Origin of the sequence: Loktanella sp. R86503 (genome assembly GCF_042466455.1) — a bacterium.
Lineage (GTDB): Bacteria > Pseudomonadota > Alphaproteobacteria > Rhodobacterales > Rhodobacteraceae > Loktanella.
The window spans coordinates 555,001-1,010,744 of record NZ_JAXHCI010000002.1; the positions used below are offsets into that span (position 1 = coordinate 555,001).

The 455,744-nt window shown below is 59.7% G+C and carries 423 protein-coding genes, 2 tRNA genes, 2 rRNA genes and 4 pseudogenes (2 of these 431 only partly in view); 234 read left to right on the plus strand and 197 right to left on the minus strand.

Annotated features, from left to right (window positions below; translation table 11 throughout):
- The 3 genes from SJY10_RS03720 to SJY10_RS03730 all read left to right on the plus strand — a co-directional run.
- Positions 1 to 2,274, plus strand: a 23S ribosomal RNA gene (locus tag SJY10_RS03720) (it extends 630 nt beyond the left edge of the window).
- A gap of 153 nt (positions 2,275 to 2,427) precedes the next feature.
- Positions 2,428 to 2,542: ribosomal RNA gene (rrf, locus tag SJY10_RS03725) — 5S ribosomal RNA — on the plus strand.
- A 78-nt stretch (positions 2,543 to 2,620) separates the two neighbouring features.
- Positions 2,621 to 2,697 (plus strand) — tRNA-Met (locus SJY10_RS03730).
- 488 nt (positions 2,698 to 3,185) lie between these two features.
- Here SJY10_RS03730 and SJY10_RS03735 read toward each other — a convergent pair.
- The 7 genes from SJY10_RS03735 to SJY10_RS03765 form a co-directional block, all read right to left on the minus strand.
- Positions 3,186 to 5,078, minus strand: coding sequence for an ATP-dependent endonuclease (locus tag SJY10_RS03735; protein ID WP_386679713.1), 1,893 nt, complete (start codon positions 5,076 to 5,078; stop codon positions 3,186 to 3,188).
- Between the two features lie 298 nt (positions 5,079 to 5,376).
- Positions 5,377 to 7,425: a hypothetical protein gene (locus tag SJY10_RS03740; RefSeq protein ID WP_386679715.1), complete on the minus strand. Its 2,049-nt coding sequence runs from the start codon at positions 7,423 to 7,425 to the stop codon at positions 5,377 to 5,379.
- Positions 7,425 to 7,736, minus strand: a complete 312-nt coding sequence (locus SJY10_RS03745; RefSeq protein WP_386679717.1) for a hypothetical protein — start codon at positions 7,734 to 7,736, stop codon at positions 7,425 to 7,427. Before SJY10_RS03745 ends, SJY10_RS03740 begins: the two co-directional genes overlap by 1 nt.
- Entirely contained in the window at positions 7,733 to 7,936 is a 204-nt protein-coding gene (locus tag SJY10_RS03750) for a helix-turn-helix domain-containing protein (RefSeq protein ID WP_090190562.1), read from the minus strand. Before SJY10_RS03750 ends, SJY10_RS03745 begins: the two co-directional genes overlap by 4 nt.
- A 136-nt stretch (positions 7,937 to 8,072) precedes the next feature.
- A complete protein-coding gene (locus tag SJY10_RS03755) occupies positions 8,073 to 8,870 on the minus strand; it encodes a hypothetical protein (RefSeq protein ID WP_386679718.1) in 798 nt (265 codons plus the stop codon).
- A complete protein-coding gene (locus tag SJY10_RS03760; RefSeq protein WP_386679719.1) occupies positions 8,842 to 10,029 on the minus strand; it encodes a tyrosine-type recombinase/integrase in 1,188 nt (395 codons plus the stop codon). The genes SJY10_RS03755 and SJY10_RS03760 overlap by 29 nt, the downstream gene beginning before the upstream one ends.
- 159 nt (positions 10,030 to 10,188) lie before the next feature.
- Positions 10,189 to 11,760: a recombinase family protein gene (locus SJY10_RS03765; RefSeq protein WP_386679720.1), complete on the minus strand. Its 1,572-nt coding sequence runs from the start codon at positions 11,758 to 11,760 to the stop codon at positions 10,189 to 10,191.
- Positions 11,761 to 11,800: 40 nt separating this feature from the next.
- Here SJY10_RS03765 and SJY10_RS03770 point away from each other — a divergent pair.
- Positions 11,801 to 12,034, plus strand: a pseudogene (locus SJY10_RS03770) (transposase); the annotation flags it as partial.
- Between the two features lie 18 nt (positions 12,035 to 12,052).
- On the opposite strand, the pseudogene SJY10_RS03775 reads toward SJY10_RS03770, so the two are convergent.
- Together SJY10_RS03775 and SJY10_RS03780 are read right to left on the minus strand one after the other, a co-directional pair.
- A pseudogene (locus tag SJY10_RS03775) lies at positions 12,053 to 12,541 on the minus strand (IS3 family transposase); the annotation flags it as partial.
- A 15-nt stretch (positions 12,542 to 12,556) separates the two neighbouring features.
- Positions 12,557 to 12,760: pseudogene (locus SJY10_RS03780) on the minus strand (transposase); the annotation flags it as partial.
- A gap of 327 nt (positions 12,761 to 13,087) precedes the next feature.
- Here SJY10_RS03780 and SJY10_RS03785 point away from each other — a divergent pair.
- Positions 13,088 to 13,990 carry a YHYH protein gene (locus SJY10_RS03785; protein ID WP_386679721.1) on the plus strand — a complete coding sequence of 301 codons (903 nt, stop codon included), beginning with the start codon at positions 13,088 to 13,090 and terminating at the stop codon, positions 13,988 to 13,990.
- A 201-nt stretch (positions 13,991 to 14,191) separates the two neighbouring features.
- Here the strand turns inward: SJY10_RS03785 and SJY10_RS03790 are convergent, their stop codons facing one another.
- Positions 14,192 to 14,764, minus strand: a complete 573-nt coding sequence (locus SJY10_RS03790; RefSeq protein WP_386679722.1) for a TetR/AcrR family transcriptional regulator — start codon at positions 14,762 to 14,764, stop codon at positions 14,192 to 14,194.
- 108 nt (positions 14,765 to 14,872) lie between these two features.
- Between SJY10_RS03790 and SJY10_RS03795 the strand changes: the two genes are divergently transcribed.
- From SJY10_RS03795 to SJY10_RS03820, 6 genes are all read left to right on the plus strand, one after another.
- The gene (locus SJY10_RS03795; protein WP_386679723.1) at positions 14,873 to 16,093 is read left to right on the plus strand and encodes a multidrug effflux MFS transporter; all 1,221 of its coding nucleotides are present in this window, start codon (positions 14,873 to 14,875) and stop codon (positions 16,091 to 16,093) included.
- A gap of 255 nt (positions 16,094 to 16,348) precedes the next feature.
- Entirely contained in the window at positions 16,349 to 16,942 is a 594-nt protein-coding gene (locus tag SJY10_RS03800) for a DUF2796 domain-containing protein (protein ID WP_386679724.1), read from the plus strand.
- A gap of 2 nt (positions 16,943 to 16,944) precedes the next feature.
- Positions 16,945 to 17,640, plus strand: a complete 696-nt coding sequence (locus tag SJY10_RS03805; RefSeq protein ID WP_386679725.1) for an ABC transporter ATP-binding protein — start codon at positions 16,945 to 16,947, stop codon at positions 17,638 to 17,640.
- Positions 17,637 to 18,887, plus strand: coding sequence for an ABC transporter permease (locus SJY10_RS03810; RefSeq protein WP_386679726.1), 1,251 nt, complete (start codon positions 17,637 to 17,639; stop codon positions 18,885 to 18,887). Before SJY10_RS03805 ends, SJY10_RS03810 begins: the two co-directional genes overlap by 4 nt.
- Before the next feature lie 2 nt (positions 18,888 to 18,889).
- Positions 18,890 to 19,396 carry a DUF3299 domain-containing protein gene (locus SJY10_RS03815; protein ID WP_386679727.1) on the plus strand — a complete coding sequence of 169 codons (507 nt, stop codon included), beginning with the start codon at positions 18,890 to 18,892 and terminating at the stop codon, positions 19,394 to 19,396.
- The gene (locus SJY10_RS03820) at positions 19,390 to 19,896 is read left to right on the plus strand and encodes a DUF3299 domain-containing protein (RefSeq protein WP_386679728.1); all 507 of its coding nucleotides are present in this window, start codon (positions 19,390 to 19,392) and stop codon (positions 19,894 to 19,896) included. The genes SJY10_RS03815 and SJY10_RS03820 overlap by 7 nt, the downstream gene beginning before the upstream one ends.
- A gap of 40 nt (positions 19,897 to 19,936) precedes the next feature.
- Here SJY10_RS03820 and SJY10_RS03825 read toward each other — a convergent pair whose 3' ends face one another.
- Together SJY10_RS03825 and SJY10_RS03830 are read right to left on the minus strand one after the other, a co-directional pair.
- Positions 19,937 to 21,346 (minus strand): PepSY-associated TM helix domain-containing protein, encoded by a 1,410-nt coding sequence (locus SJY10_RS03825; protein ID WP_386679729.1) that lies wholly within the window; start codon positions 21,344 to 21,346, stop codon positions 19,937 to 19,939.
- Positions 21,347 to 21,417: 71 nt separating this feature from the next.
- Positions 21,418 to 21,783, minus strand: a complete 366-nt coding sequence (locus tag SJY10_RS03830) for a hypothetical protein (RefSeq protein WP_386679730.1) — start codon at positions 21,781 to 21,783, stop codon at positions 21,418 to 21,420.
- A 376-nt stretch (positions 21,784 to 22,159) separates the two neighbouring features.
- Here SJY10_RS03830 and SJY10_RS03835 point away from each other — a divergent pair, with 376 nt between their 5' ends.
- The 6 genes from SJY10_RS03835 to SJY10_RS03860 all read left to right on the plus strand — a co-directional run bounded on the left by SJY10_RS03835 (position 22,160) and on the right by SJY10_RS03860 (position 28,907).
- A complete protein-coding gene (locus SJY10_RS03835; protein ID WP_386679731.1) occupies positions 22,160 to 23,461 on the plus strand; it encodes an extracellular solute-binding protein in 1,302 nt (433 codons plus the stop codon).
- A 56-nt stretch (positions 23,462 to 23,517) separates the two neighbouring features.
- Positions 23,518 to 24,399 (plus strand): ABC transporter permease subunit, encoded by an 882-nt coding sequence (locus SJY10_RS03840; protein ID WP_386679732.1) that lies wholly within the window; start codon positions 23,518 to 23,520, stop codon positions 24,397 to 24,399.
- Between the two features lie 12 nt (positions 24,400 to 24,411).
- On the plus strand, positions 24,412 to 25,275 hold the full coding sequence (locus SJY10_RS03845; protein WP_386679733.1) for an ABC transporter permease subunit: 864 nt from the start codon (positions 24,412 to 24,414) through the stop codon (positions 25,273 to 25,275).
- Between the two features lie 11 nt (positions 25,276 to 25,286).
- Entirely contained in the window at positions 25,287 to 26,330 is a 1,044-nt protein-coding gene (locus SJY10_RS03850; RefSeq protein ID WP_386679734.1) for an ABC transporter ATP-binding protein, read from the plus strand.
- Entirely contained in the window at positions 26,327 to 27,331 is a 1,005-nt protein-coding gene (locus SJY10_RS03855) for an endonuclease/exonuclease/phosphatase family protein (protein ID WP_386679735.1), read from the plus strand. The genes SJY10_RS03850 and SJY10_RS03855 overlap by 4 nt, the downstream gene beginning before the upstream one ends.
- A 352-nt stretch (positions 27,332 to 27,683) precedes the next feature.
- On the plus strand, positions 27,684 to 28,907 hold the full coding sequence (locus tag SJY10_RS03860) for an alpha/beta fold hydrolase (RefSeq protein WP_386679736.1): 1,224 nt from the start codon (positions 27,684 to 27,686) through the stop codon (positions 28,905 to 28,907).
- Between the two features lie 121 nt (positions 28,908 to 29,028).
- On the opposite strand, the gene SJY10_RS03865 is transcribed toward SJY10_RS03860, so the two are convergent.
- From SJY10_RS03865 to SJY10_RS03880, 4 genes are all read right to left on the minus strand, one after another.
- Positions 29,029 to 29,889, minus strand: coding sequence for a metal ABC transporter permease (locus tag SJY10_RS03865; RefSeq protein WP_386679737.1), 861 nt, complete (start codon positions 29,887 to 29,889; stop codon positions 29,029 to 29,031).
- Positions 29,886 to 30,767 (minus strand): metal ABC transporter permease, encoded by an 882-nt coding sequence (locus tag SJY10_RS03870; RefSeq protein ID WP_386679738.1) that lies wholly within the window; start codon positions 30,765 to 30,767, stop codon positions 29,886 to 29,888. The genes SJY10_RS03865 and SJY10_RS03870 overlap by 4 nt, the downstream gene beginning before the upstream one ends.
- Positions 30,764 to 31,681, minus strand: a complete 918-nt coding sequence (locus tag SJY10_RS03875) for a manganese/iron ABC transporter ATP-binding protein (RefSeq protein ID WP_386679739.1) — start codon at positions 31,679 to 31,681, stop codon at positions 30,764 to 30,766. Before SJY10_RS03875 ends, SJY10_RS03870 begins: the two co-directional genes overlap by 4 nt.
- Before the next feature lie 103 nt (positions 31,682 to 31,784).
- On the minus strand, positions 31,785 to 32,663 hold the full coding sequence (locus SJY10_RS03880) for a metal ABC transporter substrate-binding protein (RefSeq protein ID WP_386684485.1): 879 nt from the start codon (positions 32,661 to 32,663) through the stop codon (positions 31,785 to 31,787).
- A 207-nt stretch (positions 32,664 to 32,870) separates the two neighbouring features.
- Here SJY10_RS03880 and SJY10_RS03885 point away from each other — a divergent pair, with 207 nt between their 5' ends.
- The gene (locus SJY10_RS03885) at positions 32,871 to 33,284 is read left to right on the plus strand and encodes a Fur family transcriptional regulator (protein ID WP_386679740.1); all 414 of its coding nucleotides are present in this window, start codon (positions 32,871 to 32,873) and stop codon (positions 33,282 to 33,284) included.
- On the opposite strand, the gene SJY10_RS03890 is transcribed toward SJY10_RS03885, so the two are convergent.
- Positions 33,227 to 33,829, minus strand: coding sequence for an MFS transporter (locus SJY10_RS03890; RefSeq protein WP_386679741.1), 603 nt, complete (start codon positions 33,827 to 33,829; stop codon positions 33,227 to 33,229). The two genes, SJY10_RS03885 and SJY10_RS03890, sit on opposite strands and share 58 nt — an antisense overlap.
- Before the next feature lie 369 nt (positions 33,830 to 34,198).
- Between SJY10_RS03890 and SJY10_RS03895 the strand changes: the two genes are divergently transcribed.
- Together SJY10_RS03895 and SJY10_RS03900 are read left to right on the plus strand one after the other, a co-directional pair.
- A complete protein-coding gene (locus SJY10_RS03895) occupies positions 34,199 to 34,465 on the plus strand; it encodes a LysR family transcriptional regulator (protein WP_386679742.1) in 267 nt (88 codons plus the stop codon).
- 294 nt (positions 34,466 to 34,759) lie between these two features.
- On the plus strand, positions 34,760 to 35,134 hold the full coding sequence (locus tag SJY10_RS03900) for a LysR substrate-binding domain-containing protein (protein WP_386679743.1): 375 nt from the start codon (positions 34,760 to 34,762) through the stop codon (positions 35,132 to 35,134).
- On the opposite strand, the gene SJY10_RS03905 is transcribed toward SJY10_RS03900, so the two are convergent.
- Positions 35,117 to 35,653 carry a cytochrome b gene (locus SJY10_RS03905; RefSeq protein ID WP_386679744.1) on the minus strand — a complete coding sequence of 179 codons (537 nt, stop codon included), beginning with the start codon at positions 35,651 to 35,653 and terminating at the stop codon, positions 35,117 to 35,119. The two genes, SJY10_RS03900 and SJY10_RS03905, sit on opposite strands and share 18 nt — an antisense overlap.
- Positions 35,654 to 35,925: 272 nt before the next feature.
- On the opposite strand from SJY10_RS03905, the gene SJY10_RS03910 reads away from it, so the two are divergent.
- Positions 35,926 to 37,476, plus strand: a complete 1,551-nt coding sequence (locus tag SJY10_RS03910; protein WP_386679745.1) for a phospholipase D family protein — start codon at positions 35,926 to 35,928, stop codon at positions 37,474 to 37,476.
- Between the two features lie 207 nt (positions 37,477 to 37,683).
- Here SJY10_RS03910 and SJY10_RS03915 read toward each other — a convergent pair whose 3' ends face one another.
- Complete coding sequence (locus tag SJY10_RS03915) at positions 37,684 to 38,088, minus strand: helix-turn-helix domain-containing protein (RefSeq protein ID WP_386679746.1); 405 nt, start codon at positions 38,086 to 38,088, stop codon at positions 37,684 to 37,686.
- A 66-nt stretch (positions 38,089 to 38,154) separates the two neighbouring features.
- On the opposite strand from SJY10_RS03915, the gene SJY10_RS03920 reads away from it, so the two are divergent.
- Together SJY10_RS03920 and SJY10_RS03925 are read left to right on the plus strand one after the other, a co-directional pair.
- A complete protein-coding gene (locus SJY10_RS03920; RefSeq protein ID WP_386679747.1) occupies positions 38,155 to 38,799 on the plus strand; it encodes a cation transporter in 645 nt (214 codons plus the stop codon).
- Positions 38,800 to 39,096: 297 nt separating this feature from the next.
- Positions 39,097 to 41,610 (plus strand): cation:proton antiporter, encoded by a 2,514-nt coding sequence (locus SJY10_RS03925; RefSeq protein ID WP_386679748.1) that lies wholly within the window; start codon positions 39,097 to 39,099, stop codon positions 41,608 to 41,610.
- Positions 41,611 to 41,658: 48 nt separating this feature from the next.
- Here the strand turns inward: SJY10_RS03925 and SJY10_RS03930 are convergent, their stop codons facing one another.
- The 3 genes from SJY10_RS03930 to SJY10_RS03940 form a co-directional block, all read right to left on the minus strand.
- On the minus strand, positions 41,659 to 42,429 hold the full coding sequence (locus tag SJY10_RS03930; protein ID WP_386684488.1) for an ATP-binding cassette domain-containing protein: 771 nt from the start codon (positions 42,427 to 42,429) through the stop codon (positions 41,659 to 41,661).
- Positions 42,429 to 43,496: an ABC transporter permease gene (locus SJY10_RS03935; protein WP_386679749.1), complete on the minus strand. Its 1,068-nt coding sequence runs from the start codon at positions 43,494 to 43,496 to the stop codon at positions 42,429 to 42,431. Before SJY10_RS03935 ends, SJY10_RS03930 begins: the two co-directional genes overlap by 1 nt.
- Positions 43,497 to 43,618: 122 nt before the next feature.
- On the minus strand, positions 43,619 to 44,638 hold the full coding sequence (locus SJY10_RS03940) for a substrate-binding domain-containing protein (protein WP_386679750.1): 1,020 nt from the start codon (positions 44,636 to 44,638) through the stop codon (positions 43,619 to 43,621).
- A 182-nt stretch (positions 44,639 to 44,820) separates the two neighbouring features.
- Here SJY10_RS03940 and SJY10_RS03945 point away from each other — a divergent pair, with 182 nt between their 5' ends.
- The 14 genes from SJY10_RS03945 to SJY10_RS04010 all read left to right on the plus strand — a co-directional run bounded on the left by SJY10_RS03945 (position 44,821) and on the right by SJY10_RS04010 (position 59,945).
- A complete protein-coding gene (locus tag SJY10_RS03945) occupies positions 44,821 to 46,020 on the plus strand; it encodes an ROK family transcriptional regulator (RefSeq protein ID WP_386679751.1) in 1,200 nt (399 codons plus the stop codon).
- A 137-nt stretch (positions 46,021 to 46,157) separates the two neighbouring features.
- On the plus strand, positions 46,158 to 47,747 hold the full coding sequence (locus SJY10_RS03950; RefSeq protein WP_386679752.1) for a glucan biosynthesis protein: 1,590 nt from the start codon (positions 46,158 to 46,160) through the stop codon (positions 47,745 to 47,747).
- The gene (locus tag SJY10_RS03955; RefSeq protein ID WP_386679753.1) at positions 47,744 to 47,902 is read left to right on the plus strand and encodes a hypothetical protein; all 159 of its coding nucleotides are present in this window, start codon (positions 47,744 to 47,746) and stop codon (positions 47,900 to 47,902) included. The genes SJY10_RS03950 and SJY10_RS03955 overlap by 4 nt, the downstream gene beginning before the upstream one ends.
- 1 nt (position 47,903) lies before the next feature.
- Positions 47,904 to 49,673, plus strand: coding sequence for a glucans biosynthesis glucosyltransferase MdoH (gene mdoH / locus SJY10_RS03960; protein ID WP_386679754.1), 1,770 nt, complete (start codon positions 47,904 to 47,906; stop codon positions 49,671 to 49,673).
- Entirely contained in the window at positions 49,648 to 50,859 is a 1,212-nt protein-coding gene (locus tag SJY10_RS03965) for an OpgC family protein (protein ID WP_386679755.1), read from the plus strand. Before mdoH ends, SJY10_RS03965 begins: the two co-directional genes overlap by 26 nt.
- 428 nt (positions 50,860 to 51,287) lie before the next feature.
- Positions 51,288 to 52,568 (plus strand): urea ABC transporter substrate-binding protein, encoded by a 1,281-nt coding sequence (urtA, locus tag SJY10_RS03970; RefSeq protein WP_386684491.1) that lies wholly within the window; start codon positions 51,288 to 51,290, stop codon positions 52,566 to 52,568.
- Positions 52,569 to 52,630: 62 nt separating this feature from the next.
- The gene (gene urtB, locus SJY10_RS03975; protein WP_386679756.1) at positions 52,631 to 54,565 is read left to right on the plus strand and encodes an urea ABC transporter permease subunit UrtB; all 1,935 of its coding nucleotides are present in this window, start codon (positions 52,631 to 52,633) and stop codon (positions 54,563 to 54,565) included.
- Between the two features lie 116 nt (positions 54,566 to 54,681).
- The gene (gene urtC, locus SJY10_RS03980) at positions 54,682 to 55,848 is read left to right on the plus strand and encodes an urea ABC transporter permease subunit UrtC (RefSeq protein ID WP_386679757.1); all 1,167 of its coding nucleotides are present in this window, start codon (positions 54,682 to 54,684) and stop codon (positions 55,846 to 55,848) included.
- Entirely contained in the window at positions 55,845 to 56,594 is a 750-nt protein-coding gene (gene urtD, locus SJY10_RS03985) for an urea ABC transporter ATP-binding protein UrtD (RefSeq protein ID WP_386679758.1), read from the plus strand. The genes urtC and urtD overlap by 4 nt, the downstream gene beginning before the upstream one ends.
- Positions 56,587 to 57,282, plus strand: coding sequence for an urea ABC transporter ATP-binding subunit UrtE (gene urtE, locus SJY10_RS03990; RefSeq protein WP_386679759.1), 696 nt, complete (start codon positions 56,587 to 56,589; stop codon positions 57,280 to 57,282). Before urtD ends, urtE begins: the two co-directional genes overlap by 8 nt.
- 98 nt (positions 57,283 to 57,380) lie before the next feature.
- A complete protein-coding gene (locus tag SJY10_RS03995) occupies positions 57,381 to 58,130 on the plus strand; it encodes an energy-coupling factor ABC transporter ATP-binding protein (protein ID WP_386679760.1) in 750 nt (249 codons plus the stop codon).
- Positions 58,105 to 58,707, plus strand: a complete 603-nt coding sequence (locus SJY10_RS04000; RefSeq protein WP_386679761.1) for an energy-coupling factor transporter transmembrane component T family protein — start codon at positions 58,105 to 58,107, stop codon at positions 58,705 to 58,707. Before SJY10_RS03995 ends, SJY10_RS04000 begins: the two co-directional genes overlap by 26 nt.
- 12 nt (positions 58,708 to 58,719) lie before the next feature.
- Positions 58,720 to 59,265 carry a biotin transporter BioY gene (locus tag SJY10_RS04005; protein ID WP_386679762.1) on the plus strand — a complete coding sequence of 182 codons (546 nt, stop codon included), beginning with the start codon at positions 58,720 to 58,722 and terminating at the stop codon, positions 59,263 to 59,265.
- Positions 59,262 to 59,945, plus strand: a complete 684-nt coding sequence (locus tag SJY10_RS04010; protein ID WP_386679763.1) for a nitroreductase — start codon at positions 59,262 to 59,264, stop codon at positions 59,943 to 59,945. Before SJY10_RS04005 ends, SJY10_RS04010 begins: the two co-directional genes overlap by 4 nt.
- On the opposite strand, the gene SJY10_RS04015 is transcribed toward SJY10_RS04010, so the two are convergent.
- The 4 genes from SJY10_RS04015 to SJY10_RS04030 all read right to left on the minus strand — a co-directional run bounded on the left by SJY10_RS04015 (position 59,942) and on the right by SJY10_RS04030 (position 63,939).
- Complete coding sequence (locus tag SJY10_RS04015; RefSeq protein WP_386679764.1) at positions 59,942 to 61,042, minus strand: thiolase family protein; 1,101 nt, start codon at positions 61,040 to 61,042, stop codon at positions 59,942 to 59,944. The genes SJY10_RS04010 and SJY10_RS04015 overlap by 4 nt on opposite strands.
- Positions 61,039 to 62,157 carry an AMP-binding protein gene (locus tag SJY10_RS04020; protein WP_386679765.1) on the minus strand — a complete coding sequence of 373 codons (1,119 nt, stop codon included), beginning with the start codon at positions 62,155 to 62,157 and terminating at the stop codon, positions 61,039 to 61,041. The genes SJY10_RS04015 and SJY10_RS04020 overlap by 4 nt, the downstream gene beginning before the upstream one ends.
- 70 nt (positions 62,158 to 62,227) lie before the next feature.
- Positions 62,228 to 63,025 carry a metallophosphoesterase family protein gene (locus tag SJY10_RS04025; protein WP_386679766.1) on the minus strand — a complete coding sequence of 266 codons (798 nt, stop codon included), beginning with the start codon at positions 63,023 to 63,025 and terminating at the stop codon, positions 62,228 to 62,230.
- Complete coding sequence (locus SJY10_RS04030; RefSeq protein WP_386679767.1) at positions 63,025 to 63,939, minus strand: diacylglycerol/lipid kinase family protein; 915 nt, start codon at positions 63,937 to 63,939, stop codon at positions 63,025 to 63,027. Before SJY10_RS04030 ends, SJY10_RS04025 begins: the two co-directional genes overlap by 1 nt.
- 202 nt (positions 63,940 to 64,141) lie before the next feature.
- Here SJY10_RS04030 and SJY10_RS04035 point away from each other — a divergent pair, with 202 nt between their 5' ends.
- Complete coding sequence (locus tag SJY10_RS04035; RefSeq protein ID WP_386679768.1) at positions 64,142 to 64,699, plus strand: L,D-transpeptidase; 558 nt, start codon at positions 64,142 to 64,144, stop codon at positions 64,697 to 64,699.
- Positions 64,700 to 64,754: 55 nt separating this feature from the next.
- Here the strand turns inward: SJY10_RS04035 and SJY10_RS04040 are convergent, their stop codons facing one another.
- The 3 genes from SJY10_RS04040 to SJY10_RS04050 are packed head-to-tail and all read right to left on the minus strand — an operon-like array spanning position 64,755 to position 67,361.
- Positions 64,755 to 65,879, minus strand: coding sequence for a C45 family autoproteolytic acyltransferase/hydolase (locus tag SJY10_RS04040; protein WP_386679769.1), 1,125 nt, complete (start codon positions 65,877 to 65,879; stop codon positions 64,755 to 64,757).
- Positions 65,876 to 66,904 carry an alpha/beta hydrolase family esterase gene (locus tag SJY10_RS04045; protein ID WP_386679770.1) on the minus strand — a complete coding sequence of 343 codons (1,029 nt, stop codon included), beginning with the start codon at positions 66,902 to 66,904 and terminating at the stop codon, positions 65,876 to 65,878. Before SJY10_RS04045 ends, SJY10_RS04040 begins: the two co-directional genes overlap by 4 nt.
- A 40-nt stretch (positions 66,905 to 66,944) precedes the next feature.
- Complete coding sequence (locus tag SJY10_RS04050; RefSeq protein WP_386679771.1) at positions 66,945 to 67,361, minus strand: CopG family transcriptional regulator; 417 nt, start codon at positions 67,359 to 67,361, stop codon at positions 66,945 to 66,947.
- Between the two features lie 164 nt (positions 67,362 to 67,525).
- Between SJY10_RS04050 and SJY10_RS04055 the strand changes: the two genes are divergently transcribed.
- On the plus strand, positions 67,526 to 68,815 hold the full coding sequence (locus SJY10_RS04055) for a PQQ-dependent sugar dehydrogenase (protein WP_386679772.1): 1,290 nt from the start codon (positions 67,526 to 67,528) through the stop codon (positions 68,813 to 68,815).
- A 5-nt stretch (positions 68,816 to 68,820) separates the two neighbouring features.
- Here SJY10_RS04055 and SJY10_RS04060 read toward each other — a convergent pair whose 3' ends face one another.
- From SJY10_RS04060 to SJY10_RS04085, 6 genes are all read right to left on the minus strand, one after another.
- Positions 68,821 to 69,705, minus strand: coding sequence for a transglutaminase domain-containing protein (locus SJY10_RS04060; RefSeq protein ID WP_386679773.1), 885 nt, complete (start codon positions 69,703 to 69,705; stop codon positions 68,821 to 68,823).
- On the minus strand, positions 69,702 to 72,116 hold the full coding sequence (locus SJY10_RS04065) for a circularly permuted type 2 ATP-grasp protein (protein WP_386679774.1): 2,415 nt from the start codon (positions 72,114 to 72,116) through the stop codon (positions 69,702 to 69,704). Before SJY10_RS04065 ends, SJY10_RS04060 begins: the two co-directional genes overlap by 4 nt.
- Positions 72,074 to 75,409, minus strand: a complete 3,336-nt coding sequence (locus SJY10_RS04070; RefSeq protein WP_386679775.1) for a DUF2126 domain-containing protein — start codon at positions 75,407 to 75,409, stop codon at positions 72,074 to 72,076. Before SJY10_RS04070 ends, SJY10_RS04065 begins: the two co-directional genes overlap by 43 nt.
- Before the next feature lie 98 nt (positions 75,410 to 75,507).
- Positions 75,508 to 76,512 carry a putative zinc-binding metallopeptidase gene (locus SJY10_RS04075; RefSeq protein WP_386679776.1) on the minus strand — a complete coding sequence of 335 codons (1,005 nt, stop codon included), beginning with the start codon at positions 76,510 to 76,512 and terminating at the stop codon, positions 75,508 to 75,510.
- Between the two features lie 87 nt (positions 76,513 to 76,599).
- Positions 76,600 to 77,670: a Hint domain-containing protein gene (locus SJY10_RS04080; protein WP_386679777.1), complete on the minus strand. Its 1,071-nt coding sequence runs from the start codon at positions 77,668 to 77,670 to the stop codon at positions 76,600 to 76,602.
- 117 nt (positions 77,671 to 77,787) lie between these two features.
- Positions 77,788 to 78,702: a lipid A-modifier LpxR family protein gene (locus tag SJY10_RS04085; protein ID WP_386679778.1), complete on the minus strand. Its 915-nt coding sequence runs from the start codon at positions 78,700 to 78,702 to the stop codon at positions 77,788 to 77,790.
- A gap of 254 nt (positions 78,703 to 78,956) precedes the next feature.
- Between SJY10_RS04085 and glgB the strand changes: the two genes are divergently transcribed.
- Genes glgB through SJY10_RS04110 form a run of 5 tightly spaced genes read left to right on the plus strand, consistent with a single transcriptional unit; the run spans position 78,957 to position 87,668 of the window.
- Complete coding sequence (glgB, locus tag SJY10_RS04090; protein WP_386684494.1) at positions 78,957 to 81,161, plus strand: 1,4-alpha-glucan branching protein GlgB; 2,205 nt, start codon at positions 78,957 to 78,959, stop codon at positions 81,159 to 81,161.
- A 19-nt stretch (positions 81,162 to 81,180) separates the two neighbouring features.
- Entirely contained in the window at positions 81,181 to 82,452 is a 1,272-nt protein-coding gene (gene glgC, locus SJY10_RS04095; RefSeq protein ID WP_386679779.1) for a glucose-1-phosphate adenylyltransferase, read from the plus strand.
- 3 nt (positions 82,453 to 82,455) lie between these two features.
- Positions 82,456 to 83,889, plus strand: a complete 1,434-nt coding sequence (glgA, locus tag SJY10_RS04100) for a glycogen synthase GlgA (protein ID WP_386679780.1) — start codon at positions 82,456 to 82,458, stop codon at positions 83,887 to 83,889.
- Positions 83,886 to 86,012 (plus strand): glycogen debranching protein GlgX, encoded by a 2,127-nt coding sequence (gene glgX, locus SJY10_RS04105; protein ID WP_386679781.1) that lies wholly within the window; start codon positions 83,886 to 83,888, stop codon positions 86,010 to 86,012. Before glgA ends, glgX begins: the two co-directional genes overlap by 4 nt.
- Before the next feature lie 30 nt (positions 86,013 to 86,042).
- Positions 86,043 to 87,668 carry an alpha-D-glucose phosphate-specific phosphoglucomutase gene (locus SJY10_RS04110; RefSeq protein ID WP_386679782.1) on the plus strand — a complete coding sequence of 542 codons (1,626 nt, stop codon included), beginning with the start codon at positions 86,043 to 86,045 and terminating at the stop codon, positions 87,666 to 87,668.
- 68 nt (positions 87,669 to 87,736) lie between these two features.
- Here the strand turns inward: SJY10_RS04110 and gcvH are convergent, their stop codons facing one another.
- The gene (gene gcvH, locus SJY10_RS04115) at positions 87,737 to 88,096 is read right to left on the minus strand and encodes a glycine cleavage system protein GcvH (RefSeq protein ID WP_386679783.1); all 360 of its coding nucleotides are present in this window, start codon (positions 88,094 to 88,096) and stop codon (positions 87,737 to 87,739) included.
- Positions 88,097 to 88,223: 127 nt separating this feature from the next.
- Between gcvH and SJY10_RS04120 the strand changes: the two genes are divergently transcribed.
- Complete coding sequence (locus SJY10_RS04120; protein WP_386679785.1) at positions 88,224 to 89,411, plus strand: acetyl-CoA C-acyltransferase; 1,188 nt, start codon at positions 88,224 to 88,226, stop codon at positions 89,409 to 89,411.
- Here SJY10_RS04120 and SJY10_RS04125 read toward each other — a convergent pair.
- Genes SJY10_RS04125 through SJY10_RS04135 form a run of 3 tightly spaced genes read right to left on the minus strand, consistent with a single transcriptional unit; the run spans position 89,408 to position 91,941 of the window.
- Positions 89,408 to 89,518 carry a DUF2474 family protein gene (locus SJY10_RS04125; protein ID WP_386679786.1) on the minus strand — a complete coding sequence of 37 codons (111 nt, stop codon included), beginning with the start codon at positions 89,516 to 89,518 and terminating at the stop codon, positions 89,408 to 89,410. The two genes, SJY10_RS04120 and SJY10_RS04125, sit on opposite strands and share 4 nt — an antisense overlap.
- Positions 89,518 to 90,522: a cytochrome d ubiquinol oxidase subunit II gene (gene cydB, locus SJY10_RS04130; protein WP_386679787.1), complete on the minus strand. Its 1,005-nt coding sequence runs from the start codon at positions 90,520 to 90,522 to the stop codon at positions 89,518 to 89,520. The genes SJY10_RS04125 and cydB overlap by 1 nt, the downstream gene beginning before the upstream one ends.
- Positions 90,523 to 90,534: 12 nt before the next feature.
- Positions 90,535 to 91,941, minus strand: a complete 1,407-nt coding sequence (locus tag SJY10_RS04135) for a cytochrome ubiquinol oxidase subunit I (RefSeq protein WP_386679789.1) — start codon at positions 91,939 to 91,941, stop codon at positions 90,535 to 90,537.
- A 247-nt stretch (positions 91,942 to 92,188) separates the two neighbouring features.
- On the opposite strand from SJY10_RS04135, the gene SJY10_RS04140 reads away from it, so the two are divergent.
- The 13 genes from SJY10_RS04140 to SJY10_RS04200 all read left to right on the plus strand — a co-directional run bounded on the left by SJY10_RS04140 (position 92,189) and on the right by SJY10_RS04200 (position 104,280).
- Positions 92,189 to 93,229 carry a TRAP transporter substrate-binding protein gene (locus SJY10_RS04140; RefSeq protein ID WP_386679790.1) on the plus strand — a complete coding sequence of 347 codons (1,041 nt, stop codon included), beginning with the start codon at positions 92,189 to 92,191 and terminating at the stop codon, positions 93,227 to 93,229.
- Positions 93,230 to 93,292: 63 nt separating this feature from the next.
- The gene (locus tag SJY10_RS04145) at positions 93,293 to 93,877 is read left to right on the plus strand and encodes a TRAP transporter small permease (protein ID WP_386679792.1); all 585 of its coding nucleotides are present in this window, start codon (positions 93,293 to 93,295) and stop codon (positions 93,875 to 93,877) included.
- Entirely contained in the window at positions 93,874 to 95,370 is a 1,497-nt protein-coding gene (locus SJY10_RS04150) for a TRAP transporter large permease (protein WP_386679793.1), read from the plus strand. Before SJY10_RS04145 ends, SJY10_RS04150 begins: the two co-directional genes overlap by 4 nt.
- A gap of 254 nt (positions 95,371 to 95,624) precedes the next feature.
- The gene (locus SJY10_RS04155; protein WP_386679794.1) at positions 95,625 to 96,188 is read left to right on the plus strand and encodes a PDC sensor domain-containing protein; all 564 of its coding nucleotides are present in this window, start codon (positions 95,625 to 95,627) and stop codon (positions 96,186 to 96,188) included.
- 44 nt (positions 96,189 to 96,232) lie between these two features.
- Positions 96,233 to 98,809 (plus strand): methyl-accepting chemotaxis protein, encoded by a 2,577-nt coding sequence (locus SJY10_RS04160; protein ID WP_386679796.1) that lies wholly within the window; start codon positions 96,233 to 96,235, stop codon positions 98,807 to 98,809.
- Between the two features lie 207 nt (positions 98,810 to 99,016).
- Positions 99,017 to 99,397 carry a chemotaxis protein CheD gene (locus SJY10_RS04165; RefSeq protein ID WP_386679798.1) on the plus strand — a complete coding sequence of 127 codons (381 nt, stop codon included), beginning with the start codon at positions 99,017 to 99,019 and terminating at the stop codon, positions 99,395 to 99,397.
- Between the two features lie 9 nt (positions 99,398 to 99,406).
- Positions 99,407 to 99,682, plus strand: a complete 276-nt coding sequence (locus tag SJY10_RS04170) for a hypothetical protein (protein WP_386679800.1) — start codon at positions 99,407 to 99,409, stop codon at positions 99,680 to 99,682.
- Positions 99,679 to 100,047 carry a response regulator gene (locus SJY10_RS04175; protein ID WP_386679801.1) on the plus strand — a complete coding sequence of 123 codons (369 nt, stop codon included), beginning with the start codon at positions 99,679 to 99,681 and terminating at the stop codon, positions 100,045 to 100,047. The genes SJY10_RS04170 and SJY10_RS04175 overlap by 4 nt, the downstream gene beginning before the upstream one ends.
- 7 nt (positions 100,048 to 100,054) lie before the next feature.
- Positions 100,055 to 102,208: a chemotaxis protein CheA gene (locus SJY10_RS04180; RefSeq protein ID WP_386679802.1), complete on the plus strand. Its 2,154-nt coding sequence runs from the start codon at positions 100,055 to 100,057 to the stop codon at positions 102,206 to 102,208.
- Positions 102,209 to 102,211: 3 nt separating this feature from the next.
- Entirely contained in the window at positions 102,212 to 102,679 is a 468-nt protein-coding gene (locus tag SJY10_RS04185) for a chemotaxis protein CheW (protein ID WP_386679803.1), read from the plus strand.
- Positions 102,679 to 103,539 carry a CheR family methyltransferase gene (locus SJY10_RS04190; RefSeq protein ID WP_386679804.1) on the plus strand — a complete coding sequence of 287 codons (861 nt, stop codon included), beginning with the start codon at positions 102,679 to 102,681 and terminating at the stop codon, positions 103,537 to 103,539. Before SJY10_RS04185 ends, SJY10_RS04190 begins: the two co-directional genes overlap by 1 nt.
- A 28-nt stretch (positions 103,540 to 103,567) precedes the next feature.
- Complete coding sequence (locus SJY10_RS04195; RefSeq protein WP_386679805.1) at positions 103,568 to 103,954, plus strand: response regulator; 387 nt, start codon at positions 103,568 to 103,570, stop codon at positions 103,952 to 103,954.
- Between the two features lie 20 nt (positions 103,955 to 103,974).
- Positions 103,975 to 104,280, plus strand: a complete 306-nt coding sequence (locus SJY10_RS04200) for a hypothetical protein (RefSeq protein ID WP_386679806.1) — start codon at positions 103,975 to 103,977, stop codon at positions 104,278 to 104,280.
- Here the strand turns inward: SJY10_RS04200 and SJY10_RS04205 are convergent.
- Positions 104,277 to 105,197 carry a LysR substrate-binding domain-containing protein gene (locus SJY10_RS04205; protein WP_386679807.1) on the minus strand — a complete coding sequence of 307 codons (921 nt, stop codon included), beginning with the start codon at positions 105,195 to 105,197 and terminating at the stop codon, positions 104,277 to 104,279. The two genes, SJY10_RS04200 and SJY10_RS04205, sit on opposite strands and share 4 nt — an antisense overlap.
- A 114-nt stretch (positions 105,198 to 105,311) precedes the next feature.
- On the opposite strand from SJY10_RS04205, the gene katG reads away from it, so the two are divergent.
- The 9 genes from katG (at position 105,312) to rpsD (ending at position 116,391) form a co-directional block, all read left to right on the plus strand.
- The gene (gene katG / locus SJY10_RS04210; RefSeq protein WP_386679808.1) at positions 105,312 to 107,519 is read left to right on the plus strand and encodes a catalase/peroxidase HPI; all 2,208 of its coding nucleotides are present in this window, start codon (positions 105,312 to 105,314) and stop codon (positions 107,517 to 107,519) included.
- A gap of 117 nt (positions 107,520 to 107,636) precedes the next feature.
- Complete coding sequence (locus SJY10_RS04215) at positions 107,637 to 108,653, plus strand: LacI family DNA-binding transcriptional regulator (protein WP_386679809.1); 1,017 nt, start codon at positions 107,637 to 107,639, stop codon at positions 108,651 to 108,653.
- An 82-nt stretch (positions 108,654 to 108,735) separates the two neighbouring features.
- The gene (locus SJY10_RS04220; RefSeq protein WP_386679810.1) at positions 108,736 to 110,097 is read left to right on the plus strand and encodes an ABC transporter substrate-binding protein; all 1,362 of its coding nucleotides are present in this window, start codon (positions 108,736 to 108,738) and stop codon (positions 110,095 to 110,097) included.
- 90 nt (positions 110,098 to 110,187) lie between these two features.
- On the plus strand, positions 110,188 to 111,165 hold the full coding sequence (locus SJY10_RS04225; protein WP_386679811.1) for a carbohydrate ABC transporter permease: 978 nt from the start codon (positions 110,188 to 110,190) through the stop codon (positions 111,163 to 111,165).
- An 11-nt stretch (positions 111,166 to 111,176) separates the two neighbouring features.
- Positions 111,177 to 112,331, plus strand: coding sequence for an ABC transporter permease subunit (locus tag SJY10_RS04230; RefSeq protein ID WP_386679812.1), 1,155 nt, complete (start codon positions 111,177 to 111,179; stop codon positions 112,329 to 112,331).
- Between the two features lie 12 nt (positions 112,332 to 112,343).
- Entirely contained in the window at positions 112,344 to 113,438 is a 1,095-nt protein-coding gene (locus SJY10_RS04235; protein ID WP_386679813.1) for an ABC transporter ATP-binding protein, read from the plus strand.
- A 69-nt stretch (positions 113,439 to 113,507) separates the two neighbouring features.
- Complete coding sequence (gene aroQ / locus SJY10_RS04240) at positions 113,508 to 113,942, plus strand: type II 3-dehydroquinate dehydratase (protein ID WP_386679814.1); 435 nt, start codon at positions 113,508 to 113,510, stop codon at positions 113,940 to 113,942.
- A gap of 91 nt (positions 113,943 to 114,033) precedes the next feature.
- A complete protein-coding gene (gene glpK / locus SJY10_RS04245; protein ID WP_386679815.1) occupies positions 114,034 to 115,527 on the plus strand; it encodes a glycerol kinase GlpK in 1,494 nt (497 codons plus the stop codon).
- A gap of 243 nt (positions 115,528 to 115,770) precedes the next feature.
- Positions 115,771 to 116,391 (plus strand): 30S ribosomal protein S4, encoded by a 621-nt coding sequence (gene rpsD, locus SJY10_RS04250; RefSeq protein WP_386679816.1) that lies wholly within the window; start codon positions 115,771 to 115,773, stop codon positions 116,389 to 116,391.
- Positions 116,392 to 116,495: 104 nt separating this feature from the next.
- Here rpsD and SJY10_RS04255 read toward each other — a convergent pair whose 3' ends face one another.
- Positions 116,496 to 117,263, minus strand: a complete 768-nt coding sequence (locus SJY10_RS04255) for an SDR family oxidoreductase (RefSeq protein ID WP_386679817.1) — start codon at positions 117,261 to 117,263, stop codon at positions 116,496 to 116,498.
- Between the two features lie 165 nt (positions 117,264 to 117,428).
- Between SJY10_RS04255 and hisC the strand changes: the two genes are divergently transcribed.
- From hisC to ileS, 4 genes are all read left to right on the plus strand, one after another.
- Positions 117,429 to 118,508 carry a histidinol-phosphate transaminase gene (hisC, locus tag SJY10_RS04260; RefSeq protein ID WP_386679818.1) on the plus strand — a complete coding sequence of 360 codons (1,080 nt, stop codon included), beginning with the start codon at positions 117,429 to 117,431 and terminating at the stop codon, positions 118,506 to 118,508.
- Positions 118,505 to 119,422, plus strand: a complete 918-nt coding sequence (locus SJY10_RS04265) for a prephenate/arogenate dehydrogenase family protein (protein WP_386679819.1) — start codon at positions 118,505 to 118,507, stop codon at positions 119,420 to 119,422. Before hisC ends, SJY10_RS04265 begins: the two co-directional genes overlap by 4 nt.
- Positions 119,422 to 120,261 (plus strand): extensin family protein, encoded by an 840-nt coding sequence (locus tag SJY10_RS04270; protein WP_386679820.1) that lies wholly within the window; start codon positions 119,422 to 119,424, stop codon positions 120,259 to 120,261. Before SJY10_RS04265 ends, SJY10_RS04270 begins: the two co-directional genes overlap by 1 nt.
- 218 nt (positions 120,262 to 120,479) lie before the next feature.
- Positions 120,480 to 123,401, plus strand: a complete 2,922-nt coding sequence (ileS, locus tag SJY10_RS04275) for an isoleucine--tRNA ligase (RefSeq protein ID WP_386679821.1) — start codon at positions 120,480 to 120,482, stop codon at positions 123,399 to 123,401.
- A gap of 35 nt (positions 123,402 to 123,436) precedes the next feature.
- Here the strand turns inward: ileS and SJY10_RS04280 are convergent, their stop codons facing one another.
- The gene (locus SJY10_RS04280; protein ID WP_386679822.1) at positions 123,437 to 123,868 is read right to left on the minus strand and encodes a universal stress protein; all 432 of its coding nucleotides are present in this window, start codon (positions 123,866 to 123,868) and stop codon (positions 123,437 to 123,439) included.
- A gap of 137 nt (positions 123,869 to 124,005) precedes the next feature.
- Between SJY10_RS04280 and SJY10_RS04285 the strand changes: the two genes are divergently transcribed.
- Complete coding sequence (locus SJY10_RS04285; RefSeq protein ID WP_386679823.1) at positions 124,006 to 124,482, plus strand: methylated-DNA--[protein]-cysteine S-methyltransferase; 477 nt, start codon at positions 124,006 to 124,008, stop codon at positions 124,480 to 124,482.
- A gap of 9 nt (positions 124,483 to 124,491) precedes the next feature.
- On the opposite strand, the gene SJY10_RS04290 is transcribed toward SJY10_RS04285, so the two are convergent.
- The 4 genes from SJY10_RS04290 to fsa form a co-directional block, all read right to left on the minus strand.
- A complete protein-coding gene (locus tag SJY10_RS04290) occupies positions 124,492 to 125,187 on the minus strand; it encodes a CDP-alcohol phosphatidyltransferase family protein (protein WP_386679824.1) in 696 nt (231 codons plus the stop codon).
- 157 nt (positions 125,188 to 125,344) lie between these two features.
- Positions 125,345 to 126,259 (minus strand): tyrosine recombinase XerC, encoded by a 915-nt coding sequence (locus tag SJY10_RS04295; RefSeq protein ID WP_386679825.1) that lies wholly within the window; start codon positions 126,257 to 126,259, stop codon positions 125,345 to 125,347.
- On the minus strand, positions 126,256 to 126,972 hold the full coding sequence (locus tag SJY10_RS04300; RefSeq protein WP_386679826.1) for a DUF484 family protein: 717 nt from the start codon (positions 126,970 to 126,972) through the stop codon (positions 126,256 to 126,258). Before SJY10_RS04300 ends, SJY10_RS04295 begins: the two co-directional genes overlap by 4 nt.
- A 120-nt stretch (positions 126,973 to 127,092) precedes the next feature.
- Positions 127,093 to 127,746: a fructose-6-phosphate aldolase gene (gene fsa / locus SJY10_RS04305; protein WP_386679827.1), complete on the minus strand. Its 654-nt coding sequence runs from the start codon at positions 127,744 to 127,746 to the stop codon at positions 127,093 to 127,095.
- Between the two features lie 73 nt (positions 127,747 to 127,819).
- On the opposite strand from fsa, the gene SJY10_RS04310 reads away from it, so the two are divergent.
- The 5 genes from SJY10_RS04310 (at position 127,820) to SJY10_RS04330 (ending at position 133,554) form a co-directional block, all read left to right on the plus strand.
- Entirely contained in the window at positions 127,820 to 130,012 is a 2,193-nt protein-coding gene (locus SJY10_RS04310) for a primosomal protein N' (RefSeq protein ID WP_386679828.1), read from the plus strand.
- A 189-nt stretch (positions 130,013 to 130,201) separates the two neighbouring features.
- Positions 130,202 to 131,434 (plus strand): MFS transporter, encoded by a 1,233-nt coding sequence (locus tag SJY10_RS04315; protein ID WP_386679830.1) that lies wholly within the window; start codon positions 130,202 to 130,204, stop codon positions 131,432 to 131,434.
- Between the two features lie 54 nt (positions 131,435 to 131,488).
- Positions 131,489 to 132,136 carry a peptide-methionine (S)-S-oxide reductase MsrA gene (gene msrA / locus SJY10_RS04320; RefSeq protein WP_386679832.1) on the plus strand — a complete coding sequence of 216 codons (648 nt, stop codon included), beginning with the start codon at positions 131,489 to 131,491 and terminating at the stop codon, positions 132,134 to 132,136.
- Positions 132,137 to 132,247: 111 nt separating this feature from the next.
- Positions 132,248 to 133,120: a 50S ribosomal protein L11 methyltransferase gene (locus tag SJY10_RS04325; protein WP_386679834.1), complete on the plus strand. Its 873-nt coding sequence runs from the start codon at positions 132,248 to 132,250 to the stop codon at positions 133,118 to 133,120.
- A gap of 152 nt (positions 133,121 to 133,272) precedes the next feature.
- Positions 133,273 to 133,554, plus strand: coding sequence for a hypothetical protein (locus tag SJY10_RS04330; RefSeq protein ID WP_386679836.1), 282 nt, complete (start codon positions 133,273 to 133,275; stop codon positions 133,552 to 133,554).
- A gap of 123 nt (positions 133,555 to 133,677) precedes the next feature.
- Here SJY10_RS04330 and SJY10_RS04335 read toward each other — a convergent pair whose 3' ends face one another.
- Complete coding sequence (locus SJY10_RS04335; RefSeq protein WP_386679838.1) at positions 133,678 to 133,890, minus strand: DUF1127 domain-containing protein; 213 nt, start codon at positions 133,888 to 133,890, stop codon at positions 133,678 to 133,680.
- A 290-nt stretch (positions 133,891 to 134,180) separates the two neighbouring features.
- Between SJY10_RS04335 and ruvC the strand changes: the two genes are divergently transcribed.
- From ruvC to folD, 15 genes are all read left to right on the plus strand, one after another.
- Positions 134,181 to 134,699 (plus strand): crossover junction endodeoxyribonuclease RuvC, encoded by a 519-nt coding sequence (gene ruvC / locus SJY10_RS04340; RefSeq protein ID WP_386679840.1) that lies wholly within the window; start codon positions 134,181 to 134,183, stop codon positions 134,697 to 134,699.
- On the plus strand, positions 134,696 to 135,352 hold the full coding sequence (gene ruvA, locus SJY10_RS04345; RefSeq protein WP_386679842.1) for a Holliday junction branch migration protein RuvA: 657 nt from the start codon (positions 134,696 to 134,698) through the stop codon (positions 135,350 to 135,352). Before ruvC ends, ruvA begins: the two co-directional genes overlap by 4 nt.
- A gap of 9 nt (positions 135,353 to 135,361) precedes the next feature.
- Positions 135,362 to 136,381: a Holliday junction branch migration DNA helicase RuvB gene (gene ruvB / locus SJY10_RS04350; protein ID WP_386679844.1), complete on the plus strand. Its 1,020-nt coding sequence runs from the start codon at positions 135,362 to 135,364 to the stop codon at positions 136,379 to 136,381.
- A gap of 49 nt (positions 136,382 to 136,430) precedes the next feature.
- Positions 136,431 to 137,060 (plus strand): hypothetical protein, encoded by a 630-nt coding sequence (locus tag SJY10_RS04355; protein ID WP_386679846.1) that lies wholly within the window; start codon positions 136,431 to 136,433, stop codon positions 137,058 to 137,060.
- Positions 137,057 to 137,446 (plus strand): tol-pal system-associated acyl-CoA thioesterase, encoded by a 390-nt coding sequence (ybgC, locus tag SJY10_RS04360; RefSeq protein ID WP_386679848.1) that lies wholly within the window; start codon positions 137,057 to 137,059, stop codon positions 137,444 to 137,446. Before SJY10_RS04355 ends, ybgC begins: the two co-directional genes overlap by 4 nt.
- Positions 137,447 to 137,561: 115 nt before the next feature.
- Complete coding sequence (gene tolQ, locus SJY10_RS04365; RefSeq protein ID WP_386679850.1) at positions 137,562 to 138,236, plus strand: protein TolQ; 675 nt, start codon at positions 137,562 to 137,564, stop codon at positions 138,234 to 138,236.
- 3 nt (positions 138,237 to 138,239) lie between these two features.
- Entirely contained in the window at positions 138,240 to 138,704 is a 465-nt protein-coding gene (tolR, locus tag SJY10_RS04370) for a protein TolR (RefSeq protein ID WP_386679852.1), read from the plus strand.
- Between the two features lie 3 nt (positions 138,705 to 138,707).
- Positions 138,708 to 139,844, plus strand: a complete 1,137-nt coding sequence (locus SJY10_RS04375; protein ID WP_386679854.1) for an energy transducer TonB — start codon at positions 138,708 to 138,710, stop codon at positions 139,842 to 139,844.
- A 103-nt stretch (positions 139,845 to 139,947) separates the two neighbouring features.
- The gene (tolB, locus tag SJY10_RS04380; RefSeq protein WP_386679856.1) at positions 139,948 to 141,276 is read left to right on the plus strand and encodes a Tol-Pal system beta propeller repeat protein TolB; all 1,329 of its coding nucleotides are present in this window, start codon (positions 139,948 to 139,950) and stop codon (positions 141,274 to 141,276) included.
- Between the two features lie 72 nt (positions 141,277 to 141,348).
- On the plus strand, positions 141,349 to 141,876 hold the full coding sequence (gene pal, locus SJY10_RS04385; protein ID WP_386679858.1) for a peptidoglycan-associated lipoprotein Pal: 528 nt from the start codon (positions 141,349 to 141,351) through the stop codon (positions 141,874 to 141,876).
- Complete coding sequence (locus tag SJY10_RS04390; protein WP_386679860.1) at positions 141,876 to 142,700, plus strand: tetratricopeptide repeat protein; 825 nt, start codon at positions 141,876 to 141,878, stop codon at positions 142,698 to 142,700. Before pal ends, SJY10_RS04390 begins: the two co-directional genes overlap by 1 nt.
- Positions 142,691 to 143,968, plus strand: coding sequence for a tRNA lysidine(34) synthetase TilS (gene tilS / locus SJY10_RS04395; protein WP_386679863.1), 1,278 nt, complete (start codon positions 142,691 to 142,693; stop codon positions 143,966 to 143,968). Before SJY10_RS04390 ends, tilS begins: the two co-directional genes overlap by 10 nt.
- Before the next feature lie 87 nt (positions 143,969 to 144,055).
- Positions 144,056 to 145,969: an ATP-dependent zinc metalloprotease FtsH gene (ftsH, locus tag SJY10_RS04400; protein ID WP_386679865.1), complete on the plus strand. Its 1,914-nt coding sequence runs from the start codon at positions 144,056 to 144,058 to the stop codon at positions 145,967 to 145,969.
- 65 nt (positions 145,970 to 146,034) lie between these two features.
- On the plus strand, positions 146,035 to 146,616 hold the full coding sequence (locus tag SJY10_RS04405; protein ID WP_386679867.1) for an MOSC domain-containing protein: 582 nt from the start codon (positions 146,035 to 146,037) through the stop codon (positions 146,614 to 146,616).
- A gap of 169 nt (positions 146,617 to 146,785) precedes the next feature.
- Positions 146,786 to 147,664: a bifunctional methylenetetrahydrofolate dehydrogenase/methenyltetrahydrofolate cyclohydrolase FolD gene (gene folD, locus SJY10_RS04410; RefSeq protein ID WP_386679869.1), complete on the plus strand. Its 879-nt coding sequence runs from the start codon at positions 146,786 to 146,788 to the stop codon at positions 147,662 to 147,664.
- Here the strand turns inward: folD and pdeM are convergent.
- The 15 genes from pdeM to SJY10_RS04485 form a co-directional block, all read right to left on the minus strand.
- Positions 147,609 to 148,307, minus strand: coding sequence for a ligase-associated DNA damage response endonuclease PdeM (gene pdeM, locus SJY10_RS04415; RefSeq protein ID WP_386679871.1), 699 nt, complete (start codon positions 148,305 to 148,307; stop codon positions 147,609 to 147,611). The two genes, folD and pdeM, sit on opposite strands and share 56 nt — an antisense overlap.
- A 38-nt stretch (positions 148,308 to 148,345) precedes the next feature.
- Positions 148,346 to 150,745, minus strand: coding sequence for a ligase-associated DNA damage response DEXH box helicase (locus SJY10_RS04420; protein WP_386679873.1), 2,400 nt, complete (start codon positions 150,743 to 150,745; stop codon positions 148,346 to 148,348).
- 39 nt (positions 150,746 to 150,784) lie between these two features.
- A complete protein-coding gene (locus SJY10_RS04425) occupies positions 150,785 to 152,095 on the minus strand; it encodes an ATPase (protein WP_386679875.1) in 1,311 nt (436 codons plus the stop codon).
- Between the two features lie 121 nt (positions 152,096 to 152,216).
- Positions 152,217 to 152,711, minus strand: coding sequence for a prepilin peptidase (locus SJY10_RS04430; protein ID WP_386679877.1), 495 nt, complete (start codon positions 152,709 to 152,711; stop codon positions 152,217 to 152,219).
- A 3-nt stretch (positions 152,712 to 152,714) separates the two neighbouring features.
- Positions 152,715 to 153,560 (minus strand): tetratricopeptide repeat protein, encoded by an 846-nt coding sequence (locus SJY10_RS04435; protein WP_386679879.1) that lies wholly within the window; start codon positions 153,558 to 153,560, stop codon positions 152,715 to 152,717.
- A gap of 27 nt (positions 153,561 to 153,587) precedes the next feature.
- Positions 153,588 to 154,145: a tetratricopeptide repeat protein gene (locus SJY10_RS04440; protein WP_386679881.1), complete on the minus strand. Its 558-nt coding sequence runs from the start codon at positions 154,143 to 154,145 to the stop codon at positions 153,588 to 153,590.
- Between the two features lie 4 nt (positions 154,146 to 154,149).
- Complete coding sequence (locus SJY10_RS04445; RefSeq protein WP_386679883.1) at positions 154,150 to 155,133, minus strand: type II secretion system F family protein; 984 nt, start codon at positions 155,131 to 155,133, stop codon at positions 154,150 to 154,152.
- A 9-nt stretch (positions 155,134 to 155,142) separates the two neighbouring features.
- Positions 155,143 to 156,108: a type II secretion system F family protein gene (locus tag SJY10_RS04450; RefSeq protein WP_386679885.1), complete on the minus strand. Its 966-nt coding sequence runs from the start codon at positions 156,106 to 156,108 to the stop codon at positions 155,143 to 155,145.
- 6 nt (positions 156,109 to 156,114) lie between these two features.
- Entirely contained in the window at positions 156,115 to 157,563 is a 1,449-nt protein-coding gene (locus tag SJY10_RS04455) for a CpaF family protein (protein ID WP_386679887.1), read from the minus strand.
- A 14-nt stretch (positions 157,564 to 157,577) separates the two neighbouring features.
- The gene (locus SJY10_RS04460; protein ID WP_386679889.1) at positions 157,578 to 158,825 is read right to left on the minus strand and encodes a CpaE family protein; all 1,248 of its coding nucleotides are present in this window, start codon (positions 158,823 to 158,825) and stop codon (positions 157,578 to 157,580) included.
- A gap of 274 nt (positions 158,826 to 159,099) precedes the next feature.
- Positions 159,100 to 159,759 carry an OmpA family protein gene (locus SJY10_RS04465; protein ID WP_386684497.1) on the minus strand — a complete coding sequence of 220 codons (660 nt, stop codon included), beginning with the start codon at positions 159,757 to 159,759 and terminating at the stop codon, positions 159,100 to 159,102.
- A gap of 13 nt (positions 159,760 to 159,772) precedes the next feature.
- Entirely contained in the window at positions 159,773 to 161,197 is a 1,425-nt protein-coding gene (locus SJY10_RS04470) for a type II and III secretion system protein family protein (protein WP_386679891.1), read from the minus strand.
- A gap of 219 nt (positions 161,198 to 161,416) precedes the next feature.
- Complete coding sequence (gene cpaB, locus SJY10_RS04475) at positions 161,417 to 162,283, minus strand: Flp pilus assembly protein CpaB (protein ID WP_386679893.1); 867 nt, start codon at positions 162,281 to 162,283, stop codon at positions 161,417 to 161,419.
- A gap of 73 nt (positions 162,284 to 162,356) precedes the next feature.
- Complete coding sequence (locus SJY10_RS04480) at positions 162,357 to 162,533, minus strand: hypothetical protein (protein ID WP_386679895.1); 177 nt, start codon at positions 162,531 to 162,533, stop codon at positions 162,357 to 162,359.
- 146 nt (positions 162,534 to 162,679) lie between these two features.
- The gene (locus SJY10_RS04485; RefSeq protein ID WP_386679897.1) at positions 162,680 to 162,859 is read right to left on the minus strand and encodes a Flp family type IVb pilin; all 180 of its coding nucleotides are present in this window, start codon (positions 162,857 to 162,859) and stop codon (positions 162,680 to 162,682) included.
- Positions 162,860 to 163,214: 355 nt separating this feature from the next.
- Here SJY10_RS04485 and SJY10_RS04490 point away from each other — a divergent pair, with 355 nt between their 5' ends.
- Positions 163,215 to 164,066, plus strand: coding sequence for a lytic transglycosylase domain-containing protein (locus SJY10_RS04490; RefSeq protein ID WP_386679899.1), 852 nt, complete (start codon positions 163,215 to 163,217; stop codon positions 164,064 to 164,066).
- A gap of 38 nt (positions 164,067 to 164,104) precedes the next feature.
- Here the strand turns inward: SJY10_RS04490 and SJY10_RS04495 are convergent, their stop codons facing one another.
- The 5 genes from SJY10_RS04495 to tldD all read right to left on the minus strand — a co-directional run bounded on the left by SJY10_RS04495 (position 164,105) and on the right by tldD (position 171,048).
- On the minus strand, positions 164,105 to 164,734 hold the full coding sequence (locus SJY10_RS04495) for a 3-oxoacid CoA-transferase subunit B (protein WP_386684500.1): 630 nt from the start codon (positions 164,732 to 164,734) through the stop codon (positions 164,105 to 164,107).
- 14 nt (positions 164,735 to 164,748) lie between these two features.
- Positions 164,749 to 165,453: a CoA transferase subunit A gene (locus SJY10_RS04500; RefSeq protein ID WP_386679901.1), complete on the minus strand. Its 705-nt coding sequence runs from the start codon at positions 165,451 to 165,453 to the stop codon at positions 164,749 to 164,751.
- 78 nt (positions 165,454 to 165,531) lie between these two features.
- Entirely contained in the window at positions 165,532 to 168,225 is a 2,694-nt protein-coding gene (gene topA / locus SJY10_RS04505) for a type I DNA topoisomerase (RefSeq protein ID WP_386679903.1), read from the minus strand.
- A gap of 158 nt (positions 168,226 to 168,383) precedes the next feature.
- Positions 168,384 to 169,532, minus strand: a complete 1,149-nt coding sequence (dprA, locus tag SJY10_RS04510; protein ID WP_386679905.1) for a DNA-processing protein DprA — start codon at positions 169,530 to 169,532, stop codon at positions 168,384 to 168,386.
- A gap of 97 nt (positions 169,533 to 169,629) precedes the next feature.
- Positions 169,630 to 171,048 (minus strand): metalloprotease TldD, encoded by a 1,419-nt coding sequence (tldD, locus tag SJY10_RS04515; protein WP_386679907.1) that lies wholly within the window; start codon positions 171,046 to 171,048, stop codon positions 169,630 to 169,632.
- Between the two features lie 206 nt (positions 171,049 to 171,254).
- On the opposite strand from tldD, the gene coxB reads away from it, so the two are divergent.
- The 11 genes from coxB (at position 171,255) to SJY10_RS04570 (ending at position 181,318) form a co-directional block, all read left to right on the plus strand.
- A complete protein-coding gene (gene coxB / locus SJY10_RS04520) occupies positions 171,255 to 172,085 on the plus strand; it encodes a cytochrome c oxidase subunit II (protein WP_386679909.1) in 831 nt (276 codons plus the stop codon).
- Between the two features lie 96 nt (positions 172,086 to 172,181).
- Positions 172,182 to 173,126 carry a heme o synthase gene (gene cyoE, locus SJY10_RS04525; protein ID WP_386679911.1) on the plus strand — a complete coding sequence of 315 codons (945 nt, stop codon included), beginning with the start codon at positions 172,182 to 172,184 and terminating at the stop codon, positions 173,124 to 173,126.
- On the plus strand, positions 173,127 to 173,354 hold the full coding sequence (locus SJY10_RS04530; protein WP_386679913.1) for a hypothetical protein: 228 nt from the start codon (positions 173,127 to 173,129) through the stop codon (positions 173,352 to 173,354).
- Positions 173,354 to 173,965, plus strand: a complete 612-nt coding sequence (locus tag SJY10_RS04535) for a cytochrome c oxidase assembly protein (RefSeq protein ID WP_386679915.1) — start codon at positions 173,354 to 173,356, stop codon at positions 173,963 to 173,965. Before SJY10_RS04530 ends, SJY10_RS04535 begins: the two co-directional genes overlap by 1 nt.
- Positions 173,966 to 173,998: 33 nt before the next feature.
- Entirely contained in the window at positions 173,999 to 174,799 is an 801-nt protein-coding gene (locus SJY10_RS04540; RefSeq protein ID WP_386679917.1) for a cytochrome c oxidase subunit 3, read from the plus strand.
- 125 nt (positions 174,800 to 174,924) lie between these two features.
- On the plus strand, positions 174,925 to 175,602 hold the full coding sequence (locus tag SJY10_RS04545) for an SURF1 family protein (protein ID WP_386679919.1): 678 nt from the start codon (positions 174,925 to 174,927) through the stop codon (positions 175,600 to 175,602).
- 1 nt (position 175,603) lies between these two features.
- Positions 175,604 to 176,989 carry a threonine synthase gene (gene thrC, locus SJY10_RS04550; protein WP_386679921.1) on the plus strand — a complete coding sequence of 462 codons (1,386 nt, stop codon included), beginning with the start codon at positions 175,604 to 175,606 and terminating at the stop codon, positions 176,987 to 176,989.
- On the plus strand, positions 176,986 to 178,248 hold the full coding sequence (locus SJY10_RS04555; protein WP_386679923.1) for a M16 family metallopeptidase: 1,263 nt from the start codon (positions 176,986 to 176,988) through the stop codon (positions 178,246 to 178,248). Before thrC ends, SJY10_RS04555 begins: the two co-directional genes overlap by 4 nt.
- The gene (locus SJY10_RS04560) at positions 178,248 to 178,832 is read left to right on the plus strand and encodes a GNAT family N-acetyltransferase (protein WP_386679925.1); all 585 of its coding nucleotides are present in this window, start codon (positions 178,248 to 178,250) and stop codon (positions 178,830 to 178,832) included. The genes SJY10_RS04555 and SJY10_RS04560 overlap by 1 nt, the downstream gene beginning before the upstream one ends.
- A gap of 148 nt (positions 178,833 to 178,980) precedes the next feature.
- On the plus strand, positions 178,981 to 179,796 hold the full coding sequence (locus tag SJY10_RS04565) for an alpha/beta hydrolase (protein WP_386679927.1): 816 nt from the start codon (positions 178,981 to 178,983) through the stop codon (positions 179,794 to 179,796).
- 100 nt (positions 179,797 to 179,896) lie between these two features.
- On the plus strand, positions 179,897 to 181,318 hold the full coding sequence (locus SJY10_RS04570) for an FAD-binding oxidoreductase (RefSeq protein WP_386679929.1): 1,422 nt from the start codon (positions 179,897 to 179,899) through the stop codon (positions 181,316 to 181,318).
- A gap of 171 nt (positions 181,319 to 181,489) precedes the next feature.
- Here the strand turns inward: SJY10_RS04570 and SJY10_RS04575 are convergent, their stop codons facing one another.
- Both SJY10_RS04575 and SJY10_RS04580 read right to left on the minus strand, forming a co-directional pair.
- Positions 181,490 to 182,020, minus strand: a complete 531-nt coding sequence (locus SJY10_RS04575) for an adenine phosphoribosyltransferase (RefSeq protein WP_386679931.1) — start codon at positions 182,018 to 182,020, stop codon at positions 181,490 to 181,492.
- Complete coding sequence (locus SJY10_RS04580; RefSeq protein WP_386679932.1) at positions 182,017 to 182,892, minus strand: S-methyl-5'-thioadenosine phosphorylase; 876 nt, start codon at positions 182,890 to 182,892, stop codon at positions 182,017 to 182,019. Before SJY10_RS04580 ends, SJY10_RS04575 begins: the two co-directional genes overlap by 4 nt.
- Before the next feature lie 137 nt (positions 182,893 to 183,029).
- Here SJY10_RS04580 and SJY10_RS04585 point away from each other — a divergent pair, with 137 nt between their 5' ends.
- The 4 genes from SJY10_RS04585 to SJY10_RS04600 all read left to right on the plus strand — a co-directional run bounded on the left by SJY10_RS04585 (position 183,030) and on the right by SJY10_RS04600 (position 187,306).
- Positions 183,030 to 184,649, plus strand: a complete 1,620-nt coding sequence (locus tag SJY10_RS04585; RefSeq protein ID WP_386679934.1) for a SulP family inorganic anion transporter — start codon at positions 183,030 to 183,032, stop codon at positions 184,647 to 184,649.
- Positions 184,650 to 184,766: 117 nt separating this feature from the next.
- Positions 184,767 to 185,765: an ABC transporter substrate-binding protein gene (locus SJY10_RS04590; protein ID WP_386679936.1), complete on the plus strand. Its 999-nt coding sequence runs from the start codon at positions 184,767 to 184,769 to the stop codon at positions 185,763 to 185,765.
- Positions 185,766 to 185,768: 3 nt separating this feature from the next.
- On the plus strand, positions 185,769 to 186,551 hold the full coding sequence (locus tag SJY10_RS04595) for an ABC transporter ATP-binding protein (protein WP_386679938.1): 783 nt from the start codon (positions 185,769 to 185,771) through the stop codon (positions 186,549 to 186,551).
- Positions 186,548 to 187,306, plus strand: coding sequence for an ABC transporter permease (locus SJY10_RS04600; protein WP_386679940.1), 759 nt, complete (start codon positions 186,548 to 186,550; stop codon positions 187,304 to 187,306). Before SJY10_RS04595 ends, SJY10_RS04600 begins: the two co-directional genes overlap by 4 nt.
- On the opposite strand, the gene SJY10_RS04605 is transcribed toward SJY10_RS04600, so the two are convergent.
- The gene (locus SJY10_RS04605; protein ID WP_386679942.1) at positions 187,303 to 187,923 is read right to left on the minus strand and encodes a flavin reductase family protein; all 621 of its coding nucleotides are present in this window, start codon (positions 187,921 to 187,923) and stop codon (positions 187,303 to 187,305) included. The genes SJY10_RS04600 and SJY10_RS04605 overlap by 4 nt on opposite strands.
- Positions 187,924 to 188,002: 79 nt before the next feature.
- On the opposite strand from SJY10_RS04605, the gene SJY10_RS04610 reads away from it, so the two are divergent.
- Entirely contained in the window at positions 188,003 to 188,494 is a 492-nt protein-coding gene (locus SJY10_RS04610; protein WP_386679944.1) for a GNAT family N-acetyltransferase, read from the plus strand.
- A 51-nt stretch (positions 188,495 to 188,545) separates the two neighbouring features.
- The gene (locus tag SJY10_RS04615; protein ID WP_386679946.1) at positions 188,546 to 189,334 is read left to right on the plus strand and encodes an EcsC family protein; all 789 of its coding nucleotides are present in this window, start codon (positions 188,546 to 188,548) and stop codon (positions 189,332 to 189,334) included.
- Here SJY10_RS04615 and ptsP read toward each other — a convergent pair.
- Entirely contained in the window at positions 189,310 to 191,574 is a 2,265-nt protein-coding gene (gene ptsP / locus SJY10_RS04620; RefSeq protein WP_386679948.1) for a phosphoenolpyruvate--protein phosphotransferase, read from the minus strand. The two genes, SJY10_RS04615 and ptsP, sit on opposite strands and share 25 nt — an antisense overlap.
- 192 nt (positions 191,575 to 191,766) lie before the next feature.
- Between ptsP and SJY10_RS04625 the strand changes: the two genes are divergently transcribed.
- On the plus strand, positions 191,767 to 192,507 hold the full coding sequence (locus SJY10_RS04625) for a carbonic anhydrase (protein ID WP_386679950.1): 741 nt from the start codon (positions 191,767 to 191,769) through the stop codon (positions 192,505 to 192,507).
- Positions 192,508 to 192,597: 90 nt separating this feature from the next.
- On the opposite strand, the gene SJY10_RS04630 is transcribed toward SJY10_RS04625, so the two are convergent.
- From SJY10_RS04630 to SJY10_RS04645, 4 genes are all read right to left on the minus strand, one after another.
- Positions 192,598 to 193,836, minus strand: a complete 1,239-nt coding sequence (locus SJY10_RS04630; RefSeq protein ID WP_386679952.1) for an aspartate kinase — start codon at positions 193,834 to 193,836, stop codon at positions 192,598 to 192,600.
- 140 nt (positions 193,837 to 193,976) lie between these two features.
- A complete protein-coding gene (locus SJY10_RS04635) occupies positions 193,977 to 194,621 on the minus strand; it encodes an SDR family NAD(P)-dependent oxidoreductase (RefSeq protein ID WP_386679954.1) in 645 nt (214 codons plus the stop codon).
- A 12-nt stretch (positions 194,622 to 194,633) separates the two neighbouring features.
- Positions 194,634 to 195,020, minus strand: coding sequence for a DUF1178 family protein (locus SJY10_RS04640; RefSeq protein ID WP_386679956.1), 387 nt, complete (start codon positions 195,018 to 195,020; stop codon positions 194,634 to 194,636).
- Between the two features lie 75 nt (positions 195,021 to 195,095).
- Complete coding sequence (locus SJY10_RS04645) at positions 195,096 to 195,587, minus strand: NUDIX hydrolase (RefSeq protein ID WP_386679958.1); 492 nt, start codon at positions 195,585 to 195,587, stop codon at positions 195,096 to 195,098.
- A 20-nt stretch (positions 195,588 to 195,607) separates the two neighbouring features.
- On the opposite strand from SJY10_RS04645, the gene SJY10_RS04650 reads away from it, so the two are divergent.
- From SJY10_RS04650 to SJY10_RS04670, 5 genes are read left to right on the plus strand one after another with little or no spacing between them, the layout of a single operon-like run.
- Positions 195,608 to 196,771: an acetoin utilization protein AcuC gene (locus tag SJY10_RS04650; protein WP_386679960.1), complete on the plus strand. Its 1,164-nt coding sequence runs from the start codon at positions 195,608 to 195,610 to the stop codon at positions 196,769 to 196,771.
- Between the two features lie 42 nt (positions 196,772 to 196,813).
- Positions 196,814 to 197,548, plus strand: coding sequence for a molybdate ABC transporter substrate-binding protein (gene modA / locus SJY10_RS04655; RefSeq protein WP_386679963.1), 735 nt, complete (start codon positions 196,814 to 196,816; stop codon positions 197,546 to 197,548).
- Positions 197,548 to 198,237: a molybdate ABC transporter permease subunit gene (gene modB / locus SJY10_RS04660; protein ID WP_386679966.1), complete on the plus strand. Its 690-nt coding sequence runs from the start codon at positions 197,548 to 197,550 to the stop codon at positions 198,235 to 198,237. Before modA ends, modB begins: the two co-directional genes overlap by 1 nt.
- A complete protein-coding gene (gene modC, locus SJY10_RS04665; protein WP_386679969.1) occupies positions 198,234 to 199,283 on the plus strand; it encodes a molybdenum ABC transporter ATP-binding protein in 1,050 nt (349 codons plus the stop codon). Before modB ends, modC begins: the two co-directional genes overlap by 4 nt.
- Positions 199,280 to 199,783 carry a gluconokinase gene (locus SJY10_RS04670; RefSeq protein WP_386679971.1) on the plus strand — a complete coding sequence of 168 codons (504 nt, stop codon included), beginning with the start codon at positions 199,280 to 199,282 and terminating at the stop codon, positions 199,781 to 199,783. Before modC ends, SJY10_RS04670 begins: the two co-directional genes overlap by 4 nt.
- Here the strand turns inward: SJY10_RS04670 and SJY10_RS04675 are convergent.
- From SJY10_RS04675 to SJY10_RS04720, 10 genes are all read right to left on the minus strand, one after another.
- Entirely contained in the window at positions 199,752 to 200,864 is a 1,113-nt protein-coding gene (locus SJY10_RS04675; RefSeq protein ID WP_386679973.1) for a class I SAM-dependent RNA methyltransferase, read from the minus strand. The genes SJY10_RS04670 and SJY10_RS04675 overlap by 32 nt on opposite strands.
- A 79-nt stretch (positions 200,865 to 200,943) precedes the next feature.
- A complete protein-coding gene (locus SJY10_RS04680) occupies positions 200,944 to 201,516 on the minus strand; it encodes a peptide-methionine (R)-S-oxide reductase (protein WP_386679975.1) in 573 nt (190 codons plus the stop codon).
- Between the two features lie 160 nt (positions 201,517 to 201,676).
- The gene (locus SJY10_RS04685; RefSeq protein WP_386679978.1) at positions 201,677 to 202,585 is read right to left on the minus strand and encodes a polysaccharide deacetylase family protein; all 909 of its coding nucleotides are present in this window, start codon (positions 202,583 to 202,585) and stop codon (positions 201,677 to 201,679) included.
- A complete protein-coding gene (locus SJY10_RS04690) occupies positions 202,582 to 202,998 on the minus strand; it encodes a nuclear transport factor 2 family protein (RefSeq protein WP_386679980.1) in 417 nt (138 codons plus the stop codon). Before SJY10_RS04690 ends, SJY10_RS04685 begins: the two co-directional genes overlap by 4 nt.
- Positions 202,995 to 203,621, minus strand: coding sequence for an aspartate/glutamate racemase family protein (locus SJY10_RS04695; RefSeq protein WP_386679983.1), 627 nt, complete (start codon positions 203,619 to 203,621; stop codon positions 202,995 to 202,997). Before SJY10_RS04695 ends, SJY10_RS04690 begins: the two co-directional genes overlap by 4 nt.
- The gene (locus tag SJY10_RS04700; RefSeq protein WP_386679986.1) at positions 203,618 to 204,457 is read right to left on the minus strand and encodes an ABC transporter permease; all 840 of its coding nucleotides are present in this window, start codon (positions 204,455 to 204,457) and stop codon (positions 203,618 to 203,620) included. Before SJY10_RS04700 ends, SJY10_RS04695 begins: the two co-directional genes overlap by 4 nt.
- Positions 204,457 to 205,311, minus strand: coding sequence for an ABC transporter permease (locus SJY10_RS04705; RefSeq protein ID WP_386679989.1), 855 nt, complete (start codon positions 205,309 to 205,311; stop codon positions 204,457 to 204,459). The genes SJY10_RS04700 and SJY10_RS04705 overlap by 1 nt, the downstream gene beginning before the upstream one ends.
- 57 nt (positions 205,312 to 205,368) lie before the next feature.
- On the minus strand, positions 205,369 to 206,646 hold the full coding sequence (locus tag SJY10_RS04710) for a PotD/PotF family extracellular solute-binding protein (RefSeq protein ID WP_386679991.1): 1,278 nt from the start codon (positions 206,644 to 206,646) through the stop codon (positions 205,369 to 205,371).
- Between the two features lie 34 nt (positions 206,647 to 206,680).
- Positions 206,681 to 207,667 (minus strand): ABC transporter ATP-binding protein, encoded by a 987-nt coding sequence (locus tag SJY10_RS04715; protein ID WP_386679994.1) that lies wholly within the window; start codon positions 207,665 to 207,667, stop codon positions 206,681 to 206,683.
- Positions 207,668 to 207,864: 197 nt separating this feature from the next.
- A complete protein-coding gene (locus tag SJY10_RS04720) occupies positions 207,865 to 208,557 on the minus strand; it encodes a FadR/GntR family transcriptional regulator (protein WP_386679996.1) in 693 nt (230 codons plus the stop codon).
- Between the two features lie 180 nt (positions 208,558 to 208,737).
- On the opposite strand from SJY10_RS04720, the gene SJY10_RS04725 reads away from it, so the two are divergent.
- Genes SJY10_RS04725 through hydA form a run of 5 tightly spaced genes read left to right on the plus strand, consistent with a single transcriptional unit; the run spans position 208,738 to position 213,672 of the window.
- On the plus strand, positions 208,738 to 209,523 hold the full coding sequence (locus SJY10_RS04725) for a transporter substrate-binding domain-containing protein (RefSeq protein WP_386679999.1): 786 nt from the start codon (positions 208,738 to 208,740) through the stop codon (positions 209,521 to 209,523).
- A gap of 54 nt (positions 209,524 to 209,577) precedes the next feature.
- Complete coding sequence (locus tag SJY10_RS04730) at positions 209,578 to 210,252, plus strand: amino acid ABC transporter permease (protein ID WP_386680002.1); 675 nt, start codon at positions 209,578 to 209,580, stop codon at positions 210,250 to 210,252.
- Positions 210,249 to 210,983, plus strand: a complete 735-nt coding sequence (locus SJY10_RS04735) for an amino acid ABC transporter ATP-binding protein (RefSeq protein ID WP_386680005.1) — start codon at positions 210,249 to 210,251, stop codon at positions 210,981 to 210,983. Before SJY10_RS04730 ends, SJY10_RS04735 begins: the two co-directional genes overlap by 4 nt.
- A gap of 14 nt (positions 210,984 to 210,997) precedes the next feature.
- Positions 210,998 to 212,254, plus strand: a complete 1,257-nt coding sequence (locus SJY10_RS04740) for a cysteine desulfurase-like protein (protein WP_386680008.1) — start codon at positions 210,998 to 211,000, stop codon at positions 212,252 to 212,254.
- Positions 212,251 to 213,672, plus strand: coding sequence for a dihydropyrimidinase (gene hydA, locus SJY10_RS04745; RefSeq protein WP_386680011.1), 1,422 nt, complete (start codon positions 212,251 to 212,253; stop codon positions 213,670 to 213,672). The genes SJY10_RS04740 and hydA overlap by 4 nt, the downstream gene beginning before the upstream one ends.
- Here the strand turns inward: hydA and SJY10_RS04750 are convergent.
- On the minus strand, positions 213,669 to 214,613 hold the full coding sequence (locus tag SJY10_RS04750) for a DMT family transporter (RefSeq protein ID WP_386680014.1): 945 nt from the start codon (positions 214,611 to 214,613) through the stop codon (positions 213,669 to 213,671). The genes hydA and SJY10_RS04750 overlap by 4 nt on opposite strands.
- A gap of 114 nt (positions 214,614 to 214,727) precedes the next feature.
- Here SJY10_RS04750 and SJY10_RS04755 point away from each other — a divergent pair, with 114 nt between their 5' ends.
- Positions 214,728 to 215,186: an Lrp/AsnC family transcriptional regulator gene (locus SJY10_RS04755; RefSeq protein WP_386680017.1), complete on the plus strand. Its 459-nt coding sequence runs from the start codon at positions 214,728 to 214,730 to the stop codon at positions 215,184 to 215,186.
- A gap of 51 nt (positions 215,187 to 215,237) precedes the next feature.
- Here SJY10_RS04755 and SJY10_RS04760 read toward each other — a convergent pair whose 3' ends face one another.
- Positions 215,238 to 218,276, minus strand: coding sequence for an efflux RND transporter permease subunit (locus SJY10_RS04760; protein ID WP_386680020.1), 3,039 nt, complete (start codon positions 218,274 to 218,276; stop codon positions 215,238 to 215,240).
- Positions 218,277 to 218,282: 6 nt separating this feature from the next.
- Positions 218,283 to 219,320, minus strand: a complete 1,038-nt coding sequence (locus SJY10_RS04765) for an efflux RND transporter periplasmic adaptor subunit (RefSeq protein WP_386680023.1) — start codon at positions 219,318 to 219,320, stop codon at positions 218,283 to 218,285.
- A gap of 226 nt (positions 219,321 to 219,546) precedes the next feature.
- On the opposite strand from SJY10_RS04765, the gene SJY10_RS04770 reads away from it, so the two are divergent.
- Positions 219,547 to 220,227 (plus strand): TetR/AcrR family transcriptional regulator, encoded by a 681-nt coding sequence (locus tag SJY10_RS04770; RefSeq protein ID WP_386680026.1) that lies wholly within the window; start codon positions 219,547 to 219,549, stop codon positions 220,225 to 220,227.
- On the opposite strand, the gene SJY10_RS04775 is transcribed toward SJY10_RS04770, so the two are convergent.
- The 3 genes from SJY10_RS04775 to SJY10_RS04785 form a co-directional block, all read right to left on the minus strand.
- Complete coding sequence (locus SJY10_RS04775; protein ID WP_386680028.1) at positions 220,224 to 221,414, minus strand: ATP-binding protein; 1,191 nt, start codon at positions 221,412 to 221,414, stop codon at positions 220,224 to 220,226. The two genes, SJY10_RS04770 and SJY10_RS04775, sit on opposite strands and share 4 nt — an antisense overlap.
- A 197-nt stretch (positions 221,415 to 221,611) precedes the next feature.
- Positions 221,612 to 222,250, minus strand: coding sequence for an NrsF family protein (locus SJY10_RS04780; RefSeq protein WP_386680030.1), 639 nt, complete (start codon positions 222,248 to 222,250; stop codon positions 221,612 to 221,614).
- Entirely contained in the window at positions 222,247 to 222,810 is a 564-nt protein-coding gene (locus SJY10_RS04785) for a sigma-70 family RNA polymerase sigma factor (protein WP_386680032.1), read from the minus strand. The genes SJY10_RS04780 and SJY10_RS04785 overlap by 4 nt, the downstream gene beginning before the upstream one ends.
- Before the next feature lie 211 nt (positions 222,811 to 223,021).
- On the opposite strand from SJY10_RS04785, the gene SJY10_RS04790 reads away from it, so the two are divergent.
- From SJY10_RS04790 to SJY10_RS04805, 4 genes are all read left to right on the plus strand, one after another.
- A complete protein-coding gene (locus SJY10_RS04790) occupies positions 223,022 to 223,315 on the plus strand; it encodes a DUF2282 domain-containing protein (protein ID WP_386680034.1) in 294 nt (97 codons plus the stop codon).
- A gap of 66 nt (positions 223,316 to 223,381) precedes the next feature.
- On the plus strand, positions 223,382 to 224,227 hold the full coding sequence (locus SJY10_RS04795; RefSeq protein WP_386680036.1) for a DUF692 domain-containing protein: 846 nt from the start codon (positions 223,382 to 223,384) through the stop codon (positions 224,225 to 224,227).
- Positions 224,211 to 224,975, plus strand: a complete 765-nt coding sequence (locus SJY10_RS04800) for a DUF2063 domain-containing protein (protein ID WP_386680038.1) — start codon at positions 224,211 to 224,213, stop codon at positions 224,973 to 224,975. The genes SJY10_RS04795 and SJY10_RS04800 overlap by 17 nt, the downstream gene beginning before the upstream one ends.
- The gene (locus tag SJY10_RS04805; RefSeq protein WP_386680040.1) at positions 224,968 to 225,444 is read left to right on the plus strand and encodes a DoxX family protein; all 477 of its coding nucleotides are present in this window, start codon (positions 224,968 to 224,970) and stop codon (positions 225,442 to 225,444) included. Before SJY10_RS04800 ends, SJY10_RS04805 begins: the two co-directional genes overlap by 8 nt.
- A 65-nt stretch (positions 225,445 to 225,509) precedes the next feature.
- Here SJY10_RS04805 and SJY10_RS04810 read toward each other — a convergent pair whose 3' ends face one another.
- The 7 genes from SJY10_RS04810 to glpD all read right to left on the minus strand — a co-directional run bounded on the left by SJY10_RS04810 (position 225,510) and on the right by glpD (position 233,088).
- Entirely contained in the window at positions 225,510 to 227,228 is a 1,719-nt protein-coding gene (locus SJY10_RS04810; protein ID WP_386680042.1) for an ABC transporter substrate-binding protein, read from the minus strand.
- A 71-nt stretch (positions 227,229 to 227,299) separates the two neighbouring features.
- Positions 227,300 to 227,575, minus strand: coding sequence for a DUF2160 domain-containing protein (locus SJY10_RS04815; RefSeq protein ID WP_386680044.1), 276 nt, complete (start codon positions 227,573 to 227,575; stop codon positions 227,300 to 227,302).
- 24 nt (positions 227,576 to 227,599) lie between these two features.
- Positions 227,600 to 228,439 (minus strand): carbohydrate ABC transporter permease, encoded by an 840-nt coding sequence (locus tag SJY10_RS04820; RefSeq protein WP_386684503.1) that lies wholly within the window; start codon positions 228,437 to 228,439, stop codon positions 227,600 to 227,602.
- Between the two features lie 39 nt (positions 228,440 to 228,478).
- Positions 228,479 to 229,351 carry a carbohydrate ABC transporter permease gene (locus SJY10_RS04825; protein ID WP_386680046.1) on the minus strand — a complete coding sequence of 291 codons (873 nt, stop codon included), beginning with the start codon at positions 229,349 to 229,351 and terminating at the stop codon, positions 228,479 to 228,481.
- Positions 229,348 to 230,430, minus strand: a complete 1,083-nt coding sequence (locus SJY10_RS04830) for an ABC transporter ATP-binding protein (RefSeq protein ID WP_386680048.1) — start codon at positions 230,428 to 230,430, stop codon at positions 229,348 to 229,350. The genes SJY10_RS04825 and SJY10_RS04830 overlap by 4 nt, the downstream gene beginning before the upstream one ends.
- 1 nt (position 230,431) lies before the next feature.
- Positions 230,432 to 231,508 carry an ABC transporter ATP-binding protein gene (locus tag SJY10_RS04835; RefSeq protein ID WP_386680050.1) on the minus strand — a complete coding sequence of 359 codons (1,077 nt, stop codon included), beginning with the start codon at positions 231,506 to 231,508 and terminating at the stop codon, positions 230,432 to 230,434.
- On the minus strand, positions 231,505 to 233,088 hold the full coding sequence (gene glpD / locus SJY10_RS04840; protein ID WP_386680052.1) for a glycerol-3-phosphate dehydrogenase: 1,584 nt from the start codon (positions 233,086 to 233,088) through the stop codon (positions 231,505 to 231,507). Before glpD ends, SJY10_RS04835 begins: the two co-directional genes overlap by 4 nt.
- Before the next feature lie 245 nt (positions 233,089 to 233,333).
- Between glpD and SJY10_RS04845 the strand changes: the two genes are divergently transcribed.
- The 8 genes from SJY10_RS04845 to SJY10_RS04880 all read left to right on the plus strand — a co-directional run bounded on the left by SJY10_RS04845 (position 233,334) and on the right by SJY10_RS04880 (position 244,123).
- Entirely contained in the window at positions 233,334 to 234,098 is a 765-nt protein-coding gene (locus SJY10_RS04845) for a DeoR/GlpR family DNA-binding transcription regulator (RefSeq protein ID WP_386680054.1), read from the plus strand.
- 18 nt (positions 234,099 to 234,116) lie between these two features.
- On the plus strand, positions 234,117 to 236,117 hold the full coding sequence (locus SJY10_RS04850; protein ID WP_386680056.1) for a phosphatase PAP2 family protein: 2,001 nt from the start codon (positions 234,117 to 234,119) through the stop codon (positions 236,115 to 236,117).
- A gap of 192 nt (positions 236,118 to 236,309) precedes the next feature.
- Entirely contained in the window at positions 236,310 to 237,926 is a 1,617-nt protein-coding gene (locus SJY10_RS04855; protein ID WP_386680058.1) for a peptide ABC transporter substrate-binding protein, read from the plus strand.
- 109 nt (positions 237,927 to 238,035) lie between these two features.
- The gene (gene oppB / locus SJY10_RS04860) at positions 238,036 to 238,953 is read left to right on the plus strand and encodes an oligopeptide ABC transporter permease OppB (RefSeq protein WP_386680060.1); all 918 of its coding nucleotides are present in this window, start codon (positions 238,036 to 238,038) and stop codon (positions 238,951 to 238,953) included.
- A gap of 2 nt (positions 238,954 to 238,955) precedes the next feature.
- A complete protein-coding gene (locus SJY10_RS04865) occupies positions 238,956 to 239,870 on the plus strand; it encodes an ABC transporter permease subunit (protein WP_386684506.1) in 915 nt (304 codons plus the stop codon).
- A gap of 1 nt (position 239,871) precedes the next feature.
- On the plus strand, positions 239,872 to 240,840 hold the full coding sequence (locus SJY10_RS04870) for an oligopeptide/dipeptide ABC transporter ATP-binding protein (RefSeq protein WP_386680062.1): 969 nt from the start codon (positions 239,872 to 239,874) through the stop codon (positions 240,838 to 240,840).
- Positions 240,837 to 241,835, plus strand: a complete 999-nt coding sequence (locus SJY10_RS04875; protein WP_386680064.1) for an oligopeptide/dipeptide ABC transporter ATP-binding protein — start codon at positions 240,837 to 240,839, stop codon at positions 241,833 to 241,835. Before SJY10_RS04870 ends, SJY10_RS04875 begins: the two co-directional genes overlap by 4 nt.
- 140 nt (positions 241,836 to 241,975) lie before the next feature.
- Complete coding sequence (locus SJY10_RS04880; protein WP_386680066.1) at positions 241,976 to 244,123, plus strand: esterase-like activity of phytase family protein; 2,148 nt, start codon at positions 241,976 to 241,978, stop codon at positions 244,121 to 244,123.
- A gap of 127 nt (positions 244,124 to 244,250) precedes the next feature.
- Here the strand turns inward: SJY10_RS04880 and SJY10_RS04885 are convergent, their stop codons facing one another.
- Positions 244,251 to 245,843 carry a DEAD/DEAH box helicase gene (locus SJY10_RS04885; protein WP_386680069.1) on the minus strand — a complete coding sequence of 531 codons (1,593 nt, stop codon included), beginning with the start codon at positions 245,841 to 245,843 and terminating at the stop codon, positions 244,251 to 244,253.
- Positions 245,844 to 245,925: 82 nt separating this feature from the next.
- Entirely contained in the window at positions 245,926 to 246,840 is a 915-nt protein-coding gene (locus SJY10_RS04890; protein WP_386680072.1) for a LysR substrate-binding domain-containing protein, read from the minus strand.
- Positions 246,841 to 246,933: 93 nt separating this feature from the next.
- Here SJY10_RS04890 and SJY10_RS04895 point away from each other — a divergent pair, with 93 nt between their 5' ends.
- On the plus strand, positions 246,934 to 247,905 hold the full coding sequence (locus SJY10_RS04895) for a sodium-dependent bicarbonate transport family permease (protein WP_386680075.1): 972 nt from the start codon (positions 246,934 to 246,936) through the stop codon (positions 247,903 to 247,905).
- 265 nt (positions 247,906 to 248,170) lie between these two features.
- The gene (locus SJY10_RS04900; RefSeq protein WP_386684509.1) at positions 248,171 to 253,183 is read left to right on the plus strand and encodes a RecQ family ATP-dependent DNA helicase; all 5,013 of its coding nucleotides are present in this window, start codon (positions 248,171 to 248,173) and stop codon (positions 253,181 to 253,183) included.
- Positions 253,184 to 253,778: 595 nt separating this feature from the next.
- Here the strand turns inward: SJY10_RS04900 and SJY10_RS04905 are convergent.
- A tRNA-Asn gene (locus SJY10_RS04905) sits at positions 253,779 to 253,853 on the minus strand.
- 256 nt (positions 253,854 to 254,109) lie between these two features.
- Here SJY10_RS04905 and SJY10_RS04910 point away from each other — a divergent pair.
- The 12 genes from SJY10_RS04910 to SJY10_RS04965 all read left to right on the plus strand — a co-directional run bounded on the left by SJY10_RS04910 (position 254,110) and on the right by SJY10_RS04965 (position 267,156).
- Positions 254,110 to 255,192 carry a TRAP transporter substrate-binding protein gene (locus tag SJY10_RS04910; RefSeq protein ID WP_386680078.1) on the plus strand — a complete coding sequence of 361 codons (1,083 nt, stop codon included), beginning with the start codon at positions 254,110 to 254,112 and terminating at the stop codon, positions 255,190 to 255,192.
- A gap of 106 nt (positions 255,193 to 255,298) precedes the next feature.
- Positions 255,299 to 256,270: a TRAP transporter small permease subunit gene (locus SJY10_RS04915; protein WP_386680080.1), complete on the plus strand. Its 972-nt coding sequence runs from the start codon at positions 255,299 to 255,301 to the stop codon at positions 256,268 to 256,270.
- A 13-nt stretch (positions 256,271 to 256,283) separates the two neighbouring features.
- Positions 256,284 to 258,929, plus strand: coding sequence for a TRAP transporter large permease subunit (locus tag SJY10_RS04920; RefSeq protein WP_386680082.1), 2,646 nt, complete (start codon positions 256,284 to 256,286; stop codon positions 258,927 to 258,929).
- Positions 258,930 to 259,070: 141 nt separating this feature from the next.
- Positions 259,071 to 259,997 (plus strand): ABC transporter ATP-binding protein, encoded by a 927-nt coding sequence (locus SJY10_RS04925; RefSeq protein ID WP_386680084.1) that lies wholly within the window; start codon positions 259,071 to 259,073, stop codon positions 259,995 to 259,997.
- Positions 259,994 to 260,755, plus strand: a complete 762-nt coding sequence (locus tag SJY10_RS04930) for an ABC transporter permease (RefSeq protein WP_386680086.1) — start codon at positions 259,994 to 259,996, stop codon at positions 260,753 to 260,755. Before SJY10_RS04925 ends, SJY10_RS04930 begins: the two co-directional genes overlap by 4 nt.
- Positions 260,756 to 260,817: 62 nt before the next feature.
- Positions 260,818 to 261,612 (plus strand): S49 family peptidase, encoded by a 795-nt coding sequence (locus tag SJY10_RS04935; protein ID WP_386680088.1) that lies wholly within the window; start codon positions 260,818 to 260,820, stop codon positions 261,610 to 261,612.
- 168 nt (positions 261,613 to 261,780) lie between these two features.
- On the plus strand, positions 261,781 to 262,704 hold the full coding sequence (locus SJY10_RS04940; RefSeq protein ID WP_386680090.1) for a calcium/sodium antiporter: 924 nt from the start codon (positions 261,781 to 261,783) through the stop codon (positions 262,702 to 262,704).
- Positions 262,701 to 263,474, plus strand: coding sequence for an SDR family oxidoreductase (locus tag SJY10_RS04945; protein WP_386680092.1), 774 nt, complete (start codon positions 262,701 to 262,703; stop codon positions 263,472 to 263,474). The genes SJY10_RS04940 and SJY10_RS04945 overlap by 4 nt, the downstream gene beginning before the upstream one ends.
- A gap of 285 nt (positions 263,475 to 263,759) precedes the next feature.
- Positions 263,760 to 265,664: an excinuclease ABC subunit UvrC gene (gene uvrC / locus SJY10_RS04950; RefSeq protein ID WP_386680094.1), complete on the plus strand. Its 1,905-nt coding sequence runs from the start codon at positions 263,760 to 263,762 to the stop codon at positions 265,662 to 265,664.
- A gap of 141 nt (positions 265,665 to 265,805) precedes the next feature.
- A complete protein-coding gene (gene pgsA / locus SJY10_RS04955) occupies positions 265,806 to 266,468 on the plus strand; it encodes a CDP-diacylglycerol--glycerol-3-phosphate 3-phosphatidyltransferase (protein WP_386680096.1) in 663 nt (220 codons plus the stop codon).
- Entirely contained in the window at positions 266,468 to 266,713 is a 246-nt protein-coding gene (gene moaD, locus SJY10_RS04960; protein ID WP_386680098.1) for a molybdopterin converting factor subunit 1, read from the plus strand. The genes pgsA and moaD overlap by 1 nt, the downstream gene beginning before the upstream one ends.
- Complete coding sequence (locus tag SJY10_RS04965; protein WP_386680100.1) at positions 266,713 to 267,156, plus strand: molybdenum cofactor biosynthesis protein MoaE; 444 nt, start codon at positions 266,713 to 266,715, stop codon at positions 267,154 to 267,156. The genes moaD and SJY10_RS04965 overlap by 1 nt, the downstream gene beginning before the upstream one ends.
- Positions 267,157 to 267,185: 29 nt before the next feature.
- Here the strand turns inward: SJY10_RS04965 and SJY10_RS04970 are convergent, their stop codons facing one another.
- Complete coding sequence (locus tag SJY10_RS04970) at positions 267,186 to 267,749, minus strand: DNA-3-methyladenine glycosylase I (protein ID WP_386684511.1); 564 nt, start codon at positions 267,747 to 267,749, stop codon at positions 267,186 to 267,188.
- 88 nt (positions 267,750 to 267,837) lie between these two features.
- On the opposite strand from SJY10_RS04970, the gene SJY10_RS04975 reads away from it, so the two are divergent.
- The 4 genes from SJY10_RS04975 (at position 267,838) to SJY10_RS04990 (ending at position 271,733) form a co-directional block, all read left to right on the plus strand.
- On the plus strand, positions 267,838 to 268,647 hold the full coding sequence (locus tag SJY10_RS04975) for an EAL domain-containing protein (RefSeq protein WP_386680103.1): 810 nt from the start codon (positions 267,838 to 267,840) through the stop codon (positions 268,645 to 268,647).
- A 110-nt stretch (positions 268,648 to 268,757) separates the two neighbouring features.
- Positions 268,758 to 269,933 (plus strand): acetyl-CoA C-acetyltransferase, encoded by a 1,176-nt coding sequence (locus SJY10_RS04980; protein ID WP_386680105.1) that lies wholly within the window; start codon positions 268,758 to 268,760, stop codon positions 269,931 to 269,933.
- Positions 269,934 to 270,062: 129 nt separating this feature from the next.
- Positions 270,063 to 270,785, plus strand: coding sequence for an acetoacetyl-CoA reductase (gene phbB, locus SJY10_RS04985; RefSeq protein ID WP_386680107.1), 723 nt, complete (start codon positions 270,063 to 270,065; stop codon positions 270,783 to 270,785).
- 66 nt (positions 270,786 to 270,851) lie between these two features.
- Complete coding sequence (locus tag SJY10_RS04990; RefSeq protein WP_386680109.1) at positions 270,852 to 271,733, plus strand: DMT family transporter; 882 nt, start codon at positions 270,852 to 270,854, stop codon at positions 271,731 to 271,733.
- Here SJY10_RS04990 and SJY10_RS04995 read toward each other — a convergent pair.
- The 3 genes from SJY10_RS04995 to SJY10_RS05005 all read right to left on the minus strand — a co-directional run bounded on the left by SJY10_RS04995 (position 271,714) and on the right by SJY10_RS05005 (position 272,964).
- On the minus strand, positions 271,714 to 271,878 hold the full coding sequence (locus tag SJY10_RS04995; RefSeq protein WP_386680111.1) for a YdcH family protein: 165 nt from the start codon (positions 271,876 to 271,878) through the stop codon (positions 271,714 to 271,716). The genes SJY10_RS04990 and SJY10_RS04995 overlap by 20 nt on opposite strands.
- 119 nt (positions 271,879 to 271,997) lie before the next feature.
- On the minus strand, positions 271,998 to 272,765 hold the full coding sequence (locus SJY10_RS05000; RefSeq protein ID WP_386680113.1) for a tRNA1(Val) (adenine(37)-N6)-methyltransferase: 768 nt from the start codon (positions 272,763 to 272,765) through the stop codon (positions 271,998 to 272,000).
- Complete coding sequence (locus SJY10_RS05005; protein WP_386680115.1) at positions 272,743 to 272,964, minus strand: DUF2007 domain-containing protein; 222 nt, start codon at positions 272,962 to 272,964, stop codon at positions 272,743 to 272,745. The genes SJY10_RS05000 and SJY10_RS05005 overlap by 23 nt, the downstream gene beginning before the upstream one ends.
- A 54-nt stretch (positions 272,965 to 273,018) precedes the next feature.
- Here SJY10_RS05005 and SJY10_RS05010 point away from each other — a divergent pair, with 54 nt between their 5' ends.
- Positions 273,019 to 274,017: a polyprenyl synthetase family protein gene (locus SJY10_RS05010; RefSeq protein ID WP_386680117.1), complete on the plus strand. Its 999-nt coding sequence runs from the start codon at positions 273,019 to 273,021 to the stop codon at positions 274,015 to 274,017.
- A 3-nt stretch (positions 274,018 to 274,020) separates the two neighbouring features.
- On the opposite strand, the gene SJY10_RS05015 is transcribed toward SJY10_RS05010, so the two are convergent.
- The 3 genes from SJY10_RS05015 to SJY10_RS05025 all read right to left on the minus strand — a co-directional run bounded on the left by SJY10_RS05015 (position 274,021) and on the right by SJY10_RS05025 (position 278,380).
- On the minus strand, positions 274,021 to 274,887 hold the full coding sequence (locus SJY10_RS05015) for a 4-(cytidine 5'-diphospho)-2-C-methyl-D-erythritol kinase (protein WP_386680119.1): 867 nt from the start codon (positions 274,885 to 274,887) through the stop codon (positions 274,021 to 274,023).
- Complete coding sequence (locus SJY10_RS05020) at positions 274,884 to 276,611, minus strand: tetratricopeptide repeat protein (RefSeq protein ID WP_386680121.1); 1,728 nt, start codon at positions 276,609 to 276,611, stop codon at positions 274,884 to 274,886. Before SJY10_RS05020 ends, SJY10_RS05015 begins: the two co-directional genes overlap by 4 nt.
- Positions 276,612 to 276,733: 122 nt before the next feature.
- Positions 276,734 to 278,380 (minus strand): electron transfer flavoprotein-ubiquinone oxidoreductase, encoded by a 1,647-nt coding sequence (locus tag SJY10_RS05025; RefSeq protein WP_386680123.1) that lies wholly within the window; start codon positions 278,378 to 278,380, stop codon positions 276,734 to 276,736.
- 214 nt (positions 278,381 to 278,594) lie between these two features.
- On the opposite strand from SJY10_RS05025, the gene greA reads away from it, so the two are divergent.
- The 9 genes from greA (at position 278,595) to zapE (ending at position 285,966) form a co-directional block, all read left to right on the plus strand.
- Positions 278,595 to 279,065 carry a transcription elongation factor GreA gene (greA, locus tag SJY10_RS05030; protein WP_386680125.1) on the plus strand — a complete coding sequence of 157 codons (471 nt, stop codon included), beginning with the start codon at positions 278,595 to 278,597 and terminating at the stop codon, positions 279,063 to 279,065.
- Between the two features lie 15 nt (positions 279,066 to 279,080).
- The gene (locus SJY10_RS05035; RefSeq protein WP_386680127.1) at positions 279,081 to 280,061 is read left to right on the plus strand and encodes a hypothetical protein; all 981 of its coding nucleotides are present in this window, start codon (positions 279,081 to 279,083) and stop codon (positions 280,059 to 280,061) included.
- A gap of 1 nt (position 280,062) precedes the next feature.
- Positions 280,063 to 280,995 (plus strand): AEC family transporter, encoded by a 933-nt coding sequence (locus tag SJY10_RS05040; protein ID WP_386680129.1) that lies wholly within the window; start codon positions 280,063 to 280,065, stop codon positions 280,993 to 280,995.
- 72 nt (positions 280,996 to 281,067) lie between these two features.
- Positions 281,068 to 281,895, plus strand: coding sequence for an S-formylglutathione hydrolase (gene fghA, locus SJY10_RS05045; protein WP_386680131.1), 828 nt, complete (start codon positions 281,068 to 281,070; stop codon positions 281,893 to 281,895).
- 22 nt (positions 281,896 to 281,917) lie between these two features.
- The gene (locus SJY10_RS05050) at positions 281,918 to 282,361 is read left to right on the plus strand and encodes a YaiI/YqxD family protein (protein WP_386680133.1); all 444 of its coding nucleotides are present in this window, start codon (positions 281,918 to 281,920) and stop codon (positions 282,359 to 282,361) included.
- Positions 282,362 to 282,364: 3 nt separating this feature from the next.
- Positions 282,365 to 282,997 carry an HAD family hydrolase gene (locus tag SJY10_RS05055; RefSeq protein ID WP_386680135.1) on the plus strand — a complete coding sequence of 211 codons (633 nt, stop codon included), beginning with the start codon at positions 282,365 to 282,367 and terminating at the stop codon, positions 282,995 to 282,997.
- On the plus strand, positions 282,994 to 283,902 hold the full coding sequence (locus SJY10_RS05060) for an ornithine cyclodeaminase family protein (protein ID WP_386680137.1): 909 nt from the start codon (positions 282,994 to 282,996) through the stop codon (positions 283,900 to 283,902). The genes SJY10_RS05055 and SJY10_RS05060 overlap by 4 nt, the downstream gene beginning before the upstream one ends.
- A gap of 36 nt (positions 283,903 to 283,938) precedes the next feature.
- On the plus strand, positions 283,939 to 284,838 hold the full coding sequence (locus SJY10_RS05065) for an alpha/beta fold hydrolase (protein ID WP_386680139.1): 900 nt from the start codon (positions 283,939 to 283,941) through the stop codon (positions 284,836 to 284,838).
- 63 nt (positions 284,839 to 284,901) lie between these two features.
- Entirely contained in the window at positions 284,902 to 285,966 is a 1,065-nt protein-coding gene (gene zapE, locus SJY10_RS05070) for a cell division protein ZapE (RefSeq protein ID WP_386684514.1), read from the plus strand.
- A 171-nt stretch (positions 285,967 to 286,137) separates the two neighbouring features.
- On the opposite strand, the gene SJY10_RS05075 is transcribed toward zapE, so the two are convergent.
- The 5 genes from SJY10_RS05075 to SJY10_RS05095 form a co-directional block, all read right to left on the minus strand.
- Positions 286,138 to 286,683: a hypothetical protein gene (locus tag SJY10_RS05075; protein WP_386680141.1), complete on the minus strand. Its 546-nt coding sequence runs from the start codon at positions 286,681 to 286,683 to the stop codon at positions 286,138 to 286,140.
- A 122-nt stretch (positions 286,684 to 286,805) separates the two neighbouring features.
- Positions 286,806 to 288,062: a bifunctional folylpolyglutamate synthase/dihydrofolate synthase gene (locus SJY10_RS05080; protein WP_386684517.1), complete on the minus strand. Its 1,257-nt coding sequence runs from the start codon at positions 288,060 to 288,062 to the stop codon at positions 286,806 to 286,808.
- A gap of 29 nt (positions 288,063 to 288,091) precedes the next feature.
- A complete protein-coding gene (gene accD, locus SJY10_RS05085) occupies positions 288,092 to 289,024 on the minus strand; it encodes an acetyl-CoA carboxylase, carboxyltransferase subunit beta (RefSeq protein ID WP_386680143.1) in 933 nt (310 codons plus the stop codon).
- Positions 289,025 to 289,081: 57 nt separating this feature from the next.
- The gene (locus tag SJY10_RS05090; RefSeq protein ID WP_386680145.1) at positions 289,082 to 289,972 is read right to left on the minus strand and encodes a CPBP family intramembrane glutamic endopeptidase; all 891 of its coding nucleotides are present in this window, start codon (positions 289,970 to 289,972) and stop codon (positions 289,082 to 289,084) included.
- The gene (locus tag SJY10_RS05095) at positions 289,969 to 290,835 is read right to left on the minus strand and encodes a CPBP family intramembrane glutamic endopeptidase (RefSeq protein WP_386680147.1); all 867 of its coding nucleotides are present in this window, start codon (positions 290,833 to 290,835) and stop codon (positions 289,969 to 289,971) included. The genes SJY10_RS05090 and SJY10_RS05095 overlap by 4 nt, the downstream gene beginning before the upstream one ends.
- A gap of 129 nt (positions 290,836 to 290,964) precedes the next feature.
- Here SJY10_RS05095 and ilvD point away from each other — a divergent pair, with 129 nt between their 5' ends.
- The 7 genes from ilvD to SJY10_RS05130 all read left to right on the plus strand — a co-directional run bounded on the left by ilvD (position 290,965) and on the right by SJY10_RS05130 (position 298,225).
- The gene (ilvD, locus tag SJY10_RS05100; RefSeq protein ID WP_386680149.1) at positions 290,965 to 292,728 is read left to right on the plus strand and encodes a dihydroxy-acid dehydratase; all 1,764 of its coding nucleotides are present in this window, start codon (positions 290,965 to 290,967) and stop codon (positions 292,726 to 292,728) included.
- Positions 292,729 to 292,732: 4 nt separating this feature from the next.
- Complete coding sequence (locus SJY10_RS05105; RefSeq protein ID WP_386680152.1) at positions 292,733 to 293,353, plus strand: hypothetical protein; 621 nt, start codon at positions 292,733 to 292,735, stop codon at positions 293,351 to 293,353.
- Positions 293,354 to 293,432: 79 nt separating this feature from the next.
- On the plus strand, positions 293,433 to 294,206 hold the full coding sequence (locus SJY10_RS05110; RefSeq protein ID WP_386680154.1) for a DUF6478 family protein: 774 nt from the start codon (positions 293,433 to 293,435) through the stop codon (positions 294,204 to 294,206).
- 15 nt (positions 294,207 to 294,221) lie between these two features.
- Positions 294,222 to 294,596, plus strand: a complete 375-nt coding sequence (locus SJY10_RS05115; protein WP_386680156.1) for a hypothetical protein — start codon at positions 294,222 to 294,224, stop codon at positions 294,594 to 294,596.
- 63 nt (positions 294,597 to 294,659) lie between these two features.
- Positions 294,660 to 296,690, plus strand: coding sequence for an FAD-dependent oxidoreductase (locus tag SJY10_RS05120; protein WP_386680158.1), 2,031 nt, complete (start codon positions 294,660 to 294,662; stop codon positions 296,688 to 296,690).
- Between the two features lie 165 nt (positions 296,691 to 296,855).
- Positions 296,856 to 297,761, plus strand: coding sequence for a LysR family transcriptional regulator (locus SJY10_RS05125; RefSeq protein WP_386680160.1), 906 nt, complete (start codon positions 296,856 to 296,858; stop codon positions 297,759 to 297,761).
- 125 nt (positions 297,762 to 297,886) lie between these two features.
- Entirely contained in the window at positions 297,887 to 298,225 is a 339-nt protein-coding gene (locus tag SJY10_RS05130) for a VOC family protein (RefSeq protein WP_386680162.1), read from the plus strand.
- On the opposite strand, the gene SJY10_RS05135 is transcribed toward SJY10_RS05130, so the two are convergent.
- The 3 genes from SJY10_RS05135 to SJY10_RS05145 all read right to left on the minus strand — a co-directional run bounded on the left by SJY10_RS05135 (position 298,222) and on the right by SJY10_RS05145 (position 300,770).
- Complete coding sequence (locus SJY10_RS05135; protein ID WP_386680164.1) at positions 298,222 to 299,163, minus strand: OmpA family protein; 942 nt, start codon at positions 299,161 to 299,163, stop codon at positions 298,222 to 298,224. The two genes, SJY10_RS05130 and SJY10_RS05135, sit on opposite strands and share 4 nt — an antisense overlap.
- A 168-nt stretch (positions 299,164 to 299,331) precedes the next feature.
- The gene (locus tag SJY10_RS05140) at positions 299,332 to 300,051 is read right to left on the minus strand and encodes a GNAT family N-acetyltransferase (protein ID WP_386680166.1); all 720 of its coding nucleotides are present in this window, start codon (positions 300,049 to 300,051) and stop codon (positions 299,332 to 299,334) included.
- Positions 300,048 to 300,770, minus strand: a complete 723-nt coding sequence (locus tag SJY10_RS05145) for a competence/damage-inducible protein A (RefSeq protein WP_386680168.1) — start codon at positions 300,768 to 300,770, stop codon at positions 300,048 to 300,050. Before SJY10_RS05145 ends, SJY10_RS05140 begins: the two co-directional genes overlap by 4 nt.
- Between SJY10_RS05145 and sfsA the strand changes: the two genes are divergently transcribed.
- From sfsA to SJY10_RS05160, 3 genes are all read left to right on the plus strand, one after another.
- On the plus strand, positions 300,739 to 301,509 hold the full coding sequence (sfsA, locus tag SJY10_RS05150; RefSeq protein WP_386680170.1) for a DNA/RNA nuclease SfsA: 771 nt from the start codon (positions 300,739 to 300,741) through the stop codon (positions 301,507 to 301,509). The two genes, SJY10_RS05145 and sfsA, sit on opposite strands and share 32 nt — an antisense overlap.
- A 65-nt stretch (positions 301,510 to 301,574) precedes the next feature.
- A complete protein-coding gene (map, locus tag SJY10_RS05155) occupies positions 301,575 to 302,444 on the plus strand; it encodes a type I methionyl aminopeptidase (RefSeq protein ID WP_386680172.1) in 870 nt (289 codons plus the stop codon).
- A 227-nt stretch (positions 302,445 to 302,671) separates the two neighbouring features.
- The gene (locus SJY10_RS05160) at positions 302,672 to 303,709 is read left to right on the plus strand and encodes a TRAP transporter substrate-binding protein (RefSeq protein WP_386680174.1); all 1,038 of its coding nucleotides are present in this window, start codon (positions 302,672 to 302,674) and stop codon (positions 303,707 to 303,709) included.
- A 40-nt stretch (positions 303,710 to 303,749) separates the two neighbouring features.
- On the opposite strand, the gene SJY10_RS05165 is transcribed toward SJY10_RS05160, so the two are convergent.
- The 3 genes from SJY10_RS05165 to SJY10_RS05175 are packed head-to-tail and all read right to left on the minus strand — an operon-like array spanning position 303,750 to position 306,150.
- Positions 303,750 to 304,391 carry an HAD family hydrolase gene (locus SJY10_RS05165; protein WP_386680176.1) on the minus strand — a complete coding sequence of 214 codons (642 nt, stop codon included), beginning with the start codon at positions 304,389 to 304,391 and terminating at the stop codon, positions 303,750 to 303,752.
- On the minus strand, positions 304,388 to 304,942 hold the full coding sequence (gene rsmD / locus SJY10_RS05170; RefSeq protein ID WP_386680178.1) for a 16S rRNA (guanine(966)-N(2))-methyltransferase RsmD: 555 nt from the start codon (positions 304,940 to 304,942) through the stop codon (positions 304,388 to 304,390). Before rsmD ends, SJY10_RS05165 begins: the two co-directional genes overlap by 4 nt.
- Positions 304,939 to 306,150: an NAD(P)/FAD-dependent oxidoreductase gene (locus tag SJY10_RS05175; protein ID WP_386680180.1), complete on the minus strand. Its 1,212-nt coding sequence runs from the start codon at positions 306,148 to 306,150 to the stop codon at positions 304,939 to 304,941. Before SJY10_RS05175 ends, rsmD begins: the two co-directional genes overlap by 4 nt.
- A gap of 85 nt (positions 306,151 to 306,235) precedes the next feature.
- On the opposite strand from SJY10_RS05175, the gene SJY10_RS05180 reads away from it, so the two are divergent.
- The gene (locus tag SJY10_RS05180; RefSeq protein ID WP_386680182.1) at positions 306,236 to 306,727 is read left to right on the plus strand and encodes a peroxiredoxin; all 492 of its coding nucleotides are present in this window, start codon (positions 306,236 to 306,238) and stop codon (positions 306,725 to 306,727) included.
- Here SJY10_RS05180 and SJY10_RS05185 read toward each other — a convergent pair.
- The 8 genes and pseudogenes from SJY10_RS05185 to SJY10_RS05220 all read right to left on the minus strand — a co-directional run bounded on the left by SJY10_RS05185 (position 306,724) and on the right by SJY10_RS05220 (position 314,263).
- Positions 306,724 to 307,377, minus strand: a complete 654-nt coding sequence (locus SJY10_RS05185) for a hypothetical protein (RefSeq protein WP_386680184.1) — start codon at positions 307,375 to 307,377, stop codon at positions 306,724 to 306,726. The genes SJY10_RS05180 and SJY10_RS05185 overlap by 4 nt on opposite strands.
- A gap of 223 nt (positions 307,378 to 307,600) precedes the next feature.
- Positions 307,601 to 308,452, minus strand: coding sequence for a mechanosensitive ion channel family protein (locus SJY10_RS05190; protein ID WP_386680186.1), 852 nt, complete (start codon positions 308,450 to 308,452; stop codon positions 307,601 to 307,603).
- Positions 308,453 to 308,740 carry a 4a-hydroxytetrahydrobiopterin dehydratase gene (locus tag SJY10_RS05195; RefSeq protein ID WP_386680188.1) on the minus strand — a complete coding sequence of 96 codons (288 nt, stop codon included), beginning with the start codon at positions 308,738 to 308,740 and terminating at the stop codon, positions 308,453 to 308,455. It abuts the gene before it with no gap.
- Positions 308,737 to 309,915 carry a GNAT family N-acetyltransferase gene (locus tag SJY10_RS05200; protein ID WP_386680190.1) on the minus strand — a complete coding sequence of 393 codons (1,179 nt, stop codon included), beginning with the start codon at positions 309,913 to 309,915 and terminating at the stop codon, positions 308,737 to 308,739. The genes SJY10_RS05195 and SJY10_RS05200 overlap by 4 nt, the downstream gene beginning before the upstream one ends.
- Positions 309,916 to 309,946: 31 nt before the next feature.
- Positions 309,947 to 310,696 (minus strand): glycerophosphodiester phosphodiesterase family protein, encoded by a 750-nt coding sequence (locus tag SJY10_RS05205; protein ID WP_386680192.1) that lies wholly within the window; start codon positions 310,694 to 310,696, stop codon positions 309,947 to 309,949.
- Positions 310,696 to 311,157: a RidA family protein gene (locus SJY10_RS05210; protein ID WP_386680194.1), complete on the minus strand. Its 462-nt coding sequence runs from the start codon at positions 311,155 to 311,157 to the stop codon at positions 310,696 to 310,698. The genes SJY10_RS05205 and SJY10_RS05210 overlap by 1 nt, the downstream gene beginning before the upstream one ends.
- Positions 311,158 to 311,218: 61 nt before the next feature.
- Positions 311,219 to 312,523: an HlyD family type I secretion periplasmic adaptor subunit gene (locus SJY10_RS05215; protein WP_386680196.1), complete on the minus strand. Its 1,305-nt coding sequence runs from the start codon at positions 312,521 to 312,523 to the stop codon at positions 311,219 to 311,221.
- A pseudogene (locus SJY10_RS05220) lies at positions 312,520 to 314,263 on the minus strand (type I secretion system permease/ATPase). The gene SJY10_RS05215 and the pseudogene SJY10_RS05220 overlap by 4 nt, the downstream one beginning before the upstream one ends.
- Positions 314,264 to 314,485: 222 nt before the next feature.
- On the opposite strand from SJY10_RS05220, the gene SJY10_RS05225 reads away from it, so the two are divergent.
- Positions 314,486 to 314,914, plus strand: a complete 429-nt coding sequence (locus SJY10_RS05225; protein ID WP_386680198.1) for a hypothetical protein — start codon at positions 314,486 to 314,488, stop codon at positions 314,912 to 314,914.
- Positions 314,915 to 314,921: 7 nt separating this feature from the next.
- Here SJY10_RS05225 and SJY10_RS05230 read toward each other — a convergent pair whose 3' ends face one another.
- Positions 314,922 to 317,060 (minus strand): transglycosylase domain-containing protein, encoded by a 2,139-nt coding sequence (locus SJY10_RS05230; protein ID WP_386680200.1) that lies wholly within the window; start codon positions 317,058 to 317,060, stop codon positions 314,922 to 314,924.
- A 273-nt stretch (positions 317,061 to 317,333) separates the two neighbouring features.
- On the opposite strand from SJY10_RS05230, the gene SJY10_RS05235 reads away from it, so the two are divergent.
- The 8 genes from SJY10_RS05235 (at position 317,334) to SJY10_RS05270 (ending at position 325,452) form a co-directional block, all read left to right on the plus strand.
- Positions 317,334 to 317,672, plus strand: coding sequence for a P-II family nitrogen regulator (locus SJY10_RS05235; RefSeq protein ID WP_090186969.1), 339 nt, complete (start codon positions 317,334 to 317,336; stop codon positions 317,670 to 317,672).
- A gap of 30 nt (positions 317,673 to 317,702) precedes the next feature.
- The gene (locus SJY10_RS05240; RefSeq protein ID WP_386680203.1) at positions 317,703 to 319,070 is read left to right on the plus strand and encodes an ammonium transporter; all 1,368 of its coding nucleotides are present in this window, start codon (positions 317,703 to 317,705) and stop codon (positions 319,068 to 319,070) included.
- Positions 319,071 to 319,438: 368 nt separating this feature from the next.
- Entirely contained in the window at positions 319,439 to 319,777 is a 339-nt protein-coding gene (locus SJY10_RS05245) for a P-II family nitrogen regulator (protein WP_386680205.1), read from the plus strand.
- Between the two features lie 129 nt (positions 319,778 to 319,906).
- Positions 319,907 to 321,112: an ammonium transporter gene (locus SJY10_RS05250; protein WP_386684520.1), complete on the plus strand. Its 1,206-nt coding sequence runs from the start codon at positions 319,907 to 319,909 to the stop codon at positions 321,110 to 321,112.
- 95 nt (positions 321,113 to 321,207) lie between these two features.
- Positions 321,208 to 322,209, plus strand: a complete 1,002-nt coding sequence (gene dgcN / locus SJY10_RS05255) for an N-acetyltransferase DgcN (protein WP_386680207.1) — start codon at positions 321,208 to 321,210, stop codon at positions 322,207 to 322,209.
- Positions 322,210 to 322,288: 79 nt separating this feature from the next.
- Positions 322,289 to 323,254 (plus strand): N-acetyl-D-Glu racemase DgcA, encoded by a 966-nt coding sequence (dgcA, locus tag SJY10_RS05260; protein ID WP_386680209.1) that lies wholly within the window; start codon positions 322,289 to 322,291, stop codon positions 323,252 to 323,254.
- A gap of 67 nt (positions 323,255 to 323,321) precedes the next feature.
- Entirely contained in the window at positions 323,322 to 324,182 is an 861-nt protein-coding gene (locus tag SJY10_RS05265; protein ID WP_386680211.1) for a D-amino-acid transaminase, read from the plus strand.
- Between the two features lie 247 nt (positions 324,183 to 324,429).
- Positions 324,430 to 325,452 (plus strand): aspartate-semialdehyde dehydrogenase, encoded by a 1,023-nt coding sequence (locus SJY10_RS05270; protein WP_386680213.1) that lies wholly within the window; start codon positions 324,430 to 324,432, stop codon positions 325,450 to 325,452.
- An 82-nt stretch (positions 325,453 to 325,534) separates the two neighbouring features.
- Here SJY10_RS05270 and SJY10_RS05275 read toward each other — a convergent pair whose 3' ends face one another.
- The gene (locus tag SJY10_RS05275) at positions 325,535 to 328,027 is read right to left on the minus strand and encodes a methyl-accepting chemotaxis protein (protein WP_386680215.1); all 2,493 of its coding nucleotides are present in this window, start codon (positions 328,025 to 328,027) and stop codon (positions 325,535 to 325,537) included.
- Between the two features lie 142 nt (positions 328,028 to 328,169).
- Positions 328,170 to 328,817, minus strand: a complete 648-nt coding sequence (locus SJY10_RS05280) for a carbonic anhydrase (protein ID WP_386680217.1) — start codon at positions 328,815 to 328,817, stop codon at positions 328,170 to 328,172.
- Between the two features lie 146 nt (positions 328,818 to 328,963).
- On the opposite strand from SJY10_RS05280, the gene SJY10_RS05285 reads away from it, so the two are divergent.
- The 3 genes from SJY10_RS05285 (at position 328,964) to SJY10_RS05295 (ending at position 331,621) form a co-directional block, all read left to right on the plus strand.
- Positions 328,964 to 329,338, plus strand: a complete 375-nt coding sequence (locus tag SJY10_RS05285; RefSeq protein ID WP_386680219.1) for a hypothetical protein — start codon at positions 328,964 to 328,966, stop codon at positions 329,336 to 329,338.
- Positions 329,339 to 329,399: 61 nt separating this feature from the next.
- Positions 329,400 to 330,779, plus strand: coding sequence for a leucyl aminopeptidase family protein (locus tag SJY10_RS05290; protein ID WP_386680221.1), 1,380 nt, complete (start codon positions 329,400 to 329,402; stop codon positions 330,777 to 330,779).
- Positions 330,776 to 331,621 (plus strand): NlpC/P60 family protein, encoded by an 846-nt coding sequence (locus SJY10_RS05295; protein WP_386680223.1) that lies wholly within the window; start codon positions 330,776 to 330,778, stop codon positions 331,619 to 331,621. Before SJY10_RS05290 ends, SJY10_RS05295 begins: the two co-directional genes overlap by 4 nt.
- A 108-nt stretch (positions 331,622 to 331,729) precedes the next feature.
- On the opposite strand, the gene SJY10_RS05300 is transcribed toward SJY10_RS05295, so the two are convergent.
- From SJY10_RS05300 to SJY10_RS05310, 3 genes are all read right to left on the minus strand, one after another.
- Complete coding sequence (locus SJY10_RS05300; RefSeq protein WP_386680225.1) at positions 331,730 to 332,071, minus strand: DUF2794 domain-containing protein; 342 nt, start codon at positions 332,069 to 332,071, stop codon at positions 331,730 to 331,732.
- A gap of 201 nt (positions 332,072 to 332,272) precedes the next feature.
- A complete protein-coding gene (locus SJY10_RS05305; RefSeq protein ID WP_386680227.1) occupies positions 332,273 to 332,599 on the minus strand; it encodes an I78 family peptidase inhibitor in 327 nt (108 codons plus the stop codon).
- Positions 332,590 to 332,880 (minus strand): I78 family peptidase inhibitor, encoded by a 291-nt coding sequence (locus SJY10_RS05310; protein WP_386680229.1) that lies wholly within the window; start codon positions 332,878 to 332,880, stop codon positions 332,590 to 332,592. The genes SJY10_RS05305 and SJY10_RS05310 overlap by 10 nt, the downstream gene beginning before the upstream one ends.
- Positions 332,881 to 332,989: 109 nt before the next feature.
- Between SJY10_RS05310 and SJY10_RS05315 the strand changes: the two genes are divergently transcribed.
- From SJY10_RS05315 to mbfA, 5 genes are all read left to right on the plus strand, one after another.
- A complete protein-coding gene (locus tag SJY10_RS05315; RefSeq protein WP_386680231.1) occupies positions 332,990 to 334,102 on the plus strand; it encodes an S-(hydroxymethyl)glutathione dehydrogenase/class III alcohol dehydrogenase in 1,113 nt (370 codons plus the stop codon).
- Between the two features lie 134 nt (positions 334,103 to 334,236).
- The gene (locus tag SJY10_RS05320) at positions 334,237 to 335,238 is read left to right on the plus strand and encodes a YHYH protein (protein ID WP_386680233.1); all 1,002 of its coding nucleotides are present in this window, start codon (positions 334,237 to 334,239) and stop codon (positions 335,236 to 335,238) included.
- Positions 335,239 to 335,389: 151 nt separating this feature from the next.
- Entirely contained in the window at positions 335,390 to 335,920 is a 531-nt protein-coding gene (locus tag SJY10_RS05325) for a redoxin domain-containing protein (protein ID WP_386680235.1), read from the plus strand.
- A gap of 64 nt (positions 335,921 to 335,984) precedes the next feature.
- The gene (locus SJY10_RS05330; RefSeq protein ID WP_386680237.1) at positions 335,985 to 336,734 is read left to right on the plus strand and encodes an NYN domain-containing protein; all 750 of its coding nucleotides are present in this window, start codon (positions 335,985 to 335,987) and stop codon (positions 336,732 to 336,734) included.
- A gap of 72 nt (positions 336,735 to 336,806) precedes the next feature.
- Positions 336,807 to 337,784 (plus strand): iron exporter MbfA, encoded by a 978-nt coding sequence (mbfA, locus tag SJY10_RS05335; protein ID WP_386680239.1) that lies wholly within the window; start codon positions 336,807 to 336,809, stop codon positions 337,782 to 337,784.
- A gap of 80 nt (positions 337,785 to 337,864) precedes the next feature.
- Here the strand turns inward: mbfA and SJY10_RS05340 are convergent, their stop codons facing one another.
- The 5 genes from SJY10_RS05340 to SJY10_RS05360 all read right to left on the minus strand — a co-directional run bounded on the left by SJY10_RS05340 (position 337,865) and on the right by SJY10_RS05360 (position 342,701).
- Complete coding sequence (locus SJY10_RS05340; RefSeq protein WP_386680241.1) at positions 337,865 to 338,443, minus strand: GNAT family N-acetyltransferase; 579 nt, start codon at positions 338,441 to 338,443, stop codon at positions 337,865 to 337,867.
- Positions 338,440 to 340,536, minus strand: a complete 2,097-nt coding sequence (glp, locus tag SJY10_RS05345; protein ID WP_386680243.1) for a gephyrin-like molybdotransferase Glp — start codon at positions 340,534 to 340,536, stop codon at positions 338,440 to 338,442. Before glp ends, SJY10_RS05340 begins: the two co-directional genes overlap by 4 nt.
- Positions 340,533 to 341,036 (minus strand): molybdopterin-guanine dinucleotide biosynthesis protein B, encoded by a 504-nt coding sequence (gene mobB, locus SJY10_RS05350; RefSeq protein WP_386680245.1) that lies wholly within the window; start codon positions 341,034 to 341,036, stop codon positions 340,533 to 340,535. Before mobB ends, glp begins: the two co-directional genes overlap by 4 nt.
- Entirely contained in the window at positions 341,033 to 341,614 is a 582-nt protein-coding gene (mobA, locus tag SJY10_RS05355; RefSeq protein WP_386680247.1) for a molybdenum cofactor guanylyltransferase MobA, read from the minus strand. Before mobA ends, mobB begins: the two co-directional genes overlap by 4 nt.
- Positions 341,615 to 341,822: 208 nt before the next feature.
- Positions 341,823 to 342,701, minus strand: coding sequence for a formate dehydrogenase accessory sulfurtransferase FdhD (locus SJY10_RS05360; protein ID WP_386680249.1), 879 nt, complete (start codon positions 342,699 to 342,701; stop codon positions 341,823 to 341,825).
- 60 nt (positions 342,702 to 342,761) lie between these two features.
- Between SJY10_RS05360 and SJY10_RS05365 the strand changes: the two genes are divergently transcribed.
- Entirely contained in the window at positions 342,762 to 343,457 is a 696-nt protein-coding gene (locus SJY10_RS05365; RefSeq protein WP_386680251.1) for an AzlC family ABC transporter permease, read from the plus strand.
- Complete coding sequence (locus SJY10_RS05370) at positions 343,454 to 343,789, plus strand: AzlD domain-containing protein (protein ID WP_386680253.1); 336 nt, start codon at positions 343,454 to 343,456, stop codon at positions 343,787 to 343,789. The genes SJY10_RS05365 and SJY10_RS05370 overlap by 4 nt, the downstream gene beginning before the upstream one ends.
- A gap of 54 nt (positions 343,790 to 343,843) precedes the next feature.
- On the opposite strand, the gene SJY10_RS05375 is transcribed toward SJY10_RS05370, so the two are convergent.
- From SJY10_RS05375 to SJY10_RS05385, 3 genes are all read right to left on the minus strand, one after another.
- Positions 343,844 to 344,458, minus strand: a complete 615-nt coding sequence (locus SJY10_RS05375; protein ID WP_386680255.1) for a hypothetical protein — start codon at positions 344,456 to 344,458, stop codon at positions 343,844 to 343,846.
- The gene (locus SJY10_RS05380; RefSeq protein WP_386680257.1) at positions 344,458 to 344,592 is read right to left on the minus strand and encodes an aa3-type cytochrome c oxidase subunit IV; all 135 of its coding nucleotides are present in this window, start codon (positions 344,590 to 344,592) and stop codon (positions 344,458 to 344,460) included. The genes SJY10_RS05375 and SJY10_RS05380 overlap by 1 nt, the downstream gene beginning before the upstream one ends.
- Positions 344,593 to 344,672: 80 nt before the next feature.
- The gene (locus SJY10_RS05385) at positions 344,673 to 345,698 is read right to left on the minus strand and encodes an MBL fold metallo-hydrolase (protein ID WP_386680259.1); all 1,026 of its coding nucleotides are present in this window, start codon (positions 345,696 to 345,698) and stop codon (positions 344,673 to 344,675) included.
- Between the two features lie 121 nt (positions 345,699 to 345,819).
- Here SJY10_RS05385 and SJY10_RS05390 point away from each other — a divergent pair, with 121 nt between their 5' ends.
- From SJY10_RS05390 to SJY10_RS05400, 3 genes are read left to right on the plus strand one after another with little or no spacing between them, the layout of a single operon-like run.
- Positions 345,820 to 346,593, plus strand: coding sequence for an allophanate hydrolase subunit 1 (locus SJY10_RS05390; RefSeq protein ID WP_386680261.1), 774 nt, complete (start codon positions 345,820 to 345,822; stop codon positions 346,591 to 346,593).
- Positions 346,594 to 346,595: 2 nt separating this feature from the next.
- The gene (locus SJY10_RS05395; protein WP_386680263.1) at positions 346,596 to 347,603 is read left to right on the plus strand and encodes a biotin-dependent carboxyltransferase family protein; all 1,008 of its coding nucleotides are present in this window, start codon (positions 346,596 to 346,598) and stop codon (positions 347,601 to 347,603) included.
- Entirely contained in the window at positions 347,600 to 348,358 is a 759-nt protein-coding gene (locus SJY10_RS05400) for a LamB/YcsF family protein (RefSeq protein WP_386680265.1), read from the plus strand. Before SJY10_RS05395 ends, SJY10_RS05400 begins: the two co-directional genes overlap by 4 nt.
- On the opposite strand, the gene SJY10_RS05405 is transcribed toward SJY10_RS05400, so the two are convergent.
- Both SJY10_RS05405 and SJY10_RS05410 read right to left on the minus strand, forming a co-directional pair.
- Entirely contained in the window at positions 348,355 to 350,865 is a 2,511-nt protein-coding gene (locus tag SJY10_RS05405; RefSeq protein ID WP_386680267.1) for a CoA transferase, read from the minus strand. The two genes, SJY10_RS05400 and SJY10_RS05405, sit on opposite strands and share 4 nt — an antisense overlap.
- Before the next feature lie 10 nt (positions 350,866 to 350,875).
- Positions 350,876 to 352,540 carry a GMC family oxidoreductase gene (locus SJY10_RS05410; RefSeq protein ID WP_386680269.1) on the minus strand — a complete coding sequence of 555 codons (1,665 nt, stop codon included), beginning with the start codon at positions 352,538 to 352,540 and terminating at the stop codon, positions 350,876 to 350,878.
- Positions 352,541 to 352,631: 91 nt separating this feature from the next.
- Between SJY10_RS05410 and SJY10_RS05415 the strand changes: the two genes are divergently transcribed.
- Positions 352,632 to 353,537 (plus strand): LysR family transcriptional regulator, encoded by a 906-nt coding sequence (locus SJY10_RS05415; RefSeq protein WP_386680271.1) that lies wholly within the window; start codon positions 352,632 to 352,634, stop codon positions 353,535 to 353,537.
- Between the two features lie 9 nt (positions 353,538 to 353,546).
- Here SJY10_RS05415 and SJY10_RS05420 read toward each other — a convergent pair whose 3' ends face one another.
- From SJY10_RS05420 to SJY10_RS05435, 4 genes are all read right to left on the minus strand, one after another.
- The gene (locus SJY10_RS05420) at positions 353,547 to 354,605 is read right to left on the minus strand and encodes an ABC transporter ATP-binding protein (protein ID WP_386680273.1); all 1,059 of its coding nucleotides are present in this window, start codon (positions 354,603 to 354,605) and stop codon (positions 353,547 to 353,549) included.
- Between the two features lie 3 nt (positions 354,606 to 354,608).
- Entirely contained in the window at positions 354,609 to 355,385 is a 777-nt protein-coding gene (locus SJY10_RS05425) for an ABC transporter permease (protein ID WP_386680275.1), read from the minus strand.
- Positions 355,382 to 356,248: an ABC transporter permease subunit gene (locus SJY10_RS05430; RefSeq protein ID WP_090186878.1), complete on the minus strand. Its 867-nt coding sequence runs from the start codon at positions 356,246 to 356,248 to the stop codon at positions 355,382 to 355,384. Before SJY10_RS05430 ends, SJY10_RS05425 begins: the two co-directional genes overlap by 4 nt.
- Before the next feature lie 80 nt (positions 356,249 to 356,328).
- Positions 356,329 to 357,429 carry an ABC transporter substrate-binding protein gene (locus SJY10_RS05435; RefSeq protein ID WP_386680278.1) on the minus strand — a complete coding sequence of 367 codons (1,101 nt, stop codon included), beginning with the start codon at positions 357,427 to 357,429 and terminating at the stop codon, positions 356,329 to 356,331.
- 196 nt (positions 357,430 to 357,625) lie between these two features.
- Here SJY10_RS05435 and SJY10_RS05440 point away from each other — a divergent pair, with 196 nt between their 5' ends.
- Together SJY10_RS05440 and eutC are read left to right on the plus strand one after the other, a co-directional pair.
- Positions 357,626 to 359,026, plus strand: coding sequence for an ethanolamine ammonia-lyase subunit EutB (locus tag SJY10_RS05440; protein WP_386680280.1), 1,401 nt, complete (start codon positions 357,626 to 357,628; stop codon positions 359,024 to 359,026).
- Positions 359,019 to 359,810 carry an ethanolamine ammonia-lyase subunit EutC gene (gene eutC / locus SJY10_RS05445; protein WP_386680282.1) on the plus strand — a complete coding sequence of 264 codons (792 nt, stop codon included), beginning with the start codon at positions 359,019 to 359,021 and terminating at the stop codon, positions 359,808 to 359,810. Before SJY10_RS05440 ends, eutC begins: the two co-directional genes overlap by 8 nt.
- Before the next feature lie 93 nt (positions 359,811 to 359,903).
- Here the strand turns inward: eutC and SJY10_RS05450 are convergent, their stop codons facing one another.
- Positions 359,904 to 361,607: an acyl-CoA dehydrogenase gene (locus SJY10_RS05450; protein WP_386680284.1), complete on the minus strand. Its 1,704-nt coding sequence runs from the start codon at positions 361,605 to 361,607 to the stop codon at positions 359,904 to 359,906.
- Positions 361,608 to 361,689: 82 nt separating this feature from the next.
- On the opposite strand from SJY10_RS05450, the gene SJY10_RS05455 reads away from it, so the two are divergent.
- Complete coding sequence (locus SJY10_RS05455) at positions 361,690 to 362,658, plus strand: L-threonylcarbamoyladenylate synthase (RefSeq protein ID WP_386680286.1); 969 nt, start codon at positions 361,690 to 361,692, stop codon at positions 362,656 to 362,658.
- A gap of 155 nt (positions 362,659 to 362,813) precedes the next feature.
- Here SJY10_RS05455 and SJY10_RS05460 read toward each other — a convergent pair whose 3' ends face one another.
- The 4 genes from SJY10_RS05460 to ubiA form a co-directional block, all read right to left on the minus strand.
- Positions 362,814 to 363,485 carry a type 1 glutamine amidotransferase domain-containing protein gene (locus SJY10_RS05460; RefSeq protein ID WP_386680288.1) on the minus strand — a complete coding sequence of 224 codons (672 nt, stop codon included), beginning with the start codon at positions 363,483 to 363,485 and terminating at the stop codon, positions 362,814 to 362,816.
- A 123-nt stretch (positions 363,486 to 363,608) separates the two neighbouring features.
- Positions 363,609 to 363,923: a hypothetical protein gene (locus tag SJY10_RS05465; protein ID WP_386680290.1), complete on the minus strand. Its 315-nt coding sequence runs from the start codon at positions 363,921 to 363,923 to the stop codon at positions 363,609 to 363,611.
- Between the two features lie 16 nt (positions 363,924 to 363,939).
- Positions 363,940 to 365,835, minus strand: a complete 1,896-nt coding sequence (locus SJY10_RS05470; RefSeq protein ID WP_386680292.1) for an OmpA family protein — start codon at positions 365,833 to 365,835, stop codon at positions 363,940 to 363,942.
- A gap of 62 nt (positions 365,836 to 365,897) precedes the next feature.
- A complete protein-coding gene (gene ubiA / locus SJY10_RS05475) occupies positions 365,898 to 366,875 on the minus strand; it encodes a 4-hydroxybenzoate octaprenyltransferase (protein ID WP_386680294.1) in 978 nt (325 codons plus the stop codon).
- An 11-nt stretch (positions 366,876 to 366,886) separates the two neighbouring features.
- Here ubiA and SJY10_RS05480 point away from each other — a divergent pair, with 11 nt between their 5' ends.
- The 4 genes from SJY10_RS05480 to SJY10_RS05495 all read left to right on the plus strand — a co-directional run bounded on the left by SJY10_RS05480 (position 366,887) and on the right by SJY10_RS05495 (position 370,001).
- Entirely contained in the window at positions 366,887 to 367,603 is a 717-nt protein-coding gene (locus SJY10_RS05480; protein ID WP_386680296.1) for a 16S rRNA (uracil(1498)-N(3))-methyltransferase, read from the plus strand.
- 82 nt (positions 367,604 to 367,685) lie between these two features.
- Positions 367,686 to 368,204, plus strand: coding sequence for a hypothetical protein (locus SJY10_RS05485; RefSeq protein WP_386680298.1), 519 nt, complete (start codon positions 367,686 to 367,688; stop codon positions 368,202 to 368,204).
- A gap of 60 nt (positions 368,205 to 368,264) precedes the next feature.
- On the plus strand, positions 368,265 to 369,635 hold the full coding sequence (locus SJY10_RS05490) for a glutamate--cysteine ligase (RefSeq protein WP_386680300.1): 1,371 nt from the start codon (positions 368,265 to 368,267) through the stop codon (positions 369,633 to 369,635).
- Positions 369,636 to 369,758: 123 nt separating this feature from the next.
- Complete coding sequence (locus tag SJY10_RS05495; RefSeq protein WP_386680302.1) at positions 369,759 to 370,001, plus strand: hypothetical protein; 243 nt, start codon at positions 369,759 to 369,761, stop codon at positions 369,999 to 370,001.
- On the opposite strand, the gene plsY is transcribed toward SJY10_RS05495, so the two are convergent.
- The 4 genes from plsY to SJY10_RS05515 all read right to left on the minus strand — a co-directional run bounded on the left by plsY (position 369,998) and on the right by SJY10_RS05515 (position 373,515).
- A complete protein-coding gene (gene plsY, locus SJY10_RS05500; protein ID WP_386680304.1) occupies positions 369,998 to 370,606 on the minus strand; it encodes a glycerol-3-phosphate 1-O-acyltransferase PlsY in 609 nt (202 codons plus the stop codon). The two genes, SJY10_RS05495 and plsY, sit on opposite strands and share 4 nt — an antisense overlap.
- Entirely contained in the window at positions 370,599 to 371,894 is a 1,296-nt protein-coding gene (pyrC, locus tag SJY10_RS05505; protein WP_386680306.1) for a dihydroorotase, read from the minus strand. The genes plsY and pyrC overlap by 8 nt, the downstream gene beginning before the upstream one ends.
- A gap of 87 nt (positions 371,895 to 371,981) precedes the next feature.
- A complete protein-coding gene (locus tag SJY10_RS05510) occupies positions 371,982 to 372,503 on the minus strand; it encodes a hypothetical protein (RefSeq protein WP_386680308.1) in 522 nt (173 codons plus the stop codon).
- 61 nt (positions 372,504 to 372,564) lie between these two features.
- Positions 372,565 to 373,515 (minus strand): aspartate carbamoyltransferase catalytic subunit, encoded by a 951-nt coding sequence (locus tag SJY10_RS05515; RefSeq protein ID WP_386680310.1) that lies wholly within the window; start codon positions 373,513 to 373,515, stop codon positions 372,565 to 372,567.
- Between the two features lie 143 nt (positions 373,516 to 373,658).
- Here SJY10_RS05515 and SJY10_RS05520 point away from each other — a divergent pair, with 143 nt between their 5' ends.
- Positions 373,659 to 374,453, plus strand: a complete 795-nt coding sequence (locus SJY10_RS05520) for a uracil-DNA glycosylase (protein WP_386680312.1) — start codon at positions 373,659 to 373,661, stop codon at positions 374,451 to 374,453.
- On the opposite strand, the gene SJY10_RS05525 is transcribed toward SJY10_RS05520, so the two are convergent.
- The gene (locus SJY10_RS05525) at positions 374,450 to 375,931 is read right to left on the minus strand and encodes an MORN repeat-containing protein (protein ID WP_386680314.1); all 1,482 of its coding nucleotides are present in this window, start codon (positions 375,929 to 375,931) and stop codon (positions 374,450 to 374,452) included. The genes SJY10_RS05520 and SJY10_RS05525 overlap by 4 nt on opposite strands.
- A 136-nt stretch (positions 375,932 to 376,067) precedes the next feature.
- Here SJY10_RS05525 and SJY10_RS05530 point away from each other — a divergent pair, with 136 nt between their 5' ends.
- The 4 genes from SJY10_RS05530 (at position 376,068) to gltX (ending at position 381,589) form a co-directional block, all read left to right on the plus strand.
- Positions 376,068 to 377,726, plus strand: coding sequence for an NAD+ synthase (locus SJY10_RS05530; protein WP_386680315.1), 1,659 nt, complete (start codon positions 376,068 to 376,070; stop codon positions 377,724 to 377,726).
- Positions 377,727 to 377,954: 228 nt separating this feature from the next.
- The gene (locus tag SJY10_RS05535) at positions 377,955 to 378,638 is read left to right on the plus strand and encodes a DUF1236 domain-containing protein (protein ID WP_386680316.1); all 684 of its coding nucleotides are present in this window, start codon (positions 377,955 to 377,957) and stop codon (positions 378,636 to 378,638) included.
- Positions 378,639 to 378,769: 131 nt separating this feature from the next.
- Positions 378,770 to 380,230, plus strand: coding sequence for a DHA2 family efflux MFS transporter permease subunit (locus tag SJY10_RS05540; RefSeq protein WP_386680318.1), 1,461 nt, complete (start codon positions 378,770 to 378,772; stop codon positions 380,228 to 380,230).
- 33 nt (positions 380,231 to 380,263) lie between these two features.
- Positions 380,264 to 381,589 (plus strand): glutamate--tRNA ligase, encoded by a 1,326-nt coding sequence (gene gltX, locus SJY10_RS05545; protein WP_386680320.1) that lies wholly within the window; start codon positions 380,264 to 380,266, stop codon positions 381,587 to 381,589.
- Positions 381,590 to 381,665: 76 nt separating this feature from the next.
- Here gltX and SJY10_RS05550 read toward each other — a convergent pair whose 3' ends face one another.
- Together SJY10_RS05550 and SJY10_RS05555 are read right to left on the minus strand one after the other, a co-directional pair.
- On the minus strand, positions 381,666 to 384,182 hold the full coding sequence (locus SJY10_RS05550) for an ABC transporter permease (protein ID WP_386680322.1): 2,517 nt from the start codon (positions 384,180 to 384,182) through the stop codon (positions 381,666 to 381,668).
- A complete protein-coding gene (locus SJY10_RS05555) occupies positions 384,179 to 384,853 on the minus strand; it encodes an ABC transporter ATP-binding protein (protein WP_386680324.1) in 675 nt (224 codons plus the stop codon). Before SJY10_RS05555 ends, SJY10_RS05550 begins: the two co-directional genes overlap by 4 nt.
- Between SJY10_RS05555 and SJY10_RS05560 the strand changes: the two genes are divergently transcribed.
- A complete protein-coding gene (locus SJY10_RS05560) occupies positions 384,852 to 385,520 on the plus strand; it encodes an arylesterase (RefSeq protein WP_386680326.1) in 669 nt (222 codons plus the stop codon). The genes SJY10_RS05555 and SJY10_RS05560 overlap by 2 nt on opposite strands.
- Here the strand turns inward: SJY10_RS05560 and SJY10_RS05565 are convergent.
- The 5 genes from SJY10_RS05565 to SJY10_RS05585 form a co-directional block, all read right to left on the minus strand.
- A complete protein-coding gene (locus tag SJY10_RS05565) occupies positions 385,517 to 385,723 on the minus strand; it encodes a cold-shock protein (RefSeq protein WP_386680328.1) in 207 nt (68 codons plus the stop codon). The two genes, SJY10_RS05560 and SJY10_RS05565, sit on opposite strands and share 4 nt — an antisense overlap.
- Positions 385,724 to 385,958: 235 nt before the next feature.
- Positions 385,959 to 386,165: a cold-shock protein gene (locus SJY10_RS05570; RefSeq protein WP_072856590.1), complete on the minus strand. Its 207-nt coding sequence runs from the start codon at positions 386,163 to 386,165 to the stop codon at positions 385,959 to 385,961.
- Between the two features lie 172 nt (positions 386,166 to 386,337).
- Positions 386,338 to 386,517 (minus strand): hypothetical protein, encoded by a 180-nt coding sequence (locus tag SJY10_RS05575; RefSeq protein WP_386680331.1) that lies wholly within the window; start codon positions 386,515 to 386,517, stop codon positions 386,338 to 386,340.
- Positions 386,518 to 386,672: 155 nt separating this feature from the next.
- Entirely contained in the window at positions 386,673 to 388,328 is a 1,656-nt protein-coding gene (gene ettA / locus SJY10_RS05580) for an energy-dependent translational throttle protein EttA (protein ID WP_386680333.1), read from the minus strand.
- A 68-nt stretch (positions 388,329 to 388,396) separates the two neighbouring features.
- On the minus strand, positions 388,397 to 390,223 hold the full coding sequence (locus SJY10_RS05585) for a putative bifunctional diguanylate cyclase/phosphodiesterase (protein WP_386680335.1): 1,827 nt from the start codon (positions 390,221 to 390,223) through the stop codon (positions 388,397 to 388,399).
- Positions 390,224 to 390,350: 127 nt separating this feature from the next.
- On the opposite strand from SJY10_RS05585, the gene SJY10_RS05590 reads away from it, so the two are divergent.
- Both SJY10_RS05590 and dacB read left to right on the plus strand, forming a co-directional pair.
- Positions 390,351 to 390,986, plus strand: coding sequence for a nicotinate-nucleotide adenylyltransferase (locus tag SJY10_RS05590; RefSeq protein WP_386680337.1), 636 nt, complete (start codon positions 390,351 to 390,353; stop codon positions 390,984 to 390,986).
- A gap of 13 nt (positions 390,987 to 390,999) precedes the next feature.
- Positions 391,000 to 392,532: a D-alanyl-D-alanine carboxypeptidase/D-alanyl-D-alanine-endopeptidase gene (gene dacB / locus SJY10_RS05595; protein WP_386680339.1), complete on the plus strand. Its 1,533-nt coding sequence runs from the start codon at positions 391,000 to 391,002 to the stop codon at positions 392,530 to 392,532.
- Positions 392,533 to 392,588: 56 nt separating this feature from the next.
- Here the strand turns inward: dacB and SJY10_RS05600 are convergent, their stop codons facing one another.
- Both SJY10_RS05600 and SJY10_RS05605 read right to left on the minus strand, forming a co-directional pair.
- Positions 392,589 to 392,774: a PLD nuclease N-terminal domain-containing protein gene (locus tag SJY10_RS05600; RefSeq protein WP_386680341.1), complete on the minus strand. Its 186-nt coding sequence runs from the start codon at positions 392,772 to 392,774 to the stop codon at positions 392,589 to 392,591.
- Positions 392,775 to 392,844: 70 nt separating this feature from the next.
- Positions 392,845 to 393,261 carry a tellurite resistance TerB family protein gene (locus SJY10_RS05605; protein WP_386680343.1) on the minus strand — a complete coding sequence of 139 codons (417 nt, stop codon included), beginning with the start codon at positions 393,259 to 393,261 and terminating at the stop codon, positions 392,845 to 392,847.
- A gap of 116 nt (positions 393,262 to 393,377) precedes the next feature.
- On the opposite strand from SJY10_RS05605, the gene SJY10_RS05610 reads away from it, so the two are divergent.
- From SJY10_RS05610 to SJY10_RS05620, 3 genes are all read left to right on the plus strand, one after another.
- Entirely contained in the window at positions 393,378 to 394,958 is a 1,581-nt protein-coding gene (locus SJY10_RS05610) for a lysine--tRNA ligase (protein ID WP_386680345.1), read from the plus strand.
- A gap of 67 nt (positions 394,959 to 395,025) precedes the next feature.
- Entirely contained in the window at positions 395,026 to 395,445 is a 420-nt protein-coding gene (locus tag SJY10_RS05615; protein WP_386680347.1) for a DUF4864 domain-containing protein, read from the plus strand.
- Between the two features lie 172 nt (positions 395,446 to 395,617).
- Positions 395,618 to 397,906, plus strand: coding sequence for a right-handed parallel beta-helix repeat-containing protein (locus tag SJY10_RS05620; protein WP_386684523.1), 2,289 nt, complete (start codon positions 395,618 to 395,620; stop codon positions 397,904 to 397,906).
- 10 nt (positions 397,907 to 397,916) lie between these two features.
- Here the strand turns inward: SJY10_RS05620 and SJY10_RS05625 are convergent, their stop codons facing one another.
- Complete coding sequence (locus SJY10_RS05625) at positions 397,917 to 398,582, minus strand: hypothetical protein (RefSeq protein WP_386680349.1); 666 nt, start codon at positions 398,580 to 398,582, stop codon at positions 397,917 to 397,919.
- Positions 398,583 to 398,635: 53 nt separating this feature from the next.
- Positions 398,636 to 399,127 (minus strand): YdcF family protein, encoded by a 492-nt coding sequence (locus tag SJY10_RS05630; protein WP_386680351.1) that lies wholly within the window; start codon positions 399,125 to 399,127, stop codon positions 398,636 to 398,638.
- A 273-nt stretch (positions 399,128 to 399,400) separates the two neighbouring features.
- Here SJY10_RS05630 and acs point away from each other — a divergent pair, with 273 nt between their 5' ends.
- Entirely contained in the window at positions 399,401 to 401,314 is a 1,914-nt protein-coding gene (acs, locus tag SJY10_RS05635) for an acetate--CoA ligase (protein WP_386684525.1), read from the plus strand.
- A 121-nt stretch (positions 401,315 to 401,435) separates the two neighbouring features.
- On the opposite strand, the gene SJY10_RS05640 is transcribed toward acs, so the two are convergent.
- The 4 genes from SJY10_RS05640 to truA all read right to left on the minus strand — a co-directional run bounded on the left by SJY10_RS05640 (position 401,436) and on the right by truA (position 409,647).
- A complete protein-coding gene (locus tag SJY10_RS05640; RefSeq protein ID WP_386680353.1) occupies positions 401,436 to 402,008 on the minus strand; it encodes a hemerythrin domain-containing protein in 573 nt (190 codons plus the stop codon).
- 140 nt (positions 402,009 to 402,148) lie between these two features.
- Positions 402,149 to 406,924, minus strand: coding sequence for a translocation/assembly module TamB domain-containing protein (locus tag SJY10_RS05645; RefSeq protein ID WP_386680355.1), 4,776 nt, complete (start codon positions 406,922 to 406,924; stop codon positions 402,149 to 402,151).
- Positions 406,921 to 408,720, minus strand: coding sequence for an autotransporter assembly complex family protein (locus SJY10_RS05650; RefSeq protein ID WP_386680358.1), 1,800 nt, complete (start codon positions 408,718 to 408,720; stop codon positions 406,921 to 406,923). Before SJY10_RS05650 ends, SJY10_RS05645 begins: the two co-directional genes overlap by 4 nt.
- 159 nt (positions 408,721 to 408,879) lie before the next feature.
- Entirely contained in the window at positions 408,880 to 409,647 is a 768-nt protein-coding gene (gene truA / locus SJY10_RS05655) for a tRNA pseudouridine(38-40) synthase TruA (protein WP_386680360.1), read from the minus strand.
- Between the two features lie 98 nt (positions 409,648 to 409,745).
- Here truA and SJY10_RS05660 point away from each other — a divergent pair, with 98 nt between their 5' ends.
- On the plus strand, positions 409,746 to 411,170 hold the full coding sequence (locus tag SJY10_RS05660) for a YcjX family protein (protein ID WP_386680362.1): 1,425 nt from the start codon (positions 409,746 to 409,748) through the stop codon (positions 411,168 to 411,170).
- Positions 411,167 to 412,147 carry a YcjF family protein gene (locus tag SJY10_RS05665; protein ID WP_386680364.1) on the plus strand — a complete coding sequence of 327 codons (981 nt, stop codon included), beginning with the start codon at positions 411,167 to 411,169 and terminating at the stop codon, positions 412,145 to 412,147. Before SJY10_RS05660 ends, SJY10_RS05665 begins: the two co-directional genes overlap by 4 nt.
- Here the strand turns inward: SJY10_RS05665 and SJY10_RS05670 are convergent.
- Positions 412,144 to 413,037, minus strand: coding sequence for a zinc ABC transporter substrate-binding protein (locus tag SJY10_RS05670; protein ID WP_386680366.1), 894 nt, complete (start codon positions 413,035 to 413,037; stop codon positions 412,144 to 412,146). The genes SJY10_RS05665 and SJY10_RS05670 overlap by 4 nt on opposite strands.
- A gap of 67 nt (positions 413,038 to 413,104) precedes the next feature.
- On the opposite strand from SJY10_RS05670, the gene SJY10_RS05675 reads away from it, so the two are divergent.
- The 5 genes from SJY10_RS05675 to fmt all read left to right on the plus strand — a co-directional run bounded on the left by SJY10_RS05675 (position 413,105) and on the right by fmt (position 416,636).
- A complete protein-coding gene (locus SJY10_RS05675) occupies positions 413,105 to 413,572 on the plus strand; it encodes a Fur family transcriptional regulator (RefSeq protein WP_386680368.1) in 468 nt (155 codons plus the stop codon).
- Positions 413,569 to 414,336, plus strand: coding sequence for an ATP-binding cassette domain-containing protein (locus SJY10_RS05680; RefSeq protein WP_386680370.1), 768 nt, complete (start codon positions 413,569 to 413,571; stop codon positions 414,334 to 414,336). The genes SJY10_RS05675 and SJY10_RS05680 overlap by 4 nt, the downstream gene beginning before the upstream one ends.
- Positions 414,329 to 415,135, plus strand: coding sequence for an iron chelate uptake ABC transporter family permease subunit (locus SJY10_RS05685; RefSeq protein ID WP_386684528.1), 807 nt, complete (start codon positions 414,329 to 414,331; stop codon positions 415,133 to 415,135). Before SJY10_RS05680 ends, SJY10_RS05685 begins: the two co-directional genes overlap by 8 nt.
- A gap of 69 nt (positions 415,136 to 415,204) precedes the next feature.
- Positions 415,205 to 415,678 carry a CAP domain-containing protein gene (locus SJY10_RS05690; protein WP_386680372.1) on the plus strand — a complete coding sequence of 158 codons (474 nt, stop codon included), beginning with the start codon at positions 415,205 to 415,207 and terminating at the stop codon, positions 415,676 to 415,678.
- Between the two features lie 58 nt (positions 415,679 to 415,736).
- Positions 415,737 to 416,636, plus strand: a complete 900-nt coding sequence (gene fmt / locus SJY10_RS05695; protein WP_386680374.1) for a methionyl-tRNA formyltransferase — start codon at positions 415,737 to 415,739, stop codon at positions 416,634 to 416,636.
- A 50-nt stretch (positions 416,637 to 416,686) separates the two neighbouring features.
- Here fmt and purU read toward each other — a convergent pair whose 3' ends face one another.
- Together purU and SJY10_RS05705 are read right to left on the minus strand one after the other, a co-directional pair.
- A complete protein-coding gene (gene purU / locus SJY10_RS05700) occupies positions 416,687 to 417,571 on the minus strand; it encodes a formyltetrahydrofolate deformylase (RefSeq protein WP_386680376.1) in 885 nt (294 codons plus the stop codon).
- A 123-nt stretch (positions 417,572 to 417,694) separates the two neighbouring features.
- Positions 417,695 to 418,327 carry a ribonuclease T gene (locus SJY10_RS05705; protein ID WP_386680378.1) on the minus strand — a complete coding sequence of 211 codons (633 nt, stop codon included), beginning with the start codon at positions 418,325 to 418,327 and terminating at the stop codon, positions 417,695 to 417,697.
- A gap of 137 nt (positions 418,328 to 418,464) precedes the next feature.
- Between SJY10_RS05705 and SJY10_RS05710 the strand changes: the two genes are divergently transcribed.
- Positions 418,465 to 419,241 carry a DUF1013 domain-containing protein gene (locus SJY10_RS05710; protein WP_386680381.1) on the plus strand — a complete coding sequence of 259 codons (777 nt, stop codon included), beginning with the start codon at positions 418,465 to 418,467 and terminating at the stop codon, positions 419,239 to 419,241.
- 60 nt (positions 419,242 to 419,301) lie between these two features.
- Here SJY10_RS05710 and ccoS read toward each other — a convergent pair whose 3' ends face one another.
- The 9 genes from ccoS to fnrL form a co-directional block, all read right to left on the minus strand.
- Positions 419,302 to 419,451 (minus strand): cbb3-type cytochrome oxidase assembly protein CcoS, encoded by a 150-nt coding sequence (ccoS, locus tag SJY10_RS05715; RefSeq protein ID WP_386680385.1) that lies wholly within the window; start codon positions 419,449 to 419,451, stop codon positions 419,302 to 419,304.
- The gene (locus SJY10_RS05720; protein ID WP_386680388.1) at positions 419,448 to 421,565 is read right to left on the minus strand and encodes a heavy metal translocating P-type ATPase; all 2,118 of its coding nucleotides are present in this window, start codon (positions 421,563 to 421,565) and stop codon (positions 419,448 to 419,450) included. The genes ccoS and SJY10_RS05720 overlap by 4 nt, the downstream gene beginning before the upstream one ends.
- Complete coding sequence (locus SJY10_RS05725) at positions 421,562 to 422,014, minus strand: FixH family protein (protein ID WP_386680391.1); 453 nt, start codon at positions 422,012 to 422,014, stop codon at positions 421,562 to 421,564. Before SJY10_RS05725 ends, SJY10_RS05720 begins: the two co-directional genes overlap by 4 nt.
- Complete coding sequence (ccoG, locus tag SJY10_RS05730; RefSeq protein ID WP_386680394.1) at positions 422,011 to 423,492, minus strand: cytochrome c oxidase accessory protein CcoG; 1,482 nt, start codon at positions 423,490 to 423,492, stop codon at positions 422,011 to 422,013. Before ccoG ends, SJY10_RS05725 begins: the two co-directional genes overlap by 4 nt.
- Before the next feature lie 114 nt (positions 423,493 to 423,606).
- Positions 423,607 to 424,515, minus strand: a complete 909-nt coding sequence (gene ccoP, locus SJY10_RS05735) for a cytochrome-c oxidase, cbb3-type subunit III (RefSeq protein ID WP_386680397.1) — start codon at positions 424,513 to 424,515, stop codon at positions 423,607 to 423,609.
- Entirely contained in the window at positions 424,508 to 424,732 is a 225-nt protein-coding gene (locus SJY10_RS05740; protein ID WP_386680400.1) for a cbb3-type cytochrome c oxidase subunit 3, read from the minus strand. Before SJY10_RS05740 ends, ccoP begins: the two co-directional genes overlap by 8 nt.
- 9 nt (positions 424,733 to 424,741) lie before the next feature.
- A complete protein-coding gene (ccoO, locus tag SJY10_RS05745) occupies positions 424,742 to 425,467 on the minus strand; it encodes a cytochrome-c oxidase, cbb3-type subunit II (RefSeq protein ID WP_386680403.1) in 726 nt (241 codons plus the stop codon).
- Between the two features lie 11 nt (positions 425,468 to 425,478).
- On the minus strand, positions 425,479 to 427,089 hold the full coding sequence (gene ccoN, locus SJY10_RS05750) for a cytochrome-c oxidase, cbb3-type subunit I (RefSeq protein WP_386680406.1): 1,611 nt from the start codon (positions 427,087 to 427,089) through the stop codon (positions 425,479 to 425,481).
- 110 nt (positions 427,090 to 427,199) lie between these two features.
- Positions 427,200 to 427,934: a transcriptional regulator FnrL gene (fnrL, locus tag SJY10_RS05755; RefSeq protein WP_386680409.1), complete on the minus strand. Its 735-nt coding sequence runs from the start codon at positions 427,932 to 427,934 to the stop codon at positions 427,200 to 427,202.
- Positions 427,935 to 427,986: 52 nt separating this feature from the next.
- Here fnrL and hemN point away from each other — a divergent pair, with 52 nt between their 5' ends.
- From hemN to SJY10_RS05775, 4 genes are all read left to right on the plus strand, one after another.
- Positions 427,987 to 429,342 (plus strand): oxygen-independent coproporphyrinogen III oxidase, encoded by a 1,356-nt coding sequence (gene hemN, locus SJY10_RS05760; protein ID WP_386680411.1) that lies wholly within the window; start codon positions 427,987 to 427,989, stop codon positions 429,340 to 429,342.
- 154 nt (positions 429,343 to 429,496) lie between these two features.
- Positions 429,497 to 430,150: a protein-L-isoaspartate O-methyltransferase gene (locus SJY10_RS05765; protein ID WP_386680414.1), complete on the plus strand. Its 654-nt coding sequence runs from the start codon at positions 429,497 to 429,499 to the stop codon at positions 430,148 to 430,150.
- Positions 430,150 to 431,508: a TolC family outer membrane protein gene (locus SJY10_RS05770; RefSeq protein ID WP_386684530.1), complete on the plus strand. Its 1,359-nt coding sequence runs from the start codon at positions 430,150 to 430,152 to the stop codon at positions 431,506 to 431,508. Before SJY10_RS05765 ends, SJY10_RS05770 begins: the two co-directional genes overlap by 1 nt.
- 77 nt (positions 431,509 to 431,585) lie before the next feature.
- Positions 431,586 to 432,488 (plus strand): hypothetical protein, encoded by a 903-nt coding sequence (locus SJY10_RS05775; RefSeq protein ID WP_386680416.1) that lies wholly within the window; start codon positions 431,586 to 431,588, stop codon positions 432,486 to 432,488.
- Here SJY10_RS05775 and SJY10_RS05780 read toward each other — a convergent pair.
- Together SJY10_RS05780 and SJY10_RS05785 are read right to left on the minus strand one after the other, a co-directional pair.
- Positions 432,485 to 433,942: a cobyric acid synthase gene (locus SJY10_RS05780; protein WP_386680419.1), complete on the minus strand. Its 1,458-nt coding sequence runs from the start codon at positions 433,940 to 433,942 to the stop codon at positions 432,485 to 432,487. The two genes, SJY10_RS05775 and SJY10_RS05780, sit on opposite strands and share 4 nt — an antisense overlap.
- Before the next feature lie 100 nt (positions 433,943 to 434,042).
- On the minus strand, positions 434,043 to 434,366 hold the full coding sequence (locus SJY10_RS05785; protein ID WP_386680422.1) for a DUF6280 family protein: 324 nt from the start codon (positions 434,364 to 434,366) through the stop codon (positions 434,043 to 434,045).
- Positions 434,367 to 434,597: 231 nt separating this feature from the next.
- Here SJY10_RS05785 and efp point away from each other — a divergent pair, with 231 nt between their 5' ends.
- A complete protein-coding gene (gene efp, locus SJY10_RS05790) occupies positions 434,598 to 435,161 on the plus strand; it encodes an elongation factor P (protein WP_386680424.1) in 564 nt (187 codons plus the stop codon).
- Between the two features lie 105 nt (positions 435,162 to 435,266).
- Here the strand turns inward: efp and SJY10_RS05795 are convergent, their stop codons facing one another.
- The 3 genes from SJY10_RS05795 to SJY10_RS05805 are packed head-to-tail and all read right to left on the minus strand — an operon-like array spanning position 435,267 to position 438,437.
- Positions 435,267 to 436,019 carry a YgfZ/GcvT domain-containing protein gene (locus SJY10_RS05795; protein ID WP_386680426.1) on the minus strand — a complete coding sequence of 251 codons (753 nt, stop codon included), beginning with the start codon at positions 436,017 to 436,019 and terminating at the stop codon, positions 435,267 to 435,269.
- Positions 436,012 to 437,772 carry an ABC transporter ATP-binding protein gene (locus tag SJY10_RS05800; protein ID WP_386680428.1) on the minus strand — a complete coding sequence of 587 codons (1,761 nt, stop codon included), beginning with the start codon at positions 437,770 to 437,772 and terminating at the stop codon, positions 436,012 to 436,014. Before SJY10_RS05800 ends, SJY10_RS05795 begins: the two co-directional genes overlap by 8 nt.
- Entirely contained in the window at positions 437,769 to 438,437 is a 669-nt protein-coding gene (locus tag SJY10_RS05805; protein WP_386680430.1) for a tyrosine-protein phosphatase, read from the minus strand. The genes SJY10_RS05800 and SJY10_RS05805 overlap by 4 nt, the downstream gene beginning before the upstream one ends.
- A gap of 138 nt (positions 438,438 to 438,575) precedes the next feature.
- Between SJY10_RS05805 and SJY10_RS05810 the strand changes: the two genes are divergently transcribed.
- Entirely contained in the window at positions 438,576 to 439,751 is a 1,176-nt protein-coding gene (locus SJY10_RS05810) for a pyridoxal-phosphate-dependent aminotransferase family protein (protein ID WP_386680432.1), read from the plus strand.
- Between the two features lie 3 nt (positions 439,752 to 439,754).
- Here the strand turns inward: SJY10_RS05810 and SJY10_RS05815 are convergent, their stop codons facing one another.
- From SJY10_RS05815 to SJY10_RS05825, 3 genes are all read right to left on the minus strand, one after another.
- Positions 439,755 to 440,099, minus strand: a complete 345-nt coding sequence (locus tag SJY10_RS05815) for a DUF305 domain-containing protein (protein ID WP_386680434.1) — start codon at positions 440,097 to 440,099, stop codon at positions 439,755 to 439,757.
- A gap of 73 nt (positions 440,100 to 440,172) precedes the next feature.
- The gene (locus SJY10_RS05820; protein WP_386680436.1) at positions 440,173 to 441,294 is read right to left on the minus strand and encodes a pyridoxal phosphate-dependent aminotransferase; all 1,122 of its coding nucleotides are present in this window, start codon (positions 441,292 to 441,294) and stop codon (positions 440,173 to 440,175) included.
- 101 nt (positions 441,295 to 441,395) lie between these two features.
- Positions 441,396 to 444,341: a valine--tRNA ligase gene (locus tag SJY10_RS05825; RefSeq protein WP_386680438.1), complete on the minus strand. Its 2,946-nt coding sequence runs from the start codon at positions 444,339 to 444,341 to the stop codon at positions 441,396 to 441,398.
- A 132-nt stretch (positions 444,342 to 444,473) separates the two neighbouring features.
- Between SJY10_RS05825 and SJY10_RS05830 the strand changes: the two genes are divergently transcribed.
- On the plus strand, positions 444,474 to 446,762 hold the full coding sequence (locus tag SJY10_RS05830) for a xanthine dehydrogenase family protein molybdopterin-binding subunit (RefSeq protein WP_386680440.1): 2,289 nt from the start codon (positions 444,474 to 444,476) through the stop codon (positions 446,760 to 446,762).
- Positions 446,749 to 447,792 (plus strand): DUF2235 domain-containing protein, encoded by a 1,044-nt coding sequence (locus SJY10_RS05835; protein WP_386684533.1) that lies wholly within the window; start codon positions 446,749 to 446,751, stop codon positions 447,790 to 447,792. Before SJY10_RS05830 ends, SJY10_RS05835 begins: the two co-directional genes overlap by 14 nt.
- Here SJY10_RS05835 and SJY10_RS05840 read toward each other — a convergent pair.
- Together SJY10_RS05840 and metF are read right to left on the minus strand one after the other, a co-directional pair.
- Complete coding sequence (locus SJY10_RS05840) at positions 447,789 to 448,271, minus strand: PaaI family thioesterase (RefSeq protein WP_386680442.1); 483 nt, start codon at positions 448,269 to 448,271, stop codon at positions 447,789 to 447,791. The genes SJY10_RS05835 and SJY10_RS05840 overlap by 4 nt on opposite strands.
- Positions 448,272 to 448,308: 37 nt before the next feature.
- The gene (gene metF, locus SJY10_RS05845; RefSeq protein WP_386680444.1) at positions 448,309 to 449,175 is read right to left on the minus strand and encodes a methylenetetrahydrofolate reductase [NAD(P)H]; all 867 of its coding nucleotides are present in this window, start codon (positions 449,173 to 449,175) and stop codon (positions 448,309 to 448,311) included.
- Between the two features lie 96 nt (positions 449,176 to 449,271).
- On the opposite strand from metF, the gene SJY10_RS05850 reads away from it, so the two are divergent.
- Positions 449,272 to 450,177 carry a LysR family transcriptional regulator gene (locus tag SJY10_RS05850; protein WP_386680446.1) on the plus strand — a complete coding sequence of 302 codons (906 nt, stop codon included), beginning with the start codon at positions 449,272 to 449,274 and terminating at the stop codon, positions 450,175 to 450,177.
- Here SJY10_RS05850 and SJY10_RS05855 read toward each other — a convergent pair.
- Positions 450,174 to 452,105, minus strand: a complete 1,932-nt coding sequence (locus SJY10_RS05855) for a putative bifunctional diguanylate cyclase/phosphodiesterase (RefSeq protein ID WP_386680448.1) — start codon at positions 452,103 to 452,105, stop codon at positions 450,174 to 450,176. The two genes, SJY10_RS05850 and SJY10_RS05855, sit on opposite strands and share 4 nt — an antisense overlap.
- 138 nt (positions 452,106 to 452,243) lie before the next feature.
- On the opposite strand from SJY10_RS05855, the gene SJY10_RS05860 reads away from it, so the two are divergent.
- On the plus strand, positions 452,244 to 453,032 hold the full coding sequence (locus tag SJY10_RS05860) for an inositol monophosphatase family protein (RefSeq protein WP_386684536.1): 789 nt from the start codon (positions 452,244 to 452,246) through the stop codon (positions 453,030 to 453,032).
- Here SJY10_RS05860 and SJY10_RS05865 read toward each other — a convergent pair.
- Together SJY10_RS05865 and putA are read right to left on the minus strand one after the other, a co-directional pair.
- Positions 453,029 to 453,772: a rhomboid family intramembrane serine protease gene (locus tag SJY10_RS05865; protein ID WP_386680450.1), complete on the minus strand. Its 744-nt coding sequence runs from the start codon at positions 453,770 to 453,772 to the stop codon at positions 453,029 to 453,031. The two genes, SJY10_RS05860 and SJY10_RS05865, sit on opposite strands and share 4 nt — an antisense overlap.
- Before the next feature lie 95 nt (positions 453,773 to 453,867).
- Positions 453,868 to 455,744: the 3' portion of a bifunctional proline dehydrogenase/L-glutamate gamma-semialdehyde dehydrogenase PutA gene (gene putA, locus SJY10_RS05870; RefSeq protein WP_386680452.1), read on the minus strand. The gene runs 1,588 nt beyond the window's last position; the window shows 1,877 of its 3,465 coding nt (coding positions 1,589-3,465); the start codon falls outside the window, past its right edge; its stop codon occupies positions 453,868 to 453,870.

The window sequence follows — 455,744 nt, forward strand, 5'->3', positions numbered from 1 at the left end:
TTAAGCCGTTAGGTGTAGGCGCAGCGAAAGCGAGTCTTAATAGGGCGAATGAGTTCGTGGGATCAGACCCGAAACCGAGTGATCTAGGCATGTCCAGGATGAAGGTTAGGTAACACTAACTGGAGGTCCGAACCCACACCTGTTGAAAAAGGTCGGGATGAGGTGTGCCTAGGGGTGAAAGGCCAATCAAACTCGGAGATAGCTGGTTCTCTGCGAAATCTATTTAGGTAGAGCGTCGTCCGAATACCCTCGGGGGTAGAGCACTGGATGGGTAATGGGGCCTTACCGGCTTACTGATCCTAACCAAACTCCGAATACCGAGGAGTACTAGACGGCAGACACACATCGGGTGCTAACGTCCGGTGTGAAGAGGGAAACAACCCTGACCTACGACTAAGGCCCCTAATTCATGGCTAAGTGGGAAAGCAGGTGGGACGACCAAAACAACCAGGAGGTTGGCTTAGAAGCAGCCATCCTTTAAAGATAGCGTAACAGCTCACTGGTCTAAATAAGTTGTCCTGCGGCGAAGATGTAACGGGGCTCAAGCCATGAGCCGAAGTCTAGGGTGTATAGCAATATACGCGGTAGCAGAGCGTAGTGTGACATAAGACTTTGTCTTATCCTGATCTCTTGATCCTGGCGCAGACGATTATGAGAGGGTTCGCCCTCAAGTAGCCGAAGGCGGTAGGGCATAAAGAGAGGTCAGAAAAGACGAAGTCTTTTCTGTGAAGCCCCCCTGTGAGGGATGGGGTGGAGAGATCACTAGTGAGAATGATGACATGAGTAGCGACAAAGGGAGTGAGAGACTCCCTCGCCGAAAGTCCAAGGGTTCCTGCTTAAAGCTAATCTGAGCAGGGTAAGCCGACCCCTAAGGCGAGGCCGAAAGGCGTAGTCGATGGGAACCAGGTTAATATTCCTGGGCCGTGGAGTGGTGACGGATCTGAGACGTAGTTCATCCTTATCGGATTGAATGGGCTGCCAACAGGTTCCTGGAAATAGCCCTCCTTTAAGATCGTACCCTAAACCGACACAGGTGGACTGGTAGAGAATACCAAGGCGCTTGAGAGAACCACATTTAAGGAACTCGGCAAAATACCTCCGTAAGTTCGCGAGAAGGAGGCCCGTTCAGAACGCAAGTTTTGGGCGGGGGCACAAACCAGGGGGTGGCGACTGTTTACTAAAAACACAGGGCTCTGCGAAGTCGTAAGACGACGTATAGGGTCTGACGCCTGCCCGGTGCCTGAAGGTTAAAAGGAGGAGTGCAAGCTCCGAATTGAAGCCCAGGTAAACGGCGGCCGTAACTATAACGGTCCTAAGGTAGCGAAATTCCTTGTCGGGTAAGTTCCGACCTGCACGAATGGCGTAACGACTTCCCCGCTGTCTCAAATGTGGACTCAGCGAAATTGAATTGCCTGTCAAGATGCAGGCTACCCGCGGTTAGACGGAAAGACCCCATGCACCTTTACTACAACTTTACACTGGCATCAGGTACAGCATGCGCAGGATAGGTGGTAGGCTTTGAAGCCGGGACTCTGGTCCTGGTGGAGCCTCCCTTGAGATACCACCCTTGCTCTGCTTGATGTCTAACCGCGGTCCGTTATCCGGATCCGGGACCCTGTATGGTGGGTAGTTTGACTGGGGCGGTCGCCTCCCAAATTGTAACGGAGGCGCGCGAAGGTTGGCTCAGAGCGGTCGGAAATCGCTCGTTGAGTGCAATGGCAGAAGCCAGCCTGACTGCAAGACTGACAAGTCGAGCAGAGACGAAAGTCGGCCATAGTGATCCGGTGGTCCCGCGTGGAAGGGCCATCGCTCAACGGATAAAAGGTACGCTGGGGATAACAGGCTGATGGTGCCCAAGAGTCCATATCGACGGCACCGTTTGGCACCTCGATGTCGGCTCATCTCATCCTGGGGCTGGAGCAGGTCCCAAGGGTACGGCTGTTCGCCGTTTAAAGAGGTACGTGAGCTGGGTTTAGAACGTCGTGAGACAGTTCGGTCCCTATCTTCCGTGGGTGTAGGATACTTGAGAGGAGTTGCCCCTAGTACGAGAGGACCGGGGTGAACGATCCACTGGTGGACCTGTTGTCGTGCCAACGGCAGTGCAGGGTAGCTATGATCGGACAGGATAACCGCTGAAGGCATCTAAGCGGGAAGCCCCCCTCAAAACAAGGTATCCCTGAGGACCGAGGTAGACCACCTCGTCGATAGGCCAGAGATGTAAGCGCAGCAATGTGTTCAGTTGACTGGTACTAATGGTCCAATAGGCTTGATTTGATCCAGTAGAAGCTAGACTTCAAAAGAACAAATCAAAATACATACACACCACAACATCAGTTGTGCTAACTTGAACAACGGTCCGCGTAAATACGCAGGCCGCTGATGTGAAAACGCGGGAAAACAAAAAACCCGCCGTCTGTGTTTTTTTGGTGTGGTGATCATAGCGTGAGCAAAACACCCGATCCCATCCCGAACTCGGCAGTTAAGTGCCACTGCGCTGATGGTACTGCGTCTTAAGACGTGGGAGAGTAAGTCATTGCCACACCTAATAAACACAGACACCTATCTCTCGACGATCTAAAAACAAATAATGCATCATACGGACAAAAAACGTCCAAAATGGCGCGGGATGGAGCAGCCCGGTAGCTCGTCAGGCTCATAACCTGAAGGTCGTAGGTTCAAATCCTACTCCCGCAACCAAATATACCTAATAACTACAACACGTTACACGCCACCTTCGGGTGGCTTTTTGCGTTGCCGTTTTGAACGGTGCTACGCTGGTGCTACAATGGGAAGGGGTGGTCCTCCAGGTGCGCAAATAAACATGGTGCTCAAATTCTAAGGTAGATTGCATAACGTTTATTCCAAAGTTATTTGGAAGAAGTGCACGTCGTCTTTCGCTTGATTGGTGCGCCATGACGAGGCTGAAGCTAAATCATAAAGCATTATTTCCTTGAATACCCATCTAGCTATTCTCTAGCGAAGCCCCGTCTCGAAGGGATATACACAAAAACGTTCTTTAGTAATGAGTAAGTATGCTCAGAGATAAACCTCTAAGCATACGATGGTCTTGCTGTATTACCTGTTCAACTAAATGCGCCTTCGATGTAGATCAGAAGAAGTTACCCTATCCGAATGGGGATTTGCGCTCTGAAGCTAAAACGAAAGATATAGCTAAAAATTGGTTCTTACGGGCTTTCCAGTTCAGTAAGTTTGTGAGTCAAAGTAAGAGTTAGATCTGCTAAATAACCAAGAGTCTCAGCATCAGCTTTTAAGGTCGCGGTGCCATATAGGTCCTCAGAAAAGGCCATTGAAATTATTTTCTTCTGATTTTTGTTGCCTGATCCATACCTTTTAAATATCTGATTTTGCATATCAGAAGAAATTAAATTTTCGATTTCTTTTTTTCCGGGAATGATCTCCCCTATTTGAGTGACCTGTTTTTCCCGAATTGGTAGTCGATTGATATAGTTTAGTTTTTCTTTGTCTCCAGCGGCGTCGCTATCTAGAAGAACTAGGAAGTTTTGAGCTGTTCCCAAATAGAGTGAAATTAGCGCGCTTGCATTGCCTGAGCTTTCGACAGGTACAAAGTTGATATTTAAGTGTGGAGCATGATGTTTTTTATACCAGTTTAATATATAGAAATCAGACTTGCCTTCGACTAAAACTCCACCCTCTCGTACTTCTAGCGGTACAGGCTGAATCTGTAATTTATCCAAGATAGGTTGGAAGTAGTGCTGGCGTTTAGCATTTTGGCCCACAAACGTTTTGTATTTTTGAGCTACAATATCTGCGTTATTGTCATCGTAATCTACATTCACCGCGTCGGTATTAGATGCAGGCGTTCCGTTGGACACGATAAATGTATTTTCAAGCCACAGCGGATTTATCATGTGGTGACTGTGTGTTGTGTATATAATAATATTTTTACTTCCAGCGATGTCCTCTAAGCTATCAAGGAGTTTATTTTGTGCCATTGAGTGAAGATTTGCCGCGGGTTCATCGAATAAAAAGAGGCTCTCGCCATTTAAATTCCCTCTGAAGTACTTAGTAAATAGTAGGAAGCTGAAGAACCAACGAAATCCAAGAGAACGTTCCGATACTTTGTATGAGTCATTGCCGTCTTCTATCTCAAATCTAAGGTAGATATCTCGTGTATTGTTTTCTCCCTCTTCAATTATTGGTTCAAGTTTTAGCTTTTTCCCGCTTATGTTTGAGCCAAGGACAGTTTCCCAGCGATCAAATACCTCGCGGGTGATTGATCTTGTCAGTTCATTTAAAGTTGCCTTAACTTGAGAGTTTGCATCGGACTGCAAAAACTTTGGAAGCCAGGATGCAAAGGCAGATTTCGAATCATGGTTGAGGATGCGGTCAACAATATGAGTTTTTAAATCAAATCCTTTGTCGATTGATATAATCGCTTCTTCCAGCATGCTTTTAAAGTATGGGTTCGATTTTCCGTTTTCAGATGGGGTGCCTTCAGAAATAAGAACCCTATCAGGAAAGTCAAAAAGAAAAGTTGGAAAGTATACGATCCGTGGTAGTCTTTGTGCTACAAACGCTATAATTCTTTGCACTTCGGCATTTGGCGGCACTGTTACTGAAAACTTTCGGGCTGGCGGTTTTTTTATTTTTGGACGAAAGCCAAACCACTTATTTCCCGCCCCTACAAACTCTGAGTTTTCATAGTTAATCCATCGTTGTATTCTAAAGTTGTTGGGTAGACTTTCTGGATCAATGTGGAAGCTATCTTTGCTGAGCCCTTTAAAATGAGCAACGATTTCCTTTTTGTCATCGTCACTAAGTTCAACGGTTGCGCCAACTTCAACGGTATCATTGAAATTAGCTTTATACTTCTTCGGAACAAGTTTTTGTTTGTCAGTCGTATCTAGCCCTTCTTGAGCAATAGCATGTACCCCGTCTAAGTCGGGTCGAAAGCTATTAATGGCCTCAAGAATAGTTGTTTTCCCACTTTCGTTTAATCCAACTAGTGTATAAACTGACCCTTTTCCGCTGCTGAGTGTTATGGTTGTATCGACGATGCCCTTGTAGTTCTTTATGCGAAATGACTTGATCTGCAAGTTTTTTCCCTCTGGATGTTTATCTAACTGAATTCATCGTATTACTATGAGAATTTTAAGTTTTTTTGCTAAGTGGTCCCATTTCAGATATTTGTATCCGTCATTTCCTTTGTCAGAAAGCCATGAAAGTTATTGAGGCTGCAAGTGTAAATTTTTCGATGAGTCTGGGCAATGGTTTGGGTGCCTCGTTTGATAAAACCCTAGCCGCCACTTCTGCCGTCCGCCCTGTCCGCCGCTGTCCGCCGCCAAGCCCTGTTGAATATGATGGCGGACGGGGGCGGACAGGGCGGACAGCGATTTAGCTCAGCGTGACTTCAATAACGCGGCGGCGTTCCTTCCCGGTACGGGTGTGTGTAACAATCACGCCCCGCGACCGTAGCAGGGGTGCGATGCGGCGCAGTTCGGTCCCAAAGGCTGCGGGCTGGCGCGGGAAGGCGTCGCTGCCTTCAGTGATCGCCGGATAGCGCTTACGTAGATACGTAATGAGATCGGCAGTTGTCCCTTCCCAGCTGCCTTGCGCCTGGTTCATCGTCAGGATCGCGCTGGCGACAGCGTTGCATTCGAGCGCCGCTTCCTCTGCCTCTTTGCGATTGGCGCTGTAGGCGCTCAGAAAGCTCCCCTGAGGCCATCCAAGCGTTTGTTCGCCAGCTGTGACCCATTTCGCGAAGTCGGCCATCCTGGGCCGCTCTGTGAGTCGTACAGAGGGCAGGGCGGCCATCGCCTTTGATACGGCGTTCAGCAATGCTCCCAGGATCGCAGGGCGGGCCGCCTCAAAGCGCTGCCAGAAGTCGATCTCATATTCACGGCGGGTTTCAGAGATCACGGGTAGATTGAGGCTGATGGCCCGGTCTGCCAAGTCAGGCCGCTCTGCAAGTTCCGGAATGCCGTTCAGAATGATCGGACGGGTTGCCTTGAACAGCACCTCATCGGCATCGCTGTGCAGCTTACGTGTCGCAAAGCCGCCACCTGTCGCCAGGCGGCACAGGGCATCCGCCATCGCGGGCTTGATCCGCGATAGGTTATCAAATGCCAGCACATGCCCGTTCTGTGCCGCGATCATTAAATCCCGCTCGTCGCCTGGGAAGCTGCGGCTATCCAGCTCTGCCGGATCGATCAGGCGGCGCAGGACTTTGGCCGTCGTACTTTTGGCGCTGCCCTGCTCTCCCGTCAGGATCAAAAGCGGGTAAGGGCCTTCAGGTCGCAGTGCGCCCAGGAGCCAGCCAACGATCAGTTTAAAGTCATCATCGTTGCGCACGTTCACGAAGGGCCGCAAACATTCCAGGTCAGCTCCGTGGCGAGCAGGGCGGGGCAGCGCCGCCATACCAGGCGAGCGGCGGAAACGCGGGCTGCCCATCGGCCTCTCGCGCCAGCCCTCGGCGTCAATATCGATCACCGACCAATCAGCCCCGCCCAGGTCCAGGGCAAAGCCCTCATCGGTTTGTCCCATCCGAAAGAATACCGGATGAGTCTCGCCCTCAAACAAGGCCTGGCCGATGTACTGCCGCGACAGGTCGTCCAGCTTGGCAGCGGCGGGCGTCTTGCCCTTGGCTTGAAAGTACTCATACGCCAGCAGCCGTTTGAAGCCGCCACTGCCGAGGGCGAAGGTTTCAAAATGGTTCCCGCGCCGGATCGTGGCGAAGGGCGTCTTGTCGGGACTGTGCCACAGGTCGGCGTCCTCAAAGAGAGGCACGTCAACGCTTGCTTCATCCGCTTCAGGCGGTGGCGGGCCATCATCTAACGTAAGGGCGATCAGTCGATTGATCTCGGTCACGCCCCAGCCGCCTGCGATGGCGTCAGCAGCGTCCCATCCCTTATGTAAGGTAACAGGTTGTACCGCCGGATCGGCTGAACTCTGTACCATTACCTTACATAGGAGCGCGTCAGAGATCGGGATCACCTTCGCCGGGGTCTTAAATTCCCTATGTAAGGTATCAGCGATTTGCGCGGCGTATTTCTGCCCTGGCTCGTCGTGGTCGGGCCATATGATAACGCGCCGCCCTGTAAGGGGCGCAAGGTCGGTTTTGCGAGCTGCGTTCGATCCGCCAAAGGTCGTCGTCGCAATAAAGCCAAGTGTCGTTAAAGCATCGGCGCATTTCTCGCCTTCGGTCACGATGATCGGGCGATCTAGGTTTGCGGCCTGAAGCTCAGGCAAGCGATACAGCGGGCGGCTGTCCAGGGCAGTCCAGGTTTCAGCGGCCACGTCAAAGGGGATAAAGAACTTTTCACCGCCGCTGCGCTCAAAGCGATTGGCGATCAAGACGGTGTTGCCCTGTGCGTCACAGTAGAGGTGCTGCGTTGTCGGTGCGCCTGCTTTGGGGTGGCGCAATGCCTTGAGATTGTCGCGCATTATTTCAGCCCCCATTCGTTGGCGAGGGCGCTGGCCGCGTCACCCTGCTTCAGTCCGTTTATGTAAGCGTAAAGGCTGACAGGATCGCCGCCTGCATCGCCTGTGGCAAAGTCTGCCCAGCGTCCCGTCACGGTGTTCACCTTGAACGATCCAGCGCGGCGGTCTGCCCTGGTCGGATTACGGGCCACCCATTCTTGGCCGCAGCGTCGCCCATCGGGCAGCCAGGCTGCCAAGAGGTCAGGGAAGCGGTTCAGGCAGGCCATATTGACCACAACGAAAGACACGCTGCGCCATTTGGTTTGAGCGCTCATAGCCCCACCTCATGTTCGCGGGACGCTTCAAAGGCTTCCAGGTCTGCCAGGCGATACCGCACAAGGCGTCCGACCTTGATGTAGGTCAGAGCGTAGCGTTTGGTGCAGCGCCACGTCGCAAGCGTTGTCGTGGACACGCCAAGCCGTTCTGCCACGTCTTGCGGCGTCAGGAGGTTCGGTTTTTGCAGTGGATAGTTCATATTATAAGGCTTTCTCAGCTTAAGTTATCGATGCTGAGAAAGTCGCAGATATGTAGGGCTATCCGCTATTGCTGTCGCCCGGCGTCAAATCCCTTACATAGGAAAAAGTGGTGCGCCAATCGCTACGCTAAACAACCTAAAGGTGTGTTCGGATATTTTCGATAGCGGTTCCAACCAGGCTTTCCGCCACGGTGGAATCAAGTTCCCGGATGATCTGGTGCAGCGCTCTACCAAGGGCGCAGTCGTAGCCGCCGATCTCGTGTTTGTAGCGGCCCCGGATATAAGCGACTGTAGAGAACTCCTCCCAAAGCGGCTGGAAGGCTCGCGCGGCCTCATCTAGCGCGAAGTTCTTCGACAGCACTTTGACTTTGGTGCGGTTAGCTACTTCAACATAAGTTAAAGCCCGCTGCCGTGTCTCCGCCGCATCATCATCCTCTAAGGGCAGGGTGATGATCTGATCGATTGCTTCTTCGAGGGCTAAGGCCAGCTGGTGGATCACATCCAGCCTTGATTGGGGGCCGCTGGAGGAAGCGAGAGAGAGGCAAGCTTTCTGAGACTGTCCGGTGCTGGCGTCGGCTGCCAAGACCTTCGCGAGCCGCGAGCTGACCATCTGGTTCGCAAGATCGCTCTTACTCAGTTGCTGCAACGATTTGGCCAGCTGCCGCGCTGCATCCCCCGCGCCCATCATGTGAACGCCAGAATACTGGAGGAACTTGCTCTTCTCGGCCTTCTTTAACCATTTGCCGCGCACGTAGGCATGGCCTGTATCAATCACGCCCTTAAATAGTTTGACGGCCTCCGGGCCGCGATCAAAGTGCGTAACAAAGTCCTCAAAGAATGCAGCCGGATAGATTTCGCAAAGATCGCGGTAGGTGTCGGTACTTTTCAACAGGAGTTGCCACGGTTCAGGGTGTTTCTTCGGCGTCCTGCTCATCTGCTGGCGCTCCTACATATCCAAACATTGCATCGGTGGCCTTGTTGACCGACTCCCGTACAGGATCAAGGTTCAGACGGGCATAGACTGCCGTGGATTGCTGGCTGCGATGGCCTAAGGATTTGCCGATGATGTAGCTATTGGCTCCGTGGGCGGCCTGCCAGCTGCCTAAGGTGCGGCGTAGGTCGTGAATACGCAGATCGGCTATGCCTGCCTCTTTTAGAATCCGCGCCCAGGCTTTTTTTGGGTCTGCCAGATGGCCCTTTGCGCCGTTGCCTGGAAAGACCCAAGGGCTAAGCGAGTGCAGCTTGCGTTCTTGTAGGATCGTCATGGCCTGCGGCGACAGATGCACGATTTGCGGGTCGCTATTTTTCGTGAGCGCAATCCGCCATGTCGCCGCGTGGAAGTTGATCTCTTCCCATCGCATCGCAAGCGTATTGGATTTACGCGCCCCGGCCAAAAGCGAGATCATAAAGAAATCTCGCGCGGCCTCATTGGGCTCATTCGCCAGGGCCGCAAAGAAGCGGGGCAATTCGTCAGGCTGCAAAAACCGATCCCGGCTTTGTTCGCGGAATTTCTTAATCCCCGTTGCCGGGTTCACGCCCTGCCAGCCCCAATCCGCTGCCTTGTTGAAGATTGACCGGATACGCTCCAACAGCCGATTGGCCTGATACAATCCGCTGTCTTTGCCCACCTTGGCGTGAAGCCGCTCCACCTCCGGCTTTTCGATGCTGGAGATTTTGCGTTTGAACCAATGCCGCAGGAACTTGTTCACCTCCCGCTCGTCATAAACCCAGGAGCGCTTATGCACCTTCGAATGCTTTTCCAGGTATTCCGCGAATAGCGCTTCAAAGGTCATTTCATCGCGGATCGCCCGCTTGGCCTTTTGTGGGTTCTCGCCCATCGCGATCTCGCCCTTGGCACTTGCTGCCAGCTTGCGGGCGTTCTCTACCGTGAGGTCAGGGAACTTGCCCAGCAATAGCCGTTCAGGGCGTCCGTCGATGCGCTTGTACAGGTAGAAGGTTTTGCTGCCTGCCGCAGTGACCGCCAGCACCAAGCCCTTTTCCTTGCCGTCGTAATAGTAATCCCGCTTGCCCTTTTCAGCTGCCTTGGCTGCCGAAAGGGCCGCCTTGGTGAAGTTGATCTCAAAGCTTGCCATATGCCTGTCCTCAGATGCGGTGCTACACTGGTGCTACACTAGAGCGCAAAAATGGACAATCAGAAGTTGTCTTGAGCAAAGCCAATATGGGCTTAAAATACTGTTTTAGATAGGTTAAAAGATGTTCAGCAATGCAGCGCAAACAACGGACCGTTAGACTCATAACCTGAAGGTCGTAGGTTCAAATCCTACTCCCGCAACCAGCAATCTCGAACAAGACAAAGCCACCCTCGGGTGGCTTTCGGCGTTTCTAGGACTCCCCAATGACAGCAGCCCCGCCAATGCCCCGACCAGTTCAATCGCAAGAACACCGGCCTGCGGGATGAGCCGTATCTCCGTCAGAAGGCTGCGGATGATCGACGTGGCTTCGGCCTTGGTGGTGTCGCTCTGCAATGCAGCGGTTAGGTTAGCCACCTGTGCCTGATAGCGGTCGGCAAGTCCGGGATGCAACAGGACAGGGGCCTCGTCAGACGTATCCCGCAGTTTGGCTGTCAGTGCTTCCTTGGAGGACTCCAGCGAAGTCATCTTGTCCTTCATACTCGGATGAAACATGCCCTCGGCGATGGCGTTCACCATCTGATCGATCTGCCGCGTTACCTTGGCCAACTCGCGCTCATTGGCCAGCCGGTCCGCTCGGATCGATCCGGACAACTTATTGAACTCGGCCTGATAAGCGCGGACGTATTCTGCGATGAGGTCCGGGTGCAGCAGCTGGTCCTTGAGGCCGGACAGGACGCGGGTCTCGAAGTCCTCGCGCTTGATCGTCAGGCGGTTGCCACAGATGCCCTTGTTCCGCGTATTGGCGCAGCCGTAGTACTGCTTGCCGACCTGAATAAAGCCGCCGCAGCAGGTCCCGCACTTCAGCATGCCTGTGAATAGGTGGGTGGCCCGCTTCATGCGCCCCACGGCTTTGATGCCATCACGGATGGCCAGACTGCGCGTCGCCGTCTGACGGGCCTTCACGGCCTCCCAGAGAGTGTCGTTGACGATCCGCAGGTCCGGAACCTGTTCAATGATCCAACCCTCCGGCTTGTTCATGCGCGCCTGACGCTTGCCGGTATCGGGGTCCTTGATGAACCGCTGCCGGTTCCAGACCAGACGGCCCAGATAAAGTTCATTGTTAAGGATGCCTGTGCCGCGCTTGTCGTTACCGTAGATTGTGGATGACCCCCAAGTACCGCGCGGTCCGGCGATGCCTGCCTTGTTCAGGGCGGCGGCAATGGCACGCGGGCTAATGCCGTGGCTGTAGTCGGTGAAAATACGCCGGACCACGTCGGCTTGCGCTTCATTGATGATCCGTTCGCCTGTGGTGATCGTGCCGTCCGCCATCAGGTCGCGAACGACATCGTAGCCATAGGTGGCGCCGTCTGCCGACTTGCCCTTACGCACGCGGCCTTCAAGGCCCCGGTGGGTCTTCTGAGCGAGGTCCTTCAGAAAGAGGCTGCTCATCGTGCCCTTCAGGCCGATATGCAGTTCGGAAATCTCGCCCTCGGCCACCGTGACAATCGGTATCCCCTGAAACCGCATCTGCTTGAAGAATGCAGCGATGTGTTCCTGATCCCGGCTGAAACGGTCGAGCCCTTCGGCGACAACGACATCAAGGCGGTTGTCGCGGGCATCTTGCAGTAGACGCTGGTAGGCGGGGCGTAGGTGCGGCGCCACTCTGATGCCGCGATCAGCGTAGGTCTCCGCCTCCTGCGGTAATCCCCCCCCGAAAGTGAGGGGCTGCATAAGTAGAGTTTTCTCGGCACGATGAACGAGGAGATTTTGAATGAAGATGACCAGATATAGCGAACCCCAGATCCTTGCAATCCTGCGCCAAGCCGCAGGCGGTGTCCCTGTGGCCGAGCTTTGCCGTGAACATGGCATGAGCAATGCATCATTCTACAAGTGGCGGGCGAAGTATGACGGGATGGATGCATCCATGGTCAGCCAGATGAAAGCCATGGAGGAAGAGAACCGCAGGCTTAAGCAGATGTATGTCGATCTGAGCATGCAGAACGATTGAGGTGCCCCTGGTTTCCTAGACGCCTGCTTCGTTCATTTTCTTCGGTTTCATTTCATAGTCAATGGGCGACAGCATGCCGTTGTTCGCGTGTTTGCGTTTCGGGTTGTAGAACATCTCAATGTAATCGAACACATCCTGTCTTGCAGCATTGCGCGTCAGGTGCGTCCGCTGCCTGATTCGTTCCCGTTTCAATAGCTGGAAGAAGCTTTCTGCGACGGCATTGTCATGGCAGTTTCCACGTCTGCTCATACTGGCATCCAGCTTGTGTTTGCCGAGAAACGATTGCCACTCTTTGCTGGTGAACTGGGAACCTTGACCGGAGTGGATCATAACTTCGGTCTTTGGTTTGCGCCACCATACTGCGGCCAGTAGTGCCTGTAAGGCAAGGTCAGTCGTCACGCGCGATTGCATTGACCATCCGACAATCCGTCTGGAGAACAGGTCGATCACGACAACCAGATATGACCAGCCCTCATGGGTTTTGGTATACGTGATATCGGTCACCCGCGCCAGCTCACGCTTTAGGTGTTTGATCTCAGCAGCCTGCTCTGCCACCTCTGATCTCACGCGTGGCGACTTCGAAAACTGCGCCTTCCATGAGTATAGAGACTTAGTGCTGACCCCCAGTCGCTCCGCTACCTCGCTGACCGCGTTGCCACGTTCAACAACCTGCGCCGCAGCGTCCTGCTTGAACTCGTCCGTGAACCGTATTCCCTTGTTCATATCCGTCTCTCCTTGGTTCCAAAATTACCAAGCAAAGCGGCTACAGATCTAGGGGCACCTCACATCGCTGTTATGATCGCCGCGCCCAACACCCTGTTTGCTGAAGCGCCGAACATCCAAACCGCTGGTCCGTTCCAGTCGCGCGATCTGATTGTTTCCGCTTGCGCCGACCTTGAACCAGCTGTCAAGCAATGGGTTGTTCGCGACTCAGAACGTCACGAATGGTGTCGGGGCCTGCCTGCATGCTCCGGCACTTTGCTGCTCGGCTGGCAGCAAGACACAAACGCAACAGCGTAAAAGAAGAATATCAGGAAAATAAACATCAAGGTGCCCTCAGTTGCAGCCGTGTTCGTTTCGGTGATGGCACCGCAAGCCAAGGCGCATGACATCACCGATGCATTCCTGACAGAACGTTCTGCAAACTGCGCGGATTTTGTGGCCGAATATACAGCCTTTGCCACGGAACTATTTACCAAAGCGCAATATGACGCCGCAGTTAAGGTCACGACAGACGGGCAGACCTGCACGATTGCATCGAACGCCGTGCCCAACCATGATTTCAATACTGACGGAGGCTTCTTTCACGGGTTCGCCAAGCATGAACAGGCCTATACGGTCACAGCGGCACCGACCGCAGCGCAAGCCCCCACCCCGCTATCACTCGGGATGGATAATGCTGTGTTTCTGAATGGTGTAAAGCTCGATCTGGTCGCGGCCGGATGCTACGGTGTCGATGATGGACTGTTCGGATGTTTCGACATGTCCACGCCCTATCGATTTGATCCGATGGAGGTCGAAAGCAATATGTTTGGTGCAGATGCCCATAATGCGCATACGCAGCCCGACGGGCTTTACCATTATCACGGCAATCCGATGGCATTATTCGATCAGGTAAACCCGCAGGCGGCGTCACCTGTCATCGGCTTCGCGGCCGACGGTTTTCCGATCTTTGGCAGTTTTATCAGTGACAACGGCACAATCCGTGCTGCCACTACAAGTTATCGCCTGAAGGCGGGGACGCGGCCAGACGGCGACGATGGCCCCGGTGGCAACTACGATGGTACCTATGTCGACGACTGGGAATTTGTTGAAGGTCTGGGTGATTTGGATCAGTGTAATGGCATGGTTCAAGATGGCGTTTACGGCTATGTGGTGACCGAAACCTATCCACATGTCATGGGCTGCTTTACGGGCACGCCTGATCCGTCCTTTCAAAAACCGCGCTCCTGAAAGGCGCAGCAGATATTGCATCGGTTCGTCCCGGAATAAGCGCTCGTCCAAAAGCGCCGCTTGCCAGCCGGACACAGCACAGACCTTACAGGTCTTCCTGGTGCGGCGAATGACATCCGCGAAACTTGCCGTCACCTGTCTGCCGCGTTTCCGCGCGAACCTGCCCTGATCAGAGTCGGTTCTGGATGTTTCGGTTACGGATTAATTGAAAATATCGGCTGTAATCGCTTTTGCGAATGCAGCATCAAGCGTTCCGCGATTGAGCAGTCTATACCAAAATGCACCGTGAATGAGGCTGGAGACCAGATCCGGGTCCCGGTCCGTGGCCAGTTCGCCCTGCTTTTTTGCGCGATCCAGCAACTCTGTGATCATTCGCTCTCTTGGGTGAACGAACTTGCTGTAGAATGTCGTCTGGAAAGATGCGTCCAGTTGAGCGGCGGCGATGAGCGCCCGCAGGATATCCCCGTTGGCCGTCAGATGGCTAAAAACACCGATCAAAAATTCCTCGATCAGATCGCGTGCGCTGCGTGGGTCGTCCTCTCTTGGGGGGGCAGCATAGTCTTGCGTTTCTTCAAACACCGCATCAAGAACAAGGTCGGCCTTTGTATTCCATCTGTTGTACAGCGTTTGCCGCGCGACACCGGCCTCTTTGGTGATGGCGGTTATTGATACCGAATCGTACCCGTTCAATCGCACAAGGCGCAGCGCGGCAGCTTTTAGCGCGTCGCCAGCATGGGCATTCACCGGGCGTCCACCCGTCGTATCCGTTTTCATGCACACCTCCTGTTTGCGCGTGCAGATCCACGCGCAACTATTTACTGGACTACAGTCTAATAATGCGCAAGTAGACTGCAGTCCATTACAGTGCACACAGGAGCGATAATGTCCTCAATCACCCTTTCAGCCAGACGTGCGGCGGCCATAACAGCCACGTTGGGTTTGCTATCGTTGTTTCCGCCACTTGCGACGGATATGTACCTTGCCGCGCTTGGTGATCTGGCCACATCGATGAACGCAAGTCATGCCGCGGCAGAGTTTTCGTTGTCCATCTTTTTCCTCGGGCTTTGCCTCGGGCAGCTTCTGCTGGGACCGCTGACCGATACCTATGGCCGCAAGGTGCCGCTGTTAATCGGAACCGCGCTGTTTACCGTGACATCCATCGCTTTGCCGCTGGTCAATGACATTCATTGGTTCAATGGTTTGCGGTTTGTTCAGGCAATTGGCGCAAGTGCTGGCATGGTCGTCGGCAGGGCAATCGTGAAAGACCTGTACGACGGGCGGCGAGCTGCCCAGGTGATGACTGTGCTTGTCATGTTGCTGACGATCGGGCCAATTGTCTCGCCCACGCTGGGCGGCCTCTTGCTGGATGCGTTCGGCTGGCGTTCTATCTTTGTGACGATGGCTATCATCAGCGTTGTTGCCTTCGCCCTGTCCACTGTGATTCTGCCTGAAACGCTTCCGGCTGCGTCTCGCACGCCCAGACCATTTGTGACGGGCTGGCGGGCTGCATCGATGCTGTTGTCACAGCGCAAGTTCGTCATCATGGCCCTTGTGTCCGGTTTCGTTCAGGGCGGAATGTTCGCCTTCATTACGGGATCATCTGGCGTATTTCAGGGCATTTTCGGTTTAAGCGCGCTGCAATTTGGCGGCATGTTTGCTGCTATTGCTGCCGCGCTGATCATTTTTGGCAAGGTCAACGGTGCTTTGCTGAACCGTTACGGACCTGAACAGATCGTCACGGCGGGGCTTCCCATGTTTGTCGGCGCAACGCTGGTTTTAGCGCTGGTGTCGGGTACCAATACGCTTTGGGTGTTCGTTGTGCCGCTGTGGCTGTCGATCGGGCTGGTCGGATTGCTGTCGGCGAATGCGATGTCGATCACGATGGAATTGGCCGATAAAGGGGCCGGAATGGGGTCTGCCTTACTGGGTGCCATACAATTCGCCATCGCCTTTTCGGTGTCATCCTGCGTGGCGCTGGTCGGAAACGATACCGCGCTTCCGATGAGCTTTGGTCTGTTCGTGCCCGCCGGTATTGCAGCAATTCTGTATTTCGGATGCGGCGGCCGGGCACGCAGTACGGCCCTTGGTAACGAAATGGCCTGAAAGGGCCGGCAGTAATGCGACCGCATATCAAGGCGGTTTTGCGACTGCCATGACGTAGTTTACCCTGTGGTTAGAACGACAGTCGTGCTTGCCGCAGGGGGCGATGCAATGGATCCCAGCGAAATCGGTATTGCAACCACGCTTCGAATGTGATGGTTATGTTATAACGTAACACAGCTAAGCTGTCATTCACATCCCTATCAGCAAGGTTATAAATGCTTGCAGACCATGGGCATATTCGAAGAAGGATACATCATGAAAAAACTGGCAACCGTTGTTCTGGCAAGCTGCATCGCCATTCCTGCCCATGCACAGGATACGCGCCAAATGGATGCGCATGTCCATGGCGTCAGTGCGCTACAGGTCGCGGTCGAAGGTGGTACGTTGACTTTGGATCTGACCTCTCCTGGCATGGATGTTGTCGGTTTTGAATATGAGGCGTCGACTGATGCGGACAAGGACGCTGTCGCAGCAGCGATCGGTCAGTTTCTGACACCAGGTGACATTGTGGCGCTGCCCGATGCCGCAGGCTGCCGTCTTGTCGCTGCCAGTGCGCATTTGCACCTTGGTGATGATCATGGCGACGACCATGACGATCATGACAGCCATGATGACCATGCCGAAGAGCATGATGACCACGACGATCACGAAGGCGAGGCTGGAACGCACAGCGCGTTTCACGCCGCCTATACCTATGAATGCGACACCCCCGATGCCCTGACATCCTTGTCGTTCCCGTTCTTTGACCAGTTCGCCAACGCTCAAGAGATCGAGGCCGAATATGTCACCGCAGCCGGTGCTGGTCAGGTTGAAATCTCTCGCGATGTTGCGCAGCTGGATCTGAACTGATCGTGACGGACGCCCCCCTGACCCTGGCAGATGTGCAGTTCGCCTGGCCCGGCAAGGGGGGATTTTCCCTGTCTTGTCCGTCTTTCGTGTTGGCCCCGAAAGAGCGTGTTTTGCTGCTTGGGGCCAGCGGGTCCGGGAAATCCACCTTACTATCGCTGATTTGCGGCATTGCGGCACCGCGGCAGGGACAGGTTCGGATTGCCGGAACGGATATGGGGGCGCTGCGGGCAGGGGCGCGGGACAGATTTCGTGCCGCGCGGATCGGCGTAATTTTTCAGCAGTTTAATTTGCTACCCTACGCAAGTGTTGCCGACAACATCCTGCTTCCGCTGCGGTTCGCGCCGGAACGCCGTGCGCGTGCCGCTGACGCGATGACCGAAGCACGCCGACTGTGCCGGGCAATTGGCCTGCCCGGCGACACGCTGAATCTGCCCGCCGGGCGGTTAAGCGTCGGACAGCAGCAGCGTGTTGCCGTGGTGCGTGCCCTGATCGGGGCGCCGCCGCTCATTGTCGCGGACGAGCCGACATCGGCGCTTGATGCCGCGACACAGGATGCGTTTCTGGAATTGCTGTTCGATCAGGTCGCACAGGCCGCATCATCGTTGCTGATGGTCAGCCACGATGAACGGCTGGGCGCACGTTTTGACCGTGTCGTAAGACTGGAAGATATCGTTACGACAAAAAGGGTCGCGGCATGATCCTGCGCCTTGCAACCGGATCGCTGCTTGCGCGGTCGCTGACTGTCGGGATGACGATCCTGTCGATTGCCTTGTCGGTCGCGTTGTTTCTGGGGATTGAAAAGGTGCGGACTGGCGCGCGTGCCAGTTTCGCCGATACGATTTCAGGCACGGACCTAATTGTCGGCGCACGGTCCGGGGCGGTGCAGCTTTTGCTCTATTCCGTGTTTCGCATCGGTAACGCCACTAACAACGTCACCTGGCAAAGCTATCAGGACATTGCCGCACGGCAAGAGGTCGACTGGATCGTGCCCATATCGCTTGGGGACAGTCACCGTCAGTTCAGGGTCATGGGTACGACGAATGAATTCTTTGACCGCTACAAATTTCGCGGTGACCGGGCGCTGGAATTTGCGCAGGGGCAGGGGCTGAATGACCTTTATGATGCCGTCATCGGGGCCGATGTGGCGCAGGCGCTTGGCTATGCCGTCGGTGATCCGATTGTCGTGTCCCATGGACTTGCATCCTTTACACAGCACGACGATCAGCCGTTTCGCGTGGCCGGCATCGTCGCCAAAACCGGCACGCCAGTGGATCGCACTGTCATCGTCAGCCTGGAGGCGATCGAGGCTATTCATGTCGACTGGCAGGGCGGCGCGCTTGCACCCGGTCAGGCAACGCCGGTCGATACGATCCGGCAGATGGATCTGACCCCCACCGCCGTAACAGCCGCAATGGTCGGACTGTCGTCGCGTCTGGATGTCTTTGGACTGCAGCGCTGGATCAACGAATATCCGGAAGAGCCCTTGCTCGCCGTCCTGCCCGGTGTCGCATTACAGGAATTGTGGCAGATCGTCGGCATCGCCGAAACGGCCCTAGTCGCCGTATCTGCCATGGTCGTGGTCACAGCGCTTTTGGGGATGATGGCGATGATCTTCTCCAGTTTGAACGAACGCCGGCGCGAAATGGCGATCTGGCGCGCCATGGGGGCAAGCCCGGCGACGATCCTTTGCCTGCTGGTGCTAGAGGCAGCGTTGATGGCGGCGATAGGCGCTGCCTTGGGCTTTGCGCTGCTATATGCGGGTCTGTGGATTGCACAGCCGATGGTTGACGCAGCTTTCGGACTTTGGCTGCCGATCAATGCCCCAAGCGGGCGGGAATTTGCCGTGCTTGCCGCCGTTGTATTGGCGGCCGCGGTGGCCAGCCTTGTGCCAGCGCTGCGCGCTTATAGATTATCTTTGGCCGACGGCATGATGGTAAGGATATAACCATGATTACACTAAACCGCCGACAATTCGCACTGACCGGTGCCAGCAGTTTGTTGATGCCCGCCGCGGCCCGCGCCGCAACCTATCAGGAAATTACCTGGGACGATCTGGTACCCCCGGGCGTTCCCTATGCAGAGGTGATCGGCGAGGGGGAAATGGACGAACAGGCCGACACCTGGCGACCCATATTCGACGAAAACGGCGTCAAACTGAACGATGCTTTGAATGGCCAGCAAATCAAGATGCCCGGCTATATCACGCCGCTTGAAGTCACGTCAGACGGGATGACAGAGTTCCTGTTGGTGCCATACTTGGGGGCCTGTATCCATGTGCCGCCTCCGCCGCCCAATCAGCTTGTGTTTGTCAATACGGACACCCCCTGGCCCGGCGACGACATCTGGGATGCGATCTGGATCTACGGCACGTTGCAGACGCAGTTGCAAACGACCGACCTTGCGGAAATCGGCTACGCCCTGACCGCCGACAAGATCGAGCTTTATGAATGGTAGTCGCAGCGCCGACCCGCCGGGCAATGCTGCTGGCCCTGTCCGCATTTGCCGTGGCGCGCCCCGGCCATGCCGAAACAATCGTTGATCTGGATTGGAAGGATCTGCTGCCCGAAGGCAACCTTGCCATCCCCAACGAGATGCAGGGGCTGCTGCCTCATGACGAGGCTGATATGGCGTCGCAGCAACCCAGGTCTACAGGCAGCCGGCCAGACTGGAACGGGCAAACGGTTCGCCTGTCAGGCTTTGTCGTGCCGCTTGATTACAAAGGCACCGGGCTGACCGCATTCATGCTTGTCCCCTATGTCGGTGCCTGCATCCATGTCCCGCCGCCGCCCGCGAACCAGCTCGTCTTTGTAACGACCGAAAAACCTTATCAGCATGGCAGGATGTTTGATGCTGTGACAATCACGGGGATGTTCGGCACGGTATCCATCCAGACGCATCTGGCCGAAGTTGGCTATGCCCTGTCAGCTGACCGGATCGCACCCTACGAAGGGTGAAGGTTGCTGCGCCCGCTTTTCCAGCCGGCGCAGCACATGGTTATGACAATATCCGCCGCAGGGCGGGGATGCGGGAAATAACCAGAACATCCAGCGCCAGAACCGCAAGCAACGTCAGTCCCGCCATTGGAAAGGCAAGCGAAACTGCAAGTCCGACAAGCATGGCACCTTGCCAAAGCGGCATATCGCGCGGCATCGGTGGTGCCGCTATGCGACCAGCTTTGGCCGGGCGGCGCAGCCACCACATCACACCGCCGCTGACGCTGACGAAGATGACAGACAGGCAAAAAAGCGTGTTCAGGGCGATATTCCACCACCCCATATCACCTTCATGAAGGGCGATCCCGACGGCCATGCCTTTGCCATAGACAGAATAATCAGCGAATTTCACGTCAGCCAGAATCTTGCCGGTATACTGGTCGATATGCACCGTTCTGTCGTCGGTCGGGTGGGCACTGTCATTGCTCATGGAATCGCGGCTGATCGTCCAGACGCTGCTTTCGTCTTTCGGGACATTCAGCTGGAACCGTTGGGCGAAGCCGATTTGCCGGGCAAAGGCGACAACGGAATCGAGGGTGACAGGCGCTTCACCGGCTAGTCCGGTTGCCCCCGCATCAGAACCGGAGGCTGGCATCGGTGCCTGTTCCAGCACCCAGGGCACCTCTTTTGTGGCGCTATGGTTCATGCTGGCATGGGTGACGTCGGACAAGGGCGCACCCCATTTTTCCGCTGGAAACGTATTCCATGCCTGTACGAATTTCTCGCCCCATATGCCGGCCCAGGACAGGCCGGATACAAGGAACAGCACCAACACAATGGAAATCCACGCCCCAATTGTCGCATGCAGCGTTTTCCAAAGCGACCGGCCACGGGCCGCGATATTCGGGACCAACACGCGCAGGCCTTGCCCATTGCGCGGCCACCAAAGGTAAAGGCCGGACGCAATCATCACCATCGTCAGCGAGGCGGCAATTTCGATCATGCGGTCGCCGGCGGTGCCTAAAAGGAATGTGCCGTGGATATTGCTGGCAAAGTCATACCATCCGGCGCGGCGCGACATTTCGGTCAGTACCTCGCCAGAGTATGGGTTCACTGCCACCATGATGGCGTTATCGCCTGCATCGACGCGAAAAATTGCCGCAAGATCGGCCGCGCGCGGGGCGATATACTGAACCAGTGTGCCGCCTGCGACGGCATCAACCGCCGCCTGCGACAGCGTGGATACGGCCATTGGCTCGCCGGTAGGCACAACCTTGATCCATTCGCCATCACGGCCGGACAGGACGCTGATCCACAGCATCACAAGGCCAGTCAGGGCCAGCATGGTCAAAAACGGAATGACATAAAGTCCGGCATAAAAGTGCCAGCGCCAAGCGGCTAGATAGAGTTTATTTGTCGTAGGGGCAGGGGTCGTGACCTGCGACACCTGAGAGGGGTCGATAGAAACCATTCTGGCTCTCCAATTGGAGCACACGCGCGCGGCGAAGTGCTTTTGATCTGAACGCTATTTTACGGAAAAGCTCAGACCACCGGAGGCGCACGGGGAGCCCGGGACATGTCGAATGTCGCAGACTGAAAGTAGAGATCGGCTTTTGAGGCATGGACCGCAGAAAGCAAGCCAAAGGGCGCGTCGCAGGCCGGATCATGGCTTGGCACGACAGCAGCATTGACGAGTTGGCAGGCTTCGCAGCTTTGCAAGCTGTGGTGCGACGATCCATCTGTCTGTCCGCAGATATCCGCAAGCGATCCGCCTGCTGCAACATACGCGGTCAGCGCCGGATCAAGCGGTTGGCTGACAAAGCGATGCGCAAAGCCCGTGCTAGCCATCGCAATGATCACTGCGATGACGACGAAAAGTCCGGATGTTTGTGCGGGCGTGCGGCGCATGATGGCTGCTGTATAGGTCCGCTTCACTCGCTTGGATAGATGGCAAACAAGCACCTTTGGCCAGCACACGCCGCAATCGCAATTTCGGTGGCGCCGGCAGGGGCCAAGTTGCCTGAGTTCCGACCGCCTGACCGTGCTTGCGGAAGGTTCTGCCAAATCATTCACAAATATGAATAAAAACCTTCACATTCCTGTTACGCCCCGCCGCCATGTCGGGCGCATTGATCGGCGCGGGGCAGGCCAAAGGGGTTTCGTCCACGATCCGTCATCTTTGGTGGACCACCAAGGTTCATAAAACGCGCAGACGGTCCGTGCCTTGGGCTGCTGCGTTATCGCACGTGTCCGGCAAGGACACATACAAGACCGGAGCTAACACATGACCCGAATTTCACTCGCCTCGGCCGCCGCGCTGGCACTTTTTGCCAATGCGGCATCCGCCCAGACCGAAATCAGCTGGTGGCACGCCATGGGCGGCGCGCTGGGCGACACGGTCAATCAGATCGCGACCGACTTTAACGCCAGCCAGTCCGACTATGTCATCACCCCCGTGTTCAAAGGCACCTACGAGGAAGCCCTGACCGCCGGTATCGCCGCCTTCCGCGCAGGCGAGCAGCCGAACGTTCTGCAGGTGTTTGACGCTGGCGCAGCGACTGTGATTGCCGCCCAAGGCGCGACCATTCCGGTGCAGGACCTGCTGATCGACAACGGTGTCGATTTTGACATCGAAGACTATATTTCCGGCGTGCGTTACTTCTACGCCGACAGCGACGACAAGATGATCGGCATGCCGTTCAACTCCTCCTCGCCCATCATGTATTATAACGTACAAGCGCTGGAAGCTGCTGGCGTCACACCGCCCAAGACCTACGAAGAGTTCGAGACCGTGACCGCCCCCGCGCTGGTCGAAGCGGGCTATATCCCGCTGGCACAGTCCCACTCGCCCTGGATCTGGATCGAGAATTTCATGTCTCGTCATGATCTGCCCTTTGCCACCAATGACAACGGCTACACCGGACTGGACACCCAGATTCTGATCAACACGCCAGAGTTGAAAATGCATTGGAACAAGGTCAAGGAATGGCGCGATGCTGGCTTTTACGAATGGTACGGTGCCGCATGGAACGACAACCAGAAGCCGTTCGAAGACGGTAAAGTCGCAATCTGGATGGGCTCGTCTGGCTCTTTTGGCGGCCTGAGCAAGCTGGACCTGCCATTCGATTTCTCGGCCACCATGTTGCCCTATTGGGAATCGATCACCACAGAGCCAAAGCAGACCTTTATCGGTGGTGCTGCCCTGTTTGCCATGTCCGGCAAGTCCGATGAGGAAAACGCCGCAACCGCCGCTTTTTTCCAGTACCTGACCGCACCTGAAACACAGGTCATGTGGCACAAGGAAACCGGCTACGTGCCCGTCACGACTGCTGCCTATGACATGGCCAAGGCTGAAGGCTACTATGACGAAGCCCCCGCTGCCGAAGTCGGCATCCAGCAGCTGTCGCTACCCGCTGGCGAGCACACCAAAGGGTATCGCATGGGCTTTTACGTGCAGATCCGCGACGTGATGAACCGCGAGTTCGGCCGCATCCTTGCCGGTGAAACCACCGTCGACGACGCCTTTACCGCGATCGAGACCGAGTCGAACGAGCTGCTGGCGAAGTTCGCCCAGACCCAAGGCTAATTCACACAAAATCGCCGAAGGCCCCGCGGCCTTCGGCACCCCTTTGGAAATATCTCATGAAACGTGCCGGATTCACCTCAGCATGGCTGCCAGCCATGCTTTTGCTGCCTCAACTGGCGGTCATCGCAATCTTCTTCTACTGGCCCGCAGCTCACGCACTGCGATCTTCGTTTTACCTTCAGGACCCTTTCGGGTTCGGTGAAACCTTTGTCGGTTTGTCGAACTTCACATCCCTGCTGACCTCTGCCGCTTACAGCCGCGCTGCATGGTTTACTGTTTTCTTTACGCTGATTGTGACCTTTGGATCGCTTGCTATCGCACTTCTGCTGGCAGTCAAAGCTGACAAGGTTATCCGCGGGGCCAAGACCTATCGCACGCTGCTGATGTGGGTCTATGCCGTTGCCCCCCCGGTCGCCGGTGTCATCGGGCTGATCATGTTCAATCAAAGCTGGGGGCCGTTGGTCGAATTCTTTGCCTTGTTTGGCTGGGACTTCAGGCTGGGGGTCGATTACTTTGATACCGCATTTGCGATGATCGTCGTGTCGATCTGGAAGCAGGTACCGGTCAATTTCATCTTTTTCCTGTCTGGTCTGCAGTCCATTCCGAAATCGGTGAAAGAAGCGGCGCTGATCGATAACCGGTCTGCCTCTGGCCGGTTCTGGGACATTACCTTTCCGCTGCTGGCACCGACAGGATTTTTCCTGCTGATCACCAATATCACCTATGCGATGTTCGATACCTTCGGCGTGATCGACACGGTGCTGAAAGGGCAGCCGGGCAACAACCCGATGACGCTGGTCTACAAGGTCTATGTCGACGGCTTTCGTGGCAACGACCTGGGCGGATCGTCGGCGCAATCCGTGGTGCTGATGGTGCTGGTGCTGGCGCTGACCGTCTTCCAGTTCCGCATGATCGAACGCCGCATCCACTACACCTGAAGGACAGAGCAGATGACAATTCACAAACGCCGCCTGCGGCTGTCCACGGTTGTGGACCACGCCATTCTGATCGCCGGATCGTTGCTGATGATCGTGCCGGTGCTGGTGCTGGTGCAGATGACATCCATGCCCGACCTGATCAACATGAAGACGGGACCAAGTCTGTCGATCGGTGATCAATGGGTGCCGAACTTTGAAAAGGCGATGTTTCAGGCCGACGGCTTTTCTGGCATCAATACCGGCACGCGGATGCTTATGAACTCTTTGATCCTTGGCGTCGGCTTTGCTTTCGGCAAAATCCTTGTCGGCATGCTTGCTGCCTATGCGATCGTTTACTTCCGCATGCGCTATGCCTCGCTCGCGTTCTGGATCATCTTTACCACGTTGCTTTTACCGCTCGAGGTGCGCATCCTGCCGTCCTACGAAGTTGTGCAGCGACTGGGGATGCTGAACACCTATCAGGGTTTGATCATTCCTCTGGTCGCCTCGGCCACGGCGACATTCTTTTTCCGCCAATACTTCCGGTCCATACCGGAAGAGCTGGTCGAAGCCGCGCGTATTGATGGCGCTGGGCCCGTGCGGTTCTTTTTCGACATCTTGATCCCGCTGTCGCGCACCATGATCGCGGCGATGTTCATCATCATGTTCGTCTACGGCTGGAACCAGTACCTTTGGCCCACCATGGTCACGACAGAAGAGGGAATGTTCACCCTTGTGCGCGGCATCAAGCAGATCACCCAAATGCTTGAAGGGAACCAGATCCCCGAATACGGCCGCGCGAATATGCTTGCCCTCATCGCGATCCTGCCGCCCGTCATGATCGTCATTTTCTTCCAAAGCTGGTTCGTCAAGGGCCTGACGGAATCCGACAAGTAAGGACCACCCCCATGTCTCACGTCACACTGACCGCTCTGCGCAAGGTTTATCCCAACGGCTTCGAGGCCGTGAAACCCGCCAGCTATACGATTACACCCGGCGAATTCGTTGTGCTGGTCGGCCCGTCGGGCTGCGGTAAATCTACGATGCTACGTATGATTGCGGGGCTTGAAGATATCTCTGACGGTACGTTGGAAATTGCGGGGCGGGTGGTCAATACGCTTGACCCCGCAGACCGCGATATCGCGATGGTATTCCAGAATTACGCGCTCTACCCGCATATGACGGTGCGGAAGAACATCGGTTATGGCTTGCAGAACCGCAAAATCCCCAAGGATGTTATTGCCGCCAAGGTGGCAGAGGCATCGGCCCTGCTGAACCTTGACGACTATCTTGATCGCAAGCCAAGCCAATTGTCCGGGGGGCAGCGTCAACGCGTTGCCATGGGCCGCGCCATTGTGCGTGACCCCGCGCTGTTCCTGTTTGACGAGCCGTTGTCGAACCTTGATGCCAAGCTGCGCAACCAAATGCGGATTGAAATCAAGGCTCTGCAAAGACGCCTTGGTGTCACCAGCATTTACGTCACCCATGATCAGGTCGAGGCGATGACAATGGCCGACCGCATCATCGTCATGAACGCAGGGCGGATTGAACAGATCGGCACCCCGGCAGAGATTTACCATCAGCCCGCCACGACCTTTGTTGCATCCTTCATGGGGGCACCGCCTATGAACCTGCTGGACGGTCAGATCGCGGGCGGTGCGGTGCGTGTTGGTGACAGCCTTGTCATGACCGATGCCACCGTTGCGCCGGGCCCGGTCACCGTTGGCATCCGGCCAGAGGATATTGTCGCCGACCCTAATGGCCCGCTGACGCTGGATATCGCCATTGTCGAAGAGCTTGGCGCACACCGTTTGCTGCACGGCACCTTGGCGGGCCAGCAACTTAGCGTTCATGTCGGCAAAGATAGTCCCGCCACGACCGGGCCCTTTCGCGCTGCGCTAAAACCCGGCGCTGTTTCGCTATTTGATGCCGGTACAGGGGCGCGGCTGTGATCGCGACCTTGCCTGAATTACCCCTCGTTTCGCAGGACCAGCGCAGCGCGATCCTGTCCAGCCCGCGCACCGCCGCAGGCCACCGCGCCCTGATGCAGGCGATCCCGGCGATGAACGCAGTGCAATGCGGTGGCACGGCATCGGCCGCCGTTCTGCCGGACACGCTGTCCGTTGCGGCATGGAATGTCGAACGCTGCTTGTTTCCGCAGGCCAGCGCCGACCTGCTGCGCGCCTACGCCCCCGATATCGTGCTGCTGTCGGAAATGGATTGCGGCATGGCCCGCACCGGGCAACACCACACGGCAGCGGACATGGCGATGGCGCTGGGCATGGCCTATGCCTTCGGGGTGGAGTTTCATGAACTTGACCTTGGTGGCCCGACAGAGCGTCATTTTTGCACTGACGATTTTAATGCCTGCGGCTGGCACGGGAACGCAATCCTAAGCCGCGTGCCTTTCACAAAGGTCACGCTGGTCCGGCTGGACGATCATGGACACTGGTTCGCCTCTGACGAACGTGACGCCGACCCGAACCAACCGCGTGTCGGCGGACGGATGGCCTTGCTTGCTGTCGTCGAAACGTCGGGCGGGCCAATCTGCATCGCGTCGACGCATCTGGAAAGCAATGCGGATGATGTTCACCGCGCGGCCCAATTTGACCTGCTGATGGACGCTATTGACGCTTTTGCGCCTAATGTGCCGGTCATTATCGGCGGCGATCTGAATACCGGAAACCACATGCCGCCTAATTTCGACTGGCAGCCAGAGCCGTTGTTCGACCGTGCCAGAGCGCGAGGTTATGACTGGTCTGCGACACCAAAGGGCCTGACGACGCGGCCAAGCCTGATAACGCCCCACCCGGACCGGCAAATGAAGCTTGACTGGATCGCGCTGCGGGGCGCGGTTCCCATGTCCACCGCACTTATCCCGGCGCAAGATCCGGCGGGCCGCCCGTTGTCGGACCATGACGCGGTGTGGTGCCGGGCAAAAATAGACGGCTAGTTGCCTGCGGGGCCCGTCATAAGCAATGACGGCCGTAAATGGGCTGGTACGGGGGCCGCGCCATAGCGATAGCGTTCAGGTGCTCCTGACGCGCAGGCCATCGCCGCCTTGCGCGCCGGATGCATCTGGCCGCGCTGATGCATTTTTCGACATCTTCGTGATCCTGCCGCAATCATGATTGTTGCCCTACGGACGATAGGGCAGTGTCAGCCGCAACACCCAGACTGCATTCATGCGCAAAAAGGGTTTATATACTATCCGCCCCCAAATTAGGGGAAAGCCGGGGGTAATCTTGACCACCAGGCGGCAACCCGCCGCCAGCGCCGCGCCATAGCCGCAAAAGGACCAAGCCATGAAAACCGAGCGTATTACATTCAAGGGCCATTCGGGCGACATGCTGGCTGCGCGGCTTGATCTGCCGGACGGGCCTGTGGCCGCGACCGCGATTTTTGCGCATTGTTTTACCTGCTCAAAAGATATCGCCGCAGCCCGCCGTATTGCCGCCCGACTTGCTGGCAACGGCATCGCGGTACTACGCTTCGATTTTACCGGGCTTGGCCATTCGGAAGGCGAATTTGCCAATACCCATTTTTCGTCAAACGTTGACGACCTTTTGCTTGCTGCTGCCTATCTGACAGATCGCGGTATGGCCCCATCGCTGCTGGTCGGTCATTCCCTTGGCGGTGCCGCCGTGGTGAAGGCCGCGCCGCAGGTAGCTGGGCTGCGGGCTGTTGTCACAATTGGTGCCCCCTTTGCGCCTGGTCATGTATCGAACAATTTCGGCTCCAAGCTGGATGATATTCAAGAGCATGGGGCCGCAACGGTCAGCTTGGCCGGACGTGATTTCACGATCCGCAAGTCATTTATTGACGATATCAGCACCGCATCATTGCGCGACGCCTTGCGCAATTTAAATGCTGCCTTGCTGGTTTTGCATGCGCCGCGGGATGCAACGGTCGGGATCGACAACGCGAGCGAGATTTTTATTGCGGCCCGGCATCCGAAAAGCTTTGTCTCGCTGGATACGGCAGACCATTTGATCACGTCAGAGGCTGATGCGACATATGCCGCTGATGTCATCGCGACATGGGCATCCCGCTATCTGGACACGCCGGCGGCGCAGGGCATGCCGCTAGTCCCGCAAGGGGTGACACGCGTATCCGAACGAAGCGCCAGTGGGTTGCTGCAGGATATTTCAGTCGGCCAGCGGCATCAGCTTGTTGCCGACGAGCCCGTCAGCGTGGGCGGCACCGATCAGGGGCCGACCCCTTACGAATACCTGGCCGCGGGATTGGGGGCCTGCACCGTGATGACCATCCGCCTTTATGCCCGGCGTAAGGATATCCCGCTGGCACATGCCGAAGTTGACGTTACACACGACCGCGAACATTTGGCGGACTGCGAAAACTGCGAGGATCGCAGCAACAAGACAGATGTCTTTACCCGGCATTTGCGGTTCGAAGGTGATCTGACCGAAGAGCATCGTGCAGCATTGCTGCGTATTGCGGACAAATGCCCGGTGCACCGCACCTTGGAAGCCGTAGCCGTCATTCGGACCCAGCTGATCGGTCACTGATATTGTGTAAGGCGAGCTTGCTTTTGCTGGTTTGTGCACAAAGCTACAAAGAGGACTGGCAGATTCTGTCAGTTGGCAGGTGTCAATTGACCTGCCGACTGAACTTTTATCCAGCTGCGGCCTAAGCTGCGGACGGATTGTTGGCTGCCTCGCGCAGGCGCGATGTCGTGCGTGTTGTTTGCAAGCGGCGTAGAAGGGCCAGAATGAAAATTGCCGTCAAAATTAAGACAATGGTCGGTGCAGGGGCACTGTCGATGTAGAAACTGGTATAGGTGCCGGCAAACATGGAAATCACACATGCCGTGACCGATACGATCAGCATCGGCCCGAAGCTGCGCACAAGCAGAAATGCAATGGCCCCCGGCGTGACCAGCAAAGCCACGGCAAGGATCAGCCCCGTCGCTGTCAGCGTGGCGACGATTGTCAGCGAAAGGACTGACAGCAAGCCGTAATGTAGCCAACCGGTCCGTAGCCCGCTGGCCTGGGCTTGGGCAGGATCAAAGGCGTGCAGCAGTAGGTCTTTCCATTTCAAAATAAGAAAACCCGAAACGCCCAGCGAGATCAGCCCCGCCGTCCAGAGATCCTGTGAACCAACCCCAAGCATGTTACCAAACAGGATGTGGTCAAGATGTTCATTAGTGGTAATCGAGGTGTACATGATGATGCCGACACCGAACATCCCAGAGAACACAACCCCCATCACGGTATCCTGTTTGACGCGGCTGTTGTGGGACAGGTATCCGGTCAAAAGGGCACAGGTCATACCCGCCCCGAAGGCACCCACGATCAGTGGCAGGCCGGTCATCCAAGCTAGCACGACACCTGGCAGCACGGCATGGCTGACGGCATCGCCCATCAGCGCCCACCCCTTAAGCACCAGAAAGCAGGACAAAAGGGCGGTCGGCGGTGCGACCAGCAGGCATATCCAGAAGGCATTCTGCATGAATGGAAACTGGAACGGTTGCAGGGCGGCTTCAATCATGTGCGTGCCTCTTTTCGGGGGGCGGAGCGTACCAAGGCTTGTGCGGCCTTGCGCTTGACCGCAAGGGTGCCGTGCTTGGGGGCAAACACAAACGCGATCAGAAAGATCGCAGTCTGCAAGGTGACGATGATACCGCCCGTAGCGCCATCCAGAAAATAGCTGGCATAGGCCCCAAGAAAGCTGGTCACGGTCCCGATCAGCACGGACACAACGATCAGTCGCGGGAACCGGTCGCACAGCAAATATGCCGTGGCCCCCGGCGTGACGACCAGCGCAATCACCAGAAACGCGCCCACCGTCATCATCGCCGCAACGATAGCCGCCGAAAGCAGGCCAAAGAACACGGCCTTTAGCAGATCCGGGTGCAGTCCGATGGTCCGGGCGTGGGTTTCGTCAAAAAAGACGACCATCAAATCTTTCCACTTCGCCAGCAAAACTGCCAATGACACGAAGCCGATAATGGCAAGCTGCAACGTATCCTCTGGTGTAATGGCCAGTATGTTGCCCATGATGATGGTCTGGATGCTGACAGACATTGGGGACAGGGACACCATGAATAGCCCCAGTCCAAAGAACGATGTAAAAATGATGCCGATGATGACGTCGATCTTTAGTCCGGAACGCCCGGACAGAAGCAGCATCGAACCGGCCGCAAGTCCGCCTGCAACGAACGCGCCCAGGGCGAACGGCAGGCCAAGCATATAGGCCCCCGCAACCCCCGGTACAACGGAATGGGACAGTGCGTCGCCGATCAGCGACCAGCCCTTTAGCATCAGATAGCATGACAAAAAGGCACAGACACCGCCCACCAGTGCCGAGACCCACATGGCATTGAACATGTAATTATAGCCGAACGGCTCTAGAAGCGTGTCGATCATGATCCGGCCTTCGGCTTGGACTGATCGCCGTAATGCACGAAAGGCCGCTCGTCGTCGGTGATGATGCGGACCTCTCTGGAATCGTCGTCGTTGTGCAATTCCCGGCCGCCCAGCGTAAAGTGCCGCAGGACACCGCCAAAGGCCAGTTCAAGGTTCTCGCGTGTAAAGGTCGTTTTGGTGGGGCCATAGGCCAGCACAGTACCCTTGATCAGCACTGTCCGATCGCAGAAGTCGGGCACCGATCCAAGGTTGTGAGTGGAGACCAGCATGACCCGGCCTTCGTCGCGCAATTCGCGCAAAAGCTGCGTAATCTGCTCTTCGGTCTTTACGTCAACGCCGGTGAAGGGTTCATCCAGAAGGATGACGCGCCCGTCCTGCGCCAAAGCGCGCGCCAGAAATACACGCTTGCGCTGTCCCCCCGACAGCTCTCCGATCTGGCGGTGGCGGAAGTCAGCCATGTTCACCCGGTCAAGCGCCTGCGCCACCGCCTTGTGATCGGCAGGGCTGGCGCGGCGCAGAAAACCCATGTGGCCATATCGGCCCATCATGACGACATCTTCGACCAGTACCGGAAAAGCCCAATCGACCTCCTCTGACTGGGGGACATAGGCCACCAGATTTTCACGCAAGGCTTCCTTGACGGTGTTGCCTAACAGTCGGATTTCGCCGCGCGCAGCCGGAACGAACCCCATGATCGCCTTGAACAACGTAGATTTGCCAGCGCCGTTCACCCCAACCAGGGCCGTTATGGTGCCAAGCGGTATTTCAAAGCTGGCATCGTGCAGTGCCGTATGGCCATTGCGGTAGGTGACAGTCACATCTTGCGCAAAGATGCCGGAACCGCCTGTTTCGGTTCTGGCGGCCGGTTCGGTAGGCGCGTCGGACAAGGAATGTTCCTTTGGTAGGTCGAGCATAGTCTGCCCCTGATCAAGTCGTTTTCTGTCTGATTGCCGGATACGGATTGACCTTTGGGTTCTGTGAAGCCCAAAGATCAAAGACACCTGACAACTGTAGCGCTTAGTTCATATTCGTCACCAGCCCGTCCGCGACGGTCTGGGCAGTGACGCGCAGCAGATCAAGGTAGGTCGGAACTTCACCGTCTGCTTCTGTCAGGCTGTCGACATACAGAACGCCGCCATAGGCAGCCCCTGTTTCGCGCGCGATCTGCTTGGCGGGCGATGTGTTCACTGTGCTTTCGCAGAATACGACAGGAATGTTATTTTCGACCACGCCGTCGATTACGCTGCGCACTTGCTGCGGCGTGCCCACCTGATCCGCGTTCATCGGCCAAAGGTAAAGTTCCTTCATGCCAAAATCGCGGGCCAAATAGCTGAACGCACCTTCACAGGTCACAAGCCAGCGGCGATCGGCGGGAACCTGGGCGATTTGGTCGCGCAACGGGTCAATCGTGTCACGAATTTCGGTTTTATAGGCTTCTGCATTAGCCATGTACGTTTCAACGTTGTCCGGATCGTATTGGGCAAAAGCCGCAGCAATATTATCAATATAGATCATCGCGTTGTCGGTCCCCATCCAAGCATGGGGGTTGGCTTTACCTTCGTAAGAGCCGGAGGAAATCGAGATTGGATCGATCCCATCTGTCAGGGTTGCGGACGGAATGCCGTCAAGATTGGACAGAAACTGTTCGAACCAAAGTTCCAAGTTTAGCCCGTTCCACAGGATCAGGTCGGCATCGCTGGCGCGCACGATGTCCTGCGGTGTTGGTTCATAACCGTGAATTTCCGCACCCGGCTTGGTGATAGAGACGACTTCGGCGGCATCCCCGGCAACGTTCTGCGCCATGTCGGCCAACACGGTAAAGGTGGTGACGGCTTTGAATGGCTCGCCCGCATTCTGCGCGCTGGCCGCAAAGGCAAGCATTGAGGTCGAAGCCATTGCCGCACCGAAGAGCAGGAGAGAGAGTCGTGTCATGTCAGCCTCTATGTCTGTTTCATAACGTATGCTAATGCGAATTATTCGCAAGTAAAGTGTTATTGCGAGGCAGTCGCATAAATGATGCTATTGAGAATAAGTTGCATCTTCTTGCCGCAAGGGGCGACTTCCCGTAGATTGAGACCCTGATACGGGTTGAACGGCTGGGCGATGATCACAGACCATACAGAGGTTTTACGAGAGGCGGGGCTGCGTGTGACGCAGCAGCGAATGTCGGTCATTGCCATTCTGGCAGGTGCCGATGACCACCCAAGTGCCGACGATGTGTTTGCGAAGGCACGGCTTCTTGACGATTCTGTGTCGGTCGCCACGGTCTACCGGACCCTGGCCGTGCTGGAATCCGCCGGGTTGGTCCGTAAGCTATCGTTCGAAGATGCGCCTGCGCGCTACGAGATGATGCCGCAGAGCGATCATGATCATCTGGTCGATATCGACACCGGTGAGCTGATCGAAATCCCGAGCGACGAAATCGAATTGCTGCGCAAGCGGATTGCAGCAGAGTTGGGCTACGAAATTGTCAGCCAGCATACGGTTCTACGCGGGCGGCGAAAAAAAGGGCGGTAACGCCAGCGCTCGGCGGGTCCTTTAGCGCGGGTCCTATCGCTCGGGTTAAAGGCGCACCGCCCTGAAAAGCCAACGGTCGAAAACCCGATGTCTTGCTTGCTTGTTCCAACGGGCAAGGGGTGCTGACGCAAAGCGGGCACCCGCTGCACCGATGCCTGCCTGAAAAGCACCCTGCGGCAGCGGGGCATAAAGCGGGCTGCGGTCAAGGGGGCTAGAGATGCCCCGATGGGCAGCAGTTGTTGGGTACTATTTGCGCCCAAACCCACAGCGAAAAACGCGATGGCCAGAACGAAAAAGCTGGGTGCCGCAAAAACGGCAAGCAGGGTTAGCGTGAGCAGGATCGACAGATAGCCAATCAGGCTGCGGCGGCTCATCACATCGCCCGATGGCGAAATTAACAGGATCGCCGCAGAATAGCCCAGCTGTGACGCTGACGGGATTAACCCCACCGCTCCGTCATCAAGATCGAAACTATCCTTGATCGAAGGAAAAAGAGGCTGGTTGTAATAAAGATTGGCCGCCGTAGCTGCGATGGCCGTGGCCATAGGCAACAACAACGAACGCGGCAAAGGTGCCGATTGGGGTGTGTCGGACATGAAAGCGTCTCTTGGTTACAGCTCAAGCATCTGGCTTGGCGGTGGGCGCGTCGCTGGCGTTTTCGCCCTTGCGCCGTCCAAGCTAGAAATCTTGGCAAAGTTCCGTTCAGTGCAGATCAGAACGCGATCAATCCCCACCGTCGCTGTTTCGCGCGTTTCGGGCAGAGGATGACTATCTGTGTCATGGGCGGTTTTCGTCAGTCTTAACGGCCAGTTGCCGTGGCCTTTTCGTGCCAGGACCTGAATTGAGGTGACGCCACACATAAGAAAAATGTTCACAATTGGTTGGACCTATACTTTCACTGCATAAGTCATCTTATGGAAAATCAAACCCTTAAGACCTTTGTCACCGCTGCGCGCCTTAAATGCTTTTCCGCCGCCGCCCGGGCGTTAAACATTGTTCAGCCTGCCATCAGTCGTCAGATATCCGACCTTGAACAAGAGTTGGGCGTCAGCCTGTTCTGGGGCACAACTCGCGAGGTTTGGATTACCACTGCCGGAGAAACGCCGCTGCGCGAAGCCGCAGAGATTCTTGCCCACGAGGAACGCGCCAGACAATTGGTGCGGCAAACAGGCGAGGGATAACCAAGGCGACTTCGCATTGGGTTTTTAAGCTCGGCTGTGCAGGCATTTCTGCCGGGCGTTGTAAGCGATTTTACATAGCGTTTCCCGCAGATTCAGGTTTCGCTGTTCGAGATGACCGCTGCCGAACAACGCGAGGCAATAATGGCGGGATAGATAGACATCGCCTTGTCCAGACCGTTGCCGGCAAATGCGCCGGACGATCTGGAAGGCGCGTATCTATACGCCGATCACCTTGTTGCGTTTCTTCCTGATGGGCATCCGCTGGTGTCGAAGCCGTAACTTACGCTGAGTGATATGTCGCCGCACCCCTTCGTCCTGTTCCAGCGCGAAGGCGGGCCGGATCTATTCGATCAGGTTGTCAGCGCCGGCCTGCGCGCCGGTTTTTCGCCAAAAACAGTGGCACAGCTTAATGCGATGCAGGCCGTGTTGACGGCGGTGGGTTCGGGCCTTGGCGTGCCCCTTGCCCCGGCCTGCAGCGGGCATCTGAACCTGGCGGGCGGCATCACACGCCGGGTTGTCGACGTCACCAAGACCATTGCCTTGCAATTTCACTTTCGCGGCGATCAGGCCGATGCAACGATCAGGGGCCTTTGTGACGCTATTCACGGAAAAAAGCAGCGCCATCGGCAAAATGATGGGGTCGTAAGGCCGTTATGCCATGCGCTGTAAAACGTCGTCGCGTTTGATGACCTGATGCCAAATCACGGCCGCGCTGATATGCCCAAGCACAATAACGGCAAGGACCCACCCCAAAGTGCCATGCCATTCCGAAATTGTGTTGGTCCAGCCAATCGCGGTTTCGCGGGCGGGAAAGATCTGTAGCCCCAAATAGCTGAAGCCCCGCGTGCTGCCCGCTGATCCGATGATTTTCAGCGCAGGCACAGTGATCATCAGCGCGTAAAGCGCAGCATGTCCGGCCTTAGCCGCAGATCCCATCAGGCCGGATTCTGACGGCCTATGCCTTAGATTCCAAAGCCCCCAGACGCCGCGGAGCAGAACCAGAAGCAACAGGGTCGCCCCAAGATTGAAGTGGTATGACCAAAGGGTGTCGCGCAAGGTGCTTTCACGCGGTAATGCCCAATGCGCAGCGGCGGATGCAAACTGCGCGGCAAATAGCAGTGCCATACCCCAATGAAAAATGCGGGTCACAAGACCGTAGCGGTGCGGGCTGTCGGCGAATTGGGTCATCGAGTGTTCCATCTTTTGGGGTGCTACACCTAAAACTGTATAAGGCTAGTAAAATAATCGATAGTGACTTCAGAAAAGGTCGATCGGCTGCGCGCTACAGCGTCGGACCTGTTTCTGGATAGGTAGACCCTAAATGGGGGCACGGGGATGCACGACGACCGTATTCACTGGATCGGTGTTGAAGGTTTGTATGCTGGCTCGGCGGGCCCGCGTCATACCTTCTGCGGTGCAGGCCACTATGAATTGATCTGGATCAGCCCTATCAGGCGCGCATGAAACGCATGTTGAAAACCCTTGCCGCGTTGGCCGCCTCTTTCGTTGTTTTTGTTGTTGTGGCGCGCACGCTTTTCCCATTGCCAGATATTTCGGACCGTCCGGTCAGTGCGGCAATCCCGGCTGATCCGCAAACGCAACTTGGCGCGTCTTTCGCAACCGCAGCTGAAGAGCAGCCCGGGCTATCCGGGGTCATGGCCTTGCAAAGCGGGCAGGATGCGCTTGCAAGCCGGCTTGAGCTTGCCGCCGTTGCTGAACAGTCGATCGATGCCCAGTATTATATTTGGCAGGATGACACATCCGGGGTCATGTTACTGAACGCGCTGTATCAGGCCGCACAGCGCGGTGTTCGTGTGCGGCTGTTGCTGGACGACAATGGCGTTCCAGATATGGATAGCTATATGGCGGCCCTGAATGCGCAGGATAACTTTGAAATACGCCTGTTCAATCCATCGACGGTGCGCAGCCCTAAACTGCTTGGGTATGCATTCGATTTTTTCCGCATGAACCGGCGGATGCACAACAAATCGTTTACCGTTGACGGGGCCGCTGCAATTGTCGGCGGTCGTAATATTGGCGACGAATATTTCGGCGTTGGCGATGATGACTTTTACATTGATATGGATGTGCTGGCCGCGGGGGCCGTGGTCGCGCAAACTGTCGATATGTTCGACGCCTATTGGAACAGCGCATCAGTTTTTGAGGTCGAAAGGATCATTGACGGTCAGGGCAATCTACCCGCATTCGAAGATCGCGTCGCGACCGTTCTTTCGTCTACAGAGGCAAGAACGCTCCTCGGCGATTTGCAAAGCAGTGTAGATCGCCACGCGAAGGGCAAAAGGCCGTTTGAATGGACAACTGTCCGCCTTATCGCGGATGATCCCGCCAAAGGGCAAGGCACCGCGACGCTTGACCAGTTGATGGCTACGCAATTGGGGCAGATCATCGGCACTGTGGAAAACGGGATTGATTTGGTATCAGCCTATTTTGTGCCCGGGCAGCAGGGCACCACATATCTAAGCGATCTGTCAGACGCAGGAACCGAGGTCCGCATTTTGACAAACGCGCTAAATACCACCGATGTCTTGATGGTTCATGCCGGATATTCCAAGTATCGGCGCGAATTGCTAGAAGCCGGCATTTCGCTTTTCGAGTTGAGACTGCGTGGTGATACGGCATCCGAAGCGGGCAATCAGATTTTGCCGTTTGGCCTGTCGGGGGCCAGCCTGCACGCCAAAACCTTTGCGATTGATGGAAAACGCGTCTTTATCGGATCATTCAATTTTGATCCCCGTTCAGCCATGCTGAATTGCGAAATGGGCTTTCTGATCGATAGCCCTACACTTGCATCGGAATCGAGCGAGCGCTTTGACAACCGCGTTCAAACCGTCAGCTACCAGCCGCAATTGACGCCTGAAGGCAAGATGATTTGGCTTGAACCTGTCGAAGGCGGAGCGACCGTAGTCTATCAAGAAGAGCCTGATGCGAGTTGGTTTCAGCAAATCGTTATCGTCCTGATCGGGTTGCTACCGATAGAGTGGCTACTTTAGGTCTAAAACAAATGGCAATCCATGTCGTGGATGAAACATAATCGCTAAATGGCGCAAGCGACTGGCCCCCTGACATCGTATCAGGTCACGTAAAGGTTGATTTGCAACAATGCGCAAAAGCGTCACAAGTTGTTGCAGCTGCAATCAGGCTCTATTCGATAATGCCTTATCCTGTAGTCTAGCTTGAGCTGTAGCTAATTCGGTTGTTCACCCACGATCCAAAGCCTCAATAATGCGGCAATTGGAAATTGTAGTGTTGCCGTGGCACTGTGCGCCGATTTTGCGCAATTCGGCCGCAAGTGCGTTCAGATCGGCAATTTTTGCCTCGACCTCGATCAGATGGGCATGCGTCAAGGCATCCACCTCATCGCAAGGTTTCTGGTTGTCAGAAGAAAGGGCAACAAGCTCTGCAATCTGTTCCAGCGAAAAGCCAAGATCGCGGCAGCGCCTGATAAAGCGAAGTCGGTCCAACTGCGCTTTTTCATAGACGCGGTAATTCGCTTCACTGCGCTTTGGGACCGGCATTAGGCCGATGCTTTCGTAGTAGCGGATAGTCACGACTTTTGTGTTCGTCAGGCGGGCCAGGTCACCGATGCGAAAAACGTCAGACATAGCTTGACCCTATAGTGACTATAGGCCCTATGTGTAGAGGCAACTGGATTATAAAGCGAGTCAATCATGCCCTGTTGCGCCTCAGATAGCTGTGCTTCCTCCGCCGGAAGCTCACCACGTTTCCGGCGCGTTCTTTGGATCGCTCTTGCCATCAATGCCGGAATGTTTCTGGCTGAAATCGTGGCGGGTATGCTTGCCGGCTCTGCCGCGCTTCAGGCAGATGCGCTGGATTTCTTTGCTGACGCGACAAATTACGCCATCAGTCTGTTCGTCTTGGGCATGAGCCTGCGGTGGCGGGCAGGGGCCGCCTGGATCAAGGGCGCGTCCATGGGGCTTTTCGGGATGTGGGTGCTGGTCACTGTTGTCTGGCACATCGCAAACGGGTCGGTCCCGCATGCCCCGACGATGGGCGTGATCGGCACCTTGGCTTTAGTGGCAAATCTGATCTGCTTGTTCCTGCTGATGGCATTCCGCGACGGCGATGCAAACATGCGTTCGGTCTGGATCTGTTCACGCAATGACGTCGTCGCCAATGTCGCGGTTCTGTTGGCGGCGCTTGGTGTTTTCGGCACCGGGACCGGTTGGCCTGATTTCATCGTGGCGTCGCTGATGGCTGTGCTGGCGTTGCAAGGTGCCGCTGCGATCCTGCGGGATGCCACCCGCGAATGGCGCAGCACGGCAGGCCATTCTGGTGTGCCAGTGCTGAAGTAGCCTTTGGCCCTACAGGTTGGCCGGCAATAGAGTTGGTCCAACAGCCGTCAGATCAGTGTCCAAGCGGCAAAGCTTCGCGCCTGAATTGGACAAGCCCACGAAGCAGCAGGTAACCTCCGTTTCTCTATAGATCGTGCGCCGCGAGGCGCGGCCCCAAGGCCCCGAGGGGCGATGCAGGTGCCTGCTAAATCACATGGGCTGCATCAAATGACGGCTGGCGGGATGTCAAACCCATGTCAACGCTGCGGGCTGCGCAAGAGGCGTTACAATAACCGCCAAACTTGCTATCCGCATCGCATGGATATTGTTTTGATCACCGCGGTCATCGCATCGCTTTTTCTGGTTATCGGCGCGGCCGAGCCTTTGGCTGCGCGTTTGCGGTTGCCCTATAGCGTGATCCTTGCGCTGCTGGGTATCCTGATCGCGTCGGGCGCGCTGTTTTTTCTGCGTACCGACCTGACCGATGCGCTGAATCCGGTGGCAGAGGCCATCCTAGGGTTACCGATCCGGTCCAACGTTTTTCTGTATGTCTTTTTGCCGACGCTTTTGTTTCAGGCAACCTTGGGCATGAACCTGCGCCGCATGGTTGATGACTGGGTTCCGATCCTAGTGATGGCGGTGGTGGCGGTGGTCGTTGCGACCCTGTCAGTCGGCTATGCCCTGTCGTGGGTCAGCGCCTTGCCACTGGCGGCCTGCTTGCTGATCGGCTCTATCGTTTCGACGACTGATCCTTCTGCTGTTGTCTCGATCTTTCGCTCCATCTCTGCGCCGCGGCGGCTAGCCCGCCTGATCGAAGGCGAAAGCCTGCTGAATGACGCTGCTGCCATTGCGTTGTTCGGTTTGTTCATGGGCTATGTCATGCTGGGTGTGCCGGACCCCGAGCTTGGGGCAGCCTTGACGCAGTTCCCCGTGCTGATCGGTGGCGGTGCGCTGACCGGCTGGCTTGCGGGGCGGGCTGCGGTTTGGATCATGGCGCTATTCGGGCGGCATGAACTTGCGCTTATTTCTGTTTCGGTCTCGTTGCCCTATCTGGCCTATGTCGGGGCAGAACAAATGGTCGGCGCTTCAGGTGTGATCGCTGTGGTCGCGGCGGGACTGACAGTAAACCTAACTGGTCCTGGCCGTCTGCCGCCGCAGGCCTGGGCGAACCTGCGCGATGTCTGGGACCTGCTTGCGCATTGGGCTGGTGCCTTAATCTTTATCCTGGCCGCTTTGCTGATCCCGCGTTTGCTAGAAGGCGTCACTTGGAATGACTTTGCCCTGATTGGCGTTGTCGTTGTGGCAGCCATCGCATCGCGTGCGGTGGTGTTGTTCGGCCTGCTGCCATTGCTGACGTTGCTGCATCTGTCGCCGCGGGTCGATCGGCCCTATCGCACTGCGATCCTGTGGGGCGGATTGCGCGGCGCTGTCACCCTTGCACTGGCGCTTGCGGTCACCGAAAGTTTCCGTGTTCCGGTAGAGGTGAAGCGCCTTGTTGGTATTCTGGCGACCGGATTTACCCTGTTCACCCTGATCGTGCAGGGTACGACGCTGCGGTCGGTGATCGGGTGGCTCAGGCTTGACCGTTTGTCCCCGATTGACGAAGCGCTGTCGCGGCAGGTGGTAGCCGTAGGGCTTCAAACCGTTCGAGAGGAGCTTGCCCGCACGACCGAGGCCTATGCGCTGACCAAGGAAACCGTTCGGTCCGAAGCGAAAACCTTTGGCGAACGGCTTGATGCTGCTGTCGACGCAGCCGAGGACGCGGATGACATTCTGGACCGGGACCGGATTACGCTGGGTCTGATCGCACTTGCGGGCTTTGAACGGGACACAATCCTTGCGCGGGTCAAGGAACGTACCATTTCGTCGCGCATGGCGGATCAAATCCTGTCGGACGCCGATCAATTGATAGAGGCCGCACGCGCAGGTGGACGCAGCAGCTATCAGAAAACCGCGCGCCGCTCTGTCGCTTATGGCCGCGCGTTTCGGGCTGCTGTCGTGCTCCACAACCGTCTGGGGCTGTCGCGGTGGTTGGTGCGTATGACCGCTGACCGGTTTGAACGGCTTCTGTCGCAGCAGCTGATCTTGCGCGACATCGACACCTTTATTGATGGCCGTATCCGTCGCATCCATGGCCGCCGCGTTGCTGATCTGTTGCATGAATTGATCGTCCGCCGTGCTGAAGGCGTGACCAAGGCTCTGGAAGGGCTGCGGCTGCAATACCCCGGATATGCCGAAGAGTTGGAACGCCGGTTCATTCGCCGCACAGCCCTGCGACTGGAAGAGCGGGAATACGCGATCATGCGCGACGACGGTCTGATCGGGGCAGAGGTTTATGCCACCTTGATTGCAAAGCTGTCAGATCGCCGTGCAGAGGCCGAAGCGCGGCCGCGACTTGATATTGCCGTGCAGCGGGTTGACCTGATCCGCCAGTTCCCGATCTTCGCCGATCTTGACGATGGCGCTCTTCGTGCGCTTGGCCGGTCACTCAAGACGATTTACGTCGATGCGGGCAGGATCGTCATGCGGAAAGACACGCCCGCGAAAAGTGTCTTCTTTATCGCATCAGGCGCAGTGGAACTGGAAAGCGCCGGTCAGACATGGCGACTGGGCCGGGGTGATATGTTCGGTCAGATGGCATTGCTGCTGAGCAAGTCGCGCCGGGCAGAGGTGCGCGCGATCGCACCGTCCACGCTGATGGTGCTGGACGAGGCGCGGTTCCGTTCCCTGCTGTCCCGCAGCGCCGCCTTGCAGGACGCCGTGCGAGAATCAGCGGTGCAACGGGGGATCAGTCTTGATCTGCTTCCGATTGATAACGCAAAATCTAGTTAATTTCATGCGGCAAGGCATCGCAAAGAAGCCTTGCCGCATGGTGTCAGTCTAGGCGGCAAGATCGGGGGCCTGCTTTGCGCCTGTCATAAAGGCGACAGCGTCGGACATGGTGTAGTCTTTGGGGTCTATCACGCAGAGCCGTTTGCCAAGGCGGTGAACATGAATGCGGTCCGCGACCTCGAAGACGTGAGGCATGTTGTGGCTGATCAGGATGATCGGAATGCCCCGCGCCCGTACGTCCTGGATCAATTCCAGCACCCGGCGGGATTCCTTGACGCCAAGTGCCGCTGTCGGTTCATCAAGAATGATGACCTTGGACCCGAAAGCCGCGGCGCGGGCAACGGCAACGCCTTGGCGTTGACCGCCTGACAGTGTCTCTACCGCTTGGTTGATGTTCTGGATCGTCATGAGGCCCAGCTCTGTCAGCTTGTCACGGGCGATTTGTTCCATGCGCGGGCGATCCAGCTGACGCAGGACCTTGCCGCGAAAGCCGGGTTTGCGCAACTCGCGCCCCATGAACATATTGTCTGCGATTGACAGAGCAGGAGACATGGCAAGCGTTTGGTAAACCGTCTCGATCCCTTCTTTGCGCGCATCCGTGGGAGAGGTGAACCTGACCTTGCGCCCTTCGACGAAAACATCGCCTTCATCCGGAATGACGGCACCGGATACGGCCTTAATCAAAGACGATTTGCCAGCGCCGTTATCACCAATGACGGCAAGGATTTCGCCGGGATACAAATCGAAGTCGCAGTGATCAAGCGCGGTCACACGTCCGTACCGTTTCACCAGCCCGCGCCCTTTAAGGATGGGTTCAATCATGCCGATACCTTTCTGATCCACTGGTCCACTGCCACCGCGCCGATAATCAGCGCGCCGATCAGCAGGTAAGTCCATTGCGCGTCAGCCCCGGCCAGACGCAAACCCAAGGTGAAGACCCCCACAATCAGCGCCCCGAACAGCGCACCCAAAATCGATCCGCGCCCGCCAAAAAGTGAAATACCGCCGATCACCACAGCGGTGATGCTTTCAATATTCGCAAGCTGGCCAGAGGTCGGCGAGACAGATCCGATGCGTCCAATCAGGGCCCAGCCGGCAAAGGCGCAGATCAGGCCGGATAGAACGTAGACCGAAATCAACACGCGCTTTACATTGACGCCGGACAGCTGCGCCGCTTCGGGATCATCGCCCACGGCATAGACGTGGCGCCCCCATGCCGTCTGCTTAAGCACGTAGGACAGCAGCAGCATCAGCAGGACCATGAAAGCAACGCCAACAGTAAAGACGGCGCCGCCGATGTTGAATTTGACGGCAAACACCTGCAGCAGGGGGGCAGTTGCCTCGATTTCCTGGGCGCGGATGGTTTCATTGGCGGAATACAGGAAATTTGTGGCCAAAACGATCTGCCACATACCGAGTGTGACAATGAACGGCGGCAGCTTCATCACGGCAACAAGCCAGCCATTGATATAGCCGCAGACCATGCCGCACAGCAGCCCCAGTCCGATCGCCAGCTCAACGGGCAAGCCGTAGCGAAACGTGAATTGTCCCATCACAACAGAGGACAGCACCATGATTGCGCCAACGGACAGGTCAATCCCGGCCGTCAGCACAACAAGGCTTTGCGCGGCGGCGACAATGCCGACAATCTGGACTTGTTGCAGGATCAAAGTCAGCGCGAAGGGAGAGAAGAATTTCGACCCCAAAAGCACGCCGAACACAGCAATTGACGCCAGAAGCACGAACAGCGGCACCAGCGCGGGATTGATGTGCAATGCATGTTGCAGCTTGGATATCGCACCTTTGCGATGCGCGGCAAATGCAGCGATGTCTTCGGATTTCGTCGTCTTTATGACGGACTCATAGTCATCGGCATGACCAGCCATATTCAGTGTTCCCCCGCTTTGTAGAATGATGCCGGCCACATGTGGCCGGGGCGAAAGGGGCAGGGTGATCCCGCCCCTTTCTGAAGGCGCGCAGGCCTAACCTGCGAAATTTGCGGGGCGTTTCAGCCCCAGCACAGATCCGTGCCTTCGGCGACCGAAATGCTGTCGACGCCGTCAGCAGGTTCGTCCGTGACAAGCGCGACGCCGGTGTCAAAGAAGTCTTTGCCTTCGGTGTTCTGGGGCTTGGTGCCGTCAGCGGCGAAGGCGGCAATCGCTTCGATCCCCTTGGATGCCATCAACAGCGGATACTGCTGGGACGTCGCACCGATTACGCCGTCAGCGACGTTCTGCACGCCGGGACAACCGCCATCGACGGACACGATCAGCACATCGTTTTCGCGGCCAAAGGATTTCAGCGCCTCGTAAGCGCCGGCCGCGGCAGGTTCGTTGATGGTATAGACCACGTTGATCATCGGATCGACGGCCATAAGGTTTTCCATCGCCTTGCGGCCGCCTTCTTCGTTGCCGGCAGTGATGTCATTGCCAACGATGCGCGCGTCTTCTTCGTCGCCGATAACGTTGGGATCGCCCAGTTCAATGCCGAAGCCTTGCAAGAAGCCCTGATCGCGCAGCACATCGACCGACGGCTGGCTGACAGCCAAATCAAGCATTGCGATTTTCGCCTCTGCAGCCGCGTCGCCCAGCTTGGCGGCGGCCCATTTGCCAATCAACTCTCCGGCCAGAAAGTTGTCGGTGGCAAAGGTCGCATCAGCGGCGTCGATGGGGCTGAGCGGGGTGTCCAGCGCAATGACAAGCAAGCCGGCATCGCGCGCCTGTGTCACGGCCCCGACAATCGCGGCTGTATCGGATGCGGTTAGCAGGATACCTGACGCGCCATCGGCGATGCAGGTCTCAATAGCTGCGACCTGGGTTTCGTGATCGCCGTCAACTTTGCCCGCATAGGACCGCAGCGTGATACCGGCTTCAGCGGCAGCAGCCTCTGCGCCTTCGCGCATTTTGACGAAAAACGGGTTGGTATCTGTCTTTGTGATCAGGCAGGCAGAGGTGCCGTGCGCTTCTGCCGACGCCATGCCAGCAGTTGTAATGGCGGCCAAAGCGGTGCCGATAAGCAATTTCTTCATGATGTCCTCCCTAGGTATTCCTCCGGTCGAAGCCTCCACTTCGACCGACAGAGCGACTCGCATGTGCAAGTATCTGTGCTTGTTACAGACGACATTCACCGGGCCCTGTCAATTAATTAATTAGGTTACTTTATTAAAGTATGGGCATATCCTGCAGCCCATAAGGCAGCTAGGTAGCGGTTATGGAAAACGCATTGATCCAAACGATTAGCACGGGCCTCAGCCAAAGCGGCGTGCGGGACCACAATTCGCGGCTTTTGCTGTCGCTGGTGCAGCGCAATACTGCTTTGCCTGGCACTGATATCGCGCGCCTGTCCGGCTTGTCTGCGCCAACCGTGTCCAGCATCTTGCGCAAACTGGAATCCGACGGGCTGGTCGAACGCGGCGATGCCGTGCGCGGCAAGGTCGGCAAGCCGTCGATTCCTATGCGCCTTGCGCCGACGGGGGCTTATGCCTTCGGGCTGAAAATCGGACGGCGGTCAGCGACCCTGTTGCTGATGGACTTTGTCGGCGAAGTCCGGGCCGAACTTCACCTCAGCTATGACTACCCGCTGCCATCAGAGATCTTTGTTTTCCTTGAGGATGGAATCAACGCATTGACGGCCGGTCTGCCCGTCGATCAGCGCACGCGCATTTGCGGCATCGGCGTGGCCGCGCCGTTTGAATTGTGGAACTGGCACAATCTGGAAGGTCCGCGCGCAAAGACTTTTCAAAGCTGGAAAGATGTCAGCATCACCGCCGAGATTGCCAGATTCAGTCCGTTGCCGGTGATGGTGACGAACGATGCGACAGCCGCCTGCCAGGCGGAACACATCTATGGCCGGGGCAAGGCGTTTCGGGACTATGCCTATTTCTTTATCGGGGCCTTCATCGGCGGCGGTGTCGTGCTGAACAATTCGGTGTTCGAAGGACGGCAGGGCAATGCCGGCGCGCTGGGGTCATTGCGCAGCATCGGGCTGAACGGCGAAAGTATGCAGCTTGTGGATGCTGCCTCGCTTCATCTGCTTGAGGCGCGGCTGCACGAAGTCGATCAGGATACCCGCCAGCTGTGGAACGATCCGACCAGTTGGAAACGGCTGTCGCGCTATGTCGATCCTTGGTTAAGCCAGACTGCGCAGGAACTGGCCAAGGCCAGCCTGTCCACCTGCGCTGTCATCGATTTCGAGGCGATTCTGATCGACGGTGCATTTCCCGATCACATCCGGCATGAATTGGTGGCACGCGTACGGCGCTACGTTGCAACCCAAGATACCCGCGGGCTGATCACGCCAGCAATCGAGGCTGGCAGTATTGGGGCCAATGCCCGTGCATTGGGGGCCGCCTGTGGCCCGATCCGGGCCAATTTCTTTTTAAATACCCATCAAGGTCTGTCGGTCGCCTGACGAACGGCGCACACAAACGCAGGTGATACGCCGGTCAAGGATATTTCCGGCGTTTTATCGCCAACTTATTGGCGGCGTATTGAAAGTTCCCGGCAAACCATCATATTCTGCAGCGCAGCAAGAATCGGAATTCCCACATGACTTTATCGCGCCAAACAGCGCATCTTTCGCGGCGGTCCTTTCTGTTGCGCGGTGCCTCATCCTTTGCAACCATCGCGGCTGCGGCGCATATCGCCACGCCCGCCTTTGCGCAGGACACCGCCCAGCCGGTTCCGTTTTCATTTGAAATGCTGACCGAACGGGCCCGCCAGACGGCGGCTGCGGATTATGTTCCGCCAAAATCCGTCGGTGCCCCATTCACCAATCTGGATTACGATGATTATCGCAATGTCCAGTTCAACGAAGACAGCGCATTGTGGGCAGGTCCGGAAGCGACTGGCGTGCTGCACGCCTATCATCCCGGTTGGTTGTTCGACAGCACGGTTTCCCTGTTCGAGGTTGTCGACGGCGTTGCAACGCCGTTGACGTTCACCTCTGATGACTTTGTCTACTACGGCGATGCCGGTGGCAAAGTGGGCGCAGGCACACCGCTGCCCGGTGTTGCCGGCTTCCGTATCAATATGCCCTTAAACGCCCCCGATCGTTTCGACGAAGTGGTATCCTTTCTTGGCGCGAGCTATTTCCGCGCCTTGGGCAAGGATAACCGCTACGGACTAAGCGCGCGCGGGCTTGCCGTGAACACGGCCACGTCCGAAGCCGAGGAGTTTCCACGCTTTAGCGCATTCTGGTTGGAACGTCCTGCTTTGGGCAGCGATGCCATTACGTTCTATGCTCTGCTTGAAAGCGAATCCGTGGCCGGTGCCTATCGGTTTGTGCTGAACGCGGGCGAAACGACGACCGTCGATGTGACGACGCAGCTGTTTTTCCGTCAGGATGTCGCGCAGCTTGGCATTGCGCCGCTGACGTCGATGTTCCTGTTCGGCCTGAATGACCGCGGCAATTTTGACGATTACCGCACACGCGTCCACGATAGTGAAGCGTTGGTCATTAATAGTGCCAACGATTCGCTATTCAGGGTTCTGCACAACCCTGAAACTCTGGCGAATTCGTACTTCAGTGCGCAGTCGCCAAAGTCGTTCGGTCTGGTTCAGCGTCACCGCGCCTTTGACGATTATCTTGATGCGGGGGCTCACTATGAATTGCGCCCAAGCCTGATGGTTGAACCGCAAGGCGAATGGGGCAACGGGATGATCCGCCTGATCGAAATCCCGTCTGATCTGGAAGGGAACGACAACATCGTCGCCTTCTGGGTGCCGCAGGACAGCTTTACCGCTGGCAGCAGCGTCAACATGTCCTACCGCCTGCATTGGGGCATGGATCCAGCCGGGGCGCGTTCCGAACTTGCCCAAGTTTCGCGCACTTTGGCCGGACATGGCGGTGTTGCTGGCGTAAAACCGCGCACGGACCAGCGAAAATTCGTGATCGACTACGAAGGTGGTCCTTTGGCGGAACAGTTTGGCGAGCAGGTGGTTGAGGCGCAGATAACGATCAGCGGCGGCAATGTACTGCAGCAAACGCTGCAGCGCATCGAAGGTCATGACGCAATGTGGCGTCTTGTTCTGGAAGTCGCGTCAGATGATGACGCCACCGTCGAACTGCGCGCGAAACTTGCTGCAGGCGACCGGCAGCTGACAGAGACTTGGGTATACCAATGGCGAAAAGCATGAATCACGATTCCCGCGACATTGTCGCTTTTCCATTCGACCTGAAGGACCTAGAGCCGCCATTTGCACCGCTGGATATGCCGCGGCAGGTGCTGGAACATGCTGAACGCCCGTCCATCATGAACCTTGTCAGCCGCCTCTTCTTGCGGAACGCCTGATTTGCAACCGCATCTTAGACCGCTGCGCACGCGGCTGACCCGCGTCGGCGCTTTGGCTTTTGCTGCGCTTTGCACGGCAGCCGCTGCGGCGACCCTTGCGCAGGCTGGTTTGAACACCGGTTTTGATGGATGGGATGCGGCGGCCGTCTTTTTGATCGCGATCACGACAGGCTGGCTTGCCTGGGGTGCCGGGCAAGCCTTTGTCGGGCTGCCTGGCCTGGCACCCTTGCCGCGTGTTGGGTTGAACATGCAGATGTTTCCGCCGACAGCGATCCTTGTGCCGATCTGCAACGAAAACCCTGTCGAAGTCTGTGCCCGCGTTCAGGCTATGCGCCTGTCGCTGCAAAAGGCTGGGGTGCCTGCGGATTTCGCGATTTTGTCAGATACATCCGACCCAGACGCACTCATCGCAGAACGCAACGCGCTTGCGCCATTGTTCGGGGGTGATGACGGGCCGAACCGCGTTTATTACCGCGTGCGCACCGAACGCTATGGCCGCAAAGCTGGCAACGTTGAAGATTTTATTCGCAAGGCCGGTGGAAACTATACCTACGTCGTGATGCTGGATGCGGACAGCCTGATGGAAGGCGAAACCATTCGCCACATGATCGCCCGCATGGAAGACAATCCCGGCATCGGGCTGCTGCAATCTCTGCCCAAAATAGTCGGGGCGGGGTCTGCGTTCGGCCGGGCCATGCAATTTTCCGCAAGCTTCCATTCGCCGGTCTTTGCCCGCGGTCTTGCGCGGATGCAAGGGCAGGCGGGCCCGTTCTGGGGGCATAATGCGATCGCCCGTGTGCGAGCCTTGTCGCAATGCTGCGGTTTGCCTGAACTGTCCGGACCGCCCCCCTTTGGCGGCACAATCCTAAGCCACGACTACGTCGAGGCGGCCCTTTTGGTGCGCGGCGGCTGGCAGGTCGAAATGGACCCCCGGATCGAAGGATCCTACGAGGAAGGCCCCGACAATCTGCTGGCCTTTGCCCGCCGCGACCGCCGCTGGTGTCAGGGTAACCTGCAGCACATCCGGCTGGTGAATGCCCCCGGTCTGCGGGGGTGGAGCCGGTTTGTCTTTGTGCAGGGTATCCTGTCATACCTTGTGTCGCTGGCTTGGGGCGCGTTCCTGATCGTGTCGATGCTGTCGGCAGCAACGGCCGGTGCGCCGAATTATTTTCCCGACGCCTATCAATTGTTTCCCAAGTTTCCCGACGATAAGACCTTTCAGGTCATTGCACTGGCGGTTGGGGTCGGCGGTCTGCTGCTTCTGCCGAAGCTGGCCATCTTTGCGGAATCGGTTGCTGCACGGCGGACGGCCGGGTTTGGCGGGACGGCGCGTGCTTTTACCTCTGTCCTGTCAGAGACATTGCTGACCGCACTGATCGCGCCCTTGATGCTGATGTATCAATCTCGCGCCGTGGCCGAGGTTCTGTCAGGCCGTGATGGCGGCTGGCCAGCCACCGCCCGCGGAGAGGGGCGCCTGACCTTTGTTGAAGGATGGCGCGCAGGCCGCTGGATCACCTTGTTCGGTGTCGCCGTGACTGTTTTTGTAATGCAGGCTGCGCCCGGTCTTATTTTATGGCTCTTGCCTGTTACTGTTCCAATGATTATCGCACCCTTGCTGATTACGGTCACATCCTGGCCGATTTTAACAAGTGTCTTCCGCGTTCCGCAGGAAATGACGCTGCCCCCCGTTGTCGCGGATTATCGCAAGCGGATGGCATTGGGGGCCGGAACAGAAGGAATTCCAGATGGCGCGATCTCTCGCTCGGCCTGAGGCGCAAATTACCCAGGCTCGGCAAGGACTGATCGCACCATCCCGCACGCGTGATCCCCGGATTGATGCGTTCCGGGGCCTGGCGTTGATGATGATCCTGATCGACCACATGCCTGGCAATCCGTGGGAAGTGACCACTGTGCGCAACATCGGTTTTTCCGATGCGGCAGAGGCGTTCTTTATCATGTCCGGCATCGCCGCTGGCATTGCCTACTCTCCCGGTATTGCCCGCTGGCTGAACGGCGGGTCACGGTTGTGGGACGGCATGGCGCCGATGTGGCGGCGCGCCTGGACGCTTTATGTCGTGCAAATCGTGCTCAGTGTTATCGCGATTGGCCTGTTCAGCTGGTCTGCTGGCGTGTTCTATCGTTCCGCCTTCAGGGAAATGCACAATCTGGCCGTGATTTACGACAGCACCGGCAGCGCGCTGATTGGGCTGCCGATCCTGACCTACCAAATCGGCTATGTGAACATTCTGCCGTCTTACATCGTCCTGCTGGTTGCGGCACCGTTTCTTTTAATCGGCGGGGTCAAGGCACCGTGGTTAACCCTTGCCGGGTCTTTCGCGCTTTGGTTTGTTGCCGGCGCGATGCGTTGGAACATTCCAATCTATCCGGGTAACGGCGGTTGGTTCCTAAATCCGCTGACCTGGCAATTTATCTTTGTAATAGGTCTGTTGATCGGTATTCGTCATCGCCGCGACGAACGGTTTGTGCCTTATTCTAAAGCGCTGTTTACGTTGACCCTCGCGTTTCTGATTTTCGCTTTCGCATGGCGGCATGTGCCTGCTTTGGCGGCGGTCATGAACCACAAGATGGCACAGTTGGGTGCGCTGGGTGCACCCGGCAATATTGTGTCCCATAACAAGACGATGCTTGCCATGCCGCGCCTGCTGCACATTCTTGCATTGGCCTATGTCCTCTCATGCCTGCCGTTCGTAACGCGTATGTGCGCCCACCGCTTTGTAGCCCCACTGCGATTGATGGGGGGGCATGGCCTGTTGGTATTCGGACTGGGTACGGTTATTGCGCTTGTCGGGCAGATTCTGATGGATGTCGAACCCGCCGTGACTTGGTTGCCTTGGGTGTTGCCGGTGATCGGTGTCTTGATCTGCTACATCGCAGCCCGCATTGCCGACATCGCCCGCAGCCCTAAGCCCGCGGCAAAGACCGCGACGCCCGGCTAGTCGAAACACAGTCTGATCGACCAGTGCCGCGGCGAGCCGTGGCATTTCCATATTCGCAAGGGCTGACGTCCGGCCGTCGCAGGTCGGCGTTCCGGTTATCGTTGCCACCGCAAATATTTGGTTCCCTCTGCCATTTTCCCGATCGCCCAAAAAGCGGGCCATCCCCCGCAATTCTGCTTTCGAATTGAGCATTCGAGGGTGAGGGACCATGCGAGCCGGGATTCCACTGGAATGTGATCAAACCCGATGCACAAGATTTGAGCGTGCCGCAACGGCATCATCGCTGCGCGGCGCGCCGGACCAAACTGTCCCGATGCTGCTTGGCGAGGCAACAAAATGCTGCGGTCCGGCAGATGCCGCGCGCAGGCTTCGGCCCGCTCGGCGCACTGGAACCCGGCAGACAACAGGGGATGACCATGATTAGACCAATGAAAACCGCAGCCCTCACGCTTGCCGCCCTCGCGGCGTCGACCACGCTTGCTTCCGCACAAGACTGCGCAGACCCGATCAAGGTCGGTGTGCTGCATTCGCTTTCCGGCTCTATGGCAATTTCGGAAACCACATTGAAAGACGTCATGACAATGCTGGTCGAAGACCAGAACGCCAAAGGCGGCGTATTGGGCTGCCAGCTGGAAGCTGTCGTCGTCGACCCCGCATCCGACTGGCCACTGTTCGCTGAAAAAGCGCGGGAGCTACTGACCGTAGACAATGTCGACGTGATCTTTGGCAACTGGACATCCGTGTCGCGCAAATCTGTCCTGCCGGTGATCGAAGAATTGAACGGTCTGCTGTTCTACCCCGTCCAGTACGAAGGCGAAGAGTCCTCCAAGAACGTGTTTTACACCGGTGCGGCCCCGAACCAGCAGGCAATCCCGGCCGTTGACTACTTCCTCGAAGAGCTCGGCGTTGAAAAATTCGCGCTTCTGGGCACTGACTACGTCTATCCGCGCACGACGAACAACATCCTGCAGGCCTATCTGATGGATAAGGGCATCGCCGAGGAAGACATCTTCGTCAACTATACCCCCTTCGGTCAATCTGACTGGGCCACCATCGTCGGTGACGTCGTGGCGCTGGGCGAAGACGGCAAGCAGGTTGGCGTGATCAGCACGATCAATGGCGATGCGAACATCGGCTTTTACAAGGAACTTGCCGCCGCTGACGTCAGCGCTGACGATATTCCCGTCGTTGCCTTTTCTGTTGGCGAAGAAGAGCTGTCCGGTCTGGATACATCGAACCTTGTCGGTCACTTGGCTGCTTGGAACTACTTCATGTCCGCTGAGACACCCGAAAACGCGGAATTCATTGAAAAATGGCATGCCTTTATCGGTGATGATTCCCGCGTGACGAACGACCCGATGGAAGCGCATTACATCGGGTTCAACATGTGGGTTCAGGCCGTCGAAGCCGCCGGCACCACCGACGTTGACGCCGTGTCCGATGCAATGATTGGCCAGACCTTTCCGAACCTGACCGGCTCGATGGCAGAAATGCTGCCGAACCACCACCTGACCAAGCCGGTCCTGATCGGCGAAATCCGCGCCGATGGTCAGTTCGACATCATTAGCCAGACAGAGCCGGTTGCCGGCGATGCATGGACCGACTTCCTGCCGGAAAGCGCTGTGCTGACCAGCGACTGGAAGGACCTGAAGTGCGGCATGTACAACACCGAAACGCAGACCTGCGTGCAACTCACCTCTAACTACTAATCGCAACGCCCGGGCGCGGGGATCCCCCTTGCGCCCGGTTTTTCCGTGACTGAAAGCCTACCATGCTGCGCATTCTGGCCGCTCTCATCTTTTCGCTTAGTCTCGCCTCCTCTTTGCAGGCTCAGGATCTACAACCGGTTCTGCAGGCCCACGCAGACGAAATCGCAAAGCCGTCACGCAGCAGCGTGCCCATCGCCCTTGATGCGGTGGTGGCTTCAGGACTGCCGCAAGTCACACCCTTTCTGGAGGCATGGACTGACAAAGGTATCTGGCAACGCGACGCGGACGGCATATTTTTTTACGGCCGCGCCAATGGCGGCGACCTGACTCTGCGCGATATTGATACGAACGCCGAAACTGTCGTCACCACAAACGGTTACACCGAACTGCGCCCCAACGGCGGTGTGCGCCGGGTCATCGGCACGGCTTTGGTGCAATTTCAACTTTCCGACCCCGACATCACCCGCCGCTTGTCGGCCATCGATTCCCTCGCGCGCCGCCCGGACGCCGATCAACTGGAACCGCTTCTGGCATCCATCGACGGCGAAACCGATGCCGCGCTTAAAGCCCGCAAAATCCAGCTTGCAAACTTTCTCTCTGCCAGCTTTGCCCCGGACGTGGCGGACCGTATCGCGGCAATCGACAGCCTCTCTCGTGATACTTCGATCGAGGCGCGCGCCGTCCTGAACCAGATCCTGTCGACGCGCTTTGATGTGGCAACAGCCTTGCCGGCTGGTAATATTGCCCGGACCCTGACCCCCGGCGATGACCTGACCATTGCGCAGGCCTACGCACGCCTTGTCGACGCCGACCTTGCACCGGCTGTCATTCCGGCCACAATCATTCGCGACACCCTGGCCGCACATATCGTGGACGGGCGGGTTGGCGGTGTGCCGGTTGCGCAGCTCGGCACCGATGCCGCTCGTGCGCAGGCCTATACCGCTTTGGCCGCGGCGGGGACGGTGCCGCCCCTTGTGACAGAAGCAGACCAGCGCGCCGCTGTCGACAGCCACGTCTACTACGACATCTATGACCAGGATGATGTTGCGATTACCGATGCCGCCCGCGCCGCGCTGGTGTCGGTTGAAACGCGCGTCGCGGCCGCGCGCTTTGCCGATCTCGCGCTTGATGCGCTATCGCTGGCATCCATCTACTTTCTGGCGGCCATCGGCCTTGCCATCACCTTTGGCGTCATGGGCGTCATCAATATGGCCCATGGCGAATTCATCATGATGGGGGCCTATACCGGTTATGTCGTCCAGCAATTTGTGCCGGACTATACCCTGTCGATCATCGTCGCCTTGCCACTGGCCTTCGCCGTGACCTTTGCGGCAGGCGTGACGATGGAACGCCTCGTCATCCGCCACCTTTACCATCGCCCGTTGGAAACGCTGCTGGCGACCTTCGGTATCTCCATCGCGCTGCAGCAGCTGGCCAAGAATATCTTCGGCACGCAGGCCCGCCCCTTGACGTCGCCGGGATGGCTCGACGGGGCTTGGGTCATCTCTGACGTCATCCAGATCAGCTACATCCGCATCGCGATCTTCGTGCTGGCGCTGTTGTTTCTTGGCCTGATCCTTTTGATCCTCAACCGCACCCGGCTGGGGCTTGAAGTCCGCGCCGTGACCCAGAATCCCGGCATGGCGGCTTCCATGGGAATTGATCCCGACCGGATCAACATGATGACTTTCGGTCTCGGATCCGGCATCGCGGGTATCGCAGGCGTCGCCATCGGCCTCTACGCCAAGGTGACATCCGAAATGGGGGCCGACTATATCGTCCAAAGCTTCATGACCGTCGTGGTCGGCGGCGTCGGGAACGTCTGGGGCACCCTTGCCGGTGCCTCCATGATCGGTTTCCTGCAAAAAGGGATCGAGTTCCTGAACCCGTCCAACACCCTGGCCGCACAAACCTACATGGTTCTGTTCATCATCCTTTTCATCCAGTTCCGGCCCAAGGGCATCGTCGCCCAAAAGGGTCGCGCGGCCGCTGACTGATGCGCGCGTCCTTCCTTCTTCTGGTCACAAATATCCCGGGGGGGTGCGGGGGGCTGGCCCCCCGCAATCGCGGCGCGCACCGCGCGGCGCAAGTCCCGGGCACAAAGGCACAGCACATGACCCAAGGCTTCCTCGTCACAAATCGCTCTGTTCGTTGGTTCCTTCTTGCATTGGCGCTGTTCACCGCAACCATCGCCTTCGGCTCAGAGGCATCGGGCGCGGGCCTGTTTTCGACCTCGCTCGTCAAAACGCTCGGCAAAACGCTCTGCCTGTGCCTGATCGCCGTGGCGATGGACGTTGTCTGGGGCTACTGCGGTATCCTCAGCCTTGGCCACTTTGCCTTTTTCGGCATTGGTGGCTACGCCATCGGGATGTGGCTGATGTATGCCCGCACCGAAGGCATTGTCATGTCCAGCCTGCAGTCGCAAACGATCCCGCCCACCCCGGCAGAGGTGTCCGACGCCATCGGCAGCCAGATATTCGGCGTCGTAGGCAGTTCCGACTTTCCGATGATCTGGGCCTTCGCCCACAGCCTGCCGCTGCAATTGCTGATGGTTGTCCTTGTGCCGGGGCTTCTGGCGCTGGTGTTCGGCTGGCTTGCCTTCCGCAGCCGGGTCACGGGCGTGTACCTGTCGATCCTGACGCAGGCGATGACTCTCGCGCTTTCGCTTTATCTGTTCCAGAACGATTCCGGTTTGCGTGGCAATAACGGCTTGTCCGGCTTGCAAAATATTCCCGGGTTTGAACAAACCTCGCAAGCGACAATCAGCCTTGTATTTTTCCTTGCCTCGGCACTGGCGCTTGGCCTTGGCTATATCCTGTTTGCTTGGGTCGTGGCTGGCAAGATGGGCAGTGTCGTCAAAGGGATCCGCGACAACGAGGCGCGCGTGCGCTTTCTTGGCTATCGTGTCGAAGGTTACAAGCTCTTTGTATTCACGCTGACGGCCGTTGTGTCCGGTATCGCCGGCGCGCTGTATTATCCGCAGGCAGGCATTATTAACCCCGCTGAAATTGCGCCGATTGCCTCGATCTATCTGGCCGTTTGGGTCGCCATCGGCGGGCGCGGCCGGCTTTACGGGGCGGTGATCGGGGCGGCGCTGGTGTCGCTATTGTCCAGCTGGTTCACCGGCGGCGGCGCGCCGGATGTGAACCTTGGCTTCTACCGCATCCAGTGGACTGATTGGTGGTTGGTGCTGCTTGGCGTCTCTTTTGTCTGCGTCACACTGTTCTTTCCAAAGGGCATCGGCGGGCTGTTCGACTACATCGTCAGGAAACCATCATGAGCAGTCTGCTTGAAGTCTCTGGCGTCAGCAAAACATTCGACGGCTTCCGCGCGATCAACGATCTGTCGATCCAGATCAGTGAGCCGGAGCTGCGCGCCATCATCGGCCCCAACGGTGCGGGCAAGACCACATTCATGGACATCGTGACCGGCAAAACCAAACCGGATGTCGGCCGCGTCGTCTGGGGAGAGCGCAACGAATCCCTGCTTGGCCTGTCAGAGGCCGAGATCGCGAACAGAGGCATTGGCCGCAAGTTCCAGAAACCCACCGTGTTCGAGGACCAGACCGTTCGCCAGAACCTTGCCATGGCGCTGAAAAATCCCCGCGGCCCTTTTGCCGTGCTGTTCCACCGCAAGACCGAGGAAGGGGCGGCAAGGATCGAAGAGATCGCGGCAGAGATTGGCCTGTCAGACCAGCTGACCCGCACCGCAGGAGAGTTGAGCCATGGACAAAAGCAGTGGCTGGAAATCGGAATGTTGCTTGCCCAAGACCCGCGTCTGCTGCTGGTGGATGAACCCGCGGCCGGCATGACGGCGGAAGAACGGGAAAAAACCACCGATATCCTGCGCCGCGCGGCCCAGACCCGCGCTGTTGTCGTGGTCGAACACGATATGGAATTTGTCCGCCGCCTTGATTGCAAAGTCACCGTCCTGCACGAAGGGCATGTGCTCGCCGAAGGCTCTCTTGACCATGTCACCGCCGATCCCATGGTTATCGACGTTTATCTGGGACGCTCTGATGCTTGAAGTTACTGATCTATCGCTGAAATACGGGCAAAGCCAGATATTGTATGACGTGTCCATGACCGCCCCCGTCGGGCAGGTTACGACCGTCATGGGGACAAATGGCGTAGGCAAAACCAGCCTACTGCGGGCGCTGTCGGGGCGGCACGGCTACAGCGCCGGCACCATCACGTTGAACGGCGATGTTTTAGACCACCCCACCCCCGCACAGGCTGCAAAGGCGGGAATCGCTTATGTACCGCAGGGGCGCGAAGTCTTTCCGATGATGAGCGTGGCCGAAAATATGGAAACAGGCTTTGCCTGTCTGCCCAAGAGCGAACGGCAGGTGCTCGGCTGGATTTTCGATCTGTTCCCCGTGCTGGCGGAAATGCAGCATCGCCGGGGCGGCGATCTGTCCGGCGGGCAGCAGCAGCAACTGGCGATTGCCCGTGCCTTGATTACGAAACCCCGCGTTTTGCTGCTGGATGAACCCACAGAAGGCATTCAGCCCAATGTTATCCAGCAAATCGGCCAGGCCATCGCACAGCTGCGGGAACGGGGCGATATGGCGATTATCCTTGTGGAACAGAACGTCGACTTCGCATGGCGTGCGGCGGACAGCTTTGTCATGATGAAGCGCGGCGCGGTCTGGCGCAGCATGGCCAAGGTGGATTGCACCCGCGAAGATGTCGTCGCGGCCCTGGCCCTATAACTGTTCGCTAGAGAAGACCTACTTACCTCTCTGCGGACGCGTCTTGAACTCACGCCCCTGCGGGGCGATACCCCTTGGACGGCGGCAAGGGGCTTGGCATGACGGATGCAGACAACAGCGAACATGGCTGCGCGGTTCTTGCGTTGGATGCTGTCAGCCTGACACGCGGCGACCGGCAGGTGCTGCGTGACGTGACTTTGCAAAGCCGCGCCCGGCGGATCGGGATCGTAGGGCGCAACGGATCAGGCAAAACGACCCTCGCGCGGGTGATCAGCGGCCTTGTCCCGGTGGACAGCGGCACGCTGAAGGTCTGCGGCGTTGATGTCGTCCGCGATCGCAAAGCAGCGTTGCGCACCGTTGGCATCCTGTTCCAAAACCCCGACCACCAGATCATTTTTCCCACTGTGACAGAAGAGCTGTCCTTTGGCCTGACGCAGATGGGTCATTCCAAAACCGAAGCTGCGCAGCGGGTAGCCGCGATCCTGTCCGATTTCGGCAAATCCCACTGGGCCGATGCCGCCACCCACAGTCTGTCCCACGGGCAAAAACAGCTTGTCTGCCTTATGGCCGTTATCGCCATGGCACCCCGCGTGATTGTGCTGGACGAGCCGTTCTCTGGTCTTGATATCGTCACGGTGATGCAACTTTCGCGCTATCTGTCCCGCATTACTGCGGCGGTCGTGCATGTGTCGCATGATCCGGCAAGCCTGCGGAATTACGATCATGTTGTTTGGCTGGACGCGGGTCAAATCGTGCAGCAGGGACCGGCGCAGGATGTGCTGGCCGCCTATGTTGCGCAAATGACAGCACTGGGGGCGGGCGATGATCTCTCTGACCTCGCCGGTTAAGACGCGCGCACACCGCTGGCCTGCCGGGGTCAAGCTGGGGCTGCTGTGTGCCGCGACTGTCATCCTTTTCATGCAGCAGAATATCGCGTTCCAACTGGCCGCTTTCGCCGGGACTGCGGTGATCTATTGCTTGCCCGGCGCCGCCTTTGCCCGCGCAGGCGGGCGCACGGTGTGGCGGCTTTGGCCGTTCGTCGTTCTGGTCATCATCTGGCATCTGGTCACCGGCGCGGCAGAGCAGGGGGCAATCATCGTTCTGCGAATGCTGACGGCAGTGGCGCTGGCAAACCTTGTCACCATGACCACCACCTTGAACCAGATGATCGCTGCCGTGATGTGGTTGGCGGCGCCGCTGGCAAGGGCCGGCCTTAACACGCGCGCTTTGGCCCTTGGCATTGCGCTTGTCGTGCGCTTTACACCTGCATTGGCAGACAAGGGAACGGCGCTGACCCAAGCCTGGACCGCGCGATCACCGCGCCGGGCCAGCTGGCGGATCATCTTGCCGTTTGCCGTGCTTGCCATAGACGATGCTGAACACGTGGCCGAGGCGTTGCGCGCCCGCGGCGGTACAAACCCCTGAAAGGGCTGACCCATGGAACGAAATCTGACTTTGATCGCGCTGTTTGCTGCGCTGATCGCGGCGCTGGGCCTGATCCCGCAATTGACGCTGGCGTTTGGTGTGCCGATCACGGCACAAAGCCTTGGCGTCATGCTGTGCGGCACTGTTCTGGGGGCAAAGCGCGGGGCGCTTGCGGTGTTGCTTTTCGTATTGCTGGTGGCGATCGGCCTGCCACTGCTTGCGGGGGGTCGCGGCGGCCTTGGCGTTTTTGTCTCGCCGACTGCTGGTTTTCTGATCGGCTTTCCGTTCGCCGCATTCATCACCGGTCTGATCGTCGAAAACTGGCGCAACGGCCCGCTGGCTTTGGTCGCGGGGGCTGCTTCGGTTTTCGGGGGTATCGTTGTGCTTTATGCTTTTGGTATTTCGGGCCTGGCCTGGGCATTGCAGAAACCGCTGACCGAAGCGGCATTGCTGGTTACGGCCTTTATCCCGGGCGATCTGATTAAAGCAGTCCTTGCCGGTGCGATCACCGCAGCACTCGCACGGGCGCGCCCTGACAGTGTATTGTCCCGCGCATGACCCAGACAGATGTCGACAGGTTACTGGCGCAGCGCCAATCGGTGCGCGCCTTCCTGAAGACACCTGTGACGGCCGCCGATGTCAGCGCGATCCTGACATCGGCGCGCCTTGCCCCCAGTGGCGGCAACTTGCAGCCGGGGCACTTTACGGCACTGACCGGCGCGGCGCTGGACAGCCTTAAGGGTACCTTGGCCGCTGCAATTCAGCAGGGTCGCCCGCAGATAGACGGCTATTCCTATTTTCCAAACCCCATGCCGCCGCACCTGAAGGCGCGTCAGCGCGATGCGGGTTATGCCTTGTATAATGCGCTGGGCATCGCGCGGCGTGATCTGCCGGGACGACGGGCGCAATTTGCCCGCAACTATGCTTTTTTCGATGCCCCCGTCGGCATTGTCGTTTCCATCGAACGGGGCATGGGAAAAGGGTGCTACATGGATCTTGGCATGGCACTTATGGCACTGTTCATGGCCGCGCAGGGGCGGGGACTGGCCACCACCGGTATCGGCGCGCTGGCCAGCTACGGCGATCTGGTGCGCGGGCATCTTGGACTACCTGACGATCACACCGTCGTTTGTGGTATTGCCTTGGGTCATGCCGACAAGGCCGCTACTGTGAACAATTTCCGCACACAGCGGGCCGCGTTTGATGAATACGCCGCACTGCGCGGGTTTGACGATTAGACACGCAGCAACAGCGCGGTCCCGTTGCCGCCCGCCGCCGCAATAGCGGCAAGTCCATCGCCTTTGGCCGATTGCAGCGTATGAAAAAGCCGCACGACATTGATCGCGCCTGACGCGCCAATCGGATGCCCCCGCGCCAGTGCGCCCCCGCCGATATTGACGCGCGCAGGATCCAGCCCGATGCCCTGAACGCAGGCGATAGCCTGAACGGCATAGGCTTCCATGATGTCGGCCGCTTGGATGTCGCTTGCGGAAAGGCCGGCCATTTTTATGCTATCTTTTGCTGCGGCAATTGGCGCTATGCCGGGAAGAGCGGGATCGCCGCCAAGCGTCCTTCCTGCAGTGATCTGCGCCTTTGGCCCTGTAAGGCTGGCGGCGATGTGATCGGCCACGACAACAACAAAGCCCGCGGCATCCGCAGAGACAGCAGCGTTGGCGGCGGTGATGGTGCCTGCAACGGCGGTCGCGCGGCTACATGTCTTTTGCGACAGACGCCGGGTAAAGGCATCCTGCACGACCCCGGCAAGGGGGACAATTTCCTGCGCGATCTGCTGCCGGGCTGCCAGTGCCTTGGCATGGCTATCTACGGCCCATCCATCCTGCGCCGCGCGGTCGATACGCAGCAATTGGCCCAGATTGTCTGCCGCCTGTGCCATGTCGGGATCGCGGTCCGGCCAGGGCGTAAAGGCGGCCTGATCATAGGCGACCGGGCTGCGGTTGTCGGCAAAGGTCTGCAGGCGCACCGGGCGGCGCGATGTGCTTTCGGCCCCGCCAGCGATGACAACATCAGCGCGGCCTGCGGTGATCAGTGCATCCGCCAAAAGGATCGCATCCATTCCGCTGACACATTGCCGGTCAAGACTGAGCCCCGCGACCCTATGGGGCAGTCCGGCCGCCAAGGCGCACAGACGCGCAGGATTGCCGCCCGCGCCAAGCGCGTTGCCGACGATAACTTCGTCCACTGCGGACACGTCCAGTCCGGCGTCCGTCAGGCAGGCCTGTATCACCGGCGCGGCGAGGTCATGGAAAGACAGCGCCACAAAAGCACCGCCTGCGGGGACGACGGCCGTGCGGCGTGCGGCGATGATCACGCTCATTTCAGGCTCTGTATAAGTTCGGTGATTGCGGCGTAGTCAGGTTTGCCTGCAGGCAACATCGGCATAGCGCTTATGCGATGGGCGCGAATTGGTGCTGCATTGGACCCAAGCTGCTGGCGGCAACTGCGCAGGATGTCGGCCTCTGGCAGGGGGCAATTGCCGCTTAGGACAGCGACCAGCCGCGCACCGCGGCGCGGATCAGGCAGGGCGACGACAGCAACCTGCGCCATCGGCAAAAGCGAGGTTAAGAACGCTTCTACCGCTTCGGGAAAGACGTTGTGGTCGGAAACGGTAACCATTCGGTTCTTGCGGCCAAGCAAAAAGAGGTTCCCCGCCGCATCCAATTGACCGACCTCTCCGACGCTTAGAAAGCCTTCGTCCCAGCGGGTGTCATCGCTGCCGCCCAGTGCGTAATCGTGAAACAGATAAGGACTGCGGACCCAGATTACGCCTTCCGGATCAAGGCGCAATGTAACCTCGGGATATGGTTTGCCGACTGAACCTGCCGGGGTCGCCGCATCTGTCCAAGTGATGAAACTCGTCTCTGCTGCGCCATAAAACTGGACCAGCTTGCCATTGGGACAAGCAGACAAAGCGGCGGCCATTGTCTGCATCGAAAGCCGCCCGCCGCCGACCACGATATGTCGCACCGCGGGCAGGGGCGCGCCTGATGCGCAAAGCAAATCAAGTTGCACCGGCGTCAGGTAAAGCACGGTGGCCCCCTGCGCGGCCAACGTTGCCGCCCAGCGGTCGGGGCGGACCTGCGCCAGACTGATGATCGCTGCCCCGTGATGCGCCGCCTCCAGCGCCGCATAGAGTGCGAGCGAAGCACCAAAGCCGGAGAAAATCGCAACGCACGCCTGCGTGTCCAGCCCGAATGCCGCGCCGTTTACGGCAAAGCTGGCCTGCCACGAGTTCGGCGTCCTGCGGATCACCTTGGGCGCGCCCGACGACCCTGACGTCTCGCACAGCAGGTCCGCCCCTGCGTGTCCGGTGACGCCGTCCCGACCTGCGCGCAAACCTGTACCCGACTGCACCAGTGCAGCCAGCGCAATCAATTCAGCTGGCGCAGCGATCAGGCGGGTGCCGGTGTGCCAGCGGAATGTATCGTTCATCAGGGGCAGCTTTCATGGGCATTCGATCCTGATGACAAACCGCAAATGATCTATGTACGCAATCTCTCCGTCAGGGGATTGCTTGCCAGCCGGTGGTCGTTTGCTGGTAACTGTGACGGCTTGCGCGCACAAATTCCAGTCTGTCTGCCAGCGCTGTCATCCGTTCTGCGATGATTTGATCGCCGTCCAGATCGATGATCGCATATTCATTTGCCTCGCCGCGCAGGCGGGTTGATAAACCGGTGCCACAGTGGATCTGTAGCGTCATGGCGTCACTTTTCTGCGCCACGAACGGTTCTACCGTCCATGTATGCAGATGCCCTGACAGGATCACATGCGGACCGCAGGCGGCCCACTGGGTCAGGGCATCAGCGGCACCTTTCATCACCTTCTTTTCGACCTCTGGGCGATGGTGAAACGGGTGGTGTGCCATGATGACAACGGGCTTGCCCTGCGCTTGGTCGATTATCTTGCACAGGCGGTCAATCTGGCGCGGGCGGATCAGGCCGCGTTGATGGCTCCACCTGTGGGTCGTATCAAGGCCGACGATAATGGCATCATTTGTTTCGATCATGGGTTCGGTATCGGGGGCGATCCAGCGCCGATAGGCCGCGCGGGGCGCAAAGGCGCGCGCAAACAGGTTATAAAGCGCAATGTCGTGATTTCCCGGCACAGCAATCCAGGGGTGCTGCAACTGGTCGATAAAGGCGCGGGCCTTGCGGAACTGACCGGCGCGGGCGCGTTGCACAAAATCGCCGGCAATAGCGATCAAATCGGGATTCGCGGCTGCAACCGATTCAAGAAGTGGCGGAACAAGATCTGGCCGGGCACGGCCAAAATGCAGATCGGTCAGCAGGACAAGTCGCATCAGATCGTTTCCTTTGCGGCCCTGTCCGGCACGCGAACCTGCAGGGCAGCTGCACGCATCTTGAAATGATAGGGTCCGACCATTTGCGCGTTTTCACCGTCCCGTGCGACCAGACGCCGCTTTTTGCGGGCAGAAATCGTAATCTTATGCCCGGTATACATCAGATAATCCTCTCCTCGGTGGATACCGCCCAGCAGGATTTTAGCCGCGCGCCACAGCAACTGCACCCGGTTGTTGTCCGGTGCAAGAATCAGCGCAAGCTGTCCTTGCCGCACGGCATCGGCGCCATCAAAGTCATATTGTTCAAGCTGGTAGGCGCTGCTGGCCACAAACGCCATCGGAGAGCGGACATGCATCGCCTTGCCATCCACCGTGATTGTCAACTTCAGCGGATTATAAAGCGTCAGCATCGCCTTTATGACCGACCAATAAGCGGCGATGCGGCTGCGGCCCCACTGCTTGTAGACACCTTCGCGTACGTCCAGCACCGTGGCATAGGCACCAAGACTGGCGTTATTCAAAAAGATCTTGCCGTTTACGTCGCCGACAGGGACGGAAACGATCTGTCCCTCAAACGCGGTCTCCAGCGCATCGGCGGGATTATCCGGAATCCCCAGCCCGCGGGCAAAGAAGTTGAAGGTACCCATCGGCAGCACCCCTAGCGCGACACCTGTATCGACCAGCTCGGCGCTGACCCCGCAGATCGTCCCGTCGCCGCCCGCTGCGACAATAGTGGTATATCCGGCGGCAACAGTGTCCCGCACAACGCGGCCCAGATCGCGCGGATGGTCCAGAAGCGTCAGGTCAGCGCGCGGGTCATTCCGAATCGTGTCAATCAAGGCAGTCGTGGCTGGCGCATGTTTCTTTTTGCCGGAGGCCGCGTTCAGGATGACGCAAATCTTGGGTTTTGTCATCGCATGCCCTATCGGTGTGTTACGTTGCAAAATGCGCAAGGCCGGCAAGTTGTTCCGCGTGGCCTGTATTTCAATCGAACCCCCGGCAATCGCACGAACGTGAGAAAATTTCCCCTGCCGTGGCGACTAAGCTTATGTTAATCACTGCGCGGGCTATGTGCCGTGCGGGCGCAGAACCCCGGGCAGCGAACAGGAATACGTTATGACACAGAAATTTTCGCGCCGTACGGCGCTTGGCATCGCAATCGGCAGTCTGGCCGCGCCGTCACTGCTGCAGGCACAAACCCTTGCTGGCGGTGTGACCCGCAACGTGGCGGCGTTCCGCACCTATAGCTGGCAGGATCACTATGACACCCTCTCCGGCGTGCCAATGCTGGTTGCAGATACGCAGGCCCGTGCACTGCACTACTGGAATGCGCAGGGTGCCGATTACCGCGTTTACCCGACATCAGTTCCAAAAACGGACGAGCTGACAAAGCGTGGATTTACCGAAATCGTGCGCAAAAAGGTCGGCCCTGACTGGACGCCGACCCAGTCGCAACGCGAACGCTTTGGCTGGGAATACATTCCCCCCGGTCCCGAAAGCCCCATGGGTACGCATGCTATGTACCTTAGCTGGCCTGCCTATGCGGTTCACGGAACCCATGACACGCGCAAGATCGGTCGCCCGTCGTCCGACGGCTGCATCGGCCTTTACAACGAAAAGATCGCAGAGCTGTTCGAGCTTTGCCCGATCGGGACCAAAGTCCGCATCCTTTAAGGCGCAACAGCGTCGTGAACAAAGCCGCCGGGGTGACCCCGGCGGCTTTTGCGTTTCAGGGCAAATAGGTTTCTATCGCGCGCCCCTTGCCGCTGGCGTAATCGCGGCCGACCTGCATCCAGTCTATGCGCCCTGCTGCGGTCCAGTCGGGTTGTTTTGCCCCAACCGGCATTGCCGCAGTATGGCTTGGCCCATGCTGTGCCACCACGCCGCTGCGATAGGTCACAACCCGCTGGCCTTCGGCAAAATCATCCATGGTCTGTGCCCAGACACCGCCCGGCAAGATCAGATCCAAGGACTGCGTTTTTGGATCGTAGGCGGCGGTGAACAATGTGCCAAAGCCTTCGGTATAGCGGTCCTGCAGCAACGGTGCGCGGCGGAACTGGTGCGACAAGGACCGCGGGGCGCCGCGCAACCCGCGCAAATGGGCATGGCGTTCATGGGTGCGGGTAAAGGCGGGACGATCCGCCTGACTGCCATCGCTTTGGTGGTTCGTCGCAATGGCGTGCGGCATCTGCCGCGCGCCGCCTCCGGGATAAAGCTCGACACTCGCCGTCTGCCCCGCCGCATCGGCGATGACGACGTTGTAGGCCATGTGAGACGGCACGCGGTCCAGTACGTTCAGCGCCTGTTCCACCGTGTCGCAGGTTTCCAAAACATAACGCAAAATCGTGGTGATCCCGAACCCTTTGCCTGTCTGGGTCCGGCCGCCATAGGCCAGCGCGATCGACAGGCCAGCGTCATTGATACCGTCCGACAGCCCCCACAGGAATTCGACCATCCCCATCACGCGCCGTCCAGTCCAGGCGGTATGCAGCATCAGCCCTTCGTTCAGGTCGGGCGACAGATCATAATTGCGCACCAACCGCACGTCGTTCTCGTCGGACACCGCTGCCAAAGAACAGCCGCCAAGGTATTGCGGCGGGCACCATGTAGATAGGAACCGCGCCGCCCGATCCCCGCCGCCAGCGAGTGTAACAAGGCGGTCATAGGTGGGGATCAGTTCGGGCATGTGCCGTTGCAGCGCCGCACGGCAAACGGCCCGGCATGGGCCATTGTCGCCGCCGCGGGCGACGAACCATGGCTCGTACGCTGGCCATGACCGCGCCCAGCGGGCAGCCCATTTCGGGCCGGGGGATGCCTCTGATACTGCGTCAAAGGTCAGGGACATATCGGTCATTTCGGTGCCTTTCCAGCAAGATCAAAGAAGAAACGCACCATTTCGGCGCTCGCATCCGGGCCTTTGGGGTCGGTATAGCTGCCAGCGGGCTGGCCGCCGGACCATGTATGACCCAGCCCCGCGATTTCCCAATGTTCCAGCAAGGCGCGGCCATCGGTGTCGCGCGATGTGCGCAGGGTCCAGTCGCGCCCGTTGGTGGTGCCGTTCGTGTCCAGTTCTACAGTTTGGGCGGCGTGGTTGATCGCATGGGCCGCGATGCGGGTGCCGTTTACGGGGGCGACAGTGTTGTCGCTGCTGCCATGAAAAACGATTGTCGGCGGCATCGGGCCGGGGGCGGCAGGCTCTGCCGCTTGGCCGTTCATCGCGGCAAAGGCTGTGGGTACATCGCGTGCGGCTGAATAGGGCAGACCGGAATGCGCGCCGACAGCGGCAAAGACGTCGCCATAGGTCTGACCAAGGATCACTGCCATGGCCGCCCCGGCGGACAGGCCAGCCACAAAGGTGCGATCTGCCGTGATGCCATAGTCTGCCGCGATCTGTCGGGTCATGGCCGCGATGATGGCAGGCTCTCCGCGACCGCGCAGTTGATCGCCCCGGCTGAACCAGTTCCAGCAAGACTGCGCATTGTCGCCCCGCGATTGCTGTGGATACAGTACGATGAAACCGTCACGATCGGCATAGGCGTTCATCCCCGTGCCAGCGGCAAAATCATTCGCGTTCTGCGTGCAGCCATGCAGCATAACGACCAATCCGGTCGCGCCGTCTTTGGCGGACTCTGGCACATACAGCAGGTAATCGCGTGATCCTGCGTCGCAGGTAAACTGGTTCATGCCCGGCGCAGCAGAACCGGCATTGGTACCAAAGCCGGGCATCTGCGGCATAGTCCAGTTGGCTATGGGGCTTACCGCATTCCCGCCCGGCATCAGCCCGTGTTGCGACAGAGTGCGGCGGACAAGGTCGTTGGCGGCGATCAGACGTGCGTCGTCATGCGCCCGGCGCGGTGCGCCAGCGTGAAAAGGAAACATGTTATCGGTCCTTGTGATGGGGCTTGCCGCCCCGAGAAATTTAAAAAATGCGGTCTGCCAAAGCGGCCTTGACCTCTTTACTGGCCTGCAGCGCGCCCAGAACGGTGATCGAACCGATTGCGGCCACTGCCAGATCCGGCGTCACATCCGGTGCAATGCGGGCCAGACCCACGACCTTGACGTGCAAGACTTCGCCGGCGCGTTGCAGGCTTTCCAGGTCGGCACGGGTATAATCGCGCAGGCCCAGTTCCATCGTGTGGCGTTCAATGGACTTGCTGACCGCTTCTGTATGGGTGCCAAGCTGATTGCGGATCGCGGTGCGGATGAAATCGGTGCGGTTGGAATAGAACCCCTCCTGCACCAGCAAATCGATCCGGCCCAGATCGACATAACCTAAATTGATCGTGATCTTTTCGCTGTCTGGCGTCTTTTCCCGCAGCTGTCTGACATTACTCATGATGTTTCTCCATCCATGTGGATGGTAAATGGATGTTATTTGAGGGCATACAAGTCCATCGTCACGCTTTGATAAACTATCGGACGACATCTTGCGGTCGCGCAACTTTATCGGTTCTATCGCCGCACGCGGTTAAGGACTGCGTCTGACAAGGAATGGGCGACATGGATTTTCTGGCAAGGGTTACGGCGATGGTGGGCGGCACGATGGTGCTGCTGCGGCGCATGTCAGCCCCGACCCTGCAAGCGGTCGGCGCGGCCCCCAGCATTCCGCAGGCGAAAAAGCAGGGTTTGATGACGCTGAAGATGCCGACAGCACAGGGCTGGTCAGACGGCCACGTGCCCACGGCCGCGCCGGGGCTTAAGGTCAATGCCTTTGCCAGCGACCTTTTGCATCCCCGCTGGATAGAAGTGTTGCCAAACGGCGACGTTCTGGTCGCAGAGGCGCTGCAGGAAGCCAGCAAGCCCAAAGGTCTGATCGACCGCGCCGCGCAGGCCACCATGCGCCGCGCCCGGGCACTGGGCGTCAGTGCGAACCGGATTACCCTGTGGCGCGACGTCGATGGTGACGGCATCGCCGAAGAGCGGCACGTCTTTTTGGAAAACCAGCGCCAGCCGTTTGGTATGGCTTTGGTGAACGGCAAATTCTATGTCGGCAACACCGACGGCATCGTGGTCTTTGACTACACCGAAGGCGTGACCAGGCTAGAAGGGCCGGGGCGCAAGCTGGTTGAATTCAAACCCGGCGGTCACTGGACACGCAGCCTGATCGTCTCGCCTGATAAAACGAAAATCTACGCAGGTGTCGGATCGCTGACCAATATCGCGGACGAAGGGATGGAGGCCGAAGAAGGCCGCGCCTGTATCTGGGAACTGGACCTTGCGACCGAAAAGGCGCGCATCTTTGCTAGCGGATTGCGGAACGCTGTCGGCACCGCGTGGGAGCCTGTGACAGGCAAGCTTTGGACCGTAGTGAATGAACGTGACGGGTTGGGGGATGAAACGCCCCCCGATTACCTGACCAGCGTGCAGGACGGCGGCTTTTATGGTTGGCCGTTTTGCTATTGGGACCGCATCGTCGATGACCGTGTGCCGCAAGACGCGGCCAAGGTGGCCAGTGCGATCACGCCGGATTACGCGCTGGGCGGGCATACGGCGTCGCTTGGTCTGTGCTGGGTGCCAGAAGGCACGCTGCCGGGCTTTGGCGCAGGCATGGCGATTGGCCAGCACGGATCGTGGAACCGCTCAACCCTGTCCGGCTATCGTCTGATCCATGTGCCCTTTGCGGACGGCAAGCCATCGGGACCGCCCCGCGATATCCTGTCAGGCTTCCTCGCGCCGGATGAAAAGGTGTCTTATGGCCGCCCCGTAGGGGTCACTGTCGGGGCCGATGGCAAGTCGCTGCTGATGGCGGATGACGTGGGCGATATCATCTGGCGTGTGACCGGGGCGTAATTGCTTCAGGTTTCACCCAGCGGGATTACATCGACGGACTGGCGGCTTTTCTGGCCGCCACTACCGCGCAAAATCCCTCGGATGGGCGAAACATCCGCATAGTCGCGGCCATGTGCCACGATGATATGCGACTGATCAGCAACACGGTCATTGGTCGGGTCAAATGCCAGCCAGCCGGCATTCGGGCCGCACCAGGCCCGCACCCAGGCATGCATTGCATCCGCACCCTCTAGCCGGGGCATGCCCGCTGGTGGCTGGGTGCGCAAATAGCCGCTGACATAGCCGGCAGGAATACCGATGCCGCGCAGGCAGGCGATCATGATGTGTGAAAAGTCCTGGCACACGCCATGCCGTTTGGCAAAAGCCTCGCTTGCGGGGGTGTCAACGGTCGTGGCGGCGGCATCAAAGCGCATGATGCCGTGCAGCGCGCTGCCGATTGCGATGACGGCCTGAGCCACTGTCATGTCGGGCCTGACCTGCGCTATGGCAAAGCGCGTCATACCGGCATCTAGCGGCACGCGGGGCGAGGCGGCGGTAAAGTGAACCGGACTGTCTGGCCCCATATCGCGACATCCTGCAACTGCCGCAGCCAGTTCGGAGATAGTCAATGATGGTGCTGGACGGGAAAGTGGGGCCAATTTTTCGATCCGGGCCTGAACCGAAACCTCCACTCCCTGATGCGGCGCGTTAATCGCAAATTCGACGACAGGATTACCAAAAAAATCGACGCGGTCGTGCCGGTCTGTCGGGGCTGGGTGCAGGTTCAAAAGTCCCGCTATCAACCGCTGCTCACCGCCAAGATCGCGCGGCATGACACAGACCAGATGCCGCCCGGCGGAAGCAAAACCGGCGTAATCTGTCGCGATTGTCAGGCGGATGTCGTAGATCATTGCAGGAAGGCGCTGTTCAATGTGATGGACAGGGCCAACACCTCTGCCAGGGTCGTCTCGAGCGCTGCGGTGTTCAGCGTTTCGACCCTGTGCACGGCGATGCTGGTCTGCAGTGTCCGCACCCCGCGTTCAAAATCAGTCATATGGCCAAGTGGCGCGGTCGCGGACAGGCTGGTTACACGGTCCAGCAGCACATCAAGCTGGAAACGCACCGCCCGCGGGTTTGCCGGGTCCAGTGCCAGCAGGTCGATCACGGACTCGCGGTTGGCAATTGTGGCATAGCGCTGGCGATGCATGATCTTGCTGTCGCCAATTTCCAGTGCCAGATCCAGCGCGCCGTCCGGTGCGGCGGGGTCGGCCCAACGCGCCAGCAGGCTGGTCGTCATCGCAGCGCGTTCCAAGGCGCGGCCCATGGTCAGGAAATGCCAACCTGCGGTACGATACATATTGTCCTGCGTCAGACCTGCAAATCCCACAGCCTTGCGTAGCAGCACACCGGTTGCCAAAGCCGCGTCGTCGCCAAAGCGCGCGGATTTCTGCATCTGCTGCAGGGTCATTTCCATATCGGTCAACGCAGCCCATCCATCAACGCTGAACCTGTCGCGGATCTGGCTGGCGGCGTTCACGGCGCTGGCCAATGTCTGGCGCAACCCCTGCGGCAGTGGTGTGTCGACCTTGACGCCTTGGGTCAGCAGCTGGGCCGCAATGGTCGCCAGCAATACGGGCAAAGCCCCTTCGGACCGGCGGCCGTGATAGGCACGAAGCAGGCGCAACTGGCCTTCGGTACGTTCAATATAGCGGCCCAGCCAGAACAGGTTGTCGGCGGCGCGGCTTGGCAGGGCTTCGATGCTGGCACGCTGAAAGGGGGTGCTGGACGGGGCGGGCAGCAGCGTTGGCGTGGCAACCGGGGTGTCGGCGACGACCCAGACGTCAGCGACCGCACCGCCGCGCCGCATCGACACGGCAGAGGCATCTTGCCCCGCACCAATCCTCGCAAAGCCGCCGGGCATGACGTCCCAGCCCTGCGGGCCGCGCGCCAGAAAGACGCGCAGCGTCATGGGGCGCGGCACCAAAGAGCCGTTTTCGTAAACGGGCGTTGTCGACAGCGTGACCAGCTCCTTGGCCATCAGGTCGGGTGCGTTCGCGGCCAGCCATGTGCTGACATGGCTATCGTCACTATTGAACAAAGTGCCGCCGATAGCATGGGGCGCAGTGCCTTCGTGCGGCATCCGTGTGGCTTGCGCAGGTCCGATCATCATGCGCGAGGCGTGGCGTTGCACATGGTCCAGCTGTTCTGCCCCGCCGCACCACCATGTAGCGACATTGGGCAATTTCAGGTCGGCACCGGTCAGCGCCCGGCTGATGGCAGGCAGAAACGCCATCAGCGCCTGCGTTTCCAGCACACCCGCGCCCAGCGCATTGACCATGGTGACATGGCCGTGTCTGATTGCCGACATCAGCCCCGGCGTGCCAAGCTGGCTGTCGCTGCGCAATTCCAGCGGATCGGACCACACGCTGTCCATCCGGCGCCAAAGCACCTCTACCGGAAGGGGGCCATTGACGGTGCGGGCATTCAGCTGGCCGTCTTGCACGGTCAGATCGCCGCCTTCCAGCAGCGGTAGGCCAAGATAGCGAGCGATATAGGCCTGTTCATAATAGGTATCGGTCAGCGGGCCGGGCGTCAGGATTGCAGCGGCGCTGTTGCTGCCGGTTTTCATCCCCGACAGAGTCGTGCGGAACGTATCAAAGAAACCGGCCAGCCTTTGCACGTTCGCATTTGCGTAAAGATCGGGAAACACATGCGTCGTCGCGATGCGGTTTTCCAGGGCAAACCCCGCGCCAGAGGGTGCATCGGTCAGATCCTGCAGCACCCACCAGCGCCCGTCAGGACCGCGACCCAATTCAAATGCGCAAAAATGCAGATAAGGCGTGCCTTCAGGCTGCGCGCCAACCATCGGGCGCAGCCATTCAGGATTGGATGCAATTAGTTCAGCAGGCAGGTGCCCTTGAGCGATCAGGTCGTTATCGCCATAAAGATCAGCGGCAATCTGTTCCAGCAAATTGGCGCGCTGCATCAATCCTTCGGTGATGGTGTCCCAGTCCGACTGGGCCAGGACCACAGGCACAGGGCTATAGGGCCAGTCGCGTGTGGCGGCATTGGCGTCGCCATACTTGCGAAAGAACACGCCGGCATCCGCCAGATGCTGTTCGCCCCGGCCAAAGGCTTCTGACACATCCTGATCGGTCATTGCCGACAAATGATCGATCAGCGGTGCCCAGACCGGGCGCATCTGGCCGTCTGCGGTGCACAATTCGTCCGAAACGCCAGGCAGGGGGCGGTAGCTGTCAAACAACGACCGCGGGGGGGTCACAGGCCGGGTTTGCGGCGCAGATCCAAAGTCATCGGACATGAGGGGTGGGGCGTTTCTGAAACTGGTTCATAATTCCCCGCACTATGGCCATGCGGTTCGAACCGGGCAAGGCGGCGTGCTTCAGCCTCGTTACCATTGACGGGGAATGTATCATAATTGCGCCCGCCCGGATGTGCGACATGATAGGTACAGCCGCCAATCGCGCGGCCTGTCCACGTGTCATAGATGTCGAACCTTAGGGGCGCATTAACAGGCAACTTCGGATGTAGCGCAAGCGGAGGTTGCCACGCCTTGAACCGCACAGCAGCAACAGTTTCGCCATTCCGGCCGGTTGGCTGCATCGGCATCATCCGCTGGTTGCAGGTCACCGTATAGCGGCCCGGATCGGTCGCCGTCAGCTTGGCCTGCAGCCGTTCAACCGAGCTGTCGGTATAGCGCACGGTGCCACCAATTGCGCCGGTTTCGCCCATGACGTGCCAGGGTTCCAGCGCTTGGCGAATTTCCAGATTGACGCCTTCGACATTGACTTCGCCGCAAAAAGGGAAGCGGAACTCTGCCTGCGCTTTGAACCATTCGGGATCCAGATCAAAGCCGTGCTGTTTCAGGTCTGCCAGCACCTCTAGGAAGTCCTGCCAGACCATTTCCGGCAGCATGAATCGATCAAGCAAGGTTGTGCCCCAGCGGGTCAGATTGCCTTTGATCGGCGCCTTCCACATGCGGGCAATTAGGGCGCGGATCAGCAGCTGCTGGGCCAGCGACATGCGCGGATTTGGCGGCATTTCGAACCCGCGGAATTCCACAAGGCCAAGGCGCCCCGTGGGGCCATCAGGGGAGTAGAGCTTGTCGATGCAAATCTCGGCGCGGTGGGTGTTGCCGGTGACGTCCACCAGCAGGTTGCGCAGCAAACGGTCCGTCAGCCAGGGGGCGGGCACATCGCCTTCGTCTGGCGTCTTGATCTGGTCCAGGGCGATTTCCAGCTCGTAAAGGCTGTCCATCCGCGCCTCGTCGATGCGAGGGGCCTGCGATGTCGGGCCGATGAACATGCCGGAAAATAGATAGGACAGGGATGGGTGCCGCTGCCAGTGCAGGATGATCGAACGCATCAGGTCGGGGCGGCGCAGGAACGGGCTGTCAGCGGGCGTGACGCCGCCGACGACGACATGGTTGCCGCCGCCGGTGCCGGTGTGACGGCCGTCGATCATGAACTTGTCAGCCCCCAGGCGCAGCTGCCGCGCCTCTTCATAGACGACCTCGGTCGTGTTCACGACGTCGTCCCAAGTGTGGGCAGGGTGGATATTCACCTCGATCACGCCGGGGTCAGGGGCAACGCGAATGACGTTCAGGCGGGGATCGGATGGCGGGCCGTAACCTTCGATATGCACAGGCACGCCCAGCTTTTTCGCGGCGGCCTCGGCGGCACCGACCAGTTCGAGGTAGTCCTCGACCTCCTCCACGGGGGGCATAAAGATGCACAGGCGGCCATCGCGCGGTTCTACGCTGACTGCGGTACGGACTTTGCCCCTTAAATCGCTGATGATTTGCTCGGTCCGGTCCTGCACCGGCTCTGATGCTGTAAAACTGGCGCGCATCTGTTCGGCGGCATCATCGCCGGGGTGTTCGGCGACGGGCGCGACCGTTGGTTTGGGCAGGGGGCCGCGATCCTGCATCGGATCGCCGACGGTAACGTGGGGATAGGATGCCGCTGGGATATGTTCCAGCGACCCAAGCGGCAGGCGATAACCGACGGGGCTGTCGCCAGGCACAAGAAACAGGTGACCGCGCCGCATCTCCCAAACTTCTGAAAGCCATTGCGATTTGGCGCGGGCCTGCCATTTCTGCACGGGCAAAACGTAGCCAGATGGCACATTCAGGCCGCGGGCAAATACACGGGCCATACGGTTGCGCGCTTCGGCGTCGGCAAGCTCGTTGTTTTCGGGCGTGACGTTGACGGGCAGGTTGCCTTCTTTCAGTACCCAGTCGGCGGGATCCTCGAAGGCGGGAATGACATTCGCTGGCGGCACGCCCAGCGTTTCCGCCATGCTTTGCAGCACCGCCTCCGCCTGTTCCTTGGTCGCGCCTGTTGCATCCTCTGCCGCAATCAGGTCGGGGTCGGTCCAGATCGGTTCACCATCGCGCCGCCAGTAAAGCGAAAAGGTCCAGCGGGGCAGGGTTTCACCGGGATACCATTTGCCCTGGCCATAGTGCAAAAAACCGCCGGGCGCGAAACGCGCTTGCAGGCGGCGGATCAGCTGGTCAGCAAAGATGCGTTTGGTCGGACCGACCGCGCCGGTGTTCCATTCTTCTGCTTCGAAGTCGTCGATGGATACAAACGTTGGCTCGCCGCCCATGGTCAGACGCACGTCACCGTCATTCAGTGCCTGATCAACCTTATCACCCAGCGCATTCAGCCTGTCCCAAGCGGCATCCGAAAACGGTTTGGTAATGCGTGGATGTTCGGCGACACGGGTGACGGTCATGTCGAAATCGAATGTCACCTCGGCATAGCTGGCCATGCCGGAAATCGGCGCAGCGTTGCTGTAATGCGGTGTCGCCGCCAGCGGGATGTGGCTTTCGCCCGTTAACAGTCCGGATGTAGGATCAAGGCCGACCCAGCCTGCGCCGGGCAGATACACCTCGCACCAAGCGTGCAGATCGGTGAAGTCGGTATCGGTGCCTTGCGGGCCGCTGACGGCCTTCAGGTCAGGTTTCAGCTGGATCAGGTAGCCGGACACAAAGCGGGCGGCCAGTCCCAGATGCCGCAGCAGATTGACCAGCAGCCAAGACGTGTCGCGGCACGATCCCTTGGCCAGTTGCAAGGTTTCCTCTGGCGTTTGCACGCCGGGTTCCATGCGGACGATATACCCGATGTCGCGGGCCAGACGCGCATTTAGCCCAACGACGAAGTCGATGGTGCGCTGCGTGTCGCGGGAAATGCTGGCAAGGTAATCGCGAAACAGCGGCCCCTCTTCAGCGGTGCGCATATAGATCGACAGGTCGTCGACAATGGCGTCGGGGTAGGTAAAGGGGAAGTCCTGCGCGCTATCCTCGACGAAAAAGTCGAAGGGATTGTAAACGCTCATATCGGCGACCACATCGACTTCGATCTTGAATTCGGTCACCGGTTCGGGGAACACGTATCGCGCCTGCCAGTTGCCATATGCATCTTGTTGATAGTTCACAAAATGGTTCGCCGGCGTGACTTTCAGGCTATGCGATAGCACGGGCGTGCGGCTGTGCGGCGCGGGGCGCAAGCGTATGATCTGCGGGCCAAGCGTGACGGGTCGGTCGTATTTGTAATGGGTCAGGTGGCGGATCGCGGCGTTGATCGACATGGGCAACCTTTCGACAGAGTTGTGCAACTGTTCCACGATGTCGGCGACACCTCCAGCCGCATTCGGGATTCGGGCTGGCGTGACCGGATAAGCGCCTATTAATTAGGCGCGGTTGACGGGTGGATCAGATCGTTGATGAACTGCAGCTTGGCCATGACACTTTTGTTCAGCACAAAGGGATAAAGGTCCGGCTGCCCCATTGCGCGGTTCATATTGTTCAGCGCGACAGTGACAGGCACCCAGGCTTCGATCACGAGGGCGATGTCACGGGCCTTGTAGCCGTCAATGCGGACCTGGCAATCATCAAGCGACAACGCATAAGAGGTTGCTGTTTCGACGCCATCGGCGATGTGCATCCAATGGGCCCAGGTTTCGGCGAAATCTTCCCATGGGTGGGCGGTGGCATAGGCGCTGATATGGGTCTGCCGCCAATCTTGCGGGGCACCGTGGTCGTAATGCCGCTGCAGCGCCGCACCATAATCGACGCGTTCGTCACCGAACAGGTCGCGGTAACGGTCAATGTGCGAACTGCCGTCCACAAGCATCGCCCAATAATAATGTCCGATTTCGTGCCGCATGTGGCCGATCAGTGTGCGGTAGGGTTCGTCCATGGCCGTGCGGCGGGCGACACGCACGTCATCATCGCTTTCGGCGATATTGATGGTAATCAGACCGGAAGCATGGCCGGTCATGACCGGTGTGACGCCATTCGGCCCTTCGGCATCCGCCAAAAAGTCAAAGGCCAGCCCCATGACCGGATCCTGCAGGCGCGTCGGGCGAGGCAGGTTCCAACGGATCAAGGCATAGATCAGCTGACGCTTTGCCAATTCCACGTCGCGCCAGCGCGAAAGATTTCCCTTTGCCTGCGCGTCGGGTACGAGGTGATTGTGCTGACAGGCCAGGCAGAAACTGCCCGGCCTTGACGTCATCGCCATCCAGTTGCATCCGGCCGCGGCCGCATTGACGCAAAGCACAACACCATTTCCAAGGGATCGCATGACCAGCGCGTTGGCATCGAATCCAAGCTGGGTTCCGCAGTTGACACAGGACTGATTACGAAAATGCACCTCTTTTGCGCAGGTCGGGCAGGTGAAGCGTTTCATGGAGGTTACCGATCAATTGCAGAGCACAGAAGATAGCCTGCGCCAGAACCTTGGCAATGATGACCGTATCGCCGCGGTAAACCGGCGTCAGGCGCGCCGGCCAAAGTCATGTTGCAATATCGCCGCCTCGCTGACGGACAGGACGCGGCGGGCATAGCCGCCATAGGCATCCGTGCCATCGCGCAGGTCTGGCAGGCGTGCATACAGGCGATCCATATCGGGGGCTGATATGGTCGCAAGCGCGGCGGACGCAGGGTGGAAGCTTTCTGTGGGGACGTTATTGGCGAAAACAATCTGATGTTGCGCCAAAGCCATATGGACGTAGGTCACGGCCGCTGTGCCACGTTCACGCAGGATAGCTGTGTCATCAATAAGGTCGCGAGCCGTCACAAGGACTTCGCCCGTGTTGAACAAGGCACGCGCGCGCGGACCGCGCAGGACAATCCGGTGGTCGGGGGATACAAGCAGGCCGGCGTCCGGGACATCACGATCCAAAGCCCCGGCGCGCAGTCTGACAGGGCGCAGATCGGGCATAGCCAACAAGCGCGCGCCGGTCACGCGGCGGCGCCCGATCCACAGGATCTCGGCGGGGCCATTGTCCTGCGTCTGGACCCGGTCACCTTCACCCAGGCTGGCAACATCGCGCGGGCCGTCCGGCGTCAGGATCATGGTGCCGGGGGTAAAGCAGATCACGCCTTTGGGCACCTCTTCTGCCTCTGATCGGGTGGCCGCATCAATATCGTGCCTGACAATCCACAGATCGGTGCGTCGCGGTGGCATGTCATTCAGGAACATCAAGAGCGGTTTGCGTCCTGCACCACGCGGGATCAAGGTCACATCCCAAGTGGCGTGCCCGTTGGTCACGGTGAAGGATTTGTCGAAAAGGGGCCCTTGCAGTACCATCGGGGCAACACGCGGCGCAACGTGCGACGACGCAAGCAGTCGGCGCACGGTGAGTGCGGCGCGCTTGCGCAGATCTGCCTGTCCCTCGGACGGTCCCAGCGGAAGGATGGCATTGGGGCCATCCACGCGCACCGGCTCTCCGGTCCATGACCAGACGGCACCTGTGCGTATGCAGCGAACCGGCGCAGAACTGCGCCCGTCCAATTCCGTTTGCGACCAGGGGATGACGAACGTGCCGTAAAAGCCCGTTTTCATACCTGTTTACTTTACCTCATCTGCCCCGCGTCATTGAACGCGCAGGGTCATGTGCAAAAGGTAGCAAGCTGTTAGGGCTGCAATCAAGCTAACTCCGCGCGATGCCAGTGATTTTTGTCAGAAGTTAAAATTGAGCTTCAGTGATCCGACAACCTGACCTTCGTCCTGCGCTTCGAATTCGCGGCTAAGATAGGTCGCGCCGTAAAAGAAGGACATACCCGGTACGGGCTGCCAATTCACACCAGCCCTAGCGCGCGTGCGGGTCGGTGACACAACATATCCGTCAGACGACGGAAGGAACAGGCTGTCCTTTACGGCAGCCACGTCGCCGCCAAGCACAAAACTGACGCCGGTTTCACCGCCCTGCGTTCCACGATAAAGTTGCCCTGTTACCACATCGCGCAGCAACACATCGTTTTGTCCGATTGCACCGACAAGCAGGTCAGCACCGGCGCGGACCATGTCTTCTGCCCCGGCCTTTGCCTCGACAAATGGGCGAAGGGTCGCGCCGGGCGTTACGTTATAGGTGTAGCGGGCCTCTCCACTCCCCTGAAAGGCGAGCTGGTCCGGCAAGGCATTGCGGGTTGTCGGGCGCGGCAGGCTAAATGCGCGGTGATAAGCTTTCTGAAAGTCGTCCAGCCCGGTTTGCGGGCCAATTGCAAGGACATCGCCGCCAAGGCTGATGTCTGCGGGGCCCAGCGCGTAATGGGTGTGCGCGCCCAGACTGACCATGCCGACATAAGGGCGATCGCGCGTGCGGCGGGTTGGGGCGATTATTTCTGTTCGAAAGCGATATTCCATCACTTCCCCAATTCCGCGCAGGCCGCCGTCGTCGGGGTCTGCGGCACGCAAATGGCTGAAAACATAGCTTCCCGTGCGCCAGCGGTCATGGCCGTCACCGAAAAGATCATTGTTGAACAGTCTGCCGTTCCCAATGGACTTTTGCGCAAACAGATTGCTTTGCGCATCTGTCTGGCTGGCTGTAATGCCTGTAAATAATGCGCAAAAAAGGATCAGGGCCAAGTGGCGCATGTCGTGTCCTATCGTTCGGCCCCCGCCGTGTTCAGCCGTAATAAAGCAAGCGGGCAGGCCTGCACCAGCATTCAAAATCCGACAAGGAGAATCATGGCGCTAAGGCAACACCCGTTGTTTTGTCATCGTGAACCAGCATGGCGGCAAATGGGTTAAGCTCGTGTGAATAGCTTGCGTTTGTTTGCGGAAGCGGTTGGTATGACATGACGCATCTGCAGGCCATCAGGCCGACTGATCCGATGAAAGGGGCCTTCATGCCATCGATCCAGACCCAAGCGCCCGACGCACTGGTCGACCACAATGCCGCCCGCGCCATTGTAGCCGGCAATTGTGCCGACCCGTTCGCGCAATTGGGTTTGCAGGATCGCGGTGCCGCCTTGCTGTTGACGGTTTTTGTGCCGGGCGCTGATACTGTCAAAGTCCTGACCGACAAGCTAGAGGCGGATATGACCGCGCTGGCAGACTACCCTGGGCTGTTTGTGAAAACCTTTGAAAAGCGCCCGAAATCCTATCGCGTGCGGGCCAGCGCGCAGGGCCATACCTGGGAGTTTGACGATCCCTATGCTTTTGGCTCGGTGCTGTCGGATGACGACATCTACTATATCGGTGAGGGGACGCATCGCCGCCTGTGGGATGCGCTGGGCGCGCGCGTCATGGAACATGAAGGCGTGCGGGGAACACGATTTGCGGTCTGGGCCCCCAATGCGCAAAGGGTTTCCGTCGTTGGCGATTTCAATCTTTGGGACGGGCGACGCGCACCCATGCGTAAACGCGGCAGCGGCGTCTGGGAAATCTTTATGCCGGGCGTTGGTGCCGGCGATGTCTACAAATACGAAATCATCAGCATGAGTGGCGCGCGCCTGCCCCTGAAAGCGGACCCCATGGGCTTCGGGTCAGAGCATCCGCCGCGCACCGGATCGGTCGTACGGGATCTATCGGGTGCCACGTGGCACGACGCGGATTATATGAAAACGCGAGCGGCGGCACAGAACATCGATGCACCGATCAGCATCTATGAGGTCAACCTTTCGAGCTGGAAACGTGCCCCCGGCAATCGCCCACTGTCTTATGTCGAACTTGCGTCCGACCTTGTGGACTATGCGGCCTGGATGGGCTTCACGCATATCGAACTGATGCCAATTTCCGAACATCCCTTTGACGGATCCTGGGGGTACCAGCCGGTTGGCATGTATGCCCCCACCATTCGCCATGGAACGCCGGACGAATTTCGTACCTTCGTCGACGCGGCGCATGCAAAGGGTCTGGGTGTGCTGCTGGACTGGGTGCCGGGCCATTTCCCGATCGACGAACATGGCCTTGGCAATTTCGACGGCACGCATCTTTATGAACACGCCGACCCGCGCGAGGGGTTTCACCAAGACTGGAATACGCTGATCCCGAACTTTGGCCGGAACGAAGTGGCGAATTACTACGCCTCTAACGCGCTGTACTGGCTAGAGGAATATCACCTGGATGGCATTCGCGTCGATGCGGTCGCGTCGATGCTATATCGCGATTACAGCCGCAAGCACGACGAATGGGTGCCCAATCACGACGGTGGCCGCGAAAATTATGAAGCCATCGCTTTGCTGCAAAACATGAACACCCTTACCTATGGCGAAGTGCCGGGCATCATGACCGTGGCAGAGGAAAGCACCGCCTTTCCAGGCGTGTCGCGCCCCGTAGAATATGGCGGGCTGGGCTTTGGGTTTAAATGGAACATGGGATGGATGAACGATTCCCTGCGGTACATGGAACTCGACCCGATCCATCGCAAACACCACCATCACGAAATGACCTTTAGCCTGCACTACGCCTTTGGTGAAAACTACGTCCTGCCGATCAGCCATGACGAGGTCGTGCACGGCAAAGGGTCGATGCTGCACAAAATGCCGGGCAACAGCTGGGAACGCTTTGCCAATCTGCGCGCCTATTACGGGTTCATGTGGACCCATCCGGGCAAAAAGCTGCTGTTCATGGGACAGGAGTTCGCGCAATCGCGGGAATGGAACCACAACCAGTCGCTGGACTGGCACGAATGCGACAACGGCCGTCACAAGGGCGTTCAGATGTGGGTACGGGATTTGAACGCGTTCTATCGCGCGACGCCCAGTCTGTATCTGAACGACACCCGCCCCAGCGGTTTCAGCTGGCTAGAGGCGAATGACGCGGACAGATCAGTGTTCGCCTATGTGCGCCATGGCGGCGCAAATGATCCCAAGGTCGTCGTTGTTATGAATATGACGCCCGTAGAGCGCCCCGATTACCGCATCGGCCTGCCAGCAGGGGGACGCTGGCGCGAAACGCTTAATTCGGACGCAGAAGCCTACGGCGGCGGCGGCCGGGGCAATATGGGCGGGGTGTTTGCGGAAAATGTTCCGTGGATGGGGCAAGAATATTCAACACTCGTGAACATTCCGCCGCTGTCGACAGTTATGTTCATGCAGGACGTACATTAGGTTTTTTGGGAGGAAAACAATGAAACCCACGCCGAACACTCGCTTGTCCAACCGCGCATTGGCCTTTGTGCTGGCGGGGGGGCGGGGAAGTCGCCTGAAAGAGCTGACCGACAATCGCGCCAAACCTGCAGTCTATTTCGGCGGTAAAACGCGTATTGTCGATTTCGCGCTGTCGAATGCTTTGAATTCCGGAATCCGGAAAATGGCGATTGCGACGCAGTACAAGGCGCATAGCCTGATCCGCCATTGCCAGCGCGGGTGGGGGTTTTTACGGGCGGAACGGAACGAATTTCTGGACATCCTGCCTGCGTCCCAGCGCATGGGCGAAACGAAGTGGTATGTCGGTACCGCCGATGCAGTGACGCAAAATATTGATATCATTGATAGTTATGATATCGAATACATTGCAATTCTGGCGGGTGATCATGTCTATAAGATGGACTATGAAATCATGCTGCAGCAGCATGTCGATACAAAGGCGGATGTAACCATCGGGTGTCTGACCGTCCCGCGGATGGAAGCCACGGCCTTTGGTGTTATGCACGTCGATAAAGACAACCGCATCACGGACTTTTTAGAAAAACCCAAAGACCCGCCAAGTATTCCCGGCGATCCTGATCACGCGCTCGCCTCTATGGGGATTTACATCTTTAATTGGAAATTCCTGCGCGAACGGCTTCTGGCCGATATGGAAGACGCCAATTCCAGCCATGATTTCGGCCACGACATCATTCCGCATATCGTCAAACACGGCAAAGCTATGGCCCACCGTTTCAGCGACAGCTGCGTGACGACCGGCCTGGAAACAGAGCCCTATTGGCGCGACGTAGGGACGATCGATGCCTTTTGGCAGGCGAACATCGATTTAACCGAATTTACGCCGCCGCTTGATCTGTATGACAATGCCTGGCCGATCTGGACCTATTCAGAAGGCGTGCCGCCCGCCAAGTTCATTCATAACGAGGATGGGCGCCGCGGATCAGCCGTATCGTCAATGGTCAGTGGAAACTGTATCATTTCCGGGTCCGAAGTCAGCGAGTCCCTGCTTTTTACAGGGGTGCGGACCCATTCCTACGCCTCCTTGTTCCGGGTTGTCGCCCTGCCTGATGTGCGGGTCAACCGTAACGCGCAGCTTCGCAATTGTGTCATCGATCGCGGCGTAGAAATTCCCGAAGGTCTGGTTGTCGGGGTCGACCCGGACGATGACTGCGCCAACGGCTTCCGTGTGTCCGAAGGCGGTGTCGTGCTTGTGACCAAAACGATGATCGATGCTTTGAACGCCAAGAGGTAACCTATGCCAGGTCGCGTCCTATCTGTTACATCCGAATACGTCCCGCTGGTGAAAACCGGCGGGCTTGCCGATGTGGCGGGCGCGTTGCCCGGCGCGCTGCGCGGCCAAGGGTGGGACATGCGCACGCTGATCCCCGCCTATCCCGGCCTGATTGCAAAAGCGGTGGCAAAGACGGTGGTCTGGTCTGATCCCGATGTGTTCGGCGGCCCTGCGCAGGTGCTGGCGGGAAAAGTGGCAGGAACTGATGTGCTTCTGCTGGATGCCCCACATTTGTATGATCGCAAGGGTGGCCCTTATGGCGATCCGGGTGATTTTCCCGATAACGCGAAACGCTTTGCCGCGTTGTCCTGGGTCGCAGTCCAGATTGCACAAGGTGGTCTGCCCGACGGCTGGTTGCCGGACATCTTGCACGGTCACGACTGGCAAGCAGGCTTCGCCCCCGCATATCTGCGCTTCAGCGGCGATACGCGGGTCAAAACGGTGATGACAATCCACAATATCGCCTTTCAGGGCAACGCCCCGGCCGCAATGCTCGGCGCGCTGCGCTTGCCAATCGAGGCGTTCAACCCTGACACCCTTGAATATTATGGCCATTTGTCCAGCCTTAAGGCTGGCCTTGCCACCGCCGACGTTATCACGACTGTCAGCCCCACCTACGCAGAAGAGCTGATGCGCGGCGATTTCGGCATGGGACTGGAAGGGCTGCTAGCCCATCGCAGTGCCGATCTTTACGGGATTTTAAACGGCATTGATGACACTGTCTGGAATCCCGAAACCGATCCAGAGGTGAAGCCATACAGTAAGACAACCTTGAAACGTAAACTCGCTAACCGTGACGCCTTGCTTGCGGAATTCGGGCTGCAGGCCAACAGTGGCCCGCTGGCTATCGTTGTCAGCCGGATGACGGATCAAAAAGGGATCGACATGATTGTCGATACCGCAGCGGATTTCGTCGGTATGGGCGGCGCTTTGGCCATCCTTGGATCGGGCGAACAACGTCTGGAGGAGGCGCTTAAAGATCTGGTCAAGGCGCACCCCGGCAAGATCGGTCTGCGCATCGGCTATGACGAAGGATTGTCGCACCGTATGTTTGCGGGGGGCGATGCTGTGCTGGTACCGTCCCGGTTTGAACCCTGCGGCCTGACCCAGCTTTACGGACTGCGCTATGGCTGCGTGCCAGTTGTCGCGCTGACAGGGGGCTTGGCCGATACGGTGATCAACGCCAATGCGATGGCGCAACAGACAAATGTTGCAACCGGAATCCAGTTTCACCCCGTGGATGCGCTGGCCTTTGGTCAGGCGCTGCGCAAGTTGATGGAATTGCATGCCGATCCCAAAGGCTGGGCCGCCATGCAAAAACGCGGGATGTCACAGGCGCTGGGATGGGATACATCTGCTTTAGCTTATGCCCAATTATACGAGTCTCTGACCGCGTGAATGCAAACCTGAATACCGGTATCCCGACGAAACTGCGTGAATATGCGCTGTCCGCCGGGCGTCCCAACCCGCTTGGTGCCACTTTTGACGGGCAGGGTGTAAACTTTGCCGTGTTTTCGGCGCATGCGGACTCGATCGACTTGTGTCTGTTCACCGACGATGGCCGCAAGGAACGCGCGCGTATCCCGCTGTTGGAACGCGATGGTGATATTTGGCATGTATACGTGGCCGGTGTAACGCCGGGAGCGAAATACGGGTTTCGCGTGCAGGGCCCGTACGAGCCAGAAGCCGGCCATCGGTTCAATTACAACAAATTGCTGCTTGATCCCTACGCCAAACGGATTGCGGGCCGGCTGAAATGGTCCGATGCGGTCATGGGGTATCGTGTTGGATCGCCCAAGGCGGATTTAAGCTTCGATAACCGTGACAGCGCTTTTGCTATGCCGCGGTCCATGGTTGTGGACCCTTCGTTTAATTGGGGCGACGATAAGCCGCCTGCCATCAGCGCCTCGGATACCTTGCTGTACGAGGCGCATGTCAAAGGTCTGACCGCCCGCATGCCCGGTGTATCACCGATGACGCGGGGCCGCTTTTTGGGCATGGCGTCGCAACCGGTGCTGGATCATCTGACAAAAATCGGCGTGACGACCGTGCAGCTGATGCCGGCGCAGGCGTTTGTCGACGATCATTTCCTGATCAAACAAGGGTTGCGCAATTATTGGGGCTACAACTCCATCGGCTTTTTCGCGCCGGAACCGCGCTATATGACGGATCAGGGCATTTGGGAATTCCAGACGATGGTTCGCCGCTTTCATGCCGCCGGGATCGAGGTGGTGCTGGACGTCGTCTATAACCACACCGCCGAAGGCAACGAGATGGGGCCGACCCTGTCGTTCAAAGGCTTCGACAACCTGTCCTATTATCGGCTGGCCGAAGACCGGCGCTATTACGTCAACGACACAGGCACCGGTAACACGCTTCGGGTCGAACACCCGATGGTGCTGCGTATGCTGATGGATTCCATGCGGTACTGGGTCGAAGTCATGCACGTCGACGGTTTCCGCTTTGATCTGGCCACCATTCTGGCACGTGAAGAATCCGGCTTCGACCGGCAGGGCGGCTTTCTTGATGCGTTGCGGCAAGATCCGGTGTTAGGCAATGTTAAACTGATCGCAGAGCCTTGGGACCTTGGCCCCGGCGGCTATCAGCTGGGCAACTGGCCGCATCCGTTTCTGGAATTTAACGACAAGTACCGGGACAATGTGCGTAAATACTGGCGCGGCGATAGCGGACTTGTCGCCGATCTTGCCAAACGCGTGGCCGGCAGCGCCGAACAATTTGACCATTCTGGGCGGGCTGCGACCTCTTCTATCAACTTTGTCACAGTGCATGACGGCTTTGTTCTGGACGATCTGGTCAGCTATAACGTCAAGCACAACGCGGCTAACGGCGAAGACAACCGAGACGGCAAGGACGACAACTATTCCGATAACATGGGCGTCGAAGGTCCGACGGACGATCCGAAAATCCGGGCGGCCCGCGCCCAGCGTAAACGGAACCTGTTGGCGACCGTCTTTCTGTCGCAGGGCACACCTTTGCTGTTGTCCGGGGACGAAATCGGAAACTCTCAGTGGGGTAACAACAATACCTACGCGCAGGATAATGATCAGGGCTGGGTGAATTGGAACAAGCCCGATCACAAATTGCTGGCCTTTGTCGAAAAGCTGGCCGACCTGCGCCGCGCACACCCAGTGCTGCGCCAGTCACGCTTCCTGCATAGCCGCGCGCGCCGCACGGACGGTAAGCCTGACCTGTTCTGGCGGATGCCCGATGGCCGCGCCCCCAGCGCCGAAGACTGGCAAAACCCGAACTGGCGCGCCTTGTCAGTCGAAGTGCGCACGTCATCTGACACCCCAGAATACGCGGCATCGAACGATGTGCTGTTCCTGACCTTCAACGCTGGGGACGAGGTGACGGTCAAAATGCCGGATCTGCCGCCGGACTGTTTGTGGGAGCTTATCCTCGATACCGCCGCGCCAGAGGATGGACCCCAGTGCATCACCGGGACCTCTGCCAAGATTGCCGCGCAATCTGTTTGCGTATTTGCCCAAACGCCCGCCTGATCTAGCTGTCACGCGTAAGGAGGAACTGTCATGCATACCGTCACGACCCAACCGATCGAGGGGCAAAAGCCCGGCACATCCGGCCTGCGCAAAAAGACCCGCGTCTTTATGCAGGCGCATTATCTGGAAAACTTCGTGCAGTCCGTTTTTGACGCGATTGGCGGGGCTGCGGGTAAAACCTTTGTTGTCGGCGGTGACGGTCGGTATTTCAACGACCGCGCGGCGCAGGTCATCCTGCGAATGGCCGCCGCCAATGGCGCGGCCCATGTGATCGTGGGGCAGGGCGCGTTGCTGTCCACGCCCGCCGCATCGCATCTGATCCGTCTGAACCAGACCGATGGCGGCCTGATCATGTCTGCCAGCCATAATCCGGGCGGTGAAGACGAAGACTTCGGTATCAAGTTCAACGGCCCCAATGGCGGTCCGGCACCCGAAGGTCTGACAGACAAGATATTTGCCCGCACGACCGAGATTACAGAATACCGGATCATGGATGCGCAGGACGTTGATCTGGAAACGATCGGCACCACCGCGCTGGGCGATATGAAGGTAACAGTTGTCGATCCCGTCGCGGACTACGCCGCCCTGCTGGAAACCCTGTTCGACTTTGACGCGATCCGCGCGATGATCAAAGGCGGCTTCCGCATCAGCTTTGACGCGATGAACGCGATTACCGGTCCCTACGCGCGGGAGATTATCGAAAACCGCCTTGGCGCGGCCAAAGACAGCGTCGTTCACGGCACCCCGTTACCCGATTTCGGCGGCATGCATCCCGATCCCAACCCGACCTGGGCGCACGAGTTGATGGCAACGATGAACGGTGCCGATGCGCCTGATTTTGGGGCCGCCAGCGATGGTGACGGCGACCGCAACATGATTGTCGGCCCGAACGTCTATGTCAGCCCGTCAGACAGCCTTGCCGTGCTGGCGGCCAATGCGCATCTGGCCAAAGGGTATACCAAGGGCCTTGCCGGTGTGGCGCGGTCGATGCCTACCTCTGCCGCCGCGGACCGCGTGGCGGAAAAGCTGGGTATTGCATATTATGAAACGCCAACGGGCTGGAAGTTTTTTGGCAACTTGATGGACGATGGCCGCGTCACCCTGTGCGGAGAAGAATCGTTCGGCACAGGCTCTGACCATGTGCGGGAAAAGGATGGCGTCTGGGCCGTGCTGATGTGGCTGAATATCTTGGCCAAGCGCAAGATGAGCGTTGCGCAGATCATGCAGGACCACTGGCAGACCTACGGGCGCAACTACTATTCGCGCCACGATTACGAGGCAATCGACAGCGACACCGCCAATACGCTGGTCGCCGATTTGCGCGCCAAGCTGGCTGAATTGCCGGGGCAGACTGTACAGGGCCGCACCATCGCGATGGCCGATGATTACGCCTATACCGATCCGGTGGATGGCTCTGTGTCCAAACATCAAGGTATTCGCGTGATCTTTGACGACGGTGCACGTTTTGTAATCCGCCTGTCCGGCACTGGTACCTCTGGCGCGACGCTGCGGCTGTATCTGGAAACGCTGGAACTTGATCCCGCAAATTTCGATCACGACCCACAAGACGCGCTGGCCAGCATCATTGCCGCGGCCGAGGATATCGCCGGTATCAAGGCCCGTACCGGTCGCAGCGGCCCTGACGTGACCACCTGATGCGAGAACGCCGCCCCCTGCACCGGGGGCGGCGTTTCGGTCAGCGTTGCATTGCGCAGGCTGGCTGGTCAGCCGACGTATTTCTTGTACTCGCCTTCGCTCAGGAAATCGTCCAGTTCATCGATATCCTCTGGGATGATCGCAAAAAGCCAGCCGTCTCCAACAGGATCATCCGTGATCAACCCGGGGTTCTTGACCAGCGCTGTGTTCACTTCGGCAATTTCACCGGCGATGGGTGCCAGAATGTCGGAGGAAGTTTTTTCGCTTTCGATGACGGCACAATCATCGTCCTTAACCACGGCGTCGCCTTCTTCTGGCAATTCGACAAAAGAAATTTCGCCCAACTCTGCGGCGGCAAATTCGGTGATGCCGATGACAACCATGTCGTCATCGATACGCATCCAAAGATGTTCTTCTGTGAATTTCATGGGGCGATCCTTTGTCAGCAGCCGATTTCTGGTCAAAGAATAGGGACTGTTCGCGGGCGTTCAAGGACTTGCGCAATGCGGTGCGTCACGCAAAGCTGTCAGTAACGACGGGGCGGAGGAGGCCACAATGACCGACATCTATATTACAGGCGCGGCGCGCACACCGCTGGGGGCCTTTCAGGGCGCGTTTTCGAACGTCACAGCACCGGAGCTTGGCAGCGTTGCGATCCGTGCCGCGCTTGCGCGCGCGGGCGTTGATCCGGCGATCGTCGAGGAGGTTTTGATGGGCAATGTCCTGCCAGCAGGACTTGGTCAGGCACCGGCGCGTCAGGCATCGCTGGGGGCGGGGATCGGCGTGGCGACGCCTTGTACCACAGTCAGCAAGGTCTGCGGGTCAGGGATGAAGGCGATCACGCAGGGCATGGATGCAATCCGCGCAGGTAATGTCGCGACGGTTGTAGCGGGCGGGATGGAAAGCATGACAAACGCCCCATATTTGCTGCCCAAGGCGCGGGGCGGTGCGCGGATCGGGCATGACGTAATGCTGGATCACATGATGCTTGACGGGCTAGAGGACGCCTATGCCCGCACGCAGAGCGGCGCGCGCCGGTCCATGGGCACTTTCGGAGAGGACTGCGCCGCAAAATACGGGTTTGACCGCGCCGCGCAGGACGCCTTTGCCATCGCCAGCGTGACGCGAGCGAAGCAAGCAGCGGACGCGGGGCTGTTCGATTGGGAAATTGCCCCGGTGATGGGGGGCCGCAAGGGCGATGTGCAAATCAGCCGCGACGAAGGGCCGGATCGTATTGATACGGGCAGGATCCCAGGTCTGCGGCCAGCTTTTGCCAAGGATGGCACGATCACGGCGGCCTCTGCGTCGTCGATCAATGACGGTGCCGCAGCCTTGGTGCTGATGTCGGGCGATGCGATGCGCGCGGCTGGGGCCACGCCGCTCGTACGGATCGCGGGTCACGCGGCATATGCAGGAGAGCCGGGCTGGTTCACCACGGCCCCTATTTTTGCCAAGCAAAAGCTGGCAGAGAAGATTGGTTGGGACCTGAAAGAGGTCGATCTGTTCGAGATCAACGAGGCCTTTGCCGTCGTCCCCATGGCCGCGATGGCCGACTGCGGTATCAGCCATGACCGCGTCAACGTGCATGGCGGGGCCTGTGCGCTGGGCCACCCGATCGGCGCATCTGGTGCGCGGATCGTCGTGACCTTGCTGGGCGCTATGCGGGCGCGCGGGGCAAAGCGCGGGATCGCCAGCATCTGTATCGGCGGGGGCGAAGCGCTCGCCCTCGCGCTGGAGGCTTAAAGGATCGCCAGCCGGATCACGTAGGCGACGACGGTCAGGGCGGCAACGCTTGCCACCCAGATCGCCACGAACCACGCGACCCGCTGCCAGACAGGACCGGTTGCCATCAGTGGTACCCGGCTTCTGGGTCTAGCTTACCGCGGAACACCCAATAGGCGTAGGCGGTGTAGCCCAAAATCAGCGGCACAAGAAACAGCGTTCCGACAAGCGCGAACTTGAGGCTCGAATCCGGTGCGGCCACGTCCCAGATCGTCAGGCTGGGCGGCACCATCATCGGATAAAAGCTGATGCCGATCCCGACAAAGCTAATCACAAACAACGCCATCGACGCAAGGAACGGCACAACATCCCGTCCGTTCGCAATCCCATGGAACAGCTTGTACACGGCAAAGGCCATGAACAGCGGGACGGGCAGGGTGACCAGCATGCCGGGCATGGTGAACCACCGCTCGAAATAGATCGGGTTCTGGAAGGGCGTCCAGATGCTGACCAGTGCGATAAAGACCAGCGTCGCAATTGCCAGCGGCTTGGCCAGATCGCGCATGCGATGATGCACAGCGCCATCGGTTTTCATCATGATCCACGTCGCGCCCAGTAACGCATAGCCGATCACCACGGCGATGCCGGTCAGTATCGAAAACGGTGTCAGCCAGTCCCACCAGCCGCCGGAGTAGTGACGGTCCGTCACCGCGATGCCCTGCACCAGCGCGCCAAGGGCAATGCCCTGACACAGCGCCGCCACGGTCGAGCCGCCAAAGAAGGCTAGATCCCAGACCCGTTTCCAACGCTCTGTCCGCCAACGGTATTCAAAGGCTACGCCGCGAAACACCAGTGCCAGCAGCATCAATATGATCGGCATATAAAGCGCCGACATGACCACCGCATAGGCCAGCGGAAAGACAGCGAACAAACCGCCGCCGCCAAGCACAAGCCAAGTCTCGTTTCCGTCCCAGATCGGCGCGACAGAGTTCATCATTGTGTCGCGGTCTTTTTTGGTGTGGGCAAAGGGAAACAGGATGCCCACCCCCAGGTCAAAGCCGTCCAGAATGACATAGGTCAGCACGGCAAAGGCGATGATACCGGCCCAGATGAATGCAAGATCGAATTCCATTGTGATCGCTCCTTATTCGGCCGGATGGGCTTCGTGGGTTTGCTGGACCGGGGTGATTCCCGCTGTGCGGATCGGCCCGTCCCGCAGGCCAAGTCGCGGCGACGCCGGGTTTTTACTCATCATGCGCAGGATATAGAATGTGCCCGCGCCGAACACGAAGAAGTAGACGATGATAAAGGCAATCAGTGATGCTGCGACAGCCGGCGCAGCAACCGGACCAAGGCTTTCAGAGGTGCGCAGCAGGCCATAGACAGTGTAGGGCTGGCGGCCGACCTCTGTCGTGATCCAACCGGCCAGCACGGCGACAAAGCCCATTGGCCCCATGACAACCGCAGCGCGGTGCAGCCATGTGGTGTCGTAAAGCCGCCCGCGCCAGCGCTGGATGCCGCCCCACAGGCCGATCCCGAGCATGGCAAAGCCGATCCCGACCATCACGCGGAAGCTGTAGAAAACGATCGCGACGGGCGGCTCTTCTTCGTCCGGGACGGTATCCAGTCCATCCAAGGGCGCGTTCAGGTCGTGTTTCAGGATCAGGGACGACAGTTTAGGGACTTCGATCGCGTAATCGACACGCTTTTCCGCCTGATTGGGGATGCCGAACAGGATCAGGGGCGCACCATCGGGGTGGCTGTCAAAGTGACCTTCCATTGCCATGATCTTGGTCGGTTGGTGTTCCAGCGTGTTGATACCATGCATGTCGCCTGCGCCGATCTGCAGCGGGGTAACGATCAAGGCCATCCACATCGCCATCGAAAACATTTTGCGGGTCGCCTTGTTGTCGCGGTCCTTCAGCAGGTGCCAGCCGGCGACGCCGGCGACGACAAAGGCAGTCGTCAGATAGGCGGCCAGAACCATGTGAACCAGACGATAAGGGAAAGACGGGTTAAAGATGATTGCCCACCAATCCTCTGGCACGAACTGGCCAACCTCGTTCATGGAATAGCCCGCTGGTGTTTGCATCCAGCTGTTGACCGACAAGATCCAGGTCGCCGACATCAGCGTGCCGCCCGCAACCATGGCCGTCGCAAACATGTGCAACCCGTTGCCGACCTTTTCGCGACCAAACAGCATGATGCCAAGAAAGCCCGCCTCTAGGAAAAAGGCGCTTAGGACTTCGTAGGCCATTAGCGGGCCAAGTACCGGGCCGGTCTTGTCGGCGTATTCGGACCAGTTGGTTCCGAATTGGTAGGACATGACGATCCCCGATACGACGCCCATGCCGAAAGCCACGGCGAAAATCTTTTTCCAGTAATCGAACACAACACGGTATGTCGTGTTGCCGGTGTAAAGCCAAGCGGCGTTCAGAACCGCCAGAAAGCTGGCCAGTCCAATCGAAAACGCCGGAAAGATGATGTGGAAAGAGACGGTAAAGGCAAACTGGAAGCGTGCCAGGATCTCTGCTTCGAAGCTGCTAAGCATGAGCCTTGTCCTTAATTTAAGCCGCAAATGTGTGGGCAATCGCGGTATTTCATAGCGAACGCATAGACGCGATAGGACACAAAGGCGCAGCGCGCTTTGCATGATTTGTCGTGCCTTTGATCCAAGGTTTAGTCTATGACACTCCACAAATCTGGCAAGGCTTGTCGCCGAAACGGGGGCAATGTTTTGTCCATCGCAAGCCGTAACGAACATTAACGCCGCGCTTTGCGCGAACAGGGGTAAGAAGATGATCAACCGCAAGACAGCTTTAGGCGCTGCAGGTGCAGCAATGTTGCTGGTTTTGGGGGCGAATGCTGCTGCCGCGCAGGATGTGACCCTGAAGCTGCATCAATTCCTGCCCGCGCAATCGGCTGTACCTAGCCAAATCCTGGATGTCTGGGCCGATAAGGTAGAGGCGGATTCGGACGGGCGTATCAAAATCGACCGCTTCCCATCCATGCAACTTGGCGGCACACCGTCCGAACTGGTGGATCAGGCCATTGACGGCGTCGCCGATATTGTCTGGACCGTCGTTGGCTATACCCCCGGCCGTTTCCCCAGCACCGAAGTGTTCGAATTGCCGTTCTTTGTCGCAGATCCAAAAGCTGCATCCTACGCTTATTGGAAAATGTACGAGGATGGCATGCAGGACGAATTCAAGGGGCTGCATATGCTAGGCACATGGGTCCACGGCCCGGGCCTGTTCCATACCACCGATCCGGTAGATGCACCCACCGACCTGCAAGGTATGAAAATCCGTGGCGGTTCCCGTTTGGTGAATGAAATGCTTGCAGCCGTTGGCGCAACCCCCGTCGGTATGCCGGTGCCCGCGGTTTCTGAATCCCTGTCCAAAGGTGTCATCGACGGCGCAACACTGCCGTGGGAGGTAACGTCATCCCTAAAGGTCGCCGAACTGGTCGGCAATCACACTGACTTCGAAGGAAACGGTCTGTATACGCTGACCTTTATTCTGGCGATGAACCAAGCGTCTTATGATGGGCTGCCCGATGATATTCAGGCCGTGATTGACGCAAATTCCGGTCTGGATTTTTCGATCCGTGCGGCAGAGGTCAATCTTGCGGCCGATGCCCCTTCCAAGCAGATTGCCATCGATCTGGGGAACGCGTTTCACACCATTGACCAGGCCACCGTTGAAACCGTCTGGATGCCGCTGGTGGCCCCGATCTATGACAACTGGGTGGCCGATATGGATAGCAAGGGCTATGACGGTCAGGCCATGATTGACCGGGCGCGTGCACTTATGGCGGACTACTCCGCTGCGCAGTAAGCTGCGGGGCAATTAACCCGGGGCCTGTGCCCTTTGCCAAGCCAGCACTGCGGCGGAGCCTTGATGCATTCTTTTTTTCTTACGCTTTCAAAGCTCATGGCCTGGCTTGGCGGTGCCATGTTGACCGCATTGATCCTGATGGTCTGCCTGTCGGTGCTGGGCCGAGAGGTGAACGGCATTGCGCACACAGACTGGTTCGTGGCCGTAGCCCCGGGCCTGTCCCGCTGGTTGCTGGACCTTGGTGTCGGTCCGGTGAATGGCGATTTTGAATTGGTCGAATCCGGTATCGCATTCAGCATTTTCGCCTTTTTGCCGCTGTGCCATTTGACCGGCGGCCATGCGACCGTAGACGTATTCACCAACTATATGTCTGAACGCGTCAACAAGGCGCTGCGGCTGGTGACAGATATGACATTTGCCGGCGTCATGGTGCTGATTGCGTGGCAGCTTTGGCTCGGAATGGTATCCAAAAGGTCGTCGGGCCAGACGACGTTCCTCCTCGAGATGCCGGTGTGGTGGGCCTACGCCTTGTCGATGACCGGTGCTGTGGTTTCAGCTGTTGTGGCCTGCTATATCGCCGCAGCGCGGCTGCGCGAAGCAACGTCGGGCAGGGTTGTTCTGACGTCCGATCTGGGGGCCGACCATTGAGCGATCTTGCCATCGGGATTACGTCCTTCCCTGCCCTGCTGCTGCTGATCTTTTTGCGGGTCCCGATTGGTTTGGCGATGTTTCTGGCCGGATTGGCCGGGCTGATCTTAGTTACCGGCGACACGACGATCGCATTTGCGCGGTTGAAGTCCGAAACCTTCACCACCTTTTCCAGCTATTCGCTGTCGATTATCCCGATGTTCCTGCTGATGGGGCATTTTGCGACGCTGGGTGGTATGTCGCAGGCGCTGTTCAAGGCTGCAGAGGGGTTTCTGGGCCACCGCAAAGGCGGTGTTGCCATGGCGGCCATTGGGGCTTGCGCCGGGTTCGGTGCCATCTGCGGTTCGTCCCTGGCGACGGCCGCCACCATGAGCCGTGTGGCCCTGCCGGAATTGAGGCGATCGGGCTACGCCGGTGGTTTCGCGACTGCGACACTGGCGGCAGGCGGCACGCTTGGTATCCTGATCCCGCCGTCGATTGTTTTGGTTATTTACGCAATCCTGACAGAGCAAAACATCGCTAAACTTTTTCTGGCGGCTTTCATCCCCGGCATCATCGCAGCCTTGGGCTATGTTGTTGTCATTTCGATTTATGTCCGCCTTTACCCTGGTAACGCCGGCGTCCGCCCGCGTGTACCGTGGCGGGGGCGGGTGCGCGGTATTTGGAATGTCTGGCCGGTCCTGCTTGTTTTCGCGCTTGTCGTCGGCGGTATTTATGCGGGGTGGTTCACCCCGACAGAAGGTGCCGCTGTCGGCGCGTTAGGCACGGGCCTGATTGCCTGGGTAAATGGCGGACTGACATGGGATACGCTGGGCGAAAGCTTTATGGTGACTGCGCGGTCCACTGCCATGATCTTTTTCATCGTGCTAGGTGCTGCATTCTATAACGGCTTTCTAGCCCTGACGCAGGTGCCACAGGAAATTGCAGTATGGGTCGTCAATCAGGGATTGTCACCGCTTCTGGTTTTGACGCTGATTTTGATCTTCTACCTTTTGTTGGGGTGCCTGATGGACAGCCTGTCAATGATCCTGCTGACGATCCCGATTTTCTGGCCGGTTATGCAGGGCCTGGATTTCGGCATCGTTAGTCTGGTTGACCTGCAATCTGCACGGCTGGCTGACCTGATCCAGACCGGCACACAGGTTGCACCTAGCCTGTTGAACGAAGCCCATGCCGCCTTGAGCCAGGGGATTGAGCTGACACGGGAGCAGATGAACGACATCGGTCTGCGCGGCGCAACCGAGGGTGCGCTTTCACGTATCAATACCGAATTGGTCGCAATCTGGTTCGGTATCCTTGTGCTTATCGTCGTCGAGGTAGGCCTGATCACGCCGCCCGTTGGTATGAACCTGTTCATTATCAACACGATGGACCGCGCGACGCCTATGGCCGAAACTTATCGGGCAGTGTTGTTTTTTGTGGCGTCAGATTTGATCCGCGTCGTTCTGCTCGTCCTTTTTCCAGCTGTAACGCTTTCTTTAATTTCCTGGTAAAGCGCCCATCGGCAATACGTCGAAGCAGCGGGTTACCGTGCCATGATGATGAGACGACTCAAAACGCTGTTTTTTCGGCCTGTGACCGTATGACGGCCGTTTTGAACAGGTTGAACACACCCTTTAAGGCCGGCTTGGGCGGCGCTATCTGCCGGGCATAGAAATATTGGCTTGGTTCAGTCCAAATTAATAAATGTGCCCGATGCTTTCGGCAAGGACGACTGATTGTCGTCAGCTTAATGGGGCGTTCGCCGATGAAATCCTACTACGCGATTGTGGCCATCAGTCTGGTGACCAGCACTGCTCCTGCGATTGCAGGCGGCGCTGACTATGCCGCTTTTGTTGAAACACAGGTCGCAGCTTTTGCTGGCAACCCTTTAATTCAGGACGCGCTTGCCGCAAGCAGCGCAGCCCATGCCACTTACACTACGACCGAAATACTGACGCTGGACGCGGAATGGCGCGACCAGATCGATAACACGAGCAAGCCAGTGATCGTACCAGTCATCGACGCGCCGGTTTCTGCCTTCTTAAGGCAGATCGTATCTGACTCTGGCGGTTCAATTGTAGAGGTTATCTTGATGGATCAATATGGTCTGAACGTCGGGATCAGCTCAATCACATCTGACTTTTGGCAAGGTGATGAGGACAAGTTTCGACAAACCTATGCTCGCGGTATCGGTTCGATCCACGCAAGTGATGTGAGCTTGGACGAATCCACCGGTATGTATGTCGTCCAGGTTTCGTTTCCGGTTCTAGATGCGGACGGCCAAATGGTCGGTGCCGCCTCATTCAGCTTGGATGCAGAACAACTATAGCCCCATCCCGCAGACTACTTCTAACGAAAGCGTAAGGGCCGATAATGGTATCCAGCTTCATTAATAATACTTCGCTGACAGCCAAAGTAATTATACTTTCAATCTTCTCTGTCCTTGCGACAAGCGCGACGCTGATTGTTATGTTTGGGGTAAGTAGCGCGAGCCTTACACAACAATTGGTAACAGAAGCCGGTGCGAGCGAAGCAGAGCTTTTGGGCAACATTTTATATGGCCCGACCCGATTCGATGATTCGGCTACCGCACAAGACCTGTTGGAAGCGACGCTGAACCGGTCAGACGGCGCGGCCGGTGCGGCCATAATCGTTAAAACTGATGGCACCACATTTGCAGTCGCAGGCACGTCGCCTGCGGAAATAGAAGAGTTTGTACAAAGCGAACTTCGCCAAGATATTGGCGACCGGTTAGTGCGCGACAATTTTATCCTAGTTCCAATTCGCAAAAGTGGATCAGAACAGGACGCTGCCGTCGGCTTCTTAGGCCTAGACTGGCGCGCAGATAACGCAATTGCAGCGCTCAATGACGCCGAAAAACAGGCACTTTTCTACGCAGCATTTGTGGCCTGTGTCGTACTGGGCCTAGTTATCCTAGGCTCTCGGCTACTGATTATCCAACCTCTGAACCGCCAACGCGAAACAATCCTTAAAATTAGCTTGGGCGATCTTGAAGCGCAAACAAAGCAGGATAACAGAAAAGATGAAATCGGTGCGATCGCGCGCTCTACCGATAAGTTACGGCAAAAGCTGTTGAGCGCAGCCGCGGATCAATATGATGCGACTTACAAAGGTGCCGCTTTTACCTCGGCATCCTCTGCGATCATGGTGACGAGCGCTGATTATCAAATCATCTACGTTAACCCAGCAATGGTCGAGCTTCTAAAGAAATTCAAAGAATTTATTCCTCAGTTAGCTGACGGCGTATCATCAGAAAAAGTTACAGGGATGAACCTCGATAACTTTCACGACAATGGTTCGATGATTCGCGAAAAATTGCAAGCCATGGGTGCTAATCCAATTAAAGTACTAATACCCTTTGGCGAATCCCGCGTATCCCTGCAAATTTCTCAAGTGCTGGATGGCGTGGGCGCTGAGATCGGCGTTGTCATGGAATGGTCCGATGTTACGGAACAATGGCTAAGCAATGCAATATTGAGAAGCTTGGACAGCCAGCAGTTGCGTGCTGACTTTAATCGAGGTGGTGATTTAATCTATGCCAACGAAAATCTATACAAAGTGCTCGGACTTTCGGGGGACGGAAATAACACTCTCAGTATATCGTCCATTATCAGTGACAACACGAGTAAAGAGTCTTCTGTTTCTGATATGATTAATATTTCTACTGAAACAGGTCTATTTGCCGGGAAGCTGGAACTCATTGGTGTAAATAAGTCGAAGGTAATCGCTGAAGGCACGCTAAGTTGTGTCAAAGATGGCGTTGGAAAACCTGTTAGATACATTCTCATCGTTCGAGACGTTACCTTGGTCGAAAATGAAATAGAGACGACAAGAGTATTGCGCCAGCGTGACCAACGTGACCAAACAGCGGTAGTCGAAGCGCTTCGAATTGGTCTTCGCCAACTCAGCAATGGTGACCTAACGGCCTTAATCGATAATAAATTTCCAGATATGTACGAAGACCTGAGGGGCGATTATAATAGTGCGGTGGATACGCTATCACGTGCCATAAAGGAAGTCGTTGATAGAGCAGATAGTATATCAAACGAGGCACGCGATATCTCTAGCAATACCGACAGTCTTTCCCGTCGTACAGAATCAACCGCAGCAACATTAGAGCAAACGGCAGTAGCGTTAAATGAACTGACACTGTCCATCAAGGGCGCGGCAGAGGGCTCGAAGGATGCCGACACGTCTGTATTCGAGGCTAAAAAGAACGCTGAACAGAGCGGCTTGGTTGTTTTGGAAGCCGTGGCTGCAATGGACCAAATCTCCGAAAGCTCAATGCGAATTACTTCTATTATAAAAGTTATCGACGATATCGCTTTCCAAACTAATCTCCTCGCCCTGAATGCTGGTGTAGAGGCTGCAAGGGCGGGTGACGCCGGGCGGGGTTTTGCAGTTGTTGCTTCCGAAGTTCGCGCTTTGGCGCAGCGGTCGTCCGACGCGGCAAGAGAGATTAATGGCCTTATTGAACAAAGTAGTCGCCAAGTGAATGTGGGTGTCAATCTAGTTGGAAAAACGGGAGATGCACTTCAGCAAATTTTAAGTTCAGTTACAAAAATATCGGATATGGTTTCAGAGATCGCTGCTTCTTCTGTTGTTCAGTCTGAAAGTCTTACTGAGATTAATAACTCAATAATACAATTGGATCAATCGACGCAGCAAAACGCCGCCCGTCTTGAAGAAACGACCGCTGCAAGCGGAAGTCTCCGCGAGAATGCTGTCGCTTTAGTAAAAACCGCCTCATACTTCAAATTAGCTCAGCGAAATATAGCGTTCGAAACATCAGATACAAACTTGGATGGCCAAGTTGTGCGATTTAAATCGAAGGCGAAAGGGTCGAGTGATCTCAATATCTTATCAAGCTCCGTACCGAGGATAAATATAAATTTTGAATCCGAGGCTGCTGGCTGGGAGGATTTTTGAGAATGATACATTATTGCAGGTTCGTGATATTGTTGGCAGTTGTAAATGAATGAGTCACGATCGGAGTGTATCAAAAACGAAAAATCTACCCATCATGTGATCCAGGGATCTCATTTTGTTTCCTCTGATCCTGCGATTGTGCTCGCAACGATACTTGGCTCATGTGTTTCTGCCTGTATGTGGGATCCAGTCGTAAAGGTTGGGGGAATGAACCACTTTCTATTGGCTCATGGAGGGCATGTCGGCACTGATGGGCATCGATATGGATCGCATGCTATGGAGCTGCTAATTAACGATATTTTGAAGCGGGGGGGCGTGCGAGGGCGCCTTCAAGTGAAATTGTTTGGAGGAGCTATGATGCAGAGCGCGTTCTCGCATATTGGAACTCAGAATGCCGAATTCGCTTTAAAATTCGTCTATGATGAGGGTTTTAATTTGGTCTCACATAGTCTCCTCGGTGTTCGGGCACGGCGTATAAAGTTCAATCCGACGAACGGTAAGGCGCAGCAAAAATACGTCGAGAATACCGAGGTGCCGGTATTTTCTAATGTTTTGCTAGCTCCTTATAGTGATGTCATTCTATTCTAGGGTCTTAAAGTGTTGCGCACAGTTAAGTTACCAAAAAATCTCGATACTTTAGCTGCGGCTTCGGTTTTGGCTGATATCCAAGGGGGCAAGGGAGGGGGCTTAATACTCGACGCGTCAGGCACCCAGATGATTGGGGCGATCTGTGCATCCATAATTATATCCTCGATAAAAACATGGCGCAACGATGGGCATTATATCGCATTGCAAGGATTTGAAGCTGTAAGCAATGATCTTAAAATTCTCGGATTAACCGAATTATTTGAAAAGAAAGACGAAACACTATGAGTAGAAAAATCCTTGCAATAGATGATTCTAGGACCATTCGCGAAATGCTTCGGTTTTCGCTGCAAACGGCTGGTTTCGACGTGCAACTGGCAAGCGATGGCCGGGAGGGAGTGGATATTCTTGAACGTGTAAGCCCAAATATAGTAATCACAGATATAAATATGCCAAGAATGGATGGGTTTGAGGTGATTGAACATATTAGATCATCTAAAGGATTTCGTGCATTGCCAATATTAGTATTAACAACCGAAAGCGCCCAAGACCTAAAGGATCGAGCTAAAAAAATTGGAGCAACTGGATGGATTGTTAAACCATTCGATGACGTGAAACTGGTCAACGCAATACGCCGTATATCTCCGAATTGAGAATGCTATGACAACACTTGATGATATCCGTCAAACGTTTTTTCAAGAGTGCGATGATTTTCTTGAAGCCCTAGATGATGGGTTGGAGACTTTAAGGGGTTGTCTTGATGAGGAGCAGGCTATCGATGTCGAGGCTATTAATTTAGTTTTCCGCTCAGTCCATTCGATAAAAGGTGGAGCTGCGGCATTCGGTTTAGATGACTTGGTGAAATTCGCGCATCAATTTGAAACTACGCTCGATGAATTGCGCGCTTTACGCGTTACTTTAGATATTGACGTGCTCGAAGTTTGTTTTCGTGCTGCCGATCAACTTGTTGAATTGGTTTCTGCATGTCGCGACGGTAGCGTGGTGGCGGTCGATTCTTTAGCGCATATTGTATCAAGGCTATCGTCGGTAAAATCTGCGAAGGCCGATCAAAAGGAATCGTTTGTTTGTACCGATGAATGTTCGTTGGCCTATGCGCCTGTGCCTTTAAGTTTTGAGCCAGCGCCTATAGATCAACGCGCCTGTTTTGCAAATTCGCAATATGAAGTGGATTTTACTCCATTTCCAAAACTTTTTGAGAACGGTCATGAGCCTCTCTATCTACTTCGAGAGTTGAGCGTTCTTGGTGAAGTGGCTGTGTTCGTAGATTCATCCTTAGTTTCAAATATCGAAGGTCTTGATGGTTACGATTGCGAGTTGAGCTGGAAGGTAATTATTAACACAGATCAGCCGGAGTCGGCTATATGGGATGTCTTCGATTTCGTCACGGGCTTGTGTCATCTATCAATTGTAAATTTGCCGCTGATGAGCATTTCGCCTTCTGCACCTGAGGAAATCAGCTGTTGCCCTAGAGGTGCCGCTAATGGAACAATTATTTCTGAAACGCCTGTTTCATTGCGCTCTACGCCCATTGGGGAAGGTGCTGGTCCTGTTATTGACCGTGCGATGAAGGCGTCGCCAACGCCGGCTAAGGCAACGGTCCGAGTGGACTTAGATCATGTTGACCGTCTTATTAACGTAGTCGGTGAGCTCGTTATTAATCAAGCGGTACTCACCCAAAGCATATCGGCAGCCGACATTCCCATGACAACTGCGCTATCATCTAGCCTTGATGGGTTTATGGCGCTTGCGCGAGAGATTCAAGAGGGTGTCATGGCTATTCGTGCTCAATCCGTCAAGCCACTGTTTCAACGTATGGCGCGTATTACGAGAGAAGCTGCTGATATCGCCGGTAAGAACGTGAAATTTATTACAGAGGGCGAGTCAACTGAAGTAGATAAGACGGTTATTGAAAGCCTCGTGGACCCCTTGACCCATATTATTCGGAACGCCGTCGATCATGGTCTGGAATCCGAGGCCGAGCGGGTCGCTGCCGGAAAACCGGATTTCGGCATCGTTACACTAAGAGCGGCCCATCGTTCAGGTCGGGTGCTTATCGATATATCGGATAATGGTGCTGGTATAAATAGGCCGCGCGTTCTTAAGATTGCAATGGACAGAGGGCTTGTCCCACATGATGCAATTTTATCAGATTCAGAGATTGATATGTTATTATTCATGCCTGGATTTTCGACTGCGTCTGTGGTGACTAATTTATCAGGCCGTGGTGTTGGCATGGATGTTGTTAGGGCTTCTATACAGAAGCTTGGCGGAAGAATAAATATTATATCAGAGCCTGGCATTGGTACTACGATGTCAATTAGCCTTCCGTTAACACTAGCAGTTTTAGATGGCATGGTTGTCGATGTTGGCGGGCAGACGATGGTCATCCCAATTACGACTATCGTTGAGACGATAAGGCCGGGAGCGAAGGATCTGCATAGGCTTACGGATGGCATGAATGTTCTTGCGGTAAGAGGGAAATTTGTTCCAGTGATTGATTTGGGGCAGATTTTTAGATTTAGGGCCACTGAAAGGGGCTGTAATGATTTGGTCTATATACTAGTTGAGGGCGATCATGAGAAAATGTGGGCACTTGCGGTCGATTCAATTCACGATCAAAGGCAGGTGGTAATTAAGGGGCTTGAAAGCAACTACGGCCATATTGCAGGTGTGGCAGCCGCAACGATACTAGGCGATGGTAAGGTGGCTTTAATCGTAGATCCCGAGGAGGCGGTAAAGTGCGTTGATACTATTTGGCAGTTTCCCGGTTGTTCTAATTTGATGGATGTATAGATTATGTCAGATTTAGAAAGGGTGGTATCTGGGGAAGAACGAGAACTTGTGACGTTTCGCGTCGTTGAGCAGGATTTTTGTTTAGATATTATACATGTCCGCGAAATTAGAGGTTGGACTCCAGCTACCGTTTTGCCTCACGCGCCAAATTATGTCTTAGGTGTGATTAACCTTAGGGGGGCGATCGTTCCAATCGTTGACTTAGCTTGCAGGTTGGGTTTCGAAAATGCTGTTTTAGGGGACAGGCATGTGATCGTCATTGCAGTCGTCAATGAGCAGACGGTGGGACTTCTGGTTGATTCAGTGTCTGATATTATCGGTGTCGCACCCAGTGCGATACAACCGACACCTGATGTAACGTCCCAAGTGACGCAAGCTTTTATTCGTGGGGTTATTGCGTTGGAGGATCGAATGCTTCGACTAATTGATATTGGTGCGTTATTGCCTTCAATGCCAGAGTCGGTTATTTAATGACATTTAGTACTCCATTCTACCCCGGGGCCGAAGTCGCGCTTGCATGTGATGATGTCAATTTTTGCGCGATAGCGAGCATATTACGGCAAGAGACGGGTATTATCCTTCCGCCTGGCAACAACTCACTCGTAGTTTCACGGCTGATTAAACATTTGCGTAAATTGAAAATTTCTTCATTTCGCGAATATGTCAGCTGGGTTGAAGATCCTGCAAACGAGCTGGATCGAGCGAAGATGATCTCATCTCTTACGACAAATACGACACATTTTTTCCGCGAGGAATATCATTTTGATTACTTAGCTGAGCATGTAATCAATGATCTTAAGAGAATTGCGGGGGTAGGGGGGCGAGTTCGTCTGTGGTCTGCCGGTTGTTCGAGTGGTGAAGAAGTTTACAGCCTTGCGGCGACGTTATTATATCACTGGCCAGAGATTGTGCTTGCTGATGTACGAATACTTGCAACCGATATAAGTATTGATGCTTTGGCTGCAGCGAAAGAGGCAAGGTATTCACGCGAAAAGCTTGCCTCGGTGCCAGCAGCGATCCGATCGCTTATGTTGCAGGATGCTAGTCCAAGCGATGATACTGTGACGATGCCCGATGCAATACGTAAATTAGTATCCGTCCGGTATCTTAATTTTATGGAGCCGTGGCCGACTAAAGGTCCGTTTCATGTCATTATGTGCCGTAACGTGGCGATTTACATGGATGATGTTGTTCAAGAACATATTTTTACCGGACTCTTCGATCAGTTGGCACCGGAAGGGGTTCTATTTATTGGTCACTCAGAGAGGTTGCCGTCTGAGCTTTCTAAGAAAGTTGTCCTTGTGGACCGTACAACATTTCGTCGGGTTTAGCATTTGCACATTTTGATATGGAAATCTGATGTCTCTTAAATCAACTTTATCGATTATGGTCGTAGATGATATGTCGACAAGTCGCGGTCTAATTACCATGGCGCTGGATGAAATTGGCATTAAGAATGTCGATTTTAAAGGTGACGGCCAGTCTGCGTTGACTGCCTTGGCTGCCCGCCCTGTTCATCTTGTGATCTCTGATTACAACATGCCTGGGCTGGATGGCTTGCAGCTTTTGCATGGGCTGCGCACTAATCGCAGCACACAGCGTATTGGTTTCATTCTCGTCAGTGGCCGCCTGGATGATACTATCGTCGCAACAGGGCGCAAGCTCGGCATGAACAATTTTATCGCGAAACCATTCAATACCCAACAAATGCGGAAATGTATTGAAGCCGTGGTTGGTCCTCTTTGAAAGTGCAGGCAAGCGATATCATGGTCCGCCTCTCTGCCGAACTGTCGCGGGCCTCTGATCTGGCAGCGTTGATCGAGGAGACGATGGACCATGGCGTTATGGGGCAGAATCTCGATCTTCGAGTTATCCAGCAACTTGATCTGCTTGCTCAGACCCTCGTTGACCTAAGTCGGTTTACGCAGGCGCTAGCGCCCCATCTCGATTCTTTTGCTGTGCGCCCTGATATTGCAAGGCAGGTCATGACACTTCGTGCGATTGCAGACCGCTTGGATGGAAGGATATCAGATATTTCAGACATAGATGGAGGGGAGGTTTGCGTGTTTTAGGTGGGGTCGACGGGTGTTGCGCCATGCAGCGTCAGTGCCGTCGTTCGAATCTTGGCGCTAATTTGAAACAATTGTTTGGCCATGGGCGTGCTGCGCCGCCATACCATCCCGATAGTCCGCGAAGGGCAGGGCTGTGAAAATCGCGCAATGCTGACGGGCGCATTGCGTGTTTCAAGCGCTACGGCCATGTCTGGTATCAGTGTAACACCAATCCCTGCGCCAACCATCTGGACAAGTGTGGTCAAGGCGGATCCGTCCAGCCATTCCCGCGGTCGAGAGGAGCCAGTATCACAAAACGCAAGCGCTTGATCGCGAAAACAATGGCCCTCTTCCAAGAGCAACAGTCGCATTTGCCGTAATTGCCCGGCATCCGGCACTGGTTTGGCGTCATCTGATCGCGGGCGAATTAGGACAAACTTCTCGGCCATCAGGGGAACTTCGGTCAAGGATGGTTCTGATACAGGCAGTGCGACAATCGCGGCATCCAGCTGCCCTTCGCCAAGTTCGGCAATTAGTCGTGGCGTCACGCTTTCGCGAACCTGCAGATCCAATCCGGGATAAAGTTCAGTCAAATCAGCAATCAGCCGAGGTAACAGATAGGGCGCAACCGTTGGAATCACACCAAGCCGCAATCGCCGTATCATGCCGTCCTTCGAAACCTTCGCAAGGTCGCCAAGATCATCGACTGACTGTAGAATGGTGCGCGCCCGTTGCAAAAATTCATCGCCAAACGATGTCGGGCGAACCGTACGGGGGCCGCGTTCAAACAAAGGTTGCCCAAGCCGCTCCTCCAGATCCTTGATCTGCATAGAAAGCGCAGGTTGACTGACAGACTGTACATCCGCTGCGCGTCCGAAGTGACCCTGATCGGCGACGGCACAGGCATAGCGCAAGTGTTTTAGCGTTATATGTTTCATAAGCTAAACTTATTGCAATAATCAGAAGATACAAGTTCCTCTAATTACAATTGCCGGTTAAAAAGGCGTCACAAAATCAGATTACACGACAAGAATGCTGTAAGGAGCCTAAAAATGGATGGAAGTACGACAGGAACTGGCGGCGGTTGCCCGATGGGTCACGCCCGCCCCAATACGACAAATAGCGCGCGTTCGAACCGTGACTGGTGGCCGAACCAGCTGAACCTGAAAATTTTGAGCCAGAACCTGCCCGGCTCCAACCCGCTTGGCCCGGATTTCGATTACGCTGCTGCCTTCGCAACGCTCGATCTGGATGCGCTGAAAGCAGACTTGTTGGCGTTGATGACGGACAGTCAGGATTGGTGGCCTGCCGACTACGGTCACTATGGCCCGTTCTTTGTCCGCATGGCGTGGCACGCAGCAGGTACCTATCGCACGGCGGACGGTCGCGGCGGTTCTTCCTCTGGCACGCAGCGGTTTGCGCCCCTTAACAGCTGGCCAGACAACGGCAACCTTGACAAGGCGCGCCGCCTGTTGTGGCCGATCAAGCAGAAATACGGCAACGCGATCAGCTGGGGCGACCTGATGATCCTCGCCGGTACCACCGCCATCGAAGATATGGGCTTGCCCGCCTTTGGTTTCGCAGGCGGCCGTGTCGACAACTGGGAACCTGAAGAAGATATCTATTGGGGTGCTGAAGACACCTGGCTGGACGACAAGCGCTATTCTGGCGACCGTTTGCTGGAAAACCCGCTGGCCGCAGTGCAGATGGGCCTGATCTACGTCAACCCGGAAGGTCCGAACGGCAATCCGGATCCGCTCGCCTCGGCGCGCGATATTCGTGACACTTTTGGCCGCATGGCGATGAACGACGAAGAAACCGTCGCTTTGATCGCGGGTGGTCATACCTTTGGTAAGGCGCACGGCGCGGGCGACGCGGCTCATGTTGGGGTAGAGCCCGAGGGCGCAACCATCGCCGAACAAGGCTTTGGCTGGACCAGCACATTTGAATCGGGCGTCGGCGTTCATGCCATTACCAGCGGATTGGAAGGGGCCTGGACGCCCAAGCCGACTACATGGGACAACGCATATTTCGATATGCTTTTCGGTTTCGACTGGGAACTGACCAAGAGCCCTGCCGGCGCGCACCAGTGGCGTCCGACGACCCGGGATGCTGATGATCTGGTCCCTGACGCGCATGATCCGAACAAGCGCCATGCGCCGATGATGTTCACCTCTGATCTGGCCCTGAAGCAGGACCCGATCTACCTCGAGATCAGCAAGCGTTTCCACGAAAACCCCGACCAGTTCGCCGATGCTTTCGCCCGGGCGTGGTTCAAGCTGACCCATCGTGATATGGGTCCGGTTGATCGTTACCTTGGGCCGTGGGTTCCGCAGGAAGAACTGATCTGGCAAGACCCGATCCCTGCCCGTGATTACGATCTGATCGACGCTGCGGATGTGGCGACGTTGAAATCTGCGATCCTGAAAACCGGACTGTCAGTCAGCCAGTTGGTCAGCACCGCTTGGGCCAGCGCCAGCACTTTCCGCGGCAGTGACAAGCGTGGCGGTGCCAATGGCGCGCGCATCCAGCTGTCCCCGATGAAAGATTGGGAGGTGAACAACCCTGCCCAGTTGGATGACGTCCTGCGCATCCTGCGTGACGTGGTGCGCGGCTTCAACGACAGCCAGACAGGTGGCAAGCGTGTCAGCTTGGCTGATGTCATTGTGCTGGGCGGCGTTGTTGCGGTCGAAAAGGCGGCAAAAGATGCGGGTCACGATGTGACAGTGCCGTTCACGCCGGGTCGCACTGATGCGACGCAAGAGCAGACGGATATCGAATCCGTCGACATGCTGCAGCCTGCGTCCGATGGTTTCCGAAACTACCAGCGGGCCGACTACACCGTATCACCGGCTGAATTGCTGATCGACAAGGCGCAGTTGCTGACATTGACGGCAGCTGAAATGACGGCGCTGATCGGCGGGATGCGCGTGCTTGGAACCAACGCGGACGGATCCAACCATGGTGTATTCACAGATCGTCCCGGTGTTTTGACGAACGACTTCTTCGACAACCTGCTGTCGATGGCAACCGAATGGCGTGCTGTCGACGAAGATGATCGCATGTTCGAAGGTCGTGATCGCAAGACCAAGGAATTGCGCTGGACTGCGACCCAGACGGACCTGATCTTTGGCTCCAACAGCCAGTTGCGCGGTCTAGCCGAAACCTATGCCGGCGATGCGGCAGAGCATCGTTTTGTTGATGCTTTCGTTGCGGCCTGGGCCAAGGTGATGGACCTTGATCGTTTCGACGTAAAGTAAACGACTGCGCCGCGGCCCTGCATTGGGGCCGCGGCGCTCCTAATTTGCCCAAGACTTGTTCAGGGTCCGGCTTGCAGCACTTGCAAGACCCCGCCACTTTCCGCCAAGCTGCGGCCTATGGTGACACTTAAAGATATCAGCCGTGACGTTGGCCTGTCGATTACACAGGTCAGCCGCGCCCTGGGCGGGCACGCGGATGTAAACGCCGACACACGTGAACGCGTCCGGCTTGCCGCCGCGCGTTTGGGCTATCGTCCGAACGCTGTTGCGCGCAGTTTGAAAACGGGGCGTTCGGGCATTGTGGCCATGATCGTCGCCGGGTCGCGCGATCCGGATTTTAACGCGCATTTGTTCGAAATCGTTATGGGACTGTCAGCTGAAATATCAGCGCTTGGCCTGCAATTTGTCCTGCATGTTGCCCAGCCGGGCGATGATGTGGTCAAACTGCATACCGACCTCTATCGCAGCGGCGGCATTGATGGTTTCGTGATCATTGGCCCGTCGCCGGCGGACCCCCGGATCAAATGCCTGACCGACCTTGGTGCCCCCTTCATCGTTCACGGCCGCGATCCTGAACAGGCGCATCCCTTTGTCGATATTGATAATTTTGAAGTTGGTCGCAGGATGGCAGAGCATCTGTTGTCGCTGGGGCATCACCGCATTGCCTTTCTGAATGGCCCCTTGGGCGAATATTTCGCCATTCAGCGCCAGCGCGGGGTAGAGGCCGCCTTTGCCGCCTTTGGCCACAAGATTGATCCTGCGCTTATGCGCAGTATTCCCATGATTGAACCGCAAGGCCGCGCGGTCGCACGCGATTTACTGGACCGGCCTGATCCGCCTACGGCCATCATTGCATGCAATACGATGATTGCGCGCGGAGTTTATCGCGCCGCTGCCGATACGGGTGTTCGAATTCCGCAAGATTTGTCTGTTCTTGCCCATGATGACGGGTTGGAACTTTTCCCGGCGGATGGATTCTTGCCGCCTTTGGGGGGCACGTCGGCCCATCTGGGTGCGGCATGGCGCAGCCTGTCAGCTGACTTAAAGCAGATCATTACCGCGACAGAAATGCCTATGCACAACCGTATACTTGACCTAACCTTCGATAAAGGCAGCGCGACACAGCCAATTTGAGTTGACAGATCGGCCTGTGTTAGACCTTATTCCGAAACGTTTCGGATGTCCGAACAAGACCTACTCTGGGAGGAGACCACCAATGATCCGCACATTTTCCGGCGTCAGCGTTGTTGCGCTGTTAGCCGTTTCCGCCAGCGCCGCTTCGGCGCAAGACCTGATGTTTCCAAAGGGCGAAGGCGATTTTAGCTGGGCCGCCTTGGATGCCTTCGCCGAAAGCCATGACTATATCGGCGAAAAATTGATGGTCACCGGTGCGACTACCGGCGACGATGCACAGCGTTACCGCAACCTTTACGCCTATTTCATGGATGCGACCGGGGCAGAGGTGGAATATTCCGGTTCTGAATCCTTTGAGCAGGATATCGTCATCGCGTCCCAAGCCGGCGGTCTGCCTGACGTTGCCTTGTTTCCGCAGCCCGGTTTGGCCAAGGATCTAGCTTCTAAGGGTGCGTTGGTGCCGGTCGATGATGTTATGACCGATTTCATGACCACGAATTACGCTGCCGGTGACAGCTGGAAACAGCTTGCGACCTTTGCGGGTTCGGACGGCAGCGATAATGTTTTCGGCCTGTTCTTCGGGACCGACGTCAAGTCGCTGGTCTGGTACGTGCCAGAGCAGTTCGAAGAAGCGGGATACGAGATTCCCGAAACCCAAGAAGACCTGTTCGCCTTGTCCGAGCAGATTGTCGCAGATGGTGGCACCCCCTGGTGCGTCGGTCTGGGGTCAGGCGCTGCAACCGGCTGGCCCGCCACGGACTGGGTCGAGGATATGATGCTGCGCACGGCCTCGCTTGAAGATTATGACCGCTGGGTCAGCAATGATCTGAAATTCAACGATCCCATCGTCGTGAACGCGATCGAGCAATACGGCAAGTATGCCCTGACCGAAGGTTTCGTTGACGGCGGCCAATCTGCTGCGGCCAGCACCGATTTTCGCGACAGCCCCGACGGCATGTTCGACTTTCCGCCTAAGTGCTACATGCACAAGCAGGCATCGTTCATCCCGATCTTCTTTCCCGAAGGTGTAGAGGCGGGAACGGACGTCGAATTCTTTTACTTCCCGCCATTCGCCTCGGAAGAGGCCTTGGGCCGTCCGGTTCTTGGCTCCGGCGGTTTGGCTTCTGTCACCAATGACCGCGATGTGACCAAGGGTTTCCTGGAGTTTCTGGGCACCCCCATCGCGCATGAAATCATGATGGCGCAGGGTCAGTTCTTGTCGCCCCATAAGGATGCAAACCTGGATATCTATACCTCTGATGTGCAGCGCGCCTTGGGCGAGATCCTGACAACGGCGACTTCGTTCCGCTTTGACGGATCGGACCTGATGCCTGGTGAAATTGGCACGAATGCCTTCTGGACGGGCATGGTTGATTACACCACGGGCAAACCCGCGCAGCAGGTCGCTGACGAAGTGCAGGCCCGCTGGGACGCAATCCAGTAAAACGACATTTGCGCCGGCCCTTTGGGTCCGGCGCATCTCACTCGCGGGCCTGGCCCGCCTTGTGTTTTGCAACCTTAGAAGGGGGCGCGCGTGAATCCGGTCTTTCAAGGGCTTTTGACGATCCTTATCGGCGTCGGAGGCATCTTTGCCTACTTCGTGCTGTCGAACATGTTGCTGGACAAGGTGCTGTTTCCGGCAAAGGGTCCGAACGCATCGCGCAATATTAACCGCGCCAATCTGATCCGGCCATGGCTGTTCCTTGCCCCGACGATTGTCGCGCTGTCGCTATATCTGGTTTACCCGGTCATCGGCTCTTTCATCCGGTCGCTTTACAACCGTTCCGGCGACCAGTTCATCGGCCTTGGCAATTATACCTCCTTGATGGCGTCGGGCGATTTCCGGACCGCTTTTGTAAACAATGTTCTGTGGGCACTGTTTGTGCCGGCCGTTTCGACATTCCTGGGGCTGGTGATCGCCCAGCTGACGGACAAGCTGGTTTGGGGCAATATCGCCAAATCGATCATTTTTATGCCGATGGCCATTTCCTTTGTCGGGGCGTCGCTCATCTGGAAATTCGTCTACGCCATTGACCCGAACCTTGGCATTATCAATGCGATCCGCGCCGCTATGGGGTTGAACCCCTTGGACGTGCTGCAGCTGGCATTCTGGAATAACTTCTTTTTGATGGCCATCCTGATCTGGGTGCAGACCGGTTTCGCAATGGTGATCCTTTCTGCCGCACTGCGCGGCATCCCCGAAGAAACGATCGAGGCTGCGATCATTGACGGTGCCAATCCGTTTCAGATCTTTATGAAAATTCAGGTGCCGCAAGTGACCGGCACCATCGTCGTGGTCTGGACGACGACGACCATCCTCGTGCTGAAAGTTTTCGATATCGTTTACGCCATGACGGGCGGCAACTTTAACACGCAGATTTTGCCTAGCTACATGATGCAATTCATGTTCCGCGATGACGGGCGCGCCACGGCCGTGGCGATCGTCATCATGCTGATTGTGACGCCGGTGATGATCCAGAACATCATTCAGGCGCGCAAAGAAATGCGATAGGGGAGGCTGACATGGACAATATCGTCGGCAAGAAAACCGGCCTTGCGGTTGCGGCCAACCTGACCGTCGCGGTGCTGGTGGTGCTGTGGCTGATCCCGACCGTCGGCCTGCTAGTGTCGTCCTTTCGCGACCGTGACGCGATTTCCGCCACCGGCTGGTGGCGCGCGCCCTTTTCCACTGAACAGACGTTCCGGGGCAGGGGGGGTACAGAATCCGTTACGCAGGACGGTGCCCTTTATATCCTGACCGGCAATGTGTTTGACGACCCAGAGGTGGCACCCAATTTCCCCAATGGTCCCGCCACGATCAGCGCCTTTGGTACCCGTGGCAACAACCCAGGTGAATACAGCGCCGGAACCACCGCCGATCTCGGAGACGGAGAGGCGCTGACCATCAATGCGAACGGCACCTATAGTTTTACGGTAACAGAGGACCCCGGTAACCGCGGTCCGCGCTACTATATTCAGGCCAAGACTCCGCCTAAATTTACGTGGTCAAACTATGAAACCGTCATTACGGCGGGTGGCATGGGGCAGGCCTTTATCAATACGCTGACCGTGACAATTCCGGCTACGATCATCCCGATCCTGATGGCGGCCTTTGCGGCCTATGCCCTTGCGTGGATGGATTTCGCGGGCCGGTCATGGATCATCGCCGCGATCATTGGCCTGCTGGTGGTGCCGCTGCAGCTGGCGCTGGTGCCGATGTTGCAACTGCACAACCAGGTTGGCATCGGGCAAAGTTTCCTTGGGATATGGCTGGCGCATTCAGCATTCGGTCAACCACTCGCCGTTTATCTTTTGCGCAACTACATGATTGGTCTGCCGCGCGACATTATCGAATCCGCCCGTGTCGATGGCGGCACTGATTTCCAGATCTTCACAAAGATTGTCTTGCCGCTGTCCTTTCCGGCGCTTGCCGCGTTTGCGATCTTTCAGTTTCTGTGGACTTGGAATGATCTGCTTGTCGCCAAGGTCTTTTTACCCAGTGGCGAAGCGACAAAGGTCATGACCGTCAAAATTGCTGATGATTTGCTCGGCTCGCGTGGGGGTGACTGGGGTATCCTCGCCTCTGCCGCTTTCGTGTCGATTGCCGTGCCGCTGCTCGTCTTCTTCTCTTTGCAACGCTACCTCGTCCGCGGCCTGCTGGCCGGGTCCGTGAAATAAGGAACTCTTGCCATGGCTACCCTTAAATTGACGAACGTCGGCAAGACCTATGGCGGCACGATCGACGTATTGAAAAATATCAACCTTGATATCGAAACTGGAGAGTTGATCGTCTTTGTCGGCCCCTCCGGTTGCGGTAAATCCACGCTTTTGCGCATGATCGCAGGGCTGGAACGGATCACGCAGGGCGAGCTGCAAATCGACGGGCGCGTCGTCAACGATATTCCGCCCGCACAGCGGGGCATCGCGATGGTGTTCCAAAGTTATGCGCTTTACCCCCATATGACCGTGCGCGACAACATGACCTTCGCACTGAAACTGGCAAAAAAGAGTAAAGAGGAAATCGACGCCGCCGTCACCAAGGCGGCGCGTATCCTGCAACTCGAACCCTATCTTGACCGCCTGCCAAAGGCGCTGTCCGGCGGTCAGCGTCAGCGCGTTGCCATCGGCCGGTCCATCGTGCGCGACCCCAAGGTTTACCTGTTTGACGAACCGCTGTCGAACCTTGACGCCGCCCTGCGCGTCGCCACCCGGATCGAGATCGCGCAGCTCAAGGAAACCATGCCCGAAAGCACGATGATCTACGTCACCCACGACCAGGTAGAGGCGATGACGCTGGCCTCTCGCATTGTCGTGCTGGCCAACAAAGGCATCGCGCAGGTCGGCACGCCGCTGGAACTGTACGAGCGCCCCGAAAACGAATTTGTCGCCCAGTTCATCGGCAGCCCCGCCATGAACCTGCTTGCTGGCGAAATCGTCGAAACCGGCCCGCGCACCATGGTCAAGCTGGCAGGCGGCGGCACGGCCATCGCTGCAGTCGAAACCCAAGCTGCCGACAAGGGGCTCAAGGTCAATGTCGGCGTCCGCCCCGAGGATCTGACCGCTGTGCAAGACGGCGCACCCTATATATTCGAAGGCAAGGTCAACATCACCGAAGCCCTTGGCGAAGTGACGCTGCTTTACTTTGACCGTGTCGGCGACAACGATGCCATCATCGGTAAACTGCCCGGCATCCACAAGGATTTACGCGGCACATTCGTTCGCATGACGGCAGAGCCGGACAAGGTGCAGATTTTTCATAACGGTCAGTCCTTGCATTACCGCTAGGAACGTCGCCGATTTTTCGGCGAAAAATCGGACCTCCCCGCCGCGCCTGTCCCGTGCTAGAGCTATGTCATGAAAAGCATTCTTGTCCTTAACGGCCCGAACCTGAACCTGCTTGGCAAACGCCAGCCTGACATCTATGGCCATGCCACTTTGGATGATGTGGCGGATCTGTGCCGCGCCGCCGCCGGCGATGTGACGATCCGGATGGAGCAATCAAACCACGAAGGCCAGCTGATCGACTGGATTCACGAAGCGCGCAGCGCCCATGATGGGATCGTGATAAACGCAGGGGCCTACACCCATACCTCTGTCGCGATTTTCGACGCGCTGAACGCTTTCGACGGTCCTGTGATCGAGGTGCATATCTCGAACGTGCACAAACGCGAAGCCTTCCGTCATCATTCCTACATCTCGCCTCGCGCCGACGGGGTGATCGTGGGCTTTGGTGTCAACGGCTATGCCGCGGCGGTGCGCCAAATCTGCGTTCTAATCAACGCCAGCTGACCCGCCAACCAGCACCCCCTTTCGCACCGCGATCAAATCGGCCATCTTCGCCGCGAAACATCACAGCCGCACCAACTGCCAAAGGGACGCCATGACCCATATTCTTGCGATCGACCAAGGGACAACCTCTTCTCGCGCCATTATTTTTGACGCGGACATGGTCCCCATCGCCAGCGCGCAAGAAGAGTTTGACCAACATTTTCCGCAGTCGGGATGGGTAGAACACGACCCGTCCGACCTTTGGGCTTCTACCGCCGCGACTTGCCGTGCGGCGATTGAAAAGGCGGGCCTTGGCGTTGATGCGATCACGGCAATCGGCATCACGAACCAGCGCGAAACCACGTTGGTCTGGGACCGTGCCACCGGGCAGCCGATCCACAACGCCATCGTCTGGCAGGACCGCCGCACCGCTGATATCTGCCGGGATCTGGCGGAACACGCCGACCTTGTGACTGCAAAAACAGGCCTTCTGCTCGACCCTTATTTTTCGGCGACCAAGGTGAAGTGGATCCTTGATCACGTCGAAGGCGCCCGCGAGCGCGCCAAAGCCGGAGAGCTTGCTTTCGGCACAGTTGACAGCTGGCTGATCTGGAAGCTGACCGCAGGTGCCGTCCATGCGACCGACGCCACCAATGCCTGCCGCACGATGCTTTATGACATTCACAACGGGCGTTGGTCGTCCACGATCTGTGGCCTGCTCGATATCCCGATGGAAATGCTGCCAGAGGTGAAAGACTGCGCCGCAGATTTCGGCACCACGCGCCCCGATCTGTTCGGCCGCGCCATTCCCATCATGGGAGTCGCGGGCGATCAGCAAGCGGCCACCGTGGGACAGGCCTGTTTCAAGCCCGGCATGATGAAATCGACATATGGTACCGGCTGCTTTGCCTTGCTCAATACTGGCGACACCCCCGTCGCCTCGACCTCTCGGCTATTGACCACAATCGCATACCAGCTAGACGGCAAGCCGACCTATGCCCTTGAAGGGTCAATCTTTATTGCCGGTGCGGTCGTGCAGTGGCTGCGCGACGGGCTCAAGATGATCCGAGAGGCGAAAGAAACGCAGCCCCTTGCCGAAAGCTCTGATCTGGACCAGCCCGTCATTCTTGTGCCCGCATTCACCGGGCTTGGTGCGCCTTATTGGAACGCCGACTGCCGCGGCGCCATCTATGGCTTGTCGCGCAACTCCGGTCCTGCGGAACTCGCCCGCGCGGCGCTCGAATCGGTCGGCTACCAGACCCGCGATCTGCTTGATGCCATGCGGGCCGACTGGGCCGGCGACGCGGGTGACGCATCCTTGCGGGTTGACGGCGGCATGAGCGCGTCCGACTACGCAATGCAATTCCTGGCCGATATCATCGACGCACCTGTCGATCGCCCCAAAGTCCAGGAAACCACCGCCCTTGGTGCGGCATGGCTTGCGGGCCACCGGGCCGGTCTGTACCCCGATCAGGCTGGCTTTGCTGAAAAATGGGCGCTGGACCAAACGTTTAGCCCGGCGATGGTCCCGAAAGACCGCGCAAAGAAATATCACCAATGGACCCGCGCGGTGCAGGCGACCCTTGTTTTTGCTGGGGCGGACTGACCTGACAGGTTTCATCTGGCCAAAAATACTCATGCTGCGGTTCGTCTACAAAGCGGGTCTTGCCGCAGAAGCGACCGAACATCGGACCGGGGGCAACCATTCCCGTTGACACCCCCCGCCTGATCCCCTAACTGGCCCCTCTATTGGTGTTGGTGGCCCCCGCAAGGGGAACGCCTGTCAGGGCCTCGGCCCAAAGGACAACGCCCTTCACGCGCAACTGCGCACAACCGAAGGAGATCAGCCGTGACCAAACGCACAGCTGCCAAGTACAAAATTGACCGCCGCATGGGCGAAAACATCTGGGGTCGCCCAAAGTCCCCCGTCAACCGCCGCGAATACGGCCCCGGCCAGCACGGTCAGCGCCGCAAGGGCAAAGTTTCTGACTTTGGTCTGCAGCTGCGCGCCAAGCAGAAGCTGAAAGGCTACTACGGCGACCTGACCGAGAAGCAGTTCCGCCGCATCTATACCGAAGCCGAGCGCGTCAAGGGCGACACCGGCGAGAACCTGATCGGCCTGCTGGAGCGCCGCCTGGACGCTGTCGTCTACCGCGCCAAGTTCGTCCCGACCGTCTTTGCTGCACGTCAGTTCGTGAACCACGGCCACGTGACCGTGAACGGCCAGCGCGTGAACATCCCCTCCTACCGCGTGAAAGAGGGTGACGTCATCGAAGTTCGTGCGAAGTCCAAGCAGTTGGAACTGGTTCTGGTCGCATCCCAGCTGCCAGAGCGTGACGTGCCCGACTACATGGAAGTCGACCACTCCAAGATGGTTGCGACCTTCACCCGCACTCCAACGCTGGGCGATGTGCCGTATCCCGTCACGATGGAACCGAACCTGGTCGTCGAATTCTACGCCAAAAACTAAGCCTCTTACCGGCTTGTTCTGCCAAGGCCGCCCTTCGGGGCGGCCTTTTGCGTTTCGCGCCGCCGCTGCCGATTTTTCGGCGAAAAATCGGAAATGTGCCGGAATCACATCGCGCCGTATGTCCGGTTCAACTTGCGCATGCCGCCGATCCAGCGATCATAATCCTGCGCCTTGGCCTGCATGTAGCCGCGCACCTGGGGGTGCGGCAGCACCAGGAATACCTCGTCGCGGATCGCCTCTATGCAGGCCCGGGCCATGACGTCAGGTTCCAACACCCCGTCAATTCCTGCGATATTGTCACCCATACCGTCCGTCATCGCAGACCGCACCGCCTGCGGACACAGGACGGACACCTTGATGCCTGCGTCCCCATGCGTCATGGCCAGCCATTCCGCCAGACCCACAGCAGCATGTTTCGTCACGCCATAAGGGGCCGCGCCGATCTGGTTCAGCAAGCCCGCGGCGCTGGCGGTATTCAACAGATACCCGCCGCCGCGTGCGATCATCAGCGGCACAACATGGCGCGCGGCCCAGACATGAGCCATCACATTGACCGTCCAGATCCGTTGCCAGTCGTCATCGGCAACCTCCATCCCGCCGGGGGTAAAGATGCCAGCGTTGGAACAGAACAGGTCAATCGGCCCAATCTGTCCTTCTACCACCGCTACCAGTTCAGCAATCTGCGCCTCTTGCGTGACATCGACGCGCAGGCCCGTTCCGCCAATCTCTGCTGCCAGCCGCCGCACGCCGTCCTCGTCCAGATCCGCGCAGACCACATGCGCCGCGCCAGCCACAGCAAAGCCTTGCGCCAGCGCCCGCCCGATGCCGCCCGCAGCCCCCGTGACCACCACGATCTTGCCTGCAATCTCCATGCCCCGCCTCCCTCTGCGTTACTTTGCCAGAAATCAGGCTAGACAGATCCTCGTAAAATCAAAAGCTCTACCGCGCGGAACCGGTGCGCGTCAGCTTGCCACTGGTCAGACGGCGACCGGGCCGCTAGAACACCGCCAAGCGTCTTACATATGGAACCTCGACCGATGACGATCACGCCTCGCCCCGGCATCATGGATATTGCTCTTTATCAAGGTGGGGCGAGCCATGTGGACGGCATGTCGAACGTGCTTAAGCTGTCTTCGAACGAAAATCCCTTTGGCCCCTCGCCAAAGGCCAAGGATGCCTTTCAGCGCGCGGTCCACGATCTGCACCGTTATCCGGTCACCGATCACGCTGCCCTGCGGCAGGCGATTGGCGATGTCTGGCACGTTGATCCGGGCCGGGTAATCTGCGGCGTGGGTTCCGACGAAATCCTGCACCTGCTTGCGCAGGCCTACGCTGACGAAGGCGACGAGGTCATCTATACCGAACACGGCTTTGCGATCTATCGCATCGTGGCTTTGGCGGCTGGCGCCACGCCTGTCGTCGTGCCAGAGAGAGAGCGGGTCATTGACGTTGACGCCATTCTTGCCGCCTGCACCGACCGCACCCGGCTTGTCTATATCGCCAACCCCGCCAACCCGACCGCCACGATGATCGGCCAGGCAGAGGTTGCGCGCCTTGCTGAAGGTCTGCCGGACAAGGCGATGCTGGTCCTTGACGGGGCCTATGCCGAATTTGCCGAAGGCTATGATGGCGGCCGCGCTTTGGTGGAAATGCGCGACAATGTCTTTATGACCCGCACCTTTTCCAAGATTTACGGTCTGGGCGGTTTGCGCGTCGGCTGGGGCTACGGCCCGCAGGCGGTGATTGACGTGCTCAACCGTATTCGAGGCCCGTTCAACCTGTCCGGCGGCGCGCTTGCCGCGGCAGAGGCGGCGGTGCGCGATACGGATTACACCGAAAAGTGCCGCGTCGAAAATGCCCGTTGGCGTGACTGGCTGTCTACGTCGCTGGCCGAAATGGGCGTGCCGTCCGACACCTCTACCGCGAACTTCATTCTGGCCCGCTTTACCTCCGAAGAAGAGGCGCTGGCCTGCAACGCACACCTGTTGTCCCAAGGCATCATCGTGCGACACCCCAAAAGCTATGGCTTTCCGCAGTGCCTGCGTATCACGGTCGGCGACGAATCCGCCTGCCGCCGCGTCGTGCATGCCATTGGCCAGTTCAAGGGCGCACGATGACCGTCATCTACAACAAAGTCGCCCTGATTGGCCTTGGCCTGATCGCGTCGTCGATGGCGCATGCGATGAAACGTGGCGGCCTTGCGACCACGATCACCGGTTATGCCCGCAGTCAGGAAACCCGCGACATCGCGCGCGAGTTGAACCTGTGCGAAGTGTGCGACACCGCAGCAGAGGCTGTGCAGGACGCCGACCTTGTCGTGCTTTGCGTGCCCGTCGGCGCGATGGCCGCTGTCATGGCTGACATCAAGCCTGCGCTGAAGCCAGGCGCAACGCTGTCCGACGTTGGCTCGGTCAAGAAGGCCGTGATCGACGCGGTCGCCCCCTTTGTGCCGGAAGGCGTGCATTTTGTCCCCGCGCACCCGCTGGCCGGCACCGAGCATTCGGGCCCCCGGTCCGGTTTCGCCACGCTGTTCGACAACCGCTGGTGCATCATCGTCCCGACCGAAGGGTCGGACCGCGCCGCTGTCGCGCAGCTGGAAAAGCTGTGGCAGGGCATCGGTGCCAACACGGATGAAATGGATGCAGATCACCACGATCTGGTCCTTGCTGTCACCAGCCACACGCCGCACTTGATTGCCTATACCATGGTGGGTGTGGCTGATGACCTGAGCCGCGTGACCGATAGCGAAGTCATCAAATACTCTGCCGCTGGTTTTCGGGATTTCACACGTATCGCGGCGTCTGATCCGACGATGTGGCGCGATGTGTTCCTGACGAATAAAGAGGCAACGCTGGAAATTCTGGGCCGTTTCACAGAGGAACTCTTTTCCTTGCAACGCGCGATCCGCACCGGCGATGGCGAGTACTTGCACGACTACTTTACCCGCACACGCGCGATCCGGCGCGGCATCATCGACGCGGGCCAGGATACAGCTGCCCCGGACTTCGGGCGCATCCCGGCGGCGCGCTGATGCGTTTGGTTGCGCTTGCGCTGCTGCTGGCCGGCACGGCCGCGGTGGCAGAGCCACTGTCGAATACCCTGCGCCCTGCGGTGCGTCCTTCGGATGGGATGTTCGAGGACGGTGATGTGCCAGAGCATGAAATTCTGGCTTTCCGTCCCGTCCTGCGGCCCGGTGGCAGTATCGCTGTGCAGGCAGAGGCGGCAACCCAGGTTACCGCACCCGCGAATGCCACCGCGCTTGCGCCTTTGGTAACAGACAGGCCAGCCCTGCGCCCGGCTGTCATCACCCAGCGGGCCGTGCAGCAACAGCAGGAATTGGCGCGCGGCCAGATCTGCGGCGATCCGGCGATCCAGGGCGAGGACATGGCCGATATCAACGGACCCGGCGGCTGCGGCGTCACTGGCGCGGTCAAGGTCAAGTCGGTGGCGGGCGTGCGCCTGACGTCTCAGCCAACGATGGATTGCAATACGGCCAAAGCCCTGCGCCGCTGGGTGTCTGATGGCGTCATTCCTGCTGTCGGCGATACGGGCGGGGGCGTGGCATCCTTGCGCGTGGTGGGCAGCTATACCTGCCGCAACCGCGTCGGCGGCAGTGCGACAAACAACAAGCTGTCGGAACACGGCCGCGGGCGGGCTGTGGATATCGCAGGCGTCCAGCTGAAAAACGGCCGAGAGCTGACCGTGCTGACCGACTGGAACAAAGGCCGCGCGGGCGAGCAGCTGAAACAAATGTGGCGTGCAGCCTGCGGCCCGTTTGGCACGGTGCTGGGGCCCGCCGCTAATGCCGCTCACCGGGATCATTTCCATGTCGACACCGCGCGATATCGATCGGGCAGTTATTGCCGCTAAGGCCGGGTTTTTGAGTTTATCTAGCCAGATGAAGGGGCGGCCATCGGCTGTCGCGCCGTCTTTACCCCGGCCGCGGGGCTGCCTATAACGCGGGCATGAATATGCGGGTCCTGATACGAATTATGTCCCCGGCGCGCTGACCGTCAGCGCCGCCGGGTCAAGGTGCGCTGCGCCGCCCTCTTTTTTCCTGCCAAATTCCAGATCGAAGGACGCTTTTCATGTGCGCCGACACCCCCGATACAGTCGTTGATTACAAAGATACCCTGAACCTGCCGCGCACGGATTTTCCGATGCGTGCGGGTCTGCCCAAACGCGAGCCGGAATGGTTGGCCCGGTGGGAGCAGATCGGCGTTTACGACACCCTGCGCGGCAAGGAAGGGCGCACGCCTTTTACGCTGCACGACGGACCGCCCTATGCGAACGGTCATCTGCACATCGGTCATGCCTTGAACAAGGTGTTGAAGGATATGGTTGTGCGCAGCCAGCAGATGATGGGGCGTGATGCGCGGTATATCCCCGGCTGGGATTGCCACGGCTTGCCGATTGAATGGAAGATCGAAGAGCAGTACCGCGCCAAGGGGCAGAACAAGGACGATGTGCCGGTCAATGATTTCCGCGCCGAATGTCGCAAGTTTGCCGCCGGTTGGGTCGACATCCAGCGCGAGGAATTCAAGCGTCTGGGTGTGACCGGCAACTGGGCCGATCCTTACCTGACGATGAACTTTCACGCCGAGGCCGTGATCGCCGCCGAGTTTCAGAAGTTCCTGATGAACGGCACGCTTTATCAAGGATCCAAGCCTGTGATGTGGTCGCCGGTGGAAAAGACTGCCCTAGCCGAGGCCGAGGTCGAGTATCACGATAAGGAAAGTCACACCGTCTGGGTGAAGTTCAAGGTGCGCGATACCAGTAACGATGCGCTGAAAGGGGCATCGGTCGTGATCTGGACGACAACGCCCTGGACCATGCCGTCGAACAAGGCTGTCGTTTATGGCGAGGCTATTTCCTATGGCGTCTACGAGGTAACTGACGCGCCCGAGGGGAACTGGGTTAACACCGGCGAGCGCTATATCCTGTCGGACAAGCTGGCTGCTGATGTATTTTCCAAGGCGCGGATCACCGAATTCACCCGCGTTTGCGATGCAGGCGATTTGTCCGATACCAGCCTGTCGCATCCGCTTGCAAATGCCGAGGGTGGCAATGGCGAATGGGACCAGCCCCGCGATTTCCGCGCCGCCGATTTCGTGACCGACGATGAAGGCACCGGTTTTGTCCACTGCGCCCCAAGCCACGGTATGGAAGAGTTTGAACTCTACCGCGATCTGGGTATGCTGGAACAGGTTATCACCTATAACGTAACCGAAGACGGGACCTTTCGTGCTGATTTGCCGTTCTTTGGCGGTAAGGCGATCTTTCGCGACAAGCCCAAGAACAAGTCTTGGGAAGGCGATGCCAACACCGCCGTTATCGACAAGCTGGTCGAGGTGGGTGGCTTGTTTGCGCGGGGCAAGATCAAGCACAGCTATCCCCATTCGTGGCGGTCCAAGGCTCCGGTCATCTTTCGCAACACGCCCCAGTGGTTTGCCGCGATCGACCGCCCCGTCGGCGACGGGCAGGACACCTATGGCAAGACGATCCGCGAACGGGCGCTGACCTCTATCGACGAGCTTGTGACATGGACACCGCAGCGCGGCCGCAACCGCCTGCATGCGATGATCGCGCAGCGCCCCGATTGGGTACTGTCACGTCAACGCGCCTGGGGTGTGCCGCTGGTCTGCTTTACCAAGAAGGGCGCATTGCCCACCGATCCTGATTTCCTTCTGCGCGACGAGGGCGTCAATGTCCGCGTGCGCGAGGCGTTCGAGGCGGAAGGTGCGGATGCGTGGTATGTGGACGGCGCGAAAGAACGCTTTCTTGGCAACGACTACAACGCGGACGACTGGGATCAGGTCTTTGACATCCTTGATGTCTGGTTCGATTCTGGTTCGACCCATGCCTTTGTGCTGCGCGACCGCGCTGACGGGTCGGAGGACGGCCTGGCCGATCTGTATCTGGAAGGCACCGACCAGCATCGCGGTTGGTTCCATTCGTCGATGCTGCAAAGTTGCGGCACGCAGGGCCGCGCGCCTTATCGCGGCGTGCTGACCCACGGCTTTACGCTGGATGAAAAAGGCATGAAAATGTCCAAGTCCGTCGGCAATACCGTGTCACCGGAAACAGTGATCAAGGAATATGGCGCGGATATTCTGCGCCTGTGGGTTGCCCAGTCCGACTATACCAATGACCTGCGGATCGGGCCGGAAATCCTGAAAGGCACTGCTGACAGCTATCGCCGGCTCCGCAACACCATGCGCTTTATGCTCGGCTCGCTTGCCGATGTGACTGAAAGCGACCGTATCGCCCGCGCTGATATGCCAGAGCTGGAACAATGGGTGCTGCACCGTCTGGCAGAGCTGGATGGGGTCGTGCGCAAGGGCTACGCAGCTTATGATTTCCAAGGCGTCTTCCGGGCGATCTTTGATTTCGCGACGCTGGATCTGTCGGCGTTCTATTTCGATATCCGCAAGGATGCGCTGTATTGCGACGGCGATACGCCCCGCCGCCGCGCGGCGCGCACGGTGCTGGAACTGCTGTTCGACCGCCTGACGACATGGCTGGCCCCGATCCTTTGTTTCACCATGGAAGAGGTCTGGTTGGAACGGCATCCTGGCCCGGTGTCATCCGTGCACTTGCAGGACTTCCCCGAAACGCCGGTCGAATGGCTGGACCCTGCGCTGGCGGCGAAATGGTCAACGGTGCGCCGTGTGCGCCGCGTCGTCACTGGTGCGCTGGAAGTGAAGCGGACGGAAAAGGTCATTGGCGCATCGCTAGAGGCGGCCCCTGTCGTGCACGTCACGGCCGATGACGCCGCGACGCTGAAGACCTTGTCCTTTGACGATCTGTGCATCACCAGCGGGATCGAAATTACGACAGATCCGGCCCCGGCAGAGGCGTTCCGCATCGAAGATATCGCTGATGTGGGTGTCGTGTTTGAACGCGCGGACGGCAACAAATGCCAGCGCTGCTGGAAGATCCTGCCGGACGTAGGAACGCATAGCCTTGCCGGCGTCTGCGCCCGCTGTGATGCGGCGCTTGCCAAATAAGATGCGGGGCCGGAGAGATCCGGCCCCGTTTTACATCAGGTAATCAGCACGGGGCAGGTCGCATGGGCGATCAGCTTTTGTGACACGCTTCCCACCAGCATTCCACGCAGGGTGCCATATCCGCGGCGTCCTGCAACGATCAGGTCGGCATTGGTCAATCTACCATGTTCAAGGATCGCCTCGGCAGGGGTGCCGCGCAGGATATTGGTCGCAGGGGCGGCATAGCCTGCCTCTTGGGTTAGCTTGGCCGCGTTTTGCAGGATGGCGGCGGCGTTGGCTTTTGCCTCTTCTTCGTGGATCGGAATCATCACGGCGCTGCCGCCAACAGCGATAGCATTCATGTCGATATGCATGACCGTGGCCACATCGAGCGTCGCCTGATATTTCTGTGCCAGATCCGCAGCATTCAGCAAGGCGGATAAAGCGTGGTCAGAGCCGTCAAAGCAAACCATGACTTTGGTAATCATTTCGGGTTCTCCTTTTTGCTGTGTTATGGGTGGCATGATCCATGGGGGGCGTCTTTGATATGGAACAAATATGCATCACCTTTCATCCGCAATGAAATGCGTCCGGATAGATGGCGCGCCTTGCCAAAGGCCAGTTCATGACTGATGCCGCTGCCAATCGCAGGTTCGGGGTTTTGCTGAACACGCCTCTTGGTCCGCTTGGTGCTGATAGTACACAGGCAGGCATCACAGCGCTGCGGTGGGGGGCTGGGGGGCTGACCGACGGCCCGATGGCGCGCACACTAACCAGCGAGCTTGCGGAATATTTTGCAGGATCGACGGCCGGTTTCACAGTGCCAATTGTCCCGACCGGTCGCCCGTTTCAGCGCGCGTTCCTGCAGGCCTTGATGGCAATACCCTACGGTGAAACTCGCACCTATGGCGATCTGGCGCGGCAGCTAGGCGTGAGTGCGCAGGCTGTCGGGCAGGCGTGCGGGGCAAACCCTATCCCGATCGTGATCCCCTGTCACCGGGTGCTGGGGGCCAGCAGCCTTGGCGGCTATTCCGGCCCCCGCGGGGTCGAAGACAAGATAGCATTACTTAAACTAGAAGGTGCGGCTGGCTTGCTGATCTAGCGGGCCGGTTCAACCATCGCGGCCATACATGATCTGCTGAACCGCCCCCGCAAGCGTCAGGTAGACCGATGTTACAATCAGCCCGTAATGCGCCCAGCTGCCCGGATCGAAGTTCACCCACGCAGCCCATCCTGCGAATACGACCCACGCCAGCGCCATCGGCAACGTGATGGAGCGCCAGCGCCGGGTGCGGACCGGGTGGACGAATTTGACCGGCACAAACATCGTGATCGCCAGCGCCGCGACAAGGCACAGACAGACCCACCAGTCAGGTTTCAACGCAAAAAGCACCAGCACTAGCATGTTCCAGCAGCCCGGAAAGCCAGAGAACGAATAGTCCTTGGTCTTCATCCGTGTGTCGGCGAAATACATCGCCGAGGCATATGTAATGATGATGATCGCGGCCCAGCCTGACCAGCCGTCCATCAGGCCAGACCCGTAGAGGGCATAGGCCGGAATAAAGACATAAGTTAGATAGTCGATGATCAGGTCAAGCAGGACGCCGTCGAATTCCGGGGCATTGGTTTCCACGTCATATTTCCGCGCCAGCGGACCGTCGATCCCGTCCACAAAAAAGGCCACGATCAACCACAGAAACATCAGCGCCCAGTCGTGATTGACGGCCGCCAACATCGCGAGCATGGCGAAAACGGCACCGGTCGCAGTTAAGAGATGGACAGCCAAGGCTTTGTTGGTGGTGGTCATAAAGGCGGCTTTCGATTTGGCACAACGTTAAGTTTAGCGCTTTTCAGACAGGGAGTAGCCCGTTTGGGCAATTATTTGGAAAAAGGCGAAATGCTGTGCGGTAGGCAAAGGAGTTTGCCTCCGGCGGGAGTTTATCTGGCCAGATGAATGGGACCCGTCAGGCACGGGGGTGGGCGGCGTCGTAGACTTCCATCAGGCGTGCAGCGTCGACGGAGGTATAGGCCTGCGTCGTTGACAGGCTGGCGTGGCCAAGCAGTTCCTGGATGCAGCGCAGGTCGCCGCCTGCGGTCAGCAGGTGGGTGGCAAAGCTGTGGCGCATGGCGTGAGGTGTAGCCGTGGCAGGCAGGCCAAGCTGCAGGCGCGACAATTCCATGACCTTTTGAATGGCGCGGGGGTTCAGGGCACCGCCGCGCACACCGCGAAACAGGGGGCCGCCGTCCGTCAGATCATGCGGGCAGAGCTGCACATAGGCGGCAACGGCGTCGCGGGCGGCGGGCAGGACGGGGACGATGCGCATTTTGCCGCCTTTACCTGTGATGCGCAGAACATCTGGTAAAGGGGACTGGGCGGTGGTCAGCGACAGCGCCTCTGATATGCGCAGGCCAAGGCCATAAAGCACGGTGACCACGGCGGTATCGCGGGCGGCGACCCAAGGCTCTGGCGCTTGGCATTCGACGCGGTCGATCATCGCGCGGGCGGCGGATTCTTCCAGCGGGCGGGGAAGTTTTTTTGTGAATTTGGGGCTGCGGATGGTCAGGACGGCGGTGGGCTCGAAGCCTTCGCGCTCTGCCAGCCAGCGATAGAAGGTTTTGACTGCCGACAGGCTGCGGGCGAGCGAGCGGGCACCGACGCCGCGGCCGCGTTCATGCGCCATCCAGGCGCGCATATCGCCTGTTGTGATCCGGGCGATGGGGCCAAGGCCGACCCCGCCACCGTTGTGATTTTGCATAAAGGCTAGAAAGCCCTGCACATCGGCGCGGTAGGCGGTCAGTGTGTGGTCCGCCGCGTCGTTCAGGGCGGCGCAATGAGCCAGCCAGCCGTTTAGCGCATCGGTCAGCTGCGGGGCGATCATACGCCTGCCGCAAGCCACCGGCGCATGCTGCGTTCAAACACGCCGCCGAAGAATGTCAGCAGGTCAGTGCCTTGCTGCGGGGTGAACAGATGGGGATCCTCTGACCCCATGACCAGCATGCCGGGCAGGCGGCCCGCGCCGAGGTCAAGCTTCAGGCATGCCTCTGAGCGGACGTAGTCGGATTTGTCGCCATAAACCTCTGCGCCGTGGTTTTGCACCTGCCGCAGGGTGACGGCGCGGACGGGGATGTCGCGGCCGTGGGTGATGTAGGTGTCGCAAAAGCCCGGGCCGCCGACGGACAGGACCTCGCCAAGCTGGCGGATCGCTGGATCGTCGCCGTCGCCTTCGCTTTCGAGCACAAGGCGCATAACGTCGACGCGCAGGGTGTCGGCAACATCGCCGGCCAGATCGCGCAGGAACGTTTCAAACCGGGTCGCGTCCATCAGGCGCAGAATAGCGCGGTGAACTTGGTTCGTGCCAGCGAGGTTTTCGTAGGCTGCGGCGATGACGCTGCGATGCGTGTCCTCTAGCCGGTCGAGACGGGATTCGAGCCGTTCCATCGCGATGCCGCGCAGATCGACGATATTCCCGCCCATGGTTTTTTCGTTTGCGGCCACGAGTGCGCGCATGATGTCCTGGTCTTCCAGCAGAAGATCGGGGTCCGCAATGATACGATCACGGACGGATGTGTCCATCAGGGGTGTTATGCTCATGTGCCTGCTCTTTTTTGGTTTTGTGCAAGGCTAGCAGGTCTGACGCCTGATTTCGCCTTAAAATTGTTCGATACGTGGAAGGGGCCGCACCTGTTGCAGGTGCGGCCCAGTTGGTCTGGCTTACAGGATCTTGATACCGGCCTTTTTCACGTCGGCCATAAAGCCATCAAGGCCCTTGTCAGTCAGGATATGGCTGGCCATGCCTTTGATGACGGCGGGCGGCGCGGTGGCGACATCAGCGCCGATTAGGGCTGCGTCCTTCATGTGGTTGGCGGTACGGATCGACGCGACAAGGATCTGTGTGTCAAAGCCGTAATTGTCATAGATCGTGCGAATGTCGCCGATCAATTCCATGCCGTCGATGTTGATATCGTCCAAGCGGCCCACGAAGGGGCTGATGAATGTCGCGCCGGCCTTGGCGGCCAGCAGCGCCTGATTGGCAGAGAAGCACAGGGTCACGTTAACCATGGTACCTTCGTCAGTCAGCGTTTTGCAGGTCTGCAGGCCGGCCCATGTCAGCGGCACTTTGACGGCGATGTTCGGAGCGATCTTAGCCAGCTTGCGGCCTTCGGCCAGCATCGTCTCGGCGTCCAAGGCGACGACTTCGGCGGACACGGGGCCGCTGACGATGTCACAGATTTCCTTGGTCACTTCGAGGATGTCACGGCCGGATTTGGCGATCAGGGACGGGTTGGTGGTGACCCCGTCGACCATGCCCAGTGCATGCAGTTCTTTGATGGCGTCGATATCTGCGGTGTCTACGAAAAACTTCATCGGCTCGTTCCCTTCGGGTTGGCGTTTGCTTGGTCAGCGTTTACCTGATGGGGGAAACCCTGAAAAGGCCGTTATGGTTCAGTCACATTTCAACGAAGGCGAATTGGTCGGTGTGCTGACCACCCAGCCGCTTGGGCGGGTGTTGGATTACAAGGCGCCGCAGGGCGGTTGTTTTGCCGGGGCTTTCGTCGAAGTCCCGCTGGGGCCACGGAAAATTCTGGGCGTGGTCTGGGGCGCGGGGGCTGGCGATTACGACTATGCCAAGGTGCGCAGCGTGATGCGTGTGCTTGATGTGGCCCCGATGCGGTCTGAAATGCAGACTTTTTTAACGCGGGCCGCCGATTATACCCTGACGCCGCTGGATCAGATGTTGCGGCTGGCGACGCGGGCACCGGGGATGGGCGATGCGCCGGGCACGCGCAAGGTTTACCGGCTGGGTTCAAGTGAGCCCACGCGGATGACAGAGGCGCGGCAGGCGGTGCTAGATGTGCTGCGCGAATATGGCGGGCTGGCGTTTACGCTGAAAGAGCTGGCCGAAATGGCCGGGGTGGGGACCACGGTTGTTAAAGGCATGGTCAAGCTAGGGGCGGTGAGCGAGGAAGACGCGCCGCGCGATACGCCCTATCCGAAGCTGGATCCGAATTACGGCGGCAAGGAACTGACGGCAGATCAGGCGGCGGGGGCCGCGGTGCTGGCCGAGGCTGTCGCGAGCGGGACCTATGGCACGACCTTGCTGAAAGGTGTGACCGGGTCTGGCAAGACCGAAGTTTATCTGGAGGCCGTCGCCGCGTGTCTGCGGGCCGGACGGCAGGCCTTGGTTCTGTTGCCGGAAATCGCGCTGACGGGCGAATTTTTGGACAGGATCGAGGCGCGCTTTGGCCAACGGCCTGCGGAATGGCATTCCGGTGTGACGCAGACGGAACGGCGGCGCTGTTGGCGGATGGTCGGGCTGGGGGACGCGGATGTTGTGGTCGGGGCGCGGTCTGCGCTGTTTTTGCCTTACCGCGATCTGGGGCTGATTGTCGTCGATGAAGAGCACGATACATCCTATAAACAAGAGGATGGCGTGCTGTATAATGCCCGCGACATGGCTGTGCTGCGGGCGGCGGGGAACGGGGCGCAGGTGGTGCTGGCGTCCGCGACGCCAAGCCTTGAAAGCTGGGCCAACGTCGAGGCGGGTAAGTATCGGCGGTTAGAGCTGAAAAGCCGCTTTGGTCCTGCGGTGATGCCGAAGATGTCCGCAATTGATATGCGGTCAGAGGATTTGCCGAGCGGGCATTGGGTGTCGCCGTCCTTGCGCGCTGCCATGCAGTTACGGATTGAGCGGGGCGAGCAGAGCCTCGTGTTTTTGAACCGCCGTGGGTATGCGCCGGTGACGCTGTGCCGGGCCTGCGGGCATCAGATTGCTTGCGACGATTGCGATGCGCGGATGGTGGAACATCGCTTCCTCAAGCGGCTGATGTGCCACCAATGCGGCGCGACCAAGCCGATGCCGACGGTCTGCCCGCATTGCGCGGTCGAAGACAAGCTAAGCGCGGTTGGCCCCGGCGTAGAGCGGATGGGCGAAGAGGTGCAGGCGCTGTTCCCTGATGCCCGGGTCGTGGTGCTGTCGAGCGACCTTTATGGCTCTGCCCGCGCGATGAAGGCGCATATCGCAGATATCGCGGCGGGCGGGGCGGATATTGTGATTGGCACACAGTTGGTGGCGAAAGGGCATAACTTTCCCAAGCTGACGCTGGTCGGGGTGATTGACGCGGATTTGGGCCTGCAGGGATCCGATCTGCGCGCGGCAGAGCGGACGTTCCAACTGATGCGGCAGGTCGCGGGGCGTGCTGGGCGGGCAGAGGCACCAGGAGAGGCCTTGCTTCAGACCTATCAGCCGGAACATGCGGTGATCCGCGCAATTGTGGCTGGCGACGAAGAGGCGTTCTGGTCCGCCGAGGCGGCGGAGCGCAAGGCTGCCGGCGTGCCGCCCTATGGCCGGATGGCGGGGATCGTGCTGAGCGGGGGCGATGTACAGCAGGTTTTTGATCTGGGCACTGCGATGGCACGGCAGGACGCGGCGTTGCGGCGGATCGGGGCGCAGGTCTTTGGTCCGGCGCCAGCGCCGATTGCGCGGATCAGAGGGCGGCACCGGGTGCGGTTGCTGGTGAAGGCGGACAAGGCTGCGCCATTGCAGCAGGCGCTGGCAGAATGGGCGGCGCAGTTCAAGTTGCGTGGTGATTTGCGGATGGCGATCGATATTGATCCGCAGAGCTTTTACTAGGCAAAAATACATTTCAAAAACTAAATGTTTCGCATGCGATACATATTATGTAATATTTTACAGTTATTTAACGGCTGCGCGCGCCGGGTGGGGCTATGGTGATGCGGCGCTGTTCGGGCTGCGGCCCGAAGACGCCCCGCCCACCATCCCGTATTGCTTAGGCGGGTCGCGGGGCCTAAGCATTCGGCCATGAATACTGTAAAATTGTCCGACGCCCGCAACCTGCCGTTCTGGCGCAGGCCATTTACATTGCTTTTCGTGATGGCGATGGCGATGCCTGTCGCCTTTGCGACGTGGTCGGCGCTGCTGAATAACTTCGTCATTGATGTCGCGGGCTTTGACGGCGGCGATATCGGGCTGCTGCATACGGTGCGGGAAATTCCGGGTTTTCTGGCCATCGGGGTGATCGGGCTGATCATGTTTATCCGCGAGCAGGTGCTGGGCCTGATTGCCCTGCTGTTGCTGGGTGTGTCGACGGCGGTCACGGCCTATTTCCCGGATATGGCAGGAATTTTGACGGTCACCATGCTATCATCCATCGGGTTCCACTACTTTGAGACGGTGAACCAAAGCTTGCAATTGCAATGGATTGACCGGGCGCGGGCACCGCAGATGCTGGGCTGGCTCATGGCTGCCGGGTCGGGCGCAACGCTGGTCGCCTATGTGCTGATCGTGATGACCTGGGAACGGTTCGATCTGTCCTATGTCTTTGTCTATCTGGCATCCGGCGGGTTTTGCGCGCTTGCAGCGCTGTGGTGTCTGGTTGCCTATCCCCAATTCGAGGCACCGCATCCGCAGTTAAAGACCTTTGTGCTGCGCCGTCGCTATTGGCTGTATTATGCGCTGCAATTCATGTCGGGCGCGCGGCGGCAGATATTTGTCGTTTTCGCCGGCTTCATGATGGTCGAACGGTTCGGCTTTCGCGTGGACGAGGTGACGGCGCTGTTCCTGATCAATCTGGTTGTGAACATTCTGCTGGCCCCGCTGATGGGCCGCATTGTGGGGCAATTTGGCGAGCGGCGTGCGCTTTTGTTCGAATACCTGGGGCTTGTGGCGGTGTTTCTGGCCTATGGTGGTGTCTATTTCTTTGGCTGGGGCGTGGCGATTGCGGCGATGCTTTACGTCGTTGATCATATCTTTTTCGCACTGGCCTTTGCGCTGAAGACCTATTTTCAGAAAATCGCCGATCCGGCGGATATTGCTCCGACGGCTGCCGTCGCCTTTACGATCAACCATATCGCGGCGGTATTCTTGCCGGTCCTGCTGGGGCTGCTGTGGCTGGTATCACCGGCGCTGGTATTCGGGCTGGCCGCTGGCATGGCGGCGGTGTCGTTCGGGCTGGCGCTGCTGATCCCGCGCCACCCCGTGCCGGGTCACGAGACGGTGTTTGCCCGCCCGCCCGCGCCGGTGCCGGCGCAGTAGTAATGCCGCACCGGTCACCTATATTAACCTGATACCCCGCTTAGGAGATTTTACATGCTGTTCATGTCCCGCGATAAATCCGAAATGGTCAGCCCCGAAAACGCCTTGCCCGGCCGTGATCAGGCGCTGCCGACGGAAAAGATGCATTTTGTGCTTGAGACGCCGATCAAGGATGTCCCCGAAGGTCATGCCGTTGCCCTGTTCGGGATGGGCTGTTTTTGGGGCGTAGAGCGGATGTTCTGGAAGCTGGACGGCGTGACCACCACCGCTGTCGGCTATGCCGGCGGCTATACGCCGAACCCGACCTATGAAGAGGTCTGCACCGGCAAGACCGGCCACAACGAGGTGGTGCGCGTCGTCTATGATCCCGCCGTTATCAGCTATGACGCGCTGTTGCAGGTGTTCTGGGAAGGGCATGACCCGACCCAGGGGATGCGGCAGGGCAATGACGCGGGCACGCAGTACCGGTCCGGCATTTATGTGATGGACGCAGATCAGCGTGCTGCGGCAGAGCAAAGCAAAACCGCCTTTCAGCCCCGTCTGACGCAGGCCGGCTATGGCGCGATCACGACCGAAATCGTCGATGCGCCGGCGTTTTACTATGCCGAAGGCTATCACCAGCAGTATCTGGCAAAGAACCCGAATGGTTATTGCGGGATCGGTGGCACCGGAGTGACCTGTCCGATCGGCGTCGGTGCCTGATCGGGCCGCGATATCGGTGCAGAATAACAAGGCCCCGGCACCGCGCCGGGGCCTTTGCGTTTGACGGCTCGGCTGCTTGGTTCTAACTGGGCCGGCACAAAGGGGATCGCCATGACCACGTTTACCGCATTGACCACGACCATGGGACGCAGCATCGCAGAGGGGCTTGCGCTTGCGCTGGAGGCATTGGAGCCGGAACCCACAGGGATCGGCGTGTTCGAGGTCGAGGACGGGTCCGGCCTGTTCGAGGTTGCGGCATATTTCACCGTAGAGCCGGACCGCGCGGGCCTTGCAGTGCTGGCGATGGTGCACGGCGTGCAGGATTTCAACGTCTCTGACGTGCCGGACGAAGACTGGGTCGCCAAGGTGCGCCGTGATTTGCCGCCCGTCGATGCGGGCCGGTTCTTTGTCTACGGCAGTCACGACGCGGATAAAGTGCCAGAGGGCAAAATTCCGTTGCTGATCGAAGCGGCCATGGCCTTTGGCACCGGACACCACGGTACGACGCTGGGCTGTCTGCGGGCCTTTGATCGCATGGTAGAGTCAGGCTTTGTTCCCCAGAACGCTGTTGATATCGGCTGCGGCACGGCTGTCCTGGCGATGGCGGCGGCGCATATCAGCCCGAACGTCGTGCTGGCCTCTGACATCGACCCCACAGCGGTAGAGGTCGCAGCGGCCAATGTGGCGGCGAATAATTTGACCGGACAGGTCGATTGTCTGATTGCGGCAGGATTCGATGCGCCTGAACTGGCACAGGCGGCACCTTTTGATCTGGTGTTTGCCAATATCCTGAAAGGACCGCTGATCGCGATTGCAGAGGATATGGCAAAGGCGACTCAACCGGGCGGGACTGCAATTTTGTCCGGAATCCTGAACGAGCAGGCCGATGCGGTTGCGCAGGTCTATGCACAAGCTGGATTTAATGAGTCCCGCCGTGACTGTATTGTTGACTGGACGACGCTAACTTTAACGAAATCTGTCTAAAATGAGTGTGATGCCGTCGTTCTGCCTTGGCTTAGCCATTTTTTAACGTTATTTTCAACTTCAGGAAGTGGGGGCTTCTGGAGTTTTTCATGTCTGCGCATCGCGACTCTTTTTATAAACGAATTCGCCGTATTACGCGGCAGCACAGCAAGTTGAGCGGTGGGTATAGCCTGCGGCTGAACAAGCAGAACCTTATTGTTGCACAACCGCATTTCAATGCGCTGGCTTTTCCGTGGAAGGCGCTGTTTGTATCGGCGCTGATCGCCTTGGTGCTTAAGGCCTATATCATGGCGGCCATGGATGCACCGACCTACGCAGGCAAGCTGGATACGCTGTCGCAAGGGCATATGTTGGAACAGGCGGGTGCATGGGTGATGCAACCTGATCCGGCAACTAATGCCGTGGCGCGGGTCATGCGGATGATGCACGGTTAATCATACAGATCTGACCGTCTGCACCGATCCCCGGTCATGGGCGGGGGCAACATAATACTGGATAGCAAAACGCCGCGCCAAAGGGTCACTTAGGCGCGGCGTTTTTGTTGTTGCTTGCGCCATTTAGCGGCGGAACGCGCCTGCTGCGACGTCGTTGATATCGCCGTAGCACAGACCGATATCGTCGAGCTCGCGTGCGGTCAGCTGGGACAAGGACTTGCGCGTCACACGCGCGTCATTCCAAGCCGCCAGACGAGAGATGGTAGCCGTGAAAAGGCCGGATGCGAAACCGCCGGTCAGTGCCGGATTGGTGCGGGTTGCGTTGATCGATGCCATGGGAGTGGCTCCTGAGAATGTGCTGCATTAACAGCGTTTGACTTGATGGCTGGCACGTAGCTACGGATCGGCGATGCCACTACCCCCGATTTTTGCAGAGCTTCCATGTGTTTTTATCATGCCTGCAAATTGTGCGATTGGCATGTTTTTTCATCGCAGGGTTTGAAGACTCAATTTGCGTAAATCGCAACAGAATAAGGCTATTCGTATGACGGTGACGATGGGCGCTTGGTTTATGTTCGCGCTTTGTGCTAGCCAAGGCGCAATCAAAAGAAACGGACGAGGGTGCGATGCGGGTGTTGGGAATTGATCCGGGGCTGCGAAATATGGGGTGGGGGGTTGTCGATGTTCAGGGCAGTCGAATCACGCATGTGGCCAACGGCGTCTGTCACGGACTGGGTGACAATCTGGCCGAGCGGCTGTTGTCGCTTTACCAAGGCCTTAGCGCGGTGATGATCGCCCATGCGCCGGACCGGGCGGCGGTCGAACAGACCTTTGTCAACAAAGACGCGGTTGGTACGCTGAAGCTGGGCCAGGCGCGGGGCATCGCGTTGCTGGTTGTCGCGCAGGCGGGGATCGAGGTGGGTGAATACGCGCCCAATGCCGTCAAGAAGGCTGTCGTCGGTGTCGGCCATGCTGCAAAAGCGCAGATTGACCATATGGTGCGGTTGCAACTGCCGGGCGTGACGCTGGCGGGGCCTGATGCGGCAGACGCACTGGCAATCGCGATCTGTCATTCGCATCATTTGCAATCGGCGGGGCATCTGAACAAGGCGCTGGCCAAGGCCACCGCGCGGGCGGCATCATGATCGGGCGCATCGCCGGGCGGCTGGATTATCGTGCTGCCGATCATGTGCTGATCGACGTGCGCGGCGTGGGTTATCTGGTCTTTGTCAGTGATCGTACCATGGCTAGTCTGCCCGGAAACGGCGAGGCGGTCGCGCTTTATACCGATCTTTTGGTGCGCGAGGATAACCTGCAACTGTTTGGCTTCACATCATTGGTGGAAAAGGAATGGCACCGCTTGTTGATGGGCGTGCAGGGCATTGGGGCCAAGGCATCGCTGGCCATTCTGGGCGCGCTTGGGCCAGAAGGTGTGTCCAAAGCGATTGCGCTGGGCGATTGGAACGCGCTGGCAAAGGCCAAGGGCGTGGGGCCAAAGATCGCGCAGCGTGCGGCGATCGAATTAAAGAACAAAGCCCCCGCCGTGATGGCGATGGGCGGCGACGGGCTGGATCGCGACGATATCGTGATCGAAGATGACGCGCCCGCTGCGCCTGCAAAGGCCCGCAAGGCGCCGGTCAAGGCAAACCCGGCACAGGGCGAGGCATTGTCGGCGCTGGTGAACCTTGGCTATGCGCCTGGCGACGCGGCGGCAGCAGTGGCCGAGGCGATGACGCCGGGGGCTGCGACGGGGGAGGTGATCCGCGCTGCCTTGAAGCTGTTGGCACCGAAGGGGTAAGGCAGGGGTATGACTGAACCCGATCCCCTGATGCGGCCAGAGCCGCTGCCCGAGGATGCGGACCGCGCGATGCGGCCGCAGACGCTGGAGGCGTTTATCGGTCAGGCCGAAGCGCGCGCCAATCTGCGTGTGTTCATCGAAAGCGCCAAGATGCGCAAGGATGCGATGGATCACGTGCTGTTTCACGGCCCGCCCGGTCTGGGCAAGACGACGCTGGCGCAGATCATGGCGCGGGAACTGGGGGTTGGATTTCGCATGACCTCTGGCCCGGTGCTGGCGCGGGCGGGGGATCTGGCGGCAATTCTAACGAATCTGGAACCGAACGATGTGCTGTTCATCGACGAGATCCACCGCCTCAATCCGGCGGTGGAAGAGGTGCTTTACCCCGCGCTAGAAGATTTCGCACTGGATCTGGTGATCGGAGAGGGGCCAGCCGCGCGCACGGTGCGGATCGAATTGCAGCCTTTTACGCTGGTCGGGGCGACGACACGCATGGGGCTGCTAACTACCCCGCTGCGCGACCGTTTCGGGATTCCGGTGCGGCTGGAATTCTATACCGAGGATGAGTTGAACGAAATCGTCACGCGCGGTGCCCGCCTGATGGGTGCACCTGCGACGCCGGAGGGTGCGCGTGAAGTGGCGCGCCGCGCCCGCGGTACGCCGCGAATTGCCGGACGGTTATTGCGGCGGGTCGTGGATTTCGCCCTTGTCGAAGGTGACGGCACCGTCGATCACGCCATCGCTGACCGGGCGTTGACGCGCATGGGCGTGGATGACCTGGGCCTTGATAATGCGGACCGGCGGTATTTGCGTCTGATCGCAGAAAGCTATGCCGGCGGACCTGTCGGGATCGAGACGTTGAGTGCGGCGCTAAGCGAGAGTCGAGATTCGCTGGAAGATGTGATCGAGCCCTATTTGCTGCAAAAAGGTCTGATCCAGCGTACACCACGCGGGCGGATGCTTGCGCGCGATGCCTGGCGGCACCTTGGACTGGCGGCGCCCAAGCGGGACAGCGATCTGTTTGACTAGGTTGGTGCCTTTGACGGGCTCATATTGCACAGGAAACGAGGATGAGGCGGTGACGATCAAAGCAGAAGAGGTGGCGGCGAAATTCACCCGCAGCGATGGCAGCTATCTGTGCGCGCGCTGGGGGCGGCCGATCGCGCCCGTTATCTTTGGCGTCGATGAGGCGACGCTGGGCGTGTTTAAAAGCGCCGTTGAGGCGGTTGTCGTGATGGCTGGTCACAAGATGGCGGAGACGGACGGCGAGCTTGGCGCGAACCTGATGGTGTTCTTCTGCAGCGACTGGACCGAATTGGCAGAGGTGCCACATCTGGACCGGATGGTGCCTGATCTTGTGCCCCTGGTCGCGCGGCTGCAGGCCGCAGACGCGAACCAGTACCGGATATTCCGCTTTGATCCGGCCGGTACGATCAAGGCTTGTTTTGTGTTTCTGCGCATGGATGCGCAACTGGAAGCTGTCAGTGCGGATACACTCGCGCTGGGGCAAGCGGTGCAGACGATTGTACTATGGTCTGACCGGGCGTTCACAGACGTCTCTCCATTAGCGTTGGTGGATGGTCTGGCGGTCATTCGGCCAGAGGTCGCGGCGATTGTGCGCGCGGTCTATGATCCCGTGATGCCAGCGGTGGCACAGGATGCGAGCCATGCGCTGCGGGTCGCGGCACGGGCGGGACGGATTCAATGAGCCATGAGACGCCGGTCAGGGTGTATTACGAAGATACCGACATGGGCGGGATCGTTTATTACGCCAACTATCTGAAATATATCGAACGCGGGCGGTCAGAGCTGGTGGAGTTGCTGGGCATGAACCAGCTGGACATGCGCGACAAAGAAGGCATCGTCTTTGTTGTCACGCGGGTGGTGGCGGATTACCTGGCCCCGGCAAAACTGGATGACCGGTTGGTCGTGCACACAAGCCACCGGGCCCAAAGCGCGGTGCGCTGGGTGTTCGACCAAGAGGTGCGACGCGGCAATGATGTGCTGTTTCGGGCAGAAGTCACAGCCGTTTGCATGACGCTGGAGGGTAAGCCGACACGGCTGCCAAAGGCGCTGCGCGGGGCGGTGCACTAGCGGCATCGGCGGTCTGGCGCAAACGTGTGCACAATGACATTGGCGTTTTCCAGCGATTCAGATAGAATCACCTGTAATCAGACCGCGCAAGCGGCCAAATGTCAGAGCAGGCACCATGGAAACAGTTCCCGATATCACGATGTGGTCGATGTTCGCCCACGCGACCATCCTTGTGAAATTCGTCATGTTCGCGCTGGTAGGCGCCAGTATCTGGTGCTGGTCCATCATCGTGGACAAGACGATACAGTATCGCAAGGCCCGTGCTGCAGCCGATCTTTTTGATCGCGCATTCTGGAGCGGCGAACCGCTTGATCAGCTGTACGACCAGATTGCGGGCCAGCCCCGTGGTGCGGCAGAGGTGGTCTTTAGCGCGGGCATGACCGAATGGCGCCGCAGTCACAAGCAGGATGGCGGTTTAATAGCAGGTGCGCAGGCGCGCATCGACCGCAGCATGGATGTGGCCATCGCAAAAGAGGCGGCGACCCTGCAAAAGGGCCTGTCGGTGCTGGCGACCACCGGATCGGTCGCGCCCTATGTCGGCTTGTTCGGTACGGTTTTCGGTATCATGAACGCCTTTATCGAAATTGCGCAGGCGCAAAATACCAACCTTGCGGTTGTGGCACCGGGTATTGCAGAGGCGCTGCTGGCCACGGGTCTGGGCCTTATGGCGGCTATTCCGGCGGTTATTTTCTATAACAAGCTTAGCGCGGATGCGGACCGGATTATCGCAGGCTACGAAGCCTTTGCCGATGAATTCAGCACAATCCTGTCGCGCCAGTTGGACGCCTGAACCATGGCAGAGGCTGGCAACCGGCGGGGGCGGCGGCGCGGGCGGGCGCAGCCAATGGCCGAAATCAATATCACGCCCTTTGTGGACGTCATGCTGGTGCTTTTGATCATCTTTATGGTCGCGGCCCCCCTAATGACGGTTGGTGTGCCTGTGGAATTGCCCAAGACTGCCGCAAATGCGTTACCAAGTGATGAAGAAGAACCGCTCACCGTCACGATCAAGGGTGACGGTACGCTTGCGATCCAGAATACCGATACGGCCGAGGCTGAACTGGTCACCAAGTTGCAGGCGATTGCGGCAGAGCGGACCAGCGACCGCATCTTCTTGCGCGCTGATGGCGGCAACGCCTGGAACCGGGTGGCAGAGGTGATGGGCGCGCTGAATGCAGCAGGCTTTTCCAACATCGGACTTGTTACCGATATCGGCGGGACGGCGCTGAACGCGCCTGCCGCGGAGGCGGGCAACTAAATCATGGAACGCACGACCGGCACATATGTCTCGGCCGCCGGACATCTGGCGCTGCTGGTCTGGCTGATCGGCGGCTGGGGGTTTGATTCCGAACCCCTGCCGTTCGAAGTCAGCGAAGTGTCTGTCGTCAGCTCTGAAGAGTTTGCTGCCATCGTCGCGGCGACGACGCCTGATCCGACTGAAGCGCCCCCCGAAGCGCCTGAAACCCCCAGTGCCGAGGCGGCGCCGGACGTGCCGGTGCAGGAAGAGGCCGCTGCGACGCCCCCGCCGCCTGATACGGTGCAGCCGCCAACCCCGGATCTGCCGCCGCCCCCCGCGCCGGAACCACCAGAGCCGGTGCCTGTGATCAGCGATTCGCCAGCAACACCCGGCCCGCCGGCAGAAGAGGTTGTGGCTGCGCCCAATTTGACGGCAAGCCCGCGCCCTATTCCGCGCCCTGCGCAGCGGATCACACCAGATCCAGTCGCGCCGCCGCCGCCCGATGCGGCCCCGGCAGATGTGGCGCAGGATACCGCCAGCCCCGATGCGGCCCCCGATGCCCCTGTCGTGGAACAAGCGCAGGAGCAGACCGCGCCCGAAGAGGCGGCCACCGAAATCGTGACCGAGGCCGAAACGCCGCAAGGTCTGCTGACAGAAACGCCGCGCCCGCGCACGCGCCCGAACCGCCCGACACCGGCCCCCGCGCCTGAGGTGGAGCCCGAAACGCAGACGGCAGAGGCACCAACCCCGCAGGTGGATGAATCCGCCGTACAGGCCGCATTGGAGGCCGCAGCTGCCGCCGCTGCACCTCCGTCCCAGGCTGCGAATGTGCCGCAAGGCCCGCCCATGACCGGATCAGAGCGGGAAGGCTTCCGTGTGGCCGTCAATCGGTGCTGGAATGTCGATCCCGGCAGCCAGGCCGCGCGGGTGCAGATGACGGTTGGCTTCAACCTAGATCAGAACGGTAAGGTGACGGGCGATGTGCGGCAGGTCGCGGCCAGTGGCGGCGATGATGCAGCCACGAAGATCGCCTATGATGCAGCCCGCCGCGCCATTCTGCGCTGTCAGGGCACCGACGGCTATGATCTGCCGGCGGACAAATACAGCGAGTGGCAAGAGGTCGAAATTACCTTTGACCCGTCGGGTATGCGTCTGCGCTAACGGCGAAATACCGCCTGTCGGGCGTAGCAAGTCACATCCACACTTGATAGTGTGGCAACAACAGGCAAACGGGCGCAAAGCCCTGCGAGTGAGGACGAGAGTGATGAAGAACCGGTTTATGATTGCCGCTTTGGCCGCCGCTTTGGCGTTTGGCTCTGCCGCCCCCATGCTGGCGCAGGGCGGTCCGCTGCGGTTGACGATTACCGATGGTGTGATCGAACCGCTACCGTTTGCTGTGCCGACCTTTCAGGCGGAAACCGCCGGGGCAGAGCAGGTCGCAAGCGATATCAGCCGACTTGTTGCGCAGGATCTGGCCGGCACCGGCCTGTTCCGCGAAATCCCGCAAGAAGCGTTTATCAGCCAGATGGGTGCTTTTGGCGCGCCTGTCGCCTATCCTGACTGGCGGGCTGTGAATGCGCAGGCGCTTATCGGCGGCGCAGTCAGCGTCAGTGGCGATCAGCTGGTTGTTAAGTTCCGGTTGTATGACGTCTTTACCGGCGCAGAACTGGGCGAAGGTCTGCAATTTGCAGGCACCGTCGGCGGATGGCGCAGGATGGCGCACAAGGTGGCAGATGCCGCCTATAGCCGGATCACGGGCGAGGGCGGCTATTTCGACAGCCGCGTCGTTTACGTGGCCGAGCAGGGGCCAAAGGATAACCGCCAGAAGCGGCTGGCAATCATGGACTATGACGGCGCAAACACGCAGTTCCTGACCGACAGCAGCACGATCGTGCTGGCACCGCGCTTTTCGCCAACCGGCGACCGGGTTCTGTATACATCCTATGAATCCGGTTTCCCGCGCATCAATTTGCTGGACGTGGGATCTGTGTCCAAGCGGCAGGTGCAAACGGCAGAAGGCGAGATGGCGTTCAGCCCGCGCTTTTCCAAGGACGGCAGCCGGGTGGTATATTCCATCGCCAACGGCGGCAATACGGACCTTTACATCTCTGACCTCAACAGCGGTGCATCGACGCGGCTGACGAATGCGCCAAGCATTGAGACGGCACCCAGCTTTAGCCCTGACGGCAGCCGCATCGTTTTCGAAAGCGACCGGTCCGGCGGCAGCCAGATCTATATCATGTCCGCAAGCGGAGGCGAGCCGCAGCGCGTGTCCTTTGGCGCGGGTCGTTACGGCACCCCCGTCTGGTCGCCGCGCGGTGATTTGATTGCGTTCACCAACCAAGAGGGCGGACAATTCCACATTGGCGTCATGCGCACGGACGGGTCGGAAGAGCGTATTCTGACGACCTCTTTCCTTGACGAAGGACCGACCTGGTCGCCAAATGGCCGCGTGCTGATGTTTACCCGCGAAACGCAAGGTGCGGGCGGTACATCCGCGCTATACACGGTCGATATTTCCGGCCGCAACCTGAAGCCGGTTCCGGTGCAGGGCGGGGCATCCGATGCGGCCTGGGGGCCGCTTCAGCCATAAGGCCAAAGATTTCCCTGTTACGGAAACCGTGATAGATTAATACGAACAGCAGTTCATAGGGACGAATTGACAATGAAGATGACGACAAAGGCGATGCTGGTTCTGCTGGCCCTGTCCACCGCAGCCTGTACACGGCCTGACCGTTTTGGCGGTGCCGATGACCTGAACGCTGCCGCAGGCAATGGCGCGCCTCTGGGCAATGCCCTGCCGCAGGGCGGTGCCTCTGACCCGCGCAGCGCGGAATACTTTCAACAGACGGTCGGCGACCGGGTTCTGTTTGTCGTGGACAGCAGCAGCCTGACGCCGCAGGGGCAGGCCACGCTTGACAGTCAGGCGACTTGGCTGACGACCAACAGTGATTACCTTGCCATCATCGAAGGCCACGCCGACGAGCAGGGCACACGCGAATATAACCTCGCGCTGGGTGCACGCCGGGCGAACGCTGTGCGCGAATACCTGATCTCTCGCGGGATCCCGTCGTCGCGTCTGCGCACGATCAGCTACGGCAAAGAGCGTCCGATCGAAGTGTGTTCGAACGAGGCTTGCTATGCCAAGAACCGCCGTGCTGTGACCGTTATCTCGGTCGGGTCGCTGAGCTGATGCGGGGCGCGGCACGCTTCGGGGCGCTGCTGGGGCTGGCGGTCATGACCGCAACGGGTGCCACTGCGCAGGATGCAACGCTGGCAGATATCCGGCAGCAGCTAGGCACGCTTTATAGCGACGTGCAAAGCCTGCGGTCGGAACTGTCGACCAGTGGCGGTTTGTCGGCTGGCGTGGTGGGCAACACTCCGCTGGACCGGCTGAACGCGATTGAAAGCGAACTGACCCGCCTGACGGGCAAGACCGAAGAGCTGGAGTTCCGCATCAACCGGATCACCACCGACGGTACAAACCGGATCGGCGATCTGGAATTCCGCCTGTGCGAAGTCGAGCCCGGTTGCGATATCGGCAGCCTTGGCGACACGCCGTCGCTGGGCGGCGTCGATAGCGCATCCAGCGTGCCCGCCCCGGCGGCGGCGCTGCCGGAACAACCCCAACTCGCCCTTGGCGAACAGCAGGACTACCAGCGGGCGCAGGAGGCGCTCGCATCCGGTGACTTTCGCAGCGCCGCGGATCTCCTTGCGACCTTTAGCGCGACCTACCCGGGGTCAGCCCTGACAGAGGAAACGGCCCTGATGCGGGGTCGTGCCCTGGACGGTTTGGGCGATACCGCCAACGCGGCCCGCGCCTATCTGGAAGCGTTTTCCGGCAATCCCGAAGGTCCGTTTGCAGCCGAGGCGTTGTTCCGTCTGGGAAATGCATTGGGCGGCGTTGGGCAGACGCAGGACGCTTGCGTCACCTTGAACGAGGTCGGAGTACGTTTTCCGGCATCCCCGTTCGTGACAGAAGCTGCGAATGCGCGCGTCGCGCTGGCATGTCCGTAAACACGGGCGATCCTTTGCAAACCGGCCTGCCGCAGCGGTTCGCGGACCGTATGGGGCAGTTGCTAGGGCCTGATTTTCCACAACGTTTGTGCCTCGCCGTGTCTGGCGGCGGGGACAGTATGGCGATGCTGCATCTGGCCGCTGGCTGGGCGCGTGTCTATGGCATCGCGTTGCGGGTCGCGACCGTCGACCATGGTTTGCGCGACGCAAGTGTCGATGAAGCTGCAATGGTCGCGGCAGAGGCGCAGGGCCTTGGTTTGCCGCACGACACCCTGCGCTGGCAGGGGTGGGACGGCCGCGGCAACCTGCAGAATGAAGCGCGGCACGCCCGGCGGATGTTGTTGCACGACGCAGCGGACGGCGCGCCGGTCCTGATGGCCCACACCCAGAACGATCAGGCCGAAACAGTCTTGATGCGCTTGGCGCGTGGATCGGGGGTCGATGGCCTGGCCGGCATGTCTGACGATGTTACCGCCAATGGCATGCGTATTCTGCGGCCACTGCTGACCGAAACGCGGGCGGCGCTTCGGCATTATGTGACGACTTTAAAAATTCCTTTTGTTGATGATCCTAGCAACGATGACGCCGATTTTGCCCGGGTGCGTATGCGGGCCATAATCGGGCAGGAGGGGCTTAATACAGCGACGCTTGCGGCAACGGCCACGCATATGGCGCGGGCTCGTCAGGCGCTGGACGTTCTGGCGCAGGCTGCCTTGGGCAATTTGTCGCGGACCGATCCGACTGCCCCCGGTGCCGTTGTTTGGGACCGGGACGAATTTGGCCGACTTGCCGCGGATACGCAGTTGCGAGTGGCCGCAGCCGCCGTGATGGCCGTGACGGCTGCGACCTATCGTCCACGCCTTGAACCGCTGTCAGAGGCGGTTCATCGCGCATTGTCAGGCGGCGCGGCGGTGCTTGCGGGGGCGATCATTGTCCCGCACCGGGACCAGCTATACGTCGCAAGAGAGCCGAAGGCCGTTGCTGGCTTGTGTGACATCGCTGGACCATCGTGTCATTGGGATACGGGATGGCGGCTGGAGGGGCCGGATATCAATGGCTTAACCGTGCGCGCCCTGGGTGAGTCGGGTTTGGCCCTGATTGCGGACAAGCCGAAGCCCCGGGCGCCGCGGCATGTTCTGGCCGGGCTGCCTGCGGTGTGGGACGATACACGGCTTGTGGCGTTTGCGCCGCTGAATTTCGGGGTGCGCCATCGTCTTATTCCGCCCGGCAACGGCGAAGAATTGACCCTTGCGCGGCTTGCGCATTGAAGATTGCGGCGGAATGTCTATTTTGGGTAACAACACACGGTATGTTAATAAACTTCCGTCATTTTCCGATGCCAAAGGAGCCTCTCATTGGGCAACGCACGTAATATAGTCTTTTGGGTCGTCTTGTTCCTGTTGGTTCTGACGCTGTTCAATTTGTTCAGCGGCGGCACCGGTAGCGGGATGAGCAATGCGAAAAGCTATTCGGAATTCGTTTCCGCTGTTGAATCTGACTCCGTGTCCAGCGTGACACTTGATGGCGAACAGGTCCGCTATCGCGGGACTGATGGTCGCGACTATGTCACGATCAAACCGCAGGACGCAGAAGTCACCAACCTGCTGATCGCGCAGGATATTCCTGTGACGGCGCAAAGTCAGGAACAGTCGGGACTGCAAAGCTTCCTGATCGGATTGTTGCCGTTTGTGCTGCTGATCGGTGTCTGGGTTTATTTCATGAACCGCATGCAGGGCGGTGGTAAAGGCGGCGCGATGGGCTTTGGTAAATCCAAGGCCAAGTTGCTGACGGAAAAGCATGGCCGCGTCACCTTTGACGAAGTGGCCGGCATCGATGAAGCCAAGGACGAGCTGGAGGAAATCGTCGAATTTCTGCGCAATCCGCAAAAGTTCTCTCGGCTTGGCGGCAAGATTCCTAAAGGCGCTTTGCTGGTCGGTCCTCCGGGTACCGGTAAAACACTGCTTGCCCGTGCGATTGCAGGCGAAGCTGGCGTGCCGTTCTTTACCATCTCGGGCTCTGATTTTGTGGAAATGTTTGTGGGCGTCGGGGCAAGCCGCGTTCGGGACATGTTCGAACAAGCGAAAAAGAATGCGCCTTGCATCGTCTTTATCGACGAAATCGACGCCGTTGGCAGATCGCGCGGCGCTGGCTATGGCGGTGGCAATGACGAACGCGAGCAAACGTTGAACCAATTGCTTGTCGAAATGGACGGCTTTGAGGCAAACGAAGGCATCATCATCATCGCGGCAACCAACCGTCCCGATGTGCTTGATCCCGCGCTGTTGCGCCCGGGCCGATTTGACCGTCAGGTACAGGTGCCTAATCCGGATATCAAAGGGCGCGAAAAAATTCTGTCGGTTCATGCCCGTAAGGTGCCCCTGGGTCCCGACGTCGATCTGCGCATTATTGCACGTGGCACCCCGGGGTTTTCCGGCGCCGATCTGGCCAATCTCGTGAATGAATCCGCTTTGATGGCTGCACGTGTGGGACGCCGCTTCGTGACTATGGTCGATTTCGAATCGGCCAAGGATAAAGTCATGATGGGGGCCGAACGCCGCAGCATGGTCATGACCGAAGATGAAAAAAAGCTGACCGCCTATCACGAAGCAGGCCATGCAGTCGTTGGCCTAAACGTCCCGCAGCATGACCCAATCCACAAAGCGACGATCATTCCTCGCGGCCGTGCTTTGGGGTTGGTGTTGTCCTTGCCGGAACGCGATCAATTAAGTGTCAGCTATACGAAGTATACGTCTAAGATCGCTATGGCGATGGGCGGGCGTGTTGCCGAGGAGCTGGTATTCGGAAAGGATCAAGTCACCTCTGGGGCATCGTCGGATATTCAGCAGGTTTCCAAAATTGCGCGCGCTATGGTGACGCAATTCGGATATGCGGAAGAGCTTGGGTTTGTAGACTACGCAAACGAACAAAGCTCTTATCTGGGTAATTACGGCGGCGGAACGAACCACTCTGCCGATACGCAGAAAATCATTGATGACAAGGTCAAGGCCATCGTTCAGGAAGGCTATGAGACTGCAAAGCGTATCCTGACTGAAAAGCGCGATGATCTGGAAAGACTGGCGCAGGGTCTGCTGGAGTATGAAACGCTTACAGGAAGCGAGATTACTCGTGTCATTGCGGGGGAGCCATTGAAGCGGGGCGACGATCTGGATGATACGCCACCTTCTGGTGGAAATGCGATCCCCACGGTGCCCAAGACGCGCAAGTCGCCGCAAGCTGATAGCGGGTTGGAGCCTGAACCGTCGGCCTGATGGCGGACGAAGTCAAACTGGACCCCGCGCTGGAAAGCGCGGGGTTTTCTATGTGAAAGTACAAGATGCCAGCACTTGTCAAAACGGAACATACAGGTCGCGTCACTTGGCTGGGCCGCGTCCCGCACCGCGATGCTTCTGAAATTGTGGGCGAACATGTTCAGTCCATGACCTTGGGATTTGCCGGAATGTCCGGTGAGTTCCACGCGGGGCTAACCCGTCCGTCTTGTAGCCGTGTGACGACGCAGCATCCAAAGGGAACGGAAATCCGCAATGTGCGCCAGTTGAGCATCGTCAGCGCCGCAGAACTTGCGATCATTGCGAAGAAGTTGGAACTGGACGTCATCGACCCGGCTTGGTTGGGTGCAAGCATTGTCATCGACGGTATTAATGATCTTACCCATGTACCGCCGTCGGCGCGATTACAGGGTCCGGATGGCGTTACGCTGACTGTGGATATGCTGAACCAGCCTTGCCATCTTGTATCAAAAACGATCGAAGCATCGCGGCCAGGGCATGGTAAGGCGTTTAAGGCGGCGGCTAATGGCCTACGCGGCGTTACAGCTTGGGTGGAACGGCCGGGAACGCTGACGATTGGTGATACTTTGGTTCTGCACGTTCCTGATCAACGGGCTTGGCGCGGATAAAACTCTTGCGAACTATCGCTTTTTTGGGATGCCTATATTTCTTTAGCATTTAGGGCATTGTACAGCATCCGCGCGCGCCGCATTGGTGCCAGAATAGCGGACATGGAACGCGGTGGCAGGTCAAATTGTCCAGGGCAGCGCGATTTTACACGATGGAAAGGCAGCACTGATGACAGCCACGATTATCGACGGAAAGGCCTTTGCTGGCCGCGTTCGGGAAAAAGTTGCGGCGCATGTCGCGCGGCTGAAAGAAGAACACGGGATCACCCCGGGACTTGCTGTTGTGCTGGTCGGCGATGATCCGGCATCAGAGGTCTATGTGCGCTCAAAAGGCAAAATGACCAAGGCGGTCGGCATGTTGTCGCTGGAACATCGTCTGCCGGCAGATGCGGCACAGGACGAGGTGATGCGACTTGTCGCCGAGTTGAATGCAAACCCCGAAGTGCACGGCATTCTTGTGCAACTACCGCTACCGCGCCACATGGACGAGGCAGAGGTTCTAGCCGTGATTGATCCGGCCAAAGACGTGGACGGGTTTCATATTTCAAACGTGGGTCTGTTAGGCACGGGACAGCGGGCAATGGTGCCATGTACGCCGCTTGGCTGTCTGATGATGCTGCGCGACCACCATGGTGACCTGACGGGCATGGATGCCGTTGTAATCGGGCGCAGCAATATTGTGGGAAAACCGATGGCTCAACTGCTTTTGGGTGAGAGTTGTACAGTTACGATCGCCCATTCGCGGACACGTAATCTGGCGGATGTCGTGCGCCGGGCCGATATTGTTGTCGCAGCCGTAGGGCGGCCCGAAATGGTGCCAGGCGATTGGATCAAGCCAGGCGCAACTGTAATAGACGTAGGTATTAACCGTACCGAAGCTGGTTTAGTCGGAGATGTCGATTTCGCCAGCGCGGTCAAAGTCGCTGGCGCGATTACCCCCGTTCCTGGTGGCGTAGGCCCCATGACAATTGCCTGCCTGTTGGCGAATACAGTTACAGCCTGTTGCCGCGCAAACGATTTGGCCGAGCCGGATGGGCTGACGGTTTGACTGGCACGCATATTGCGCGATGACCGGTTAAAATTGCGAAAACCGCGCCTTGAAAAAGGCAGGTTAGCGCGGGGTCGGTCGCGCGCAAACCGCCCGTATATGCGCCGTAGGCGGGCAGGATCAGCCGATTGGCATCCGTCATAAAGCAGGGGCGGGCACTGCCTGTACCGGGGATCGTGTGTTTGGGGTGATAATGACCTGATACCTCTGGCGCTGTTTCGCCTGCAATATGGCGGAAGGTCAGGCCGCCGCTACGATAACACGACAGATGGGTGCCACCCAATGCCAAGGGGCCGGGGTCGTGGTTCCCTTCGAGCCAAAGCCAGTGACGTCCGGCCTGAAGGCTGGCAAGCGTCAGGTAGTCCGCTTCGCACAGGCTTTCTGCGGCCATCAGGTCATCGAAGCTGTCCCCAAGGCAGATTACGGTTTGCGGGTCGGTTAGGGCAATATCCTGGGACAGTTTGGAGAGTGTTTCCTGTGTTTCATACGGAGGCAGCATAATACCCGAGCGGCGGGCGATCCGATCCGATTTGCCTAAGTGCAAGTCAGAAACGCAAAGCAGCCGCCGATCGGGCCACCATAATGCACCAGATGGCAAGGCTGTCAGGCTTTGTTCACCAAATTTAAAGCTATGAGAGTTCATAGTTTGTTCTGTAGCAAATTCATAAAGAGGTGCAAGTATTACAAAGCGGATAGACCGGCTTCTTCCATTAATTGGGCAGCCATTTCTTCCATCAGGCGTTCACGACCTGCGCCGACGACTGGCACGCGGCCGGGTTCAAGCAGCATGGGTGCGGCAAGGGGGCTGACGCGCGGCAGAATGACATGATCGACCCGGCCGGACGTGCGGATCAGCATTTCTTCGATCCGGCCAAAATCGACAAGTCCGCGCAAGGCCTCTTCTTTGGTGACCTGCATAATCAGGTGGTCGGGGTCGTATTTGGCCAAGGTATCGTAAAGAATATCGGACGAAAATGTAGCTTGGCGGCCGGACTTGCGAGCTTGCGGCAGGTTGCGTTGAATAAGTCCTGCAATCGTCGCCGAGGCGCGAAAGGTTCGTTTCATGACGGCGTTGCCTGCAAGCCAGTCGGCAAAGCCATCGTGCAGCGCGTCCGGATCGAAAAGTTGTGCGGCATCGTCAACAGGTGTCAGACCCCAGACGAGGGTCGCATAATCGGTCGCAACAAAGCCAAGTGGATTAAGGTCGAGTTCCTCCATCCTTTTGGTAAGAAGTAAGCCCAGGGTTTGTTGCGCATTGCGTCCTGCAAAGCCGTAGAAACACGTATTGGCGCGGCCATCATGGTAGAATGATTCGACAAGGATGCGATCGGCTTGCGGAAGCTTTGACCATTCGCGTTGCAAGTGAAGCCATTCCGCAGTGTGTGTCGGAAGTTCCGGCCAGCTGTCCTGTTGAAACATACGCAAGATACGCTGTGATAATTGCGTGGAGGTCGCAAATTTCGTGCCCATGAAGGTGGCAATTTTCGGGGTCTTGTCCGCGCGCCGCGTGACTTCCACCGCCATATCTTTCAGGGATTCGTAGCGCACGATCTGACCGCCGATCAAAAAGGTATCGCCTGGGGTAAGGGTCGCCGCAAAGGATTCTTCAATCTCTCCTAAGGGCTTGAAGCCACCGCGCAGGCGGACCTTTAGGGTATCGGTGTCCTGGATCGTGCCGATATTCATGCGAAGATCGCGCGTTGCACGTGGATCGCGCAAGTGCCATAGGCCATCGCGCAGGTGAAGCCGTTTCCAGCGATCATAGGCGCGCAGGGCATATCCACCGGTGGCGCAAAAGTCGAGGCAGGCGTCGAAATTGGCGCGGGTTAGGGTGCTGTAAGCTCCGACGGTACGAATCTGGTCAAACAATTCATCGGCACAAAACGGGCCAGCGCAGGCGCGGATCAGGATGTGCTGGCAGAGGACATCACGCGGGCCGGGACCGGGGGGATCGCCGTCAAGTTCATGGTCGCGTGCAGCCTGCAGGGCGGCCACACATTCGACCACTTCAAAACGGTTTGCGGGCACCAGCAATGCCTTTGACGGCGCGTTGTAGCGGTGGTTGGCACGGCCGATCCGCTGGATCAGCCGCTTGACGTTTTTGGGGGCACCGACCTGAATGACCAGGTCAACGTCGCCCCAATCAATGCCAAGGTCGAGGCTGCCGGTGCAAACGATCGCACGAAGAGATCCGGCAACCATTGCAGATTCGACTTTCTGTCGCTGGTCGCGGTCCAGACTGCCGTGATGAATCCCAATCGGCAGGTCGGTATCATTCGCAAGCCACAGGTTGTGAAAGAAAATCTCTGCCTGCGCCCGGGTGTTGTGAAAAATCAGGGTCGTTTTGTGCTGTTTCACTTGTTCCAGGACGGCCGGAATAGCGTATTTGGCACCGCCGCCTGCCCAAGGCGGGCGTTCATCAGTGACCAGCATGGAAATGTCCGGATCGGGACCGGGGTCCGCATAAAGGATGTCGCAGGGGTCAGGATGACAGGCCAGCCCGCTGGCAATACGGGCCGGATTTTCGACGGTTGCGGACAGACCGACGCGGCGCAGGCCGGGTGCCATGGCCTGCACACGCGACAGGGCCAGCATCAATTGGTCGCCGCGTTTTGATTCTGCCAGCGCGTGGATTTCATCAACGATGACACGCTGCACGCCCGCAAACATACGGGGCGCATCCTCGTAAGAGGTTAAGAGTGCAAGGCTTTCGGGCGTTGTCAGCAGAATATGCGGGGGATCGGCACGCTGCCGCTTTTTCTGGGTGGCGCTGGTATCGCCGGTCCGATCCTCGATCCTGATCGGCAAGTTCATATCCGTGACGGGTGTCGTCAGGTTGCGTTTGATATCCGCCGCCAACGCCTTGAGCGGCGAGACGTAAAGCGTATGGAGCCCCTGATGCCGGCCATCTGCCAACTCGGCCAAGGTCGGCAAAAAACCGGCCAGCGTTTTGCCGCCGCCCGTCGGGGCAATCAGCAAAAGCGCGGGCTCATCGGACCGGTCCAGCATGGCCTGCTGGTGGGGATGGATCGACCAGCCGCGCGCTGTGAACCAGTCGTGAATGACAGGGGGTAATTTCATCCCCCTGATGTGTGGCGGCAGGGCCCCTTGGTCAAGCGATCAGCGCACGATCTCTTCTTCCTTGACGAACATATTGGCCCAGGCCCGATCAATCATATCAGGGGTCATTTGATACGGAATGCCTTCGAATTCGCAGATCGAGATCATCTGATCAATTAGAAAGATCGGCTGGTAATTGGCGTAGACGTTGTCGATCTGAGGGTAGAGGTTGTTCAGAAGGTGCACCAATGTCCGCTCGTCTAAGGGCATCTTTTTCTTGCGCGCTACAAGGGCAAAGATCTTTAGAAAGTCGGCTTGGGTGGGGCCATCAATCTTGATTTTGTAGAAAATCCGGCGAAGGGCCGCCTGGTCGAAAATTGCATTCGGATGGAAGTTTGTCGAAAAGATAACCAGCGTATCAAAGGGTACTTCAAACTTTTCGCCCGATTGCAGGGCAAGAATATCTTTTGATTCTTCTAGCGGTACGATCCAGCGGTTGACCAGCGACTGCGGAGGTTCCGCCTGACGACCAAGGTCGTCGACGATAAAGATGCCGCCTGTCGATTTCATTTGCAGCGGTGCCTGATAGGTCCGCGCCACCGGGTTGTAGACAAGGTCGAGCATAGACAGCGAAAGCTCGCCCCCGGTGATGACCGTGGGACGTTCACAGCGCACATAACGGGTATCGAACCGACCTGTCGTGCGGCGCAGGGAATTCGGGTCCTGTTCATCATCTTCGGCGCTGGAATGAACAATCGGGTCATAAACGGTTATGACCTGACCTGAATATTCGATAGCGCGGGGCACATATATCTTGTCCCCCAATGCATCGCGAATACCGTTCGAAATCGAAGATTTACCATTTCCCGGCGGGCCATACATTAAAATGGAACGGCCCGAACTGACCGCAGGGCCAAGGTTGGAAATCAGGGCAGGGGGCAGGATCAGGTGCCCCATTGCGGTAGTCAGCTGATCGCGTGTGATCTGGATGTTGCGGATCGACTGCCGCTTGATCTGTTCGCGGTAGACGTTCAGCGGTACAGGCATTGCGCCGTAATATTCGGACTGCGTCAAAGCATCATTGGCCCGGTTGCGGCCTGCGTCCGTCAGTTGATAGCCCATTTCGGAACTACCCGATGCAGACAGGCTGCCCGTCGCTTCCAGCAGCAGCTGGCTGCGCGCCATATCCACCAGCTCTTGCGTGACATTCACAGGAAGACAGACAGCGCGGGCAAGTTGGGTGACCATGGTCAGGTTCATGCGGAACATGGTTTTCACCAGAATGTCGCGCATCATAGGCAACGGCAAAGCCATCGCTTCCAAAGACCGCGGGCTGGGCGGGGCCATGACCCCTGTGTTTTGCATGTTCAAGTCGTCACCCCATCAAACCAACGCGGGGCGGACCCCCGGTGCCGGTTTCGTATGAGGGCGGTTTATGGCTAAAACATGGACAAACGGTTTCGCTTCGGTGGCATTGTCCGCGCCTATGGCGTCAGTGTCCGCGGTAGATGACCAACCCAAGGTACGCGATCAAGGTCATGGCAAGCGGCAAGCCCATAGGGAAACGCCGCCCTGATGTCCAACTGGCCCAATCCGGTGCCAGGCGGCGCAAGGGCGTCAGGCGGGCAATACGATGGATCGCCCAGCCGCCAAGCAGGCAAAGCGAAAACAGGTATAGCAAAGGCGCGATGTCACCGGTGGCGACCATTGGTGCTGCAGCAGCGGCAAACTTCGCGTCGCCCGCCCCCACAGCGCCCACCGCGTTCAAACCGATGCCGATCAGCAATACGACGATCAGGTGCACATAGCCCCAAAGGTAGGTTTCCAGCGGAAGCGCGACGAAGCCGAGCACGACGTAGCCGGCAAAAAGCGTCATGACAGCGGCATTGGTAATCTTCATCCGGGACAGGTCGGTGTAGGCAACCCAAAGCCCGACCGGAATTGCGACGATCAGGAACCACCAGGCAGCAGAAGCAGACAGGACCATGGGTTAAGCCGCTTCCAATGCGCGCAATGCGCGGGTGGCTTCTTCGAAGTGCTGGGGATGGGTGTCGATGGCTTCGCGCAAAAGCCCCTTACCAGTCGTTACGTCGTTTTGTTTGATCGCGGTCAAGGCCATGGTGTAAAGCAGCTGCGCGCGTTCGGTCTGGGTCATCGGCACAACTGGCAGATCGTATTTGCGCTGTGCACCGCGCGCGAGGATCAGGTTGTTCTTTGCCGTAAACATGGAACTGTCCTGACGCAGCGCATCGGTAAACAGACGTTCCGCGCCTGGATAATCGCCGCGTGTCAGCTTTGAATAGCCCCAATTGTTCATGGTGTTCGCCGGCGTAGAGGTCAGCCCGACAGCCGTCTGGTAAAAGCTGTCAGCTTTCGACCACTGCTGTTTGCTATCGGCGATCATGGCTTCCAGACGATAGCGGTCAAAGGTTTCATGCGTCGGCGGAATGGCGTTCAGCGTGGCGGCGGCATCGTCCCATGTGTTCGCACGGATCTGCGCCTCTGCCATCTCGACGCGGTCATCCAGATTGGATTCGGGGTTGGACACGACAAGTTTCCAGGTCGTCACGCCCTCTGACGCGCGGTTTGCGCGGACCAGTGATTTGGCAAGGCCGCGCTGCAAGTCGATCCGGTCGGGGTTACCTGCCAAGGCACCATTAAAGTATTTGACGGCCTCTTCCGGATCGCCAACTGTCAGCATGACGTCGTTCAGGCTCGCACTTTCGATAGAATTCAGATCCTGCATCGCGCGTTGCACTTCGGCATCGCCGTTGCGCGAACCACATGCGGCCAGGGCCAGCGTTCCGGCCAGACATAATATGACGGTATGGCGCATCGTTATGCGTCCTTTCCTGCTACTACCTCAAAGCGGCTCGATGGTGTCGTCATCGGCGCGTCGGACCAGTTCAAAATTCTGGTTCTCTTGTGCAGGATCGTAAATAATGGCGTCGCGTTTGGATAGTGCCAAGCGCAGGTTCTCTCGGATCTCGTCGGAATTCCCGTTGTCCGTGGCAAATGCGCGACGAAAAATCTCTGCGGCTTCGGCAAACTCACCTTTTTCCATCAGCAAAACGCCGAGGTTGTTCCAGGCGGGGGCGAAGTCAGGCGCTTCTTCGGCTGCGCGGCGCAGCAGGCCTTCGGCCTGTCCCAGCCGGCCAAGACGCAGGTTCGCCGATCCCAGCGCAGACAGGGTGTCAACATTGAAACCCTGCACGACGGCCGCGCGGGAATAGGCATCCAAGGCCAGTTCATATTCGCCGGCCGCCATCAGGCGGTGACCGACGACAAGATTGTCGACTTTGGCTTTGCCGGCAACGCCGGGTGCAAAAACGCCATCCCCGGACGCAAGCGGGCCGCCTGATGAACAGGCGGCCAATGCAAGACAGATTGCGGCAGCGAGGGCGCTGCGAGGTGGGGTCATCGGTTCAGTTTCCGCCCCCCATAGTTTGCGTGATACCGTAGATGGAGGGTCCGATCAAAATGAGCAAAAGCGGCGGCACGGTCAACATCATCGTGGCAAGTGTCATCTTAGTCGGAAGCTTATTTGCGGCTTCTTCCGCACGCATCACGCGTTTGTCACGCATTTCAGCTGCGTAAACCCGCAAGGCGTCGGCGATCGACGTACCGAACTGCTGGCTTTGAATGAGGACGGTCGTAAAAGAGGAAATGTCCTGCACGCCGCAGCGTTCCGCCATGTCGCGCAGCACGGCCTCTTTGCCTTTACCGGCCTTCATTTCCTGACTGACAAGTTCGAATTCAGACGACAGGTCCGGGAAGCCTGATTTCAACTCTCTTGCAACGCGCAGAATGGACTGGTCCAGCGATTGGCCCGCTTCTACGCAGACCAGCATCATGTCGAGGCTGTCGGGAAAGCCGTATTCGATAGCCTCTTTGCGGGTGGCGACACGGCGCGTGACCCAATATTTCGGCAACATGTAACCGACCAGTCCTGGGATCAGCAGCGTCAGCATCATGGATTGCTGCGTCACTTCGCCAGTTTGTGATTTCAGCAGTGCATAAAGGCCGCCGAAAACGAGGCCGGAAATCCCCAAGGCGAACTGGCTGAAGTGAAACATACGGACCGCATTTTTCGACTTATAGCCTGCCTGCAACAGCGTCAGCCGGGCGGCAGAATAAGCGACCGCATCTTGCGGTTCCAGAAAGTTGGCGTACTTTTCCAGCTTGTCCTTGCTGGTCGGTGCGCGCAGGCGCTCTGTCTTTCCTGATGACTTGACGGTGTAGGCGCGGTTTGCGGCCTTTAATTTGTCCAGCGGATCACTTTGCTTTTTCAGCAAGACAGGCAAGGTGACAAGGATCATGACCAGCCCGACAAAGCCCATCACCATGACGCCGCCAAACGGGCCCAGGATGTCAGTCAGCATCGCGTTGATGTCGTTGATGATAGACATAATTCGACCCTACACCTTAATATTTACAAGAGCGCGCATAACGATCAGGTTCATCACCAGAAAGCCGGTCACAACCAGACAGGCCGGAATGAAAATCGGCTTGTCCATGACTTCGTCAAAATAGTTGGGCTGGATCAGGTTGATGACGATCAGCGCCAGAATTGGAAAGGCCGAAAGCAGTTTGCCGGACCATTTCGCCTCTGACGTGATGGCTTTGACACGGCGGAACAGGCGGAAACGGGATCGGATCACCTTGGCCAGACCGTCAAGAATTTCAGCCAGGTTACCGCCAGAGGTTTGTTGGATCGTGACCGCGACGGCGAGGAACCGCAAATCCTGCATATCAAGCCGTTCTGCCATCGCCTTTAGCGTTTCACCCATATCGCGGCCATAGGCAGCTTCGTCCGAGATGACGCCCATTTCAGTGCCCAAAGGATCAGGCAATTCTTTTGCGACGATCTGAATGGCCGACGAAAACGGATGGCCAACGCGCAGCGATCGCACCATCAATTCGACAGCTTCGGGCAGTTGTTCTTCGAACAAGGCCATGCGCTTGTTCGCCTTGCTGCTAATCCACATGAATACACCGCCCACACCCATGCCAACCGCGACGACAGCGCGGGTCGGGGGGGCCACTTCGGTCATGACGGTCAGGCCAAAGAACGCCATGACGCTGACGCCTGCCATCAGCATGATGATCTGCGGCGGAGTAAAGGCAATGTTCGCACGCTGTGCCTTGGCAGCCAGAATCGAATAAAGCGGGATGCTTTGCGATTTCATGTGCTGCGTCATCTCCTTGCGGAGTTGTTCCAGCACCTGTTCACGATTGCCGCCTTTTTCAAGCAGTTGCAAACGGCGATTGACCTTGCCGTTCATGGTAATGGATTTGCCAAAAAGCACCAGATAAATGCCCTGCACCACAAAGATGACAGAGGCAAAGATCGCAATATAGATAAGCGGCTCGGCGGAAATCATGGTGCGTTACTCCGCAACAAGGGGTTCGAAAATCTGCGGCGGCAAATCGTAGCCCCACAGTTTGAAGCGGTCAGAGAAGTGGCTGCGCACGCCGGTCGCCGTGAAGTGGCCGATAATCTTGTTGTCGGGGGTCAGGCCAACACGTTGAAATTTAAAGATTTCCTGCATGGAAATCACGTCGCCTTCCATGCCGGTGATTTCGGTGATCGACGTCATGCGGCGCGAGCCGTCCTGCAAGCGCGAGGCCTGAACAATCAGGTTCACAGCAGATGAAATCTGGCTACGCATTGCTTTGATCGGCATTTCGATCCCGGCCATGGCGATCATGTTTTCCAGACGCGACACGCCATCACGCGCAGAGTTGGCGTGGATTGTCGTCATTGACCCGTCGTGACCGGTGTTCATGGCCTGAAGCATGTCGATGACCTCCTCGCCGCGCGTTTCGCCGACGATGATGCGGTCAGGACGCATCCGCAAAGCGTTTTTCAGACAGTCGCGCTGGCTAACCGCACCTTTGCCTTCGACGTTAGGCGGACGGCTTTCCATCCGGCCCACATGGATCTGTTGCAGCTGAAGTTCGGCCGTATCTTCGATCGTCAGGATGCGTTCGTCGTTATCGATAAAAGAGGACAGGGCGTTCAGTGTCGTCGTTTTACCCGAACCCGTACCGCCGGACACGATGACGTTCAGGCGCGTGGCGACGGCTGCTTGCAGATAAGCTGCCATTTCCTCTGAAAAGGCACCGAATTTGACCAGATCATCAATACCCAGTTTGTCTTTTTTGAATTTACGGATCGACACCAACGATCCGTCGACCGCAATCGGGCCAACCATGGCGTTGAAACGCGAACCATCGGCAAGACGGGCGTCAACGTAGGGATTGCTTTCGTCAACGCGGCGACCCACGGCGGACACGATCTTGTCGATGATCCGCAGCAGGTGTTTTTCGTCTTTAAAGGTGATGTCCGTCAGTTCGAGCTTGCCGTTGCGTTCGACAAAGATCTGCTGCGGCCCATTCACCAGAATATCGTTGACCGTATCGTCCTTAAGCAGCGTTTCGAGGGGGCCAAGACCCTTTACCTCGAAAAACAGATCCTGCCCGAGTGTGACGCGTTCGTCCCGGTTCAGGACGATCCCCATCTCTTCCAGGGTTTCATTGGTAATTGCGTTGATTTCGTTGCGTAAATCGGTTTCGGTCGCATTTTCAAGCGCGGCAAGGTTCAAGTTGTCCAGCAGCGCCTTGTGCAGTTCCAGCTTGATTTCGCCCAAGCGTTCCTTGCGCTTTTTATCGCGGTCACCCGGCGCGACTTCGGCCGCGCGGGTGGGCATGGTTTTCATCAAGGATTTGCGCGGCGCCTCTTCGGCGACCATCGCGGTGACGGCGGACATAGAGGGTTTTGCGTTACCCTGCGCAGGTGCCGCCGTATTGCCTGGCTTTTTATACTTGGAGAACATGGACGTGCCTTTCCCTAACCGCGTGCTTCGGCGTTTTCAGCCTGATTGACGGCATGGACCGATGCCGCAAGTTTTGCGATTTCCTTGCGCATGGTGTTCTTGGGCGCATTGACTGCCAACGGCGTGCCGTGATCGCCGGTTTGCGCGACCTGCTTGCCGCCGTCTGGCAATTGCACCTCAATCGAAATACCTAGGCTTTCACCCAACCGTTTGACCCTGGCCTTGCCGGATAAATCGGTAAAGCCCGGGGCCCTGTTCAGAACAAAGCGCAGTTTGTCGAATGGCAAATCTTCGGATTGCAACGCGCGTTTCAGACGCAGCGTGTTTTGCGCAGATCGCATATCCATCTCTAGCGTCGCGAAATATACGTGGGTCGCTTCCAATACGGTTTGCGACCATTCAACCATGACGGAAGGCATGTCGATGACGACATAGTCAAAGTTCGTGCGCGCCAGTTCCAGAATGCGCGACACATCGGCGCTGGTGATCAGATCCATGGGGATCATGTCAGTCGGCGCGGTCAGGACGTGCAGTTTCTGGTCATAAGATAAAAGCGCCTGCATAAAGGCCGTGCTGTCCATGGCTTCGGTGTCGGACATCAATTCCAGCACCGCTTCTCTGCGGGGCAAATCAAGGTAGGTGGAAACAGACCCGCACTGCAGGTCCAGATCAATGACGCAGACCCGTGGCGGATTGTCCTTGTCCTGCAGTGCCAGTTCCCAGGCAAGGTTCACGGCAAGGGTTGTTGCGCCGGTGCCGCCGGCCATGCCGTGCACCGCAATCAATACGCCGTCATGGGTCCCTGTTGCCTTCAGCTTGTTCTGAAGCTCTGGTGCGACTGGAATTTCGGCGGGCGGTGTCAGAACGCGTTCGATTGCATTGGCAAGTTCGTTTTCCGGCAGCGGGTAGGGCACAAATTCATCGCCGCCTTCGCGCAACAGCTTATGAAGCGCGGCAGGGCTGACATCTTCGGTGATGAGGATGACTTTGATTTCCTGCTGTTTGGCCGCGCCGATGATGGCTGCGATTCGGTCTAGGTTCGTCTCATCCTCTGCGTCCATCGCGACGGCAATGAATTGTAATTCGGTCGCGTCGGGTTGGCGCAAAAAGGCAAGCGCGTCGTCAAAGCTAAGGTCACCCCAGTTTTCGCCCAAGGCCGCTTCCATGTCTTCGATCAGTAGATCAAAGATCTGCACATCACGACTGACAGTGCACGCCACCAAGGCGGGGCTATCGGTTTTCGAAACTGCGTTGCTACTCATTCCGGACGTCCTCTTTCGATTGGGCGCCACGCGGGTATATGAGGGATATCTTAAGGTCCCGTCACGATCACCCGGTGCCTGCATCTGCCCTGCATTGCGCAGAGCAAGATTGACCCGTTGGATCGCTTTTGACGGTTAATCTTGTCGAGAATGGGACCAAAAACGATTGATTGTGCGGTCTGATGCCTCAATCATGTGATTTTAGGGGCACTGTTGACGCGCATCATGGGATGCGCGTCACGTTGTAGTGAACGTTAACTCAGGGCTTTGCGCTTTATTCGATGCGGTCCACTGTGCCGGTCGAATTGTCCGACAGGGTCGACGGCGGAACAGCACTGGCAACATATTCGCGAAAGATAACTTCGGCGTATTTGCCGTTTAGCAGCATCGGTGCGCCTTTGACGAAGCCAGATACTTCGGTAACGGTGCGGCGGTTTTGCTGTTCAGGTGCCTGAGTGGCGATGACCGGACGGGTTTCGCCATAAGATACCAGCGCTTCGAGCCGCGAACGGCTAATCCCTTGGGTCGACAGGAAGTTCACGACCGCGTTTGCACGCGCCAGCCCTAGGCGCTTGTTGTAGGACGCGCTGCCGACAAGGTCGGTGTGGCCGTAGACGTTAAAGCGGACTTCGGGGAACTGGCGGATCCAGTTTGCTTGGGTAATCAGAACAGACTGCGCTGCCGCGTCCAGCTGACTGGAGTTGAAGGCAAAGGTGACGGTTGTGTCAACTTCTGCAGCAAATCGCTGGCCAAGCTGAACCGTCGCCTCGCCAGGGTTGGTCATCGCCTGATGATTGGCCGCCGTCGCCGCGCCAAAGTCGGCGTCTGCGGTCGTTGCACCGGCGGGCAGGGCGGCATCGTGGTGGAATCCGGCTTCCTGCGCGCAGCCCATCAATGTCAGGGCCGCGGCGGTCGCTGTTAAAAGAGTCTTCATCATTGCGCCCCTATCATTCCATCACGTAGCCGTAGGACCCGCTAAAGTCCTGACGTGCCACTTCACCCGCACCACCGGTTTTGGGGGCATTCGATGCCGCAACGCGGCCAAACAGGAACAAGTCCTTTTCGGATGGTGGTTGCACGCGATCCGTAGGCAGGGCCAAGGCTTGACCACGGGTCGGTGTGACAAGGTGCGGCGTGACGATGATCACAAGCTCTGTCTGTTCGCGGCTGTATTCGACGCTGCGGAACAGGGCGCCAAGGACGGGCACGTCACCCAGCCATGGCACCTGACCTTTCAGGTCGGTGAAGTCGTCAGACAGCAGACCTGCGATAGCGAAGCTTTCGCCGTCACGCATTTCAACAGTTGTAGATGTTTCGCGACGCTTGAACGCGTTGATGGTAAAGCCGTTTGCGGTAAAGCCGTTTGCCGAATCAATAGACGACACGGCCGCCACCAGTTCCAGATTGATAATGTCACCATCGACAACCCGTGGCGTGAATTTCATCTCTACGCCGAAGGGTTTGTATTCGACCGAAATCTCGCCGTTATCCTGGCTAACAGGCACGGGATATTCACCGCCGGCCAGAAACTTTGCCTCTTGCCCTGAAAGTGCTGTCAGGTTCGGCTCTGCCAAGCTGCGGACGACGCCGCGCGCCTCAAGTGCTTCGAGCAGGATGCCAACCTCAAGGCCGCCAGCGTTGAACCCGAACAGGAATGCGCCACTGTTGGAGTTTGTGCTGGGGGTGGACCCGCTGAAGGTATTGCTGATCGCGCCAGATGTGACAAGCGACCCGGTGCCGCCCGTGGTGCCAAGGTTGCCGCTCAGTGCGGTGCCCTGCGCTGCGATAGATGACGCCAGTGATTTGCTGACACTGCGCTGCATTTCAGCAAAGCGGACTTTCAGCATGACCTGCTGGGTGCCGCCAACGCTCATGAGGTTTGAAACCCGGTCGGGCGCATAGCGCTGGGCCAGCTCCAAAGCGCGATCAAGCCGCGCCGTGCTGCTGACGGTGCCAGATAGCACGATACCGTTGTTTGCTGTGCGCACTTCGATCGGCTCGCCCGGCAGGATCTGTTCAAGGCGTTCCTTGAATTCGGCGATATCGGGGGTCACCTGCACTTCGACGTTGCTGATCAGACGGCCATCCGGCCCCAGAATCGTCATCGTTGTGCGACCCGGTTCCTTACCCAACAAATAGATGCTGCGGTCCGACAATGACGAAATGTCGGCAATTCCCGGGTTTGCAATGGAAATTTCCGCGAAGGGTTCGTCGCTTTCGACCACGATTGCCCGGTTCATGGGGACCGCCAAGGGGGCGGACGCCGAACCACGCACGACGCGTAGTGTCTCTGCCGATGATGCCATCGGAATGCTGGCGATCGCCAGCGAAAGGCTCGCAACCGCGGCCTTTATAAATCTGTCATAGCTCATTGTGACCTGCCTCTCCGATCACGCCTTAGCGGAAATTATTTTCCGTCATTGCGACCACCATGACCGGACCGCGTGATTATTGCAAGAATCAATGGTTTGCAGGTCGATCTTGTTGTGGACAAATCGCAACAGCCGCCCGTTTTTCGCAACGCTACTTGGTTTTGCGCGCAGGCAAAGGGCACCGGATCACGGGGATCCGGTGCCTTTTGTTGATTGTGATCAGTTCGTGCAGGCGATTTCCATCTGCACTTTTTCGGTGCCGCGGCGCACTGTTGTATAGCAAGCCTGCGGGGCAGGGGCGACTTCGACCGGGGCTTCGGCAACGACCACCGGTGCCTTCGGGGGCTCTGGCAAAGTGATAGCTTGCTCGCCATCCGGCACGGCGTTCATGGCAGAATCCGACCCGACAAGCGAAAGGCTCAATTTGCCTTCGGACTGGGCCTGCGCGAGGCGTGCCACGTCAGATGGGCTGACCTGAACCGTTACGGTGCGGGGAACAACGGTTTGCGTGCTGTTGCGGTCGGTGCTTTGGTCAATCGCGATCAGCTCGATGGACGATCCGATCAAAAAGGTCTCGTCCTGCTGCGCAGATGGGTCGACCGAGCCAGTCCAATAGATGTCGACGCGGTTTCCAGGGCGCAGAAAGCCTGACACACCGGTGCCTGCATCAACGTAGATGGTGAAGGCTCGCATCATGGGGCGCAGCGTCTGGGTGATACTGGCAATCTGGCCTTGCGGTGTCACCTTTGATGCCAGGACGATTTCATTGGCATCCATCGACACAAGGACCGACCGGCTGATGTCCATGCCTTCTGGAAAGAGGTCTTCTTTTGTTGCAAAGGAGCCTTCGGGAAGAAATTCTTTGGCATATTTCACTGTGATCAGGTCGTCAGGCATGATGACATCGCCAAAAACCTTTGGCGTGCTAACGGCCAGAACTTCGACGGTTTCAACAATGGACGCCGCGCGCTGGCGTTCTGCGATCAACGCGGATTCCGTATCAGCGACATAGCCTTTGACCATGTAGACGGCGAAGCCTGCAAGCGCCATTCCCAGCACCAGCACTAATCCAAATACTGTACGCATGATTTATCCTTTCGTGGTGTCCGTATCATCGACGGAGGGCGGGGCGGCAGGTGCTGACGCGAAAAAACTGACCTTAAGGGTCAGTTGCTGCAATGACATCCGAGATATTATCAGCCTTAGCCAAGGCGGATGGTTTGATAGCTACGAGGATAATCAGGCCAAGGCCGACAGTGGCGGCCGTCAGCACGACCCAATCGACGGTAATGGCACCGTCTTCGGCTGAAACGAATTTCTTAAAATACTGCAACATTATCTGCATGCTCCAATTTGATGGCGACAGCTTTGCATCGCAGTATATTGCGGCAAACTTGCGGCGGGGCTGTGGTGCTTTCATGCCCGAAAAGCAAAAAAGCCGCGCCAGTAAGGCGCGGCTTTCTTGAACGATGCGGGTTCGGATTAGGAACCAGCAGTTGCCTGGATGTCGGTAACGATAGTTGCAGTCTTGGCAACTGCAGCGTTACGAACAGTCGTACCGACCAGCAGGCCCAGTGCAACGATGGCAGCGGTCAGAACGACCCAGTCAACAGTCACAGCACCGTCTTCGTCGTTGCGGAAGTTTTTGATGAAGTTCAGCATTTAATTCCCTCCTCAGGGTATCGCTAGTGTTTCAGTATCCCTTGTCGGATCGTAGCGACCGGCCTCTTGTTGGCCGCTCCCCGTCTTGGATGACCTATGTTTGACGGGTGATTGCGTCTGAAATTAGGCCCGTTTCGCACTATTTTGGACAGGGGCCAATAATTGTGAATAAAATTTGCAACCCATTGATTTATATCTATATATCTACGGTCTTCTAAACTATTTGTTAAAATTTGCGTTGCGCTTTTACGTCGAATATTGGCGAAATTGCCGCATTGTTCACGTCCAAGTGGCAATCAAACGGGAATCCTGCGACGCTTTCGGCAAAACAAGCGTCGAGCAGGACGGACAAATTATGAAGATATTTACGGTGGGCTGCCTTGTCGCGGCCGCTCTGGCAATTGGCAGCGCCGATTTGCGGGCCGAAAGCCGGTTGCAACCCGACTTTACCTTCAAACGAATAGGCGTGCCGAAGTCTGGTGGTTCGCGCATAACCGTGCAGGTTGATCCCAACGCCCCCTCTGCGACGATGTTTGCGCCCAAGCCCGAACAGACAGTTGCCGCGGCTGCGGTAATGACGCCTGACGGAGCTATTGCGCGCGTACCGCAATCGTCCGGTCTGGACTGGTTCTGGTCGACCATCTCTCCGGCAATGGACGATAGCGGGCCAGGCCGCCTGCATGATGCGCTTACGGTGATTTCCCAACCGCCAGAAGGCAAGTCGGTCCCGGCTCCGCGACTTCAGACATTGCAGGATATCGCAGCCCGGCACGGAATTGATATCTTAAAGGCAACCGTTGGCACCAAGGTCAGTCCGGCACTGGTGCTGGCGCTGATCAGTGTGGAAAGCGCGGGGAATGCGCAGGCAGTTAGCGGGGCTGGTGCGCAAGGGTTGATGCAATTGATGCCCGACACGGCTGCGCGCTTCAACGTGACAGACAGCCTGTCGCCTGAACAGAATATCAGGGGCGGGGTCGCCTATCTGGATTGGTTGATGAACAAGTTCGAAGGGGACCCGATTTTAGTGCTGGCGGGTTACAATGCCGGCGAAGGGTCAGTGCGCGACAACAACGGTGTACCGCCCTTTGCCGAAACTCGCGGCTATGTACCAAAGGTGTTGGCCGCTTTCGCCGTGGCCAAAGGGCTATGCCTGACGCCGCCGGAACTGGTCAGTGACGGCTGTGTCTTCGCGGTCAACAGATCGTAAGTAAGTAGGGGCGAGCCTGTTCGGCCCGCCCGCTGCAATTAGTTGACGATTGTTGCCTCGGTTGCGGCGCGCAACTCGTCCATCGTCACGCCCGCCGCACATTCAACGATCCGCAGGCCGCCTTCGACGACGTCCAATACGCCCAGATTAGTAATGATCCTGTCCACAACGGCAGCACCGGTCAGCGGCAGGGTGCAGGACTTCAGCACTTTGGATTCGCCGTACTTGTTGGCGTGATCCATGACGACAACGACGCGCTGCACACCGGCGACAAGGTCCATCGCGCCGCCCATGCCTTTGACCAGCTTGCCGGGAATCATCCAGTTGGCCAGATCACCATTTTCAGCCACTTCCATCGCGCCAAGAATCGCCATCGCGATCTTGCCGCCGCGGATCATACCAAAGGACATTGCGGAATCGAAAAACGCCGTTTGCGGCAGTTCGGTAATCGTCTGCTTTCCTGCGTTAATTAGGTCGGCGTCTTCTTCGCCTTCAATCGGAAAGGCACCCATGCCAAGCATGCCGTTTTCTGATTGCAGCGTTACCTCGATCCCGTCGGGAATATAGTTGCTGACCAGTGTGGGGATGCCTATGCCAAGGTTGACGTACCAGCCGTCCTGCAGTTCCTGCGCGGCGCGGGCGGCCATCTGGTTGCGGTCCCAGCCTATTTGCGTTCCGGCCATTATGCAGACTCCTTCTTGCGTGTCGTGCGCTGTTCGATCCGCTTTTCATGCTCGCCCTGAATGATGCGGTGCACATAGACGCCGGGCAGGTGGATGCTGTCAGGGTCAAGGCTGCCGGTCGGAACGATCTCTTCGACCTCGACCACGCAGACCTTGCCACACATGGCGGCGGGCGGGTTAAAGTTGCGGGCGGTCTTGCGGAACACAAGGTTGCCGGTCGCGTCCGCCTTCCAGGCCTTCACGATTGCCAGATCCGCGACGATGCCGCGTTCCATGATATAGGTCTGGCCGTCAAAATCCTTGTGCTCTTTGCCTTCGGCAATCTGGGTGCCAACGCCGGTTTTGGTGTAAAATCCGGGAATGCCGCAGCCACCAGCGCGCATCCGCTCGGCCAGCGTGCCTTGGGGATTGAACTCCACTTCAAGCTCGCCAGCCAGATATTGGCGCATGAATTCGGCGTTTTCCCCCACATAGGAAGAGATCATTTTCTTGACCTGTCTGGTTTGCAGCAAGATGCCGATCCCGAAATCATCAACCCCGGCATTGTTGGACGCAAAGGTCAGCCCCTTTACACCAGAGTCCCTGATTGCGCCCAGTAGCAGTTCGGGGATGCCGCACAGGCCAAAGCCTCCGGCGGCGATTAGCATGTCATCGGTCAGCAGACCGTCCAACGCTTCGGCGGCAGAGCCATAGACTTTCTTCATCTCGCACCCTCACATGAATTGCCCGGCAAGCCTGCTAGGCACGCCGGGCATTGTCAATCTGGTGCGGACGATCAGCGGCTATTCCAGAACGTCGCCGTCATCATCGGCCGCTGCTGGCTTGGCTTTTGGCGCTGCCTTTTTTGCTGCAGGCTTTTTTGCCGCCGTTTTGGCAGCGGGCTTCTTGGCTGCAGCCTTGGTCGCCGGCTTTTTCGTGGCGGGCTTTTTGGCTGCCGCCTTTTTCTTTGCCCCCGGCTTTGGCTTGCCGGATTTTGCTGCCCGTTCGTCGAGCAAATCCACCGCTTGCGCCAGTGTCAGATCCTCTGGCGTTATGGTGTCGGGGATCGTCGCATTCAGCTTGTCCCATTTCACATAGGGACCGTATTTGCCGTCATAGATATTGACCGGACCGCCCGCAGCCGGGTGTTCTCCCAGTTCGCGCAGGGCAACAGCTGCTTTGCCGCGGCTACCTCGGCTGGCAACCTTTTCGGCCAGTAGCTGCACCGCGTGGTTCATGCCAACGGTCCAGACGTCGTCCAGCCCTTCCAGGTTGGCATTGGTTCCGCCACGGTCGGACGTGGATGCTGCATGTTTCAGATAGGGGCCGTAGCGACCGATATTGGCCCAAACGCTGATCCCGTCTTCGGGATGAGGCCCGATCAGGCGTGGCAGAGCCAGCAGGCGCACGGCCTGTTCCAGCGTAACATCTTCCGGCTCCCATGCTGCCGGAACGGACTGGCGGGGCGGCTTGGGATTTTCCTCTGTTGCGGCACCGCGCTGGGCAAAGGGGCCAAAGCGGCCTTTAAAAATGCGGATCTCGTCGCCCTGATCCTCGCCCAGTAGCTTGCCGTCGGGGGGAATTGCAGACTTTTCCGCCTCTGGATCGGGGGGGCCGAAGGGGCGGGTGTAGCGACATTCGGGATAGTTCGAACAGCCGATGAACGCCCCCCCGGACCGGGCTGTGCGCATCGACAAACGCCCCGCGCCGCAGTTCGGGCACAGGCGCGGATCGGTGCCGTCGCCGGGATCGGGGAACAGATGCGGTTCCAGCACCTCGTTGATCTTGTCCAGCACCTCGCCGATGCGCAGATCTGCGGTTTCCGCAATTGCGGCAGAAAAGTCGCGCCAGAACCGTTCAAGCAGCTTTTTATAATCGCCTTCGCCTGCACTGACCTTGTCGAGCTGATCTTCAAGGTCGGCCGTAAAGTCGTATTCGACATAGCGATGAAAATAGTTCGACAGGAAAGCCGTCACCAGACGCCCCTTATCCTGCGGGATCAGGCGGTTCTTGTCCTTTTCGACATAGCCACGATCCTGAATTGTCGTGACGATGCTGGCATAGGTGGAGGGCCGGCCGATGCCGAGCTCTTCCATCCGTTTGACCAGTGTCGCTTCGGTGTAGCGGGGCGGGGGCAGGGTGAAGTGCTGTTCACTATCGACCGATTGCTTTTTGGCAACCTCGCCCTGTTCGATCTGCGGCAGGCGCTTGTCGTCTTCGTCCGTGCTGTCGTCGCGGCCTTCTTCATAGACGCGCAAGAAGCCGTCGAACAACATGACCTGACCATTGGCCCGCAGCATGACTTGCCCGTCCTTGCTGCCGACGTCCACGGTCGTGCGTTCCATCCGCGCCGCTTCCATCTGGCTGGCCAGCGTACGCTTCCAGATCAGATCATACAGCTTGCGCTGATCGGCGTCCTTGATGTCGGCTTGCGCAGCATCGACCATCATATCCGTCGGGCGGATGCATTCGTGCGCCTCCTGCGCATTCTTGGCCTTGTTTTTGTAAATGCGCGCCTCCTTGGGGACATAGCTGTCGCCAAATTTGGACTTGATCGCATCGCGGGCCCCGCTGACCGCCTCTGGTGCCATGTCGATGCCATCGGTCCGCATGTAGGTGATCAGGCCGGCTTCATACAGGCGCTGGGCCACGCTCATGCATTGCTTGGCACCCATGCCAAACTTGCGGCTGGCTTCCTGCTGCAGGGTCGAGGTCATGAAAGGCGGGCTTGGGTTGCGGCTGGCGGGCTTCGCCTCCACGCTTTGCACGGACAAATCGCGGGACGTGATCGCCTGAACCGCCATTTCGGCCTGCGTCGCATTGCCCAGATCAAATTTATCCAGCTTTTTGCCGCCCAAAACCGTCAGCCGCGCCTCGTAATTTGCGCCGCGGGGGTTTTCCAGAACCGCGCGGACAGTCCAGTATTCCTGATTGCGAAACGCTTCGATTTCCATCTCGCGTTCGACGATCAGGCGCAGGCAAACCGATTGCACCCGGCCTGCGGATTTCGCGCCGGGCAGCTTGCGCCACAACACGGGCGACAAGTTGAAGCCCACCAGATAATCCAGCGCGCGGCGCGCCAGATAGGCATCCACCAGGGGCTGATCGACTTGGCGTGGATTTTTCATCGCCTCGGTCACGGCGGTTTTTGTGATCGCGTTGAAAACAACGCGGCTGGCGGATTGGATTTTCAACCCGCGTTTGCCCTGCAGTTCCTCTTGCAGGTGCCACGAAATGGCCTCTCCCTCTCGGTCGGGGTCGGTGGCAAGGATCAGATGCGGGTCGTCTTTCAGTGCGTCGACGATCGCCTTGATGTGTTTTTTAGAATCGCTGGCGACTTCCCACAGCATGTTGAAGTCTTCTTCTGGCAGGACCGATCCATTCTTTGGCGGCAGGTCGCGGACGTGACCGTAAGAGGCCAACACAGTGAAATCCTGTCCTAAATACTTGTTGATCGTCTTGGCTTTCGCCGGGGATTCGACAACGACAACTGGCATTGAAAACCTTGCTTTCACTAGAGGGCACACTGGCCGCGCAACATGGTCGGCTTGTCCCTAAGTTGTCAATCCGGCGGCGTAGCGCCAGTGCCAAACCGAATAAGAAGCATCATTGCACTGATTTTAAACGCAAAATATTTTCGCGGGTGGGGCGCTGATCAGTTTGTGCGCGATAATAGTCCGCCTGCCGAACGGGCGATAAGCCCCTCAAGCTCCAGATCGACAAGGGCTGGTGTCACGACAGGGGCCGCCCCGCCAAGGTCGCGGATAAGCTGGTCTTCGGCCATTGGCGATACGCCAAGTCGGTTCAGAATCAAGTTGTGCAGCGCCGCCGTTTCCCGCAAGCCGCGCAGCGGTTTCGGGGGGTGGTCGGGGGCCTGTGGGCGGTCCGGCATTTGTAGCGGCAGTTCGGGGGCGACACAGGGCAGGGTGCCGACGGCTTCGATCACGTCGGCTGCGCTGCGGATCAGTGTTGCACCGTCGCGGATCAGCATGTTGCAGCCGGCGGCGCGGGCATCAAAGGGATGGCCCGGCACCGCAAGCACGTCGCGGTTGGCATCCAGCGCATTGCGGGCGGTGATCAAGCTTCCCGATTTTGCCGCGGCTTCGACAATGACCACAGCGCGCGACAATCCGGCAATGATGCGGTTGCGCGCGGGAAAATGCCGCGCTTGCGGCTGCAGCCCCATGGGCATTTCCGACAGGCGCAAACCCTGCGCCCCGATCTGTTGCGCCAAGGCATTGTTTTCCTGCGGATATACGACATCGACCCCGCCAGCCTGCACGGCCACAGTTCCCCCCTGCAGCGCCGCATGATGGGCGGCTGCATCAATACCGCGGGCAAGGCCAGACACCACGACAAACCCCGCTGCCGTCAGATCGGCGGCCAGCGCCTTTGCCATGCGGGTGCCAAGTGAAGATGCGTTGCGGGCCCCGACCATGGCGATCATGGGCCGTTGCAGTAATTCAACCTGGCCGATCCCCCAAAGCAGAGGCGGTGCGTCAGGCAGATCGTCAATGACCGCAGGCCAGTCCGGATCGCCTTGCATCAGCAGTCTGGCACCGGCCTTTTGCCCGGCCTTCAGTTCTGCCGCGACGACGCCTTCCGGGCAGATGCTATAGTCCGAAACGCCGGCGGCGGCGGCAATATCCGGCAGGGCGTCAAGCGCGGCGCGGGCGGTTCCGTGTTCCGCCAGCAGCCGCCGGTAAGTTGCTGGCCCCACCCGGCGAGAGCGCAGAAGACGAAGATGATGGAACTTGGGGGCATCCTGGGGGGGGATGTGGTGCGTGGTCGGGGAACGTTCCACTGTGAACCATACCTTCGTCTTGCTGCCCGGTCAGGTTAGAATCAAAACGGTTAACAGGTTCTGAATCTTTCCCGTAATTTATGACGTTTTTGAACGGTTACGCTGATCCCCCGACCGTCAGCCCGCCAATCATCAGGCTGGGCTGACCAACGCCAACCGGCACCCATTGGCCGGCCTTGCCGCAATTGCCGATACCGGGGTCCAGTTTTAGATCGTTGCCGATACCGCGAATATGCTTCAGCGCCGTTGCGCCGTCGCCGATCAGTGTTGCGCCCTTGATGGGCGCACCGACGACACCGTTTCTGACGCGATAAGCCTCTGTGCAGGAAAACACGAACTTGCCGTTGGTAATGTCGACCTGTCCGCCGCCAAAGCCGACGGCGTAAATTCCGTCCTTCAAATCCGCGACCAAGGCTTCGGGCGGGGTATCGCCTGCCAGCATGTAGGTATTTGTCATGCGCGGCATCGGGGCATGGGCATAGCTTTCGCGCCGCCCGTTGCCTGTCGGGGCGACGCCCATCAGGCGTGCGTTCTGCCGGTCCTGCATATACCCCACCAGCACCCCATCATCGATCAGCACATTCCTAGCGCTGGGCGTGCCTTCGTCATCTACGGTAATTGACCCGCGGCGGTCGGGTATCGTGCCGTCGTCCAGCACTGTCACACCCTTGGCGGCAATCTGCTGGCCCATCAGACCCGCAAAAGCGCTGCTGCCCTTGCGGTTAAAGTCGCCTTCGAGCCCGTGGCCGATCGCTTCGTGCAGCAGGATGCCTGGCCAGCCCGGTCCCAGCACAACGTCCATCACGCCGGCGGGGGCGGCCTCTGCCGTCAGGTTGACCAGCGCGATGCGCAGCGCCTCTCGGGCGACGCTCTGCCAGTGGTCCGGCGCAATAAGCCCGATCAGCGATGCGCGGCCGCCGCCGCCCATGTTGCCGCTTTCGCGTCGCCCGCCGTCTTCGACGATGACAGAGATGTTGATGCGGCTCATCGGGCGGGTATCGGTCACGACAGTGCCTTCGGGTCGCAGAATCACAACCTCTTGCAAGGATGCCCCCAAAGAGGCGCTGACCTGCACGACGCGCGGGTCCAGATCGCGGCAGAAAGTATCAATCTGGCGAAGCAGGTCGATTTTTGCAGGAAACGTTGCCTCTGCGACCGGATCGACGTCGCTGTACAGCTTGGTATTCGTCCCCTTCGGTCCCGCTGCCAGTGTGCCGCCGCCATCGCCCACGGCCAGCCGTGCAGTCGCAACGGCCCGCCGCAGCGCCTGTTCGTCGATGGTCGACGCATGGGCATACCCGGCCCGCTCGCCCCGCACGGCGCGCAGACCAAAGCCTTCGGATGCATCATAGCTGGCGTTCTTGACGCGCCCATCATCCAGAACAAGGCTTTCGGACCGGCGGCGTTCGATGAACAGTTCGCCATCATCGGCACCCTGAACGGCATCCCGCAGCAGGCCAAGGGCTGTATCCTGATCCAAGTGCGTCGTGAACGGGCGGAAGGCGTCAGCGGTCATTTAAGCATCCTTAATCGGGGCAAGTTAAACACACTGGTTGCAGCAAAGCGTCCCTTTGACGCAATCGTGGTTCTTGAGTTGTCCTTCAGGATATGGGACACGCTGGCCAGGATACAACGGGATTCCGTGTTGGCCGCATTGCGCGTGCCCCCGCGCAATCGTCACGCCGCGGGGGGAAACCCTGCGCCGGAGCAAAAGGGAATGATATGCGAGTGAGCAATTTCGCCAGGACTGCCTGGACCACAATGGGCCTTATTCTTGCCGGTGCTGCGGCTCGTGCGCAGGATGTCGATGTCGAATTGCCGGTCATCGGTGCCCCGCAGCCTGGCGGAATCGGCTTTCAGGAAGCTGTCACCAGCATTGCAAACGATGTGCACTGGTTGGACGGGATGCTGCTGTGGATCATCACCGCAATCGTTCTGTTCGTATCCGGCCTGATGATCTGGTCTTTCTGGAAATTTAACCACAAGGCCAACCCCAAACCCGCCGGCTTTACCCACAACAGCCCGCTGGAAATCGCCTGGACCGTGGTGCCGATCATCATTCTGGTGTTCATCGGTGCGTTTTCTTTGCCGGTTCTGTTCAACCAGCAGGAAATCCCCGAAGGCGACATCACCATCAAGGTGACGGGCTACCAGTGGTATTGGGGTTACGAATACGTCGACGAAGACGTAGCTTTCGAATCCTTCATGCTCGCCCCGGAAGAGCTGGCCGACTACGGTTACACGGATGATCTGTACAAGCTTGCAACCGATCAGGCGATCATTCTGCCGGTGGGCAAGACTGTCGTGATGCAGCTGACCGGCGCTGACGTGATCCATTCCTGGACGATCCCCGCCTTTGGCGTAAAGCAGGACGCCGTGCCTGGCCGTCTGGCCCAGCTGTGGTTCAACCCTGAAAAAGAAGGCGTGTACTTCGGCCAGTGTTCTGAACTGTGCGGCAAGGACCATGCCTATATGCCGATCACCGTCAAAGTCGTCAGCCAAGAGGCATATGACGCATGGCTGGTCGAGGCAAAGGAACAGAACGGCGTCTGATCGCTTTTGCGAACAGAGCCTGCATGACCCTACGGCGCGATCCGGTGATCCTACCGGGTCGCGTCCATTTTATCTAAGCTGCCAAAGGCGCGATACATGTCTGACATGAGCCTGCACGAAACCGCACCGGAAACCGCGTACGAAGCGCAAATGGGCGATTATTTCGCCCTTTTGAAACCGCGTGTCATGTCGCTGGTCGTGTTTACCGCCCTTGTTGGCCTGCTTGTAGCGCCAGTGCCAGTGCATCCCTTCATCGGTTTCGTCGCCATATTATGCATCGCGGTTGGGGCAGGGGCGTCGGGCGCGCTGAACATGTGGTGGGACGCCGATATTGATGCGCGTATGCGGCGCACGGCAAAACGCCCCATTCCTGACGGCCGCGTCCAGCCAGGAGAGGCGCTGGGCCTTGGTGTGACCTTGTCCTGCTTCGCTGTTGTTCTGCTTGGCCTTGCTACGAACTGGGTGGCCACGGCTTTGCTGGCGTTCACCATCTTCTTTTATGCCGTTGTCTATTCCATGTGGCTCAAGCGGGCGACGCCGCAGAACATCGTAATTGGCGGTGCTGCGGGGGCGTTTCCTCCGATGATCGGATGGGCTGTCGCAACTGGCGGTGTCAGCATCGAATCCGTGCTGATGTTTGCACTGATTTTCATGTGGACCCCGCCGCACTTTTGGGCGCTCGCGCTGTTTGTAAAAACTGATTATGGCGATGCGGGCGTTCCAATGCTGACGGAAACCCACGGTCGCCGCGTCACCCGTAACCACGTACTAGCCTATTGCCTGCCGCTGGTCGCCGTTGCCATCGGGCTTGGCTTTACCTCTATCGGGGGGTGGGTGTATCTGGCGGTCGCGATATTTTTTAACGCCTGGTTTCTGAAAGGCTGCTACGACATTTGGCAGCGGGACGACGCCGAGGCCGAAGCCGACAATTACAAAGTTGAAATTAAAACCTTCAAAGTGTCGCTTTATTACCTTTTCGCGCATTTTGGGGCCCTGCTGATCGAAGCTGTCCTGCGCGCCACTCAAACCGGAGGCCTGTAAATGGCAATCCAAGTCGAGCACGAGATTCACAAGCGTCGCCGCGGTCGTAACTTGGGCGTTGGCCTGTTGCTGGTCGCGTTTATCGGGATCGTTTTTGGTCTGACCGTGGTCAAGGTTCTGCAACTTGGCGATCTGCGCAAGTTTGAGACATTTGACCACGTTGTGCGTCCGCAGATCCTGCCGGATAGTGCTGAAACAACTGACCAACAACCAGAGGTTTCAAACTAATGCTTTTCCCGCGGCTTACCGGTGCCAACCGGACGCTTGCACAGACGGTCGCTGTCGTTGCGGTGATGGTCGGCCTCGCGTTTGCATCCGTCCCATTCTATTCGTGGTTCTGCCGGGTCACAGGATTTTCCGGCTACACCAACGTCGCGTCCACAGGGTCCGACACGATCCTTGATCAGACAATCAAGGTTCGTTTTGACGCGTCCCTTGACCGCGATATGCCTTGGACTTTCAAACCGGTGCAGCGGGAAATGACCCTGCGCCTGGGCGAAACCGGTCTTGCCTTTTACGAGGCGCACAATCCGACCGATCGCCCTGTGTCCGGGCAGGCTGCCTACAACGTCACCCCCTACGAGGCGGGCGGCTTTTTCGACAAGATCGAATGTTTCTGCTTTACCGAACAGACCTTGCAACCAGGTGAAACGGTCCAGATGCCCGTCAGCTTCTTTGTCGATCCAGCGATTATCGAGGATCGTGATGCAAAGTATGTCCATACGATCACATTGGGATATACCTTCTACGAGATTGACCCACCTGAAACGACACAACAGGCCTCGGCCGACGCGAATCTTTTGACAACCGCGCCAGCCAACGCCATAGACACCAACTAACGACCGCGACCAGCAGCACGGGAAAACAACAACATGGCTCACGAGAAGAACCACGACTTCCACATCCTCGCACCGTCGATCTGGCCATTCGCCGGCTCTTTGGGTGCCTTTATCATGCTGTTCGGCAGCGTGCTGTGGATGCACGACCACGGGCCATGGGCATTTCTGGTCGGCTTAGCGCTGGTGCTTTACGTCATGTTCGCATGGTGGTCCGAAGTTGTGCACGAAGGACAGGTTGGCGATCACACACCCGTCGTGCGGATCGGTCTGCGCTACGGCTTCATCATGTTCATCATGTCCGAAGTCATGTTCTTCGCGGCATGGTTCTGGTCTTTCTTTAAGCACGCCATGTACCCGATGGGCCCCGACTCGCCTTCTGTTGATGGCGTTTGGCCGCCCGCAGGGATTGAAACCTTTGACCCGTGGCACCTGCCGCTGATCAACACGCTGATCCTGCTTTGCTCTGGTGCCGCGGCCACTTGGGCACACCACGCGCTGGTGCATGAAAACAACCGCCAGGACATGAAGTGGGGCCTGATGCTGGCCGTCGCCCTGGGTGCGCTGTTCACCGTGTTCCAGATCTATGAATATTCTCACGCAGCCTTTGGCCTTGGCGGCAACATTTATGGCGCGAACTTCTTTATGGCGACCGGCTTTCACGGTTTCCACGTTCTGATCGGCACGATCTTTCTGCTGGTTTGCCTTGCGCGCGTTTACAAGGGTCACTTCACCCCCGAACAGCACGTCGGCTTCGAAGCCGCAGCCTGGTACTGGCACTTCGTTGACGTCGTGTGGCTGTTCCTCTTTGCCTCGATCTACATCTGGGGCGCATAAGCGCGATTCACGTACCCAATTTGCAAAGGCGGCCCCGGCGGGTCGCCTTTTTGCATAAGACCGGACCTTCACCCCGCGGGGCAAACGCGGTAAGGCAAGCCCGTCTGATCCAAGGGGCGACATTGATGCTGCGCAAGATTTTCTTTCCCCTGCTGTTGGGCGTTGCCGGTTGTGCCGTCCTGATTGCCTTGGGGACGTGGCAGGTGCAGCGCCTGACGTGGAAAACAGCAATTCTGGATCAGATCACGGCGACCATCACCGCGCCGCCCGTGGCCCTGCCTGCGGACCCCGATCCCGTTGCTGACGAATATCTTCCCGTCGCCGTCGCTGGCCAGATCATTGGCGCGCCGCTGTCGGTGCTGGTCAGCACGGCTGACAATGGCGCGGGCTATCGCACGATCACGGCGTTCGAGACCGACACAGGCCGCAGGATTGCGGCGGATTTCGGATTCTTGTCGTTGGATGATCGCGGCGCGGCGCTGCCCACGGGGCTGGTGACGCTGACGGGTAATTTGCTTTGGCCGGACGAGTTGGACAACTGGACGCCGGAACCCGATGTCGCGACAGGCATCTGGTTCGCCCGTGATCTGCCCGCCATGGCCGCGGCCCTTGATACAGAACCAGTCTTGCTGGTCGCCCGCAATATCGAACCCGCTAGCCCCACCGTGCCCATGCCGGTCGGGATCGAGGGGATCCCCAACGACCACTTTGGCTACGCCATCACGTGGTTCATGCTGGCCGTCGGCTGGGCGCTGATGTCCGGCCTTCTTATCATTCGCACACTTCGCCAAAAGGACGCCTGATATGCGCTATATTTCGACCCGCGGGCAGGCCCCGATCCTGTCGTTTGAAGACACGATGCTGACGGGCCTTGCCCGGGATGGCGGCCTTTATGTGCCTGAAACGATCCCGACCCTGAGCCTTGATCAGATTGCCGCCATGGCCGGGCAAAGCTATGAGGACGTGGCCTATACCGTCATGCGCCCCTTTATCGGTGACACCTTTACCGACGCGCAGTTCCGCGAGTTGATCGCAAAGGCCTATGCTGGATTTGGCCACGCCGCCCGCGCGCCATTGGTGCAGCTGGCACCGAACCATTTCCTGCTGGAACTTTTTCACGGCCCGACGCTGGCGTTCAAAGACTTTGCAATGCAGTTGATCGGCCAGATGTTTCAGGCCGCGCTTGCCCGTTCAGGCGACCGCGTTACCATCGTCGGCGCAACCTCCGGCGATACCGGCTCTGCCGCGATAGAGGCATTTCGCGGTCTTGATGCTGTCGATGTCTTTATCCTGTATCCCCACGGCCGCGTGTCCGAAGTGCAGCGCCGCCAAATGACCACGCCGACCGAATCCAACGTTCACGCGATTGCAGTAGATGGCGACTTCGACGGGTGTCAGGCACTGGTGAAGGATATGTTCAACGACTTCCAGTTCCGCGAAGATGTGCGGCTGGCGGGCGTGAACTCCATCAACTGGGGGCGGGTGCTTGCGCAGGTGGTGTATTACTTTACCTCCGCCGTGTCGCTGGGTGCGCCGCATCGCAAGGTCAGCTTTACCGTGCCGACTGGCAATTTTGGCGACATCTTTGCAGGCTATATCGCCAAGCAGATGGGCCTGCCGATTGGCGAGTTGGTTGTTGCGACCAATACGAACGACATCCTGCACCGCACACTGGAAACCGGTGCCTATACCAAGGACAGCGTAACCCCGACGATCAGCCCGTCGATGGATATCCAGGTGTCGTCGAACTTTGAACGCGCGCTGTTTTATGCCTACGGGCAGGATGGCGCGGCGGTTGCCAGCCAGATGGACGATCTGAAACAAGGCGGTTTTACCATTTCACAAGGGGCGATCGACGCGTTGCGCGACACCTATGCCTCTGGCCGCGTGTCGGAAAGCGACACCTCCGGGACGATTACCCGCTATCTGGCAGCGCATGGGGAATTGCTATGTCCGCATACCGCTGTGGGTGCGAATATCGGTGAAAAGCATTTGGGTGCGACCCCAATGGTCACATTGGCCACGGCGCATCCTGCAAAATTCCCGGCCGCGGTCGAGGCAGCGACAGGTATCCACCCCCCCTTGCCCCCGCGCATGGCGGACCTGTATGACCGCCCCGAACGGATTACGCGCAGCACGGCTGACCTTGCTGCGATCCAGAAAATCATCAAGGACCGGATTACGTCTTGACCATTGAACTTCACACGCTGTCCAACGGCTTTCGCATCGTTACCGAACATATGCCGGGGTTGGCCAGCGCCTCTGTCGGCATTTGGGTGAACGCGGGCGGTCGCCACGAAGCCGAAGAGCAGAACGGCATCGCGCACTTTCTGGAACACATGGCGTTCAAGGGCACGGCCACCCGGACGTCGCTTCAGATTGCCGAAGCGATCGAGGATGTGGGCGGCTATATCAATGCCTACACCAGCCGCGAGGCGACAGCCTATTACGCGCGCGTTCTGGAATCCGACGTCGGGCTTGGCCTTGATGTCATCGCGGATATCCTGCTGAACCCGCTGTTCGAGGACCACGAGATCGAGACAGAGCGCGGCGTCATCTTGCAAGAGATTGGCCAGGCGCTGGATACGCCAGACGACATCATCTTTGACTGGCTGCAAGAGGTTGCCTATCCCGACCAGCCGATCGGCCGCACGATCCTGGGACCGGAAGAGCGGGTGGAAAAGTTTACCCGTGACGATCTGACCGGCTTTGTCGGCACGCATTATGGCCCTAATCAGATGATCCTTGCCGCCGCTGGCGCTGTCGATCACGACGCCTTGGTTGCGCAGGCCGAAAAGCTGTTTGGCCATCTGCCGGCGCGTCCGCGCACCGGCTTGATTCAGCCTGCGAAATTCGTCGGAGGAGAGCGGCGCGAGAGCAAAAAGCTGGAGCAGGTTCACTTTGCGCTGGCCTTCGAAGGGCCGGATTACCGCGACCCCGCGATTTATACCGCGCAAATCTATGCCAGCGCGATGGGTGGCGGCATGTCGTCCCGCCTGTTTCAGGAAATTCGCGAAAAGCGCGGGTTGTGCTATACCATTTTCGCGCAGGCCGGTGCCTACGAGGATACAGGCCTGACGACGATCTATGCGGGCACCAGCGCCGAAGAGATCGAAGAGCTTGCCAATATCACCATGGACGAGATGAAGCGCGCCGCCGACGATATGACCGCGGCAGAGGTCGCACGGTCGCGGGCGCAGATGAAGGCCGGTTTATTGATGGGGTTGGAAAGCCCGTCGAACCGGGCAGAACGTCTGGCGCGGTTGCTTGCGATCTGGGACCGTATCCCGACAGTTGCGGAAACGGTGGAAAGCATCGACGCCGTCACCACGGGTGATGTGCGCGACTTTGCCGCCCGTACGGCGCAGGCTGGCGCGGCGCTGACGCTTTATGGCCCTGCCGATGCAGCTCCCTCTCTCGAGGCGCTGCGCGCGCGACTGGTCGCCTGATGCTGGGGCGGGCGCGCAAGGTTCGGCTAGATACCGAACGCCTGATCCTGCGCCCGCCAATACATGCCGATTTCCGCCCTTGGTGCGGATTAAGAGAGGCAAGCCGCGATTTCCTGCAACCGTGGGAGCCGACCTGGGCGGCCGATCATTTCAGCCGCAAGTCATTCACCAACCGTGTGTATTGGTCGCAGCGGTCGATCCAGCAGGGCAGTGCCGTGCCGCTTTTCCTGATCCGCCATAGCGACAACCAGCTGATCGGGGCCATTACGCTTGATAACATCCGCCGCGGCCCGGCGCAGGCGGGGACGACGGGGTATTGGATCGGGCAACCCTTTGCGCGCCAAGGCTATATGCGCGAGGCTATTGAGGCGCTAGTGCACTACGCCTTTACCGCGCTGGACCTAAGCCGGATCGAGGCGGGATGCCTGCCTGAAAATACGCCGTCGCGCCGGCTTTTGGAAAACTGTGGGTATAAATACGAGGGCGTTGCGCAAAGCTATCTGCAGATCGACGGACGCTGGCGCAACCATGTGCTTTACGCGAATCTGCGGAACGACCGGCGCGGTCGTACCGACGTCGGCTAGGCGCCCTGCCACTGATGCGCGATTGGGTACCTTGACGGCAGGTTACAATCGCACAATGCATGGCGGCATGCGCTGGATTTTTCTTTTGTTAATGTGCGCCGGGTGTAGCCCGGCCTTGTTGCGAACCACAGGGACGCAGGATCCTTTTGTGTATGACGCAGCTGCCGTGGCGCAGTCGGACAAGGTCGCCTTGTTTATTCCTGGTGCCCTATCGTCAATTGAGGTTTTCGGTCCGTCAGAAGACTGGGAAGCCGCCGGCTATACCCGCGCGTTCTATCGCTATCCCGGTCTTGATGGTCTGCCGACAGATCATCGCCTGTCGCCGTCAGTGGCGGCAGCAGAGGTCGTCCGTTTCGCCAATCAACTGCCACCGGACGCGCAACTGGTCCTGGTTGGCTATTCGACAGGCGCGTTGATCGCGCTGGAAGCCGCACCGGACATTGACCCGGCCCACCGTGTCCGGGTGGCTGCCATGTCGCCATCAGTGGAACATGCGGGCGGTTTGCAGACGATCCTGTCCGGCGCGGGGGATGTCGTGCGGGCTGTGACAGCGACAAAATCGGTCGCAAAGGAAAAGGTCTGGCCGCGTTTCTGGGCGGGCCTGCTGTTCGGACGAGAGGAACTGGCCGCGCCCACGCCTTCGCCCGAATTGCAGGAGGCGATGGCACGGGGGGCCAAGATCCAGACGCAGCTGGATACGCAAATCGCCTTTGCCCATATGCTGGCGTTGCCGGGCTGGCGGCTGCCTGAGGATCTGGATCTGACAGGCATCCCGGTGGCGTTTTTTATCGGATTGAACGATCCTGTCTTCTCGACCCGCCAGACAACCGATTTTTCGCGAAAAATTGGCGGAGTTCCGATTCTTGGCTATCCGGGGCAGGGGCATTTGCTGTTCTTCACGCGGCCGGACGTATTCGACGATATGCTCGATTTTGCCGAAGGTCGCCCGCCCCGGCTACGTTAGGCACGGTGCCTTCCGATTTTTCGCCGAAAAATCGGGGGCCTTTGCGCTGGACACGGCCCGGTGTGTCCTTACCTTTGGCTGAACAAAAAATGGAGCCGCCATGCTGACCCCGGCCACGACCGATACCCTTGCCGATCTGCGTGCAGCCTTGCCCGCGGATAGCTTTCGCGACGATAGCGCAACCTATCTGACCGAACCGCGCGGTCGCTGGACCGGAGGTGGGATCGTCGTTGCGCCCCGCACGACGGACCAGGTCGCACAGATCGTACGTTATTGTCACGAGCGGCGCATCGCTGTCGTGCCTTACGGCGGCGGCACCGGATTGGTCGGCGGGCAGTTGATGGGGCAGGGGGATGTGCCGCTTGTGCTGTCGCTGGAGCGTATGAACGCAATCCGCGCAACCTATCCCAGCGAATCCGTTCTGGTGGCAGAGGCCGGGGCGATTCTGGCCGACGTGCAGAAGGCTGCCGAAGATATTGGGCGGATGTTTCCGCTCTCGCTCGCCTCTGAGGGGTCGGCGCGCATTGGTGGGTTGCTGTCCACCAACGCGGGCGGCGTGAACGTTCTGCGTTATGGCAACGCGCGTGCCCAGTGTCTGGGGCTGGAAGTGGTGCGCCCGGATGGTACGGTCTGGAACGGGTTGTCGCGCCTGCGCAAGGATAACACCGGATACGATCTGCGCGATCTGATGATCGGGGCAGAAGGCACGCTTGGCGTTATCACGGCCGCCGCCCTGCGCCTTGTTCCGCAGCCTGCCGCAGTTGGGGCCGCAGTGCTGGCCGTGCCATCCCCTGCCGCGGCGCTGGATTTGCTGGCGCTTGCGCAGTCGCGTTTGGGCGACGGAATTTCCGCGTTCGAGATGATCCACCGTCAGGGCCTTGATTTTCTGGACGAGGTTGGTCCGGCGTTCAAGGATCCCTTTGCAGACCGGCCCGACTGGATGGTGCTGATCGATATCGGCATGCCTGCCGGTCTGGCCCCTGACGCGGCGCTGGAAAGCCTGTTCGAGGCTGCGGCAGAAGCGGGACTTGTCACCGACGGCGTGATTGCCCGGTCCGGCGCGGACCGCGATGCGCTATGGCATATCCGCGAAAGCATACCAGAGGCGAACCGGCGTATCGGGTCCATCTCGTCTCATGACATTTCGCTGCCCCTAAGCCTGGTGCCGGAATTTATCGTCGAAGGCGGCAAGCGGTTGGCGCAAGTCGGCCATTTCCGGATCAATTGCTTTGGTCATCTGGGGGACGGCAACCTGCACTATAACGTGTTTCCCTTGTTCGGAGAGTCGCGCAGCGACCACGAGGACAAACGCGCCGCCGTAAAGGATTGCGTGCATGACCTGACCTACGAGATGGGTGGATCGGTCAGCGCCGAACATGGGGTCGGGCGGCTAAAGGTCGGTGATCTGGAAAAATACGGCGATCCGGCAAAGCTGGCGATGATGCGCGCCATTAAAACCGCCCTTGATCCCCATGGCATTATGAATCCCGGTGCTGTGCTGCGCAATTTAACGGATGATTAAGCTTCGCGCTGCATAATAACCGCAGTAAGCCGGTGAATCACCGGACTTCCTCCCGGGTCAGAAGGCCTACGCTGCGATCTTCGAAAGAGGTCTTGCCGGAAAATCCGGCGCAGCCGGTCTGCGGCTCTTGTAGTGGCGGCGTGGGTCAAATGCCAACGCCGCCGCAGCGCATCAATGCCCGTCGTAGGCACATAGCGCATGGACATCCATGCCAAGCGCTTCCAGTTTCGCCCGTCCGCCCAGCTCAGGCAGGTCGATGACAAAGGCACAGCCCGTCACCTGTGCGCCAAGGCGTTCGATCAGCTTGATCCCCGCCTCTGCCGTGCCGCCGGTTGCAAGCAGATCGTCAACCATCAGCACGCGTTCGCCCGGCTTCAGCGCGTCGTCGTGGATTTCGACAATCGCCTCGCCGTATTCCAGTGTATAGGCTTGCTCGATGCATTTGGCGGGCAGTTTGCCCTTTTTGCGGATCGGTACAAAACCGACGGACAGCTGGTGCGCAATCGCACCGCCCAGGATAAAGCCGCGCGCTTCCAGCCCGACAACCCGGTCGATGGGCTGGCCTGCATAGGGGTGAAGCAGCTGGTCGATCGCCATGCGAAACCCGCGGGGATCGGCGAACAGCGTAGTCACATCGCGGAACATGATCCCGTCGTGCGGGAAATCGGGGATCGTGCGGATATAATCCTGAACGGTTTTCATGCGGTGTCCTTTGGGTTCAGAACGCGGCCCGCGACCGCGCCCAGTTTTGCCACCAGCGCAGGGTCGCGCTGATCGGGGGGTGTCATAATCGCATGGGCCAATGCCTGATCGCAGCCGCTTGCGCAAGCTTTTGGCAACATTGACGCCAGCGCCATGACCATGTCGCGCGCCTTTGTGCCGTTGCCTTGCAGGGTGCGGATGACCTCGGCGACGTCGACGGCATCATGGCCGGGGTGCCAGCTGTCGTAATCGGTGATCATCGCGACAGAGGCGTAGTGCAGCTCTGCCTCTCGGGCGAGTTTCGCTTCTGGCATGTTTGTCATGCCGATCACGTCGCAGCCCCAGCCGCGGTACATCAGGCTTTCGGCGCGAGTGGAAAATTGCGGGCCTTCCATCGCCAGATAGGTGCCGCCGTCGTGCACGCGGATGCCGGACGCGCGGGCCGCCGCGACGCAGGCGGCCGACAGGTCCGGGCAAACAGGGTGGGCAACGCTGACATGCGCGACACAGCCGGTGCCAAAGAACGACTTTTCCCGGGCAAAGGTCCGGTCGATGAACTGGTCGACGACAACGAAGTCACCGGGGGCCATGTCTTCGCGGAATGATCCGCAGGCGCTGATGCTGACCAGATGCGTCACGCCCAGCCGTTTCAATGCGTCGATATTGGCCCGGTAGGGGACCGTTGTAGGACTGTGCAGATGGCCGCGGCCATGGCGCGGCAGAAACGCCAGCGGTACCCCGTTTAGTGCGCCGGTCAGGACCGCATCAGATGGTGCGCCCCAGGGGCTGTCCACCTGCGTCCACACCGCGTCCTGCAGTCCGGGAATGTCATACAGGCCCGAACCGCCGATGATGCCAAATCTGCCCTGCATGGCTGCGCCTTTCGCTAATGCACCACAGCCTTGTGGCCCCTGCGCCGCGGCGGCGCAACTGTTCACCGCGGGGCGGGGTGACAATCGGGCTGGTCTGGCGTAGGGGCGACACAAACCGTTTAGCATTAGGATGTCCCATGGCCCCCCGCGCCCTTCTGGCAAGTTTTGCCGACAGTATTGCCCTAACCGATCCCAGCGCGCCCTTGAACGCGGGGCGTCTACGGATCGAGCTTCTGTCCGGCCTGACCGTCGCCCTTGCGCTGGTGCCAGAGGCCGTGGCCTTCGCCTTTGTCGCCGGCGTACCGCCGCTTGTGGGCCTCTATGCTGCATTTATCGTGGGCCTGATCACCGCTGTGTTCGGCGGGCGCCCCGGCATGATCTCTGGCGCGACGGGGGCGCTTGCGGTTGTGATGGTCAGTCTCGTGGCGACGCATGGGATCGAATATCTGTTTGCGACGGTCGTTTTGATGGGGCTGATCCAAATTGTGGTCGGCGTCATGCGCTGGGGCAAGTTTATCCGGCTGGTGCCGCATCCGGTCATGCTGGGCTTTGTGAACGGTCTGGCCATCGTCATCTTTCTGGCGCAGCTGGGTCAGTTCAAGGTGCCCGGCACAGCAGAAGCGTCAGGTCACGGTGTCGGCGGCGGCGAATGGTTGTCCGGTCTGCCGCTGATCTGGATGCTGGGGCTGACCGCGCTGACGATGTTCATCATCTGGGCCGCGCCAAAGGTTACAAACCTGATCCCCGCGCCACTGGCCGGGATCGGCATCGTGGCAGCCATTGTTATCATCTTCGGCATTGATGTGCCTGTTGTCGGCGATCTGGCGTCCATCGAGGGGACACTGCCGCCATTCCATGTGCCGATGGTGCCTTTCACGGTAGAGACGTTTCAGATCATCCTGCCTTATGCATTGATCCTTGCTGCCATCGGCCTGATCGAAAGCCTGCTAACCCTGAACCTTGTGTCTGAAATGACGAACCAGCGCGGCGGGGCCAGTCAGGAATGTATCGCGCAAGGCGTTGCGAATACGGTCACGGGCTTTTTCGGCGGCATGGGCGGTTGCGCGATGATCGGGCAATCCATGATCAACGTGAAATCCGGCGGCCGCACGCGCATCGCCGGGATCGCGGCGGCGCTGTTCTTGCTTGCCTTTATCCTGTTTGCATCGGGCCTGATCGCACAGATTCCGCTGGCCGCGCTGGTTGGCGTGATGTTCATGGTCGTCATCGGCACCTTTGCGTGGAACAGCTTCAGCATCCTGCGCAAGGTGCCGCGCACCGATGCGGTCGTGATCGTGCTGGTGACGGCTGTCACCGTGGCAACCGATCTGGCCACCGCGGTGCTCGTGGGCGTCGTTGTCTCGGCGCTGGCCTATGCCTGGAACAACGCGACCCGCATCCACGCCAGGACGCATACAACGCCAGAAGGCGCAAAGGTCTATCAGATCCAGGGGCCGCTGTTCTTTGGTTCTGCCGAAGGATTTAACGAGCTGTTTGCCGTGAACGACGACCCATCGCTGGTCATTGTCGATTTTGAAGGCAGCCGCGTCGTGGATCAGTCAGCCCTTGCCGCTATCGAAGGCATCGCGGCAAAATACGAGGCGGCAGGCAAGTCGCTGCAGTTGCGCCATCTGTCCCGCGATTGTCACCGTTTGCTGTCGAAGGCGGGCCACCTTGTCGTCGATAGTGACGATGACCCCGATTATGCACTGGCCGTCGATTATTCGGTGCGCACAGGCGTGCTTGGTGGCCACTGACGCTTATTAATTAAGCAAATGCACGGAAACGGGGCGAAAATTCCCGTTTCCGCCTAGCCAAGGGGCGCTGCGGGTCCAATACTACGGTTCAACAATAAACCGTTGACGGGGACCTTTATGTTTTATCGCTCACTGACTGCTGCCGTTCTGATGGCATCCGCCGCACAAGCGCAGACTGATCTGCCATTTGCGCTGGACTGGAAATTCGAAGGGCCTGCTGCGCCTTATTTTGCAGCCATCGACAATGGCCATTTTGCCGCCGCTGACCTGAATGTCACGGTCGAAGCTGGCAACGGCTCTCTTGATGCGATTCCAAAGGTTGCGACGGGGGCCTTCCCGGTCGGCTTTGCCGATATCAACAGCCTGATCAAGTTCCTTGACCAGAACCCCGGCGCGCCGGTGATTGCGGCGATGATGGTCTATGACAAGCCGCCATTCGCCGTGATTGGCCGCACATCGCTGGGTGTCAGCGATCCCAAATCGCTGGAAGGCAAGGTGCTGGGCGCCCCGCCGCCCGATGGCGCATGGGCGCAGTTCCCGATCTTTGCCGCCGAAAACGGCCTTGATATGGATGCGATCACTGTCGAACCTGTCGGCTTTCCGACGCGCGAGCCGATGCTGGCCGAAGGCAATGTCGCCGCGATCACCGGGTTTTCCTTTACGTCTTACCTGAACGCTGCCCGCCTTGGTGTGCCAGAGGATGATCTGGTCACAATGCTGATGGCCGACTACGGCGTCGATCTGTATGGCAACGCGGTTATCGTGAACACGGAATATGCTGCCGCCAACCCAGAAGTGATCAAATCCTTCCTGAGCGCTGTCGCGATGGGCTGGGCTGACGCGGTTGCCGATCCGGCTTCGGTCATTCCCATGCTGATCGAACGCAACCCCGCCGCCGATGCAGAACTGGAACAGCGCCGGCTGGAACTGTCGATCCGCGACAACGTGGACACCGATTGGGTCAAAGCGAACGGCTTTGGCGGCATTGATGCAGACCGTATGGAAAACAGCCTGGCCCAGATCGCGACCACCTATGAATTTGCAACAGCGCCAGATGCGTCGCTGTATTTTACCAGCGATTACCTGCCCGAGGGCGGCTTCAAGTTGGCGAAATAAGGTTTGGAAAACCTGATTGAAATAAAGGGGGTGCGGCATTCCTACCGCACCGCTTCCGGCCTTTTGCCGGTGCTGGACGGGCTTAACGTCACGGTGCCAGAGGGTGGCTTTGTCGCCGTCGTCGGGCCGTCCGGCTGTGGAAAATCGACGCTGACCCGCCTTGTGGCGGGTTTGCTGATCCCGGACGAAGGCACGGTCAACGTTCATGGTACCCGCATCACCGCGCCCCGCAGCAATGTCGGTATGGCGTTCCAGAACCCGGTGCTGCTGGAATGGCGCACGATCTTGGACAACATCATGTTGCCGTTGGAAATAGTACCAAACAAGCTGACCAAAGCCCAAGGCGAGGCGCGTGCGCGCAAACTACTGGCGCTTGTGGGGCTAGAAGGGTTCGAGGCAAAACGCCCGTCAGAACTGTCTGGCGGTATGAAGCAACGCGCATCCCTGTGCCGCGCGCTGATCCACCAGCCAGAGGTGCTGATCCTAGATGAGCCGTTCGGTGCCCTTGACGCATTTACCCGAGAAGACCTGTGGCAGACCATGCACAAGGTCAAAGCAGAAGAGCCATTTACCGGCGTGCTGATCACCCATGATCTGCGCGAATCGATCTTTCTGGCCGATCAGGTTGTCGTGCTGTCTGGCCGACCCGCCAAGACGCAGTTCGTCATGGACATTCCCGATACCGGCCTGCGCACTCTCGAAGACCTTTATACGCCGCTGGCCGCTGAACGCCTGAACGTGCTGCGCCACCAGATCGAGGTCGCCCAAGGGCGGGTTGAGGCATGAAGGCGCGTCAGGTTCTTGTGCCACTGGCCGCCGTCGTCGTGTTTTTGGTCCTGTGGGAGGCGCTGGTCTGGATTATGGGCTGGCCAAACTACAAGATGGCCAGCCCGTCTGATCTGATCCCGGCCTATGAAAAATACTGGTCTTTGTTTCTGGTCATGGGGTGGCAAACCCTGTGGCGGACGGTTGTCGGCCTGTTGCTTGCGGTGGTTTTCGGTATCGCGCTTGGTATGGTCATGGGCTTTTCGCGCACAATGCGTGACGCGCTCTATCCGCTGCTTGTAGGCTTTAACGCCGTGCCCAAAGCGACCGTGGTGCCCATCGTGGCGCTGATGTTCGTCGGCTGGCACGATTTCAACACCGTGCTGATTGCATTCATGATCAGCTTTTTCCCGATCGCCGTTTCTGTCAGCATTGGCCTGTCGACGCTAGAGCCAGAATACCGCGACATCCTGCGCAGCCTTGGTGCAAGTCAGGCACAGGTATTCTGGAAAATCGCCTTGCCCAAAACGCTGCCGGAATTCTTTGGCGCGCTCAAGGTCGCGGTCACCTTGGCCTTTATCGGTACCAACTTGATGGAGATCGTGTCGCCCCATGGCCGCGGCCTTGGGGCGCTGTTTGATAGCGGCAAAACCAATTCCGACTATCCGCTGATGTTTGCGGTGCTGATCGCCTTGGCGTTTCTTGGCATCGTTTTGTATTACATCGTCGTTGCGCTGGAAAAGATCTTTGCCGGTTGGGCCGACCGGACCGTTTAGGACTGGCCGGGCCGGTTCAGGCTGAACACCTCGGTTATAGTGGCATAGTCACGATAACCGAGGCGCGACAGCGGGTTGAACCGGGTTACGTCGAACATGCCGTCCACGATGCAATCGTCAGACATGCGGATGCCGACGACTTCGCCGATGACCATGAAATTGTTTGCGCCTTCCAGTGTCACGATCTGGGTCATCTTGCATTCCAGCGTCGCGGGACTGGCGATGACAAAGCCGCAGTCAATGGTCTGGCATTGGCCCTTTTCCAGACCCGCCTGCGCAAATTCGTCCACATCGCGCCGGTATGGCCCAGAGGTTTGGTTCATCGCATCCCGCAGCCCGTGGCTGACGATGTTCACGGCAAAAACGCCGGTTTCGCGGATATTGGCGACCGAATCCTTGGTGTCGCCCCGGTCCGGTTTGGCCGAGGTAGAGGCAAACATGACTTGCGGCGGGAAATAGCTGACCGCGTTGAAAAACGAATAGGGCGCAAGGTTGTCGGACCCGTCACTGCCGCGCGTGGAAATCCAGCCGATGGGGCGGGGGGTCACGATGGCATTGAACGGGTTATGCGGCAGGCCATGGCCTGCGCCGGTGTCGCGATCTGGTTGATAGAACATGGCGGTCATCCCTTTTATCCAGCTTGCGCAACAGCTAGCGTGCGCACACGCGCCGGACCATACGAAAGACACGCACAGCATGGATATCACAACCGCACGGGAACGCCCCGACGACTGGTGGGAAGTCGAGGCGCTGTACGACACATGCTTTGCACCGGGCCGAACGGCGCTGTCGTCCTATCGCCTGCGGGACGGTGTCGATCCGATTGAACGGCTATGCATCGTGGCCCGCGCCGGCGACGGCCAGATTGCCGGCGCGATCCGCAATTGGCCCGTGCGCGTTGCAAATAAAGAGGTTGTTCTGCTTGGCCCGGTTGCCGTGCACCCCGTCCACCAAGGCGAAGGTATCGCGGCCCTGCTGATATGGCGCTGCCTAGAAGTTGCGGCAAAAGACGGCTGGCCACGGATCATGCTGGTCGGAGATGCCCCGTACTACAGCCGTTTCGGCTTTGTGCAGCTGAAGAATGTGATTATGCCGCCGCCGACAAATCCTGACCGCGTTCTGGGGATCGCCCTGCGCAAAGGGGGATGGGACGGCGTGACCGGGCCGGTCGAACGTGCTCATGATTGAAATCGCCGCAGGGTTGCATATGTTCAGGCTAACCCAAAAGGTGCGGTCCCGATGAAGACAATTAACGCTGATTTATCCCCTAAGGCTCCACTAGGCGAGGCGGAACGCGCGCGCATTCGCGCCCTTGCCGAACGACAGCGCCGCGCCAATGGTATTCTGATGCGCGCCATCAATTTTGTCGGCTCGCAAGTCGAAGATACGATGAAACTGCTGCCCAAAGGCGCGCGTGGCCAGATCGACGCCGCAGCGCGTTCGGCCCTGGCGCAAAGCTATGAAGTCGCGGCAAAGTCCCGCTCTGGCTCGCTTGGGCAGGCGGTGAATACCGACCGGATGCACAAGGTCATGGCGACCCTGTCCGGGGCCGTTGGCGGTTTTGGCGGCCTGCCTACCGCGTTGGCCGAACTGCCTGTTGCAACCACGATGATTTTTCGTGCGGTTCAAGGCGTTGCCGCTCAATACGGGGAGGATCCAGCCGATCCCGAAACCCGCCTGCACGCGCTGGCGGTCTTTGGTGCGGGCGAGGCAGGCGAAGACGGTGTCGATACATCGTTTCTAGGTGCGCGGCTGGGGCTGTCAGGGGCAGCGGTTCACACGCTGATTGCGCGTGTCGCGCCGCGCTTTGCTGCTGTCCTGACGCAAAAACTAGCCACGCAGGCCGTGCCAATCCTTGGCGCTGCCGCCGGGGCAGGTACCAACTATGCCTTTACCCAATATTACGTCGAAATGGCCCATGTGCACTTTGGTCTGCGCAAAATGCTAAGGGAGCATGACGCGCAGGAAGTGGAAAACATCTTTCACACGGCCCTTGAAAAGCATCAGGTCACGGCCCGCGGCGATTGATGGTTTTCGACCAGCCAGGCGTTGATCATCTCTCTGATATCCTGCTCGCCGGATTCAAGCGCCTCTGACACCGCTTTGCCCGCCGCAACAAGATCCACTTGCCGCAGCAGATGTTTCACAGGCCCGACCGAGGCTGGGCGCATGGACAGGCTGCGGAACCCGATTGCCGCCAGCACCAGCGCCTCGAGCGGGCGGCCAGCGTCCTCTCCGCAGAATGACACCGGCGTGCCGACCGCGTCACAGCGGTCGACAACCGTTTTCAGGAACGACAAAAAGCTGCCATTTAACGTGTCATAGCGGCGGCGGACCAGTTCGTTTTCGCGGTCCGCCGCATAGAAAAACTGCTTCAGATCGTTGCCACCGACCGAGATGAAGTCGACCTCCCTGAAAAACTCGTCAGGGGCGTAGGCAAGGGATGGCGTTTCCAGCATGGCACCGACTTCCAGATTTGATGGAAGCGGATTGCCTAATTTGGTCTCTCTCGCGAGCACCTTATCAAGCTCGGCCTTGGCCGCGCGGAATTCGGAATGAAGCGTGATGAACGGAAACATCACAGCCAGGGGACCGCCGTCTGCCGCCCGGATCAGGGCCTGTAGCTGCATCCGCAGAATGCCGGGCTTATCAAGCCCGACACGGATCGCGCGCCATCCCATCGCAGGGTTCGGTTCATCATTGGCCTTCATGTAAGGCAGAACCTTGTCGGACCCGATGTCGAGTGTGCGGAAGGCAACGCGCTTGCCATGCGCTGCGGCGATGACGCGGGAATACAGCGCCGAAAGCTCTGACCGTTTTGGCATCTGGCTGCGGATCAGGAATTGCAATTCGGTGCGGAACAGGCCGACCCCTTCGGCGCCGGATGACGGCAGGGACGGCAAATCAGCCATCAGACCTGCGTTCATGTGCAGGGCAACCTGAGTGCCGCATGTGCCTACGGCGGGCAATTCACGCAAGGATGCATAGCGTTCCTGCGCCCGCGTTTGCATCGCAAGTTTGTCGCCAAATGCAGTCGACACGCTGTCATCTGGCCGAAGATGCACAACACCCTGTTCGCCGTCGACAAGGATCGTATCGCCGTTCAAAGCCTCTGTTGTGATGCCCTTGGCATTGATGACCAGCGGAATGGCCCAGGCCCGCGCCACAATGGTCGCATGGGATCCGACAGAGCCTTCCTCTAATACGATCCCGCGCAGCGCCTTGCCGTATTCGAGCAATTCACCGGGGCCGATATTCTTTGCGATCAGAATCGGGTTTTCTGGCATTTCCGCGCCGGTGTTCGATCCTTGGCCCGTCAGGATGCGCAGAAGGCGGTTCGACAAATCATCCAGATCATGCAGCCGGTCGCGCATATAGGCATCTTCTGCCTGACCCAGACGGGACCGGGCCAACGATTGCTCTTTCTCGACCGCTGCTTCGGCGGACAGGCCGTTGCTGACGTCTGCCTCCATCCGGCGCATCCAGCTGCGCGAATTGGCGAACATGCGATAGGCTTCGAAAATCTCGACCTGATCGGGGGTCATGGCACGATCGCCGCTCAGAAGTTCATCGACGGACACACGCAGCGTTTCCACCGCGCCGCGCAGCCGTTCCAATTCCAGATCAGGATCGTCAGAAATGGGGTTTGTGACCACAACGCGCGGTTCATGCAAGTAAACCTTGCCCGCACTTGCCCCCTCTTGCGCGATCGATCCGCGGAACAGAACAGGTTGTTGGTGCCGCGCCGACAAGGCCGCACCTTCGCCGACAAACGCGCCAAGCTCGGTCATTTCTGCCAGCACCATGGCAACGACTTCAAGGGCATAGACCTCGTCCGTGGTGAAGGCGCGCGAATCCTTGGACTGCACGACAAGCACGCCAAGGGCATCACCCAGCCGCTGAATGGGGACGCCGCAGAAGGATGAATAACGCTCCTCTCCGGTTTCCGGCATATAGCGAAAACCGGGTGCAGATGGCGCGTCGGCGGCATTCACCACGCGGCGTGTCCGGGCCACCCGGCCGACAAGGCCTTCGCCCAGCCGCATCCGCGTCTTGTGAACCGACTCCGCCTGCAGACCTTCGGTAGCACATAGTTCCAGGGTGTCGACATCCCGGAACAGATAGATCGAGCATACTTCGGTCTGCATAGACGTCGCAATCAATTCGACAATCCGGTCCAGCCGTTCCTGACCGGCGGAATCCTCGGCCAAGGCGCGGCGCAGACGGCCAAGCAGCTTTCGGCTTTCGGTTTCGATCCTGTCGCTCATGGCTCCCCCGGCGTGTCGTCTTTTCCCCTGTCTATGCGCTTTACATCCAGAAGGGGAGGGCCAATGCGCCCGCGCATCCCGCACCCGGAATAATTCCGGCAATAACCCGGCAAAGTCGCATAGCGCTTAAGCGGATATTCACTTCGTCGATGCAGTCTGCCCAAAGATTTTCCATTTGCCATAGGACTGTCCATGACAACCTTCCGTACGGCTTTACTTTGTTTAATTCTGACCTGTGTCGGATGGTCAGCTGCCTATGCAGCAGATTGGTCTTACACTGGGGAACACGGACCGGATCACTGGGCGGATTTATCAGGCGATTATCAAACCTGTGCGGCAGGCCATTTCCAGTCGCCGTTCAACATCGTTCCCGATATCGACGCTGATCTGGCAAATCTGGATATCCGGTACAATCCCATGCCGGTGGCCGTGACGAACAACGGACATACGCTTGTGGTCAATGGCGGGATTGATGACGTTCTGCGGATTGGCAGTACAGATTTCAAACTGTTGCAGTTCCATTTCCATACGCCCAGCGAATACATGATCAGCGGCAAATCCTTTCCGATGGAACTGCATTTCGTTCATCAGGCAGCCGATGGCCGCTTCGCCGTTCTTGGCGTCATGATCGCCGAAGGGCCGGCAAACCCGGCGCTGACGCAGTTGTGGAACGTCGCGCCTTATGATCAGGGTGAAACCGGCACCGCCGATGCCCTGTTTGACCCGCGCGATCTGCTGCCCAGCAATCAAAGCTATATGCGGTTCATGGGGTCATTGACGACACCGCCATGCACCGAAGGCATCAACTGGCATATGCTTATGTCGCCAATCACGGCATCTGCTGACCAGATTGCCGCGTTTCAGTCGGTTTTTCCCAACAATGCCCGTCCGATTCAGCCGCGGAACGGGCGGCTTGTCGTGGCGGAATGGTGACCGAACCTTTGTTCTTGTTTTAGCATCCGACAAAAAAAAGCTGGATCGGCCCAATTTGCGGACCGATCCAGCCATGCTTAGGAAAGAATCTTAAGCAGATTTTTCCAGTTCAAAGGCATCGTGCAGCGCCTGCACCGCCAGTTCCATGTATTTGCGATCAATCAGAACGCTGACCTTGATTTCAGACGTGGTGATCACCTTGATATTCACGCCTTCGTCGCGCAGCACGGCAAACATCTTGGCGGCCACGCCGGCATGGCTGCGCATACCGATACCGACGATGCTGACCTTCGCCACACCTTCGTCCGCGACCAGATCGTGAAAATTGATCGTTCCGGCCGCTTTGGCATCTTCCATCGCTTTCTGCGCGCGGACGACCTGATCGACCGGGCAGGAAAAGGTCATATCGGTACGACCCTCTTCACTGATGTTTTGAACGATCATATCCACGTTCACCCCGGCATCCGCCAGTGGACCAAAGATCGCGGCTGCGATACCTGGACGGTCAGCGACCGAAATCAGTGTCATCTTTGCTTCGTCACGCGAATAGGCCACACCGGCCACGACATTGCTTTCCATGATGTCCTCCTCGGCGCACACCAGCGTGCCCGCATTGTCTGATGGTTCCTCGAACGATGACAGCACCCGCAGCTTGACGCCAAAGCGCATTGCCAGCTCGACCGATCGCGTTTGCAGCACCTTCGCCCCCAAGGACGCCAGCTCCAACATCTCTTCAAAGGCGATACGGTCCAGCTTGCGCGCTTTGCGTACGATACGCGGATCCGTCGTATAGACGCCGTCTACGTCCGTATAAATATCGCAGCGCTCTGCATCGAAAGCGGCGGCAAAGGCGACAGCGGTTGTATCTGATCCGCCCCGGCCCAGCGTTGTGATCCGGCCTTCCGGGCTGATGCCTTGAAAACCGGCGACCACGGCAACCTTCATGCCTTCGGCGAACTTGGCGTTGATATTGTCTGTCGGAATACCTTCGATGCGCGCGTTGGCATGGGCAGAGGTCGTCTGCACCGGCACTTGCCAGCCCTGCCAGCTGCGGGCCGGAATATCCATTTCCTGCAGCCGCAGGGCCATCAGGCCCGCCGTCACATTCTCTCCGGATGATACGACAGCGTCATATTCGCGCGCGTCATACAGCGGTGATGTCTCGTTCACCCAGCCGACCAGCTCGTTCGTCTTGCCAGACATGGCTGACACGACGACGATGACGTCGTAACCATTTGCCACTTCCAATGCTACGCGTTTGGACGCGCGCGCGATCCGGTCAAGGTTTGCGACGGACGTGCCGCCAAATTTCATCACAAGTGTGGGCATGATATTTCCCCGTGCTTCCGCGCGCCCTTTACGCGACGAATGCCGCAAGAGCAATCCACCTGGCTCTTGGGTCCACATTCTTCTGGTCAAAAATATTCCGGGGGGCCGCGTAGCGGCGGGGGCAGAGCCCCCTTCACGGGTCAGTAAGGGTGATCCTGCCCGTCCCAGGTTTTGAAACAACCCGTCGTAGCCACCGAAAGCTCTGCGAAACGATCCAGTAGGCCGTCCGCAGCCTGACCGGGCGTAATCGCAGCACTGCTGCCGCCCATGTCCGTTTGCACCCAGCCGGGGTGATAGATCCCCACAGCGATCCCGTCATCCTTCAGGTCCGCGGCAAGGTTCAGCCCAAAGTTCAGCGCCGCCGCCTTGGAAGCGCGATAGACGTAGTTTCCGCCCGCAGCCTTGGTGTCAGAGCCAAGTTGGCTGCTGATGATTGCAATCTTGCCGCCCGCAGCCTTGATATTCGGTAAAAGTGACTGAACAGTTAGGAACACACCGGTTACATTGACCGCGAATTCCTTTGCCCATGTGTCGGCGGTCAGATCCGCCACCGATTGGCCGCGATCAAGAAACACGCCTGCGTTGCACACCAGCAGGTCAATGGGCGTGTCCACAAGGTCCTTTGCCATCTGCGCGGCGGAACCGGGGTCGGTTACATCCAGCCGGATCCAGTCGGTAGATGGCGCATCGCGGTGCGTGCCAATCACCTTCTCGCCGCGGTCGCGGTACCCGTCGAACATGGCCCGGCCAATGCCGCGATTCGCGCCGGTAATCAAAATTGTCATGTCGTACCCAGTTCAGTTGGTGCGGCGGCGCGGCACAAAAGGCAGCGGCAGCACGGGAATGTCATCAGCCAGCAACGCACGTACGTCCGCGCCGGTCGCTTCACCCCAGATAGCGCGCTCTGGCGCATCGCCCAGATGCATGGCGCGGGCTTCCCGGGCAAAGTCGGCTCCGACATCCTCTGCGTTGCTCTCGATGTGCTGGCGCAGCTTTTGCACGGCTGCCTGCTTGTGACGATCCGCCGCGACGGCAGGGGCCATGACGGTTTTACTGACCTTTGCGGACCCGCAGGTCGTACATGTCAGCTGCCCGGATGCGGCAAGCGTCGTAAAGGCATCGGCTGACTGGAACCAGCTGTCAAAGCGGTGATCGTTATCACAAATCAGGGTATAGCGGATCAAGGGTCATATCCGTTTCGGGGTGGGGCAAAGATAAGCTGACTGCGCCCGGATGCAACGGTTTACCTGCGTAATGGACTAAAGGCTATCAGGGTCAAACGCTTCGACGATGCGCCGCAGCGCGGGTTCGGCAAGTTTCGATGCCGCCTTGCGCCGGGAAAACCACTTGCGGCGGCGCTCTGCTTTTTCCGGCCAGTCGCTGGCAATTTGCAGAACTTCAAGCGGATAGACCATCACGACGACCGGCGTCGTGCGTTTCGACAGCGGTTTAACGTAGGAAAACACACCAAGGCAGCGATCGACAGGGTGGCCGGTCAGGCCCGCTTCTTCCCAAGCTTCGGTTGCTGCGGCCTCTGCCGGGGTCTGTTTGTGCATAGGCCAGCCCTTTGGCACGATCCAGCGCTTTGTGCGGCGCGAGGTGATCAGACAGATTTCGACCTCTCCCGCGGTATCACGGCGCCAGCACAAGGCCGCAAACTGGCCGCGCACATCCGTTTTGCTGCCGCGCAGTTTCAGCGGAAGCTGGGCACGTGCAGGGATCGGCTGGTCGGGGGTGGTGTCGGCTGGCAAAGGTCTTACATCCTGTTGATATGCACCCCGTCGTCCCACACCCCCATGACGTCTGCAAGACGCAAAGCCCGCCCTGGTTTATCGGGTCGGAAATATACCGCCATTCATCTTATGGACCATTTCACCCATTGCGTGTGCCGCGGGTATCGACTGTCATGGATCTGTGCCGCGCCATGGGCTGGATCGCCCCGGGGCAGTATCTGAACAGCCCCCGCGCCAAGCCTGCGGCGCTGCTGTCCTATCATACGCCTGAATATGTCGCCGCGCTGCATCGGGCAGAGGCAACGCAATCCGTCAGCGATCTGGACCGCACGCGTCACGCGCTTGGCACGTCGAACAATCCCGTTTTCGCTGAAATGTATCGCCGGCCTGCCACTTCTGCCGGGGCAGCTATGCTGGCAGGAGAGTTGTTGCGGGCCCCCGGCACGGTATTCACCCCTGCGGGCGGCACGCATCATGGCTTTCCCGATCGGGCTGGCGGGTTTTGCTATCTGAATGATCCGGTGCTGGGCATTCAGTCGCTACGCCGCAACGGGGCCGCGCGGATTGCCTATGTCGATATCGACGCGCACCATTGTGACGGTGTCGATCACGCCTTTCGGAATGATCCCGACACGCTGCTGATTTCCACGCACGAGGCGGGGCGTTGGCCGCGCACCGGGCCGCTTGATGATGTGGGCACCGGCAACGTGTTGAATTTACCGCTGCCCAGCGGCGCGCATGACGATGATATGGCCCTTGTGCGCGACCGGGTGATCCTGCCCGCGCTGGCGCTGTTTCGCCCGGATGCCATCGTGTTGCAATGCGGCGCGGACGCCGTGACCGAAGATCCGCAATCGCGCTTGTGTTTGTCCAACAACGCGCATTGGGCCATCCTGCGCGCAATCCGCCCGCTCGCCCCTCGGCTGATAGTCCTTGGCGGTGGCGGCTATAATCCGTGGAGCGTCGGGCGGCTTTGGTCGGGCAACTGGGCAATTTTGAACGATTACCCTATTCCTGATATCTTGCCTGATCCGGCGCAGAAGGTACTGGCCGCGCTGCGCTGGGACGGTCAGCGCCGTATCACAGTTCCGCCGCCGCATTGGATCACAACCCTGCGCGATGCACCGCGCCCGGGCGCGATCCATGACGCGGTGCGTCACGCCTGCGATACCCTTTCGGCGCGTCTGCTCTCTTGGACGTAAAGGTGACTTGCAGCGGCTGCGCCTGCGCGGGATAGTCTTTTCATGAAACACATCGCCCTTCTTCTTTCGCTGCTTTGTGCAAGTTCTGCGCAAGCCCGCGATTTAACCATTTTTGCCGCCGCAAGTTTGAAAGAGCCGCTCGACCAGTTGCTGCAGACCCAGACAGGCGTCACCGCGACCTATGGTGGCAGTGGCACGCTGGCGCGGCAGGTCATGGCGGGCGCCCCTGCGGATCTGGTGTTCCTGGCGCACCCCGACTGGATGGAGGCGATGGATCAGGCCGGCGTACTGACCCCGGGCACGGTGACCGACCTGCTGGGCAATCAGATTGTGATTGTCGCCCCTAATGGCAGCCCTGATCTAGCGCTGACGCCCGATGCGTTCGCCGCTGCGCTTGGCCCGGATGGCCGCCTTGCCATTGGTTTGACGACATCCGTGCCCGCCGGGATTTACGGCGCTGAATCCCTTACTGCACTGGGGCTTTGGGACGCGGTGAAGGACCACTTGGCCGAGGTCGACAGTGTCCGCGCCGCCCTTGCCTTGACTGCGCGGGGCGAGGCACCGCTAGCGCTGGTCTATCGCACGGACGCGCGTGTCGAATCCGCCGTCAGCATCGTCGCGACCATGCCAGAGGATAGTCACACCCCGATCCTGTACCAAGCCGCCGCCGTCGGGCCCGCCAATCCCGAAACCACCGCCTTGCTTGATTTGCTCAAATCCCCCGCCGGGCAAGCCGCCTTTGAACAGGCGGGCTTTATCCCGCTGGCCGGGCAGTGATGTCGCTTGACGCAGCCGCCTGGGCCGCCGTTGCGCTGTCGCTGCGCGTGGCGTTGGTCGCGACCCTGCTGGGGTTGCCCCTTGCGATTGCCGTGGCCTGGCTACTGGCGCGCAAGCAATTCTGGGGCAGGGGCCTGCTGAACGGGGTGGTGCACTTGCCGCTGGTGCTGCCCCCCGTCGTGACGGGGTATCTGTTGCTGCTGGCCTTTGGAACCCAAGGGCCGATTGGCGGCTTTTTGCGTGATTCCTTTGGGATCACGCTGGCTTTTCGCTGGACCGGGGCCGTGTTGGCCGCGGCTATCATGGCCTTTCCATTGACCGTTCGCGCAATCCGGCTGGGGTTCGAGTCAGTGCCAAAAGGTCTGGAAGACGCCGCAGCGACCCTTGGCGCGTCGCGAGTCCGTGTGTTCCTGACCGTCACCTTGCCGCTGATCGCCCCCGCTGTGCTGGCCGGGGCTGTGCTGGGTTTTGCCAAAAGTCTTGGTGAATTCGGCGCGACGATCACCTTCGTTGCCGCAATCCCGGGCCAGACGCAGACAATCCCTTCGGCGATCTATGCGCTTTTGCAGGTGCCGGGGCAGGATGGGGCGGTGGTGTCGCTGGTCGTAATTTCGATCGTTTTGGCCATGGGCACGCTGGCGCTGGCCGAGTGGTTGTCGCGCCGCATGACCGCCCGGATAGCCGGATGATTGATGTCGCGGTCACGAAACGGTTGGGCGATTTTACCCTTGATGCCGCATTCACCGCGCCGGCCGGTGTGACCGCAATTTTTGGCCGGTCCGGTTCTGGCAAATCGTCACTGATCAATGCCATCGCCGGTCTGTTGCCGCCGGATTCAGGGCATGTACGCATTGGCGGTGCCGATCTGACGCAGCTGCATGTACACAAGCGTCGGATCGGCTATGTCTTTCAGGATGCCCGGCTTTTCCCCCATTTAACTGTATTGCAAAACCTGACCTACGGCGGCAGCCATGACCGCGGCGCTGTGATCGATATGCTGGGGCTTAGCGATCTGCTTGATCGCCGTCCGGCGTCCCTGTCCGGCGGGGAGAAGTCACGCGTGGCCATCGGCCGTGCCCTGATGATGGGGCCGCAATTGTTGCTGATGGACGAACCTCTTGCCGCGCTTGATGCGCCCCGCAAGGCAGAGGTGCTACATTATCTTGAACGGCTGTGCAGCAACGCGCAGATCCCGATCATCTACGTCAGCCACGCCATGTCAGAGGTTGCGCGCCTCGCCACGACCCTTGTTCTGCTGGACGCGGGCCGCGTGACCCGCGCTGGCCCGCTGGATGATATCCTGTCCGATCCCGCTGCTGTCCCGCTAATCGGCGTCAGGGAAGCAGGCGCTGTCCTGACCGGAACCGTGCGCGGATTGAACACTGCCGACGGCCTGACAGAGGTAGCCCTGTCCGCGGGTCGCCTGATCCTGCCCGGTCGCCTTGGTACGCCTGGTGCGCGCATTCGCCTGCGCATTCCGGCGCAGGATGTGATCCTGTCCACGGCCAAACCTGCCGGGCTGTCGGCCCTGAACGTGTTGCGCTGCCGGATTGCGGCGATTGAAATCGGGCAGGGGCCGGGTGTCGCCGTTTCGCTTGTTTCTGGCAAGGACAGATTGCTGGCGCGGATTACCCGGCGATCTGCCGCGCTAATGGGGCTTGCCGTCGGGCAAGAGGTGCACGCCATTCTGAAAGCCACCGCCATGGCACCACAAGATATCGGAGGCAGCGCATGACGGACGCCGCACCATTGATCATTGTCATGGGGGTGTCCGGCTGCGGCAAATCCCATATCGGAGCGGCGCTTGCGCAGCGCCTTGGGCTTGGATTTCTGGACGGGGACAGCCTGCATCCGGCAGCCAATATCGCCAAGATGGCGCAGGGGATCCCGCTGGACGACGATGACCGCGCGCCTTGGCTTGATGCGGTCGGCCGCGCGCTGGGCACCGGGGCAGAGGTCATTGCCTGCTCTGCCCTCAAGCGCCGTTATCGCGATCGCATCCGGGCCGCCGCGCCAGGCGTTGTTTTTGTGCACTTGGACGGCGCGCGCGATGTGTTGGCGCGGCGGGTCAACCAGCGACCCGGCCATTTCATGCCGCCTGCGCTGCTGGATAGTCAGCTTGCCACGCTAGAGCCACTCGCGGCGGACGAGACCGCGGTCGTCGTCAATCTGGACCAGACGCCAGAGCAGATTATCGCAGCGATTATTTCAACGGGTCAGTTCGAAACAGCGTAACCTTTAGCCCGCCGTGTGGCACCTGAAGCCGGTCTGGCACAAAGGGCAGACCTGTTGCCTTGGCCAGCCCAGGCTCGCTTGTGACAAGGCCGACACGCCAGCCGCGAAAGCGGTCTTTCAGCGTCGCACCCAGTGCGCCATATAATGGAAACAGCAGATTACGGTTGCCGATGCGCGCACCGTAGGGCGGGTTGACCATGACCAGGCCCGGCGGTCCGGCGGGGCGCGGCAGATCGCTGATCGCGTGGTGGGCAAAAGTCGTGATATCGCCAACGCCCGCCCGCTGCGCGTTCGCCGTCGCATTGCGCACAGCGCCAGTATCACGGTCCGAGCCGTAGAATTGCAGATCGGTGTCGCGCAGGGCAAAGCTGCCGCGCAGCGCATCAAAGGCAGCGCGGTCAAAGCTGGCGAGTTGCATGAAGGCGAAATCGCGCGAACGTCCGGGCAGCATCCCGCGCGCGATCTCTGCCGCCTCGATCACAAAGGTGCCTGACCCGCACATCGGGTCCACGACGGGTTCGGTCCCGGTGTAGCCGCAATGCGCAAGAAACAGCGAAGCCAGCGTTTCGCGCATCGGTGCCTTGCCGACAGCTTCCTTGTGGCCGCGTTTGTGCAGGCTTTCGCCGCTGGTATCGACGGACATCGTCACCGTATTGTCGTCGATCCGCACCTTCAGCGTGATCGGGGCATCGGCGGCGATGGTGATCCCGGCCTCTTCTTTCAAAGCGGTTTCGATGCGCTGCTGGGCGGCACCAGCATGGTAGATTTTTGATTTGTGGCAGGTGACCTCGACGCGCACAGGGACATCGGTGCGCAGGGTGTCGGTCCAAGGAAACTTGCGGGACCGCTTGTCCAGTTGGGCCAGATGGAACGCAAGAAAGCTGCCGAACCGTGCCAGCACACGCCCCGCGCCCCGCAGTTCCAGATTGGCCCGCCACACGTCCGGCCAGCCGCCCGGAAAACTGACGCCCCCCGGTACGGCTTGCGCCCCTGCAAAACCAGCGGCTTGCACCTGCACCAGCAACAATGGTTCTAGCCCCGGCGGCGCGGTCACGAAAATGTCGAATGAGGTATCAGTCATGCGCCCGTCTAGCGCGAAACGCAGGCCTGCGCATCTGGAAAAGCAAGTTCGCCAGATGCGTCAGAGCGACATTTAAGGATTAGCTGGGTCGAAACCGAAGCGCCGTGCCGTTGATGCAATGCAGCGGCCTGTTGCCAACGATCAGATGATGACCCAGATGGCTGCCACAGCGGCGGCAGTGGATTTCGGTCAGGGCAATTTCTGCGTTTGGTCGCATGCCATAGGCCGGGTTCGGGCCGTCGATATCGGTCATGACTGCGTTGGGTTCTGAATGAAAGAAAAACGCGAAACCTTTGTCCACAACAGTTTTCCAGCGGGAATCGTAAACCTTTAGGTCACACCCCTTGCAATGGTATTCGCCGTCCTTGGTTTCCTGCCATAGAAAACTGGACTTGGGGATTTCAGTTTCACCCTCGCGCATGATGGAATATTCGGTTTCGGTCAGCATCGCGCGCCATTCGGCATCGGTGCGGCGCACTTCGTAAGGATAGGACCGGTCTGGCTGATAGCGACGATTGACGCCCCCCAGATCGGCTGCGGCACCGGGGGTGATATTCGCGCCAGCGCAGCCAGCAGCGCCGACGGTCAAGGCTGCGACACTGCTGGCCGCGAAAAAGCGGCGACGTGTCAGGTTTTCTGTATCGGCGTCCATGGCTTCCCTATGCGTTAATTTGTGCCGCTTATTTATCTATCGCCAAGGTCTTACGTTTTGCTAAATCCACATCTGGCGACATCCAGCGGCAATGGTGACTTGATCTATATTATAAATCGCCAAGAAAATGTAGGTTTTTATGTCCGGTTTGACGCGTTTGTTAGCTAACTGATGCAGTGTCCAGGCCCTGCGGCGCGGGAATTCGCGCGGCAAATGCCTGCGCGATCTGGCCTGCCGTCGTTATCCATATGTCGTCCCTGTGGCGCAAAATATGGCCAAGCGCACGCCGCAACTGGCGCAGGCGAAAAGGCTGGCCAACGATATAGGGATGCAGTGCAATGCCGAACACCAGCGGCTGCGCCGCGCTTTGATCCAGCAATTCATCAAAGTTGTCGACAATCATATCGGCAAATTCGGCCGCGCCGGTTTTGCGTCCGACAATTGCGGGAATATCGTTGATTTCCTGACCATAGGGCAGTGATAACAACAAACCGGACCGCGTGCGCATCCAGACCGGCTGATCATCCATGCACCAGTTCATCGTGTAACCATATCCAGCTTCAACCAGCAAATCAGGCGTCACCGTCGTCTCTGCGATCCAGGGGCTTAGCCAGCCTTTTGGCCGCTCGCCCGTATGCGCAGCGATCACGTCAGAACAATGCGCAATCATCGCGGCCTCTTCTGGCTCTGTCATGTTGCTTTGGCTTTCGGAATTGGTACGGCCATGGCCTGCGATTTCGTCCCCGCGGTCTGCATGGGCGGCCATAAGGGCCGGGGCATAGTCATACATTTCGCTATTGGGCAGGACGGTTGCGGGCAGGTTCAGCTCGTCCAGCAGGTCGATCAGTCGCCACGCACCGACCCGGTTGCCATAGTCGCGCCAGCCGTAGTTAAGCACGTCCGGTTCCGGTTCGGCATTGCCGATCTGCGCGCCTTTACCCGCCCCAAAGGCAAAGTGTTCATGGTTCACACCTAGATAAACCGCCAGACGCTTGCCGCCGGGCCAATCGAAATCGGGGCGCTGCGTGATCGGGCTGTAATCATAGCGCCCGTGCGTCGGCAGGGTCATAAGGGTGCCTCTGCCAGAGCTGCACGGTCCAGAAGGATTTCCGCGCTGTCGTTCCAGATTTGCGTTTCCACAATCACACCGCCGCGCACTATGAAAATGTCGATATAGCGGTTGCCGTCGAACAGCGTTCCATCGGGCCAAGCACCATATAAATGCCCTGTATTGTAAACGTGCACGTCCCCCGTCACCGGATCAAGCACAGCATCGGTGCGGATGAACCGCTTTTTAACCCACGCATAGCGCCTGGCGTTAAATGCGGCCGTCTGCGCCGGCTTTGAAAAGGCGCGGCCACCGGTAAAGATGATCTTTAGATCGGGCGAGACATATTTCGCCGCCCCAACTGGATCGGGGATCATGGACCGTTCCAGATAGGCCTCGACCACTTGTTTGGCCTGCGTGGCGGGGTCGGTCATGACAGTGTCCTTTCCAGCGCGGCGCGCAATCCGTCGATCATCGGCACAGGGAAATCAGGCGCATTGGCCGCGACATCCACCATGCCCGCGCAGCCCAGAACGATAGCGCTGATGCCGTCTTCGGCCACGGCCTTTTGCGCCTCTGCCAGCACGCGGGGGATGGCGGTGGCGGGTTCGGTATCAAGGTCCAACACCGGCACGTCGCTGGCCCGCACGCGCGCGCATAGCGGGGTCAGGCCAAGGGCTGCGATGTTCGATTCCAGCACCGGGATCGACACAGCGAGCGTCGTAACCACACTGAAGCGGCCCAGCTGCGCGGCCTTGTCATATGCAGCCTGCCCGATCCCGATCACGGGGCGGGGGACCAGCGCGCGCGCCTCTGCCAGACCTGTGTCGTCAAAGCAGCCGATGATGATAACAGATGCGCCGGCGTCATAGGCTTTTTGCACCAGCTTCAGCAGGGGCGGGATGCAGGCAACACCGTCGGCTGGCCCCTGGATTGCGGGCGGTCCGTCATGGGATGTCCAGCCTTCGATCTGGGCGTCGGGGTACTTCCGGCGGGCGGTGGTCAGCAGGGTTTCGGTCATCGCAACCGTACTGTTGGGGTTGATGATGACAATCACAGCACACCCTTACCCGCGTCTGATCCCGCTCGCGCCCGGCGGCGGTTGCCAATCAAGGCGATGGTCAGGAATACGCCGATGATTGCCAATGAAAACAACGTTGTCAGTGTACCCAGCGCATAAAGGACCGGCGAGGTGACATTCGTCGTCATCCCGTAAATTTCAAGCGGGAGGGTATTGTAGCTGCCCGCGGTCAAAAGCGTGCGGGCAAATTCGTCATAGGACAGGGTAAAGCCGAACAGCGCGACACCGATCAGCGCGGGCGCAATAATCGGCAGCACGACATGGCGCAGGGTTTGCCACGGGCTGGCACCAAGGTCGCGCGCCGCTTCTTCAAAGCTTTTGTCAAACCGATTGAAGACAGCGAACATGATCAGCAGGCCAAAGGGCAGCGTCCAAGTCAGCTGCGCCCCGAAGCCTGACGTTGCCCAATGCACGGTCAACCCTGTCTGGCTGAACAACAGGCCAACGCCCAAGGAAATCAGGATCGACGGGATCACCAGCGCGGTGATGATCAGATAGAACAGGATGCCGGATCCTTTGAATTTCGTCCGGAACGCCAGCCCGCCCATGACAGATACAGTCACGGTCGTGACCATGACCATCAGGCCCAGCACAATGCTGCGGCCAAAGCTGCCCCAGATGTCACCGACGGCCTGTTGCTGGAACAGGTCGCGGAACCAGTAAGTCGACACGCCCTGCATTGGAAATGTCAGCCCGCCGCCCTCGCCCTGGAATGACAGGATACCGATTGTGATGGTCGGGCCGTAAAGAAACAGCATGAACAGCGCGAAAAATGCCGTCAAAACGTAAAAGGATTTGGGGCGAGGTTCCATTACAGCTCTTTTCTGATGTCAACAAAGCGTAGCAGGATGGCGATGGTGATCAGCACCGTCGCCAGAAGCACGATCGCCGTGGCCGAGGCGCTAGGATATTGCAGCAGGGCAATATCATTAGAGATTAGTCGCCCGACGTTGGCAGACTGTGATCCGCTCATGAACCGCACCGTGATGAAATCGCCCATAACAAGGGTCACGACAAAAATCGTGCCGATCATGATGCCGGATTTGGTCAGGGGCAGGATCACGTTCCACAGGATCTGCCGGCCGTTTGCACCGGCGTCCCGCGCCGCCTCGATCAGGGATTTGTCGATACGCATCATGGTGTTGAAAATCGGGACCACCATAAACAATGTATAAAGATGTACAAAGGCCAGAATAACCGCAAAATCGCTGAACAGCAGCCATTCAACTGGCTCGTCAATCACGCCCCAGCTGATCAGCGCAGAGTTGGCGATGCCGTTGCGGCCCAGGAACGGAATCCAGCTGATCATGCGGATGATGTTGCTGGTCCAGAAAGGGATCGTGCACAGCAGGAACAGAGCAATCTGCCAGGTCTGGCTGCGGATGTGAAAGGCTAGGTAATAGGCAATCGTGAACCCGATACCAAAGGTAAAGGCCCAGGTGATGATGGCGTATTTGAAGGTGTTCAGAAACACGCTGTAGGTCACAGGTGATCCGAACAGAAAATCGTAATTTTCCCATGAAAAGGCGGGGATGATGCTGAACTCCGTCGCGGTCCAGAAACTGACCACGGCAATCAGGATGATCGGCAGCACAAGGAACACGGCCAGCACAACGGCCAGCGGTGACACCATCAGCCAGCCGATAAGGTTGGGTTTTGCTTGCATCACTATGCCTTTTGGTTGGGGGTGCGGCGCGCGCTGATGGGCGCGCCGCGGATTTCATCACGCGGCGATGAATTCGTTCCATTTGCGGACCATGTACTGGTTTTCGTCCATGACAGAGTTCCAGCAGGCGACCGATCCCATGCGATCGTTGAACGAGCCGCCGTCGCGTACATCGCCGGCTTGCGCCAATGCGTCGCCCGTGGGGGATGTGATCACATCGGTCGCGGCCTTGCCTTCGAACCAATAGCCCCATTCGTTTTCGGACATGAAGTTTTTGGACGTTTCAGGCACGGCGGAATAATAGCCCTGCCGCATCAGATAGCCGCCGACCCAGCCGTCCAGATACCAGTTGATGTATTCATAGGCTGCATCCCGTTCCAGCCCGGACAGGGATTTCGACAGGCCGATGCCGCCGCCCCAGGATCGATAGCCTTCTTCCAGCGGCTGATAGACACATTCGATCCCGCGGGATTTGACGGCGGTGATCGCAGGCGACCACATAGACTGGATGACGACCTCGCCAGAGGCCATCAGATTCACGGATTCGTCGAAGGATTTCCAGAACGACCGGAACTGGCCGTTCTTCTTGGCCTCTGTAAAGATGGCCAGCGTCATGTCAATTTCGTCGCGGGTCATATTGCCCTTGTCGGGGTAAGTGTATTCACCCATCGATTCCACGACCATGGCCATGTCCATGATTCCGATGGAAGAAATATCGAGGATCGAAGCCTTGCCCTTGAATTCGGGGTTCAGCAGTTCCGACCATTTGCTGATCGGACGCCCGATCAGATCGGGGCGGATGCCCAGCGTGTCGGCGTTGTAAATTGTCGGGATCAGCGTCATCCAACCGGATTCTTCCTGCACGAAATCGGTGCCGTCCGGGCCAGAGGTAAAGCCCACGGTATGCGGTGCCGTGCCCTGCGCAATCGTGCTGTCCGGGGTCAGCAGACCATTGCGGAAAATGCCGACGATCTTGTCGTAGTTCTTGATCTTGGATGTATCCATCGCCTGCAGGTTTCCGGCGGCCCAGACCTTTTTACAGATGAAATATTCGATATCTGCGATATCGAAACTGTTCGGCTGTGTGGCCGCCCGCTGGGTCACGCTGTCCGTATCAAGCGCTGTCATTTCCAGCGTAAAGCCAAGGTCCTCTTTCACCTTGTCGGCGACGTCGTTCAGATTTGACACGCCGGTTCCGAACTGGCGCAGGGTAATATCTTTGATGTTCTGCGCCCATATCATTGGTGCGCCCAGCGTGGTGCCAGCGGCAAAGGCGGCGGTGGCGGCCCCGCCTTTCAGAACGGAGCGGCGGGAAAGTGTGGTGGCTTTAGTCATGGCATCTCTCTGTGTTGAGTTGGGACGCGGCGGTTCACGCCGTCAATTGGTGAAGGTTCTTGGCATCCCAGGTCAGACCGATGCGGTCGCCGGGGTGGTGCGGGGCGTCGAAATAGGCGGCGTCGGGGACAAGGGCCGTGACCTCTTGGTCGCCTGCGATGCGAGACATGACACTGACGTAGGTGCCCTGATATTCGATGGCGGTGACGTGGCCTTCCATTTGGCCGCTGCCCGCGGGTGTCACCCCGACGGCGTCGGACCGGATGGCGAAATGGCCTTGGGGCAGGGCGATGACGTTATGGCCGCCCATGAATTGCGCGACAAAGCGTGTTTTGGGTGCATTGAACACGTCGCGGGCAGGCCCGGCCTGTTCGATGACCGCATTGTTCATCACGACAATTTCGTCCGCCAGCGCCAGCGCCTCGTCCTGCCCGTGGGTGACATGGATAAAGCTGATCCCCAGCTCTTTTTGCAGGTTGCGCAATTCGGTTCGCATTCTGACCCGCAGGAAAGGATCAAGCGCGGACAAGGGTTCGTCCAGCAGCAACACCTGCGGTCTGGTAATCAGCGCCCGTGCCAGTGCGACACGCTGTTGTTGCCCGCCGGACAGCTGCGCAGGCAGGCGGTCTGCAAGGGCGGTCAGGTCGACCAGTTCCAGCATCTCGGCTGCTTTGGTGCGGCGTTCCTTGACGTCGACACCTTTCATTTTCAGGCTGAAGGCTACGTTGTCCAGCACGCTAAGATGCGGAAACAGCGCGTAGCTTTGAAACATCATCGCGGTGCCGCGTTTGGCGGGCGGCAGGTTCGAAATGTCGCGGTGGGCCAGCAGGATCGACCCTTCGGTCACGCTCTCATGCCCGGCAATCATCCGAAGCGTCGATGATTTCCCGCAGCCGGACGGTCCTAGAAGGCAGGTATAGCTGGCAGGGCGGAACCTGTGGCTAACAGCGTTGACCGCAAGCGCCGTGCCATACCGTTTCGTGACGCTGACTAACTCTAGATCTTGAATAATGCCGTTCATAAGGCCCCCGTGGCTGCTGCGCCCAGCTAAGGGCCGGGGCCTTGGGGCAGTAAATGAACGGCCGCTAGCAGAAAGGGGGGTAGGCGTAAGGGTGCCTTTTATTCTGGCAAAATAAGTCGCGCTTGCACAAAAATGAGGATCGTTAACGCTTTCGGCGCGTCGCGGCAGCCCCAAACAGAGGCAAAAGCTGCGATTCTTTAGGTCAGGGCGACCCCGGCACAGGCGGCGGTGTTGCGAATATGCGCAGCCATTGCGGCGGCGGCTTCAGCCGGATCGCGCTGGCGCAGTGCCTTTAAAATGGCGCGATGTTCGCTGATGGAACTGCTCATGCGGGCGACGGCGGTGTTTGGAATAGGGACGCGCTGGCTTTCGGTCATCTTGTCGCGGACCGACTGATAAAGTTGCCGCAACATCGCATTTGGGCAGGCTTCCATGATCAGGCCATGAAACGTCAGGTCGGCTTCGACGTGGGTGACCAGATCTCCAGCCGTCCAAGCATCTTCGAACTGCTGCGTTGCAAGGTGCAACCGGTCCGTTATTGCATCATCCATATGCGGTGCGGCCAGACGACAAAGCTCTGTTTCGATCAGCAGACGGGACTGGAACACATCACTGATGGTGAACTCTCCGTCAAAGCGCCAGGACTGCTGGCCTTGGTCCGTCGACACGGTGGTGCCGGTCACAAAAGTGCCGCGGGCGGGCAGGGTGCGGACCAGCCCTAGCGTTTCCAGCGTCAGCAATGCCTCGCGCAGCGAAGCCCGAGAGACCTGCAGCTGCTCTGACAGGATCCGCTGAGAAGGAATCTTTTCGTCCTGCGACAATTCTCCGGACTTGATCATCTCTTGCAGCCGGCGGGCGACAGTTTGGGTAACGCTACTCTTGCCGCTCATGTGGTTCATCCTGCAACTTTCGACTTGGCGCATTTTTATGCGTATAGCGCCTGATTTCCGATTTCCCCAGTACCAAGCCTTGCCAGATGCCGGCATGTGTGCTTGCTATTGGTCAGACCGGTCTGACCGGTCAGACCAATAGTGAAGCAATAATCACATCAGCAACAGGAAAATCGCATCATGCTTTCATCAATTAGCAAGATTACCGCTATTGCGCTGGCCGCCGCTATGGGCACCGCCGTCGCAGCACAGGACTTGCAGGTCGGCGCGAACATCGGCAATGTGCCATGGGAATTTCAGGACGACACCGGGGCCAACGTCGGCTTCGAAGTTGATCTGGTCAATGCCGTCGCCGAAAAACTGGGCCGCGGCGTGGAAATTGTGAACATTCCGTTCCAGGGCCTGTTTTCTGCCGTGCAGTCGGGCCGCGTTGACATCGCCATGTCTTCAATCACCATCACGCAGGAACGGCTTGAGTCCGTGACCTTCGCCCAGCCCTATTATGACAGCGATCAGTCGCTGACCGTGGCCGCAGACGGCCCCGCGTCCTTGGACGAGATGTCGGGCAAGGTCGTCGGTGTCGATACCGGTTCCACAGGCGACATGTGGGCGACTGAAAATGCGGCTGAATACGGCTTTGCCACGATCAACCGCTACGAGGGCCTTGCGCCTGCCATGCTCGACCTCGCGGCTGGCCGGATCGCTGGCTACATCTCTGACATTCCGGCGCTGCAGTATTACGTCAAGGACAAGCCAGAGCTGAAGGTCGTTCAGCGCATCGCCACCGGCGAAGCCTATTCCATGATGTTCGCCAAGAACGTGCCGCTGGCCACCGAAGTGAACGACGTGCTGAGCGCGTTGAAAGAGGACGGCACCGTCGCCGCCCTGCATGAAAAGTGGTTCGGTGCGACCCCAGAGGACACGACATCGACCGTGACCGTCATGGATATGCCCACCTTGAACTAAGCGCCAAAAGCACGGCCCTAACCGGGGCCGTGCGACCTTGACTGAAAGACGCTCATGGACTTTTTCGACACCTTTTTGAACATGGCGGTGCTGCGCCGCAGCCTGCCGATGCTGCTGGACGGGCTGTGGCTGACGCTGCAACTGGGCGCTGCCAGTATCATTGCCGGGCTGGCGCTGGGATTAGTTGTGGCCTTGTTGGGCCTTTACGCCGTCAAGCCTGTGCGCCTGCTGATGCGCCTTTATATCGACATCTTTCGGTCAATCCCGCTGTTGGTGCTGCTGATCGTCATCTATTACGCCCTGCCCTTTGTGGGTCTGCGCCTGTCGTCATTCGCCTCTGCCATGGCGGCCCTGACACTTGTGTCCGGTGCCTATACCGCCGAAATCTTCCGCGCCGGAATCGAGGCGATCCCCCATGGCCAGTTTGAAGCCGCCGAGGCGCTGGGCCTGAACCAGCGGCAAACCATGTTCGATGTAATCTTGCCGCAGGCCGTCCGCATCGTGATCCCGCCGCTGACGAATAATGCGATTAACGTCATCAAGGACACCGCGCTTGCCTCTGTCGTTGCCATGCCGGACCTGTTGAAGCAGGCGACCCAAGCACAGGCGCTGACGGCGAACCCCTCGCCGCTGATCGGGGCTGCGCTGATCTATATCGCGTTCCTATGGCCGCTGGTTTTGTTCGTATCCTACCTTGAACGCCGCTATCACGGGGGGCGCCGGGCATGAGCTATGTCAGCATTCGCGATCTGCACAAATACTACGGCACCTATCACGCCCTGCGGGGTATCAACCTTGACATCGCAAAAGGCGAAGTCGTCTGTGTCATCGGCCCGTCCGGTTCGGGCAAATCGACCCTGATCCGCTGCATCAACCGGCTGGAAGACTTCGATAGCAAAAGCGAGATCCGCGTCGATGGCACACCCGTCGTGCCGGGCCGCGCACTGGCCAAGGTTAGGGCAGAGGTTGGCATGGTCTTTCAAGGCTTCAACCTGTTCCCGCATCTGACTGTGCGCGACAACGTCATGCTGGCCCCGCGCCGGGTGCGCGGCACGTCCCGCGCGGATGCCGCTAAGCTGGCGGATCAGCTGCTGGCCCGCGTCGGCATTGGCGAACAGGCGGACAAATACCCGCAGCACCTGTCTGGCGGTCAGCAACAGCGCGTCGCCATCGCCCGCGCATTAGCGATGGAGCCGCAGGTGCTGCTGTTCGACGAGCCGACCTCTGCCCTTGATCCAGAGATGGTGGGCGAGGTGCTGGACGTAATGAAATCCCTTGCCGGAACAGGCGTCACGATGATCGTCGTCACGCATGAAATGGGCTTTGCCGCCCAAGTCGCCGACCGCGTTATATTCATGGACGGCGGCGAAGTGATCGAAACCGGCACACCGCGGCAGGTGCTTGAACATCCAACAGAATCCCGCACGCGCAATTTTCTTGGCGCCGTGCTGAACCACTAAAGACAGGCCACATTATGACAGATACACAAGACGCGCTCGACATGGGTTTCGTGCAATCCCAGTTCCCCGGCCTTGCCGCGGACTGGGTGTTCTTTGACAATGCGGGCGGCAGCCAGATTGTCGGCGGCGTGGTGGATAAGATCAGCGAATTCCTGATCCATCGCAACGTGCAGATCGGCGGCAGCTACGCCGTATCCCAAGCCGCTGCCGAAGGGCTGATGCTTGGCCGCGTTGCCGCGCAAACGCTGGTGAATGCGGCCCGCCCCGAAGAAATCGTCTTTGGCCCGTCGACCACGCAACTGATGCGCACCCTGGCCGCATCCATGCGCCGCCAGTTCCAACCGGGGGACGAGATTATCGTCAGCCATGCCGACCACGAATCCAACATCGGTCCTTGGAAAGAGCTGGAAGAGTTCGGCATCGTCATTAAGAACTGGCCGCTGGACCAAGCCAGTATGACCATGCGACTAAAGGATCTGGAACCGCTGATGACGGACCGCACAAAGCTGGTGTGCGTCCATCACGCGTCCAACATCCTTGGCTGGATCAATCCCATCCGTGACTTCGCCGATTTCGTCCATGCGCGCGGTGCGCGTCTGTGTGTCGACGCCGTCGCCTATGCCCCGCACCGGGCGATTGATGTGCAGGCAATGGACGCCGATTACTATGTCTTTAGCCTGTATAAATGCTACGGCCCGCATATGGCGATCATGTATGGCAAATACGATCTGCTGGGCGAGCTGGATGGCCAATACCACTGGTTCTATGGCAAGGACAAAATCCCCGGCAAGCTGGAACCGGGCAATCCGAATTACGAACTGGCTTACACCACCACGGCGGTGGTGGAATACCTTGTCGCACTGGGCAGCCGCCTTGGGGCCACGGGCAATGATCGGGAAAAGCTGGAAGCTGCCTTTGACGGCATCACCGCGCAGGAAAACCTGCTGGCGGATCGTCTGCTGTCATGGCTGTCGGCCCGCAACGATTGCCACATCGTCGGGCGCGGGTTCGAAGGCGCGCAGCGCGTTCCGACCATCGCCTTCCGCTTTGACGGCACGGACTCTGGCGCGATTGCCCGCGCGATGGACGACTACGGCATTGCGATCCGCTTTGGTGATTTCCATTCGCGCCGCCTGGTCGAGGATCTGAACGAAAGCCACGACAGTGGCGTACTACGGGTGTCCATGGTGCATTACAACACGCTGGCGCAGGTCGATAAACTGACCGCCGCGCTGACCGAGGTCGTATCAGCCAAGGCGCTGGCATCATGAGCGCGCCGCACGATCTGGCCATCCGGGGCGGCACCATCGTCACTGCATCTGACCGTTTTCGCGCCGATATCGGCGTGCGGGACGGGCGCATTACCGATATTGCCGCCAGCATCGAAGGCGCGGCAGAGGAAATTGACGCCACTGGGCTGTTGGTGCTGCCCGGCGGCATCGACGCCCATGTCCATCTGGCGCAGCCGACCTCTGACGGGACGGTCATGGCCGATGACTTTGAAAGCGGCACGCGGTCGGCGGCAGCGGGGGGCAACACCACGGTCTTGCCCTTTGCCATGCAGGTGAAAGGCACGTCCCTGCGCGACTGCGTGACGGCTTACCATGAAAAGGCGGACGGCCAGTGCTATACCGACGTGTCCTTCCATCTGGTGATTTCCGATCCCACGCCGCAGGTGCTGGGGCAGGAACTGCCTGCTTTGGTGCGCGACGGATACACTTCGTTCAAGGTCTTCATGACCTATGACGATCTGGTGCTGAACGACGCCGAATTGCTGGACGTGTTCGACGTGGCCCGCAGGGAAAAGGCGTTGGTCATGGTCCATGCCGAAGGCCATGATGCGATCAAATATATGACGTCCCGGCTGGAATCCGAAGGCAAAACTGCGCCCTACTATCACGCCGAAGCGCACCACCAAGTGGCAGAGCGCGAAGCGACCCACCGCGCCATCAGCCACGCACAGCTAACCGATGTGCCGGTGATGATCGTTCACGTGTCTGGCCGCGACCCGATGGAGCAGATCCAGTGGGCGCAAAAGCGCGGCATGAAGGTCCACGCCGAAACCTGTCCGCAATACATCGCCCTGACCCGCGACGACCTGAAGGGGCTGAATATGGATTTCGAGGGGGCAAAATACGTCTGCTCTCCTCCGCCGCGAGACGCGGACAGCCAAGCTGCGATCTGGGAAGGTTTGCGCGACGGCACCTTCGAGGTGTTTTCATCCGACCACTGCCCGTTCTTCTACGAAGGCTCGAATGGCACCGGTAAGGACAATCCAAAGGCGCGGACATCGTTCAAATGGGTGCCAAATGGCATCCCCGGCGTTGAAACCCGCCTGCCGATCCTGTTTTCCGAAGGTGTCAGCAAGGGCCGCATTTCAGTGGAACGCTTTGTCGCGCTGACATCGACCAATCCGGCAAAGCTATACGGTCTTTATCCGCAAAAGGGTGCACTGGTCATCGGGGCCGACGCCGATATCACGCTGTGGGATCCGGCAAAGCAAGCCGCGATCACGCAAGACAATCTGCACCACGGATCGGACTATACCCCGTACGAGGGGATGCAGATTACCGGCTGGCCGGTCCGTACGATCCTGCGCGGCCACACGATCATGCAGGACGGCGTGATTACCGGTGCCAAGGGTGGCGGCCGCTATCAGACGCGCGGCACCAGTCAGGCGATGATCTAGGGGGCAGGGGCCCGGACGGCGCGGGTGCGGTTGGCCAACATGACGCCCGCGCAGATCAGCATGACTGCAAGCGCAGCACCAAGCGGCAGCGCCTCGCCCAGAATTGGCACGGCCATCACGGCGGCAAGGGCAGGGGCCAGGGATCCGATTGTCGCTGCCTTTGCCGCGCCCAAGCGGGCAATCGCAATGGCATAGGTCAGGGTCGCAACCAGCCCGGCCCCGACCCCTTGGGCGAGGATAAATGGCAGCGCATCGCGCAGGCTGATATGGGCCAGATTGCTTGGCAGAACTCCGGTGGCCAGCAGCGGTGGCAGTATAACTGCTGATGGCAGCGCCAGAACCAGTGCGCAGCCTATCGGATCAAGCCCGCTGCCCCGCACGCCAAGCGTATAGGTCGCCCAGAACAGGCTGGCGCCCAAAAGCAGCGCCATGCCCGTCATGCTGCCGGCTGTCAGATTGTCAGAGGCCGCAATCAGACCTGCAACGCCCAGCAGGATCAGGGCCAAAGCCACGACAACCATGCGCTTTGGCCGTTCATGGTATAGGAGCCATGACAGAATGGCGACGGACACAGGCACGGTCCCGGCGATCAGAGCGCTGACATAGGTGGCCGATGTCTGCACACCGCCAGAGGCAGCCAACCAAAAGAAAGGTGCGCCCGCACCGATTGCGATCATCGCCCAATTGCGCAGGGGAAGCCGCCGCAACATCCCGATGCGCTTGGGCAAAAACGGTAGGAACACCAGCGCCGGAATGCCCGACCGGATGATCGCGACATCGCCGATCGTCAACTGCGATGCCGCCGCTGCACGGGTTGATAAGGCGAAGCCGGCCCAGACCAGAACAGTGACAGCAATCGCCGCATATCCGGTCACAAGCTGCAAATGTGCTTCTCGAATGTTGACAGGAGGAAGGCCGATAGGGTGAGGGGCGCTGTGCATGGTGGTCCTGCGTGCAGAAGATGCCGCAATCTACGATGAAAGCCCCGGCAGGTGATTGCTAATAATTGCGATAATGATCTAATCTTTGGCAGAATATGCTAAGGATTGCGAAAAATGGACCGTAAAGACCGCCAAATCATTGCGGCGTTGCAACGTAACGGACGGCTGACCAATCAGGATCTGGCCGAGCAGGTGAACCTGTCACCATCGCCTTGCCTGCGCCGTACCCGCGCGCTGGAAGAACGCGGCGTGATCAAGGGGTATACGGCGGTCATCGACGAAAAGGCCTATGGCCTGCCCGTGACCGCGTTAGTGCGGATCAGCCTGGAACGGCATACCGGCGCGGTGGTGGATTTGTTCGAAAAAAAGGTGCGCGAGACAGCGCAGATCCTGGATTGCTACGTTATTACCGGAAGCGAAGATTATCTGCTGCGCGTCCTGGTCGAAGACCTGGCGGGATACGAGGCGTTCGTGCGCACTAAACTGCATAACATCCCCGGCATTGCCTCGATCGATTCCAGTTTTGCCTATGGCATACTCAAGCAATCGACAGTCTTTCCCGTCTTGGACTGACGGAACTGATGCGCGGCGGGGTCCATGACCACGCCGCGCATCATGCAAGCGTCACGCTTGCGCGGCTTTGGCCGCTGCGCGTTTGAAGAACAGAAAATACAGCACCGGGGCCGCGATCAGCGTCAGCACCGACGCGAAGGCCAGCCCCCCCATGATTGTCACGGCCATCGACTGGAAAAACGCGTCGCCGATCAGGGGAAGCATACCCAAAATCGTGGTTGCTGCCGCCAGAAACACAGGCCGCAAACGCGAGGTTGAGGCGGAAACGATAGCTTCGTCCAGTGGCATGTCGGGATAGGCGGCGCGCGTCAGGTCGATTTCTTCGACCAACACGATGCCGTTCTTGATCAGCATGCCCGACAGTGACAGCAGTCCCAGCAAGGCGGTAAAGGTAAACGGCATGCCCGTACCCAACAGCGCAAGGCTGACACCGTTCACGGACATCGGAACCAGAAGCCAGATAATCACCGGCTGCTTGACCGCATTGAACAGCAGCACCGAAATCAGGACCATAATGATCAGGCTGATCGGCAACTGGCCACCCAGCGATTCCTGCGCATCGCTGGAGCTTTCAAGCTCTCCGCCCCATTCCATTGTGTAACCATCGGGGATCGGCATCGCCTCGATTGTGTCCTGCACCTCGGCCATGACTTCGGTTGCGGTCATGTTACGGGGGATATCGGCACCGACGGTAATGACGTCAGCGCGGTCGCGGCGGTGAAACAAGGTATCCTGCGGTTCGAAAACAAAGCCGTCGATGACCTGCACCATCGGCACGTTCACATTGCCGCTGTCGGAATAGATTACGTGATCCGACAAAGCCATGTCACTGCCGGGCGGGGCGCGCAGAACGATTGGCACCTGACGATCACCTTCGCGGAAGGTTCCGGCCGTCAGGCCTTCAACGGCGAATTGCAGGACCTGCGTAATATCAGACCGGGAAATGCCGGCGTCCTGCGCGCGGTCGTCGGCATAGATGGGCCGCAAGACAAGCTCCCGCTCTCGCCAGTCGTGACGCAATGCGCGGACGTTGCTGGACGCATCCGCCATCCGTGCCATCGCCTCGTCTGCAAGGTCGCGCAGGGTGTCGGGGTCAGGGCCGGAAAACCGCACTTCGATCGGGGCACCGCCGCCGGGCCCGAAGGCCAGACGTTGCACGCGAATTTCGCCCTGCGGAACGGTGGAATTTGCATAGGCTTCCAGCGCGTTCATTTCATCTTCGATGACATCAAGAGAGCTGACGCGCACGATCAGATGCCCGTAGCCCGGGTTCGGATCTTCGGAGCTGTAGGTCAGCATGAAGCGCGACGCACCCTGGCCGACAAAGGCAGAGTAATCCGTGACTTCAGCGCGGTCAGAAAGCCAGTTTTCCAATACTGCAATATCATCGGATGTCTGGTGGATCGACGCACCCTGCGGCAGCTTGTAGTGCACAAAATAAAGCGGCGTATTGCTGTCCGGAAAAAACTGCTGCTTGATCTGGCCAAACAGGCCATAGCAAACAACCGTCGTTGCGACCAGTCCGGCCACGACGATCCAGCGGAATCGCAAGCAGACCCGCAATACAGCGGCATAGCTGCGAAACAGCCCGCCGTCGTATCCGCCGGTTTCGTCACCGCTGCCCCGTTTGAAAAAGTAGTGGCCCAGCAATGGTGTTACAGTGATGGCCAAGATCCACGACAGCAGCAGCGAAATCGCGATAACGGCGAAAAGGGAAAACAGGAATTCGCCCGTCGCATCGGGGCTAAGCCCGATCCCCGCAAAGGCCATGATGCCGATAACGGTCGCGCCAAGCAGCGGGATCTGCGTCTTTGACGCGGCGTCGGATGCGGCCTCGCGCGACGATTGACCGCCGCGCATGGAAATCTGCATCCCTTCTGCCACGACGATAGCGTTGTCCACCAGCATACCCATGGCGATGATCAGCGCACCAAGAGAGATCCGCTCCATCTCGATCGCGGCAAGGGCCATGAACAGCAATGTGCCGACAACGGTCAGCAGCAGGGTCGTGCCGACAACGATGGCCGCTTGCCAGCCCATGAATACAGCAAGGACCACCACAACGATGACCACTGACATCGCCAGATTGACCAGAAACGCGTTAGAGGCCTCTTCGACGACTTTATGTTGCTGATAGATCGGTTCGATCGATACGCCGAGCGGAATATCGACGCGCAATTCGGCCAGACGCGCCTCGACCCGTTTGCCGACTTCAACGATGTTTTCGGTTGCGATCCCGGCAACGCCAAGGGTGAACGCGTCGACCCCGTTGTGGCGGATGATCAAATCGGGATTGGTTTCGCGCGCCCGGTAGACGTTGGAAAAGTCCGCCAGATTGATGACTTCACCGTCGACCCCGACAGACAGGGCGGCAATTTCCGCAACACTGTCAGATCCTTCGGGGCGTTGGACGATGGTGCGGCCTTCGGGGCTTTGAAGTGTGCCGCCATCGACCATTTCATTGGCACCCGCCAAAGCGCCTTGGATCACGGCAGGAGAAATTCCCATCGTCGTGCTAAGCGCAAGATCGGGTTCTACGAAAATCACCTCGTTCGGGACACCGGACAGCGCGACGTTCGACACACCATCCACAGCCAGCAACTGCCGGCGCAGATAGGTCGACAGGTCGTTGATTTCGTCGTCTGAAAAGCCGGGTGCGGTCACGGCAAAGTACAGGCCATACACATCGCCAAAGCTGTCGTTGATGAACGGAGTCGAGGTGCCGCTGGGCAAGGCTGCCTCTCCTACGCGGTTGCGCAATTTGGTCCAGACCGCAGGCAATTCCGATCCGTCATATTGGTCACGCATATTGACGGTGATCCACGACAGGCCGGGCTGGTTCATCGTTTGAATGTCCTTAACCTCGCCCATCTTCTGGATTTCGGACTCGATCGGCTCGGATACTTCCAGCGCCACTTCTTCTGCAGAAGCACCGGGGTATTGCGTAATGACGATTGCGGTCTTGATGGTGAATGCGGGGTCTTCCAGCCGTCCAAGGGTGCTGAAACCCCAGATCCCGCCTAACAGGCAGATCAACATGATGATCCAGGTATAGACAGGCCGGTCGATCGAGGCGCGTGCGATATCCATAGCGATTTAGTTCCCGAAACCGGCAAAGCGGCGAACGCTGTCGCCGTCTGTCAGCGCGCTGCCCCCGACGACCACGATTTCCTGCCCGGCGGTCAACCCGTCAATAACCATGACATCGCCGTTATCCGTCGGCGCGATGTTGACCGGCGTTTTCATGACAGTGCCCGCGTTGGCACCGGTGGGTGTAAACACCATGACGCTGGTGCTTTTGTCATTTTCGACGATAACCGCCGAGCTTGGTACGATGATACCGGATTTTCCGGTTGCCAGAATGGCAGTTACCTTGGCGGATGCTCCGGGCAGCACGCTTAGGTCATCGGGCGGCGTCATGCCAAGTGTGATGCTGTAGGTCTGGCCGATTTGCGCGGTTTCGGCGTTGTATTCGCGCAGTTCCAGCGGATAGGTTCCGTCATTGGATGGAAACTGTGCGAAAATTTCCATGTCCGCGTTGCGGTTTGCACTTTGGAACAGGGTTTCGGGCACATCAATTTCGATGCGCAGGTCGGACATATCGTGCAGGCGCACAACCGAACTGCCTGCAGCGACGGTTGAATAATTTGGAACAGTCCGGGCGGCCACGATGCCGTCGAATGGCGCATGAAGCGTGGCATTGGCCAGATTGCGCTGCGCATCGCGGACAGCGATGTCAGCCAGTTCGGCCTGCGTATCCGCATCTTGCAGCGTTGTTTCGGAAACAGAGCTGCCGACCAGTTCGCGATATCGGTTCACTGTGCGATCGGCCTGCGCCTTTTGCGCGGTGGCCTGGGCCAGCGCCAGTTCGAACGGCACCTGATCCATGCGGGCGACAAGATCACCAGCCTTGACCGTGGCCCCTTCTTCGACAGGGAATTCTTCGATTTGGCCGCCGACCTGAAACGCCAGATCAACCGTTTCGCGCGCAACGACCCGGCCGAAAAACACACGCTGTTCCGTCGCGGCGCGCGAGGTAACCGTTTCCAATTTGACGAATGGTGCCTCTGACTGGGCCGCAACGGGCATAGCCAAGGTGCAGGCCAAAAGCGCGGTCAAAATCTGCTGTCTCACTGATCATTCCTTTGTCGTGCGTCTGACGGCGGATGCAGTCTACGCGTGTCGCCTTATCAATTCGCTACGATCGCATTGCGCATGCCCGGCCCGGGCAGGTCAAGGATCAGGCAGAACATGGCCTGCCGAAGTTCGCAGCTGAAATGACATTTGTGTCAAAATGATGCAAGTGTCATTATAGTTCACGCACGAATGTGTTAGCTGCGCCGGGAAGGGGACAAAAGTCATGCCGACCAAACAGATACCTGATCACCGCACCCGCACCGCCGCAAACCGGCGTGAAAAGACTCGCGCGCGGCTTGTGCAAAGCGCCATTCCGGTCTTTGCGGATAAAGGCGTGGATGCTTCGGTGATTGACGACGTCATTGCGGCGGCTGGGGTGTCGCGCGGCACCTTTTACAACTATTTCCAAAGCAATCGCGACTTGCTGGTTGCGGTCAATCACCAGCTTGGCGATGAATTGATCCTTGTCGTCAAGGAAACGGTTGCGGAACTGGCTGACCCGGCAGAGCGGGTCGCGGCGGGGATCGGTTTGCTGATCCAGGTCGCAAGAGACTATCCGTTGCTTGCCGCTTTCGTTGCGAAATGCGGTTTGGATTCGGCGGGGCCAAGCAGCCTTGTCTATCAGTATCTGGCAGGGCAAATCCAAGAGGGAATGGATCAGGGCCGGTTCCTGCCGGGCCCATTGCCTATTGCTTTGGATATGCTGGCCGGGTCGACGTTATGTGCCGTACTACGGATCAGTCAGGGCGGCATCAGCGACCAGCACGGACCACAGGTTGTGACGATGATCCTGCGCGGTCTGGGGCTGAATGCGCAGGACGCTGGCAGGCTTGCACATAAACCCTTGCCGCATCTGGATGTCCAATCAGCCTGTGCGCTGATGTGCAGCACATCGCAGGCCTAGGGGGCAGGTGCCATCGTCATGCGAAAAGCAAATGTCGTCTGTTGATCGGTCGAGGTTACTAACAAGGTGCCACCATGACCTTTTGCAATTTCCGACGCGATGAAAAGACCCAAGCCCAAACCTTCGCGACTTGGGCGGTCGCCGCCGCGCTGGAAGGGTTCGAACAGGGTTGGCAGCATCTGTTCCGGAATTTTCGGCCCGCCGTTTGTGACGGCCAGCACAAAGTCACCCCCTTCGATATTTGCGCTGACCGTGATGGGGATACCTTCGGGGCCATGAGTGACTGCATTGGCCAGCAGGTTTGAAAACATCTGCGAGATGCGCGGCGCATCGCAATTTATCGCGACGGGCAGGTCGATCGTCGCATTGATTTGCTGATCCGGTGCGACGGCTTGCAGTTCGGCGATGATCTGTGCCAGCGCTGCATCCAGATGGGTATTTGCTTGCCGTTCGATGATAATGCCGCCGCCGCTGCGTTTACGTGCCTGATCCAGCAGGTTTTCGATCAGCAAGGCCATACGATTCACCGAAGCCCGCATCAGTCCGACAAGTTGCGTCGCCTGTGAATCATCGATCCGTCGTTCGATCATGCGCAAACCGGCCGTGAGCGCATTGACCGGATTGCGCAGGTCATGAGCCAGAATGGCGATAAACTGTTCCTGCTGTTCGGCCAGGGCGCGTTCCTGTGTTAAGGCGGCGTTGCTTTGCGTCAGGGCCGTGTCGTTGTCCAGAACCTCTCCGATCATGCGGGCGAAAAGGCGGAACATGGACAAAATACGGTCCTGTTTCAGCTGCCGCGGCGCAGGGTCGATGGCGCAAAGCGTGCCGAAAAACGACCCGTCCGCCTGCCGGATGGGAATAGATATGTAGCTGCGAAAACCGTATTGGGCCGGGCAACGGTGGTCCACGTAATGTGGATCGCTGTGCACATCGTCGATGACGATTTCTTCGCCGTAGTTGCGCACCTCGTGGCAAAGCGTGGTTTCAACGTCAAGCTCGTCACCCGGCCGCAGACCGAAATCGATATGGTCGACCGCCTGGCAGGTGATCCAGCGTGCGTCGGTGACCCGGGCCACGGTGGCAAACCCCATGCCTGTTGCAAGCGTGATCGTTTCAAGCAACGTCGCAACTGTCGTACTGCGCACAATCGCAGCGATATCTTCTTCGAATTCGGACGCGGTCGCCAAAGTTCCGGTGCTTTCATCGCAAGGATACAGCCCAGCCGGACTGATGGATATGCCGCAGTTTAAACGAGACTAGTCCATCATTCCATAAACTATGACATATGCTATCGCACTGATTGGATGATGCTGTCTGTCGGCCTTATTCTGCCGTAACGAACTCTAAGGCATCGCCGGGCTGCGCGGATTGCGCGGGGCCGCAACTACCATTTCAGTGTGACGCGCCCGGCGATCGCACCAACACCGGCCACGCACAGGATCGCAAGGGTATACCACGTACCATAGAACAGCGGCGAGTTTTCAATGCAGTACAAAGAGTAGACCGCAGCTGCAAAGCCGGCTGCAGTCAGTCCAGCAACCATGCCGCAGCGCATGGGATGTTCCGGCGCGCCGCGGCGCAGCGCCACCAGAAGGCCGGCCAGGATTGGGGCAGACAAAACGGGGATGGAGACGAGGCAGGTCATGATCGATTTGCCCTGTAACGCCATCGGCCAAGCGGGCGCAGGTGTCGCAATCAGCGTGGCCGCCACCAGCAGGACCAGTACAGCGGGCAAGGCCCAAAGCGCATGCCGCACCCGGCTTTGGCCAGCAGGACGCGCTTGCGCCAGCATCCAAGGCAAAGCCATCGTACCAAGCGCCAAAGGCAGCATTGTTTTGGCAAACAATGCCATGTCGCTGTAGATTGCGGCAGGATCAGACCGCACGCCCCATAATGCGGCAAAAAGCATGACCGTCAAAACGGCCCCACTGGCAAGTCCAAGCATTACGCCATTTGTAAGCAGGCCGGGACGCACCGGATTCATATCTGCACCAAGACTGGCAATCAGGTCATCAGTATTCATGTCGGGGCCTTCTGTTTGGCCATTTCAGTTTCGTCGTCGTGCACTGTCGCACTAAGCCGTGTCATCGCCCTGTGCAGAGATACGCGCACTGCACCGGGGGTCATATTCAACTGGGCACCGACCTCTTCTGCGGTCAGGCCCTGCAGTTTGATTTGCCGCACGATCGTGGCGGCGGTATCGTCGAGCTGGCCCAGCAGCTGTTCCAAATCACGGGCCGCAGTCGGGTCGATAACGCTGTCGTCGACAACATCCGACTCTTCACCGTCAAAGGCTGCGGTCTGGTTGCGGCCCAGTTTGCGCAGTGCATCGACAGTCTTGTAACGGGTGATGGCATAAAGCCACGCGGTCACCGGTTCTGTGTCGCGCCATGTATGGCGCTTTTCATGAATGGCAATCAGGACGTTCTGCAAAATGTCCTCGCTTTCTTCGGGACGCCCGCCGCTGCGGGCCTTGATGACGCCCCGCAAAACGGGGGATATTTCCTTAAGAAACGCAACATAGGCGGCGCGGTCCCCAGCATTGGCTTGCCGCAAAAGCTCTGACCATCTGGCGTCTCTCATAGAATTCATCTTTCAGTTCGTTCCGGATCCGCGCTTCGTTACAAAACGCGCATTAATTAATTCATATCAACTTTCAAAGCCACATCTTCGGGAGTGGCGATTGTTACAGTCCATCACCTAAACGCGATGGGTGTAACACATCGGCTGCGGCCGGCGAATTGCCTAGCATCGGACGCCAACAGGGTGCCGAGTGTTAGACCGGAGAATTGATATGACTACGAAGACAACAACCCTTGCCCTCGCAATCCTCGGCGCATGTGCCACCGTGACCGGCGCCAGCGCGCAAGACATGGAAAAATGCTTTGGTGTAGCACTGGCCGGTGAAAATGGCTGTGCAGCTGGCCCCGGCACCACCTGCGCCGGCACCTCTACCATCGATTACCAGGGCAACGCCTGGTCCCTGGTTCCTGCCGGCACCTGCGAAGACATGGTCGTCCCTGCTGCTGCTGACGGCACAGAGCGTATGGGTTCGTTGGAAGAACTGAAGCGCGACATCCCCATGTAATCGCGCCCTGCACCGCGCGGCCCCAGTCCGCGCGGTGCATCTTTTGACTGCACAAGGATTCCCGCCATGACCCAGCTGCCTGACACCGCCGGTATCGGCTTTAAACGCTCTCACTTTGATGCCTTGCTCGCTACGCCAAATCGCTTGGGTTTTTTGGAAGTTCACGCAGAAAACTACATGGGCGATGGTGGTCCACCCCACGCCCAACTGATGAAATTACGTGCCGACTATGCCTTGTCGATCCACGGTGTCGGCCTGTCCATCGGCGGTGCTGGTCCGCTGGACCGCGACCACCTGACCCGCCTTAAACACCTGTGCGATCGCTATCAGCCGGAAAGCTTTTCCGAGCATTTAGCCTGGTCCAGCCACAGCGATGCCTTTCTGAACGACTTGCTGCCGCTGCCCTATGACGATGAAACGTTGGCAACGGTATGTGCGCATATCGACCAGGTGCAAAGCGCGATTGGCCGCCCCATGTTGCTAGAAAACCCGTCGACCTACGTCACATTCGAAACCTCGACCCTGGCCGAGACGGACTTTTTGCGCGCTATCGTTGATCGCACGGGGTGCGGACTGCTGCTGGACGTGAACAACGTTTTTGTCAGCTGCACCAATCACCGCGCCGATCCGCGCGCCTATCTGGCGGCCTTTCCCACGCAGGCCGTTGGCGAGATCCACCTTGGCGGCCACGATGAAGAAGAGTTGCCGTCTGGCCCGCTGCTGATCGATTCCCACGGTGCCCCCGTCGCCGATCCTGTCTGGACCCTTTATGCGGAAACCATGCACCGCATCGGTCCACGGCCGACACTGATCGAATGGGATACGGACGTGCCTGCGCTGTCCGTATTGCTGGACGAAGCGATGCGCGCTGCGGATATTCTGGACGGGGCGCGCCATGCCATCGCATCTTGATACCCAGACCGCGTTTCGCGCGGCGTTGAACCACAGCGATCTGCCGCCGGGTATCACGGCTGTCGGCGATCTGGACCGGCGGTTTTCGGTTTATCGCAACACAGTCGCCCATTCCCTGTCAGAGGCGCTGGGCCAGCGGTTCCCCGTCGTGGCCCGCATTGTAGGAGACGCGTTCTTCAAGGCTGTGGCGCGGGTTTTCGTGACTGCACATCCGCCGCGTTCCCCTGTTTTGCATACCTATGGCGATGCGTTCCCCGATTTTCTGGCCAACTTTCCGCCCGCTGCGACGCTGCCCTATCTGCCTGATGTTGCCCGGATCGAATTGCTGCGCGGAGAGGCTTATCACGCCGCCGATGCGGACCCGATGGCAGCGCAAGACTTCGCCGCGCAAATCGGTGCGGACCCGGATCGTGCGGTTCTGACACTGCATCCATCTGTACGGGTCTTCGTGTCGGACAGCCATGCGGCGGTGTCGATCTGGGCGATGAACCAGCCCGGCGCGACCGCAGCGCGGCCACCATCAGAGGCAGAGGCTGCATTGGTGTTTCGCCAGGGTGACAATGCCGCCGTGCTAAAAGTAGACCCGGACGCGGCGCGGATTGTTGGTGCATTAATGCGTGCTGCCCCGCTTGGGGTGGCCTGTGCCGAGGCGGCCCCTGACCTGGCGGCCAGCGTCTTTTCGACCCTTTTGCAACACGGGCTGATCATCGGCCTGTCCCAAGCCAAGGAAGGTGGGACCCATGACTGATTACACCGCAGTGCAGATGAACCAGACCAAAGGCGGCACGATCCGCTATGCGTTCCGCCGGTTGAACACCTTGGCCGGGCGCTTGCCGTGGTCGGTGCCCGCATTGCTGGCCCGCCTGATCCCGGCCGCCGTATTCTGGGCATCTGCCCGCACTAAGGTTGACGGGTTCGCCATCGCAGACGGCACGTGGTGGTTGTTTGAAAACGAATACGCCCTGCCGATCATCCCGTCCGCGCTTGCCGCTGTATTGGCGACGCTGGCAGAACATATCTTTGCCGTCACCCTTGCACTTGGCTTTGCAACGCGCCTGTCAGCCGCGGCGCTGCTGGGGATGACGCTGGTTATTCAGGTGTTCGTCTATCCGGATGCGTGGATCACGCATGGGCTGTGGGCTGCGTGTTTTCTGGTGCTGATCGCCAAGGGGCCGGGCGCGATATCGCTTGACCGGGTGCTGCGGCTTGATGACTGACGCGGGTCTGCAGGCACAAAAAAGCCGGGGCGCATCGCTGCGCCCCGGCCTATGTCACACCTGAATTAGTTCCAGGATGCGACCAGTTCGTCGTAGCCGATGGTCATCGGCTCTTCGTCTTCGTTTTCCAGCTTGGGCTTGGGCGCGCCCGGCTGCTCGTCCAGCCAGTAGGACGCTTCCTGCGGCTCGTTCATGACCGGACCCAGATCACCCTGGATGCCGGAACGCTCGATCCGCTCCATCACGCTTTCCATATCGGCGCAAAGCTGGTCCAGCGCTTCCTGAGAGGACTTTGCACCAGACATTGCGTCGCCGATGTTCTGCCACCACAGCTGCGCCAGTTTGGGATAGTCAGGCACGTTGGTGCCGGTTGGCGACCACTGTGTCCGCGCTGGCGAACGGTAGAATTCCACCAGACCGCCCAGCTTGTCAGCGCGCTGGGTGAAGTGATCGGAATTCACGGTCGATTCGCGGGCAAAGGTCAGACCCACATCGGATTTTTTCACATCGACGGTCATCGACGTGACGAACTGCGCGTAAAGCCATGCGGCCTGTGCGCGGTCCACCGGGGTGGATTGCATCAGCGTCCAGGAACCCACGTCCTGATAGCCGACCTTCATGCCGTCTTCCCAGTAAACGCCGTGGGGGCTTGGGGCCAGACGCCACTTGGGTGTGCCATCCTCGTTCATCACTGCATCCGATGCGACCAGCGGGGCCACAAAGGTTGTGTACATGAACATCTGCTGGGCAATGTTGCCTTGCGCAGGGACCGGACCGGCCTCTGAAAAGGTCATGCCGGCAGCGGCGGGCGGAGAGTATTCCTGCAGCCACTTGATCGCCTTGTCCACGGCATAGACCGCGGCAGGAGAGTTGGTTGCACCGCCACGTTCCACACAGGCACCGACGGGCTGAGAGTTCTCGTTCACGCGAATACCCCATTCGTCGACGGGCAGGCCGTTCGGCTCTCCCTTGTCGCCCATACCGGCCATGGACATCCATGCGTCGGTATAGCGCCAGCCAAGGCTGGGGTCTTTCTTGCCGTAGTCCATGTTGCCATAGACCGCATCTTCGACACCCATGCGCGACAGATCGCGGCCGGTAAAGAATTCGGCGATATCCTCATAGGCGGACCAGTTCACCGGAACGCCCAGATCGTAGCCGTACTTTTCCTTGAAGTCGGCCTTGTTCTGTTCGTCGTTGAACCAATCGTAGCGGAACCAGTAAAGGTTCGCGAACTGCTGGTCAGGCAGCTGGTATAGCTTGCCGTCGGGGGCAGTCGTGAAATCCAGACCGATGAAGTCTTCAAGGTTCAGGGTCGGGGATGTGACATCCTTGCCCTCGTTTGCCATCCAGTCGGTCAGGTTGCGGACCTGCTGATAGCGCCAGTGCGTGCCGATCAGGTCGGAGTCGTTAACATAGGCGTCATAGATATTTTCGCCCGACTGCATTTGTGTTTGCAGCTTTTCGACAACGTCGCCTTCGCCGATCAGGTCATGGGTGACCTTGATGCCGGTGATTGCCGTAAAGGCAGGGGCCAGCACCTGGGATTCATATTCGTGTGTTGTAATCGTTTCGGATACGACGTTGATTTCCATGCCCTGATAGGGCTGGGCCGCGTCGATGAACCACTGCATTTCCGCTTCCTGATCCGCGCGGGACAGGGTCGAAATTTCGCCGATTTCCGCATCAAGGAACGATGTGGCCGCTGCCATATCGGCCCAGGCCGGTTGGGTCATGGCAAGTGCCAGCCCCAGCGCGGTGGAAGATTTCAGAAGAACGTTCATTATAGGTTTCCTCCCTTTAGGTTGAACGTAGACGATCCAGCGCGGTGGTCTGCGCCGGGTTTTGACATGGCCTAGACCCAGCGGAAAACCGCGGCGGCATAGACCAGACAGACGATCAGCGCATAGGGCTGCGGGCCAAAGCCCGCCCACAGCCACGCCAGATTGATAAACGCAGAGCCAAGCAACGTGATGAACAAACGATCACCGCGTGTGGTTTCGATCCGCAGCACGCCTTTGCGGGGCACCTCTGGAAATTTGATGGCCAACGCGGTGAAGGTCACCAAAAGCGCGGCGATGATCAGAAAGAATGACGCAGTGGGCCACGTCCATGCCATCCAGTCAAGCATTGTAAGCTCCTTTCAGGGTCCGCATCACACCCGCCCCAGGGCAAAGCCCTTTGCGATGTAGTTGCGCACGAAATAAATGACCAAAGCGCCCGGCACGATGGTCAGCACACCGGCGGCGGCCAGCACGCCCCAGTCGACACCCGCCGCACCGACGGTGCGTGTCATGGTGGCGGCAATAGGCTTGGCATCCACCGATGTCAGCGTCCGCGACAGCAGCAGTTCCACCCAAGAGAACATGAAGCAGAAAAACGCCGCGACGCCGATACCGCTGGCAATCAGCGGAGTGAAGATTTTAACAAAAAACGCCGGAAAGGAGTAGCCGTCGATATAAGCGGTTTCGTCAATTTCCTTGGGCACGCCGCGCATGAAACCTTCCAGGATCCATACCGCGAGGGGCACGTTGAACAGGCAATGGGCCAGTGCCACAGCGATATGCGTGTCGAACAATCCGATGCTGGAATACAGCTGAAAGAACGGCAGTGCGAAAACGGCAGGCGGTGCCATCCGGTTGGTCAGCAGCCAAAAGAACAGGTGCTTGTCGCCCATAAAGGTATAGCGGCTGAACGCATAGGCAGCAGGCAGCGCCACGGCCAGGCTGATGGCCGTGTTAATCACGACATAGATCAGGGAATTGATGTAGCCCATGTACCAGCTGGGGTCGGTCAGGATCGTGGCATAGTTTTGCAGCGTAAAGTTACGCGGCCACAGGCTGAAGGCCCCAAGGATTTCCGCATTGGTCTTCAGGCTCATGTTGATCAGCCAGTAGATCGGCAGCATCAGAAACAGCAGATAAAGCGCCATGATCACCGCCCCGCCGGACGGGCGCAGGTTGCGCGCCGCCTTGCGGGATGGCTGGATCTTCATTGTGTCGCTCGCGACGTTAGGCATTGCGGTATCGGTCATTTACTTACCATCCCGTTTATCAAGGGTCGTCATGACCGTGTAGAACACCCAAGAGATCGCCATGATCACAAGGAAATACATCAGGCTGAACGCCGCTGCGGGGCCAAGGTCGAACTGTCCCAGCGCCATCTTTACAAGGTCGATCGACAAGAATGTCGTCGCATTGCCCGGACCGCCGCCTGTCACGACAAAGGGCTCTGTGTAGATCATGAAGCTGTCCATAAAGCGCAGCAGCACCGCAATCATCAGCACGCCTGCCATCTTTGGCAGCTCGATATAGCGGAATACGGCCCAGCGGCTGGCTTGGTCGATCATGGCCGCCTGATAGTATGCGTCCGGAATGGACCGCAGACCGGCATAGGCCAGCAAGGCGACCAGCGACGTCCAGTGCCAGACGTCCATGATGATGACCGTGATCCAGGCGTCCAGAATATTCTGGGTGTAGTTGTAATCAATGCCCAGCGCGTCCAGCGTATAGCCCAGCAGGCCGATATCGACGCGGCCAAAGATCTGCCAGATCGTGCCGACCACGTTCCACGGGATCAGCAGGGGCAGGGACATCACGACAAGGCAAAAGGACGACCAGAATCCCTTTTTCGGCATATTCAACGCGACGAAGATACCCAGCGGCACCTCGATTGCCAGAATGATCGCCGAAAACATCAGCTGGCGGCCCAGCGCGTTCCACATCCGGTCCGAATGCAGCATGTCATCGAACCAATCCAGACCGGCCCAGAAAAACTGGTTGTTTCCGAACGTGTCCTGCACGGAATAGTTCACGACGGTCATCAGCGGGATGACGGCGGAAAAGGCCACAAGGATCAGAACCGGCAGAACCAGAAACCAGGCCTTTTGATTGACGGTCTTGTTCATGCGGCGGCCCCCTGCGGTGTGATGCGCCAATCATCGGCGTAGACATTGATCCCGCCGGGCGCAAAGGTGATGCGGCTTGTGTCGGCGGCGATATTTTCGCCCTCTGCTGCGACGGCGCTGATTTCCTTGCCGCCCACGTCAAGGCGCACGATCTTGTGGCGGCCCACATCCTCGATCCGGCGAATCTTGGCAGGGATGCCATCGGTGCCCGACGACAGACGGATAAATTCGGGGCGCACGCCAAGCTGCGTTTTGCCCGTCGCGGCATAGGACCCGTCCAGCGGCACGACAGCATCGCCGATGCGCGCCATGTTGCCGTCGATCTGCGCGTCGAACAGGTTCATGCCAGGCGAGCCGATGAAATAGCCGACAAAGGTATGCGCGGGACGCTCGAACAGTTCCTGCGGCGTGCCGATCTGGACAACGCGGCCATCATACATCACGACGACCTTGTCGGCAAAGGTCAGCGCCTCTGTCTGGTCATGTGTCACATAGATCATCGTGTGACCGAAATCTTGGTGCAGCTTTTTCAGCTGGGTGCGCAGTTCCCATTTCATGTGCGGGTCGATCACCGTCAGCGGCTCGTCGAACAGCAGCGCGTTCACGTCCTCGCGGACCATACCGCGGCCAAGAGAGATCTTTTGCTTGGCGTCAGCGGTCAGGCCGCGCGCCTTGTGATCCAGTTGCGCTTCCATGTCGATCATGCCGGCGACCTTTTGCACGCGGCGGGTGATTTCTGCCGTATCCATTTTGCGGTTCTTCAGCGGAAAGGCCAGATTTTCGCGCACGGACATCGTGTCGTAGACGACGGGAAACTGGAACACCTGCGCGATATTGCGGTCAGCGGTGGGGGCGGTCGTGACGTCCTTGCCGTCAAACAGCACGCGGCCTTGGCTGGGGATCAGCAGGCCAGAAATGATATTCAGCAGCGTGGACTTGCCGCAACCGGATGATCCCAGCAGCGCATAGGCTTCGCCGTCGACCCAGTCGTGGTTCAGTTCCTTCAGCGCAAAGTCGGATTCCTTTTGCGGATGGGGCAGATAGGAATGTGCCAGATTATCAAGGGTGATCTTGGCCATGCTACGCGGCCTCCGCATAGGGGGCAGTGGCGGCAAGGGTACCGTCCTGCGCAAACAGATAGATGTGTGACGGATCAAGATAGACCTTAAGCGCCTGACCCGGTTTCAGATCGCGCACGCCGTGGATCAACCCGACCCAGCGGGCATCGCCATGGGCCAGGTGGACAAAGGTTTCGGACCCAGTGATTTCAACCACGCTGAGCGTTGTATCGAATGCCATCGCGCTCGCGCCGGGTTCCAGCGTCAGATGGTTCGGTCGAAAGCCGACGGTATAGTGCCCGTCGATAACATCCGCGGTGGCAGGCATCGTTTCGCCTGCGCCGAAATGCATCAGATTGCCGCGCTTTTCGACCTTCAGAAAATTCATCGGCGGGTCAGAGAAGACACGCGCTGTCGTCGCATCGGCGGGCTTGCGGTATACATCGGCAGTTGGGCCGAACTGCGTAACGCGGCCTTCCCACAAGGTGGCGCAGTTGCCCCCCAGCAGCAGGGCCTCTTCCGGCTCTGTGGTTGCGTAGACAAAGATAGAGCCGGATTCCGCAAAGATACGCGGAATTTCGGCGCGCAGCTCTTCGCGCAATTTGTAGTCGAGGTTTGCCAACGGCTCGTCCAGCAAAACAAGGCCGGCGTTCTTGACAAGCGCCCGCGCCAAGGCGCAACGCTGTTGCTGCCCGCCCGACAATTCCAGCGGTTTGCGCTGCAACATGGGCGTCAGTTGCATCAGCTCTGCTGTTTCGCGCACACGGCGGTCGATCTCAGCCTTGTCCAGACCCATCAGCTTCATCGGAGAGGCGATGTTGTCGTAGACGGTCATTGCGGGGTAATTGATGAACTGCTGGTAAACCATTGCGATCTTGCGGTCCTGCACGCGCTGGCCGGTGACATCGTCGCCATTCCAGAAAATGCGGCCCTTGGTCGGTGCATCAAGACCAGCCATCAGGCGCATGAGGGTCGTCTTGCCTGACGATGTTGGCCCCAGCAGCACGTTCATCGTACCCTTTTGCAAGGTCAGTGTTGTGGGGTGGATAAACGTCTGCGCCCCCACGACATAGCTGACGTCTTTGAATTCCAGGGTCATGCGATGTCCTTTTTCTTGCCGCGTGCCGCAGCCATGTAGGTGTCAAGCGCGGCAGCATCGGTCTGGCGAAGCCCCAGCTTGCTGCGGCGCCACAACACATCCTCGGCTGTGCAGGCGAATTCATGTTCCATTAGCCAGTCGACCTCTGCCGCGGTCAGGGTGCCGCCAAAGTCTTGGCCCAGATCGGCAGGGGTGGTGGCATCGCCCAACATCAGGCGTGCATCGGTGCCATAAGCGCGGATCAGCCGTTTCGCCCAGCGTTCATTCAGGAACGGATAAGCAGTCATCAGGTTGGCGATCAGCTTTGCCACATCGCCAACCGGGAAATCACCGCCGGGCATTGCCACGCCAGCGGTCCAGGGGCCGCGTTTGACGTCCAGACGTTCGCCGATCTTGTCCAGCGCGCTTTCAGCTAGGCGGCGATAGGTCGTGATCTTGCCGCCAAAGATGTTCAGGGCAGGGGCGCCGGCACTGTCGTCCAATTTAAGCGTATAATCCCGCGTGGCCGCCGTGGCAGAGCTTGCGCCGTCGTCATAAAGCGGGCGGACGCCGGAATAGGTCCAGACAATGTCGTCGGTGCTGATCGGCTCTTTCAGGTAGCCGTTCACAAAGTCGATCATGTATTGCTGTTCTTCCGGGGTGCAGACTGGTTTGACCGATGCGTCGGGGTGTTCCTGATCGGTGGTGCCGATCAGGGTAAAGTCCGTCTCATAGGGGATCGCGAACATGATGCGCCCGTCGGTCCCTTGAAAGAAATAGCATTTGTCGTGGTCGAACAGGCGGCGCGTCACGATGTGGCTGCCGCGGACCAGCCGCACGCCGTCCTGGCTGTTGGACCGGATCTGCTGGCGCAGGATATCGCCAACCCAGGGGCCGCCCGCATTTACGACCATGCGGGCGCGGATCGTGCGGGTCGCGCCGGTATCCGTGTCCTGCAGTGTCACAGTCCAGATACCGTCTGCTGCATCAGCAGAAACGACCTTTGTACGGGTCAGGACCGTGGCCCCGCGCAGCACGGCGTCGCGGGCGTTCAGGGCGACAAGGCGCGAATCCTCGATCCAGCAATCGCTGTATTCATAGGCTTTGCTGAACTTGTCATTCAGCGGTGCGCCTTCTGGCCCATGTGTCAGATTGACCGTGCTGGTCGACGGCAAAATCTGCCGCCCGCCCAATGTGTCGTACATGAACAGGCCAAGACGGATCAGCCAGGCGGGGCGGCGCCCCTTCATCCAGGGCATCACAAAGGACAGCAGCTTGGACGTGGGTGTATCACCTTCAAACCGCATATCGGCGTGATAGGGCAGCACAAAGCGCATGGGCCAGCTGATATGCGGCATGGCGCGCAGCAGGGTTTCACGTTCGATCAGCGCCTCGCGGACAAGGCGAAATTCGAAATATTCCAGATAGCGCAAACCGCCGTGGAACAGCTTGGTCGAGGCGGAGGATGTGGCCGAGGCCAGATCATTCATTTCGGCAAGCGTTACTGTCAGGCCGCGCCCGACGGCGTCGCGCGCAATACCGCAGCCGTTTATGCCGCCGCCAATGACCAAAAGGTCACTGACTTTATTGTCACCGCTCATGTCGGATCCTCCCAAACCCTATAGGTTAATGTTACAAATCTTTCCTTAAAAGAAAAGAACTAGTTTCGTAAATGTTCGTTTTGATGATTTTGCGCATGTATTTACGGTAATTTCGCAAAATTACTTGTGATGTGATGACCTTGGCGTGATACCTGACAGTCAATAAATTGTACCGGAACAATATGGGCCCGCGCAGGGCACCTGATCCGCGACAGCGGCACTGGGCAAAGGGTGGGGTTGATACGATGTCGCAGACGATACGTTTTCCAGAGATACTTGATATCGCGCGCCGTGACGGCAAGGTCACCGTAGAGCATCTGGCAGAGCATTTGGGCGTCACATTGCAAACCATCCGCCGCGATCTGGCAGAGCTGGCAGAGGCCGGAAAGCTGGAACGTGTGCACGGCGGTGCCGTCCTGCCGTCAGGCACGATCAATATCGCCTACGAGGAACGCCGCCGCCTGAATGCGGACAACAAGACAGCCATGGCAAAGGCCTGCGCCGCGATGATCCCGCAAGATTGCGCAATCTTTCTGAACATCGGCACCAGCACAGAGGCCGTCGCGACAGAGCTTTTGCATCATCGCAACCTGATGGTCGTGACCAACAATATGAACGTCGCCAACATCCTAACCCGCAATCCAGATTGCGAGGTGATTGTCACGGGCGGATCCCTGCGCCAATCTGATGGCGGGTTGACCGGTGATATCACCACATCGACCATTCGGCAGTTCAAGTTCGATATCGGGGTGATCGGCTGTTCAGCCATCGATGCCGACGGCGACATTCTTGACTTCGATCTGCAAGAGGTCGGCGTCAGCCAGACCATCCTGCGCCAGTCCCGCCGCGCTATGCTGATTTCGGATCATACCAAGTTCAAACGCAAGGCACCGGCGCGGATCGCATCCCTGTCTGCAATTGATGTTTTCTTTACAGATGCGCCGCTTGCCCCATCTTTGGCGGAACGATGCGCGCAGTGGAACACCCAGATCAGCGTCAGTCGCGCCTGACAACCAAGAAAGCAGGCAATGTCTGATGCCATCGATCTGATCCTGCCGTCCGCATCTGCATTCGGCAGCAGGACCTACGGGCTGCTGGTTCTTGCCGCGCTGCTGGAAGGATTCGTGCTGACGGGCGTGTTGGTGCCCGGAACGGTCATCATCATCGCAGCGAGCATGTTGGCGCAGCGCGGCGTGATCGACTTTGCCACGCTGGTCTGGTGTGTCGCGCTCGGGTCCTTTGCCGGGCATCAGGTCAGCTATCATCTGGGCCATCTCGCGGCCAGCCCGCTGCAAGCGCGACACGGCTTTTCAGCCTCGCGCTACGGGGGCAGGGCGCACAACGTGCTGCGCCAAAGGGGGGCAGCCGCGATGCTGCAGGCGCGGCTGATGGGGCCGGTGGCCGGATTTGTGCCATTTGCGGGCGGCGCGGCAGGCCTGCGCGCGGGGCGATTCACAGCGTGGAATGCGCTTGGCGCGCTGCCATATGCGCTGCTTGTTCCGGCGCTGGGCTATGGGCTTGGTGCACTGATTAGCCCTTTGACGGCAACCGCCCCGCGTATTGCTGTTTTCGCTGCGATGATGACCGCAGCGCTGATCGTGCTGGCGGTTATTCTGCGCCGGTTGCGCATGGCTTATCCCACGCTGCGGTCTATTGCGGTCGCTTTGGTGCGCGCTGTGCAAAACCTGCCGCATGTCCGCGCGTTTCTGGCTCGCCACCCGCAGATTTTTGCCCGGATCCAAGCGCTGGTCGCAGCACGGTTTGGCACGGACCAGTTTTTGGGGCTGACGGCGACCGTCTTGGGATTGCTTTTGATCTATGTCGGTTTTGCCTATGCGGATTCCGTTTTCGATTTTCTGGGCGATCAGGCCACCGTGTCCACGGACAGGCGCATAGCAAACCTGCTTTATGCCATGCGCGACGACCGCCTGATCGCCGTGTTGGGCTGGATCACCGATCTGGGCGGACGGCATGGGCTGCTTCCTTTGCTGGCTGGGGTCACTTTGGCCTTGGTAGCGCTGCGCCGCTTTGATCTGCTTGGCGGGCTTTGGATTGCAGCGGTTGGCAATCAGTTAACCGTGACGCTGTTGAAAAGCTTTTTCGCGCGGCCCCGGTCCGACCTGGGGTATTTCGTGGAAACCTCTGGTAGCTTTCCTAGCGGCCATGCCGCAGGCGCAATCGCGGTTTGGGCGATGTTGTTCTATCTGGGGTGGCGTGTGCGTGTGCTGCCGCTGAATATCGCGGCCCCCGCAGCCGTGCTGACGGCCTTTGCGATCGGTGTCAGCCGGGTCTATTTGGTTGAGCACTATCTGTCGGATGTGGTGAACGGCTATCTTGTCGGCGCGCTTTGGCTGATCCTTGGCGTTGCGTTTTGCGAATGGCGCCGGCCGATGCCGCGCACGGGCGCGGGCCCTTTGCGCAAGGGTCTTGCCGCCGCATGCTTTGCCGTGTCTGCCGCGGCTGCTGTTTATGCGGCAAGCACGATGTCGAACTCCTTGAACCAGATTGCGGATCGCAGCACCGGAGTGCTGGATGATCCGGCCGCGCTGGTCGATACGGACCTTCCGGTCATGACAGAGCTGCTGTCCGGGGCACCGCGGCAGCCCGTCAACCTGATCATCGTGGCCCCTGATATCGCGGCCATCACGCGGGCGCTTGACCCCGGCTGGCAAGCTGCGCCGCGCCCAAGCCTTCCGGTGCTGATCGCGGCAACCTTTGACGACTGGACCGGGCGCGAACTGCCGCAGCCCCTGGTCATCCCGACGTTCTGGGATAACCGCCCCTCGGCCATGGGATATGCCAAGGCGGGCAATACGAAAGATATGCGCCTGCACTTGCGGATCTGGGACAGCCATTTGCGAACGCCGTCGGGGGATGTCATCTTTGCTGCGACCATAACGGAAGAAGACCCGCTCGACTGGGCCGGTGCAGAAAATGCCATCACCCGCCAAGGTCCACATGTCGATCAGGCGATCAGCGATGTGATCGCCGCGTTAAGTGGCGCCGGATTAACCGGTCAGCGCCGGTGAATTGCGCGGCGGAGGCGATCCTTCTTTGCGCGTTCAGGTTGAACTGATCTATCGCAATTTTTGATGCCGCAAGAGGCAGATTGTCGCTGATGCCCCTAGGTTAACACTTGCATCTTGCGCGTTTGCTGGTTTGACTAAAGGATCAATTATCGATCCCCACAATAATAATATCGACCCCAAGGGAGCTTACCCATGAACATGAAAACCCTGCTGGCCACTTCGGCAATTGCGCTTAGCCTGTCGTTTCAGGCGCAGGCCGCATCCGTACCGGAAGGCGTCACATTGGCTGACGAGCAAAGCTATACCTTCTGGTTGCTTGACGCGATCAAGTCGATGGACCCGCAGATCAACACCGACGTCGAAGGTTCCGACGTGCTGCGCAACCTGTTTGAAGGCTTGTACAACGAAGACAGCGACGGCGCACTCGTGCCGGGCGTTGCCATCGACCACACCGTGTCTGACGACGGCCTGACCTATACCTTCAACCTGCGCGACACCGCGAAGTGGTCGAACGGCGATCCGGTTACTGCCAATGATTTCGTCTATGCATGGCGCCGCCTGGCTGATCCGGCGACCGCGTCGGAATATGCTTGGTACATGGAACTGATGCAGTTGGAAAACGCCTCTGCCGTTGTGGCGGGCGAAATGCCGACCGACGCGCTGGGCGTCACAGCGATCAATGACCACACGCTAGAAGTGAAAATCACCACGCCGCTGCCCTATTTCCCGCAGATGATGGTGCATGCCTCTACCTTCCCGGTGCCGCAGTCCGTGATCGAAGCCAATGGCGACAACTGGACCGAAGCTGGCACGCTGGTCGGAAATGGTGCCTATACGCTGACGCAGCACACGCTGGGAGAGCGGGTGGTGATGGAAGCCAACGACACCTATTGGGATGCCGAAAACACTGTCATGAAGACGCTGACCGCGCTGACCATCAACGATCAGAACCAGGCGCTGACCCGCTATCTGGCAGGAGAGCTTGACCGCGTCGATATTCCTGCCGGTCAGTACCCACGTCTGGCCGAAGAATACCCCGATCAGGCAACGTCGACTCCCTACAACTGTTCTTACATCTATATGCTGAACGTAGGTGAAAAGGGGCCGGAGGCGCTGAAGGACGTGCGCGTGCGTCAGGCTATGGCCTATGCCATCGATCGCGACATCATCGTCGACCGCATCCTGCAAGGCGGCCAGAAGGGCGCTTACAACTGGACCCATTGGGCCGTTGCCGATTTCGAACGTCCGCAGTCCGAATGGGCCGACGAAATGGATCAGGCGCAGCGCGTTGAAGCGGCCAAGGCCCTGATGGCCGAAGCCGGTTACAGCGCCGATAACCCGCTGGAACTGCGCCTGCAGTACAACACATCGGACGATCACAAAAAGATCGCGATTGCCGCGTCGCAGATGCTTAAGGCAATCAACGTGAACGTCACCCTGGATAACTACGAGTGGAAGATCCACACCGACCGTATGCAGAACCAGGATTTTGACATGGCGCGTTACGCATGGTGCGGCGACTATAACGAGGCGTCCACCTACCTTGATCTGATGACGTCCTATTCGGGTCACAACAACGGCCAGTGGTACAACGACCAGTACGACCAGATCATGAAGGATTCCAAGACGTCCGATGATCCTCAGCCGCTGTACCAGCAGGCCGAAACCCTGCTGACCGACGAAATGCCGATCATTCCGATCTATCACTATGCGAACGTCGACATGATCGCGGCAGACATCAAGGGTCTGCCGCAGAACAACGTCAACAACACATGGTACGGCAAGGATCTGTACCGCGTTGCGGAATAATTCGCGCCGCGCGTCATTGACGCCGTGACACCCGGACTGGGCCGCTATAAGGGCGGCCCAGTCTTTTTCCATCAGACGTATCCTTCCCTAAGCCCGGACGCCCCAAGCTGTGTTCTCATATATCCTCAAGCGCCTAGCGATCGCGGTGCCAACATTGCTGTTGCTGATCGTGATCTCTTTTCTGCTGATGCACTCCGCCCCCGGCGGCCCTTTCACGGCAGAGCGTGAATTGCCGCCGCAGGTGCTGGCGAACCTGAATGCGAAATACGGGCTGGATCAGCCCTTGTGGCGTCAGATCACCAGCTATGTCTGGGGTATCGTTGCGCATTTCGATTTCGGTCCCAGCTTTGTCTACAAGGACCGCACGGTAAACCAGATCATCGCGCAGGGCTTTCCGATCACGCTGACCTATGGCCTGCTGTCCTTTGCGCTGGCTGTGATTGTCGGTGTCTCGCTTGGTGTTGCGGCCGCGATCCGTCATAATTCTGTGCTGGACTATATCGCTGTTGGCGTATCCATCGGTGCGCAGGTGCTGCCGAACTTTGTCATGGCGCCCATTCTGGTGCTCGTGTTTACCCTGTGGCTGGGCTGGTTGCCCGGCGGCGGCTGGCAGGGGCCGGAATACTGGATCCTTCCTGTGATCGCCTTGTCGACGTCCTTTATGGCATCTATCGCGCGGATTACGCGCTCTTCCATGCTCGAAGTGCTCACGTCCAACCATATACGCACCGCCCGTGCCAAGGGTCTGCCGGAACGCCGGGTGATCCTGCGCCACGCGCTGAAACCCGCGATGCTGCCGGTGATCTCCTACCTGGGGCCAGCTTTTGTGGCGATGATCACCGGTTCGGTCGTCGTGGATATCTATTTTTCCACGGGCGGCATCGGCAAAGCCTTTGTCGATAGCGCGCTGAACCGCGATTATGCGGTAATGATGGGCGTGACGATCCTGATGGGCGCGCTGACGATCCTGTTCAACCTTGTCGTGGACATCCTTTACGGATGGATCGACCCGAAAATCCGGTATTGATGATGGTCGCTACAACCGAAAATAACCCCGCCACCCAAGGCATGGCCGCCCGTGGCCGGTCCCCTTGGGCTGACGCCCGCCGCCGGTTTCTGCGCAACAAGGCCGCAATGTTCGGCCTGATCATTCTGCTGTTCGTTGCCGCCTTTGCGATCTTTGGCGGCCTGTTCGCCCAGTGGTCGAACGAGGAGCTGGATTATAACGTTATGGGGCAGGTCGAACAGTTGGGCGGTCCGTCATTTGCCAATGGCCACTACTTTGGCACCGACGATCTGGGCCGCGATTTGTTCGCCCGCACCGTGCAGGGCACGCAAATCTCGCTTGCCGTGGGTGTTGTCGGCGCGATCATCGCGATGGTCGTTGGCACGCTTTATGGCGCAACTGCCGGCTATGTCGGCGGACGTGTGGATGGCATCATGATGCGGACCGTCGATATCCTGATGGCCGTGCCTTATATGTTCGTGCTGATCCTGTTGTTGGTCATGTACGGCCGATCCATCACCATCCTGTTCGTCGGCGTCGGCCTGATCTCATGGATGGATATGTCCCGCATCGTGCGCGGCCAGACCCTTTCGCTAAAGGGTCGGGAGTATGTCGAGGCTGCCCGCGCCACCGGTGTATCGGCCCCGATCATCATCCTGCGCCATATCGTACCGAACCTGCTGGGCGTGATCGCAGTCTATGCCACGCTGCTGGTGCCGCTGATGATTCTGACGGAAAGCTTTATTTCCTTCCTTGGCCTTGGCGTGCAGGAACCGATGACATCCCTTGGGGCGCTGATTTCCGAAGGGGCCGGCACGATCGCCTATGGCACCACCTGGCAGCTTGGCTTTCCGCTGTTGTTCTTCTGCCTGACTTTGTTCGGCTTTTTCTTCGTAGGCGATGGCCTGCGTGACGCCCTCGACCCCAAGGACCGCTGATATGGCGCTTTTGCAGATCAAAGACCTGTCGGTCACATTCGACAGCGAAGACGGCCCGGTCCACGCGGTCAACAACCTGTCCTTGTCCATCGACAAGGGGCAGACGCTTGGCATCGTTGGGGAATCCGGGTCCGGCAAATCCCAGACAGCTTTCTCCATTATGGGCCTGCTGGCCGGGAACGGGCGTACATCGGGGTCGATTAAATTCGACGGTCAGGAGATCCTTGGCGCACCGCCAAAGGTGCTGAACAGCCTGCGCGCTAAACGGATCGCGATGATCTTTCAGGACCCGATGACATCCCTGAACCCCTATATGAAAATCGCCGACCAGATGGCAGAAGTGCTGACCCTGCACCAAGGCATGTCCAAGCGGGACGCCGTGGCCGAATCCGTGCGTATGCTGGACGCGGTAAAAATCCCTGCGGCGGCAGAACGTATCCGGCTTTATCCGCACGAGTTTTCCGGCGGGATGCGCCAGCGCGTGATGATCGCGATGTCGCTGCTTTGCCGGCCCGACCTGCTGATTGCGGACGAGCCGACGACGGCGCTGGACGTGACAGTGCAGGCGCAGATCATGGATCTGCTGAATGACCTGCAGCGCGAATTCGGCATGGCGACCATCCTGATCACCCACGATTTGGGCGTCGTTGCAGGCTTTTGCGAAAAGGTGCTGGTGATGTACGGCGGCCGCGTGATGGAATCCGCGCCGACCGATCCGCTGTTTGCGCAGCCGACCCATCCTTATACGCGCGGCCTGCTGGGTGCCGTGCCCCGCGTTGACGACGAAGACGCCAGCATGACCGCCATTCCTGGCCACCCGCCAAACATGGCATCCCCGCCCGCCGGCTGTCCGTTCCGCCCCCGCTGCGACTACGCAGGCGAGGATTGCCACGTCATGCCGCCCCTTGCCGAATGGGCGCCCGGCCATGCCCGCGCCTGCCACCGCCCCGTTGAAAAGGTGATCGCATGACCGCCCTTGTCTCTGTCCGCGACCTGAACGTGACTTTTCCCATCACCCGCCCCGGCGACATGCCCTGGACCGCGCCGCGTTTGCTGCGGGCGGTCAACGGCGTCAGCTTTGATCTGGAGCCGGGCCAGACCCTTGGCGTGGTTGGCGAATCCGGCTGCGGTAAATCGACGATGGCCCGCGGCCTGATCCAGATGGTGCCCGCTACGGGTCAGGTGATCTGGGAAGGAAAGACCGATCTTTTGTCGCTATCGCCGCGCCAGATGAAACCGCACCGCGCCGATATCCAGATGGTGTTTCAAGACCCCCTGGCATCCCTGAACCCGCGCATGACGATCGGTCAGATTATCGCCGAGCCCCTGCGCACACACCGCCCGTCCATGTCCGCCAAAGACCGCCGCGCCAGTGTCGCCCAGATGATGGAACGTGTCGGTTTGCTGCCGCAGATGATCAACCGCTACCCGCACGAGTTTTCGGGCGGACAATGCCAGCGCATCGGCATCGCCCGCGCGCTGATCGTTGGGCCAAAGCTGCTGATCTGCGACGAACCTGTGTCCGCCCTTGATGTGTCGATCCAGGCGCAGGTTGTCGATCTGCTGAAAGAACTGCAGCGCGATCTGGGCCTTGCGATGATTTTTATTGCGCATGACCTCAGCGTGGTGAAAAACATCTCTCATGACGTCATGGTTTTGTATCTGGGCCGCGTCATGGAAAAGGCCCCGCGCCGCGAACTTTATGCAAACCCCCAGCACCCCTATACGCAGGCCCTTCTGTCCGCTGTGCCCGTACCCGACCCGGTGATCGAGCGGGCCAAAAAGATCATCGCGCTGGACGGCGATATGCCATCCCCGATGTCGCCGCCGTCGGGCTGCGTGTTCCGCACCCGCTGTGCCCGCGCGATGCCGGATTGCACGACAATCGTGCCCCAGCCCGAAGGGGGCGATCACCAGGTGGCCTGTCTGCACCCCGGTCCGGTCCGGGACGCAGAATTGGTCTAAGCCGGCTGGCACAAAACAGTGGCGGATCGTGCAGGCGATCCGCCACAATCACGGCACCGTCGTCGAAGTTTTACAAAACCGCAGTCAAACCGTCATGCTGCGATCCTTTATGGGCGATGCCTCATTCAAGGATCGGACATATGTCATTTAAACTGGTCAGCCTGACCTCTGCGCTTGCGATTGCCGCCACTGGCGCTGCGGCGGAACAGAACTTTAATCGTATCGCCAGCTTTGCGACGACCGCAAACAACGCGGACACGAGCGCTGAATCCTCGGCCGAGATTATCAGCGCATCAACCGATGGCATGACGCTGGCCTATTCCGACAGCCCGCTGGGGGTTGTTGGCCTGATCGACATCACCGATCCCGCAGCCCCCGCCGCGCTGGGCAATATCGACGTCGGCGGAGAGCCGACCGCCGTGTCCTTGTCGGGCACCACCGCGCTGGTCGCCGTGAACACGTCGCCGTCCTATACTGCGCCGTCCGGCATGCTGAAGGCCTATGACGTTGCTGACAAATCAGAGCTGGCCTCCTGCGATCTGGGCGGTCAGCCTGACAGCACCGCTGTGGCACCCGATGGCAGCTTTATCGCCATCGCGATTGAAAACGAACGCGACGAAGACCTTGGCGATGGACGGGTCGGCCAGATGCCCGGCGGCTTTGTCGTGACCCTGCCGCTTGTAGACGGGTTGCCCGACTGCGCTGGCATGGCGACCATCGACGTGACCGGCTTGGCCGACATCGCGCCCGAGGACCCAGAGCCGGAGTTCGTCGACATTAACGCCGCAGGCGAGATTGTCGTGACCCTTCAGGAAAACAACCACATCGTCATCATTAAGGATGGCGCGGTAACGGCAGACTTTTCCGCCGGGTCCGTCGATCTGGACGGCATTGATGCCACGGACGAACAGGCTGCGTTGACCTTTACCGAAAGCCAACCCGCCCGCCTGCGCGAACCCGACGGCGTGCAGTGGATCGACGACACCCACTTTGCCATCGCCAACGAGGGCGACATGGACGGTGGATCGCGCGGCTGGACGATCATGTCCACGGACGGCACGCAGATTTACGAATCCGGCGCAGACTTTGAACATGCCGTCGTGCAGACTGGCCATTACCCCGACCGCCGTTCCGACGCCAAAGGGGTAGAGCCGGAGGGGATGGAGTTTGCCACCTTTAGCGGCACACCATATGTGTTTTTGCTTGCGGAACGTGCCTCTGTCGTTGGCGTTTACGACGTGACCGACGCAGCCGCGCCACGACTGCACCAAATGCTGCCTTCTGGCATCGCGCCGGAAGGGGCCATCGCGATCCCGTCCCGCAACTTGTTCGTTACCGCGAACGAGGCGGATTTGGGTGCCGATGGCGGCGGGCGCAGCCATGTTATGATCTATGAATATCAGGACGCCCCCGCCGCCTATCCGCAGCTGACCTCTGCCGGTGCGGACAGCCTGATCGGATGGGGCGCAATTTCCGGCATGGTCGCCGGGGAAGGCGCGATCATCTATGCCGTGAACGATAGTTTTTACGGCTACCAACCCACGATCTTTACCATCGACGCGGGCCAGACGCCGGCGCAGATCACCGCAGCCTTGCCGGTGACCCGCGGCGGCATGCCCGCGCAAAAGCTGGATATGGAAGGCATTACGCTGGACGGGCAGGGCGGTTTCTGGGTCGCCTCTGAAGGGCGCACCGACCGCATGACGCCGCACGGCATCTATCACGTTGAAGCGGACGGCAACATCGATCGTGAAATCAGCCTGCCTGCCGAACTGCTTGCTGTCGAAGACCGCTTTGGTTTTGAAGGGGTCACCCTGATTGGTGACACCCTGTGGATGGCGGTACAGCGCGAATGGGGCGACGACGCCGAGGGCCACGTCAAGCTGGTCGCCTATAACCTTGATACCGAAGACTGGGGCGCTGTGTCCTATCCGCTGGACGCCGCAGGCGCGGGTTGGGTTGGCCTGTCAGAAATCACCGCGCATGGGGATTACGTCTATGTCGTGGAGCGCGACAACCAGATCGGCAGCGCTGCCGCCTTGAAAAAGGTCTACCGCATCCCCGCCGCCGACATGGTCGCCGCCCCCCTTGGCAGCGATCTGCCAGTCGTGGCCAAAGAGGAGGTTCGCGACCTGATCCCTGACCTGGAAGCCAAGGGCGGCTATGTTGTGGACAAGGTCGAAGGGCTGGCGATCATGGCGGATGGTACCGCTTGGGCCAGTACCGACAACGACGGCGTCGATGACAGCTCGGGTGAGACGTTCTTCTGGTCGCTGGGTCAGTTTTAAGTTCCCGGCGCACTGCGATTGTCAAGGCAAAGGCCGGTCCCGGATACGGGGCCGGATATTCGTTGCCAGCATGTTCAGGGTATCAGCCGATCAACCTGTATTCGCGCTGGTCACGGCAGGGCCGCGGTTAATGCGCGGGGCCCTTGATGTGATGTTTCAGGATATGACGATATAGCCCGATCCCCAGCCGCGACATCTGCCCCGACTGGTCCGTGCCATCAAGTTTGCCAAAGCCGCGAATATCCCGGTCCTTGCGCGCGATGCGAAAGCCGGCACCGATTTCTGACATGTCGCAAAAGGCGTTCAGGCGGGTCGCGGCCTCTGCGTTGCTGTCCGGATCGATACCGGTCATCAGCAGCATATGCGCAGGCAGTTTGCTCCGCCCGATGCGGCCCCGCAGCTGGTGTAGCTGCGACAAACCAAACCGGTCGGCATGCCAGACAACCATCGTATTGGCGCGGCCGTTGTCCAGCCCGCTTTCGATGATAGAGGTGGACAGGAGCACGTCTACTTTGCCGTCCATAAAGGTCAACATCGCCTGGGACATCTCATCATCCGCCATCTGACCGTGGGCAACGGCAAAGCTAAAAGACACGCCGCGTTTTCGCAAAATGGCCTCCAGTTCCTCTACATCGGACACGCGCGGGCAAACGACATAACATTGCCCGTCGCGCGCAACCTCTGTGGCAATCGCCTGCAGCAGGGCGTCATGATCCAGTTCGCCCAGCCGCGTTTCGACGGGCTTACGGCTTTTCGGGGCGGTGGCGACAACGCTGACATCCACCAGCCCCACCTCTGCCGCAGCCAGTGACCGGGGGATCGGCGTTGCTGTCATCGACAGCACATGCAGGCCGGGCACCAGATGGCGCAGCTGGTCCTTTTGGTCCTCGCCGAATTTTTGTTCTTCGTCGATGATGACCAGCGCAAGGTTTTCAAATGCAATATCATCGTCCAGCAGGGACTGCGTGCCGACAACGACCTTGATCTGCCCATTTATCAAACCGGCAAGCGTTTTGTTATAGTCATCTGCTGGCGTCAGGCGGGAAAGCTCTGCAACCTTAATCCCGAGTTGATCAAAGCGGCCGCGAAAACTGTTCAGATGTTGCCGCGCCAAAACGGTGGTCGGCGCAGCGACGATGACCTGATGCCCGCTAAGCGCAGCAGCGGCGGCGGCGCGCAGAGCGATTTCGGTCTTGCCAAAACCAACATCACCCACAAGCAGGCGGTCCATAGGCGTGTCCAGCGCCAGATCCTGCAAGACCGTCGTGATTACCCTGTCCTGATCCTGCGTGGGTTCATGGGCAAAGCCGCTGGCAAAGGTGGCCTGGTCATCGGGACCCGGCAGCAGTGGCCTTGCGGCGTGGGCACGGCGTGCGCGGCTCATTTCAATCATGTGATCGGCGCTTTCGCGCAATTCCGCAATCATCTCGTCCCGGCGTTTTAGCCAGTCGCCGGATTTCAGCCGGTCCAATGTCAGATCATCTGCAGGTGCGCCGAAGCGCCAGAAATCCTGCCCCTCGACCGCTGGAAGCATCAGCTTGCCACCGTCACGATATTCGAATGTCGTCAGGATCTGGTCCGCGTCACCCAAATCACAGGACATTTGCCCGTCATAGCGGGCCAGCCCGTGTTCAAGGTGCACAACGGCATCGCCGGGCTCCAGTGCGTCCTCTCCGAACAACAGGTCATGGTCGCGGTCGTCCAAATGTTGCTGTGTCATGGGGTGTCCTGCATCATGTCTGTCACTGAACGCCCGGGCGCGGCTTTTGATCCGCGCCTTGCAAATTGTTAAGGCACCCCGGTCATTCGACTGCGACCGCCAAGTGCAGCGCGGACGCCGCCGACCGGATCGCGGCAACCAGTCGCTCGCGGCTTTGATCTGCAGGTTGATCGGCTGGAAACATCAGGCTGATACCCCGGTTTGCATCCGCCATTGCCAGCGGCCTGACCGCAACCTCTTCGCGGTGGATGGCCTGGCGGCGCGCGAACAGATCCGGCAGCACGGCAACGCCGGCCCCCGTCGCGGCCATCAGCAGGATCGAATCAAGGCTGGTGCCTTCGTAATCATCGCTGACGATGCCGCCGCTTTGCCCTGCAAGCGCATAGACGATACGTGCCAGCCGGTGCCCTGTGTCCAGCGTCAACAGGCGTTGCCCCGCAAGATCCGCCGCTGCAACCTGCCCAAGCGCGGCAATAGGGTGATCCGTCGCGACCGCAACCCAAAGCGCCTCGGTAAACAGGGGACGTTGCCAGGTGTTCGGATGATCTTCTGGCGTAGAGATGACGGCGTCGAAGCGGCCATTGCGAATACCTTCGTCAAGGCTCAGGGTATTTTCCTCGCGTACGATGACCCGCAAGTCCGGTTGGTCGCGGTGCATGGCCCGCATGACCTGCGGCAGCAGATATGGCCCGATAGAGGGCAGCGTGCCCAGCCGCAGCCGCCCGCCAAATGGCAGGTCTGACGTCATGACGCTGCGCAGGTTCGTAACCTCTGCCAGAATACGGCGGGCACGGTGAATGAATTCCAGCCCCTTGGCCGTTGCCTGCGCGCCGGTGCGCCCGCGCGTGAATAGGCGCACGCCAAGGTCGGATTCGACTGCGGCAATCTGGTTAGACAGGCTGGGTTGGCTGACATGCAACAAGTCAGCAGCCAGACCAAAGCCGCCAAGCTGGTGGACAGCCACAATATATTCAAGCTGGCGCAGGGTAGGTCTCATGTATAGCCTTTGGCTATGTTTGGGGCGGATACAAAGTATTTAAACTATAGGTAACTTTGCGGCAAGCAGCGGCAACCGAAATGGAGACCGCCCATGCCCGCCTTTATTGATACCCTTGTCGGCAACCTGATGGTGCCGACAATCCTGTTCTTTGTCCTTGGCCTGATCGCCGCCTTTGTGCGCAGCGATCTTTCGATCCCCGAAGGGGCGGCCAAGTTCATGTCGCTTTACCTGTTGCTGGCCATCGGGTTCAAAGGGGGCCACAGTTTGGCCCAGCACGGGCTGCAGGGCGATCTGGCCCTGACTGTCTTGGCGGGCTTGCTGCTGTCTTTTGCCATTCCTTTCGTGGCTTTTGCGCTGCTGCGGATCATGACGCGGCTGGACGCGATGAATGCCGCGGCTGTTGCCGGTCACTACGGATCAATTTCGATCGTGACTTTTGTCGCCGCATCCAGCCTGCTGGAACTGTCGGGCATCGCCTTTGACGGCTACATGGTCGCCGTCGCCGCCGGCATGGAAGTGCCGGCAATCCTGTCGGCGCTATGGATCGCGCATCGGTATGCGGGTGGGCAAAATGCTGGCCGTGTTCCCGCGCGCGAGCTTTTCGCGAACGGTTCCGTTCTGTTGCTGACCGGTGCCTTTGTCATTGGCGCACTGACGCAAGATAAGGGCATGCAGATGATCGCGCCCTTTGTCGTCACGCCCTTTACCGGCATTTTGTGCCTGTTCCTTTTGGATATGGGCCTTAACGCCGGGCGCAGCATCCTGAACAACCGTCATATGCTGACGCCCGGGTTGTTCTGCTTCGGCTTTGTCATGCCGATGATCGGCGCATCCCTTGGCTGGGCGGCGGGCGTGATGATCGGCCTGCAAACAGGCAGCTTGTTCCTGCTAATGGTGTTGTCGGCTTCTGCCTCTTATATCGCCGTGCCCGCTGCCATGCGAATTGCGCTGCCCAAGGCTGAGTCGGGCATATACCTGACGCTGTCACTTGGCGTGACGTTTCCCTTCAACATCACGATTGGTCTGCCGCTTTACCTGTGGCTGGCAAGCATCGGGACCTGAAGTATCAGGTGGAATGAAACGGTGACTGCCTTTGTATGACGGTCGGGCACAAGCAGGGCGTGCACATTGGTCACAGACCAAACACGCAAAAGGTGTAGGCCGCCGCAATACTTGACGGGCGCGGCGCAGGTTGTCTCATATGTAATTGAATTGAAATTATTGTTGGTGCTTTCTGTTATATCCCGTCGATCAGTCCACATCGTTCCTGACGGATTGCCTGTCTGTAGATTTGGAAGTCGATCCCAGAACCGCGCGGGTTTTCGATCTGGCGGCCGTATCGTGTGATGGCGGTTGCGTGATACAGGCAAGGCGCGGGCAGGTTGACGCTGCACTCGATCAAATGGAGTCCGCTGCAGGCGATTTGCGGCATCTGATCGGCCACAATATCCTGCGCCACGATCTTCCGCACCTGCTGGCGATCCGCCCACGCCTTGCACGGATCGCAGAGGCACCGATCGACACGCTATGGCTGAATCCATTGGCGTTTCCGCGCAAACCCTATCACCGTCTGGTCAAACACTATCACGACGGGCGATTGCTGTCGGGCCACGTAAACGACCCAGAGGCGGACGCGCGTCTGGTTTTTGACGTGCTACGCAACCAGATAGAGGCGTTTCACGCGCTTGATGCCCAGTCGCCGCAGATGGTGGCTGCCTATCACTTTCTGACCGCCGGCGGGGTGCAGGGGGCCGGTTTCGACGCGGTGTTCCGTCATGTCCGCGCTGCCGCCGCCCCCACACCATCCGAGGCACAGCACGCCATCGGGCGCGTGCTTTCGGGGCATAGCTGCACCGAAGCATTGGGCACTGTCCTAGAGAATGTTGGATCGCCTTTGCAGCGTTGGCCTTTGGCCTATGCAATGGCATGGATTTCGGTTGCGGGGGGCGATTCCGTCATGCCGCCTTGGGTGCGAATTGCATTTCCGGACGCGGCCCGCATGGTCAGACGTCTGCGCGATACGGCCTGCGATTCCGCCGACTGCGCCTGGTGCCGAGAGAAGAGCGATCCGGTCAAGGCGCTGTCGCGCTGGTTCGGGTTTGATGCCTACCGCGCGCAGCCAGCAGATGAGGCGGGCCGATCGCTGCAGGAACGCATCGTCGATGAGGGGATGCGCGGGCAGAGCCTTTTGGGGATTTTGCCGACCGGCACGGGCAAGTCGGTGTGCTATCAGATCCCGGCGCTTGCCAAGTTCGACCGCACCGGCGCGCTGACCATTGTAATCTCGCCTCTTGTGGCGTTGATGGCTGATCAGGTCGCTGGCATGGAACGGTCCGGTATTTCCGCCGCGGTCACCGTGAACGGCATGCTATCGTTGCCCGAACGGCATGACGCACTGGAAAGGGTGCGAATGGGCGAGGCTGCGATGCTGCTCATCTCGCCAGAACAGCTGCGCAGCGTCGGGGTTCGCAATGTGCTGAAACAGCGCGAAGTCGGCCTTTGGGTGCTGGACGAGGCGCATTGCGTATCAAAATGGGGCCACGATTTCCGGCCTGATTATCGCTATGTCTCTCGCTTTATCAAAGAGACGGCGGGCGACATGGACCCCGCGCCGGTGATCTGCCTGACCGCGACTGCAAAGCCGGAGGTGGTCAAGGATATCCGAGACCACTTCCAGCAGCGGCTGGGCGCGCACTTGATGCTACTGGATGGCGGGGCGTCGCGCACCAACCTGAGTTTCGAAGTGCGCACCACGGGGCGCAGCACCAAGCTTGGCGATATCCTGGATGTCATTGAACAGCGCCTGCCGCAGGAGGGCGCATCCGGCGCGGTCGTTTATTGTGCCACCCGGACTGCAACAGAGAAGGTGGCCGAATTCCTGCAACAGCAGGGGCTGGCGGCGGAACGTTATCACGCTGGGCTTACCCCTGACGAAAAGAAGACCATCCAAGAACGCTTTCGCACCGGCAACCTTCGGGTCATTGCTGCCACAAATGCCTTTGGCATGGGCATTGATAAGCCGGACATCAGGCTGGTGGTTCATGGCGATATTCCCGGATCGCTGGAAAACTATCTGCAAGAGGCGGGCCGCGCTGGCCGGGATCGCGACCATGCCAGTTGCGTATTGCTGTTTGCACAGGACGATGTGGAACGACAGTTTTCCCTGTCCGCGCGGTCCCGCCTTGCGCGGCACGAGATCGGCGCAATTTTGAAAGCGGTCCGGCGGATGGATGCGCGGTCCCGCAGCTCCGGTACAGTGGTGGCAACGGCGGGAGAGATCGTGCGCAACGAACGTGATCGCGAATTCCAACGCGAAAGCGCGACGGACGACACACGGGTCAAAACGGCGCTGTCATGGCTAGAGGAATCAAACCTTCTCTCGCGCGAGGAAAACCGAGTACAGGTCTTTCCGTCCTCTTTGCGGATTCGCAAAATTGAGGAGGCCGAGGCGCGACTTGATGCGGCGCAGATGACCGGAAGCCGCCGCACCCAGTTGATGGACATCGTGCGCCATCTCATGAATGCGCCCATGGACGAGGGTATCTCGACCGACGAGCTGACAGGAATTAGCGGCTTGACCGGCGGTCAGCTGACCAAGGCGATGGCCGATCTGGAAACCTTCGGGATTGCGCGTAACGACACCGCCGTGACTGTATTTATTCATGCGGGCGTGCGTGACGATTCCCGCGGACGTCTGGCACAGGCGACACGGCTTGAAACCGATCTTGTCGCCCTGATGCGCGAACAGGCCCCAGAGGCCGAGGACGGTATGAGCCTGCCGTTCAGCCTGCAACAGGTCTGCCAGACCCTGCGTGACGGCGGCCATCCGGATGTGCGCCCTGATGTGGTCGAAAAGTTGCTGCGCGGCATGGCGAGCGATGGCAGGGATATCGACGGCGGCAAGGGCAACATCCGGCTACGCAAGGCCAACCGCCAGACGCTGATTCTGGCGCTACAACGGTCATGGTCGGTGCTGACCGCAACGGCTGATCTGCGGCGGCAGGCGGGCGGTGCGCTGCTGGATCACCTTCTAGGCAAGCTGGAGAAGGGCGTCAAAGGCAAGGATCTGCAGGTTGAAACGACACTTGGCGACATGCTGGCCAGCCTGAACGGCGATGCCCTGCTGCGCGGCCAGGTCAAGGACCTAACTCGTATGATGGACCGCGCGTTGATGTGGCTTCACGAACAGGGGGTGGTCACGTTGGGTAAGGGCCTGACCGTGTTCCGCCCCGCGATGACATTGCAACTGGCACCAGGCAGGGCGGGTTTTCTGGTCAAGGATTTTACGCCGCTTGAAGAGCATTACGCCGAGCAGACCGTACAGACGCATATCATGGCAGCCTATGCGGAACGCGGACTTGCTTCTATGGATGAGGCGGCAAGGCTGTCGCAGGATTACTTCACCCTTGATCAGGACGCCTTTATGGGCCGCTGGATGAAGGGAAGGGCGACCGAGGTGAAACGGCAGACCACCGGCAAATCTTGGAAAGCCGTGGTGGAGGTGCTTGATAATCCGGTGCAGCAGCGCATTGTGGCCGATGACCGAGACGCCACTAACGTGCTGGTGCTGGCCGGGCCGGGGTCCGGCAAAACCCGCGTTCTGGTGCATCGCATTGCTTATCTGATCCGCGTGCGCCGCGAAGACCCGCGCAGCATCCTGGTGCTGAGCTACAATCGCCATGCGGCGGTCGAGATCCGGGCCCGTCTGCGCCACCTGATCGGGGACGATGCGTTCGGTGTGACGGTTTCGACCTGCCATGCACTTGCCATGCGGCTGGTGGGGGCAAGTTTCGCAGGTGGGCAGGCCGAAACCCGCGACTTTGATGGCATGGTGATGGAGGCGGTCCGCCAGTTAAATGGCGAAGGGCTAAGCAAGTCAGAGGCCGAAGCGCAGCGCGAGACTTTGATCGAAGGCTACCGTTGGATACTGGTTGACGAATATCAGGACATCGGGCCCGAAGAGTACGCCCTGATTGCCGCTGTGGCTGGCCGCACGATCGAGGACGAGGACATGCGACTAAGCCTGTTCGCGGTCGGTGACGATGATCAAAATATCTATGCTTTCGCCGGAGCCTCGATCCGCTACATCCGCCAATTCGAACAGGACTATCGTGCCAAGCCCGAATATCTGATCGAAAACTACCGCTCTTCAGCGCATATCGTCGCAGCCTCGAATACTGTGATTGCAGGTGCTTCAGACCGGATGAAGCGTGATCACGACATTACTGTGAACCGGGCGCGACGGCACGATCCACCGGGCGGTGCGATGGCGCAATTCGATCCGGTCGGGCAGGGGCGCGTCCAGTTGTTGCAGGCGGGTCCGGGCGACTGGGCGCAAGCTGCCGTCGCAGTTGGGGAGTTGCAGCGCCTCTCGGCCCTTGATGCGGGGTGGAACTGGGCGCGCACAGCGATCATTGCGCGCAACTGGCGACAACTGGCCGCCGTGCGGTCCTATGCCGAAGCGCAGGGTATTCCCGTCGAGATGGCGAACGAAAGCCTGCCAAGCCTATGGCGCATGCGCGAGATGCAAACCTTCATCGCTAATATCAGTGCCGACCGGACAAGGCTTCTGGATGTGAGCGACTTGCTGGACATCGCGAACAGGCTGCCGCGCAACCGGTGGACGGATATGATCGCGGTCGGTGTGGCGGCCCTTGCGCAAGAGGTTGGCGCAGGGGCGGTGTCGGTGCCCGATCTGGTGGAATGGTTCGGAGAATGGTCACGCGACGCCCGTAGCGAACAGCAGGGCCTGATGCTGATGACTGCACACCGCGCGAAAGGGTTGGAATTCGACGACGTGGTCATCCTTGATGGCGGCTGGGACCGGCCATCGCAGGGCGAAGATCCGGACGCGCCGCGCCGTCTGTTCTATGTGGCGATGACACGTGCCCGCCGGAGCCTGTCAGCCGTCTCGCAAGGCGCGCATCCGTTTCTGCGGTCGGGCACCGACGGCATTTTGCAGCGACGCCCGCCCGTGCCCGACCTGTCGGACATGCCACCAGAGCGGCTTTACCTTATGCCGGAACTGGCGCAGGTCTTTATCGACTGGGCCGGGCGGTTGCCGGACCGCGACGCATCGGTCACCGCAATCAACGAGGCAAAAGTTGGCGATGCCGTGTCACTGACGGACGACGGCGGCCGCTGGTTTGTGCGGGACGCCAAGGGGCGAAAATTGGGTGCTATGAAAGGCGGATGGGCCTTGCCTGCGGGACGCCGGATCGTTTCGGCAGAAGTCGGAGCGATTGTGGTCCGCCATGCCCATGAGAGCGGCGAGGAACACCGCCCGAAGCTTCGCCGACCCAGTTGGGAAATAATCCTGCCGGAAGTCATCTTGGAATAAAGGCTGTGCGCAGGTTCCCGGACTGCGTAATTTGTCCGGTAAATGGCAGCCGTTTCCAGACCACACTTTGTCGCGCTGGGCATAAAGCGTCGCCTGTGCTTGACGAGGATAATCTGAACCGCGGGGGCAGAGTCGTGCGGTTGGCCTGAAGCTGCGTCTGCAGGTCCACGGCTGGCAATAAGGCGACCTATCTCGGCACGGTTGCCGTCAGGACGTCACCGATCAAGGCGAATTGTGGTAGGCGGCATTGATCTGCAGATGCAGGTCTGGATCGCGATCCTGTTGACCATTGTTCGTAGAATGTGTCGCGGCATCCCGCACTTTATCCACGGTACTGAATGGGACGAACCGCGTCGGTTCAGTTGGGGTGGCATGCCGCCTTTGATCAACGCCACAAGACCGCCTGCCGCGTACGATACGCCGCATGGGGCGGTGATCAGTGATTAAGCATCCATTCTGTACACATCTCGCGCCGCAGATCGTCAATAATCAATAGCATTTATATCCGCGTGCATCATCTGCAGGCATGTTCGTCAAAAACAACAAATCTCAGCTGTTGCGGTTATCTTGCCAAATCAACACTATGCGGGGTGATTGGCTCCGACGGTAGGGATCGAACCTACGACCAATTGATTAACAGTCAACTGCTCTACCGCTGAGCTACGTCGGAAAACCTGTGGCGTCTATAGCGGTCGGTTTTGGGGGCGTCCAGACCAAAATGTAACGATTCTTGCACAAAATTTCCAAGATCAGATAACAAGCGATTTCGGACCCTCTGGCGGTAGAATGTTAGCGCTGACAATTTGTTTTTGTACGAATGCTGCGCGGTTTTGGTAAAATGAATTGACCACCGTTGATCTGTGTTATTAGTTTGGTGTCAGGCAAGACCGATAAGATGCGACTTTGCCCAACAGGAGGATAAAAATATGAAACGCAGACAATTTCTGACGTCCGCTGCCGTTGGCACCGCTGCCACAACGCTGGCGACACCGATGCTGGCGCAAAGCCGGATTGAAATGAATATCGTATCCACATGGCCGCGCGACTTTCCCGGTCTGGGAACAAGTGCGCAGCGTCTGGCCGCCCGTATCGAAGAGCTGACGGAGGGCCGCATTGCGGTTCAGTACTTCGCTGCAGGCGAGCGTGTGGGGGCATTCGACAGCTTCGACGAAGTCGCGTCCGGCAACTCTCAGGCCTATATCGGCGCTGATTACTACTGGAAGGGCAAGCACGCCGGCTGGTCCCCCTTTACCGCGATTCCCATGGGCCTGACCTTTACGGAAATCGACGCCTGGATGAAGTTCGGCGGCGGCCAGGAGTTGTATGAAAAGCTGGGCGACGAATTCGGCGTCATCGGCTTTCCAGCAGGTAACACTGGCGTGCAGATGGGCGGTTGGTTCAACAAGGAAATCGAATCCGTTGACGATATCCGCGGCCTGAAAATGCGTATCCCCGGTCTGGGCGGCGACGTCATGGCAAAGCTGGGCGCGTCCCCTGTGTCCGTGCCCGGCGGTCAGATCTACGAAAACCTCGTTTCCGGCGCGATCGACGCGACCGAATGGGTTGGTCCGTGGAACGACTACTTCCTCAAGCTTTATGAAGCTGCCAAGTATTACTACTGGCCCGGTTTCCACGAGCCAGGCTCGCAGCTGTGCATGGGCATGAACAAGACCTGGTGGTCGACCGTTCCGACCCTTGACCAGACCATGATCAAGATCGCCTGCGCCGAGGAAAACGCACTGTCGATGGCGGAAAACAACGCCAACAACGGTACGTACCTGAACAAGCTGATCGACGAATACGGCGTCGAGCTGCGCGAGTTCAACGATGACGTCTACGAGGCGTTCGGATCCGCATCCGCAGAAGTCATCGAAGAGGCGCGCGATCACAGCGCGCTGGCAGCCGAAATTATCGACAGCCATCTGAAGGCACGCGCAGACATTGGTGCCTGGACCGCCTTGTCCGACGCCGCCTATGTCAACAAGCGGAACCGCGTGCTCGACATCTAATTGCCGTCGGGGCATATCCGGGCCGAATGGTTCGGCGCGTTCGGGGCGGGCAATGCTCGCCCCGTTCAGCGTTAATAAAAAACGACTAACATCCGGGGGGAACGGGATGGAAACGCAATTCGCGTCGCGCGCGTTATTGGCGCGGGGATTTGGCTGGATGGTTCTTGCCGTCCTGGCGGCCTATATGATCAACGTTGTTCTGCAATTCTGGTTCGGCTTTCCCGGCGTGACTGCGACCCTGTCCGGGCAAATGTCCGGTCTTGGGCTTGTGCAGGTTGCAATCCTGCTGGTCGCTGCGGCCCTTGCCGTTGGATACGTCCTGCGTTCACCGGATACGACGTTGCGGGTGGATGCGGCGCGGATCAGCGCGTTTAACCGCTTTCTCGTGCGGGCCGCGTTCTTTGTCGTTTTGCTGGTCGGGATGGGTGATGCAATCCTGTCCTTCTTGCGCGTGCAGAACATGCTGGACGGCATCGTCGGCAGCGATCTGTCATCCAATCTGGGCCGCGCCGATTTTCGCGGCGTTTATTTCCACGTCCCCCTGATGCTGGTGGGAATTGTGCTGGCGGCGGTGACGCGGGGCCTTGGCTTTATCTGGCTGTCCCTGCTTGTGGTCGGCGCAGAGCTGCTGATCGTTTTGTCCCGCTTCGTCTTTTCCTACGAGCAGGCTTTTATGGCCGACCTTGTCCGCTTCTGGTATGGTGCGCTGTTCCTGTTCGCGTCGGCCTACACGCTGCTGGAAGAGGGCCATGTGCGTGTCGACCTACTTTACGCCTCCATGCGACGTGAAACCAAGGGTCGGGTGAACGCCGCCGGGTCTGTCGTGCTGGGTATGGCCCTGTGCTGGACGATCCTGATCCTAGGATTCGGCACATCATCTTCTATCATTGTTGGCCCGATCCTGGTGTTCGAGACGACGCAGTCGGGCTTTGGCATGTATGTCAAATACATGATGGCCGGCTTTCTGGCGGTTTTCGCCATTACGATGATGATTCAATTCGTGGCCCAGTTTCTGGAAGCCATCGCCGACAAGCGCGGCGAACCAGGCGCGCGCGAGTCGCACGCCGACATGATGTAATCGGGGACACGACATGGAACTTTTCTTTCTACTCATGCTGCTTGTCATCATGGCAGGGGCGCTTGGCTCTGGTTATCCCGTGGCCTTTGCCCTTCCGGGTTCTGCCATTATTACGGTCGGTCTGGCGGCAGCTGCTGGCTACCTTCTTGAAGGTTCAACATCTGCTTATTTCGCCAACGGCGGCCCGTCGCAGTGGCTGTCTGCCGGCGTCACCAACCTGCGCGGGGTCTATTGGGAACCGGAACGCGATACCCTGATCGCCATCCCGCTGTTCATCTTTATGGGCATCATGCTGCAGCGGTCCAAGATCGCAGAGGATCTGCTGGTCAACATGGCCCAGCTGTTTGGCCCGATCCCCGGCGGCCTTGGCATTTCGGTCATCGTCGTTGGCGCACTGCTGGCCGCAACGACCGGTATCGTCGGCGCGACCGTGGTGGCGATGGGCATGATTTCCCTGCCTGCCATGATGCGAAATGGCTATTCTAATTCGCTGTCGTCCGGTGTGATCGCCGCCTCAGGCACCTTGGGGCAAATCATTCCGCCGTCGATCGTGCTGATCATTCTGGCGGACCAGCTTGCCTCTGCTGTCGATCAGGCCGGTACATCGCGTCAGGAACTTTACAAAGTCGCCACAGGCGAAATTTCGATGCCGTCGGAATTTGCCATCGTTTCGACCTCTGCCGGTGACATGTTTTTGGGTGCTTTGGTGCCGGGCCTGCTGCTGGTGGGTATCTATATCCTTTACGTTCTGGCGATTGCGATCTTTCGCCCGAAAATGGCACCGGCTGTTCCTTACGAAGGCAAGTATGACGCGGCATTCCTTGGCAATGTGCTTTTGGCCATGGTGCCGCCGCTGGCCCTGATCCTGCTGGTTCTGGGGTCCATCATCGCGGGTATCGCCACGGTGAACCAAGCGGGTGCTATCGGTGCTGCTGGTGCCCTGATCATGGCGGGCTACCGCCTGCATCCCGAAGGGCGCGGTGGTCGCTTTATCCCCGCAATCATCGGCGCCGTGGGTCTGGTCGTCGTCGCCTGGACCGTGTCCAACTACAACACCAATGTGCTAAATATTCAGACCGCATCCGACAAGGTGGGTGTCACCATTGCCGCCATCGGCGTGGGACTGATTATGCTGTCGATCATCTGGTCCGGTGTGCGCGCCTTCTATAACGAGGATGCGCTGACCGGCGTCATGGTGGAAACCGCCAAGACGACGTCCTTGGTGTTCATCATCCTGCTGGGGGCCGCCATGCTGACTGCCGCCTTCCGCGCCTTTGGCGGCGAGGAACTGGTGAAGCACTTCCTTGAAGGGTTGCCGGGCGGTTTCTGGACCAAGTTCATGATCGTCATGGCAGTGATCTTTGTTCTTGGCTTCTTTCTGGACTTCATCGAAATTGCCGTGGTCGTGGTGCCAATCGTTGCCCCGATCCTGCTGGCCGACCCAGAGGCAAACGTTTCCGCCGTCTGGCTGGGCGTGATGATCGGTTTGAACCTGCAAACATCGTTCCTGACACCGCCGTTCGGCTTTGCGCTGTTCTATCTGCGCGGGGTCGCACCGGCGGCGGTCAAGACGATCCAGATCTACAAGGGGGTCATCGCCTTTATCGGTCTGCAAATCGCAGCCCTTGTGATTGTGGCCTTCAACCCGCCGCTGGTGAACTATCTGCCGGCACGGACATCGCTGACGGCTGACACCGCACCGCCCCCCGTCAACCCCGCGCTGCAATACTGCATCGAGGAATATGTGACCGAAACCTTTGACACACGGGGCGATCAAATCGCCGCAGCCATCACCGCCGCTGGCGGGCTGGATGTGTCCTATCTGCCCGAAGACTTGCAGGACGACTGGGTCGAAGGGCTGGAAAAGGCGCAAACCGTGCCGGGCCTTGTGCTGGAAATCGAAACGACGCGGGATTTGCAGATTGCCGGTGCCGTAGATTACCGGCCAGAGCATAAGATCGTGCGCGCCCTGCAGCGTGACATGCTAATCCGCACCAAGGAAATCGATGATCTGCGGCTTCGGGCCTCGCGCGGCTTTGGCGATAGCGAAGGGCAGACCGCCCGGGCTGACGAACTGCAGGCCGAAGTAGACGCCCTGCAGGCACAAATTCCCGCAACCTGGGAAGAGACGCAGGCCACCTATAATGCGATCAACAAGCAGAACGAAACAGCGCGCAACATCTATCGCCGCACCGTTGATCAGGCCTATGCCCCCGTGTTGGAATTAAAAGCTGTCATCGCCAGCACAGAAGCGCTGGCACCGCTTGGCGCGCCAATTGATGCGCTGGCGGCAGATGCCGCGACGATGGACCGCGACACAGCGGATGCGCGTTTCAAAGAAGTCGAATCCATGTTCGGCGGCATTGATGGCGGCCGCGAAATTCGCGGTCTGCTGGCCGATGCCCGCAAGGAAATCGATGACCGGTCCCCCGATCCAGAGCGGGCGATGGAATACATCGTAGAGGCGCAAGAGCTTTTTGCATCGGAAATGGAATGGCGCACCCGCGCTGCAACAGAGCTGCTGCCGGGGATAGAAGCCTATGATGCTGCCATCAGCGACACCATCGGCCTGCGCCAGCAACCGCGTCTGCCACGGGCGCAGGCATTGCGGGTTGCGGAATGTTCGGCGCATCACCGCGATATTTCGCTGAACTTCTAAGGCGATCAAACGCTTGGAAAAGGCCGGGACCCGTTCCCGGCCTTTTTGCATCGCAATCGCGCCTCGCCTGTGCGCTCATGCACCTATCGCCAGTGAGTTGTGCGGGCTATGTTCTGCGCGAACACAGATCAGGGGTGCCATATGACTGCCATCGTGTCCGTCACGAACCTGCGCAAATCCTACGACACCGGATTCGAGGCGCTGAAGGGGATCAATCTGCAGATTGCAGAGGGGGAAATCCTTGCTTTGCTTGGGCCGAACGGTGCGGGCAAAACCACGCTGATCTCCACGATTTGCGGCATTACCGTGCCGACCTCTGGCATCATCACCGTCGGCGGCTTTGACACCGTCCATGACTACCGCGCCGCGCGCAGCCTGATCGGCCTTGTCCCGCAGGAAATCAACCTAGAGCCGTTCGAGACGGTGCAGAACACCGTCCGCTTTTCCCGCGGCCTGTTCGGCAAGCCGCGCGATGACGCCCGCGTCGCCGAGATCCTGAAATCCCTGTCGCTGGACGATAAGGCAACCGCCAAGATCAAAGAACTGTCTGGCGGGATGAAGCGCCGCGTGCTGATCGCCAAGGCACTGGCGCACGAGCCGCGCGTGCTGTTCCTTGACGAACCTACCGCCGGCGTTGACGTGGAATTGCGCAAGGATATGTGGAACGTCGTCGCCGACCTGAAACGCCAAGGCGTCACGATCATCCTAACAACGCATTATATCGAAGAGGCAGAGGCCATCGCCGACCGCGTCGGGGTCATCAGTAAAGGCCAGATCCTGTTGATACAGGATAAGGCCGAAATGATGAGCCAGATGGGAAAGAAACAACTGCGCGTCGATCTGGCCCAGCCTGCCGCAACGATCCCCGCCGCGCTGGCGCATCATGATCTGGCGCTGGAAAAGGACGGCACTGTCCTTGTGTATACCTATGACACCCGCAAGGACCGCACTGGCATCCGCACACTGTTGAACGACATGGCGAATGCGGGCCTGACCATGACCGACCTGCAAACCCAGCAAAGCAGCCTCGAAGACATCTTTGTTGGCTTGGTAAAGGACAACGCATGAACCTAACCGCGATCAAATCCATCTACCGCTTTGAAATGGCGCGATTCTTTCGCACCATCACCCAGTCGCTGATCAGTCCCGTGCTGTCGACGTCGCTATATTTCGTGGTCTTCGGCACCGCCATCGGCAGCCGGATCGAAACGGTCGAGGATGTCAGCTATGGCGCATTCATCGTCCCTGGCCTGATCATGTTGTCGGTCATGACGCAGGCGACCAGCAATGCCAGCTTTGGCATCTACTTTCCGAAATTTATCGGTACGATCTACGAACTCCTCTCTGCCCCGGTGAACTTTATCGAAATCACTATCGGCTACGTAGGGGCGGCGGCGACCAAGGCGCTGTTCATCGGGACGATCATCTTTATTACGGCCTTCTTCTTTGTTGATATTCAGGTGGCGCATCCGTTCTGGATGCTGTCCTTTCTGATCATGACGTGCATTAGCTTTTCGCTATTAGGCTTTATCATCGGCATTTGGGCCGGCAATTTCGAACAACTCCAGCTGATCCCGTTGCTGATCATCACACCGCTCGTCTTTCTTGGCGGTTCTTTCTATTCAGTCACGATGCTGCCTCCTGTCTGGCAGACGATCACCATGTTCAACCCGGTCGTGTACCTGATCTCTGGCTTCCGCTGGGCGTTCTTTGACACCGCAGACGTCCCCGTTGGCCTGTCGCTGCTGGCAATCAGCCTGTTTATGGGGGCCTGCCTGACGGCAATCTGGTGGATCTTCCGCACTGGCTGGCGCATTCGGCAATAACCGGGGCGGCAACGGCACCGCCAACCCTTGCCCCGCGCGGGCAGGGGACCTAGATCGGAAGGATGAAAATCAAACTTCCGTTCCTGAACCGTGACCCGGTCGTTAATGTCGTCCGCCTGCAGGGCGCAATCAGCACCTCTGGCCGCGGGCTCGATGATGCCTCGTTGGCGCCTGTGCTGCAAAAGGCATTTACCAAAGGCAAGCCAAAGGCTGTCGCCTTGCAAATCAACTGCCCCGGGGGCAGCCCTGTGCAATCCTCTTTGATTGCCGCACGCATCCGCCGCCTGTCGCAGGAAACCAACGTTCCCGTTATTGCCTTTGTCGAAGACGTCGCAGCCTCTGGCGGCTATTGGCTCGCCTGCGCCGCGGACGAGATTTATGCCGACGTCGGCTCGCTTGTCGGCTCGATCGGCGTCATTTCCGCAGGCTTCGGCTTTCACGAATTGATCGACCGCTACGGCGTTGAACGCCGCGTTCATACTGCTGGCACTAGCAAATCCATGCTTGATCCGTTCCGTCCGCAAAAGGCCGAAGACGTGCAAAAGCTCGAAGGCTGGTTAACCGACCTGCACGAGATTTTCATCGCCTACGTCAAATCCCGGCGCGAGGCGCATCTGGACGACGATCCCGCCATCTTTTCAGGCGAAGTCTGGATCGGCCAAAAGGCACAGGCCAAGGGCCTGATCGACGACATTGGCCACCTCATCCCGGTGATGAAGGCCGTGCATGGCGACAAGGTCAAATTCCGCCGCTTTGGCCCGAAAAAGTCCCTGCTGTCCCGCTTTGGCGCGCGCGTGATGGGCGAGGCCATTGGCACGGTCGAGGATCGCAGCGCCTTTGCCCGGTTTGGCCTGTAAATGCTGATCAAGATCGCCGCGCTTTTCCTTGTTTTCTTTTTTGTGCTGGGACTGTTTGGAAAATGGCGGTTCCCCGGTCACAAGCAAATGGCGGCGGCCAAATGCGCCAAATGCGGGCGCTACAACATCGGTAAAGGCCCCTGCGCCTGCGAAAAAGGAAACCCCTGAATGGAATGGTTTTTTGTTGCAGCGGGCCTTGCCCTGCTGATTTTGTCAGGCGATTCACTTGTAAAAGGGGCGGTCAACCTCGCCTTGCGCCTCGGCGTGCCCGCGCTGATCGTGTCGCTGACGATTGTCGCCTTTGGCACCTCCGCTCCGGAACTGCTGATTTCTGTACAGTCCATTCTGGACGGGGTTCCGGGGCTGGCGCTGGGCAACGTCGTAGGATCGAACACTGCCAATGTGCTGCTGGTTCTGGGCGTGCCCGCGCTGCTGGCGGTGATGCATACATCGCAGTGTGATGTGCGGTCCAGCTATCTGCAAATGCTTGCAGCTTCCGTCCTATTTATCGGCCTATGCTTTGTTGGCACGCTGAACTGGATCAGTGGCCTGATCCTGCTTGCGGGCCTTGCTGCGATGCTGGGCAGCGCCGTCATGGCCGCCCGTCGCAGCCCGACAGAGGCAGAGGTCGAAGGTGCCGATCCGTCGATGTCTTGGGTCAAGATCATTCTGTTTTTAGGGCTTGGCCTTGTTGGCCTGCCTATCGGGTCGCACTTGCTGATTAACGGGGCCACGGTCATTGCGCAAAACTTTGGCCTGTCAGACAGCGTCATTGGCCTGACGCTTGTCGCTGTGGGCACGTCGCTGCCCGAACTGGCAACCACTGTTATGGCCGCCCTGCGGCGGCAGGCCGATGTCGCCTTGGGTAATGTCATCGGGTCCAACATGTTTAACCTGCTGGGCATCATGGGTGTCGCCACGCTGGTGGGTCCGGTGCCGGTGGATACGCAGTTCCTGACATTTGATCTGTGGGTCATGCTGGGGGCGGCGCTGCTGATGGTCCCGCTGGTGTTTTTCCGCCGCGACATAACCCGCATCTGGGGCGTCGGCCTGACGGGTGCCTATGCTGCTTATGTCTGGACACTGCTATGACCGCGCTTGTCACCGGGGCAGGGGCGCGGCTTGGCCGGGCTATGGCGCTGTATCTGGCGGATCGCGGTCACGATGTCGCCGTGCATTACGCCACTTCTGCAGACGGCGCAGAAGAGGTTGCAGCGGCCATTCGCGCCAAAGGGCGGCAAGCGGTAACGCTGCAAGCCGATCTACTGGATGAAGACCAGACTCAATCCTTGGTTGACCAAGCGGTAGACGGTTTGGGTCCGCTGACCGTGCTGATCAACAACGCGTCGATCTTTGAATATGACAACATCGCATCGGCGACGCGCAGCAGTTGGGACCGGCACATGGACTCCAACCTGCGGGCCCCCTTTGTGCTGACCCAGCACTTTGCCCGGCAGGTGCCCGACCCCGCGATTGATCCACAAGGAGAGCCGGTAGCCCAGGGCCTAATCGTCAATATGCTGGATCAGCGCGTGCGCAAACTGACCCCGGAATTTGCAACCTATACCCTTGCGAAAATGGGGCTTTGGGCGTTGACCCGCACGGCCGCCCAAGGGTTGGCTCCGCGGGTGCGCGTCAACGGAATTGGTCCAGGTCCGACCCTGCAAGGCGCGCGGCAGTCGGCTGATCATTTCAGCCGCCAGCGGGCCGCCACTGTGTTGCAACGCGGCGCCGATCCTGATGGCATCTGCGCGGCACTTGGCTACCTTTTGGATGCCAAGGCGGTGACCGGCCAGATGATTGCGGTGGATGGCGGACAGCATCTGGCGTGGCAGACTCCGGACGTTCTTGGGGTTGAATAATGCGAACTGGTTTAAGTTGTGCACCTTGACATTCCGCAGGCCGCATTTCGCGAAAACACAGGGCTGATACAACCCGTTTACAAATTGTTCATAATTTAAATGTTTAAATTCAGTGACTTATTGGTATTGCCCAAATAGTAAGCAAACAGATGAACCCCCCGAAGTATAAGGACAATTTAGACCTCACAGGCTTTTGTCCCCGCAGTTATCCACAGATTCCGTGGATGCCTTTCGTCTTGTCCCAGCCGCGTTAACATTGCAGCCACCCAGAATCACGGACCTTCCATGACTGACGCCCCAGACACGACCCCAGATGCTGGCCCAGATGCGAAACCGGGCGCTGCCCCGCTGACTGGATACGCCTATATCGCCAGCTTCGTAAAAACGCTCGACAGCTCTCCTGGGGTATACCGGATGCTGGATGGCGAAAGCCGGGTTTTGTATGTCGGCAAGGCCCGTAACCTTAAAGCGCGGGTGAGTAACTATAGCCGTCCTGGGCAACATTCCGGCCGCATCGCCCGCATGATCCGCGAAACGCAGGCGATGATGGTCTTGACCACGCGGACCGAGACAGAGGCGCTGCTGCTGGAGCAGAACCTGATCAAGCAGCTGAAGCCGCGTTACAACGTGTTGCTGCGCGACGACAAATCCTTTCCTAATATCCTTGTGACGACCGGCCATGACTGGCCCCAGATCAAAAAACACCGCGGCGCGAAGACGGATAAGGGGGACTACTACGGCCCCTTTGCCGGTGCGGGCGCAGTAAACCGGACGCTGAACCAGCTGCAGCGGGTGTTTTTGCTGCGCAACTGCACCGATCAGGATTTCGAGACACGGACACGGCCTTGCCTGCAGTACCAGATCAAGCGTTGTTCCGGCCCGTGTTGCGGGCTGGTGTCGGCAGAGGATTATAAAGCCTCTGTCCGCGATGCGCAGGCGTTTCTGTCCGGCCGTACTAAGGGTATCCAGCAGACACTGGCCGCAGAAATGGCCGCTGCGTCAGAGGCGATGGAGTTCGAGCGCGCCGCTGCCATGCGCGACCGGATCAAGGCGCTGACGCAGGTGCAGACGGCGCAGGGGATCAACCCCAAGCATGTCGAAGAGGCGGATATCATCGGTCTGCATATCGACGGCGGGCAGGCCTGTGTGCAGGTCTTCTTTATCCGAGCTAACCAGAATTGGGGTAACCACGACTATTATCCCCGGATCAGCGGAGAAGAGGACCCGTCCGAGGTGATGGAGGCTTTCGTCGGCCAGTTTTATTCCGACCGCGAACCGCCAAAGATGGTAATCCTGTCCCACGGCCTTGATAGCGACGATCTGATGGCGGACGCGCTGGCCGAAAAGTTGGGCCGCAAGGTCGATATCATTGTCCCCCAGCGCGGCGAAAAGGCCGAGCTGGTGCAAGGCGCGCTGCGCAATGCACGCGAAAGCCTTGCCCGCAAGATGAGCGAGACCGCAACGCAGGGCCGTTTGCTGAAAGGGGTGTCAGAGGCGTTTGATCTGCCCAAGGTGCCCCAGCGGGTCGAGGTTTATGACAACAGCCATATCCAGGGTGCCTTTGCCGTGGGCGCGATGGTGGTTGTCGGACCGGACGGGTTCGAAAAGAACCAATATCGCAAATTTAACATCCGCGGCGATGACCTGACGCCGGGCGATGACTTTGGCATGATGAAAGAGGTGCTGACACGTCGTTTTCAGCGGCTTCTGAAGGAAGACCCGGATCGCAAGGCGGGCACATGGCCGGATTTGCTGCTGATCGACGGCGGTGCGGGGCAGGTCAGCGCGGTGCGCGAGATTATGGAGGCGCTAGGCGTGGGCGACGTGCCCATGGTTGGCGTGGCCAAGGGCATTGACCGGGATGCGGGCAAGGAAGAATTCCACCGCACGGGCAAAAGCGTCATGGCGTTGCGCCATAATGATCCGGTGTTGTATTTTATCCAGCGGATGCGCGACGAGGTGCACCGCTTTGCGATCGGCACGCACCGGGCGAAGCGTGCAAAGGCCATTGGGGCCACGCCGCTGGATGACGTGCCGGGGGTCGGGGCTACCCGCAAACGGGCGCTGCTAGCGCATTTCGGTTCTGCCAAGGCGGTGGCGCGGGCCAACCTGTCGGACCTGACGGCCGTATCAGGGATTAGCCAGAGCATGGCGCAAAAGATCTATGACTATTTTCACGAAAATGGTTGAGCCTGAGCGGCCTTCCGATTTTTCGACGAAAAATCGTGATGGGGGCGCTGCCCCCACACCCCCGGGATATTTTTGACCAGAAGAAGCATAGGGACCACGCGTCGTCTGGTTTATCCCAATTGCACTGGCTAAGGTGCGGTCATGACAATGAATGTGCCCAATATCCTGACGATCTTGCGGTTGCTGGCGGCCCCGGCTGTTGCGATCATGTTTTTATTCTTTGCGCGGCCCTGGGCCGATTGGTTTGCGCTGGTTCTGTTCGTGGTGGCCGCCCTGACTGATTTTGTCGACGGGTATCTGGCGCGGGCCTGGAAACAGGAAAGCAAGTTCGGCGCGATGCTGGACCCGATTGCCGACAAGGCCATGGTGGTGATTGCGCTGCTGGTGATCACGGGGTTTTCAGGCATGAATGCCTGGATTTTGCTGCCTGCGACATTCATCATCTTTCGCGAAGTTTTTGTTTCGGGGCTGCGCGAGTTTCTGGGTGCCAAGGCGGGGCTGCTGAAGGTGACGCAGCTGGCCAAGTGGAAGACGACGGCGCAGATGATCGCTATCGCATTTCTGTTTGCCGCAGGCGCGTTCGAACATTATTTTGTCATGCAATCCATCGGGATGGATGAAGAGATGATTGATGCGATCTTCTCTGGGCAGGTTTCGGACGAGATGGGGTTGATCTGGAAAAGCTGGGGCGCCTATCTGACATGGTACACTGGCGTTGTTGGTTTGTGGCTGGCCGCTGTTCTGACACTCGCAACGGGCTGGGATTATTTCCGCAAGGCGTTGCCTTATCTTAGGGATAGCTGATGGATGTGATGTATTTTGCCTGGGTGCGCGAGCGCATCGGTCTGCCGCGCGAGCGGGTCGAGACGCAGGCGGTGACGGTGAACGATCTGGTGGCAGAGCTGGTTGCGCGTGAGGAGCGGTATGCCGCTGCTTTTGCCGATACCTCTGCCCTTCGGGTGGCTTTGGATCAGGTATTGTCGGATTTCGATGCGCCTTTGGCCGGCGTGCGCGAGGTTGCATTTTTTCCGCCAATGACGGGCGGCTGATGCCGGTTCGGGTGCAAGAGGGCATTTTTGACGCAGGTGCCGAGCTGAACGACTTTGCCGCGCGGGCAGAGGGTGCGGGCGCTGTTGTCAGCTTTACCGGCGTTGTCCGCGATGTCGCCGGCGGTTTGCAACACATGATGATCGAACATTATCCTGGCATGACCGAAAAGGCGATTTCAGCGATTGTGCAAGAGGCGCGGTCGCGCTGGAGCCTGGCGGATGCCTTGGTGATTCACCGGTTTGGTCAACTTGCACCCGGCGCGCCGATTATGATGGTCGCGGCAGCCTCTGCTCACCGGGCGGATGCCTTTGCCGCGGCGGATTTTCTGATGGATTATCTGAAATCCCGCGCGCCGTTCTGGAAGAAAGAAGTCACCGCAGACGGCGCTGACTGGGTCGCCGCAAAGGATGATGACGAGGCGGCACTGACCCGCTGGGACTGACCTTATCCGCCGATAAAACGGGCGTTGCGTTAAGGTTTTGCCAAGGGTGCGTGGCGGTGGCAGGTCACAATGTGATCGTTAACCAGACCGCAGGCCTGCATGAAGGCATAGACAATGGTCGGCCCGCAGAACTTGAACCCTGTCTTTTTCAGGTCTTTGGAAATCTGCGTCGATAGGGGGGTAAAGCCGGGCACGTCGGCCATCGTCGCGCGGTAGGTTTGCAGCGGAGCACCGCCGACGTAATTCCACAAGAAGCGGTCAAAACCCTGATCGCACTCAATCTTTTGCCAGGCTTTTGCGTTCGTAATGGTTGCCGCGATCTTGCCCCGATGGCGGATGATACCGGGGTTCGCCAGCAAGCGGGTGATGTCATCCTCGCCCCATGTGGCCACGATATTGGGGTCGAAATTGGCAAAGGCCGCGCGGAAATTGTCGCGCTTTTTCAATATTGTGATCCATGACAGGCCGGCCTGAAATCCATCAAGCACCAGTTTTTCCCACAAGGCGCGGCTGTCGTATTCCGGCACGCCCCATTCGGTGTCGTGGTAGGCCTGATAGATCGGGTCATCCCCGGCCCAAGCGCAACGTTTCAGGGTCATGGGGCCACTTTCCTGCTAGGTCTTAACGTGGTGTTAGGGGCGTGCGTCCAATGTGGCAAGGCCCGTGCATGGAACCCGCCAGATGCTTAAACCCCGCCGCGATGCTATCCCCGATCCAGAGGAGCAATTCGAAGATCCGCTGCAATTTGCTTTTGCTAGTCGGGACGCGGATACGCCTGCGCTGGTGACACATGCGCTGGACCGGGGGCGGGCGCGACTGGCGTTCCAGCCGGTTGTTGTGGCGCAGGATCCTAAAAAAGTTGCCTTTTTCGAGGGGTTGATTCGTTTGCTGGATGATGCCGGACGGGTCATTCCGGCGGCTAACTTCATGCCGCTGGTCGAGGATACGGAAATCGGGCGGCGGATTGACGTGCTAACGCTGGAACTTGCGCTGCGCATGTTGCGGCAACACCCGGGAATGCGGTTGTCCGTCAATGTATCGGCGAGGTCGCTGGGCGATTGGCGTTGGCGACAAAAGCTGGAGGCGGGATTGTCGGAACGCGGGGCGCTGGGAAACCGTCTGATCTTTGAGATTAGCGAAACCTCTGCCATGATGCTGCACGAGGTGGTGATGCGCTTTATGGAAGATATGCAGCCGCGCGGTGTGGCCTTTGCGCTGGATGGCTTTGGCGGCGGCATGACCGCATTTCGCCATTTGAAAGATTTCTTTTTCGACATGGTAAAGGTGGACAAGACCTTTGTGAAAGGCATTGCCGATGACCCTGATAACCAGGTCCTAGTCGAAGCATTGGTCACGGTCGCGCATCAATTTGAAATGTTCGCGATTGTCGAAGGCGTCGAAAACGCGCGGGATGCGGCTTGGCTGCAAGGCATCAACGCTGATTGTCTGCAAGGCTATCATATCGGTGCACCGAAGTTCGATATTGCCTGATACTTGTCGTTGCCCTTGAAAATTTAGCGGCCTACATTTGGATCAATCGCGCAGGGGGGTGCGCTGGATTGTGCCCGATTTGCGCCTTGTAACCGCTAGAAAGGGTTAACATGACCAACGTCGTGATCGCGTCCGCCGGGCGCACAGCTGTCGGCAGCTTTCTTGGATCGTTTGCCGCAACGCCTGCCCATGATCTGGGCGCTGCCATGCTGGAAGGTATCGTCGCACGCGCGGGCATCGATAAGTCAGAAGTGAGCGAGACGATCTTAGGACAGGTGCTGACCGCGGCGCAGGGTCAAAACCCCGCGCGTCAGGCGCATGTCAATGCAGGTCTGCCGATCGAATCGGCGGCTTGGTCAATCAATCAGGTTTGCGGTTCTGGCCTGCGGGCTGTGGCGATCGCGGCGCAGCATATCCAGCTGGGTGACGCAACGATCGTCGCGGCGGGCGGGCAGGAAAACATGTCCATGTCGCCCCATGCCGCAAATCTGCGTCAGGGGCATAAGATGGGCGATGTGTCCTACATCGATACGATGATCAAGGACGGCCTTTGGGATGCCTTCAATGGCTATCACATGGGGCAAACTGCTGAAAACGTGGCGGAAAAATATCAAATCAGCCGTGATCAGCAGGACGAATTTGCCGTTGAATCCCAGAACAAGGCCGAGGCTGCGCAGAAGGCTGGCAAGTTTAAAGACGAGATTATTCCTTTCACCATTAAAACTCGCAAAGGCGAGACGGTGATGGATTCGGACGAATACATCCGGCATGGCGCAACGATCGAGGCGATGCAAAAACTGCGCCCGGCCTTTGCCAAAGACGGCTCTGTTACAGCGGCCAATGCCTCTGGTCTGAACGACGGCGCAGCAGGTTGTCTTTTGATGACGGCAGAGGAGGCTGAAAAGCGCGGCATCGAACCTTTGGCGCGGATCGTGTCCTATGCCACCGCCGGTTTGGACCCGAAAATCATGGGCGTCGGCCCGATCTTCGCGTCGCGCAAGGCGCTGGAAAAGGCTGGCTGGAAAGCCGCCGACCTAGAGCTGGTCGAGGCGAACGAGGCATTCGCGGCGCAGGCTTGCGCTGTGAATAAGGAAATGGGTTGGGACCCGGCGATCGTCAACGTGAATGGCGGCGCGATTGCGATCGGTCACCCTATCGGTGCCTCTGGCGCACGCGTACTGAACACGCTGCTATTTGAAATGCAGCGCCGCGGCGTGAAAAAGGGCCTGGCGACCCTGTGCATCGGCGGCGGTATGGGCGTCGCCATGTGTGTCGAGCGTCCATGATCCGAATGTCGCAGCATCCCGGATTGGGGGTGTTGCGACATAAAGTTGCGTAATTTGTGGGTTAGTCTTTTGACAAATGGCGCAGAGCTGCGCAACATGAACGCTCCAACCTGAGGAGGAGGATAAACCATGGCGAGAGTTGCACTTGTGACGGGCGGGACGCGGGGGATTGGCGCGGCGATCAGTCACGCTTTAAAGGCCGCGGGTTATACCGTTGCCGCGACCTACGCCGGGAACGACGAAAAGGCGAAAGCCTTCACCGACGAGACCGGTATCAAGACCTATAAATGGGACGTCGGCAATTACGACGCCTGCAAGGCCGGTATTGCCAAGATTGAAGCCGAAATCGGCCCGGTTGAAGTGTTGATCAACAACGCAGGCATCACCCGCGACGCCCCCTTTCATAAGATGACGCCGGATCAGTGGAACGAGGTGATCGGCACCAACCTGACGGGTGTTTTCAACATGACGCATCCGGTCTGGCCGGGTATGCGCGAACGTAAGTTCGGGCGTATCATCACAATTTCATCGATTAATGGTCAGAAGGGGCAGTTCGCACAGGCCAACTATGCCGCTGCAAAAGCCGGCGACATCGGCCTGACCAAATCGCTGGCCCAGGAAGGTGCACGCGCCGGCATAACCGTAAACGCTATCTGTCCAGGCTATATCAACACCGATATGATGGCGACGATCCCTGAAAAGATAATGGATTCAATCGTCGGCGCGATTCCCGTGGGGCGCTTGGGCGAACCGGAAGAGATTGCCCGCGCTGTCGTATTTTTAGCCTCGGACGATGCGTCATTTATCACGGGCGCAACGATTACAGCCAATGGCGGTCAATACATGGCGTAATCCTGCGGGAATACAGATAACGCAAAGGCCGGGATATACTCTCGGCCTTTTCGTTTTGGGGAAAGTATGACGCGTAACGTAGCGACATTGATTGGCTTTGTAGCGGTGCTGTTATGGTCGCTGTTGGCGGTGTTGACCGTGGCGACAGTGCCCGTGCCGCCATTCCAACTGACGGCGCTGACCTTTGCGGTCGGGGCGGGTGTCGGGCTGATCTGGGGGGCGGCGACGGGTAGCTTGCATCAGTTGCGACAGGTGCCGCCGCGGATCTATGCGGCGGGAACCCTTGGGCTGTTCGGCTATCACGCGCTCTATTTTTCGGCTTTGCGACTGGCACCGCCGGCAGAGGCAGGATTAATTGCCTATTTGTGGCCCTTGTTGATCGTACTGATGTCGGGACTGCTACCGGGCGAGGTTCTGCGCCGCGGCCATATCATGGGCGCCGTGCTGGGCTTTGCAGGGGCGGCGCTGATCATTTCAGGCGGGCGCGGCGCGGGACAACCCGGCGCAATGGCAGGCTACGGATTGGCGCTGCTTTGCGCGCTGTTCTGGTCCAGCTATTCCGTGCTGTCGCGCCGGATGAAGGCGGTGCCGACGGTCAGCGTGACGGTATTTTGCGCCGCAACGGCCGTGCTGTCGGCCTTGGTGCATGTGGCGATAGAAGTCACGGTCTGGCCGGGTCTTGCCGGATGGTGCGCCGTCATCGCCTTGGGCCTTGGTCCGGTGGGGGCGGCGTTTTTCGTGTGGGATATCGGCGTTAAGCGCGGCGATATCCAGTTGCTTGGCACAGCGTCCTACGCGGCACCGGTGCTATCGACATTTGTGCTGATCGCGGCCGGACAGGCGGTGCCAACGCTGGCGCTGATCTGGGCGACGGCCTTGATCGTCGGGGGTGCCGCACTGGCCGCACGGGCCAGCGCGGGAAAAGGTGTCAGTGAGACAGGCGGCTAATTTCTTCTTTCAGCATCAGCTTTTGCTTTTTCAGGCGCGCGATTTCCATGGCGTCTGTCGCCGGGCTGCGCTGCAGGCTTTCAACCGAATCGGACAGGGTCTGGTGTTTCTTTTTCAGTTCCTTAACGTGCGAACTCAAGCTCATGGTCGGCTCCTTTTGCTGTCATTGAACAGTTACATTGCAGCATATGGATTAGGTTGTGTCACCTGTTTTACTGCGATGGGGTCGTTTTCCCATCCTGCGGCGCAATTATTGCTAAGTTATTAACCGCCCAGCGGCAATTTTTCGCCGTCACGCAGGATGGCGCGGATAGCGGGGGTGTAATCGTCGCCATCGTGATTATGTATCGCGCCGGCGTGCAGGATCAGCGGTTCGGCCAGTTGGAACGCGGCGCGTCCCCCCAATTTCGCTTGAACGATGGCTAGATTCGGCGCGCGGCCGGTGCGCGCGGTCAGCGGCTGGACGATGACGCTGCCAAGCCTGCCATAAAGCGCAGCCAGAATGTCATGCAGGCGGGCAATCTGCTGGATGATGGTCAGGGTTCCGCCGGGGGCGGTGCGGCGGATGCCGGTGTCCAGCCAATCGGCAAGGGGGGTCGCACCGCCCCGCCCAGTATCGCGGCCTGTATCGCTGGCAGAAGCACCGCGGGCGCGTTCGAAATAGGGCGGGTTCATGATGACGTGGTTGTATTGGCTTTGGCGGATATCAGGCGGCAGATCGCGCAGGTCGGCGGTGTGCACGGCGGCAGGAATGCCGGCCTCTGCCGCGTTGCGGCGGGCAAGGGCGGCGTAGCTGTCTTGTAGTTCGATCCCTGTGCAGATCAGGCCGGGCACGCGCGTCGCCGCGCATAGCATGGCGGCACCCGCACCGCAGCCAAGGTCCAGCAGGCTTTGCCCCGGCGTCGCGGGCACGGCAGCTGCCAGCAACACGGGATCAACGCCGGATCGATAGCCTTTGCGCGGTTGCCACAGGTGCAATCGCCCGCCCAAAAAAGCGTCGCGCGTCAGATCATCGGTCAAGGGTGATTTCAATATCCGCGTCTTTCATCACGGCGCGGGCGATAAACAAATCGCGGTCGGCGACCATGACGCGGCGCGGCAATATGCCAAGGCTGCCGTCGAGGATGCTCATGTTTACGTCAAACTGAAAGCAGTCTATATCCTCGGCGTCCAGAAGGGCGGTGGCGAGGGCGATGACTGTCGGGTCGTTGGTGCGCAGCAGTTCTTTCATGGAACCTTATTTAGGGCGCTGATGCGGCCCTGTCCATTCAGTGCTGGAACGACCATGAGCCTTGATCACGCCGCCACCAAACCTCACGAACGTCTGGCTGCAGCCTTGGCCGATGATATGGCCGCGGTGAATGACATGATTGCGGCGCGGATGGCGTCGGAACATGCGCCGCGCATTCCCGAAGTCACCGCCCATCTGGTCGGTGCGGGTGGCAAGCGACTGCGCCCGATGCTGACCCTAGCCGCGGCGCGGATGTGTGGTTATGACGGCCCGTTCCATGTGCATCTGGCAGCGACAGTGGAATTTATCCACACCGCGACTTTGCTGCATGACGATGTAGTTGACGAAAGCGACAAGCGGCGCGGGCGGCCCACCGCGAACCTGTTGTGGGACAATACATCCAGCGTGCTGGTCGGCGACTATCTGTTTGCCCGCAGTTTTCAGCTGATGGTGGAAACCGGATCGCTGCGGGTGCTGGATATTCTTGCCAATGCCTCTGCCACGATTGCAGAAGGCGAAGTGCTGCAACTGACCGCGGCCCGCAATATCAAGACAACAGAAGACACCTACCTCAAGGTCGTGCGCGGCAAGACCGCGGCGCTGTTTTCTGCCGCGACGCAGGTGGGCGGCGTCATCGCTGCCGCGCCAGAGGATCAGATTGCCGCGCTCTATGCTTACGGCGACGCGCTCGGGATTGCGTTTCAAATTGTGGACGACTTGCTGGACTGGCAAGGCGGCGCCGGCATCGGCAAGAACATCGGCGACGATTTCCGCGAAGGCAAGATGACCTTACCCGTGATCCGCGCTATTGCGGCAGGCGGTGCTGCTGATGCGGCGTTCTGGTCGCGTACGCTGGAAAAGCGGGCGCAAGAGCCGGGGGACCTGGACCAGGCGCTGGCATTGCTGCAGCAGTACGGCACATTGAACAGCACCCGCGCTGATGCGTTGTCATGGGCCGAACGCGCCAAAGTTGCACTAGGCGTTTTGCCGGATCACGAGATTAAAGGCATGTTGACGGATCTGGCTGACTACGTCGTGGCCCGGCTGATCTGACCTTCAGGCGCCGCGCAGCAGCGCTGCGGGCGCAACCCACCAGCCCATTTCGGCAACCTGAATTGCGCGGGCGGCAAGGCGGGCGGCCGCCATGTCGGCGACCAGCGCCCAGCAGGTGGCACCCGAACCGGACAGGCCTGCGGCCTTGATGTGCGGCAGCTTGCGCAGACGAGCCAGAACGGCGTCGATATCCGGAGCAATCTTGCGGGCCGGGTCCAGAAGGTCGTTGCGTTGCTGCGATAGCCAGCTGGCGAAACCATCCAGATCAAGATTTTCGGGCAGGGTCGCCATGGCAGGATGATTGCGCATCGCCAGCCCCTTGAACACGGCAGGGGTCGGGGTGTCGACCTTGGGGTTGATCAGCACAAGGGCACAATCGGGCAGCGCGGGGGCGGGGGTGACATGATCGCCGATACCCTGCATGCGCAGCGGGCCGGGACCGGACAGGCAGACCGGCACATCTGCGCCCAAGGCCGCGACGGCAGGGTGATCGGCTGGCAGGGGGGCAACATGCCAGAAATCGGCCAGCAACCGCAGCGCCGTTGCAGCGTCGGATGATCCGCCGCCGATGCCTGCGGAATGGGGCAGCGATTTGTCCAGCTTGATCGCCGCGCCTTGGGTGACCCCGCGCAGATCAGCCAAGGCCCTTGCCGCTTGCATGACAAGGTTGCGATCATCCGTCGGCACGCCCATGGCAAAGGGGCCGCCAACGGTGAGGCGCAGGTCGGGGCTGGGCGTTACGGTCAGCTGATCGCCCACGTCCGCAAAAACCACAAGGGAATCAAGTAGGTGATAGCCGTCGTCCCGCTGCCCGGTGACGTGCAGGGTCAGGTTCACCTTTGCCGGTGCTGTAGCCGTCAGGCGGGTCATGGCCGGGCGTCGGTCAGTTCGGGGCGGGTCGCGTCCAGGCCTTCATCCCGGCGGACAGCGTCCAGACCGCGTTCCAGTTTAGCGCGAATACGCTCTGCCAGCTTTTCTTCGGGGTCGAAAGACTGGGCCCGCAGCCATTGAAAGCGTGCCTCTCTTTCGCGGCCAACGGCCCAATAGGCATCACCAAGGTGATCATTGACGATCGGGTCTGTCGCCTCTAGCACGGCGGCGCGTTCCAAGGGCGCGATCGCTTCGTCATAGCGTCCCAGCTGGAAATAGACCCATCCCAGCGAATCGACGATTGCACCGCTTTCAGGCTCGTCTGCTACCGCCCGTTCGATCATTTCTAACGCTTCATCCAGCTTTTCGCCGCGTTCCACCAGCGAATAGCCCAGATAGTTCAGCACCTGCGCCTGATCGGGATTGATGGCAAGGGCCGCGCGAAAGTCGGCTTCGGCCTGATCCCAATCACCGATATCGTGGGCCACAATGGCACGGGTGTAATAGACGACCCAGCGGTTCGGGTCGGTTTCAGGATACAGGTCCAGCGCCGCGCTATAGGCCTTGATCGCGCCATCACTGTCGCCGTTATCGCGCAGCACATCGCCAAGGCGGGCCTGCACAAAGGCTAGATCGGGGCGGGCACGGGCAAGGGATTGGGCTACCTCTGCCGCGACATCGATTTGATCAGACCGGCGCAGCGTGTCGATGCGCCCGATTTCTGCATTCACAAAGCTCGGATCGTCTTGCGGCACGGAAGCAAAGGCGGTCGCGGCCAGATCGTAGCGCCCCATGTTCTGCAGCAGGCCGGCCGTCAGCATCGCCGCATCGGCGTTGCCGGGGGCCAGGTACTGGGCCACGCGGGCGTATTGCAGGGTGTAATCCTCTCGGGCCTCGGACGACAGCAGGGCCGCAATCATAAAGGCAACCTCTGCCACACCTTCGCGGGGGCTGGTAACCAGATCAAAAGGGACAGGTTCAGCGCTGTCCAGCCGGGCCTGCAGCGCGGTGATGGCAGGGTCGATGGTGTCGCCAAAGGTCGTGGTCAGCAGGGCGCTGGCATCTTCGTTGCGGTTCAGTTGCGATAGGATCTGCGCATGTGCGACCGCGGCACGGGGGCCAAAATTGGCAGAACCAAGCGTGCTGTCGGACAAAATTGCTTCTGCCCCTTCGAAATCGCCGACAGAGGCGAGCGCAAGCGCTTTGTGAAACAGACCGTAGCCGGCCATACCTTCGGTTGCGATCACCGCGTCGAAACCGGCGAGCGCCCGGGTCATGTCGCCAACGCCCTGCATCGCCCAAGCCTTGACCAGCCCGTCAAGCAAGGGGCTGACAGAGCGACCTTCGTCGAAATCCGCGATGACCCTGTCCCAGTCGCCCTGCACGATAGCATCGCATATCAGGACCATATTGCTGACCTGACTGTCGATCCCTGCTAGACGCATTTGCTGCGCGACCGGCACGGCGCTGGCAAAATCGCCCAAGGCGACAAAGGCAATCGCGGTATTTTCCAGCAGATATGGGTTTTGCGGATCGCCCGTCAGCGCCTGCCCGAAATAGTCGGCGGCGACGGCAAAATCGCCAGCAGAGGCGGCATTGCGGGCGGCCAGATAGGCACCGGACTGGCGGTCCTGCAGCTCGGGCGCATCGCCCTCTTGCGCAATGCCCATGCCAGCGCAAAAAAGGCCAGCCAGAAGGGTGCCGGTCGAAATAAGTCGTTTCACGGATGTGCGCCTGTCTATTTATTCAGACGTCAGCCTAGGCCCCTGCCCAGACATGCGCAATCACGTGAGGGTCACAGGCGCTTGAACGGGCGGACCTTTGCCCGCCCGCGGCCCATGTCCGCTTACATATTCGGATAGTTCGGCCCGTCGCCGCCCTGCGGGACGGTCCAGTTAATGTTCTGGCTGGGGTCCTTGATGTCGCAGGTTTTGCAGTGGACGCAGTTCTGGAAGTTGATCTGGAACTTCGTGTCCTCGCCCGTGCCGACAAATTCGTAGACACCTGCCGGGCAATACCGGGCAGAGGGACCGGCGTATTCGGGCAGGTTCACGTTCACTGGGATCGAAGGGTCCAGCAGTTTCAGGTGCGCCGGTTGGCTTTCTTCGTGGTTGGTAAAGGAAAACGCGACGTTGGTCAGGCGGTCGAAGGACAGTTTGCCATCCGGCTTAGGATAGGTGATCGGCGTGTGCTTGTCGGCCTTTTCGGTCGCTTCGGCGTCTGATTTGCCGTGGCCAAGCGTGCCAAGCAGGCTGAAGCCCATCGTATTCGTCCACATGTCAAAGCCGCCAATCGCCAGCGACGGGAACAGGCCATACTTGGACCACAGCGGTTTGACGTTGCGGACTTTTTTCAGGTCTTTGCCGACGGGGCCGGATTTCAGCTCTTTGTCGTAGTCGGTCAGCGTGTCACCGGACCGGCCTGCCTTGATCGCGTCATGGGCGGCCTCTGCCGCGTGGATGCCAGACAGCATGGCGTTGTGGTTCCCCTTGATGCGGGGCACGTTCACAAGACCGGCAGAACAGCCCAGCAGCGCGCCGCCGGGGAATGCAGTTTGCGGAATCGACTGGAAACCACCTTCGGAAATTGCGCGCGCGCCGTAGGCGACGCGTTTGCCGCCTTCCAGCAGGTCAGCGATCATCGGGTGATGCTTGAAACGCTGGAACTCCATATAGGGGAACAGGTAGGGATTTTTGTAGTTCAGGTGAACGACAAAGCCGACATAGACCTGATTGTTATCAAGGTGATAGATGAACGATCCGCCGCCGGCATTGCTGCCCAGCGGCCAGCCCATCGTGTGGGTGACGGTGCCGGGCTTGTGCTTGGCGGGATCGATTTCCCAGATTTCTTTCATGCCAAGGCCGTATTTCTGCGGCTCGGAATCTTTCGCAAGGTCATATTTCGCGATGACCTGCTTGGACAGCGACCCGCGCACACCTTCGGACAAGAAGACGTATTTGCCCAGCAGTTCCATCCCGGGCTCATATCCCGGACCTTCGCTGCCGTCAGCGTTACGGCCAAATTCACCGGCAACGACACCGGCCACGCGGCCATCATCGCCCCAGACCAGTTCAGAACAGGACATGCCGGGGAAAATTTCGACGCCAAGCGCCTCTGCCTGTTCGGCCATCCAGCGGCAGACATTTCCCATCGAGACGATATAGTTGCCGTGGTTGTTCATCAGCGGCGGCATGGGAAAGTTCGGCACGCGAATTTTGCCTGCTTCACCAAGCAGGTAAAAGTTGTCTTCCTTCACGGGCACAGTGATTGGCGCGCCGCGTTCTTTCCAGTCAGGCATCAGGCGATCAAGACCGCAGGTATCCAGCACGGCACCCGACAAGATATGCGCGCCGACTTCGGACCCTTTTTCCAGCACGACGACGTTCAAATCGGCATCAAGTTGTTTCAGTCGGATCGCCGCCGACAGGCCTGCCGGGCCTGCGCCCACGATAACGACGTCGTATTCCATTGCTTCGCGCTGCGTATCGGCCATGGTCGTAATCCCTTTTGACGGTCGTAAAATAATCTTGCTGAACGGGTTACAGGACGCCGCAGCGTCCGGCAATCACGACACCACGTTAAAACGCTGCAGACAAGATCAGTTGCATAAGCGGCAGGCGGTCGCGTCTTGCGCTTGACTTTGCACTGCCCCAATACGGTATGAACGTCCGATTGATGCAACCTGCCGCCAAAGGGGCCCCACGCACATGGAAAAGATCCCGCTGACCGCAGCCGGCTATAAAAAGCTGGATGACGAGCTAAAGCACCTGAAGTCGGTCGAACGTCCGGCCATCATCCGCGCCATCGCCGAAGCGCGCGAACATGGCGACTTGTCCGAAAACGCCGAATACCATTCGGCCAAGGAAAAGCAGTCCTTTATCGAAGGCCGCGTGAAAGAGCTGGAAGGCGTCATTTCGCTGGCTGATGTGATTAATCCGGCAAAAATGTCCGGCAGCGTCAAATTTGGCGCAACCGTTCATCTGGTGGATGAGGATACGGACGAAGAGAAAATCTATCAGATCGTCGGTGAATACGAGGCTGATATCGAAAAAGGCCGCCTGAACATGAAATCGCCGCTGGCCCGTGCCCTGATCGGCAAGGACGAGGGTGACAGCGTTGAAGTGCGCACGCCGGGTGGCGATAAATCCTACGAGATTACGCAGATCGAATTTAAATAAGTGGCGAGCGGACCCATGGCCCAAGGCCAGCGCAATACCTTCGTTGTAAATGACACCGGACTAACCACGGTGGAGCTGCTGGCTATCGGCCTTAGCGCTGTCTGGGTCGTGGCCGTGGGGCTGTTCGCCTTTTTCATGCCGCCCGCACCAGAGGGGGCGGGGCCGCTTCAGGTGCTGGTGCTGATCATGGCGATATTTTTGCCTGTCGCCATGTTCTGGGTGGCTGCGACGGCGGCCCGGACGAATCGCGTGATGAAGGATGAATCCGCGCGGCTTCAGGCTGCGGTTGATGCCCTGCGCGCGGCCTATGTCGCTGATCGCAAAAGCAGCGCCGCCGCCCCCACGGTAGAAGCGAAGCTGAACGAGATCGCGCAGACGGCGCGCAAGACCGAATCGACGCTGGCGACCTTTACGACTTCACGTGATGCGTCAAAGCCGAAGGTCATGATCACCTCTGTGCGCCAGATCGGGTCCGACAACCAGACCACCCTTGCGCTGGGCACACAGGCCGAAGATACTGCGCCGCCCTTGCCGCGCATCGACTTTATCCGGGCGCTGAATTTTCCCGACAATGACAAGGACGTGCCGGGTTTTGACGCATTGCGCCGCGCCCTCAAGGATCGCACGGCGCGCCAGCTGGTTCAGGCCGCGCAGGACGTGCTGACGCTGTTGTCGCAGGACGGCATCTATATGGACGATCTGACGCCCGACCGTGCGCGGCCCGAAGTCTGGCGCCGCTTCGCCATGGGAGAGCGGGGCCGGTCGATGGCTGCGCTAGGCGGAATCCGCGATCGCAGTTCGCTGGCGCTTTCGGCGGGCCGGATGCGCGAAGATACGATTTTCCGCGATGCCGCCCATCATTTCCTGCGCTTGTTTGACAAGGGGCTGGTGCATTTTGAACCGGAAGCCAGCGACGAGGAAATCGCGCAGCTTGCCGATACCCGCTCCGCCCGCGCATTCATGCTGCTGGGCCGTGTGACAGGGGCGTTCGACTGACGTGATTGCGATCTTCCTGCAGACCCTGCCGTTTTTTGCGATCATCGGCCTTGGCTATGGCGCGGGGCGCACAGGGTTCTTTTCGGAAGAAGCCACGGCCTATCTGACCAAATTCATATTCTACTTTGCCCTGTCGGCGCTGTTGTTCAAGTTTTCCGCGAACCTGACGCTGTCAGAGGTGTTCGATCTGTCCTTCGTGCTGGCATATCTGTGCGGCACAAGCGTGATCTATGTGTTGTCCACTTTGGTCGCGATGATCCGCAAGCTGTCCGTCGCAGAAGCGGCGGTCGAGGCGCAGGTTGCCGTGATCGGCAACGTCGGTTTTCTGGGTATCCCGATGCTGACGCTGCTGCTGGGGGCGGACGCAATCGGCCCGATCATGATGGTGCTGTCGGTCGATCTGATCGTCTTTGGCAGCTTGATCGTGATTCTGATCACCGGCAGCCGCGACGGGCGGTTGCATGTCGGTGTGTTCAGGACGGTGGCGCTGGGCTTGGTCAAGAACCCGATGATCGTGTCCATCGTTCTTGGCCTGTCTGTATCTGCCTTGGCCTTGCCAATTCCCCGGCCCTTGAATGAATTTGTTTCGATTCTGGGCGGGGCGGCCACCCCGGGCGCGCTGTTTGCCATCGGTGCCTCCCTCGCAAGCAAAACGACAGAGCGCATGTCCGTCGCGCTTTGGCTGTCTGCGTGCAAATTGACGCTGCATCCGGCGGCCGTAGCGTTTTTCGCGCTTATGGTCTTTGCCGTCGACGGTTATGCCGCCGGCGTGATGATCGCGGCAGCGTCGCTGCCTGTGGCTGGCAACGTCTATATGCTGGCACAGCATTACCGGGTTGCACCAACGCGGGTATCGGCGGCAATTCTGGTGTCGACAGCCTTTAGTATCTTGACGGTATCTGGCGTGATCGCCTTGATCGCACATCTGCCCTAAGGCTTGCGGCGCGGGCTTCACAGGCGGGCAGGACTGCGATAGCCCTTTTGCAATGATTAAAAAGGCATTGTGATGGAAACCAAATCCACAAGCCGCTGTTTTGGCGGGACCCAAGGCGTTTATACCCACGCCAGTGCGGCGACGGGGACCGATATGACCTTTGCCCTGTTCCTGCCGGAAGAAGCCGCAATCGGCCCTGTGCCCTTGCTGTGGTTCCTGTCCGGTTTGACCTGCACGCACGAAAACGCCATGACCAAGGCAGGCGCCCAGCAGTGGTGCGCGGCGCAGGGAATTGCAGCCGTATTCCCCGATACATCCCCGCGCGGGGACGGTGTCGCCAATGACGACGCTTATGACATGGGGCAGGGTGCGGGATTTTACATCGACGCGACCCAGGACCCGTGGAAGCCACATTTCCAGATGGAAACTTATATCACCCGCGATCTGACCGACCTGCTTGCCGCAGAGTTTGCGCTGGATATGGACCGTCAGGGCATTACAGGCCATTCCATGGGCGGCCATGGCGCACTCACACTGGCGATGAAGTATCCGGGGCGCTATCGCTCCGCTTCGGCCTTCTCTCCGATTTGTCACCCGACGGCGTCGGATTGGGGCCGCAAGCAGTTTACCGGCTATCTGGGTGCGGATGCGAATTGGACAGCGCATGATGCGACTCTGCTGATGCAATCCAAAGGGTTTAACGGCCCAATCCTGATCGACCAAGGCACTGACGATCAGTTTTATGATTTGCTCAATACCTCCGACTTTGCCGCTGCCTGTGCGCAGCGCCGTCAGGATGCGACGATTCGCTTACAAAAGGGTTACGATCACAGCTATTTCTTCATTGCGTCCTTTATCGAAGATCACGTCGATTTTCATGCGCAGGCGCTTTACGCATGACCCGTAAGATAAGGGCGAGCTTATGATCTACGTCGACGCGGATGCTTGCCCGGTAAAGGCGGAAATCGAACGCGTTGGCACCCGTCACAAGGTGCAGATGTTTGTCGTATCAAACGGCGGCATTCGCCCGTCGCCCAATACGCTTGTGCAGACCATCGTCGTGCCTGACGGCCCGGACGTGGCCGATATGTGGATCGCGGACCGCGCTACAAAGGGCGATGTTGTTATCACCGGCGACATCCCCTTGGCGGCGCGCTGCGTGGAAAATGGGGCGCAGGTGCTGAAACACAATGGCGAACCGCTAACCAGCGCGAATATCGGTAACGTACTGGCCACGCGCGATCTGATGGCCGATATGCGCGCCGCTGATCCGTTCCGCCAAGGCGGCGGCAAGCCGTTTTCCAAGGCCGACCGTTCCCGCTTTCTTGACGCCCTCGAACGCGCGCTGCGCGCAGCCAAAGGATAATTCATGCCCGTCACCGCTACTGTCAAAGCTGTCGTTTTCGATATCGGCAACGTCCTGATCGAATGGCAGCCAGAGCGTTTTTATGATGCCCGGGTCGGCGCGATACGTCGGCAAGAGATGTTCGCAGCCTTGGACCTGCACGGGATGAACGACGGCGTGGACAGGGGTGATCATTTTCACGATGCGGTGACAGGCTTTGCAGCCAAACACCCCGATTTCCATGCCGAAATCATGATGTGGCACGACAACTGGGCCGACATGGCCAGCCCGTCGATCCCCCATTCGGTACGCCTGCTGCACGCCCTGAGGGCACAGGGCGTGCCGTGTTTCGCCTTGTCGAACTTTGGTATCCAGACCTTCGAGATTGCCGAAGAGCGTTATCCGTTTCTAAAGGATTTTGATCGACGCTATATCTCGGGCCATATGGGGGTGATCAAACCGGACGCAGCCATCTACCAGATGCTAGAAGATGATTGTGGCACCGACCCTAAGGGGCTGCTGTTCACTGATGATCGCACCGACAATATCCGCGCTGCCGATGCGCGCGGTTGGCAGACGCACCTGTTCGATGGTCCCGCCGCCTTTGCCGACCGGCTGGTGGCCGAAGGATTGCTGACGCCAGAGCAAGCAGCATGATCCGGACAATTCCATTCGCCGCGGAACAGCACCTTGACTGGCTGGCGCTAACAGACGCACTGGCGGCTGGCCATGAATTGCCACCTGCCAAGGTAGAGGATGTCTTTCTTTACCAAAGTGAAAACACCTTGCTGAACCGATCTGCCTGGATTGCGGGGATGGGGGTTCTGGTCAAGGCGGCGACCGTCTTTCCCGGGAACCCGGCCAAGGGCAAGGCGATGGTCGGCGGCGCGGTGAACCTGATGTCAGATGATGACGGCAGCCTGCAGGCGATCCTTGATTTCGCGCTGGTGACGAAATGGAAAACAGCGGGCGACAGCCTGCTTGCTGCGCGGCGTCTGGCGCGGCCTGACAGCCGTAATATCCTGATTGTCGGCGCAGGAACCGTGGGGCGCAGTTTGCTGGCGGCCTATCGCGCGGCTTTTCCGGATGCACGCTTTACCGTGTGGAACCGCTCGTTATCCGGTGCAGAGGCGTTTGCCGCGGCGCATCCCGATGTGCAGATCGCCGAGGATCTGGAATCTGCAGTGCGCGCAGCGGAGATCGTGACCAGCGCTACGATGTCGACGACACCGATCATTATGGGCGACTGGTTGCAACCGGGGCAACATATCGACCTGATCGGGGCCTACCGCCCCGATATGCGCGAGGCGGACGATGCCGCGATTGCGAAATCTCGGGTCTTTGTGGACAACAAGCACACCACCATGGACCATATCGGAGAGTTGAAGGCACCGTTAGCAAGTGGTGTCATCGACCCTGCCCATGTCATCGCGGATTATTACGAATTGTCATCGTTCCGGCGCGGCAACGACAAAGAAATTACCTTGTTTAAGAACGGGGGCGGCGCGCATCTGGACCTGATGACCGCCGATTACATTCTAAAGGCAGTCGGTAATGCGTGATATGATCCACGATACGCCGCAATTCAGGGGGGGCGCATGATGGTTGCCGCTTTTATCCTTGGGCTTCTGGCTGTTTTTGCCTGCCTTCCCATCTATTACGAATCCCGGCGCCAGTTGGTAAGCGACGCGGACCGCAGGGCCGCGCCCGGCCAGATGGTCATCCTGACGCAAGGACAGACCTATATCCGGTGGTATGGTCCTGTGCGCGGCCCGATCATCGTTGCGGTGCATGGGCTGACAACGCCATCGCAGGTCTATGACGCGCTGGCCGAAAAGCTGGGCACGCTGGGGTATCGCGTTCTGGCCTATGATTTATACGGACGCGGGCTGTCGGACGCTGTGCGCGGGCCGCAGGATACGGCGTTTTTCCTGCGCCAGCTTGATGACGTGCTGACTGATCAGAACATCGGGGATGACGTGACCCTGATGGGGTATTCCATGGGCGGCGCGATTGTGTCCGCTTTTGCGGCAGCGCAGCCGCACCGTGTGGGGCGGCTTGTTTTGCTGGCCAGCGCGGGACTGCGGATCAATGAATCGCGCTTTTGGCAAATTGCCCGCCGCGTGCCTGTTTTCGGCGATTGGCTGGTTGGCGCATTCGGCGCAAACCGTGTGCTGGCCGAAATCGAACCCGGTAATCCGTTGGAACAAATGCAGCGCGCGCAATTGAACAGACGCGGCTATCTGGCCGCTGTTTTATCCAGTCACCGGCATTTTCTGTCCGAAAGCCAAGAGGATGCGATACGCACTGTCGGGCGCGAGGATATCCCCGTCACCGCAATCTGGGGCGGTCTGGACCGTGTCGTTCCGCTACAGGCACTTGGCCTTTTGGCGCAGTGGAACCGCAACGCCATTCAGGATGTGGTGCCGGGTGCCGGACACGCCTTGCCGCGAAGTCACGCGACAGAAGTGGTGAACATCCTGCGCCAAAAGGACTAGCCGGCGGCCCTGTGCCATGAATTGTCAATCATCGGCGCAGGCCCTAAGTCTTGGCCTATGAATATGACAGTAACCGAGGCCTATGAGGCCGCCGTAACCGAAGGTCGCCTGACCCGCGATCCAGCGCAGCAGCGCGTTCTGCCGGAACTTGACCGTATCCGCGCCGCACTTGCCGCGCCGGTTAAAACGGGCCTGTTTCGCAAGGCACCATCGCCGGTGCCGGGGCTTTATATGTGGGGCGGGGTCGGGCGCGGCAAATCGATGCTGATGGATCTGGCCTATGGACTTATCGATGTGCCCAAACGGCGTCAGCATTTTCACGCCTTCATGCAATGGGTTCACGCTGAAATTGCCGAAGCGCGCAAGACCGGCGTCAACGATGCGATCAAACCCGTCGCCGCAAAGCTGACTGCCGATATCCGCCTGCTGGCTTTTGATGAAATGCAGATCACCGACATCACTGACGCGATGATCGTGGGCCGTTTGTTCGAGGCGTTGTTCGCGGCAGGCGTGACGGTCATCACCACCTCGAACAGGCCGCCCGATGATCTGTACAAGGACGGATTGAACCGGCAACTGTTCCTGCCTTTCATTGCCTTGCTTAAGGACCGGATGGTCGTGCACGAGCTGGCCGCCGATACGGATTATCGGCAGGGACGACTTGCCGGAACGGCGACGTATTTCACGCCCGCAGATGCCGAGGCGCGCGCGCGGATCAAGGCGATCTGGGACGATATGAGCCATGGGAACAGCGCGCCGCTGACGTTGCGGATCAAGGGCCGCGATGTGGTGCTACCGCAGTTTCACAACGGGGTGGCGCGGGCCAGCTTTTATGATCTGTGCGGCAAGGCTTTGGGCGCGGCGGACTACCTTGCGCTGGCCGATACTGTGCGGGTGTTGATCCTGGAGGATATTCCGTCCCTTGGACGCGACAATTTCAACGAGGCCAAGCGATTTGTCACGCTGGTCGATGCCCTTTACGAGGCAAAGACGCGGCTGATTTGCTCTGCCGCTGCGGCACCGGAATACCTTTACCGCGAAGGCGAGGGGTCGTTCGAGTTCGAGCGTACCGCAAGCCGTCTGCGCGAAATGCAGGCGCAAGGGTGGGGCGCTGAAACACCCGCGTAGGGTGAATTAAGCGTCGTTACAAATACTTAACCAGTTTAATGTCGATACGTAAAAAAGGCAGGTCATCGACCTGCCTTTTTTCCCTGCCCCTGCTCGCCGAAGGATGCGGTGGTTGATCCACCCGTTCTCTTCTTTGGTTGATAGGACCTTAATGTGTGAGGTGATTCGGGGTCAATCCCCTGATTCGCGAATCGGTGATTTGCTTGTCAGATTTGCTGCGCTGCAGTCCGGTGTGACCGGCGAAAACGTCGCGACCAATGGCGTTGCCGGGTCGATGCTGCTGGCCTGAATATAGGTCCCGTTGACGCAGATATCCTGCGCGTAGTTGCCCGAATTGAACCCGAAACCGGGGGTCCCGCAATCGACAACATCGCCATTCGCATTCCAGCCCTGCGAATGCGGCCCCTGAAAGCTACCGCCCGTCAGGAACGTCATTCGCTGCGGATCAAAACGCATGTGCCAGGTCGTACGCGCGGCTGCTTGGGTCATGTCCCATGCCCCAAGAAACTTGCCGTTATGGTAGCCAGAGATTTTGAACCGGGTCACATCATCTTGGGTGACGACAGGTGCGTTCATCCGCGCGTCAGGCAGCTGCATCCGGCCTGTCATGGTATAGCCGCCTGCGCCGGTCCAGCAAAAGTTCAGATTTGCCGCAGCCACGCAGGCTGGGGCAAAGGCAGCGATCAAGGCGGTACACAGCGCGGGTATGCGGGGCATGTCAGGGTCCGATAAGGTGATGCGATATTCTAGCGATTTGCACGCGGCCCGTGAACTCGAAACCTTAACAGATCGTTAATGCCAAACAGTTACCGGAAGGTTCGGCGGGCGCGGCAGTCAGGCTAAACCGGCCCGCCGCTGCCATTCAGGCGCAGCACATGCCCGGCCAGATAAAGCGATCCGCAGATCAGCACACGCCCCGGGCCACGGGCAGACAGGGCGCGCAACGCCGTCTGCACGTCAGGGGCCGTGGTGGCGGCAATGCCTGCATCTGCTGCAATCCGCGCGGTTTCGTCCGCCGGAATTGTCGCCGTCTCGCCGGGGATCGACACGGCTGTCAGCGTGATCGCCTGCTGCGCCAGTGGTGTCAGGTAGCCGGTGATATCCTTGGTATTCAGCATGCCGCAAATCAGGTGGGTGGGCTTGGGCGGCAGCGACTTTAGCGTTTGCGCCAGCATACGTCCGGCGGCTGGGTTATGGCCGCCGTCCAGCCACAGCTCGGCCGGGGCGGCCAGATCGACAAGGTCTCCTTCCGTCAGGCGCTGCATACGCGCGGGCCAGCTGACGCGGGTCACGGCGGCTTCGCAGGCCTCTTCTGCCGGATCAGCGGTCAGGTGACGCAGGGCGGCGATGGCCATGCCGGCGTTGCCGATTTGATGCGGACCGGGCAGGACTGGCAGGGGCAGGTCCAGCAACCCGCGCTCGTCCTGATAAATCAGGCGGCCGCGTTCCTCGCTGGCCTGCCAGTGCTGGCCATGCGTTAGCAAGGGCGCCCCCAGACGGGCGGCGCGGTCCTCGATAACCTCTAGCGCGGCTTCATGCTGCGAGCCGACGACGCAGGTCACGCCGCGTTTGATGATGCCTGCCTTTTCGGCCGCGATCAGCGGCAGGGTGTCACCCAGAAAGCTTTGATGATCCAGATCGACGGGGGTAATGACTGTCAGCGCGGGTGTGTCTACGACATTGGTCGCATCCAGCCGCCCGCCCAGCCCGACTTCGAGCAAGGTGTAATCCGCAGCGGTATCGGCAAAGGCCAGCAGGGCGGCGACAGTCGTAATTTCGAAATAGGTGATCGGCACATCGCCGTTCGTTTGTTCGACCCGGTCCAGCAGGGCGGTCAGCGCATCCTCGTCGATCAGCTTGCCTGCCAGCCGGATACGTTCGTGAAACCGCGCAAGGTGGGGCGAGGTGTAGGCATGCACGCTTTGGCCCTGCGCCTCTAGTCCGGCACGGATCATGGCCTGTGTGCTGCCCTTGCCGTTGGTGCCCGCTATATGCACCACGGGCGGCAGGCGATCCTGCGGATTGCCAAGCTGTTCCAGCAGCTGCCACACACGGTCCAGCGTCAAATCGATTACCTTTGGATGCAGCGACATCATCCGGGTCAGGATGATGTCAGAGGTTGGCGTCACGGCCGGACCGGAGTCTTTTCCGCGCTTTCCAGCGCATGGCTGTCGATATGCGGTGCCGGAAGATCGCCCGCTACGGCGGGGGGCAGTTGCATCAACATGCGGATGATCGTTGTCAGTTCTTCTTTCAGGTCGGTGCGCTTGGTCACGCGGTCCAGCATACCATGATCCAGCAGGTATTCGGCGCGCTGGAACCCTTCGGGCAGTTTTTCACCGATGGTCTGTTCGATCACGCGGGCCCCTGCAAAGCCGATCAGCGCGTTAGGTTCGGCAATCTGCACATCGCCCAGCATAGCGTAGGACGCGGTGACGCCGCCCGTTGTGGGATGGGTCAGCACGACGATATAAGGCAAACCCGCTTCTTTCAGCATTTGCACCGCGATCGTGGTGCGCGGCATTTGCATCAGGCCAAGGATGCCTTCCTGCATGCGTGCGCCGCCGGCGGCGGAAAACAGCACCAGCGGGCGGCCCAGCTTTCCGGCCTCTTCTGCGGCGGCGACGATGGCATTGCCGACATACATCGACATGGACCCGCCCATAAAGCTGAAGTCTTGCACAGCGGCCACGATGGGCGTGCGGGTGATCTCTCCGCTTGCGACCAGCATTGCATCACGCTCGCCCGTCTTTTTGCGGGCGTCTTTCAGGCGGTCGGTGTATTTCTTCTGGTCGCGGAATTGCAGCGGGTCGGTGACGGGTTCCGGCACCTTCACCTCTGAATAGATGCCGCCATCGAACAGGGCTGTCAGCCGGTCGCGGGCGGTGATCGGCATGTGGTGGCCGCAGTTGGTGCAGACGTTCAGATTGTCCGCCAGTTCGCGGTGGAACAGCATGGTGCCGCATTCCGGACATTTCGTCCAAAGGTTGTCCGGGACTTCGCGCCGCGAAAACAACGAGTTGATCGTTGGGCGGACGTAGTTCGTGATCCAGTTCATATGCGACACCTTTTTACCTTACGGCACTGATTTAGGCCGGTGCGCGGGCGAATGCAATCAGGCCCTGACCGCGACCCGCGCAGCCAGCCACATCACCAGCACGCCTGATGCCGCATAGGCCAGATCAACCAGCGTCATCGGGGACAAAAGTGCGGCGAGTCCCGCAGTATTTTCAACATAGGCGCTTTCGGGCAGCACAAACAATGTCAGGCCGACGCCGGGCTGTCCGGTAAAGCCAAGGATCAGGGCCGCAAACAGGTTGTTACCCAGATGCAGGCCGATCGCCGCACCAAGGTTGCCTGTGCGGGCGGTCAGATCAGCGCAGGCCGCACCGAGCATGGCGGCCCAGATGGCCCAAAGCGCGCCTTCGGCGAGCCCGGCGCCGTTCAACAGGTGGCTGAACCCGAAATAAAGCGACGGGATCACCAGCCAGACCCGGCGGCGTAGATCGACAACGGCCAGTTGCTGGGTCAGGTAGCCGCGGAAATAGACCTCCTCCGTCGTAACCTGCAGGGCGATGGCAAGCACGGCGGGGGCAAGCCAAGCCAGCCAGTGCCCCAGCGGCGCAAGCGTCAGCGCCCCCGCATCCCCGGCCAGATCAAAGGGTTGCTGGATCAGCAGCACAAAGCTGACCGCCAGCAAACTGCGCCGCAGGTCGCGCCAGAAGGCCTTGCGCGGGCCGATCAGGCTGGCCAGCCCGCGGTCATGCAGCAGTCGCAACAGGATCAGGATGACCACCAGATCAAGGCCGAAACCCGCGTAATTCAGCACCTCGAGCAGGGCGTCGGGCCAGCGGTCGTCGATAAAGGGGGCCAGCAGCAGCGGCGTGATGGCAAATCCTGCCTCGAACCCCATCCAGACCAGAAACACGCGCCAGACATCGGCGCGCGCGCGGGCGGGGCGGATAAAGGCCAGCAGCGGCAGATAGGCGTCGGGCAAGCGCGTCATGCGCGCGCCATCAGGATGCGGCGCAAGACCAACCAGATGCCGACCTGCGTGACAAGATCCGCGATGATCGGCAGTGGGGGCATGTCGGTAATCGCATAAGGCGTGGCGTTCAAGGCAAAGGCATCCAACTGCCCCATATTGCCCAGCACGATCATTAAAAAAGCGTTGTTCGCAAAATGCCAACCCCAGGCGGCGCCGATGCTGCCACTGATCCGCGTCAGGTCTGCCCAGGCAAGGCCGGTAAAGCCGATCATCACGACCACCAGCAAATTAAGCGATCCGTTGGTCGCGCTATCCCAGTGCAGCACGGCAAACAGCACCGGCGGCAAGGCGAACCAGATCAGCGGGCTGCGAAACCGAGCGGCCAGCTGTTGCAGGATATAGCCGCGAAAAACGACCTCTTCGGTTCCGGTCTGGACCAGCACCAGCAGCACAGCCCAGGGCAGCCATGACAGCACATGGGTCAGCGAATGCACAGGCACCGCGTCATAAATCAGCGCCCACAGGCACAGGTTCAGCCCCTGCGCGACGGCGAAAATGCCAAGGGCCAGGGCGAAATCACGGACCACGCGGGGCAGGGGGCCGAAAAGGGTCAGCGGCGATCGTGCGTGCAACAGCCACGCCGTCAGCGCCGCCCCCGCCAATGCCCCGGCAAAGGTGCCCATCATCAGCGACATCGACAAAGGCGTCGTGCCTTCCCACGCGATATCGCCGGGCATGGGCGGGGCATAGGAAAAGGCGGCGATAACAACGGCCGCATAGACACCAACAATCAGCGCAAGACCCAGCAAAAGCCGCCACAGGGCCGGGCGGGCGCGGGCGGGGGCCGCGAAATCGGCAAGGGCAGCGGTATGGAATGGCATCGGGCGTCCTGCATGGTGGCTATAGCCTGACATGACGGCCATAAGTGTCCCGCGCAAGAGTTTGCATTGCGACTTGTGTCGCGGGGGCGGCCAAATTAGACCGTTCCTAACACGAAAGGATCATTTTCCATGGCAACGAACCGTCCCGACAAATCCAAGCTGCCCAGCCGTCACGTCACAGAGGGGCCAGCGCGCGCGCCGCACCGGTCCTATTACTATGCCATGGACCTGACCGAAGAAGACATCGCCCAGCCTTTTGTCGGCGTCGCGACCTGCTGGAACGAGGCTGCGCCCTGTAACATCGCCCTGAACTGGCAGGCCCAGTCGGTCAAGCGCGGCGTCAAGGCCGCGCATGGCACGCCCCGCGAATTCACCACTATCACCGTCACCGACGGGATCGCCATGGGCCACGAAGGCATGCGCTCTTCGCTGGCATCGCGTGAAGCCATCGCCGACTCGGTGGAACTGACGATGCGCGGTCACAGCTATGACGCGCTGGTCGGCCTTGCGGGTTGTGACAAATCACTGCCCGGCATGATGATGGCGATGATCCGTCTAAACGTGCCGTCGGTATTCATGTACGGCGGCTCTATCCTGCCGGGCAAGGTGCCAGAAGGTGCGAACGTCCCCGAAGACTTCGCGCACCGCGACCTGACCGTGCAGGATATGTTCGAAGCCGTCGGCCGCTATCAGTCCGGCGACATGACGGACGAACAGCTTGCTATTCTGGAACGCGTCGCGTGCCCCTCTGCCGGTGCCTGCGGTGGCCAGTTCACTGCCAACACCATGGCCTGCGTGTCCGAAGCCATCGGCCTTGCGCTGCTGAACTCGTCCGGCATGCCCGCGCCGTTCAAGGATCGCGCCCAGTATGGTGAAGCGTCCGGCCATGCGGTCATGGATCTGATCGCGCGCAACATCCGCGCCCGCGATATCGTGACGCGCAAATCGCTGGAAAACGCAGCCCGCGTCGTGGCCTGCACCGGGGGGTCCACCAACGCGGGTCTGCACTTGCCTGCCATGGCGCACGAGGCCGGCATCGATTTTGATCTGTGGGACGTCTGCGATATCTTTAAGGACACGCCTTATTTTGTGGACATGAAGCCCGGCGGCCAGGCGGTTGCCAAAGATCTGTATGACGCTGGCGGCATCCCTGTCGTGATGAAGGAACTGCGCAAGGCAGGCTTGATCCACGAAGACTGCATGACTGCCTCTGGCCGCACCATCGGCGAAGAGCTGGACATGATCAAAGGCGAGCCCGACGGCAAGGTCATCCATTTCATCGACAATCCGATCACCAAAACCGGCGGCGTCGTCGGTCTACGCGGCAACGTGGCCCCTGATGGTGCCATCGTAAAGGTCGCCGGCATGACCGAAGAGCAGCAAGTCTTTACCGGCCCCGCCCGCGTGTTCGAAAACGAAGAAGAAGCCTTTGAGGCGGTCAAGGCGCGCACTTACAAAGAAGGTGAAGTGCTGGTTATCCGCAACGAAGGCCCCGCTGGCGGCCCCGGCATGCGCGAAATGCTGGCCACGACGGCAGCCCTGTCCGGTCAAGGCATGGGTAAGAAAGTGGCGCTGATCACCGACGGCCGCTTCTCTGGTGCGACTCGCGGTTTCTGCGTGGGCCATGTCGGGCCAGAAGCGGCCCGCGGCGGTCCGATCGCATTGCTGAAAAATGGCGATATGATCACGATCAACGCCTTGACGGGCGAGCTGTCGGTCGATGTGTCGGACGAGGATATGGACAAGCGCCGCGCCGCTTGGGCCGGTCCGCGCTCGACCATGTACGAATCCGGCGCGATCTGGAAGTTCGCTCAGTTGGTCGGCGGCGCGCGTCAGGGCGCTGTCACCCATCCCGGCGCGAAGGCGGAAAAGCACGTCTACATGGACATTTAAGTCTATGTGGCACCGCCTGTTCCTTGGCATCATCGCAGCGGCCGCCCTGGCCGCCTGCGAGCCGATGCCTGATCTGTCCGGCCCGCCCACCAATACGGTGCGGCTGGCCGGCGCAGTCACCTTGACGGGGCCGGCGGGCTATTGCGTCGATCCGGTCGTCACCAAGCCACGTCAGGGCTTTGCCCTGCTGGCGGCTTGCGCGGCGATGACAGCGGACGAAACCGACACCTATCCTGATATGATCGCGCTGATCACGGTGCAGGTCGGCGCGGACGGCAGCGGCGCTGTCGCCGGGCAAGAGGAAGCCTTTGGCGCTTTCATGGAAACACCGCAAGGCGCGGCCCTGCTGTCCGCCTCTGCCATCGGCGGTCCGGTTGCTGTGCGGGTCACGCAGACGGCCGCCAATACCGTCGCCGTCTATACCGAAGACATCGCAGACCCGGGCATTAGCGGCACGCAGAAACAGGCATGGCGGCTGTTTACCGATGTGCGCGGCCGGCTTGTCACCATTTCCGTGCGCGGACTGGAAGAGGTGCCACTGTCGCAATCCGCATCGCGGGGGCTGCTGGATGCGGTTGTCGCAGCGTTGCGCGCCGCCAACGGTCTGTCATCCTCTGCAACGTGATGGCGCGTGGCTGTTTCCTTTCGCGATGCAATTTGCCAAATAGACCCAAAGCAACTTTGATACAGGCAAGGCCAACCATATGGGGCGATTGACCGAAGGGGTGATGAGTGCCTTGCTGCACGCCCGTGTGCTGCGCCGTTGGTCGCGGGCCGCACGCAAGGCCCCGACGGCCGAACTGCAGGCCTTGCGGACCCAGCGGCAACAGGCGCGTGATTTGTCCTCGCGCCTGGCTGAACTGATCTTTGTTGCCGACAGCCGACTAGCCCTGCCGCGGATCGGATCCAACGCCTTTGTCCGGCCCGGTGGTACGCTGTGGTCGTGGCGCCCGCAGGTCTGGCGCGGACCCTTGCCGCGCAAGGGCATGACCGCCGTCGAAAGCCGCACGGAACTGGGCGATGAAGTCACGCTGTTTCATGACTGCAAGGTCAGCGAGCTAACCCTGCGCCAGCTGCGCAATACCCGCATAGAAGATCTTGCCCCTTTCGGGATGCGGCTTGACGTGTTCGGCTTTGACGGCACGTTCCTGTCGCTGGTGCTGGACCTGCCGCCAGAAGCAATTGTCGGCATGACGCGCAAACAGATCCTGCGCGTCAACACTATCATCGAAGTTGAAAGACCGATCGAAATCTTTGCCCGACTGAATATCAAACACGGCCCCAATACCGAAGTCATGGTGCAGGAGCTGCCGCGCAAAAGTGGCGAAGCGGTCGTCGAATTCGACCTTGCCTATTGCGACCTGAACGAAAAGCGGATCGAACAGGCTTGGCTGGACCTGATCTTTGAAGAACCCGCCATGAACCAGATCACCCTGCGCGATGTGACGATGTGCCGTTACCCGCGCGCCGAAATCTAAGCCAAGGGGGCCGCGATGTCTGACCTGATCCTGACAAAGACCCGGCTGATCGGCGGCGTCTGGCACGGCGTCCTGAAAGGGGCCACGTCAGAGCCGAAACTGATCCTGACCCATAAGGGCGAGGCCGTGGCCGGTCTGTCCCTGACTGCCCGTGACGATGGCACCTGGGATGTCGAAGCTGCGGTGCCGGTGCAGCGGCTGGCGGACGGGTTGCAGACCTTTGTGATTTCCGATGCGGGCACGGACGCCGTGCTGACCAGCTTTGCTTTTCTGGCCGGTGACGCCCTTGCAGAGGATATTCGCGCGGAAATGGATTTGCTGCGCGACGAGCTGGACATGCTCAAGCGCGCCTTTCGCCGCCATTGCGCACAAACCGCCGCGCCAGAGTGACGCCGCGTTGGGGGTGACGCCGCCGCGCCGCTTTGGCAGATTGCCGGCAGGGAGGCCACCAATATGACCCATTATCCGAAGCTTTTGTCGCCGCTTGACCTTGGATTTACCACGCTGAAAAACCGCGTGTTGATGGGGTCCATGCACACCGGCCTGGAAGAAACCCGCGACTGGAACCGCGTCGCGGAATTTTATGCCACCCGTGCGCGGGGCGGTGTCGGCCTGATGGTGACCGGCGGCATGGCCCCCAATGTCGAAGGCGGCGTATTTCCCGGGGCCGCTGGCCTGTTCAACGAACAGGACATCGCCAACCACCGCATTGTCACGGACCGCGTCCACGGTGCAGGCGGTAAAATTGCGATGCAGATTCTGCACGCTGGCCGCTATGCTTACGGCCCCAAATGCGTTGCGCCCTCGGCGATTAAATCGCCCATCTCTCCTTTCGTGCCGATCGAATTGGATGCGGAAGGGATCGAAAAGCAGATCAGCGACATGGTGACCGCGGGCGCGCGGGCGCGCGAAGCGGGCTATGACGGCGTCGAAATCATGGGGTCCGAGGGGTATTTCCTGAACCAGTTTCTTGTGACGCATACCAACAAGCGCACGGACGAATGGGGCGGGTCGTATGAGAACCGCATGCGCCTGCCGGTCGAAGTGGTGCGCCGCATGCGCGAGGCGGTCGGCACTGATTTCATCATCATCTACCGTCTGTCGATGATCGACCTGATCCCCAACGGCTCGACCTTCGACGAAGTCGTGCAACTGGCCAAGGCCGTCGAGGCAGCAGGCGCGACCATCATCAACACCGGCATCGGCTGGCACGAGGCCCGCGTGCCGACGATTGCCACATCCGTGCCCCGCCGCGCCTTTGCATGGGTCACAAAAAAGCTGATGGGGCAGGTGAATATTCCGATCATCACCTCTAACCGGATCAACACGCCGCAGGTGGCCGAGGACGTGCTGACCGATGGCTGCGCCGATATGGTCAGCATGGCTCGCCCGTTTCTGGCCGATCCCGATTTCGTCGCCAAGGCTGCGGCGGGCAAGCCAGACACGATTGCCCCTTGCATTGCCTGTAATCAGGCCTGCCTTGACCACACCTTTGGCGGCAAGATGACGTCCTGCCTTGTGAATCCGCGGGCCTGCCATGAAACCGAACTGACGCTGCCGCCCGTGGACGCGGCGCAAACTGTCGCTGTCGCTGTCGTCGGCGCTGGGCCTGCGGGCCTGTCAGCGGCGCTTGCCGCATCGGGCCGCGGCCATGACGTTACCCTGTTCGATGCCGCTGACGATATCGGCGGGCAGCTGAACATGGCGCGGCAAGTGCCGGGAAAAGAGGAATTTCACGGACTTGTCGACTGGTATCGCACCAGTGTTGCCAATTCCAATATCACCCTGCGCCTTGGCACCCGCGTCGCGGCGGCCGATCTGGCGGGCTTTGATCATGTCATTGTCGCGACCGGCGTGCTGCCGCGTGATCCCGCCATTCCCGGCCAGGACGGCGCGAATGTGGTGACGTACATCGATGTGCTGCGCGGTAAGGTGCCTGTAGGCGAACGGGTTGCGATCATTGGGGCAGGGGGCATCGGCTTTGACGTGGCCGAATACCTTGTCACGGGCGACAGTCCGACACTGGATCTGCCCAGCTGGATGGAAGAATGGGGTGTCACCGATCCCGGCATGCAACGCGGCGGGCTCGCCCCCGAAGGGCCGGAACCGGATGCCCCAGTGCGTCAGGTTACGCTGCTACAGCGCAAGGCGACCAAGGTCGGCAAGGGGCTTGGCAAGACGACGGGCTGGATCCACCGCGCCGCGCTCCAAATGAAAGACGTCACCATGATTGGCGGCGTCAATTACGAACGCATCGACGCGGACGGTCTGCATATCACCTATGGCGAGGCGCGGGAAAACCCGGCGCTGATCGCTGCCGACACCATCGTGCTTTGTGCAGGTCAGGTGTCCGAACGCAGTCTTGCCGATGATCTGGCGGCCATCGGCATGACCGCCCATGTCATCGGCGGCGCTGATGTCGCCTCGGAACTGGACGCCAAGCGTGCCATCGATCAAGGCACCCGGCTGGCAGCGACGCTGTAGGCCGGCACTGAAATCGGCAACTGATCCGGGCGCAGCGCCGGATCGGTTGTTTCGCTGCCTGCATCAGTCCTTGGCAAAACCCCCTTATTGTCAGGCCATCGCCCCAGTCCTGCCGCGATTGGCATCCAAAACGTATCAAGAGATTTGAAGCGTTAGGACATTGGCATGGATCGCCTTACCGAAATGGAAGCCTTTGCCACCGTTGTGGATCAGGGCGGTTTTACTGACGCAGCCAAGAAAATGGGGATTTCCAAATCCGCCGTTTCCAAACACGTCTCCTCGCTCGAGGCACGCTTGGGCGCACGTCTGTTGAACCGCACGACCCGCCGCGTCAGCCCTACGGAAATTGGCCTTGCCTATTATGACCGCGCCCGCCGCGTGCTGAACGACGCAGGAGAGGCGGACGCCCTTGTCACGTCCATGCAATCCGCGCCGTCCGGTCTGCTGCGCATTTCGGTCGCGACGGATTTCGGCGTCAATCATTTGTCGCCGGTGCTGGGGGATTTCCTGTCGGAATTTCCCGATATCACCGTGAACATGGTGCTGAATAACCGCTTTGTTGAACTGATCTCTGAAGGCTTCGACATGGCGATCCGGATTGGAGAGCTGGAAGACAGCACCCTGCGTGCCCGCAAGCTGACCGACACCACGCGGCGGATGATCGCCTCTCCGGGGTATTTTGAAAAGCATGGCCGCCCTGAAAAGATCGACGATCTGAACGATCACAAGCTGCTGCACTATTCCAACGCTGCGAACTCTGCCGTGTGGAAGCTGACCGCGCCGTCAGGCGAAAAGCGCCAGGTGCGCACCGCAGGCTGGCTGACCGTGAACGACGGACAATCCTTGCTGAACGCCTGCGTTGGCGGGCTTGGCATCGCTTACCTGCCCAGCTTTCTTTATGGCGACGCGCTGGCCAAGGGGCTGGTCGAGGAAGCCATTCCCGATCTGCCCGTTGAAACTCAGGGCATCTATGCGGTCTATCCGCCGGGCCGTTTCACCCAGCCCAAGGTCCGCGCCTTCATCGATTTTCTGGTTCACGCCTTCGCCGACAAAGGTCCCGAAGCCTGGTAACCACACCCCTCTTTCTGCCCCGGAGCGTCCCGCTCCTACCTTGCGCGGCCCCTTGCGGGCCGCGTTTTTTCTTTGCAGGGGCGGCGCAGAATGCTTTGATGCAGGCAATCAAAAGGAAGCCTGCCATGTCCGATTTTCCAACCCGCATTGATTACGTCGAACTATCCTCGCCCAAGCTCGAAGAAACGCAGGCGTTCTTGTCGAAAGCCTTTGGCTGGTCATTTATCGATTATGGTCCCGATTATCGCGATGTGCAGGATGCAGGTCTTGGTGGCGGCATCGAACGGGGCGATACGCGCGCGCCGCTGGTGATCCTTTATGCACACGATCTGGAATCCGCTTTGGCCCGTGTGAAAGACGCAGGCGCAACCATCACGAAAGAAATTTTTACATTTCCGGGGGGCCGCCGGTTTCAGTTCCTCGAACCGGGCGGCACGGAAATGGGGATCTGGACAAAGCTTTAGTCAATCGGCCCGGTTACAACCGCCTCGACCCGGCGGTTCGCCTCTCGCCCCTCGGGCGTCAGGTTACTGGCAATGGGCGCCAGATACCCCATGCCTGCAGGCGTCAGCCGTGCGCGGGGGGCACCATAGTCGGCAACAAGACGTTCAATCACTGCGGCTGCCCGTTGCTTTGAAATGGCGATATTGCCATCAAGGCTGCCGCTGCTGTCGGTATGGCCAACGATACTGACCGTGTGTTCGGGGTTTTGCGCCATGTAATCCGCCAGCGCCCGCAAGGCAGGCATGTCGGTGTCCATCAAAGCGACAGCGCCGGTTTCAAAGGCAACGCCGTCCAGCAGGGCATGCCCTGTATCCATCAGCGCCTGAGCCAAGTCGCCCGCCTGTGCCTGTGCCGGTACGGCGGCACGGGCCGTGGGGGCGTCGGCGGTGGTCAGGGCAGGGGCATCTGCCCCGGTGGGCACAACGCGGATGATCTGGACAAATCCTGCTTGCGGGGTGCGGCTGACCATCAGGCTGACGGCACGCAGGCCGTCATCGCCTTGTCGGATTGCAGACAAAAAGCGGTAATCGTTCAGGTCCACCTGCATCGCGGGCGCGGGCGCAACCGGCGTGCCAAAGCGGAAATCGAAACCGCCACAGTTTAAGGTGTCACATTCGAAAATCACCTCGTACCCCGCCGCGCGTAGCTGGTCGCGCAGGGGGCGCATCAGTTGCAGGCTGGCCAGACCGGTCGCCGCAACGCGCCAGACTTGCCGCGTCATCGCGCCTTCGACCATGCGGGTCGGCACGGCGGTGCCGTCCCATGCGCCCGTGGGCAGGGGATAGCTGTCCAGCGGCACGTTTTTCTCAACCTCGATCGCGGCGTTGCCGGGCAGGGTCAACACCTGCGCGGACAAGGCACCGGGCCACAGCAGGACCAGGGAAAGCCACCGGATCATCGTGCCTGCGCGTGGTATTCGGGGGTGGGCCGCATATCGGTGGCGGATAAGGCAAGCTTGGTCATGTTGAAAAAGGCCCCGCCCGATGCGGCGTGCCAGACGGCCCCGTCGTCAGCCGGTCCACCTGCGACAAATTTAGGGCTGCCGGGCGGCCTGTTACGGTGTCGATCATGAACTCTCCTGCGGGGCAGCGCGGTAATGGTAGCGGCCAGCTTCGCCCAAGCCGAGCCCTGCGTAAAGGGCGTTGGCACCCCCGTTGGCGGCGGTCACCAGGAGCGCGAACTGATCTGCCCCTTGCCGCTGTGCCCAGCGGGCGGCGGCGCGGGTCAGGTGGCGGGCAAGCCCCTTGCGGCGATGATCCGGCGCGATATCCAGCGCGTGCAGCATCGCCGTGCCATCATGGATTGCAACGAACAGCGTGCCCGCGGGCCGGTCGTCGATCCGCCCAAAAAGCGTGGTTTTCGGCCCCTGCACCCGGTCCATGATCGCTAGCCTTGCGGGGCCAACGCCGCAGCCCGCCCAGATATCGCGCTGCGCGGCCAGCGGCGGCCAGACGGTAAAGGCGGTGACGGGGGGCACGGCATCGGCGGTCAGTGCGGCAACAGGGCAGGCGCGGATCAGGGTTTCGTCCCGCTTGATATAGCCAGCGTCCGCCAGCAGCGCGTCCAAGGCATCCTCGCCGGGGCGGACCATAAACAGCGCCTCTTGCCCCGCTGCGCGCATGGTATCTGCCGCGACGCTGATGTCTTGCGCACGAACAGGTCCATTTGCGGTCGCTGCACTGACGCGGTTGCCGCCACCCGCGCCGCTGCGCAGGGTCCAGGGGCCGACCTGCCGCACCGCAGCGGCAGGCCAAGTGGCGTCAATCACCGCGCCCCAGTCGGTCATGCGGGAAACAGGGCCTGCAACTGGGCCATTGCCGCTGACACGCGGGCCTGATCGGTGCCGCGAATAACGATATTGGTGCCATAGATCCCGTCCTTTTGGAACGGGTATGACCCGAGCGACAGGTCAGGATGATCCGCCGCGATCTGCGCCAAGGGGGCGGCCACGTCGCCTTCACCGCGCATAATTCGCCAGTTTTCTGACAACAGCGGTGCACCATGCGCCAGCTTGCTGATGACACTTGCCACCATCGCCTCGAACACGGACGGCACGCCGGCCATGACGTTGACGTTCTTGATGGTAAAGCCCGGTGCGGTGCTGACGGGATTGTCGATCAGGGCCGCGCCGTCGGGAATACGCGCCATGCGCAAACGCGCTTCGTTCAGGGTCGTGCCAGCGCGGTCGTAATGCGCCTGAAGCAGCGCGCGGGCATCATCGCGCACGCTGACATGCGCGCCAAAGGCCGCGCCGATGGCATCCGCTGTAATGTCGTCATGCGTTGGCCCGATGCCGCCGCTGGTAAACACGTGATCATAGGCGTCAGACAACGCCTTTACGGCCGCGATGATGGCAGGCTGATCGTCACTGACGACGCGGGCCTCTTTCAGGTCGATGCCGACTTCGGTCAGCGCCTTGGCCAGATAGTTAGTGTTTGAATCGCGCGTGCGGCCTGACAGGATCTCGTCTCCGATGACCAACATGGCGGCGGTGGGGTTTGACATGGACTTCTCCTTGGGTTCGCCTATTGGTATAGCCCGCCGCATGGACTTTGCCACGCCCTTGATCCCTGCCACACTGATCCGCCGCTACAAACGGTTTCTGGCGGATTGCATCCTGCCGGACGGCCGCGAAGTCACGGCCCATATCCCCAATCCCGGCGCGATGACCGGCACCGCTGTGCCTGGCAGCCGCATCTGGCTGGAACCGAACGACAACCCGCGCACCAAGCTGGATTACGGCTGGCGCCTGCTGGAACTGGGGGGCGATTTCGTTTGCGTCGATACCGCGCTGCCCAACCGCATCGTCGGTGAAGGTTTGCGGGCGGGAAAGGTTCCGGGGCTGGAAGGCTATACCGAGGTCAGATCAGAAGTGCCCTACGCTGAAAAATCGCGAGTGGATTTCCTGCTGACGGGCGGCGGCCCCGATCTGTATCTGGAAGTCAAAAGCGCCAATTTCGCCCGCACCCCGCCACTGGTAGAGTTTCCCGACAGCAAAACCCTGCGCGGCGCGCGGCATATGGCTGATCTGGCGCAAATGGTGGCGCTGGGGCACCGCGCGATGGTGTTTTACCTGATCACCCGCACCGATTGCACCCGCGCCGGCATCGCCCGCGACATTGACCCGGCCTATGGCGCAGCCTTTGACGCCGCCCGCGCAGCAGGGGTGGAGGTGCTGGCAATGGATTGCAATATCACCCCGCAGGGCATCACATTAGGCGAAGTGCGCAGCGTGAATCCCTGACGGGGTGGCCGTGCGGCATAAAAAGCCCTATGTGGGCGATAGACAGCAAGTACAGGTATGACGCGATGACCGACACCACACAACTCACCCGCGACGGCATCCGGCTGCACGCGCTTTCGGACTTTGGCGGCATGAACCGCGCAGGACGCCTTGCCGCGCAAATCCTTGACGATATTGCCGATCACGTCGTGGTCGGCCAGACAACAAGCAAGCTGGACCAGCTGATTACCGAATGGGTAGAGCAGGCAGGCGCGACCTCTGCCACCATCGGGTATCGCGGCTATCAGCACGCTAGCTGCATTTCGGTAAACCACGTCGTGTGCCACGGCATCCCCGGCGCGCCGATCCCCAAGGCCAAAGACGAGACGATTTCCAAAAACCTTGAAAAGCGCCGCGACGACGACAAGCTGAAAGACGGCGATATCCTGAACATCGACGTCACCGTCATCGTCGATGGCTGGTACGGCGACACCAGCCGCATGTATGTCGCCGGAACCGCGTCGCCCAAAGCGGCCCGCTTGATCGAGGTGACGCATGACTGCCTGATGCTTGCGATCGAGGCGGCAAAGCCCGGCAATACCTTTGGCGATATCGGCCATGCGATCCAAGCCTACGCCGAATCCCAGCGCTGTTCGGTTGTGCGCGATTTCTGCGGTCACGGCCTTGGCCGCGTATTCCATGCGCCGCCGAACGTGCTGCACTATGGCCGCGCTGGTACCGGCCCCGTGCTGGAAGAAGGCATGTTTTTCACGATCGAGCCGATGATCAACCTTGGCCGCCCCGAAACGCAGGTGCTGATCGACGACTGGACCGCTGTGACCTTCGACAAGTCGCTGTCTGCTCAATTTGAACATTCCATCGGCATCACCGCGCAGGGCTGTGAAATCTTTACGACCTCGCCAGCTGGCCGGTTCTACCCGACACAATCGGAATGAAGTTCCTGCGCCGGTCCAATCTGGCGCTATTGGTGATCAAGGCGTAGCTGATCAAACCCTGCAGGCGGAGGGTTTGGTGCTGCCTTGCGGGGGCAGGGTATGGGCGGCGGGCGGGGCGCCAAAAGTACAAAATCCGCAATCTTACTTGCAATTCATTCGCAACTGGCCCATATGTTAGGCACCACTAGCGGTGGCCCCCCCGACATCACCAATTCAAGGATGCAGTTATGCACCAGTCTTTTGCTGCCGCTTTTGCGGCCACGCTTGCCCTGTCCACACCCCTTGCCGCGCAAGAGGTCACGCTGCGCTTCCAGCACTTCGTATCCCCCGCCAGCGCAAACCCGACCTATTTCATGCAGCCTTGGGTCGACGCGGTTCAGGAACAGTCGAATGGCCGCATCAAGGTTGAGCTTTATCCCTTCATGCAGCTTGGCGGGTCCGCGACCAGCCAGTATGACCTGATCCGCGATGGTGCCATCGACGGCGGCTGGATCATCCCATCGTATGAACCGGGCCGTTTCCCCGAAGCCGAGGCGCTGGAACTGCCCTTTATGACGCCTAAATCGGGCGAAGAGGCGTCGGATGCGGCCTGGCACTATACGCAAAAGCATCTGATGGATGACTTCGCCGACATCCACCTGATCGCAGCCCATATGCATGGCCCCGGCATCATTCACAAAAAAGGCGCAGCGCCCATCACGGTCGAAGAAATGGCTGGCGTCAAGCTGCGCGGCCCCTCGCGTCCTGCCACGGACCTGCTGACCGCCATGGGCGCACTGCCCGTCGGCATGCCGGTCCCGTCCTTCACCGAGGCGCTGTCGCGCGGCGTGGTCGATGGCGGTGTGATCACATGGGAAATGGCCCCCAGCCTGAAACTGGACGAGCTAACGGACAGCCACACCGACGTCGCCGGCGATGACGCGCTGTATAACCTGTATTTCCTGTGGGCGATGAACAAGGACGTCTATGACGCGATGCCTGCCGATTTGCAGGCCGTGATCGACGCCAATTCCGGCCTGATGGCCAGCCGCTGGGCCGGCAAGGCGCATGACATCGGCGACGCCGAAGGCCGCATGGTGATGGAAGATGCCGGCAACGAAATTGCCGTGCTGTCGCCCGAAGAAACAGACCGCATCAAGGCGCTGGGCGAGGATGTGCGCGCAACCTGGATCGCCGACATGGACGCCAAAGGCTTTGACGGCGCGGCCTTGGTTCAGGACGCCACTGACGCCATGACAGCCGCGCGCGGCACAGCGACAGAGTAATGCAAACATGCGCCGCCCGTGTCTTGCGGGCGGCGCTTTTCTACAGGTTCAGCGCCGCTGTAATCTGATCTATATGCGTCACGGGCACTGCCGCATGGCCACCCGCGCGCGCAGCGCCGCCTTCAGCGACATAGGCGAAACAGTTGCATCCCGCTGCAGCCGCTGCATCCCAACCCGCAGGCATATCGTCGATCATCCACGTTGCCACTGGCGCGGCACCTGCCACATTCATGGCGTGCAGCAACATCGCGGGGGCGGGTTTGGGCGCATAATCGTGGCCCGAATAAATCCGCCCGGCAAAGCGGTCCAGCAGGCCAGACGGCGTCAATGACACCTTCATCTTGGCCAGCGGCCCGTTCGACGCGATGGCCGTCGGGATCCCTGCGCCGTCAAGCTTGTCCAGCAGATCCACCACGCCGGGCATCACATCAACGCCAAGCGCGAGCGCTGCAAACACCTCGTCATAGGTCTGGTCGAGCCAGTTGCCGGGCAGGTCCGCACCCATGCGCCGGGCCTCTTCACCGATGCCCATCAGGGTGCCGCCGCCAAACATTTTGTGCACCATGTCGGGCGCTATGGTCAGCCCATAGCGCGAAAGGTTGGCCGAGATGACGCGGTCCGTCGTCGGCTCTGTGTCCACCAGCACGCCATCGCAATCGAAAATTACCAGCTCGGGTGTCATATCGCCTCCAGCAGCGTAATCCATGTGTCGCCATAGCGACGTGTATCAAGCGATTTAAACCCTTGCGGCGCGATCTGGGCGCTGCGTTCCTCCCAGACCACGACCGTGCCCGCTGCGATCCAACCCGCCGTGCGCGCTGCGCGCAGGGCAGGCAGACCAAGGTTCTGGTCATAGGGTGGATCAAGGAACACCAGTCCGCACACTTCGCCCTTTGGCAAAGTATCGGCGCGGCAGCGCAGGACGGTGCAATCCGTCCCGCGCTTTACCCTGGCGATATTGCCTGCGATCAGTCCCTGCGCGACCTTGCCATCATCCACGAATGTGACGTGGGATGCACCCCGCGACAGAGCCTCTAGCCCCAGCGCGCCGGTGCCTGCGAACAGATCCAGCACCCGTGTGCCCCGGACCGGATCGCCAAAGCGCCCGCCTTGCAGCACGTTGAACAGGCTTTCGCGCACGCGGTCCGTGGTGGGGCGCAGATGCGCGCCTGCGTCGCCTGCGCCGACGGGAACCAGCGCCGTGCCGCGGTGTGTGCCTGCGATGATCCTCATGCGCGCAGCAAGGCCTTCATGTCAGTAGCCGGATCGATCACGACGCTTGGCGCAGGGCTGATGCCGGCTTCGATCAGGCGCTTGCCGACCATGTAATTGCGCACGTCCGACATGGCGTCGATGGCGATCAACTGATCGCCCTTGTAATACCAATGCGACCGGGCCGGCCCGTCACCCGGTTTGACATAGACGTTCGTATAGCCGGTGTTCAGCCCCGCAATTTGCAGTTTGACGTCATACTGATCCGACCAAAACCACGCCGCAGGCTGATAGGTCACACCATGCCCCAGCAGGTTTTGCGCAACGATTTCCGCCTGATCAATCGCGTTGCCCACGCTTTCGATCCGCACGCGTCCACCGGAAACGGGCGTCGATGCGCAATCGCCCGCCGCCCAGATATGCGGATCCGAAGTGCGGCCATGGGCGTCGCAGGCGATGCCGTTATCCAGCGTCAGCCCGGCCCCGTCTGCCAGTTCCGTCGCCGGCGCAATCCCGACGCCGACCACGGCAAAGTCGATCTCCAGCACGGTGCCATCCGCCAGTTCGGCCCCCGTGACCGCACCGTCGCCTGTCAGCCGTACAAGGCCGGTGCCTTCGCGGATATCGACACCGTGGCTGCGATGCAGGTCGCGGAAATAGTCAGATGTTTCGGGGCAGGCGACGCGCTGCAAGATACGCTCTGCCGCCTCAACCAGCGTGACCTTGACGCCGCGCTTGGCCGCCACGGCTGCCGCCTCTAGCCCGATATAGCCGCCGCCGACGATCAGACAGCGCGCGCCTTGCTTGAAATGCGGCGCCATCGCATCCGCATCCGCCAGGTCGCGCACCGCAAAGACATGATCCAGATCACCGCCAATGCTTGCGGGCAGGGTGCGCGGCCATGCGCCGGTGGTCAGCACCAGATCGTCGTAGTCCAGCACATCGCCGCTGCTGAGTGTAACCTGACGCGCCGCCGCATCCACGTCGACAGCCCGCGTGCCAAGCCGCAAGGTCACGCCGTTGTCGCCGTACCACGCCGCTGGCCGGAAAAAGAGCCGGTCCTGCGCCATGTCGCCCAGTAGATATGCCTTGGACAGGGGGGGGCGCTGATAGGGGGCATGCGGTTCTGCACTGACCAGCGTGATGCCAGTGGTCACGCCCTGCGCCACCAGCTTGCTAATCAAGGCGGCCGCCGCCTGACCGCCGCCGATCACCAAAATCCTGCGCATATCGTGACTTCCTTCTGCTGGCCCTGTCGCTGCGCACCCTATATGCCTATGCGTGACAGAGGCAATTCAGATAGGGAAACGCTTTATGACGATTACAACAGGCGACACGCTGCCGGATGCCAGCGTTCTGACGATGACCCCGGACGGACCGAAATCCGTTGAAATTGCAGGCAAGCTGAAAGGCCGCACTGTCGTGATCTTTGGCCTGCCCGGTGCCTATACCGGAACCTGCACCACGGCCCATGTGCCCAGCTTTATCCGCACGATGCCCCAACTGATGGACAAGGGCGTGGACGAGGTGATCTGCATTGCCGTCAACGATCCATTCGTGATGAAGGCCTGGGGCGATGCCACCGGCGCGATCGACGCTGGTATTACCATGCTGGCCGATGCCGAGGCGACGTTCACCAAAGCCATCGGCATGGACTTTTCCGCGCCGCCCGTCGGCTTTGTGAACCGGTCCAAGCGTTATGCGATGCTGGTGAAGGACGGTGTTGTCACCATCCTGAACGAAGAGCCAAGCCCGGGTCAGTGCGATATTTCTGGCGGGGAAACCCTGCTGGACGCCATGGACTAAGCCTGGGATACAAAGCTCGCCGATGGGGCCGCGCTATGTGCGGCCCTGTCGTGCCAGCGGCAGATCGCGAAAATCAGTGACAGGGCAAAGCCGAGTTCCAGAATTTCCTCGATCGCGGTCCAAATCGCGGATTCCGCATGCGGTAGCGCCACACCGATCGCCGCCAGTTGCCGGTCAGCACCATCGACCAGCACCGATGCAACGGCAAAGGTAACGCCCGCGACAATGGACCAAGCCCAGCCTTGGCGCCGCCACAGCCCCGACAGCAGCGGCCGTGTGCCGCGTACCATAAGCAAAACCAGCGTCAGCAAAATGCCGGACATGGCCGCGGCTGATACAGCCTTTTGCCACAGCGGCACGGGGCTGGTGAAAATGCGCGTCTGCAATACACCCGGCGTGAAAAATGCATTGTGGAAATCCAGCTCGCGCAGACAAAACAGGACAAAGACGACGGGAATGGGCCACCATTTTCCCAGCGCCCCTTTTGGCATCCATGCTACAGACAGCACAGCCCCCAGTGCAAAGACCATCAGCCCGGCCAATTCCACCAGCCCGCTTTCGGCCGTAAAGGTCTGTTTCCATCCAACCATCAAGCTGGAGACAGCCAAACCAAGGCTGATGAAAATGCAAAGCAGGTGAAATAGACGCATTGGTTTCGTTCTTTGAATAAGGCCATGGATCACGGGCGCACTAGTCCTTGCGATGACCGCACAGGATATGATCTGCACATCCGGATCGTTTGCAGGTAGGAGCGCAGAGCCTGCAGGGCCAGTGTCCCGTCACGTCAGTTCGCATCACCAACCCGTGACAAGCACCAGAAATGAAAAGGGACCGTGCATCGCACGGCCCCCTTTTTCGGCGCAAAAAATTGCGTCAGTCGTCGGTCTTGGCCATGACCATTGTACGGGTCGGGAAGGGAATATCGACGCCTGCGGCATCCAGCGCCTCTTTGACCTTGCGGGTCATGTCGGCCTGATACTGGAAATACTCTGCACGGTCACACCAGACGCGGACCAGAAAATCGACCGAGGAATCGTTCAGGTTGCTAACCTGAATGAACGGCTCCGGATCGGACAGGCTGCGCGGATCGGCCATGATTGTGTCGATGATCGTTTGTTCGGCGACGGCCAGATTGGCACCATAGCCGACCCCAATTGTCCATTCCGCCCGGCGCTGCGGATAGACAGAGTAGTTGACGATCGTGTTGCCCCAAACTTCAGAGTTCGGGATGATGATCTGCACATTTCCGACGCTGGCCATTTCAATGTAGTTCAGGTTAATCGCCTTTACCGTGCCGCTTTGGTCATCAATGGTGACAAAGTCGCCCAACTTGATGGGCCGGAAAAAGATGATCATTACACCGGCAGCGATATTGGACAGCGTCCCTTGCAGCGCCAGACCGATTGCCAAACTGGCTGCACCGATGATGGCGACAACGCTGGTCGTCTGTACGCCAAAGGTGTTGAGCACGAACAGAAACGAAAAGCCGATGATGATATAGCGAACGATATTGCCCAAAAAGATGAACAGCGTCTCGTCCAGATGCTTGTGCTTGCGGCCGATATTTTCCACCCGGCGAGAGACCCAGCCGCCGACGGAAAAGCCGATGATCAGGATGATAATCGCTGTCAGCACCGACCCCACGGCAGAGGCGATGAATTCGATCGTCAGCACATCCATGATCGATGTGCCGTTGATGATGGGCGTATTCAGCAGGTTTTCCATTTAACTCTCCGCCAGTTGGTCCATGAGGGCCGCCAGCTTGGCGTCAAGAACGGTCAACCCGTCCGCATCATGTGTGGTCAATGCGACCTCTACAGTTTTGTAAACGTTGGACCATTCGGGGTGATGGTTCAGCTTTTCCGCGTGGATGGCGACTTTTGTCATCCAACCAAAGGCCTGCACGAAATTCTTGAATTCGAATGTCTTGGTGATGGCGTCGCCGTCATCGGACAAAACCCAGCCCGCTGCCTGAAGCGGCGCGATGTCGTCTTGGGTCAGTTTGTCGGTCATTGCTGTTCCTTTCGTGTGTCGCGCTTGAACGGGCCGTAGGCGGTCAGCACTTCGATTTCTTCGTCCACCGCGCGGGTTTCCGCGACCAAGTAACGCGCAATCGCGTCACGGAAAGCTAAATCCCTGATCCAGTGCAAGGAATGGGTCGCAACCGGCAGATATCCTCGGGCCAATTTGTGTTCGCCCTGCGCACCGGCCTCGACCCGGGATAGGTTGTTTTCTATCGCATAATCAATGGCTTGATAATAGCACAATTCAAAGTGCAGGGACGGATGGTATTCCGTGCTGCCCCAGTAGCGGCCAAAAAGCGTATCGCGCCCGATAAAGTTCAGCGCACCCGCCACAGGGCGGCCATCCTCCTCTGCCAGCACCAGCAACATGTCATCGCGCAGCGTATCCTGCGCGCGGTCAAAGAACGCCCGCGTCAGATAAGGAGTGCCCCATTTACGGTTGCCGGTGTCCTGATAGAATTGCCAGAACGCATCCCAATGTGCGGGCTGGATGGCTTCGCCCGTCAGCGCAAGGATTTGTCCGCCAAAGCCCTGCGCCTCTGCCCGTTCGCGGCGAATGTTCTTGCGTTTGCGGCTGGAAAGCTCGGCCAGAAACCCGTCGAAATTGGCGTAATCGCGATTCACCCAGTGAAACTGCTGCCCCACGCGGGACATCAGGCCCATTTCTGCACCCGCCAAGGCTTCGTCTTCGGTGCAAAAGGTGATGTGCAGCGACGACAGTTCGTTGTCGGATGCGACCTGCACCGCGCCTTGGATCAACGCAGACATGCCCAGCGCCTCGAACCCCGGCCGGGTCAGGAAACGGCGGCCTGTGGCAGGGGTAAATGGCACAGCGATCTGCAGCTTGGGGTAATAATCGCCGCCGGCGTTTTCATAGGCCTGCGCCCAGTTGAAATCAAAAATGTATTCGCCCTGGCTGTGACCTTTGGCATACATGGGCGCACAGGCAATGACTTGCCCGTCCGCCCGCGCGACCAGATAGCGGGGCTGCCAACCTGACCTGCCACCAACTGAACCGCTATCTTCCAGCGCTTTTAAAAAGCGATAGGTTGTAAAGGGATCTATGGGTCGCCCTGCGCCCGGACTGGCGCAGGCGTCCCAGTCGCTGGCGGAAATGTCGGCCAGCGACGGGTGCAGGGTAATTTCAATCGCAGGGGTGTTCATGTCGCCTTAACTGGTGGCAAAGCGCCGGGGGTCAAGCGTCATATCCCTCGAACGTGATGTTGTCGGCATATTGCCGGGCGGCGGTTGCGGCTTCGGCTGACCGGATCGTCCAGCACAGCACGGCTGCCCCGCGGGTGCGCAGCTCTGCCACGCGGGGGTGATCCAGTTCCTTGTGGTAATGACTGATAAAGCTGGCCCCGACATGATCGTAATCCGGAATCAGGCTTAGCCGTTCCAAGGTCGGCTGGGCAATCGTCGGCCAATCGGTCGGGTTGAACGACCCTGTCGTCAGGCCGCGCGGCACATCCGGCAACAGCCGCGCCATTTCGGCCATGGCGTGCGGGTTAAACGACATCACCGCGACGGGGCCTTTGTAGGACTCCAGCATTTGCGCCACGGCCTTGCCCATCGGGCCGGTATTGGGGCCAAGGCTGCCGTCCTGATCCTTCAGCTCGATCAGCAAGGGAACGCGGCCTGCGACCAGTTCCAGCACCTGCGCCAGTGTCGGAATTGTCGTGCTGTCGCCCATCAGCGGGATCATCGCCAACTGCGCCGAGGAACGCTGCGCCACCGGACCCTGTTCGATGGTCAGCCGCCGCAGGTCATAGTCGTGAAACACCATCGGCACGCCGTCGCTGGCCATCTGCACATCGATTTCGATGCCGTAACCATGCGTGATGGCGGATTTGATCGCCGTCAGGCTGTTTTCCACACGCCTATGCGCCTTGTCGTGATGGGCGCGGTGGGCCAGCGGACGGGCCAAAAAGGACTTTGGCAGCATTAGGCGATCTCGAACACGGCTTCGATTTCGACCATGACGCCCATCGGCAACCCGGCCACACCCACGGCAGAGCGGGCGTGGTGCCCTTTTTCGCCCAGCGCTGCGACCAGAAAATCGCTGGCCCCGTTGATGACCTTGGGCTGGTCGGTAAAGTCAGGGGTGCAGTTGACCATGCCGACCAGTTTGACGACGCGCACAAGACGGTCCAGATCGCCGCCGCAGGCTTTTTTCAACTGCGCCAGCAGGCTGATCGCACAGGCCTTGGCCGCCGCCGCGCCGGTGTCGATATCGACGCCGTCGCCTAGTTTGCCCACCATCAGGCCATCCGGACCCTGCGAAATCTGGCCGGACACCCAGACCTGATTGCCGGTCTGGACAAAGGGGACGTAGTTCGCCGCAGGGGCAGGGGCGTCCGGCAGTGTCACACCCATTTCGGTCAGCTTGGTTTCGATCATGCTCATGGCTTCGGCCCTTGTCTGATGAATTTGCCAGACCCTAGGCCGCAGCGCGGGCGGCGTCCATCTAGGACTCGCGAAATGCCTTGGCAAAATAATCTGCAAACGGTTTTAGAAAGTAATTCATCGGCGTGCGATCTGCCGTGCGGACATAGGCCTCTACCGGCATACCGGGGATCAGGGTCATGCCGTCTGGCAGTTTTTCAATCTCTCCTTCGTCCATGCGCACTTCGGCGCGATAAAAGGATGCACCGTTCGTTTCGTTTTGGAACGCGTCCGCGGAAACCTGCGTGACATGGCCGGTCAGTTCCGGTGTGCGGCGTTGATCGAAGGCGGAGAAGCGCAAGATGACGTCCTGACCCAGATGGATCTGGTCGATATCCGTCACCTGCACCTGCGTTGCAATCACCAGGGGGCGGTCCTGCGGCACCAGATACAGCAGCGGATCAGCCGGGCGAATGACCGATCGCGGCGCAAAGACGTTCAGCCCGTAAACGACCCCGCTTAGCGGTGCACGAATATCAAGCCGGTCCAGTTGCTGGCGCAGGGTGCGGCGGCGTTCGGACAGTTCCAGCTCGTTATACTGCAGATCGCGCAGGCGGGTGATTGCCTCCTCTCTGCGGGTGCTGGTCAGGCCAAGCACCTGAATTTCAATTTCGGTCCGGCGTTCTGCGGCTTGGGCGGCCTGGGCGGCCAGTTCGCCAACCTGACCTTTCATGTTGGACGCCTCGCGCCGCAGCGCCAGTACGCGGCTGGCCTGCGCCAGCCCGCGATCAAACAGGCTTTGCTGGTCGGCCAGTTCTTCTTCGATCAGGGCGGTCTGTTCGGTCATCGCCTGTTGCTGCGCCTTGATCCCGTCGATCTGGCTGGCAATCTGCATGTCCTGCTGTTGCAGCTGGTCCGTCGCTTTCAGCAGGCTGTCCAGACGCGCTTCAAACAGGCGGGACTGGCCTTCGGTCAGGCCAGCCGCGGCGTCGCCCGCCTCTTGCAGTAGCGGGTCAAAGGTCAGCTCGGTCGCGCCGTCACGCTCTGCCTCGAACCGGGCGCGGCGGGCCATGATTTCGTAAAGCTGGCCTTCGACGACGGCCAGTTCGCTGACGATATTGGACGAATCCAGTTTGATCAGCAGATCGCCGGCCTGCACCTCGTCGCCTTCGTCGACAAGAATATCCTCGACCACGCCGCCATCGGGGTGCTGGATGACCTGCCGGTTCCGGTCGACTTCGATCTGTCCATGCGTGATGACAGCGCCGGTCAGATTGGCGAAAACGGCCCAGGTGCCAAAGCCCCCGATCAGGATGACAAGCGCCACAAGGCCCACCGTCATTGGTCTTGTCGCCGACCAGCGGGCCCGCGGATCTGCCTGTGTCATTGCACGCCCCCCGCATAGCCCGTTGTGGCCGTGATCTGCTGGGCATTGCGCAGCACGTCCTTCAGCACCTCATCCTTGGGGCCAAAGGCGCGGCGGGTGCCGTTTTCAATGACCAGCAGCATGTCGCATTCCTGTATTGCGGCGGGGCGATGGGCCATAATGAACACAGCCTTACCTTCCGACTTTGCGATTTTGATCGCGTTGTTCAGCGCAACAGATCCGTCGTTATCCAGGTTGCTGTTCGGCTCGTCCAGCACAAGGATCACCGGATCGCCATACATCGCCCGCGCCAGGCCGACGCGCTGGATCTGCCCCCCGAAAGCCGCCCGCCGTTGGCCGTGACACGGGTGTCATAACCGTCGGGCAGCTTGAGGATCATGTCATGCGCTGCCGCCTTTTTTGCGGCGCTCACCACGGCGGCATCATCAGGGGTCATCGACATGCGGGCAATGTTTTCCTTGATCGTGCCGTCAAACAGCTGAACCCGCTGCGGCAGATATCCGATATGCCGCCCCAGCGTATCGGCATCGTATTGTTCCAGCGACGCACCATCGAGGCGGATTTTCCCCCCGCAGGCCGCCATACGCCGATCAGCGCCCGGGCCAGCGTCGATTTGCCTGCGCCGGATGTGCCGATGACACCGACCGCCTGACCCGGTTGCACGTCGAAACTGATCAACCGCAAGCTGGCTTGCTGTTCACCCGGCGGTACTACGGTCACATTTTCCGCCGTCAGGATCGCGCGGGGGGCGGGCAGGGCGGTGCGGGCCTCATCCTCTGGGATAGAGCCAAGCAGACGTGACAGCCGCGTCCAGCCTTCGCGGCCTTTCTGAAACACCGCCCACTGGCCGACGATCATTTCGATCGGGGCAAGTGCACGGCCCATCAGGATTGATCCGGCAATCATCGCGCCGGGTGACAACACGCCTTCAAGCACCAGCAGCGCACCAAGGCCCAGCATGGCGGACTGCAAAAACAGGCGGAATGTGCGGGTCATCGCGGTGAATGTGCCCGCCGAATCCGCAGCGCCGATGGTTGCATCCAGTGACGCGCCGCGCGCAATCTGCCAACGGTCAAAGGCCGCGCCGCGCATACCCAAAGCGTGCACAAGTTCGCTTTCGCTGCGGATCTGCGCACCCAGCGCCTCTGACTGGAACGACGCGGCATTCGCATCCTCCAGCGGTTTTTTCGTGCTAACCTGGTTTGCAACCGCGACCACGACAAGCACCGCACCCCCCACAAGCGCCAGGATCCCCAGCGCGGGGTGAAAGATGAAAATTCCAAGAAAAAACAATGGTGTCCACGGGAGATCAAACAGCGCCATCAAGGCGGGCGATGTGATCAGCCGCTGCACTGCTTCCAGATCGCGCAGGGCGGTGCGCGCCTCTTCGGGGGGGCGGCTTTGGTTACTGGCGCGCAGGGATGCGGCAAAGACCCGGCGGTCAAGGCGGGCCTGAAACCGCGCGCCCAGTCGACCCATGACACGGCCGCGTACGAAATCCAGAATGCCCATCATGCCGTATAAAAACGCGACCAGAACAGACAGTGCGATCAACGTTTCCAGACTGCGGCTGCCCAGCACGCGGTCATAGACATTCAGCATATACAGCGGGCCGGTCAGCATCAGCAGGTTCACGAAAAAGCTGAATACCGCGACAGCCCAATACAGCGCACGCCCTTCGCGCCGCACTGCGGCCAGTTCTGCTGCGCCGCGTGTGGCAGCCTGATCATTCCTACGCATCGCGTCCCACCCACAATAAGGCCGTTGCACAGCCTGTCTGCTTTTTAACCCGCAAACGCCGTGATCACACCTGAATTCTGGGCGGGTGTACGCCCGCGTGATACCGCTGCCACAACCTAAGCCTGCGAGGGTTAACAATTCGCTGCCGCAGCCGAGAGGTGACAGGCGCACATGCGGGCGCTAGGCTTATTGCCGCAGCAATGGAAACGCGCGGGAGCAGCGATGAAGACGAACCTTACGGCGACACTCTTGATCCTTATCGGGGCGCATGCGGCTGGCGCGGGGCCTTATGACGGCGTCTACAAGCAGGCGGCGAATGCCGAATGTGCGCTGGTCGGGGTGGATGGCGGTGCGGTTCGGATTGCGGATGGCATCTTTTACGGGGTCGAGGTTGAATGCCGTATGGCAGACCCGGTGAACGTGCTTGATATGGACGCGCTACTTTACACCATGCAGTGCAGCGGTGCGGATCAGGTCTTTTCCGAACGGGCGATGTTGATGAACAAGGCGCAGGGCGACGGCATCATCATGGTCTGGGACGGCTATGCCTTTGTCTACGACCGTTGCCCTGAACCGGGTGCAGTAGCGGTGGACACTCCGGCAGAGCCCGCGGCGGCAGCGTCCGTAACAGACGCCGCCGCAAACGAATAGGGCAGGCCTAGTTCCCCAGACCGCCCAAGATGTTGCTAAGCACGTCCATGATTTCGCCATCCGCCACGATGCCCGTATCCTCCAGCACGCCGCCGGTGGTGCTGGGGCCGGGGACATCCATGGGCAGAGGCTTTGGCGTTTCGCCGGTGACAACGCGGGCCATGGTCGCCTGCCAGATTTCCGCAGGCAAGCCGCCGCCCGTGACGCCTGTCATCGGGCTGTTGTCATCGTAACCCATCCAGACACCGATAACATAGTCGGCGTTGAAGCCGATGAACCACGCGTCGCGGGCGCTGTTCGTAGTGCCGGATTTACCCGCAAGTTGCCAACCGGGGATTTGCGCGCGCGTGCCCGTGCCGCGCTCGACCACCTGCGACATCATGTAGGTCAGCTCGCGCGCAGCACTTTGCTGGATCACCCGTTCCTGCAGGCCTGTCCCGACGTTGTCCATCAGCGGCTCGGACTCGCCCTTCAGCCGCAGATCGATCAGCCCATAGGGCTGCACGGCGGAGCCGCCGTTCAGGATCCCGGCAAAGGCACCGGACATTTCCAGCAGGGTACTTTCCGACACGCCAAGCGCCAATGCCGGGCCAGAGGCAAGGTCGCTTTCAATGCCGAATTTCTGCGCCACGGTCCGCACCAGATCGCGGCCAACTTCCTCTGACAGCAAGATCGCAGGAATGTTGCGGGATTCGTATAGGGCTTGCGTCAGGGTGATCGGGCCCTTGAACTTGCGGTCATAGTTTTCGGGGACCCATGGGCCAGAGCCGGGCACGTTGATCGTTAGCGGGGCATCGTCGATCAGGTCATTCGGGCTGAAACCAAGGTCAAGCGCCGTGGCATAGATAAAGGGCTTGAAGGCCGATCCGGGCTGCCGTCGCGCCTGCGTGGCGCGGTTGAATACGCCTGACGCCCGGACATCGCGCCCGCCGACCATGCCGCGCACTGCGCCGTCCGCGCTCATCACGATGACAGCGGCCTGCGCCTTGGAGCTTGGCTTTAGCTTGGTTTCAAAGATACTTGTCAGCGCCGTTTCCGCAGCTGTCTGGATGCGCTGGTCCAGCGTTGTGCGGATCACCACGTCTTCGGTCGTATCGCGGGTAAAGAAATCGGGGCCCTGTTCCATAACCCAATCGGCAAAGTATCCACCCGCACGCGCCTGCGCCGCCTGGCTAAGCTGCGCCGGATTGGCACGGGCATCGCTGGCCTGCTGCGGCGTGATATAGCCCTGCGCCGCCATCAGGCCGATAACGATATTCGCCCGGTCCACGGCGCGCTGCATGTTGTTGGTCGGCGCATAGCTGGTCGGCGCTTTCAAAAGTCCTGCCAGCATCGCGGCTTCCGCCGGGTTCAAATCAGCAGAGGATTTGCCGAAATAACGATTTGCGGCGGCCTCGAAGCCGCGGCTGCCCGCACCCAGATAGGCACGGTTAAAGTAAATGGTCAGGATGTCTTCTTTGGAATAGGCGACTTCCATTCCCATAGAATAGACCGCCTCTTTGACCTTGCGCCAAATCGTGGTGCGGCGGCAGTCGTCTTCATAGGCGGCCTCTGTCTTCCAGGTCGCCGGGTCATAGGGCACACCAAGGCACAGCAATTTCGCCACCTGCTGCGTAATCGTCGAACCGCCGTTGCCGGACAGCGGGCCGCGCCCTTCGCTCAGGTTGATGCGCACAGCGCTGGCGATACCGCGCGGGCTGATGCCGAAGTGGCCATAGAAACGCTTGTCTTCGGTCGCGACCACGGCGTCGTGCAGGTATTGCGACACAGAGTCCGCCGTCACCATCCCGCCGAACTGATCGCCGCGCCAGGCAAAGACCGCACCATCCCTGTCCAGCAGCGTCACCGATCCTTTAGTGCGGGCGTCCACAATGGAATCGATCGGCGGCATCTGCGAGGCGAAATACAAAACGCCGCCGCCAATCAGCAGCGCGAGGACAACCGCCATTTTCCATGTCAGCCGCAGGATCAGGCGCAGCGTCCAGGTAAAGGGAAACAGGATCCATCCCACCAGACCACGCTTGCGCGGCGCTGCCTTTCGGCGCGGCGCGCGCTTTTTCGGCGCAGGCTTTGCCCGCTGTTCGGCTTGTGGATTATAACGCCGCTCTGCCACGAGCGGTTTACCTGTTTTTGGTGGTCGTGCCATCGGCTGCCCGGTCCGTCTTTTTGTGTTCTTTGCCGTTTATACCGCCGCTGGCCGCCATTGTCCCGCGCTGACACCGATTCTGTTTGCGCTTTTTTATGTGGCCCAATAATCGGGCAGTTTAGATAATTTGTGCAAAAATTGTGCAACTTTGCCCGTTTTCATTGCCACCTCCCCGCCGGTTTGCTTGTCACTTTGCCCGGGTTGCGCCCTTTTCTTAGGCATCCGCATCGCCGGGGGCTGGGTCTCCGCCATAGGGAACGAGGGAAACAAGACGTGAAACTGATTATTGCAACGATCAAACCGTTCAAGCTCGAGGAGGTCCGCGAGGCGCTGACCTCGATCGGCGTGCGCGGCATGATGGTGTCCGAGATCAAGGGCTTTGGTGCCCAGTCCGGTCACACCGAGATTTACCGCGGCGCGGAATACGCCGTGAACTTCGTGCCAAAGGTCAAGCTGGAAATCGTCGTCTCTGACGCGATGGCAGAGCAGGTCGTCACCACGATCGCACAGACCGCCAAGACCGACAAAATCGGCGACGGCAAGATCTTTACTCTCGACGTCGAAGGCGCCCTGCGCGTCCGCACCGGCGAGCTGAACGACGACGCGCTGTAAAAGCCGCTGCAAAAAGGGACATTTCATCCGATGAACAAGACACTTCAAAAAGCACTTCTGGTCGGGGCCGCATTTGCCGCCTTGCCCGTGGTGGCCTTTGCGCAGGATACGACTGCCGCAGAAGCCGCCGCCGATGTGGTAGAGGCCGCGGCCCCGACCTTTGACGAAATCGGCCCCTACATCATGACCACGCTGCTGTTCCTGATCGGCGGCTTTCTGGTCATGTGGATGGCCGCCGGTTTTGCCATGCTCGAGGCAGGCCTTGTCCGGTCCAAGAACGTCACGACGCAGCTGACTAAGAACGTCGCGCTGTTTGCCATCGCGGGCATCATGTATTGGCTGATCGGCTACGGCATCATGTATCCGGGCGACGACTGGACGATCACCGGCTACCTTGGCAACCTGTGGTCCCCGGCTTCGCTGGAACCAGTCGGCCTTGCTGCGGCTGACGCTGATCTGGGCTACGCCTCTGTCGCCTCTGACTTCTTCTTCCAGCTGATGTTCTGCGCCACCACCGCGTCGATCGTGTCCGGCACCCTGGCCGAGCGCGTCAAGCTGTGGCCCTTCCTGGCCTTCACGGTTGTCCTGACCGGTATCCTCTACCCGATCGAGGCATCCTGGCAGTGGGGCGGCGGCTGGTTGTCCGAAATGGGCTTCTATGACTTCGCCGGCTCTACCCTGGTTCACGCCGCTGGTGGTTTCGCAGCACTGGCCGGTGCGCTGGTCTTGGGTCCGCGGATTGGCCGTTACAAGGATGGAAAGTCCTTCCCGATGCCGGGTTCCAACCTTGCACTTGCCACGCTGGGTACGTTCATCCTGTGGCTGGGTTGGTTCGGCTTCAACGGCGGCTCTCAGCTGGCTGCTGGCACCGTGGGCGACATCACGGACGTTGGTCGCATCTTTGCAAACACCAACATGGCAGCGTCTGCCGGTGCCGTGACCGCGCTGGTCCTGACGCAGCTGATGTATGGCAAGGTCGATCTGACCATGGTGCTGAACGGCGCGCTGGCTGGTCTGGTGTCCATCACCGCAGGTCCGCTTGACCCGTCCCTGTTCGGCGCACTGCTGATCGGCGCTGTCGGTGGCGGTATCGCAGTCGTGGTCGTACCGATGCTGGACAAGATGAAGATCGACGACGTCGTTGGTGCGATCCCGGTCCACCTGGTTGCCGGCTTCTGGGGCACAATGATCGTGCCATGGAACTCTGCTGACACCTCTTATGTCACGCAGTTCGTCGGCTTCGCATCGATCGGTATCTTCATGTTTGTCGTATCGCTGGTCGTCTGGATGATCCTGAAGGCAACCGTCGGCATCCGCGTCAGCGAAGAAGCAGAGATCAACGGCCTCGACATGCACGAACTGGGCATGGAAGCCTACCCGGAGTTCTCGAAGGGCTGATCCTCCCACAGACCTTTCGGGGTGGCCCGGGCAGCAATGCCCGGGCCATTTTCGTTTATCGCAAGATGAGAAGAGGGGCATGGATGCGGGCTGACCTGCAATAAGTGGGCGGCTTGGTTCTCCCACCACCGTCAGCTTGGCCTGCATAGCGGGCGCGCCAAGTGTCCGTCATTGCGCCTTGGACCGGCGGTGCTGCCTGCACTTGATCAACTTTTTAGATCGCCCAAATTCGCAGCACATCGCCACATAACCAAGCGGCGTTAACCCATTTTGTTGTAATTTTAGGCACCCTGACAATCAAATCCCTTGTCCGCCAGCCTGCCGGGGCGGTTGCTACGCGCAAGGTGCATGGGACAAGGGAGTCTGTCATGAAACTGATTATCGCCGTCATCAAACCATTTAAACTCGACGAAGTACGCGTCGCGCTGACCGCTGTTGGCGTGCGCGGCATGATGGTGTCCGAAGTCAAAGGCTTCGGCACGCAGTCGGGCCACACCGAAGTTTACCGCGGTGCGGAATACGTCGTGCAATTCGTGCCTAAGCTACGGCTTGAAATTGTCGTACCCGATGATCTAGCCGACCAAGTTGTCGCGACCATCGCCCAGACCGCTAAAACCGACAAGATCGGCGATGGCAAAATCTTTACCCTCGATGTTGAGGCCGCCATGCGCGTCCGCACCGGAGAGACGAACGACGACGCGCTGTAACGCGCTTTTGGGAAAAACCGGGATATGAAACGCAATACACTTATCGGTGCCAGCACCTTGGCCTTGCTGCCCACGCTCGCACTGGCCCAGGATGTGACCGAAACGGTCGACAAGGGCGATGTCGCCTGGATGATGACGGCGACCTTGCTGGTCCTGTTCATGATCCTGCCGGGCTTGTCGCTGTTCTATGGCGGCCTAGTGCGCACGAAAAACATGCTGTCCGTGCTGATGCAATGCACGCTGATCACCGCGGTGGTTATGGTGATCTGGGTGGTCTGGGGCTACTCTTTTGCCTTCGGCGGCAGCACATCGCCCTTTTGGGGCGGCATGGGCAAACTGTTCCTGGCGGGCGTCACGCCCGACAGTCTGGCCGCGACCTTTACCGATGGCGTGATGATCCCTGAATATCTGTTCATTGCCTTCCAGATGACCTTTGCCGCGATCACCCCGGCGCTGATCGTCGGTGCCTTTGCGGAACGGATCAAGTTTTCCGCGCTGCTGGTCTTTGTCCTGCTGTGGGTCACCATCGTTTACTTTCCTGTCGCCCATATGGTCTGGGACGCGAACGGCCTGATCTTTAACATGGGTGCTATCGACTTTGCCGGCGGCACGGTTGTGCACATCAATGCCGGTATTGCCGCGCTGTGCGGCTCTATCATGATCGGCAAGCGCGTGGGCTTTGGCCGTGACAACATGGCACCCCATTCCATGACACTGACCATGGTTGGCGCAGCCATGCTGTGGGTTGGCTGGTTCGGCTTTAACGCCGGATCCAACCTAGAGGCGACATCGGGCGCGACGCTGGCAATGATCAACACCTTTACCGCAACGGCTGGGGGCATCCTTGCCTGGTGCGCGATCGAAGGTATGACCCGCGGCAAGGCATCCATGCTGGGGGCTGCATCGGGCATGGTCGCAGGCCTTGTTGCCGTGACACCGGCTTGCGGTACCATCGGGCCGGTCGGTGCGATTGCGCTTGGCGCGATTGCCTCGGCGGTGTGCTACTTCTTTGTCGCGGTGATCAAAAGCAAGGCAGGTTATGATGACAGTCTTGACGTCTTTGGTGTGCACGGCATCGGCGGTATCGTTGGCGCCATCGGCACTGGCATCTTTACCGCCCCCGGTCTTGGCGGCACAGGCGGCGACGATTATTCCCTGCTGGGGCAGACATGGATCCAGATAGAGGCTGTCGTGATCACCATCGTCTGGTGCGGTATCGCGTCCTTGATCCTGTACAAGCTGATCGACATGACCATGGGCCTGCGCGTCACCGAAGAAGAAGAACGCATCGGCCTTGATCTGTCGTCCCACGGCGAACAGGCTTATCACGGCTGATTTTTTACCGAAGATTAAAAAACGGGCGGCGTGCCGGGTGGCGCACCGCCCGTTCCCGTTCTAGGCTTTCCCCATCCCAAACCGGAGACGATCCGATGATCCAGACCCCCTATCTTTTGTTCCTTGGCGATGCGCCTGATATGCTGGCCTGCAAAGTGGCCATCGGCATCCGCGACTGGCGCCCCGATCACGCCGTCGGCCAGCTGCGCCTGCCTGAATGCCGCGCCGATCTGGGGCTGACCGATATGACGCTGCAGGACGGTCTGGCCGCTGGTGCCAAAACGCTGGTCATCGGCGTTGCGAACCGGGGCGGTGTCATTTCCCCCGCGTGGCGTTCCCTGCTGATCGAGGCGCTGGCTGCCGGCTATGACATCGCGTCCGGCCTGCATAACCTGCTGCGTGACGATGCCGAACTGATCGCCGCTGCCGTCCACCACGGCCGCATGTTGCACGACGTTCGCGTTCCCACAGTCGCTTATCCTATCGCAAACGGCATCCCGCGCAAAGGCAAGCGCGTGCTGACCGTCGGCACCGACTGCTCTGTCGGTAAGATGTATACGGCGCTGGCGATGGACGCAGAGATGAAGGCGCGCGGCCTGAAATCATCCTTTCGCGCCACGGGCCAGACCGGCATTCTGATCACCGGCGAAGGCGTGCCGCTGGATGCGGTGGTCGCTGATTTCATGGCCGGTGCTGTCGAATGGCTGACCCCTGACAACGACGACGACCACTGGGACCATATCGAAGGGCAGGGCAGCCTGTTCCACGTCAGCTATTCCGGCGTGACGATGGCGCTGGTCCACGGCGGCCAGCCCGATGCGTTGATTCTGGCGCACGAACCCACCCGGACCCATATGCGCGGCTTGCCGGACTATCAGCTGCCAACGCTCGAAGCCTTGCGCGATACGGCGCTGCCACTGGCCCGCATCGCCAACCCCGAGTGCAGGGTGGTTGGCGTATCGGTGAATACCCAGCACCTCTCTGATGACGAATTCGAAGCCTATCTGGATGAGGTTGAGGCGCGCATGGGGCTACCTGCAGTTGATCCGTACCGTCAGGGTGCGGGGCGTTTGGTCGATGCGCTTTTGGCGGTTTGAATGCAGCTTTGCGGTGCAAAGCAGCAGGCCTCCGGCGGGAGTATCTTTAGCAAGGTGATAGGCTGAAAGAAGGCATGGGATGAGGATAGAGGTAACGCGGGACGTGTTCGCGCTGGCGCAGGTCTTTACGATCTCTCGCGGGTCGCGGACGCAGGCAGAGGTTCTGACCGTCACGGTTCGCGACGGGGGGCTGGCGGGGCGGGGCGAATGCGTGCCCTATGCGCGCTATGACGAAACGCTGGATAGCGTGACGGCGCAGATCGCAGGGCTTCCTGCGGATCTGTCGCGCGCGGCCTTGCAGGATCTGCTGCCCGCCGGGGCGGCGCGCAATGCTGTCGATTGCGCGTTATGGGATCTGGCGGCGAAACGCGCCGGTGTCCGCGTCTGGGAATTGGCCGGTGTGCCTGTGCCGCAGCCCGTCGTCACCGCCTATACGCTGTCGCTGGATACGCCAGACGCGATGCAGGCGCAGGCTGCCAAGAACGCTCATCGCCCGCTTCTAAAGATCAAGCTGGGCACCCCTGACGACATGGCCCGGCTGGAAGCTGTGCGCCGGGGGGCACCAGATGCGGTGATCATCGTCGACGCAAACGAAGGGTGGACGGCCGAGGTTTACAGCGATCTTGCGCCGCATCTGCTGCGCCTTGGCGTTGCTATGGTCGAACAGCCGCTGCCGGCGGGGAGCGATGATATGCTGGGCGAAATCGCCCGCCCGCTGCCGGTGTGCGCAGACGAATCTTGCCACGACCGTGCCAGCCTGGCCGGTCTGCGCGGCAAGTATGATATGGTGAACATCAAGCTTGATAAAACCGGCGGCCTGACAGAGGCGCTGGCCTTGCGGTCCGAAGCCACCGCGCAGGGGTATGACGTGATGATCGGCTGCATGGTCGGATCATCACTTGCCATGGCACCCGCGACCCTGCTGACAGGAGGCGCTGCCTTTGTCGATCTGGACGGCCCCTTGCTGCTGGCCGAGGATCGCGACCCGCCGTTGCAGTTCGACGCCGCAGGCGTGCATCCCCCGCTGGCTGCGCTTTGGGGATAAGCGCCCTCTGGACAAGCGGCACCGCAGTCTTGATAGATACCGCCACCCAACACCGAAAGGCCTGCCCATGACCCGCACTGTCTATCTGAACGGAGAGTATCTGCCCGAGGACGAGGCGAAAATCAGCATCTTTGACCGCGGCTTTCTGATGGCCGACGGCGTTTATGAGGTGACCTCGGTGCTGGGCGGCAAGCTGATTGATTTCGAAGGCCATGCCGTGCGCCTGCAACGCTCGCTTGACGAGCTGGAAATGCAGCACCCGTCCAGCCGCGATGACCTGCTCGAAGTCCACCGCGAGTTGGTTCGCCTGAACGACATCACAGACGGCATGATCTATCTGCAGATCACCCGTGGCAGCGCCGGGGATCGCGATTTCGCCTACCCGTCCAAGGATACACCGCCGACAATCGTGCTGTTCACCCAAGCCAAGCCGGGCATGGCCGACAGCCCCATGGCCAAGACAGGGATGAAAGTGATCAGCATCGCCGATGAACGCTGGGGCCGCCGCGACATCAAGACCGTGCAGCTGCTTTATCCGTCGATGGGCAAGATGATGGCTAAAGCTGCCGGATGCGATGACGCTTGGATGGTCGAAGACGGCGCCGTCACCGAAGGCACGTCCAACAACGCCTACATCGTCAAAGGCAACACAATCATCACGCGCCAGCTTAGCCATGATATTCTGCACGGCATCACCCGTGCTGCCGTCCTACGCTTTGCGGCAGAGGCGCAGATGCAAGTCGAAGAGCGTCCCTTTACCATCGAAGAGGCACAAGCTGCGGACGAAGCGTTTATCACCTCTGCCAGCACCTTTGTAATGCCGGTCGTCGAAATCGACGGCGCGGCCATCCGCGCGGGCACCCCCGGTCCGGTGGCCGCCCGCCTGCGAGAGATCTATTTGGACGAAAGCCGTAAAGCCGCTCTTTGACTGGGTAGGGAAGGGAGGGCGGCGCTGCTGCGCCGTTCCCATTTCACGGATGCAACATGGCGGATACGTCCGCAGCATGCTGTCAGCGCGAAAGACCGCATGGTGCGCCGCGCTCAACTGACCCTTGGCGATGATATGCGCCGGGTTGCCGATCTATCGCAGTGCGTTTTACCGCACTGACTGCCCCCTTTCCCTTTGCTTCGATGAGGCGTAAGACCCGCCGGGTCGCAACCAAGGAGCCTGACAGATGGGTTACAAGATCGTCGTCGTTGGCGCCACGGGTAACGTGGGTCACGAAATGCTGAACATCCTGGCGGAACGCGAATTCCCCGTGGATGAAATTGCCGCACTCGCCAGCCGTAAATCGCTGGGGACCGAAGTCAGCTTTGGCGACCGAACTTTGAAAACCACCGATCTGGACACCTTTGATTTCACCGGCTGGGACATGGCCCTGTTCGCCGTCGGATCCGAGGCGACCAAGAAATACGCCCCAAAGGCCGCCGCTGCCGGCTGCGTCGTCATCGATAACTCTTCGCTGTATCGCTATGACGCCGATGTGCCGCTGATCGTGCCAGAGGTGAACCCCCAGGACGTGCACGGCTACGCCAAGAAGATGATCATCGCGAACCCCAACTGCTCGACCGCGCAAATGGTTGTCGCGCTCAAGCCGTTGCATGACCGCGCCACGATCAAGCGCGTCGTCGTCAGCACCTACCAGTCCGTATCCGGTGCCGGCAAGGAAGGCATGGACGAGCTGTGGGATCAGACCAAGTCGATCTATAACCCCACCGATTCCAAGCCTGCGACGAAGTTCACCAAGCAGATCGCGTTCAACGTGATCCCGCATATTGATGTGTTCCTCGATTCCGGAGAAACGAAGGAAGAGTGGAAGATGGTCGCCGAGACCAAGAAGATCCTTGATCCCAAGGTAAAGGTCACGGCCACATGTGTGCGGGTTCCTGTTTTTGTGGGCCATTCGGAGTCGATCAACATCGAGTTCGAAAGCCCGCTGGATGCAAACGAGGCGCGCGATATCCTGCGTGAAAGCCCCGGCATCATGGTGATCGACAAGCGAGAGGACGGCGGTTATGTCACCCCGATCGAATGCGTCGGTGATTATGCCACCTTTATCAGCCGTATCCGCGATGACAGCACTGTCGAAAACGGCATCAACCTGTGGTGCGTGTCGGATAACCTGCGCAAGGGCGCTGCCCTGAACGCAGTGCAAATCGCAGAACTGCTGGGCCGCGAAGTCTTGAAAAAGGGCTGAACGCGGTCAGCACGGTAAACCAGGAAAGGTGGGCCATTGGCCCACCTATTTCGTATCGGTCACTGCTTGTTTCAGCTCGCGCCTAGGCAACCGGGACACCAGCCGCGGTGGCGGTATCTTCCGCCCCGGCCTCGGCAATTTTGAACTGGCGCGTCATCTGGGTCAGCGTTTCCGCCTGCGTCGACAAAAGATGCGACGATGCGGTCACTTCTTCAAAGGATGCCGCCTGCCTTTGTGATCGATCATCGATGTGCTGGATCGAGGTGGCAATGGACTGAATTCCAACTGACTGTTCGGCGATAGCGATTGTCACCTCGTCAAAGCTTTCTGAGATGTCGATGACACTTTGCGCAATAGCTTGCAAAGATGCGCGTGCCTCTGCAACGGTACGGACACCGTCGCTGACATCCTGATCACTTTGTTTAATCACCTTGGTTATCTGGCGCGCCGAATCCCCGACGTCCTGCGCCAGCTTGCGCACCTCTGCCGCAACGACGGCAAAACCGCGCCCTGAATCCCCGGCGCGCGCAGCCTCTACGCCGGCGTTCAAGGCCAGTAAGTTGATCTGAAAAGAAATGTCGTTAATGACGCTGACGGCGCGTGCAATTTCCTTGGACCCTTCGGCAATGCGGTCCATGGCAATCGTCGCTTCGGTGGCAACGGTTTCGCTGGCGGTTGCGGTGTTGCGCGCGGTCTGGGCACTTTGATTAGCGTCGGTGATGGCTTGATGTATCGATGTGACCCGCCTGGAAAGTTCGGTCAGGGCCGCACTGGTTTCTTCAAGGGCGGCGGCATTTCGTTCAGCCTGCTGCGACAATACACCGGATGTCTGGCGCAATTCCCGGGACGATGCGGTCAGTGTCGTACTGCTCTCGGTAATATCCTCGACCAGATTGCGTAACGAATCCACCATAACATTCATGCTGTCCTGCAAATCTGCAAAGTCACCATGGAACGTACCATCCATATAGTGGGTCAAATCCCCCTCTGCGATGCTTTTCATTACTGATCGTGTGCGGCTAAGGTTGTCATCGATCGATGCCATTAACGCATTGATACCGCCCGCCAGAGTGATCAGTATTGCATCCTCGAAGTCCGCCTCCACGCGGGTGGAAAATTCGCCTTCGCGAGCGGCTTCAACAACGCGGCCAAAAGATTCGCCAAGTTGCTGCATCATCGCCTCGCGCTGGGCGACGGCGGCGTGGTCGGTGGCCTCTCGCTTTTTGATAAGTTCGAATTCGCGTAGGCTGGCCGCTTCGCGTTCGGCGGCCATGGATTGCATGGCGCGATTGTTCTTGTCTTGCTCGGCGCTAAGTATCCTGATTTGCAGGGCGTTTTGGCGGAAAACTTCCGTTGCGCGTGCCAGCTGCCCAATTTCGCAGGTGCGGTCGGTTTCCGGTACCTTCGTATGGTTGTCGCCTCCGGCGATCTGACTGACGGTCGTCGTCAGGTTCCCCAAGGGACGGGTGATGCTGCGGGACGTGATGATGCCGATACCAATCGCAATCGTCAGGATTGTAACACCCAGAATTTGTTGCAACGCCGCTGCCGTATTCAGGCCGCTGAGCAAGGCACGCTTGCTGATCTGTACAACCGCGACGTATTCCGTACCCAGAAAGCGAATTGGCACAGCATGTCCCATAATGCTGCGTCCTGATCGATCGATGCCTTTATAGCTTTGCGCCGTGCCGCCCAAGGTCGATAGAATGTAAGGCGATTCAATCTTTGTGGCCAGTATATCGTTCTTGTCCGATTGAAGTGAGTCGGTCCGTAGATATCCATCGCTGCCGACCAGGAACCCATCTGCCGTATCCGGCAGGCTTAAAAGGTCGCTCATCGCAGTATTGATTTCGCCAATTGGCATCTGATAGGCAATCACGCCCAGCCGTTCGCCAGTGTCTAATATGACGGGCCTTGCGATAAAGGCAGCCGGTGCAAAGGCGCTTGGCTCATAAGGGGTGAAGTCGACAAAAACAGATTCTGCGTCCTGATCGCTTTCACGGGCCTGTCGAAATGCGTTGCCCAACCCGGTATCGGCCCATTCGCCAGTCATCAGATTGGTCGCAAAATCGGTTTCCTTAAAGACGGAATAAACCACGTCGCCATCGTTATTGATCAGGAAAATATCGTAATAACCCATCTGCTGTTGCAGCAGACGTAGCCCTGGATGGTGGGTCCGGTGAAGAAAGCCATAGCTTGACCCCGTGACGGCGTTAACAAGATTGTCCTTCTGTCCCGGCGGTTCCGGATTGTCGGTAATATAGGCCCGCTGCAACGTGGTCTGCGCATCCGTAGTCGCCTTGAAGGCATCTGACAGGGCGACCAAAGTACGTGCCGTTGACGGCGTCGTGGCGCGCGCCTTGATGTCGGTGTCAATGGCATGCAGCAAGCCGTCGACTTGTTTAGCATGGCTGTATGCCGCGCCTTTCAGGTTGTTTGCGGCCTGGTTTACGATCAATGAACGCGACATCATGTAGGATGCGGCCGACAAAGTGGCGACTGCCAGCGTCAGCAACAACCCGATGGCAAGGGGCAGCTTGCGGCCGATTGCCATGTTCCGAAACCAGTTCCGCATTGATAGTCCTACCTTGTTGACGGGCGGACTACGCGTAAAAACGCAGGCTCCGCTTGTCCGGGGCCAATGCTTTGACCCGGATTACAAACGAAGCTAATGCGCAGGTGTTACCGGAATATTGATATTGCCGGCCGGCGAGCGGCTAGACGGCAATAAAGGCTTTCTCGGTTGGGTCATAGCATTCCAGCGACCCTTCACCGATGTGGTTCCACAGCCCGTGAAGCGAAAGCATGCCATCCTCGACCGCGGATTTTACAAACGGGAATGTCATCAGGTTTTCCAGCGACACCAGAACGGCCTCTTTTTCCAGGGCCCGCAACCTGTCTTTCGGCTCTCCTGGGGCAAGACGCTCGTATCCGGGGCGCAGAATATCCATCCAGCGCCCGACAAAACTTGTCTTTTCATCCAGCTGTGGTGCGTGACCTTCGCACATATCGAAACAGCCCTGTACGCCGCCGCAGGACGAATGCCCCAGAACAACGATATGCGCGACCTTCAGTGCCGTTACGGCATATTCCACAGTCGCAGAGGTGCCGTGCTGTTTGCCGTCGGCAGCATAGGGCGGCACTAGGTTGGCGATATTGCGGTGAATAAAGAATTCACCCTGATCGGCGCCGAAAATAGATGTGACATGAACGCGGCTGTCGCAGCACGAAATGACCATGGCACGCGGGTGCTGGCCATCTTCGGCCAGGCGTTTGTACCAGCTTTTGTTTTCGGCATAAGTCGTAGCTTTCCAGCCCTGATAGCGTTTGACCAGATATTCGGGCAGGGGTTTGGCAAATTCCACGGGGCGCGCTCCTTGCGATTTTGTGCCAACGTTATGCTGAATTTGAAAGGATTTCGAGCGATTTTGTCGGTTTGCGTCAACCAAATGGTGACCACGTCCCGCCTAGAACAAGGCGCAAGAACACATCCATCACAAAGGTCTATCGAATGAACACTGTTACTGTCCTTGAATGTAATCAGAACCCGCTGATGGACCCGGCACCCCTGTCCGAAATCTACCGTGATCTTGGTGACAAAATGGCAGAGGAAACGATTTGCCGCGCTTTAGAAGATCTCGCAATCCGGCTGAATCGGTTGCAGGATATGCGCGCGGCGGCCCAATACGATGAACTGGCCCGGCAGTCGAACCGTCTGGCCGCCGTCGCCCAGGGTATCGGCCTGACAGAGGTGTCGACCGCCGCCCGCCATGTTGCCACCTGTGCGCTGCAAAAAAGCGCAGTCGCCTTGGAAGCGACGATGTGCCGGCTGGAACGGGGGTTTGATCTGGCCATAACACAGGTTTGGGACTTCCGCGACTTCTGATCCGGGCTTGCTGCCGCGGGACAAGACGTTAGGCTGCGGGGGACTAGAATGGACCTCCGACATGAATGATACTTCCTTTCCGACGTTCGCGCCCGCAGGCACGACTGCAACACCGCTGCATGTCATTGATGCCGATAATCTGGACGCCATCCCTGCTGCCGCGCGCACTTGGGCCGACAGCTGCGGGTTCAAGGCTGCCGCAGGCGCGACCCTGTGCGTGCCCGGGCCGGACGGCGCAATTGCCATGGCGCTGGTGGGGCAGGGCACTGCCGCCAGTCGCAAACGCACCCGCTTTGCCGTCGCCGCTGCCGCGCGCAAATTGCCTGCTGGCACTTATGCCATCGCATCCGGCCTTACCGGTCCCGACTTGGCCGAGGCTGCGCTGGGCTGGTTGCTGGAAACCTACGACTTCGCCCGCTATCGCAGCGCCAAACCCGCCGCAGCCCAGCTTGTCGCGCCGGACGGCGTTGACGCGGAACGTTTGCAAATTATCGCCGCCGGCGAGGTGTTGACCCGCGATCTGATCAACACGCCCACCAACGACATGGGTCCTGCCGATCTGGAGGATGCCGCCCGCAGCCTTGCCGACCGACACAGCGCCCGCATCAGTGTCACTGTGGGCGACGACCTGCTGACCCAGAACTTTCCCATGATCCATGCCGTTGGCCGCGCCAGCGCCACGCCGCCCCGTTTGATCGACATGACCTGGGGCACCGCCGGACCGCGCCTGACGCTTGTTGGCAAGGGGGTCTGTTTTGATACCGGCGGCCTGAACATCAAACCCGGATCATCCATGGGGCTGATGAAAAAGGATATGGGCGGCTCTGCCACGGTGCTTGGCCTTGCTCATATGATCATGGCGCTGAACCTTCCGGTCCGCCTGCGCGTCCTGATCCCTGCAGTGGAAAATGCCATTTCCGCCAATGCCTTCCGCCCGCAGGATATTCTGACATCGCGCAAGGGCCTGACGGTCGAGATCAACAATACCGACGCCGAAGGTCGCCTAGTTCTGGCCGACGCACTGGCCTTGGCAAGCGAAGAGGACGCGGACCTCGTCATCTCTATGGCGACGCTGACCGGGGCTGCCCGTGTCGCCGTTGGCACCGATATATCGCCCTTTTTTACCGACACCGACGATCATGCTGCTGCCCTGACGGCCGCCGCATCCCGGATCAAGGATCCAGTCTGGCGCCTGCCGTTTCACGACCCCTACGAGGATCTGATTGAGCCCGGCGTCGCGGATCTGGACAATGCGCCAGCGGGCGGCATGGCGGGGGCGACGACCGCTGCCCTGTTCCTGCGCCGCTTTGTGGACCGTCCCTATATCCACTTTGACATCTACGGCTGGAACGCTGCGGCCAAGCCCGCCCGCCCCAAAGGCGGTGTCGGCATGGGCGCGCGCGCAATCCTTGATGCACTGCCGGACCTGCTGGGCCTATGACTGCCGCTTCCCCTGATCGCCGCCTTTGGCCTGCTAACGCCCGGATCGCCCTGCGCAGCCTTGGTCCGCAGGCGGGCCTGACGGCGGTGGACGGCACCCCCGCTACCCTGTCGCGTCCCGTCACCGACCTGATGACCGCGCCGGACGGTCGCCGCGACCGGCAGCTGTTGCTGGGCCATCCGGTCACAGTGATCGAGGAACGCGCTGGTTGGTCCTTTATCCAGGCCAGCGATGGCTATGTCGGCTATGTTCCCTCGGACCGTCTGACAACGGGTGCCGTGCCAACCCACCGCACCGCCACTTTTGCCACCCACGCCTATGCAGAAGAGGATCTAAAGTCGCCAGACGTCATGCAGCTTCCCTTTGGCTCGCGTCTACAAGTGCTGGACGAGCGGCGGCATTTTTACGAGACGCCGCAAGGCTTTGTTCCGAAAAAGCACCTGCGCCCACTGGATCGCCCCTTTGCCAGCCCCGCGACGATCGCGCAGCTGCATTTCGGTGTGCCCTATCTGTGGGGCGGCAATTCCACACGCGGGATCGATTGTTCGGGCTTGATCACCGCCGCACTGACAGCCTGCGATATTTCGTGCCCCGGCGACGCGGATCTGCAGGAAATCGCGCTTGGCGACGCGCTGGCCCCGGATACCCCCTTGCAGCGCGGTGACATCATTTTCTGGCGTGGCCACGTTGGCATGATGGTAGACGAAGACACCCTGATCCACGCCAACGGCAACGCCATGGCAGTTACCTACGAACCCTTTGCCAACGCGGTGCTGCGCATCCGCACGGTCGAGGCGTCAGAGGTGACATCCCGCCGGCGCATCCCCGGACTGGCCGTTTAGGATTTGCGCACCAAGGTTAAGTATATGTTTAAGTTTACATAATATGTATCGCATGCGAAACATTTAGTTTTTGAAATGTATTTTGCGGACGCGGGTCCGGTCGGTGGCTCAGTCAACCGACCGGATCAATTTGCGTTCCAGCACGCGCAGCACCGCCGACAGATCGTTGCCCCGCTTCAGCACCTGACCATCCATCCCGACAACAGCATAAAGCTGCTGTTTCAATCGCAGCTTTGGCCGTTTTTCAATCCGGTATATGGGATGCTCTGCCGTGCGACGAAAAATGCTAAAGACCGCCATATCGCGCAGCGCGGAAATCCCGTAATCGCGCCATTCACCGGCGGCGACCATACGGCCATAAAGGCTCAGGATCGGGGCAAGCTCTGTGCGGTGAAACGATACCCGGTCATCGGGCCCGGTGGAAAACGGCAGGGGATCTTGTATGCTCATGTGCAAGATTTGCGCACTGCCGGGTGTAAATCAAGGCGTTGCCACAATTTCGCCGCGAAACAACCTTGCCATTGGCACATCCCGCCCATCTTTGCGCCGCGCGGAGGGGGTATCCAGATCGCATTGCAAGACTTCGGCGGTGCGTGCGATATTGCCCCCACCCAGTACGCGCCGTCGGACCTTGCAATAATTCCCCTAAATTCAGCCGCAAGTGATGTTCGTGATCGTGTCAGACGGTCCGATGATGAAATTGATCCGGTCGGCCTGAAAATCCTGTGCCGCCCGGCCGCCCGGTCGCAATACCTGCACCGGTCCTAGGATCAGCGTCCGTTCCAGTGCCGTAGCATCCTGACCCAGCAGGCCGGCATGACGCGCGGCACCGCAGGTATTTTCCGGCGACCCTTCGGACGGGACGGTCGGCGCGGCGGCGGGGGTCCCACCTGCGCTGGGCACTGATGTACGCAGCGCAGGGCTGCCGCCACAAGCTGCCAGCAAGCCAAGTGCACCGGCAACAAGGATCAGCCGCATGTCACAGCAATCACGCGGCCAGCCGTGTCGATTTCGATGTTAAGGCGATCGGGATTAAATTCCATTGTCACCATCTCACCGGGATTGATTAGCCTGACCTCCTGATCGTCCGGATAACGCAGATTGCCAAATGGCCCGCCCACCTGACCGGCATATTTCGCGGCGTCGCAGGCATTTCCGCCAATGGGCCGCGCGCCGGGGCCAGCGGCATCAGGTGCCGTCGGGGCAGGTTGGCATGCCGCAAGCAGCGGTAAAACGAATAGGAAAGATGTATGTTTCATGGGTCCGATACTGCCGCGAGGTTCCTGCGCTTCGCAAGAGGCGGGCTTGAACATTTGCAAGATTTCGCAGAGCGTGGCACCAAGTTTTTTTCCAACGAAGGCAATCATCATGCGTACCCGTGCAGCCGTGGCCCTGAAGGCCGGACAACCGCTTGAAGTGATGGAGGTCAACCTCGATGGCCCCAAGGCCGGAGAGGTTCTGGTCGAAATAAAGGCCACTGGCCTGTGCCACACCGATGAATTCACCCGTTCCGGCGACGATCCCGAAGGTGCCTTTCCCGCGATCCTTGGTCACGAAGGCGCAGGCGTTGTGCTGGAAGTGGGCGAGGGTGTCACATCGCTGAAGCCGGGCGATCACGTGATCCCGCTTTATACGCCGGAATGCCGCGAGTGTGATTACTGTCTGAACCCCAAAACCAACCTGTGTCAAAAGATCCGCACAACCCAAGGCGCGGGCGTTATGCCTGACGGCACGTCGCGGTTTTCCATGCTCGATGGCACGCCGATCCTGCACTACATGGGCTGTTCGACCTTTGCGAACCATACTGTCCTGCCGGAAATCGCACTGGCAAAGGTCCGCGACGACGCGCCCTTTGACAAGATTTGCTATATCGGCTGCGGCGTGACTACGGGCATCGGTGCCGTGATCAACACGGCAAAGGTGGAATACGGCAGCCGGGCGATTGTCTTTGGCCTTGGCGGGATTGGCCTGAATGTGATCCAGGGTCTGCGGATGGCAGGTGCCGCGCAGATCGTGGGCGTGGATATCAATCCGGACAAGGTCGAGATGGGCAAGCGGTTCGGCATGACCGATTTCGTAAACCCCAAGGATGTGAAGGGCGATCTGGTGGGCCATCTGGTCGAACTGACCGGCGGCGGCGCTGATTATACCTTCGATGCCACAGGCAACGTGAATGTCATGCGCACCGCGCTAGAGTCTGCCCACAAAGGCTGGGGCGAAAGCATCATCATCGGCGTGGCCCCTGCAGGCGCAGAGATCAGCACACGGCCTTTCCAGCTGGTCACCGGACGCAGCTGGCGCGGCACAGCATTTGGCGGTGCGCGCGGGCGGACGGATGTGCCCAAGATTGTCGATTGGTATATGCAGGGCAAGATCGAGATCGACCCGATGATCACCCACACGATGCCGCTGGAAGACATCAACAAAGGCTTTGATCTGATGCACAAAGGCGAAAGCATCCGCGGCGTTGTGATTTACTGATATAGTTTGATATTGCATGAAAGCCCCGGTCGGTTCGGCCGGGCTTTTTAATGCGCAGGCAGCACCTCGACGAAAAGCCAGCTTCTTATTCTGCACAGTCCACGTATACTTTCATAAGATGGATGGAGACTGGAATGCGCAAAACGATCCTATTTTCGGCAATTGGTGTTGCCGGCTCTGCGGTGACGGCACAAACTGCCGAACAGATGGCACGGTTTGATCAGCTTGTCGCGTTTTATCAGGACGCAAACCTGTTGACGCCGCCTGAAATGGTTCCTTGCACCTTGTCAGGAGGTGCCGAAAGCATGTGCATCAGCCTTACGACCGGTGCCTCTCCTTCAAACCACGTGACCGGACCTTATTGTCCGTCAACGATTGAAACGCCCGCCGATGAGTCAGGGACGTGGTTTTTCAACAGCGAGGTTGTTGATGCAGACGGGCCATTCATCAAGAACCTTGCTGTGCTTTTTCAAGATGATGTCTGGCAGATGTATGATCCGGCTACCGGCCAGGTCATCAAAGTCGACGGCGCGCTTGGCTGCGAGGTCGCTGGCGATCCTGATAGTGCGGCGGATTACGAAAACTACTGCGTCGAATGTGCAGTGCAAGATCTGAACGCGAATACGTCAGAGACTTATGTGATACCTTTGGTGCCCGTCCCGGCGCAAAGCGAAGAAGGCCGGATCGGGCCGACGCCCGGTGTTGGTCTTGCATTTAATGGCGTCAAACTGGATGCGCCTGCGCCTCTCGAATTGATTGAAGGTAATCACACCCTTGGCCTGATGGACGACTGTGTCGGACATGTGAATCCCCATACTGGCTATCATTACCATGGCCTTGTCGGGTGCGAGCCACACCTAGACGCAGGTGTTGATGGACACGAACCTTTGGTGGCGGTCGCAATGGACGGGTATGACATTTATGCAGCGTTGACCGACAACGAAGCCGAAATGCTGGATGAGTGTAATGGTCACGATACAGCAGGGTTGGGGTATCATTATCATGTAGATCAAGCCGGTACGAACCAGTTCATTGGCTGTTTTACCGCACAATACGGGTGCACTTCAGAAGATGCAGGTACCGTTTGCGATGCGTCTGCCGATACGCGCCGTGGTCCGCCACCCGTTTCTGAATAGCACGCTGATGTCATAGCGCTCCTGTCGGACTGAGCCAATTTTGGCGGAACTCTATTTCAGTCGCGTTTTGCCTCGCGCGCGATCCTGCGATGGAACAGCGGGCGATCCATGCCGTTGTGTTGGTGAAACGACATAGCGAAGGATAGATATCATGCCCAAGACACTGACACCTGGTGCCGCTTTTCCGAAACAGACCGTGCAGACGGTGGACGGCAGCGAAGTTGTGCTGGGAACGCCCGATGCGGCGAAGGGCGACTGGCAGCTGGTCATCGTTTACCGCGGCAAGCATTGCCCGATCTGCAAAAATTACCTGACAGAGCTAAACGGCATGCTGTCCGATTTTAATGCGATCGACGTGGACGTCGTCGCTGTCTCGGCCGACCCGCTGGAAAAGGCCAAGGCAGAAGTGGATGACATTGGCTACAATGGCGTTGTCGGGATTGATCTGAGCATCGCGCAGATGAATGACTTGGGGCTTTTCGTGTCCGATCCGCGCAGCCCGGAAGAAACGGATCGTCCGTTTGCGGAACCCGCTGCCTTTGTCGTGCGCGGTGATGGCACTTTGCAGATCGTCGATATCTCGAACGCGCCCTTTGCGCGGCCTGCGCTGAAGGGTCTGCTGGACGGGCTAACGTTCATTCGCAAAAACGACTACCCCGTGCGCGGCACCCACGGCGTCTAAGCAGCGGGCTGGCGGCACCGGGCGCTGTGCGCTAGGTCAGGGGAAAGATTAAAGGATCCTTTCCATGCCTGAACAACGCCCGTTGCTGGCCGTGCTGATTGACGCGGACAATACCTCTCCGAAATTTGCGGCTGCGATCTTTGAAGAGGTCGCAAGTTTCGGTGAGGCGAGTGTCCGGCGCATCTATGGTGATTTCGCCAGCCCGCAGCTGGGGGGCTGGAACAAGATCCTGCTGGAACACGGCCTGAACCCGCAACAATCGCCCGCCTATACGACAGGAAAAAATTCCAGCGATATTGCATTGGTGATTGACGCAATGGACCTACTGCACACGGGGCGGTTCCAGGGCTTTGTACTGGTCAGTTCCGATAGCGATTTCACATCCCTTGCCAGCCGGATCAGGGAACAGGGGCTGGATGTTTACGGCATCGGACAAAAGAAGACGCCCGATGCATTCCGCCGGGCGTGTAAACGCTTTATTTTTGTCGAAAATTTGGGTGCCGACGCGGTAGAGCCATCTGCGCCGACTGATACCGCGGCCCCTGCCCAGCGTAGCAATGCGGATGGCGTAAACGTCAAGGAACCACCAAGCAAAGTCGTGCCGCTGGTCATTCAGGCAATGAACAGCATTGATCCGGACGGGGATTGGTATTCGCTGGGCCAGCTTGGGCAATACATGGTCAGCGCCCACCCCGAGTTCGATCCGCGCACCTACGGCAGTGCCAAGTTAAGCGATCTGCTGCGTAAGTCAGGCCGGTTCGAAGTGGCGCAGCGGCAGGGTGGCAATCATCTGGATGTGCGCAGGTTAGACTAGATCAAGGTGGGGCTTGGCAGCGGTGCAAACTGGCTCTAACTTGGAATTATTCTAAACTAGAGGGCCGCTGCCATGATTCCGGGATTTGCCAACCGCCGCCGGTTTTCCGACCTGAGCGAGCAGGAGGTGCTGGCGCTTGCCATTTCGTCTGAAGAGGATGATGGCCGCATTTACCGCAGCTATGCCGAGATGCTGCGGGCGGACTATCCTGCCTCTGCCGCCGTGTTCAACGGAATGGCCGAGGAAGAGGACGGGCATCGCAAGCGCCTGATCGCGCTGCATCAGGACCGCTTTGGCAATGTGATCCCCCTGATCCGGCGTGAACATGTGTCGGGGTTTTATGCGCGCAAGCCGGTGTGGCTGACGCAGAATCTGGGGCTGGAGCGGATCCGCGAAGAAGCAAGCCAGATGGAACGGGACGCGGCACGGTTTTATCATGCGGCGGCGCAGGCGACATCGGATGCCGGCACCCGGCGGCTGCTGGGGGATCTGGCGCAGGCCGAAAGCGGTCACGTCGAAAAAGCCGACCAACTGATGGCGCATAATCTGGGGTCAGAGGCGAAGTCCGAGGAAGAAGCCGCCGCTCACCGCCAGTTTGTACTGACCTGGGTGCAGCCGGGGCTTGCGGGGCTGATGGATGGATCGGTCAGCACGTTGGCCCCGATCTTTGCCACCGCCTTTGCCACGCAGGATACGCATACGACGTTTCTGGTGGGGTTGGCGGCGAGTATCGGTGCGGGCATCTCGATGGGCTTTACCGAGGCAGCGTCGGATGACGGTGCGATTTCGGGCCGCGGATCGCCCGTCAAGCGCGGGATTGCTGCGGGGGTGATGACGACAGTCGGCGGGCTTGGGCATGCGCTGCCCTATCTGATCCCCGACTTTTGGACCGCGACGGTGATTGCGATGATCGTGGTCTTTGTCGAACTGTGGGCGATTGCCTGGATTCAGAACCGTTATATGCAAACGCCCTTTTTGCGGGCGGCATTTCAGGTGGTCGTGGGCGGCGCGCTGGTCTTTGGCGCGGGTGCTTTGATCGGGGCGGGATAGCCGATTTTTCGTCGAAAAATCGGGTTGGGGCGCTGCCCCAAACCCCGGGATATTTTTGACCAGAAGAAGGGGTGAACCTGTCAGACCGGCCGGACCATCGTGATCGTCCGGCGGTAGCCGAAGATGTGCCGCAGCGGGCCGATTGTCGTGGTTTTGGTTTCGGTGAAGCCGAGGCGGGCGTAAAGCGCCTTTGCGCGCGGGTTGGTGTCGACGACGTCGAGGCGCAGGGCGGGATAGTGGCGGCGGCGCGCCTCGGCTGACAATGCGTCCAGAAGCGCTGTGCCGGTGCCCTGGCTGCGGGTATGGGCCGCAACGGCGAGGCCGTCGATCAGGAAGTTCAGGTTTTCGGTGTCGCGCGACAGGAGCGAAAGCAAAGCGCTGCGCCACAATGCGCCGGGCCAGCCATAGTGACGGGCAAGGTCGCGCAGCGTGCCGCCGACGAATGCGCCGCGGTGGGTTTTAAAGCCGGCGATACCGATGAGGTGGCCTGCCTCATTCGTGGCGCTGATGACGTGGCTGGGGTCGATGACGCCCGCAATAAAGTGCAGGGCGCGGGGCGCGGGGCCGAGGACGCGGCCGAGTTTGGGGCCGAACGCATCCCAATAGAGGGCGGCGGCCTGCTTGGTTTGGCCTGCGGGGATGCCGGGGGCGATGATCACAGATCGAAACTGGTAAAAGGGATGTAGGTCACGGGTGCGCCGGGTGTGATCTGCGCTGCGGTGTCTGGCAGGACCACAAGGCCGGTGGCCCATGACAGGCCAGAGACGCGGCCGGAGCCTTCGGAGGGGAAAACCTGTGCTGCGCCGTCTGTGATGCGGGCGCGCAGGTATTCGCGGCGGCCTGCCTTTTTCGATTTGGTAAAGGCGGCAGGCAGGGTGAAGGCTTGGGGGGTAGGCCAGTCCGCACCGGCAAGATGGGCAAGCGCGGGGTGGGCGAAGATCAGGGCGCAGACCTGGGCGGCGACGGGGTTGCCTGGCAGGCCAAAGACCGGCCTATCCTGCCAGAGGCCAAGAGCCAGCGGACGGCCCGGTTTCATCGCGATGCGCCACAGGGCGAGGGTGCCGGTGCCCTGTAGCAAGGCAGACATGTGATCCTCGTCCCCGGCTGACGCGCCGCCGGAGGTGAGGATCGCGTCGCAGCGCAGGGCGGCATCGTTCAGGATGCCCTGAAGTGCCGGGCGATTGTCTGGAGCGATGCCAAGGTCGATGGCGTCATGGCCCCAGCGGCTGATGTCGGCCAGCAGCATGGCGCGGTTGGCGTCGAAGATCTGCCCATCCGTGGCAGGCGCGCCGGGCGCGCGCAGCTCGTCCCCGGTGGATAGCACGCCAACGCGCAAAGGTCTGTGGACTGTAACCTGTCCCGTGCCGCAAGCGGCAAGGGTGGCAAGATCGGCCGGGGTGAGGCGGCGACGGGCGGGCAGAACGTCATTGCCGGCGGTCATATCCTCGCCTGCCTTGCGCGCATTGGCGCGTTGTTTGAGGGGGCCGTGCAAGGCGATATGGGTGGCGTTGACTGTTGTATCCTCTTGCAAAACCACGGTGTCGGTGCCGGCCGGAATATTCGCGCCGGTCAGGATGCGTAGCGCATGACCGGCAGGGACGGTGCCGGAAAACGGCGCGCCCGCGGCCGCGCGGCCGGGGTGCAGGGGCAGGGTGTGCGGGCCGTCCGGCAGCGGCCCGGCAAAGGCATAGCCATCGACGGCGGCATTGGCGTGGGGCGGATGGCTGCGCAGCGCGGCGACGGGGGCGGCAAGTATGCGGCCAGCAGCTGCGGCGAGGGGAATCGTTTCAGTGAGTGTCACAGGGGACAGGTGGGCGCGCAGATGGGCCAGGGCATCGTCCACGGGGGTCCAATGCGCGCCTTGAGGCATAGCAAAGCAGTCGTTGCGCAGGGGCGGCGGGGTCAGATCGGGCATGGCGGCGGCTTTCAGAAGGTCTTGGTGGCCAAGGCCCAGCACCCAGCCTTCGGCGGTTGGCGCGACATTGAGGACGGCGTGCCACTGGTCCGGTGTAAGAGCAGAAAAGGCACGGGCGTAAAGCGCGACCTGCGCTGCGTCGCGGATGGCGTGATCCGTCAGAAGGTCCACCGGAAGCAAGGAAAAGTAGGTTTCCGCAAGGATGATATCGCCAGAGGGGGCCTGAAACGGCCAGACCGAGAGCGCCGCGCCGAAATGGTGGCGCAAGCGCGACAGCATGGGCAGGCCCATGATGACCTGGCCGCCGACGGCACCCGCGCCAGAGAGCTGCCAAGGCGAGAAGGCACCGGGGGCGGCGAGGTCGGTGGCGCGGTGTTCGGGCAGACCATGGTCCGCGCGGTCGCGGCCTTTGCGCGGTAGGTGCGGGACGTCGTGATTGGGTCTTCCATTGCCCCAGAAGGGGCCTGTGCCGGGAAATTGTGTGTTTATTTGACCTGCAAGGTCAAAGCGGTTGTTAAGGTTCGGGGTGTCTTTGACGCGGGCGGCGAACCAGTCCCACAGGGTAAGGGGGTCGTCCGATCCGGTCAGTTTTTCGGCGAAGCCGGCCGGGTAGGCAAAGCATAGATCAAAGGCGGCAAGGGTGCGGCGACCGGCGGTTTGTTCTGCTGTCAGGGTGTCTTGCAGGTAGGCTTCCGCGACTTGGCGGTTGCGGTGGTACAGGGGCGGCTCTGCTTGTCCGACCCGCGCGATGCAGGTCCAGATCGCGTCCTTTTTCGGCGTGGCACCGCGATCATTGCCACCGGACCAGTCGACCATGATGACGGTATCAAAGCTCATTTGTGCAGCGGCAGGCCAAGTTGGCCGAGGATGAAATCGGCGATGGCTGCGGTATCATCGAGGTCAAATTGCGGGTGGCCTGTTGTCAGGGGCGTGTCTGTGGCAATGGCCTTGATCGTGGGATCATGCGTGGCAATCAAAGGATTGCCGGGTTCGGCGCGGTACGCCTCGACCTTGGGGTGGGAGTCGCGTTTGTAGCCTTCGATCAGGATCAGATCGACGGGATCGAGTTTGCCAAGCAGGTCGGTCAGGCTGGGTTCGGGGGCACCGCGAAGTTCGGTCATCAAAGCCCAGCGGGTGCCGGAGGACAGCAGGACCTGCGATGCGCCCGCAGTGCGGTGGCGGTGGCTGTCCTTGCCGGGATGGTCGACGTCAAAGCTGTGGTGCGCATGTTTAAGGGTGGAAACCGTAAAGCCGCGTGCTGTGATATTGGTTACGAGGCGTTCCATCAGGCCGGTCTTGCCTGCGTTTTTCCAGCCAGTGACGCCGAAGATGTTCATAGCATGGCCTTTGCGGTCAGGAGGTCTTCGGGTGTGTTCACGTTGAAGAAAGCGGTGTCGTCCGGAAATTCCGCCGTGCCTGCGCCGTGCGCGCGGGTGAACTGGACGATTTTCCGCAGCCCATCGTGAAGTGCCGCGCGCAGCGGCGCGCGCAGGCTGACGGGCCAGAGGCCGAAGGTCGGCTGGCACCCCGACGGTGATGCGGCAAGGGCAAAGCCGGTGTCCCCGCCTGCGAGCAGCAGCTGCGGGACTAGATCGCAGGGCAGGAACGGCGTATCAGCGGCGGCGGTGACGATATGGGTTGCGCCAAGGGCGGCGGCCCAGTCGAGACCTGCAAGCGTGCCGGCCAGCGGGCCGGGGTAATCGGGGATGCTGTCGGGAAGGATTGGCAGGTTCAGGTGCTTTAGCCGGGCGGGATCGCCGTTGGCGTTCAGCGCGGTGCGGTCAACCTGCGGCGTGAGGCGATCCAAGACGTGAGACAGGATTGTGCTGTCACCCAAGGGCAGCAACCCCTTGTCACCGCCGCCCATGCGGGTGGCTTGCCCGCCCATCAGGATAAGGCCGAAGGGTTGCATCATGGCGCAGTGCCTTTTGCGGTGGCATTTGCGCCGGCGTTGCAGGGGGCGCTGCCCCCGCGGCTGCGCCGCCCCCCGGGATATTTTTGACCAGAAGAAGGGCGGCCATGCCGGCGGGTGGGCCAGGATAGGAGAGGCGTTGCCGCAGCGCCTGCGTTGCCGGCAAAGATATCGGGGTGGAGTTGGAGGGCGCGCATAGGGAAGGTCAATGTCATGGGGCAGCCTTGCGAGCGTTTTTGCGCGGCTCGTCCGCAACGGTGGCGGGGTCGGCGTCGCGGATCAGGCGGTGATCACCGGCAAGGCAGGTAAAGCGTTGGCCTTTCATACGGCCAATGAGGGTCAGGCCGACCTGGGTTGCAATTTCAACACCCCAGGCGGTGAAGCCTGAACGGGAAACGAGGGTTGGGATGCCCATCAGCGCGGTCTTAATCACCATTTCAGAGGTGAGGCGGCCCGTGGTGTAGAGAATTTTGTCATCGGCGCTGACGCCTTCGGCGAACATCCAGCCGGCGATTTTATCGACGGCGTTATGGCGGCCGACGTCTTCCATGTACACCAGCGGCGTGTTGCCCTGACATAGGACGGTGCCGTGAATGGCACCGGCTTCGAGGTAGAGGCTGGGTGTGCGGCTGATGGTGGCGGCAAGGGCGTAGAGATCGGACGTTTTGAGGGGCGTTTGCGGCAGCTTCAGGTCTTCGAGGCCTTCCATCATGTCGCCGAACACGGTGCCAACGGCGCATCCTGAGGTGCGGGTTTTCTTTTGCAGCTTGGCCTCGTGGTTGGTTTCAACCTTTGTGCGGACGACGACGACGTCGAGTTCCTCGTCATAATCGACGGCAGTGACAACGTCAGTGGCGGACAGCATGCCCTGATTGCGCAAGAAGCCCAGTGCCAGATAGGCCGGGTAGTCGCCGATGGTCATGGCGGTGACGATTTCGCGGCTGTTGAGGTAGATCGTCAGCGGGCGTTCCTCGACCACGCGCAGGTCGACACTGGCACCGGTCTGGTCGGTGCCGGTCACGGCGCGGGTTAGCCGCGGCAGACCGGGCTGCGGCGCGATCAGATAGGGCGTGTCTGTCAGGGTGGCCAATTGTCAATCCTTGGGCGCGGGGGTAGGCAGGTCGCGATCAGTCAAAGCTAGGCCAAACCTATGACCGCTGCCACCGAGAAATCCGTCTATCTGCGCGGTCTGCGTGCGGGTGCCCCATTCGTGATCGTCGTCGTGCCGTTTTCGCTGTTGTTCGGCGTGGCCGCCACGGATGCGGGGCTGACGCTGGGGCCGGCGATGGGGTTTACGGTTCTGGTGATTGCGGGGGCGTCACAGTTTGCAGCGCTGCAAATGATGGTGGATCAGGCGGGCATTGCCTTTGTTCTGCTGGCGGCGTTGGCGGTAAACCTGCGCATGGCAATGTATTCGGCGGCGCTTGTGCCGCATATCGGCGCCGCGCCGCTGTGGCAGCGGGCGTGCGTGGCGTATCTGCTGTTCGATCAGACCTATCTGGCAAGTGTGAAGGCGTATGAGGAAGAGCCGGATTTGACCTTGCGGCAGAAGGTTGCATTCTTTTTCGGGGTGGCAACGCCGATCACGCCGGTTTGGTGCGCGATGACGGCGGTGGGCGTCTTGGTTGGGGCGACGATCCCAGAGGCGGCGGCGCTGGATTTCGCCCTGCCGATTACATTTCTGGCGATGGTCGCGCCGATGCTGCGCACGTCGGCGCATCTGGCGGCGGCGGCCACCTCTGTCGTGGTGGCACTGGCGCTGAGCGGTTTGCCGTCGGGCTTTGGCCTGCTGATCGCGGCAGCCTGCGCCATGGCGGTCGGTGTTTTGGTAGAGGACAGGGTATGAGTTATTCCGCGTTCCAGATTTGGGGCATTATCGGAACGTTGGCGATCGGCACGTTTCTGATCCGGTTTTCGTTCCTGGGGCTGATTGGCAATCGCAAAATGCCGGACATCGTGTTGCGGTTGCTGCGCTATACGCCGGTGGCCGTCTTGCCGGGGCTGGTCGCGCCATTGGTGCTTTGGCCTGCAGCGACGGGCGGGCAACCGGATGTGGTGCGTCTGGTTGCGGCGGCGGTGGCGCTGGCGGTCGGGCTTTGGACGCGGCAGGTGATCTATGCGATCCTTGCGGGGTTCGGGGCGCTATATGCGGGCCTAGTCGTGGCGCACGTGCTGTAGGCAGGCTGGAACAGTCCGATCTTTCGTTGAAAAATCGGGGGCCGGGCCGCCGGTTTAGCGAAGTTGCATTTCGATTTCCGCAAGAGCGAGAGCCTTGTTGTCGGGGTCGTTTTCGCGCCATTCGCGCGAGGTGACACCGGGCAGCTTGCCAAAGCGGTTTGCGAGCGTGTTAGGAAAGAATGTCTGCGGCAGGCTGTCAAAGCCTGGCAGCTGGCGCAGCAGGCGGGCCGTTGAATTGGTGCAGAAGGATTGTGCGACAGGACCATTGGTCAGCGCCAGGTTCAGCGCTTGTTCGGCAACTGCATCGCTAACCTGAATAGTCTGGCCAAGGACGTAATACGTCTCTCTTGCGTGATAGGAGACATAGTATGCCTCTACCTCTGGCGTGATACCGAACAGGACATCGTTGCGTTCCGCGATGGTGGAATGGCGAAAGCTGCCTGCGGGATCGAAAATCACGCGTTGGCTGGGCGCGTCGATCAGCAGGCTGCTGTGGGCACCGCTGCCTGTGGACACGCTGCGCATTGTGTAAAGGGTCAGAATGCGCGGACCCGGCCCGGCGAATCGCTTTGCGGCAATCATGGCGGGCGGGGACGAGGTTTGCGGCGCAGAGCAGGCCCCGGCGGCTGCCAATGGCAGGCCGAAGACCAGCGCCCGGCGAGAGATCATCAGGCGCCGACGAGCGCGAGAAAGATCAGGAAAACGATGATCGCGATGGTGCCGCGGGAGACAAACCAGATAAAGCTGTCGTAGGTCTTTTCCTGCGCCGTGATGTCCATTTCACCGTGCTTGTGGTCTGCCATGGGATGCGTCCTTGCTGCGTGTTTGGTCATGTCCTAGCCGATTGCAGCAGGGCTGTCACGCCCTGCCTGTGCCTTGGGGGCTAGGATGCCGATTGGAAATACCACGTATTGTCCGGACCCAAGGTGCGGGTGGCGCGGCCGGTCTGGTGCAGGTGGTTCAGGTGGGCCACGGCCTCTGCTAGGGCCAAGCCATAGACTTGCGGTCCGATGGCGCGTTTGAACAGCGGGGCAAAGCAGTCGCCTGCGGTGCGCGGGGTGGCGATGTGGGCTTGCAGCCGGTCCAGTGCGGCATGGTGGTTTTCGATCATCTGCGACAGGCGCAGAGGCAAGCCGGTGTAGGGCAGCTTGTGTCCGCCAAGAACCAAGTGATCGCGGCGGGCATGGGCCTGAAAGCGTTGGCAGCTGTCGATCCAGTCGCCCACCGGGTCGGCGTCAGGCTCTGTTGGATAGACGCCAAGATTGGGACTGATGGACAGCAGCAATTGGTCACCGCCGATGACAAGGTTATCGTCGCGTGACCAGAAGGTTGCGTGTTCCGGCGCGTGGCCGTCGCCCATACGGATGTCCCACGTGCGCCCGCCGAAGTGGATGGTGTCGCCGTCGGTCAGGCGGGTGAAGCCAAGCGGCAGGGGGTGGACGCAATCGGCGAAGTTGAACGGCTTTTCCGTGCGGCGGGCGGCGAGGGTGTCCGGGTCCATACCGGCGCGCTGCCAAAAGCTGATCTGCGCATCGGTGGCCGCGTGCTGCATATCCAGCGTCAACATCCGTGCCATCAGCCATGCGGTGCGGGGCATAAGCAGTTGGGCACCCTGCGCGATGAACCAGCCCGCAAGGCCGACATGGTCGGGATGATGGTGGGTGACGATCAGGCGGGTGACGGGCTTGGCTGAAAGCGGGCCTGCCATCAGGTCGGCCCATTGGGCGCGGGTGACGGCGCTGTCAAAGCCGGTGTCGATCACGGTCCAGCCGTCCCCGTCGTCGAGGGCGTAGATATTGACATGATCCAGTGCCATCGGCAGCGGCAGACGCATCCAAAGCACGCCGGGGGCGACGGTGATCGCGTTGCCGGGGGCGGGCGGATCGGGGAAGGGTGTTGTGATCTTCATGGGGTTGGGGTGACGGAATTTTCCGGTATGGTAAAGGGGCGGCGATCTGGCGCTGTTGCCCCTGCGGGGCAAGACGCCCCGCCCGCCGCCCCATCCGCCCGCGGTGCCGGGCGCAAGATGGATGCTATTTGGGAAAGTTTGCAATTTGTTAAGCCTGCCGGACGATACTTGGCCCAAGGAGGCTTGGACGCTGTCCCCACTGGGGCAGGATGGTATTGTTGTGCGCTTTGGTGACGGGCACCAGGCGCAGACCACTGCAGCGATCAGCTTTGGTGCAGCGGTGCGCGCGGCTGCGTTGCAGGGCGTGGTCGAGGTTGCGACGGCGCTGACCTCTGTTCTGGTGCGCTTTGATCCGGTGTCGGTGGCGCGGGCGGCGGTGGATGCGTGCCTGCGCGATGTACTGTCGTCGCCGCATGTTGCCGGGCCGGCGCAGGGCCGGTTGTGGACGATCCCTGCGTGTTTCGGCGGGGAAAGCGGCCCGCAATTTGCGGATGCAGCGGCGCTGGCAGGGCTAAGCGAGGAAGCCGCGCGGGCAGAACTGGCCGCGGCAGAGGTGTCCGTGCTGGCAATCGGCTTTGCGCCGGGGCAGCCGTATCTGGGGCATTTGCCGCAGGCGTGGGATTTGCCGCGCCAGCAGGCGTTGACGCCGCAGGTGCCCGCGGGCGCATTGGTGGTCGCGCTGCGGCAATTGGTGCTGTTTGCGAACCCCAGTCCGACCGGCTGGCGCGGGGTCGGGCGCTGTGCCTTTCGCCCGTTTATGGCAGAGCGTGCGGTGCCGTTTGCGCTTCGGGCAGGGGACCGGGTGCGCTGGGAATTGACGGACGCGGCCACGATTGCCGCGCTGGCTGAAAAGCCGGACGGGCTAGGCGGCGCCCTGTGCGAGGTGGCGGAGTGACGGTGCAGCTTTTCGTTGACGCGGCCGGACCGCTGATGTCCGTGCAGGACCTTGGGCGGCCGGGGCAAATGGATGTGGGCCTTTCACGTGGCGGAGCCATGGATCGTAGCGCGCTGCTAGACGCGGCGGCATTGTTGGGCGGCAGCGTGCGGCCCGGGATCGAGATGGCAGGCATGGGCGGTACGTTCCATGTCGATGCGCCGCTGCGTTTTGCCCTGACAGGGGCAGTCATGCGCGCGACTGTGGATGGACAGGCCTTGCGCTGGAACGCCTCTCACTCGCTATTGCCGGGGCAGGTGCTGGTGATCGGTGCGGTGCGGGCGGGCAGCTATGGCTATCTGGTGCCTGCAGGCGCTGTGCTGGGGCGCGATGTGCTGGGAAGCGCGGCGGCGCATTTGTCGGCAGGTCTTGGCCAGCGGCTGCAGGCTGGCGATGTGGTGCAGATCGACGCCAGCGGGGCGGGGGCAAGCCAGGTGCTGCCGGACCGGGCCAATCTGGACGGCGGTACGCTGCGGCTGATGCCGGGGCCGCAGACGCAGATGTTTAGCGCGGCAGAGCAGGCGCGTTTTACGCAAACGGTGTTTCACCGCAGTCCACAGGCAAACCGCACGGCACTGCCGCTGATGCAGGATGGGCCGGGCTTTGCGGCGTTGGCGGGTCATCCGGTGTCGGATTTCATCGCGCCGGGGGATGTGCAGATCACCGGCGATGGCACGCCCGTTTTGATGATGGCGGAATGTCAGACCGTCGGTGGTTATCCCCGGATCGGTACGGTCATTGCCGCCGACATGGCGCGGGCGGCGCAGGCCCCTGTGGGGGCCGCGTTGCGGTTTGAATGGGTGGATGTGGGGCGGGCGGATGCGCTGTTCGTGCCAGAGGCGCAGCAACTAGCGACGCTGAAAGCTGCGGTGCGCCCATTGGTGCGCGATCCGCGGGACATTCCGGATCTGCTGTCTTATCAAATGATTAGCGGCGTGACAGCTGGCCGCGATTTGGAGCCCTTGCTATGAAGACGATCGATCTGAACGCCGATATGGGCGAAAGCTTTGGCCCCTGGGTTATGGGACAGGATGCGGCGCTGCTGAAAATCGTAAGCTCCGCCAATATCGCCTGCGGATTTCACGCAGGCGACGCGGATACGATAGCGCAGACCATGGACCTTGCGCTGTCCGCGGGGGTCGCGCTGGGCGCGCATCCTGGCTTTGCGGATTTGCAGGGGTTCGGGCGGCGGCGGATCAAGCTCAGCACGGCGGAGCTGACAAACTTGGTACAGTATCAACTGGGCGCAGCAATGGGCATGGCGGCAGCGCGCGGGGCGCGGCTGGCGCATTTCAAACTGCACGGCGCGCTGGCGAATATAGCGTCAGAGGAAGAGGGCATTGCCCGTACCTGCTATGCCGCGGCGCTAGCCCTGCAGCCGGATTTGCGGCTGGTGGTGATGCCGGGCACGGCGCTGGAACGGGCCGCCACGGCCCTTGGCGCTGCACAGTCGGCAGAGGTTTTCGCGGACCGGACCTATAATGCCGATGGCACGCTGACCGACCGCAGCCTGCCTGGCGCGGTGATCCATGACCCGCAGGTTGCCGTTCGTCATGTGCTGGACATGCTGGCGGCAGGCGGAATTGTCACGCCGCAGGGCGAGGTGCTGCAAACCCGGATCGACACGATTTGCGTCCACGGTGACAGCGCAGAGGCGCTTGATATCGCGGGGCAACTGGCCAGTGCCCTGCGGGATCAAGGGTATCGGATTGCAGCGCCGGCCTAGCTGGGCAGGTATTCGGCTGACCAGCTTTCGCTGATCTGGCCAGAGGCCAACATTTTTTTGATCGCGCTGTCGCCGTAGCCCAGATCCCGCAGGATCGCGCGGGTCGAGGTGCCGAACTTCTCCGTCGGGGTCGGCGCGATGACCGGCGTGGCAGCTGTGCGCACCGCGTAGGGGTCAAGCTGGGTAATGGTATGTCCGCTGGGGTGGTCCGCGAAAGTGGAGAACGCATAGCTGCCAAGGGCCGTGCCCGGTGACCCGTCGGCGGGGCGGCTGTTTTCGGCGCGCAGCGCTTCAAGGTTTTCGCAGATTGCGCAGGCGATATCGGCGGCGCGCAGGCGGGCCATCCATTCGGTCGCGGGCTGGTCCTGGAACGCAGTCGCGAGGTAGGTCGCGCGATCCTCTTCAGGCACGTCTGGCAGATCAGACAGGCCTTCGACGCTGGCAAAGCGGGGCAGGTCGGCTTCGTAGGCGCTAAGCAGAATATAAACGCCGGATGCTGTGCTGTAAAAGCGGGTCAGGGCGTCATAGCCGTTCGCCTCTGGCCCGGATGGTTCGTCGAACAGGCCCCGGCGGCGGTAGTCAAAGCAGAACGGGATTTGCAGCAAACCGCTGTTTGCCGACAGCGATGTGCGGCCCCGGCCAATGCGGCCAAAACGGTGTTTTTGGTAAAGCGCGGCGGCCATGCCAAGCGCGCCGCCAAAGCCGCACATCACGTCGATGGTGCCGACATGGGCGTGTTCCTCTGGCCGGTGCATCGCGCCGCCAAAGCGCAGCATGATGCCCGTCGTAGCCTGCACCAGATCGTCATAGCCGATGTAATCGGTGCGCACGCCGCGCCGCACGCCGCTGAAGCAATCAAGTTTGCAAAACAGCGCTTCGGGGTTGATGCGGCGCAGGCTTTCGGCGTCAAGGCCAACGGATTTGATCTGGCTGTCGGTGGCATTCCAGACGATCAGGTCAACGGATTTAATCAGGTCTTCGAACAGCTTGCGCCCGTGGGGGGATTTGATGTCGGCAAGGATCGACCGTTTGCCGCGCCCTTGGCTGATGCCGTAAAGCACGGTGTTCCAGCTGTCATACAGCGGCTGGGCAGGGTCGAGTTTGATGACCTCTGCCCCGAAGCGGGACAAATAGCTGACGGAATGCGGCCCGGCGATGACGTTGCACAGATCCAGCACGCGTAGGCCGGACAGCCAGCCTGTGCGCGGCGCGTCTGTATCGGCGTCGGGAATGGTTGTCGGCATCTTGCGCAGGGTGCGCAGCGCCTCTTCCACGGTGGTCCAAGCGCGGGGGGCGGGTGTCAAGGCTTCTTCGCCGCTTTCTTCCATCCAGACGACGGGGCCGGGTTGGATCATGTCGCCGTAAACGGGGTCGGCGACGTCGATCATTAGGCCCGCAGTGGCGGCATATTCGTCGGTGATCCATTCCTGCAGCCAGCGCTGCGGGGCCGCGGGGATGCCAGCGCGGCCAAACATGCGCTGCCATTCGACAGAGGTGCGGGTGATGAAGACATCCTTCATCCGCGCGGCAATGTGGTCGGCCCAATCCTTTGGCATCGGGTAGACGCCAAGCGAGGTTTTCGATTCCCATTGGTCATGGGGTTTGTAGGTGTCGTCCTCTTCCGTCAGCCCTTCTGCGACTAATTCGTCATAGATGCCAAGCACCTCGAGGCAGCGGCGCGCATGGTGTTTGTGGCTGGGGCAGACGACATAGAACATACGCCCGTCCTTGCACATGTAGTTGCGATAGAAAGGGTCCATTAACTCTTGCAGGTCATCATAGGTCAGGGTCATGGGTAGCCCCTCGATCCGGCGGCGGGTGATTTCCGCCTCTCGCTGGGTGACATAGCGGGCGGGCATGTTGTCCACCTTAAGGGAGTTATAACACAGCCCTTCCATCACGGCGGCGGCAAGGGGAACTTCGATTCCGTCGCCAAGGCCGGTTTGCTGGCGCGCCTGCAAGGCAAGCACGGCGGCGGATGCGGCGATCTGAGAGGCGTATGCAGAGGCGAGAGGGAGTGGAGAGAAAGAAGGCGACAGACCCATCAGAACGCGGTTCTGGCCCATGTCGGTAAAGACGCCAGAACTGGCAGCGATGACGGATTCGAACGCACGCCAGTCGCGGCGTTCGGCGTCGTTGGATGCGAAGCCGGGCAGGGATACGGTGATCAGCGCGGGATGCTGCGCGCGCAGGGCGGCAAAATCGACGCCCAGTTTAGCCAGTTTGCCGGGGCGGAAGTTTTCGATGACAATGTCAGCCTCTGCGCACAGATCGAGCGCTTGGGCAAGCCCTTCGGGCGTTTTCACATCAATGTTCACGATCAGCTTGTTGCGCATCAGGGTCGCGTTGGCCGGGTTGTCCCACATCGGCCCGGTGGGCGGGTCGATGTGGATGACTGTCGCGCCCAGATCGCCCAAAAGCATCGCAACGGCGGGGCCAGCGATATACTGGCCGAAGTCTATGACCTTGACGCCGCTTAGCGGCAGTTGAGAGAATTTCGGTGTCATATCGTGCCTTTCAGACGCCGCTCAACACCCAGGATGCCGCCTTTTCCGCGATCATCAGGGTGGGGGAATTTGTGTTGCCGCTTGTAATTTCGGGCATGACGCTGGCGTCCACGACGCGCAGACCCGCCACGCCTTTGACCCGCAAGTGGGGGTCCAGAACGGCGGTGTCGTCATCAACGTGGCCCATTTTTACGGTACCGACGGGGTGAAAAATCGTGCTGGCGATATCGCCGGCCAGTTTGGCAAGGTCGGCGTCGCTTTGGTATTGGGGACCGGGTTTGTATTCATGCGGCGCGTATTTATCCATGGCGGGCTGGGCCATGATGTCGCGCACCTGGCGCAAGCTGTCCGCGGCGACCTTGCGGTCGTCGGCGGTGGACAGATAATTCGGGGAAATCAGCGGCGCATCGCGGAAATTGTTCGACCGGATCTGCACCTGGCCCCGGCTGGTGGGGTTCAGGTTGCAGACGCTGACGGTGATCGCCGGAAAGTCATGCAGCGGATCGCCAAACGCATCAAGGCTGAGGGGTTGAACGTGGTATTCAAGGTTGGCATGGGTGCGGCTGGGATCGGACCGGGTGAAAGCACCCAGCTGGCTGGGTGACATGCTCATGGGGCCGGATCGTTTGAACAAGTATTCCGCGCCGATTTTGGCTTTGCCAAACAGGTTTGCAGCGAGTTTATTCAAGGTTTTGGTGCCCGCAACCTTGTAAACGGCCCGGATTTGCAAATGGTCCTGCAGGTTCAGGCCAACGGGGGCGTCTTTGGCAACGTCGATGCCATGGGCCCGCAGTGTGGCGGCGGGGCCGATGCCGGACAGCTGCAGGATCTGGGGGGAATTGATGGCCCCGGCGCTGAGGATCACCTCTTTGTTCGCGGATGCGGTCACGGTCTGGCCATAACGGTTAACGCGCGCGCCAGTGCAGCGCAGCGCGCCGTCGTCGCTCCGCGCAAGGGTCAGCTTTTCGACCTGCGCCTGAGTCCAGATCGTTAAATTGGGGCGCGATTTGGCAGGGCGCAGAAAGGCTTTGGATGTGTTCCAGCGCCAGCCAGAGCGTTGGTTGACGTCGAAATAACCCACGCCCGCATTATCGCCGCTGTTGAAATCATCGGTCTTGGGGATGCCGTTTTGCACCGCCGCATCGGCAAAGCTGTCCAGAACATCCCAGCGCAGGCGTTGCTTTTCGATCCGCCACTCGCCGCCCGATCCGTGCAGGTCGGAAAAGCGGCTGTTGTCGCCGGTGACCGGGTCTGCGCCGCCGTCGAGTTTATAGTGATCTTCATGCGCCATGAAATCACGCAGTGATCGGTCCCAGTTCCAGGCATCTTCACCGGTCAATTTGGCCCAATTGTCATAGTCGCGGGCCTGACCGCGCATATAAATCATGCCGTTGATCGATGAACAGCCGCCCAGCGTTTTGCCGCGTGGATAGCGTAGGGCGCGGCCGTTCAGGCCTGCGTCGGGCTCTGTCTGATACATCCAGTCGGTGCGCGGATTGCCGATGCAATATAGATAGCCAACGGGGATGTGGATCCAGTGATAGGTGTCGGGTTTGCCCGCTTCCAGCAGCAGAACACGGTTTTTGGGGTCGGCGGATAGGCGGTTGGCCATCAGGCACCCGGCCGTGCCGCCGCCGATGACGATATAATCAGATGTCGTGGTCGGGGTGGTCATGAGGCAGGCTCCGATGGTTTTGAGGAGCGTATGAAGGCTGAGGGCAGAAATCCAATGACATTTGACGCGCAGTGATATTAGGTTTTGTAATATGGATAGACTTGCAAACATCACGACGCTGCGGGCTTTTGTCACCGTGGCGCATCTGGGCAGCGTGTCGCGCGCGGCAGAGGCGCTGCATTTGACGCAGCCTGCGATCAGCCATCAGATAAAGCGGCTGGCCGAGGATACGGGCGTGACCCTGTTCCGCCGAACCCCGCGCGGGCTAGAGATTACGGCCGAAGGCGCAGAGATTGTCACCAAGGCTGAGGCCGTTCTGGGCGCGATGGCGGATTTCCAGCGCAGCGCGCGGCAGCAGGGCGGGCGGATCAGCGGGCGGTTGCGGATTGGCACGGTTGTCGACCCGGAGTTCATTCGTCTGGGCCGTCTGCTGGGCCAGCTGCGCACCAGCTATCCCGGTATCGCGACAGAGCTGGCGCATGGCGTCAGTGGCGATGTGGTTGCGCGATTGCGGCGCGGCCAGATTGATGCGGGCTATCATTTGACGGTGCCAGAGGCCGGGGCCGAGGTCGGGCAAGAGGCGCTGCATACCGTGCGGCTGGCGGATGTGACGTACCGCATCATCGCGCCTGCGGGCTGGGATGCTTTGGTCGAAACGGACGACTGGGGCGTCTTGGCCGCGCTGCCTTGGATCGGCACGCCAGAGGCGTCGGTGCATTCGCGGCTGCTGGCGGGGATATTGGTGCAGGCGGGCTGCACGCAGAACGTCGTCGCGATGGTGGACCAAGAAGCGTCGATGCTGGAAATGGTGCGGGCGGGCGTAGGGCTAAGCCTGTGCCGCGAGTCGATTGCCTTGCACCAGCGGCAGACCGCGGGACTAGCGATGTGTTCGGGCATCAGCGTGCCTGCGTCGCTGAGCTTTTCAACGCTGGCACGGCGGGCGGATGATCCGCTGATCGCCGTGCTGTTCGATCTGCTCGGTTCGCATTGGCGTTGACCTTTGGCGCTAGGCGACCAGCGCAACTAGGCCATCTGGCGGCAGGCTGATCGTGACCTCCTCGCCGATCTGAGGCGGGGGGGTGGCGGCGCGGTTGAAGGTGTCCAGCGTCAGGTCATGCCCGCCCAAATCGGCGGTGATGCGGATGATCGCGCCAAGGAATTGCACCTCTGTAATGCGGCCCATCAGCGTGACGTCGCCGGGGTTGCCCGTGCCAAGGGTTGCGGATTCGGGGCGCAGGGCAAGGGTGATGGCCGCGCCGCTTGCGGCCTCGACCGGGCGGTTTAGGACCACGGTGCTGTCGCCAAGGCGCACGGTGCCCGTTGCGGGGTCGGTAACGGTGGCGTCAAACGTGTTCAGCGTGCCGACGAAGCTGGCGACAAAGCGCGTGGCGGGACGGTTATAGACCTGATGCGGCGTGCCGATCTGGTCGGCGCGACCGCCAGACATGACGACAACGCGGTCGGACATCGACAGCGCCTCTTCCTGGTCGTGGGTGACGAAGATCGTCGTGATGCCAAGACGTTGCTGGATGCTGCGGATTTCGCGGCGCAGGCTGGCACGGATCTTGGCGTCAAGGGCCGACAGCGGCTCGTCCAGCAGCAGCACCTTGGGGCGCACGGCCAATGCACGGGCCAAGGCGACGCGCTGTTGCTGGCCGCCGGACAGCTGAAATGGATAGCGGTTGCCCAGATCGGCAAGTCCGATGAGCGAGAGCATCTCGGTCACGCGTTCGGCGGTTTCGGCCTTGGATACGCCAGCAACCTTAAGGCCAAAGGCAACGTTCTGCGCGACGGTCAGGTTGGGGAACAGGGCGTAGGCCTGAAACACCATGCCGATGTTGCGCTGGTTGGATTTGAGCGATGTGACGTCCTGCCCGTCTATATGGATACTGCCGGCAGAGGGCACTTCGAACCCGCCGACCATGCGCAGCACGGTGGTTTTGCCGCAGCCGGACGGCCCGAGCAGGGATACGAACTCACCCTTTTCAATCGCAAGGTTGAAGTCTTTGACGACGTGGTTTGCGCCATAGGATTTATCGAGGTGGGCTAGGTCCAGAAAGGCCATTCGTTACGCTCTTTTATGTTTGGACAGTCGGCTGACCATCTGGATCAGACCCATACAGGCCCAAGTGATCGCGAAGGCAATCACGGCCAGTGCGGCAGGCTCGTAGGCTTTGTTTGCGCCAAGGATTTGCATGTAGGGGCCAAAGGCGGGCCGGTCGAGCAGGGCTGCCATGGTGAATTCGCCAATGACGATAGCAAGGGTCAGGAAGGCACCCGACAGCACCGCGCCCAGCACGTTGGGCAGGATCAGCGTGGCCATAATGCGCAGCCAGCCTGCGCCAAGGGACTGGGCGGCTTCTGTCATGGTGGCGACGTCAATGGTGCGCAGGCCGGTGTCAACAGCGCGGTACATATAGGGCAGGGCAAGGGTCGCGTAGCCGAACATCAGCAGGATGTTGGTGCCCATCACGGACCCGGTCATCGGCAGCCAGCCAGAGGTGTTGTAAAGGCGGATATAGCCGAACACGACAACGATAGCGGGGATGACAAGTGGCAGCAGGGTGACAAATTCGACGACAGGCCGCATGCGCGGCATTTTCAGCTGCACCCAATAGGCTGTCGGTACAACCAGCAGGATGCCGAACAGGATCGTGAAAAAGGCCATGACCAGCGAAAACACGAATGTCGCCTGAAACTGCGGATCGGCAAGGACTACGCGGTAGGCGTCGAGAGAATAGACGCCCCGGCGCATGGACAGGGAAAACTCTGCCATGCCGATCATCGGCATGATGAAATAAAGGCATCCCAGAAGGATGGTGCCATAGGCGGCGATGCGGGTCATTTCAGCCACCTTTCAGCGCGCAGGCGCAGGACGATATAGATCGTGTTTGCGGCCCCGGTGATGATGATCATGCCAAAGGCCAGCGCATAACCAAGGTTGGGGTTGCCCAGAACGTCGCCTCTGATCTGCGCATAAAGCAGGATCGGCGCGATGTTCAGGGACGGCCCCGTCAGCGCGATGGCGGTGGCGACAGCGCCAAACGCATTGGCGAACAGCAGCGCCATAGTCCCAAGGATCGACGGAAACAGGATCGGCAGGGCGACCATGCGCCAGTATTGCAGACGGGTCGCGCCAAGGATGTCGGCGGCCTCCCTCCATTCCTTTTTCAGTCCCTCAAGCGCGGGGGTGATGATCAGGATCATCAGGGGGATCTGAAAGAACAGGTAGGTGATAATCAGGCCCCATGTGGACAGCAGGTTCCAGCCATACATCCGCAGATTGATGCCAAATTCCGTGCGCAAATACATGGTGATCAGGCCCGCAGGGCCGATGGTCGCGATAAAGGCAAAGGCCAGCGGCACGCCGGCAAAGTTGGACGCCACGCCGGAAAAGGTCATCAGCGGGCTTTTGACGCGGTTACTAATCCCGCCCAGTGTCATGGCCGCGGCCATGGCAAAGCCGATCAGGCAGCCCAGCAGCGCGGACAGAAAGCTGACCTTGATCGACACCCAATAGGCCGACAGGATCGTCGGCGTATTCAGGTCAAGGATGTTTTGAAAGGTAAAGCCGCCCTGCGGTGTGCGGAAGGCGCCGATCACGATGAACAGCGTGGGGGCGATCAGGAACAGCCCGGTAAAGGCGATGAATGGGACCAATCCCACCCAACGCTGCGCTTGCGCGACGATTGCCGATTGCTGCGCCATGAAACCCCGTGAACTGGACTTGCGTCGAAACGAAAAGCGTTCCCCGGGTGGTCCGGGGAACGCGCTGTCATGTCAAGGACTTATTGGACGTTTGCGCCGACGATGCTGTCCCATTCCGCCACAACAGCAGCAGAGTTCGCGTTCACCTGATCAAGGGTCGGGAACACGGCAGCTTCGTAGCTGGCAGCAGGCGGCAGGGCGTCCAGCAGGTCCTGCGGGATCGATCCTGCTTTGGCCAGATCGTTAAAGCGGATCGGGTGGCAGTAGCCCGCCAGCCAGCCCAGCTGACCTTCGTCGGAGTACAGGTATTCCATCCAAAGCTTGGCGGCATTCGGCTGCGGCGCGTGGGCGCTGATGGCCTGAACATAAACGCCGGCAAGGACGGCATCGGATGGCACGACGACCTCGACCGGGGGGTTGCCCTGCAGGGTGTCACGAGAGGACAGCGCGTTATAATCCCACTCGATCACGATGGGCGTGGTGCCCTGTGCCAGCGTGCCGGCCTTGCCGATCACGGGGACGAAGTTGCCGATCTTGTTCATTTCGGCAAAGTATTCCATGCCGGCCTTGGCAGCGGCTTCGCCCGGTTCTGCACCCTGCGCCATGCCAGCAGCCATGACGGCCAGGATCGCCTGGTTGGACGCGCGCGGATCACCGGCCAGCGCGACAGAGCCGGCGTATTCAGGCTTGAGCAGGTCTGCAAAGGATGTCGGCACGTTGTCGACCAGATCGGTGTTCACAAGGAACGACATGACGCCGTAATAATCGCCATACCAGTTGCCATCAGCGTCTTTTGCGCCGTCCGGGATGCTGTCCCATGTGGTGACCTTATAGGGCTGAACCAGACCTTCTTCGGTGGCGGCGGGGCCAAAGGACAGGCCGACGTCGATCACGTCAGGCGCTTGCGGGCCGGTGTTGCCAACGTTGGCGCGGATGGCTTCCAGCTCGTCTGCGGAACCGGCATCCGGGTTCAGTTCGTTTACTTCGATATCGGGGTATTTCGCCTTGAAGCCGGCAATCACGTCGCCGTAGCCGCACCAGCTGTGGGGCAGGGCGATGGTGGTCAGGCGGCCTTCGGCGTTCGCGGCGGCGATCAGCTCGTCCGATTGGGCGTGGGCCATCGGCGCAATCAGCATCGACAGGGTGCTGACGGTTGTCATCAGGGCAGTTTTAGAAATCATGGGATACTCCGATTATGATTGCGGGTGTCGTACCGGCTGCGGTTAGACCCGCCCGATGACATTCATGTGACAGAGGTTAACGGCGGATTTTTCGAAAGCAAGACGTTTGGATCGGCGCTGCGCTTTGCCGGCGCTGGGGGCTTTTCGTTTCCGCTTTCCTGCGTAGGATGGCAGCGAACAGCCAAAGGATCAGGCCATGCAAAGCCGCTATCGCACGACCCTTGGGGGGCAGGTTTGGCATTACGACACGCTGGCGCAGGTGATGGCGCGGGCAACGCCGGACCGGGCGGGGGACCGGCTGGCCGGTGTCGCGGCGACCAGTGCGCAGGACCGGGCCGCAGCGCAGGCGGTTCTGGCGGATGTGCCGCTGCAACGTTTTCTGGACGAGCCGCTGGTGCCCTACGAGGATGACGACGTCACCCGGCTGATCATTGATACACATGATGCCGCGGCCTTTGCACCTGTGGCGCACCTGACGGTGGGCGATTTTCGCGACTGGCTGCTGTCGGATCTGGCGACACCTGCGGTGCTGGCGGCCCTGCGCCCCGGTCTGACGCCAGAAATGGCAGCGGCTGTTTGCAAGATCATGCGCAATCAGGATCTGATCCTTGTCGCGCAGAAGTGCCGCGTGACGACGGCGTTTCGGGATACCATCGGCCTGCCCGGACGGCTGTCGACGCGGGTGCAGCCGAACCATCCGGTGGACGATGCGAACGGCATTGCGGCGTCCATTCTGGACGGATTGATGTATGCGGGTGGTGATGCGGTGATCGGGATCAATCCTGCGACCGACAATGTCGCGCAGGCAGGCCGGTTGTTGCATCTGATGGCGGATATCATCGAAGGCTACGCGATTCCGACACAGTCCTGCGTGCTGACGCATGTTACCAATACGCTGGATTGCATCAACGCAGGCGCGCCGGTCGATCTGGTATTTCAAAGCGTTGGCGGCACGCAGGGCACCAATGATGCCTTTGGATTTACGCTCGATCATCTGGCGCAAGCGCGCGATGCCGCCCTTGGGCTGGGGCGCGGGACGGTCGGGACGAACGTGATGTATTTCGAAACAGGGCAGGGATCGTCCCTGTCTGCAGGCGCGAATCACGGCCTTGATCAACAAACCTGCGAGGCGCGCGCCTATGCCGTGGCGCGGCATTACGATCCGCTGTTGGTGAACACTGTCGTCGGCTTTATCGGGCCGGAATACTTGTATGACGGGCGGGAAATCGCGCGGGCGGGGCTGGAGGATCATTTCTGCGGCAAGCTGCTTGGCCTGCCGATGGGCTGCGATATTTGCTACACCAACCACGCCGAGGCGGATCAGAACGATGTGGACAGCCTGATGACATTGCTGGGTGTCGCGGGCGTTAGTTTCATCATGGGCGTGCCGGGGTCCGACGATATTATGCTTAATTATCAGTCAACATCGTTCCACGACGCCCTTTACTTGCGCCGCGCTTTGGGGCTGAAACCCGCGCCAGAGTTCGACGCCTGGCTGGCGCGCATGGGAATCATGGACAGCGCGGACGGATTCCGGCTGGGCGATGGTATGCCTGATGGTTTTGCCAAACGACTTGCGGGGGCGGCGCATGGTTGAACGGGTCACAGACAATCCCTGGCGCAGTCTGCGCCGCTTTACCGATGCGCGGATTGGGATCGGGCGGGCGGGCGTCAGCCTGCCCACGGCAGAGCTTTTGGCATTCCAGATGGCCCATGCGCAGGCCCGCGACGCGGTGCACCAGCCGCTTGATGTGGCGCGGCTGACGGCGGATCTGGGCAGGATTGACGGGGCCTTGCCCGCGCTGACCGTGCAATCGAAGGCAGCGGACCGCGCCGATTACCTGCGCCATCCGGACAAGGGGCGGCGGTTGGCGGCAGGGACCACATTACTAAGCGATGCGCCGGATCTGGCGATTGTGATCGCCGATGGGCTGTCGTCGCGGGCGGTGCAGGATCATGCGCCGGCGATGCTTTCGGCCCTGATTGCGCAGATGCGGGGGGTGCGCCTGTCGGCACCGATCATTGCTGTGCAGGGGCGGGTGGCGATAGGCGATGACATTGCGGCCGCAATGAATGCAGCGGCGGTGCTGGTCCTGATTGGCGAACGTCCGGGGCTATCCTCGCCCGACTCGCTGGGGCTTTACTTCACGCAAAACCCCGGTCCGGGGCTTAGTGATGCGCGGCGCAACTGCATTTCCAACGTGCGTCCCGCGGGGCTGTTGCCGGACCACGCCGCGGCGCGGTTTGCCTATCTTTATGCGCAGGCCCAGGTGCTGGGCACATCCGGTGTGGCGCTAAAGGATAACTCTGCCCCTTTAGATGGGCTGGCACAGAACGCAGCGACCAGTTTCCTGTCCTTGCCTGCAGGACACAATCGCTAGGTTTTGCAAACCTTGTCTGCAACTAAAATCCGCAGCACGCCGCCACAGGTCGGTTGGTCAGGGGCGGCCTAAGACCGGCCCTGATCTTTTGTTTCAGGCGGCCAAATCTTCTGGCGTGATCGCCAAAAGATCATCCGCACCTTCGCGCACATGGGCCAGCAGGCCAGACACCTCTGGCAATAGGCGGCGGATGTAAAAGGTCGCCAGCCGCGCGCGGGCGGCATCACCGTGGATCACGGCGGCAAGGTGGGCATGCCCGCCCAGCACACGAGCAAAGGCCGCCAGATACGGAACAGCCCCCGCAAAGCGCTGGTTCAGATCAGTCTGCGCCACAAGCCAGTCAGTGGTTTCGCGCAGGTCTTCTGCGGCTTGCCAGACAGCTTCGGCCAGTTCCTTGTTGCTGCTGCGCGCAGCTTCCGATCCGGCCTGAACTTCCTCGATCAACAGACGGGCGGCTTCACCGCCGTCCATCAGTTTGCGTGCGACAAGGTCCATCGCTTGGATGCCGTTCGTGCCTTCATAGATCGCGGTAACGCGCACGTCGCGCAGGTACTGGGCCGCGCCGGTTTCCTCGACAAAGCCCATGCCGCCGTGCACCTGCACCCCGGTCGATGCGACCTTGATGCCAGTGTCAGTGCCAAAGGCCTTGGCAATCGGGGTCAGGAACGCGGCGCGGGCGCGCCAGGTGGCGTCGCCGGTCGCGGTGGTCATGTCGATGGCGCAGGCGCACATCATGGCGATGGCGCGGGCGGCAAAGATGTCGGACTTCATCTCGGCCAGCATGCGGCGCACATCGGCATGTTCGATGATGCTGCCGGAGCCGCCGGCTTTGCCTTGCTTGCGGTCTTGGGCGTAGTGCAGCGCGTGCTGATATGCACCTTCCGCAACACCGATCCCTTGGGTGCCGACCCCAAGGCGGGCGTTGTTCATCATGGTGAACATCGCCGCCATGCCGCCGTTTTCCGGCCCGACCATCCAGCCGGTCGCCCCGTCGTATTCCATCACGGCCGTCGGGCTGCCGTGCAGGCCCAGTTTGTGTTCCAGGCTGACGACGCGCAGGCTGTTCTGCTGGCCGGGATGACCATCCGCATCGGGAATGAACTTCGGCACCAGAAACAGGCTGATCCCCTTGGTGCCGGGCACACCGTCCGGCAGACGGGCAAGGACAAGATGGCAGACGTTTTGGGTGAAATCGTTATCAGCCCAGGAAATATAGATTTTCTGGCCGGAGATCGCATAAGTCCCATCGCCGTTGTCCATAGCCTTGGACCGCAACGCACCAACGTCCGAACCGGCCTGCGGTTCGGTCAGGTTCATCGTGCCGCACCATTCGCCTGAAATCAGCTTGGGGATATACAGATCGCGCAGTTCTTGTGATGCGTGATGCTCCAGCGCCTCGATCTGGCCTTGTGTCATCAGCGGGTTCAGCTGCAGCGACAGGCAGGCGGCGGACATCATGTCGTTTACCGCTGTGGTCAGCGTCATCGGCAGACCCATGCCGCCGTTGTCCGGGTCAGCGGACATGCCAATCCAGCCGCCGTCGGCAATCGCCTTATAGCCATCCGCAAACCCCGGCGAAGTACGCACGACACCATTTTCCAAACGGGCAGGGTGCAGATCACCGCTGCGGTTCAAGGGCGCAAGTATTTCCTCGCACATCTTGGCGGCCTCGGTCAGGATGGCCTCGGTCATATCGGGCGTCGCTTCGCTGAATTTATCGGTCGCGGTGACGGCCGCAAAGTCGGTGACGTGATTCAGCAAAAAACGGAAATCGGAAACGGGGGCGCGGTAGGGCATGGGTCGGCTCCTCCTGAGGCGTGCTTGGCAAGGGCGTGGCGCGGCGGTATGCAGGCGCGATCCTGACCAAGGTAGCCACACCATGCAATCACGCAATGACAACGCCACGTCAGAAACAATCGTCTTTGATTCGGATGATGCAGGATTGGCAAAGGCCGCAGATATCCTTGCCCATGGGGGTTTGGTCGCCTTTCCAACCGAAACCGTCTACGGCCTCGGGGCGGATGCGCGACGCTCTGACGCGGTGACGGGGATCTATACGGCCAAAGGGCGACCCAGCTTCAACCCCCTGATTGTGCATGTTGCCGATCTTGCCGCGGCAGAGGAACTGGTCACATTTACCCCACAGGCTTACTGTCTGGCGCAGGCTTTCTGGCCCGGCGCGCTGACATTGGTGCTGCCGCTGCGGGCAAATGCGGGGATTTCATCGCTGGTGACGGCAGGCCTGACGACACTGGCGGTGCGCGTGCCGGATCACCCTGTCGCGCAAGGGCTATTGCGTGCCTTCGGCGGTCCGGTCGCGGCCCCCAGCGCAAATCCCTCCGGCCGGATCAGTCCGACCACGGCGGCGCATGTTGTCGCAAGTCTTGCAGGGCGCATTGGCGGCGTCGTCGATGGCGGGGCCTGCGGCGTCGGACTTGAATCGACTATTGTAGACGTCACTGGCGATCCGATCCTGCTGCGTGCCGGCGGAGTCGCGGCAGAGGCGCTGGAGACAACGCTGGCGCATCCTTTGATCCGGCAAAGCGGCGTTGCCACGATTACCGCGCCTGGTATGCTGGCCAGCCATTACGCACCGCAAGGCACGGTGCGCCTCAATGCAACGCAGGCACGGGCTGGTGAAGTCTTGCTGGGATTCGGCTCCGTCACAGGTGATCTGACCCTTTCCGCCTCTGGCGATCTGGCAGAGGCTGCCGCGAACCTGTTCGATCGGCTACATCAGTTGGACGCCATGGGGGCAGTGGCCATCGCTGTCGCGCCCGTACCGGAACATGGTCTGGGCGCGGCCATCAATGACCGCCTGCGCCGGGCCGCGGCACCGCGTCACTAGCCAGCCTGTCGCCGGGTCTTCCTTCTTCTGGTCACAAATATCCTGGGGGTTTGGGGGCAAAGCCCCCAAGGGGTCGGCTTGGCAAAGCCAGGCCGAAACAGGCGGCCAGCACGAAGGGGCCGCAAATGCGCGGCCCCTTCGGTATATTGGCAGGTTCAGACCAGCGCCAACAGCTTTTTGGCTGCTTCTTCGGACGATGCGGGGTTCTGGCCGGTGACAAGCTTTCCATCGGTTACGACAAAAGATCCCCAGTCGGGCCCCTTCTCGTAATGACCGCCATTTGCTTTCAACATGTCCTCAACAAGGAACGGCACCACGTCCGTCAGGCCGACGGCTTCCTCTTCGGTATTGGTGAAACCAGTAACGGTCTTGCCGGTGACAAGCGGCTTGCCGTCGATCCTGGTATTCTTGAAAATGCCCGGCGCGTGGCAGACAGCACCAAGGGGCGTGCCGGCGGCGGTGACGGTTTCGATCAGCCTGATGCTGTCAGCATCGTTGGCCAGATCCCAAAGCGGTCCGTGACCGCCGGGGTAGAACACCGCGTCAAAGTCAGCAGCGTCAATGCCAGATAGTACTTCGGTCTGTGCAAGCGCCTTTTGCGCGTCAGCATCGTCCTTGAAACGGTCGGTCGCAGGGGTCTGCGCGTCCTTGGTATCGGACGACGGATCAAGCGGCGGCTGGCCGCCCTTGGGCGACGCGATGGTGATCTGGGCCCCTGCGTCCTTAAAGACGTAATAGGGGGCGGCAAATTCCTCGAGCCAGAAACCGGTCTTCTTGCCGGTGTCGCCCAGTTTGTCGTGTGACGTCAGAACCATCAAAATTTTCATGGCGTGTCCTTTCAAAGTGACGAGCCCCGCGACCGTTTCGGCGCGGGGCGTCTATGGGGACTAAACCAATTAAGTGTTCTGCGGTTCCAGACGAGGCTACATGTCGCAACGTCACGTATTCAGCTACCGGTCAAGGCGGCTGCGGTATTCTTCCGCCTCTTGGCGGGCGTCGCGCAGGCCGTCCATGGCCGCGCGTAGTTCTGCTTCGGTTTGCGACAGCTGGTTGGTGATTTCCGCTTCGCGTTGCTGCAAATAGGTGATGGCCTGATCGCGGGTTTCTTCGGCTTCATGCAGGGCCTGCGCCATGCGATCAAGCTCTCCGATCTCGGCTTTGGTGACGCGTGTGGCGCGGTTGACCAGCCAGCTGGCGAACCAGCCAAGGGCAAAGGCGACGAAAAGGATGATCGCTGTGGCGACGATGAATTCGGTGCGGTTCACGGGGCGGTCCTGACTGTCATTCGTTCGTCTCGTTGTCTGTTTGCGATGTTTCTTCGGCGTCTGCCGCGTCGTTATCTGCCGCTGCTGCTGCTGCCGCTTCTTCTGCGGTCTGGGTCAGTGAAAATGCGATCCGGCGGTTTGCCTCACGCCCGTCGGCGGTATCGTTGTCGGCGATCGGATCAGCCTCTCCATAGCCGATGGCGGTGAAGGTGGCGATGGGAATGCGCCGCACGCGCAGGGCGTTCAGAACTGCATCTGCGCGGGTCTGGGACAGTTCCTGGTTCATTTCCTCGCCGCCCTGGCTGTCGGTATAGCCTGCGATCTGCAGGCGGATATCCGGGCACCGCTGCAATATTTCGGCAATGTCATCGACAATCGGCTGGGAATCCGATGTCAGCGTCGCAGAGCCGGGATCAAAGACGATCTTGCGCCCGTCGGTGACGTTTTCGATATTGGCGATGCACTCGTCCGGGGTCGGCAGACCCGCAGCGGGGTCGAGTTCCTTGACATAGGTAATATCAAGATCGGCCTCTGCGGTCTGGCCGAGTTTGTCGATCAGCAGATTAGTGACGATGGCTTGGGCATTAGCGTTGCCCGTCTCGCCCTTGACGGTGACCAGATCCGGTGTGACGGCGACGCTGCCGTTTTGCAGTTGGGCCAGGACTTCCAGACCCGCAAGCACGCGCACGGACCAATCCTGCGGCAGATCACCGGTCACGCGGGTGCCCATATTGACATTGCCGGCGCCGAATTTGGCCGCGGCATAGTTCTGCGCCGTCATATTGGACAGATCGTCCACGACGCGGCCCGAAAGCTGCACAGCACCGTCGCTGCTGCGCTGCGCGGTAAAGGTCGGCGGGCCGTCGGCGCTTGCCTCTGGCGGGCGGGGCAGGTCTGTCGACAGGGCGTAGACGTCGGGTAAAGCGTTTTCCAGAACGCCCGCCACCCGTTCAAAGGTATCCTGATCGGTCGTCTCTAGCCCGACAAGCGTGATGTCGGTATCGGCCAGCGTGACTGTGCCGCCACCAATATCACCCACCGCCTTGATGGCCAGCGCCGCAGCACGGCCCCATGTGCGCGACGGCACCCCCAGCGCCTGCACGCAAGACGACCGCCCTGAAAATCCGGCAGCGATGGCGGCTTCCATGATCTGCTGTTCTGTGGCGGGGCTATCGGCGGCGCAGGCGGCAAATCGCGCGCCGTCCGCGTCCTTTGTAAAGCGGATGGTGTAGGGCGAAATCACCGGACGCGGTGCTGTGATACGCACCTGCCGGCGGATGCCCTGGGGCACATTGCGGGCAAGCGAAGTTTCGAAATCTGCCTTTTGTCTTGCGCTGTCTGCGATGGCGGTGATCGCGATACGGTTCGCTGTCACAGATATCTTGGACCGCGGCAGCAGATCCAAGGCCCGCAAGGCATAGGTCATGGCGTCGCGCCAGGTGTCCGGCACGGGATAGTCGGCCGTTTCCAGCAGGTCGGTAACCGTCAGGCCGCGGGCGATCTGCGTAATGCGGGCATCCAGCGCCTCGCGGTCGGTGGCGGCGGGGATCAGGCCGATGATTGACACGCCGCTATCGCCGCGCAGGATTTCGACTGCGAAATCGGGGGCGGCTATGCCGGCAGTATCGACGACAGACATGTTGTCGATCACGCGGCTGGCGTCCACGACACGTCCGGCAGTGGAAATGGCGCGAAAGCGTGCGGCCTCGGTCGGGGCCTCGCCTTCGATGATGACTTGCAGCCCGTCACCCAGCACGCTGGCCCAAGGCATCTGCGCATCGACAAGGTCCTCTTGCACGGACATGACCGACACATCCTCGACGATGGCGACGGTGGCACGCGCGGCAAAGGTGCAGGCGATGGCGGCGATAACGAAAACGCCAATGCGTAAAAACAGCTGTGACAGACGCATGGGTCGTGGAATCCTTGGGCTTGGTCTTGCGCAGGTCTAAGCGTCAGGACCGCTGGGCGCAATCATGCCAGAAAAGCGATGGCGAAAAACGGCAAGGGCAGCAGGCCTGCGTTACGATTGGACCGGAACAGTTTAAGCAGGATGTTGGTGTCGTCGGATCGAAACTGCGTCAGTTGCCAGGTCAGGTGCCAGGCCATGGCCCAGGGCCCCAGCAAGGCAATCAGCAGCGACGGCACACTGCGGTCCAGCGCGGCCCCGATGACCGCAAGCCCCAGCAAAAGAAGGGTGCCGACCAGAAAGCCGCGCAGCCACACCGGGCTGTTGTTTCCAAACAGGCGGGCGGTGGATTTTACGCCGATCAAGGCGTCGTCCTCTGTGTCTTGGTGGGCATAGATGGTGTCATAAAACAGTGTCCAGCTAATGCCGGCCACGTAAAGCGCGACAGCGGGCCACCCAAGTGATCCGGTATGGGCCGTCCATAGCAGCAGCGCCCCCCAGTTGAACGCAAGGCCAAGAAAGACCTGCGGCCACCATGTAAAGCGCTTGGCAAACGGATAGATCGCAACCGGGATCAGGGCCGCAACGCCCAGCGCGATGGCAGCCGGGGGCATGGTCAGAAGGATGCCCAGGGCAATCAGGCATTGCGCAATCATCCAGGCCAGCGCCTGCTTTACCGTGACCGCACCAGATGGAATGGGCCGCGAGCGGGTGCGCGCGACAGAGCCGTCGATGTGGCGGTCGGTGATGTCGTTCCAGGTGCAGCCCGCGCCGCGCATCAAGGCCGCGCCGATGGCAGAGCCTATGATCAGCCAGACGTCGAAAGCGGTAAAACTGTTCGTCGCCAGCACCGCCAGCGCAATCGCCCACCAGCAAGGCAGCAGCAGCAGCCATGTGCCGATAGGGCGATCAAGGCGCGACAGCCGCAGATAGGGCCGCCAGCTTTGCGGCGCACGGGTGTCAACCCAGTTTCCGGCGCTGTCTGCGACACGGCCAGCAGCATTGCTGTCTGCGGGCTCTGGTGTCCGGGTGGTCTGGTGCATATGTTCTGCCCATGGCATCAAAAATTCGCCTTTTTGTAGAGCACCCCTTGGGGGAAGGGCAAACGGTTCCTCTGGATAAGGACCGTGCGCTGTATATTTTTGCCGTGATGCGGTTGTCCGTTGGTGATGTGCTGACACTGATCAACGGGCGTGACGGGGCGTGGGATGCGCAAGTCATCGAAGGGTCCAAGCGCGGCGGCGTCCTGCTGGTGCAGGCGCAAACCGCGCCTCAGATCGCGCCGCCGGACCTGTGGCTGATCTTTGCCCCGATCAAAAAGGTGCGCACCGATTTCATCGTCGAAAAGGCGGTAGAACTGGGCGTGGCGCGTCTTTTGCCGGTCGTGACGGATTTCACGAATGAAAAAGCGCGTCAGGACAAGTTGCAGGCCCATGCGGTCGAGGCGGCAGAGCAATGCGGCGGCACATTTGTGCCGCAGGTGGCCGAGGTCACGAAATTGTCAGCGGTTCTGGATGGTTGGGGCGACCGGCGGATTTTGTTCTGCGATGAACGTCTAGTTGGGACGGCCGCCAATCTGGCCAGCCTGACGCCCGGCCCCTGGGCCGTGCTGATCGGACCAGAGGGCGGCTTTTCGCAAAGTGAACGCACAAGGCTGCACGAGATGCCGCAGGCGCAAGCGATCAGTCTGGGGCCCCGGATCTTGCGCGCCGATACGGCGGCGGTCGCGGCCCTGACGCTGTGGCAGACGACGCTGGGGGACTGGCAGTGACGCGGCGGGCAAGCCGATTTTTCGACGAAAAATCGGATAGCTGCAAACGCGGGGGGCCGCGTAAAACAGAAAGGGCAGGCGCATGGCTGAATTCCTGAGGCCGCAGGCGCGAGCGACCTTGTGGCGCTGGCGAGAGGTCTTGTTTGCAGGGGCCTTGGCCGTTTTGGGCCTATGGTGGGCGCTGGGCAGCTTTGGCGTTGTGAAATGGATTGGCGTGACACTGGTTGTGCTGGCGGCGGCGATCGGGGCGGCAGGCGTGCAGCGGGCGCGGTTTCGCCAGGACGGGCAGGGGCCGGGGATTGTCATGATGGACGAACGGCGCCTGGTCTATATGGGACCGCTGACCGGCGGCGCGATGGATGTTACCGATCTGACCCGGCTGGAACTGGAACCTGCCGCCCTGCCAAGCCCGCACTGGGTGCTGACGGGGGTGGGCGGCCAGGCGCTGGCCATTCCAGTGAATGCGGAAGGGGCGGAAACCCTGTTCGATGTTTTCGCCGCCTTGCCCGGCATTCGCAGCGGCGCTGTTCTGGCTGTGCTGGAACGCACACCGGGTGCGCGGGTCACAGTGTGGGAAAAGGAACGTACGCTCTTGCATTGACGCGTGGGGTGGGTCACGCCAGATAGTCTGTGAAACGCGCACGATAAAAAGGCTGCCCTTATGTCCATTCCTCAATCCGGTGGCGGCCCCATCGAAAGCCACGACCAGCTGGCAGAAATGCTGTCCAAGGGCTGCAAGCCCAAGGATCAGTGGCGGATTGGCACAGAGCACGAGAAATTCGGCTATATCAAAGCGACCAACATGCCGCTGCCCTATGAGGGCGAAGTCGGCATCAAGGCGATGCTGGAAGGGCTGGAGCAGCGATTCGGTTGGGACCGCGTTGAAGAAGGCGGCAAGATCATCGGCCTAACCAAGGACGGCGCGAATGTGTCGCTCGAGCCGGGGGGGCAGCTGGAACTGTCGGGCGCACCGCTGGAGACGATCCACCAGACCTGCGACGAGGTGAACCTGCATCTGGCGCAGGTGAAGGAAATCGCCGACGAGATGGGCGCAGGCTTTATCGGTCTGGGTGCCGCGCCGGAATGGTCCCACGACGATATGCCGCTGATGCCCAAAGGGCGATACAAGCTGATGGACGCCTACATGGGCACCGTTGGCACCCATGGCACGCAGATGATGCGGCGGACCTGCACGGTACAGGTGAACCTTGATTTTTCATCCGAGGCGGACATGGTTCAGAAGCTGCGGGTGGCGATTGCCCTGCAGCCTGTCGCGACGGCGCTATTTGCAAATTCGCCCTTCTTTGACGGCAAGCCGAACGGGCACAAATCCTGGCGGTCGCGCGTCTGGCGGGGGCTGGACGATTCGCGCACCGGCATGCTGCCTTGGGTATTCGAGGACGGTATGGGGTTCGAGCGCTGGGTCGACTGGGTTCTCGATGTGCCGATGTATTTCGTTTACCGCGACGGTAAGTATATCGACGCGCTAGGCCAGTCGTTCCGCGATTTTCTGAAGGGCGAGCTGCCGGCCCTGCCAGGCGAGAAGCCGTTGCTGAGCGATTGGGCTGACCATCTGACGACGGTCTTTCCTGAGGCGCGGATCAAGCAGTTCATCGAGATGCGCGGTGCCGATGGCGGCCCCTGGCGGCGGCTTTGTGCGCTGCCGGCGTTCTGGGTGGGTCTGACCTATGATCAAGGTGCGCTGGATGCGGCATGGGACCTGTGCAAGGACTGGACCGCAGAGCAGCGGCAAGCGCTGCTGGTGGCGTCAAGCGTTGACGGATTGCAGGCCAAGGTGGACGGCATTGATATGCACCAGTTGGCGAAGGCTTGCGTAGATATTGCCCACGGCGGATTGAAAGCCCGGGCCAGGCCCGGCGCGGGCGGTCTGGTTGCGGACGAGACGCATTTCCTGAATGCGCTGCAGGAAAGTGTCGAGACGGGCCAGGTGCCTGCGGACGAGCTGCTTGCCAAGTACCACGGTGAGTGGGGCGGTGATTTGAGCAAGATCTATCCGGAATATTCCTATTGAGCGGTTGGCTGGGGGCTCTGCCCCCGGCTGCGCCTCCCCCGGGATATTTTTGACCAGAAGAAGAAGGGGCGTGCGGGTTCGGGCGCGCCTTTATTTTGCCGCAATTGGGGTGAAAGTGGCGGGATGATTGCAGGATTTTTGTTCAAGCGGATTGCACCGGTCGCCTTGATTGCTGGCCCGCTGGCGCTGGGGCTGCCGATAAAGGCGGGCGGTGCCTTTGTGCTGGGTGCCTTGGCCGGGCTGGCTGTGGTGTTGCCGTTTGCGATTGTGTTGCGGCTGGTCAGCCTGCGCATGGTGCTGGGCTGGCCGCTGTGGCTGTTGGGGGCTGCGCTGCGTCTGTTGTGGCGCGGGCGCAGGATTATTTAGCTTTTGGCGCCGATCCGCGGCTCTGTCCCGTTGCGAAGCCGGCCAATATTTGCCCAGTGGCGCAGGTAGATCAGGATCGCAAGCACGCTGGCGAGGGCGAAAAGATCACCCCGGCCAATCAGCACCAGCACGATGGGCGTCCAGCCTGCAGCAAGGAGCGCTGCAAGGGAAGAGATTTTGCCGAACTTTGCGGTCAATCCCCAGATGGCGCAGGCGATCAGGCCTGCCAGTGGCACCAGCGCAAGCATGATGCCAAGGAATGTGGCCACACCTTTGCCGCCGCGAAAGCCGAGCCAGACAGGAAAGCAGTGGCCGATAAGCGCGGCCAGCGCGGCCAGTTGGACGGCATCGTAAGGAGCAAGGGCGCTGGCCAGCAACACGGCGATGGCCCCTTTGAGTGCGTCCCCCAGCAGCGTCAGTGCCGCTGCGCGTTTGTTGCCGGTGCGCAGCACATTTGTGGCGCCGATATTGCCGGAACCGATTGTGCGCAGGTCACCAAGACCCATGACGCGGGCAAGTATAACGCCTGTCGGAATAGAGCCGAGAAGGTAGCCGATGGCCCCCCATAGCAGCAGAACGGGAACGGGTGACGACATATCAGGCATCGGCGCCTCTTTCACTGTGGGGGGGGGCGATGCGGTTGCCCTTGACCCAGGTTCCAATCACGCGCCCTTGGAGGCGGGCGCCGTCAAAGGGCGTATTCTTGGACTTGGACAGAAGTGTGGCACGGTCGAGCACAAAGGGTGCATCAGGGTCGAAGAGCACCAGATCGGCTGGCGCGCCGGGAGCCAGGCGGCCGGCTGGCAGGTCTAGCAAGCGTGCGGGGTTAAGCGTCAGGGCGCGGAACAGGCGTGGCAGGCTAATCTGGCCTGCGTGCACCAGCCGCAGCGCCGCGGGCAGCAGTGTTTGCAATCCGACGGCGCCTGCGGCGGCGTGTTCGAAGGGCAAGCGTTTGGATTCTTCGTCCTGCGGAGTGTGCATGGAACAGACAACGTCGATCAGCCCGTCGGCCAGCGCGTTGATCACGGCCTGGCGGTCATCCTCTGACCGCAGTGGAGGGGTCAGTTTGAAGAAGGTCCGGTAATCAGCGACGTCCATGTCGTTCAGTGTGAGGTGATGGATGCTGACACCTGCCGTGATGTTCAGGCCGTTGCGTTTTGCCCGTTCCAGCGCCGGCAAGGCGCGGGCGGTGGTGATTTGGTCGGCATGATAGCGTGCGCCGGTCATTTCCAGCAGAGCGATATCCCGGTCGAGGCCCATGCGTTCCGCCATGGGCGACACGGCGGGCAACCCGCGCAGCGATGCGAATTTGCCGCTTGTGACGCAGGCACCGGCTGACAGGCCGGGATCCTGCGGGTGGCCGATGACCAATGCGCCAAGGCTGCGGGCATAGGTCAGGGCGCGGGAGAGGACTTTGGTATCGGTGACGACGTGATCGCCATCGGTAAAAGCGACGGCGCCAGCGTCGAGCAGAAAGCCGATTTCGGTCATCTCTCGGCCTTCGCGGCCTTTGGTCAGGGTCGCCATGGGCAGGACGTTGACGCAGGCTTCGACCTCGGCCCGGCGGCGGACGAATTCCAGCGCCTCTGGTGTGTCGATGGCAGGGGTGGTGTCGGGGCGGGTGACGATGGTGGTAACGCCGCCCGCGGCCGCGGCACGGCCGGCAGAGCGGAAGGATTCCTTGTGCCGCTCGCCCGGCTCGGACACCTTGACGCCGATGTCGATGATACCGGGGGCGAGGCATGCGCCGCCGCAATCGACCACGGTGGCCCCCGCTGGGGCATCGGCGCTCAGGGCCGTGATCAGGCCGTCCTGCACGGTCAGGCTGCCGGTATCATCGGTCAAGGCGACCGGATCGATCAGGCGGGCGTTGGTAAAATGAAGGGTTGTCATGCGATCCTGCGTCTTGCGGCGGTCCGGCAAGGTGTAGGGAGCGCAGGCGGCAGGGTCAATCTTTGCCGCATGTTTTGCAGACTATGGTTAGCTTGCAATCCAGATCATCAGGGCGACAAGGGCAAAAAGGACCAGCAGTGCGATGGTGGCGACGCGGCCTGACATGGCGGCATTGCTGGGCGGTGCCTTGCCGCCTGTCACAGTGCCGGTCGCGGCGTCTGATGTCAGCGGTGCGGCCGGTGCCGCCAGGCGGGCAGGCGCGCCCGTTGTCGTGACATGCGCCACCTGCGGCGCAAGGTTCAGGGTCACATCGCGGCCTGCGCTGGCGCGGGACATGATCAGGACGGCGATGCCCCGCAGATCGCGCAGGGCCGGATCGACAGTCGCTTCTTGCGGGATGTCATAGCCCTGGTTCAGGTAATCAATCAGGGTCAGGCCGGACAAATCGCGGGTATCGACGACGTCGATGTAGGTTGGATCAAGGGCATCGGTGCCGAAAAGCGCCAAAATCGCATCCGGCGTGCGATCAGAGAGGCCTTCGGGCAGGGGGCCTGTGATCTTGAAGACGCGGATCAGGCCGTGGTCATTGGCAGGGATGGTCAGGGTCATGCAGCAAGCTCCGTTGATCGTGCAAGGGGCCAACAGCGCAGGGGCGCGGCTGGTTCCCGGTTCAGGCGGCGGCTTCTGCGCGGGCGGCGCGCAGGTTGCGGGCCAGCAGGTCCATCGCCGCCATACGGACTGCAACGCCCATTTCCACCTGTGTCTGAATGACAGAGCGGTTGATGTCGTCAGCGATGGTGCCGTCGATTTCAACGCCGCGGTTCATCGGGCCGGGGTGCATGACGATGGCGTCGGGTTTGGCCAAGGCTAGCTTGTCCGCATCAAGGCCGTAGCGGTGGAAATATTCCCGCTCCGAGGGGATAAAGCCGCCGTCCATGCGTTCTTTTTGCAGGCGAAGCATCATCACGACGTCAACGTCCTGCAGACCCTTTTCCATATCATCGAATACCTCGACCCCGAATTCACCGATGCCGGCGGGCATCAGGGTCGGCGGGGCGATCAGGCGGACGCGGTTTTCCATTTTGCCAAGCAGCATGATGTTGGACCGGGCGACGCGGGAATGGGCGATGTCGCCGCAGATCGCGATGGACAGGCGGTGCAGGCGCCCTTTGGCGCGGCGGATGGTAAGGCCGTCAAGCAGCGCCTGCGTGGGGTGTTCGTGGCGGCCGTCGCCCGCATTCAATACCGCGCCGTTCACCTTTTGCGCCAACAGATCGACCGCGCCAGAGGAGGGATGGCGCACAACCAGCAGGTCGGGGTGCATGGCGTTCAGGGTCAGGGCCGTGTCGATCAGGGTTTCGCCCTTTTTGACGCTGCTGGACTGCATTGCCATGTTCATCACATCCGCGCCCAGCTTTTTGCCAGCGAGTTCAAAACTGGCCTGGGTACGGGTGGAGTTTTCGAAGAACATGTTGATCTGGGTCATGTCCGCCAGCACGTCGCGGTGGGTTTTGCCGGCGCGGTTGTCGGTGGCGTAGGTATCGGCCAGATCGATCAGGGTCGTGATTTCGTCCGGGGCCAGATGTTCGATGCCCAGCAGGTGGCGTGCGCGGAATGACATGATGGCTCTCCTTCTTGATGGCGATGGTTATAGGCGGGTGCGGGATGGGGGGCCAGCCCCCCCGGCTGCGCCGTCCCCCCGGGATATTTGTAACCAGAAGAAGGGGACTGCGTTCCGCCCCCGGCTGGGGTAGAGTGGGCGGTATGGAATCAAGTGAGACATATTGGGACGAGGTCGCCTTGCTCGACTGGCAGGTGGCCTTGGGCGCGGATGAGGCGATCGGCGATGTGCCCGTGGACCGCTATGCGCTGGAGGCTGTCCCGGCAAAGGCTGCGACGGTGAAGCAGGCACCCGGTACGCGGCCGCCGCCACCGCCGATCCCGGTGCCGGAAAAATTCGATGCCGTGGCGCTGGCGTACGAGGCGGCCGAGGCGGCGGCGGATCTGGCAGCACTGGAGGCGGCGCAGGCAGGGTTCGAGCTGTGCGCGCTCAAGCGCGGTGCGCGCAACTTTGTCGGGGCCGAGCGGCACATGGCGGCGCGGGTCATGGTAATTGGCGATGCGCCGGGCCGGGCAGAGGATCTTGCCGGGCGGCCCTTTGTCGGGGCGCAGGGCGCGTTGCTGGACCGGATGCTGGGGGCGATCGGGCTGGACCGGACGTCCGAGAATGAGGCGCGCGCTGCCTATGTCATGCATGTGATGCCCTGGCGCACGGCGGGGGCAGGCATGCCGCTGGCGGATGATCTGGCCATGATGCTGCCGTTTGTCCAGCGGCATATCGCGCTGGTGCAGCCGGATGTTATCGTCTGTATGGGCAATGCGGCCTGTCAGGCCTTGCTGGGGCGCGCCGGAATTACGCGGATGCGCGGTCAGTGGGCCGAGGTGATGGGCCGCCCCGCGCTGCCGATGTTCGCTCCGGACATGCTGCTGGGCCAGCCGGCGGCCAAGCGCGAGGCTTGGGCCGACCTGCTAGCGCTGAAGGCGCGGTTGCGGGGCTAGTTTGCCGGTTCCGGATCCGCCGGGGCCGTGTCCACGTTGACGGGGGCGTCGCCGTTGACGGGAGCGTCGGCTGTTGGCGCAGGCGCTGCTTCGGGGGCGGGTGTCAGTAAGGCACCGTCAGCCCATTCCCCTGTGGTTTCAGTTCCGGAGGCGTAGCGCATGGTACCGGGGCCTTCGCGGCGGCCGCGGACGAATGCGCCCTCGTACACGTCGCCGTTGGCGTAGGTCGCAACTCCTTTGCCGCTGATTTCGCCGTCCTGCCATGAGCCGGCATAGACAAAACCGTCGGGCAGGGTGATTGTGCCGGTACCGTGGCGCTGGCCGTTCAGAAATTCGCCTTCGTAGACAGTGCCGTCGGCATAGGTCGCTGTCCCCATGCCGTTACGTTGACCGTCCGACCAGCCGCCTGCATAGGTGTAGCCGTCGGGGTAGGTCATGGTGCCTTGCCCTTCGTTCTTGGCGTTTACGAAGTCGCCGTCATAGACAAGGCCATTGGCATAGGTCGCAACACCGCGTCCGTCGATGACGCCATTGGTCCAGCCGCCGTCATAGGTCGAGCCGTCGGCGTAGGTGATCTTGCCCTTGCCATTCGCCAGATCGGCGGTGAATTCACCGACATAGATCGCACCATCGGGATAGGTGACTTCGCCTGTGCCGTCGATCTGGCCGTCTTTCCAGTCGCCGCTGTAACGATAGCCATCGGTGCCGGTAAAGGTCCCCTTGCCATTGCGGCTGTCGTTGGAAAAGCCGCCCTCGTAGATGTCGCCGTTGGCATAGGTGACCTTGCCTGTGCCATCGCGTTTGCCGGCAACAAGGTCGCCTTCGTAGATGTCGCCGTTGGGCTGGACCAGTTTGCCGGTGCCCTGGATTTGACCGTCGACCCAGGTGCCTTCGTAAATCAGGCCGTCTTTCATCGTCAGGGTGCCTGTGCCGTCGCGTTCGCCGGCTTTCAGCGCGCCTTCGTAGATCGCGCCGTCGGGATAGGTGACGCGGCCAGTGCCTTCCTTGACGCCGTTGATCCAGGGGCCGGTGTATTCATAGCCGTCGGGGCTGCGCATGGTGCCGGTGCCGTGGTGCATGGCGTTGCGGAATTCGCCTTCATAGACCACGCCATTGGCGTAGCGGGCGATGCCGCGGCCGGTGATGTTCCCCTCAAGCCAGTCGCCTTCGAAGGTGCCGCCGTCGGCAAAGGTGATCTTGCCGGTGCCATCGGGTTTGCCTGCGGCAAATGTGCCTTCGTAGACTGACCCATTGGGGAAGGTCGCCTTGCCGGTGCCGGTGATTTCGCCCTGCGCCCAGTTGCCGGTATAGCTGTAGCCATTGGGCAGGGTGTAGGTCCCCTGACCGTGCTGTTTGCCGTTCAGGAATGCGCCTTCATACACGCCGCCGTCGTCATATTGCTTGGTTTCCACGGTCTGTGCCGTCGCTGCCCCGGCAAGGGTCATTGCCAAGAGTGCTGCCGTTGCAAAACGCGTCATGGGAAGTCCTGATCATTGCCTCAGAACCGGAGGGTAAAGAAACTCTTTGCCACAGGCAACGGGGCAAGGGTGGCGGCGGCGGGTTTCCCTTGGGCGGATATCTGCTATTTGCAATCCAAACCCGGAGATAATGCCCATGACCGACACCTACCGCATCACCCTGGCGCAGCTGAACCCAACCGTTGGGGACCTTGCAGGCAATGCCGCAAAGGCGATGGATGCTTGGCGGCAGGGGCGTGATGCGGGGGCGCAGATGGTGGCCCTGCCGGAAATGTTCATCACGGGGTATCAGACGCAGGATCTGGTGCGGCGTGATGCATTCATTCTGGACGCCGTCGCGGCGATCGAAAAACTGGCGGCGGATTGTGCCGACGGTCCGATCCTGATGATCGGCGGGCCGGCGGTCGAGGGCGTAAAGCTGCACAACTGCTATTACATGCTGCAAAGCGGCAGGATCGCAGGGCGGGCGGACAAGTTTTTTCTGCCCAACTACAACGTCTTTGACGAAGTACGCCTGTTCAGCCGGGGTGCAATTCACGGCCCCTTTGCCACGCAAGGCCCCCGCATCGGCACGCCGATTTGCGAGGATGCTTGGTATCCAGATGTGGCAGAGGCGCAGGTCGAAAGCGGGGCAGAGGTGCTGCTTGTTCCCAACGGCAGCCCCTATTTCCGGAACAAGTTCAACATCCGTCTGAACAATATGGTCGCCCGCGTGATCGAAAACGACGTGCCGCTGATCTATGTAAATATGGTCGGCGGACAGGATGACCAGATGTTCGATGGCGGATCGTTCGTGTTGAACCGGGGCGGCAAGCTGGCGCTGCAGATGCCGATCATGCAAGAGGCGATTGCCCATGTCGATCTGATCAGCGAGGGCGGCATATGGGTCGCGGCAGAGGGGGCGAAAGCGCATCACCCGGATAGTCTGGAGCAGGATTACCGCGCGATGGTCGAAACCCTGCGCGATTATTGCGGCAAGACCGGTTTCAAAAAGGTGCTGCTGGGTCTGTCCGGCGGGATCGACAGTGCGATCGTTGCTGTGATTGCAGCTGACGCGCTGGGGCCGGACAACGTGCGCGGCGTGATGCTGCCTAGCAAATACACCTCTCAAGCGTCTTTGGATGATGCGCAGGGAGTCGTGGACGCGCTGGGCTGCAAATTCGACACGGTGCCGATATCGGGGCCGGTTGACGCGGTAAGCGACACTTTGGCCCCGCTGTTCGACGGTCTTGCGCCTGATCTGACCGAAGAAAACATCCAAAGCCGGATGCGCGGGCTGCTGCTGATGGCGCAGTCGAACAAGTTCGGCGAGATGCTGCTAACCACTGGCAATAAGTCCGAGGTCGCAGTGGGCTATGCCACGATTTACGGTGATATGGCGGGCGGTTATAACCCGATCAAGGATCTTTATAAAACGCGGGTGTTCGACATTTGCCGCTGGCGCAATGCCAACCACCGTCCGTGGATGAAGGCCCCCGCAGGGGAAATGATCCCCGTCAGTATCATCGACAAGCCGCCCAGTGCAGAGCTGCGGCCGGATCAGCGCGATGATGACAGTCTGCCGCCCTATGACATCCTTGATGGCATCCTGACGATGCTGGTGGATGACGAAGCCAGCGTCGCGGACTGTGTGGCTGCGGGCTATGACCGGGCGACGGTCAAGAAGGTCGAACATCTGGTTTATATCAGCGAATACAAACGCTTTCAGTCCGCCCCCGGCACGCGGTTGTCGCGGCGGGCGTTCTGGTTGGATCGCCGCTATCCCATCGTGAACCGCTGGCGCGATAACGGGTAGGCTCTGCCGCCCAGCCAGCGGCTTGATGCGCCGCCGCTTGGTGACAAGGGGCGGCGTCAAAGGTTTGCGATCATTGCCGAAACCCGTGGGGCGGCTGGGCAATTCTTTGCCAGTGTGTCTGGCAGGTGCGGAACGATTGTCAGCCGCCCGGCATTTCATCATCAGAACGCCGCTTTATTCAGCAGCACCGACAACCGGTGCGGCGGGGCGGCATGAAGGATGACCAAGATGAAACTGACGACATTTAGCATTGCCTCTGCCCTTGCACTGACTGCGGCTGCACCCGCCTTTGCGCAGACCACCTCTGCCAAGGCAGGTGCAGAACTGACAGTGCGCACAGAGCCGACAATCGCAGCGCCCGTCACCGGCGTGCTTGCGGTGAATGAAGAGGTCACGGTTGACGGCTGCCTGGAAGATGTCAGCTGGTGCAAGGTGACGGCCGCGGATGCTTCGGGTTGGGCTTCTGGACAGTATCTGTATGTTGAGGAAAACGCCAACGCCGTGCCGCTGATCGACATGGCTGGCAATCCCGAAGAGCTGGTGATCATCACCCAGACTGAAGAAGGCGTATCGCAGGGTGACCAGAACGGTGCAGCGGTCGCAACCGGCACCGTGGGTGCATTGACGGCTGTTGCGCTGGGCGGACCCGTGGGCGCGATTGTGGCAGGCGGTATCGCAGGGACGGCCGTGGGGGCCGCGGCGGTGGAACCCACACCTGATACCCTGACCTTTGTTCAGGCCAACCCCGTCGATACGGTCTACCTTGATGGCGAGGTGGTCGTCGGCGCGGTGGTACCGGCCGAGATTGAAACCTATGAGGTGCCACAGCCGGAATACCGTTATCTGAACGTTAACAATCTGCCAGTTCTGATTGACGCCGAAACCGGCGCAATCGTTCAGATCATTCGTTGATAGCTGCCACCTGACGTCAGGTCCGGGCCCCGCATGACCGTGCGGGGCCCTTTTTCGTCAAGCACAGTAGCATGTTTGGACATTGGGTGACGCGGGGCTAGATCGAGCTTGTCACTGATCAGGAACTCAAGATGAACGCCACAAATGATGATACCCCGCTGGCCCGTCGCTGGATTGCCATGGCGGCGCTGCTGGTTGCGGGGTTCATGAACCTGATAGACGTGACCATCGTCAATGTCGCGATCCCATCACTACAGGATGCCTTTGCGGCAACGGATAGTCAGATCGAATGGGTCGTTGCGATCTATATCCTGACCTTTGCGCTGCTTTTGCTGCCGATGGGGCGGCTAGGTGACCGCCTGGGGCGGAGGCGGATGTTTATCGCGGGTGTGTGCGTGTTTACCTTTGGTTCTGCGCTGTGCGGGCTGGCACCTTCGATCAACACGCTGGTGGCCGCGCGGGTCGTGCAGGGGATTGGCGGCGCGATGATGACGCCGCAGACGCTGGCTATTGTGCCCGCGCTTTTTGCGCCAAAGGAACGCGGGCTGGCTTTCGCGCTGTTCGGGCTGTCAGCAGGTCTTGCCAGTGTGACAGGTCCGGTGCTGGGCGGGTTCCTGATTGGCGCTGATATTCAGGGGCTTGATTGGCGGCCGATCTTTCTGGTCAACGTGCCGGTCGGCATTATCGCGATTATCGGCGCGCTTCAGTTCGTGCCCAATCTGCCGGGCAACAAGGGGCTGGAGGTCGATTTTATCGGCATTATCCTTGCAGCGATTACGACGCTTCTGGTGATGTTTCCCCTGATCGAAGGGCGTCAGGTCGGCTGGCCGCTGTGGATTTTCGCGATGATGGTTGCTGCCCTGCCGATGCTGTGGATCTTTGTCTGGTGGCAGCGCCGGCGCGCCAAGTTGGGGCAGGCGCAGCTGCTGCCGGTTGCCTTGTTTCGCAATCGTAATTTCATGGTCGGCACCGGCATCATCATGCTGCTGTTTTCAGGCATCCCCGGGTTTTTCCTTGTGCTGGCGATCCTGCTGCAAATCGGAAACGGCTTTACGCCGCTGCAGTCCGGCCTGACGACAATTCCGTTTTCCATCGGCGTTCTGGCCGCCTCTGTCGCCGCAGGGCGGATGGGAAACCGCTTTTTGCGGCCTCGGATCAGCACGGGCGGCGCATTGCTGGCCAGCTGCATGATCTTGCTGCCGTTTATTACCCCGCAAGAAGCGGGGGAAATCAGCCGCAGCGCATTCATGATCCCGTTGTTCATGGGCGGGCTGGGGCTGGGTACAGCCATATCGCCACTGTTCAACACGGTGCTGGGGCAGGTGGACGAGGCGGATACCGGCTCTGCCTCTGGTGCGTTGCAGTCGTTCCAGCAGCTTGGCGGGGCCTTGGGGCTTGCGGTCATGGGACAGATCTTTTTTGCTCATATCGCCAGCGGACTTCAGGCAGGGGAGGAAAAGGTCGCGGTCTATTCGGACGCGCTGCAACTGGCGCTGATCTTTTCGACGACCTCCTTCATCACTCTGGCGCTTTTGGTGTGGCGTCTGCCGGCACCGCGGCCCGCAAAACTGGACAAACCGCAGGCGGCATGACAGAGCAGGGGCAAAGATAAAGGACGCCGCCCCATGACCACGATCACTCGTTTCGCCCCGTCGCCCACCGGCTGGATGCACATCGGCAACCTGCGCGCTGCGATGTTCAACTATGCCATCGCCCGCCAGAACGGCGGCACCTTCATTTTGCGGATCGACGACACCGATCAAGAACGGTCCAAACCAGAGTACGAGCAGGGCATCCGCGATGTGCTGACCTGGCTGGGGATCACCTGGGACTATGTGCAAAAGCAGTCCGACCGCCTTGCCCGCTATGACGAGGCGCGCCAGCAACTGCTGGACGCGGGGCGTTTGTACGAATGCTTTGAAACGCCGGTCGAACTGGATTTGAAGCGCAAAAAGCAGCTGAACATGGGCAGGCCGCCGGTCTATGACCGCGCCGCGCTGTCGCTGACCGATGCGCAAAAGCAAGCCTACCGCGACGAGGGGCGCAAGTCTCACTGGCGGTTCAAGCTGGACCTGGAACGGGTCGAATGGGACGACGGGATCATGGGGCCGATCAGCATCGACTGCGCGTCGGTCAGCGATCCGGTGCTGATCAAGGAAACCGGCCAGATCCTGTATACCTTTGCGTCCCCCGTCGATGACGTGGACATGAAAATCACGGATATTGTCCGCGGGTCCGACCACGTCACCAACACCGCCACGCAGATCCAGATCATGAAGGCGCTGGGTGGCACTGTGCCGCGCTTTGCGCACCATTCCCTGTTGACCGGCCCGCAAGGCGAGGCGCTGTCAAAGCGTCTTGGCACGCTGGCGCTGCGCGATCTGCGCGCGCAGGGTATCGCGGCAGAGGCGGTTTTGTCGTTGATGGCGCGCCTTGGGTCGTCCCAGCCTGTCGTGTTGGTGGATGGTATCCAGCAGGTCATCGACGGTTTCGACATTAGCACCTTCGGATCTGCGCCAACCAAGTTCGATTTTGAGGACCTGTGGCCGCTGACGGCGCGCCACTATGCCACGTTGGACTCCGCTGCGGTCAAAACCGAGCTGGATGCCGCTGGGGTGCCCGCTGACCTTCAGCCCGCGTTCTGGGCCGTGGTGAAGGAAAACATCGCCAAGCTGGACGATCTTGGACCCTGGTGGGCCCTGTTCCGCGATGGCGGGCAGGCGGTTGTCGCGGACGAAGATCGCGACATGGTCGTGCAGGCTTTTGATTTGTTGGGCGAGCCGCCCTACACGGATGCGACCTGGGGCGAATGGACTAATGCTGTCAAAGAGGCGACCGGCCGCAAGGGCAAGGGTCTGTTCATGCCGCTGCGTCTCGCAGTAACAGGGCAGGCCCGGGGGCCGGAAATGGCACAGGTGATGCCGCTGTTGCAAAAGAAGCCGTCGCTGTAAGTAAGCAGGCCTGAGAAGACAAAAAGGCGCAGGTGGTGATCCACCTGCGCCTTTTTTGTCGGGTGCCAAGCCTTGGTTAGTCGCGCGAACGCAGAACTTGCGCCGGGGCGGCCTGCAGCGGGCGGATCGCAAAGGCAAGGCCAGCCAGCAGCGATACAAGAACACCACCGCCGATGATCCATAATGCATTGGCCCAGATGATTTGATAGTCGCCTTCCATGATAAAGGTTTGCACCGCCCAGCCGCCAAGGATGCCTGCAACCAAAGCAACGGTGCCTGCGGCAAAGCCTAAAAGCGCGGCGCGTAGAGCAAAGCTGGCCACGATGGTGGCGCGGGTCGCGCCAAGGGTTTTTAGCACAGCCGCCTCGAAGGTACGGGCACGCTCGCCCGCGGCGGCAGCCCCGATCAGAACAAGGAAACCAGTCACAAGGGTCGCCAGCGCGCCATAGCGGGTGGCGGCGGTGACGCCTTCGATCAGGGTGGCGACGCGGTCGATGGCATCTCGGATACGGATGGCCGTGATGTTGGGATAGGCCGTAGCAAGATCGCGCAGGATCTGCGCCTCTGATTCCGGGGTGGCATAGACGGTCGAAATCCAGCTGTGCGGCGCACCTGCTAGGGCTGCACTGTTGAGCGTCAGCACAAAGCCAAGGCCGGCGCTGTCCCAGTTCACTTCACGAAAGCTGGTGATTGTGCCGGTGATGTCGCGGCCAAGTACGTTGACGGTGAGCGTATCGCCAAGGTTGAGGCCGATTTCGGCCGCCTCTTCAGCGGCAAAGCTGATTTGCGGGTCTCCGTCGTAGCCTTCGGGCCACCATTCGCCGGCGCTGATGGTGCTGCCTTCTGGCAGGGCATCGGCATAGGTAATGCCGCGATCACCGCGCACGACCCAATGGCCGCCAGCGACCTCTTCTGCGTCCTGATCGTTGATACGCGTGATGATACCGCGCAGCATGGGGGCGGTGTCGACGCGGCTGACGGCGGGAGTGTCTGCCAGGATCTGTTGGTAGCCGTCGATCTGGTCAGGTTGGATGTCGACGAAAAAGTAGCTTGGCGCGCGCTCTGGCAGCTCTGCCGTGAAGGCGCGGCGCAGGTTGCCGTCGATCTGGCCGATGGCCGCCAGCACAGCAAGGCCAAGGCCCAGCGACAGCACGACAGAGGTCGATTCGCCACCCCGTGCGCCAATGCTGGCCAGCGCCAGACGCAGCGCAGGTTTGCCGCGTGCCGCACGGCGACAGATGCGGGCAATCCAGCGGATCAGCGCCGCAGCGAGCACAAGGATCAGCAAGGCCCCGGCGATGCCGCCAGCGGTCCAAAGCGTAAGCCAGGCGGTACCAGAGAACCAGATCGCAAGGCCAAGCAGAAGCGCGATCAACGCGGCGGTGATGGCCAGATAGGGCCAGCGGGGCAGGGCAGTCCCGCCAGCAAAGGCATCGCGGAACAGCGTGGCAGCACGGATTTGTTCCGTCCGCGCCAGTGGCCAAAGGGTAAAGATCGCAGCGGCAAGGATGCCGTATATCGCCGCCTCAATCAGCGGTGCGGGGGCAAAGCCGAAGTTGGCGGGGATAGGCAACTGCGCCTCGATCACCGGGGCAAGGGCGATGGGGATGCCGCCGCCAAGGATCAGGCCAATCGCGACGCCAAGCAGAGTCAGAGCGCCGATTTGCAGGGCGTAGGTTGTAAAAATGGTTCCGCGCGTGGCGCCAAGCGTTTTCAGGGTCGCGATGGTGCCAGTCTTGTTGCCCAAATAGGCGCGCACGGCAGCGCTGACGCCGACACCGCCAACCGCAAGGCCCGACAGGCCCACAAGGATCAGGAAAGCGCCGATACGTTCCACAAAACGGGCGGTGCCGCCCGCACCTTCGCGGCTGTCGCGCCAGCGCATTCCGGTGTCGCGGAATTGACTGTCGGCGCGGTCCTCTAGCGCTTGCAGATCTGTTCCGGCGGGCAGCAGCATGCGGTAGTCGGTGTCGAAAAGCGTGCCTTCGGAGAGCAAGCCCGCGTTCGCCAGATCCTTGGTCAGCACGATGCTGCGCGGCCCGAGCGAAAAGCCGCCCGCACCATTGTCGGGATAGCTGGTCAGCACCGCGGACATAACGAAATCCTGCGTGCCCAGGCGGAATGTGTCGCCGGGAATCAGGCCAAGGCGGTCGGCAAGAACGCGTTCCATCACTCCGCCCGGCAACGTGCCATTCCCAGCCAGCGCGTCCGGCAGGGGCATGAGCGGATCAAGCGTGACATTGCCAACAAGGGGATAAGCATCATCGACAGCGCGCACCTGCGTCAGGGCGCGATCATCGCCCACGGTGATCATAGAGCGGAAATCGACGGTTTCGGACAGGGTGGTCGATACCTCTTGCATGAACGCAAGCTCTGGCGCGGTCGCATAGCGATAGGTCAGCGTGGCCTGCGCGTCGCCGCCAAGCAAGGCGCTGCCCTGTTCGGCAAGGCCGGCTTCTATCCCGGAACGGACGGTGCCCACGGCGGCAATCGCCGCGACGCCAAGGGCAAGGCAGGCGAGGAAGACGCGAAATCCGCGCAGGCCGCCGCGCAGTTCCCGGCGGGCAAAGGTTGTCGCAAGGCGCAGGCTCATGCGGCGTCCAACCGGCCGTCACGCAGGCCAATCACGCGGCTGCAGCGCGCCGCAAGGTCGCGGGCGTGGGTGACCATGATCAGCGTCGCACCGTGGCGGTCGCGCAGGCCAAAGAGCAGGTCGATAATCGCTGCGCCGTTGGTTTCATCTAGGTTTCCCGTCGGCTCGTCCGCCAGCAAAATGCGCGGGCGCGGGGCAGAGGCGCGGGCAAGGGCGACACGTTGCTGTTCGCCGCCCGACATTTGGTTGGGGTAGTGATCGACACGGGCGCCGAGGCCGACAGCCTCTAATTCGGCGCGGGCGCGGTCAAAGGCATCCGGCGCGCCGGCCAGTTCCAGCGGGGTCGCAACGTTTTCCAGTGCGGTCATTGTCGGGATCAGGTGGAAAGATTGAAACACGACCCCCATATGTGAACGGCGAAAGCGGGCCAGCTGGTCTTCGTTCATCGCGGTCAGGTCTTTGCCCATGGCGGTGATCGTGCCCGCGCTGGCCTGTTCCAGCCCGCCCATCAGCATCAGGAGAGACGATTTGCCAGACCCGCTTGGCCCGACCAACCCCAAGGTTTCACCGCTTGCCACGTCGAGCGTTATATCATGCAGGATATCAACCTTTCCCGCATTGCCGTCGAGGGACAGCGCCACATTGCGCAGTGACAGGACGGAATCGGGCATGGGCAAGTCCTTTGATTTGTTCGCCTTTGCATATGGTGCTGCACGGGCAGTTCGCAACGGGTTAACTGTCAGCCTTTTTGCAACTGCGGCATTTGCCGCACCTGTTACGATTGCCGCTTTGGGTGACAGTCTGACCGCGGGCTACGGGTTGCCGCAGGATGAAGGTTTCGTGCCGCAGATGCAGGCCTGGTTGGATGAACAGGGCGCAGAGGTAACGCTGCTGAACGCCGGTGTATCGGGTGATACGACAGCGGGGGGCTTGTCTCGGGTGGATTGGACGCTGACGCCGGACGTGGACGGCGTGCTGGTGGCGCTGGGCGGTAACGATTATTTGCGCGGTTTGGACCCCGCCGTATCGCAGGGCAATCTAAATCAGATTTTAAGCAAATTGGATGCAGCAAATGTGCCGGCCATGCTGATCGGCCTGCGGGCGGGCACGAATTATGGCACCGACTATGCCCTGAGTTTTAACGGGATGTTTGAGGCTTTGGCGCAAAGCTATAACGTGCCGCTTTATGCTGATTGGTTTACGGGCCTGCGCGCTGTAGATTTGCAGGCCAATCTTCAGGCAGATGGCATTCACCCCAACGCTGCCGGGGTGAAGCTGATTGTCGCTGATATGGGGCCGGTTGTTCTGGAATTTGTGAACAGCCTGACTGCAGATTAGGCGAGCGACAGGTTTACGGCGCTTTCGCGGCCGTCACGGCCGGCTTCGATATCAAAGCTGACTTTCTGATTGTCAGCGAGGCCGGTCAGCCCCGACCGCTCTACCGCAGAGATGTGGACGAAGATGTCTTTCGATCCGCCATCGGGTGCGATGAAGCCGTAGCCTTTGGTGGTGTTGAACCATTTCACGGTGCCAGTTGCCATGGCATGTCTCCCTTGTCTCACCGCTCGCGGAATGCAGCGGTACGGCTCGTCAGTGCTTGATCGATGCACAGGGCCGGATAGGGGCCGTAGTCGATAGAGATAACGCAGCAACACCAGTATCGGCGTCACGTTTCCAAAATCAACACAATTTTTGGGAAGGTTTTGTGACGCATGTCCCGCGTCAGGGGAAGGGAAGGATGCGCGGTTCCGCGCACCCAAATCTTGCAGAGGCAGCTTATGCCAGCGACAGGTTCACAGCGGATTCACGACCGTCACGGCCGGATTCGATGTCGAAAGTCACTTTCTGGTTGTCGGCCAGGCCGGTCAGGCCGGAACGCTCAACAGCGGAGATGTGGACGAAAACGTCCTTGGAGCCGCCATCGGGAGCGATGAAGCCGAAGCCTTTAGTTGCGTTGAACCATTTCACGGTGCCAGTAGCCATCGTGTTATTCCTTTTAGTCATGCCACCCACGAAATTGCGGTAGCCCGGCGTAGTCAGTGCAATGTCGAGCGCTGTAGCCTAGAAAGGAACACAGTGGGTCGAGATGGATAACGTCTGCAACACTTCGATACGTGATGCCAGCGTCAAATGCAAGGCCGACGTGTGCGGCCGATCAATAGGCGCGGGAATCTGCCGGCGGCGAAACAAGCGTCAGAGCAACTGAAAGTGCGACGCTGGCGCATACCATAATGACGTAGATTGCGCCCGTTTCCAGCAACGAGATTCCGGGTACGAACAAAGATGCCAGGGCCGAAAACAAACCGATGAGTCCGCTGAGTAAACCGATCGCCATGATGCATGCCTTTCAACTGATTTTCTAAAGGTACCACCGGAATGAGACCTGAATGTGGCAATGCCTAAAGAAAATTGTTCAATAAAGCGTGAATACGAAACGAAGTTTTGCAGTAGTGCGGCGCTGATGGTGCCGCACTACGGCCAGACAGGATGTTAGCGCACGAACTTCTTGTGCTTCATCCGCTTCGGTTCCAGAGCATCGGCACCAAGACGGCGTTTTTTGTCTTCTTCGTAGTCTTCGAAGTTGCCCTGGAACCATTCGACATGTGCGTCACCTTCGAATGCCAGGATATGCGTGCAGATCCGGTCAAGGAAGAAACGGTCGTGGCTGATGACGACGGCGCAACCTGCAAAGGATGACAGCGCATCCTCTAGGGCGCGCAGCGTTTCAACGTCCAGATCGTTTGTCGGTTCGTCAAGCAGCAGAACATTGCCGCCAGATTTTAACAGCTTGGCCATGTGCACGCGGTTGCGTTCACCGCCGGATAACAGACCCACCTTTTTCTGCTGGTCGCCGCCTTTGAAGTTGAAGGCCGAACAATAGGCGCGGCTGTTCATAGAGGCATCACCCAGTTCGATGATCTCTGCTCCGCCGGTGATTTCCTCCCAGACGGTTGCCTCCGGGGACAAGGCGTCGCGGGATTGATCCACATATGACAGCTTGACGGTGTCGCCGTATTCAACGGTGCCTTCGTCTGGCTGCGCCTGACCGGTCAGCATGGAAAAGAGCGTCGATTTACCTGCACCGTTCGGGCCGATGACGCCGACGATTCCGCCGGGCGGCAGGTCGAAGGACAGACCTTCGACAAGCAGTTTGTCGCCCATGGCCTTTTTCAGGTCGGTCACCTCGATCACCTTGGACCCAAGGCGGGGACCGTTCGGAATAATGATTTGAGCGCGGCCCATTTTTTCGCGTTCAGATTGGTTGGCCAAGTCGTTGTAGGCGCTGATTCGCGCCTTTGACTTGGCTTGACGGGCCTTGGCCCCCTGGCGCATCCATTCCAATTCACGTTCAAGCGTGCGCTGCTTGGACTTGTCTTCTTTCGCTTCCTTCTCAAGGCGTTTGGCCTTCGCTTCCAGCCAGCTGGAATAGTTGCCTTCGTGCGGAATGCCCGACCCGCGGTCAAGTTCAAGAATCCATCCGGTGATGGCATCAAGGAAATAGCGGTCGTGGGTGACGATCAGGATCGTGCCCTTGTAATCGATCAGGTGCTGCTGCAGCCAGGCAATGGTTTCTGCATCCAGGTGGTTGGTCGGTTCGTCGAGCAGCAGCATGTCAGGCGCCTCAAGCAGCAACTTGCACAAGGCGACGCGGCGCTTTTCACCGCCTGACAGGGTGCTGACATCGGCGTCATCCGGCGGGCAACGCAGGGCTTCCATGCTGACGTCGATCTGGGCATCAAGATCCCAAAGGTTCTGCGCGTCGATTTCGTCTTGTAGCTTAGCCATCTCGTCAGCGGTTTCGTCGCTGTAGTTCATTGCCAGTTCGTTGTAGCGATCAAGAACGCCTTTTTTGTCCGCCACGCCCAACATGACGTTTTCACGCACGCTCAGGTTCGGGTCGAGTTCGGGTTCCTGCGGCAGATAACCGACTTTGGCACCTTCGGCGGCCCAGGCTTCACCGGCGAAATCCTTGTCCTGGCCGGCCATGATGCGCATCAGCGTTGATTTGCCGGTACCGTTCACACCGACAACGCCGATTTTCACGCCTGGCAGAAAATTCAGCCGGATATTTTCAAAAACCTTCTTGCCGCCGGGATAGGTTTTGGAGACGCCGTCCATAAAATAGACGTATTGATAGCTGGCCATGAAGATGCTCCGCTCGGACTGAAATTTTGTCTTCTTTATCGGTCTGCCGGCCGAGGAGCAATCGGCGACTATCCGGTATCGCGCAGGCGGGCGTTGGCTTGGCGCTGGCGCAGCCAGTCAATGACGTCACCGGACGGCATGGCGCGCGCAAAGAAATTACCCTGGCCGACAGATCCACCGTAGGATCTGGTTTTGTCAGCCTGGTCGGCGGTTTCTATCCCGCAGGCAACACAATAGATGCCTTTTTCCTGTCCAAATTGTAGCAGCATGGATGTAATTTTTTCACATGCGGGCGTGCAATCCAGATGTCTGATCAGGGCCTTTTCAATTTTGATACCGGCGACTTTCAGCCGCTCTATATGCATTAGGCCCGCATACCCAGAGCCAAAGCCGTCAATCAGGACATTGAACCCCATATCCACAAGGCGGGTCGCCGATCGCATATTTGCATCGATCATGGCGGCGTTCCCAAAGATATCCCGTTCGTTAAATTCCAATACAATGTTACGGGTCTGGACGCCGACGCGGGCAAGTTCGGCGGGCAAACGATCAGCGTGTTCTTCGTCAGACAAAAGGTGCCGCGAACCATTGATGCCAACCTTGATGTCGTTGAAATCGTTCTGTTGCAGCCGCTTGCGCAGATCAGCGGCTGCACCGACTGCGGCGATATCGATGTGACGCAGTAGGTTCAGCTCTGCCGCGAGGGTTAAAAATTCAGAGGGGTGAAGCAAACCGCGCGTCGGGTGTTGCCAACGCACCAAGGCTTCGAACCCCCGGATCGCGCCGGTATGCAGATCCACGGTTGGTTGGAAGTAGAACGTCAGCTTGTTGCATTCGATGGCGTCACGCAGCTGCAGACTGAAACGGTCGCGGCGCTGCGCCTCTTCGTGGAGTGTCGAATCATAGACGGCAACGCTTCCACGACCGGCGCGCTTGACTTCGTACAAGGCGAAATCGGATTTCTGAAGAAGGCTGTCAGCGCTATTGTCGTCCTTTCCCGCAATGGCGGCGCCAATACTGATCGAAACGTCAATCTGTTTGCCATCGTAAATCAAGGGTGCCTTTACGGCCTGGCCAAGCGCCTGGCCGATCCGCAACAATTCTGAATCCAGGGATATGCCCGGGCAGACAGCCACGAATTCATCACCCCCAAGCCGCGCCAGCAAGTCGGTCTGTCGCAGGCTGCGACCAAGCGTTGCCGCCACATGCTGCAAGGCTGCGTCACCGGCGGCATGACCGTGACGGTCGTTGATGGCTTTAAAATGATCCAGATCGATCTGTAATACTCCAAGGCCGGCCCGCGTTTCCGGATCGCCGCCAATGGCCGAATTGATGAAGGCGTTATATTTGTTGCGGTTGGCAAGGCCCGTCAGGCTGTCGTGTTCCGCCATATAAGCCAGCGACTGGGTCGATTCGCGTAGGGCCCGCTCTTGCTCGACCTGTTCGGTCACATCGCGGCATACTAAAATGACAAGATCCTGCTGCCCTTCAATTTCGTGCATACTGGCACTGATCTGGTTCCAGAACAGGGTGCCATCGCTACGTCGGTTGCGAACGATATATAGCTTTCCCCAGATCGGATCGGCCCGGTCATACCGAAATGCGTCGATTTGCGCGGGGGACTGCTGCTCTTCGCTAGGTAGACAGAAGCTGAGGGGGTTTTGACCGATCACGCGACTGGCCGGCAGCCGGAATATGCGAAGATATGCTGGATTGGCCCATATAATCTTACCGTCCAGCGTCTGGACAACGATGCCATCGTTGGTACTGGCGCATGCGATGGCGTTGAAATCAGGCCGTGATGAACGTCGCAGTGCCTGTTGCAGCCGAGGATAAAGGGCGACAAGTGCCACAAGCGTACCGGCAATCAGGGCGGTCAGGGCGATCAATAACATGGCATGCTCGGACAAATCATTTGGGTCAGCGTAATGCTAAGGGTTTATCAAACAGCTAACGCGTATTTGGGTTTGCACCCGCAGGTCTGTTTCGGGTTTACAGTAGGCAATGACGAAGGGACCGGACATGCAAGGATGGCCGCAGGCGGGGCGGGGGCAGCGGGTCGGGTTGCTGGGTGGATCATTTGATCCGGCACATGAAGGGCATGCGCATATCACCCGTGTCGCCATGCGGCGGTTCGCCCTTGACCGGGTCTGGTGGCTGGTCAGCCCCGGAAACCCGTTAAAGGAAGTCGGCCCCGCGCCAATGGCAGACCGCCTGATGCGCGCAAAAGACCTGATGCAGCATCCGCGCGTGCAGGTTACAGACGTCGAAACACAATTGAAAACGCGCTATACCGCGCAGACGTTGCAGCGGCTGATGACGCGCTATCCCGGCGTGCATTTTGTCTGGCTGATGGGGGCAGATAATCTAAGTCAGTTTCACCGCTGGCAGGACTGGCGCTGGATTATGGATCATGTTCCGATCGGCGTGCTGGCGCGTCCCGGCGATCGGCTGGCGGCCGGGTTCAGCCCGGCGGCGCGGATCTATCGCGGCGCACGGGTGCCGTCACGGGCCTCTGCTGCGGTGGGGCTGACAGCGCCGCCAGCGTGGTGTTTCATCAATTTGCCGCTTAGCAAACAGTCGTCCACGGCGCTACGCAATGCGGGAACATGGCGCAAGCGTGATACGGCTGCGATTGATCCAGCTTCGCTGGCATGATTACGGTACCGGAATGAGCCAGGATAATTTGACCCGCCTAAGCCGTCGCAGCCTTTTGGCTGGTGGCACCGCTTTTTTCGCCAGCGCTGCACTGGCAGGGCCGCAGCAGACCCTGCGCCCCGTTGCGCGGGGCGGGGCCAGTTCCGAAAGCGCGGCGGTGCCGGCAAATGCCAGACCCGTCGCGCGACAGGGCGCGGTCGATCTGATTGCTGCGGCGGGGCTGGCGGGACAAGTCGGCTTTGTCATTTCCGATGTCGCGACCGGCGAGGTGCTGGAGGTCGTCGATGGCAGTCTGGCCCGCCCACCCGCAAGCGTGACCAAGGCGCTGACTGCCGTTTACGCGATGGAAATACTTGGCGGTGATTATCAGTTCCAGACCCAGGTTCTGGGAACGGGGCCTATTGTGGACGGTGTGCTGGATGGCGATCTGGTGCTGGCTGGCGGCGGCGATCCGAACCTCGTGACGGACGAGCTGGCGCAGTTGGTGACGCAACTGGCCGACGCAGGGTTGAAACAGGTCAACGGGCGTTTTCTGGTTTGGGGCAACGCCCTGCCGGGCGAGAAGGAGATTGAGCCGGGGCAGTTGGATCAATTGGGTTATAATCCGTCGCTGGGCGGGCTGAACCTGAATTTTAACCGCGTCTTCTTTGAATGGGCGCAAAGCGGTGCTGATTATACGGTCAGCATGGATGCCCGGAGCGAGACTTTGCGGCCCGTGGTCAAGATGGCCCGGATGCAAATTGTTGACCGCAAGCTGCCTGTCTATGCTTACGCCGAAGGTGCCGGCACCGATGACTGGACCGTGGCCAAGGGTGCATTGGGGAAGTCGGGATCGCGCTGGTTGCCGGTGCGGTTTCCTGCGCTTTATGCCGGTGATGTTTTTCGCACGCTGGCGCAGGATGCCGGGATCACACTGCCTGTGGCGGCGCTGGTCAATGACTTGCCCGCAGGCACACAGCTGGCGCGGTTTGAAAGCGTGCCACTCACGCAGATGGCCCGGGATATGCTGCTGTATTCCACCAACCTTACGGCGGAAGTCATCGGCATGATGGCGACGGCCAAACAAGCCGGTGTGCCGCAAGATATGCGAAGCTCTGCCGCGACGATGGCGCAGTGGCTGACGGAACGGACGGGAATGGTGCTGCAGCTGTCGGATCATTCGGGGCTAAGCGATCAGAACCGGGTGTCCGGGTTGGATATGGTCAAACTTTTGAATGCGGCACAGGTGCAGGCCGAACTGCGGCCATTGCTGAAGACAATTGCGATGGTTGATGAAAACCGGCGCGCGATCAAAGATTTTCCCGCACGCGTTCGCGCGAAAACGGGGACGTTGAATTTTGTCAGCACTCTGGCGGGTTATCTGGATACGGACACGGGCCGCAGCCTGAGCTTTGCGATTTTCGCATATGATCCGGCGGCGCGGGAAGAGTCGTTATCCTCGCAAGATGAGCAGCCGCGCGGGGCGTCGGGTTTTAACAGCAAGGCCAAAAAGCTGCAGCAGGATCTGTTGCAGCGCTGGGCTATGCTGGGGCGGATCACCGGATAGAAAAAAGGGCGCAGCATCGTGCTGCGCCCTGTATTTTGCATCCTACGACCGAAGAGTCAGACCCGGACAGACGACCCGCGCGGGCCTGCCACAAGCCATGCCAGAAAGCCGATGATCGGCAAGACCAGGATGCCAAGGGTCCAAAGAACCTTGGACAGGGTCGTCGTGCCGGATGTCAGCACCTGGTAAATAGCGTAGAGATCCGCAATCAGGACAATGAGTCCGAAAAGGCCGTATTCCATGGGATGTCCCTTTGAGGCAGTCATCAGTTGTCAGGACAACCGGATGCGGGCCGCAAAAGTTCCCAAATGGTTAAAGTGTCATATGGCGCGCACGCGATCCGCGTTCGATGGCGGCGGCGTGCAAACGGTCAAGTTCCAGTTCGTCGCGAATTTCCTCCAGCATGCGCCCTTCGGTCGTGCCGATTTTGCCGTCGGCGGCGGCCACGTCACACGACAGCGCATAGGCGGTTTCAAACAGACGCTCTGGCAGGGTGTCGCGGATCAATCCAAAAAGCGCCTCTAGTCCGTCGTCCTGGTCCAGAAGGTCCATGACCATACTGGTGACCCGGGGCAGGCGATCGGCGTCGTAATCGGAAAAGACTGGCAGGTTGTTGATCGTCGAATTGATTTTTATCAATTCGGAGGTGCGCATATTGCCGTCAGAGGCAGAGACCGTAATCATCAGGGCTGCGAGCGCGTCCTGCGGCGTCATTGAGTCGGTGACCATATGCCTCGTCCTTTTTTGTCAGGTTACATCCCATTTATTGACGGGCCTGCGCTGTCGCAATAGGGATGCGCAAGATCCGGCCAATGGGGGCCGTATACCATGAAGTGAGTGAAAACATGAGCACATTGCGTGACGCAGCGATGACATCGAAGGCCTGGCCATTCGAAGAGGCGCGCCGCGTGCTCAAACGTTACGAAAAACAGCCCCCAAAGAACGGTTATGTGTTGTTCGAAACCGGTTATGGCCCGTCCGGCCTGCCGCATATCGGCACTTTTGGCGAAGTTGGGCGGACGACGATGATCCGCCGTGCTTTCGAGATTATCAGCGATATTCCGACCAAGCTTTTGTGCTTTTCCGACGACATGGACGGGATGCGCAAGATCCCCGGCAATGTGCCTGATCCGGCAACGCTAGAGCCGTTCATGCAGCGGCCCCTGACGGCGGTGCCTGATCCGTTCGGCACGCATGCCAGCTTTGGCGCGCATATGAATGCGCGGTTGCAGAGCTTCCTTGATACCTTTGGGTTTGAATACGAATTCGCCAGCGCGACCGAATACTACCAAAGCGGCAAAATGGACGCGATCCTGTTGCGCGCGGCAGAGCGCTATGACGACATCATGGCGATCATGTTGAAATCGTTGCGCGAAGAACGGCGCGCGACCTATTCGTGCTTCTTGCCGATCAGCCCAACGACGGGGCGGGTGCTGTATGTGCCGATGAAGAACGTCACGAAGGATGGTATGATCACTTTCGATGACGAGGACGGGACAGAGCATACGGTCAGCGTCACAGGCGGTAATTGCAAACTGCAGTGGAAGCCTGATTTCGGTGCACGCTGGGCCGCGCTCGGCGTTGATTTCGAAATGTATGGCAAGGATCACGCGACCAATACCGCAATCTACGACGGCATTTGCCGCGTGCTGGGCGGGCGCGCGCCAGAGCACTTTACCTATGAATTGTTTCTGGATGCTGAAGGCCACAAGATTTCCAAGACCAGTGGCAATGGCCTGACGATTGATGAATGGCTGACCTATGCGGCGACGGAATCGCTGTCGTATTTCATGTATCTGAAGCCGAAAACCGCAAAGCGGATGCATTTCGACGTCATCCCGAAGGCCGTGGATGAATATCACCAGCAGCTGCGCGCCTATGAAACACAAGACGACGCCGCGCGGTTGAACAACCCGGTGTTCCATATCCATGGCCATAACGTGCCCGCGTCGGATATGGTCGTGCCCTTTGCGATGCTGCTGAACCTTGCCTCTGTATCAAGCGCGGAAAGCAAGGACAAACTGTGGGGCTTCATCCAGCGCTATGCGCCGGATGCCTCGCCCGAGGCAAATCCGCAGATGGATCAGGCAGCAGGCTTTGCGGTGCGCTACTACAACGACTTTGTGAAGCCGACCAAGGTGTTCCGCGCCGCAACTGATGTAGAGCGCGCCGCGCTGGAAGATCTGGTTGCACGGCTGAAGGCATGGGATGGCGGGCTGGATGCAGAGGCGCTGCAGTCCGAAGTTTTTGCTGTCGGCAAGGCGCATGGTTTCGAGCCGCTGCGCGACTGGTTTACTGCGCTTTACGAGGTGTTGCTGGGCGCAAGTCAGGGGCCGCGTTTCGGTGGCTTTATCGCGCTTTACGGTGTGGACGAAACGATTGCACTGATCGAATCCGCTTTGCGCGGCGAATTGCAGCAGGGCTGAGGGCGGAACTTTTTGCCTCTTCATCGCGTGACTGTTCATAATGGACAGCATATGATGGAGGGCAGCCATGCGTTTGATACTGATTTTGGCTTTGATCTGGGGGATGCCTGTGTCGGCGCAGGACATGCCACAGGCTGCGCAGGTGCAATCCGTGCCACTGCAGGATGTCATCGGGCAGCAGCTTGATGCCTTTAACGCCCGCGATGTTGATCTGGCGTGGTCCTATGCCAGTCCGATGATCCAGGGCATGTTCGGCAATCCCGGCAACTTTGGCACCATGGTCCGCGAAGGCTATCCGATGGTCTGGGATAACTCTGCCGTTAAATTCCTGACACAGCGCGAGGTGAGCGGTCGCATTTATCAACAGGTCATGGTGCAGGACACTAACGGTGCGCTGCATATGTTGGAATATGCTATGATCCAGACCGCACAAGGCTGGAAGATTGACGGCGTGACCTTGCTGCCGCCGCCCGACGTCGGTGTGTGATGGATGTTGCGCGCCGCGCCGGACCTGCGTGACGGTGCTATCAGCGGCGGTTCATCCCTAGACCATATCCCGTTTCGCAGTGCCCGGCGTGTGCCGGACAGCGATGAACGGGGTGGTGCCGCAGGGCAGGGCGTTTGGCCGGCACATCATCCCACCGGCAAAGGGGTGAATGATGAACAAGGCAATTACGGACGGAATCGTGTTTCAACCACTGCCATTCGCGGCAGGGCTTGGGGTATGGTCCAGCGGCGATGGCACGCCGGGCAGCGATACCTATGCAACCAGCGGTACTGGTGTTTTTGTAGCGTCAGATCAGGACTTTGGCGGCTGCCTGGAGGTGCAAAAGACCAGCACCGTGCAAAAGGTCCGCTATATGGGCGAAACGCCTATCCTGCCGGGCTGCTATCTGCGGATTACCGCGCGTGTGAAAGCGGTGGCCGGACCGCTGCCAAACGTGCGCATTGCCGGCTATGCGGCGCGCAATGGCGGTGGGGCAGCCTCTGTTCCTACGGCGGTCGGGCCGCAATCCACGCTGACAACCTATGGCGCGGTGGTGGAGGTCAGTGCGATTGTGGGGATCGGGGAACGGACAGGTGTCGATCTGGTCTGGCCTAATGCAAATTACGGGCATTTCGGTCTGGATCTGACGGGCCCAAGCGGCGGGCTGGTGCGGATCGATGATATCACGATCGAAGATTACACAATCGCTTTTATGCCCGATATGCTGGGAAGCGTCGACGTGCGCGATTACGGCGCGATTGGCAATAACGTGGCGGACGATTCAGCCGCATTCGAGGCGGCCGATACAGCCGCGCAAGGTCGGCAGATTGTTGTTCCGGATGGCGTCTATAAAATGGGGCAGGACGTTTCCATTCAAAGCCGTATTCGCTTTGTTGGCCGGGTGACACAAGCAGCAGACAAGCGGTTTATTCTGCAAAAGGATTTTAACTATCAAACCTATGTCGACGCGTTCGAAGACGAAGAGCTTGCGTTCAAGAAAGCCTATCAGGCGCTGATAAACTTTGCCGATCACGAGTCGCTGGATTTGAATGGCCGGCGCGTTACCCTGCGCGGCCCTGTCGATATGCAGGCCTGCGATCCATCGCGTACCAGCTTTGCAACGCGGCGTGTAATCCGCAATGGGCAGTTTCAGCCGGCTGCCGGGTCTGCCTGGAATACGCAGAACGTTACATCTGCAGCGACATACAGCCCGAGCAATCCCAATACGCTAACCAATGTCACTAATGTCGCCAATATCGCTGTGGGATCTTTGGTGCTTGGCAGCGGTGTCGGACGAGAGGTTTATGTAACTTCTAAAAACGTGGGCGCGCGGACGGTGCAAATCAGCAGCGGGCTTTACGATGCGGCGGGCACGCAGACGTTTACGTTCCGCAGGTTCCAGTATTTGCTGGATTTTTCCGGCTATGCCAGTCTGTCGCAGTTCGTTATCGATGACGTCGAATTTCAGTGTGACGGTCAGGCCAGCGCCATTATGCTGGCCCCGCAGGGCCTAACATTTCATGTGCGGGACTGTTTTTTCACCAAGCCGTTAGACCGCGGTATTACCAGTCCTGGCAATGGCTGTCAGGGCATGATGATCGACCGATGCCAGTTCATTTCGAACGAGCAATCGGCGCGCGTGCAGGATCGCACTACGATCAGTTTCAATGCCAATGCAAATGATGTGAAAGTCCGCGATAACCGTGCGGCATTGTTCAAGCATTTCGGCGTTATCCAAGGCGGCGGGAGCACAATTACCGGAAACCACTGGTTTCACGGTGATTCGGAAAACAACGGTGTGCGGCGTGGCGGTCTGGTCTTTACCCAGCCCAATTGCCGGGCAGCTGTGACAGGAAATTACATCGACAACAACTTTATCGAATGGACCAATGAATCGCAGTCAGAGCCTGCTTTTACCAGCGGGTATTCCTTTGGTGGCCTGACCGTGACTGGCAACCATTTCGTCTGCATCAGCGTCAACGCCGGGTTCAGCTATATCGTGATCAAGCCTTATGGCCCGAACCATTTTCTGCACGGTCTATCGGTCGTCGGAAACGTGTTTCGCACCTTTAATGGCAATATCAACCGGATCGAGGCAGTCGATACGACGTTTGCCAACTTGGATTTCGGCCGGACACGGCAGATCACATTCGATGCAAACACCTATCACGGTGTGAACGAGCCGGTGTTCAATCCGGCTTATCTCAGCCACTCTCAGGGGACGGTATCGAACCAATGGGTTGCATCGACCGCGCCGTCACTGCCCTTTTTGGGCCGGGCGCGGTATATCGAGGCGATTGCGGCCGATGGTCCGTTGCAGAACGCTGCAGGGCAGGTGGTGAACCAGATACCCTATGCGGACAACAACTATGGCGCAGATCAACGGTCTGTACGGTTCGTGTTCGATCAGGCGTTGCGCGGTACGATCCGCTATACCGTGCGCATGGACAATCCGACCTAAGCCAAAGCTGCTAAAATGTAAGCCAGGTTTCCAGTTTCAAGGCGCTGCCACCGTCACCCGACAGCGCCTTGACGGCCCCCAGGTTGATTTTGATCCGGTCGGAATAGGCGTAGATGATGGTCGGGCTAAGCTTGACGTATTCGTCGTCATAATAGCCGATCCCAGTTTGCAATTGCGCGGTCGTCGCCCAGCGATCCGACCAGATATGGCCGTAGGTGAAATCGGCCTTGGGCCGCCAGACCGTGTCCAACATGCCAACTGTCGCGCTTAGGTCCGCGGCAATCCAGCCATGATCCACCCCACGGCCAAGCGATATACCAAGACGCATCAGCGCCTCTGTCGTCGTGTCTGGGTTCAGGCGATATCCATAGCCCAGCGACACCATCGCGCGGTTCGCGCCAGTGATCGACCCGACAGGAACGGCGGCAAATCCAAAGGCCGATGCAATGCGGCCCTTATCAGCGGTATAGACGTCGAGGCCGAGTGTGACTCTTTGCGTCAGGCCATATTCCGCATAGACGGTGGGGTCATAGTGGACCGGCAGTTCAGCCCCGTCTGACAGCAGAAAATTGCCGCCAGCCGCAATGAATAGCGTGCCTTCGTCCCGCGCCCAGGCACCCGCATCCGCTGCGATGGGACACAGCGACAAAAGCGCAGGCAGCATTTTCTTCAGCATGGGATTCTCCGCAGCGTTTAAAAAACCTTGCGTTCACATGTCTTAATATCGCGTTAATCCAAACGCCCTGATTTTTGGATTTTCAGGCGAATTGCATAAAGCGGATAGGCACCCAGCTCTCTGGCCAATTGACGCAGGATCGTGCGCTTGCGGCCCCCCTTAATAGAAGGCGTGCTAACCCGCGGGTGCAGGCCAAAGTGCCGCGCCACGAGGGCGGCACGGGGGGCGTGGGTCATGTCGGTCACAATCAGCACGTGCCTGGCCTCTACCTGTCGTAGCAGCGGAAGCGCCATTGCGATGTTTTCATAGGTCGTGGTTGAACGATCCTCTTGCACGATCGCATCTTTTGGCACACCCAGTTCGATCAGCAGGGCTGCCATCGCTGCCGCTTCGGTCGGGGCATGCAGCCCCAGCCCGCCACAGACCACGATCATAGGGGCAGCGCCGCTGTGCCACAGTCGCGCCCCATGCGCGACACGCCGGCGCAGCGTCGGCGAGGGGCCAGTCGGCCAGACCGCCGCGCCAAGGATGATAATTGCGTCCATGTCGCCGGTCTAGGACAGCCCGGGGCCGACGAAAACCCCCGGCCACCGACAGGTAAGAAAGTTGACATGTCGCAGACGGGTTGTTGTAAACTATTTACAGATCCAACGTGTCCGACCTTTCGCCACCTTGGCATTTGGCGGAAAATCAAGCCCTATACGTATCAGGAGGCGGCAACCGGGAGGGTTGCCGTGCGGCGGGCATGCCTGCCGCAGGCTATGACGCAGTGGAGGAGGCCCAACGTGACCGACAAGATGTACGCACCAAGTGCGCAGATGGCCGAGCGGGCCCACGCGGATAAGGATACCTACGAGGCGATGTACGAAGCCTCGATCCACGATCCCGACGCGTTCTGGGGTGAACATGGCAAGCGTCTTGACTGGATCAAGCCCTATACCAAGGTCAAGAATACCAGCTTTGCCCCCGGCAACATCGACATCCGCTGGTTCGAGGACGGCACCCTGAACGTCGCTGCCAACTGCATTGATCGCCACCTGAAAGATCGCCCTAACCAGACCGCGATCATCTGGGAACCCGACAGCCCGACGGATGCCTCTGAACACATTACCTATGCGCAGCTGCATGAGCATGTTTCGAAATTTGCCAACGTGCTAAAGGAATTGGGCGTCGGCAAAGGTGACCGTGTCGTGATCTATCTGCCGATGATCCCGCAGGCCGCCTATGCCATGCTGGCCTGTGCGCGGATCGGGGCCATCCACTCGGTCGTCTTTGCAGGCTTTTCGCCTGATGCGCTGGCCGCCCGCGTCAACGGGTCAGAAGCCAAGGTCGTCATCACCGCGGACGAGGCACCACGCGGCGGCCGCAATACCCCGCTCAAGGTGAACGCCGACAAAGCTTTTGAAAAGATCACGACCGACACATCCATGCTGGTCGTCCAGCGTACGGGGGGCGAAATCACCATGAAAGGCGGCCGCGACCACTGGCTGCACGAGCTGGAAGCAAAGGTCAGCCCCGACTGCCCGCCGACGGAAATGAACGCCGAAGATCCATTGTTCATCCTCTACACGTCTGGTTCGACCGGGCAGCCAAAGGGCGTTGTGCATACAACGGGCGGCTATCTGGTCTACGCCTCCATGACGCACCAATATACCTTCGATTATCATGATGGCGACGTGTTCTGGTGTACAGCCGATGTCGGCTGGGTCACGGGCCACAGCTATATCATCTATGGTCCACTGGCGAACGGGGCGACCACGCTGATGTTCGAAGGTGTGCCAACCTATCCCGATGCGGGGCGGTTCTGGCAGGTCTGCGAAGAACATAAGGTCAACCAGTTCTACACCGCCCCGACCGCCATCCGCGCGCTGATGGGAAATGGGAACGAATTCGTTGAAAAATACGACCTCTCCGCGCTCAGAGTGCTGGGCACCGTGGGGGAACCGATCAATCCAGAGGCGTGGAACTGGTACCATGACGTCGTCGGTAAGGGAAAAGTGCCGATCGTTGACACCTGGTGGCAGACCGAAACCGGCGGCCACCTGCTGACACCGCTGCCCGGGGCGACATCGACCAAGCCCGGATCTGCGACACATCCGTTTTTCGGCATCAAACCCGTTGTGCTAGAGCCGGAAACCGGGAGCGAGATCAAAGAGATTGAGGCAGAAGGCGTGCTTTGTATTGCGGACAGCTGGCCCAGCCAGATGCGCACCATCTGGGGCGATCACGACCGGTTCGAAATGACTTATTTCAGCCAGTACAAGAACATGTTCTTTTCCGGTGACGGCTGCCGGCGCGACAAGGACGGCTATTACTGGATTACCGGCCGCGTTGACGACGTCATCAATGTCTCCGGGCACCGCATGGGCACGGCAGAGGTGGAAAGCGCCCTTGTTGCTCACCCTGCCGTGTCGGAATCCGCCGTGGTCGGCTACCCACACGATATCAAGGGGCAGGGCATTTATGCCTATGTATCCCTGATGGCAGGGCAAGAGCCGACAGATGCGCTGCGCAAAGAACTCTCTGATTTCGTCCGTGCGGAGATCGGCCCGATCGCAAAACCCGACCTGATCCAGTTCGCGCCGGGTCTGCCGAAAACCCGCTCCGGCAAAATCATGCGCCGCATCCTGCGCAAGATCGCCGAAAACGACTTTGGCGCGCTGGGCGACACGTCAACCTTGGCCGAACCCGAAGTCGTGGATGACCTGATCGCAAACCGGATGAACCGCTAACTAAAACCCGGACGCGGCTGCCTTGGGCCTGCCGCGTCCCCTTCTTCTGGTTAAAAATATCCTGGGGGTTTGGGGGCAAAGCCCCCATGACTTCAAACGCCCCCCGGCGGTTTGCTCACCATCACCCGCCTAAATCACTGCTGCCGTAGCGCAGGATCACAGGCACGATCAGGTCTTCCTCATCGCTCAGGTGCCGGTTCAACAGCCGCTCCATGTCGGTCAGCGCCGCGCTGAAGGTGGCCGCACTGTCCTGCAGGGCCGCGCGATCATCCAGCCGCGTCAGCACCCCGTTCGCGCTTCGCGCGAATGCAGCCAGATGCCCGTCCAGCGCGTGATGGTCCGCATCCAGTATGTCAAACCCGCGCGCAACGCGGCTGTCCTTGGCCTGCAGCTTTGGGAAATAATGCGTGTCCTCAATCGTGTGATGCTCGTGCAGGCCGTTTACAAACATACCGCCATAACGAGAGACCTGCCTGGCAAAGGCCTGCGGGTCGATATTGCGGTCCAGCAAACCTTCGGTCCCGGTCTGCATTTCGGCAAGCAGGCGTCGAAACATCAAGTGGCGGTCGAGCCAGAACCGGATTAACCCGTCAAAACCGGGGTCCTGCGTCCAGCCTTGGCGCGGATAGGCATCAAGCAGGACACGCAGGGCGTCCGGCAAACCGGTGCGGTGTTCAAGGGGCAGATCGTCCATCGTTGCGGGGTCCTTTGCACTGGCGTTGCCTTGCAATAGATGGCCCCCGCGCCGGCTCGTGTCCACGGCAGCATCCAGCTTGCCGCGCACAGCATCTGTGCAATACGCGCCCCGCCGCGCAGGACGGGGCCGTCTGATGGTCAGTAATCGCGTTCAAAGAAGATACCGACGCTGGTATCGCCATCCGCACCGGCGGTACCCTTGGCGGTAATTTCGTCAGTAATATCAAGGTTCAGGTTAATCTCTGTCGATCCATCGCTGCCGATGGTCACATCGGTATAGATGTTGTCCGACAGGTATTTGCCTGCCCGAACAGCAGCATTGCCGTCTTCGTCGGTGGTCACGTCAAAGTCGTCGAGCCCGATGCCGGACCGGAAGCCGTCAATCAGCCCGCCGCCCCCGCGCCCTGCCAGCTCGGCCACCGCGGCAGCAAGCTGCACCGCCTGCAAAGGCGAGATTTCAGAGATGTCGCGCCCAAAGATCAACTGCGCCAACACTTCATCCTGCGGCAGACTTGGGGTCGATTCAAACGTGACCTCTGGATCATCCGCCGGACCTTCGACGATGATGTTGATCACCGTGCCGGTTTCTGCCTGCGTCGTCGCGACAAGGCGGATGTAGGGGATGAAATCACCCTGCAGACTGGCCGAGCCTTCGGTCAGATCAAAGCGTTGTTGCAGAATGCTGATGCGGCCGCGCTGCAAATCAAACTGGCCGACCGGCACGATATTCGCCGTCGTCCCGCCCAGGGTCAGGGTGCCGCCCAGTTCGGCGTCCACCCCGCGACCGCGGATAAAGATCTGGTTCGGCGCATTGACCCGCACATCCAGCGGATAGGCGACACCGCCGGTGCTTTCATCCGCCGCACCGTCAGAGCCATTGACGGCGACGTCGGCCCGGTCCAGCGTCAGGCGCACTGCTGCGCTGGGGTTCAGGTGGGTCACGTCCGGCAATTCACCCAAGGCACTGGTGCCAGAGGACGGCACCTGGATGTTCGTCTCGTCCAGGTTCAGCACGCCGGCGATCCGGGCACCGCCGGTCAGGGCACCGTCGATGGTGATCTGCCCATCTATCGACGTCTCGTACAGTTCCGGGTCTACCAGTTCGACCGCGTTCAGATTCAACGTCAGATCGGCGTTATAGGGGGCCGACAGCGATACAGGACCGCTTAGGTCGATGTTGCCGCCGGACTGGACATTGCCTGTCAAACTGACCTGCGCCGTTGCGCCGTTCAGCGTGATGGTGGTGTTGATGTCCTCGAGCGCCTGTCCCAGTGACGGGGCCGACAGACGCGCACCTGCCGTGTTGATCTGGCCTGACACCGACGACAGGGCAGGGGGGCCATTGGCGGACAGATCAAAGGTGGTCACCCCTTCGATATTGCGCGGCGCAATAAACGGGTTCGCCAGCGCCAATGGTGCGCTGCCATTCACGTCGATATCCAAATTGCCGTTGCCTGCCACGGATCCGCTGGCCGTGGCGGCAATGCCCCCCGGGCCGGTGGCGTCGATATCCAGCGTGTAGCCGCCAGCCGCCGTGCGGCCGATCTGGCCTTGGGCCGTGACTGGACCGGACAGCGCGTCGGTGAACAGGCCGACGTCCGCCAGCCGGGCATTCACCGTGCCATTGGCCGCGCCGCCGCCGGCCGCAGTCAGATTGCCGCTGGCGGTCAGTTGCGGGAATTGCACATCAAAGCTGCGCAATGTGATGTCGCTGCCTGATTTTGCGGCGTCCAGCGTGATCCGGCCCTGGCCGCGCAACAGCTGGTCGACCTGTGCATTGCCGATCGCCAGATTGCCCGTCGTCGCATTCAATTGCGCATCAAGCTGGCTCAGGTCTGGCAGCAAGGTGCCATCCGCCGTCAGGTTCACGCTGCCCGACACCGGCTGCCCCGCCAGTGCAGCAAAACGGGCAAGGTTCGCAACAGAGGCGTCAAGATTGCCGGTGATGCGGTAATCGTCCTCTTGTGGGGCGATTTGCGCGTCCAGCGTCACATCCGCGCCAGACCCGTTGGCCGTCAGGTTCACCTGCGCCGTGCCTGCTGCATTGCGGTCCGCCGTCAGATCAATCGCCAGCGGCCCGTTCAACCCGCCAGCCAGCGCGCCTGCATCGTTCAGCTGTGCGGTGATGTCTGCGGCAAGCGGTCCCGTCAGCCCGCCATTGGCGCTGCCCTGCACGGTCAGCTGCGGTGTTTCGATATCTAGGTTCGTCAGCGCAAAGGCATCCGCGCCGGTGCGTGCGACACCCCCGCTGATAGTGCCGGGGCCAGCCAATAAGGCATCAACTTGTGCAATATCCACCTCCAGACTGCGGGTGGTGCCATCCAGCGCCACGTCAAACAGGCTCAGGTCCGGCAGCAGGCTGCCGTCGATGGCGATATCGAAACCGCCGCCCAAGCTGCGCCCGGCAAGGTTGGAGTAGGGTGCCAGTTCGGCAACGGCGGCGTCAATCTTGCCGGTCAGGCGATAGTCATCGACAGGGGCGGCAATCTGGACGTCGGCGTTTATACGGGTGCCGGGGCCATTGGCGGTCAGCACGGCATCCGTGATGCCGGTATCATCGCGGTCGGCGTTCAGCGCCACAGTCAATGGTCCGGTCAGGCCGGGAGCAATCAGGCCCATATTGGAAATACGTGCATTGGCAACGGCCGTCAGCGGGCCGGTCACGCCGCCGTCGGCGTTGGCCGTCAGGGACAGTTGCGGTGTGCGAACGTCCAGATCTTTGATGATATAGCGGTCATCGCCGATATAGCCGACTTCGCCAGCAATCGTACCAGCGCCGGTCAGCAAGGGGTCGATCTGCGGCGTGCCGGTTTGCAGGCCTTGGGTCGTGCCGTTGATTTCAGCGGTGTAGCGGGTCATATCCGACAGCATCACGGCGTTGACGGTGACATCCACCGCACCCGCCAGATCGCGTCCCGCGATCTGCGCGAACTGCGACAGATCGCCTGCCTGCGCGTTCAGCGTGGCATTAATCGTCTGCCCTTCATCCGAAGGATCGACGGTGCCTGTCGCATCGAATGTCGTGTCCGGACCGGTGCCGTTGACGGCAAACGTCACATTGCCCGCGTCGGTGCGGTCGGCGGTGCCTGTAATGCGGGCGGGGCCGGACAAGCCGTCGGCAATCAATCCCACATTCTGGACAGAGACGTCAAAATCCCCGGTGCTGACACCGCTGCTAATATCGGCATTGCCGGTCACCGTCGCTTCTGGCGTCCGGATCAGCAGATCGTTGATGCGGGTGCCTTCTGTGTCGCGCACGGCCTGCACCGATACGGTGCCGGTCCCCGCCAGCACGGGATCAAGCTGTGCCACATCGACAGCCAAATCCTGGGTTGTCGCGTTCAGCAGGACGTCGAACAACCCGTCCAGCGGCGTGATGTCGGCGGTGATCGTCGCCTGTGCGCCGCCACCCAGATCGCGGCCCGCAAGGGTCGAAAAACGCTCCAGCGCTTCGGCGTTCAGGATGATATTGGCCTGCGTACGAAAGCCGTCAGCGCCGCCTTGAACGACGGCATCCGCGTTCACCTCGATCCCCGGACCGGTCAGTGTCAGGGCGGTGATATTCGTTGGCTGGTCTTCGTCGCGGTTCAGTGCAATCCGGCCCGTCAGGCTGTCACCAAAGGCTTGCGCTGCGCCTGCGTCGTCCAGTTGCACGCCGCTGGCTTCATAGGTCAGATCCGCGGTCAGGGCACCTTGCGCATCGCCATTGCCGTTCACGATGATGCCACCGCCGTTCAGGGCAATGGTGTCGATCCCCAGGCCGGGGCGGTCAAACCCCGAAATATCGAACAGGGCCGTCCAGTCGTTGCTGACGCTTTGGTCATAGTTCAGCGCCAGATCGACGCTGTCGACATAGGTTTTCGGGCCGCTGATCGGCAAAAGCACTGGCGCGCCAGAGGCGTCGGCAACCGTGCCTGTCAGCGCAATCGTTTCGGGCCAGCCGGACGATCCGATTGTGGCCTGTCCTGTCAGTGTCAGGCTTTGCGCGGTCAAATCCAGCTTGGACAGCGAAAAGATGCCCCCGTCGCTGAGCGATCCCGCTGCGATCAGCGATACGTCTGGACCAAAGAAACCCTGATAGTCCGCCGCCAACAGCGGTGTCAGGTCGCCGCCGATATTCAAGGCAAAGCCGGTCTGGCCTTCGGTAGCGTTCAGCGCAAAATCACCGGTAATCCGGTCCTGTCCATCAGTGGCCAGCGCCATATCGGCGGCGAATTCGCTGATGGGGGCCTCGCCTGTGATTTCCAGTTTCAAAGAGGGGCGGTCCGGCAGGTTGATCAGCCGCGCCACGATGCCGTCTTCGCCTTCTTCCACATTCAGGTTCAGGCCAAGCACCTTGCTTTCGTTGTCATAGCTGCCATTCAGCGCGAAAACCCCCGTTTTACCGTCAAGGCGGGTCGCGGTTACGTCAGCCGCACCTTCGCCGCCCGCAAGGCTGGCCGAACCGGTCAGCGACAGGGCCAAAGCCTCGCCCAGGAACGTCTCGCCCAGTTCAATGCGTGCGATATCCAGCGTGTCCAAGCTGATGCCCACGGGCAAATCGGGAAGCGAAAAGGGTGTCGCCTCGGGCGAGGGGACATCGACTGCATTGGACACGGGCGCGCGGTCAAGCCTGACCAGTTCGGCCGTCAGTTCTTGCACATCGATCCGGCCGCGCAGCAAGGCGCTTCGGTTCCAGTCCAGCACGACGCCTTCAAGCTCGAGCCAGACGCCTTCGGTATCGGCGACCGTAATTTTGTCCACGGTGGCGCGCGACGACAGCGCCCCTTCAAACCCTTGAATATCGACGATGCGATCATCGCCGGACAGATTGTCCTGTATCAGGCGCGTGAGATAACCTTCGCCGTCGTCATCCTGTGCCACCGCGGCAAAGGGTAGGGTCAGCAGGGTCAGCAAAAGAAGGAAATGTTTCAAAACGCTTGTCCGATACCAATGTAAACTTCGACTGATTTAAACTGATCGTCGCCGCTGGCGGGCGTGCCCACGTCCAGACGGATCGGGCCGATGCCGGTGTCATAGCGCACGCCAAGGCCAACGCCCGATTCGTCGGCACCGTCGGTCAGCGGCGTTGCGCTGGCCCCCACATAGCCGTAGTCATAAAACCCCACGGCGCTGATGGCGTCGGTGATGCCGATCCGCGCCTCTAGCTGGGCACCGGCAAAGGATGTGCCGCCCGTCGTGACGGTTTCGCCGTCGATGGTCTGGTCAAGGCCAAGGGATTTATACCCCTCGCCGCGCACTGTGCCGCTGCCGCCGGAATAGAACAGATAGTCGGCGGGCGCGTCGGTTTCGTCCGCGCCGATCAAGGTGCCGACCTGCGCGCGTGCCGCGATGGTAAAGCGGTCATCGGCACCAAAGCTGTAATAGCCACGCCCGTCCAGATAGCCCCGCGCGCCGCTGGACCCGCCCGCAACGGACAGGAACGGCGTGCCGGTGGCCTTGATGTAGTATCCGTTCTTGGCGTTGGTTTCGCTGTCACGCTTGTCATAGGTCACAGACAGCGGTGCGGTCAGCAGGGTATAGTTGCGGGTGCCAAGGTCTGTGACCTCTTTGGCAGTCAGCAGGCCAAAGCCGCCTTCGATTTCCAGATCTTTCGTGATCAGGCGGCTGACCAGCACTTCGGTGCTGGCGCGGTCGATCAGGTAATCGGGCTCATCCTCGCGGCTGATTTCCGCCGTCGCTGTCAGGTCGGTGTCGGGGCCATAGATGGCAGGAATTTTCAAGGCGGTGGACAGACTGTAGTCGATGCCGCCCGTACCGCCGCCGATGCCGGCGACCTCTGCGTCAAAGCGCAGGTTCTCTGCGCCGCCAAAGAAGTTGCGGTGCATCCAATAAGCGGATGTGCGGATGCCTTCGACCGTGGAATATTCCAGACCGACACCGATGCGGCGCGGCTTGCTTTCAGCAATTGTTGCGGTGATCGGCAGGGTGTCATTTGGGCCGATGTCGTCAGCTTCGGTCAGGGCGACGCTGTCAAAGGCCCCGGTTTCGCGCAGGCGCCGGGCGGATTCCGTCAGCTCCTCGGGGTCATAGACCTCGCCGGTCGGCAGGCCTGCAATGCGCGTGATGGCGCTGGTGCGCACGTCTTCGTTGCCGGTGACGTTCAGCGCACCAAAGGTCAGCCGGGGACCCGGCGCGATGGTGACGCTTGCGTCCAGCTTGTTGTCATCATGTCGCGCGATGATTTGCTGGCCTGCGGCCTCTACCTTGGCATAGCCTTGGTCGCGCCATGCTGTGCGCGCGGTGCTGCTGGCTTCGCGGATAATATCCGCCTTTGCATCCTCGCCGGTGGCAAAGCCTTCGGGCAGTTCGGTGCCGGGGGCCAATGGCGCGACCGAGGCTGTCCCAAATGTGTAAAGCGGTCCGGGATTGACGGCGATGTCAATGGTATCAATGCGGTCAGGGGCTGCAAGCGGCGCAAGGTTCGCAGCTTCGGTTCCGTTCACCTGGATCGAAATGGTCCCGCTGTAATATCCAGCAGCATAAAGCGCCGTCAGCAGACGACGATAATCGGCGCGGGCGGCCGCGATATAGTCTTGCGGCTGGGGGTCTTCATCATCCCCCACGCTGCGCGACAATGACGCCTCTTTCAGTAGGGTCAGCAGGGTGTCATCGGCACCGGGGGCATCAATCGTGACCTCTTGCGCAGTCACTGTCGCAGCGGTGCTAAGAAATAGGACAGCAGTCCAACTGATCTGTTTCAACGTCACACTGCATCCCCTGTCGCCTTTGGACGCTGTTGTAGCGTGCCTTGAAACAAACGCAAACAAACCTGTGGATAAAACACCGATCTGGCGCAGGTTTGGGCGGCTTTGTTAACGTGGCGGCAACAGATTTGCGTCAGGCCGGGGGGGCGGGCAATAAGCCGCCTAGGCGAATGGATCATCCGGATAAGTCACGCCAGCCAGATAAAGACCTTGCGGCGGACAGACCGGACCGCAGGCCGCGCGGTCGCGTGCCTCCAGCGCGGTTTTCACCTGTTCGGGCGGCCAGTGTCCGCTGCCAACACGTTCCAGCGTGCCGACAAAGCTGCGGACCTGATTGTGCAGGAACGACCGGGCGCGGACGTGGATGTGGAACAACTGCCCGGCATGGGTGGGCATCTGTTCGATGCGCAGTTCATCCAGCGTGCGCACAGGGCTGTCGGCCTGGCACATGGCAGCCCGAAAGGTGGTGAAATCGTGCCGCCCCAGCAAATGATCCGCCCCGGCCTGCATCGCGGCGGCATCCAGTGGCATCCTGACCTGCCACATGCGGCCCGCATCCAGCGCCAGTGGCGCACGGCGGGCGGCAAGCCGAAACAGATAGCGCCGCTCGGTCGCGGAAAAGCGGGCATGCCAGTCGTCATCGACCCTTGCGCATGCGGTGATCGCCACCGGTGCGGGCTTCAGATGATAATTCAGGGCCTCTGACAGGCGAAAGGGCTCCCAGTCGCGGGTCAGGTCGCAATGGGCGACCTGTCCCGTCGCATGAACACCGGAATCCGTGCGCCCGGCGGCGGCGATGGTATGGGCACCGGGTTCGAGTTTGGCCAGCGCAGCCTCTGTCGCGCCCTGCACCGAAGGCTGGTCAGCCTGTCGCTGCCATCCGGCAAAAGGCGAGCCGTCATATTCAATTTTCAGTGCAAAACGGGGCATGGCGCGGGCTTAGGCCGGGCTTTGCGCAAAATCAATCCCTACCCAAGCGCCGCTTTGGGGCCTATCTGTCGCATGGACCAAAGCAAAGGGGGCAGCGCGTGGGCCTGTTTGACATCACCGAAGGCATTCTGCGCGGCGTGGGCCAGGCGGCAGGGGCGGTCACCCGGCCGATTACCGCGCCATTCAGCGATCCCGTGATCCGGCTTGGCGTCACCGGGCTGTCGCGGGCGGGTAAGACTGTGTTCATCACCTCGCTTGTGGCGAACCTGATGGACCGGGGCCGCATGCCGCAACTACGCGCTGCCGCCAGCGGGGCCATCCAGATGGCCTATTTGCAGCCGCAACCCGACGACACGCTGCCGCGCTTTGATTACGAGGCTTACCTTGCGCAACTGACCGCCACCGATCCGAAATGGCCCGATGGCACGCGCCAGATTTCGGAATTGCGGCTGTCGTTCAAAGTGCAGCCTACGGGCTTCATGGCGGGCCTGCAGGGCGTGCGCACCGTGCATCTGGATATCGTCGATTACCCCGGCGAATGGTTGCTGGACCTTGGCCTGCTGGATCAAACCTATGCCGAATGGTCCAAGGGTGCGCTGGCCCGCTGCGCAGGGCGCCCTTTGGGCGATGAATATCTGGCTTTGGTGGCACAGACAGACGCGGCAAAACCGCTGGAAGAGCTTGCCGCCAAGGCGCTGGCGCAGGCCTATACCGCGCACCTGAATGCATCGCGTGCGCAGGGGTATTCCGACTGCACGCCGGGGCGGTTCCTGTTGCCCGGCGATCTGGCCGGCAGTCCTGTGCTGACCTTTGCGCCGCTTCCAGCGGCGGATTTTGCACGCGGCAGCTTGGGCCGCGAAATGGGGCGCAGGTTCGAATCCTACAAGAAAAACGTCGTGCAGCCGTTTTTCCGCGATCATTTTGCAAGAATTGATAGGCAGGTCGTGCTGGTTGACGTTCTGGGCGCGATCCACAATGGCCCGCGTGCGGTGGATGATCTGCGCACGGCGATGGCGGATATCCTTGGTGCATTCAATCCCGGACGCAACAGTTTCATCAGCCGCATCTTCTCTGGCCGGCGGGTGGAAAAGATTTTGTTTGCCGCAACCAAGGCGGACCATCTGCACCACACCCAGCACCCGCAGCTGACCGCGATCACCCAGGCCCTGCTGCGAGAGGCGAAAGACCGGGCCGATTTCGCAGGGGCGCAGACGCAGGCGATGTCCATCGCAGCCCTGCGCACCACTGTCGAGGAAACCGTCGATCACCGCGATGGCCCGCTGGATGTTGTGCGCGGGCGGTTGCTGGATACCGGCAAACAGGCTGCGTTCTATCCCGGGGCCTTGCCGACCGATCCCCAGCACCTGCTGGCCCCCGCCCGCGCCGGTGCGGCTGATTGGGGCAGCGGTGATTACAAGATCATGCGCTTTGCCCCCGCACCGCTGACCCTGCGTCCCGGCGAAGGCCCGCCGCATATCCGGCTGGACAAGGCCGCAGAATTCCTGATCGGAGACTTGCTTTGAAACGTCCCGTGCTGATCGACCTTGAGGAAACCTCTGACATCACGCCCGCCACGGCGCCGGTCATCATGGATGAGGCACCGCAGGGGGCTGCGATGCAAAAGGTGGCCGCACTGGCAGCGCGGCGGTCTTCGCCGCTGGGCAAATGGTTCTGGTCGCTGCTGATCACCATCATCGGTTTTATGGTGTCGCTGGCGGCGTGGAATTTCGTCACCGGTCTGATCGCCAGCAACCCGTTTCTTGGCATGGCCTTCAGCGCGCTGCTGATCATCTTTTGCTGCGTCCTGCTGGCGATTGCCATGCGGGAACTGTCAGCTTTTAGCCGGTTGCGACGCATCGACCGCGTGCAGGTCGAGGCTGCAAAGGCGCATGCCGGCGCTGACCTGCCGATGGCGCGCAAGGTGGTGGATCATTTGACCGCGCTTTATGCAAAACGCGCCGATACGACCTGGGGCCGCCAGCAACTGGCTGAACGCGCAGCGGAAATTATGGATGCCGACGGGCTGCTTGATCTGGCGGAACGCAGTCTGCTGGAACCGCTGGACGCCCGTGCTGTGGCAGAAGTGCAGGCCGCCGCGCGGCAGGTTGCAGTCGTGACGGCTGTCGTGCCGCTGGCGCTGGCCGATGTGTTTACGGCGCTTGCGTCGAACCTGCGGATGATCCGCCGCATCGCCGAAATTTACGGCGGACGCTCTGGCACTTTAGGCAGCTTGCGACTGGTGCGTACCGTGTTGACGCATCTGGTGGCGACCGGCGCAGTGGCCGTGGGTGACGATCTGATCCATTCCGTTGCAGGCGGCGGGCTGTTGTCCAAAGTGTCCCGCCGCTTTGGCGAGGGTGTCGTGAACGGTGCCCTGACCGCCCGTGTCGGCATTGCCGCAATAGAAGTGTGCCGCCCCCTGCCGTTTCAGGCGCTCAAGCGCCCGTCGGTCACCGGTACGGTGCAACGGGCGCTAACAGGTCTGTTTGGAACGCCCTAGGACGCGGCGCAGTCCTTCAACTGCGTTGCAATAGCGGACAGCAAATCGCGATAAAGCGCGGGACCGGGGTCAAGCGTCATGCCGGTGTCGTCGATCACGGCAGTACGGGCATCAGTGCCTTCGGTCAGCAGTGTCGCATAATCGGTTGGCGCGTGCGTTTCTGACATCACGCAGGTGACGGTGCCTGCTTCGACCAAAGCGCGCAGTTCGGCCAGATGGGTGGGGCCGGGGGCTTCGGCGTCGCTGTCGGCCACGGCATCGGCTGCGGGCACATTATAGCGGTCCGAAAAATAGCCATATGCGGCATGCGGGGCGATCCAGCTTTCGGGCTGCACGCCGGCCAGATCGGCGGTAATGCGGTCGTGCAATGACATCAGACCGGCCAGCGCATCGCCGGCATTCGCCGTATAGGTGCTGGCATTATCCGGGTCAGAGGTGACCAGCGTATTACGGATCGCACGGACCCAGACCATGGCAATTTCCGGGTCCAGCCAAGCGTGGGGGTCAACCGCATGGTCGCCGTGCTCTTCTTCTGCGCCGTGGTCATGCCCCTCCGCCATTTCGCGGTGGGCCCAGCCGGGCACGTCCAAAAGCGTCAGCATCGCAGCCGCCGGGGCCAGCGTTTCCAGCGGATCCGACAGCCAGGGCGTCAGGGACGGACCGACCCAGACGATGATTTCTGCCTGCGACAGCTTGCGGGCATCGGACGGACGCAGGGCAAGGCTATGAGCGTCAGCGCCCGGCGGCACCAGCAGTTCTGGCGTGCCCACCCCGGCCATAACCTGCGTAACAAGGCTGTGGATTGGCGCAATATCGGTCACGACGATTGGCGCATCGGCGAAAGCCTGCGTCGCGCTCAAGACGAGTGCAGCGGAAAGTGAACGAATCATTTGGGCCTCTTGCAGTTGGAATAGTGGGGGGCTATAAATTGTATGTTATAACATAACAAGGCCGCCCATGACTGCCAACGGATTTGACCGCCACGATCACAACGCCTGTGTTGCCGATGCAATCAGTAGCGCAGAGCAGTATTGCGCCGATGCGGACCTGCGCCTTACGCCGGTGCGCCGCCGCGTGCTGGAAATTTTGCTGGAAAGTCACGTGGCGCTGGGGGCCTATGACGTCCTCGCGCGGCTGGATGCAGAAGGGCTTGGGTCCAAGCCGCCGGTCGCCTATCGCGCGCTGGGCTTTTTAGTGGAAAACGGCTTTGCGCACCGGATCGAAGGCCTGAACGCCTTTATCGCCTGCACCCACCCGGGTGCGGATCATGCGCCGGCCTTTCTGATTTGCCGCAGCTGTCACAAGGTTGCAGAAACAAGCACGGCTGCCCCCTTGGGGCAGATGGCGTCCCAGGCCGGATTTGCGATCGAGCAAACCGTGATCGAGGCGCAGGGCCTGTGCCCTGCGTGCCAGACACAGCCATGACCCTTTTGTCCGCCAAGGATATTGCCGTTACGCGCAACGGCAATACCATTCTGCAGCAGGTCGGGCTTGATATCAAAGCCGGAGAGATCGTCACAATTGTCGGGCCGAACGGGTCTGGCAAATCCACCTTGCTGCGTGTCCTGATCGGTGCCCTGACCCCGGATCGCGGGACGGTCACACGTGCGCCGCAGATACGGATCGGCTATGTTCCGCAAAAGCTGGCAATAGATGCCACGCTGCCACTGACGGCACGGCGCTTTCTGGATCTGCCGCACCGGGTCAGCAATGCCGTCGCTGCCAAAGCGCTGGAAAAAGCCGGTGTGCCAGAAGTGGCAAAGCGTCAGATGGCGGATTTGTCGGGGGGGCAGTTCCAGCGGGTTTTGCTGGCCCGCGCCTTGCTGGCGCGCCCGCAACTGCTGATCCTTGACGAGGCGACGCAAGGACTGGACCAGCCCGGATCGGCCAGCTTCTACCGCCTTGTTGAAGGTGTGCGCCGGAACCTGAACTGTGCCGTCCTGATGGTCAGTCACGAGTTGCATGTCGTCATGTCCGCCTCTGACCGGGTGATTTGTCTGAACGGACATATCTGCTGCGAAGGCACGCCAGAGGTCGTCTCTGCCGCGCCGGCCTATCGCGAATTGTTCGGCACCGGCACGGGCGGCGCGTTGGCATTGTACCGCCACGATCACGACCACGGGCATGATCACGGCCATGACCACAACCACGCCGATGGGCACCATCACAAGGCGCATGATCATGCTTGATGACTTTCTGGTTCGTGCCGCCCTGGCGGCAATCGGCACAGCGCTGGCGGCATCGGTTTTGGGCTGTTTTGTCGTCTGGCGGCGCATGGCCTATTTTGGCGATGCGACGGCCCATGCGGCGATCCTCGGGGTTGCGATCGCTTTGGCGCTAAACATCTCGATCTTTGCGGGGGTTGCGGCGATTGCCTTGATTGTCGCCTTTCTGATCCATCGTCTGTCCGACCGGGCGCAGGGCACCGACACCATTTTGGGTGTCATCGCCCACGGTGCCCTGGCGACAGGGCTTGTCGCCGTCACCCTGATCCCCGGCGCGCGTATCAACCTAGAGGCTTATCTGTTCGGCGATGTTTTGACCGTGTCCCGCATGGATATTGCTGTCATCTGGGGCGGCGCGGCGCTTGTGCTGGGCGTGTTGTGGTTTCACTGGTCCGCATTGTTGCTTGCAACGCTGAACCCGGACCTTGCCACAGCGTCTGGCGTTAATCCCCGGCGCGAAAACCTGATCCTGACGCTGCTGCTGGCCGGGGTCGTGGCCGTTGCGATCAAGGTTGTCGGCGCGCTGCTGATTACCGCGTTGCTGGTCATTCCCGCTGCGGGGGCCCGGCGGCTTGCGAACTCTCCCGAAGGGATGGCGCTGCGGGCTGCGATCATCGGTATCATGTCCGCAACGGGCGGTTTGATGATGTCGCTCAAAATGGATACGCCTGCAGGACCATCTATCGTTGTGGTGGCGGTCGTTCTGTTCACCTTGACCACAATTGGCGAAAAATTGCGTACAATAGGCGGGTCCGCGCCGTGATCTGGGCCTAAGGTTGCCTTAATCCCCCTGCAAACATACCCCTGCACCCACTTTCTTGCAGAGGTATTTATGATCCGGTCCATTCTTGCAGCCGCCTTTCTTGTGGTCACCGCTCAAAGTGCCGCTGCCGCAAACAGCTGCGCCATGCCGAGCAATGTGACGCAGATGGCGAACCAAGTCGCGGCGGGCGTGAATGCCCAGCGACAGGCAAACGGTTTGGCACCGCTGACATACAACCCTACGCTGGGGCGCGCGGCCACAGGCCATGCCTGCGATATGTCGACCCATGCCTTCTTTGGTCACAAGGGCAGTAACGGTTCGAACGTCGGGGCCCGCGTCCGCTCTGCCGGTTATGCCTACTGCACTGTTGCGGAAAATCTGGCCTGGGGCTTTCCGACGGCCGGGCAGATTATCGGCGGCTGGATGAATTCTGCCGGGCACCGCGCGAATATGTTGCATCCGCGGGTCAAGGAAATGGGCATTGCCATTACCCAAGGCGCACAAGGCCCGAACTGGGTGCTGGTGGTCGGGCGCAGCTGCTAGCAAAAGCTGCTGTGCCGCGCTATCTGCTGGGCTGATCCAAACGGGGAAGGCCAGTCAGATGCGTATTGTCTTTATGGGAACGCCGGAGTTTTCAGTGCCGGTCCTGCAGGCCCTGCATGATGCGGGTCACGATATCGCCGCCGTCTATACCCAGCCGCCACGCCCTGCAGGGCGCGGGAAAAAGGATCGGCCCGGCGCTGTTCATCAGCGTGCGCTGGACCTAGGTCTGCCCGTCCGCCACCCTGTTTCGCTGAAAGGTGCAGAGGCGCAGGCGGAATTCGCCGCATTGAACGCTGATATTGCCGTCGTTGTCGCCTATGGCCTGATCCTGCCGCAGGCTGTGCTGGACGCGCCGCGCCATGGTTGCCTGAACATTCACGCCAGCCTGCTGCCGCGTTGGCGCGGAGCCGCACCGATCCACCGCGCGATCATGGCGGGGGATGCGGAAACCGGCATTTGTATCATGCAGATGGAAGCGGGCCTTGATACCGGGCCTGTCCTGCTGCGGCAGGCCACCCTGATTACGCCGGATGAAACCACAGGCGGTTTGCACGACCGTCTGTCCGCGATGGGGGCCGCGCTGATTGTGCAGGCGTTGGACCAGCTGCCGGACTTGTCACCGCAGGTGCAGCCAGAGGAGGGCGTCACCTATGCCGCCAAGATCGACAAGGCCGAGGCGCGGATCGACTGGACCCAGCCTGCCGCGCAGGTCAACCGGCAAATCCGCGGCCTGTCTCCCTTTCCGGGGGCATGGTGCGAAATCGGAGGCGAGCGGGTAAAGCTGCTGGGCAGCGCCGTGGCCGGTGGCGCGGGCGAGCCGGGTCAGGTCCTGACCGGTTTGACCGTCGCCTGTGGCAGCGGCGCGGTGCAGATCACGCGGTTGCAGCGGGCAGGGGGCAAGGCGCTGGATGCGGATATCGCTCTGCGCGGCTTCGATCCCGGCCCGTTTGTCATGTAGCAATCTGAAACAATAAACGCCCGCAGACAGTGCCGCGGGCGTTTTGCCGATCAGCCCATCCGTTCCGAAACATAAGAGCCGGGCGAGGGCGGGAAGACGATGGTCTTGTTGCCGTTCAGAAACACGCGGCGGTGGATATGGGCATGGATGGCGCGGGCCAGCACCTGCGCCTCCACGTCGCGGCCAAGCGACACATAGTCACCTGCCGATTGCGCATGGGTGACGCGGACCGTGTCCTGTTCGATGATTGGACCCTCGTCCAGATCGGCGGTGACGTAGTGGGATGTCGCGCCGATCAGCTTTACGCCGCGCTCGAACGCTTGCTTGTAGGGGTTGGCCCCTTTGAAGCTGGGCAGGAAAGAGTGGTGGATGTTGATGATCCGGCCGGACATGGTCTGGCACATACGGTCCGACAAAATCTGCATGTAGCGCGCCAGCACGATCAGCTCTGCGCCGGAATCTTCGACCACGGACATGATCTGCGCTTCGGCCTGGGGCTTGTTTTCCGGCGTGACCTTTATGCAGTGGAACGGGATGTCGTGGTTCACGACGACCTTTTGGTAATCCAGATGGTTGGAAATTACCGCCACGATATCAATCGGCAGCGCCCCGATGCGCCAGCGATACAGCAGATCGTTCAGACAATGGCCAAAGCGGCTGACCATGATGACGACTTTCATCTTAACGCTTTCGTCGTGAAAGGCGTATTCCATGGCAAACTTTTCCGCCGGTGCGGCAAAGCCCTGATGTAATCCTTCCAGATCCCGCGTGCCGTCGTTTTCAAAGCTCATGCGCATAAAGAACTGGCCGGTTTCCGGGTCGTCGAACTGGGACGAGTCGGTGATGTTGCAATCATTGTCCGCCATGTAATTGGCGATCGCGGCGACGATCCCCTTGGAAGACGGGCAATTCACGGTCAGGGCATAGTTTGTCATATGGCTAACTTTTCTTCAGTGGGCGGGCAGGCCGTTGTTGGCCGTTGTCCCCTATCTTGGCCTGCCGGCACAAGTTGGAAACGGCGCTGCCGGGGGCGAAAACGACCGCGCAGCGCGGCAGGGTCAATCGATGGCCCCAAAGGCGGCGCTGGTCAGGGTGCAATCGCGGATCACATCGACACCGCATTCGCGTGGTTGCAGGTCGCGGGTCAGGCAAATGCGGGCTTCCTGAATGGCACCGTCCCGGCAGGTGATCGTTACGCCGTCGCGGGGCAATTGGGGATTGGCGTCGACAAAGGCATCCTCGATCAGGCTGGCAGGCAGGGTCACGTCGCGGGTCAGTTTGCTGAACGCCTGCGGAATTTGGATGCTGTCAAAGGCCTGCCGCGCCGTGCGATAATAGGATTGCGGTGACAGACCGGTGCAGCTGCCGTGCTTGTTCCACTGATACCAAGCCAGGCCGGATGTCCCCATGATATCGGCCATGCCTTCGGTGTCGCGGCGGGACGGGGGCGCATATGTGCTGTGGCAATCCTGCGGATAGCCGCGATCGTATTGCGGCCAAAGCCCGTGCAGCACCCAACCGAAATCCGCGTCTTGCGCACATTGAGGCGAATTGCGCGCACGCCCCGTCTGGTCGCACCAGTTGGGCGACCACGACAGCGACATGACATAGTAATCGAATTCACCCGCCTTGTCCTGTGCTGCGGTTGGTCCGGCGATCATCAGCGCAAGGGCTGTCAGGGCGGCTTTCATGTTTTTCATCTTCCCAATTTCGGCTGGTTCACCTATATTACATCCAAGTTCCCCGACAATGTGAACCCGGCCCCAGCGGTCAGCCCCTTCAAGGGCGCAGGGAAGGCTTGTCGAATTGATGGATAGGAGTGAAGACGATGTCCGATAAACCGATCATGGCCAAGGCCACCGCAGTCTGGCTGTGCGACAATACGACGCTGACCTTTCAGCAGATTGCAGATTTCTGCGGCCTGCACCCGCTAGAGGTGCAGGGCATTGCCGACGGCGATGTGGCCACGGGCGTCAAAGGGTTTGATCCGATCAGCAACAACCAGTTGACCCAAGAAGAGCTGGACCGCGCCCAGGCCAATCCGCAGCACAAGCTGAAGCTGAAGTTCATCGCCTCTGCCCAGGGCGAGGAAAAGCGCCGCGGCCCGCGCTATACGCCCCTGTCCAAGCGTCAGGACCGTCCGGCGTCGATCTATTGGCTGGTGAAATTCCACCCCGAACTGGAAGATGCGCAGATCAGCAAGCTGGTCGGCACCACCAAGCCGACGATCGCTGCAATCCGTGACCGGACGCACTGGAATATTAACAATCTGGAACCGATTGACCCCGTCGCGCTGGGTCTGTGCAAGCAGTCCGAACTTGACGCTGCCGTGCAAAAAGCCAACGCAAAGCGCGCCCGCGAAGGCACGGCGATGACCGATGACGAACGCCGCAAGCTGGTGTCGACGGAAAGCAGCCTTGGCATGTCGGCCGACCCGAAAATGCCGGCCTCTATGGCGGGGCTGGAAACCTTTACCCTGGCCGATGATGCCCCGGTGGAGGAGGAAGAAGTCGAAGACAAGCGCGATATCCGCGATGCGGACAGCTTCTTTAACCTGCCCGACGACATTGACGCGACCAATGATGATGACGACGACGACCGTTAAGTCGTTCGCCCGATGACGAAAAGCCCCGGCCATTGTGCCGGGGCTTTTGCGTTTCAGGGGTCAGACGCGGTCTTCTTCGTCCAGCAGGATGCGGGCCGCATTGCCGCTGTCGTCGTCATATTGCTGCGACCGCACCGTCCAGATGAAGGCAACAAGCCCCGCACTGCCAAGGATCAGTGAAATTGGGATCAGGACGACAAGAACGTTCATTTTACCCACCGCATCCGCTGCGCATTCAGCAGCACTGTCAAAGACGACACCGACATTGCCAAGGCCGCCATCAGCGGCGTTGCAACACCTGCCAGCGCGATCGGGATCGCGACGGCATTATATAGCGCGGCGATGGCAAAGTTTTGTTGCGACAGCCTGCGTGTTGCGCGGGCGATATGCAACACCAGCGGCAGATCTTTAAAGCTGTCCTTCAGCACAACGACATCGGCAGCATTGCGCGATGCCTCCAGCGCGGTCGATGGCGCAATAGAGGCATGCGCCGCCGCCAGAACCGCGGTGTCGTTCAGACCGTCACCGATCATCAAAACACGCTGCCCGTCATCGGCCAAAGCGTGCAGACGGTCCAGCTTGTCTTGCGGCGACGCGCCAGCGATATAGGGCACCGACAGACATGCCGCCAGCCTTTGCGCCGAAAGTTCAGCATCGCCGGTCACGATTTCGCAGGGCAGATCAAGGGCGGCGATGGCGGATTCCACGCCGGGGCGCACGACCTCTGGCACCTCAAGCGGGTAGGGGGCATCGTTGCCGATGGCCAGGCACAGGCCCGGTGTCTGTGCGCCAATCCACCCGCCCCGGCCCAGACGGGCCATGACTTTGCCGTAGTAGCCCATGACGCCGTTGCCCGGGACTTCGCGTACATCTGTCAGCTCTGCCGCTGGTGTATCGCCCAGCGCCGTGACAATCGCCCGCGACAGCGGGTGGTTCGAACTTTGCGCTAGCGCCTTTGCGATCTGGCGGTCTGTCGCGCTCAGGTCTTGCGGCAGTTCGACAAATGGCCGTGTCAGGGTGCCTGTCTTGTCGCAAATGACATGGCTAACCTCGGCCAGTCGTTCCAGCGCAGTGGCGTGGCGCACCAGATAGCCCAATGAAAACAGGCGGCTGACGGCAGCCGTGGATACCGCAGGCACCGCAAGACCAAGGGCGCAGGGGCAGGTAATGATCAATACGGCGGTCGCCACGTTGACGGCAAAGCGCAGATCGCCGGTGGCAAACCACCAGGCGGCAAAGGCCACCAGCGCCAGCCCGTGCACGGCGGGGGCATAAATCTGCGCCGCGCGGTCAGCCAGCGCGGTATAACTGTTGCGCGCATTTTCCGCCGTTTCAACCAGCGTAGCCATGCGGCGCAAGGACGTATCGGTGCCATCGCAGACCGATCGCAGGCGCAGGGGAGCGGTCAAATTGACCTCTCCTGCTTGCAGGGTCGCGCCGGCGTCCAGACTAACCGCGTCGCTTTCGCCCGTCAGGATCGACCGGTCGATCAGGGCCGCCGTCGAAAGCAGAATGCCATCAACAGGCACGCGCGCGCCGGTCGGCACCAAGACGATATCGCCCATGCGCAGGTCTTCGGCCGGCACTGTTTCGCTTTGGGTACCGCTGATGCGCGTGGCGGTCTGCACCTCTAGCGCGGCGAGCTCGCGCGCGGCGGACCGGGCCGTGGTGCGGGTGCGGTGATCCAGATAGCGACCGATCAGCAGGAAGAATGTCAGCGACAAGGCGGCGTCGAAATAGGCGTGCTCGCCCCCCGACAGGGATTCAAACAGTGACATGCCAGAGGCCAGGAGGATCGCAAGAGAGATCGGCACATCCATGTTCAGCCGCCCCGCCCGCAGCGCGGTCATGGCCGAGACAAAGAACGGCTGCGCCGCATAGGCGACCGTCGGCAGCGCAATCATGGCAGAGATCATGTGGAACATGTCCCGCGTCGCGCCCTCTGCGCCGGACCAGACCGCGACGGACAGCAGCATCACGTTCATCATGGCAAAGCCCGCGACGGCCATGCGCAGCAGCAGGGCGCGCCCCTGGGCATCGCGCGCCGCCTCTAGCCGGGCGATATCAAGGGGGTAAATCTCGTATCCCATATCGGCCACGGCGGTTTGCACCGCCTCGGGGTCGATCTGGCCGGCCACGGAAAGCCGTTTCATCGACAGGTTCACGCGTACCGATGCGACGCCGTTCAGGTGCGACAGGCCACGTTCGATTTTTCCGATGCACGCGGCGCAGGTGACGCCGGGGACGGAAAACTGCAGGGCAGGGCCCTGCGCTGTTTCCTGCGCCAAAGGGGCCGCAGCGCAGGCGGGGCAACCTGACATCATGGCAGCACCTTTACGATAACGCGTTGCTGGAACAGCGTGCCATCCTCGGCCCGCAGCTTGACGCGCAGGTTCCAGTTGCCATCGCCGCCGACAACCGGTGCACGCAATGCGCCATCCTCAAAACGGAAATGCGGGGTCTGGTCACGGGCGACGCTGGTGGCGCGGCCAAAGGTTGCATCCTCGACCCTCGGGGCGATGGGCTGGCCGTCCTGCGCGACAAACAGGGCAAGTTCGCTGCCTTGCAGCGTTGCGCTGACGTCCCAGTTCAGCCCCACCTGCGCATCACGGTCGGCGTCAAAGGTCTGGCTGGCGACATAGGAATTCTTGACCTCCAGTCCGGGAAAGGTGCGCACGGCCTGCACGGCCAAAGTCACATTGACCGCGATGATGATGCTGAAGGCCAGAACAAAGACACCAAGGACGTGCCAGCCGGTGATTTCACGAGTCATTGGACTCTCCCGTTGAATGTAGTGGATTGACTTGCGCGGTCGCCGGTTGCTGCATCCTCGACCCAGAAACGCAGCGGGGTGCTATGGGCGGTCGCGGCCGGATCGGACGGCCGGGCCGTGACATAGACGCGCTGGGTAAGACTGGTATCGGCGGGCACGGTGACGGTCACATCGCGGTCCGTCTGTCCCTCCAGGTCAATGCGCAGCACGGTATCGGCGGTCAGGCTCAGGCGGAATTCCGCATCATTTAGCGATTTGTTCCGCAGCCGCACGTCATAGATGTTGCGGATCGCACCATTGGACTGGACCACATAGGTCGGATTGCGAACCGGGCTGACGGTCAGTTCAATCGGAGAGCGGACAAACAGCGCATAGACAAGGCCAACGCCGATGGCCGACCAAAGCAGGGTATAGACGATCGTGCGCGGGCGCAGGATATGATGCCAGATCGGGCGCGGCGGCAGGCCGGCGCGTTCCCGCGGCTCGTCAGTCAGTGCCATGTAGTCGATCAGGCCGCGGGGCTTGCCGATCCGGTCCATCACATCGTCGCAGGCGTCGATGCACAGCGCGCAGGTGATACACTCCATCTGCTGCCCGTCGCGGATGTCGATGCCCATCGGGCAAACGTTCACGCAAGCCATACAATCGATGCAATCGCCCTTGGTCGCGACCGGATCAGTTCCGGCATGCAGGGCCTGCGCCAGATCGGGAACATGCGAATTGGGCACCTTGGGGTCGATGCGTTTGCCCTTACCGCGCGGCTCTCCTCGCCAGTCGCGGTAGGCAACGGTCAGGGTATCCGGGTCCATCATCGCTGCCTGAATACGCGGCCAGGGGCACATGTAGATGCAGACCTGTTCGCGCATGAAGCCGCCAAAAACAAAGGTCGTCGCGGTCAGGATTGCGATGGTGATATAGGCGGCGGGGTGGGCGCTGCCGTTCAAAAGATCAACCAGCAGGGCGGGGGCATCGGTGAAATAGAACACCCAAGCGCCCCCCGTGGCCATTGCGATGGCAAGCCACACCGTCCATTTCACGCTGCGCAGCCACGCCTTGTGCACGGACCATTTGGCCTTGTGCAGCCGCACCCGTGCGTTGCGGTCGCCTTCGATCCAGCGTTCCACAAGGATAAACAGATCCGTCCAGACGGTTTGCGGGCAGGTATAGCCGCACCAGACCCGACCTAGCGCCGAGGTGAACAAAAACAGCCCAAGGCCCGCCATGATCAGCAGGCCCGCGACGAAGTAGAATTCGTGGGGCCAAATCTCGATCCAGAAGAAATAGAAGCGGCGGTGGGCCAGATCCACCAGTACGGCCTGATCCGGCATGCCGGGGCCGCGGTCCCAGCGGATCCATGGCGTGATGTAATAGATTCCCAGCGTTAGCGCCAGAATCCACCACTTCAAACGGCGAAAGGTGCCGCTGACTCGGCGGGGAAAGATCGGCTCGCGCGGGGCGTAAAGGGACGGAGTAGACATGACAAACCTGTGCTATTGCCTGTCTGGCATAGGGGGGCCGCGGCGCGCGGGCTTTGATTTACATCAAAGCCGCCCCCGGCGCGGACCGGGGGCGGCGTTACGTCGCATCTGGCGTTACTGCTGCGGTGCCTGTTCGCCGCCGCCGAGGCTGTGGACATAGACTGCCACGGCATCGACATCGACATCCGACAGCCGCTGGCCCCAGGCTGGCATGACGCCAAAGCGGGCCTGCGTGATTGTCTGCGTCAGGCTGGCGGTATCGCCGCCATATAGCCAGATCGCGTCCGTCAGATTAGGTGCGCCCAGATCGCGGTTGCCTTTGGCGTCATCGCTATGGCACGCAGCGCAATTTTCGGAAAACAGGACAGCGCCTTGCGCGACCTGTTCCTGATCCTCGACCGGGGCGGACAGGCTGATGACATAGGTCACAAGCGAGGCGATTTCCGGCTTTGACAGGATATCGCCAAAGGCAGGCATCTGCGACCAGCGGGCGTCGGGATCGGTGTCGTTGCGAATGCCGTGGTCGATGGTCATGGCGATAGAAGCGACGTCGCCGCCCCAAAGCCAGTCATCGTCCAACAGGTTGGGATAACCCAGTGCCCCCGCCGCGCCAGAGCCATGGCACTGGCTGCAATTGGCCCGAAACACCGCGCCGCCGCGGGCGACGGCATAGCGGTGCAGCGGATCGCCGGGGGCCAGAGTTGGCAAATCGGCAGCGGCAAGATCGGCCACCAGCTGTGCGTTCTTTGCTTCGTGATCCGCGATATCCTGCGCCACAGCGCCGCGCGTGGACCATCCCAGCGTGCCGCCGGTGGCCCCTGAAATCATCGGCCAGGCCGGATATAGGATCGTGTAGCCGACCGCCCAGATAATGGTGGCATAAAGCGTCCACAGCCACCAACGGGGCAGGGGGTTGTTCAGCTCTGAAATGCCATCCCAGCTGTGGCCTGTCGTTTCGACCCCGGTTGCCGGGTCGATATTGTCGCCTTTGGCCGGGTTCTTGTCTGTCGTTTTCTCAGTCATGGGGCTGACCCTTTGGGTTGGGCGCATCCTGATCGGCGCGCGCGTCAGGGCTGGTTTTCGGGGCTGCTTCGTTGCGGAACGGGATCATGCTGGCGTCTTCGCGGGCGCTGCGCTGGCTGGGCAAAAAGGCCCAGATCGCGGCGCTGGCAAAAAAACCGAACATGGCCAGCAAAACCCAACTGTCCGCCAGTTGGCGCATGAAGGTGTAGGTATCCATCAAAGCCTCCTATCGGCTGGCATCGGGGGTGAAGGTGGAAAAATCGACCATCGTGCCAAGCACCTGCAGATAGGCAATCAGGGCATCCATTTCCGAAATGCCGGGCTGGTCGTCAAAGTTTGCAACCGCCGCGCCGGGATAGCGTTCCAGCAGGCCAGAGGTGTCGGCATTGGGATCAGCCTGCGCGCGGAAATCCAGCTTGGCCTGCGTGATGTCTTCGTCGTCGTAGGGCACACCGACCAGGCGGTGGGTCGACATCAGGTCATCGACGTATTCGGCCTTGGCAGGCGTGGTTTCCAAAAAGGCATACTTTGGCATGACGCTTTCGGGAACGACGGCCTGCGGGTCGCGCAGGTGGTCCACGTGCCAGGCGTTCGAATACCGGTTGCCGACGCGGGCCAGATCCGGCCCGGTCCGCTTTGACCCCCATTGGAACGGGTGGTCATACATGGACTCTGCCGCCAACGAATAATGGCCGTAACGCTCTACCTCGTCGCGCATCGGGCGGATCATCTGGCTGTGGCAGCTATAGCAACCCTCGCGGACATAGATGTCACGCCCCGTCAGTTCGAGCGGGGAATAGGGGCGCACGCCCTCGACCTCTTCGATCGTGTTTTCCAGCCAGAACAGCGGTGCGATTTCCACGATGCCGCCGATGCTGACCACGACCAGCGAAAAGGCCAGCAGCAGCGTCGGGCTTTTTTCAAGGATTGCGTGTTTATCAAGAAATGCCATGGAATTAATCCTTATTCAGCCGCAACAGCGTAGCGTGCAGGGGTTGCGATTGTGGCAGGTCTGCCGGCACGGATAGTCATCCAGATGTTCCAGACCATGATCAGGGCACCGGACAGGAACATGACCCCGCCTAGACCGCGCACGACATACATCGGGAACTTGGCGCTGACGGTGTCGGCGAATGCGTTTACAAGGAAACCCTGGTCATCGACTTCACGCCACATCAGGCCTTCCATGATGCCCGACACCCACATGGAGGAGGCGTAAAGAACGATCCCCAGTGTCGCCAGCCAGAAGTGCCAGCTGATGGCGCGCATGGAATGCATTTCCTTTTGGCCCCACAGGCGCGGTGTCAGAAAGTAAAGACAAGCGAAGGTGATCATTCCGTTCCAGCCAAGCGCGCCGGAATGAACGTGGCCGATGGTCCAGTCGGTGTAGTGTGACAGCGAGTTCACGGCGCGGATCGACATCATCGGACCCTCGAATGTGGACATGCCGTAAAAGCCAAGGGACAGGACAAACATCCGCATGATCGGGTCGGTGCGCAGTTTGTCCCAAGCCCCTTGCAGGGTCATCAGGCCGTTGATCATGCCGCCCCAGCTGGGCATCCACAGCACGATGGAAAACACCATGCCAAGGGTCGCAGCCCAATCGGGCAGGGCGGTATAGTGCAGGTGGTGCGGACCCGCCCAGATATAAAGAAAGATCAGCGCCCAGAAGTGGATGATCGATAGCTTGTAGCTATAGACCGGACGCTCTGCCTGCTTTGGCACGAAGTAGTACATCATGCCTAAAAAGCCCGCGGTCAAAAAGAAGCCGACGGCGTTGTGGCCGTACCACCACTGGGTCATGGCATCCTGAACGCCCGCAAAGACTTGTACCGATTTGCTGCCCCAAAAGCTGACGGGGATCGACAGGTTGTTGACGACATGCAGCATGGCGACGGTGATGATAAAGGCCAGATAGAACCAGTTGGCGACGTAGATATGCTTTTCCCGGCGGCGCACGATGGTGCCAAGAAAGACCGCCAGATAGGCCAGCCAGATGACGGTCAGCCAGATATCGACGTACCATTCAGGCTCTGCATATTCCTTGGACTGGGTTGCGCCCAGCAGATAGCCGGTGGCCGCCAAAACGATGAACAACTGATAGCCCCAAAAGACAAACCAGGCCGTTTTGCCGCCCCAAAGGCGCACGCCGCTGGTGCGCTGCACGACATAGAACGACGTGCAGATCAGCGCGTTGCCGCCAAAGGCAAAGATCACGGCGCTGGTGTGCAGCGGCCGCAGACGGCCAAAGTTGGCAAAGGGTTGCGCCCAATCAAAGTTCAGCGCCGGAAAGGCAAGCTGGAAGGCAATGAAGGTGCCGACCAGAAATCCCGCGATTCCCCAAAAGGCGGTGGCGATCACACCGGCGCGAATCACGCCGTCATTGTATTCATCCATCGGAGCGGCAGGGGCGGGTGGCTCGTCCGTCTGGCGCAGCACCTGCACAAACAGATATGCCGAAATCAACATGATCAGAAAGGCATGCACCTGGTATGACAGGTCATGTGCCCAATTCGCCCCGAGCGCTGCGATCAGCGTCACGCAGCCCAATAGCGTCAGCTTGACGTAATTCATCAATAGTCCCTCAACGTGCCGGGGCGCATCGCATGGCGCAGCCGGTTCCAACTTTGGGCCTAGAAGATGAGGACGATCAAAACTTTGATCTGCATCAAAAATGCGTGTGTTTAGGCGACGACGCCGCCGTCTGCGTCATCGCCTGTCGCATTTTGCAGCCGGTCAATGTTGATGACGATCACGCTGCGCCGGTCTGGCACGTCAATGATCCCTTCGCGTTTGAAGGCGCTGAACTGGCGGCTGACGGTTTCCAGTGTCAGGCCAAGGTAATTGGCAATCTGGTCACGGGTCATTGGCAGATGCAGTGCTGCGCCGGGCACCGCGCCTTCGGCTAGCTGGGACCGGCGGACCAGCATATCAAGAAAAGTCGCGATCTTTTCCCGCGCGGTCTTGCGACCCAGCAGCAGCATCCAGTCGCGGGCGGCGTCAAGCTCGTCCAGGGCCAGTTCCATCAGGCGTTGGGCGATGTGGGGGGTGTCCAGTACCAGCGCCTCGAACGGGGCACGGGCAAAGCAGCAAAGGGTCACATCCGTTGTGGCGGTAACATCGAATTCGATCTTGGCGCGGCCGGGGCGGCCGATGAAATCCGACGGCAGCAGCAGTCCGACCATTTGCGTGCGCCCGTCTTCCAGCGTTTTGGACAAGGATGCCACCCCGGTGACGACCGATGCGACGAAATCCAGCGGTTCTCCGCGCCAGAGGATTTCCGTTCCGGCGGGAAAAGTGCGGTACGACTTCATCTTCTCCAGGCGCAACAACTCTTCCGTGTCACAGCGCGCACAGACGGCGCGGTGACGAATGGGACAGGCGCTGCATTTCACATCGACAAGATCAGGTATCATCATAGGTTTGATCTGTATCAAGGATCGGTCCGGGGATCACGTCTAATCGAATGGCATGACACAGATTGATTTGCTGCGCCGTCACGGCCTGTTTGATGCCAAGGTGCCCCGCTACACCAGTTATCCGCCCGCAAACCATTTTGGGCAAAGCGTCGGCGCTGATGTCCAGTGTGACTGGATCGCGGCCATCCCGCAGGGGCGGGCGGTGTCTGTCTATATCCATATTCCGTTCTGCCGCCGGTTGTGCTGGTTTTGTGCCTGCCGCACACAAGGCACCAGCACCATGCGGCCTGTTGACGCTTATGTGGACCAGTTGCTGCTTGAACTGGCGCAGCTGCGCCGCCTGGCCCCGGCGGGGCTGATGATGGGGCGGCTGCACCTGGGGGGCGGCACGCCGACGATCCTGCCCGCCAAAACAATGGCGCGGCTGTTGCGGGCGGTGTTTACCGCCTTTGACCGTGCCGACGATTTCGAATTCTCGGTCGAGATTGATCCCACTGATGCCGCACCCGATCTGCTGCAGACCCTGATCGACTTTGGCATGAACCGCGCCAGCATCGGGGTGCAGGATTTCGCACCTGCGGTGCAAAAGGCCATTGGTCGCCCGCAATCGCTGGACCAGACACAGAGTGTTGCGCAATTTTTGCGGGATGCAGGCCTGCGCAGCCTGAACGTCGATCTGCTTTACGGCTTGCCGCATCAGACGCCTGACAGCTTTCGCCGGACGCTGGACCATGTCGCGGACCTCTGCCCCGACCGGTTGGCGATTTACGGCTACGCCCATGTGCCGTGGATGTCCAAACGGCAGGTGATGATCAAGGATGACACCCTGCCGGACGCTATGGCGCGGTTTGAACTGGCAGGCATCGCCCATGACGCGATGACTTCGCAGGGGCTGCGTGCCATCGGGATCGACCATTTCGCCAATCCCAGTGACAGGCTGGCCCGCGCCGATGCGAACGGCACGCTGCGGCGCAATTTTCAGGGCTACACCGACGACCAGAGCGAAACGCTGCTTGGGCTTGGTGCCTCTGCGATTTCGGCCTTTGGGCAGGGGTTCGTGCAGAACGCGGTGGCGACCTCTGCCTGGCACGACCGGGTGGGTCAGGACGGGCTAGCGGGGCAAAAAGGCTATGTGCTGACGCCGCAGGACAAAGTCGTATCACAGATCATCGCCGATCTGATGTGTCGCTTCGCCTTTGATCGCGATGCCCTGCTGCAACAGTTTCCCGACCAATCCAACCTGATCGCATCGGCCCGCGCCATGCTGTCCGAACGGTTCGGCGACGCGATAACGGAGGATGGCAATTTGCTGCAATTGCGCCCAGAGGCAAAGCCGCTGGTGCGGATTATGGCGCGGCATGTGGACAGCTTTATCGGTGTGTCCGGCGGCTATTCCGCCGCAATTTGACCGCTAAGTAGGACGCAAGTAAATGGTTTGCCTATGAAACAGGCAAAGTCACAGTCTGGAAACGGTGCGCAACCGCACAGGCAATCGTTCGTTGCTCCGGAGCGCGCGTTGTGGCATCAGACATTCAATCATAGCGAACGGATGAGTGCAGATCGTGGCAAACTTCGAGACCCGCCGCACGATGATGGTCGACACGCAGGTGCGACCCTCTGACGTGACAAAATTCCCCATCATTGATGCAATGCTCAGCGTTCCGCGCGAACGGTTCGTTCCGTCCTCGCTGCGCGAAGCAGCCTATGTCGGCGAAAACCTGACCCTGCCGGGCGGACGCACCATGCTGGAACCGCGCACTCTGGCCAAGATGCTGGACGCGCTGGATGTCAAGCCGACGGACGTGATGCTGGATGTGGGCTGCGGGCTTGGTTACGGGACTGCCGTCGCGGCGCGTCTGGTCGAATTCGTCGTCGCACTGGAAGACGACGAAACCCGCGCCGCCGAAGCGCAGGCCAACCTATCTGAAGCAGGCGTTGATAATGCGGCCGTCATGACAGGCGATCTGACGGAAGGTGTCGCTAAATCAGGCCCCTATGATGTCATCGTGATTCACGGTGCTGTCGAATACATTCCCGATACGCTGCTTGCGCAGTTGCGCGACGGCGGACGCATTGCTGCTTTGTTCACCAAAGGCGCGCTTGGGACTGTGCGGATCGGTCTGAAATCGGACGGGCGTGTGGATTGGCGCGATTCCTTTAACGCAGGTGCACCGGTCATTCCCGGCTTTACCCAAGCGCGGGTTTTCGCGCTGTGATGTTGCGCAAGGTCCTGCGGCAGGGTGCCGCCATCGTCTGCCTTGCCATGGCATCGACGACCATCAGTGCCGAAACGATCGCCGAATCGCTGGCGGATGCCTATACGAATTCCGGTCTTCTTGCGCAGAACCGTGCGGTTTTGCGGGCCGCTGACGAAGGTGTGGCAACCGCCAATGCTGCGCTTTTGCCGGTCATTAGTTGGGCGGCAACCGCAAGCCGGGACTACCCGCGCGCGGCGACAACCAATGTGATCACGGGCAGCGTGGCGTTGTCCGCTGATCTGACGCTTTACGATGCCGGATCAAACCGGCTTGCCATCGAGTCGCAAAAGCAGCTGGTGCTTGGCACGCGGGAATCGCTGCGCGATGTGGAACAGCAGGTGCTGTACCGGGCCGTTTTGGCCTATACTTCAGTGCGCAGCACGGCCGAATTTATCAACCTGCGCCAGAACAACCTGCGCGTTCTGAATCAGGAACTGCGCGCGGCGCAGGACCGGTTTGATGTCGGTGAAGTCACGCGCACAGATGTGGCCTTGGCCGAGGCCAGTGTCGCCTCTGCCCAAAGTCTGCTGAGCGAGGCACAGGGCGATGCCCGTCAGGCTGCTGCCGAATTTACCGCCGCTGTTGGCCGCGCACCGGGCAACCTTGCATCGGTCGCCCCGGCCCCTGTCGCAAAAACGCAGGCCGAAGCGTCGGCCCTTGCTGCGCGGAACCATCCAACTGTGCTGCAGGCGCAATATTCGGTGGCCGCAAATGAAATTGGTATCGAACGCGCCAAGACGGCCTACAAGCCGCAAGTGTCGCTGGGTGCCGACATTGGCGTCGATTTCGAGGGAAACACGGGTAATTCTGTCAATTTGTCGGTCGGCGGCCCGATCTATAGCGGCGGTGCATTGCCATCTGCCGTGCGCAGCGCAATGGCGCAGCGCGATCAGGCCCGCGCCAGCCTTCATCTTGCATCCATTAGCGTGCAACAAGAGGTGTCGAACGCCTACGCCATCCTTGAGGTCGCGCGTGCATCGCTGCGGTCCACGGACGAACAGGTCCGCGCAGCGCAAGTTGCCTTTGAAGGTGTCAGAGAAGAAGCGACCTTAGGTGCGCGAACAACTTTGGATGTGCTGAACGCAGAGCAGACGCTGCTGAACGCCCGGGCCAATGTGATCACCGCACAGGCAGCAGAGGTTAATGCCTCTTACGCAGTGCTGTCGGCCATGGGGTTGCTGACCGCAGAACATCTGAATCTGAACGTGCAGCAGTATGATCCTGAAGCCTATTACAATTTGGTAAAAGATTCTCCGGCAGCTTTGTCGGAACAGGGGCAGGCGCTGGACCGGGTCTTGCGGGCTATTGGCCAGTAACCTGCTGCAAACAGTAGGTTGTTCGGTAGCGGTGTTGCCGCTACTGTAACCCAAGCGCGGCGAAACCGGGATGAATCATGTCTGATCCGATGACCAATGTCGAAATAGAGGATGTCTTGTCGTCCATTCGGCGGCTGGTCGCGGAAGGCACACCCGGTAAGGCCGGCATGGCCCCAAAAGCGGCCCGTACAATGCCAAAGCTGGTCCTGACCCCTGCGCTGCGGGTCGATACGACACCCACGGCCAAGCCCCCAACCGATGCTGCCAAGCCGGCAAGCGGCGGGACAGAACCTATCAAGCTGCAAGAGGCGCAGCGGGTGGATGCCTTTGCGCAGCAGTCTGTATCCTTGGTCAAACCGGTTGAACCGGGCGGCGAACGGCTGGACCTGCTTGCAACGATTGCTGAACTTGAAGCTGCGGTGCGCGATCAGGCGGATGACTGGGAGCCGGACGGCACCGGCACCCCCACAGAGTTCAGCTGGGCGCGCGCCGGCTTTCGCAGCGATGTGCCGGTTGAGGACGCGCAAGAGGTAACTGCTGCCCCGGCAAATGTGTCCGCTTGGCCCAGAACATTGGTCGAGGCGGCCAAACGCTATGGCGACACGGCCGAGACGGCCGGTGATGACACGCCCGACGTGCAGGCGGCTGACGAAAGCAAACAGCATGCGAACGCGCCAGCACAGAATGAACAGGCGGATGACATTCCATTCCGCCATCATGCCCCCTCTGCGCCAGACGATCAGGCTGCATATCATGACGACCTGATCGGCGGACCGGAACTGGGCGAAGATCCGGAAGCCATGCTGGACAGCTATCTGTCCGACGACGCCATAATTGATGAGGCGATGCTACGCGATATTGTGCGGGATATTGTGCGGCAGGAGCTGCAGGGAAATTTGGGCGAACGCATTACCCGCAACGTCCGCAAGATGGTCCGGCGGGAAATTCACCGCGCGCTGACAACGCAAAGCTTTGATTAACCGCCTATCGGCGCGGCCATGTCAAGCAGGGCATCCAGATCCAGATGTGCGGCGATATGGTCGGCAAGCGCATCCAGCGTTGCCTGAACCCCGGCACCATAGTCTGCCGCGCTGACCGGCTTGCCCAGCCGCGCCAGATAGGCTGCGCGAAAGGCGTCCGCTGCAAACAGCCCGTGCAGATAACAGCCCATGATCCGGCCATCAGCGCTTTGCGCGCCTTCGGGGCGGCCATCCAGTGTCAGCCACGGGGTTTGCGTGGCGGGGCCTCTCGTTTGCCCCAAGTGGATCTCGTAGCCACTGACCGGATCGCCGGTGGGGCGGTAAATCGCATCGCTGAGCGTGACCCGTTTCTGCCGGCCCATGACAGTCGTAATGTCCAGATGCCCCAGGCCCGGGACGCTGCTGGGCGGTCCTTCGATTCCGTCAGGGTCGGCGATGGTCTGCCCCAGCATCTGATAGCCGCCGCAAATACCCAGCACGTGCCCGCCCCGCCGGATATGCGCGGCAAGGTCGATGTCCCATCCTTGCGCACGGAAATGGGCCAGATCGGCGATCGTCGATTTTGACCCCGGCAGCAGGATCAGATCCGCATCTAGGGGCAGGGGGCGCCCCTCTGGCACGATGTCGACGCTGACATCAGGGGTGGCAGAGAGCGGATCAAGGTCGTCGAAATTGGCGATGCGGTTGAGGCGGGGAACCGCAATTCGGATTGGCCCACCGGGGCGGCTGGCGATGTCCATCACATCCTCTGCCGGAAGCCGCCAAGCATCGGCAAACCACGGCAGGATGCCCAGCGGCATCCAGCCCGTGCGATCGGCGATTGCGGTCATGCCGTCGGCAAAAAGGCTCGGGTCCCCCCGAAACTTGTTGATGGCAAAGCCTTTGATCAGCGCCTCGTCGCTTGGGTCAAGCACGGCATGGGTCCCGACCAGCTGTGCAATTACGCCGCCACGATCAATGTCGCCAACAAGCACGACCGGCACACCAGCCGCCGCGGCAAAGCCCATGTTGGCGATATCGCCGGCGCGCAGATTTATTTCGGCGGGGCTGCCGGCCCCTTCGACGATGATCAGATCGCAGGTTTTGGCAAGAGCGTGAAAACTGGCCAGTACTTCGGGCAGCAATTGTGCCTTCATCTGGCCATAGGCGCGGGCCTGCACTGTGGCGATGCGTTGGCCACGCAGGATTACCTGCGCGCCGATGTCGGTTTCGGGCTTCAGCAGAACCGGGTTCATATCAACCACCGGATCGCGCCCGCATGCCAGCGCCTGCAAGGCCTGCGCCCGGCCAATTTCACCGCCGTCCACTGTCACGGCAGCATTGTTCGACATGTTTTGTGGCTTGAAAGGCGCCACCCGCAGACCGGCGCGGGTGGCCGCGCGGGCAATGCCGGCAACCAACATCGACTTGCCGACGTTGGATCCGGCCCCTTGAATCATGATCGCCTTTGTCACGCCGTTTATCCTTGTTTCACCCGCCGCACATATCTGCCACGGCGCACAAAAAAACGCGACCCCGGGGGGGCCGCGTTCAAATGTAGGATCACCGGTGCAATCAGGCGGCGCGCACGTCCTGTTCGGCAGCATTGCGGCGTTCGCTTTCTTCGCGGGACAGCGCAACAGAGGTGCGGACACCCTTGCCGACGAATTCCATAAGGCCGGTCACAACCCGTTCGTTCGGGTCGATGCCGGCGCAGGACAGCACTTCGCGGCCATCACGAGAGCGGGCCCAGCGGGCAATCTGCTCTGGTCCGTTGCCGTATTTCTTGTCATCCGCGATGGCGTCATCCAGCGCTGCAAGGACCACTGCCGCAAAGAGCTTGCGGGCGCGGTTGCCCTGTTCGTTGTTGAACGCTGTGCCGTCGACGAAATCTCTCATAGTAGGTCCTTCTCGATTCTTTTTAGCTCTTGTGGTTCCGGCGTGAAGGCCCTTATGCCTCATCGCATCTGATTCGGGCGACCTGTTTTGGAATGGCTGCCATGCATATGGCGCATGGCTTGGCGTCGTTTTATCGCGTATATAGTTGCCTTGCCAGCGACCCACGCGCCAGATATAGACCGCGTTACGTTAGCTTCAACCTTTCGCCACATTTTTGACACGAAGTGAATCATGCCCAAAATCAACGGTAACGAAATCCGCCCCGGTAACACTCTGGAACACGACGGCGGCCTTTGGGTTGCAGTCAAGGTCGATCATGTAAAACCCGGAAAAGGTGGCGCATTTGCACAGGTCGAAATGAAAAACCTGCGTGATGGTCGTAAATTGAACGAACGTTTTCGGTCTGCTGACAAAGTAGAAAAGGTCCAGCTGGAGCAGAAGGACCAGCAGTTCCTGTTCGAATCCGATGACATGCTGACCTTTATGGACAGCCAGACCTATGAGCAGATCGCATTGCCTGCAGATATTCTGGGTGACCGCCGCCCGTTCCTGCAGGACGGCATGATTGTTCACATCGAATACTACGGCGATGAGGCCCTGAACGTTACTTTGCCCCTGCGTGTGACCTGCAAGGTTGTGGAAACCGAGCCGGTCGTCAAAGGTCAGACCGCTGCAAACAGCTTCAAGCCTGGCATTCTGGACAATGGCATCCGTGTCATGATCCCGCCTTTCGTCGGTACGGATGAAGATATCATCGTCAATACGGAACTGTTCGAATACGTCGAACGCGCCTGATTGTTATCCTGGCCTGCTGTTCCGGTAGGCCAGTATTTGCAAAACGGTCATGCGATCCTCCCTTTTGATCTGGGCAGAGGATCGCCTTCAAACCTTAAAAAAATGTTACGCGTTCCCGGGAATATCGCCGGGATGCACCACAAGCCGCGCGCCGGTTGTGCGCAGATCGCTGGCGCGGTCATAGCGCAAGTAGGCAATCGCTTGTTGGCCCGCAACCGTATGTACCGTTCCCGCAACACGTTCGCCTGATGCAATTTCGTCGCCGGGCTGCACTGTGCCGTCGACGGTTACGCGCACCAGACCTTTGCGCAGGGTGGTCTTGTGCTTCATCCGGGCAACAATTTCCTGACCGACAAAACAGCCTTTGCGGAAATCGACGCCGTGCAACCTCTCGAACCCGGCTTCAAGGATATATGTCTCGGGGTGAAGCTCCACGCCGGTCTGCGGGATCAGGTGGGTGACGCGCAAGGCATCCCAGTCGGTCTGGTCACTGATATCCTGCGCGCCGTAGTGTCGCCACCCCAGTGCGTCATGCCGCGGATCGCACAGCGCGCCATCAGGGGCGGGCCCCGTCCCGCAAGATACGATGATCCCGGTCTGGGCAATTTGCACATCGGCGCGCAGGCGATACATCGTCAGACGCTGCAACAGTGCCGCTGCATGGCTGGCCGCAACGTCGATCAGAATACGGTCCGGTTCGTTGCGAATAAAGAAATCCGACAGATACTTGCCCTGCGGGGTCAGTAAGGCGGCGTAGACAAGGTTGCCGTCAGACTTGGTGACATTGTTCGTCACAAGGCCTTGCAGGAAATCGATCCGGTCAGCACCGGTCAGGGCCAGAACCACGCGGTCAGTCATGGGCGTCATCTTCTTTACTCTTGAACTGCATGGCATACAGATCGGCATAGATACCGCCGCGTTCAAGAAGGGCGTCGTGGGTACCTTGATCGACCACGCGTCCATGATCCATCACGACAATGCTGTCAGCATTGCGCACGGTAGACAGGCGGTGGGCGATGACAAGCGTCGTGCGCCCGACTGACAGCTTTTCCAGTGCCTCTTGCACCAGCGCCTCGGACTTGGTGTCCAGCGCACTTGTCGCCTCGTCCAGCAGCAGGATCGGCGTGTCGCGCAGCAGGGCGCGGGCGATGGCAACGCGTTGGCGCTGGCCGCCCGACAGGTTCGATCCGCGCGGACCGGCGGGGCTATCAAGCCCGTTTGGCAGTTGCGGTAGGAAATCTGTCACATGGGCGGCGTCCAGCACGGCGTTCAGGCGGTCATCGGTGATGCCCGTACGGCCCAGCAGGATATTGTCGCGCAGGGTTTCGTCAAACAACGCGGCATCCTGCGTGACGACGGAAAACAGCCCGCGTAGGGCCGCCAGATCCATCTGCTCGACGGGGGCGTCGTCAATCATGACTTGTCCGCCGGCTGTGTCCACAAGCCGGGTCAGCACATTGAACACAGTGCTTTTTCCCGCGCCAGAGGCACCGACCAGCGCCGTTGTGCGCCCCGCCGCAGCGGTAAAGCTGGCACCGCGCAGCACGGGCAGATCGCCATAGTTCAGCGCCACGTCCCGCAATGTGATTTGCGGCGCATTTACGGGGGCAGGGGCACCGTCTGGCGGCGACAGCAGGGACGGACGTTCATTAAAGATGCTGCGCAAGCGGTCGATACTGGCGGTGGCGACCTGCCATTGACCGCTGGTCTGACCCAGCCTGCGCAGCGGATCAAAGACCAGTGCCATGGCGGTAAAGAAGGACATGAACTCGCCCACGGTCTTGTTGCCGGCAATAATCTCTCCGCCGCCAAAGATCATGACCGCCAGAAAGCCGACGCCCGTCATCACGTCGATCATAGCGGGCACAGCGGCTTGGCCTGCGACGGCCTTGACCTCTGCCCCGACACGGGCGTCGGCAAGCGTGTCGTAGCGGTCCGATTGATAACGTTCCAGCGCGTTCAGCTTGATCGGATTGATGCCGTGAAATACCTCGTCCAGGCGGGTCGCCATGCGGCCCGCCAGATCACGCGCGGTGACAGAGCGGCGGCGCACATAGGCCTGCGCCAGCAGGGCGGGCATGATCAGAAACGGCGTGCCGACCAGTGCGATCAGCGTCCAGCGCCAGTCAACGGACAGGGCCACACCGAACAGAACCAGCACCGTAACCGCATCGCGCCCAAGACCGACAAGGATCGCGGACCAGCTGGAACTGACAACGGTGACATCGCCTTGCAGCCGTTCGATCAACTGGCCCGGCGGGTTGATCTGGTGATAGGCACTGTCAAGCTGCATCAGATGCGACAGCAAATCGCTGCGCATGCCGGCGGCGGCGCGCTGACTGGCGCTTTGCAGCAAGATCCGCTGCCCGGCAGAGGTGACGGCGCGGGTCAGAAAAATGCCCATGATGACAAAGCCGACGATCCAAAGGGCGCCATTATCACCGCCGATAAACACACGGTCGAACATCGGCTGGATCAGATAGGACAAAAGCCCCAGCATACCGCCTTCGATCATCATCATGACAACAGCCAGCGCAATGACCCAGCGATGCGGGTGCAGGTAGCTGCGCCAAAGCCAGCCAAACGCCTGTGTGCTTGCGGACTTGCTCATATCGACAACGTGCGGCGGCTGGCAAACAAGGCGCGGACGGCATTCGGATCGTATTCATCGCGCACCCAGTCGCGGATGGCGATGGGACCCTGTTCCAGCCGCGCGGCATAAACGTCCAGAAAGGCGTCCTGAATGCCTGTCTTGGTCCACTTCAGGTGCAGATATTTCATCGACAGATGCTGCCGCGCCTCGGCCAAGGGTATGCCTTGATCCAGCAGATACAGCACCGACACCAATCCGGCGCGGTCGGCACCAGACTTGCAGTGCATCAGGAACGGGCGCTGGATTGTGTCGAAGGCGTCGAACAGTTCCAGCAACTTGTCCCGGATCGGGGCACCGCGGGCGGCAAATTTGACGCTGACCAGATCAAGACCAAGGGCGGCGCATGCCTCTTTTTCCATCAGATAGGCGGGGGCATCGTTTTCGCCGCGCAGGTTCAGCACGGCCTTGATCCCCATGTCGCGATAGGCGCGCAGGCGGCTTTCATGCGGGTGGTTCGACCGAAATACGCCGGGGGCCACTTCGTCAAAGTTGGTCCAAGAATAGCGCAGAAAACCGTGATCAATCATCTGGTAATGCCACCACGCGCGTCTGCGGCTTGCGGCGTCGGTCAGCCCATGGGCGCGGCCCGGCCCTGAAAATGTCGTAAGGAGCTTGCGCAGCATGCGGGGGCCTTTGCGGTCAGGGCGACTGTGGCGTTATACCTAACCCCTTGGGCGCGGCGCGGCAAGCAAGCGCGCAGGTTGACGCTGCGCGGCGGCAGCGTAGTGTTCGCGGCGAAACCAGAATACGAAAGTCTGCCGATGTCCCTGTCCCAAGGTCGCGCCTATCTTGCCATTCCTGGCCCCTCTGTCATGCCGGATGCCGTCTTGCGGGCGATGCATCGGGCCTCTCCCAATATCTACGAGGGCGAGTTGCACGACGTGGTGGCCAGCCTGATCCCGGACCTGAAGGCGGTGGCCCGCACCACAGGGGATGTGGCGATCTATTCCGGCAATGGTCATGCCGCATGGGAAGCGTCGCTGGCCAACCTGTGCGCGCCCGGCGACACGGTGCTGGTGCTGGCGACAGGCCGATTTGGCCACGGCTGGGGTGAAATGGCCCGCGGGCTTGGGCTGAATGTCGAAGTGCTGGATTTTGGCCAGCAGGATGCGGTCGATGCGGCCCGGGTGACGGCCGCATTGAAGGCCGACAGTCACGGCCTGATCAAGGCAGTGCTGGTATGCCAGACCGATACCTCGACCGGGGTGCGCAATGATGTGGCTGGCGTGCGGGCGGCGATGGATGCGGCCGGACATGATGCGCTTCTCATGGCGGACTGCATGGCGTCGCTGGGATGCGATACCTTCGCGATGGACGACTGGGGCGTCGATGTTATGGTCGCGGGCTGCCAAAAGGGGTTGATGACCCCGGCGGGCCTTGGGTTCGTGTTTTTCAACGCCAAGGCGGCGGCGCGGCAGGTGGACCGGGTGTCGGTCTGGTGGAACTGGCAGCCGCGTGCGCATCCCAAGATGTTCTATGAATACTTCAACGGTACCGCGCCGACGCATCACCTTTATGGTCTGCGGGCCGCGCTGGACCTGATCAAGGATGAAGGGCTGGACAATGTCATGACCCGCCATGCCGTGCTGGCCCACGCGATCTGGGCGGCCTGCGATGTCTGGGGGCAGGGCGGCGCGTTGCGGCTGAACGTCAAGGATCCGGCTAACCGGTCCCATTCGGTCACGTCCATTGGCATGGAACTGGGACAGGGCGACAAGCTGCGCCAGTGGTGCGAGCATCAGGCGGGCCTGACGCTGGGTATCGGATTGGGGCGCGAACCTGCGGATGCATGGTTCCGCATCGGCCATATGGGCCATGTGAACGCGCAGATGATCCTTGGTTGCCTCGCCACGATCGAAGCGGGACTGATCGCCTGCGATATCCCCCATCAGGCGGGCGGTATCCGGGCGGCGGCAGAGGTGATCGCCGCCGCCTAGACCTTATTGCGGATGAGCGGCAAGCCAGTCATTCATCTGCGCAATTTCAGCGGCTTGGGCGGCAAGGATATCTTCTGCCAGTGCCTTGATCTGCGGATCAGTTGTCGTTTGCAGTACAGTGTTGGCCATATCGATGGCGGACTGGTGATGGGGCACCATGCCGGCCATAAAGTCATAGTCGGGATTGCCCGTCATCGGCATGTCGCCCATCATGCCGGCATGATCCATCGGCATATTGCCGTGGTCCATACCCGACTGTCCGCCGTGATGCCAAAACATCATACCGCAGATCCCAACGGCTGCACCGATGGCCAGTCCGGCGATTGCGCCAATGGTCGTTGATATCATGTAAGCTCCTGATTGCGTTGAATGCAGGATTGGCGCTTTTCTGTCGCTGCCGCAAGCGGCGCGTTGCGCGCCTTCAGCTTTGTGAACGCGCGGTATCAAGGGCCTGCGGCAAAGCAGCGGCAAAGGCGGCGATATCCGCCTTTGACCCGCAACTGACGCGGATGCAGCGGTCATGCGGCGCAACGAAAGGCATGCGCACGAAAATACCCGCATCACCCAGAGCAGCCAGCACACGGCGGGCAAAGGTGCCGTCCTGCCCGCAGTCGATGGTCACGAAGTTTGTAGCAGAGGGCAGCGGCACCAGCCCGTTGTCGCGGGCAATCGCGGCCAGATCGTCACGGCAGGCGGCGACCTTGCCCTGCACCTGCGCCAGCCAGTCCTGATCCGCCAGCGCCGAAAGTGCCGCGGCCTGACTGCTGCGGTTCATGCCGAAATGATTGCGTACCCGGTCAAACGCGGCGATCAGCGGTGCCGGCCCGATCGCATAACCAACCCGCGCACCCGCAAGGCCGTAAGCCTTGGAAAAAGTGCGCATGCGGATGACGCGGCTGTCATGCGGCGCGACATAGGGCGCGGTGCCATCGGGTGCGAGGTCGATATAGGCTTCGTCCAGCACCAGCAGGCAGCCTTCGGGTACGGCGCTGATCATGCGTTGCAGTGTCGCGGCGTCGTGGTGGCTGCCCATCGGATTGTCGGGATTGGCGATGTAGATCAGCTTTGCGCCGACCTCTTTAGCCTTTGCGATCAGGCGGTCGGGGTCTTCGTGATTGCCGGCATAGGGGACGCTGTGCAGCACGCCGCCAAAGCCGGTGACGTGATAGTTGAAGGTCGGATAGGCGCCGGCGCTGGTCACAACCGTATCACCGGAGGCAACGATGAGGCGCACCAGATTGCCCAGCAGCGTGTCGATGCCTTCGCCCACCATGATGTGGTCCGGGTCGATATCGTGATGCGCGGCAAGGGCCTGGCGCAGGTCATGCGCCTCTGGATCAGGGTATTGCCAGATACCGGCGGCAGAAGACTGCAGCGCCGCGATGGCCCGCGGTGAGGGACCAAAGCCGGATTCGTTTGCCCCAAGGCGGGCGGCGAAGGCCGCGCCGCGCCTGCGTTCCTGAGTTTCGGGGCCGACAAAGGGAACAGTGGCAGGCAGGGATTGCGCCAGAGGGGTCAGGCGGGGGTCTGTCGGGTGTGGCAAGGGAGCCTCCGGCTGGCGTAAATCGGGAAAGGCGAGGGTGAGGCGCCGGAGGCGAGTGTTGATGCCTCCGGCGGGAGTTTATCTGGCCAGATGAATGCGGATCAATCGATTTCCGACAGGCGAGCAAGGGCGGTTTTGAGCTGCTCTGCTTCCGCTTCGCGGTCCGCGAGGTTCTGCTGCGTCTCGGCGACAACCTCTGGCGGGGCAGACTGCGCAAATTTTGGATTGTTCGCGCGGCCGGCGAGCCCTTTGATTTCCTTTTCGAGTTTTGCAAGGCCTTTGGCCAGGCGGTCCTTTTCGGCGTCGACATCGATGAGGCCTGCCAGCGGCAGGGCGAAGGTTGCACCCTTGACCGCCACAGTCAGGGAGCCTTTGGGCACTTCGGCGGCATCATTGATGTTTTCGATCCGGGCCAGGCGCTGGATCATGGGCAGGTTGCTGGCCTGTGCCTTTTGCGCATCGCTGTCAGCCTCGATCCGCAGCACGTCGATTTTCAGACCGGCGGGCACATTCATTTGCGCCCGGGCCGAGCGGACACCGTCGATGAGGGAAATCGTCCAGTCCATTTCGGCCTGCGCCTGCGTGTCGACCAGATCGCCCGTCAGCTGTTCAGGCCATGGCGTCAGTGCCAGCATCTGATCGCGGGTGCCGGTGAGGGACCACAGCTCTTCTGTGATGAAGGGCATGAAAGGGTGCAGCAGGGCAAAGCACTGGTCAAGCACCCAGGCCATGGTCTGCTGTGTTTCCAGCTTTTCGGCCGCCGCACCGTCAAGCAGCAGGGGTTTGGAGAATTCGACATACCAGTCGCAGACCTTGCCCCAGACAAAGGCATAGAGTGCGTTTGCCGCATCGTTGAAGCGATATGCAGTCAGGGCGGCGTCCACCTCGGCGCGGACCTTTGCCGTTTCACCGATGATCCAGCGGTTCACGGTTTGCGCGGCCTGCGGGATGCCGTCTGCACGCGGGGCGGTGAAGACATCGTTCATTTCCGCAAAGCGCGCGGCGTTCCACAGCTTCGTGCCGAAGTTGCGGTAGCCCTTGATGCGGTCTTCGTTGATTTTAAGCACGCCGCCGATGGCCGCCATTGCCGCATTGTTGAACCGCAGGGCGTCAGCCCCGTAAAGGTCGATCATCGCCAGCGGGTCGATGACATTGCCGCGGGTCTTTGACATCTTCTCGCCCTTGGCGTCGCGGACGAGCTGGTGCAGGTAGACGGTGTGGAACGGAATTTCATCCGTCACGGCCAGCGACATCATCATCATCCGCGCCACCCAGAAGAACAGGATGTCCTGACCGGTGATCAGCACATCGCCGGGGAAGTATTTCGCAAGTTCCGGCGTTTGTTCAGGCCAGCCCAGCGTGCCGAAGGGCCACAGGCCGGAGGAGAACCAAGTGTCGAGGACATCGGGGTCGCGGGTCAGGGATTTGCCGGGGGCCATCGCCTGTGCTTCGGCCTCGTTAATGGCGCAATACTGGTTGCCGTCCTCGTCGAACCACACCGGGATCTGGTGACCCCACCACAGCTGGCGCGAGATGCACCAGGGTTCGATGTTTTCCAGCCAGTGATAGTAAACCTTCTCTCCGCTTTCGGGAATGATCTGGGTGCGGCCGTCGCGGACCGCGTCAAGGGCGGGGCCGACGATTTGTGCCGTGTCCACGAACCACTGGTCGGTCAGGGCAGGTTCGATGACGACGTTGGAGCGGTCGCCGAATGGCTGCATGATTTTCTTGGCCTCGACCAGCGGGACCAGTTCGTCGGCTTCGGTGCGGGCTTCGCCGCCTTCCTCTGGCGCGGTGGGGGCCTTGACCGCCGCCTTGCCAAGGCGCGGGTCGGTGGCGACCGTCATCACGGCAAGGCCTTCGGCGGTGATGTCCGCGATGACCTTTTCGCGCGCCTCGAACCGGTCGAGGCCACGGTAAGCTTCTGGTACGAGGTTCATGGCGGCGATCTTGGCTTCGTCAAAGCTTTCGTCGCCGTTGGCGATGGCCTGCGCGGTTGCGGCTTCCTGGGCGTAGGGTCTGCCATCGGCGCGCATGCGGCCTTTGGTATCCATCAGGCTATACATCGGGATGCCGCCGCGCTTGGCGACCTGGTAGTCGTTGAAATCGTGCGCACCGGTGATTTTCACCGCGCCGGACCCGAAGGTCATGTCGGGATATTCGTCGGTGATGATCGGGATCAGGCGGCGGGATTCTTTCGGGCCGACGGGAATTTCGCACAAGTGCCCGACGATTGCGGCATAGCGGGTATCGTCCGGGTGGACGGCAACGGCACCGTCGCCCAGCATGGTTTCGGGGCGCGTGGTGGCGATGGAAATATAGTCGCGTTCTTCTTCGAACAACACTGCGCCATCCTCGTCCTTTTCGACGTAGGTATAGGTCGCGCCGCCTGCGAGAGGATATTTGAAGTGCCACATGTGGCCGTCGACTTCGCGGTTTTCAACCTCAAGGTCGGAAATCGCGGTTTCGAAATGCGGGTCCCAGTTCACAAGGCGCTTGCCGCGGTAGATCAGGCCCTTGTTGAACATTTCGACAAAGACCTTGAGCACGGCGTCATGAAAATTGCCGTGCTTTTCGCTGTCTGGTGCCGTTTCCGCGCCCGACATGGTAAAGGCAGAGCGATCCCAGTCCATGCTGTCGCCCAGACGCTTTGCCTGATCTTCGATCGTGCCGCCGGACTGCGCCTTCCATTCCCAGATTTTCGCGATAAAGGCCTGACGCCCCAGTTCGGCGCGGCCCGGCTGCTGGGCCGCAGCAAGTTGTTTTTCCACGACAAGTTGGGTGGCGATGCCGGCGTGGTCCAAGCCAGGCTGCCACAGCGTGTCAAAGCCCTGCATCCGTTTCCAGCGCGTCAGGATATCCATCAGCGTGTGGTTAAAGGCGTGGCCGACGTGCAGCGCGCCGGTCACATTAGGCGGCGGCAGCATGATGGTGAATGTTTCATCCCGGCGTTTGCCTGCGCCGGCCTTGAACGCGCCGGCCTCTTCCCAGGCGGCATAGATCGCGGCTTCGCGTGCGGCGGGGTCAAAGGTCTTATCCAGGGCCATGGGGCGTGTCCTTACATCTGTTTGGCTGTGGTTTACCCAAAGGGGGCCAAGGGGAAAAGGGGCAATGCCCTGCTCTGGACACTGGCGCGGTCTGGGTTAGGGTTTGGCAGGATGGATAAAGGTGGCTTTGCGATGGAAAAGTTCGGGAAACGTCAGCCGGTCACCCGGGTCGAGGATCAGCGTTTCCTGACCGGGCAGGGGCAGTATATCGACGATATTGCGCCAAAGGATGCCTTGTTTGCCGTCTTTGTGCGTTCGCAGGTGGCGCATGGCACGCTGACGGGGATCGATGCGGATGACGCGCGGGCGGCGACGGGTGTGCATGCGGTGCTGACGGCGGAGGATTTGCTGGCGGCAGGCATGGTACTGGATCTTGCCGGTGCGCAGATCAAGACGCGCGATGGCGGCAAGGGTGCGCATACGCGGCGGCCCGTTCTGGCGCAGGGTCAGGTGCGCCATGTCGGAGAGCCGGTTGCCTGCGTGATCGCAGACACGCTTGCACAGGCGCGCGACGCGGCAGAGCTGGTCATGGTGGATATCGACGATTTGCCCGCCAAGATCGACGTCGCGGTCGGCGGGCCGATGTTGCACGATACTGCGCCGGATAACCTTGCGTTCGATTACGGCCTTGGGGACGAAGCGGCGACCGATGCCGCCATCGCGGCAGCGGCCCATGTCGTGCAGGTGCAAGTTACCGACAACCGCATCATCTGCAACGCGATGGAGGGGCGCGGCTGTTACGCCGAGGTCACCGATGGCCGCCTGCATGTCGCGGTGAACGGGCAGGGCGTCTGGGTGCCAAAGGGCGATCTGGTCAAGCATTTCAACCTTTCGCCAGAGGATGTGCGCGTGACCACGCCGGATGTGGGCGGCGGTTTCGGGATGAAGGCGATGCGCTATCCCGAACCCTTTGTCGTGGCCCATGCCGCCCGTGCATTGGGCCGCCCCGTGCGCTGGATGTCGGAACGTACCGAAAGCATGTTGACGGACAATGCCGGCCGCGATCTGGTGACGCAGGCGACCCTTGCCTTTGACGCAGGTCACCGGCTGACGGGGTACAAGCTGGATACGCTTGCCAATATGGGGGCCTATAACAGCCAATTCGGGCAGGGCATCCAGACCGATCTGTTCAGCAAGGTCTTGACCGGCACCTATGCGGTCAAACACGCCTATATGCGCACCCGCGGTATCTATACCAACACCACACCTGTTGACGCCTATCGCGGGGCAGGGCGGCCAGAGGCGATATTTGTCCTTGAACGGTCCATGGACGAGGCGGCGCGCCAATTGGGCATCAGCGGCTGGGATCTGCGTAAGCGTAATTTTATCGCGCCTGACCAGTTTCCCTATACGACGGCCAGCGGCGTGACCTATGACGTAGGCGAATTTTCGGCGCTGCTGGACCGGGCGCAGGACCGGGCCGACACGGCGGGATTTGCCGCGCGCAAGGCGGCGTCGCTGGCGGCGGGAAAACTGCGCGGGCAGGGAATTTGTTACTATATCGAAAGCATTCTGGGCGATCCTTCGGAAACCACAACGGTGGAGTTTACGAAAGGTAGTGGCGCTTTGATCTATGTTGGCACGCAGTCGAACGGGCAGGGGCACGAAACGGTCTATGCGCAGTTTCTGTCGGACCAGACGGGCATTCCGGCAGACCGGATTGCCGTAATCCAGGGCGACAGCGACCGTATCGCGACGGGGGGCGGCACCGGCGGTTCACGCTCTGTCACGGTGCAGAATACCGCCACGCTGGCGACGGTGGATGCGATGATCGCAGCGTTCAGGACCTACCTGAGCGAGAAGGAGGGCGGCACCGTCAGCTTTGACGACGATCGCTTTCGCATCGCAGGATCGAACCTGACGCCAACCATGCTGGAGGTTGCGGAGATGGCCCGCGCGGACGGGCGCACGGACCTTTTGCGCTACAGCCAGCGGATCACACTGGATAACCGCAGCTTTCCCAATGGGGCCCATGTGGTCGAGGTGGAAATTGACCCCGATACTGGCGAAACAGCCGTTGACCGGTACACGGTGGTCGATGATTTTGGCAATCTGATCAGTCCTACACTTGTCGAAGGTCAGGTGCACGGCGGCGTCGCGCAGGGCCTTGGGCAGGCATTGATGGAGCGCGTCGTCTTTGACGACACGGGCCAGTTGCTGACCGCCAGTTTAATGGACTACGGCATGCCCCGCGCCGCGGACGTGCCGATGATCGACTTTTCGACCCGCGGAACCCCGTCGCTATATAATCCAATGGGCATGAAAGGCTGCGGCGAGGCGGGGACTGTCGGTGCGCTGGCCGCCGTCGCCAATGCTGTGCTGGATGCGCTATGGGACAGCGGCGTGCGGCAGATTGAAATGCCCTTTACACCGCACCGCGTCTGGGGCTGGCTGCAGGAGGCACGCTCTGAACCCGCGTAACTGGCTTCTTGGCCTTTTCGGCCTTCGACCGCGTCAGAAAAGCGGCGCACACCGCAAGCGCGGGCCGGCGACGCATGTCATCATTCTGGATGGCACGATGTCATCCCTGACGCAGGGCAATGCGACGAACGCCGGCCGCACCTTTAAATTGCTGCGCGAGGTCGGGCAGCGCGCAAACCTGACCGTCTATTACGAGGCCGGAATTCAATGGACGGACTGGTATCATACCTGGGACGTGATGACTGGCCGCGGCATGAACCGGCAGATCAGGCGCGCTTATGGCGTGCTCGCCTCGCGCTATCGGCCCGGTGATACCATTATTTTGATGGGCTATTCGCGCGGTGCCTTTGCCGTGCGATCGCTGGCCGGGCTGGTTGGCCGTATTGGTCTGTTAAAACATAACGAGGCGACGGTCAGCGCCGTGCGCACCGCCTATCGCCACTATCAGGCCGGTGGCGGGTCAGAAGCTGCCGCAGCCTTTCGGCGCCTGATGTGCCACGAATACGTCGCGATCGAGGCGGTTGGCGTTTGGGATACGGTCAAGGCGCTGGGCCGCCGCACCCCGCTGGACCGCGCTGACCGTCACGGGTTTCATGACCACCGGTTGGGCCCCCATGTGCGCCACGGTTTTCACGCACTGGCCCTAGACGAGCGGCGCAATGTCTATCGTCCCGTGATGTGGGACACCTCCTCGGGAAGCGACGCTATCGTCGAACAGGTCTGGTTTCGCGGCACGCATGGCGACGTGGGCGGTCAGGTCGGCGCCTATCCACCGGCGCGCCCGCTGGCGAATATCCCGCTGGTCTGGATGCTGGAAAAAATCAATGCCTGCGGTGTGCCGCTGCCCCAGAACTGGAAGGATCGGTTTCCCTGCGACCCCAGCGCACCTTCGATCGGGCAGTGGCACGGCTGGGCCAAGGTTTTCCTGCTACGCCAGCCACGTGCAATCCTGCTTGATCCGTCCGAAAGCCTGCACGACAGCGTTGCGCCGGTCGTGTTCGATCCGCCCCATGATGCCTATCAGGCCTAGGGTTTGGCGATCTGCATAATCAGACAGGTCGTCGAACCGGTTGCATAAAGCGTGCCATCGGTCCCTTCGATCCGGCCAGAGGCGACGCCAGTGGACCGGCCCGCGTGATCAACAAGCCCGGTCGCGATCACAGCAGTGCCGGGCGGGATCGCCCGCACAATATTTATTTTGTATTCCAACGTGGTATAGACCGATCCTTTCGGCACGGTCGTCATCACGGCGCAAGCCATGCAACTATCCAGAACTGTCCCATACCAGCCGCCATGGACGCCACCAACCGGGTTCAGATGGTCAAAGCCGGGGGTTCCGTGAAACTCTGCACGGCCGGGCCCTATGGCGTGCAGCAGAAAATTCATGCCCTGTGCGATGGGCGGGCCCGCCAGTTCGCCAGCCAGAATGGCCTGCATGAACTGCAGGCCCGACATGGACAGAACAGTATCGCGATCAGGCAGATCGGCGGGGGATCGGGCAATCGGCATCGCAGGCTCCGGCGTTGTGTCGCCTCAGGCTGCCGGGTCAGGCTACGTTTTGCAAGCGTGTCTGCGGCGTAATGCCAAGGGCACGGCAGACGTCATGGGTCAACTGCGGCTTGTTCAACGTGTAAAAGTGCAGGTGGTCCACGCCGCCTTTCAGCAGATCGTCGCACAGCTCTGTCGCCAGTGCGGTGGCCAGCAAGTCAGCATTGCCGTCGCGCAGCGCGTTTTCAAAGGCTTGCGCGATGACGGGCGGGATTGATGTGCCGGTTGCTGCGGCGAATTTCGACGCGCCTTTCCAATTTTCGACAGGCAGGATGCCGGGAATGATCGGCGCATCGATCCCCGCTTTCACGCATTTATCGCGGAAACGGAAAAACGTATCTGCTTCGAAAAAGAATTGCGTGATCGCGGCAGCCGCACCTGCGTCGATTTTGCGCTTCAGCCATGCCACATCGGCATCCTGGCTTGCAGCTTCTGGATGCTTTTCAGGATAGGCCCCGACCCGCAGCGTGAACTTGCCGGTTGCAGACAGCGCTTCGATCAACTCCACCGATGATGCAAAACCGTCCGCATGCGCAGTGAACTTTTCGCTGCCCTTGGGTGCATCGCCGCGCAGGGCGACGATGTCCGTGATGCCGGCCGCAGCATATTCGTCAGCAATTGCAAGAGTTTCCGCGCGGGTGGCATCCACACAGGTCAAATGCGCGGCAACCTTCAGACCAGAGGTCTTGTCGATCGTCGTGACCGCTTCATGCGTCAGTTTGCGTGTCGTGCCGCCGGCGCCATAGGTGACAGACACGAATTCAGGGGCCAGCGGGGCCAGCACATTCACGCAATCCCACAGCCGGAACGACCCTTCGAGGTTTCTCGGCGGGAAGAATTCAAAAGAAATCTTGGGGCGTGTCATGGCGGCATCCTGTTCTGCGGTCTTGTTATATATCTCATATCGCGGCATATGAGACAAATTCATAACGCTCACGATGATTATGAGGACAACTGCGATATGCATATCGAGTTCCGTCACCTGCGCACAATCAAGGCGATCCATGATACGGGCGGTCTGTCCAATGCCGCCGATCTGCTCGGGATCACCCAGTCCGCCCTGTCGCACCAGATCAAGGGGATCGAGGATCAGGCCGGAGTCGAACTGTTCGTGCGCCGGACGAAACCGCTGCGATTGTCGTCGGCGGGCATGAAATTGTTGGCGGCGGCGGAAAATATTCTGCCGCAGGTTACTGCACTGGAGGCAGAGTTTGAAGGGCTGATTACGGGCAAGGCGGGCCGGCTGCATATCGCGATCGAGTGTCACGCTTGTTTTGAATGGCTGATGCCCGTACTGGAAGCCTTTCGCAAAGCCTGGCCAGAGGTGGATGTCGATATTCGGCCCGGTCTTGCTTTTGACGCCTTGCCTGCCTTGCGCCGGGAAGAAGTCGATCTGGTCGTATCGTCCGATCCAGAAGAGCTGGACGGGGTCACGTTCACGCCGATCTTTGACTATGAGCCGGTCTTTGTCGCTGCCGCGGTTCACCCGTTGGCGCAAAAAGCCTATGTCGAAGCCGAAGATTTCAGGGGACAGAATTTGATCACTTATCCGGTCGACCGTCATCGGCTGGATGTGTTCAGCGAATTGCTCACCCCCGCAAAGGTGGAACCTGCAGCAGTGCGACAGGTAGAATTGACGGCCATGATCCTTTTGCTGGTGGCGTCGAACCGGGGAGTTGCGGTGTTGCCCGACTGGGTCGTGCGGCAGGTGCGTTACAATTCCGATTACGTCACCCGACCGTTGACAAGCACCGGGATCACAAAGCGGCTTTATGCGGCGACGCGGACAGCTGATGATGGCTTGCCTTACCTAAGCCATGTCATCCGGCTGGCGCGGCAGGAGGCGGTCAAGCTGCAGCGCCCCTAGGCTGCGACGGTCGCATCCCCCGCTTGCAGAAACGCACTTGTATCGTCTAGCGACAGCGCAGGTGAAAACAGGTATCCCTGCACCGTCTGGCACCCCATGTCGCGCAGAATGTCCAGTTGCGCGGTTGTTTCGACGCCTTCCGCAACGATGCGAACGTCAAGTCCCCGACCCATATCGAGGAAGGATTTGACAAGCACATCCGTGGCGCGGTCTGTGCCGAGCCTGCTGACAAAGCCTGTATCCAGCTTTAATTCGTCGAATTCGAGTTCCTGCAAATGCTGGAAGGTTGCAAAGCCGGTGCCAAAGTCGTCAAGCGATATGCGCACCCCGGCCATGCGCAGCATCGATATAGAATCCTTGATGGTCTGCCCCGCGCGAGCAATGAAAATATCCTCTGTCACTTCAAACATCAGGTGACCGCTTAAATTGGGGTGGCGGCCCACGACATCAAGCAAGCCATCGCGCCCGGCTGCTGTTGCCAGCGTGACCTCTGACAGATTGATCGATACCTGATCCGGTAACAGGTTCAGATTTTGTAATGTTGTCATATCCTTCAGGACGGCTTGCAGCATGTGGTCCTGAAACTCTGCCTGCAAGTTCACTTCGTTAATTGCCGGCAGAAAAGAGCCGGGCGTGCGCGGCTTGCCCTTGGGCTGCATCCAGCGCGCCAAAGCTTCAAGACCTATGATACGGTTCGTTGCGATATCGACCTGTGGCTGGTAAAATGGACAGATTTCGCCTTGTTGCATGGCTGACAACAGGCGCGCGCGGTCGTTCAGGTTTGATCGCTTTGGAATGATGTGCCTGTCATAAATGACAATTCGGGATTCCAGGTTGTTCTTGGCGTGGAACATGGCCTGATCTGCTTCGTTCAAGAGTTGATCAACACTTGCACCATCATGGGCAGGTGCGATGCCGATGCTGGCCGTTATTTGCAGCTTGCGATGGTTGTGTCGCATCGGTTGGTGCAGATGGCTTTGAATCATATCTGAAATGCTATGAAGCTCTGACGTATTCAGGGGGCCGGGCCAGGCCATTGCAAATTCATCACCGCCAAGCCGGGCGACCGCACCCGCACCAATACTTTCTGCGGTTAGTCTGCGGGCGACTTCCTTCAGCAGGGCATCCCCAGCCGCGTGGCCATAGCTGTCATTGATGGGTTTGAACCCGTCCAGATTGATCAGAAACAACGCGCCCGATGCGCCATGGCGATGGCCATCACCACGCAGGATATTGCTAGCCAGATCATCAAAGGCGCGCCGGTTCGGTAGTCTGGTCAGGGTGTCACGCAGGGACAGATCTTTAAGCTCTATCAGGCGGCGGGCAGCAAGTTCGCGCATGTTTTCATAGGCCGAAATTGAGTCCTTGTGCGTCTGCGTCGTTTGAACGGAGTTGGCGAAATAGACCAGCAGCAAGCCACCGACCGTGATTGCATCCATCGGATCAGGCGGGGCAAAGGACCGGGCGAACAGGTTGCTAATAACAACAGCGACGATGATGTAAGACGGAAGCAGCATCGACCAGTTGTAGATCGGAACTGCAACAAACGAATTTGACACATGCACAAGCGCGCCAAACATCCAGATGCAGGCGCAGATCACGGCGGCTGTCGTCGCGCCCGCCCCGAACAGGGCCCCGGCTGCCATATAAATTGCGGTCGTCACAATGGCGACGGTCCAGATCGCAGCACAGCGCCGCAGGGGCGGTGGCGGTGCGTCAATGCCCACACCGGCCCCTGCCAGATAGGCCGCCGCTTCTGATATCGTGACCGTGGCGGCGATGATGGCTGCGGATCTGTAATCTTCGCAATAGGCAAGGATGGCGCAGACCACTGGAATAACGCTCATGCGGGATAGCCGGTCGCGGCGCACGATATGCGCTGTCAATTGCGTTTCCAGAATGAATCGGTCTTTCAGACGGTCCAGCATTTGCTACCTTGGTGCCACGTTCCAAAGCGTTATCGGGGGAGCTTGCAAAGATTCCCTTAACATCAACGCGCCGCCGGACCTTGTATGGCGGGCCTTGCCGTCCTATACGCCGCCCTTGATCCATGGACGGAGGCCCCGATGGCTGGCAGTGCGAACCTCAATGTAATGATGAAAACCGCCCGCAAGGTCGGCCGCGCCTTGCTCAAGGACTTTGGCGAGGTCGAACAGCTGCAGGTCAGCACCAAAGGCCCGGGCGATTTCGTCAGCCGCGCCGACCGTCAGGCCGAGGAAACGATCCGCAACGAGCTGATGCACGCCCGTCCCAGCTACGGCTTTCTGGGCGAAGAAGGCGCAGAGATCGAAGGCGAGGATCCCACCCGTCGCTGGATCGTCGATCCACTGGACGGCACTACCAATTTCCTGCACGGTTTGCCGCATTGGGCTGTGTCCATCGCCCTTGAACATAAGGGCCAGGCCGTGGCCGGCGTTATCTATGATCCGGTCAAGGATGAGATGTTCTATGCGGAAAAAGGCGGCGGTGCATTTGTCAACGAATCCCGTCTGCGCGTGTCGGGCCGTCATCGCCTGATCGACAGCATTTTCGCCACCGGCCTGCCATTTGCAGGGCGCAGCGATCTGCCGGAAACGCTGCAGGATCTTGCGCGTATTTTGCCAACCTGCGCGGGTGTGCGCCGGTTCGGTGCGGCGTCCCTCGACCTCGCTTATGTTGCGGCTGGCCGTTATGACGGCTTTTGGGAACGTCGTCTGAAGCCTTGGGACATGGCCGCTGGCCTGATCATCGCCAAAGAGGCGGGCGCGATTGTCGAATTGATCACGCCGGATGGCGATCCGCTAGCCGATGGCACCGTGCTTTGTGCCAACAACGATATTTTCGCGACTTTCGCCAAGGTGATCCGCAAAGCTTAACGCTTGCGGCGCACTATCGGGATGCGGCTTGATCCGTCCATGTATGTCATGGGCGGATTTTGCGGCTCTCCATCTGTCGCGCGCCAGAATGTCAGGCCGCCCAGCCGCAACCAAAGCGGCACAGTCAAGATGATTCCAGCCACGAATCCCCCGATATGCGCCCAATAGGCGACGCCGCCGTCGCCTTGCGGTCCCAGCCCGCCAAAGGCTTGCATGGCAAACCACAGGCCTAGCATCAACCAGGCTGGCACGGGGAATATCTTGAAAAAGACGATCAGGATTAGGATGATATCGACCCGCGCGCGGGGAAATAACAGCAGATAGCCGCCCATGACCCCCGCGATCGCGCCAGAGGCTCCGACGGTCGGCACGGGGGATGACGGATCAGTCACGACCTGTGCCAGACCCGCTGCGATACCGCAGCAGGCATAAAAAACGGCAAAGGTCAGATGCCCCATCCGGTCCTCTATGTTGTCGCCAAAAATAAATAGAAACAACATGTTGCCGGCAAGGTGCAGAAACCCTGCATGCAGGAACATCGACGTGACAAGGCCGGCAAGACCCTCTCCGCCTGACAGGCGCGCGGGGATCAGGGCGTAGTTGTAGTAGAACCAGTTTAGCGCGTTATCGTCGGTAATGGCCGCGGCCGACCATAGCCAGACCGCGATATTGGCGATCAGCAGGGTATAGGTCACGTAGGGCGTACGCCGGGACGGGTTGTGATCGCGGATCGGAAACATGGCCCATAGGGGCAGCGGGGCAGGGCGGGGTCAAGGGCTTAGCTGAAGCAGGAAGGCAGTGGGGGGTGCCGATGTGTTGCGCCCCCCTTGGCCCCTCAGGGTGTCAGAACCGAAACCTCTGCCAGCAGGGCAGCGTTGCCGCCGGCTGCGGTTGTGTCGATGCAGACGTGGCGTTCGTGCATGACATGGGCGATGTCCGGCGTTGCAGTAATCAGTGCCGTGATCGGCCCGTCGCGATCTGCCAGCGCCCGCGCATAGGCGCGGCCTTGCACCGCGTCGCCCCACCAAATGGCGGCCGCCAGGGGTGCAAGTGTCGTCAGAACGCCGGGGGCCACGGTGCCCTGTGCCATCACGGGCTGTCCGCCCCATTGTTCGACCTGCTTGGCCTGCGCTGCCACGGCGGCAGGGCCGGGGCCAAGGCACAGCACGGGACCGCGCGGATGCAGGGTCAGCCTGTTGGATTCGCCTGTTGGCCCGGGCATGTCACGCGGCGGCGTCGCCAGGGGCTTGGGCGCATCGGTCAGGGCCTGCGCCAGCCGGGCCGGGCGATCTTGGCTTTCCCATTCCGCGGGCGTTGCGGTGGCGGGTCGCGGCGCGGTAAATCGGGGCAGATATTGTGGCCCGCCCGCCTTGGGCCCCGTGCCCGAAAGCCCTTCGCCTCCAAAGGGTTGAGAGCCGACAATCGCACCGATCTGGTCGCGGTTCACATAGATATTGCCGCAGTCGATGCGGTTGACCATCATTTCGACCCGGTCGTCAATGCGGGTGTGCAGGCCAAAGGTCAGGCCGTAACCCGTTGCGTTGATGGCGTCGATAACCTTGTCCAGATCTTGCGACTTGAAACGCACGACATGCAGGACAGGGCCAAAGACTTCACGCTCCAGTTGATTGATGCTGTCCAGCGCGATGATTGTAGGAGCCACGAATTCACCAATGCCGGGCACAGCCAGCTGATGCAAAACGCGCCCCTCTGCCGCGGCCAGCGTGATATGCGCGTTGATTCCGCTGCGTGCATCGGCGTCGATGACCGGGCCGATATCCGTGGACAGATCCCACGGATCGCCTAAGGCCAGCGTATTCATCGCGCCCTTCAGCATGGTCAGCAGTTTGTCAGCGATGTCGTCCTGCACATAAAGGCAGCGCAGGGCTGAACAGCGCTGACCAGCCGACCGGAATGCGCCGTTGACGATATCGCGCACCGCATCTTCGGGCAGGGCTGTGCTGTCGACGATCATGGCGTTCAGCCCGCCGGTTTCCGCAATCAGCGGTGTGCCGGGGGCGCAGTGATCGGCCATGCTCGACGCAATCTTGCGCGCTGTTGCGGTCGATCCGGTAAAGGCGACACCGGCAACGCGGGCGTCGGCAGTCAAAGCGGCCCCCACATCGCCGCCGCCGGGCAGGCATTGCAGGGCGTTGGTTGGCACGCCAGCCTTATGCATCAGGCGCACGGCCAGCTGCGCGATGGCGGGCGATTGCTGGGCAGGTTTCGCCAGCACGGCATTGCCTGCGGCCAGGGCGGCGGCAATTTGACCGGTAAAGATCGCCAGCGGAAAGTTCCACGGGCTGATGCAGGTCCAGATGCCACGGGCCTTGGCGTCTGGCATTCCCCGCGCCTCTGCCGCGTAATAGCGCAGGAAATCGACCGCCTCGCGAAGCTCTGCGACCGCGTCGGGCAGGCCTTTGCCGGCCTCTCGGGTCAGTATGGCAAAGATTTCGCCAAACTGCGCTTCGAAGGCATTCGCCGCCGCATCCAGAATATCGGCGCGGGTGCCCGCCGGTGCATCCCAAGGGGTTGCCGCGTCAAAGGCAGCCGTCACGACCGCAGGCGAGGCCGCGATTACGCGGCTGACCAGGTCGCCGGGGCGGGCGGGGTTCATCATCAAAGTGGCTTCGCTCTTGTCATCGTATCTGGCAACCTGCGGTGCCACATCCCAGACCGTATCCTTGTAAGGCGCACGCGCTTTGCCGATTG

Bases quoted from the DNA above. Each gene is read 5' to 3' on its own strand.
- SJY10_RS03740 (WP_386679715.1), bottom strand. From the start codon at position 7,425: ATGCGCGACAATCTCAAGGCATTGCGCCACCCCAAAGCAGGCGCACCG.
- SJY10_RS03745 (WP_386679717.1), bottom strand. From the start codon at position 7,736: ATGAGCGCTCAAACCAAATGGCGCAGCGTGTCTTTCGTTGTGGTCAAT.
- SJY10_RS03750 (WP_090190562.1), bottom strand. From the start codon at position 7,936: ATGAACTATCCACTGCAAAAACCGAACCTCCTGACGCCGCAAGACGTG.
- SJY10_RS03755 (WP_386679718.1), bottom strand. From the start codon at position 8,870: ATGAGCAGGACGCCGAAGAAACACCCTGAACCGTGGCAACTCCTGTTG.
- SJY10_RS03760 (WP_386679719.1), bottom strand. From the start codon at position 10,029: ATGGCAAGCTTTGAGATCAACTTCACCAAGGCGGCCCTTTCGGCAGCC.
- SJY10_RS03765 (WP_386679720.1), bottom strand. From the start codon at position 11,760: ATGCAGCCCCTCACTTTCGGGGGGGGATTACCGCAGGAGGCGGAGACC.
- SJY10_RS03790 (WP_386679722.1), bottom strand. From the start codon at position 14,764: ATGAAAACGGATACGACGGGTGGACGCCCGGTGAATGCCCATGCTGGC.
- SJY10_RS03795 (WP_386679723.1), top strand. From the start codon at position 14,873: ATGTCCTCAATCACCCTTTCAGCCAGACGTGCGGCGGCCATAACAGCC.
- SJY10_RS03800 (WP_386679724.1), top strand. From the start codon at position 16,349: ATGAAAAAACTGGCAACCGTTGTTCTGGCAAGCTGCATCGCCATTCCT.
- SJY10_RS03810 (WP_386679726.1), top strand. From the start codon at position 17,637: ATGATCCTGCGCCTTGCAACCGGATCGCTGCTTGCGCGGTCGCTGACT.
- SJY10_RS03815 (WP_386679727.1), top strand. From the start codon at position 18,890: ATGATTACACTAAACCGCCGACAATTCGCACTGACCGGTGCCAGCAGT.
- SJY10_RS03820 (WP_386679728.1), top strand. From the start codon at position 19,390: ATGGTAGTCGCAGCGCCGACCCGCCGGGCAATGCTGCTGGCCCTGTCC.
- SJY10_RS03825 (WP_386679729.1), bottom strand. From the start codon at position 21,346: ATGGTTTCTATCGACCCCTCTCAGGTGTCGCAGGTCACGACCCCTGCC.
- SJY10_RS03830 (WP_386679730.1), bottom strand. From the start codon at position 21,783: ATGCGCCGCACGCCCGCACAAACATCCGGACTTTTCGTCGTCATCGCA.
- SJY10_RS03835 (WP_386679731.1), top strand. From the start codon at position 22,160: ATGACCCGAATTTCACTCGCCTCGGCCGCCGCGCTGGCACTTTTTGCC.
- SJY10_RS03840 (WP_386679732.1), top strand. From the start codon at position 23,518: ATGAAACGTGCCGGATTCACCTCAGCATGGCTGCCAGCCATGCTTTTG.
- SJY10_RS03845 (WP_386679733.1), top strand. From the start codon at position 24,412: ATGACAATTCACAAACGCCGCCTGCGGCTGTCCACGGTTGTGGACCAC.
- SJY10_RS03850 (WP_386679734.1), top strand. From the start codon at position 25,287: ATGTCTCACGTCACACTGACCGCTCTGCGCAAGGTTTATCCCAACGGC.
- SJY10_RS03860 (WP_386679736.1), top strand. From the start codon at position 27,684: ATGAAAACCGAGCGTATTACATTCAAGGGCCATTCGGGCGACATGCTG.
- SJY10_RS03865 (WP_386679737.1), bottom strand. From the start codon at position 29,889: ATGATTGAAGCCGCCCTGCAACCGTTCCAGTTTCCATTCATGCAGAAT.
- SJY10_RS03870 (WP_386679738.1), bottom strand. From the start codon at position 30,767: ATGATCGACACGCTTCTAGAGCCGTTCGGCTATAATTACATGTTCAAT.
- SJY10_RS03875 (WP_386679739.1), bottom strand. From the start codon at position 31,681: ATGCTCGACCTACCAAAGGAACATTCCTTGTCCGACGCGCCTACCGAA.
- SJY10_RS03880 (WP_386684485.1), bottom strand. From the start codon at position 32,663: ATGGCTTCGACCTCAATGCTTGCCTTTGCGGCCAGCGCGCAGAATGCG.
- SJY10_RS03885 (WP_386679740.1), top strand. From the start codon at position 32,871: ATGATCACAGACCATACAGAGGTTTTACGAGAGGCGGGGCTGCGTGTG.
- SJY10_RS03890 (WP_386679741.1), bottom strand. From the start codon at position 33,829: ATGGCCACGGCCATCGCAGCTACGGCGGCCAATCTTTATTACAACCAG.
- SJY10_RS03895 (WP_386679742.1), top strand. From the start codon at position 34,199: ATGGAAAATCAAACCCTTAAGACCTTTGTCACCGCTGCGCGCCTTAAA.
- SJY10_RS03900 (WP_386679743.1), top strand. From the start codon at position 34,760: ATGTCGCCGCACCCCTTCGTCCTGTTCCAGCGCGAAGGCGGGCCGGAT.
- SJY10_RS03905 (WP_386679744.1), bottom strand. From the start codon at position 35,653: ATGACCCAATTCGCCGACAGCCCGCACCGCTACGGTCTTGTGACCCGC.
- SJY10_RS03910 (WP_386679745.1), top strand. From the start codon at position 35,926: ATGAAACGCATGTTGAAAACCCTTGCCGCGTTGGCCGCCTCTTTCGTT.
- SJY10_RS03915 (WP_386679746.1), bottom strand. From the start codon at position 38,088: ATGTCTGACGTTTTTCGCATCGGTGACCTGGCCCGCCTGACGAACACA.
- SJY10_RS03920 (WP_386679747.1), top strand. From the start codon at position 38,155: ATGCCCTGTTGCGCCTCAGATAGCTGTGCTTCCTCCGCCGGAAGCTCA.
- SJY10_RS03925 (WP_386679748.1), top strand. From the start codon at position 39,097: ATGGATATTGTTTTGATCACCGCGGTCATCGCATCGCTTTTTCTGGTT.
- SJY10_RS03935 (WP_386679749.1), bottom strand. From the start codon at position 43,496: ATGGCTGGTCATGCCGATGACTATGAGTCCGTCATAAAGACGACGAAA.
- SJY10_RS03940 (WP_386679750.1), bottom strand. From the start codon at position 44,638: ATGAAGAAATTGCTTATCGGCACCGCTTTGGCCGCCATTACAACTGCT.
- SJY10_RS03945 (WP_386679751.1), top strand. From the start codon at position 44,821: ATGGAAAACGCATTGATCCAAACGATTAGCACGGGCCTCAGCCAAAGC.
- SJY10_RS03950 (WP_386679752.1), top strand. From the start codon at position 46,158: ATGACTTTATCGCGCCAAACAGCGCATCTTTCGCGGCGGTCCTTTCTG.
- SJY10_RS03955 (WP_386679753.1), top strand. From the start codon at position 47,744: ATGAATCACGATTCCCGCGACATTGTCGCTTTTCCATTCGACCTGAAG.
- SJY10_RS03965 (WP_386679755.1), top strand. From the start codon at position 49,648: ATGGCGCGATCTCTCGCTCGGCCTGAGGCGCAAATTACCCAGGCTCGG.
- urtA (WP_386684491.1), top strand. From the start codon at position 51,288: ATGAAAACCGCAGCCCTCACGCTTGCCGCCCTCGCGGCGTCGACCACG.
- urtB (WP_386679756.1), top strand. From the start codon at position 52,631: ATGCTGCGCATTCTGGCCGCTCTCATCTTTTCGCTTAGTCTCGCCTCC.
- urtC (WP_386679757.1), top strand. From the start codon at position 54,682: ATGACCCAAGGCTTCCTCGTCACAAATCGCTCTGTTCGTTGGTTCCTT.
- urtD (WP_386679758.1), top strand. From the start codon at position 55,845: ATGAGCAGTCTGCTTGAAGTCTCTGGCGTCAGCAAAACATTCGACGGC.
- urtE (WP_386679759.1), top strand. From the start codon at position 56,587: ATGCTTGAAGTTACTGATCTATCGCTGAAATACGGGCAAAGCCAGATA.
- SJY10_RS03995 (WP_386679760.1), top strand. From the start codon at position 57,381: ATGACGGATGCAGACAACAGCGAACATGGCTGCGCGGTTCTTGCGTTG.
- SJY10_RS04000 (WP_386679761.1), top strand. From the start codon at position 58,105: ATGATCTCTCTGACCTCGCCGGTTAAGACGCGCGCACACCGCTGGCCT.
- SJY10_RS04005 (WP_386679762.1), top strand. From the start codon at position 58,720: ATGGAACGAAATCTGACTTTGATCGCGCTGTTTGCTGCGCTGATCGCG.
- SJY10_RS04010 (WP_386679763.1), top strand. From the start codon at position 59,262: ATGACCCAGACAGATGTCGACAGGTTACTGGCGCAGCGCCAATCGGTG.
- SJY10_RS04015 (WP_386679764.1), bottom strand. From the start codon at position 61,042: ATGAGCGTGATCATCGCCGCACGCCGCACGGCCGTCGTCCCCGCAGGC.
- SJY10_RS04020 (WP_386679765.1), bottom strand. From the start codon at position 62,157: ATGAACGATACATTCCGCTGGCACACCGGCACCCGCCTGATCGCTGCG.
- SJY10_RS04025 (WP_386679766.1), bottom strand. From the start codon at position 63,025: ATGCGACTTGTCCTGCTGACCGATCTGCATTTTGGCCGTGCCCGGCCA.
- SJY10_RS04030 (WP_386679767.1), bottom strand. From the start codon at position 63,939: ATGACAAAACCCAAGATTTGCGTCATCCTGAACGCGGCCTCCGGCAAA.
- SJY10_RS04035 (WP_386679768.1), top strand. From the start codon at position 64,142: ATGACACAGAAATTTTCGCGCCGTACGGCGCTTGGCATCGCAATCGGC.
- SJY10_RS04040 (WP_386679769.1), bottom strand. From the start codon at position 65,879: ATGACCGATATGTCCCTGACCTTTGACGCAGTATCAGAGGCATCCCCC.
- SJY10_RS04045 (WP_386679770.1), bottom strand. From the start codon at position 66,904: ATGTTTCCTTTTCACGCTGGCGCACCGCGCCGGGCGCATGACGACGCA.
- SJY10_RS04050 (WP_386679771.1), bottom strand. From the start codon at position 67,361: ATGAGTAATGTCAGACAGCTGCGGGAAAAGACGCCAGACAGCGAAAAG.
- SJY10_RS04055 (WP_386679772.1), top strand. From the start codon at position 67,526: ATGGATTTTCTGGCAAGGGTTACGGCGATGGTGGGCGGCACGATGGTG.
- SJY10_RS04060 (WP_386679773.1), bottom strand. From the start codon at position 69,705: ATGATCTACGACATCCGCCTGACAATCGCGACAGATTACGCCGGTTTT.
- SJY10_RS04065 (WP_386679774.1), bottom strand. From the start codon at position 72,116: ATGTCCGATGACTTTGGATCTGCGCCGCAAACCCGGCCTGTGACCCCC.
- SJY10_RS04070 (WP_386679775.1), bottom strand. From the start codon at position 75,409: ATGTCGATCAACGCCGCGATCCGCCACCTGACCCATTACAAATACGAC.
- SJY10_RS04075 (WP_386679776.1), bottom strand. From the start codon at position 76,512: ATGAAACGCTTCACCTGCCCGACCTGCGCAAAAGAGGTGCATTTTCGT.
- SJY10_RS04080 (WP_386679777.1), bottom strand. From the start codon at position 77,670: ATGAAAACGGGCTTTTACGGCACGTTCGTCATCCCCTGGTCGCAAACG.
- SJY10_RS04085 (WP_386679778.1), bottom strand. From the start codon at position 78,702: ATGCGCCACTTGGCCCTGATCCTTTTTTGCGCATTATTTACAGGCATT.
- glgB (WP_386684494.1), top strand. From the start codon at position 78,957: ATGCCATCGATCCAGACCCAAGCGCCCGACGCACTGGTCGACCACAAT.
- glgC (WP_386679779.1), top strand. From the start codon at position 81,181: ATGAAACCCACGCCGAACACTCGCTTGTCCAACCGCGCATTGGCCTTT.
- glgA (WP_386679780.1), top strand. From the start codon at position 82,456: ATGCCAGGTCGCGTCCTATCTGTTACATCCGAATACGTCCCGCTGGTG.
- SJY10_RS04110 (WP_386679782.1), top strand. From the start codon at position 86,043: ATGCATACCGTCACGACCCAACCGATCGAGGGGCAAAAGCCCGGCACA.
- gcvH (WP_386679783.1), bottom strand. From the start codon at position 88,096: ATGAAATTCACAGAAGAACATCTTTGGATGCGTATCGATGACGACATG.
- SJY10_RS04120 (WP_386679785.1), top strand. From the start codon at position 88,224: ATGACCGACATCTATATTACAGGCGCGGCGCGCACACCGCTGGGGGCC.
- SJY10_RS04125 (WP_386679786.1), bottom strand. From the start codon at position 89,518: ATGGCAACCGGTCCTGTCTGGCAGCGGGTCGCGTGGTTCGTGGCGATC.
- cydB (WP_386679787.1), bottom strand. From the start codon at position 90,522: ATGGAATTCGATCTTGCATTCATCTGGGCCGGTATCATCGCCTTTGCC.
- SJY10_RS04135 (WP_386679789.1), bottom strand. From the start codon at position 91,941: ATGCTTAGCAGCTTCGAAGCAGAGATCCTGGCACGCTTCCAGTTTGCC.
- SJY10_RS04140 (WP_386679790.1), top strand. From the start codon at position 92,189: ATGATCAACCGCAAGACAGCTTTAGGCGCTGCAGGTGCAGCAATGTTG.
- SJY10_RS04145 (WP_386679792.1), top strand. From the start codon at position 93,293: ATGCATTCTTTTTTTCTTACGCTTTCAAAGCTCATGGCCTGGCTTGGC.
- SJY10_RS04155 (WP_386679794.1), top strand. From the start codon at position 95,625: ATGAAATCCTACTACGCGATTGTGGCCATCAGTCTGGTGACCAGCACT.
- SJY10_RS04160 (WP_386679796.1), top strand. From the start codon at position 96,233: ATGGTATCCAGCTTCATTAATAATACTTCGCTGACAGCCAAAGTAATT.
- SJY10_RS04165 (WP_386679798.1), top strand. From the start codon at position 99,017: ATGAACCACTTTCTATTGGCTCATGGAGGGCATGTCGGCACTGATGGG.
- SJY10_RS04175 (WP_386679801.1), top strand. From the start codon at position 99,679: ATGAGTAGAAAAATCCTTGCAATAGATGATTCTAGGACCATTCGCGAA.
- SJY10_RS04180 (WP_386679802.1), top strand. From the start codon at position 100,055: ATGACAACACTTGATGATATCCGTCAAACGTTTTTTCAAGAGTGCGAT.
- SJY10_RS04185 (WP_386679803.1), top strand. From the start codon at position 102,212: ATGTCAGATTTAGAAAGGGTGGTATCTGGGGAAGAACGAGAACTTGTG.
- SJY10_RS04190 (WP_386679804.1), top strand. From the start codon at position 102,679: ATGACATTTAGTACTCCATTCTACCCCGGGGCCGAAGTCGCGCTTGCA.
- SJY10_RS04195 (WP_386679805.1), top strand. From the start codon at position 103,568: ATGTCTCTTAAATCAACTTTATCGATTATGGTCGTAGATGATATGTCG.
- SJY10_RS04200 (WP_386679806.1), top strand. From the start codon at position 103,975: ATGGTCCGCCTCTCTGCCGAACTGTCGCGGGCCTCTGATCTGGCAGCG.
- SJY10_RS04205 (WP_386679807.1), bottom strand. From the start codon at position 105,197: ATGAAACATATAACGCTAAAACACTTGCGCTATGCCTGTGCCGTCGCC.
- katG (WP_386679808.1), top strand. From the start codon at position 105,312: ATGGATGGAAGTACGACAGGAACTGGCGGCGGTTGCCCGATGGGTCAC.
- SJY10_RS04215 (WP_386679809.1), top strand. From the start codon at position 107,637: ATGGTGACACTTAAAGATATCAGCCGTGACGTTGGCCTGTCGATTACA.
- SJY10_RS04220 (WP_386679810.1), top strand. From the start codon at position 108,736: ATGATCCGCACATTTTCCGGCGTCAGCGTTGTTGCGCTGTTAGCCGTT.
- SJY10_RS04230 (WP_386679812.1), top strand. From the start codon at position 111,177: ATGGACAATATCGTCGGCAAGAAAACCGGCCTTGCGGTTGCGGCCAAC.
- SJY10_RS04235 (WP_386679813.1), top strand. From the start codon at position 112,344: ATGGCTACCCTTAAATTGACGAACGTCGGCAAGACCTATGGCGGCACG.
- aroQ (WP_386679814.1), top strand. From the start codon at position 113,508: ATGAAAAGCATTCTTGTCCTTAACGGCCCGAACCTGAACCTGCTTGGC.
- glpK (WP_386679815.1), top strand. From the start codon at position 114,034: ATGACCCATATTCTTGCGATCGACCAAGGGACAACCTCTTCTCGCGCC.
- SJY10_RS04255 (WP_386679817.1), bottom strand. From the start codon at position 117,263: ATGGAGATTGCAGGCAAGATCGTGGTGGTCACGGGGGCTGCGGGCGGC.
- hisC (WP_386679818.1), top strand. From the start codon at position 117,429: ATGACGATCACGCCTCGCCCCGGCATCATGGATATTGCTCTTTATCAA.
- SJY10_RS04265 (WP_386679819.1), top strand. From the start codon at position 118,505: ATGACCGTCATCTACAACAAAGTCGCCCTGATTGGCCTTGGCCTGATC.
- SJY10_RS04270 (WP_386679820.1), top strand. From the start codon at position 119,422: ATGCGTTTGGTTGCGCTTGCGCTGCTGCTGGCCGGCACGGCCGCGGTG.
- ileS (WP_386679821.1), top strand. From the start codon at position 120,480: ATGTGCGCCGACACCCCCGATACAGTCGTTGATTACAAAGATACCCTG.
- SJY10_RS04280 (WP_386679822.1), bottom strand. From the start codon at position 123,868: ATGATTACCAAAGTCATGGTTTGCTTTGACGGCTCTGACCACGCTTTA.
- SJY10_RS04285 (WP_386679823.1), top strand. From the start codon at position 124,006: ATGACTGATGCCGCTGCCAATCGCAGGTTCGGGGTTTTGCTGAACACG.
- SJY10_RS04290 (WP_386679824.1), bottom strand. From the start codon at position 125,187: ATGACCACCACCAACAAAGCCTTGGCTGTCCATCTCTTAACTGCGACC.
- SJY10_RS04295 (WP_386679825.1), bottom strand. From the start codon at position 126,259: ATGATCGCCCCGCAGCTGACCGATGCGCTAAACGGCTGGCTGGCTCAT.
- SJY10_RS04300 (WP_386679826.1), bottom strand. From the start codon at position 126,972: ATGAGCATAACACCCCTGATGGACACATCCGTCCGTGATCGTATCATT.
- fsa (WP_386679827.1), bottom strand. From the start codon at position 127,746: ATGAAGTTTTTCGTAGACACCGCAGATATCGACGCCATCAAAGAACTG.
- SJY10_RS04310 (WP_386679828.1), top strand. From the start codon at position 127,820: ATGGTTCAGTCACATTTCAACGAAGGCGAATTGGTCGGTGTGCTGACC.
- SJY10_RS04315 (WP_386679830.1), top strand. From the start codon at position 130,202: ATGAATACTGTAAAATTGTCCGACGCCCGCAACCTGCCGTTCTGGCGC.
- msrA (WP_386679832.1), top strand. From the start codon at position 131,489: ATGCTGTTCATGTCCCGCGATAAATCCGAAATGGTCAGCCCCGAAAAC.
- SJY10_RS04325 (WP_386679834.1), top strand. From the start codon at position 132,248: ATGACCACGTTTACCGCATTGACCACGACCATGGGACGCAGCATCGCA.
- SJY10_RS04335 (WP_386679838.1), bottom strand. From the start codon at position 133,890: ATGGCATCGATCAACGCAACCCGCACCAATCCGGCACTGACCGGCGGT.
- ruvC (WP_386679840.1), top strand. From the start codon at position 134,181: ATGCGGGTGTTGGGAATTGATCCGGGGCTGCGAAATATGGGGTGGGGG.
- ruvA (WP_386679842.1), top strand. From the start codon at position 134,696: ATGATCGGGCGCATCGCCGGGCGGCTGGATTATCGTGCTGCCGATCAT.
- ruvB (WP_386679844.1), top strand. From the start codon at position 135,362: ATGACTGAACCCGATCCCCTGATGCGGCCAGAGCCGCTGCCCGAGGAT.
- ybgC (WP_386679848.1), top strand. From the start codon at position 137,057: ATGAGCCATGAGACGCCGGTCAGGGTGTATTACGAAGATACCGACATG.
- tolQ (WP_386679850.1), top strand. From the start codon at position 137,562: ATGGAAACAGTTCCCGATATCACGATGTGGTCGATGTTCGCCCACGCG.
- tolR (WP_386679852.1), top strand. From the start codon at position 138,240: ATGGCAGAGGCTGGCAACCGGCGGGGGCGGCGGCGCGGGCGGGCGCAG.
- SJY10_RS04375 (WP_386679854.1), top strand. From the start codon at position 138,708: ATGGAACGCACGACCGGCACATATGTCTCGGCCGCCGGACATCTGGCG.
- tolB (WP_386679856.1), top strand. From the start codon at position 139,948: ATGAAGAACCGGTTTATGATTGCCGCTTTGGCCGCCGCTTTGGCGTTT.
- pal (WP_386679858.1), top strand. From the start codon at position 141,349: ATGAAGATGACGACAAAGGCGATGCTGGTTCTGCTGGCCCTGTCCACC.
- SJY10_RS04390 (WP_386679860.1), top strand. From the start codon at position 141,876: ATGCGGGGCGCGGCACGCTTCGGGGCGCTGCTGGGGCTGGCGGTCATG.
- tilS (WP_386679863.1), top strand. From the start codon at position 142,691: ATGTCCGTAAACACGGGCGATCCTTTGCAAACCGGCCTGCCGCAGCGG.
- SJY10_RS04405 (WP_386679867.1), top strand. From the start codon at position 146,035: ATGCCAGCACTTGTCAAAACGGAACATACAGGTCGCGTCACTTGGCTG.
- folD (WP_386679869.1), top strand. From the start codon at position 146,786: ATGACAGCCACGATTATCGACGGAAAGGCCTTTGCTGGCCGCGTTCGG.
- pdeM (WP_386679871.1), bottom strand. From the start codon at position 148,307: ATGAACTCTCATAGCTTTAAATTTGGTGAACAAAGCCTGACAGCCTTG.
- SJY10_RS04420 (WP_386679873.1), bottom strand. From the start codon at position 150,745: ATGAAATTACCCCCTGTCATTCACGACTGGTTCACAGCGCGCGGCTGG.
- SJY10_RS04430 (WP_386679877.1), bottom strand. From the start codon at position 152,711: ATGGTCCTGTCTGCTTCTGCTGCCTGGTGGTTCCTGATCGTCGCAATT.
- SJY10_RS04435 (WP_386679879.1), bottom strand. From the start codon at position 153,560: ATGCGCCATACCGTCATATTATGTCTGGCCGGAACGCTGGCCCTGGCC.
- SJY10_RS04440 (WP_386679881.1), bottom strand. From the start codon at position 154,145: ATGACCCCACCTCGCAGCGCCCTCGCTGCCGCAATCTGTCTTGCATTG.
- SJY10_RS04445 (WP_386679883.1), bottom strand. From the start codon at position 155,133: ATGTCTATCATCAACGACATCAACGCGATGCTGACTGACATCCTGGGC.
- SJY10_RS04450 (WP_386679885.1), bottom strand. From the start codon at position 156,108: ATGATTTCCGCCGAGCCGCTTATCTATATTGCGATCTTTGCCTCTGTC.
- SJY10_RS04455 (WP_386679887.1), bottom strand. From the start codon at position 157,563: ATGTTCTCCAAGTATAAAAAGCCAGGCAATACGGCGGCACCTGCGCAG.
- SJY10_RS04460 (WP_386679889.1), bottom strand. From the start codon at position 158,825: ATGAGTAGCAACGCAGTTTCGAAAACCGATAGCCCCGCCTTGGTGGCG.
- SJY10_RS04465 (WP_386684497.1), bottom strand. From the start codon at position 159,759: ATGAAGACTCTTTTAACAGCGACCGCCGCGGCCCTGACATTGATGGGC.
- SJY10_RS04470 (WP_386679891.1), bottom strand. From the start codon at position 161,197: ATGAGCTATGACAGATTTATAAAGGCCGCGGTTGCGAGCCTTTCGCTG.
- cpaB (WP_386679893.1), bottom strand. From the start codon at position 162,283: ATGCGTACAGTATTTGGATTAGTGCTGGTGCTGGGAATGGCGCTTGCA.
- SJY10_RS04480 (WP_386679895.1), bottom strand. From the start codon at position 162,533: ATGTTGCAGTATTTTAAGAAATTCGTTTCAGCCGAAGACGGTGCCATT.
- SJY10_RS04485 (WP_386679897.1), bottom strand. From the start codon at position 162,859: ATGCTGAACTTCATCAAAAACTTCCGCAACGACGAAGACGGTGCTGTG.
- SJY10_RS04490 (WP_386679899.1), top strand. From the start codon at position 163,215: ATGAAGATATTTACGGTGGGCTGCCTTGTCGCGGCCGCTCTGGCAATT.
- SJY10_RS04500 (WP_386679901.1), bottom strand. From the start codon at position 165,453: ATGAAGAAAGTCTATGGCTCTGCCGCCGAAGCGTTGGACGGTCTGCTG.
- topA (WP_386679903.1), bottom strand. From the start codon at position 168,225: ATGCCAGTTGTCGTTGTCGAATCCCCGGCGAAAGCCAAGACGATCAAC.
- tldD (WP_386679907.1), bottom strand. From the start codon at position 171,048: ATGACCGCTGACGCCTTCCGCCCGTTCACGACGCACTTGGATCAGGAT.
- coxB (WP_386679909.1), top strand. From the start codon at position 171,255: ATGCGAGTGAGCAATTTCGCCAGGACTGCCTGGACCACAATGGGCCTT.
- cyoE (WP_386679911.1), top strand. From the start codon at position 172,182: ATGTCTGACATGAGCCTGCACGAAACCGCACCGGAAACCGCGTACGAA.
- SJY10_RS04530 (WP_386679913.1), top strand. From the start codon at position 173,127: ATGGCAATCCAAGTCGAGCACGAGATTCACAAGCGTCGCCGCGGTCGT.
- SJY10_RS04535 (WP_386679915.1), top strand. From the start codon at position 173,354: ATGCTTTTCCCGCGGCTTACCGGTGCCAACCGGACGCTTGCACAGACG.
- SJY10_RS04540 (WP_386679917.1), top strand. From the start codon at position 173,999: ATGGCTCACGAGAAGAACCACGACTTCCACATCCTCGCACCGTCGATC.
- SJY10_RS04545 (WP_386679919.1), top strand. From the start codon at position 174,925: ATGCTGCGCAAGATTTTCTTTCCCCTGCTGTTGGGCGTTGCCGGTTGT.
- thrC (WP_386679921.1), top strand. From the start codon at position 175,604: ATGCGCTATATTTCGACCCGCGGGCAGGCCCCGATCCTGTCGTTTGAA.
- SJY10_RS04560 (WP_386679925.1), top strand. From the start codon at position 178,248: ATGCTGGGGCGGGCGCGCAAGGTTCGGCTAGATACCGAACGCCTGATC.
- SJY10_RS04570 (WP_386679929.1), top strand. From the start codon at position 179,897: ATGCTGACCCCGGCCACGACCGATACCCTTGCCGATCTGCGTGCAGCC.
- SJY10_RS04575 (WP_386679931.1), bottom strand. From the start codon at position 182,020: ATGAAAACCGTTCAGGATTATATCCGCACGATCCCCGATTTCCCGCAC.
- SJY10_RS04580 (WP_386679932.1), bottom strand. From the start codon at position 182,892: ATGCAGGGCAGATTTGGCATCATCGGCGGTTCGGGCCTGTATGACATT.
- SJY10_RS04585 (WP_386679934.1), top strand. From the start codon at position 183,030: ATGGCCCCCCGCGCCCTTCTGGCAAGTTTTGCCGACAGTATTGCCCTA.
- SJY10_RS04590 (WP_386679936.1), top strand. From the start codon at position 184,767: ATGTTTTATCGCTCACTGACTGCTGCCGTTCTGATGGCATCCGCCGCA.
- SJY10_RS04600 (WP_386679940.1), top strand. From the start codon at position 186,548: ATGAAGGCGCGTCAGGTTCTTGTGCCACTGGCCGCCGTCGTCGTGTTT.
- SJY10_RS04605 (WP_386679942.1), bottom strand. From the start codon at position 187,923: ATGTTCTATCAACCAGATCGCGACACCGGCGCAGGCCATGGCCTGCCG.
- SJY10_RS04610 (WP_386679944.1), top strand. From the start codon at position 188,003: ATGGATATCACAACCGCACGGGAACGCCCCGACGACTGGTGGGAAGTC.
- SJY10_RS04615 (WP_386679946.1), top strand. From the start codon at position 188,546: ATGAAGACAATTAACGCTGATTTATCCCCTAAGGCTCCACTAGGCGAG.
- ptsP (WP_386679948.1), bottom strand. From the start codon at position 191,574: ATGAGCGACAGGATCGAAACCGAAAGCCGAAAGCTGCTTGGCCGTCTG.
- SJY10_RS04625 (WP_386679950.1), top strand. From the start codon at position 191,767: ATGACAACCTTCCGTACGGCTTTACTTTGTTTAATTCTGACCTGTGTC.
- SJY10_RS04630 (WP_386679952.1), bottom strand. From the start codon at position 193,836: ATGCCCACACTTGTGATGAAATTTGGCGGCACGTCCGTCGCAAACCTT.
- SJY10_RS04635 (WP_386679954.1), bottom strand. From the start codon at position 194,621: ATGACAATTTTGATTACCGGCGCGAATCGCGGCATTGGCCGGGCCATG.
- SJY10_RS04650 (WP_386679960.1), top strand. From the start codon at position 195,608: ATGCACCCCGTCGTCCCACACCCCCATGACGTCTGCAAGACGCAAAGC.
- modA (WP_386679963.1), top strand. From the start codon at position 196,814: ATGAAACACATCGCCCTTCTTCTTTCGCTGCTTTGTGCAAGTTCTGCG.
- modB (WP_386679966.1), top strand. From the start codon at position 197,548: ATGTCGCTTGACGCAGCCGCCTGGGCCGCCGTTGCGCTGTCGCTGCGC.
- modC (WP_386679969.1), top strand. From the start codon at position 198,234: ATGATTGATGTCGCGGTCACGAAACGGTTGGGCGATTTTACCCTTGAT.
- SJY10_RS04670 (WP_386679971.1), top strand. From the start codon at position 199,280: ATGACGGACGCCGCACCATTGATCATTGTCATGGGGGTGTCCGGCTGC.
- SJY10_RS04675 (WP_386679973.1), bottom strand. From the start codon at position 200,864: ATGACTGATACCTCATTCGACATTTTCGTGACCGCGCCGCCGGGGCTA.
- SJY10_RS04680 (WP_386679975.1), bottom strand. From the start codon at position 201,516: ATGGACGCCGATACAGAAAACCTGACACGTCGCCGCTTTTTCGCGGCC.
- SJY10_RS04685 (WP_386679978.1), bottom strand. From the start codon at position 202,585: ATGACCCTGCCGACGCACGGGCGCTATGATTACAGCCCGATCACGCAG.
- SJY10_RS04690 (WP_386679980.1), bottom strand. From the start codon at position 202,998: ATGACCGACCCCGCCACGCAGGCCAAACAAGTGGTCGAGGCCTATCTG.
- SJY10_RS04700 (WP_386679986.1), bottom strand. From the start codon at position 204,457: ATGGAACCTCGCCCCAAATCCTTTTACGTTTTGACGGCATTTTTCGCG.
- SJY10_RS04705 (WP_386679989.1), bottom strand. From the start codon at position 205,311: ATGCAAGCAAAACCCAACCTTATCGGCTGGCTGATGGTGTCACCGCTG.
- SJY10_RS04710 (WP_386679991.1), bottom strand. From the start codon at position 206,646: ATGACTAAAGCCACCACACTTTCCCGCCGCTCCGTTCTGAAAGGCGGG.
- SJY10_RS04715 (WP_386679994.1), bottom strand. From the start codon at position 207,667: ATGAACGGCATTATTCAAGATCTAGAGTTAGTCAGCGTCACGAAACGG.
- SJY10_RS04720 (WP_386679996.1), bottom strand. From the start codon at position 208,557: ATGAGCGGCAAGAGTAGCGTTACCCAAACTGTCGCCCGCCGGCTGCAA.
- SJY10_RS04725 (WP_386679999.1), top strand. From the start codon at position 208,738: ATGCTTTCATCAATTAGCAAGATTACCGCTATTGCGCTGGCCGCCGCT.
- SJY10_RS04730 (WP_386680002.1), top strand. From the start codon at position 209,578: ATGGACTTTTTCGACACCTTTTTGAACATGGCGGTGCTGCGCCGCAGC.
- SJY10_RS04735 (WP_386680005.1), top strand. From the start codon at position 210,249: ATGAGCTATGTCAGCATTCGCGATCTGCACAAATACTACGGCACCTAT.
- SJY10_RS04740 (WP_386680008.1), top strand. From the start codon at position 210,998: ATGACAGATACACAAGACGCGCTCGACATGGGTTTCGTGCAATCCCAG.
- hydA (WP_386680011.1), top strand. From the start codon at position 212,251: ATGAGCGCGCCGCACGATCTGGCCATCCGGGGCGGCACCATCGTCACT.
- SJY10_RS04750 (WP_386680014.1), bottom strand. From the start codon at position 214,613: ATGCACAGCGCCCCTCACCCTATCGGCCTTCCTCCTGTCAACATTCGA.
- SJY10_RS04755 (WP_386680017.1), top strand. From the start codon at position 214,728: ATGGACCGTAAAGACCGCCAAATCATTGCGGCGTTGCAACGTAACGGA.
- SJY10_RS04760 (WP_386680020.1), bottom strand. From the start codon at position 218,276: ATGGATATCGCACGCGCCTCGATCGACCGGCCTGTCTATACCTGGATC.
- SJY10_RS04770 (WP_386680026.1), top strand. From the start codon at position 219,547: ATGCCGACCAAACAGATACCTGATCACCGCACCCGCACCGCCGCAAAC.
- SJY10_RS04780 (WP_386680030.1), bottom strand. From the start codon at position 222,250: ATGAATACTGATGACCTGATTGCCAGTCTTGGTGCAGATATGAATCCG.
- SJY10_RS04785 (WP_386680032.1), bottom strand. From the start codon at position 222,810: ATGAGAGACGCCAGATGGTCAGAGCTTTTGCGGCAAGCCAATGCTGGG.
- SJY10_RS04790 (WP_386680034.1), top strand. From the start codon at position 223,022: ATGACTACGAAGACAACAACCCTTGCCCTCGCAATCCTCGGCGCATGT.
- SJY10_RS04795 (WP_386680036.1), top strand. From the start codon at position 223,382: ATGACCCAGCTGCCTGACACCGCCGGTATCGGCTTTAAACGCTCTCAC.
- SJY10_RS04800 (WP_386680038.1), top strand. From the start codon at position 224,211: ATGCCATCGCATCTTGATACCCAGACCGCGTTTCGCGCGGCGTTGAAC.
- SJY10_RS04805 (WP_386680040.1), top strand. From the start codon at position 224,968: ATGACTGATTACACCGCAGTGCAGATGAACCAGACCAAAGGCGGCACG.
- SJY10_RS04810 (WP_386680042.1), bottom strand. From the start codon at position 227,228: ATGAACGTTCTTCTGAAATCTTCCACCGCGCTGGGGCTGGCACTTGCC.
- SJY10_RS04815 (WP_386680044.1), bottom strand. From the start codon at position 227,575: ATGCTTGACTGGATGGCATGGACGTGGCCCACTGCGTCATTCTTTCTG.
- SJY10_RS04820 (WP_386684503.1), bottom strand. From the start codon at position 228,439: ATGAAGATCCAGCCATCCCGCAAGGCGGCGCGCAACCTGCGCCCGTCC.
- SJY10_RS04825 (WP_386680046.1), bottom strand. From the start codon at position 229,351: ATGAACAAGACCGTCAATCAAAAGGCCTGGTTTCTGGTTCTGCCGGTT.
- SJY10_RS04830 (WP_386680048.1), bottom strand. From the start codon at position 230,430: ATGGCCAAGATCACCCTTGATAATCTGGCACATTCCTATCTGCCCCAT.
- SJY10_RS04835 (WP_386680050.1), bottom strand. From the start codon at position 231,508: ATGACCCTGGAATTCAAAGACGTCAGCTATGTCGTGGGGGCGCAGACG.
- glpD (WP_386680052.1), bottom strand. From the start codon at position 233,088: ATGAGCGGTGACAATAAAGTCAGTGACCTTTTGGTCATTGGCGGCGGC.
- SJY10_RS04845 (WP_386680054.1), top strand. From the start codon at position 233,334: ATGTCGCAGACGATACGTTTTCCAGAGATACTTGATATCGCGCGCCGT.
- SJY10_RS04850 (WP_386680056.1), top strand. From the start codon at position 234,117: ATGTCTGATGCCATCGATCTGATCCTGCCGTCCGCATCTGCATTCGGC.
- SJY10_RS04855 (WP_386680058.1), top strand. From the start codon at position 236,310: ATGAACATGAAAACCCTGCTGGCCACTTCGGCAATTGCGCTTAGCCTG.
- SJY10_RS04865 (WP_386684506.1), top strand. From the start codon at position 238,956: ATGGTCGCTACAACCGAAAATAACCCCGCCACCCAAGGCATGGCCGCC.
- SJY10_RS04870 (WP_386680062.1), top strand. From the start codon at position 239,872: ATGGCGCTTTTGCAGATCAAAGACCTGTCGGTCACATTCGACAGCGAA.
- SJY10_RS04875 (WP_386680064.1), top strand. From the start codon at position 240,837: ATGACCGCCCTTGTCTCTGTCCGCGACCTGAACGTGACTTTTCCCATC.
- SJY10_RS04880 (WP_386680066.1), top strand. From the start codon at position 241,976: ATGTCATTTAAACTGGTCAGCCTGACCTCTGCGCTTGCGATTGCCGCC.
- SJY10_RS04885 (WP_386680069.1), bottom strand. From the start codon at position 245,843: ATGACACAGCAACATTTGGACGACCGCGACCATGACCTGTTGTTCGGA.
- SJY10_RS04890 (WP_386680072.1), bottom strand. From the start codon at position 246,840: ATGAGACCTACCCTGCGCCAGCTTGAATATATTGTGGCTGTCCACCAG.
- SJY10_RS04895 (WP_386680075.1), top strand. From the start codon at position 246,934: ATGCCCGCCTTTATTGATACCCTTGTCGGCAACCTGATGGTGCCGACA.
- SJY10_RS04910 (WP_386680078.1), top strand. From the start codon at position 254,110: ATGAAACGCAGACAATTTCTGACGTCCGCTGCCGTTGGCACCGCTGCC.
- SJY10_RS04915 (WP_386680080.1), top strand. From the start codon at position 255,299: ATGGAAACGCAATTCGCGTCGCGCGCGTTATTGGCGCGGGGATTTGGC.
- SJY10_RS04920 (WP_386680082.1), top strand. From the start codon at position 256,284: ATGGAACTTTTCTTTCTACTCATGCTGCTTGTCATCATGGCAGGGGCG.
- SJY10_RS04925 (WP_386680084.1), top strand. From the start codon at position 259,071: ATGACTGCCATCGTGTCCGTCACGAACCTGCGCAAATCCTACGACACC.
- SJY10_RS04930 (WP_386680086.1), top strand. From the start codon at position 259,994: ATGAACCTAACCGCGATCAAATCCATCTACCGCTTTGAAATGGCGCGA.
- SJY10_RS04935 (WP_386680088.1), top strand. From the start codon at position 260,818: ATGAAAATCAAACTTCCGTTCCTGAACCGTGACCCGGTCGTTAATGTC.
- SJY10_RS04940 (WP_386680090.1), top strand. From the start codon at position 261,781: ATGGAATGGTTTTTTGTTGCAGCGGGCCTTGCCCTGCTGATTTTGTCA.
- SJY10_RS04945 (WP_386680092.1), top strand. From the start codon at position 262,701: ATGACCGCGCTTGTCACCGGGGCAGGGGCGCGGCTTGGCCGGGCTATG.
- uvrC (WP_386680094.1), top strand. From the start codon at position 263,760: ATGACTGACGCCCCAGACACGACCCCAGATGCTGGCCCAGATGCGAAA.
- pgsA (WP_386680096.1), top strand. From the start codon at position 265,806: ATGACAATGAATGTGCCCAATATCCTGACGATCTTGCGGTTGCTGGCG.
- moaD (WP_386680098.1), top strand. From the start codon at position 266,468: ATGGATGTGATGTATTTTGCCTGGGTGCGCGAGCGCATCGGTCTGCCG.
- SJY10_RS04965 (WP_386680100.1), top strand. From the start codon at position 266,713: ATGCCGGTTCGGGTGCAAGAGGGCATTTTTGACGCAGGTGCCGAGCTG.
- SJY10_RS04975 (WP_386680103.1), top strand. From the start codon at position 267,838: ATGCTTAAACCCCGCCGCGATGCTATCCCCGATCCAGAGGAGCAATTC.
- SJY10_RS04980 (WP_386680105.1), top strand. From the start codon at position 268,758: ATGACCAACGTCGTGATCGCGTCCGCCGGGCGCACAGCTGTCGGCAGC.
- phbB (WP_386680107.1), top strand. From the start codon at position 270,063: ATGGCGAGAGTTGCACTTGTGACGGGCGGGACGCGGGGGATTGGCGCG.
- SJY10_RS04990 (WP_386680109.1), top strand. From the start codon at position 270,852: ATGACGCGTAACGTAGCGACATTGATTGGCTTTGTAGCGGTGCTGTTA.
- SJY10_RS04995 (WP_386680111.1), bottom strand. From the start codon at position 271,878: ATGAGCTTGAGTTCGCACGTTAAGGAACTGAAAAAGAAACACCAGACC.
- SJY10_RS05005 (WP_386680115.1), bottom strand. From the start codon at position 272,964: ATGAAAGAACTGCTGCGCACCAACGACCCGACAGTCATCGCCCTCGCC.
- SJY10_RS05010 (WP_386680117.1), top strand. From the start codon at position 273,019: ATGAGCCTTGATCACGCCGCCACCAAACCTCACGAACGTCTGGCTGCA.
- SJY10_RS05015 (WP_386680119.1), bottom strand. From the start codon at position 274,887: ATGACCCGCCTGACGGCTACAGCACCGGCAAAGGTGAACCTGACCCTG.
- SJY10_RS05025 (WP_386680123.1), bottom strand. From the start codon at position 278,380: ATGGCCGATACGCAGCGCGAAGCAATGGAATACGACGTCGTTATCGTG.
- greA (WP_386680125.1), top strand. From the start codon at position 278,595: ATGGAAAAGATCCCGCTGACCGCAGCCGGCTATAAAAAGCTGGATGAC.
- SJY10_RS05035 (WP_386680127.1), top strand. From the start codon at position 279,081: ATGGCCCAAGGCCAGCGCAATACCTTCGTTGTAAATGACACCGGACTA.
- fghA (WP_386680131.1), top strand. From the start codon at position 281,068: ATGGAAACCAAATCCACAAGCCGCTGTTTTGGCGGGACCCAAGGCGTT.
- SJY10_RS05050 (WP_386680133.1), top strand. From the start codon at position 281,918: ATGATCTACGTCGACGCGGATGCTTGCCCGGTAAAGGCGGAAATCGAA.
- SJY10_RS05055 (WP_386680135.1), top strand. From the start codon at position 282,365: ATGCCCGTCACCGCTACTGTCAAAGCTGTCGTTTTCGATATCGGCAAC.
- SJY10_RS05060 (WP_386680137.1), top strand. From the start codon at position 282,994: ATGATCCGGACAATTCCATTCGCCGCGGAACAGCACCTTGACTGGCTG.
- SJY10_RS05065 (WP_386680139.1), top strand. From the start codon at position 283,939: ATGATGGTTGCCGCTTTTATCCTTGGGCTTCTGGCTGTTTTTGCCTGC.
- zapE (WP_386684514.1), top strand. From the start codon at position 284,902: ATGACAGTAACCGAGGCCTATGAGGCCGCCGTAACCGAAGGTCGCCTG.
- SJY10_RS05075 (WP_386680141.1), bottom strand. From the start codon at position 286,683: ATGCCCCGCATACCCGCGCTGTGTACCGCCTTGATCGCTGCCTTTGCC.
- SJY10_RS05080 (WP_386684517.1), bottom strand. From the start codon at position 288,062: ATGATGTCGCTGCATCCAAAGGTAATCGATTTGACGCTGGACCGTGTG.
- accD (WP_386680143.1), bottom strand. From the start codon at position 289,024: ATGAACTGGATCACGAACTACGTCCGCCCAACGATCAACTCGTTGTTT.
- SJY10_RS05090 (WP_386680145.1), bottom strand. From the start codon at position 289,972: ATGACGCGCTTGCCCGACGCCTATCTGCCGCTGCTGGCCTTTATCCGC.
- SJY10_RS05095 (WP_386680147.1), bottom strand. From the start codon at position 290,835: ATGCCATTCCATACCGCTGCCCTTGCCGATTTCGCGGCCCCCGCCCGC.
- ilvD (WP_386680149.1), top strand. From the start codon at position 290,965: ATGGCAACGAACCGTCCCGACAAATCCAAGCTGCCCAGCCGTCACGTC.
- SJY10_RS05105 (WP_386680152.1), top strand. From the start codon at position 292,733: ATGTGGCACCGCCTGTTCCTTGGCATCATCGCAGCGGCCGCCCTGGCC.
- SJY10_RS05110 (WP_386680154.1), top strand. From the start codon at position 293,433: ATGGGGCGATTGACCGAAGGGGTGATGAGTGCCTTGCTGCACGCCCGT.
- SJY10_RS05115 (WP_386680156.1), top strand. From the start codon at position 294,222: ATGTCTGACCTGATCCTGACAAAGACCCGGCTGATCGGCGGCGTCTGG.
- SJY10_RS05120 (WP_386680158.1), top strand. From the start codon at position 294,660: ATGACCCATTATCCGAAGCTTTTGTCGCCGCTTGACCTTGGATTTACC.
- SJY10_RS05125 (WP_386680160.1), top strand. From the start codon at position 296,856: ATGGATCGCCTTACCGAAATGGAAGCCTTTGCCACCGTTGTGGATCAG.
- SJY10_RS05130 (WP_386680162.1), top strand. From the start codon at position 297,887: ATGTCCGATTTTCCAACCCGCATTGATTACGTCGAACTATCCTCGCCC.
- SJY10_RS05135 (WP_386680164.1), bottom strand. From the start codon at position 299,163: ATGATCCGGTGGCTTTCCCTGGTCCTGCTGTGGCCCGGTGCCTTGTCC.
- SJY10_RS05140 (WP_386680166.1), bottom strand. From the start codon at position 300,051: ATGACCGACTGGGGCGCGGTGATTGACGCCACTTGGCCTGCCGCTGCG.
- sfsA (WP_386680170.1), top strand. From the start codon at position 300,739: ATGACCAACATGGCGGCGGTGGGGTTTGACATGGACTTCTCCTTGGGT.
- SJY10_RS05145 (WP_386680168.1), bottom strand. From the start codon at position 300,770: ATGTCAAACCCCACCGCCGCCATGTTGGTCATCGGAGACGAGATCCTG.
- map (WP_386680172.1), top strand. From the start codon at position 301,575: ATGACCGACACCACACAACTCACCCGCGACGGCATCCGGCTGCACGCG.
- SJY10_RS05160 (WP_386680174.1), top strand. From the start codon at position 302,672: ATGCACCAGTCTTTTGCTGCCGCTTTTGCGGCCACGCTTGCCCTGTCC.
- SJY10_RS05165 (WP_386680176.1), bottom strand. From the start codon at position 304,391: ATGACACCCGAGCTGGTAATTTTCGATTGCGATGGCGTGCTGGTGGAC.
- rsmD (WP_386680178.1), bottom strand. From the start codon at position 304,942: ATGAGGATCATCGCAGGCACACACCGCGGCACGGCGCTGGTTCCCGTC.
- SJY10_RS05175 (WP_386680180.1), bottom strand. From the start codon at position 306,150: ATGCGCAGGATTTTGGTGATCGGCGGCGGTCAGGCGGCGGCCGCCTTG.
- SJY10_RS05180 (WP_386680182.1), top strand. From the start codon at position 306,236: ATGACGATTACAACAGGCGACACGCTGCCGGATGCCAGCGTTCTGACG.
- SJY10_RS05185 (WP_386680184.1), bottom strand. From the start codon at position 307,377: ATGCGTCTATTTCACCTGCTTTGCATTTTCATCAGCCTTGGTTTGGCT.
- SJY10_RS05190 (WP_386680186.1), bottom strand. From the start codon at position 308,452: ATGGAAAACCTGCTGAATACGCCCATCATCAACGGCACATCGATCATG.
- SJY10_RS05195 (WP_386680188.1), bottom strand. From the start codon at position 308,740: ATGACCGACAAACTGACCCAAGACGACATCGCGCCGCTTCAGGCAGCG.
- SJY10_RS05200 (WP_386680190.1), bottom strand. From the start codon at position 309,915: ATGAACACCCCTGCGATTGAAATTACCCTGCACCCGTCGCTGGCCGAC.
- SJY10_RS05205 (WP_386680192.1), bottom strand. From the start codon at position 310,696: ATGCTGCCAAAGTCCTTTTTGGCCCGTCCGCTGGCCCACCGCGCCCAT.
- SJY10_RS05210 (WP_386680194.1), bottom strand. From the start codon at position 311,157: ATGAGCATGATCGAAACCAAGCTGACCGAAATGGGTGTGACACTGCCG.
- SJY10_RS05215 (WP_386680196.1), bottom strand. From the start codon at position 312,523: ATGACACAGGCAGATCCGCGGGCCCGCTGGTCGGCGACAAGACCAATG.
- SJY10_RS05225 (WP_386680198.1), top strand. From the start codon at position 314,486: ATGAAGACGAACCTTACGGCGACACTCTTGATCCTTATCGGGGCGCAT.
- SJY10_RS05230 (WP_386680200.1), bottom strand. From the start codon at position 317,060: ATGGCACGACCACCAAAAACAGGTAAACCGCTCGTGGCAGAGCGGCGT.
- SJY10_RS05240 (WP_386680203.1), top strand. From the start codon at position 317,703: ATGAACAAGACACTTCAAAAAGCACTTCTGGTCGGGGCCGCATTTGCC.
- SJY10_RS05245 (WP_386680205.1), top strand. From the start codon at position 319,439: ATGAAACTGATTATCGCCGTCATCAAACCATTTAAACTCGACGAAGTA.
- SJY10_RS05250 (WP_386684520.1), top strand. From the start codon at position 319,907: ATGATGACGGCGACCTTGCTGGTCCTGTTCATGATCCTGCCGGGCTTG.
- dgcN (WP_386680207.1), top strand. From the start codon at position 321,208: ATGATCCAGACCCCCTATCTTTTGTTCCTTGGCGATGCGCCTGATATG.
- dgcA (WP_386680209.1), top strand. From the start codon at position 322,289: ATGAGGATAGAGGTAACGCGGGACGTGTTCGCGCTGGCGCAGGTCTTT.
- SJY10_RS05265 (WP_386680211.1), top strand. From the start codon at position 323,322: ATGACCCGCACTGTCTATCTGAACGGAGAGTATCTGCCCGAGGACGAG.
- SJY10_RS05270 (WP_386680213.1), top strand. From the start codon at position 324,430: ATGGGTTACAAGATCGTCGTCGTTGGCGCCACGGGTAACGTGGGTCAC.
- SJY10_RS05275 (WP_386680215.1), bottom strand. From the start codon at position 328,027: ATGCGGAACTGGTTTCGGAACATGGCAATCGGCCGCAAGCTGCCCCTT.
- SJY10_RS05285 (WP_386680219.1), top strand. From the start codon at position 328,964: ATGAACACTGTTACTGTCCTTGAATGTAATCAGAACCCGCTGATGGAC.
- SJY10_RS05290 (WP_386680221.1), top strand. From the start codon at position 329,400: ATGAATGATACTTCCTTTCCGACGTTCGCGCCCGCAGGCACGACTGCA.
- SJY10_RS05295 (WP_386680223.1), top strand. From the start codon at position 330,776: ATGACTGCCGCTTCCCCTGATCGCCGCCTTTGGCCTGCTAACGCCCGG.
- SJY10_RS05300 (WP_386680225.1), bottom strand. From the start codon at position 332,071: ATGAGCATACAAGATCCCCTGCCGTTTTCCACCGGGCCCGATGACCGG.
- SJY10_RS05305 (WP_386680227.1), bottom strand. From the start codon at position 332,599: ATGCGGCTGATCCTTGTTGCCGGTGCACTTGGCTTGCTGGCAGCTTGT.
- SJY10_RS05310 (WP_386680229.1), bottom strand. From the start codon at position 332,880: ATGAAACATACATCTTTCCTATTCGTTTTACCGCTGCTTGCGGCATGC.
- SJY10_RS05315 (WP_386680231.1), top strand. From the start codon at position 332,990: ATGCGTACCCGTGCAGCCGTGGCCCTGAAGGCCGGACAACCGCTTGAA.
- SJY10_RS05320 (WP_386680233.1), top strand. From the start codon at position 334,237: ATGCGCAAAACGATCCTATTTTCGGCAATTGGTGTTGCCGGCTCTGCG.
- SJY10_RS05325 (WP_386680235.1), top strand. From the start codon at position 335,390: ATGCCCAAGACACTGACACCTGGTGCCGCTTTTCCGAAACAGACCGTG.
- SJY10_RS05330 (WP_386680237.1), top strand. From the start codon at position 335,985: ATGCCTGAACAACGCCCGTTGCTGGCCGTGCTGATTGACGCGGACAAT.
- mbfA (WP_386680239.1), top strand. From the start codon at position 336,807: ATGATTCCGGGATTTGCCAACCGCCGCCGGTTTTCCGACCTGAGCGAG.
- glp (WP_386680243.1), bottom strand. From the start codon at position 340,536: ATGAGCTTTGATACCGTCATCATGGTCGACTGGTCCGGTGGCAATGAT.
- mobB (WP_386680245.1), bottom strand. From the start codon at position 341,036: ATGAACATCTTCGGCGTCACTGGCTGGAAAAACGCAGGCAAGACCGGC.
- mobA (WP_386680247.1), bottom strand. From the start codon at position 341,614: ATGATGCAACCCTTCGGCCTTATCCTGATGGGCGGGCAAGCCACCCGC.
- SJY10_RS05365 (WP_386680251.1), top strand. From the start codon at position 342,762: ATGACCGCTGCCACCGAGAAATCCGTCTATCTGCGCGGTCTGCGTGCG.
- SJY10_RS05370 (WP_386680253.1), top strand. From the start codon at position 343,454: ATGAGTTATTCCGCGTTCCAGATTTGGGGCATTATCGGAACGTTGGCG.
- SJY10_RS05375 (WP_386680255.1), bottom strand. From the start codon at position 344,458: ATGATCTCTCGCCGGGCGCTGGTCTTCGGCCTGCCATTGGCAGCCGCC.
- SJY10_RS05380 (WP_386680257.1), bottom strand. From the start codon at position 344,592: ATGGCAGACCACAAGCACGGTGAAATGGACATCACGGCGCAGGAAAAG.
- SJY10_RS05385 (WP_386680259.1), bottom strand. From the start codon at position 345,698: ATGAAGATCACAACACCCTTCCCCGATCCGCCCGCCCCCGGCAACGCG.
- SJY10_RS05390 (WP_386680261.1), top strand. From the start codon at position 345,820: ATGCTATTTGGGAAAGTTTGCAATTTGTTAAGCCTGCCGGACGATACT.
- SJY10_RS05400 (WP_386680265.1), top strand. From the start codon at position 347,600: ATGAAGACGATCGATCTGAACGCCGATATGGGCGAAAGCTTTGGCCCC.
- SJY10_RS05405 (WP_386680267.1), bottom strand. From the start codon at position 350,865: ATGACACCGAAATTCTCTCAACTGCCGCTAAGCGGCGTCAAGGTCATA.
- SJY10_RS05410 (WP_386680269.1), bottom strand. From the start codon at position 352,540: ATGACCACCCCGACCACGACATCTGATTATATCGTCATCGGCGGCGGC.
- SJY10_RS05415 (WP_386680271.1), top strand. From the start codon at position 352,632: ATGGATAGACTTGCAAACATCACGACGCTGCGGGCTTTTGTCACCGTG.
- SJY10_RS05420 (WP_386680273.1), bottom strand. From the start codon at position 354,605: ATGGCCTTTCTGGACCTAGCCCACCTCGATAAATCCTATGGCGCAAAC.
- SJY10_RS05425 (WP_386680275.1), bottom strand. From the start codon at position 355,385: ATGACCCGCATCGCCGCCTATGGCACCATCCTTCTGGGATGCCTTTAT.
- SJY10_RS05430 (WP_090186878.1), bottom strand. From the start codon at position 356,248: ATGGCGCAGCAATCGGCAATCGTCGCGCAAGCGCAGCGTTGGGTGGGA.
- SJY10_RS05435 (WP_386680278.1), bottom strand. From the start codon at position 357,429: ATGATTTCTAAAACTGCCCTGATGACAACCGTCAGCACCCTGTCGATG.
- SJY10_RS05440 (WP_386680280.1), top strand. From the start codon at position 357,626: ATGCAAAGCCGCTATCGCACGACCCTTGGGGGGCAGGTTTGGCATTAC.
- eutC (WP_386680282.1), top strand. From the start codon at position 359,019: ATGGTTGAACGGGTCACAGACAATCCCTGGCGCAGTCTGCGCCGCTTT.
- SJY10_RS05450 (WP_386680284.1), bottom strand. From the start codon at position 361,607: ATGCCCTACCGCGCCCCCGTTTCCGATTTCCGTTTTTTGCTGAATCAC.
- SJY10_RS05455 (WP_386680286.1), top strand. From the start codon at position 361,690: ATGCAATCACGCAATGACAACGCCACGTCAGAAACAATCGTCTTTGAT.
- SJY10_RS05460 (WP_386680288.1), bottom strand. From the start codon at position 363,485: ATGAAAATTTTGATGGTTCTGACGTCACACGACAAACTGGGCGACACC.
- SJY10_RS05470 (WP_386680292.1), bottom strand. From the start codon at position 365,835: ATGCGTCTGTCACAGCTGTTTTTACGCATTGGCGTTTTCGTTATCGCC.
- ubiA (WP_386680294.1), bottom strand. From the start codon at position 366,875: ATGCACCAGACCACCCGGACACCAGAGCCCGCAGACAGCAATGCTGCT.
- SJY10_RS05480 (WP_386680296.1), top strand. From the start codon at position 366,887: ATGGCATCAAAAATTCGCCTTTTTGTAGAGCACCCCTTGGGGGAAGGG.
- SJY10_RS05485 (WP_386680298.1), top strand. From the start codon at position 367,686: ATGGCTGAATTCCTGAGGCCGCAGGCGCGAGCGACCTTGTGGCGCTGG.
- SJY10_RS05490 (WP_386680300.1), top strand. From the start codon at position 368,265: ATGTCCATTCCTCAATCCGGTGGCGGCCCCATCGAAAGCCACGACCAG.
- SJY10_RS05495 (WP_386680302.1), top strand. From the start codon at position 369,759: ATGATTGCAGGATTTTTGTTCAAGCGGATTGCACCGGTCGCCTTGATT.
- plsY (WP_386680304.1), bottom strand. From the start codon at position 370,606: ATGCCTGATATGTCGTCACCCGTTCCCGTTCTGCTGCTATGGGGGGCC.
- pyrC (WP_386680306.1), bottom strand. From the start codon at position 371,894: ATGACAACCCTTCATTTTACCAACGCCCGCCTGATCGATCCGGTCGCC.
- SJY10_RS05510 (WP_386680308.1), bottom strand. From the start codon at position 372,503: ATGACCCTGACCATCCCTGCCAATGACCACGGCCTGATCCGCGTCTTC.
- SJY10_RS05515 (WP_386680310.1), bottom strand. From the start codon at position 373,515: ATGTCATTCCGCGCACGCCACCTGCTGGGCATCGAACATCTGGCCCCG.
- SJY10_RS05520 (WP_386680312.1), top strand. From the start codon at position 373,659: ATGGAATCAAGTGAGACATATTGGGACGAGGTCGCCTTGCTCGACTGG.
- SJY10_RS05525 (WP_386680314.1), bottom strand. From the start codon at position 375,931: ATGACGCGTTTTGCAACGGCAGCACTCTTGGCAATGACCCTTGCCGGG.
- SJY10_RS05530 (WP_386680315.1), top strand. From the start codon at position 376,068: ATGACCGACACCTACCGCATCACCCTGGCGCAGCTGAACCCAACCGTT.
- SJY10_RS05535 (WP_386680316.1), top strand. From the start codon at position 377,955: ATGAAACTGACGACATTTAGCATTGCCTCTGCCCTTGCACTGACTGCG.
- SJY10_RS05540 (WP_386680318.1), top strand. From the start codon at position 378,770: ATGAACGCCACAAATGATGATACCCCGCTGGCCCGTCGCTGGATTGCC.
- gltX (WP_386680320.1), top strand. From the start codon at position 380,264: ATGACCACGATCACTCGTTTCGCCCCGTCGCCCACCGGCTGGATGCAC.
- SJY10_RS05550 (WP_386680322.1), bottom strand. From the start codon at position 384,182: ATGAGCCTGCGCCTTGCGACAACCTTTGCCCGCCGGGAACTGCGCGGC.
- SJY10_RS05560 (WP_386680326.1), top strand. From the start codon at position 384,852: ATGGGCAAGTCCTTTGATTTGTTCGCCTTTGCATATGGTGCTGCACGG.
- SJY10_RS05555 (WP_386680324.1), bottom strand. From the start codon at position 384,853: ATGCCCGATTCCGTCCTGTCACTGCGCAATGTGGCGCTGTCCCTCGAC.
- SJY10_RS05565 (WP_386680328.1), bottom strand. From the start codon at position 385,723: ATGGCAACTGGCACCGTGAAATGGTTCAACACCACCAAAGGCTACGGC.
- SJY10_RS05570 (WP_072856590.1), bottom strand. From the start codon at position 386,165: ATGGCTACTGGCACCGTGAAATGGTTCAACGCAACTAAAGGCTTCGGC.
- SJY10_RS05575 (WP_386680331.1), bottom strand. From the start codon at position 386,517: ATGGCGATCGGTTTACTCAGCGGACTCATCGGTTTGTTTTCGGCCCTG.
- ettA (WP_386680333.1), bottom strand. From the start codon at position 388,328: ATGGCCAGCTATCAATACGTCTATTTTATGGACGGCGTCTCCAAAACC.
- SJY10_RS05585 (WP_386680335.1), bottom strand. From the start codon at position 390,223: ATGTTATTGATCGCCCTGACCGCCCTGATTGCCGGTACGCTTGTGGCA.
- SJY10_RS05590 (WP_386680337.1), top strand. From the start codon at position 390,351: ATGCAAGGATGGCCGCAGGCGGGGCGGGGGCAGCGGGTCGGGTTGCTG.
- dacB (WP_386680339.1), top strand. From the start codon at position 391,000: ATGAGCCAGGATAATTTGACCCGCCTAAGCCGTCGCAGCCTTTTGGCT.
- SJY10_RS05600 (WP_386680341.1), bottom strand. From the start codon at position 392,774: ATGGAATACGGCCTTTTCGGACTCATTGTCCTGATTGCGGATCTCTAC.
- SJY10_RS05605 (WP_386680343.1), bottom strand. From the start codon at position 393,261: ATGGTCACCGACTCAATGACGCCGCAGGACGCGCTCGCAGCCCTGATG.
- SJY10_RS05610 (WP_386680345.1), top strand. From the start codon at position 393,378: ATGAGCACATTGCGTGACGCAGCGATGACATCGAAGGCCTGGCCATTC.
- SJY10_RS05615 (WP_386680347.1), top strand. From the start codon at position 395,026: ATGCGTTTGATACTGATTTTGGCTTTGATCTGGGGGATGCCTGTGTCG.
- SJY10_RS05620 (WP_386684523.1), top strand. From the start codon at position 395,618: ATGAACAAGGCAATTACGGACGGAATCGTGTTTCAACCACTGCCATTC.
- SJY10_RS05625 (WP_386680349.1), bottom strand. From the start codon at position 398,582: ATGCTGAAGAAAATGCTGCCTGCGCTTTTGTCGCTGTGTCCCATCGCA.
- SJY10_RS05630 (WP_386680351.1), bottom strand. From the start codon at position 399,127: ATGGACGCAATTATCATCCTTGGCGCGGCGGTCTGGCCGACTGGCCCC.
- acs (WP_386684525.1), top strand. From the start codon at position 399,401: ATGGCCGAGCGGGCCCACGCGGATAAGGATACCTACGAGGCGATGTAC.
- SJY10_RS05640 (WP_386680353.1), bottom strand. From the start codon at position 402,008: ATGGACGATCTGCCCCTTGAACACCGCACCGGTTTGCCGGACGCCCTG.
- truA (WP_386680360.1), bottom strand. From the start codon at position 409,647: ATGCCCCGTTTTGCACTGAAAATTGAATATGACGGCTCGCCTTTTGCC.
- SJY10_RS05670 (WP_386680366.1), bottom strand. From the start codon at position 413,037: ATGATTCGTTCACTTTCCGCTGCACTCGTCTTGAGCGCGACGCAGGCT.
- SJY10_RS05675 (WP_386680368.1), top strand. From the start codon at position 413,105: ATGACTGCCAACGGATTTGACCGCCACGATCACAACGCCTGTGTTGCC.
- SJY10_RS05680 (WP_386680370.1), top strand. From the start codon at position 413,569: ATGACCCTTTTGTCCGCCAAGGATATTGCCGTTACGCGCAACGGCAAT.
- SJY10_RS05685 (WP_386684528.1), top strand. From the start codon at position 414,329: ATGCTTGATGACTTTCTGGTTCGTGCCGCCCTGGCGGCAATCGGCACA.
- SJY10_RS05690 (WP_386680372.1), top strand. From the start codon at position 415,205: ATGATCCGGTCCATTCTTGCAGCCGCCTTTCTTGTGGTCACCGCTCAA.
- fmt (WP_386680374.1), top strand. From the start codon at position 415,737: ATGCGTATTGTCTTTATGGGAACGCCGGAGTTTTCAGTGCCGGTCCTG.
- purU (WP_386680376.1), bottom strand. From the start codon at position 417,571: ATGACAAACTATGCCCTGACCGTGAATTGCCCGTCTTCCAAGGGGATC.
- SJY10_RS05705 (WP_386680378.1), bottom strand. From the start codon at position 418,327: ATGAAAGCCGCCCTGACAGCCCTTGCGCTGATGATCGCCGGACCAACC.
- SJY10_RS05710 (WP_386680381.1), top strand. From the start codon at position 418,465: ATGTCCGATAAACCGATCATGGCCAAGGCCACCGCAGTCTGGCTGTGC.
- ccoS (WP_386680385.1), bottom strand. From the start codon at position 419,451: ATGAACGTTCTTGTCGTCCTGATCCCAATTTCACTGATCCTTGGCAGT.
- SJY10_RS05720 (WP_386680388.1), bottom strand. From the start codon at position 421,565: ATGATGTCAGGTTGCCCCGCCTGCGCTGCGGCCCCTTTGGCGCAGGAA.
- SJY10_RS05725 (WP_386680391.1), bottom strand. From the start codon at position 422,014: ATGACTCGTGAAATCACCGGCTGGCACGTCCTTGGTGTCTTTGTTCTG.
- ccoG (WP_386680394.1), bottom strand. From the start codon at position 423,492: ATGTCTACTCCGTCCCTTTACGCCCCGCGCGAGCCGATCTTTCCCCGC.
- ccoP (WP_386680397.1), bottom strand. From the start codon at position 424,515: ATGACTGAGAAAACGACAGACAAGAACCCGGCCAAAGGCGACAATATC.
- SJY10_RS05740 (WP_386680400.1), bottom strand. From the start codon at position 424,732: ATGGATACCTACACCTTCATGCGCCAACTGGCGGACAGTTGGGTTTTG.
- ccoO (WP_386680403.1), bottom strand. From the start codon at position 425,467: ATGGCATTTCTTGATAAACACGCAATCCTTGAAAAAAGCCCGACGCTG.
- ccoN (WP_386680406.1), bottom strand. From the start codon at position 427,089: ATGAATTACGTCAAGCTGACGCTATTGGGCTGCGTGACGCTGATCGCA.
- fnrL (WP_386680409.1), bottom strand. From the start codon at position 427,934: ATGATGATACCTGATCTTGTCGATGTGAAATGCAGCGCCTGTCCCATT.
- hemN (WP_386680411.1), top strand. From the start codon at position 427,987: ATGACACAGATTGATTTGCTGCGCCGTCACGGCCTGTTTGATGCCAAG.
- SJY10_RS05770 (WP_386684530.1), top strand. From the start codon at position 430,150: ATGTTGCGCAAGGTCCTGCGGCAGGGTGCCGCCATCGTCTGCCTTGCC.
- SJY10_RS05775 (WP_386680416.1), top strand. From the start codon at position 431,586: ATGTCTGATCCGATGACCAATGTCGAAATAGAGGATGTCTTGTCGTCC.
- SJY10_RS05785 (WP_386680422.1), bottom strand. From the start codon at position 434,366: ATGAGAGATTTCGTCGACGGCACAGCGTTCAACAACGAACAGGGCAAC.
- efp (WP_386680424.1), top strand. From the start codon at position 434,598: ATGCCCAAAATCAACGGTAACGAAATCCGCCCCGGTAACACTCTGGAA.
- SJY10_RS05795 (WP_386680426.1), bottom strand. From the start codon at position 436,019: ATGACTGACCGCGTGGTTCTGGCCCTGACCGGTGCTGACCGGATCGAT.
- SJY10_RS05800 (WP_386680428.1), bottom strand. From the start codon at position 437,772: ATGAGCAAGTCCGCAAGCACACAGGCGTTTGGCTGGCTTTGGCGCAGC.
- SJY10_RS05805 (WP_386680430.1), bottom strand. From the start codon at position 438,437: ATGCTGCGCAAGCTCCTTACGACATTTTCAGGGCCGGGCCGCGCCCAT.
- SJY10_RS05810 (WP_386680432.1), top strand. From the start codon at position 438,576: ATGTCCCTGTCCCAAGGTCGCGCCTATCTTGCCATTCCTGGCCCCTCT.
- SJY10_RS05815 (WP_386680434.1), bottom strand. From the start codon at position 440,099: ATGATATCAACGACCATTGGCGCAATCGCCGGACTGGCCATCGGTGCA.
- SJY10_RS05825 (WP_386680438.1), bottom strand. From the start codon at position 444,341: ATGGCCCTGGATAAGACCTTTGACCCCGCCGCACGCGAAGCCGCGATC.
- SJY10_RS05830 (WP_386680440.1), top strand. From the start codon at position 444,474: ATGGAAAAGTTCGGGAAACGTCAGCCGGTCACCCGGGTCGAGGATCAG.
- SJY10_RS05840 (WP_386680442.1), bottom strand. From the start codon at position 448,271: ATGCCGATTGCCCGATCCCCCGCCGATCTGCCTGATCGCGATACTGTT.
- metF (WP_386680444.1), bottom strand. From the start codon at position 449,175: ATGACACGCCCCAAGATTTCTTTTGAATTCTTCCCGCCGAGAAACCTC.
- SJY10_RS05850 (WP_386680446.1), top strand. From the start codon at position 449,272: ATGCATATCGAGTTCCGTCACCTGCGCACAATCAAGGCGATCCATGAT.
- SJY10_RS05855 (WP_386680448.1), bottom strand. From the start codon at position 452,105: ATGCTGGACCGTCTGAAAGACCGATTCATTCTGGAAACGCAATTGACA.
- SJY10_RS05860 (WP_386684536.1), top strand. From the start codon at position 452,244: ATGGCTGGCAGTGCGAACCTCAATGTAATGATGAAAACCGCCCGCAAG.
- SJY10_RS05865 (WP_386680450.1), bottom strand. From the start codon at position 453,772: ATGTTTCCGATCCGCGATCACAACCCGTCCCGGCGTACGCCCTACGTG.